Raw genomic sequence first — 444,147 nt, 5'->3', positions numbered from 1 at the left:
CCACGTGCGCGTTCGCCTCGATCACCGCATCCAATCGCTCCTGGAACTCGACGATGAGCTCGCCGCGGTCGACGGCCTGCACGGTGTTGCGCGAACGCATCGTGCCGCGGCCCAGCTGCAGGTTGAGGAACGACCAGTGCTCGGGGCGCCGGGTCCACAGGAGCGGACCGCGCCGCACCGCCTCTGACAGGGCGTCGGCGGTCGTCGGCGTCTCGGCCTGCCGCAGCTCGACCTCGGTGCGGCGCTCCTGCTCCAGCTTGGTGGAGAGGGCCTCCAGACGCTGCTCGAACACAGCGATCTGCTTCTTCAGCTTGCGCTTGCCACGCGTGCGGCCGCTGATGAAGTTGCCGATCAGCATGACCGGCGAGAGGAGGACGAACAGCAGCGTCGTCGGCTGATGCGTGAGGGCGAACATGGCCCCGCCGAGCAGCAGCGGGGTGATCATGGCGAGAAGCGGGAAGGGCGGGTCGTCCTTCTCGCCCGGCACCTCGGGCGCCTGGAACGCCTGCCCGGAGTAGCGGCGTTCGACCCTGGGCGACCGGTTGAAGAACACGGGACCCGCGGTGGGTGCGGCGGCGGGCAGCTCCGACCCGGCCTTCACCTCGAGCGACACCTCCGTGTCGCCGAGCAGCAGCGTCTCCGTGCGCCGGACGGTGAACCGGGTGACGAGGCCCCCGTCGACCACGACCCCGTTTGCCGACCCGAGGTCGACGACCTCCACGCCGTCGCCTGCCTCGAATCGCACGTGGCGCTTGGAGACGAGGGGATCCTGCAGCACGACGTCGCACGACTCGTCGCGTCCCAGCACGGTCGAGCCCGCGCGCAGGGTGAACTCGGTCCCCTCCTGCGGGCCGCTGAGCACCCGCAGGGTCGCGACGACCGGGACGTCGCCGAGCTCGGGCGAGGCGTAGTGGAGGCCGGCGTCGGCCAGGGCGACCGTCGCACCGCTGCCGATCCAGGCCTCGCCGACCGGAGCGTCCGGCGGGAGCACGAGAGGGTCCGCCTGGCCGGGGAGCTGCGCGCGGAGCGTCAGCGCGCCGGGCGCCGCGACCGGCCCGGTGCGGCGCGGGTCGATGCGCGCGACCGTCGCGGCGACCTCTGAGATGCTGGCGGCGGCATCCGCGGTGACCACGATGTCGTCGCTGCTGCCGGACGGACGGGCGAGGGTCAGTTTCAGTCGCACTTCAGCACCATACCGACTCCTCTCCGCTCCAGTGGATGGGGACCGCTCCCCATCGCTTCCCCGCTGGTCCACCGGTACGTTGCTGTAGGCAGGATGGCCAAGACCTGGGGCCGTCGTGGACCGACAGGGGAGGAACAGTGTCCGATCTCGTACTCAAGCTGGACGAACTGGTGCAGCTGCGTGACGACCTCGACGCCGTGGTGCGCGAGTTCCAGAACGCCGACGACTTCAGCGATTCCGTCGCGGCGGCGACCGGACACGACGATCTGCAGAGCCACGTCAAAGACTTCGCCCACAAGTGGAATGAGAAGCGCAAGGAGATGACCGAGAACGTGAAGAACGTGCAGCAGGTCATCGCAGCGGTCGCCGACAACTTCATCAAGGTCGACGGCGACCTCGCCAAAGCGCTCGACACGAAGAAGAACTGAGAGACGAGATGAGCGACAAGGAGTTCCAGCCCCTCACCGGCGATCCGGACGTCCTCGAGGCGAAGGCCCGGCACTACCAGGCCATCGGCGAGGCCATCCAGCGCTCGGTCAAGGAGCTGAACAAGATTCACGACGTCGACGGCTACAAGTCTCAGGCCGTCTCGAAGCTCCAGGAGATGTCGAAGGACACGGCCGACGACATCAACAAGGCCAAGGACCGCTACTCGAAGACGGCGGCGGCGCTGATCGCCTACGCCGCGGAGCTGCGCGAGGCGCAGGACGACGCCGACAAGGCCATCGCCCTGATCGATCAGAAGCAGAGCGCCGCGAACGCCGCGCACACGGCCGCGACCACAGCGCACACCGACGCGCAGAGCGCGAAGCCAGAGGACGCCTCCACGGCGAACAAGGCTGCCTCGAAGGCCGATGACGCGGCCCGGGATGCCAACGCGGCACTGCACGCGGCGCACCAGGCCTGGTTCGACGCCCGTGACAAGAAGAACCGCGCCGCCGACAAGGCCGTCGACGCGATCGTAGATGTCGTCGACCACCACAACAACGGCCTCAAGAACCCGGGCTTCTGGGACAAGGTGATGGATGTGATCAGCACCATCGGCGACATCGCCGGGGTGCTCGCCATCTTCTTCGCCTGGGTGCCTATCCTCGGCCAGGTCCTGGTCGTGATCGCGCTCGTCGCCTCCATCATCAAGCTCGTGGATGCCGTGGTGAAGTTCGCGAACGGCGAGGGCAGCTTCCTCGACGTGCTGGGTGCCGCGGTGACTGTGGTCCTCAGCGTCTTCGGCGGCCGCATCTTCGCCTTCCTCGGCAAGGCTGCCCGGATCAAGGCGCTCGCCCGCGTGCCGAAGGCCGTCGGCGGTGTGCGCACCAGCCCCAATGCGATGCTGAAGATGCAGATCGGCAAGCGCCTGATGAAGTCGGCCACCAAGAAGCTGTTCGAGAACCCCTCGAAGGATCTCAACGTCTGGAAGGCGGCCGGCGACTCCGCCGCTGCACAGCGGGAGGCCTACAAGGCTCTGGTCACGAACGGCGCGGACAAGGCCAAAGCGATGCGCGCCCTCCTCGGGATCGACCAGAACGTGGTCCGCGCCGTCTCCCACGATGTGGGCGCCCGCGAGTTCAACCCGCTTACCGCGGTCGCCGCGTACCACCAGGGTTCGGCGCTCATCAATAAGGGCATCGATCTTGTGAACGTGCCGGGTAAGGTCGACTCGATCGTCAACAAGCTGGACGGCGGACGCAACCACACCGACCTGCCGCAGGTGCCGAATATCGACCTGCAGAAGTTCGCGATCGGCGCCGGCGACAAATACGTGCCGACGTACAAGAGCCACAACGGCTGAGGGGGATACGCATGACGCTGCGACCGCAGGACATCGTCGACTTCTCCTTCGACGCTCCGGAAGGCTGGTACGACGTCGAGCTGTTGGGCGAGCAGGGCAGCGACGACTGGCCGGAGCGCCTCGCCGCCTCCGTCGGCGCCGGGCCGCTCGCCAGTGAACTCGCCGAACGGTTGCGGGCGCTGCAGCAGCTGCTTCATGCGGAGGACCCGACGGGCGCGACGCGTGCCCGTGCGTACATCCCGGTGCCGTCGACCGGCGTGCTGAATGCGTTCCAGACCTTCGAGCTGCTGCAGCTGGAGGTGGACGACACCCCCGAGAGCTACTTGGCCGCCACCGACGCCGAGGGCGCTCACCGCGAGCCCGGCTACGAGATCCTCGGCTACCGCTCCTGGCGCACCGCGCACGCCACCGGTGAGCTGGTCGGTTTCACGCACCTGACCGCGATCGCCGACGCCGACGCCGGGGATGCGCTCCTCGAGCAGCGCGTCGTGTTCGCCATCTTCCCGGTCGGCGCGGCCCAGGCCTTCCACATGGTCTTCCGCTCGGCGTTCGTCGGCGGCTTCGCCGACATGGTCGCGGAGACCCAGGAGATCGCCGACTCGCTGCGGGTGACGCTGGGGGAGTACGCATGAGCGAGACGCGCCTCACCTCTCTGGATGACGAACTCACCATCGTCTTCCCCGGCACGTGGGTCATGGTCCCACTGCACGACGACGAGGCGGCGGCCCGCCGCATCCAGCGGCTCGTCACAGAGCGTGTCGGCCGGGCGGACCGGCTGGCCCGCGTACGCCGCACGGCGAAGACCGAGCTTGAGCGCCTGGTTGCGATGGCGAACGACAGCACGGCCTTCGCGCTCGCCCTGTCGCTGGAGATCCTCCCGGGGGTGCCGTTCCCGGCGTCGCTCGTGCTCTCGCGCGAGGAGTGGCCGACCGCGCCGGAGGACGATGCCGACCTGGCCGTGCACCTGGCGCGCAGCTTTCCCGACGACGACGCGCTGGACCTCTCGATCGGCCCGGCCCGACGCCGCTCGCAGGTCCGCCAGACCACCTACGACGAGGAGTCGTCGCCGGAGCTGGTGGCCGACTACCGCTTCCCGGCCCCGGGAGGCGAGCGCCTCATCCACGCGCGCGTCAACGCCCCGATGGCGACCGCCCCGGATCTCTATCTGGAGCTGTTCGACGCGATGATCGACTCCATCAGCTTCCGGGCACCGCTTCCGGAACCGGCCGCCGGCCGCTGACCCGCGCCCGGAATGCCCGCACCACGAGCGTCACCGACGCCGCGACGAGCGCGACGGTGACGATCGACCAGACCACGGCGCCGACCGTTCCCACCGGCCAGAACAGCCAGCCGGCGACCAGGAACGACGCGAGCCCGTACGGGATGCCGGCGAGCAGCACGCCGCGGCCGGGCCGCCAGCCGAGGAGCATCAGCTCTGTCCAGAACCGCGTCCACGGCGTCAGACGCACCGGCAGGAGGGAGAGGGCCGTCGGCCCGAGCGTCGGCGGTCCGATCACCGAGCGTGACCATCCCGTGCTGGAGAGACGCTCACCGGCGTACGCGGGGAGCAGGCTCCGCACCACGTAGGTCCACGAGAGCACCGCCAGCGGTAGGGATGCGAGGGGGAGGGCGACGAACGCGTACCCCAGCAGCGGAACCAGCACCACGACCGCGAACAGCAGGAAGAGCACGGTGACCACCACGTCGTCCCCGGTGACGAAGTCGCGCGAGCTGAACTCGGGGTTGGTGCTCCATAGCGCGAACGGCAGGGCCGCAGGCAGCAGCAGGGTGATGAGCCCTAGCGCCGTCCATACGAGGGCGATCAGCAGGTAGCCCACCGGCCGGAGGACCCGCTCGACGGCAGACGGCGGTGTCGCCGCCCGGTCCGAGCGCGGGAGCCGCGTGCGTGCGGCGGCGGAGTTCCGGTTCGGCTTCATCGGGCTGTACGACGGCATGGCTGCCAGGCTATCCCGCTGGCCCTGCGGCAGTGAACCCGGGCGCATGGGGAGTGCTCCCCATTCCATCCCCTCCTCTCGCCTGGTTAGGTAGACGTAGCTGGTCGGCCCCGGGGGTACGGCCTCTTTCGAACCGAAGGGATAAGGACCGTCATGGCCAACATGAACGTCACGTACGGCGAGATGACCGATGCCGCCAACCGCCTCACCGCGGGCAAGGACGACATCACCGCGAAGCTCCACGAGCTCCAGAACCTGGTGAACGGGCTCGTCAACGGCGGCTTCGTCACCGATCAGGCGTCCGGCGCCTTCCACTCCTCCTACGAGCAGTTCACCAAGGGCACCACGGACGCGGTGAACGGGCTCGACGGGATGTCGCAGTTCCTCACCAAGGCGGCCGACGCCCTGCAGAACGTCGACAGCGAGCTCGCCAAGGGCATCGGCGGCTGAGCCGAGCGCATACCGTACGACGAGCGCGGGTACCCGAACGGGGTGCCCGCGCTCTTCTGCGTCCCGGCTCTTTCGCCCTGCGCGGACACGGGCCTCTGGCGGCCTCGCTCATTTGACCGGCCGACACCCGGACGATAGTATTTATCGGGTGTGCGCTCTGTCGCGCGCTTGCTTCGTGCCCGTTTCCCGGGCCAGGAGCGAGTGGGCTGGCACGTACTCATCCGATGGGCAGGGAGACCGCACGGAATCCCCGCCCCCACGGCATATCGGCTGGCGGACAACGCCTGTCGGCCGATCCCCCCGGAAACGAGAAGCCCGCGAAGCGGGTTGGTCGTCCATGGGGAAAAGGCAACAACTGTCACCGTGCAGTCCATAAAAGGAGAAGTTCAGTGCCAACCATTCAGCAGTTGGTCCGCAAGGGACGGACGCCGAAGGTCACCAAGACCAAGGCTCCCGCCCTGAAGGCCAACCCCCAGCAGCGCGGCGTGTGCACCCGTGTCTACACCACCACCCCCAAGAAGCCGAACTCCGCGCTCCGCAAGGTCGCCCGTGTGAAGCTGTCGAACGGGACCGAGGTCACCGCTTACATCCCCGGTGAGGGCCACAACCTGCAGGAGCACTCGATGGTGCTCGTCCGCGGCGGTCGTGTGAAGGACCTCCCCGGCGTCCGCTACAAGATCGTTCGCGGCGCCCTGGACACCCAGGCCGTCAAGAACCGCAAGCAGGCTCGCAGCCGTTACGGCGCGAAGATGGAGAAGAAGTAATGCCTCGCAAGGGTCCCGCTCCCAAGCGCCCCGTCGTCGCCGACCCGGTGTACGGCGCGCCGGTGGTCAGCCAGCTCGTCAACAAGATCCTCCTCGACGGCAAGAAGGGCCTCGCCGAGCGCATCGTCTATGACGCGCTCGAGGGCGTCGGCACCAAGTCCGGTCAGGACGCGGTCGTCGTGCTCAAGAAGGCTCTCGACAACGTCCGTCCGACCCTCGAGGTCCGCAGCCGCCGCGTCGGTGGCTCGACCTACCAGGTGCCGGTCGAGGTCAAGCCGCACCGCGCGAACACGCTCGCGCTCCGCTGGCTCACCAGCTACGCCAAGGGTCGTCGCGAGAAGACGATGACCGAGCGTCTCACCAACGAGATCCTCGACGCCTCCAACGGCCTCGGCGCCGCTGTCAAGCGCCGCGAGGACACGCACAAGATGGCCGAGTCGAACAAGGCCTTCGCCCACTACCGCTGGTAACCCAGCCGGTAGGAACACTGTGGTCCGTCCGGGCGTTGCACTTCTCAGAGGTGCCGCGCCCGGACGGCACACCTTCCACTTTCTATTTTTCGGAGGAACCCTGTGGCACAGGACGTGCTCACTGACCTGAACAAGGTCCGCAACATCGGCATCATGGCCCACATCGATGCCGGCAAGACCACCACGACCGAGCGCATCCTGTTCTACACGGGCGTCAACCACAAGATCGGCGAGACGCACGACGGCGCCTCGACCACCGACTGGATGGAGCAGGAGAAGGAGCGCGGCATCACCATCACGTCCGCGGCCGTCACCTGTTTCTGGAACAAGAACCAGATCAACATCATCGACACGCCGGGTCACGTCGACTTCACCGTCGAGGTGGAGCGTTCGCTCCGCGTCCTCGACGGCGCCGTCGCCGTGTTCGACGCGAAGGAGGGCGTCGAGCCCCAGTCGGAGACCGTGTGGCGTCAGGCCGACAAGTACGTCGTTCCGCGCATCTGCTTCGTCAACAAGATGGACAAGCTCGGCGCCGACTTCTACTTCACGGTCGACACCATCGTGTCCCGCCTCGGCGCCAAGCCGCTGGTGATGCAGCTCCCGATCGGTTCCGAGTCCGACTTCGTCGGCGTCGTCGACCTGGTCGAGATGCGCGCGCTGGTCTGGCCCGGCGACGCCAAGGGTGATGTCACCATGGGCGCCAAGTACGAGGTCCAGGAGATCCCGGCCGACCTTCAGGAGAAGGCTGCGGACTACCGCAACCGTCTGCTCGAGACCGTCGCCGAGACCGACGACGCGCTGCTCGAGAAGTTCTTCGCGGGCGAAGAGATCACGATCCCCGAGATCAAGGCAGCCATTCGCAAGCTGACTGTGAACAACGAGATCTACCCGGTCCTCTGCGGCTCGGCGTTCAAGAACCGCGGTGTCCAGCCGATGCTCGACGCCGTGATCGACTACCTCCCGTCGCCGCTCGACGTGCCCGCCATCGAGGCGCACAACCCGCGCGACGAGGAGCAGGTCATCCTGCGTCACGCCGACGCAACCGAGCCGTTCTCGGCGCTGGCCTTCAAGGTCGCCGTCCACCCGTTCTTCGGTCGCCTCACCTACGTGCGCGTCTACTCGGGTCGTCTCGACTCCGGTGCCCAGGTCATCAACTCGACCAAGGGCAAGAAGGAGCGCATCGGCAAGATCTTCCAGATGCACGCCAACAAGGAGATCCCCGTCGACTCCGTCACCGCCGGCAACATCTACGCGGTGATCGGCCTCAAGGACACCACCACCGGTGACACCCTGAGCGACCCGGACAACCAGGTCGTGCTCGAGTCGATGACCTTCCCGGAGCCCGTGATCGAGGTGGCCATCGAGCCGAAGACCAAGGCCGACCAGGAGAAGCTGGGCACCGCGATCCAGAAGCTGGCCGAAGAGGACCCGACGTTCCGCACCGAGCAGAACCAGGAGACCGGCCAGACCGTCATCAAGGGCATGGGCGAACTCCACCTCGACATCCTCGTCGACCGCATGAAGCGCGAGTTCAACGTCGAGGCGAACGTCGGCAAGCCCCAGGTGGCTTACCGCGAGACGATCCGCCGCACGGTCGAGAAGTACGACTACACCCACAAGAAGCAGACCGGTGGATCCGGTCAGTTCGCAAAGGTGCAGATCAGCCTGGAGCCGATCGAGGTCACCCCGGAGACCTCGTACGAGTTCGTGAACGCCGTCTCCGGCGGTCGCGTTCCGCGCGAGTACATCCCCTCGGTGGACGCGGGCATCCAGGACGCGATGCAGGTCGGCGTTCTCGCCGGCTTCCCGACGGTGGGCGTCAAGGCGACGCTCCTCGACGGTGCAGCGCACGACGTCGACTCCTCGGAGATGGCGTTCAAGATCGCCGGCTCGATGGCCTACAAGGAGGCTGCTCGTAAGGCGAACCCGGTGCTCCTCGAGCCGCTCATGGCGGTCGAGGTGCGTACGCCGGAGGAGTACATGGGCGATGTCATCGGCGACCTGAACTCCCGTCGTGGACAGATCCAGTCCATGGAGGACGCGAGTGGCGTCAAGGTCGTTCGCGCGAACGTCCCGCTGTCGGAGATGTTCGGCTACATCGGAGACCTGCGGTCCAAGACCTCGGGCCGTGCGGTGTACTCGATGCAGTTCGACAGCTACGCGGAGGTCCCGAAGGCTGTGGCCGACGAGATCGTCCAGAAGAGCAAGGGCGAGTGACCTCGGTCACTCACCCCAGGCAACATCCCGTAACATAAGAAACCAATCCGCAGATCCCACCGGTCGAAATCCATCGACCGGGGGATGTGCACGAGAGTCCTGAGGAGGACCCACAGTGGCTAAGGCCAAGTTCGAGCGGACTAAGCCGCACGTCAACATCGGAACCATCGGTCACGTCGACCACGGCAAGACCACGCTCACCGCGGCGATCTCCAAGGTGCTTGCTGACAAGTACCCCTCGGCGACCAACGTGCAGCGCGACTTCGCGTCGATCGACTCGGCTCCGGAAGAGCGTCAGCGCGGTATCACGATCAACATCTCCCACGTGGAGTACGAGACGCCGAAGCGCCACTACGCGCACGTTGACGCCCCGGGTCACGCCGACTACATCAAGAACATGATCACCGGTGCGGCTCAGATGGACGGCGCGATCCTCGTGGTCGCCGCCACCGACGGCCCGATGGCTCAGACCCGCGAGCACGTTCTGCTCGCCAAGCAGGTCGGCGTGCCGTACCTGCTGGTCGCCCTGAACAAGTCCGACATGGTCGACGACGAGGAGATCCTGGAGCTCGTCGAGCTCGAGGTCCGTGAGCTGCTCTCCAGCCAGGACTTCGACGGCGACAACGCCCCGGTCATCCGCGTCTCGGGCCTCAAGGCTCTCGAGGGCGACGAGAAGTGGACCCAGTCCATCCTCGACCTCATGGAGGCCGTGGACGACTCCATCCCGGACCCGGTTCGCGACAAGGACAAGCCGTTCCTGATGCCGATCGAGGACGTCTTCACGATCACCGGTCGTGGCACCGTCGTCACCGGTCGCGCCGAGCGCGGAACCCTCGCCATCAACTCCGAGGTCGAGATCGTCGGCATCCGCCCGACGCAGAAGACCACGGTCACCGGTATCGAGATGTTCCACAAGCAGCTCGACGAGGCCTGGGCCGGTGAGAACTGTGGTCTGCTCCTCCGTGGCACCAAGCGCGAGGACGTGGAGCGCGGCCAGGTCGTGGCGAAGCCGGGTTCTGTGACCCCTCACACCAACTTCGAGGGCACCGCCTACATCCTGTCCAAGGATGAGGGTGGCCGTCACAACCCCTTCTACACGAACTACCGCCCGCAGTTCTATTTCCGTACCACCGACGTCACCGGCGTCATCTCGCTGCCCGAGGGCACCGAGATGGTCATGCCCGGCGACACCACCGACATGTCGGTCGAGCTGATTCAGCCGATCGCCATGGAGGAGGGCCTCGGCTTCGCCATCCGTGAGGGTGGCCGCACCGTGGGCGCCGGTACGGTGACCAAGATCAGCAAGTAAGTCCTTCGCGACTCACTCGCAAGAGGGTCGGGCCTTCGGGCCCGGCCCTCTTTCGTGTTCCTGGCAGTCCTCTCCAGGGGGTTTACGTACCGAGCAGCGCGTCGCAGAATTGACGCACCGTTTCATCCGGACGGTTCCGTCGATGAGAGGAGCGCCTATGGATTCCCACAGCCTCGCAAACCAGCCCACGCCGCTGACAGATTCTCGTAACGGAAGTTCGGGGACCGCCTAGCGGTCGTGGAACATTCAGCTGAGTGGCGGCGCGAGGCGCCACTCGAGCGGGGTCGGCGATGCCGGCCCCGCTTCTTCGCGTGAGCGCCCCCGTTCGTAACCCGCGCCGCTGCGCGCGCAGGCGCCCTCGCGACAAACGGCGGCGCTCACTTTCGTCCACAGCCCGGTGGCGCGAGGAGGGTGTCCACAGAAGGAGCGGTTGGGGTCGCGGGAGGGGCCGCGCGCGTTAGACAGGCGGCATGAGTTTCGACGCATCGCCCGAACCGACACTGGTCCGCCTTCTGAGGGATCGCTCCGAGACCCGCCAGCAGCACGCGCGAGCCACCACCCGTGGTGTGGAGGTGCGGGTGGCCCGCGGCGCGTACGTTGACCGCGAGATCTGGGACGGTCTGGACGCTCGGGGTAGGCATCTGCTGTGCATGACGGCGATCGCTCGGACACGGGATGTGCCGCCCGTGTTCTCGCATTGGTCCGCGGCTGTCGCCCACGGTCTCCCACTGTTCGGCCCGCCGCCAGAGCGCGTGCACGTCCTGGTGCCGAGAGGGAGCGGCGGACGCAGCAAGGGCGGAGTGGTGGCCCATGCCTCCGAACTTCCGCCCGAGGACGAGGCGGAGGTGGCGGGTCTCCGGTTCACCTCTCCGGAGCGGACGGCGGCCGACCTGGCTGCCATTGCTCCGACAGACGAGGCGATTGCGATGGCGGATCACATTCTGCGCCGCCTCGCGTCCGGGCGGCACGCCTCAGACGGCCGGAAAGGGCGCGATCGGATGCTTGCCGCATGGATGCGCGCTCAGCCCATGCGGGGTCACCGTCGTTCGCTGGATGTGATCCTGCGTGCCGACCCACGCGCTGACTCGCCGCTGGAGTCGGTGAGTCGCGTCTCGATGCACGCCGCCGGTCTGCCGGAGCCAGAGCTCCAGGTGCCTTTCCGCGATGACGCCGGCCTGATCGGATACGTCGACTTCGCCTGGCGAGCCCACAGCGTGGTCGGTGAGGCGGACGGCGATGCGAAGTACCTCGACGCATCGCTGCGCGGGGGCCGGACTGCAGAACGCGTGGTCCTCGACGAGAAGATCCGCGAGGACCGCCTCCGGGCGCTCGGCTTCCGTGTCGTACGCTGGCGGTGGGTCACCGCGCGAGACCCTCGTGCCCTCTCGGCGCTCCTCACCGCCGCCGGCCTCCCCGTCGACCCGAGTGCCGAATGGCGCTTCCGACGCCCGTTGTAACGTCCGCCTCCGCTCGCGCAGCAGCGCAGGCGACAAGCGGCGTCGTGCGCGACACGCGGACGCGACACGCCCGGGTTGCAGCATTGCCCGCGATCTGGCAAACTTGTCTAGTTCAACATTTCGGAACGTGTGCGCCTGTACGCTCGCGAACCGGATCACTGCCAGGCAGTGCATAGCCCACCGCACGGGTCCCTAGCGAGACCGGCGGGTCGTTGGTTAGGCCGCAGGCAGCAGAACACGCTCAATTCGATCACCTCAGAAGCCAGGGGCTACCCCTGTGCCTCGAAAGGTCGGGTCGGAGGAGTTGACAGAAGAATAGTGGCGTTCCCCACGCGTACGTCGCACCGCGTCCAATGCGAAGAACGGCTCTTCACGAGCCGTCTCGTACGACGCCATAACAAGAGAGAGAGTCAGACATGGCGGGACAGAAGATCCGCATTCGGCTTAAGTCGTATGACCACGAGGTCATCGACTCCTCGGCGCGCAAGATCGTCGACACGGTGACCCGTGCCGGCGCGACCGTCGTCGGCCCGGTGCCGCTTCCCACCGAGAAGAACGTGGTGGTCGTCATCCGTTCGCCCCACAAGTACAAGGACAGCCGCGAGCACTTCGAGATGCGCACGCACAAGCGGCTGATCGACATCATCGACCCGACGCCGAAGGCCGTCGACTCGCTCATGCGTCTCGACCTGCCCGCCGACGTCAACATCGAGATCAAGCTCTAAGGGGGAATGCCACTATGCCTAACTCCAACAGCGCAGCCGTGTCGGGCAAGACCTCCAAGGGCCTCCTCGGCAAGAAGCTCGGCATGACCCAGGTCTGGGATGAGAACAACAAGCTCGTCCCCGTGACCGTCATCGAGATCACGCCGAACGTCGTGACCCAGGTCCGTACCCCCGAGGCCGACGGCTACAACGCCGTCCAGATCGCTTACGGCCAGATCGACCCGCGCAAGGTCAACAAGCCGTCCGCCGGCCACTTCGACAAGGCCGGCGTCACGCCGCGCCGTCACCTCACCGAGGTCCGCACCTCCGACGCCGCCGAGTACGCGGCCGGTCAGGAGCTCACCGTCGACGCCACCTTCGAGATCGGCCAGCGGGTCGACGTCGTCGGTACGTCGAAGGGTAAGGGCTTCGCCGGTGTGATGAAGCGCCACAATTTCCAGGGCGTCTCCGCTTCGCACGGTGCGCACCGCAACCACCGCAAGCCGGGTTCCATCGGCGCCTCCTCGACCCCGAGCCGTGTCTTCAAGGGCATGCGCATGGCCGGTCGTATGGGTGGCGAGCGCGTCACGGTCCTGAACCTCACCGTTCAGGGCATCGACGCCGAGAAGGGCCTGCTGCTGGTCAAGGGAGCCGTTCCCGGCGCCCGTGGCCGCATCGTTTTCGTCCGCAACGCAGTGAAGGGGGCCTAAGTAGATGGCTACCTCGATTGACGTCGTCGACCTCAAGGGCAAGAAGGCCGGCTCCATCGAGCTTCCCGAGGCCCTGTTCGACGTTCAGACCAACATCCCGCTGATCCACCAGGTCGTGACCGCCCAGCTCGCCGCAGCGCGCCAGGGCACCCACAAGACCAAGGGTCGTGGCGAGGTCTCCGGCGCCGGCCGCAAGCCGTTCAAGCAGAAGGGCACCGGTCGCGCTCGTCAGGGCTCGATCCGCGCTCCTCAGATGACCGGTGGTGGCATCGTGCACGGCCCGACGCCGCGCAGCTACGCCCAGCGCACCCCGAAGAAGATGATCGCCGCTGCTCTGCTCGGTGCTCTCTCTGACCGCGCTCGCGGCGCCCGCATCCACGCCGTCCAGGCCTTCACCACCGGTGACGCGCCCTCGACCAAGGCCGTCGTCGACCTGCTGAGCGGCATCGCGACCTCCAAGCACGTCCTCGTCGTGATCGAGCGCGATGACGAGCTGGCCTTCAAGAGCGTCCGTAACGTCCCCACCGTGCACGTCCTGACCCAGGACCAGCTGAACGCGTACGACGTCCTGGTGAGCGACGACATCGTCTTCTCGCAGGCCGCCCTCGAGGCGTTCATCGCAAGCAAGAACAAGGAAGAGGTGAACGCGTAATGGCCGCCGTCAACAAGGACCCGCGCGACGTCATCATCGCCCCGGTCGTCTCCGAGAAGAGCTACGGCCTGATCGACGAGGGCAAGTACACCTTCCTCGTCGACACGCGTTCGAACAAGACCGAGATCAAGCTCGCCATCGAGTCGATCTTCAAGGTCGAGGTCGCGTCGGTGAACACCCTGAACCGTCAGGGCAAGACCCGTCGCACCAAGTTCGGTCAGGGCAAGCGCAAGGACACCAAGCGTGCGATCGTGACGCTGAAGTCCGGTTCCATCGACATCTTCACGGCCGTCGGCTGAGCGAAGGACTAGAGGAAGACAGACATGGCTATTCGTAATTACAAGCCCACGACCCCCGGTCGTCGCGGCTCCTCGGTCGCAGACTTCGCCGAGATCACCCGCTCGACGCCGGAGAAGTCCCTTCTCCGTCCGCTGTCGAAGACCGGTGGCCGCAACAACCAGGGCCGCATCACGACCCGTCACATCGGTGGTGGCCACAAGCGCCAGTACCGCGTGATCGACTTCCGTCGCAACGACAAGGACGGCGTCAACGCCAAGGTCGCTCACATCGAGTACGACCCCAACCGCACGGCGCGCATCGCGCTGCTGCACTTCGTGGACGGCACCAAGCGCTACATCCTGGCGCCCGCCGGCCTGAAGCAGGGCGACGTCGTCGAGTCGGGCGCCGGTTCGGACATCAAGCCGGGCAACAACCTGCCGCTGCGCAACATCCCGACCGGTACCGTCGTGCACGCGATCGAGCTGAAGCCGGGCGGTGGCGCGAAGATCGCCCGTTCGGCCGGATCCTCGGTCCGCCTCGTCGCGAAGGACGGCCCCTACGCCCAGCTGCGCCTCCCCTCTGGCGAGGTCCGCAACGTCGACGCGCGCTGCCGCGCGACCGTCGGCGAGGTCGGCAACGCCGAGCAGTCGAACATCAACTGGGGCAAGGCCGGCCGTATGCGCTGGAAGGGCGTCCGCCCGACCGTCCGCGGTGTCGCCATGAACCCGATCGACCACCCGCACGGTGGTGGTGAGGGCAAGACCTCCGGTGGTCGCCACCCGGTCAGCCCGTGGGGTCAGAAGGAAGGCCGCACGCGCCACCCCAACAAGGAAAGCGACAAGCTCATCGTCCGCCGTCGTAACGCCGGCAAGAAGCGTAAGTAGGAGTTCGAGAAGATGCCACGCAGTCTCAAGAAGGGCCCCTTCGTCGACGAGCACCTGTTTCGCAAGGTGGTCGCCGCGAACGAGGCCAACAGCAAGAACGTGATCAAGACCTGGTCGCGCCGCTCCATGATCGTCCCGGCCATGCTGGGTCACACCATCGCGGTGCACGACGGTCGCAAGCACATCCCGGTGTTCGTCACCGAGACCATGGTCGGTCACAAGCTCGGCGAGTTCGCGCCGACCCGCACCTTCCGTGGACACGTGAAGGACGACAAGAAGGGTCGCCGCCGCTGACCGCGGTGGCGTAAGGAGGAGAGAAATGGTGGAGTCGATCGCCCGCGTGCGACACATCCGCGTTACCCCCATGAAGGCCCGCCGCGTCGTCAACATGATCCGCGGCAAGCAAGCTCAGGAGGCCCTGGCCATCCTGAAGTTCGCCCCCCAGAGTGCGAGCGAGCCGGTTTACAAGCTCGTCGCCTCGGCCATCGCCAACGCGCGAGTCAAGGCCGACCAGAGCAACACCTACCTGGACGAGCAGGACCTGTACGTGAGCCGCGCCTTCGTGGATGAGGGGACCACCCTCAAGCGGTTCCAGCCGCGTGCACAGGGTCGGGCCTTCCGCATCAACAAGCGCACCAGCCACATCACCGTCGTCCTGACGACGCCGGATGAGGCCGAGGCCGCCCCCGTCAGCAAGAAGGCGAGCAAGTAATGGGTCAGAAAGTCAATCCGTACGGCTTCCGTCTGGGCATCACCACCGACCATGTGTCGCGGTGGTTCTCGGACAGCACCAAGCCGGGTCAGCGTTACAGCGACTACCTCGCTGAGGACGTCAAGATCCGCACGCTGCTGAAGACGTCGCTCGACCGCGCGGGCGTGTCCCGCATCGAGATCGAGCGCACCCGTGACCGCGTCCGCGTCGACATCCACACCGCCCGTCCGGGCATCGTGATCGGTCGTCGTGGCGCCGAGGCCGAGCGCATCCGCGCCGACCTCGAGAAGCTCTCGGGCAAGCAGATCCAGCTGAACATCCTCGAGGTGAAGAACCCCGAGGCCGACGCCCAGCTCGTCGCTCAGGGCATCGCCGAGCAGCTCGCCGCCCGCGTGGCCTTCCGCCGCGCGATGCGTAAGGGTCTGCAGGGCGCGCAGCGCGCCGGCGCCAAGGGTGTCCGCATCCAGGTGTCCGGCCGTCTCGGCGGCGCCGAGATGAGCCGCTCCGAGTTCTACCGCGAGGGTCGTGTGCCGCTGCACACGCTCCGCGCCAACATCGACTACGGCTTCTACGAGGCCAAGACCACCTTCGGTCGCATCGGTGTCAAGGTGTGGATCTACAAGGGCGACATCACGAACAAGGAACTGGCTCGCGAGCAGGCAAACCAGAAGCCGTCGCGCGAGCGCAACGACCGTCCGCGTCGCGGTGGCCGGGGCAATGCCCCCGAGTCCTCGAACGCGCCGGCCGCAGCAGGAGTTGAGGCATAACCATGTTGATCCCACGCAGAGTCAAGCACCGCAAGCAGCACCACCCCGGCCGTAGCGGCCAGGCGACCGGTGGCACGAAGGTCTCCTTCGGCGAGTTCGGCATCCAGGCCCTGACGCCCGCTTATGTGACCAACCGTCAGATCGAGTCCGCTCGTATCGCCATGACGCGTCACATCAAGCGTGGCGGCAAGGTGTGGATCAACATCTACCCCGACCGTCCGCTCACGAAGAAGCCGGCCGAGACCCGAATGGGTTCCGGTAAGGGTTCGCCGGAGTGGTGGGTCGCCAACGTCAAGCCGGGTCGAGTCCTCTTCGAGGTCTCCGGCGTCTCCGAGCAGCTCGCTCGTGAGGCCATGACCCGTGCAATCCACAAGCTGCCCCTCAAGGCACGCATCATCAAGCGCGAGGAGGGCGACGCGTAATGGCGATCGGATCCAAGGAGCTTGCCTCGAGCGAGCTCGACACTTTCGAAGACGAGCGACTCGTCGACGAGCTGAAGAAGGCCAAGGAAGAGCTGTTCAACCTGCGCTTCCAGTCGGCCACCGGCCAGCTCGAGAGCCACGGCCGCCTGCGCGCCGTGAAGCGCGACATCGCCCGTATCTACACCGTGATCCGTGAGCGCGAGCTCGGGATCCGGGCGACCCCGGTTGTGACCGAGGCCGCGCCGAAGGCTGAGAAGAAGGCCCGCGCCAAGAAGGCTGCCCCGGCAGCCGAGGCCGAGGCCGACACCACGAATGAGGAGGCCAAGTAATGGCTGAGACCACCAAGGCCGCGGCCGCGGAGTCGGCGGCCGACGAGGCCCTCGTCCGCGGGTACCGCAAGGCCCGTCGCGGTTACGTCGTCAGCGACAAGATGGACAAAACCATCGTCGTCGAGGTCGAGGACCGCGTGAAGCACCCCCTGTACGGCAAGGTCATCCGCCGCACCTCCAAGGTGAAGGCGCACGATGAGAACAACACCGCCGGCATCGGCGACCTCGTTCTCATCAACGAGACCCGTCCCCTGAGCGCCAGCAAGCGCTGGCGCCTGGTTGAGATTCTGGAGAAGGCCAAGTGATCCAGCAGGAATCCCGACTCAAGGTCGCCGATAACACCGGCGCCAAGGAGCTCCTCACGATCCGCGTGCTCGGCGGCTCCAGCCGTCGGTACGCCGGCCTCGGCGATGTCATCGTGGCCACGGTCAAGGATGCGATCCCGGGTGGGAACGTCAAGAAGGGCGACGTCGTCAAGGCGGTCGTCGTGCGTGTTCGCAAGAACACCCGCCGCCCGGACGGCTCCTACATCAAGTTCGACGAGAACGCTGCCGTCATCCTGAAGAACGACGGTGACCCGCGCGGCACTCGTATCTTCGGACCGGTCGGCCGCGAGCTCCGCGACAAGAAGTTCATGAAGATCATCTCGCTCGCACCGGAGGTGCTGTAACCCATGGCGAACATCAAGAAGGGCGACCTGGTCCAGGTCATCTCGGGCCGCTCGCAGGCCCGCGGTGGTGACCGTGGCAAGCAGGGTCGCGTGATCGAGGTTCTGGTCGAACAGAACCGCGTGATCGTCGAGGGCGTCAACTTCGTGACCAAGCACGTGCGCGTCGGCCAGACGCAGCGTGGCACGAAGACCGGCGGCATCGAGACCCACGAGGCTTCGATCCACGTCTCGAACGTGGCCCTGGTCGACCCCGAGACCAAGAAGCCGACCCGCGTCGGCTTCCGCGAAGAGAGTGTCACGAAGGACGGCGTCACCAAGACGGTCCGCGTTCGTTACGCCAAGAAGTCTGGTAAGGACCTGTAATGACCGACACTGCAACCGCTGCTGGCAAAATCCAGCCGCGCCTGAAGCAGAAGTACAAGACCGAGATCTCCCAGCAGCTCCAGGGCGACTTCGGCTTCACGAACGTGCACCAGGTGCCCGGTCTCGTGAAGATCGTCGTCAACATGGGTGTCGGCGAGGCGGCCCGCGACGGCAAGGTGATCGACGGTGCGGTCAACGACCTCACCCTGATCACCGGCCAGAAGCCGCAGGTCACCAAGGCCCGCAAGTCCATCGCGCAGTTCAAGCTGCGCGAGGGTCAGCCGATCGGCGCGCACGTCACGCTGCGCGGCGACCGGATGTGGGAGTTCCTCGACCGCCTCCTCTCGCTCGCGCTGCCGCGTATCCGCGACTTCCGCGGCCTCAGCGACAAGCAGTTCGACGGGAACGGCAACTACACGTTCGGTCTCACGGAGCAGTCGATGTTCCACGAGATCAACCAGGACCGCATCGACCGCGTCCGCGGTATGGACATCACTGTGGTGACCACCGCCAAGAACGACGACGAGGGCCGTGCGCTGCTCAAGCAGCTCGGCTTCCCGTTCCGTTCCAACGACGCGGCCAACTAGGCCCACTGCGGGCCGGCCGACCCGGCCGGCCCGCTTCCACCACAGGTCGTCAGTCGTGTAACGGCTGAACGAAACCTGGTGTATGTAAGGAAAACCGCAATGACCATGACAGATCCGGTCGCAGACATGCTGACCAGACTGCGCAACGCGAACTCGGCTCACCACGACACCGTGTCGATGCCGCACTCGAAGCTCAAGGCCCACATCGCCGACATCCTCACCAACGAGGGGTACATCGCCGGTTGGGACGTCACCGACGCGCGCGTCGGCAAGACGCTGACCCTGCAGCTCAAGTTCGGACCGAACCGCGAGCGTTCCATCGCCGGTATCAAGCGCGTGTCGAAGCCCGGCCTTCGCGTCTACGCGAAGTCCACGGAGCTCCCCAAGGTGCTCGGCGGGCTCGGCGTCGCCATCCTGTCCACCTCCTCCGGTCTGCTCACGGACCGTCAGGCTGAGAAGAAGGGCGTGGGTGGGGAAGTCCTCGCCTACGTGTGGTAAGCCGCCATGTCGCGTATTGGAAGACTGCCCATCGACATCCCGACCGGGGTCGATGTGAAGATCGACGGCCAGGCCGTCACAGTGAAGGGTCCGAAGGGTGAGCTCAGCCTCACCGTCGCGAACCCGATCGAGGTCAAGCTGGAGGAGAACCAGGTTCTGGTGACCCGTCCGGACGACGAGCGCGCATCGCGTTCGCTGCACGGCCTGACCCGCACGCTCATCAACAACCAGATCATCGGCGTCACCCAGGGCTACTCCAAGGGCCTGGAGATCGTCGGTACCGGTTACCGCGTCGCCCAGAAGGGCGCGGCCATCGAGTTCGCGCTCGGCTTCTCGCACCCGGTGACCGTCGAGCCGCCGGCCGGAATCACGTTCACGGTCGAGGGCAACAACCGCGTCACCGTGGCCGGCATCGACAAGCAGGCCGTGGGCGAGGTCGCCGCGAACATCCGCAAGATCCGCAAGCCCGAGCCGTACAAGGGCAAGGGCGTGCGCTACGCCGGCGAGGTCGTTCGTCGCAAGGCCGGAAAGGCTGGTAAGTAATCATGGCTCTGGGTACCAGAGGAAAGAGCAAGGCGGCCGCTCGCGACCGCCGTCACACCCGCCTTCGCAAGAAGATCGAGGGCACCGCGGCTCGCCCGCGCCTGGTCGTGAACCGTTCGGCCCGTCACGTCTTCGTGCAGGTCGTCGACGACGCGCAGGGTCACACGCTGGCCTCCGCGTCGACCATGGAAGCGGACCTGCGCACCTTCGACGGTGACAAGACCGCCAAGGCTCGCAAGGTCGGAGAGCTCGTCGCCGAGCGCGCGAAGAGCGCCGGTATCGAGGCCGTCGTGTTCGACCGTGGAGGCAGCAAGTACGCGGGTCGCGTCGCCGCTGTCGCCGAGGGCGCTCGAGAGGGTGGACTGAACCTGTGAGCGACGAGAACAACAAGGAGCAGACCGTGGCCGATCAGGTAACGGACAGCGCGCAGCCGGTCGAGACCGCTGCGGGCACCGACAACAACACCCGGACTGAGCGCGAGCCGCGCCGTGGTGGCCGCGAGCGCAACCCCAACCGCGACCGTGGCAGCCGTGACGCCGACAAGAGCCAGTTCCTGGAGCGCGTCGTCACCATCAACCGCGTCTCGAAGGTCGTGAAGGGTGGTCGTCGCTTCAGCTTCACCGCTCTCGTGGTCGTCGGCGACGGCAACGGTCTGGTGGGCGTCGGCTACGGCAAGGCCCGCGAGGTGCCGCTGGCGATCTCGAAGGGCGTCGAGGAGGCGAAGAAGAACTTCTTCCGCGTCCCGCGCGTCGGCAACACCATCCCGCACCCGGTGCAGGGTGAGGCCGCCGCCGGTGTGGTCCTCCTGCGTCCGGCTGCTGCCGGTACCGGTGTTATCGCCGGTGGTCCGGTCCGCGCCGTGCTGGAGTGCGCCGGGATCCACGACGTCCTGAGCAAGTCGCTCGGCTCGTCGAACACGATCAACATCGTGCACGCGACCGTCGAGGCGCTGAAGCAGCTCGAGGAGCCCCGTGCCGTGGCTGCCCGCCGCGGTCTCGACTACGACCAGGTCGCCCCGGCGCGCCTGCTTCGCACCGAGGCAGCGCTGGCCGAGGCCGCCGCGACCGCTAAGGCAGGTTCCTGATGGCTGCGCGTCTGAAGATCACGCAGATCAAGTCGAAAGTGAGCGAGAAGCAGAACCAGCGCGACACGCTGCGCAGTCTGGGTCTGAAGCGCATCGGTGACGTCGTCGTCCGCGAGGACAACCCGCAGAACCGTGGGTACGTCAACACCGTCGCCCACCTGGTGAAGGTCGAGGAGATTGACTAATGGCTGAAGAGAAGGCCACCACCGAGGCCGCTGAGAAGCCGGCCGCCAAGAAGCCCGCGACCAAGGCCGCGAGCACGAAGGCCGCCGACAAGGCGACCTCTGAGAAGAGCACCGCGAAGAAGGCTCCGGCCAAGAAGGCGACGGCTTCGGCCTCCGCCGACAAGGCCGCCGCCTCCTCGAAGGACGAGACCGTGGCGCCCAAGGCGTCCTCCAAGGCTTCGGCCAAGAAGGATGTCGCGGAGCCCCGCGAGCAGGTCCTCAAGGTGCACCACCTGCGCCCTGCCGCCGGATCCAAGAAGGACAAGACCCGCGTCGGACGCGGTGAGGGTTCCAAGGGTAAGACGGCCGGCCGTGGTACCAAGGGCACCAAGGCGCGCTACCAGGTCCGTCCGGGCTTTCAGGGCGGCCAGCTTCCGATGCACATGCGTGCGCCGAAGCTGCGCGGCTTCAAGAACCCGTTCCGGGTCGAGTACCAGGTCGTGAACCTGGAGAAGCTCGCCGAGCTGTACCCGTCCGGCGGTGACGTCACCGTCGCGGACCTCGTCTCCAAGGGAGCCGTTCGCAAGAACGAAAAGGTCAAGGTTCTCGGCAACGGGGACATTGCGGTTAAGCTGATCGTTGCGGTCGACAAGGTCTCCGGCTCCGCCGAGCAGAAGATCGTCGCCGCTGGTGGTTCCGTCAAGTAGCCACCCGTCGAGCAGTTCAGTCGGGTGGCCGGGAGACCGGCCACCCGACTGACTCTTACGAAAGCAGGACGCAGCATTGTTTAGCGCCGTTGGGCGGATCTTCCGCACCCCGGATCTTCGCCGGAAGATCTTCTTCACGCTGGGCATCATCGCCCTGTTCCGTCTGGGGTCTTTCATCCCGGCGCCGTTCGTCGACTTCGGCAACGTGCAAACCTGTCTGAACGCGAACCAGGACACCTCCGGCCTGTACTCGCTGGTGAACTTGTTCTCCGGCGGCGCGCTCCTCAAACTCTCGATCTTCGCGCTCGGCATCATGCCGTACATCACCGCGTCGATCATCGTGCAGCTGCTGCGCGTGGTCATCCCGCGCTTCGAGACCCTCTACAAGGAGGGCCAGGCCGGTCAGGCCAAGCTGACGCAGTACACGCGCTACCTCACGATCGCGCTGGGCGTCCTCCAGTCGACGACCCTCATCACCGTCGCCCGCAGCGGTGCGCTGTTCGGCACCACCGCCGTCTCACAGTGCACGCAGCTCATCACGGACGACTCGTGGTACGCGATCATGCTCATGGTCATCACCATGACCGCCGGCACCGGCCTCATCATGTGGATGGGCGAGCTCGTGACCGAGCGCGGCATCGGCAACGGCATGTCGCTCCTGATCTTCACCTCGATCGCCGCGCAGTTCCCGTCCTCCCTCTGGGCCGTCGGGCAGTCGCAGGGCATCGAGATCCTGCTGGTCGTGATCGCGATCGGGTTGCTCATCGTCATGGGCGTGGTCTTCGTCGAGCAGTCGCAGCGGCGCATCCCCGTGCAGTACGCCAAACGAATGGTCGGGCGCCGCACCTACGGCGGCAACAACACGTACATCCCGATCAAGGTGAACATGGCCGGCGTCGTGCCCGTCATCTTCGCGTCGTCGCTGCTGTACCTGCCCGCACTGATCGCGCAGTTCAACCAGCCCGCCGCAGGCAAGGCTCCTGCCCCCTGGGTGACCTGGATCACGAACTACCTGACCAAGGGCGATCACCCGCTCTACATGCTGCTCTACTTCCTCCTGATCGTCGGGTTCACCTACTTCTACGTGGCGATCACCTTCAACCCGGAGGAGGTCGCGGACAACATGAAGAAGTACGGCGGCTTCATCCCGGGTATCCGCGCGGGCCGCCCGACGGCCGAGTACCTCGACTACGTGCTCACGCGGGTCACCCTGCCCGGTTCCTTCTATCTGGGCATCATCGCGCTGATACCCCTTGTCGCATTCGCGTTGATCGGCGCAAGCCAGAACTTCATGTTCGGCGGTACGTCCATCCTGATCATCGTCGGTGTCGGGCTGGAGACGGTCAAGCAGATCGACTCCCAGCTCCAGCAGCGGCATTACGAAGGGCTTCTGCGTTGAGCCGAATGCTGATCGTCGGTCCTCCCGGAGCGGGCAAGGGCACTCAGGCCTCCCGCATCACCTCCACTTATGGGATCCCCGACATCTCCACCGGCGACATCTTCCGGGCGAACATCAAGAACGAGACCCCGCTCGGTGTGCAGGTCAAGGCGATCGTGGATGCGGGGGACTATGTCCCGGACACGCTGACGAACGAGCTCGTGGCTGCCCGCCTCGACGAGGACGACGCGAAGAACGGCTTCCTCCTCGACGGCTACCCCCGAACGCTCGCCCAGGTCGATTACCTCGACCAGTTGCTCGCAGGGAAGGGGCAGAAGCTGGATGCGGTCATCCAGCTGACCGCGGACCAGGACGAGATCGTCCAGCGGCTCACCAAGCGCGCTCAGGAACAGGGCCGTGCGGACGACTCCGAAGAGGCCATCCGTCACCGCCAGCAGGTCTACCTGCGCGAGACGTCGCCGCTCATCGAGGTGTACCGCGACCGCGGGCTCCTCGTCCCGGTCGACGGTCTGGGCGCGATGGACGAGGTCGCCGAGCGCATCACCTCCGCACTGACCGAGCGCGGCATTCACCCCGTCGCCGGCGCCTCGACGGGCGAATCAGTCGCATAGTGGTCTTCAAGAGGTCCATCTACAAGACGCCCTCCCAGTTGCGCGACATGGTCGCGCCCGGGCGGGCGACCGCGGCGTCCCTCGACGCGGTCGCGGCCGCGGTCGCCCCGGGGGTCTCGACTCTCGAACTCGACGCGCTCGCCGAGCGTGCGATCGTCGAGGCCGGCGGCGCTTCGAACTTCAAGCTGGAGCCCGGTTACCACCACACGATCTGCGCCTCGGTGAATGACGAGGTCGTCCACGGCATTCCCGGCTCGCGCATCCTGGAGCCCGGCGACATCCTGTCGGTCGACAGCGGAGCCATTCTGGGCGGGTGGAACGGGGATGCAGCGCGCACGTTCGTACTGCCCGACCCGGCGCAGCCCGAGCGGGTCTCCGACCGGCAGCTGCTCTCAGACGTCACCGAACAGTCGCTGTGGCGCGGGATCGCGACGCTCGCGTCGGCCCGCTACCTCAACGAGGTCGGCGATGCGATCGAGGAGTACATCCTGTCGCGGGGCGACTTCGGCATCCTCACCGACTACATCGGGCACGGGATCGGGCGCCGGATGCACGAGGAGCCTCCGGTGTTCAACTACAGCGTCCGCGCCAAGGGTCCGGAGGTGCGCCCGGGACTCGTGGTCGCCATCGAGCCGATGGTGGTCCGCGGTTCGCAGGAGACATACGTGAAGGACGACGGCTGGACCGTCGCAACCGAGGACGGCTCCGCCGCCGCCCACTGGGAGCACAGCGTCGCCGTCCACGCGAACGGCATCTGGGTCCTGACCGCCCAGGACGGCGGGGCGGAAGGCCTCGCGCCGTTCGGTGTGACGCCGGTGCCGATCCCGTGATCGGAGCGCTGAGGGCGGTGTTCGCCCAGAGCGGCGGAGGATCATACACTCCGATTGGCGAAGACGCTCCCTTTCCCATAAGATAGATCCTTGGTGTCTTAGGCGCGTTTTCTCCGTGTCTTCCGCCAGTAACGCACGACCAGCAAACCACGACTTTTAGCGACAGTGAGGCTATGGCCAAAAAAGACGGTGTCATCGAGATCGAAGGATCCGTGATCGAAGCTCTTCCCAACGCGATGTTCCGCGTCGAGCTGACGAACGGTCACAAGGTTCTTGCCCATATCTCCGGCAAGATGCGCCAGCACTACATCCGCATCCTCCCCGAGGACCGCGTGATCGTAGAGCTGAGCCCTTACGATCTGACACGCGGCCGGATCGTCTACCGCTACAAGTAAGGGTCTGCTGTAAGTAACGGCCTCGCCATCGGGTTGCCCCCGGCGAGGTACGAGGACAGCGAACAAAGGTAAAGAAACACTCATGAAGGTGAACCCCTCCGTCAAGAGGATCTGCGACAAGTGCAAGGTCATCCGTCGCAACGGCCGGGTCATGGTCATCTGCGAGAACCCGCGCCACAAGCAGCGCCAGGGCTGATCGCAGAGAACGCGTGACCGAATAACAAGAAGGCAATCCCAGAACCCGACTCCCTGACAGGGAAGCGGGGGACACCCCCGGAGGAGGCCGGGGCACCGGGACTGCTGAAGACCTCCACTCAATACAGGAGAAGCCAACACATGGCACGTCTAGCAGGCGTCGACATCCCGCGCGAAAAGCGCGTGGAGGTCGCACTCACCTACATCTACGGCGTCGGGCGCACTCGTGCGCTGCAGACCTTGCGCGAGACCGGGATCTCCGGCGACATCCGCGTCAAGGACCTGACCGACGAGCAGCTCGTCGCCCTTCGCGACTTCATCGAGGGAAGCTTCAAGGTCGAGGGTGACCTCCGCCGCGAGGTCGCCGCCGACATCCGTCGCAAGGTCGAGATCGGCAGCTACGAGGGTATCCGCCACCGCAAGGGCCTCCCGGTCCGCGGCCAGCGCACCAAGACGAACGCACGTACCCGCAAGGGTCCGAAGCGCACCGTGGCCGGCAAGAAGAAGGCGCGCTAAGGCCCGCGGGCTCACGCTCTTAGGATTCAGGAGAAGAAATGGCAGCACCCAAGTCGGCCGCTCGTAAGCCGCGTAAGAAAGAAAAGAAGAACATCGCTGTGGGCCAGGCCCACATCAAGAGCACGTTCAACAACACCATCGTCTCGATCACCGACACCACCGGTGCGGTCATCAGCTGGGCTTCGTCCGGCGGCGTCGGTTTCAAGGGCTCCCGCAAGTCGACCCCGTTCGCGGCGCAGCTCGCGGCCGAGTCGGCTGCGCGTCAGGCGCAGGAGCACGGCATGAAGAAGGTCGACGTCTTCGTCAAGGGCCCCGGATCGGGTCGTGAGACCGCGATCCGCTCGCTTCAGGCCGCCGGCCTCGAGGTGGGCTCGATCAACGACGTCACCCCGCAGGCGCACAACGGCTGCCGCCCGCCGAAGCGCCGTCGCGTCTAATTCTCTTCGCGTACGCCGCAGGCGGCGGTCCGATGCGGGCCGCCGCCTGGCGGCGTGACGAACACCCCCTCAGTAGAAGCAAGTGTCATATAGCGGACACTTAGCCGGAAGGAATCAATAGTGCTCATTGCACAGCGTCCTACGCTCACCGAAGAGAACATCTCCGAGTTCCGCTCGCGGTTCGTCATCGAGCCGCTCGAGCCGGGCTTCGGTTACACCCTCGGCAACTCCCTGCGTCGCACCCTCCTCTCCTCGATCCCCGGCGCCGCCGTGACGAGCATCCGCATCGACGGTGTGCTGCACGAGTTCAGCACCGTCCCGGGTGTAAAGGAGGATGTCACCGAGATCATCCTGAACATCAAGGGTCTGGTCGTCTCGAGCGAGCACGACGAGCCGATCACCGCGTACCTCCGCAAGACGGGTGCCGGTCAGGTCACCGCCGCCGACATCTCGGCTCCGGCCGGTGTGGAGATCCACAACCCCGAGCTCGTCATCGCGACGCTCAACGACAAGGCGAAGTTCGAGGTCGAGCTGACCATCGAGCGCGGCCGCGGGTACGTCTCGGCCCAGCAGAACCGCAACGAGTACAGCGAGGCGGGCCAGATCCCGATCGACTCGATCTACTCGCCGGTGCTCAAGGTCACCTACCGCGTCGAGGCCACCCGTGCCGGTGAGCGCACCGACTTCGACCGTCTGGTCGTGGACGTGGAGACCAAGCCCGCGATCAGCCCGCGCGACGCCATCGCTTCGGCCGGCCGCACGCTGGTTGAGCTGTTCGGCCTGGCCCGCGAGCTCAACAGCGCGGCCGAGGGCATCGAGATCGGCCCGGCGCCGGTCGACGCCGTCCTCAGCTCCGAGCTGTCGATGCCGATCGAAGACCTCGACCTGTCGGTCCGCTCGTACAACTGCCTCAAGCGCGAGGGCATCAACACCGTGAGCGAGCTCGTCTCGCTGTCGGAGACGCAGCTCATGAACATCCGCAACTTCGGTCAGAAGTCGGTGGATGAGGTCAAGGACAAGCTGACGGAGATGGGCCTGTCGCTGAAGGACTCGGTTCCCGGGTTCGACGGCGCCCACTTCTACAGCGGCTACGACGAGGACGAGTCCACCACCATCTGAGGTGCGTCTCTCCCGACCCGCCATCGAACCTTTTCAACACTGGAGATAACCGATCATGCCTAAGCCCACCAAGGGCCCCCGCCTCGGGGGCGGCCCGGCGCACGAGCGCCTCATGCTCGCCAACCTGGCCGCTGCGCTTTTCACGCACAAGAGCATCAAGACCACCGAGACGAAGGCCAAGCGCCTGCGCCCCGTGGCCGAGCGTCTGATCACGTTCGCGAAGCGCGGCGACCTGCACGCTCGCCGTCGCGTCCTCGCTGTGATCCAGGACAAGACCGTGGTCCACGAGCTCTTCACCCAGATCGCGCCGCTGGTCGCCGAGCGTGAGGGCGGCTACACCCGCATCACGAAGCTCGGTTTCCGCAAGGGCGACAACGCGTCCATGGTGCAGATCGAGCTCGTGCTCGAGCCCGTCACCCCCAAGGTGAAGTCGACGAAGTCGTCTTCGGCAGCCGCGGCTGCGCCGGTCGAGGAGGCGCCTGCCGCCGAGGAGACCCCGGCCGAGGAGACCAGCACCGAGGAGACCAGCGCCGCGACCGCCGCTGCTGAGGCTGAGGTCGCCGAGGACGCGACCGCCGACGCCGACGCCGCCGGTGAGACCGACGCCGAGACCGAGGCGGAGAAGGCGTAACACCCTTCCTTCGCCGTCCGAGGGCCCCGCATCCGAGTGATGCGGGGCCTTCGCCGTTCCCGGGTCTTCTAAGGTGAGAAGCATGACCTCGACCGACGACGCCTCGTTGCCGCCGCTGAGCGCCCGCGTTCCGCTGTCCGACCTGCACCGCCCGGAGCATCCGCTGATCGCCGAGTGGCGGCCGGTGACGGCACAGGATGCGGCGGCGGTGCACGAGGTATACCGCGCGATCGACACGCAGGATCACCCGAACTATGTGACGACCCGCGAGGAGGTCGAGGAGGAGCTGGGTTACAGCTTCATCGACCTGGAGAAGGACACGCTGCTAGCCATCACGGCCGAGGGACGCGCGGTCGCGGTCGGCATCGTGATGGAGCCGCCGCGGCAGGAGTCGCTGGTGCGGGAGTTCATGAACGGCGGCGTGCATCCCGAATTCCGCGGGCGGGGGATCGGGCGCGAGCTGCTGGCGTGGCAACGGAGCCGTGGCGAGCAGAAGCTCGCCGCTTCGGACAAAACCCTGCCGGGCTGGTTGGTCGGGTACGCCGACAGGCGCGCGCCGGACCGGGAGCGGCTGCTGCTCGCAGGCGGCTTCGAGGTGGCCCGCTACTTCCACACTATGGAGCGGGACCTGCGGGACCCCATCCCCGAGGTGGTCCCGACGATGGATGTGCGGATCGTGCCGTACGTCGCGGAGCTCGCGGGCGCCGTGCACGCCGCACGCGACGACGCGTTCCGTGACCACTGGGGCAGTCAGCCGTTGAGTGACGAGCAGTTCGCCGGGCTGGTCTCCGGCAGCTTCGTGCCCGAGCTCTCGTTCGTGGCGCTCGCCGGCGACGAGGTGGCCGGTGTGCTGCTCACGGACGTGAACGAGGACGACTGGCCCGGTCAGGGCTACACGGGCGCCTACGTCTCCACCGTCGCCGTGACACGGCCGTTCCGCGGCCGTCGCATCGCGCCGTCGCTGTTGCGCTCGGTGCTCGAGGCGTGCGCCGCGCGCGCGTACGACAAGGTGACCCTGGACGTGGACGCCCAGAACCCGACCGGGGCCCTCGGGCTCTACACGGGCATGGGTTTCGTCTCGACGCAGGCGGAGACGGGTCTGGTCCGTGCCTACTGACTCGTCGCGCCGCTACCGGCTCGACATCGCGTACCAGGGCACCGACTTCACCGGCTGGGGTCGCCAGCCGGGTCTCCGCACAGTGCAGGGAACGCTGGAGGACGCCCTCGCGACCATCTTCCGGCGCGCGGGCGACGCTCCGACCCTGACGGTGGCCGGCCGGACGGACGCGGGCGTGCACGCCGTCGGCCAGGTCGCCCACGTCGATCTCACGCCCGAGCATGAGGCCGTGCTGCGCAAACCGCACGGCAAGCGTCCGCCGCTCTCCGCCGAGGAGGCGCTGGGCCGCAGGCTCAACGGCATCCTGGGCCCGGTCTCCGATGTGGTGGTGCTGGCGGCATCCCTCGCGCCGGATGGCTTCGACGCCCGCTTCTCGGCGCTGTGGCGCCGCTACGAGTACCGGGTCGCGGACCGCGCCTCGCTGCGCGACCCGTTGCAACGTCACCGCACCGCGTGGGTGTCCTCCGACCTCGACGCCGACGCCATGGACATGGCCGCCCACGGGCTGCTCGGCCTGCACGACTTCGCCAGCTACTGCAAGGCGCGGGAGGGTGCGACGACCATCCGCACGCTGCAGGCCTTCGCCTGGCGGCGCGATCCCGACGGGGTCCTCGTCGCCGACCTCACCGCAGACGCGTTCTGCCACAGCATGGTCCGCGCGCTCGTCGGCGCGTGCGTCGAGGTGGGGGAGGGCAAGCTGGGTGCTGGGGACCTCGTGGCGCTGCGCGACGAGCGGCAGCGCACGAGCGCCTTCAAGGTGATGCCGGCGCGCGGTCTGACCCTTCTGGAGGTCGGATATCCCGAAGGCGCCGAGTTGGCGCTGCGCGCAGAGCGCACCCGTGCACTGCGGGAGCTCTGACCGCCCAGCTCAGCGGACCAGTCCGTTCTCGTAGGCGAACGCGACCAATTGGACGCGGGAGCTCAACGACAGTTTGGCGAGGATGCTCCTGATGTGCGTCTTGACCGTCGCTTCCGCGATGAACGCCGCCTGGCCGATCTCCGCGTTCGCGAGACCGCGCGCGGCCAGCAGGAAGACCTCCTTCTCCCGCACGGAGAGCGGTGCGAGAGCCTCGGGGCGTCGTCGAGCCACGCCCCTGAACAGATCCGCCGTCTGCTTCGGCGCGATGACCGTGTGACCTTCATGTACGGTCCTGACGGCCGCGAGGACGAATTCCGGCGAGCTGTCCTTGAGGATGAAGCCGTCGGCTCCTGCTCGGAGCGCCGCGGCGACCGCGTCGTCGCGCTCGAACGTGGTCAGGACGATGATGCGCGGCGCCGCATCGCCGTGATCCTCCCGGATCCGGGCGGCGGCGGCGATGCCGTCCAGCCGTGGCATGCGGATGTCCATGAGCAGGACGTCGGGATGCGCGATGCGGGCCAATTCGACGGCGTCGACTCCGTCGGCGGCCGAGCCGGCGAATTCGAGGTCCGGCTGCGACTCGATGAGCATCCCCATGCCGGAGCAGAACAGCGGCTGATCGTCGGCGATGGCGACGCGGATGCGGTTCACTCGCCAGCCTCGGCGAGCGAAGCCTCGGGGATGAAGGCCGTCACCACGAATTCGACCGCGTCGTCATCGGGGCCGGCTTCGAGCCAGCCTCCGGCGAGTCGCGCCCGCTCGCGCATTCCGCCGATTCCGTGTCCCTCCGTGCCTGACGTCAGAGGGCGGTCGCCGCGGGAGGCGACGGTGATGGCGAGCCCAGGCCCGCGCCCGTCCAGGGCTACCCTCGCGCGCGCTCCGCTTCCCGAATGACGGAGAGCGTTCGTGAGCGATTCCTGGACGATGCGGTGGACGGCGAGTTGCTGGGCGGGGGAGAGGTCGGGCACGTCGCCGAAACGCTGGAGCTCGACGGCGAGACCGGCGGACGTCATCCGGTCGACCAGGTCCTCGAGCGCGCCGAGATCCGGCGTGCTATGGCCCTCCGGCGTCGAGACCAGGCTCTCGATCAGGAGGCGGACGTCGGTGAGCGAGTCGCGCGCGGCGTCGGAGATGGCTTCGAGCGATCCGACGACCGCCTGTGGACGCTGCTCGGCGAGGTACCTGGCACCGTCGGCTTGAGCGACGATCACGGCCAGGGAATGCGCCATGACGTCGTGTACTTCCTGGGCGATCCTCTCGCGCTCCTGCGTGACCGTGGCGGCAGCAGTGGCGGCGCGCAGCTCTGCGGACGCGTGGGCCAGCTCGCGCTCGGACGCCCGCCTTTCCCGCGCGACGCCGTACAGCGTTCCGATCAGCCACAGCAACGCTCCCGCAGCGGCGAAAGAGGCGAACAGCCAGGTACGGGTCGTCAGGTTGCGCGAGTCCAGGCCGACCCCCCAGCACAGCAGCCCGGCGGCAGAGAGCCCAGCCCCGACGGAGAAGATCAGGGCGACGGCGCGCCAGCGACCGGTCACGGTGGAGGACACGACGAGGATCACGATCGCATACCCGGAGTAGACCATCGGATTCCCGAAGATGCCGGTGGGAACAAGGAGTTGGCCGATCAGCACGGCTGTGCCGATGGCCATGGCGACGACGGGCTGCAGCCGGGACACCCCGATGGCGGCCGCGAGGCCGGCGAGAGCGACCCAGAACGGGAGACTGCCACGGAGGAGGCCCGGAACGAGCTGATAGTGCCCGACCTCTCCGATCGCCCAGAAAACAAAGAAGGCGATTGCGATCAGGGGCTCTATGAGCCAGAGCTGCCGCCGGAGAATCGATACCATGGCTTCACGGTAGGGGTGTTCGTGCAGCGAGCATCGCTCCGAGCCGAACTTTCAGCCCTGGGGATGAGCGCAGTTCAGCCGGTTTGACCAGGGGTACGGCTCTCGCGTACGATTGATCTTTGGTGTCCGCGCCCAACTGCGGGCGTGACATGCGAACGTGAGCCCTCCACCGGCCCGGTTCCCTTCCTTCGGAAGGAGAACCCCCACGGAGCGGGATTCACGAACACCTCCGTTCGAGACAGAAAGCAGCCACTACTGTGACGCGCACCTATTCCCCGAAGGCAGACGAGATCCAGCGCGACTGGGTCATCATCGACGCGACCGACGTCGTGCTCGGCCGTCTCGCCAGCCACACCGCGGCCCTCCTCCGCGGCAAGCACAAGCCGACCTTCGCCCCCCACATGGACATGGGCGACTTCGTCATCATCGTCAACGCCGACAAGGTCGCGCTGACGGGTCAGAAGGCGCTGCAGAAGAAGGCTTACCGCCACTCCGGCTACCCGGGCGGCCTCAAGGCCACCACGTACGCCGAGCTCCTCGAGAAGAACCCGACTCGCGCCGTCGAGAAGGCCGTCCGCGGGATGCTGCCGAAGAACTCCATCGGTCGCGCCCAGCTCCGCAAGCTGAAGGTCTACACCGGAAGCGAGCACCCGCACGCCGCACAGCAGCCGAAGCCGTACACGCTCGGCCAGGTCGCCCAGTAATCCCGCCGGCGACGCAGACCTTCACGACTTAATAGAGACCAAAGGATTATCACCATCGTGGCGAAGATCGCAGACAGCATCGAGTCGGCCCAGGCCGACAACGTCGAGTCCTACTCGACCGAGACCCCGGCCTCCGAGGCCCCGGCGGCGCCCCGCGCCGTTCTCTCCGTTCCCGGCGCGGCCGTCGGCCGCCGCAAGGAGGCCATCGCGCGCGTGCGCCTGGTCCCGGGTTCCGGCAGCATCACGGTCAACGGCCGTGAGTTCGCCGACTACTTCCCCAACAAGCTGCACCAGCAGCTGATCAACGACCCGTTCAAGGTCCTCGACCTGCTCGGCTCGTACGATGTCGTCGCCCGCATCACCGGCGGTGGCCCCTCCGGCCAGGCCGGCGCCCTGCGCCTCGCCATCGCGCGCGCCCTCAACGAGATCGACCGCGACAACAACCGTCCGACCCTGAAGAAGGCCGGCTTCCTCACCCGTGACGCCCGCGTCACCGAGCGCAAGAAGGCCGGTCTCAAGAAGGCCCGCAAGGCGTCGCAGTTCTCCAAGCGTTGACGCTGGCGAGCGTTTAGGCTTCGGTTCATGCCTCGCCTTTTCGGAACCGACGGCGTTCGCGGTCTCGCGAACGGAAGTCTCACTGCCGACCTGGCGCTCGGCCTTGCGCAGTCAGCTGCTGCTGTACTGACGCAAGGCCGAAGCGCCGAGGCGCGCCGCGCCGCAGGCAAGCGCCCGACGGCCATCGTCGCCCGCGACCCCCGGGTCTCGGGCGAGTTCCTCGCGTCCGCGGTCGCGGCCGGGCTCGCGAGCTCCGGCATCGACGTCTACGACGCCGGGGTCATCCCCACCCCCGCTGCGGCATTCCTGATCGCCGACTTCGACGCCGACTTCGGCGTGATGGTGTCCGCGTCGCACAACCCGGCGCCCGACAACGGGATCAAGATCTTCGCCCGCGGTGGGACGAAGCTGCCCGACGTGGTCGAGGACCGCATCGAGCAGCACCTCGATCTCGAGAAGCTGACCCCGACCGGCGCGCACGTCGGTCGCATCCGCCGGTTCGCCGACGCAGAGGATCGCTACGTCCTCCACCTGCTCGGGAGCCTGCCGCACCGCCTCGACGGCATCCACGTCGTGCTCGACTGCGCTCACGGCGCCGCCGCCGGGATCTCGCCCGAAGTCTTCACGGACGCGGGTGCCCGCGTCACCGTCATCGGCGACGCGCCGGACGGCATGAACATCAACGACGGCGTGGGCTCCACCCACCTCGACAACCTCTCCCGGGCTGTGCTTGCGGCCGGTGCCGATGTCGGCATCGCTCACGACGGCGACGCGGACCGCTGTCTCGCGGTCGACGCGGAGGGCAACATCGTCGACGGCGACCAGATCATGGCGATCCTCGCGGTCGGGATGAAGGAACGCGGCAAGCTGCGCGACAACACCCTCGTCGCCACCGTGATGAGCAACCTCGGGCTGAAGCTGGCCATGCGCGACAACGGCATCCGGGTCGTCGAGACCGCCGTGGGCGACCGCTACGTGCTCGAGGAGATGAACCAGAACGACTACTCCCTCGGCGGCGAGCAGTCCGGTCACGTCATCATGCGCGAGTTCGCCACCACCGGCGACGGCATCCTCACCGGGCTGCACCTGCTGAGCGAGATGGCCCGAACGGGCAAGTCGCTGGCCGAGCTCGCCCGAGTGATGACCGTGTACCCGCAGGTCATGGTGAACGTGAAGAACGTCGACCACCACGCCGTCCACACCGACGAGGGACTCCGCACCGCCGTGAAGACGGCCGAGAGCACCCTCGGGGACAGCGGGCGCGTTCTGCTGCGCCCCTCCGGCACCGAGCCGCTGGTCCGCGTGATGGTGGAGGCGGCCGATCAGGAGACCGCGGAACGTCTGGCTAGCGAGCTCGCGGACGTCGTGCGGGAGCGGCTGGCCTTCTGACGCTGGGCGTCAGCGGGACTCGTGCGCCCGCCGTGCCGCGATGAAGTCGGCTACGGAGTACGCGCGCGTGCGATCCGGCAGCATCTCGGAGCCGTAGAGGCCCGCCAGCAGCTCGCCGGGGTCGACGTCCAGCGCCGTCGCGATGCGCACGATCGTGTGCAGCTCCGAGTTGGCCTCGCCCCGCTCGACACGACCGTAGTTCGTCACGTGCATGTCGGCCAGGTTGGAGATGTCCTCCTGGCTCATGCCGAGCGCGATCCGTGCGTCGCGCACGCGCTGGCCGAAGACCTGTGCGGCGCGGGAGCGTGGTGCTGGCATGCCTCATGCATACGGGATGCGCACATCCCCGGCCAGAGCTTGACGACCCCCGCCATGTGCGCCTGTGGTCTGAAAGCCAGATCGGTTCGGAGTCTCAGAGCTTCCGCAGCAACACGGAGCTGACCGCGTGGTCCGCGTCCTTGCGGAGGACGAGCTTCGCTCGTGAACGCGTCGGCCGGATGTTCTGGAGCAGGTTCGGCTCGTTGATCCGCGTCCAGATGGTGGCGGCGCGGGCGCGCGCCTCCTCCTCCGTCAGCTCCGAGTAGCGGTGGAAGTACGACTTCGGGTTCGCGAATGCACCACGCTGCAGCTTCAGGAAACGCTCCTCGTACCAGCGGGCGATGTCGCGGGTGCGCGCATCCACGTAGACGCTGAAATCGAAGAGATCGCTCACGGCCAGACGGTTGCCGCCTCCGGCAGGCTGCAGCACGTTGAGGCCCTCGACGATGAGCACGTCGGGACGTCGCACGACGATCTCCGCGTCCGGCACGATGTCGTAGCTGAGGTGCGAGTAGAAGGGCGCGCGCACCTCCGGCGCCCCGCTCTTGATCGCGGTGACGAATCGGAGCAGCGCCTTCCGGTCGTACGACTCGGGGAACCCCTTCCGCTCCATCAGGCCGCGCCGCTCCAGCTCGTCGTTGGGGAGGAGGAAGCCGTCCGTGGTCACCAGCTCGACGCGGGGGGTGTCATCCCACCGGGAGAGGAGCTCGCGCAGCAGACGCGCGATCGTCGATTTGCCGACGGCGACCGAGCCGGCCACGCCGATGACGAAGGGGGTGCTCGCCGCGCGCTCGCCCAGGAAGTCGCTGGTGACGCGGTGCAGCTGCTTCGTGCCCCCGACGTAGAGGTTCAGGAGGCGGCTGAGCGGAAGGTAGACCTGCTCCACCTCGCGCATGTCGAGCGGGTCGCCGAGCCCGCGCAGCTGCACGATCTCCGTCTCCTGCAGCGGAAGGCGGGTGTTCTCCGCCAGTTCCGCCCAGTCCGTCCGGCTCAGCTCGACGAAGGGAGTGGAGGAGTCGCCGTTCTCTGCCATAGGGCACCAAGTCTAGGGGCGCGGCGAGGTCCAGGTGCGCTCCGAGCAGGCTCCCACCCGGGCCCACGTTAGACTCGCATGCATGTGTGGAATCGTGGGGTACGTCGGTACCGACAAGAGCCTCGAGGTGCTTCTCGGCGGTCTGAAGCGCCTGGAGTACCGCGGATACGACTCCGCGGGCATCGCCGTGATCGGCCCGGACGGGGCCCTCGGTACGGCTAAGAAGGCCGGAAAGCTCTCGGTGCTGACCGAGGACCTCCAGGTGAACCCGATTCCGAACGGGCAGACCGGCATCGGTCACACCCGCTGGGCGACGCACGGCGGGCCGACCGACGTGAACGCGCACCCGCACCTGGGCGACGACGGGCGTCTCGCCGTCATCCACAACGGCATCATCGAGAACTTCTCGACGCTGAAGGACGAGTTGCTCGCCGACGGCTTCGCCTTCGAGTCGGAGACCGACACCGAGGTCGCTGCTGTGCTGCTCGGCCGCGAGTACCGCCGCACCGGCGACCTGCCGCAGGCGTTCCAGAGCGTCGTCTCGCGCCTCGAGGGCGCATTCACGCTGCTGGCGATGCACCAGGACCAGCCGCACGTCGTCGTCGGCGCGCGCCGCAACTCCCCGCTGGTCATCGGGCTTGGCGAGGGCGAGAACTTCCTCGGCTCCGACGTCGCGGCGTTCGTGGAGCACACCCGCCGTGCGATGGCGATCGGGCAGGACCAGATCGTCACCATCACGCCGGACGATGTCACGGTGACCGACTTCGCCGGCGCGCCGGTCGAGGTGGAGCCGTTCGAGGTCGCGTGGGATGCTTCCGCGGCCGAGAAGGGCGGATGGTCGTCGTTCATGGCGAAGGAGATCGCCGAAGAGCCGGATGCGGTCGCCAACACGCTGCGCGGCCGCCTGGTCGGCGAGACGGTCCACATCCCGGAGCTCGACGCTCTCGGCGACGAGTACTTCGCGGGCATCGACCGCATCACGATCATCGCCTGCGGTACCGCTGCCTACGCCGGGATCGTCGGCAGCTACGCGATCGAGAAGTGGGCCCGCGTGCCCGTGACGGTCGAGCTCAGCCACGAGTTCCGCTACCGCGAGCCGGTGCTGACCGAGGGCACGCTCGTCATCTCGATCAGCCAGTCGGGCGAGACGATGGACACGCTGATGGCGGTCAAGTACGCCCGCGAGGGCGGCGCAAAGGCCATCTCGGTCTGCAACACGCAGGGTGCGACCATCCCGCGCGAGTCGGACGCCGCGCTGTACACCCACGCCGGTCCCGAGGTCGCCGTCGCCTCGACGAAGGCGTTCGTCGCGCAGATCACGGCCCTCTATCTCTTCGGACTGCACCTCTCGCGGGTGCGCGGCACGCTCACCACCGCTCAGCAGCGCGACGCCATCGACGAGCTGCAGGCGGTTCCGGCGAAGATCGCGACCGTGCTCGAGTCGCACGCCGAGATCGCCCAGCTTGCGCGGTGGATGTCGGACACGCGCTCCGTCCTCTTCCTCGGCCGTCACGTCGGCTACCCGATCGCGCTGGAGGGTGCGCTGAAGCTCAAGGAGCTGGCGTACATCCACGCGGAGGGCTTCGCCGCCGGTGAGCTGAAGCACGGCCCGATCGCCCTCATCGAGCCCGGTCAGCCGGTCTTCGTGGTGGTACCGAGCCCGCGCTGGTCGGACGAGCTGCACAAGAAGGTCGTGTCGAACATCCAGGAGATCCGCGCCCGCGGCGCCCGCGTCATCGCGATCGCCGAGGCGGGCGACGCCTCGGTGCTGCCGTTCGCCGACGAGGTCATCCGCATCCCGCTGGCTGCGCCGCTCTTCGAGCCGCTGCTCGCCGTCGTGCCGCTGCAGATCTTCGCCATGGAGCTCTCCGCGGCGAAGGGTCTCGACGTCGACCAGCCGCGCAACCTGGCCAAGTCCGTCACCGTCGAGTGACGCCGTGATCGCCGGCATCGGGGTCGACGTGGTCGATCTGGCGCGCTTCGAGCGCTCGATCGCACGAACCCCGAAGCTCCGCGAGCGGCTGTTCACGGAGGCGGAGCGCGCGCTGCCGGTGCACTCGCTCGCGGCGCGGTTCGCCGCGAAGGAGGCGCTGATCAAGGCGCTGGGCGGATCCGAGGGCGTGCGCTGGCACGACATGGAGATCGTTCCCGACGAGGAGAGGAACCCCGGTTTCGTGCTGCACAACGTGGTCGAGGCGCAGGCGCGCGAGCGCGGGATCGACCGCATCCACGTGTCGATGACGCACGACGCGGGGGTGGCGACTGCCTTCGTGGTGACGGAGTGCGCGCCGTGACTGCGGCGTTCCGCGAGCGGGTCGTCGACCTGGATGCGGTGAGCGCGAATGTCGCACGCCTGCGTGAGCTGGTCGGTACGAGGCACGCCATGGCGGTCGTCAAGGCAGACGCGTACGGCCACGGCGCGGTCGAGAGCGCGCGCGCCGCGCTCGCCGGTGGCGCCGACTGGCTGGGCGTCGCGGAGATCGCCGAAGGCCTGGCCCTGCGGGAGGCGGGCATCACGGCGCCCGTGCTGGCGTGGCTGCACGACCCCGACGAGGACTTCGCGGAGGCGGTGCGCGCGGACCTCGACCTCGGGCTGTCGTCGCTCGCCCAACTGGAGGCGGCCGCGGCCGCGCGCAGCGGCAAGCGGCCGGTGTTCGTGCAGTTGAAGGTCGAGACCGGGCTCAGCCGCAACGGCATCCCCGACTCCGACTGGGATGCTGTCTTCGCCCGTGCCCGTGAACTGGAGGCCGGCGGCGACATCGTCGTGCGCGGCATCTTCTCGCATCTGTCGAATGCGTCTGCTGACGATGATCGTGCCGCGGTCGCGGTGTTCGAGGGGGCATTGAAGCGGGCGGCTACCGCCGGGCTGCGGCCCGAGCTCCGGCACATCGCCGCGAGCGCGGCGGCCCTCTCGCTGCCGGAGGCGCGGTTCGACCTGGTGCGCCTGGGCATCGCGGTCTACGGGCTGTCCCCGTTCGGTCGGGACTCGGCGGTCGAACTCGGCCTGCGTCCGGCGATGACGCTGCGCGGACGGGTGGCAGCCGTTCGGCGGGTGCCCGCCGGCAAGGGCGTCTCGTACGACTACACGTACCGCACCGAGACGGAGTCGACGCTCGTGCTCGTGCCGCTCGGCTATGCGGAAGGCATCCCGCGACACGCGTCCAATCGCGGGCCGGTCTCGATCGGCGGGCGCACCTTCCGGATCAGTGGCCGGGTCGCGATGGACCAGTTCGTGGTCGACGTGGGCGACCTCGACGTGCAGGTCGGCGACGAGGTGGTGCTGTTCGGGGACCCGGCGAGCGGTGTGCCGGGCGCCGACGACTGGGCGGAGGCGGCGGATACGATCAACTACGAGATCGTGACGCGCCTCGGCGGTCGCCTGAAGCGCAGTTTCACCGGAGGCGGTCGATGACCGAGGCGCTGTTGCTCCCCGCAACGCGCCGCGTCGCGTCGCCTGCGGACATGCACGCGCTCGGCCGGGAACTCGCATCTGTGCTGCGGGCGGGCGACCTGGTGGTCCTGTCCGGGCCGCTGGGCGCCGGGAAGACGACCCTCACCCGGGGCATCGGCGAGGGCCTAGACGTGCGCGGGCCGGTGACGAGCCCCACCTTCGTGCTTGCCCGAACGCATCCCAGCCTCTCCGGCGGCGCGCCGCTCGTCCACGTCGACGCCTACCGGCTGTCGAGTGCTCTGGAGCTCGACGACCTGGACATCGACTTCGCCCGCTCGGTCGTCGTGGTGGAGTGGGGCAGCGGGATGCTGGACGGCGTCGCGGAGTCTTGGCTCGAGGTCGCGATCGAACGGCCGACCGGGGCGGACGAGCGCGTGGTCGGCGGCGAGGAGGTCGCGGGCGATCTCGAGGAGACCGGGGCCGAGACCGACGTCGACGAGACCGACGAGCCGCGCACGGTCACCCTCACCGGTTTCGGACCCCGCTGGGCCGCAGCGGCGGGCTCGCAGACCGGCGATCCCGCTTAGGCTGGACGCATGCTTCTCGCCATCGACACGTCCGCGGGCACCAGCGTGGCCGTCGTGGATCGCGACCGCGGTGTCCTCTCGGAAGTGATCGAGACCGACACCATGCGGCACGCCGAAGTCATCGGCACCCTCATCGACGAGGCACTGACGGTCGCCGGCATCGCGGTTCGTGAGCTGTCGGGCGTCGTCGCGGGGATGGGGCCGGGGCCGTTCACCGGGCTGCGCGTCGGCATTGCCGCGGCGAAGGCGTTCGCGATCGGTGCGGGCAGGCCGCTCGTCCCAGTCGTCAGTCACGACGCCGTCGCCTACGAGCGCTACGCCTCGGGCCACGACGGACCCCTGCTCGTCGTCACGGACGCGCGCCGGCGCGAGCGCTACTGGACCGCCTACTCCGGCGTCGACGACATCGGACTTCCCGTGCGCCTCGACGGACCAGGACTAGCGAAGCCCGACGAGCTGCCGCATCCCGAGACCCCCCGCTTCGAGGCCGAGGTCGTGCCGGGCGGACGCCTCGGGATGATCGCCGAACTGCGGTACGCCCACGGCCTCCCCATGGACCCCGACGACGCCCTCTACCTGCGTTCGCCGGATGTGACCCTCTCCACCGGGCCGAAGCGGGTGACCGCGTGACCGGGGATGCGCTGGGCGAGCCCACCGGGCGCACCGCCTACGAGCTGCGTCGCGCACAGGCGGGCGATGTCCCCGCCATCATGGAACTCGAGCACTCGATCTTCGTGAACGACGCGTGGTCCGAGCGGTCCATGCTCTCCGAGGTCACCGGCGAGCACGGTTACTACCTCGTGGCCTTCGACCCCGAGACGCCGGACCGCATCGACGCGTACGCCGGACTCCTCGCACCGCGCGGAGGGGTCGAGGGCGACATCCAGACCATCGCCGTCGCGCCGCACGCCCGGCGTCGCGGACTCGGCCGCATCCTCATGCTCGCCTTGATCGGCGAGGCGAGGAAGCGGGGAGCGCGCGAGGTCTTCCTCGAGGTCCGCGCCGACAACCCGGGCGCGCAGACGCTCTACCGCGAGCTCGGCTTCGAGGAGATCGGCGTTCGCCCCCAGTACTACCAGCCGGATGGCGTGGATGCGGTCGTCATGCGTCTCGCCGTCCCTGCACCGGAGACCACCATCGCATGACCCGCCTCGATCCGACCCCATCCGACTTCTCCAGCGGACCTCTCGTGCTCGGGATCGAGACCTCCTGCGACGAGACCGGCATCGGAATCGTGCGCGGCACGACGCTGGTCGCCAACACGATCGCGTCGTCGATGGAGGAGCACGCCCGGTACGGCGGCGTGGTGCCGGAGGTGGCGGCACGTGCGCATCTCGAAGCGCTTGAGCCGACGCTGCGGACGGCCGTGGCCGATGCGGGCATCGACCTGGCCGACGTCGATGCCATCGCCGTGACCAGTGGTCCGGGGCTGTCCGGCGCACTCATGGTCGGCGTCGGCGCGGCGAAGGCGCTCGCCGTGTCCCTCGGCAAGCCGCTCTACGCGGTCAACCACCTGGTCGGCCATGTCGGCGCCGACCTCCTCGACGCCCAGGGCGGCCCGGGGCATCCGGTCGAGCTGCCCACCGTCGCTCTGCTGGTCTCCGGAGGCCACACCTCCCTCCTTCTCGTCCGCGACCTCGTGTCGGATGTGCAACTCCTCGGCGAGACGATCGACGACGCGGCGGGGGAGGCGTTCGACAAGGTGGCGAGGGTGCTGGGACTCCCGTATCCAGGCGGCCCGCAGATCGACCGGGTCGCGGCGGACGGCGATCCCAAGGCCATCCGGTTCCCTCGCGGCCTGACCCGGCCGAAGGACCTCGAACAGCACCGCTACGACTTCTCGTTCTCCGGGCTGAAGACAGCGGTCGCCCGCTGGGTCGAACAGCGTCAGGACGCCGGCGAGGAGGTGCCGGTGGCGGATGTCGCCGCATCGTTCCGCGAAGCGGTCGCTGACGTGCTGCTCACAAAGGCCCTCGCGGCGTGCCGCGACCACGGTGTGCCCAGGCTGCTTCTCGGCGGAGGCGTCGTGGCCAACGCCCGGGTGCGGCAGCTGGCGGTTGCGCGTGCGGCCGAGGCGGGAGTCGCCCTGCGCATCCCGGCCCTGTCGCTCTGCACAGACAACGGGGCGATGATCGCGGCGCTCGGTGCGCAGCTGATCATGGCGGGTCACGCACCCAGCGAGCTGACCTTCTCGGCCGACTCCACGCTCCCCGTCACCGACATTCAGGTCACCGCCTGACACGGTGCGTTGACACCCTCGCGCCTGCCCTGTCACCATGGGGATACAGCGTTCTCTCAGGATTCCTCCGACCGAGGGATTCCGGGAGAAACGCTGATCACCAGCTTGCCTCACTGAAGGAGATGGGTCTCATGACCGATCCGAACGCCCCCACCGACCCGGTGGACCCCAACACCCAGAACGGCTCGGTTCCGCCCCCGCCTCCTCCCGCCGCTGCGCCTGCGGGTGACACGGGAGCCGTGCCGCCACCTGCGCCGGGATACGGTCAGCAGCCGCCGGCGCCCGGATACGGTCAGCAGCCGCCCGCGCCCGGATACCAGCAGCCCTATGGTCAGCAGCCGCCCGCGCCGGGGTACCAGCAGCCGTACGGTCAGCAGCCGGGGCAGCAGCCGTACGGGCAGCCGGCCTATGGGCAGCCCGCCCCCGGGTACGCGCAGCCCTACGGTCAGCCGGCCGCCAAGTCGCCGATCCTCAGCATCCTGTCGCTCGTCGGCGGCATCGTCGGCATCGTGCTCAACCTGGCGTGGGGCATCGGCTTCCTGTTCGGCATCGCCGCGATCGTCCTCGGCTTCATCGGCCGCAACAAGGAGCCGCAGGCGCGTGGCTTCTGGCTGACGGGCATCATCCTGGGCTTCGTGAGCATCGCCATCGCGATCATCTACTGGATCATCCTCGCGGTGATCTTCGCCAGCCTCGCGAACTACTCGAACACGTACTGAGCGTTCCGCCCGCGGCCTCAGAGCCGCTCGGCGAGCAGCGCGGTGTGCCGCCCGGCCACCCTGGTGAGAATCAGGGTCGCCGGGCGGTCGCCGTTGAGCGCAAGCCGCCGCCGCAGGGCCGCCGGGTCCACATCCACTCCGCGCTTCTTGATCTCCAGTGTCCCGATCCCGCGCTGGCGCAGGGCACGCTTGAGGTCCTTCTCGGCGTACGGCAGTGTCTCGAGGATGCGGAATCCCGCTGCGAACGGGGTATCGGCCGCCGCGTCCGCGGTGATGTAGGCGATCTGGTCGGACAGCATCCTGCCGCCGATCCTTCGCGTCAGGTCGCCGATCAGGCGGGCGCGGATGAGCGCACCATCCGGCTCGTACAGGTACTCGCCCAGCGGCCCCGTCTCCTCGTCGGGGCTGTCCGCGTCGGCTGTCAGCTCGTCGGCCTGGTCGCCGCGCAACACGAGTGCGGCACGGCGGATGCCCGGGCGGGCGAGCGCGCCGAACCAGAGGCCGAGCTCCACCACCTGGCCGTCGGCCGAGATCCACTGCGCCTCGGCGGTCGACGGGATCAGGTCGCGGTCGAAGCCCGGCCCGAGCTTCAGTCCGACCGAGCGGCCCGTCGCCAGCTCGTACGCGAATCCGAGGGACGGGGTGTAGTCGTCCGGGTCGGTGAGGCGCTCGGTCTGCGTGTGGCCGGTGGTGCGCCGGGCGGGGTCGAGGAAGACGCCGTCGATCTCGCGGAGGTCCACCTCCTCGGCGCGGCCGTGCTCCACGACGGCGGAGGGGAAGGGCGCGAGATTGAACGACGCGATCGCCGCGGTCACCTCGTCGGCTTCGACGGCCGTGACCTCCAGCTCGAGCGCGGCGAGGGCGAGCGCGTCACCGCCGATGCCGCAGCCGAGGTCCGCCACGCGATTGATGCCGGCCGCACGGAAGCGGCCCGCGTGGCGCGCGGCCACCGGCAGCCGCGTCGCCTGCTCCAGCCCTGCCTCCGTGAAGAGCATCTGCGAGGCGAAGTCGCCGAACTTGGCCTCCGCCTTGCGCCGGAGCTTCGACTGCGTGAGCACGGCCGCCACAAGCGCGGGGGAGTGGCCCTGCTTGCGAAGGTCGCTGACGATCCGCAGCACATCCTGTTCGCTCCGATACGGGGGCAGTGAGTCGAGCAGACGCAGCCCTTCCGGACTCAGCAGGGCCACCAGCTCGGAGCGTTCCATGGCCTCAACGCTACCCTGGCACTCACGTTGCGTGACTGCTAACGCACCCCCTAGACTCGGGTTAGCACTCTCAGTGCGAGGTTGCTAATTCAGTCTTAGTCGAGACACTGTTCTTCATAGGAAAGGGGTCAACGTGTCGGTCTCCATCAAGCCGCTCGAGGATCGCATCGTCATCAAGCAGGTCGAGGCTGAGCAGACCACTGCTTCTGGTCTGGTCATCCCCGACACCGCCAAGGAGAAGCCGCAGGAGGGCGAGGTCGTCGCCGTGGGCCCGGGCCGCATCGACGACAACGGCAACCGCGTCCCCCTCGACGTCGCCGTGGGTGACAAGGTCATCTACTCCAAGTACGGCGGCACCGAGGTCAAGTTCGGCGGCGAGGACTACCTCGTCCTGTCGGCCCGCGACGTGCTGGCGGTCGTCGTCCGCTGACGCAGACACTTCCTCCGACGGCCCGGATGCTCTGAGCATCCGGGCCGTCGTCGTTTTCGGCAGCGATGTCGGAAGGCGACGGTAGAGTCGGACGAGTGGCACAGCCTGACGACCTCTCCTCCCACCGCACCTCGGGGCTGGTCTACGCGATCAGCGCGTACGTCCTCTGGGGCATCCTCCCGATCTACTTCCTGGCGCTCGCACCCGCCGGAGCGTGGGAGATCGTCGGCTGGCGTGTGGTCTTCTCGCTGGGGTTCTGCGCCATCGCCCTCAGTGTGACGCGCAGCTGGGGCACGTTCGCCTCCCTCCTGCGCGACAAGCGCGTGCTCTTCACCATGGGCCTCGCCGGCGCACTCATCTACGTCAACTGGCAGACGTACGTGCTCGCCACGGTCAGCGGGCATGTGGTCGAGGCTGCGCTCGGTTACTTCATCAATCCCATCGTCACCGTGTTCCTCGGCGTCGTCGTGCAGCGCGAGCGCCTCCGCATCGCGCAGTGGGTCGCGGTCGGCGTCAGCATCGTCGCCGTCATCGTCCTCGCCGTCGGGTACGGATCCGTGCCGTGGATCGCTCTGATCCTCGCGTTCTCCTTCGGGCTGTACGGCCTCATCAAGAAGCGGGTCGGCAACCGGGTGGATGCGCTCTCGGGCCTCACCCTCGAGACGATGTGGCTGACACCGGTGGCCGTCATCCAGCTCATCGTCGTCGGCGTGACGACCGGCCTCACCCTCGGGTCGGACGGTCCGTGGCACGCCGTGCTGCTGGTCGGAGCCGGCGTCATCACCGCGGTGCCGCTGCTGTTCTTCGCCGCCGCCTCGCGCCGCCTTCCGCTGGTGTACATGGGCTTCATCCAGTACTTCGCACCGTTCATCCAGTTCGTCGTCGGCGTCGCCATCCTGCACGAGGCCATGCCGCCGGAGCGCTGGCTGGGCTTTGCGATCGTGTGGCTGGCGCTGCTCATCCTGAGCGTCGACATGATCGTCGCCGCGCGGCAGGGCAAGCGCGCCGCCGAACTCGATCTGGCGCCGGTCGACTAGGCCTCACCTCACGGAATACCCGGCCAGGTTCTGCCGTTACCATTAAGCATCCACAGTCGCGCAACCTTGATAGGGGTGAAATGGACCAGGCGGATCCGTTCGGATTCATCGGTTTGACCTACGACGACGTCATGCTGCTCCCGGGGCATACCGACGTCATCCCGAGTGAAGCTGATACTTCCACTCGCCTGACCAAGCGCATCTCGATGGCGACGCCGTTGCTGTCGAGCGCGATGGACACCGTCACCGAGTCACGCATGGCTGTCGCCATGGCGCGCCAGGGCGGCATCGGCATCATCCACCGCAACCTCTCCATCGAGGACCAGGCGTCGCACGTCGACAAGGTGAAGCGGTCCGAGTCCGGGATGATCACGAATCCCGTGACGACGACGCCCGACGCGTCGGTCGAAGAGGTCGACGCTCTGTGCGGGCAGTTCCGCGTCAGCGGCCTGCCGGTCATCGAGCCCGACGGCACCCTCGTCGGCATCATCACCAACCGCGACATGCGGTTCGTGTCGCCGTTCGAGCGATCGAGCACGAAGGTCCGCGACGTCATGACGCGGCAGCCGCTCATCACGGCCCCGGTCGGCATCGACCCGGACTCGGCGGTCGCCATCTTCGCCGAGCACAAGATCGAGAAGCTGCCGCTGGTGGATGCGGACGGCAAGCTGCGCGGCCTCATCACCGTCAAGGACTTCGACAAGAGCGAGAAGTACCCGGACGCCACGAAGGACGACGAGGGCCGCCTCCGTGTCGGCGCCGCCATCGGCTTCTTCGGCGACGCCTGGGAGCGCGCGATGACCCTCGTCGACGCGGGCGTCGACGTCATCGTCGTCGACACCGCCAACGGCGACAGCGCCGGCGTGCTCGACATCATCCGCCGGCTGAAGGCCGAGCCGCGCGCATCCCACGTGGATGTCATCGGCGGCAACGTCGCGACCCGCTCGGGCGCCCAGGCGCTCATCGACGCGGGCGCGGACGCGATCAAGGTCGGAGTCGGCCCTGGCTCGATCTGCACCACGCGAGTGGTCGCCGGAGTCGGCGTGCCCCAGGTGACGGCGGTCTACGAGGCGTCGCTCGCGGCGCGCGAGGCGAACGTCCCGCTCATCGCCGACGGTGGCCTGCAGTATTCGGGCGACATCGCGAAGGCGCTCGTCGCCGGCGCGGACAGCGTGATGCTGGGCTCGCTGCTCGCCGGAACCAGCGAGTCCCCGGGCGAGCTCGTGTTCGTCAACGGCAAGCAGTTCAAGAACTACCGCGGGATGGGGTCGCTCGGCGCCCTGCAGACCCGTGGCAAGAAGACCTCGTACTCGCGCGACCGCTACTTCCAGGCGGATGTGCCGAGCGACGAGCAGCTCATCGCCGAGGGCATCGAGGGGCAGGTGCCGTTCCGCGGCCCGCTCTCCGCCGTGGCGTACCAGCTGGTCGGGGGCCTGCGGCAGTCGATGTTCTACGTCGGCGCGCGCACCATCCCGGAGCTCAAGTCGAACGGGAAGTTCGTCCGCATCACCGCGGCCGGGCTCAAGGAGTCGCACCCGCACGACGTGCAGATGGTCGTCGAGGCGCCCAACTACCGGCGCTGATCCGGTCGCGCATCAACGCCGCCGGTTGTCGCATCCGCCGCTGTTCGAACAGCCGCGGATGTGACAAACGGCGGCGTTCGCGTTTGCGGGGAGCCTCAGCGGCGGCGCGCCAGCTCGGCGATGCGGTCGACGGCTTCCGTCAGCACTTCGGGTGAGCACGCGAGGTTGAGCCGCACGAAACCGGCGCCCTGTGCGCCGAAGTCCGTCCCGGGGTTGACCGCCACGCGGGCCTCCTCGAGGATGCGCGTGGCCGGGTCGTCGCCCCAGCCCAACTCTCGCAGGTCGATCCAGGCGAGATAGCTGGCAAGAGGCTCGCGGTAGCGGGCGCGCGGGAGCCGATCGGTGAGCAGCACGGAGAGCAGCGCGCGGTTCGTCTCGATCGCCGTGAGGGCGCCATCCAGCCACTCCCGGCTGTCGCGGTACGCGGCCTCGGTGGCGATCCGCCCGAACTGACTGGTGCGCACCTCCACTTCGATCGGCAACGCGTGGATGCGCTCCGCCTGCTCGGCCGAGCCCGTCACGAACAGCGCGCACTTGAGCCCGGCGAGATTCCACGCCTTGCTGGCCGCGTGCGCCGCGACACCGACGCGCCGCGCCTCGTCCGACACCGTCAGGAACGGTGTGAAGGTCGCATCGGAGTGCGTCAGCGGTGCATGCACCTCGTCGCTGACGACGGACACTCCGTGATGCGCCGCCAGTGCCGCGACCGCCTCCAGCTCCTCGCGCGGGTGCACCACCCCGAGCGGGTTGTGCGGGTTGCACAGCAGGAACGCCTTCGCACCGCCCGCGAATGCCCGCTCCAGCCCGGCGAGGTCGAGAGCCCAGCCCCGGCCGTCCGTGCCGCCATCGAGCAGCGGCACCTCTTCGACGACGCCGCCGGCCTCCGGGATGAAATCGAAGAACGGCGGATAGACCGGCGGGGTGATGACCACGCGGTCGCGCGGCTCGATCAGCATCCGCAACGCCTCCACGATCACCACGCCCACGTCGGCGGTCGTGCGGGTCTGCGCCGGGTCGACGGACCAGCCCCAGCGGTCGCGCGCGAAATCGGCGAACGCCCGCTGCGTGCGGTCGTCGGGACCGATGTAGCCGGTGTCGCTGCGGTCGACGGCAGCGTGCAGCGCCGCGGCGATGGGAGGCGCGAGCGGATAGTCCATCTCGGCGACGAACAGGGGCAGCACGTCGTCGGGATAGGCGCGCCATTTCTCGCTCGTGCGCTGGCGGAGGCGGCTGAGAGGTTCGGCTTCGACGATCACCACACCACCCTCCCACGCACCTCCGACTCGGCCCAGCGCCCCTGCGGCCTAGACTGAAGCGCGTGAGTATGGAGATCGAGATCGGCCGCGCCAAGCGCGCCCGCCGTGTGTACGCCTTCGACGACGTCGCCGTGGTTCCCAGCCGGCGAACCCGCGACCCGGAGGACGTCTCGGTCTCGTGGACCATCGACGCGTACCAGTTCGACATCCCGTTCCTCGCGGCGCCGATGGATTCGGTCGTCTCGCCGTCGACCGCCATCATGATGGGCCAGCTGGGCGGCCTGGGCGTGCTCGACCTCGAGGGTCTTTGGACCCGGTACGAGGACCCGGAGCCCCTGCTGGCCGAGATCCGCCAGCTGCCGGCCGAGCGGGCGACGAGCCGGATGCAGGAGATCTACTCCGAGCCGATCAAGCCGGAGCTCGTCACGCGGCGCCTCGCCGAGATCCGCGAGGGCGGCGTCACCGTCGCAGGCGCCCTGTCGCCGCAGCGCACCCAGGAGCTCTACGAGACCGTGGTGGATGCGGGCGTCGACCTGTTCGTCATCCGCGGCACCACCGTGTCCGCCGAGCACGTCTCCAAGAACGTCGAGCCGCTGAACCTCAAGAAGTTCATCTATGAGCTGGATGTGCCGGTCATCGTCGGCGGCGCCGCCACCTACACGGCGGCCCTGCACCTGATGCGCACGGGAGCGGCCGGCGTGCTGGTCGGCTTCGGCGGAGGCGCCGCATCCACGACGCGTTCGACCCTCGGCATCCACGCCCCCATGGCGACCGCCGTCGCTGACGTCGCCGGCGCACGCCGCGACTACATGGACGAGTCGGGCGGACGTTACGTGCACGTCATCGCCGACGGCGGACTAGGCAGCTCTGGCGACATCGTCAAGGCGATCGCCTGCGGCGCCGACGCCGTCATGCTCGGGACGACGCTCGCCCGTGCGACGGACGCGCCCGGCGGCGGTTGGCACTGGGGTGCCGAGGCGCACCACTCGCAGCTTCCGCGCGGAAATCGTGTGGCGGTGGGCCAGGTGGCGCCCTTAGAAGAGATCCTTTACGGGCCCGCCCCGGTCGCCGAAGGCTCTGCGAATCTCGTGGGAGCCTTGCGCCGCAGCATGGCCACGACGGGATACTCGGACTTGAAGGAGTTCCAGCGCGTCGAGGTCGTCGTCGCGCCGTACCGTACGCAGTAGAGCGCCGGCCGAAGGCGGCCGGGGAGGGAGAGAACCATGGTGAAGTCCCAATCTGCCCCGGGCGGCGACCGGCATGCCACTCCGGCGTCGAATCCGGCGGTGACGTATCCGTCTCGTCTGGGTCCGGCCGAACGCGCAGCCGCGATCGCGGCGCTGAAGGACACCGAGCTCGACATCCTGGTCGTCGGCGGCGGGATCGTGGGGGCCGGATCCGCGGTCGACGCCGCGACCCGCGGCCTCAGCGTCGGGCTCGTGGAGGCCCGCGACTTCGCCTCCGGCACCTCGAGCCGCTCGTCGAAGCTCGTCCACGGCGGCATCCGCTACCTCGAGCAGCTCGACTTCCGGCTGGTCCGCGAGGCGCTCATCGAGCGCGGGCTGCTGCTGCAGCGGATCGCGCCGCACCTGGTGAAGCCCGTGCGCTTCCTCTACCCGCTGCACAAGCGGGTCGTTGAGCGGGTCTACATCGGCGCCGGGATGCTGCTGTATGACATCTTCTCCTACTCGGGCGGCCGCCCTCCCGGTGTCCCGCACCACCGTCACCTCAGCAAGCGGCAGGTCCTGAGCGCCATCCCGTCGATGAACAAGGACGCCCTGGTCGGCGGCATCACGTACTACGACGCCCAGGTGGATGATGCCCGCTACGTCGCCAATCTGGTCCGCACCGCCGCGCACTACGGCGCGCAGGTCGCCTCGCGTGTCCGTGTGGAGGGCTTCGTCAAGGTCGGGGAGCGCGTCGTCGGCGTGCGTGCGCACGACCTGGAGACCGATGAGCGGTTTGAGATCCGCGCCAAGCAGGTCGTCAACGCGACCGGCGTCTGGACGGATGACACGCAGTCGATGGTGGGGGAGCGCGGCCAGTTCAAGGTGCGCGCGTCCAAGGGCATCCACCTGGTCGTCCCTCGGGACCGGTTCCAGTCGAAGATGGGACTGCTGCTGCGCACCGAGAAGAGCGTGCTCTTCGTCATCCCGTGGGGCCGGCACTGGCTGATCGGCACGACGGACACCGACTGGCACCTCGACAAGGCGCACCCTGCGGCGACCGCGGCCGACATCGACTACCTGCTGGCGCACGTCAACGAGGTGCTCAATGTGCCGTTGACGCGTGAGGACGTCGAGGGCGTGTACGCCGGTCTCCGGCCGCTGCTCGCCGGCGAGTCGGACCAGACTTCCAAGCTGTCGCGCGAGCACCTGGTGGCCCACTCCGTCCCGGGTTTGGTCGTGATCGCAGGCGGCAAGTGGACGACGTACCGGGTGATGGCGCAGGATGCCGTGGATGCGGCCGTCAGCGCCCTCGACGGCAAGATCGCGAAATCGACAACGATGGACATCGCGCTGGTCGGTGCGGAGGGGTACCAGGCGGCCTGGAACCGCCGGAGCCGCATCGCCCAGGAGTCCGGGCTGCACGTCGCCCGCGTCGAGCACCTGCTGAACCGCTACGGGACGTTCGCCGAAGACATCCTGGCGCTCATCCGCGAGGACCCGTCGCTCGCCGACCCGCTGCCCGGGGCGGATGATTACCTCGGGGCCGAGGTCGTCTACGCGGCCACGCACGAGGGCGCGCTGCATCTCGAGGACGTGCTCGCACGGCGAACCCGCATCTCCATCGAGGCGTGGGACCGCGGCGTCTCCGCGGCGCCCGTCGCCGCATCCCTCATGGCCGGGGTGCTCGGGTGGGACCCGGAGCGCGAGAAGCGCGAGGTGCGCACCTACCTGCGGCGCGTCGAGGCCGAGCGGTCGAGCCAGCTGCAGCCCGACGACGAGTCGGCGGACCGCATCCGGCTCGAGGCGCCGGACATCGTCGAGGCGGATGCCCAGGCGGCGAAGGCGGCGGCGGGGAAGCCTGCGGGGGGCGCTGCGGCCGGAACACCGACGAGCGCCGACCAGGCGCCCAAGCACGTCCAGGGCGCTGGGGCGGAGGAGGCGCCGGCGACGGACGGCTGACCACCGCAGAGGCTGAGAAGCACCGCAGAGGGCCCTCCCGGAGAGCGAACACCGGGAGGGCCCTCGCGCGCCTCCGGTAGGCTGGAACCTCACCCCCAATGCCGGCGAACCCGGCGGATGGAGACGGATGATGGTAGACGTTCGACGGGTCAAACTGCCCGGGGTCGGGGTGCTGCACACCTTCGTGACGGACGATGGCGGCAAAGTCGGCGTCATCGCACACCGTTCCGGCCACAGCGACCTGATCACCTTCTCGGACCACGAGGACGGCACCGACGTCACCAAGGTGTCCCTCCGACTCAACGAGGACGAGGCGCACACGCTCGCCGAGCTCCTCGGCGGCACGCAGATCACCGAGGCGCTCACGGCGCTCGACCAGATCCCCGGCCTCAGCATCGACTGGTTCACGGTCGACTACGAGGACTACATCGCCGGCCAGCAGCTCGGCGCCCCCGGCGACCGCGGCTTCGTCGGCCTCACGGTCGTCGCCGTCGTGCGCGGAGACTCGGCGAACCCGGCCCCCGCTCCCGACTTCAAGGTCTTCCCCGGCGACACGCTCGTCGTCGCGGGGACGCCGGAGAAGGTCGCCAAGGCGTTCTCGTTCTTCCGCACGGGCGAAGTCGCCCACCGCCTGACCGCCGACGCGCCGCCCGGAGGCTGATCGACGATGCATCTCGGCGAAGACCTCATCGTTCTCGGCATCCTCCTGCTCGTCGCGTACGTGCTCGGTCGCCTCGGCAGGTTGGTGAGTCTCCCCGCGATCCCCATCTACATGATCGTCGGCCTGCTGGCGAGTCCGCACACCGGCTGGTTCCCGCTCAACTTCGACAGCAAGTACATCGAGCTCATCGCGATCTTCGGGCTCATCCTGCTGCTGTTCAATCTGGGCCTGGAGTTCGACCAGGACGAGTTCTTCGGCAACTTCGGAAAGCTGATCGTCTCCGGCGGCTCGTACATCGTCATCAACATGGGCGTCGGGCTGATCTTCGGCTTCATGGTCGGCTGGGGCACCCGCGAGGCGCTGATCATCGCGGGGATGACGGCGACGTCGTCGTCCGCGATCGTCACCAAGCTCCTCATCGAACTGCGCCGGCTGCCCAACACCGAAACGCCCATGATCCTCGGCGTGACGGTGGTCGAGGACATCTTCATCGCCATCTACCTGGCGATCGTTTCCGTCGTGCTCAGCGGCGAGACCGACTTCTGGCCGGTTGTCGGGAAGCTCGCCGTCGCGTTCGCGTTCCTCGTCGTGATGTTCACCATCGCCCGCTGGGGCGGCCGGTTCGTCTCGCGGCTGTTCCGGACGAAGGACGACGAGCTCTTCACCATCCTGTTCTTCGGCTTCGCGGTGCTCTTCGCCGGCATCGGCGAGATCCTCGGCGTGACCGACGCCATCGGCGCCTTCCTGATCGGGCTCGTGCTCGGCGCCACGAAGTACCGCAAGAAGATCGAGCAGATCGCCATCCCGCTGCGGGATGTGTTCGCCGCGTTCTTCTTCCTCAACTTCGGCCTGGCGCTCGACCCGGCGAAGTTCCCCTCGGTGCTCCTGCCGGTGCTGATCGCGGTGGTGATGACCATCGTGCTCAACATCGGCGCCGGGCAGTTCGTGGCGTGGATCAACGGGCTCGGTGTGCAGGCAGGCATCAACACCACCGTGATCCTGCAGAACCGCGGCGAGTTCGCCCTCATCCTCGCGACGCTGTCGCTGGCGGCCGGGCTGGATGAGCGCATCCAGCCGTTCGCCGGTCTCTACGTGCTGATCATGGCCGTGATCGGGCCGATCCTCGCAGCGAACTCCGAGAAGATCGGTGCGATGATCCTACGGTCCGGGCCCAAACGCCAGCGCAAACGGAAGAAGACCGCGCGCGATCCGATGCTCGAAGAGGAGATCGCGCTCGTCGAGGCGGCCACCGCTGATCTCGACGCTCCCGCAGAGCGCCGGAACACGGGCGCGGACGAGACGCAGCAGGCCGTCGAGCGGATCGTCGAGCAGGCCATGCAGCAGCGGGACACGAGCGGCGAACGGGAACGGGACTGACCATCGAAACGACCACGGGGACCTCGCCCGCGACCGGTGAGACGACCCTCTTCCGGATGATGCTGCGCCCGCGCTGGATCGGCGCGCTGATCTTCGCGCTGCTCCTCGCCGCCGGGTTCGCCTGGCTCGGCCAGTGGCAGCTGGAGCGCGCGGTCGAGTCCGGCAAGGCTGTCGAAGCCCCCAGCGAGACCGTGCTGCCTCTCGCGGATGTCGCCGGTCCGTCCTCGCCCCTGCGCGACGTCGCCGTCGGGCAGTTGGTGGAGTTCACCGGCACGTTCGTCCCGGGCGACTACCAGCTGCTGCACGGGCGGCTCAACTTCGGGAAGAGCGGATGGTGGGTCGTCGGCCATGCGAACCTCGAGCGCGACGGACGCACCGTGGCCCTCGCCGTGGCTCGCGGCTGGGCACCGGACAAGGCCACGGCCGAGGCCGCTGTCGCCCGCCTCGCGGAGGAACCGCAGACGCCGCAGCGGCTCGTCGGCCGTATCCTGCCCGACGAGCAACCCGAGGTCCCGCAGGACAAGAACGACCCGACCGCGATGCGCACTCTCGGCGTCGGGGCTCTCGTCAACCTGTGGACCGGTGTCGACGGGATGGACGTGTACGCCGCGTACGTCGTCGAGCGCGGCGCTCCGGACGGTCTGGTCCAGATCGACTCCCCGCCGCCGATCGCGCAGACCGAGCTCAACTGGCTGAACATCTTCTACGCCGCTGAGTGGATCATCTTCGCCGGGTTCGCGGTCTTCCTCTGGTACCGGCTGGTGAAGGACGCGAAAGAGCGTGAGGACGAGCTGCGAGAGTCGGAAGAACTGCAGGCTGCGGCCGGGAAGAACCCGCAGGCCGAGCCTTTAGAATAGGCGCATGCCCCTCGCTCCCAAGCTCGAAGACTTCCCGAAGATCCGCGGAGCGCTCCGGTTCTACCAGGTGTTCGCGTACGTCACGGGCATCATGCTGCTGCTCCTGTGCGCCGAGATGATCGTGAAGTACGGCCTCGGCTACGAGCTCTTCGCGTTCAGCAACTACGGCGTCCTGACGTTCGTCCCCGTCCAGACGGCGGTGGCTCCGACGGGCGTCGACCTGAGCACGGGCATCCTCATCGCACACGGCTGGCTGTACGTCGTGTACCTCATCTCCGACTTCCGCCTGTGGAGCCTGATGCGCTGGCCGTTCACGAAGTTCGTCATGATCGCCCTCGGTGGCGTCGTGCCGTTCCTCTCCTTCTTCGTGGAGGCCCGCATCACCAAGCAGGTGAAGTCGTACCTGGCCGGCCGCGAGGCGGAGGCCGTGATCCCTGTGGAGGCGACAAATTAGCGATTCCCTGAGCCCCGATCCCTTGACCGCGGACGCTGCGTTCACCGACCTGCTGGGCGGAGCCGACTCGGCCAACCCCGCAGGCCCCGTGCTCGTGGTGGACTTCGGCGCGCAGTACGCGCAGCTGATCGCCCGCCGCGTACGCGAGGCCAACGTCTACTCGGAGATCGTGCCGCACGCGGTGACGGCTTCGGAGATCGCCGCAAAGCGCCCGTCCGGCATCATCCTGTCAGGTGGTCCGTCCTCGGTCTACGAGGAGGGCGCCCCGCAGCTCGACGAGGCCATCTTCGACCTCGGCGTGCCCGTGCTCGGCATCTGCTACGGCTTCCAGGTCATGGCGACCGCCCTTGGCGGGGAGGTCGCGAAGACCGGCCAGCGCGAGTACGGCTCCACTGCGGTCCGCATCTCTGACTCAGGGGTCTTGCTCGACGGCCAGCCGGCGGAGCAGACCGCGTGGATGAGCCACGGCGACTCGGTCGCCCGGGCTCCGGAGGGCTTCGAGGTACTCGCCTCGACTGATGGAACGCCCGTCGCAGCCTTCGCCAACGACGAGCGGAAGCTCTACGGCGTCCAGTGGCATCCCGAGGTCAAGCACTCCGCGTATGGCCAGGCCGTTCTGGAGAACTTCCTGCACCGCGCCGCCGGCATCCCGGCCGAGTGGAACAGCGGCAACGTCATCGCCGACCAGGTCGCCGCCATCCGCGCTCAGGTGGGTTCGGGTCGCGTGATCTGCGGTCTCTCCGGCGGCGTCGACTCCGCCGTCGCCGCGGCGCTCGTGCATGAGGCTGTGGGCGACCAGCTGGTGTGCGTGTTCGTCGACCACGGCCTGCTCCGCAAGGACGAGGCGCGTCAGGTCGAGGTCGACTATGTCGCCTCCACCGGCGTGCGGCTCGTCACGGTCAACGCGCAGGAGCAATTCCTGAACGCGCTCGCCGGGGTGAGCGACCCGGAGACGAAGCGCAAGATCATCGGCCGCGAGTTCATCCGCGTCTTCGAGCAGGCGCAGGCCGACCTGATCGCCGAGGCGGCGAACGAGGGCGACCCGATCCGCTTCCTCGTCCAGGGCACCCTGTATCCGGACGTCGTGGAGTCCGGCGGAGGCTCGGGCACCGCGAACATCAAGAGTCACCACAACGTCGGCGGCCTGCCGGAGGACCTGCAGTTCGAGCTCGTCGAGCCGCTGCGGACCCTGTTCAAGGACGAGGTGCGAGCGATCGGCCGGGAACTCGGGCTTCCGGAGGAGATCGTGGGGCGTCAGCCGTTCCCCGGTCCCGGCCTCGGAATCCGCATCGTCGGAGAGGTCACGCAGGAGCGCCTGGACCTGCTGCGGGAGGCGGACGCGATCGTGCGCGCCGAGCTCACGGCCGCGGGGCTCGACACCGAGATCTGGCAGTGCCCGGTGGTGCTGCTGGCGGACGTCCGTTCGGTCGGCGTGCAGGGCGACGGCCGCACTTACGGGCACCCGATCGTGCTGCGTCCGGTCTCGAGCGAAGACGCCATGACGGCGGACTGGACGCGCCTGCCGTACGACCTGCTGGCGAAGATCTCGAACCGGATCACCAACGAGGTCGACGGCGTGAACCGCGTGGTGCTCGACGTCACCTCGAAGCCGCCGGGGACCATCGAGTGGGAGTGATCCCGCTCCACTGACGAAGAAGGCCCGGGACGCTCTGAGAGCATCCCGGGCCTTTTCGGTGTAAGCGGTCAGTTTCGCGACAGAGCGAAGATGCGCAGCAACTCGAGGTAGAGCCAGACGACCGTCACCATCACGCCGAATGCACCGGCCCAGCCGTAGGCGCGCGGAGCCCGGTTCTTGACGCCCTGCTGGATCGCGTCGAAGTCGAGCACCAGCGAGTACGCGCACATGATCACGACGAGGACGCCGATGACGAGACCGAGCGGAATGCCGAAGATGTGGAAGGACCCGCGCAGACCCCACGGGTCGCTGACGGCGCCGGTGACGACCAGCAGGATGTTCACCACGGAGAATACGAGGTAGCCGATCATCGCGATCAGGAAGATCTTGGTCGCTCGTGCCGACGCACGGATCTTGCCCGAGGCGAAGAGGGCCAGGGTGACGCCGACCACGACGATAGTGCCGATGACGGCCTGGACGACCACCCCGCCGGCGAACGCCTCGTAGAACCGCGAGATGCCACCGATGAAGACGCCCTCTGCTGCCGCGTAGGCGAGCGTCAGTCCGGCCGACGGGAGTTTCTTGCGGTTGCGGAAGATGTTGACGAATGCGAGGACCAGCCCCGCGATCATGCCGACGATCCAGAGGCCGGGCACCCACCAGCCGACGACTGCGCCTGCCAGGAGGACCCCGAAGCTGACGGCAGTCTTGCGGATGGTGTCTTCGACCGTCATGCGGTCGGTGTCGACCGCCGTCGCGGACGGAGCCTCGTACAGGTTCTGAAGCTGCTCGGCGCTCGGCGCCGCCGTCGTCCCGTTACGGAAGGCCGGGCTTTGGGAGAATGCCGGGTTGGACGTAGCCATGTGCTCCTCGGTTCGTCAGGGACCTAAGACGGTCTCGCACCATCAACTCTATTGTGTTGTTTCCTGAGAGTTCTGACAGATTGCCATGAATCGAATCGGAGAGCGATCCACTTCGCCAGCCACGCCGCCCCGATGATGACCAGGGTGCTGGTCAGGATGGTGACCCAGCCCTCCTGGTAGTCGTGGACGAACAGGGGCAGCAGGATGCTCCACGCGATAGGGAGCAGCAGCACAGCGAAGGAGGGGAGCGGCCGCAGTCGCACCAGCAGCCACGCGGCGAGAATGATCGCGTAGCACCAGGCGAAGCCCGAACCGCCGAGCATGAGCCAGGTGAAGCCGAGGACGGGCAGGGGCACCGCGACGCGCCGACCGATCGTGGAGGGCAGGACGGCCCAGCCCGCGGGCTGCATCAAGGAGCCGATCAGCAGCAACGGGAGGCTGTAGGTCGTGGTGCCGAGAACGCAGGCGGTACCCACGACGAGCATCGCGAGACCGGTGAGGAGGCGAGGGCGATAGGCGCCCCATCGCAGCGGAAGCCGGGACGCCGGCTCGCTCCAGCTCTGATTCGGGTCGGCGGGCACCCGTCGATTCTGGCACCTCGACGCCTCCGCCGGCGGCCGCAGGTCGGGAGCTAGGATCGGGCCATGCGAGCGCGGACGGCCCCGATGATCATCGGACACCGTGGCGCGCCGGGCTACCGGCCGGAACACACCCGCGGTTCCTACGAACTCGCGCTGCAGCTCGGCGCCGACGCTCTGGAGCCGGACATCGTCGCGACGAAGGACGGCGTGCTGGTGTTGCGGCACGAGAACGAGATCTCCGGCACGACCGACGTGGCCGACCATCCCGAGTTCGCCGACCGCCGCACGACCAAGGAGGTCGACGGCGTCGCTGCGACCGGCTGGTTCACTGAGGACTTCACCTGGGAGGAGTTGTCGACTCTGCGGGCACGGGAGCGCATCCCTGCGCTGCGGCAGGCGAGTTCGACGTTCGACGGCCACTATCCGTTGCTGCGCCTCCGTGACCTGCTGGACCTGCTCGACCGCGCCGCCGATGGTCCGGGGCGTGCGCCCGGGCTGGTCGCTGAACTCAAGCACGCCACGTACTTCGAGGCGGCGGGACTTCCGCTCGACGAATTGCTCCTGGCGGAGTTCTCGGAGGCCGGATGGACGGACCGCGCGGGCGTCGTCGTCGAGAGTTTCGAACGCACCGTGCTGGCGAAGCTCCACGAGAGCGGCTTCCGCGGTCGGCGCGTCTACCTGCTCGAGGACACCGGGGCGCCCGCCGATCGGGTGGCCGCTCTGGGCGCTGCCGCGCCCGGTTACGACACCGACCTCACGTTGCGCGGCCTGTACGCCCTCGGGTCCGCCGCGCATTCCGCCGCCGACCGCGTCGACGGCATCAGCGTGGAGACCTCGCAGGTGCTCTCGTCCGGTTCCGTCTCGATGGCGCTGTTCGGCGAAGACGACGGCGCGGACGTCGGGGCCGTGACGTCGGATCTGGTCGACCTGGCGCATTCGGCGGGTCTTGCGGTGTTCTGTTGGACCCTGCGGCCGGAGAACAGGATGCTCCCCGACGACTTCCGGACCGCCGGGGCGGACGCGGACTGGGGCGACTGGCGCCGGTTCTTCTCGATCCTGCTGCACTCCGGAGTGGATGGTGTCTTCGCCGATCATCCGGACCTGGCTGTGTCCGTCCGGGACGGCCACTGACCTTCTCCGCTGGAAGCCCGGACGGCCATCGAACGCCTGAACGACCTCCCGGACGGAATGACGGTGGCAGCGACTAAAATCGTGGGAGACATGACGAGCCTCCCCGACGCCCCGCAGACCACCCCCTCCTCCGTCCCGATCATCCTCGACGGGTGGCAGGGCGACGGTGCGGCCTCCGCCGACGGCGGGGCTGTGCCTGGCTCCGGGCGTGAGGGTTCCGGCCACGGCTCTGGCCACTGGCAGGGGCCGAGCGAGCGTTTGTTCGCCGGGCTGAACCCGCAGCAGCGCGAGGCGGCCGAGTACCGAGGTCAGGCGCTGCTGATCGTCGCCGGCGCAGGCTCGGGCAAGACCAGCGTCCTGACGCGACGCATCGCGGGGCTGATCGAGAGCCGCGAGGCGTGGCCGAGCGAGATCCTGGCGATCACGTTCACCAACAAAGCGGCCAATGAGATGCGGGAACGCGTCGAGCACCTGCTCGGCGGCAAGGCGCAGGGCATGTGGATCTCGACGTTCCACTCCGCCTGCGTCCGCATCCTCCGTCGCGAGGCGGAGACCATCGGCAAGACGCCGAGCTTCACGATCTACGACTCCGGCGATACCCGTGCGCTTCTGAAGCGGATCATCAAGGAACTCGACGCCGACACCCTCGGCTTCACCGTGGGAAGTGCCGCCAATCGCATCTCGAAGCTGAAGAACGAGCTGACCGATCTCGAGACGCACGCGCGCACCGCCAATCTGAGCGATCCGCAAGAGGTGATGTTCCTCGAGATCTTCCGGCAGTACACACGGGAGCTGCGCCGCGCGAACGCCTTCGACTTCGACGACCTCATTGCCGAGACGGTATTCCTGTTCCGGGCCTTTCCGCGTGTGGCGGCGCTCTACCAGAGCCGGTTCCGTCACATCCTCGTCGACGAGTACCAGGACACGAACCATGCCCAGTACTCGCTCATCCGCGAGCTCACCATGCCGGTCGCCCCCGACATCGTGGACGACCTGGAGGCCCATGGTCGCAACGTGCGGCCGCTTCGCGACGCGGCGGGAGTCATCCCGAGCGCCTCGTTGACGGTGGTGGGTGACTCGGATCAGTCGATCTACGCCTTCCGTGGCGCCGACATCCGCAACATCGTCGAGTTCGAACGCGACTTCCCCGGCGCGAAGGTCGTGCTGCTGGAGCAGAACTACCGCTCGACGCAGAACATCCTGAGTGCCGCGAACTCCGTCATCGCCAACAACTTCGATCGCAAAGACAAGAAGCTGTGGACTGCCGTCGGCGACGGCGAGAAGATCGTCGGCTACACGGGGTATTCGGGACACGACGAGGCGCAGTTCGTCGCCGATGAGATCGAGAAGCTGCACGGCGCCGGGATGGCGTACAAGGACATCGCGGTCTTTTACCGCACGAACGCCCAGACCCGTGCGCTGGAGGAGATCTTCATCCGTTCGGCTCTGCCGTACAAGGTGATGGGCGGCACGAAGTTCTACGAGCGCGCCGAGATCAAGGACGCGATGGCGTACCTGATCACCGTCGCCAACCCGGACGATTTCCTGGCGCTGCGACGCATCCTGAACACGCCGAAGCGTGGCATCGGGCCGGCGACGGAGACCCAGCTTTCGAGCTACGCGCAGGACAACGGCCTGAGCTTCCGCGGCGCCATGCGCGACGCGGGCTCGCTGGGTCTCGGCCCCAAGGTGACGGCCGCGATCCTGCAGCTGTCGAACCTGCTGGACGAGGCGGCGGCGAAGGTCGACCCGTCGAACCCAGCCGGCATCTCGCCCGTCGCCGACGTGCTGACATTCCTTCTCGACGGGAGCGGGTATCTGGAAGCGCTGCGCAACAGCCGCGATCCGCAGGACGAAGCGCGTGCCGAGAACGTGGACGAACTGGTGGCGGTGACGAAAGAGTTCGCGCGCAACAACCCGGACGGAACACTGGTCGACTTCCTCACGGAGGTCTCGCTGGTGGCGGCAGCGGATGAGATCGATGACTCCAGCGGCGCCGTGTCGCTCATGACGCTGCACACCGCGAAGGGGCTCGAATACGACGCCGTGTTCCTCACCGGCATCGAGGAGGACCTCCTTCCGCACCGGATGTCGGCGAACGAGCCCGGCGGCCCAGCGGAGGAGCGGCGACTCTTCTACGTCGGCATCACCCGCGCGAAGAAGCGCCTGTTCCTGTCTCTCGCGATGACGCGCGCCCAATTCGGCGAGACCGCGGTGGCCATGCCGAGTCGCTACCTGCAAGAGATCCCCGCAGACCTCATCGACTGGCGGCAGTCGCCGGGCTCGGCGAATGGACGCGGGGGCTCGCAATCGCGTGCGCTCAACGCCAGACGCCCGGGGATCGGCGCCGGATCCGGCGGGTCCGGATGGAATGACAGCCTCGCCGCGTCGACGTTCCGCCAGGAGCGCCCGAAGGCCGAGTGGCCCAACCGGGTCACGGGCAAGGTGCGCGACAACGGCGACCTGGAGCTGGCTCCCGGCGACCGCATCCGGCACGCCGACTTCGGCGACGGTCGTGTCACCCAGGTGACCGGGCAGGGCGCCAAGCGGGTGGCGCATGTGCAGTTCGAGAAGGTAGGGGCGAAGAAGCTCCTCATCAAGATCGCCCCGATCGACAAGCTGTGAGGGCCGGCGTCTCCGCGCCACGGAACCTCGAGGTGGGGCTCCGGGCGGCGCTCGCCGTGGCCGTTCCCCTGTTCGTGCTGTTCGCGGTCGGCCGGTTGGATCTCACTGCGTACGCCACCTTCGGGGCATTCACGGCGTTGTACGGCAGGAACGAGCCGTATCGCTTGCGTGTGCGCACCCTCAGCGTGGCGGCCGTCGCCCTTCTGGCCAGCATCGGCGCAGGGATCGGGCTGGCCGTACTGGGCGAGCCGCTTGCTCTGGTGGCGCTCGCGCTGGTCCTGATCGTCGGCGGTGGCACCCTGTTCGTCACCGTGTTCCAGATGGTCCCGCCGCAGGCACTGTTCTTCGTGTTCGCCCTGCTGGTGTGCGCCGCCGTGCCGACCCCGGCGGCCGACGCCCTGCCACGGCTGGCGCTCGCCGCAGCGTCGGCGGCCTTCGCCTGGCTCGTGACGATGTCCGGGTGGGCCATCCGCCGCCTCCCGGGTGCCTCCCGTGGTGCGCTGGCCCGTTGGGGCTTCGTCACGGAGCTCCGTCGTCGGCCCACCGTCGACCTCGCCGCGCTCCGCGACCCGCGGGTCTGGCTCACCGTCGTACAGAATGTCGCCGGCGTCCTGATCGCGGGGGGCATCGCCCTGAGCTTCGGGTTCGGCCACGCCTACTGGGCGGTCGTCAGTGTGGTCGCCGTGATCCCTCCCGCCCGTGCCGCCCATTCCCTCTCGCGTTCGCTGCACCGGATCGTGGGCACGATTGTCGGCGTGGCGGTCACGGCCCTGCTGCTCGTCTGGTCGCCGCCGGCGGTCGTGCTCATCTGCGTGATCGTCGTCTGCCAGTTCTTCGCCGAGGTGCTGGTCGCGCGCCACTACGGTGCCGCGCTGGTGTTCATCACGCCGCTGGCGCTCTCGGTCTCGCACCTCGCGAGTCCGACGCCGGTCAATGTCCTGCTGTTCGACCGCGTGCTCGAAACGCTGCTCGGCGCCGGAATCGGCATCGCCCTCGTGCTGCTTGCACGCGTCTGGGAGCGGGGCCGGGGCCTGGCGGCCTAACCGGCGTCGGGTCGCTGTGGCGACCAGCCGGGGCTTGTCGCGCGACGGAGTTTCGCGAGATACCGGTCGCGGGGAATGTGCCGCAGCCATAGAGGGAGCCTCGGGTAGACGGCGGCCGTCCAGCGCATCACGCGGTCGAAGCGACGCTGCCTGCGTTCGTCCCAGGGAAGGCGGAACCGCTGCCGGACCTCCAGCGGGAGCAGCCCGCCCGTCACCAGCCGAACCAGCGGCAAAGTCGGCCGCACCGACCACGGCACGCGCGCGGGATGGAGGATCTGCCGGGACACGGCGAGAACCTGGTCGTCGACCCGGAGGGACGCGATCATGCCCTCCCAGTAGTCGTCGAAGGCGGCTCGGGAGGCCGGCCAGCGATCGTGCGACAGCTGCAGGTTCGAGAGCGCCCGCGAGAGCTCCCGGTACACGTCGTCGGCCTGCTTCGGTGTCAGCTCCCCGAACACCCGCCCGTGCAGCTCCATCATCGTCTGATAGAGCGTGGCGGCCACCCAGAGCTGAAGGTCGGGATCGTAGGCGTTGTACGCCGGCCCCGACGGCGCCCGTTCGCCTCGAACCGGCGCGTGCGCACGGTTGACGATCCGCCGCACGGTCGCCAACTCCTCTGGCGTGCCGAACATCGTCGCAGTGAGGTACAGCATCGTCCCGTCGAAGCGGTCCATAAGCCGTTCGGCGAAGTCGCTGTGCTCCGCCACTCCTCGCCCGACTGCCGGGTGCGCGATCTGGAGCAGGAGCGCCCTCCCGCCACCCGCGAGCGTCAGCGCCTCCGACGCGATCTCCGCGACCGCGACGGGCCGGCGGGGGCAAAAGGAGCGCACCAGGCCATCCTGCCGTCGCATGCTGCGAGCGAGCGGAGAAGGCCTCCCCGTCGCCTGTCACGGTTGGACCCACGTGCTGCGAGCGCGGCGAGGGCCCGACGTCCGGCGTCCGGCGATACGGGGCGGCCGCCCGGGACGGCGCTCAGCGAGAGCGATCGATGGTGCGTCGTCCAGGAACGCCGCGCGGCCGCGCGCCCGCCGGGTCCGCACCCTCCCGACGACCATCAGGGCGGCCCCGCTCACTCCCGCCCCGCCTCCCCAGAGGGCGGGTGCGACCACGTCCGATCCTGTCGCGGCCAGCCGAACCTCGGAGACGGACGGGTGCGCCTCCGGCACGAGCGCCGCCTGCGCTCGGGTGATCTCGCTCGCCACGCCGAACTGCGAGGCCCACGGGCGGAGGCGGGCTCCTCCGCCTGCGGGATCCGTGCGCGCGGGGTCGATCCGCTCCGTCCAGACGTAGTAGCCGTCCGACGGCACGACGCAGGAGGGAGTGGTGTACTCGCCAGGCCCGGTCACCGCGGTCTCCACCGTGCAGACGACGGGGCCATCGGCCGGAGCCGTCGGAGCCAGGACGATCGGATCGGTGAAGGGCCCGTGAAGAGTGCTCTCGACGACCGCCGCCACAGGGGCGAACCCATCGTCCGTGGGACGCACACCCCAGGTCGGGAGTAGGCCGTCCGCCTCGTCCACGCCAACGATGAGGCGGTCGGTGATCTCGGCGCCCGGCAGCGCCTCCGGTGTCGATGTCCGCGTCTCGACTCGCGGCTGAAAGGGCAACGGGGATGGCCCTGTTGCATGCGCTTCGGACTGTGCGGAGGCATTCGAGGACTGGGCGATCAGGACCGACTGCGCATCGACCGTCGGCACAGCCACAATGAGCCGATTGCCGTACGGCAGGTCGCCGCTGCGAGCCGTGGCAGCCACCGACACGCTGGCCTCGGTCCCGGTCGGCAGGATGTTGACGTCGGTCCCGGATCGAATCGTCGCGGTGGACGCCCCGTCGGCGAACGTGGCTCCGTCGAGCGTCACGGAGAGGGGATGCGCCCCTGCCGGCAGGAGTTCCGGGCCGTTGATGCGATCCACCGTCAACTCGACCCGCACCCGACCCGGGCCGGCCTCCGCCAGTTCGACCACGACCGCCGCATGCACGCCCGTGGACGCCCGGTTGCGCGCCTCGGCCAGCATGGCCGCCGCTCGCGCATAGACGGCGTCGGTGTCGCCGCCGGCGCGTCTGGCGTGGGCCTGTACGTCGGCGTCCGACATCCCGGCGGTCCCCCAGGTAGCGAGTTGTCCGGCCGCAGCGGTCAAGCGGTCGCCGCTGCCCGCCCACGTGCGTGCGATGTACGCGAAGATCGCGGACTGCTCGGGAGTCCACCAGCCCTTCCCTGCAGGATCCGCGTAGTTGTAGTGCAACCCGGTCGGCGCGACCTTTCCCGGGTTCAGGCAGAATCCGAGGGCTCCGTCGTCGAGGTGGTACGCGCCAAGCCACCAGCCGTCGGCGGACATGTACCCGGGGCCGTGGCCGTCGCCGGACAGCGCTCGGGCGGGTGCTGCGGCGAAGAGACTCTGCAGGATGCCGAGGAATACGGCCAGCCCCGCGAGGCTCACCGCGGTGATCAGAGTGAGAGGTCGTTGTGTCATGCCTCCACGGTCGCCGGATGGGCCACGTCGCCGACCGGGCAGCGGCTGATCGGTGGAGAACGACGCGCGCTGCCTGCCTGTGGACACAGTGCCGGTTTCGGCCCGTTCAGGCGGAGGGACTACAGTTCTTCCTGGCGAATTTGTCTCGGCGTCGAGCTATTCTCGCGTCGTCCCGCCAGAGAAATCAGCCGGAAGCCACAAGCGCCGGACCAGCAGCGGATTGGATAACCGTGGATCTATACGAGTACCAGGCCAGAGACCTGTTTGAGAAGTACGGGGTCCCGGTGCTGCCGGGCATCGTCGCGGACACTCCGGAGGAGGTGCGCGCCGCAGCCGAGAAGCTGGGAGGCGTGACCGTCGTCAAGGCGCAGGTGAAGGTCGGTGGTCGAGGCAAGGCCGGCGGTGTCAAGGTCGCGAAGAACGCGGACGAGGCCGAGGAGGCCGCGAAGGCCATCCTGGGGCTCGACATCAAGGGACACGTGGTCCGCCGCGTCATGGTCGCAGGCGGGGCCCGCATCGCCCAGGAGTTCTACTTCTCGGTGCTCCTCGACCGCGCCAACCGCTCCTACCTCTCGCTTACCAGCGTCGAGGGCGGCATGGAGATCGAGCAGCTCGCGGTCGAGAAGCCGGAGGCGCTGGCCCGCGTCGAGGTCGACCCCCGCGGCGGGCTCGACCATGCGAAGGCCGTCGAGATCGCCCGGACCGCCGGCTTCCCCGACGACCTGGTGGAGAAGGTCGCCGACGTCTTCGTCAAGCTGTACGACGTGTACACGGGCGAGGACGCCACGCTGGTGGAGGTCAACCCGCTCGTCCTCACCGAGGAGGGCGACATCATCGCGCTCGACGGCAAGGTCACCCTCGACGAGAACGCCGACTTCCGGCACCCCGACCACGAGGCGCTCGAGGACAAGGACGCCGCCGACCCGCTCGAGGCGAAGGCCAAGAAGGCCAACCTGAACTACGTGAAGCTGGATGGCCAGGTCGGCATCATCGGCAACGGTGCAGGACTCGTCATGTCGACGCTCGACGTCGTCGCCTACGCCGGTGAAAAGCACAACGGCGTGAAGCCCGCGAACTTCCTCGACATCGGCGGCGGCGCCTCGGCCGAGGTCATGGCGGCGGGGCTCGACGTCATCCTGAACGACCCGCAGGTCGAGAGCGTCTTCGTGAACGTCTTCGGCGGCATCACCGCGTGCGACGCCGTCGCGAACGGCATCGTGAAGGCCCTGGAGATCCTCGGCGACGAGGCCAACAAGCCGCTGGTGGTGCGCCTCGACGGCAACAACGTCGACGAGGGCCGCCGCATCCTGAAGGATGCGAACCACCCGCTGGTGACCCTGGCGCTCACCATGGACGAGGGCGCCGACAAGGCCGCCGAGCTGGCCGCGAAGTAAGCGAAGGACGAACGAGAATGTCTATCTTCCTCAACAAGGACTCCAAGGTCATCGTCCAGGGCATCACCGGCGGCGAGGGCACCAAGCACACCGCATTGATGCTGAAGGCCGGTACGAAGGTCGTCGGCGGCGTGAACGCACGCAAGGCCGGCACCACGGTCACGCACGGCGACGTCGAGCTGCCCGTCTTCGGCACCGTCGTGGAGGCGATCGAGAAGACCGGCGCTGACGTGTCGATCATCTTCGTGCCGCCGGCGTTCGCAAAGGACGCGATGGTGGAGGCCATCGACGCCGAGATCCCGCTGCTGGTGGTCATTACCGAGGGCATCCCGGTGCAGGACTCCGCCGAGGCGTGGGCCTACGCCCAGGAGAAGGGCAACAAGACCCGGATCATCGGCCCGAACTGCCCCGGCATCATCACGCCGGGTGAGTCGCTGGTCGGCATCACCCCGGCGACGATCACGGGCAAGGGCCCGATCGGCCTCGTGTCGAAGTCGGGCACGCTGACCTACCAGATGATGTACGAGCTGCGCGATCTCGGCTTCTCGACTGCGATCGGCATCGGCGGCGACCCCGTCATCGGCACCACCCACATCGACGCGCTCGCCGCGTTCGAGGCGGACCCGGAGACGAAGGCCATCGTCATGATCGGCGAGATCGGCGGCGACGCCGAGGAGCGCGCGGCCGACTTCATCAAGGCCAACGTGACGAAGCCTGTCGTCGGTTACGTCGCCGGCTTCACCGCCCCAGAGGGCAAGACGATGGGCCACGCCGGCGCCATCGTCTCGGGCTCCGCGGGCACCGCGCAGGCCAAGAAGGAGGCGCTGGAGGCGGCGGGCGTGAAGGTCGGCAAGACGCCGTCCGAGACGGCCGCCCTGCTGCGCGAGGTCTACGCGGCGCTGTAGTCCGCATCCTTCAGAAGGCCGGATCCGGGAACGGGTCCGGCCTTCTGTGCTTCGTACCTGCTGCGATGCAGTCTGTCCGCGGGTGGTCGGCGGGAGTTACAGTGAGCGCGCCGAGGCCTCTCGGCCGAGCGGAGGGGGATGCGATGCCTCAACTCAGCAACGCGGACCTGTTGAAGCGCGTCTCCGAACTGGAGGCCGAGAACGCCGTCCTGCGCGAACGCATCCCCGACGTCACCGTCGACGGGGTGGACGAGCCCGCGGCACCCGTGCGCAAGAAGCGCAGCTGGGCCTGGACGCTGCTGGCGACCGTCCTCATCGTGCTGGGCTCGATCCTCGCGCCCGTGGCGGTCGTCGCCTCGTGGGCGAAAGTGCAGCTCACGGACACCGACTCGTTCGTCGCCACCTACGCGCCGCTCGCCCACAACCCGGGCGTGCAGGCGTTCGTCACCAACGAAGCGCTGAAGGCCGTGCAGGAGCACGTGGACGTCAATCAGGTGACCTCGCAGGTCATCGACGGCATCACGGGCCTCGGTACCGGTCCCGTCGCGACGAAGGCTCTGGAGGCTCTGAAGGCGCCGCTGGCGGAGGGCATCGTCTCGCTGATGCGCTCGACGGTGCAGCGGTTCGTCGCATCGGACGCCTTCGCGCAGATCTGGCAGCAAGCTCTTCGGACCAGTCACGATCAGTTGATCGCCACGATGCAGAACAATCCGAAAGCAGCCGTCACTGTCGGCGCGGACGGGTCGGTCGGCATCCAGCTGGCGCCGATCATCGCCCGGGTGAAACAGCTGCTGGTCGATCAGGGCCTGACGTTCGCCGAGCGGATTCCGACCGTGAATCGCACGGTGACGATCGCGCAGAGCTCCTCCATCCCGACCCTGCAGGTGGTGTACGGGCTCGCGGTGGGCGCAGGCGTGTGGCTGCCGTGGGTGGCCCTGGGCCTGCTGGCGCTGGGCGTCCTGGTCGCCCGGCGCCGCGCACTCGCCCTGGTCTGGGCGGCGGTGGCCCTGGGGCTCGGGATGGGACTGGTGCTCGCCGCCATCGGGATCGGCCGGGTCGTGTTCATCGCCTCCGCCTCGCCGTCGCTCATTCCGTCGAACCTGGCGAGGACTCTGTTCCGAACCGTGACGACCGCCATGATCGACACCGCGGTGGCGGTCCTCGTGCTGGCGGCGGTCGTCGCCCTCGTCGCCTGGTATTCGGGTCCGTTCGGGGTGTCCAGGCGCCTGCGCGGCTTCTTCGGATCGGGCGTGACTTGGGTGCGCGACTCCGCGGAGCGGCACGGCATCACGACCGGCCGCACGGGCGAGTGGATGTACACCCAGCGTGCTCTGCTCCGTGCGGTCGTCGCCGCGATAGCCGCCGCCGTCGTGCTGTTCGTGCGTCCGCTGACACCGTCGCTGATCATCTGGACGCTCGTCCTCGCCGCGCTGGTCATCGGTCTGCTGGAGCTCTTGCAGCGTCCCGTCGTCACGGTGCCTGAGTCGGCTGACGAGGAGACGCCTGTGGTCACGGTCTCCTGAGTGCCGAAGTGTCGGCGGTCCGCGCCGGCACCGCCCCGGTAGGCTCCGTTCGGTCATGAGTCGCACAACCGTCGCCCTGCTCGCCGCGCTGGAGGCGCTCATTGTCGCCGCCATCGGCATCGGGATCTGCCTGGTCCCGATCACGATCCTCTGGGCGGCGCAGTACCAGCTCGGCGCGGACTTCGGGGTGGTCTGGCGGTCGGCCGCCGACGTGTGGCTGGTCGGCCATGGCGTGAACCTGACGGTCGTGCTCGATCCGCAGACGGTCGCGGAGCTCGGCCTTCCTGGCGCAGGCACGCCGTTCCAGGTGACCATCGCACTGCTGGGCTTCGCCGTGCTCACCGCCGGGCTCGGCGTGCGGACGGGCATGCGCGCGGCGGAGACCGACGAGCGGGTGGTGGGTGCCCTGAGCGCCCTCGCCGCTTTCGCCGTGATCTCGTCCCTGGTGGTGCTGGCCGCAGGCTCCGCGGTCGTGCAGCCCTCGGTGTGGCAGGGGATCGTGCTGCCGCCGTTCGTCTACGCACTGGGCATCGGCGCAGGGTTCGGCTTCGCGGCGCTGCGGGGGCGGAGAGCGGACGACGGGATGCTCCCCTTGGGCGACGACGGCCGGGCCGGGGATCGGGGCCGAGAGCGCGACCGCGCGCTGGGCCGCGCTGCAGGCGGATCGGATGCAGGCGTGCGCGACGCGTCGCCGGCCCGTGGAGCCGCACCCATCGCGCTGACCGCGCTGAGGAGTCGCACGCTCGCGGTGCCGGACGGCTTCCGCTCGGTCACCCTGGCAGCGCTTCGCGCAGGGAGCGCAGCGACCGCGATCGTGATCGGCGTCGCGGCGCTCGTGCTCGCGCTGCTGATCTTCGGCAACTACGGCGCGATCATCAGCCTCTATGAGCAGCTGCAGAGCGGCGTCGCAGGCGGGGCGGCGCTGACGATCGGCCAGCTGGCGATCCTGCCGAACGTGGTCGTGTGGATGGCATCCTGGCTCATCGGTCCGGGATTCGCCCTCGGGACAGGCTCTGCGGTGAGCCCCATCGGAACCGCCCTCGGGCCGTTGCCGGGGCTGCCGGTGTTCGGCGTGATCCCGCCGGGCGGGTACAGCTTCGGCCTCGTCGGAGTCGTCGTGCCGGTGCTCGCCGGTTTCATCGCCGCCGTGCTGCTGCGCGGGCGCACCGTGGACGGCCTGCATGGCATTCGTGCCATCCTGCTCACCGCCGCCGGGATCGGCGTGGTCGCCGGGGTGCAGCTCGGGCTGCTCGCGTGGTGGTCCTCCGGCGCCCTCGGGCCCGGCCGCCTCCACGACGTCGGGCCGAACCCGTGGCTGGTCGGCGCGCTGGCCGCGGGCGAGGTCGCCGTGGCCGCGGCGATCGGGTTGGCGGCGAGCGGCCGCGTCCGGCGGTGAGGATGCAGCGGTGACGACCAGGCGGCCAGCACTCCAGTCGCGCGCCGCTAGGCTGGTGGCGTGCTCTCGATTGTCGTCCTGATCTCCGGCGGTGGCTCGAATCTGCGTGCTCTGCTGGAGGCGTCGGAAGACGCCGAGTTCCCCGCGCGTGTGGTCGCGGTCGGCGCCGACCGGGAGGCGGACGGGCTGGAGCACGCCGAGCGGTTCGGTATCCCGACCTTCACCGTCCCGTACACCTCGTACCCGAGCCGCGAGGAGTGGGGTGACGCCCTGCTGCAGCAGATCCGGCAGTGGGAACCCGACCTCACCATCCTCTCGGGGTTCATGCGGCTGGTGCCCCCGCGGGTGGTCGATGGGCTCTCGCCCGACCTGATCAACACGCACCCGGCGTACCTGCCGGAGTTTCCCGGAGCCCACGCTGTCCGCGACGCGCTGGCCGCGGGTGTGACGCAGACCGGGGCCAGCCTCATCGTCGTCGACAACGGAGTGGACGCGGGCCCGATCATCAGCCAGGAGCGCGTGGAGGTGGAGCCCGGCGACACCGAGGGCAGCCTCCACGAGCGCATCAAGCCTGTGGAGCGACGGCTGCTCATCGACGCCGTGCTCGACATCGCCAACGGACACATCGACCTCGAGGAGCTTGCCCGAGCATGAGCGGACCCCATCACGACGCCAGCCTCTACCGTGAGCGGGACCTCGTCCCGATCCGCCGGGCGCTGATCTCGGTGAGCGACAAGACCGGCCTGCTCGACCTGGCGAAGGCGCTCGCCGAGGCGGGCGTGGAGATCGTGTCGACCGGCTCGACCGCGCAGACCATCCGCGACGCAGGCTATGCGGTGACGGATGTGGCGAGCGTCACCGGCTTCCCCGAGTCGCTGGATGGGCGCGTCAAGACGCTGCACCCGGCCATCCACTCGGGGCTGCTGGCCGACCTGCGGCTCGCGTCGCACGAGGACCAGCTGAAGGAGCTCGGCATCGAGCCGTTCGAGCTGGTCGTCGTCAACCTGTACCCGTTCGTCGAGACCGTGGCGTCCGGCGCCGTCGGGAACGACGTGGTCGAGCAGATCGACATCGGCGGCCCCGCCATGGTGCGCGCGTCGGCCAAGAACCACGCCAACGTGGCCATCGTCGTGTCGCCGTCGGACTACGCGGATGTGACCTCGGCCGTTGCCGCCGGCGGGACGACCTTCGACCAGCGGCGTGAACTCGCGTCGAAGGCGTTCGCGCACACGGCCGCCTACGACGGTGCCGTCGCCGCCTGGTTCGCGGGGGAGGCACCCTCGACCGATGACTTCCCGGAGCGTTGGGAGGCCCGCGCCGAACTCAAGCAGACGCTGCGCTACGGCGAGAACTCGCACCAGGCGGCCGCTCTCTACGCCGACCCGACGGGCCGCGGCATCGCCCAGGCGACCCAGCTCGGCGGCAAGGAGATGTCGTACAACAACTACGTGGATGCGGATGCCGCGCTGCGCAGCGCGTACGACTTCCACGAGCCTGCCGTCGCGATCATCAAGCATGCGAACCCGTGCGGGATCGCCGTCGCTGACGACATCGCCGAGGCGCACCGCAAGGCGCACGAGTGCGACCCGGTATCGGCGTACGGCGGCGTCATCGCGGCCAACCGCACGGTGACCCTGGCGATGGCGGAGACGGTGAAAGGCATCTTCACCGAGGTGCTGATCGCCCCCGGATATGAGCCGGAGGCGCTCGAGCTGCTGCAGACCAAGAAGAACCTGCGCATCCTGCAGCTCCCTGAAGGATATGCGCGCGCGCTGACCGAGTTCCGGCAGATCTCCGGCGGCGTGCTGGTGCAGGACTCCGACCGGTTCGACGAGTTTTCTTCCGAGGGCTGGACGCTGGCCGCCGGCGAGGAGGCCGACGCGGCCACCCGCGCTGACCTCGAGTTCGCCTGGAAGGCGTGCCGCGCGGTCAAGTCGAACGCCATCCTGCTCGCCCACGACGGTGCCTCCGTCGGCGTCGGCATGGGGCAGGTCAACCGGGTGGACTCGTGCCAGCTCGCCGTGAGCCGGGCGGGCGACCGTGCGGCGGGATCCGTCGCGGCGTCGGACGCCTTCTTCCCCTTCGCCGACGGCGCGCAGATCCTCATCGATGCGGGCGTCGCGGCGATCGTGCAGCCGGGCGGCTCCATCCGAGACGAGGAGGTCATCGCCGCGGCCAAGGCTGCCGGAGTGACCATGTACTTCACCGGGGAGCGGCACTTCTTCCACTGAGAGGCCCCAGGCGTTGCCTCCTCGCCGGGCTCGGGAGAGAATGGACGGCGGTCCACAAGACCGCACCATTTTTCACCGCGATCCCACGAGGAGACACCGATGTCCGTCCTGCCCGAAACCACCCTGCCCGGCGATCTGCCGCACGAGACACTGCATGTGGTGAAGGGGAGGCGGAGCGGCCTCACCATCAGCATCGCGGTGCACTCCACCATCCTCGGCCCCGCCCTCGGCGGCTGCCGCGTGTGGACGTACGACTCCTGGCAGGAGGCGGTGGCCGACTCGCTGCGGCTGGCCGAGGGGATGACGCTGAAAAACGCCGCCGCAGGACTCAACCGTGGCGGCGGCAAGGCGGTCGTCTACCTCCCGCGCGGAACGGTGCTCACGCCGACCGAGCGCTTCGAGGCGATGCTCGATCTCGGTGACGCGGTCGAGACGCTCGGTGGCAGCTACATGACCGCCGAGGATGTCGGCACCAGCGCCGAGGACATGTCGGTCGTCGCGACGCGCACCGCCCACGTCTGCGGGCTTCCGCCGTCGGAGGGCGGCGTCGGAGAGCCCAGCGACGCGACCGCGGCGGGCGTGTACGCCGGGCTGCAGGCCACGCTGGAGCGCGTGTTCGGCTCGCGATCGGTGGACGGACGCCGGGTGACGGTGCTCGGCCTCGGCCATGTCGGGTCGCTCATCGCGATGCGCCTGGCGAGCGAAGGCGCGGTGCTGACCGTGACCGACGTGAACCCGGCCAAGCGGGCCCTCGCGGACGCGCTGGGCGCGACCTGGGTCGAGCCGGAGGAGGCGCACCGGGTCGAGGGCGACCTGTTCGTGCCGGCGGGCGTCGGCGGCGCTCTGACGGACCGGGTGATCGACGAGCTGCGGGTCGCTGCCGTGGTCGGCCCGGCCAACAACCAGCTGGCGAAGCGGGACGGCGCTGAGCGGCTCGCCGCGCGCGGCATCCTCTGGGCGCCCGACTTCGTGGTCAACGCGGGCGGCGTCATCTTCCTGTCGATGGCGGGGGAGCCGGGCGTCACCGCAGAGGCGACGCAGGAGCGGGTCGAGCGGATCGGCGGCTCCGTCGCCGAGATCTTCCGCGTCGCGGAGGAGCGCGGAGTCACCACGCTCCAGGCTGCGGAGGAGCTCGCCCTCGGCCGGCTGCGGGAGCCAGCGAACGCATAGCAGCGCTCCGATAGGTTGGTCCCTATGACGTCTTCCTGGGGCCGCCGGCTCATCGCATCCCTTGTCGCCGCCCTCGTGGTGGTCCTCATCGTCCACGCGGCGATGATCTCCGCCTTCTACGTGGGGGCACTGGGTGGGTCGTCGGCCCCGTCGGGGGCGCTGATCGTCGCCGTCAGCAACTACTTCTCGCTGACGAGCGTCATCGCCTTCGTGCTGCTGTGGATCGCCGGTTTCGTCGGCGCTTTCGACCGCTGGTGGACTGCCCTCATCGCCGGCGTGGTGGCCGGAGTGCTGGCACCCGCGATCGGCACCATCCTCACGGCCACCTCGGGTGGCTCGCCCTTCAGCGGCGACCTGCTCGTCGCCGTGCTGGGCACCCTGCTCGGCATCAACCTGCTGTACGTCGTCGCCATCACCGCGCTCACCCCGACGTTCGGGCGCTGGCTCTTCCGCGTCGTCGAAGGCACCCGCAGCCGGTTCGAGACCGACCGCAAGGTCGCGCTGGTCCGCATCCCGGCCGCCAATGTCGCCGAGGGTCTCGTGACCCACATCGACCGGCAGCCGGTGGAGACCGAGCTCGCCGACCAGCAGTGGGACGCCTACGTCGCTGCGCTGTCCGAGGCCGGTTGGCAGACCGTCGAGGTGGCGAGTGCCGACCGCATGGCCGACTCCGTCTTCGTGGAGGACACCGCGGTCGTCTTCGGCGACACGGCCGTCATCACGCTGCCGGGCGCGGAGTCGCGCCGTGGCGAGACCGCCGGCACCGAGGCCGCTCTCCGCGCGCAGGGTCTGCACCTGGAGCGGATCGAGGCGCCGGGGACCCTCGAGGGCGGCGACGTCTTGAAGGTCGGCTCCACCGTGTACGTCGGCCGCGGTGGCCGCACAAACGCGGAGGGCGTCCGCCAGCTGCGCGCACTGGTCGCGCCGCTCGGCTACACCGTCGTCGCCGTTCCCGTCACCAAGGCCCTGCACCTGAAGACGGCTGTGACCGCGCTTCCGGACGGCACGATCATCGGCTACGAGCCCATCGTGGACGACCCGCGGGTCTTCGAGCGTTTCCTTCCCGTACCGGAGGCGGAGGGCACCGCGGTCGTCGTCCTGTCGGATGACACCGTGCTCATGTCGTCGTCGGCTCCGCAGTCGGTGGCGCTGGTCGAGAGCCTGGGCTACACCGTCATCCAGGTCGACATCTCCGAGTTCGAGAAGCTCGAGGGATGCGTCACCTGCCTCTCGATCCGCATCCGCTGAGCGCCAGTTGACGCAACACGCCGTCCGGGCGAGGCCCGGCACGGCGCGTCGCGTCAACTCAGCGAAGCTCGGCGGGGGAGCAGGCACCAGCCGGCCGTGACGGCGGCGATCAGCGCCGTCGCCAGCCACCCCGCTCCGACGCCGCCGAACGAGGCGACCAGCACCAGGATCGACGTCCCGAGCGCCGTGCCGAGCTGGGCTCCTGTATTCAGGACTCCGCTCGCGCTTCCGGAGAGTCGATCGGGCACGGTCGTCCCGATCGTCGTCGCGGCGACGGAGGACAGCCCGAGCCCCGCGCCCGCCAGAGCGACTCCGACAAAGACGCCCCACCACATCCCGACGGTAAGCGTCATGAGCAGGCAGCCCAGAGCGATGGTGCCGATCCCCATTCCGCACACCGCGTACGGGCTGAACCGGGCGAGAAGGGCGCGGGTGCTCGTCGACGTGATGATCACGGCGACGCTGAGGGCCATTAGCGTGAGACCGGTGGCGATGGGATCGAGCCCGAGGCGGTCCTGTAGAAAGAGCGTCGCGAGCACGGCCGTCGAGCTGGTGGTCGCCGTGTTCACGAAGGAGAGGCCGGTGCCGTGCCGGAGCGGGCGCGAGCGGATGGCTTCCCTCGGGATGAGCGGCGAAGCGGCTGTGCGCAGCCGCAGCGCGAGCAGCGCGCCGAGCACGACACCGATGACGATGCACGCGATTCCCAGGACGAGCGTCGACGGCTGCTCGAGCCACGCAGCCCCGGCGATCACGGCCATCACCGCCAGGATGAGCAGGGCGGCGCCCAGCGCATCCAGCGGCACCCGCTCGTTCTGCTCACTCAGGTGCGTGACGGTGACCGCGATCCCGGCGATGAGCCCGGCCGCCAGCGGCAGATTGACCCAGAAGACGGCCGGCCAGCCGAAGGCCTGCACGAGGATGCCGCCGACCAGGAACCCCGACGCACCCGCGGCAGCTCCGGTCGCGCTCCAGGCCGCGAGAGCTCCCCGGCGGCGCCTGTCGTCCGGAGTCGCGGACAGTAGCAGCCGTAGCGCGGACGGCACGGATAGCGCGGCGGCCGCCCCCTGGAGTGCGCGTGCGACCAGCACCCCGACCAGTCCGGCTCGTCCCCAGAGCCCCGCCGTCGCTCCCAGCACCGACACCGCCCCGAACAGGGCGACGCCGGTGAGCAGGATGCGGCGATGGCCGAAGCGGTCGCCGAGTCGCGCGCCGAGGATGAGGACCCCGCCGAAGAACATCGCGTAAACCGTCGCGAGCGGGCCGGCTGCGGACGCCGGCGCCTCGACACCGGCGAGGATCGCGGGGATCGCCGTCGTCGCACTCGTGACCCCCAGCACGTCGACGAACTGCACCAGGCACAGTACGGTCACGGCCCCTCTGCGCATGCCCGCCACCGTACCCGGCGCCCCCGACATCCGGCTTTTCGAGGTGTCATCGAGAAAATCCTTGCTTTGCGCCGCAACCTGGCAATAACCTGTAGGGCTGCCGTGTTGCAGCATGACGGATGCATTCATCGAGGCTGGGAGGAAGCCATGACGACGACCGAGACCGCACGAAAGACCACCGTGCCCGGGTTCGTCGCCGCCCTCGCGGCCTCCACCCGACCGTCGGGGCACTAGCTCTCCGCCCCCACCGCTGCGCGTCGTCCGCGCGCAACGCACCGTGAGCGCCGGCGGGCGCCCACGCATCCCCAACACGGGGCCTGCCCACGAGGTCAGGCCTTCGGCGACTCCTTCGCGTGCTCGCCGCCGACCCACGATGTCGGACCACTCACAGAAAACGGATCATCCATGTCTGTCGACCAGACGCCGAACACCCAGACGCACTCCATCCAGACGCCGCAGAAAGCCACGAACACTAAGCGGTCGAGCACCGCGCGCACCCTGCTGCGCATCCTGCCCTTCGCCAAGTCCGCCGCGCCCCGCATCGTGCTCGGGATGGTGGCCGCGCTGCTCGCCAGCCTGGTCGCGCTGAGCATCCCGCAGGTGCTGAAGTGGCTCGTCGACGGTCCGCTGTCGACCGGTGACCCGTCCGCGGTGTGGCCGGCGGCCCTGCTCGTTGTGGGGCTGGGAGCTGCGGAGGCGGTGTTCATCTCGCTGCGGCGCTGGTTCGTGCTCACCCCGGGCACCCACGTCGAGGCGCGGATGCGCAACGCGCTGTACGCGCAGCTGCAAGACCTGCCCGTCGCCTTCCACGACCGCTGGCCGAGTGGCCAGCTGCTGTCACGCGCCGTCAGCGACCTCAGCATGATCCGTCGCTGGCTGTCGTTCGGCATCGTGCTGCTCGTGGTCAACGTGGTCACGATCGTCGTCGGCTTCGCCATCCTGATCGGCTGGAACTGGATCCTCGGCCTCATCTTCCTGGTCTGCTCGATCCCGCTGTGGATCTACGGGTTCGTGTTCGAGAACAAGTACTCCGTCATCGCCCGGCGCAGCCAGGACCAGGCCGGAGACCTCGCGACCGCGGTCGAGGAGTCGGTGCACGGCATCCGCGTGCTCAAGGCCTTCGGTCGCGGCAAGCACGCGCTGAAGAGCTTCGAGTCGCAGGCGGAACAGCTGCGCGGCACAGAGATCGAGAAGGCCAAGGCGATCGCCGGCATCTGGCTGTGGCTGCTCATGGTCCCGGACATCGCGTTCGGCATCAGCCTGGTGGTCGGCGTCTGGCTCGCCTCACAGGGGCAGCTGTCCGTCGGCGAGCTGGTGGCGTTCTTCGCCACCGCGACCGTGCTGCGCTTCCCGATCGAGTCGATCGGGTTCCTGCTCTCGATGACCTTCGACACCCGCACGGCAGCGGACCGCTACTTCGAGGTGATGGACGAGGTCAACACGATCACCGACCCCGCCGACCCCCAGAAGATCACCGACCCGCGCGGCGAGCTGGTCTTCGACGACGTGCACTTCCGGTACCAGGACTCCCCGGAGCGCTTCCCCGACCTGCTCGACGGCATCCAGCTGACGGTGCAGCCGGGGGAGACGATGGCCCTGGTGGGGCTGACCGGCTCGGGCAAATCGACGCTGACCGCGCTGACGACTCGCCTGTACGACGTGACCGGCGGCGCGATCCGGGTGGACGGCGTGGATGTGCGCGACCTCACCCGCTACGACCTGCGCAAGGCGCTGGCGATGGCGTTCGAGGATGCGACCCTGTTCTCCGCCTCCGTCCGTGACAACGTGCTCCTCGGCCGCGACGAGCTCGATCCCACGTCGGCGGAAGCCGAGCGGGTGCTGACCGAGGCGCTCGAGATCGCCCAGGCCGGCTTCGTCTACGACCTGCCAGAAGGGGTGGAGACGAAGGTCGGCGAGGAAGGGCTGAGCCTCTCGGGCGGTCAGCGGCAGCGCCTCGCGCTGGCGCGGGCCGTGGCGGCGAACCCGTCCGTGCTGGTGCTCGACGACCCGCTGTCGGCCCTCGACGTCGACACCGAGGCCCTGGTGGAGGCGGCGCTGCGGCGCGTCCTCGCCGCGACCACGGCGCTCATCGTGGCGCACCGCCCCTCCACGGTCATGCTGGCCGACCGGGTGGCGCTGCTCGAGGACGGGCGCATCACGGCCGTCGGCACGCACCACGAACTGCTCGCGACCAGCGAGCACTACCGGTTCGTCATCTCCAGCCTGGAGGACGAAGAAAACGACGAGATCCTCGAGGAGGTGAACCTGTGAGCACGACGAATGTGCTGGGCGTCGAAGGCGAAGAGCGCAACGATCTCAATGCAGCGGAGAGCCGGCAGGTCCGGCGCCGCTCGCTGCGCCTGCTGGGCTCGCTCATGCAGCCGCTGCGGATGCGGTTGGTGCTGACCGCGATCGTGGTCGTGGTGAGCACCGCCGCACAGGTGGCGGGCCCCGCGATCATCGCGTTCGGCATCGACAACGGCCTGCCGGCGCTGATGAAGCAGGACTGGTTCCCGCTGGCTGCCGCCGGCATCGCCTATCTGTTCACCGGCATCATCGGCGCGGTCCTGATCGCGTGGTACACGGTCCTGAGCGCCCGGATCAGCCAGGCGATCCTGATCGACCTGCGCAAGCGGGTGTTCCTGCACACGCAGCGGCTGTCGCTGGAGTTCCACGAGTCGTACACCTCCGGACGCATCATCTCGCGTCAGACGAGCGACCTCGATTCGATCCGTGAGCTGCTCGACTCGGGCATCAACCAGCTGGTGCAGGGCTTCCTGTACATGCTGTTCATCGGGATCGCCCTGTTCTCGATCGACTGGCTCAGCGGCGTGGTGCTGCTGGCGTCGCTGGTGCCGCTCTACGTGCTGACCCGCTGGTTCCAGAAGCGGTCGCAGGTGCTGTTCCGCATCTCGCGGGTGGCGTCGGCGAAGCTGATCGTGCACTTCGTGGAGACCATGACCGGCATCCGTGCGGTCAAGGCGTTCCGCAAGGAGAAGCGCAACGAGAAGGAGTTCGGCGGCCTGGTCGAGGAGTACCGGGATGTGAACGCGCGCGTCATCCAGCTGTTCGGGATCTTCGACCCCGGGCTCGTGATGATCGGCAACGTGACGGTCGGCGTCGTGCTGCTCGTCGGCGGCTTCCGCGTCGCCGACGGCCAGCTCGCGATCGGCGTGCTGCTCGCGGTGCTGCTGTATACGCGCCGGTTCTTCGACCCGATGGAGGAGATGGCGATGTTCTACAACTCCTACCAGTCGGCGGCCGCGGCGCTGGAGAAGATCTCCGGCGTCCTGGAGGAGCAGCCGAGCGTCCCGGATCCGGTGAAGCCGGTCGACCTCTGGTCGGCGCAGGGTCACGTGCGGTTCGACGACGTCACCTTCGCCTACAAGAAGGACCGCGTCATCCTGCCCGCGTTCACGCTCGACATCCCGGCTGGTCAGACGGTCGCTCTCGTCGGTTCCACCGGTGCGGGCAAGTCGACGCTGGCGAAGCTCATCTCGCGGTTCTACGACCCGAGCGAGGGCTCCGTGCAGCTGGACGGTGTGGATCTGCGCGACCTGCACCCGAAGGACCTCCGCCGTGCGATCGTGATGGTCACGCAGGAGGCGTACCTGTTCAGCGGTTCCGTCGCGGACAACATCGCGCTGGGTAAGCCGGATGCGACGCGCGACGAGATCGTGCGGGCCGCCGAAGCGGTGGGTGCGCACGAGTTCATCGAGGGTCTGCCGAACGGCTACGACACCGACGTGAACAAGCGCGGCGGCCGGGTGTCCGCGGGGCAGCGACAGCTGATCTCGTTCGCCCGGGCGTTCCTGGCCGACCCGTCGGTGCTCATCCTGGACGAGGCGACGAGTTCGCTCGACATCCCGAGCGAGCGCCTGGTGCAGGAGGCGCTGCAGACACTGCTGGCCGATCGCACAGCCGTGATCATCGCGCACCGTCTGTCGACGGTCGCCATCGCGGACCGGGTGCTGGTGATGGAGCACGGACGCGTCGTCGAGGACGGCACGCCGGACGACCTCATCGCAGGCACCGGGCGTTTCGCCCAGCTGCACGCGGCCTGGCGCGACTCGCTCGTGTAGCGGGCGACGCTCCGACGGAATTCCGGCGGGGACCACGGGGAAGCCCTCCCGTGGTCCCCGCCGCCTGTCTCCGGACGGCGAGGGTTGATCAGCCGGCCGGGGACCAGGTGGTGCGCGCACGCGCCGGGCGCAGGACGCGGTGCCTCGCCGGGCTCGTGCGGACGGTTCGGGTGCGTGCGGTGAGCCCGTCGCGAAGGACGACGACCTCCGCACCGGCGTCGATGTATGCGCTGGCGGACGCGGGGTCCGCGTAGCGCTCGCTCCGGCCGGCGACGACGGTGATGCAGTCGGCCACGAGGGTGCGGCCGGCGGTGGCGACCACGGTCGTGCGCGAGATCGCGGGCGCGACGAGGGAGCGGACCGTGCGGCCGAGTTCCGCCCAGTCGGTGGGTCGCATGGCCGGCCGCCCGCCGAAGACGTCGCCAAGATCGAGTGTGTGCACGCGTTCGCCGGTCTCCGCGGCGAGGGCGGCGAGATGCCCGAGGGTGCTGACCGCGCTGCGAAGATCGGCAGCGAGACGAGACGGTTCGCATGCGCCCAGCGACAACCCAGCCACGCACACGCCTAGCGACACCGCCCGGCGCGTCGCCGCGACCGCCGCTTCTGCGGGCATCCGCAGCAGCACGGAGGTTCCGGCGGGCGCAGCGACGAAGGCGTCGAGTTCGTACGGCTCATCCACGACGAACAGGCGGACGCCGGACTCCCACGCGGAGCGCCGGTCCTGCCAGCGCGCACCGGAGACGGCGTAGAGCGCCTGGCCGAGGTCGATGCCGGCACGGCGCAGGGCGGGCACGGCGGCGGGATGCGACAGGGTGAACTCTGCGCCTTCGGCCGCGATCGCCCGCAGGAGTTCGGGATGCGCCAGCGCGCTCACGTCGAATCGCACGTCCATCCAGGGCAGGGCGTCGCGGAGTTCCCGCAGGCGTTGCGCCGCACGCGGGAGATCGAACAGCACGACCGGGAGCCCGAGGGAAGGGCCGTCCACCGCGACCGCCCCGGTCGCCGCGGTGGAGCCCACAGCAGCGCCGGTCGGGTCGGCGGTTCGGGTCACGGTGGACATCGCCATCTCCTCGGGTGGATCGTCGATCCGCTCTCACCGGGCGGACGTCCCCACCGTTCGGGTCGGTGAGGTTGTCTCATATAGTCGTCCTGCCGTGAGTGGCCCGCATCCGGGGGGTCACCTCATTCCGATTGCGTGGAGGCACGGATGAAGCCGGGGGTCAGTGCGGAGATGATGGACGACATGTCCCTCCGTGTTGTGATCGTCGACGACCACGAGCGGTTCCGAGCTCAGGCGGCCGAACTGCTGCGCCTGGAGCGTTTCACGGTCGTCGGAGACACCGATACTGCCGCCGGCGGCGTCGAGTTGAGCAGGCGGCTGTCCCCGGATGTGGTGCTCCTCGATATCGGCCTCCCGGACGCCAGCGGCTTCGATGTCGTCACCGCCGTGCGAGCGACCGGCGCCGTCGTGGTGCTCACTTCGAGCCGGTCGGCGAACGACTACGGCAGGCGCGTGGCGGACAGTGGCGCGGAGGGCTTCATCAACAAAGAAGAGCTGACCGGTGAGGCGATCCGCATCCTGCTAGGGTAAGCGCGTGAGCGGGGGACAGACAGAGGGTTCTCGCGCGCTCCGGGTGGCCGTCGCCGACGACGCAGTGCTTCTGCGCGAAGGGATCGGCCAGATCCTGCGCGCGGGGGGCATGGACGTGGTCGCCTCGGTGGACACCGCCGAGGAACTCCTCGGCGCGGTCGCTACCGACGGCCACGTGGATGCGATCGTGCTCGACATCAAGATGCCGCCCACCCACACCGACGAGGGACTCCGCGCGCTGGAGCAATTGCGCGCAGGCGGCTCGCGGGCCGGCATCCTGCTGCTCTCCATGTACACGACCGCGTCCTACGCCATCCGGGCGATGAGCGCCGGCAGCGGCACCGGCTACCTCCTGAAGGACCGGATCGCCGACGCCGACACCCTGGTCACGGCCGTGCGGACGGTCGCGCGCGGCGGCTCGGTCGTCGATCCGGAGGTCGTGCAGCTGCTCGTCTCCGCCCGCTCCTCCGAGGCGACGGTCGAGGGGTTGTCGGCCAGGGAACGCGATGTGCTCCGGCTGATGGCAGAGGGCCGCTCGAACGTCGGCATCGCCGGTGAGCTGCACCTGAGCCTGCGCACCGTCGAGTCGCACATCGGGCACATCATGGCGAAACTCGGAGTGGAGGACTCGACCGAGGGGCATCGGAGGGTGCTCGCCGTCCTTCGCTTCCTCGGCCGGGACGCCTGACCGGCATGGACGCCGGGCGTCCTGGAGCCCTCCGCTGGGGGATACGCGCGCTCGCCGTCACCGTGGCGCTCGCCTCCAATGTGCTCGCCCAGGTTCTGAGCGCCACGACCGGGAACTATGGCCCACGTCCCTCCGGCGCCGGCTGGGCGATCGTCTTCGTCGCGGTCGCCATCGACTACCTCATCTGCGCAGTGGTCGCCTGGCGGCTCGTACGCAGCCCGATTCCCGGCTGGCTGATGGTGGGTGCGGCCATCTTCTGGTCCGCCGGCGCCTGGTATCCGATGGTCCGGCCCTGGGGATGGGTGTGGCCGTGGGTCGCGGGGGTCACCGACCTCTGGGCGGTTCTGGTCGGCGTCCTGGTGCTCTGCTACCCCACCGGCCGGCTGGTGGCGCGCTTCGATCGCGCGCTCGTGATAGCGGTGTCGGTGGCATTCGTGGTACGGCTGGGCGGCATCCTGCTGTTCTCCTCGCCCGAGACAACCGAGTGCGGCTGCGCGGCGAACCCGTACGCAGTGCTGCCGAGCGACACCGCCGACTACTGGCTCGGCATCGCCTGGCGCGGCGTCGGCCTGATCTTGATGCTGACGGTCGCAGCGCGGCTGATCGCCCGCTGGTTCACCAGCTCCCTCCCGGCCCGCCGGGTCGCCTTCGTGATGCCGCTGGCCATCCTGCTCTGGTGCTACGGCACGGTGCAGGACTCGCTGAGCTTCGCGCTCGGCTGGGACGGCGGCTGGCTGCAGTTCATCCCGCCTATCGCCATCGCGCTCATCCCACCCGCCTGGGTCGGCGGGGTGCTGTATGCGAGGGGACTCCGTTCGCGGGTCGCCGACCTCGTGATCGTCGCCCGCGACAAGGTCGACCGCGGACTCTGGGAATCGAGTCTCGCGCGCACGCTGCACGACGGTTCGCTGCGCGTGTTCTGGTGGGACGAACCCCTGCAGAGCTACCAGACGAGCGACGGCCAGCGGGTGCCGGATGCGGGCCTCATCCAACGGCCCGGCCGCTCCACGCTCGCGATCGACTCCGACCAGGGTCCGATCGCCCTCATCGAGCACGACGTGGCGCTCACCCAGGACGACCGGCTGCTCGACGCGGTCTCGTCCGCGCTGCTGCTGTCGGTAGACAACGACCGGCTGCGCGCGCGCTTGGAGCGAACCATCCAGGAGCTGCGGGAGTCGCGGCTCCGCATCGTCGAGGAGGGGTACCTGGCCCGGAGGAAGCTGGAGCGCGACCTGCACGACGGGAGCCAGCAGCAACTCGTCTCGCTGGCGATCAGCCTGCGCATCGCGACGGCGAAGGCCGAAGCACGCGGGGATGAGGAACTCGCGCTCGACCTCCAGCGCGCTTCGAGCCAGCTGGCCGACGCGCTGCGCGAGCTTCGGGAACTCGCCCGCGGCATCCACCCCACCGTGCTCAGCGACGGCGACCTCCGCTCGGCCATCGAGGAGCTCGGGTTGCGCAGCCATCTGCCGGTGGAGGTGCACGTGGAGATCGCGGAGCGTCTTCCCGAGGTGATCGAGGAGACGATCTACTACTGCGTCTCCGAGTGCCTGGCCAACGCCGCAAAGCACGCGAGGGCACGCAACTCCACGGTGCTCGTGAGTCGAGCCGACGCTACTGTCACGGTCGTCGTGAAGGACGACGGTCAGGGCGGGGCGAGGATCGAACCCGGCGGCGGGCTGGAGGGCCTGCGCGACCGCGTGGAGGCGGTCTCCGGCCGCGCCGACGTCCGCTCGGTGGAGGGGCTGGGCACGATCATCGAACTGACGATTCCGGTGCCGGTGTCCTGATCGGGCTCAGGATCGGCCCTACTTCGTCGGGGCTTTCGCAGCCCACACCTGGTCGCCGACGGTGAACGCCGACCAGCCGCCCGGGCAGCCGGACGCCTTCGGGGGGAGGCCGTCGACCGGCCACCAGCTGTCCTGGATGTCCGGCTTCGGCATGGGGACCGACTTCGTGCAGACTTTCGGGATGACGTGCGTCTTGGAGGTGTAGGTCAGGATCGCGGTTCCCGCCTGCGTGTCGTAGTCGACACGGATGATCGTCGCGTCGTCCGGAATGAAGGTGGGGGAGCCGAAGACCGCTGTGTTCGAGGCCTTCATCTCCTTCGCGGTGTCCCAGATGGCGGAGTCGACGTGCGGCTCGAAGGCGCTCACCACCGAGCAACCGGACAGGGCCAAGGCGAGGGCGGACGTCGTCGCGATGACTCCGGCGGTACGGATGCGGGGCACGGCAGCTCCAGGGTAAGGGGACAGGGTTCTCTTACGAAGTGAACACTACGGAACTGAACGGTTCATCGGTCGGAGGAATGATTCCGCGCGTCGTGCTGCGGTTCGTGTGACCCGACGCGAGCGGCCCGCAGGTCCACGCGATACAGCGCGCTGCCGCCCCCAAGCAGCGGCGTGCCCTCGGCACGGTAGTGCTGCAGGGCGATGTGCTCGTGATTGACAGCCGGATGGCCGCTCGCCCGCACAACACGCCACCACGGCACGTCGCTGCCGTAGTAGGCCATGACTTGGCCGACCATCCGCGCGGCGCGCGAGCCGAGAGTCGCGGCGACATCGCCGTACGTCATGACCCGACCGGGCGGGATGGCGTCGACGACCTCGAGGACACGCTCGACGAACGAGTCGCTGCCGGGCGCGGCCTCTGTCGACCGATGGTCCGTCGGCGCATCCTGCGTCAAAGGTGGAGCGCGCCGATCGTCTCGCCGTACTGCGTCTCGGCCACCGGCTGGAAGCCGCTGCGCAGGAAGAACTGCTCCGGGCCCTGCTCGCCGGGCTCCCAGATGACGTGGAGACGGTCGTGCCCGCGGGCGCGTGCCTCGTCGGCGAGGGCGCGGACGGCGAACGTGCCGATCCCGCGACCCTGATCGTCCGCATCCACATTGATGCGCCAGAGGATCGCCTTGAACTCGTCGTGCTCCGCGTTCGGGTCGAAATTGCCCATGATGAAGCCGACCACCTCGTCGCCGTCGAGCACGACGCGCTGCCACGATGTGTTCGGGTCGGCGACCGCGGCCGCAGCCGAGTAGGAGACCGGAGCGATGAACTGCTCCTGGCCCGGCTTCAGTGTCAGCGCGTTCGCCGCCACGACGGTCCGCGCGCTCAACTCTTCCAGTCTCAACTCAGCCATGACGAAAGGGTAACGTGCGGGAACGATCGCAGCATAGTCGCGCTCTTCCCGACCGTCCGCCGAGAGAAACTGTCTCGATGTCAAGATAGTTGTCGCGCTCAGGTAAGCTGTCGTCGGCGTAAAACGGCAGACACCTCAGGAGAACCATGGACAAGATCAAGGTTGACGGAACGGTCGTCGAACTCGACGGCGACGAGATGACACGCATCATCTGGAAGGCCATCAAAGACTCTCTCATCCACCCGTACCTCGACGTGAACCTCGAGTACTACGACCTCGGCATCCAGAAGCGCGACGAGACCGACGACCAGATCACGATCGACGCCGCTCACGCCATCCAGAAGCACGGCGTCGGCGTCAAATGCGCGACCATCACGCCCGACGAGGCGCGGGTCGAGGAATTCGGGCTGAAGAAGATGTGGAGGAGCCCGAACGGGACCATCCGTAACATCCTCGGCGGCGTCGTCTTCCGCGAGCCGATCATCATCTCCAACATCCCGCGGCTGGTGCCGGGCTGGAACAAGCCGATCGTGATCGGCCGTCACGCCTTCGGCGACCAGTACCGCGCCACCGACTTCGTCTTCGACGGCCCGGGGACGCTGACCCTCAGCTTCCAGCCGACCGACGGCGGCGAGGCCCAGTCGTTCGAGGTCTACCAGGCGCCGGGCGCCGGCGTGGCGCTCGCCATGTACAACCAGGACGCGTCGATCCGCGACTTCGCGCGCGCATCCTTCAACTACGGTCTCGACCGCCAGTACCCGGTGTACCTGTCGACCAAGAACACCATCCTGAAGGCGTACGACGGCCGCTTCAAGGACCTCTTCCAGGAGGTGTTCGACGCCGAGTACAAGGACAAGTTCGAGGCCGCCGGCCTGACCTACGAGCACCGCCTCATCGACGACATGGTCGCCTCCAGCCTCAAGTGGGAGGGCGGCTACGTCTGGGCCTGCAAGAACTACGACGGCGACGTGCAGTCCGACACCGTCGCGCAGGGCTTCGGATCGCTCGGGCTCATGACCTCGGTGCTGACCACTCCGGACGGCTCGGTCGTCGAGGCGGAGGCCGCGCACGGCACGGTGACCCGCCACTACCGTCAGCACCAGCAGGGCAAGCCCACGTCGACCAACCCGATCGCCTCGATCTACGCCTGGACGCGCGGCCTCGCGCACCGCGGCAAGCTCGACGGCAACCAGGACCTCATCGACTTCACCCACACCCTCGAGGACGTCGTGGTGAAGACGGTCGAGGAGGGCAAGATGACGAAGGACCTCGCCCTCCTCGTCGGCCCCGAGCAGAAGTTCCTCACTACCGAGGAGTTCCTCGACGCGATCAGCGAGAACCTGAAGACGCGCCTGGCCTGAGCCTCGTCGCTCGCATTCGTGCCGAATGTGGGCTTTCGCGCTGCGGAAGTCGACATTCGGCACGAATCGTTAACGGGGATGGTGCGCAGCGCGGGTCAGCGCGCGGTCCAGCCGCCGTCGATCGCGAGGGTCTGGCCGGTGACGAGGGATGCGGCGGGGGAGGCCAGGAACGCCACCGCGCCGGAGACCTCGCGCGGCACACCGATGCGGTGGAGGGCCGCGATGCGCTCGACGGTGTCGGCGCGGAACACGTCGTCCGAGAGAGCCGCCGACGTGCCGTCGGTCTCGATGAAGGTCGGTGCGACGGCATTCACCCGGATGCCGTACTGGCCCCATTCGACCGCCAGGCAGCGGGTGAGGTGCACGACCGCCGCCTTGGCGGTGCAGTACGACGACTCACCGGGGAGCGCCACGAGTCCCGCCTGAGAGGCGATATTCACGATCGAGCCGCCTCCGTTCGCGAGCATGCTCTTCGCGACGTGCTGCGATAGGAAGAACGTCGAGCGCGTGTTCAGCCGCCAGACGTGGTCGAAGTCGTCCTCGGTGACCTCCAGCGCGGCCGCATCGATGCCGCCGCCTGCGTTATTGACCAGGATGTCGATCGGCCCGAGGTCGGCGGTGACCGCGTCGATCGCCGTGCGGCAGGCATCCAGATCAAGCACATCCATGCGGATGGCCGTCGCCTGGACGCCGAACGCGCGCAGCGCGTCGACCAGCGCGGCCGACCCCTCCGGGTCGCGGACGCCGAGCACGACGTCCGCCCCTTGGCCGGCCAGCTCCAGCGCGATCTCCCGCCCGAGTCCGCGGCTGGCTGCCGTGACGAGGGCGCGCGATCCCGCGAGGGAGAACGGGGCACGGCGGGATGCTTCGGGAGTGGGTTCTGTGGTCATGGCGGGAGCCTAGCGCGGGGTTGCGGGGGCAGCGCGGGCGGCGATTGCGGCCATCCTCGTTGTGCGTCGAATCGGGTCGACCGGCAAGACTGGCCGGGCTCCCCGGAAAGGACCCGCCATGAAACGACGACGTCGCGAGGGCCCCGGCCTCGGAGCCTCGCTCGCGCTGCTGGTGCAACTGAAGCGGCACGACCTCCTGAAGGTGTCCGAGTCTGTCGCCGATCGCTACGGAAAGCTGGTGCACATCCGTCTCTTCCACAAGCACCTGTTCTTCGCCAGTGATCCCGAAGCCATCGCCCTCATCCTCGAGGACCGTGAGCGGGTCTACGACAAGATCGACACCCGCTCGACGATCCACCACATCGCCGGCAACTCGCTCAACACGCTTCGTCGCGACCAGGGGTGGGCGGACAAGCAGGGTCTGTTCGACCGGCACGTCTCGACGGATCGCCGGACAGAACGGATCACCGAGCGCGCCCTGCACGACATGCTCGAGCGATGGGATGCGGCGGCGGAGTCAGGCGGCACAGTGGACGCGAGCATCGACCTGCTGAGGCTTTCCACCTCGATCGCCAGCGAGAACTTCTTTCACCAGTCCATCGGCGATCTGGATTTCGACGCCCTGGACCGGCACAAGTACGCGGTGGTCACAGCGATGCTCAGGCGGCAGTTCGCGCTCATCCGGGTGCCGATGCGGCTGAATCCGAAGCTCGTGCGTGCTCTCCGGTTCCGCGACGGACTGGTGAAGCGGGTCCTGGAGAGGCACCTGGAGCTCCGCGAGCGGCCGGACAGCTATGTGGAGGATCTGGTTCAGCGAGAGGGCATCCGCCGAGCCGACCGTCGTGCGATCGCACTCCTGCGCGGAGAGATCCTGAGCGCGCTCTACCTGGCGAGCGATCCCTTCGACAAGCTGTTGTCGAAGGCGCTCTACTTCCTCGCCACTCATCCCGACCAGGCTCGGGCGGTCCGCGCGGAGGTGGAGCAGTTGGAGGGGAGTGCAGGCCTCACGTTGCGCTCCGCCTCCCGCTTGGACGGCGTGAGGCGCTTCCTGCTCGAGGTGCTTCGGCTGAAGACCCCGTACGCAGTGATCGGCCGGGAGGCCCTGGCGGAGCACCAGCTGGATGACCGGCGCATTCCGAAAGGGAGCCTGTTCGCGATCATGCCGCTGGTCGTTCACAAGGACCCGGATTTCTGGGAGCGCCCGTCGGAGTTCGACCCGTCCCGGTTCGAGGGGATGGCCGTCGGCGCCGCGAAACACTTCATCCCGTTCTCGACGGGAGATCGCCGCTGCCCCGGACAGGGCTTCGCACTGCGTCAGGCGATGTACCTGTTGGCGCGCATCGTGCTCGCCTACGACATACAGCCGGTGGAAGGGTTCGATTACGGCGATATGTTCGTCGGGGTCCTCTCCTCAAAGAACCACTACCGGTTCCGGCTCGCTCCCATCTCTGAGCTGAAACGGCGAATGTAACAAATAGGTTTCCGCTCTTGCGCCTCATTTGTTCGTAAGCTTTACTAACAAACATGACGACGACCGAGGTGCAGAGCAGCACCGGGGGACTGACCCCGGGCCGCGTGCTCCGTCCGCGCGCCAAAGTGCTTCCGGAGCACGCCCGCAGCCACAACCGGTCGCTCGTCCTGCAGACGCTGTACCGTTCGGGGCAACGGAGCAGGGCCGACCTGGCACGGGAGACCGGGCTGACGCGCGTCACCGTCTCAGATCTTGTCGCCGAACTCCTGGCAGAGGGTCTCGTCATCGAGCTGGGCCAGCGCGAATCGGCGCGGCCCGGCAAGCCCGCCGTGCTGCTCGACATCGACCGTGCGGCCCACCAGATCATCGGTGTCGACCTCAGCGACCACGATCGTTTCCGCGGCGCCGTCATGAACCTCGACGGCGACATCCTGGCCCGCGCCGAGGTGATGCTCGCCGACGGTGAAGCGGCCGATCCCGGCGCTGTCGACCCCGCCACAGGCGACGCCGCAGCCGCCAAGGTGGACGCGCTCGTCGACCGGCTGGTCGCTGCCGCCACTGCGCCGATCCTCGGCATCGGCGTCGGATCGCCCGGTGTCGTCGACCTGGCCGGCACCATCCTCACCGCGCCGAACCTCGGCTGGCTGGACCTGCCGCTCCAGCAGCAGCTGGCCTCCCGCACCGGACGCCCGGTCGTGGTCGCGAACGATGCCAACGTCGCAGCCCTCGCGGAGCACACCTACGGCGACGCGGAGGGCGACATGATGCTCATCCGCATCGGCCACGGCATCGGCGCCGGCCTCCTCGTCGCGGGCGCTCTCGTCTACGGCAGCCACTTCGCCGCCGGCGAGATCGGGCAGGTCATGGTCGGCACCGACCTGGGCCTGGAGGCGACGTACAGCCGGGATCAGGTGCTCGAGCACTGGCTGAGCGTCCCGCAGCTGCAGCGCGGCATCCAGCAGGCGCAGGCCGACGGTGTGGATGCGACGCCCATCCTGCGCGAAGCCGGCCAGCGCCTCGGGATCGCGCTCGCGCCCGTCGTGGGCGCGCTCAACCTGTCGGAGATCGTGCTCAGCGGCCCGACCGAACTGCTCGACGGTCCCCTCGCCGAGGCGACCGTCCACACGCTCCGGAACCGGACGATGGCCGAGAACCACGCCGATCTGTCCCTCCGGATGACCACGCAGGGGCAGGACATCGTCCTCCGCGGCGCGGCCGTACTCGTCCTCTCCGGACAACTCGGGGTCTCTTAACACAGCACCACCCGAATCAACGACCCCTGCACCGACGGTGTCTGCACCCGCACACACCGACATTCACGAAAGGAACCAGCAATGAAGAGAAAGCTCGTCGGCCTCGCCGCTGTGGCAACAGCTTCCGCTCTCGTGCTCGCCGGATGCGCCTCGGGAGGCTCCACCGGAGCCAGCACCGACGGCAAGGGCAAGACGGTCACCCTGTGGCTCGTCGGCTCCGACACTCCGGATGCACTCCGCACCTACCTGAAGACGGAGTTCAACAAGGAGACCGGCGCGAACCTGAAGATCGAGCAGCAGGACTGGGGCGACATCGTCACCAAGCTCACCACCGCGCTGCCCGACGCCAACAACACGCCGGACGTGACGGAGATGGGCAACACCCAGTCGCCGACCTTCACGAACGTCGGGGCGTTCCTCGACATCTCCGACATGTACAAGGACCTCGGCGGGAGCGACCTGCTCCAGTCGTTCGTCGAGGCCGGCAAGGTGGACGGCAAGAACTACACGCTGCCGTACTACTTCGGATCGCGCTACATGTTCTACCGCAAGGACGTCTACCAGGCGGCCGGCGTGAGCGTCCCCACGACGCTCGACCAGTTCAACACGGGCGTGACGGACATCACGGCCAAGAACCCGAAGGGGATCGCCAACTTCTCCGGCTTCTTCCTCGGCGGGCAGGACTGGCGCGACGGCATCTCGTGGATCTTCGCCAACGGCGGTGACATCGCCAAGAAGGACGGCGACAAGTGGAAGGCCACCCTCGAGTCCGAGGACTCGCTGAAGGGCCTCCAGCAGCTGCAGGACCTGTACAAGAACGCATCCAAGGCGCCGAACGATGCCAAGGACTCGAACCAGTACATCTACCTCAACGACACCGACCAGACGCTCGACGCCGACGGCAACAAGACGGGTGACACCTCTCTCGCCGCCGCCACCATCATGGCTCCGGGATGGGCGCACTGGTCGATCGGCGACCTCGGGAAGGGCGACGACGGCAAGCCGACCCGCACCTGGAACGACGCCACCTTCGGCACCTTCGTCCTCCCGGGCAACGACGGGAAGCCGGCCCCGGTGTTCGCGGGCGGCTCCAACATCGGCATCTCGGCGAAGACCAAGGAGCCGGGTCTGTCGAAGACCCTCCTGAAGATCATGTTCTCCAAGGAGTACCAGGAGATGCTGGGCAAGAACGGCCTCGGCCCGGCGAACTCGAAGTACACCTCCTCGCTCGGTGACGACCAGTTCGCCAAGGCGCTCATCGAGTCGGCCTCCAACTCCAAGCTGACCCCGGCCGCACCCGGTTGGGCGTCGGTCGAGGCGGGCAACGTGATGGAGGAGTTCTTCTCGAAGATCCGTGACGCCGCGGACCTGAAGGCACTGGCGCAGGAGTACGACAAGAAGATCGACGCGCTGCTCAACGTCAAGAGCTAGCTCGTCAACCTGATTGACGCAACACGCCGTGCCGGAACGCACCGGCGCGGCGTGTTGCGTCAACTCGACCACAATCACGGAAGGAGGCCGTACGTGACCGCCACCGAGGACACCCGCATCGCCGTGGCCCCGCCGCACATCCCGAAGCGGGACGCCCAGCGCCGCCGCCGGGGGAAGCTCACGCCGTACACGCTGCTGCTGCCGGCCATCATCATCCTGCTCGTCGCGCTCGGCTACCCGATCGTGTGGCAGCTCGTCACCTCGATGCAGCACTTCGGCCTCGCCCAGCAGTTCGGCAAGCCGGCCGAGTTCGTCTGGTTCGAGAACTACATCACCCTGTTCACCGACTCCTACACGTGGGTGGTCGTCGGGCGCTCCATCGCCTTCTGCCTGGTGACGGCCCTCGTCACCGTCGTCATCGGCATCGGCATGGCGCTGCTCATGAACGCGGTGAACAAGGCCGTCCGCATCATCCTGCAGGTCTCGCTGCTGCTCGCCTGGGCGATGCCCGTGGTCGCGGCGATGACGGTCTGGAACTGGCTCTTCGACTGGCGCCGCGGCGTCGTCAACTACACCCTCACCTCGTGGGGGCTCGACTTCCAGGACCACAACTGGCTGCAGAACCCGCTCTCGTTCTTCTTCGTCGCGATGGTCATCGTGACGTGGATGAGCGTCCCCTTCGTCGCCTTCTCGGTGTACGCCGGTCTGACACAGGTGTCGACCGAGGTCGTGGAGGCCGCGCAGATGGACGGGGCGCGCGGCTGGCAGCGACTGCGCTACATCATCCTGCCGATCATCCGGCCGGTGCTCGGGATCGTGCTGCTGCTGCAGATCATCTGGGACCTCCGCGTGTTCGCCCAGATCAAGCTGCTGCAGGACAAGGGCTCCATCGCCAGCGAGACGAACCTGCTCGGCACCTACATCTACCAGCTCGGCGTCGGCTCGAGCGACTTCGCGATGGCCAGCGCCGTCAGCGTCTTCGTGCTCGTGCTCACCATCGCACTCAGCTGGTTCTACGTGCGCTCCCTGCTCAAGGAGGACGAATCGTGACCGCCGCCACCCCGCTCCGCAAATCTGGCACCCGACCGCCTGCCGTGAAGGAGCGCCCGCGTATCCGTCGCCGCATCCGCCCGTCCCGTGTCCTCCTCGGCGCGCTCGCCGTCGTGCTCGCCCTGATCTGGGTGTTCCCGGTCTACTGGATGGTGAACTCGTCGCTGCTGCCGAACGTGCTCCTGCAGAACTCGACGCCCACCTGGCTGCCGTTCGGCGGCTCGTTCGACAACTTCTCGGCCGTCGTCGATGGCGGCACGTTCTTCCCGGCGCTCGGGATGAGCGTCGCCGTCGCGCTGATCACGGTGGTCTGCTGCCTGGCGTTCGCCTTCCTCGCCGCCCTCGCCATCAGCCGGTTCCGCTTCCGCGGGCGGCGGTCGTTCGTGCTCGCGGTGCTGCTCATCCAGATGCTTCCGGCGGAAGGCCTCTTCATCGCGCAGTACAAGCTGATGGGCACGCTCGGGCTGCTGAACACGGTCATCGGCGTCAGCATCCTGTACATCGCCGCTGTCGTGCCCTTCACGATCTGGATGCTGCGCGGTTTCGTCGCCGGCATCCCGGCGGACCTCGAAGAGGCCGCGATGGTGGACGGCCTCAGCCGAACGCAGGCGTTCCTGCGGATCACCTTCCCGCTGCTGGCGCCCGGACTCGTCGCCTCGGGCGTCTACGCCTTCCTGCAGGCCTGGAACGAGTTCACGGTCGCGCTCGTCATCCTGCCGCAGTCGAGCAGTGCGACCCTTCCGCTGTGGCTGCGCGGGTTCGTGCAGCAGTCCGCCTCCCGGGCGACCGACTGGGGTCAGGTCATGGCGGCGTCGACGCTTGTCGCCGTCCCGGTGATCATCTTCTTCCTCATCGTGCAGGGCCGGATGACGAGTGGCCTGGTCAGCGGGGCGGTGAAGGGGTGAGCGGCGCGTCCCTCGCCGACACCGCCGTCATCGATCCGGACCTGCGCCGCAGCATCGCTGCGACCCTGCTCCCAGGGTTCCTCGGGACGACGCTGCCCGGGTGGCTGGAGGCGCGGCTCCGCGGCGGTCTCGGCGGAGTGTGCCTGTTCGGCCAGAACATCGTCTCGGCCGACCAGCTGCGCACCCTCACCGACGCGATCTACGCGGCGAACCCTGACGCGATCGTCGCTATCGACGAGGAGGGAGGCGACGTCACCCGGCTGTACTACGGGAGCGGATCGCCGTACCCGGGCAACGCCATCCTCGGCCGGCTCGGCGACGCCGAATACACGCAGCGCGTCGCTCAGCGGGTGGGGGAGGAGCTGCGCGGGGCCGGGGTGAACCTCGACTTCGCGCCCGACATCGACATCAACTCCAACCCGGACAACCCGGTGATCGGCGTCCGCAGCTTCGGCACCTCGCCCGCGGTGGTGGCCGAGCACGGGGCGGCGTGGACGCGCGGACTGCAGTCCGCGGGCGTCGCCGTCGCCGCGAAGCACTTTCCCGGCCACGGCGACACCGGCACGGACTCACACCTCGAGCTGCCCGTGGTCGACCTGTCGGCCGAGCAACTGCGCGAGCGCGAGCTGGTGCCGTTCCTCGCCGTCATCGAGGCCGGGGCGCGCGCCGTGATGACCTCGCACATCCTGCTGCCGCAGCTCGACGCGGTGCTTCCCGCGACGCTCAGCCCGGCGATCATCCAGGGGATGCTGCGCGGCGAGCTGGGATTCGACGGCGTCGTCGTCAGCGATGCGCTCGACATGCACGGTGCGAGCGGGGAGCGCGGCATTCCGGAGGCGGCCGTTCTGGCGCTCGCGGCCGGCTGCGACCTGCTCTGCATCGGCACCGAGAACACCGACGAGCAGCTGGCCACCATCGAGAATGCGATCGCCGCCGCCATCACCTCCCGCCGCCTCGCTCCTGCCCGCGTCGCCGCCGCCGCCTCCCGCGTCCTCACCCTCGCCCGCTCACTCACCCCACCCATCGATTCCTCGAAAAGTGACTCCGACACGCCGTCGGAGAACGGACTTTCCGAGGAAGCGGTGGTTTGGGAGGGGGATGTGGCGGCGGTCGGGCGGGCTTTTGAGGTCAGTGCGTACGCGAAGGAGTGGTTGGGGGAGCACGGCGGGGGACGATACTCGGTGGTGCGCATCGATACGGTTGCGAACATCGCGGTCGGGACAGCGCCCTGGGGACCGTTCGCCGAGGTGGAGGCCGACCCGGCGAGCCCGTGGGCGGCAGCGTTCAGCGCCAACCCGGCGGTCCTCTTCACCGAGGACGACCATCCCGACCTCGTGCTCGCCGCGCAGTCGCCGGTCCTCGTCATCGGCAGGGACAACCACCGGCACGTATTCGCGCGCGCCGCGATCGACCGCCTCCGGGCCGAGCGGGAGCGCGTGCTCGTCGTCGACATGGGCTGGCCGAGCGACGACCGCGCCTACGCCGACATCGCCACCTTCGGCGCCTCGCGGCTGGTCGGCCGCGCGCTGCTGGAACTGCTCGGGCGCCGCTCGTGAGACTCGGCATCGACATCGGCGGAACCAAGACCGACGCGGTCGCCGTCGATGACCTGGGCGCGCTCGCGCAGCGTGTCCGGCTGGCCACCGGGTTCGGCGACGCAGCCGTCGTCGAGACGGCCGTCACGGCGGTCGCTCGCATCGGCGAGCTCACCGGCCTCGCGCCCGGCGGCTTCCAGTCCATCGGCATCGGTGTGCCCGGGATGGTCGACACCGCATCCGGCCACGTCGCTCACGCCGTCAACCTGGGGCTTGAGCGACTCGAACTCGGCGGGATGCTCGCCGGCCGGCTGGGGGTCGGCGTCCGCGTCGAGAACGACGTGAAGGCCGCGGCCCTCGGTGCCTATCACCTGCTCGGGCTGAGTGGCACGATGGCGTTCCTCAATCTCGGCACCGGCATGGCCGCCGGCATCGTCGTCGACGGCCGGCTGTGGCGCGGGAGCACGGGCATCGCCGGCGAGATCGGCCACCTGCCGGTCGACCCGAACGGAGCCCTCTGCGCCTGCGGACAGCGGGGCTGCCTCGAGACGGTCGCCAGTGGCTCGGGCGTCGCACGGCAGTGGCCGACCGATGACCCGCTACCCGTTCGCGCTCTCTTTGCAGCGGCCGCCGCCGGCGACCCCGAAGCCCGGGCGATCACGGCTAGGCTGGCTGCGGGCATCGCCTCCGCGGTGCGCGTCCTCGTGCTCACCGTCGATGTCGGCACCGTCGTCATCGGCGGCGGACTGAGCCACCTGGGGTCGCGCCTGCTGGGTGGCGTCCACGAGGTGCTGCACGACTGGGAGCGCACGTCGCCGTTCCTGGCGTCGCTCGACCTTCCCGCCCGGGTGCGCCTCGTTCCGGAAGGCACCCCCGTCGCGGCCCTGGGCGCGGCGCTCGTAGGAGAGAACTGATGGCCGAAATCGTCGTCGTCCGCGACCAGGACGCCGCGGGCGACCTCGCCGCGCGCAGCATCCTGGACCTCATCGCCGCGAAACCCGAGGCGGTGCTGGGGCTCGCCACCGGCTCCACCCCGCTGGCGGTCTACCGGGCCCTGGAGCGCGGCATCCGCGAACGCGGTGTGGATGTCTCCCACGTCCGCGGCTACGCCCTCGACGAGTACGTGGGCCTGCCCGCGGGCCACCCCGAGTCGTACCGCGCTGTCATCACCCGCGAAGTGGTGGAGCCGCTGGGCCTGACGCCGTCGCTCATCCACGTGCCGAACGGGTCGCTGGAGGGCATCGAGCACGCCGGCACCGACTACGAGAAGGCCATCGCCGAGTCCGGCGGAGTGGATGTTCAGCTGCTCGGCATCGGGACGGACGGCCACATCGGCTTCAACGAGCCCGGCTCATCGTTCGCCTCGATCACCCGCGTGAAGACGCTGACCGAGCAGACACGCAAGGACAACGCCCGCTTCTTCGACTCCGAGGACGACGTGCCCATGCACTGCATCACGCAGGGGCTGTCCACCATCCTGAAAGCCCGCCACCTGATGCTGCTGGCGTTCGGTGAGGGCAAGGCGGAGGCTCTGGCCGGCGCGGTCGAAGGGCCGGTGTCGGCCTCGAACCCGGGCTCGGCCATCCAGCTGCACCCGCACGTCACGGTGCTCGTCGATGAAGCGGCCGCGTCGCGGCTGAAGAACATCGACTACTACCGCTACGCCTACGCCAACAAGCCCGCCTGGCAGACGCTGTAGCGGCCACGAGTGGTGACATCATGTCGCCACTCGGCCGCGATTCGCGCAACGACTCACCGCTCGGCGGCTGGGGATCGCGTCAGCTGAGGACGGCGCCGTCGGCGACCACCGTGGTCACGCGCCAGTCGTGGTCGAGCAGCACCGCGTCGGCCACGTACCCGGTGTGCAGCCGGCCGAGGCGGTGGCTTTCGCCGAGCACCCGCGCCGGCGTGCGGGTCAGGGCCGCGACGGCGTGGACGGGGTCCACTCCGGCGCGCGTCACCGCGTTGCGGAGCGCCGCATCCTGCGTCAAGGTCGAGCCGGCGATCGTGTTGGTGCCGGACAGCAGCGCGAGCCCGTCGTGCACGGTGACGTTGAGGTCGCCGAGACGGTAGTTTCCGTCGCTCGCGCCCGCGGCCGCCATTGCGTCGGTCACCAGGGCGACGCGGTCCGGCGCCTCGCGGAACAGCATGGCCGCGACGGTGGGATGCACGTGCAGCCCGTCGAGGATGAGTTCGAGCGTCACCTCGGAGTTGTCGATGGCCGCGAGCACCGGCCCCGGCGCGCGGTGATGGATGCCGGGCATCGCGTTGAACGCGTGCGTCAGCAGGTGCGCTCCGACCTCGAAAGCGCGGGCCGCTAGGTCGTAGTCGGCCGTCGTGTGCCCCACGCCGACGACCGCGCCCGCCTCGATCAGCACGCCGATCGCCTCGAGCGCATTAGGCAACTCCGGGGCGATGGTCGCGGTGCGCAGGGTGCCGCGCGCTGCGGCGATCAGCTGCTCGACGGCCTCGGGCTCCGGGTCGCGGAGGAAGCGCGCGTCGTGCGCGCCACGCCGCTCTGGAGCGAGGAACGGACCCTCCAGGTGCGAGCCGAGCACGAGCGGGTCGGTGGCGGCGAGTTCGGCGACGACGCCGAGGCTCTCGCGCAGCGACGCCAGCGGGTTCGCGACGTGCGAGATGAGTGAGCGCGTGGTCCCGTGGGCACGGTGAGTGGCGAGTGCCGCGCGCATCTGCTCGATGCCGTCGTCGTACGGATGGCCGCCTCCGCCGTGGCAGTGCAGGTCGATGAAGCCGGGGGTCAGCCAGTGCCCCTTCGCGTCGATGACACGGGCGTCTGCGTTGTCGCGGGCCGCCTCGCGCCAGCTCGCGCCGGTGCCGGTCGCGGTGATGTGCGCGCCGTCGGTGACCAGCCAGAAGTCGTCGACCAGGCCCTCCGCATCCACTTTGCGGGCACTGTGGACGACGAGGCCGGTCATGAGAACTCGCGCCGGCCGTTGAGGACGCCGCTGATCGTCGCGATCACGGCGAAGACGATCGCCACGACGGGCTGCCCGAGGTCCCACCAGGCGAAAGCGGCCGACCCCATCACGACGATCTCGACGATCGCCTTGACGAACGGGTCGACGTGCAGCACCGCCCGGGGCGAGCGGAACAGCGCCCACAGCAGGATCGCGATGACCGGCGCACCGATGCCGACCACGATGTTCCAGGGCAGCGGCCAGGCCAGGAAGCCCCAGATGCCGAGCGACACGATGGCGACCAGCTCCAGGACGAAGCGCAGGATGTCGTTCGGCCCGACGCTCGGGCGGGCGTGCTGTTCGGGTGCGGATGTCACCACAGCAGACTACGCGACCGTCAGCGGAAGATGATGGTGCGGGCGCCGTCGAGCAGCACCCGGTCTTCGGCGAACCACTTCACCGCCTGGGTGAGCGTGCGGCTCTCCTCGTCCTGACCGATCGCGACCAGCTCCTGCACCGTGTTGCTGTGATCGACCCGCACGACGTTCTGCTCGATGATCGGCCCCTCGTCGAGGTCGCTGGTGACGAAGTGGGCGGTCGCGCCGATCAGCTTGACTCCGCGCGCGTGGGCCTGCCGGTACGGGTTCGCGCCTTTGAAGCCGGGGAGGAAGGAGTGGTGGATGTTGATCGCCCGGCCCGCGAGCCGCTGGCACAGCTCGGGCGAAAGGATCTGCATGTAGCGGGCGAGGACCACGAGCTCGATGTCGTGCTCCTCAACCGCGTCGAGGATGCGCGCCTCGAACGCCTCCTTCGACTCGGGCCCGGTGACTGTCCGGGCTTCGAACGGCACGCCATAGAAGCCGGCGAGGTCGCTCAACGTGTCGTGGTTGGACAGCACCAGCGGGATCTCGACCGGCAGCTGTCCCGCCCGCTGCCGGAACAGCAGGTCGTTGAGACAGTGGGCCGCTTTAGAGACCAGGACGAGCGTCCGCAGTGGGCGACCGACGTTGTCGACGCGGTGCGTCATCCCGAACGTCTCGACGACGGGGGCGAGGGCCCGCTCGAACTCGTCGCGACCTGCCGCCGACTCCACCTGCAGCCGCATGAAGAAGCGACCGGTGTCGGTGCTCGCGAACTGCTGGCTCTCGGTGATGTTGCCGCGGGCGGCGACGATCGCGCCGCTGACGGCGTGCACGATCCCGGGGCGGTCGGCGCAGCTGAAGGTGAGCACCCAGTGATTGGAGGGGGAGGAGTCGGTCACCAGATCAGGGTAGCGGTCGCCGTGCTAGGCTGACGTGATATGCAAAATATGTCTGCATTAGGAGGCCTCCCATGAAACAGATGATGGTGACCGTCGGCATCGACGAAGACATCTACGAAGCGATTGGTCGACTGGCGGAGCACTCCCGCCGCACGGTGATCGAAGAGCTGCAATACGTGATCGGCCAGGCCGCCGTGGGACAGCCCGTCGATCCTCGACCCGGTGTTCGCAAGATCGGGATGGTGGAGTACGTCCGCAACCGGGTTGAAGCGCTCGATCAGTGATTGTCCTGGATACGAATGTGGTCTCCGAAATGCTCCAGCCGTGGCCGAATCCTCGGGTGATCGCATGGCTAGACTCCCGACTGGAGTCGGAGTTATACATCTCCACGGTCACCGTCGCAGAAATGCTCACAGGAGCGAATCGGATGGATGACAGCCCGAAATCCGAGAACCGCGCGAATGTCATCCTCGAACTGCTGGACCGGTTTCGGCCACGGACTCTTCCCTTTGGCATGCTGGCGGCGTCGGAGTGCGCCAACATCACCTCGCTCCGCTTTTCGGCGGGACGTCCTATCGGAAGCGGTCGCGACGCGTGACAAAGACTTCATCGATGTGGGGATCCCCGTCGTGAACCCGTGGTCGGCCTGACGGCGCGGCTGTTGACGCGCGCACGCACGGTGGACCACGATCGGTGCATGACCAGCACCGGTGAGGATGCGCCCGATACCCGTACGAGCGCAGCGTCCGCCTTCAACGTCGAGCTGAACGGGCTCAACACCATCCACGAGAGCGAGAGGAAGGGGCGGCCGCGCGACCTGTTCTGGCCGTGGTTCGGCGCGAACGTCTCGGTGTTCGGGCTCAGCTACGGCTCGTTCCTGCTCGGGTTCGGGATCTCGTTCTGGCAGGCGACGATCGTCGGCGTGGTCGGCATCGTCGCGTCGTTCCTGCTCTGCGGCGTGATCTCCCTCGCCGGGAAGCGCGGGTCGGCCCCGACGATGGTGCTCAGCCGGGCGATGTTCGGGGTGGAGGGCAACCGCGTCCCCTCGCTGCTGTCGTGGCTGCTGACGGTCGGCTGGGAGACGGTGCTCGTGTCGCTCGCGGCCCTGGCCACCGCGACCGTGTTCGAGCAGCTCGGCTGGGAAGGCGGCGTCGTCACCAAGCTCGTCGCCCTCATCGTCGTGGTCGCCCTCGTCATCGTCGGCGGCGTGATCGGGTTCAACCTCATCATGCGCATGCAGATGATCATCACGATCGTGACCGGTGTGCTCACCGTCGTCTATATCCTGCTCGTCCTGAATCACATCGATCTCGGCGCCGTGGCCGCGTTGCCCGCAGGCGACGCGCCGCACGTCATCGGCGGCTTCGTGTTCATGCTGACGGGCTTCGGACTCGGCTGGGTGAACGCCGCCGCCGACTACTCGCGCTACCTGCCCCGGAGCTCCCGCAGCGGTGGGGTCGTCGGCTGGACGACCTTCGGCTCGTCGCTCGCTCCGGTGATCCTGCTGATCTTCGGTGTGCTGCTCGCCGGGTCGTCCTCGAAGCTCAGCGACGCGATCGCCTCCGACCCGATCGGTGCGCTCGCCTCGCTGCTGCCCACGTGGTTCCTGGTGCCGTTCGTGATCGTCGCCGTGCTCGGGCTCGTCGGCGGTGCGGTGCTCGACATCTACTCGTCCGGGCTCGCCCTGCTGAGCGTGGGCGTGCGCGTGCCGCGCTACGTCGCGGCCCTGATCGACGGCGTGATCATGACGGCAGGCGCCATCTACGTCGTGTTCTTCGCCACCGACTTCCTGGTGCCGTTCCAGGGGTTCCTCATCACGCTCGGCGTTCCGATCGCCGCCTGGTGCGGCATCTTCATCGCCGACATCCAACTGCGCCGCCGTGACTACGCAGAAGCAGAGTTGTACGACCGCCGCGGACGCTACGGCGCGGTGCGCTGGCTGCCCATCGCGCTCATCGTCATCGGCACCGCGATCGGCTGGGGCCTGGTCACGAACGGCTCGGCGCCGTGGCTCACCTGGCAGGGTTACCTGCTCGGGCCGATCGGCGGCAAGGAGGGCGACTGGGCGTTCGCCAATCTCGGAGTGCTGGTCGCGCTCGTGATCGGCTACCTGGGAACGCTGCTCTTCTCCCGCGCCGCGGTCCGCCGCCAGGAGGAGCTGCCGCTGGCGGCCGCTGAGCCGACGGCTAGCACCGGAACCGTGCCGCGGTGAGCGACCCCGTCCTCGTCGTCATCGACATGCAGCAGGTGTTCGGCAACCCTGCAAGCCAGTGGTTCACCCCGCGCTTCTCGGAGGCGGAGGCCGTGATCGCGGAGCTGGTGCCCTCGTTCGGCCGCCGCGTGATCTTCACGCGGTTCATCGCGCCCGAGCGTCCGGAAGGCGCCTGGGTGCCGTACTACGAGCAGTGGCCGTTCGCGCTGGTGCCGGCGGACGACCCGATCTACGACCTCGTCCTCCCTTTCCGCGACACCGGTCACCCGGTCGTCAGCGAACCCACCTTCGGCAAGTGGGGTCCCGACCTCCGCGAGGCTTTGGGCGGCGCTCAGGATGTGGTGCTCGCCGGGGTCTCGACCGACTGCTGCGTGCTCAGCACGGCACTCGGCGCAGCAGATGCCGGGGTGCGCATCCGAGTCGCCGCTGACGCCTGCGCGGGGCTTTCGGACGCCGACCATCAGCGGGCCCTCGACGCCATGGCCCTGTACGCTCCGCTGATCGAAATCACGGACAGCTCTTCCGTACTCAGGGACCTGCCGTAGAATCGACCCTGGTCGGCGGTTCCCGCACGGCCCTGGGCGCGCACATGGGCGCGTAGTCGACCCGCCATTCCTTCCCGGTTCCACCCGGTCCGCCGCATCCTGCGCGGAATGGCCGGGGAACGCCGTCCGTTGGACGAATCCGTATGACAATCACTTCGCCGACTCCGGCGCGCGTCGCGCCGAAATTCCCGTGGGTGGGCCTCATCGCGCTCGCCGCGGCCACCTTCCTCTCGGTCACGAGCGAGATGATCCCCACCGGCCTGCTGCCGGACATGAGCGCGTCGCTCGGGGTGAGCGAGGCCCAGATCGGGCTCCTCGTCACCGTGTTCGCCTTCACCGTCGTGGTCACGAGCACGCCGCTCACCGCGCTCACCCGCCGCTGGCCGCGGCACGGGCTGCTCATCGGCATCCTCGTCGTGCTCGGCATCTCGAATGCCCTCACAGCGATCGCGCCGGACTACGCCTTCGTCGTCGGTTCGCGCGTGCTCGGCGGTGTCGCCCACGGCATGTTCTGGTCGATCGTCGGCGCGTACGCCGGCCACCTGGTGCCCAAGGAGCAGATCGGCCGGGCCGTGTCGATCACGCTGGGCGGCGGCACGCTCGCGTTCATCTTCGGCGTGCCGCTCGGCACGTTCGCCGGCCACGTCTTCGGCTGGCGCCTGTCGTTCGCGCTGCTCGCCGCGCTCATGGTCGTGGGCGCCGTCGTGGTGTGGAAGCTGCTTCCCACGGTTGAGCGCGACGCGGATGCGGGCGGGCGCCGCCGAGACCGCTCGGCTCCCCGCCAGAAGGACCGCACCATCCCGGCCGTCATCATGGTCTGCCTGATCGCGGCAGTCACGATGGTCGGGCACTACGCGTTCTACACGTTCGTGGTGCCGTTCTTGACCGGCCCGATGGGCATCCCGTCGGGCAACGTCGGGGCGCTGCTGTTCCTGTACGGCATCGCGGGGGCGGTCGGTCTCATCCTGGCCGGCTCGGTCTTCGGGCCGCGCCCGCAGCTCGGGCTGATCCTGGCCCTGCTTGTGACCGGCGTAGCGGTGGCTGCGCTCGCCGTGATCGCCGCGCAGCCCATCCCGGCTCTTATCGCGTTCATGCTGTGGGGGCTCGCCTTCGGCGCTCTGCCGCCGCTGCTGCAGACCCGTCTGCTGCACACGTCGTCTCCGGCTTTCCGCGACACCGCGAGTGCGCTCTACACGACCTCCTTCAACGTGGGGATCGGCGGGGGAGCCCTGGTCGGATCGCTCGTCTACGACGCGGGCGGTCTGATGCTGCTGCCGTGGTGCTACGTCGGACTGCTGCTGGTGTCGGTCGTCCTGGTGGCGGTCGTCGGCCGGATGACGCGCAGGCGCGCGCTCTAGGCGACCGGATCTAGGCGACCGGCTCGATCCGGAAGCGGAACTCGCGGCCCTGCCGGAACGGCTCGACGAACTCGAAATTCTCGAACGAGGGGCCGCCGGGGATGGTGGCGGTGCTCGCCCAGTACGCCGCCCGCGCGTTGACGAGCGCTCGCAGTCGCGGGTCGGGATCGGCGGCGATCCAGGTCTGCACGGCGCGGTGACCCGAGTACTTCCAGTGCTCGGCGACGTCCGCGTCGTAGACGGCCGCTTCCGGGGCCGCCTCGTCCGTCGTCGCGGACACCTCGACCTCGCCAGCCGGGTTCCTCGGAAGACGGTCCAGCGCGAACTCGGCGTGCTCGGCGAAGTGGGCGCCGGTGAAGCCGGGCCATAGTTCGGCCGGCGTGACGGTCGCGTCGGCCAGCCCGAGCCGGCGCAGGCGCGCGTAGTTGCCCATCGTCGCTGTGACGACGAAGTACTCGAGTGGCGCCGAGCCGGGCAGGGCGAGCGTCGCCAGGGCCACCTCGTGCGGCCGATCGCTCCGGAACCGGACCCGCACGGCCACCTCGGCGCCGTTCTCGAACCGCTCCGAGAGGATGTGCACGGTGAGCGTCTCGACGCCATCCACCAGCTCCACCACACCCTGAGCTGGGGACAGCGGATCCTGCGGGCCGGTCTCGCTGAGATCGTCGGCGCTCCAGAAGCGCTTGCCGGGCGCGTCGTCGAGCGCGCTGTGTTCGAGCTCCGAATAGCCGCGGTCGGTCGCTCCCGCAGGGATCGGCTCCAGCGCGATGAAATTGAGCAGACGATCCCGCGGGTGGCCGAGGTAGGGAGCGAAGATCCTGAGCAGACCGCGCGGACCCGGCAGTGGATGAAGACCCACCTGAATGCCGTCGCGGTGTCCCCAGCGCGGCTCAGCGGCCGGCTCGGCGGAGGTCGTAGCGGCCGGGCGCAGCCAGGTCTGCCGGTGCGGGGATGTCTCGGTGCGGCTCATCGGCGAGCTCCTTCCTCGGCGCCGCACGGCGCGGCGGCGTCGCCCGATACTGTAGCGCGAAAGGCTCAGACGTGAAATCGGTTTCTGGCAATCAGTCACTGTGATCGCGGCCATTTCCTGGCGTTTGGCATGGCCTCTTGACGAAACCGATTTCTTGCGATCTACTGATAGCCATCGATTCCGGGGCGGAATCGGCACTCGACGGAGAGGACCACCGTGACATCGCGCCAGCCGATCGGCACCCGCACCCGCCGGGGTGCGGCGGTGGCGACGGCGGCTCTCCTCTCCACGGTCGTTCTCGCGGGCTGCACGTCCGCCTCGGCGGCTCGGCTCGATGTCTCGCACAAGCCCTTCGTTCTGTCGGCGGTGACCGGTGTGAAGCGGGTGGCGCAGCTCACCGGGCATGATTCTCTCAACTCCACGGCCCGGTTCGAAATCGCGGGCCAGGACCTCGGTTCGATGTTCCAGGCCGACGGCAAGACGTGGTTCGTCTTCGGCGACACGTTCGGCCAGCGCGACGCCGGTCTGACCGGTGGAGGCGGCACCGAGTGGCGCTCGAATGCGCTGGCCTACTCCACCGACACGGATCCCTCCGACGGCATCCGCTTCGACGGGTACATCGCCGACGATCTCGGCTGGGCGAAGGAACTGATCGACAGCAAGAAAGTCGACGGCACCGAGATGACCGCCATCCCGACCTACGGTTTCGAGGCGAACGGCGCGATGTACCTGGCGTATATGTCCGTCAAGCACTGGGGCGAGCCCGGCGAGTGGGAGACCAACTACGCCGGCTTCGCCCGCTCGACCGACGGCGGCCAGACCTGGACCAAGCTCGACGCCCCGCGCTGGGGCGGCGAGAGCAACTTCGTCCAGGTGAGCGTGTCCAAGCTCGACGGCGACCTGTACTTCTGGGGCGTCACCCACGGCCGCTTCGGCGGCGTGCAGCTGATGACGGTGCCCGAGAAGGATGTGGAGAAGCAGTCGGCGTACCGGTACTTCTCCGGGACCGCAGCGGACGGCTCTCCGCGGTGGAGCTCGACCGCATCCGACGCCAAGACCATCGTGGACGACACGGTCGGCGAGCTGTCGGTCGTCTGGAACGACTACCTCTCGCGCTGGATCATGAGCTACACCGACGGCGGCGCCGAGAGCGCGGTCATCCGCGAGGGAGCGACGCCGTGGGGACCGTGGGGCGAGAAGATCACCCTCGCATCCCAGGACGAGGTTCCGGGCCTCTACGCCCCGTTCCTCTCCCCGAATCTCACCGCGGACGGCGGGCGCACGATCTACTTCACGCTCTCCGTCTGGGACCCCTACAACGTCTATTGGTACAAGGCCGACCTGGTCCGCCGATAGCCCACCACCCCGGCTCGATGACGAGCCGCATCACGAGGAGGAACAACACATGCACAAGAGGCACAGCAGGCTGCTGTTCGCAGTGGCCGCCACGGTCGCGGCCAGCCTCGTCCTCGCCGGCTGTTCCGGCGCGGGCGGAGGCGCCAAGACCGAGAACGGCAAGACGGTCGTGACTTTCTGGCAGCAGAAGTTCGAGGACTACCAGCAGGCCTGGTTCAAGAAGTACGTGGACAAGTACAACGCGTCCCAGGACAAGGTGAAGATCGACTACCAGGTCGTCCCGGCCGACACCTGGCCGCAGAAGCTGAAGGCCGCGCAGGCGGCGGGGAAGTCGCCGGACGTCGCGACGACCAACTACGGCAACATCGCCGCCGGTGTCGCGAACGGCCAGTTCGCCGACCTCGACGGGCTCATCCCGGCGAAGGCGTTCGACGACATCAAGGACAACGTCAAGAGCTTCGTCACCATCGGCGGCAAGCACTACGCCTACCCGATGCTCGTCGAGCCGTCGACCGTGCTGTACTACCGCACGGACCTCGCCCAGGCCGCCGGCCTCGACCCGGCGAACCCGCCCAAGACGTGGGATGAGCTGCTCGAGTGGGCCAAGAAGCTCACCTCCGGCGACACGAAGGGCATGACCATCGCCTCGGTGGCGGCCGACCTCGGCTGGTCGAGCTGGGGCCTGCAGTACAGCGCCTGCGGCCACCTGCCCGTCAACGAGGACTGGTCGAAGGCGGAGGCCACCGACCCCTGCTTCGCCAAACTCGCCGACTTCTACAAGTCGCTCTACCAGGGCGGCCTCATGCCCCAGCAGCCGAAGGTCGGCTACGCGGACGCGACGCCGTACGGTCAGGGCGAGGTCGCGATGATGGCGGACGGCTCGTGGGCCGTCGGCCAGCTGAAGAACGACTTCCCCGACATGGTCGCCAAGACCGCCGTCGCTCCGTTCCCGTCGATGTCCGGCTCACCCGACAAGACGACGGCGACCCTCGGTGGATGGACGCTGACCGTCGACGGAAAGTCGAAGGCGAAGCAGCAGGCGGCCGACTTCATCAAGTACCTGCTCGCGGGCGACCCCGCCATCATGGCCGACTTCTTCAAGACCAGCGGCTACTCCAAGTACACCGTCCGGACCTCGGTCGACGACGCCCTCGCCGACACTCCGGAGGCGCACAACGATCCGTTCATGAAGATCATCTCGGACCAGATCGTCCCCAACGGCAAGCAGGAGCCCTCCTACCCGTGGGACATCTCGCTCGCCTTCGGGACGGCGCTCGAGTCCGCGATGAAGGGAAGCGCCGACGTGCCGACCTCGCTGAAGACGGCTGACGACGCTATCAACGACGTCATCCAGAAGCAGTCGCTCGCCGGGACGGCGCCCAAGAAGTAGTCACGAGTACCCGGTGCCCGGCGACGTCCCCCGCGTCGCCGGGCACCGGCCAGCCGAGGGGATCTCCCGTGTCAGTTCTCAATCCCGCCGGCGAGGTTCAGACCCCGCCGGCCGAAGCCCTGGTGATCGCGGATGCCGCCGACGGCACCACCACCAGGCGCAGGCGCCGCCGGGAGACCGTGCAGCCTGTCGCCAAGCACCTCCGCGACAACAGGACGGCGTACCTGATGATCGCGCCGATGGTGATCCTGCTCACCATCTTCGTCATCTGGCCGCTCATCTACTCCGTCTACCTGAGCACGTTCAAGATCAGCTTCTACAAGGATCCGGAGTTCGTCGGCCTGCAGTTCTACCAGTACGTCCTGGTCAGTCCGCGGTTCTGGAAGTCCATCGGCGTCGGCCTGTATTACGCCGTGCTGGTGGTGCCGACAGGGCTCATCCTGGCGCTGCTGCTGGCGAGCTTCATCAAGACGCTGAGCAAGAAGGCGGCGTCCTTCATGAAGACGACGGTCTACCTGCCTGCGGTCGTCTCCACCGTCGTCGCGTCCGTCCTATTCGTGTTCATCTACCAGGACCAGGGAGTGGCGAACTGGCTGCTCAGCCTTCTGAACGCCGGACCGGTCGCCTGGCTGAACGACCCGGCCACGGCCCTCCCCGCCATCGCCATCCCCGGCATCTGGCTGGGCTTCGGCGTCACGACGCTCATCCTCCTGGCGGGGCTGCTCGACATCCCGGACAGCTACTACGAGTCGGCACAGCTGGATGGGGCCAACTTCTTCCAGCGGACCTGGTTCATCACCATCCCGCTGCTGAAGAACGTCTTCCTGTACCTCATCGTCACGGGATTCACCCTGGCGATCCAGATGCTCGACCTGCCCCTGATCATGACCGGCGGCGGCCCGGTCGACGCGACCACGACACCGAACCTGTTCATCTTCAACAGCTTCCGCGATCTCACGCCGTACGCGACCAGCTTCTCGCTCACCGCGGCGCTGCTGCTGTTCGTCGTGCTCGGCGCGATCTCGATCGTCGTGTTCAGGCTCATCAACTCCGACAAAGCAGTCGACGGATAGCGGGAGAGAACGAATGAAGAAAAGCGTCCCCCAGCGGGTGCTGTCCACGGTGCTGATCGTCCTGATCAGCGTGAGCGTCCTGTTCCCGCTCGCCTGGATGGCGATCGCCGGCTTCAAGGGCAAGACCGAGGTGCTGCGTTCCCCGTTCCAGTTCTTCCCTGAGGTGTGGCGGTTCGACAACTACGTCAAGATCCTGCAGGACCCGCAATTCTCGCGGGCGATGGTGGTCACGTTCGTCGGTGCACTGATCTTCACGGCGCTGAGCCTCGTGATCAACTCCCTGGCCGCCTACGCGTTCGCCCGGCTCGACTTCCGGGGCAAGCGGTTCTGGTGGGTCTACTGCATCATGCCGATGTTCATCCCGATGATGGCCATCCTGCTCACCTCGTTCATGGTCGTGTCGGCCCTCGGGATGCTGAACACCCTCGCCGTGCTGATCATCCCGGGCGCAGCATCCGCTGCCCAGATGTTCTTCATCCGGCAGTTCTACCTGGGCTTCCCCGTGGCGGTGGAGGAGGCGGCGCTGATCGACGGCGCCACCCGCTGGCAGATCTTCCTGCGGGTGTTCCTGCCGCAGTCGGCCGCGCCGTTCGTGGTCATGGGGATCGCGTCCTACCTCGCCTACTGGAACGCGTACGTCTGGCCCATCCTCACGATCACCGACCCCAACCTGACGCAGATCATGCAGTTCCTCGGCAACTTCCGTTCGGATCGCGGAAACGACTGGGGGATGCTCATGGCCGGCTCCACGCTCGCGGCTCTGCCAACCATCGTGCTGCTGCTGATCTTCCAGCGATTCATCGTGAACGGCGTGCGCATCTCGGGGATCAAGTGACCGCCGGGCAGGGGCAGGTGGACCGCCCGCAGTACGACCGTTCCGCGCTCGCCGTGGGCATCGTCCACTTCGGCGTCGGCGGGTTCCACCGCGCCCATCAGGCCATGGTGGTCGACAGTCTGATGCGGGAGGGGCTCGCGACCGACTGGGCCATCTGCGGCATCGGCGTGCTACCGCAGGACCAGCGGATGCGCGACGTGCTGCGCGCGCAGGACGGCCGCTACACGCTGGTGCTGAAGCACCCGGACGGCCGGCGGGAGGCACGCGAGATCGGCTCCATCGTGCAGTACCTGTACGCTCCGGACGACCCGGAAGCGGCGATCGAGCGGATGGCGGACCCCGGCGTCCGCATCGTCTCACTGACGATCACCGAGGGCGGCTACAGCATCGACCAGGTGACCGGGGAGTTCGACGCGACCGGCCCCGCAGTCGTGGCCGATCTGCGGCCGGGCGCGGTTCCCTCCACCGTCTTCGGCCTCGTGACCGAGGCGCTGCTACGCCGGCGCGAGCGGGGCATCCCGCCGTTCACGGTGATGTCCTGCGACAACATCCAAGGCAACGGTCATATCGCCCAGCGCGTGTTCACCGCCTTCGCCCGGCTGAAGGACCGGGAGCTGGGGGAGTGGATCGGAAGCAACGTCTCCTTCCCGAACTCGATGGTCGACCGCATCACCCCCGTGACGACGGATCGCGATCGGGTGGAGATCGCCGCCGAATTCGGGGTGGAGGACGCCTGGCCCGTGGTCGCCGAGCCGTTCTTCCAGTGGGTGCTCGAGGATGCGTTCCCCGGCGGACGCCCGCCGTACGAGCGGGCGGGCGTGCAGCTGGTCGACGATGTCGAGCCGTACGAGCTGATGAAGCTGCGGCTCCTCAATGCCAGTCACCAGGGGATGTGCTACTTCGGCCGGCTGAGCGGCTACACCTACGCGCACGAGGCCGCCCGCGACCCGCTGATCGCGGAGCTGCTGATGCGGTACATGGACGAGGAGGCCACTCCGACGCTCCGTCCGGTTCCGGGCGTCGACCTGGCCTCGTACAAGCGGACGCTGCTCGAACGGTTCGGCAACGAGTACGTCCTCGACACGCTGGCGCGGCTGTGCGCGGAGTCGTCCGACCGCATCCCCAAGTGGCTTCTGCCGGTCGTGCGCGAGCAGCTCGAGGCCGGTGGACCGGTCCGTCTCTCGACGGCGATCGTCGCCAGCTGGGCGCGCTACGCCGAGGGCGTTGGTGAGAACGGCGAGAGCTTCGAGGTGGTCGACCGGCTGCGCGACACCGTGATGACGAACGCCCGCCGGTACGGAGACGACGAGCTCGCGTTCCTGCGCGAGCCCTCGCTATTCGGCGATTTGGCGGGAGACGACCGCTTCACCCGCGAGTACGCGGCGGCGCTCGCCGCCCTGCACCGCGACGGCGCCCAAGCGACGCTGGAGGCACTGCTGACGCGGAGCTGACCGGCCCCGCGAGGAAGAGAGGAAACGCAATGACGCACGAACTCCGATTCCATCGACGGGCGGCGGGCGGCGTGGCCGCTGTCCTCGCCGCCGCAGGCCTGGTCGCCGGCGGCATCGTCGGCTCCACACCGGCGGTCGCGACCACGACGCACACCCCGGCCAGTTTGGTGGAGAAGCTGACCGGACCCGACTCGCCGAACAACACCTACGGCCGCTGGAACGTGAAGGCGACCGACCTCGGCATCATGTGGGACAACGGCGCAGGCCAGGTGCTCTCCGCGTTCGGCGACACCTTCGGCGATGCCTGGGTGGGGCCGGGCGGCGGGGCGCTCGGCGCAGGGGATGCGAACTGGCGCAGCAACGTCCTGCTCCGTTCCACCGACACCACGCTCGCCGACGGGATGGACTACTCCAGCGCCGTCACCGCCAGCGACGGCCGCGCTCGGGAGATCATCCCGGGAGTGCACAACGAGGCTGCCGGGGAGGTCACCAAGATCCCGACCGCAGGCATCTCCATCGGCTCCCGGCAGTACCTCTCGTACATGTCGGTGAAGCACTGGGGCGACCCAGGACAGTGGGACACCAACTACGCGCGGCTCGCCTACTCGGACGACAACGGCACCACCTGGACGACGACCGGGACGCCGACCTGGAACAACCCGTCGCTGACCGACCACTTCCAGATGCAGGCGTTCGCGCGCAACGGCGGTTTCCTCTACGTCTTCGGCACGCCCAGCGGCCGGGGCGGCAGCGCCTATATCGCCCGGGTCGCCGAGGCGTCGGTGCTGACGCAGTCGGCGTATCAGTACTGGAACGGCTCCTCCTGGGTCGCCTCCGAGAGCTCGGCCGCGGCGATCGTCAGTGCCCCGGTGTCGGAGCTCTCCGTGCGGTACGACGCGTACAGCGGCAAATGGCTGATGATGTACCTGCAGGGCGAGGACATCATCCTGCGCACCGCATCCAGCCCGACAGGTCCGTGGAGCGCCGCTCAGGTCGTCGTCAGTTCGGCCGACTACCCGGGGCTGTACGGCGGGTTCATGCACCCGTGGAGCGCCAACGGCACGATCTACTTCACGATGTCGCAGTGGGATCCGTACAACGTCTACCTGATGAAGGTGCAGCTGAACACGAGCGCGCAGATCATCAAGCCCAACCTGGTCGGCGACCCGAGCTTCGAGCGATCGGCGCTCACTTCGGCCGGCACCGGAGGTTCGTGGGCGTGCAGCGGCAACTGCGGCATCGACACCGGCCACTGGGGCTACTCGGGCGACAACAATGCGTTCGCCCGCTACAACAGCGGCTGGCAGGACGTGCACCAGACGGTGCCTGTCACCGCGAACACGTCGTATCGCCTGACCGGGTGGGTGCGGACCTCCGCGAACAGCGACAACGGGTTCTTCGGCGTCCGGGACACGGCCGGCGCGGTGATCTCCGAGGCGCACTTCACCTCGGTGGGCTCGTGGACGCGGTTCACGGTCGACTTCGCGAACGGGAGCCGCTCCGCGGTGATCGTCTACGGCGGGGTGTGGACGGATCACGGCGACATCTGGGTCCAGCTGGACGACATCTCGCTCGCGGCGAGCTAGGGGCTGCGGTGCTGAACGGCATCCATCCGCTGCTGAGCGGTGACCTGCTGGCGTTGCTCGCCACTGCCCGTCCGACTCCCCCTCCGATAGAAGGAGATTTGTACGGATCCCGCCCGAATCTCCTTCACTACTGCCATTTGAAGGAGATTCGGGCCGGGTTCTCCTTCGTTAGCGGTCACCGTCGTCAGCGATCTTCACCTTCCGACGACGGGCGACGGGCACACCGCCGCCCCCTGGCACCGTCGGAGATCCTAAGGCCGCTGTCGGAGAATCGGGCCAGTCTCTCCGACCTTCGGCCGCCTCGCCAGTGAAGGCGATTCGGACCCGTTGCGCCCGAATCTCCTTCACTACTGCCAATTGAAGGAGATTCGGGGCAGTTGTCCTTCGCTAGCGGTCCACGTTTTCGGCCGCCCCCGGTGGCCGGCTGCCCATCCACGCCGAGATGGAAGCCGCGGTCGGTCTGGCGGACCGCTCGCTGCCGCTGCTCGGCCGCGACGCGCTCTATGCGGCGGCGGCGGAGGCGTTCGTCGCCGTCCGCACGGGGGAGACGCGAGCGTTCGGGAACCTGATCGTGCGCAAAGGGCTCGCGGTGCCGCTCGCGCTCTGAGGAGACGCAGAACCGCCCCTGCCTTGCACGGCAGGGGCGGTTCGACGCTCGGCGGGTCAACTCGGGTCGCGGGGCGGGAGGGCGCCGAGGTCCGGCACGGCCTCCTTGCCCAAGTGCACCTCCAGGTCGTCGGCGCTCGGGGTCTTCGGCCGGCGTGCCGTCGGCCGGTCGAGGTAGAACAGCGCCGTCGAGGCGATGTCGTCGCGTAGCGGCAGGTAGCGCCAGCCGGAACGCCAGCCGAGGGCCTGGATGTCGACGCGCAGGCGCTCGGCGAAGTGGATGGGGTCGAGCAGGTGCCAGCGATACATCCCGAAGCGCTGCTGACTGCGGTACAGGCCGTCCGGCCGGAGCACCTGCGGCATCCCGAGGTACGGCGTCGTGAACTCGGTGTAGCCCTGACCGGGGATGTCGAAGTTCCAGGCGCCGCCGAAGTAATCCTCGGTTCCGGTGCCGCAGATGGTCGGGAACTCGTCGTCATCGTCGAGGTAGAACTTGATCTCGCCCTCGCCCCACCAGCCGTTGCTGTTGACGCCCCAGGCGATGTACGTGCCGACGTAGTGGCCGCTGCCCTCGATGCCCTCCACGATGGTGTGCGGTGTGAGGTGCTCGAGCGGGTTGCTGCGCCGCCACTGGGCGTGCAGGTAGCCGTCGGCGCTGTAGTCGCCGCCGAGCTCGTAGGTCACCTGGTAGTAGACCCGCACCGGCACCGTCGACACGTTCTCGATGGTGAGGCGGGCGCCATCCTGGAACGGCATGGGCCAGTACGAGTTGAAGCCGCCGTTCGGATTCGCCGCGATGGGCTGCGAACTGACCTGGGCGAACTCGCCCCAGCCGTTGCAGAAGAAGTCGCCGTACGGCACCTCGATCGCGGGCTCCTCAGCGCCGTCCCAGTACGCGCGGAACAGCAGCGTCCGCCAGTTGTCCTTGTGCGTGGTGATCCAGATGTGGGTGATCTTGCCCGCACCGGCGATGGATGCGATCTCGAACGTCTCACCGGCCGGGATGTCGACGCTGGGGGAGATCTTCCACCCCGGTCCGAGGTCGCGCGCGCTGGCGGCGCCGGTGCCTTCGGTCGCCCGGCCGCCGCCGCCGCGGGAGCCATCGAAGTTCTCCGGGCTGATCGAGCGGGTCTCCACCGCCCGCAGGTGCGAGATCGAGCTGAGGTCGGCGTTCGTCACGGATTCTCCTGTACGTCGTCGTGCGGATGAGAGGGGCGCGTCTGCTGCAGCCGACAGATCCTGCTGTCATCCAGGACCTTGGTGCAATCGATTTCATCACTGTAGAGTCGAGGAGCGGGGGTGTCAACAACGGACGCCGTGCGCGCTACAGTACGGAAACCGGCGAGTTCGCCGCACGAAGACACGGAGAGCCGATGCCGACGATCTACGAAGTGGCGGCCCTGGCGGGGGTGTCTCCCGCGACGGTTTCACGCGTTTTCAACGGTCTCAACGTCTCCCCCGAGAAGTCTCGCCTGGTGCGCGAGGCCGCTGCCGAGCTGTCCTTCACCCCGAGCCGTGCGGCGCGCACACTGCGTCGCCAGCACTCGGAGGTCATCGCCCTCCTGATCCCCGACATCGAGAACCCGTTCTTCACCTCGCTCGCGCGCGGTGTCGAGGATGTGGCGCAGGAGGCCGGGTACTCCGTCGTCCTCTGCAACACCGACGAGGATCCGGAGAAGGAGACCAAGTACCTCGACATCGCGATCAGCGACAACATGGCGGGCGTCATCATCGCCGTCGCCGGCGACCACACCGACCTCGGCAAGCTGCTGGAGCGCCGCCGCCCGGTCGTAGCGGTTGACCGCGGCCCCCACGGCTTCGACATCGACGCGGTGATGGTCGACAACCGGGCCGGCGGCCACGCGGCCACGAGTCGCCTACTGGACCAGGGCTTCCGGCGGATCGCCTGCATCACCGGCCCGAGTGACGTCGAGACCGCGCAGGAGCGCGCCGATGGATGGCGCGAGGTCGTCGCAGGATCCGGGGTCTCCGATCCCGACCGCTACCTGCGCTACTCCAACTACCGGGTGAGCGGTGGCTTCGAGGCGATGAGCGAACTCCTGGAGCTGCCGGAGCCGCCGGACGCGGTGTTCGTGACCAACAACCTGATGAGCGTCGGCGCCCTGCAGCTGCTCGCCGAGCGCGGAATGGTGCCCCCGGCGTTCGGGATGGCCGTCTTCGGCGACCTGCCGTACGCGGGGTTCGCGCCGAAGGAGATCACGGTCGTCCACCTTCCTGCGCGACACCTCGGGGTGACGGCAGCCAAGCTGCTGCTCGACAGGATCAACGGCGACGACCAGCCCGCACGCACCATCGTGCTGCGCAACGAGGTGGGGACCGGCGAGTAGGGCCCGCGGCGCCCCGCTGACGCGCGGGCACCGCATCCCTGCTTGACGGTGAAATCGATTTCTGCGACGCTGTGCGCATGAGCAGAGCCGCCACCGTCGGCGTCGACATCGGCACCTCCAGCAGCAAGGGTGTGCTGGTCACGACCGACGGCGATGTCCTCGCAACCGCTACGCGCGAGCACGCGGTCGACCGTCCGATGCCGGGATTCGTCGAGATGGATGCGCGCAGCTGGTGGGACGAGTTCGCCGGCATCTGCCGCGAACTGCTGTCCGCCCCGGCTGCCGATGGCGTCGAGGTGGTCGCGGTCGGTGTGAGCGGGATGGGGCCGTGCGTCCTCATCACCGACGATGCGGGGGAGCCGCTGCGCCCGGCCATCCTGTACGGCATCGACACCCGCGCCACCGCTCAGATCGAACGTCTGACGGAGGAGTTCGGAGGTGCCGACGCCATCCGGGAGCGCTGCGGCTCCGCCCTGTCGACCCAGGCCGTCGGCCCCAAGCTCGCCTGGCTGGCCGAGAACGAACCCGACGTCGCCGCCCGGCGCCGGCGGCTCTTCATGCCGAGCTCGTGGCTGGGCTTCCGGCTGACCGGCGAGTACTACCTGGACCACCACTCGGCGAGCCAGTGCACGCCGCTCCACGACGCGTCCGCGCAGGAATGGATCCCCGAATGGGCGCAACACGTCGCGCCGTGGGTCGACCTGCCGCCGCTGCTCTGGCCGGGCGAGGTGACCGGGCGGGTCACCGCCGAGGCCGCCGCCGTCACCGGCCTTCCCGCCGGCGTGCCCGTCATCGCCGGGACGATCGACGCCTGGTCGGAGGCGCTCAGTGTCGGCGCGCAGAACGACGGCGACCTCATGCTGATGTACGGGACGACCATGTTTCTCGTGAACACGGTGCCGGAGCCGGTGACGTCGCCCGCTCTGTGGGGCACCGTCGGCGCTCTCCCCGGGACGCACAACCTCGCGGGAGGGATGGCCACCTCGGGCGCCATCACCGCCTGGCTGCGCGAGCTGTTCGGTTCGCCGGGATACCCGGAGCTGATCGCACTCGCGGAGCGCTCGCCCGCCGGTGCCGGGGGGCTGCTCCTGCTGCCGTACTTCGCGGGCGAGCGAACGCCCATCGCCGATCCGGATGCGCGCGGCGTCATCGTCGGCCTGACCGTCAGCCACACCCGCGGCGACCTCTACCGTGCAGCCCTGGAGGCCACCGCGTTCGGGGTCCGCCACAACATCGAGGTGATGGAGGCGGCGGGCGGCCGCATCGACCGGATCGTCGCGGTCGGCGGCGGTGCGCAGGGGGCGCTGTGGACGCAGATAGTGAGCGACGTGACGGGACGCCCGCAGGCCATCCCTTCGCTCGTCGTCGGAGCGAGCCTCGGCGCCGCGTTCCTGGCCGCTGCCGCGGTCGGTCCGGCCGACATCGACCGGTGGAACCCCGTCGTCGACGTGCGCTCGCCACGACCGGAGGTGGCGGAACTCTACGACGAGCTGTACGCGCTGTACCGCGGTCTCTACGTGCGCACGGCGGAGACCGCGCATGCGCTGGCGGACCTGCAGCGACGGTCCGCGTCGCTCGTGCTCGCTGGATAACGGCCCTCGCGCACTCGGCTGCATCGATTTCACGACAGCATCCCGCTTGTTTCAAGCATCGTGAGCTTGCATCGGCGCGAGAAGCGCGACATACTTGAAACCGATTTCACGCCACGTCGGCCGAGAAACGAGGAGCGTCGATGACGACGAACGCAGCACCGCCTCGCGCGTCCCGCGAGCTCGGCCCCGAGGCGCGGGTCGCCGCCTTCCCGCTCGGCGGGATCGGCACCGGCAACGTCTCGCTCGGCGCCCGGGGCGAGCTCCGCGACTGGGAGCTCGCCAACCGGCCGGACAAAGGCACCGTGCTGCCGTTCACGTTCTTCGCCATCCACACCGCAACGGGCGAGGAACGGGTCACCCGCATCCTCGAGGGCCGGCTGCCCGGGCCACACGAGGGCGACCAGGGCTACGACGCGGGTCGGCTCGCCGGCCTGCCGCGTCTCGCCGGAAGCCGGCTGCGCGGCGAGTATCCGATCGCGACGGTCGACTTCGACGACGACGAACTCCCCGTCGAGGTCCGGCTGACCGCCTTCACGCCGCTCGTGCCCTTGGATGCGGACGCCTCCGGCATCCCCGGCGCCGTCCTCCGCTACACCGTCACCAACCCGACCGCCGCGCCGGTCGACGTGACGATCGCCGGGTCGCTCGCCAACCCGGTCGGGATCACGGGCTGGAACGTCTTCCACTTCCCCGAGTTCACCGGCGAACCACGGATCGACTACGCCGACGACGGAACGCTCCGCGGCCTGCGCTGCAGCAGCGACCTTCCCGTCGGCGACCCGCTCGCCGGCACGGTCGCGCTCACGACGGCGGACACCTCGGTCACGGTGAAACCGCAGTGGCTGTCCGGCTTCTGGCAGGACGGCGTCCAGGTCTTCTGGGACGACTTCAGCGCAGACGGGATGCTCGAACCGGAGACGGCGTTCAGCATCGATGAGCCGCCCTACCCGGACTGGTTCACCCGCCTGCGCGTCGGCTCGCTCGGGATCGTCCATACTCTCGCGCCGGGCGAGAGCCGCGACTTCGAGTTCGAGCTGGCCTGGCACTTCCCGAACCGGCAGCGCGCCTGGCAGGGCAACATCAACCTCGACAACGGCAACGCGGGCGAGACCGTCCGCAACCACTACGCGACCCTGTTCGAGAGCGCGTGGGACGCCGCGCGTCACCTGGTCGACCGGCTTCCGGAGTTGGAAGCTGCGACCCGCACCTTCCACGACGTGCTCTTCGACGGCACGCTGCCGTCGGAGGTCGTCGACGCCGTCACCTCGACGCTGGTCGCCGCCCGCAGCACCACGTGCTTCCGCCTGGAGGACGGCGTCTTCGCCGCCTGGGAGGGCAGCTTCGACCACTCCGGAAGCTGCGAGGGCACGTGCACGCACGTGTGGAACTACGCGCAGACGCTCGCACAGCTCTTCCCGGAACTGGAACGAAGCGCCCGCCGCACCGAGTTCCTGCACGAGACGCGCGAGGACGGCCGGATGAACTTCCGCGCCAACAGCGTGTTCGGCAACGAGCCCTGGGACTTCCATCCCGCCGTCGACGGTCAACTGGGCGCGGTCGTCCGGCTGTACCGCGAGTGGCGCTACAGCGGCGACGACGAGTTCCTCCTCGAGCTGTGGCCGGCCGCCCGCCGTGCGGTCGAGTTCGCGTTCACCGAGTGGGATGCGGACGGCGACGGCGTGCTGGACAGCCGCCAGCACAACACGTACGACATCGAGTTCTACGGCCCCAACTCGCTCGCCAACTCCATGTTCTTCGCCGCGCTCACAGCGGCAGCCGCGATGGCCGAGCATCTCGGCGACCGCCAGACCGCGACCCGGTTCCGGGAGGCCGCGGCAGGCGGAGCGGAGCGGATGGACGCTCTCCTGTTCAACGGGGAGTACTACGAGCAGCGCCTCGACGACGTGGACGAGCGCCGCTACCAGTACGGGACCGGCTGCCTGAGCGACCAGCTGTTCGGCCAGAGCCTCGCCCACCTCGCCGGCCTCGGCCACATCCTGCCGCCGGACCATGTCCGCAGTGCGGTGAAGGCCGTGCACACCCACAACTTCCGGCAGGAACTGACCGGGCACCGCAGCGTGCAGCGCACCTATGCGCTCGACGACGAGTCCGGCCTGGTGCTGTGCTCCTGGCCGCGCGGCGGCCGCCCGCGCATCCCGTTCGTGTACTCCGACGAGGTGTGGACGGGCATCGAGTACCAGGTCGCCGCCCATCTCGTCTTCGAGGGTTTCGTCGACGAGGGCCTCGAGGTGGTGCGGGCCGTGCGTTCCCGCCATGACGGCATCCGCCGCAACCCCTGGAACGAGGTCGAGTGCGGCAACCACTACGCTCGTTCACTCGCCAGCTGGGGCGTGCTGCTCGCACTGACGGGCGTGCGAGCGGATGCGGTCGAACGGACGCTGTCGCTGAGCCCCCGGCCCGCAGCCTTCCGCGACGGCGAGCTGCGCACCATCGTGACCACCGGCAGCGGCTGGGGTGAGCTGACCTTCCGCGACGGCGTCGCCCGGCTCCTCGTCCACGGCGGGCGGATCGACGCGGACGAGCTCCGCTTCGACCACCCCGACGGGGCCCGCTTCGGCGCCTCGCACATCCACTTGCGTCCGGGCGACGCGCTCGAGCTCGTCCCGGCCTACGAACCACAACAACACATCGGAGGAACACGCCCATGAGCACCTACTCGCTGCCTCAGCCGCTCTCCCGGCCGGAGGCGCGCCCCCGCACCGTCTACACCGTCGCGAGCGGCGACTTGCGGCCGAGCGCCAACATCAAATGCTGGCCGACGCAGGAGCAGCTGGAGCGGGACTTCGCCGCAGCGGTCGAGTCGCTCGGCTGGTCGGTCGAGCGCGGGCACGCCTTCGATGCCGCCAAGGGGCACGGGTTCATCGACAGTCAGCGGGCCGGCATCGAGGTGTTCAAGAACATCCCGCCGACCGCACCGCTCGTGGTGGTCGACGCGGTGTGGCAATACAGCCACCACGTGCTCGCCGGGCTGCGCACGCACCGCGGGCCGATCCTCGTCGTCGCGAACTGGTCGGGCGAGTTCCCGGGGCTCGTCGGCCTCCTGAACCTCACGGGAAGCATGACCAAGGCGGGCGTCGATTACTCGGCCCTCTGGAGTCCCGACTTCACCGACGACTGGGCCCGCGACGGGCTGCGCGCGTGGCTGGAGACCGGGCACGTAGAGCACGACCAGTCGCACGTCCGCGACCTGCCCGCACTCGACCCGGAGGACCCGGAGGTGACGCTCGGCGTCGCGCTCGCGCGCCAGCTGGCCGACGAGAAGGCCATCGTCGGCGTGTTCGACGAGGGCTGCATGGGCATGTACAACGCGATCATCGACGACGAACTCCTGAACCCGCTCGGCATCTACAAGGAGCGCCTCTCGCAGAGTGCGCTCGTCGCCGAGATGAACCGGGTGACCGATGAGGAGGCGCTCGCCGTCCGCGGCTGGCTCGACGACCGCGGGTTCACCTTCCACTTCGGGACGGACGAGGCGACCGAGCTGACCGAGGCGCAGGTGCTCAGCCAGTTCAAGATGTACATCGCGGCCGTGCGCATCAGCGACGACTTCGGACTGGACGCGGTCGGCATCCAGTACCAGCAGGGGCTGAAGGACACCGTGCCGGCCAGCGACCTGGCCGAGGGTCTGCTGAACAACGTCGAGCGCCCGCCGGTGCTCAGCCGCGACGGCGAGCGCGAACTCTACGCGGGTGCGCCGCTGCCGCACTTCAACGAGGTGGATGAGGGTGTCGCCGTGGATGCGTTGGTCACCAACCGCATCTGGACCGCGATGGGCTTCGACCCGGCGACGACCCTGCACGACATCCGCTGGGGCGAGGAGTTCGACGGCGAGTTCGTCTGGGTGTTCGAGATTTCCGGCTCGGTGCCGGCCTCCCACAACGGCGGCTACGAGAAGAGCTACAGCATGCGGCAGCCTCCCATGTTCTTCCCCCTCGGCGGCGGAACGCTGAGCGGCGTCTCCAAGCCCGGGGAGATCGTGTGGTCGCGCGTGTTCATCATGGACGGCGAACTGCACGTCGACCTCGGTCGCGGTCACGTGGTCGAACTCCCGGAGGAGGAGACGCAGCGTCGGCTGGACGCGACGGACCCGCAGTGGCCGATCATGCACGCGGTGCTTCACGGGGTGAGCCGCGACCAGCTGATGGCCCGGCACAAGGCCAACCACGCGCAGGTCGCCTACGCTCCGGACGCCGAGGCTGCGGATCGGGCGCTCCGTGCGAAGGCGGCGTTCTTCGCCGAGCTGGGCGTGAACGTGCACCTGTGCGGTGACGTTACGGTCGACGCCGCCGACGCCCGCGTCCCCGTCGGCGCCGAAGCCGTCGCCTGACCCCATCCAGTTGACGCAACACGCCGTCGCGCGGACCCCGCCGACGGCGTGTTGCGACCACTAGATCACGGGAGGTCGGTCGCGCCCGCGCTCCAGACCTGGCGGACGCGGAAGTCGGCATCGAGCAGGACGGCGTCGGCGGCGTAGCCGGGCTGCAGCCGGCCGAGGTCGGAGGCGCGGCCGATCGCCGCGGCGGGCGTCTCGGTGAGCGCGCGCACGGCGTCCTCGACGGGGATGCCGACGTCGAGCACCGCGCGACTCAGCGCGTCATCGAGCGTGAGGGTCGAGCCCGCGATCGAGCCGCCGCCGGCCAGCCGGGCGACGCCGTCGCGCACCTCCACCTCCAGCGAGCCGAGCAGGTAGTCGCCGTCGGCGGCTCCTGCCGCGGCCATGGCGTCCGTCACCAGGGCCACCCGGCTGGGCGCAGACGCGAAGGCGATCCGCACCATCGCCGGGTGCACGTGCACGCCGTCGTTGACGATCTCCAGGGTCACGCCGGACGTCCGCGCGGCCGCGGCGACCGGTCCGGGCGCCCGGTGGTGCAGCCCCGGCATCGCGTTGAAGGCGTGGGTGAGGATGCTCGCCCCGGCGTCGAACGCCGCCAGCGTCTGCTCGTAGTCCGCGTCGGTGTGCCCGACCGCGACCGCGACGCCCGCTGCGGAGAACGCGCGCACCGCATCCATCGCACCGGGAAGCTCGGGCGCGATGGTGATCTGCCGCAGAGTGCCGTCGGCGGCCTCCAGCAGCCGCTCGACGTCCGCCGGGGTGGGCGGGCGCAGCAGCGACGGATCGTGCGCGCCCTTGTGACCGACGTCGAGGAACGGCCCCTCCAGGTGCGAGCCCAGGACGCGCGGGTCGGCCGCGCAGAGACGCGCCACCTCCCGCAGCCGCTCGGCCAGGTCCTCCACCGGAGCGGTCACCAGCGAGATCACCGACCGTGTGGTGCCGTGCCGACGGTGCAGGTCGAGGGCGCGCACGATGGCTTCGCCGCCGTCGTCGAAGCTCGCGCCGCCTCCGCCGTGCACGTGGATGTCGATGAAGCCGGGGGTCAGCCAAGCACCAGCGGCATCCGTCGACGCGCCGGCGTCGGCGCCCGCCTCCCGCCAGCTCCCGCCCGTGCCGACAGCCGCGACCCGGTCGCCCTCGAACCGCACCCAGCCGTCGTCGACGATCGTCCCGCTGTCGACCAGCCGTGCCGAGTGGATGACGTGGCCGCCGCTCACGCGACGATCACCTCGATGCCCTGCTCCACGAACGCGGCGCGCTGCTCGGCGGTGATCCCATCGTCCGTGATGAGCGTCGTCAGCACTTTCGGCCCGCCCAGCGTCGCGAACGCCTTGCGGCCGATCTTGGTCGAGTCCGCGACGACCACGGCCCGGGTCGCGCGGCGCGCCATCAGCGAGTTGACGCTCGCTTCGCCCTCGTCATGGACGGTCGCGCCGACGAGCGGGTCGATGCCGTTGACCCCGATGAAGGCGATGTCCATCGTGATCTTCTCCAGCACCACATCGCTGTACGGTCCGACGAGCTCGTACGAGCGGGCGTGAACGACGCCGCCGGTCATCACCGTCTTGATCTGCGGGCGCATCACCAGTTGCGCGGCGATGTTGATCGCGTTGGTGACTACGGTGAGGCTGGGATGCGGCGACGGCTCCATCAGGTCCGGGCGCGACCCGAGCACGGTGGCGACCGCGGTGCTCGTCGTCCCCCCGCAGAGGCCGACGACCGCGCCTCGCGGCACGAGCGCGCTCGCCGCCTGCGCGATCCGCAGCTTCTCGGGCGCGCGCTGCTCCCGCTTGTATCGGATGGGTAGGTCGTAGGCGACGGACTGACCGATCGCGCCGCCACGGGTCCGGGTGAGCAGCTGCTGGGAGGCAAGGGCGTCGAGGTCGCGCCGCGCGGTCGCGGCAGACACATCCAGCTTGGCGACGATGTCGTCGACCTCGACCGTTCCGGCCTCCGCCAGGAGGTCGAGCACGGCGTTGAGGCGCTCCGCTCTGTTCATCGCTGTCCCGCTTCCGTTCCGCCTGCCACGTCGAACAGGATCATCAGTCGAGCCGCCTCCCGGGTCACCGCGGTCCGCGCCTCCCGCACGTACTTCCGCGGGTCCACCGCCTCGGGATGCTCGGCCAGATACTCCCGGACGCTTTCGGTGAAGAACCGGTTGAGGTGGGTGGAGACATTGACCTTGGTGATCCCTGCGCGGATCGCCGCGATGATCGTCTCATCCGCGACGCCGCTCGACCCGTGCAGGACGAGCGGAACCGGTACGGCGTGTCGCAGCCGGGCGATGAGGTCGAGGTCGAGCTCGGCGCTGCGTTCCGTCATCGCGTGGGAGCTGCCGACGGCGACCGCGAGCGCATCCACGCCGGTCTCCTCGACGAAGCGCCGGGCTTCGTCGGGGTCCGTCCGCACCCCGGGCGCGTGGGCGCCGTCCTTGCCGCCGATCTCGCCGAGCTCCGCCTCCACGAGCACGTCGTTGGCGTGCGCGTGCTCGACGACGCGCACGGTCGCAGCGACGTTGTGCTCGTAGTCGAGCCTCGACCCGTCGAACATCACCGAGCCGAAGCCGGATTCCACGGCCCGCCGGGCCAGCTGCTCGTCCTCGGCGTGGTCGAGGTGCACGGCGACGTGCGCGCTCGACTCGCGGGCGAGGGCGAGCGTCGCGGCGGCGATCGGCTCGAGCGAGCCGTGGTAGGCGACGCAGTTCTGCGAGATCTGCAGGATGACGGGGAGGCCGGTCACCTCCGCGGCGTCCACGAGCGCCTCGGCGGTCTCCAGCTGGATGACGTTGAAGGCGGCGAGCCCGGTGCGGCGGCCGACGGCCGCATGCAGCAGGTCGGCGGTGGGAACGAGAGGCATGACGGCGGCTCCGGCGTGTGCGATGGATGCGGTGGACGGTGGCGGGATGGGATCAGCCGGTCACGAGGCGCGCCTCGAACTCCGGGTAGGACTGATCGAGTTCGCCCGCGAGCGGCGCGAGTACGGCGGCGGCGGACCACGCCGTGGCCCGGCGCAGCAGGGCGGCGGGGTCGTCGGCCCCGGCGGCGAGCAGGGAGGCGACCGCCGCGACCGCGGCATCCCCGGCCCCGGTGGCGTTGCCGGTCAGCGGCTCGGGCAGCCGTGCATGCAGGGGCTCGCCCGAGCGCGGAACGGCGAGCATCCCCTCGGCGCCGAGCGACACGAGCACGAGCCCCGCGCCGAGGTCGAGCAGGGCGCGGGCACCCTCGACGGGGTCGTCGTCTCCGGTCGTCTCAGCGAGCTCGCGGCGATTGGGTTTCACGACGGAGGCCCCGGCCTCGGCCGCCAGAACGAGCGCCGCTCCGACCGCGTCGATGACGCTGGGCAGTCCGCGTGCTTCGGCGGCGGCCACGAGCCGGGCGTAGAAGTCGTCCGGCGCCTCCGGGGGCAGACTGCCCGAGCCGACGACGCACGCCGCGGGAACGACGAGCCGGACGACGGCGTCGTCCAGCGCGGTCCACTCCGCGGCGGTGAGGGCATGCCCGGTCTCGTTGATCACCGTCGTCTCGCCGGTGGTCGCGTCGACGATCGCGACACTGCTGCGCGTCTCCGCCCCCACCGGGACGAGTTCGGACGGCAGCCCAGCGGACTCCAGCTCGTCGGCCAGCCGCAGACCCGCTGGGCCACCCGCGGTGGTCAGCGCGAACGCATGCCCGGCGGTCTGCGCGATGACCCGGGCGACGTTGAGGCCCTTGCCGCCGGCGCGCACGGCCGGGGGAGCGGCGCGATGCGTCTCGCCCGGCAGCAGGGCCGGGACGCGGTAGGTGAGGTCGAGAGCCGGGTTCGGCGTGACGGTGAGAATCATGTCGCCGCCTCGGCATCCATCGCGCGAGTGGATGCGGTGAGCGCGAGCAGATCGCGCGCCCGGAGCGCCGCCCCGATCACTCCAGCGTTCTCGCCGATGCTCGCCGGCAGCAGCAGGGGCCGCCGGTGGAACGTGAGGATGCCGTCCAGCTTCTTTGCGAGTGGCTCGAACAGCGCGGGGCCGGCCTGCGCCAGTCCGCCGCCGATGACCACGGCTTCCGGTGCGAGCAGCGCGACGGTGTGCGAGAGGTCGAGCGCGAGCGCGTCGAGCGCCGAGTCCCAGACGTGCGCGGCGACCGGATCACCGGCCTCCGCCCGGGCGAGCACCTCGCGCGCCCCTGGCAGGCCGGCGCCGGTCGCGGCGTTGTACCGGCGGGCGATCGCCGCGGCCGAGGCGACCGCCTCGAGGCAGCCGATTCCCCCGCAGGCGCAGAGCGGTCCGTCGGCGACCCGGGAGTGGCCCATCTCGCCGGCCAGACCGCCACCCGCGTAGAGGCGGCCGTCGAGAAAGATCGCCCCGGCGATGCCGGTGCCGATCACCATCACGACGACGTCGCGGTAAGGCGCCGCCGCGCCGAGCCGGTGCTCCGCCTCGCCCGCGCCGCGGACGTCGTGGCTGAACGAGACCGGCATCCCGAGCACCTCCGCCGCGCGGTCGCGGAACGGGAAGTCGTGCCAGCCCAGGTTCTCGGCGAAGATGCCGATCCCGGCGTCGTCATCCACATGGCCCGGAACCAGCAGGCCCGCTGCCCCCGGCACGATCTCCGGGTGCTCCGCGCGGAACTGCGCGGCCAGCTCGCCGAGTGCGACCACCACCGCCTCGCCCGTGGCTGCCCCGGCATGCGGCGTCGGGATGCGCACCACGCTCGCCAGCCGGCCCTCGGCGTCCACGAGCGCCGCCTTGGTGTCGGTGCCGCCGACGTCGAACGCCAGCACCGGCTCGCCCGCCCCCAGCGGGGCGGCGGCCGGTGACCGGTACGCGGGGTCTGCGCTCACGGATTCTGCGCTCACGGGGTTGATACTCACGGGGTCCGGCTTCACGAGGGGAGGATGACCGATCGGGTCAGGTTGCGCGGGCTGTCCGGGTCGAGGCCCGCACGGCGGGCACGCGCCAGCGCCACCCGCTGCGCGCGGACCAGGTCGGCCATGCCGTCGATGGGGCGGTCCTCGAAGCGTGCACCGGTGACCGCGAGGTCGCCGGCGAGGCCCGTGGGTGCTTCGCCGAGCATCCAGGTCACGCGACCCGGGGCCGCGATCGCGATCGGTCCGTGCCGGTACTCCTTGGCCGGGTACGACTCGGTCCAGGACTGCGAGGCCTCGCGCATCTTGAGCGCCGCCTCGTGCGCGAGGCCGATCGTCCATCCGGCGCCGAGGAACGCGTACTGCTCGGCGGCGATGAGTTCGTCGTCGAGTTCCTCCTCGATGGCGGCTGCCGCCTGGTCGATGGCGGGGGAGAGGTCGTGACCGAGGGAGGCGCGGACGAGCGCGAGCGCAGTGGTCGCGAAGCGGGTCTGCACCACCGACCGCTCGTCGGCGAACGGCAGGCGGATGGCCGTGTCGACCAGGTCGATCAGCGGCGTCTCCGGGTCGCCCACGATGCCGATGGTCCGCGCGGCGTTGCCGGTCGAGCGCATCCCGTCGAGCAGTTCGAGCACCTCTGTGGTGGTGCCCGAGCGGGTGATCGCGACGACCGCATCGTACCCACGGTCGACGAACGCCTCGGAGGCGGCGAAGGCGTCGGTGACCCCGTGGCCCGCGCTCTCGCGGAGCGCCGCATACGACTGCGCCATGAACCATGAGGTGCCGCAGCCGACGACGGCGATGCGCTCGCCGGCGCCGGGCAGTAGGGACTGCTCCTCGCGCAAGTGCGCGGCGGTCGCCCAGGTCTGCGGCTGCGACCGCAGCTCGGCCTCCATATGGGCTCCGGCGGTGGGTGCGTGCGTCACTGATCGCTCCTGTTCGGCTCTTCGCGGCTGAGTGCGCGCATCTCTGAGCTCAATGATCGCTGATGATCGATCCCTCTGTCCAGTGATCATGTTCAATCGTTTCTGACCCGGGATGCGGAGTGCGCAGCGTCCCGTGTAAACCCCATGTAACGATCTTGCGCCCGCTCCTTGACGCGGGGAGGCGGACGCGCCATGATTTCGAACATCCAATGAGTGCAAGTGCTTGTTTCTTCGCGAAACAAATCACTAAGCATCAACAGCTACGCATCGTCGCGCAGGGCGCCATCAGCAGTGACGGTTCGTGTTCTTTCCAAGAAGTGAGGAAGTCAATGAAGAAGTCACTGCGGTGGGGTGCTGCGATTGCGACCGCGGCTCTGGCCACCACGACGCTCGCCTCCTGCGGCTTCAGCGGCGGGTCCGGAGGCTCGTCCGGCGGCGCGCAATCGCTCGACCTGATGGTGGCGAGCTACTCGGACAACACCAAGTCCGAATGGCAGCAGATCATCAAGGACTTCGAGGCCAAGAACAGCGACATCAAAGTCAACCTCGACGTCGAATCCTGGACCGACATCAACAACGTCATCAAGACGCGCATCCAGGCTCAGAAGCAGCCGGACATCCTGAACATCGACGCGTTCGCCGGCTTCGCCGCCGACGACCTGCTCTACCCGGCCAAGGACATCGTCTCCCCGGCCACGCTGAACGACTTCCAGGACGCCTTCAAGAAGAACGCGAGCATCGACGGCACCCAGTACGGCCTGCCGTTCATCGCCTCGGCCCGCGCGCTGTTCTACAACAAGGACGACTTCAGCAAGGCCGGCATCTCGGCCCCGCCGAAGACCTGGGCCGAGTTCGAGGAGGACGCGGCCAAGCTCAAGGCAGCCGGCGTCACCCCCTACGGCATGCCGCTCGGAAGCGAGGAGGCGCAGGCCGAGACCGCGCTCTGGTTCTACGGGGCAGGCGGCGGCTACGGGGATGCCAAGAAGCTGACGATCGACAGCCCCGACAACGTCGCAGGCGCCACGGAGATGAAGAAGATCATCGACCAGGGCTACACCCAGCCGAACCCCGGTTCGACGAACCGCACGCCGCTGCTGAACGTCTTCATCCAGGGCCAGCTCGGCATGCAGGTGGGCCTCCCGCCGACAGTCGGACAGCTCAAGGACAAGAACCCGTCGCTGCAGTACGGCATCGCGCCGATCCCCACCAAGGACGGCTCGGCGTTCACGCTGGGCGTCGCCGACCACCTGATGGCCTTCAAGAACAAGACGGACAAGACCGCCTCGATCAAGAAGTTCCTCGACTACTTCTACTCGAAGGACGTCTACACCAAGTGGGTCAAGGCGGAGGGCTTCCTGCCCACCACCAAGTCGGGCGCCGACGTGATGGGCTCGGATGAGTCCATCAAGCCGTTCCTCGACCTGCTGCCGAACGCGAAGTTCTACCCGTCCACCAACCCGAACTGGTCGGCGGCGCAGGGCGCCATCCAGAGCCAGATCGGTCAGCTCGGTCAGGGTGCAAAGCCGGAAGAGCTGCTGAAGTCCATCCAGGCGAAGGCCGACGGCCAGTAGTCCGGATGACCAGCACCACTGAAGCGACCCGCGCGGGGGCGGCCACCGGCCGTCCCCGCGGCGGGGCGTCCCCCAAGCCCCGCGGCGGATCGTCCGACCTCTGGCACGCCGTGCCGTGGACGCTGCCCGCCCTCATCCTGATCTTCGGAGTCGTGCTGTTCCCGGCCGGCTACATGATCTACAACTCCACCCGGAAGATCTCGCTCGCCGGCGTCGATCACGGATCGGTCGGCTTGAAGAACTACCTCACGGTGCTCTCCCGCCCGGAGCTCCCGGGCATCCTGGTGAACACGCTTGTGTGGGTCGTCTCGGTCGTCGTGATCACGGTCGTCGTGTCGCTCGCCCTCGCGCAGTTCCTGAACAGGAACTTCCCCGGGCGGCGCTGGGTGCGGATGGCGATCATCGTCCCATGGGCCGCGAGCGTCGTGATGACCACGACCGTCTTCGTGTACGGGCTCGACCCGTTCTACGGCATCATCAACAAGTTCCTGGTCGACATCCACGTGCTCGCCGAGCCGTTCGGCTTCACCAAGGAGCCCATCCCGGCGTTCATCTCCTCTATCGGGATCGCGGTGTTCGTCTCCCTGCCGTTCACGACCTACACGATCCTGGCCGGGCTCGCCGGTATCCCGGGCGACATGCTCGAGGCGGCGAAGATGGATGGGGCCAGCGCCAGCCGCTCCTACTTCAGCGTGACGCTGCCGAACCTGCGCAACGCCATCGCACTGGCGGCGCTGATCAACATCATCAACGTGTTCAACTCGCTCCCCATCCTGAAACTCATGACGGGGTCGATCCCCGGCTACAAGGCCGACACCACCACCACGTACGTGTTCAAGCTGTTGCAGAACGAGCAGCGCATCGACCTCTCGAGCGCGCTCAGCGTGATCAACTTCCTGATCGTGCTCGTGGTCGTGGGCATCTACCTGTGGGTGGTCAAGCCGATGAAGGAGGTCTCGTGACCGCGCCGGCCCCGACTCTGATCGCTGGAGCGCCGAAGGCGCGCAGCCGCCGCCCCCGCGAGTCCGCGTTCACCTGGCGCACCGCCGGGAAGATGCTCGCCGGGCTGGTCATCGCCCTGGTCTTCATCGCGCCGTACCTGATCATGCTGGTCGGCTCGTTCAAGAGCAGGAACAACATCCTCGCGGTGCCGCCGACCTACCTGCCCGAGCAGTGGCATCCCGAGAACTACCTCACGATGTGGTCGACGCCGGAGACCCCTCTGCCGTACAACCTCATCTCGACCATCGTGATCTCCGTGTTCGCGACGGCGCTGGTGCTGCTTGTGTGCGTGCCGGCGGCGTATTACACAGCGCGGTTCCGCTTCCCGGGCCGAGGAATCTTCCTCTTCCTCGTGATCGTCACCCAGATGCTCCAGCCCACGGTGCTCGCCACGGGCCTCTTCAAGGAGATGGTGGCGCTCGGGATCAACGACACGTGGCTGGCGATGATCCTCGTGAACGCGGCGTTCAACCTCGCGTTCGCGATCTGGATCATGCACAGCTTCTTCGCCGGTGTGCCCAAGGAGGTCGACGAGGCGGCACAGCTGGACGGTGCGGGCAAGTGGACGGTCCTCTTCCGCGTGCAGCTGCCGCTGGTCTGGCCAGGGATCGTCACCGCGATCATCTACACGTTCGTGGCGTCGTGGAACGAGTTCGCGGCGAGCCTGGTGATCCTGTCGACGGATGCGAACCAGCCGCTGTCGGTGGCGCTCACCAAGTTCGTCGGGCAGTACGACGCGGCGTGGCAATACGTGTTCGCGGTGTCGGTGGTCGCAGTGATCCCCGTCGTCATCCTGTTCATGCTCATCGAGAAGCGGCTGGTCGGCGGGCTCACCGCCGGCAGCGTGAAGTAGCTCCCCGGGAGCCGGCTACTCGAGAAAGGCCAGGCGGGAGGCGCCGCTCGTGTGGCGCGATGCGGTCGCCTCCCGCCGGATGAGGACATTCTCAGGCCCGCGTCAACCGCTGCCCGGGGCCGATCGTCGGCGGTAGCATCCTGAAGGCGAATCATGGACGGCTACCGGACGGGACGATGACAGCGGGCACCACGACTACGAGGCGACCGGAGCTGACGGGAGCCCCCCTCGGCGTACCCCGCAGGCTCCGCATCGCCGGGCGCGAGGTGCCCTGGTGGGCCGCCGTGCTCATCCTGTACGCCGTCTCGCGGGTCCTGACCACGATGCTGATGCTGGCGATGTTCCTCGCTGCGACGCTCGGGCACTGGGACTTCGCGAGCCCGAGCATGAACCCCACCTTCTTCACGTTCTCCGGATCCTGGGACGGCGCCTACTACAGCCAGATCGTCGAGCAGGGATACCCGACCTCGCTGCCCCTCGACAGCGACGGCGCGGTGCAGCAGAATCCCTGGGCGTTCCTCCCGCTGTACCCGATGGTCGTGCGGGTCGTGATGCTGCTGACCGGGATGAGCTTCTATCCGGCCGGCTTCGCGGTGGCGATGGCCTTCGGAGCGGCGGCGAGCGTCGTTCTGTTCCGGTTGGTCGCCGCTCGGGCCGGTGTCTCCAGTGCCTTCTGGGCGACCGCGTTTTTCTGCTTCGGACCGCTCTCGTTCGTGCTGCAGATCGCCTACGCCGAGAGCATGTTCTTCTTCCTGATGTTCGCCGCGCTGCTGATGATGATCCAGCGCCGGCACTGGCTCATGCTGCCCGTTGGCGTGGCCGCCGCGTTCACCCGGCCGGGGGAGCTCGCACTGCCGCTCGCCCTCGCGATCGTGTTCATCGTCCGTACCGTTCGATCGCGGAGGGGCGGCGACGGGTTCCTTCCCCGGGAGCGACTCGCCATCATCGTGACGGGTGGGATCCTGGCGCTGGCGGGACTCTCGTGGCCGATCATCGCGGCAGCGGTGACGGGCACCGGCGACGCCTATCTCAGTACCGAGCTGTCATGGTGGACCGGGTTCATCGGCAACGTGGCGTTCATCCCGCTCACGCCGTGGTTCCTGCTCAGCTGGCGCTACCTCAGCATCCTCGGGGCGCTCATCGTGATCGCGATCGTCGCCGGCTTCACGTGGGTCGTGACGCGGCCGTCGGTCCGTGCGCTCGGGACGGAGATGGTCGCTTTCGCCGTGAGCTACGGGCTGTACCTGTTCGCGGTGTTCCTGCCGCAGCAGAGCACCTTCCGCCTGCTGCTGCCGCTCTCGCCGCTGGCGGGCGCCCGTGGGCTGACGCGCAACCGGCGGGCACGTAAAGCGGCGCTGATCACGTGCGTGGCGCTTCAGCCTGTCGCGATCGTGCTGCTGTGGTTCATCGGGTACCCGTGAGCCGGGCTTCCTGAATTCTGGTCAGCCGACGCGCTCCGGCCAGGAGACCTCCGGCACCCGCCGATAACGGGTCCCCGCCGCATCCCAGTGCTCCGCCAGCCGGGCGACGCGCTCCGCGAACTCGTCGATGTCGCGGGCCGCCTCCACCGGCTCGGTGTCCGCAGGAGCCGGCGACCACCCGATCTCGGCGATGGCTGCGAGCCGCGGGAACACCATCTCCTCCACCTCCTCGATGGTGGCGACCGTCTCGGTCCACAGTGGGGCTTCGACGCCCAGGATGTGCGCATCGCCCACCCCGGGGACGATGCGAGCGGGGTCCCACACCAAGGCGTTCCTCAGAGTCGTGGGGCCGCCGGTCCAGTCCTGGCCGATCGGGTCCCCCTCCTCGTACACGATGTCGAGGTAGGAGACGTCGGACGGCGACATGATCAGCGAGCCGCCGCCGCGGACGAAGGTCAGCGCGAGCTCGGCGGCACGGCCGCGCGGGGTGGTGAAGTCCCAGTACTGGCCGACCGTGCCCACGGGCAGCCGGCCGGCCTTGCCGAGCTCGTGCCAGCCGACCGGCGTCTTGCCGTTCTCCTGCACGACCGCGGCGGCGTCCTCCACGAACGCGATGAAGTCCGCGGGCGGCGTGCTCAGGCACTCGTCGCCGCCGAGGTGCAGGAGGGGACCAGGGGTGAGCGCGGCAACCTCGCGCACGACGTCGCGGACGAAGCGCTCCGTGAGCTCGTCCCCGGTCCGGAGGGTGCTGAACCCGACGTCGGAGCCCGTGTAGAGGGCGGGCGCCACGCCGTCGGCATTGAGTTCCGCGTACGACGCGAGCGCCGCGTTCGTGTGCCCGGGCATGTCGATCTCGGGGACGACGGTGACGTGCCGTTCGGCCGCGTACGCGACGATGTCGCGGAACTCGTCCTGCGTGTAGAACCCGCCACGGCTGCCGTCGCTGCCGGTCGAGCCGCCGATGCGCGTCAGCTCTGGCCACGACTCGATGTGGATGCGCCAACCCTGGTCGTCCGTCAGATGCAGGTGCAGGTGGTTCACCTTGAGCAGCACGATCGCATCCACGAACCGCTTCACCTCGTCGGGCGTGAAGAAGTGCCGGGCGACATCCAGCATCGCCCCTCGGTAATCGAAGCGCGGGTGGTCGTGGATGCGGACGGGCTCGATGCTGAGCGCCTCGCCGTCACAGGCGGCGGGAAGCAGCTGGCGGAGCGTCTGCACGCCCCAGAACGCGCCGGCTTCCGTCGCCGCGCCGATGCGGACGCCCTCGGCGGAGACCTCCAGGGTGTAGCCCTCCTCGCTGTCCGAGCCGTCCTCGTGCGGACCCTCGCCCGGCGCGATCACGATGGCGATGTCGCCGAACTCGGGCGGCTCGTCGACGATGGCAGGCGCGCGACCGCAGTCGGCGGCGAGTTCGGCGCGGAGGAGGCGGGCCACGGCATCCGCTCCGGGACCTGCGACGCTGATGCGCCCGGACGGGCGGAGGACGAACGGCGACGCGTCATGCGGTTCGACGCGGACAGGACGGGGCACGACCACGCTGGGGCTCCTCAGTCGTCAGGGGGTGCGGAACGGCCGGCACCCGCCCGCCCCGTCGGTCGGCCACAGTGAGTATTGCAGGGGTCCTAACTTATCGGCAAGGGTTCCGCGCAGTGCGGCCTTTGCTATGCTTGCCCACGTCGCGACTGGCGCTCAGATGGTCACCATCGGGGAGCGACACGGTACCTCGAAAACACGGATGGATGCGGCCGCGCGCCTGGGTCGCTACGCAATTGGTCCATCCCTGTACGAAGGAGCCGGCAATGACCGATACCCTCCCCTCGACCTTCACCGCCCCCCTGGCGGAGGTCGACCCCGAGATCGCGGAGGTACTGCAGCTCGAGCTCGGTCGCCAGCGCGACTACCTCGAGATGATCGCCTCCGAGAACTTCGTGCCGCGTGCCGTTCTCGAAGCGGTCGGCTCGGTGCTCACCAACAAGTACGCGGAGGGCTACCCCGGCCGTCGCTACTACGGCGGCTGCGAGTACGTCGACATCGCCGAGCAGCTGGCGATCGACCGGGCGAAGGCCCTCTTCGGCGCGGAGTACGCGAACGTGCAGCCGCACTCCGGTGCGTCCGCGAACGCCGCAGTGCTCTCCGCCATCGCGACGCCCGGCGACACCATCCTGGGCCTGGAGCTGTCGCACGGCGGCCACCTCACCCACGGCATGAAGCTGAACTTCTCGGGCAAGCTCTACAACGCCGTCTCGTACGGCGTCGACCCGGAGACCTTCCTCGTCGACATGAACGTCGTGCGTGACAAGGCCCTCGAGCACAAGCCGCAGGTCATCATCGCGGGCTGGTCGGCCTACCCGCGCCAGCTCGACTTCGCCGCCTTCCGCGAGATCGCGGATGAGGTCGGCGCCAAGCTCTGGGTCGACATGGCCCACTTCGCCGGTCTCGTCGCCGCAGGCCTGCACCCGTCGCCCGTGCCGTACGCGGACGTGGTCAGCTCGACCGTCCACAAGACCATCGGCGGCCCGCGCTCCGGTTTCATCGTGAGCCGCGACATGGAGCTTGCGAAGAAGCTCAACTCGAACGTGTTCCCCGGCCAGCAGGGCGGCCCGCTCATGCACGTCATCGCCGCCAAGGCCACCGCGTTCAAGCTGGCGGCGACCGATGAGTTCAAGGACCGCCAGGAGCGCACCATCCGTGGCGCGCAGCTCCTCGCGTCGCGCCTGACCGCCGAGGACTCCCGGGCGGCCGGCGTGGATGTGCTCACCGGCGGCACCGACGTGCACCTGGTGCTCGCCGACCTCCGCACGTCGGAGCTCGACGGCCAGCAGGCCGAGGACGTGCTGCACGAGGTCGGTATCACGGTGAACCGCAATGCGGTGCCGTTCGACCCTCGCCCGCCGATGGTGACCTCCGGCCTCCGCATCGGCACCCCGGCGCTCGCGACGCGCGGCTTCGGCGACACGGAGTTCACCGAGGTGGCCGACATCATCGCGCTCGCGCTGCGTCCCGGCGCCGACACCCGGGCCCTGCGCGCCCGGGTTGACGCCCTCACCGCCGCCTTCCCGCTCTACCCCGGCCTGACGGCCTCCGGCCAGCAGGGCTTCCCCGTCGAGCTTCCCTCCTCGATCTAGCCCCCAAGCCAACAGCTCCTGAGTTTTTCGGGCGATTCACGCCGTTCGAGGCGAAAAACTCAGGAGCCGGCGGCGTCGTTCTGCGGAAGGTGCGAACGTGACGGCACGGATTCTGGACGGAAAAGCGACCGCCGCCGAGATCAAGGCGGAGCTGAAAGAGCGGGTCAGCGCGCTGCGTGAGCGCGGCGTCGTCCCCGGGCTCGGAACGATCCTCGTCGGCGACGACCCTGCCTCGCAGTGGTACGTCGCGGGCAAGCACCGCGACTGCGCCGAGGTGGGCATCGCCTCCCTTCGCCGCGACCTGCCCGCCGATATCTCCCAGACCGAGTTGGAGGGGGCGGTGGAGGAGCTCAACGAAGACGCCGACTGTACCGGCTTCATCGTCCAGTTGCCGCTGCCCGGACACCTCGACACCGACGCCATCCTCGAGTTGGTGGACCCGGCGAAGGATGCGGACGGGCTCCACCCGACGAACCTCGGCCGCCTCGTGCTCAACGCGAACCGCCCGATCACCTCGCCGCTGCCGTGCACGCCGCGGGGCATCATCGAACTGCTGTTGCGGCATGACATCGACATCCGCGGCACGGAGGTCGTGGTCGTCGGGCGCGGCGTCACCGTGGGTCGGTCGATCGGGGCCCTGCTCACCCGCCGCGAGTTCAACGCCACCGTCACCCTCACGCACACCGGGACGCGCGACCTCGACGTCCACTTGCGCCGGGCCGACATCATCGTGGCCGCCGCCGGAGTCGCCGGGCTGGTGACTGCGGATCAGGTGAAGCCGGGCGCGGTCGTCGTCGACGTGGGCGTCAGCCGCATCGAGGATCCGGTCACCGGCAAGAGCGTCGTCGCGGGTGACGTCGCGCCCGAGGTCGCCGAGGTGGCGTCGTGGATCTCGCCCAACCCGGGCGGAGTCGGCCCGATGACCCGGGCGCTGCTCCTGCAGAATGTGGTCGAGGCGGCGGAGAGGGGACTGCGGTGAGCGAAGCGGCGGACGAGCGGAAAGAGGCAGCAGAGCGGACGCATCCTGCCGTCGAGCGCGTGGAGGCGGCCCTGCTCGCGGCCGGTGTCGAGCCGCGCGTGCGCTGGTTCGAGACGGCGACCCCGACGGCTGCCGCTGCCGCGGCCGAACTGGGCATCGAGGTCGGCGCGATCGCGAACTCCCTGGTCTTCACGCTCGACGGCGAGCCGCTTCTCGTCATGACCTCCGGAGCCCACCGCGTGGACACCGCGTTCCTCGGCGAACGCCTCGGCGGTCGCATCCGCCGTGCCGACGCCGAGACGGTGAAGGCGGCGACCGGCCAGACCATCGGCGGCGTCGCGCCGGTCGGGCATCCCGCGCCGCTTCGCACGGTGGTGGATGTGGCGCTCGCCGGCTACCCGGAAGTCTGGGCGGCCGCCGGCCACGCCCACACCGTCTTCCCGACGACGTTCGAGGAGCTGGTCCGCCTCACCGGCGGCGACCCCAGCCCTGTCGAGCCCTAGCGGCCCACTCTTAGCGGTCGACTCCTAGCGGTCGAGCACGACGACGAAGCGCTTGCGCTCGACGCGCTCGCCCGGCTCGCCCCGGAGGTCGTCGAGCGCCGAGCGCACCCGATCGAGGATCGCCGGTCGCAGGGGGAGGGGCGCCTCATCCGGCTGGTCGACGGTGCCCGCCGGGTAGTCGAAGCCCGTCGTCGACAGCTCGATGTGCGCTCCGCGCAGCTCGCGCACCGGCGCGGGTGGGTCGTCGCGGAAGCGGATGAGCCGGTCGATGGTCGCCCGGAACTGGACGAGGTCCCGCACGTATAGCCGCGCAGGGAGCACCGTGTCGCCGGTGAACAGGATGCCCGTCCGCCGGTCGAAGAAGACCACAGCGGACGGCTCGTGGCCGGGGCCGCCGATCACATCGATGACCCGGCGCCCCAGATCGAAAGCGACCGACTCGTCCGGCCACGCGCGGAAGCCGAAGAACCCGATGACCTCGGCGGGACTCGTGCCGACGATCGTCGTCCCGGGCCGGTCCCGCAGCAGCGGGTCGCCGGCGATGTGGTCGCCGTGCGCGTGCGAGTGCGCCACCACCAGGGGATAGGGCCGGGTGAACACCACGGGATTGCGACGCAGCCAGTCCGCGATCAGCCCCTCCACCGTCGCGCGGAGCGGGAACACGGCCTCATCGGCCGTCGCGCCGGTGTCGATGAGGAGCGCCCGCTCCCGCCCGAACAGCAGGTACAGGAAGGGCGCCTCCCAGTGGGATGCCTTCGGCTGCCGCACCTGGACGGTGTCCGCATCCAGCCACTCGATGACCGGGTCGTTCACGCGCTGTCCCTTCACGCGTCACAGTCTGCCGCGTGCCGGTGACGCGCGGGTGAACGGGTTTCGGCGAGGCCGGCCGCGGCCCGGTTCAGCTCTCGCGGCGCGCGCCCTCCGACGGCCGGACCGTGAACACGTCCGGCGCCCCGAACCCGTGTTCCGCGAACGCGCCGTCGAGTGCCACCTGCACCCGGCTCAGCGCGTCGGAAGGAACGAGGGCGATCGCCGAGCCGCCGAAGCCGCCGCCGGTCATCCGCGCGCCGATGGCTCCGTTCGCCTGTGCCGTCTCGACGGCGAGGTCGAGCTCCGGGACGGAGATCTCGAAGTCGTCGCGCATGGACGCGTGGGAGGCGTCGAGCAGCTCGCCGATCGCGGCCGGTCCCTGCTCCCGCAGCGTGCGAACCGTGTCGAGCACCCGCTGGTCCTCCGTGACGATGTGGCGGACGCGCCGGAACGTCACGTCGTCGAGCAGGTCGCGCGCGGTGTCGAGGTCGGCGACCGAGACATCCCGGAGCGCTTCGACGCCGAGGATGCGGGCGCCCTTCTCGCAGGACGCGCGGCGGTCGGCGTATCCGCCGGTCGCGTGGGAGTGCTCCACGCCCGTGTCGATGATGAGGATCTCGAGGCCGGCGGCTTCCAGCCCCAGCGGCACGACCTCGGAGTCGAGCGAGCGGCAATCGAGGAAGACGGCGGCGTCGGCCTCGCCGAGAAGGGAGGCGGACTGGTCCATGATCCCGGTGGGCGCACCGACGGCGACGTTCTCGGCGCGCTGGCCGACGCGGGCGAGCGTGCGACGGTCGAGTCCGAGCCGCCACAGTTCGTTGAGGGCGACCGCGACGGCGCTCTCGATGGCGGCCGACGACGACAGGCCTGCGCCGACGGGCACATTCGAGTCGATGAGGATGTCGACGCCCGGGACGGCGCCGAGGTCGGCGCCGAACTCGCGCAGTGCCCAGGCCACACCCAGCGGATACGCCGACCAGCCGCTGAGGCTGTCGGATCGGAGGTCGTCGAGGGACACCTCCACGAGCTCGTCGGCGAAGGTGCTGCCGACCCGGATGACCCGGTCGTCCCGAGCGCCGACGGCGGCGACGGTGCGCCGGTTGATGGCGAAGGGCAGCACGAAGCCGAGGTTGTAGTCGGTGTGCTCGCCGATCAGGTTGACGCGGCCGGGCGCCGACCAGACGCCGTCGGGCTCGTGGCCGAACACCTCGGCGAAGTCGTCGCGGACGCCGGTGCGCAGGTCGGTCATCGGTGAGCCTCTCGGTCTGTGGTGGGGGCGGTGACGAGTCCCGACACCGCGACGGGCAGCTCGCCGACCGGGCTGTCCCGGTCGGCCCGGGCGACGGCCTCCCGGAGGGCTGCAGCAGCCTGCTCCGGCGGGATGTCGCCGACCCACGCGCCCATGGCGGCCTCGGAGCCGGCCAGGAACTTCAGCTTATCCGCGCCGCGCCGGGGCGAGGTCAGCTGCAGCATCAGCCGGATCTCGTCCCGGCGGACGCCGACGGGCGCCTGATGCCAGGCGGCGATGTACGGCGTGGGGGAGTCGTACAGCGCATCCACCCCGCGCAGCACCCTCAGATAGAAGGTCGCCAGTTCGTCCCGCTCCGCATCGTTCGTCTCGGCGAGGTCGGCGACGTGCCGGTGCGGCAGGACGTGGATCTCGATGGGCCAGCGCGCAGCGAACGGTACGAACGCCGTCCAGTGCTCGCCCGCGAGTACGACGCGGTCGGATGCCCGCTCGCGCTCCAGGATGTCGGCGAAAAGCGTCGGCCCGTAGGAGTCGAGCGAGCGGATGAGGGCGGAGGTGCGCGGTGTGATGTAGGGGTACGCGTAGATCTGCCCGTGCGGGTGGTGCAGCGTCACGCCGATGGCCTCGCCGCGGTTCTCGAACGGGAACACCTGACGCACGCCCGGCAGGGCGGAGAGCGCGGTGGTGCGGTCGGCCCAGGCCTCGATCACGGTGCGTGCGCGGGAGGGGGTGAGGCTGCCGAACGCGCCGGCGGTCGCGGGGCTGAAGCAGACGACCTCGCACCGCCCGACCGAGGTGCGGGTGCGCTCCAGCCCGACCTGAGCCAGGTCGTCCGCGCCTTCGGGCGCGTTGCCGTCTTCGAGCAGCGGACCGAACGACGGCGACTTGTTCTCGAACACCGCGACGTCGTACAGGTCGGGGATCTCGGAGGGATTGGATGGCGTGGCCGGCGCGAGCGGGTCGAGCTCGGCGGGCGGCAGCATCACGCGGTTCTGACGGGCTGCCGCGATGGAGACCCATTCGCCGGTGAGGGGATCTTGCCGCATGGTGGCGGTCGCTGGACGCGGCGACGGCTCCCGCAGGTCCGGCTTGCGCTCGGGGACCAGCGTCGTGTCGGCGTCGTCGTAGTAGATGAGGTCCCGGCCGTCGGAGAGACGGGTGGGACGCTTCGTGATCGCGGCCATCAGATCCTTTCGATTCCGAAAGTCAGAATACGCAATCGCTTCTGTATTGACAAGAATTCGGAAGCCCTCCAGCATGAGGATATGAGCGAACCTCTGCCCGCCGCTCTCCGCCGCGAACGCATGCTCGAACTGATCGGGCGTTCCGGGTTCGCGCGCGTGGCCGACCTCAGCGAGGCGTTCCAGGTCTCCGACGTCACGGTCCGCAGCGACCTCGACGCGCTCGACCGCGAGAACAGCATCCGGCGGGTGCACGGTGGCGCGATGCTGCGAACAGCCGGGATGCGCGAGCCGAGCTTCGAAGAGGCCCTGCAGGCGTCCGCCGACGAGAAGCGCCGGATCGGCCAGGCCGCAGCCGCGATGGTCGCGCCCGGCAGCAGCGTCCTGCTCGACGTCGGCACCACGACCGCCGCGATCGCGCGCGCTCTCGTCGAGCGCGACGACCTGGAGCAGGTGACCGTCATCACCAACGGCCTGACGATCGCGCTCGAACTGGAGCGCGCCATCCCGAGGTTCGAGGTCGTCGTGACGGGAGGGACGCTCCGTCCGCTCCAACACTCGCTGGTCGAGCCGCTCGCCGCCGTGCTGCTGGAACGGGTGCACGCCGACGTGGCGTTCATCGGGTGCACGGGCGTCGATCCCTCTGGCGGAATCACCAACGTCAACCTGCCGGAGGCCGACCTCAAGCGGGTCATGGTGCGCTCGGCGGAGCGGGCCGTGGTCGTCGCCGACGGCACGAAGCTCGGCCGTACGCACCTGGGCCGGATCGCCGCCGTGGATGAGGTGGCCGAGCTGATCACGGGCGAGTCGGCGCCGCGGGCTGCTGTCGACGCCCTCCGCGAAGCCGGACTCCCGGTGGTCGTCGCCTGAGGCCTAACCTGGTTCCATGCGACCCGCGACCGGTGAACAGTACGAACTCGACTTCGGCGACCTGAGCGCCACCATCGTGCAGGTGGGGGCGGGGATCCGCTCGCTCCGTTTCGGCGAATCCGACCTGACCGAGCCCTATCCCGCCGAGGAGCAGCCGCCATCGGCGTGCGGGATCGTGCTCGTCCCGTGGCCGAACCGGGTGGCCGACGGACGCTGGGTGCACGAGGGACAGCCGCGCCAGCTCGACCTGACAGAGCCGGCGAAACGCAACGCGATCCACGGCCTGCTGCGGCGGCGGCCCTACGAGCTGGTGGAGCGTACCGACTCGGTGGTGACGCAGGCGGCCACGATCTACCCGGAGCCGGGGTACCCGTTCCTGCTCGACACCGCGGTGACCCACGAACTGCACACCGAGGGGCTGCAGGTCAGCCACGTCGTGACGAACGTGGGCGACGAAGCCGCGCCGGTGGCCGTGGGAGCGCATCCCTACCTCCGGATCGCCGACGTGCCGCCCGAGCAGCTCACCGTGACCGTCGCGGCGCGCACCCGCTTCGAGGTGGATGCGCGCAGCAACGTCACCGACGAGCTCCCGGTGGAGGGCACGCCGTTCGACCTCTCCGGCGGTCGCCGCGTCAGCGACCTGGACCTCGACACCGGTTTCGCCGAGTTGCCCGCCGGGCCGGTGGAGCATGTGCTCGCCGCGGACGACGGCCGGCAGGTCGTGCTGTGGGGCGACGAGGCCTTCCGCTACGTGCAGGTCTTCACGCATCGGTCATTCGCCACGAAGCCGGACGGCGTCGCGCTCGCGATCGAGCCGATGACCGCTCCGGCGGACGCCTTCAACTCCGGTCGTGGCCTGCGCTGGCTGGCGCCGGGCGAGACCTGGACCGTGAGCTGGGGGATCCGTCCGGAGGGGTTCGGCGGCGAGGCCTACTTGGCGAGCTGGGGGTAGAGCGCCCGGACGTCCTCGTGCAGCCGCGACTTGACGTGCTTCGCGGTGTCGCCGACGATCGCCTCGGCTCCGCCGTCCGCCACGGTGTCGAGCGCCTCGTCGACGACCTGGCGCGGCGGCACCTTCTCGGCCGAGACGTCGGCCGCCATGTCGGTGTCGACGTAGCCGACGTGCACGCCGACGACCTGGATGCCCGCCGGCGCCAGCTCCACGCGCGCGGAGTTGCTGGCCGACCAGAGAGCGGCCTTGGTCGCGCTATAGGAGCCGACGGCGAGCCAGCTGAGGGCGGAGTGCATGTTCACGATTGCGCCGCCTCCGTTCGCTTCGAGCACCGGGGCGAAGGCGCGGGTGAGGAGCACGGGACCCCAGAAGTTCGTGTCGAACTCGCGGTGGATCGCATCCAAGTCGCCGGTGACGAGCGACTCGCCGGAGGCGATCCCGGCGTTGTTGACGAGGATGGTGACGTCGCCAGCGGTCTCCGCGGCACGGCGGATGCTGTCCGCGTCGGTCACGTCGAGCGCCAGCGGAACGACGCGCGGGTCGTCGGAGGCGACGGTCTCGAGGCGCCTGGCCGCGGCGTAGACCTTGGTCGCTCCGCGCTCTAGGAGGGCCGCGACGAAGGCGGCGCCGAGGCCGCGGTTGGCGCCGGTGACGAGGGCGACGCGTCCGGTGATGTCGGTCATGGGGATTCCTTCCAAAAAGTACACCGATCGGTGTACGAGCAATGTACACAGATCGGTTTACTTTTCGCAAGCCCTTCCGTAGAATCGCTTCGTGACCATCCCGCAGACCCTACCCAGGCCGAAGCCCCGCGAGCGCGTGCTGGCTGCGGCGGCCGAGCTGTTCGTCCGAGAGGGCGTCAACGCGGTCGGGGTGGATCGTCTCGCGCAGGAGGCGGAGGTCTCGAAGCGCTCGATCTACCAGCACTTCGACGGCAAGGACGACATCGTCGCCGCCATGCTGACCGAGTACGGGCCGCGCGTCGTGGCCGGATACTTCGCCGGAGACGATGACGGCACACCGCGCGAGCGCACCCTCCACGTCTTCGAGGCGCTGCACGAGGCCGCGCAGGTCGCCGACTTCTTCGGTTGCCCTTTCGTCAACGTGGCCACCGAGCTGCGCGACCGCGAGCATCCCGCCGCCGTCGTCGCCCGCCACTTCAAGGAGGAGCTGACCTCCTACTTCGAGCGCCAGGCGGTCGCCGCGGGCGCCGTGGATGCGCACATCCTCGCCATCCAGCTCACCCTGTTGTTCGACGGTGCGTCCGCCAGCGCCGCCATGCGCGGGGGGACGCCGGAGGCGGCACGCCTCGCGGCCGAGCAGTTGTTCGACGCGGCGGTCGCCCGCGCCTGAACCCGCCGGGCCGGCCTACGGCGCGATCGACAGGAAGATGAACGCGGCGAACAGCACCAGGTGGATGCCGCCCTGCAGCCGCACCGCCCGTCCCTGCACGATGGTGAGGATGCTGACGAGCACCGTCAGCACCAGGAGCACGATCTGGCTCGCGCCGAGCCCCAGGTGAAGCGCGGTCGGGAGCCAGATCGAGGCGACCGCGATCGCCGGGATCGTCAGGCCGATGCTCGCCATCGCCGAGCCCAGCGCCAGGTTGAGGCTCGTCTGGGTGCGGTTGCGGATCGCCGCCTTGGATGCCGCGATGCCCTCCGGCAGCAGTACCAGCAGAGCGATGACCACACCGACGAAGGACTGCGGGAGGCCGAGCCCAGTCACCGCCCGCTCGATCGGGGTCGACTCCAGCTTCGCCAGTCCGACGACCGCGACAAGGGAGACGAGGAGCAGGCCCAGGCTGATCCAGGCGGTCCGAGTCGTCGGCGCCTCCGCGTGCTCGTCCTCCGGCAGCGGCCGGCCTTTGCTCCCCACCGGGAGGAAGAAGTCGCGATGAGCGACCGTCTGGGTGAAGACGAACATCCCGTACAGGGCGAGGGAGGCGATGGCCGCGAACACCAATTGCGGCGCGGAGAAGACCGGCCCGGGCGTTGAGGTGAAGCTCGGCAGCACCATGGTCAGGGTCGCGAGCGCCGCCACGGTCGCGAGTGCTGCGCCGCTGCCCTGAGCGTTGAACTTCGTGGACTGATGCCGGGAGGCGGCCAGCAGGAGCGACAGCCCCACGATGCCGTTCATCGTGATCATCACGGCGGAGAAGACGGTATCCCGGGCAAGTTCGGGCGAATCCTTGCCCGTGGTCATGAGGGTGACGATCAGCGCCACCTCGATGACGGTCACCGCCACAGCCAGCACCAGGGAGCCGAACGGTTCGCCGACCCGGTGGGCGACGACCTCCGCGTGTTGCACGGCCGCGAGCACCGTGCCCGCCAGCACCACCGCGATGAAGCCGACGGCGACCGGGCTCAGTTCGACCGTCCAGAACGCGATGAGCACCACCACGCCGATCGCCGGCACCCCGATCGTCCACCATCGTGCGAGCCAGGATCCGATCGCCTTCATGCGTCCATCCTGCCAGCCTCGCTTCGGCGGGTCGCAGGATTTTGCGCGGCCCGGCCTGTTGGATGGACCCATGACCAGGAAGAGGACGCTCCGCGTCGCAGGCCCCGCCGTCGTCGCTCTCTCGCTCGCGCTTGCGATGGTGGGATGCGGCACGCCGAACACCGCGCCCACCACCGACAGCGCGTCGCCGTCGGCGTCGGGCTCCGCGTCATCGTCCCCGCGGCCGACATCCACGACGACCGCCGTGCCGATCGAAGGGCAGTGCGACACGGGCGACCTCACCGGGACCATCGGCAAGGGCGGCGGGGGAGCGGCCGGCAGCGTCGAAGTGACCATCGTGCTCACCAACAACGGTTCGAAGGAGTGCTCGCTGCAGGGCTGGCCGGGCGTGTCTTTCGTGGGCGATGGCAACGGCACGCAGCTGGGTTCCGCGGCCGAGTTCGACCGCAGCACGCCGCATCCCACGGTCGTGCTGCAGCCGGGCGGAACCGCCCAGGCGCCGCTGAAGATCACGCAGGCGCTGAACTATCCGGAGGCGGACTGCAAGCCGAAGCCGGCCGACGGCTTCCGCGTCTACCCACCGGGTTCGACCGAGTCGCTCTTCGTGAAGGATGCGGGTGTGACGGCCTGCACCTCGGAGTCGGTCTCACTGCTCACCGTGGGCGCGCTGGTCGCCGGCTGACCTGTCGCCGCCGCCTTCAGGAGCACACGCGCGCGATCGCGCCCTCCCAGGAGACCTGCACCTCGCCGTTGGCCCGCGCGACCTCCGCGGCGGTGTCCGTGCCGGCGGAGTCCGTCCCCGTCCCATTGACCACGCTCGTCAGGGCATCGAGCCGCCGGTCGACATCACCGAGGGCCCTGGCCACCGAGGGCGTGCCGAGGTCGCGGGTCGCCGCGTGGAACCCTGCCACCGCATCCTGGACGCCCTGCCCTGCTTCGATCGGATGCGCGCTCACCGCAGCCAGCTCTAGCTCCAGCTGGCGGTCGAGTGCGTGCCGGGCGCTGCGGATGGTCGCGCAGTCGCGTCCGCGTGCCGCCGAAGCCTCCGAGAAGAGCGGGAATTCGGTCTGCAGCGCGAGGGCCAGGATCACGACCGCCGCCAGGCAGCCGAGCGCGAGCGCCGTCAACACCGGCCACAGTCGGCGGATCGTCAGAAGAGTCATCACACGGACACTGACGCGCCCGCCCGGAAGTCGTGACGGCCGCTCATCGGATTCGGGGCGCTCCGGATCGGGCGCGAGCTCGGTCACGAGCTCGGAAACCTCGTCGCGGGCGATGGACACGTCGCCAGGCTAGCGGCGGCCGGTGAACGGTTCGTTGCGGGATACCAGACGGTTGCCACCCGGCGACGCCGTTACGCTGGGCTCGTGCCCTCCGCCCGCTTCGCGCCCGGCTCGGCGACGCCGCAGTGGGTCGTCCGCCTCGTCGTGGTGACCGCGCTCGTCGGTGCCGGCGCGGGCGTCGGCGGCGGCCTGGTGTACCTCGGGCTGCACGCCCTGCAGCACCTCGCGTTCGGCTACTCCGAGGGCGACTTCCTGGAGGGTCTGCTGAATGCGCCCCCGCTCAACCGCGTCGTCGCGCTCGCCGTCGCCGGTGTGCTCGGCGGTGTCGGCTGGTGGGCTCTGCGGCGCTGGGGGAGGCGCTCGCCGTCCCACGCGGTGGTCTCGGTGGAGCAGTCGGTGAACGGTCGGCGGATGCCCGCCGTGGTCACGCTGCTGAACGCCGCGCTGCAGGTCATCATCGTCGGCCTCGGCGCCTCGATCGGCCGGGAGGTCGCGCCGCGCGAGGTGGGCGCCCTCTGGGCCGGCTGGCTTTCGGAGCGGGCCGGTCTCTCGGCGCGCGAGCGTCGCATCCTCGTCGCCTGCGGGGCGGGTGCCGGACTCGCGGCGGTCTACAACGTCCCGTTCGGCGGCGCCGTCTTCGCCATCGAGATCCTGCTCGCCGAGATCAGCTTCGCGACCGTGCTGCCGGCGTTCGCGGCGTCCGCCGTCGCCGCCCTGGTGGCGCGGATCTGGGTGCCCGCGAACCCCCTGTACGCGCTGCCCCCGATGCACCTCACGGCGACCGTCGTGGTCTGGTCGGTTCTGGCCGGTCCGCTGATCGGGTTCGCCGCGGTCGGGTTCGTCCGCGCCGCACGGTTCGCGCAGGCCCACCGTCCCGCGTCGTGGGGCATCCTCCTCGCGATGCCGCTGACGTTCATCGCCGTGGGGATCGCGTCCCTCTGGCTGCCGGCCATCCTGGGGAACGGCCGTGCCCTCGGCCAGCTGGCGTTCGCCGCCTCCCTCCCGGTGCTGCTCATCCTGCTCACCACGCTCGTCAAGGCGGCGGCGACGCTCGGTACCATCGGCTCGGGCGCGGCCGGCGGAACCCTGACCCCCTCGCTCGCCATCGGCGCAGGCCTGGGACTTGCGGGGGGTGCCGCCTGGAACCTCCTCTGGCCGGGCGCCGAACTCCCGGCCTTCGCCCTGATCGGCGCGGCGGCCTTCCTCGCCGTCACCATGCGCGCGCCGATCACGGCGCTGCTCCTCACGATCGAGTTCACGAACCAGGGCCCGGACCTGCTCGTCCCCCTCATGCTGTGCGTCGCGGGCGCGGTCGCCGTCGGCTACCTCCTCGAGCGGACGCGCGTCACCGGCGTCGCGTGAGCGCGCCGCCCGCCGAATGGTGAGTGGATGCGGAAATGGGACGCGAGTCGCTACAACTAGTCACCGCTCGGCGGGTGCCCTCACATCAGTAGTGGTAACGAGCCTGCAGGATGATGACGTTGGCGTCGTCGACGAGGTATACGAGTCGATTCGCTTCGTCGATGCGCCGCGACCACGCTCCTGCTAGCGCGTGCTTCAGCGGTTCTGGCTTGCCGACACCGTCGAAAGGGTCGTCCCGCAGGATGTCTTCGATCAGGAGGTTGATCCGCTTGAGCGTTCGCCGATCCTGGCCCTGCCAGTAGACGTAGTCCTCCCAGCCGCCGGTGGTCCAGGCGAGCTTGCGATCACTCACTGGTGAGGTCGTGCTCGGTGGTGTCTCCGGCGCGGGCGCTTTCGATGGCGTCGATCAGGCGGCGTGCGTTCTTGGGGGAGCGCAGGAGGTACGTGGTCTCGAGCAGCGAGTCGTATTCGTCTTTCGACATCAGCACGGCTGAGCCGCGCTTGGACGTGATCTCCACCTCGGTCTGATCGAGATTGACTCGCTCGATGAGCCCAAAGAGGTCGCTGCGCGCTTCGCTTGCCGTGATGGCCATGATTCCTCCAAGTGGTACTGGATATCGTACCACTCACGTGACTCAAGAGATCGAGTGCGCTCGGCTTCGCGGCCAGCTCGCATGCGGAGAAGAGGGTGGGCCCGGTGGGGCTCGAACCCACGACCCGCGGATTAAAAGTCCGATGCTCTGCCAACTGAGCTACAGGCCCTCGCCTCCAATCTAGCGTGGATTCACCCGGTCGCGTCGCAGGGGCAGAATAGGGGGATGTCTGACCGCTTCCACAAGCCGGCGTTGTTCACGAGCGGGATGTTCGAGGCCTTCATGGGCGGCGAGGATCCCGCGCAGATCAGCCGGGTCGCGCACGAGACGGCGCGAGCGCTGCTCGCCCGGGTGCGCGAGAACCCGGACCCGGAGGTGGTGGACCGGCTGGTCGCGTTCACCGACGCCCACGGCATCGACGCGCTCGCCGAGTTGTGGTCGCGGTCGAACCCGCGCACGCTGCCGGGCGCGCTGTGGCGGATCTACCTGCTGCGACTGCTGATCCGGCAGGATGCGGAGGGCACCGCGTACCTCTACCAGCGGGGGACCGAGGTGCTCGGGTCGATCGACGCCGTCGTCGCTGGTGCGCCGAATCCGACGGGACCGACCGAGATCACCGAGCTTGCGGACCGCATCCTGCGTGGGCTGTTCGAGGGCGACTTCGCTGTGGCGCTGGACCGTGCTGCGGCGTTCTGCCGGGTCGCCGCGGCGGGTGCCGCATCCGTCGCCGACGACCGGGACGTGCTCGACCCGGAGCGTGCCAGCGAGCTGACGACGCGTGCCCTGCGCTTCACCCGCACGGCTGAGGAGTTGACGGCATGCGCCCGGCTGTGGCGCTCCGACTCACTCGACTAGGCGACGCGAGCGGTCAACCCCTCCGACGGGATCCGCGTTCTCGGGCCGCGAACGCCACGCCGGGCGACGCGCAGAACCGCTCCTGTACACTTGATGTCGCCGGGCCGCAGTAACCCCGGGCTCCAAAACTAGCCGCTTCGAGCGGCCTCGCGCCGAGAGGCGTTCTGCGGCCCGGCACTTTCTGTAGAGGCAGCCTTTCGCAGGCAGCCTGTCAGAGGCAGCGCTCACCCGCTGACGGACCGGACGAGGAGCGGAGACGACGTGGACGACGCCCCTGCGGCCGACCTCGACGCGCTCCTCATCCGCACGGCGTCCGGCGACCAGGACGCCTTTTCGCGCTTCTACGACCTGACCGCTTCGCGCGTCCTCGGGCTCATCCGCCGGCTCCTCATCGACAGTGCCCAGTCGGAGGAGGTCGCCCAGGAAGTGTTCCTGGAGGCGTGGCAATCCGCTGCGCGGTTCGATCCGAATAAAGGTCGAGCGCAGACGTGGATCCTGACGATGGCACACCGGCGCGCGGTGGACCGGATCCGCGCCTCTCAGGCGTCGCGCGACCGGGACACCGCGATCGGTATCCGGGACCTGCCGACCGCGTACGACCAGGTGGCCGAGACGGTCGAGGTGCGCGTCGAGCACGAGAGGGTGGAGGTGGCCATGGCGAAACTGAGTGAGCCGCAGCGACGGGCCGTCACCCTTGCCTACTACGGCGGGCTCAGCCAGTCCGAAGTGGCGGCCGAACTGGGCATCCCGCTCGGCACAGCCAAGACTCGGCTGCGCGATGCGATGATACGGCTGCGAGAGGAACTGGGGGTGACGACATGAGCTACGAGGACGAGCGCGACGACCACCGCGACGGTGCGCGCCTCGGCTACCGCCTCGGTGCGGACGACGACCAGGAGGCTGGCGCCTTCGAGGACGTCGCCGCCGAACTTGCCCTCGCCGCCGACCCCGTGGAGCCACGCCCGGAGCTGAAGGCGGCGCTGTTCGCCCGGCTGGCGGGCACGCCGCAACTGCCCGCTCAGGATGCCGTGCCAGGTCTTTCCACTGCCGCGCCGGCCGCCGAGCCCGCTCCGGCAAATGCGCCGGAACCCACTACACCTGCCGCGCCGACCGCACCCGCCGGCCCCGCCGAGCGCACCGCCCAGCGCCGCTGGTTCCAGCGCCCCGGACTCATCCTCGCCGCCGCGGCCGCCGCGGTCGTGCTGTTCATCGGCGGCGCCTTCGTCGGTTCCACCCTCTCCGGAAACAACTCCTACCAGGCGCAGCAGGCGTCCGCGCTCGCCGAGATCAACGCGGCGCCCGACGCTCAGCGCGCGACGGCGTCGATCGAGGGCGGAGGAACCGCCACCCTGGTCTGGTCGGGTGAGCTGGGGCGCTCAGCGCTCGTCGCGAACGACCTGCCGTCCCTGCCGAACGACAAGACCTACGAGCTCTGGTACATGCGCGACGGCAAGGCCATTCCGGCGGGCACCATGAACCCGGAGGGTTCCGGGTCGACCTGGCGTGTCCTCGCCGGCGACATGGCCGCGGGCGACACGGTCGGCGTCACGGTCGAACCGCGCGGCGGATCCGATCAGCCGACCACGCAGCCGGTCGTCACCATCGCCTCCTAGTCGTCCAGCCCGGGCCGGCGAGCGGCGCGCTAGAAGCTGCCGATGCCCTTGCCGATCAGGACGACGCCGATCACGAGCAGCAGCACCGCCATGACGGTCGCGTTGTTGTGGAGCAGCCAGCCGCGCAGGGATTCGAGCGGCCCGACCATCCGCGTGGATGCGACGAGGTAGGCGATCACCGGGCCGGCGACCGTGATGGACGCGATGATCGTATAGACGACGATCACGACGGCGGACTCCCCGACGGTGAGCCCGCCGGACCCGACGGCGACTCCCGCGGCGACCCCCATCAGCAGGTTCTTCGGGTTCAGCGCCGAGAGCAGGAACCCGAGCACGAGTCCACGTGCTGCGGTCATCGTATCGATGGCCGACATCCATTTCGGCATGGCCGGCTCGACGCCTGCAGCGGGCCGCCCGCGCCATTGCCGGAACGCGAGGAACAACAGTCCGAGGCCCAGCAGTATCTTGATGACGCCGGCGATCGGCTTCGAGCCGCCGCTGTCCTGCGGGATGATCGACGACAGCAGCGTGAACACGACGACCGCGACCACGATGCCCAGCACCCAGCCGATCAGGAAGCCGACGCTCGTGCCGCGCGCTTTCGGCGACAGCAGCATGAGGATCGCAGCGATGATCGGGATGGGGCTGATCGCGATCCCGATGGCGAGGGGCAGGATGTCACCGATGGCTGGGCCCATGCTCGGCAGCCTACATGCGGGGGTGGCCGATCAACCGAAGCGGCCGGAGACGTAGTCCTCGGTGGCCTGAACGGTCGGGTTGGAGAAGATCTGGTTCGTGTCGTTGTACTCGATCAGCTTGCCCGGCTTGCCGGTGCCCGCGATGTTGAAGAACGCGGTGCGGTCGGAGACGCGCGACGCCTGCTGCATGTTGTGGGTGACGATGACGATCGTGTAGTCGTTCTTGAGCTCCTCGATCAGGTCCTCGATCGCGAGGGTCGAGATCGGGTCGAGGGCGGAGCACGGCTCGTCCATCAGCAGCACGTCGGGGGAGACCGCGATGGCGCGGGCGATGCACAGACGCTGCTGCTGGCCACCCGAGAGCCCGGAGCCGGGGAGGGCAAGGCGGTCCTTGACCTCGTTCCACAGGTTCGCGCCCTGCAGCGACTTCTCGACGAGGTCGTCCGCATCGCTCTTCGACATCCGGCGGTTGTTGAGCTTGACGCCGGCGAGCACGTTGTCGCGGATGCTCATCGTCGGGAACGGGTTCGGGCGCTGGAACACCATCCCCACCTGGCGGCGCACCAGCACCGGGTCGACACCCGTGCCGTAGAGGTTGTTGCCGTCGATCAGCACCTCGCCCTCGACGTACGCGCCCGGGATGACCTCGTGCATACGGTTCAGGGTGCGGAGGAACGTCGACTTGCCGCATCCCGACGGGCCGATGAAGGCGGTGACGGTGCGGGGCTCGATGGTGAGCGACACGCCCTCGACGGCGCGGAAGCTGCCGTAGTACACGTTGAGGTCGTTGACTTCGATGCGCTTGGACACGTTATTCCTTGACTTCTCGGGTAGCGGAGATTGTTCGGGTGGCGGACGCGGTCAGCGGCCGTACTTGGGGGCGAAGACCTTGGCGATGATGCGCCCGGCCAGGTTGAGCAGCATCACGATGATGATCAGGGCGAGGGCGCCCGTCCACGCGCGGTCGATGGAGGCCTGCGCGTGCAGCCCGGCCGCCTGCGTGTACTGGGTGTACACGAACACCGGGAGGGTCATCATCCGGTCGTTGAAGGGGTCGTAGTTCATGCTGGTCGTGAAACCGGCGACGATCAGCAGCGGCGCAGTCTCGCCGATCACGCGGGCGATGGCGAGCATCACGCCGGTGACGAGACCCGCGATGGAGGTCGGCAGCACGACCTTCAGGACCGTCAGCCACTTCGGGACGCCGAGGGCGAGCGACGCCTCGCGCAGCTCGTTCGGGACGATCCGCAGGATCTCCTCGCTCGAGCGGACCACGACCGGGATCATCAGCACGGAGAGTGCGATGGCGCCCATGAAGCCGTTGCGGACCGCCGGACCGAAGATCAGGGCGAACAGCGCGTAGGCGAACAGGCCGGCGACGATCGACGGGATGCCGGTCATGACGTCGACGAAGAAGGTGATGCCGCGGGCCAGCATCCCGCGCCCGTACTCCACCAGGTAGATGGAGGTCAGCAGTCCGATCGGTACCGAGATGACGGCCGTCAGGAGCGTGATGACGAGCGTCCCGGTGATGGCGTGCAGCGCACCGCCGCCCGCGCCGATCACGTTGCGCATCGACTCCGAGAAGAAGGCGACGTCGAAGCGGGCGAGGCCCTGCGCGATGACCGTCCAGCCGAGGGAGATCAGCGGGAGCAGCGCGATGATGAAGGCGGTGGCGACGAGCGAGGTGACCAGCCGGTCCGCCGCCTTGCGGGAACCCTCGATCAACAGAGAGGTGGCGTAGATCGCGACGTCGAAGAACACGGTTCCGAAGAACACGGCACCGACGATGTTGAAGTCCTTGGTGGCCCCGCTTGCCGCCAGCATGGCGAAGACGGCGCCGAAGATGATCCAGGATGCGACGAGCATCGTCCACGGAGCCCAGCCGGGCAGCTTTCCGGCGGTGTAGGAGTTGGCGAGGGGACGCGGCGGGGCGCCGGCGGTCGTGGTGGCCATCAGTTCGCTCCAGAGAAGGCCTTGCGGCGGCTGACGATGTAGCGGGCGAGCATGTTGATGAGCAGGGTCACCACGAACAGGACGAGTCCCGAGGCGATGAGCGCGTTGACGCTGATGCCGGTCGCCTCGGGGAACTGGAGGGCGATGTTCGCGGCGATCGTGTTCGGGCTCTGCGCCTGCAGCACCGCGAACTTCACGATGAGTGCCGGGGAGAGGACCATAGCGATGGCGAGAGTCTCGCCGAGGGCACGGCCGAGACCCAGCATGATCGCGGAGATGATGCCGCTGCGCGCGAAGGGCAGCACGGCCATCTTGACCATTTCCCAGCGGGTCGCCCCGAGGGCGAGTGCGGCCTCCTCGTGGAGACGCGGCGTCTGCAGGAAGATCTCACGGCAGATGGCGGTCATGATCGGGATCACCATCACCGCGAGCACGAGACCCGCCGTGAGGATGGTGCGCCCCGTGCCGGAGACCGGGGGTGCGAACAGCGGGATCCAGCCCAGATTCTCACCGAGCCAGACGTAGAACGGCTGGACGAAGGAAGCCAGAGTCGCGATGCCCCAGAGGCCGAAGACGACGGAAGGGACGGCCGCGAGCAGGTCGATGATGTAGCCGAGCGCGGCGGCGACCCGGCGGGGCGCGTAGTGCGAGATGAACAGGGCGATGCCGATGGAGAGCGGTGTCGCGATCAGGAGGGCGATCAGCGCTGCCCAGATGGTGCCGAAGACCAGCGGCCACACCCAGGACCAGAAGTTGGTGGCGTTGTTGGGGAGCTCGCCCGCGTGGGCGAACAGGGCCGGGATGCTCTGGACGACCAGGAACAGCGCCACGGCGGCCAGGGTGGCGAGGATCAGGGATCCTGCGACGATCGTGCTGCTGGAGAAGACCCGGTCGCCGAGGCGGATCTTCGCCTTCGGCCTGATGGCTCCTGCGGTTCCGGCGGTCATTTAGTGCTTTCTCTCATCGGGTGCGCCTGGGGGAGGCTGAGGACGGAAGCGCCGCTCGGCCCGGGCAGCGAGTGCAGCCCAGGCCGAGCGGTCCGGTGTTACTTGATGCTGGCGGTGGCCTTCGAGACCTTGTCCGCCAGGTCGCTCGACAGCGGGGCCGAGCCGGCCTGCTCCGCGGCGGCCTTCTGGGCGTCGCTGGAGATGATGTAGTCGACGTAGCCCTTCACGAGGTCCGCCTTCGCGGCGTCCTTGTACTCCTGGCACGCGATCACGTAGGAGACCAGGACGAGCGGCCAGGCGCCCTTCGAGGTGTCCTTGCGATCGATCTTGATGGCCAGGTCGTTGGCCTCACGGCCGTCCGCGATCGGGGAGGCGGCGACCACGGCGGCAGCACCGTCGGCGCTGATCTTCTCGTAGTTGTCGCCAACCTTGAGCTGGGCGATGCTGAGGCCCGCCGAGCCCGACTCGTCGATGTACGTGATCGCGTTCTTCGCGTTCTTGGTGGCGTCCGCGACACCCGAGGTGCCCTTAGCTGCGTCACCGACCTGGAACGGGAAGGTCTGCGAGGCCGGAGCCGTCCAGACGTCGGGCGCGTTCGCTGCGAGGTACTCGGTGAAGTTCTGCGTGGTGCCCGAGTCGTCGGAGCGGTGCACGACCGTGATCGGAGCGGACGGGAGCGTCGCGCCCGAGTTCTGGCCCTTGATCTTCGCGTCATCCCAGGTGGTGATCTTGCCCGAGAAGATGCCCGCGATGGTCGCGGCGTCGAGCTTGAGGTCCTTCACGCCGTCCACGTTGTACGCGATCGCGATCGGGGAGATGTAGACGGGGAGGTCGATGCCCTTGCTGCCTGCGGCGCAGCCGGCGAACGTGGAGGCAAGCTCCTCGTCCTTCAGCGCAGCGTCGGAGCCGGCGAAGTCGGCCGCGCCCGCGATGAAGCTCTTGCGTCCGGCGCCGGAGCCCTGCGGGTCGTAGTTGATGGTGGCCTTGGGGTTCGCCTCCTGGAAGCCGGCCGCCCACACGGTCTGCGCCGCGCCCTGAGCGGACGAGCCGATGCCGTTCAGCGTTCCGGTCAGGTTCGAGGCCTTGGCCGTCGTGGTCGACGGCGTGCTGCCCTCGTTCGCCGCACACGCGGTGAGGGAGATGGCGGCTGCGGCGAGGAGTGCCACGGGAGCGCCGATGCGCTTGAGTTTCACAGTTGTCCCTTCGGGGATCAGTAACAACAGGACGGGGTCGGTGCGACCCGCGTGAGACGCTATTCCCGGTGTCTGTCCAGAGTCCCCCGCAGCGGTAAACGGAAGGTTAACGCCGGGTGTTCTCTTGGTCCTGCGGTCCTGTGAATCCGCGGATCACCCCGTGATCTGCACCGCCGTTCCGAGCGGGAGGGCGTCCACCGCGGCGATGGCTTCGGCGGAAAGCCGGACGCAACCGTGAGACACGGCGCCGGTCGCCGTCGTCTGGAAGTGGATCCCGATCAGGCCGCCGTCGGAACCGCCGTAGGGCTCATCCGCCGCCGTCGCGTGCAGCGAGGTGAGCTGGATGCGGTGCTCGCCCTGGCCCTGCGCCGGGTCGAGGTAGCGCGCCTGGAGGTAGCCCGTCCCGGTCGGAGTGGGCGTCGTGCTCGTGCCGACGCCGACGGGAAAGCTCTGAACGGCCTTGCCCTCGCCGTTGAGGATGCTGAGGGTCTGCTTCGACGTCGAGATCACGACCTTCCGTGTGACGGGGATCGGAGTGAGCAGGTATCGGGTCGGCATCCACGCGGCGCTCTGTGCGGGCGCCGGCTCACTGGAGGTGGCATTCGACGGCAGTTCCTTGCGCGCCGGGGTGAGCACGAGGGACCACTGGCCCTTCTGGGCGACTCGGACGACGACGGTGTCCTCTCCGAGGAAGTTCTTGGCGTCGAGACGCGCGACCGGCGTCCGGAAGTCGGCGCCGTAGAGTACGGCGTCGAAGGCCAGACTGTACGCCGCAGTGACCTTCGCGGTCGTCGTTGCCGGCAGCAGTGCGGGGATCACGGCGTTGTAGGTCGCCCCGGGCAGCTCCTTGATCTGCGAGGGCGAGAGCCCTACGGGGAGGGCGGGGCCGGCTTGGGGCGTCGCTGTCGTGGTGCGCGTCGCCGTGGGCGTGACAGTGGGGCTGCAGGCGCTCACACCGAGAACGACAGCGAGTGCGGCGGTGCAGCCGGCGACGGCGGCGAGGATGCGGGGGCGAGTCATGTGAGTCTCCGGACGGTCTGCGGTCGGTCGGTCGACGAGACGAATGGTCGGCGAGGGGCTAACAGCGGCGGCGGTGCGAACGTTCTCCGTCCGCACCGCCGCCGGTCTGTGGTGGGTCAGCCAGCGACGACCGGGAGGGTGGTGGCCGGGGTACCGGCCGTGGTCGTGGCGGCACCGCCCGCGGTGTTGCCGATGCCAGGGCCAGCGCCGGTGCCCGGGTCGGTGGCGCCGTCGGTGACCTCGATGGTGGCCGACTGGCTCACGGTGGCACCGGCGACGGTGACCGTGATGGTGCCGTTGACGGCGACACCGGTCTCAAGGAAGAAGCCGAAGTCGACGGCGCCCATCGCGTCAGCGATCTCGTCGGTCAGCGTGAACGTCTGACCGGCGTAGTCGACGGTGATCGTGACGGTCTCGCCGGGGGTGTAGCCCGCCGCGTGAACGCCGATTCCCACGTTCGGGTCGGAGAAATCAGCAGCCGTGATGGTCGTCACGCTCGGCGTGATGTTCTTGGGCTCGAGTGTCGGCGGCGGCGACACGACGTCGTTGATGGTCAGGTCGATCGCGTTGGACACGCCGTCCAGATCGCTGTTGGCCTGCACCGACAGGGTCTCGCCGGCTGCCGGGAGCGTCAGAGCGACGGTCGGAAGGAAGCTGGCGGCGAGGTCGCCGGTGACGGCGTCCACGTCGGCCGAGACGTCCACGGACTCGAGCGGGGTCGCCGGCGACAGGCTGCTGACGAGTTCGAGGCTGACCGTGGCGCCGGGCGTGAATCCGGTTCCCGTGATGTCGAGACCGGTGCCCCAGTCACCGACCGTGAACGTCGTGCTGCTGGCGGTCGAGATGGCGGTGGTGGCGGCGTTCGCCGGCGTTGCGACGAAGAAGCCCCCGGCGACGACGGCCGCCGCTGCAGCGATGGACCCGAAACGGATGCGCGTTGAGCTGGTCATTCAATTCCTCTGGTGACGATGAAACGTGCCGAGTGACACCAGAAGACCGTATCAGGCCTGAAATGTTTGCATATTTATGCGGAATAATTGCGGTCACTTTGCAGGCGAGGACCGCCGGATGCTCTAGCGCTCGTCGGCCGGAGCGTACGTCTCTATCGACACGATGCCCGAGGCGGGATTCGTGGCCGAGAGATGCACCACCGAGAAGCCGCCGGTGTCGAGGTCGGCCGCGTCGTTCAGGTACGCGCCCGGCATGGTTCCGGTGGCGAGCGCGATCTCGCGCATGATCTCGGGGAGCACAGGCCCATGGCTGCACAGCACCGCCGTCTTCCGCGATCGGATGCGCTTGCCGACGACGCTCCGCACCTCCCCCTGGCCTTCTTCGTAGGCCTCCTGGCTGATGCCGTGCTCGCGGTGCGGTTTGATGCCTGTCGCCGCCGCGAGCGGGGCGACGGTGGTGACGCAGCGGACGGCGTCGCTCGTCACGATCCGCTTCGGACGCCACGCCTGCAGGGTGTCGACATCGGCGGCAGCCTGCTTCACGCCGCGCTCGGTGAGGGGCCGGGCGGCGTCGGAGCCGTCCCACCGGTCACGCGGGGCGGCCTTCCCGTGCCGGAGCGCGATGAGGGCGAACGTCGAGGTGATCCCCTGGTGCACGAGACCGTCGAAGGCATCGAGGATCTCGACGTCGCGCTCGTAGGTCAGGTAGCCGCGCGCCTTCTTGATCGTCACCCACTCGATGGCGGCGATCTCGCTGTTGGGGACGAAGGTCGACCGCTCGATGGCCTTGTCGGACACTTCGGCGGCCCAGAAGTGGACGATCTTGTCGCGGCCGCTCCCGAGCGCATACGTCGAGACGCCGAGAGGGACGCCCAGACCGATCCTGAGCCCCGTCTCTTCGAGGATCTCGCGTACGGCCGTCTGCGGCAGCGTCTCGCCGGGGTCGACCTTGCCCTTGGGGATGGTGACGTCGCCGTACTTGGTCCGGTGCACCACGAGCACGACGATGCGGTCCTCCACGACCCGCCAGCAGAGGGCGCCCGCGGCGTAGATGGCCGGGCTCACCGCCTCGTTCCCGTACGGGTGCTGCGCGGACGGTGGCTGTACTGCTGGATGAGCTTGCTCTGCAGGTCGGCAAGGGGCTTGCCGTCCTTGTCGAGGTGATGCCTCGTCCAGACGCCATCCGCATCGAGCCGCCAGGTGGCGGTCCGCTCGTCGAACGCGAGGGCGAAGAGGTCCTCCAACTCACGCAGGTGGTCGGGGTCGGTCAGCCGCACGAGGGCTTCGACGCGGCGGTCGAGGTTGCGGTGCATCATGTCGGCGCTGCCGATGTAGACCTGCGGCTCACCGCCGTTGACGAACGCGAAGACGCGGGAGTGCTCCAGGTAGCGGCCGAGCACGGAGCGCACTCTGATGTTCTCGGAGAGCCCCTCGCGCCCCGGGACGACGCCGCAGATTCCGCGGACCCAGAGGTCGACGGGCACGCCGGCGTTGCTGGCGCGGTAGAGCGCGTCGATGATGGCCTCGTCGACGATGGAGTTCAGCTTGATCTTGATGCCGGAGGGGCGCCCCGCCTCGGCGTTGGCCCGCTCGGTCTCGATGCGCTTCAGGAGTCCCTTGCGCAGGTGCAGGGGAGCCACGAGCAGCCGCTTGAACTTCTTCTCGATGGCGTAGCCGGAGAGCTCGTTGAAGAGGCGGGTCAGGTCTTTGCCGACCTGGTCGTCGTCGGTGAAGAGTCCGAGGTCTTCGTAGATGCGGGACGTCTTCGGGTTGTAGTTGCCCGTTCCGATGTGGCTGTAGCTCCTCAGGACGCCCTTCTCCTCGCGTATGACGAGGGCGAGCTTGCAGTGGGTCTTCAGCCCGACCAGCCCGTACACGACGTGGACGCCGGCCTTCTCGAGCTTGCGGGCCCAGGAGATGTTGTTCTGCTCGTCGAAACGGGCCTTGATCTCGACCAGGGCAAGCACCTGCTTGCCCGACTCGGCGGCGTCGATCAGGGCTTCGACGATCGGGCTGTCGCCCGAGGTGCGGTACAGGGTCTGCTTGATGGCGAGGACATGCGGGTCGGCGGCGGCCTGCTCGAGGAACGCTTGCACGCTGGTCGCGAACGACTCGTACGGGTGGTGGACCAGGACATCCTGCCGCGAGATCGCCGCGAAGATGTCGGGCTTGGCGTTCGGTTCGCTCGGCATGAGCTGCGCCGGCGTGGTCGGCACGTGATTCGGGTAGTGGAGGTCGGGCCGGTCGATCTTGGCCAGGTCGAAGAGGCCGCCGAGGTCGAGGGGCGCGGGGAGGCGGTAGACCTCCTGCTCGGTCACATCCAGCTCGCGCACCAGCAGACCGAGGGTCACGGGATCCATGTCGTCGGTCACTTCGAGCCGGATGGGCGGCCCGAAGCGGCGGCGCAGCAGTTCGCGCTCGAGCGCCTGGATGAGGTTCTCGGTCTCGTCCTCGTCGATCTCGACGTCTTCGTTGCGGGTGACGCGGAAGACGTGATGGTCGAGGATCTCCATGCCGGGGAAGAGGTCGCCCAAGTGGTTGGCGATGAGCTCCTCGAGCGTGATGAAACGCACCTGGCCGACGGTCTCGCGCTGGTCGATGCGGACGAAACGCGGCAGCATCTGCGGCACCTTGAGCCGGGCGAACTGCTCCTTGCCTGTGCGCGAGTTGCGCACACGCACCGAGAGGTTGAGCGAGAGGCCGGAAATGTACGGGAAGGGATGCGCCGGGTCGACGGCGAGCGGCATCAGTACCGGGAAGATCTGCTGCGAGAAGATCTCGCGGAGCTGGAGCTTGTCGGCGTCGTCGAGGCCGTCGTAGGTGACCACGGAGATGCCCGCTTCGAGAAGCGCCGGGAGCACGAGGTCGTGGTAGGCGCGGGCGTGACGCAACTGGAGCTCGTGCACCTTCTCGGAGATGTCGGCGAGCACCTCCTGCGGAGCGCGGCCGACGTTGGTCGGAACGGCGAGGCCGGTGGCGATGCGCCGCTTGAGTCCGGCGACCCGGACCATGAAGAACTCGTCGAGGTTGCTGGCGAAGATCGCGAGGAAGTTGGCTCGCTCGAGGACCGGCAGCAGCGGATCCTCGGCGAGTTCGAGCACCCGCTGGTTGAACGCCAGCCAGCTCAGCTCGCGGTCGAGGTACCGGTTGTCCGGAAGCGTGGGGTCGGGCTCGTAGATGAAGGGAGCAAAGTCGTCGTCGAAATCGCTGCCCAGGCTCCCGCCCAGCCCCGTGTCGAGAAGGCCGTTCTCCAGAGTCGTACGCTCGTCCATCCACCCATCATGTCACCGCCGACACCTGGCAGGGACGGCCGGACGTAAACGGTGGATAAACGCTGCCTGTGGAGAAATGTGCGCAGGTCAGGTCGCCTGCGCCCGCCCTTCCCGGCGGTACTGCACATCGACGGTGTCGTCCATGAACCCGGCCGAGCGGTACAGCGCCAGTGCCGTGGTGTTGTCGCCCTCAACGTACAGGTCGACGCGGTCGGCTCCCCGGTCGGAGAGCCGGGCGAATCCCGCCCGGAGCAGCGAACGCCCCAGCCCTCTCCCGGCCAGCCGCGGATCGACGCCGAGCACGTAGACCTCGGCCGCGCCGCCCTCCACCTTGAGCCAGTCGAAGCCGACCATGCGACCGTCCCCGTCGCGCAGCACGAGGAGGTCGGCGGCGTCGAACCACGGCTCGGCCATCCGGTCCCGCAGATCCGCCACGGTGAGCGAACCCTGCTCGGGATGCGAGGAGAAGACCGTCGCGTTCAGCTCCACCCACTCCTCCTCGTCGACGCCGGGCCGGAAGGCGGATAGCGTGAACGGAGCGGGCACCTCGTCGGCGGACGCGATGTCCGGAGCGACCGGCGCCGTCAGCCGCAGCAGCCGGCGGACCGGCTCGAACCCGAACCGCTCGGCCAGCCGGGCAGCGGCGGGATGGTCGCCGTGCGACCACGCGGAGAGCGTGCCCTTCGCGGTCGAGAGCACTCCGTCCAGCATCGCCTCGCCGAACCCGAGACCGCGGAACAGGGGATCGACGACCAGGTCGAGTTCGCCGCGTCCGAGTGCAGCGGCCGCGACGATCCGGCCGTCTCCTGCTCCGCCGGTCGCCGTCGCGACGACGGGGGAGCGGCGTCCGGCGTGGAGGTCGAGCCGCGCCTGCTCGTTGAAGGCGTCGGCGCCGTCCTCCTCGGAGGCCGCGGCGGCGACGCCGAAGAACGCCTCCCGCTGCTGCGGATCGGCCAGGTCAGGGACGGACAGACGTAGGGAGGCGGTCATTCTCCTCCTCGTAGACGTTGAACCGGTAGCCGACGTTGCGTACCGTGCCGATCAGCGACTCGAGGTCGCCGAGCTTCGCCCGGAGGCGCCGCACGTGAACGTCGACCGTGCGGGTGCCGCCGAAGTAGTCGTAGCCCCAGACCTCGCTGAGCAGCTGCTCCCGAGTGAACACGCGTGAGGGATGCGTCGCGAAGAACCGCAGCAGCTCGAACTCTTTGAACGTGAGGTCGAGCTGCCGGCCGTGCGCCTTGGCCGAGTAGCTCGCCTCGTCGATCGTGATGCCCGACGCCTGGATCTTGGACTGCGAGTGCTCCTGCGTCTGGCGGCCGATGGCCAGCCGGATGCGCGCATCCAGCTCGGCCGGCCCGGCGTTGTCGAGGACGACGTCACTCACGCCCCAGTCGGCGCTGACGGCGGTGAGCCCGCCCTCGGTGAGCACCAGGAGGAGCGGGACGGTGACACCGGTCGTGGTGAGGATCTTGCACAGCGATTTGGCGCTGGCCAGGTCGCGTCGCGCATCCACGAAGATCAGGTCGCAGCTGGGCGCGTTGACGAGGGAGGCCGGCTCGGCGGGGATCTGGCGGACGCGATGGCTGAGCAGTGCGAGCGACGGCAGTACTTCTGCGCCCGGCCCGGAATCGGCGGCGGAAGCGGGGGACCCCGGAGTGCGGGGTGCGGACGACGAGGGCGCGGAAGTGAGGATCAGAAGTTGCGCCACTCATTCCTCCTCACCGTTCGTGCCGTAATGCTACCGGAAACGGCCGCCCGCTCTTCCCGCAGCCTTCACACGGCCGAGCCGGGGCAGAATGGGGGCGTGAGCGACGACACTCCGGACACTCCGACCCCGCACGTGATGGGCCCGGCCGCAGCGGCAGGGCCCGTGCAGCCGCCGCTTCCGCTGTGGGCGAGCGTCGTCAGCATCGGTTCGGTCTGGCTGGTCGCCATCGTGTTCGGCATCCTCATCGGTGTGCTCTCGCAGCCCGCCGGCTACGCGTCCTGGATCTCGCTCGGGCTCGCCGTGTGCGTGCTGCTCGGCTTCGTGGCCCAGCTGGCGACGCAGCAGAAGGACGGGTTCATCAATCGTCTCGCGGTCACCTTCGCCGGCAGTTTCGTCGTCCTCGGCCTCATCGGCGGCGTGTTGGCGCTCATCGACGTCGCATCCTGACCGGATGTCGGTTCTGCCTGGTTAGACTGGACTCATGCTGGTCGCTCTCGAACTCTTCTTCGTCGGCCTTCTGGGCCTGGCAACTCTCGCCATCCTCGGCGTCTCGGGGCTGGTCGTCTACAACCTCTTCCGCGGTCAGCGCTGAGCGTCGAGGTCCGGGTCATGATCGAGATCCCCACCGACCTCCCCGCCGAGCTGGTTCCTCTCTCCTGGCTGATCGGGGTCTGGGAGGGGACCGGCGTTCTCGACTACGCCATCGACGAGGAGCACACGCAGCTGGAGTTCGGCCAGCGCATCAGCTTCAGCCATGACGGCCTCGGCTACCTGAACTATTCGGCCAGTTCCTGGGTGCTCGACGAGCAGAGCACTCCGCTCGCCGCCGAGACCGGCTACTGGCGCCTGCACCGCAAGCTGGTGGAGGGGGATGCGGGCCCGGCCATGCTCCCGGGCGCCGGTGTGCGGCCCTTCAGCACGGCGCAGTCCGTCGAGGCGCTGCGAAACTCGAACGGCGCTTTCGACATCGACGTGTCGATCATCCACCCGGACGGCGTGAGCGAGCTCTACCTCGGCCAGGTGGCAGGCCCGCGCATCGACCTCGCCACCGACGCCGTGCTGCGGACCGCCGGCGCCAAGGAGTACACGGCGGCGACCCGCCTGTACGGCCTGGTCGAGGGACACCTGCTGTGGGCGTGGGACATCGCCGCGCTCGGCCAGGAGCTGCGGACGCACGCGTCGGCGCGGCTCGCCAAAGTCGACTGAAGGAGACGGCGGCCAGATGGATGCTCACACGGACGGACACTCGGACGGACACTCGGACACCGCGACGCGCTCGCCGTTCCTCGACCTTCCCGGCGCGGTCGACACGGAAGGCAACGGCGTTCCCGCGCACTACGGCAGTCCCCTGGCCGAGCAGCGGGCGCTCGCCGAGGGCGCTGCGATCGTCGACCTGTCCGATCGTGCGGTGCTCACCATCCAGGGCCCAGACCGGCTCAGCTGGCTCAACTCGCTCACCAGCCAGGCGCTGACCGGGCTGCGGCCGGGGGAGTCGTCCGAGACCCTGCTGCTGGATGTGACAGGTCGCGTCGAGCATGCCGTCCGGCTGCTCGACGACGGCGAGACGCTGTGGATGCTGGTCGACCGCCCCGAGGCCGAGGGCCTGCTGGCGTGGCTCGACCGCATGCGCTTCATGTTGCGGGTCGAGCTGGCCGACCGCACGGCGGAGCTCGCGACGATCGGTACGCTCGGCGATCCGCCGCTGCCGATTGCCGCGCCGAACGCCGTCCCGCTCATTTGGCACGACCCGTGGCGGGCGGTTGCCCCCGGAGGCCACCAGTACGCTCTCGGTGATCATCCCGGCGCCGGCTGGTCGTGGAGCGAGCGCCTCGTCCCACGCGACGCCCTGCCCTCGCTGGTCGGCCGGGTGCAGTCCGGCGAGCTGTCGGTCGCCGGCACGCTGGCGGCCGACGCGCTGCGGATCGCCGCGTGGCGTCCACGGTTCTCGACCGAGGTGGACGAGCGCACGATCCCGCACGAGCTGGACTGGCTGCGCACGGCCGTGCACCTCAGCAAGGGCTGCTACCGCGGTCAGGAGACGGTCGCCAAGGTGCACAATCTCGGACATCCGCCGCGCCGGCTGGTCATGCTGCACCTCGACGGGTCGGAGGGGGCGCATCCCTCACCGGGGGCTGTCGTGTCGCTCGACGGACGTGAGGTGGGGGCCGTCACCTCGGCCGGTCTGCACTACGAGTTGGGCCCCATCGCGCTGGCCGTCGTGAAGAGGTCCACTGATGCGACGGCCACTCTCGTCGTGGATGCGGACGGCACGGCTGTCGCGGCGGCGCAGGAGATCGTGGTGCCGCCGGAGGCCGGTGCGGAGGCGCACATCCCGCGCATCCCGCGCCTCGGTGCGGTCACGCGCACGCCCCGCGCCTAGCCTGCTTCCCGCTGGGCCGCTGCTTTTCGTTGCTGCGGTACCACCTGCGCCAGTCGGCCTGTCACGGTGCCGGCGCCACCGCTTCCCACGCGACCGTGAGCTCGCCCAGCCGCCAGCGGGACCGGCCACCGCTCACCGGCCAGCCGGAGTCGCGCATCCCCTGCACGACCGCGATCCAGCGCTGGCTCGGCCCGTAGGCGGCGAGCGGCGAGTGGATGCGCCACAGCCGGTCAAGGTCGGACAGGAACGCGTGCACGCGCTCGCCGGGGACATTGCGGTGGATGAGCGCCTTCGGCAGCCGCTCGGCCACGATCGACGGCGCCTCGAGTTCCCGTAACCGCAGCGACACGGTGAGCGATCGCGGCCCCTGGGCGTCAAGGGCCACCCAGCTGGAGATCCGGCCGATCTCATCGCAGGTGCCGTCGACCAGCAGGCCCTGCGGCTGCAGGCGTGCCCGCATCCGGTCCCAGGCCGCCGGCACGTCGTCCTCCCGGTACTGCCGGAGCACGTTGAACGCGCGGATCACGGCCGCTTGCCGGCCGCCCTCCAGGGGCACCTCGAAGCCGCCGAGGGCGAACCGGATGCGCGCCTTCGCATCGAATCCGGTGCGGCCCGCGCGCACCGCCTCCAGCTGCTCGGTGGCCGTCCGGACCCTCCCCGGGTCGATCTCCAGTCCGACCACCTCGACGTCGGGGCGCACCTTCGACAGCCGCTGGTGCAGCTCCAGGGCGGTGACCCCGCTGGCGCCGTAGCCCAGGTCGACCACGACCGGGTCGGAGGCGCGGCGGAGCTCCGGCTGCGCTGCGATCCACCGATCCACACGACGCAGCCGGTTGGTGTTGGTCGTGCCACGGGTGACCGTGCCGACGGCGCCGGAAGCCATGCATCCATCCTGGCAGCGTCCGATAGATTGGGGGCATGGCCGCTCCCTACACCCTGATCCTCCTGCGCCACGGCAGCAGCGAGTGGAACGAGAAGAACCTGTTCACCGGCTGGGTCGACGTGCGACTCAGCGAGACCGGCGTGGCCGAGGCCAAGCGCGCGGGCGAACTGCTCCGCGACTCCGGCCTCGAGCCGGACGTGCTGCACACGTCGGTGCTGACCCGCGCCATCCAGACGGCGAACTACGCGCTCGATGTGGCCGACCGGCTGTGGATCCCGGTGCAGCGCTCGTGGCGCCTCAACGAGCGCCACTACGGTGCACTGCAGGGCCTCGACAAGGCCGAGACGCTCGAGCAGTACGGTCCGGAGCAGTTCCAGCTGTGGCGCCGTTCGTTCGACGTGCCGCCGCCGCCGCTCGCCGACGACAGCCGCTACTCGCAGGTCGGCGACCCGCGGTACGCGGGGCTCGGCGACGACCTGCCCCGCACTGAGTGCCTGAAGGACGTCATCGCCCGGATGCTGCCGTACTGGGAGTCGGACATCACGCGCGACCTCGCCGAGAGCAAGACGGTGCTCGTGACCGCGCACGGTAACTCGCTGCGCGCCCTGGTGAAGCACCTCGACGGCATCTCGGACGAGGACATCGCCGGGCTCAACATCCCGACCGGCATCCCGCTCGTCTACAAGCTCGGCGAGGACTTCACGCCGCTCGAGCCGTCGTACTACCTCGACCCGGAGGCCGCAGCGGCCGGTGCTGCCGCGGTCGCCGCGCAGGGCAAGAAGTAGCCACGACCAGTACCTTCGTCGTCGTCGCGTTCCTCCGGGGACGCGGCGACGACGCGTCTCCGGAGCAGTTCCCGGCCGGGGACTGGCCGCTGCACGTCACCCTGGTGCCCCCGTTCGAGACGGAGCTGGCCGCTGCGGCGGTGGCCGAGCTCGTGCCGCAGGTCGCCCCCATCCCCGTGGTCGCCTCGGGCCGGGAGCGGTTCGGCGCGCACGCGACCGTCCCGGTGACCGTGCTGCGCGAGTCCGCCGCCCTCCAATCGCTGCACACGGCGATGGTGGATGCGCTGGAGGCCACGGGGGCGAGCATCCGTGACCAGCGCCACATCCGTGACGGCTATCGCCCGCACGTCACGGATCAGCGTGCGGGGCGGCTGCATCCCGGCGAGCGTGCGCTCCTCGCCGAGGTGTCCGTCGTCGCGCGCGCGCCGCGATCCACGCGTCTGGTCGCCGCGCGCATCCCGCTCACTCCCTGAGCACATCTCACATGTGTCAATATTGCCCGTTTTGAAAACATCGCGTCACAGAATGCAGAACCACTCGTCTACCTCAGTGAGGCGGGAGAACGACCTGCCTGAGCGCCGGCCTGCGAGGCCGGCTCGATGAGATGGGGATGCAATGAAGCAGAAGGCAGTTCGACAGACGGATGACACGGTGGGTGCACGGTCCGGGAGGGTGCGCGCGATCCTGGCCGCCGGACTGGTGCTGGGTGTCGGCGCGACCGTGACGCTGGCCGCGTGGAACGATTCCGAGTTCGTCACCGGGACGTTCCAGGCAGGTAGCTTCAACCTGCAGGGCTCCACCGACGGGGCCGCGTTCTCCGATCACGCGTCCGCGCCGGGCGCAACGCTCGGGTTCAGCGTGAACGCGGCGAACCTGTCGCCGGGCGACGTCGTCTATGCGCCGTACGCCGTGCGGCTCGCCGCCAACACCACCAGCCCCGCCACGGTGACGGTCACGGCTCCGTCGACCTCGGGCACGGTCGCGAACCTCACGTACTCGCTGATCCAGCCGAGCGCATTCGGATGCTCGGCGGCGACGACCGGCACGACGCTGGTTCCCACGAACACCGCGGTGGGCTCGGTGCCGGGAACGGTGACCTTCGCGCTTGCGGCCGGGACGCCGACGACGAACCCAGGGGCCGCCGTGCCGCTGTGCTTCGTGGTCCGCGCGGGAGCGGGGCTGACGCAATCTCAGACGGGGACCGCGACGTGGCAGTTCCAGGCAGCGTCCAACTGACCGAGGAGGCCGTCCCGATCACCAAGCGCCGCCCGGCCGAGGTGGTCCGGACGGGGCTGCTCACCGTCGCGGCGGCGGGCGGGGTGCTCTGTCTCGTCTGCGTGGTGGCTGCGGTGGGGTTCCAGCTGAGTCTCGTCATGTTCCGTACGGGCTCGATGTCGCCGACCATCCCGGCCGGGTCGCTGGCGCTGGTGCACCGGATCCCGGCTGCGGACGCCCGGGTGGGGGAAGTGGTGACGGTGGATCGCCCCGGCGGGCTGCCGGTGACGCACCGCGTGGTGTCGACCAGTGTGCCGTCGGAGACGCCGTCCGGATGGGCCCGTCTCGTGCTCAAGGGCGACGCGAATCCCACTGTGGACGCAGAGCCATACGACGTCGGCACGGTGCGCACCGTATTGTGGACGGCCCCCGGCCTCGCGTACGTCGTGAGCTGGCTCGGCCATCCGGCTGTCATCGGCGCGCTGACCCTGGGCGTGGCGGGGCTGGTGGCGTGGACGTTCTGGCCGGCCGGTCGGCGGCGTCCCACGGCTTCGGGGTCGACATGACGGGGCGGCTGTCCGCGTTCGCGACTGCCGCGCTGGCCCTGGGCTCGATCACGGCAGTCATCGTCGGCGCAGGCCTCCTCAGCGCAGGCCTCCTCAGCGCAGGCCTCCTCAGCGCAGCGCCCGCCGCGGCGGCCCTCGAACCCGTCCCGCCCTCCGCCCCGGTGCTGGTCGTGACCAGCGAACCGTCCGGGACGGTGAAGCTGCTCGTGCCGGGTGAGACGGTCGCCTGGCCGGTCGAGGTCCGCACACTGAGGGAAGCTGTGGGCAGCCTTCGCGGGCAGCTCTCCGCCACCGGAGAGCTGGCAGCATCCGGAGCGCTCTCGGCCGAAGTGCTCAGTTGCACCGCACCGTGGGCAGGCGATCGGTGCCCGGTCGGGTCCCGTACCGTGCTGCCCCTCACGCGGGTCGACCGGCTTCCCGCGGTGCGCGAGAACCTGCAGGCGGGCGCGCGTCCCTCCTCGACGACGAGCTACCTGCAGGTCCGCATCACCTACACGCCAGAGTCCGCGGACGACGCGGCAGGCCTGCGCGCAGTCGCTGTGTTGCGAGTGGATGCGTCCGGCCCCGACGGCGGTTCGGATCAGGCGGGATCGGCTCTCGCGGACACCGGGGGCAGACTGGGTGGCTACGGTGCACTGGCGGCAGCGGCCGTCGCCGCAGGCCTCATTCTGGCCGGATGCGCCTCGCGCCGTCGACGATCGGAACGCTCGACAGCAGTCGGAGGCGGGGACCATGCGTGAGGCGCGAGTGCGTGCCGCGCTGGCCGCCGTGCTGACCACGTGTGTGCTCGCCGTCAGCGGCGCAGGGACTCCGGCTGCAGCGTCCTGGCCGGATCGGGAGATCGTGACGGCACGGTTCACGGCCAAGACCATTCCCCCGGTGACCGTGGCCGGCGCTGCTCCTTACTGCTCCTGGACCGGGCCGGTTCTCAGTCCGAACCTCGTCCTGCAATGGGCGCTCCCCAGCGGTTACTCTCTCTCGGCAGTCACCTTCACCGCATACAAGGGCGTGGCGAACTCGGCCGTGACCGGTCAGTCCTCCTCGCTCGTCGCAGGGGTCTACACGACCACCATCCCGATCAGCCTTCTGGATGACCTCGGCGGCACGCTCCTCGGTGGCACCATCGCGATTCATGTCATCGTCCGGGACCCGGCGACAGGATGGTTGTCGGTGCCGGTCATCTACTCGTACACGCTGAACCCCGTCGGAATCGTCATCCGCTGCACGACCGGCGCCGCCTGACCCTGACGGCGAAGACCACATCACACAGGGGGTGATGTGGTCTTCGTCAACGGCAGGGGCCCTAGCCACGGCTGCCGTTCAGGTCCGCCGGCGTCCCGAATCCGGGCGTCCCTGCATCCTCGATGGTCCTCTTCGAATTCGACCGCAGCTATACAGTCGTGCGACGGACGGATTTCGAACGAATGGCGTCAGGAGGCGAGCTCGGGAGCCCAGTCGCCCGTCGCGAGGTACTGCACCTTCTTCGCGATCGACACCGCGTGGTCGGCGAAACGCTCGTGGTAGCGGGAGGCGAGGGTCGCATCCACCGTGTCGACCGCCTGGCCCTTCCATGTCTCGCCGAGCACTTTGTCGAAGACGCTGATGTGCAGCTCGTCGATGTCGTCGTCGTCGTTGCGGATCTCGTCGGCCAGACGGATGTCCTGCGTCCGCAGGAGCTCCGCCAGCTTCTCCGCGATCTGCACGTCGAGGCGGCCCATCTCGGCGAACGTCGAGCGCAGACTCTTCGGGACCACCTTGTCCGGGAAGCGGTAGCGCGCCAACTGCGCGATGTGCTCGGCCATGTCGCCCATGCGCTCCAGCGAGGCGCTGATGCGGAGCGCGCTCACGACGATGCGCAGGTCGCGGGCGACCGGCTGCTGCCGGGCGAGGATCTGGATGGACAACTCGTCCAGGAGGACGGTGAGCTCGTCGATGCGGTGGTCGTTGACGATGACGTCCTCGGCCAGGCTCACGTCCGACTCGTTGAACGCCAGCGTCGCATTCTTGATGGAGTGGACGACCAGCTCGGCGATCTCGACGAGGCGGTCCTGAACCTCCGCCAGCTCCTGCTGGAAGACTTCGCGCATGGGGTGTGGTCCTTCCTGGCGTGCGAGGGCACGCGGGATGTCGGGGCCTTCTGGCCCCGTATTGCATGTTCGCCGCGGCAGGTTAACAAACGGTGCCGCAGGGCTGAACAGTGTCTAACGTACCCGCGAAAACACGCGGCGAGGGGAGGGACGCGTCTCTGGGCGCACATCGCCATCACCTACGCTTGGGGCCATGGACTCCACCTGGTTGGTGCTGCTGTCGCTGGGCCTGGGGCTCGCCGTCGGCGCCGGTTTCGTGTGGATCCTGCACATCGCGGCCCGACGGGGCGACCATGCGCGCCAGGTGGTCAGCCCGGCGGTGCCGGACGGCGTCGACCAGGTGCTCGACGCGCTCGAGTCCGCCGGCGTGGTGCTCGACCCGTCCAACAACGTCATCAAGGCCTCTCCGGGCGCTCACTCGGTGGGGCTGGTGTGGAACGGGACGCTGGTCCACGCCCATCTCATCGACCTGGTCGATCGAGTCCGCCGGACCGGTGAGTCCCTCACCGAGGAGTGCGAGCTCTCCCGTGGGCCGTTCGGCGACGCCAACATCCACCTCAGCGTCCGGGTGGCGCGGCTGGGGTCGCGGTACATCCTGTTGCTCGCGGAGGACCGGACGGAGTCCTTCCGGCTGGAGGCCGTGCGCCGCGATTTCGTCGCCAACATCAGCCACGAACTGAAGACGCCGATCGGAGCCGTCGGCCTGCTCGCCGAAGCGCTCGACGACGCGTCCGATGACCCCGATCAGGTGCGCCGTTTCGCCCTGCGGCTTTCCGAGGAGGCCCAGCGCCTGGCGAGGATCACACAGGACATCATCGAGCTGAGCCGCCTCCAGGCGACGGATGCCCTCGGCGACGCGTCCGAGTTGTCGGCGAGCAAGGTCGTCAAAGCCGCCATCGACCAGAACCGGGTGGCCGCCGAGAGGCGCAACATCGAACTCGCCATGCGGGGCGAGAAGCAGGCGTTCGTGCTCGGCAACGAGAGCCTGCTCGTGACGGCCGTGCACAACCTCATCTCGAACGCCATCCAGTACTCGCCCGACGACTCCCGCGTCGGCATCGGTGTCCGGACCTCGGGCGGCGTGGTCGAGATCGCCGTGACCGACCAGGGCGAAGGCATCCCCGAAGACGACCTCGACCGCGTGTTCGAGCGCTTCTTCCGCGTCGACCAGGCGCGCTCGCGCAACACCGGCGGGACGGGGCTCGGGCTCGCGATCGTCAAGCACGCCGTACAGAACCACGGAGGCGAGGTCCGCGTCTGGTCCCAGCCCGGCCGCGGCTCGACGTTCACCATCCGGCTGCCTGAAGCCTCCACCGTACGACCCCCGATAGGAGACACTCCGTGACAACCATCCTGCTCGTCGAGGATGAGGCCGCGCTCAGCGAGCCGCTCGCGTACCTGCTGAAGCGGGAGGGATACGAGGTGGAGGTGGCGGAGGACGGCCCCTCGGCCCTCGCCGCCTTCGACCGGGTCGGCGCCGACCTCATCCTGCTCGACCTCATGCTCCCAGGGATCCCGGGCACCGAGGTCTGCCGCGAGATCCGCACCCGCTCGAACGTGCCGATCATCATGCTGACGGCGAAGGACTCGGAGGTCGACATCGTCGTGGGGCTGGAGCTCGGAGCGGACGACTACGTGACCAAGCCGTACTCCTCGCGCGAACTGCTGGCGCGCATCCGCGCGGTTCTCCGTCGCCGCGTCGAGGAGGACGAGCAAGAGGACGGCGTGCTCGAGGCGGGAACCGTGCGGATGGATGTGGACCGTCACACCGTCGCGGTGAGCGGCCAGGAGATCTCCATGCCGCTGAAGGAATTCGAGCTGCTCGAGCTGCTGCTGCGCAACGCCGGACGCGTGCTCACCCGCGGTCAGCTGATCGACCGGGTGTGGGGGAGCGACTACTTCGGCGACACGAAGACGCTGGATGTGCACATCAAGCGCATCCGCTCGCGCATCGAGGAGAGCCCGTCGGAGCCCCGCATGCTCGTGACGGTGCGGGGACTCGGGTACCGCTTCAACGCGTGAGGCGGTGCCGGCCGGTCAGGTTACTGGGCGGCCGGAAGGATGGTCGGCGGCACGAGGCTCGAGTACTCGGGCAGCTGGCCGTCGAGAACCGGGACCTTGAGGTTCACGCCGGTCTGGTCGCCGTACTGGAAGTAGACGGAGTAGAGGCCGCCGGGCTTCGTGGTGAACTCGGGGATGAGCACGTTGCTCGCTCCGCCGTTCTCCGGGTTCTGCCCGAGCTGCTTCACCTGGCCCGGCTGCACCGTCACGTGCGCGGCGCTGGAGCTCTGGTCGCCGGCGCTGATCGCGACGCGGCGGCTCTCGGACCCGGTGTTCACCAGGGTCACGACGAGGTTGCCGACCGTGCCGTCTTTCGCATCCGTGACGATGATGGCGTTCCGGACGTCGATCGAGCCGACACTTCCGCTTACGCCGTCGCTCGCGTCGTAGTGCTTGGTCGTCGCCTGCGGGGCGATGAAACCGCATCCGGCAGTGCCGAATGCGACGGCCAGGGCGAGGGCGACGGACGTCACGACTCGAGCTTTCACGGATGACCCTCCAGGTGCGATTTTCCCTTCAACACTATCGCATCGGGAGGCTGCTCCTGGCCCTGCGGGGGCGTGAGGGCGAACCTTAGCACGTGCCTCGTGTGGTATCCTATTCATTGCTGAAGGGACAACAAATCTATGCTTTTCGAGGTTGGCGAGACCGTCGTCTATCCGCACCACGGTGCCGCAACGATCACCGAAGTAAAGAAGAGAATCATCAAGGGTGAAGAGAAGCTGTACCTCAAGCTCAACGTGACTCAGGGTGACCTCACCATCGAGGTTCCCGCCGAGAATGTCGACCTGGTCGGCGTGCGCGATGTCATCGGCAAAGAGGGCCTCGACCGCGTTTTCGAGGTGCTGCGAGCTCCCTTCACCGAGGAGCCGACCAACTGGTCGCGCCGTTACAAGGCCAACCTTGAGAAGCTCGCCTCCGGCGATGTCATCAAGGTCTCCGAGGTCGTCCGCGACCTGTGGCGCCGTGATCAGGACCGCGGTCTCTCCGCCGGCGAGAAGCGCATGCTCGCCAAGGCCCGGCAGATCCTGATCTCCGAGCTGGCGCTGGCCGAGAAGACCGACGACGAGAAGGCCTCGAGTCTGCTCGACGAGGTGCTGGCCTCCTAACGTCGCTCCCGACGAATCCACGGCCCCGCTGCTTCGGCAGCGGGGCCGTCGTCGTGCGGGGGTGCTGTCGTGCGGCGGGCGGTACGCTCGTCGCGTGGACAGCTTCACCGGACCGCGGGTCGCGGTCGTCATCGTCGCCGCCGGATCCGGGACGCGTCTGGGCGCTGACCTTCCCAAGGCGTTCGTCGAACTGCAGGGGCGGACGCTGCTGGAGCGGTCGCTTCATGCCGTGCGCGGCATGCGGCACATGGCCGAGCCGATCGTGGTCGCGCCGGCGGATCACCTCGACGAGGCCGGCTCTATCGCAGCGCGGGTGATGGGCGGCGAGGTCATCGTGGTCGCGGGAGGCTCGACGCGGCAAGCCTCCGTGGCAGAGGGGCTGGTGGTCGTCGATCCTGCGACCGACGTGGTGCTGGTGCACGACGCGGCGCGCGCCCTGGCGCCGTCGTCCCTCTTCGATGCGGTCGTGGATGCGGTGCGCGAGCGCGGGTACGGCGTCATCCCCGGGCTGCCGGTGAGCGACACCGTCAAGCGGGTGACCGACGACGGGGAGGTGCACGAGACCGTCGACCGGTCGAGTCTCGCCGCGGTGCAGACGCCCCAGGGTTTTCCCCGCGAGCAGCTGCTGACCGCCTACGCGCTCGCGACGAGCGACGAGACGGACGATGCGGGCCTCGTCGCCGCCGCCGGTTTCCGGGTGGATGTGGTGCCCGGGGACGCGCACGCGTTCAAGGTGACCACCGCCTGGGATCTCCGGCGAGCCGAAGAGCTGCTGCGCGGCTCGGCGGTTCCCCGCATCGGCGCCGGAAGCGACACGCACGCCTTCGATCCGGCGGCCGACCTGTGGCTCGCAGGCCTGCACTGGCCGGGCGAGCCGGGGCTCGCCGGTCACAGCGACGGCGACGTGGTGGCCCACGCGATCGTGGATGCGCTGCTGTCGGCCGCAGGCTTGGGCGACATCGGGGGAGTCTTCGGGACGGGGGATCCGCGCTTCGCGGGCGCGCACGGCCAGGTCTTCCTGACGGAGGCGCGACGACTGGTGGAGGAGGCCGGGTTCCGGATCGGCAACGTTGCCGTCCAGCTGATCGGCAATCGACCGAAGTTCTCGCCGCGCCGGCTGGAGGCGGAGGAGACACTGTCGGCGATCCTCGGGGCCGCGGTCTCCGTGGGCGCGACCACGACCGACGGCCTGGGTTTCGCCGGGAGGGGCGAGGGCCTTACCGCTCAGGCGACGGCGTTGCTGCTGGGCTGATTCCGTCCACAGCGCCGCCCGGAGGGGACTTCTCCACCGGTCCGACACGGCGACGCGGGGGAAGGGGCGCGGCCCGTAGGCTTATGCCGTGACTCTTCGACTCTTCGACACCCAGGCGGGCGCGCTGCGCGACTTCGTCCCGCTTCGCGACGGCGAAGTCGGAATGTACGTCTGCGGCCCCACGGTGCAGTCGTCGCCGCACATCGGTCACCTCCGTTCGGCACTCGTGTACGACCAGCTGCGCCGGTGGTTCAGCTACCGCGGGCTCGACGTCACCCTCGTCCGCAACGTCACCGACATCGACGACAAGATTCTCGTCAACGCCGCCGCGGGCTTGGCCGAGGGCGGCAGCGAGCAGTGGTGGGCGCTGGCGTACCGGTTCGAGCTCGAGTTCACCGACGCCTACCGGGCGCTCGGCGTGCAGGCGCCGACGTACGAGCCGCGCGCGACCGCCAGCATCCCGCAGATGCAGGAGCTCATCGGCCGGCTGATCGAGCGCGGTCACGCCTACGCGGCGGAAGACGGCTCGGGCGATGTCTACTTCGACGTGAAGAGCTGGCCGTCGTACGGCCAGCTGACCCGTCAGAGCATCGACAACATGGAGGCCGCCGCCGACGCCGACCCACGGGCGAAGCGCGATCCCCGCGACTTCGCGCTCTGGAAGGGCCGCAAGGAGGACGAGCCCGAGTCCGCCGCCTTCCCGTCGCCCTGGGGCGACGGCCGGCCCGGGTGGCACATCGAGTGCTCCGCCATGTCGCGCCGCTACCTCGGCCCGCAGTTCGACATCCACGGAGGAGGGCTCGACCTGCGGTTCCCGCATCACGAGAACGAGATCGCGCAGTCGACGGCAGCGGGCGACCCCTTCGCGAACTACTGGGTGCACAACGGTCTGGTGCACGTCAACGGACAGAAGATGAGCAAGTCGCTCGGCAACTCGGTGTACGCGGCCGACCTGCTCGGTGCCGCTCGGCCGCTGGTGGTGCGGTACTACCTCGGATCGGCGCACTACCGGTCGACCATCGACTACCACGACGGCTCACTGAGCGAGGCCGAAGCAGCACTCGACCGCATCGCAGGATTCTTCGAGCGCGTCGAGCGCCGGCTCGCTGGCACGCGGTTCGCCGGCCACGGCGTGGAGGTCGTTCCCGACGCCTTCGCGGAGGCCATGGACGACGACCTCGCTGTGCCGCAGGCGCTCGCCGTGCTGCACGACACCGTACGTTCAGGCAATGCTGCGCTGGATGCGGAAGACTTGGAGGCGGCGGCCACCGCTCGCGGGCATGCGCTCGCGATGACGGAGGTACTGGGCATCAACCCGCTCTCGCCGCAGTGGCGGAGCGGTGGCACGTCGGCAGCCGAATCGGCGCTGGGCGAGCTGATCGACCGGCTGCTGGCCGACCGGCAGGACGCCAGGGCCGCACGCGACTTCGCCGCAGCCGATCGCATCCGCGACGAGCTGACGGCGGCAGGAATCACTATCGAAGACACCCCATCGGGGTCGCATTGGAGCATCGGATCATGAAGAACTCGGGTGGAAAGCCCCGCGCCGGGGCGGTGCGCAAGAGCAAGAAGGGCGCCACGGTCGGCACCGGCGGGCACGGACGCAAGGCACTGGAGGGCCGCGGGCCGACGCCCAAGGCGGAGGACCGCGACTACCATCCCGCGGGCAAGGCGAAGGCCCTGCGCGAGCGGGCGGCTGCCAAGGCCGCACAGCGCGGGGGAGGACGGGATGCGGCGCCGCGCGGCGCGTCCGGCGCCTCGCGCCGCGCCAAGAGCGGCGATGAGAGCGAGATCGTCACCGGCCGCAACTCGGTGCTCGAGGCGCTGCGCGCCCACATCCCCTCGTCGACGCTGTACGTCGCCGCCCGCGTCGAGTTCGACGACCGGATGAAGGAGATCCTCTCCATCGCGACCGGTCGCGGCATCCCCATCCTCGAGGTGATGCGGCCGGAGCTCGACCGGCTCGCCGGCCGTGACGCCGTGCACCAGGGTGTCGCCCTGAAGGTGCCGCCGTACGAGTACGCGCACCCGGGAGAACTGCTCGACCGGACGGTCCGCACGGGTCAGACGCCGCTGTTCGTCGCCCTCGACGGCATCACCGACCCACGGAACCTGGGCGCGATCATCCGCTCGACCGCGGCGTTCGGCGGGCAGGGCGTCATCATCCCGCAGCGCCGTTCCGTCGGGATGACGGCCGCAGCCTGGAAGACCTCGGCCGGCGCTGCCGCTCGGACCCCCGTCGCGATGGCGGCGAACCTCACGGCCACGCTCAAGGAGTTCAAGAAGGCCGGCGTCTTCGTCCTCGGGCTCGACGGCGGAGGCGACACCACCCTGCCCGGCCTGTCGTTCGCCGATCGCCCCGTGGTGATCGTCGTCGGCAGCGAGGGCAAGGGCCTCTCGCGTCTCGTCACCGAGACGTGCGACGCGGTCGTGTCCATCCCGATCACCGCAACGACGGAGTCGCTGAACGCCGGGATCGCGGCGAGCGTCACGCTCTACGAGATCTCGAAGCTGCGAGCGGAGGCAGCGGCCGCGAAGCGGTAGCGACAGCGGCCCGCGGCCGCGGGCGCCGCCGCGGGCGCGGGCGCGGCCGTCAGACCTTCGAGCGCCAGTCGTCCTCGTCGTCCTCGTCGTCGGTCGCGCTTGCGCCGCCGAGGACGGGGATGCTGATCGTCTCGGTGGGCGGGGCGATCACGGTCGCCTCGTCCCGCCGGTGGCGGAGGATGTCGTTGATGTACGAGGTGAGAGCCTCGGCGAGGGGCACGTCGCGCCCCTCCTTCTGCGACATGAACCAGCGGTGCTCCAGGAGCTGGTGGAAGACTTCCGCCGGCTCCAGCTTGCCCTTCAGGTCGGACGGGATCGACCGGATGACCGGCTCGAAGACGCGCAGCAGCCACTCGTGCGCCATCGCCTCCTCGTCGAGCCCCGGATTGCCGAGGGTCGCCGCGTACGAGTCCAGGTCGTTCAGCAGCCGCCGCGCCTGATTCTCACCGGTGTCGAGACCGGTCAGCCGCAGCAGGCGGCGCTGGTGGTGACCGGCATCCACGACCTTCGGCTGGATGCGCACCTTGGTGCCCTCCTCCGACGTCTTGATCGCGAACTCCTCGATGTCGAAGCCGAGCTCGTTCAGCCGCTCCACCCGCTCGCTGATCCGCCAGCGCTCCGACGACGAGAACGACTCGCTGCCGGTCAGCTCCTTCCAGAGCGACCGGTAGGCGGCAACGATGCCGTCGGAGACGCGGATCGGGTCGAGCTCCTCATCGGCACGGCCGCCGGCCTCCAGGTCCATCAGCTCGCCGGCGATGTTCACGCGGGCGATCTCCAGGTCGTTCTCGCGCTGACCGTTGGAGAGACCGCCCTCGTACAGCTGCCCGGTCTCCGCATCCACCAGATACGCGGCGAACGCGCCCGCGTCGCGACGGAACAGCGTGTTGGACAGGGAGACGTCTCCCCAGAAGAACCCGACGATGTGGAGGCGCACCAGCAGCACGGCCAGCGCATCCACCAATCGGGTCGCGGTGTCGGGCCGGAGCGTCTGGGAGAACAGCGCGCGGTAGGGGAGCGAGAACTTGAGGTGCCGGGTGACCAGGGCGGCGTTCAGCGGCGTGCCGTCGTCGTCGCTGCGGTTCTTGATCACCGCGACCGGGTCGACGCAGGGCACGTCATAGCGCTGCAGCGTTCGCAGCATGTCGTACTCGCGCTGAGCCATCTCCGCCGTCGTCTCCTTGATGGCGATGACGTACCCGGACAGGTTGGCGAAGCGGACCAGGTGCCGGCTGATGCCCTTCGGCAGGAGGGCGATGTGCTCGTTCGACCAGTCCTCCAGCGGGATGTTCCACGGGAGGTCCAGAAGCGCCGGGTCGACGGTCGCTGCGGTGATGTTCACGGATCCGGCCACGATGGTTCCTCCGGTCGGTAGCAGGGGCGGCGAAGCGCGTGCGGGTTAATGCCACTCTGCCGCAGCCCGGGATCCGGACTGCGGCAGAGTGAGGATTCGCCTCTAGGACTTTAGCCGACGAGACCTTAGTCGACGACCGCCCCACCGAGGCGCTCGCCCGACTCCGCGTGGAACGCGTGGACGTGGCCCGGCTTCGGCGTGATGTAGACCGTGTCGCCCGCGTTCGGGTGGACACGGCCGTCGACGCGGCCGACGATGTCGGTGCGCTTGCCCTCGATCTCGGAGTGGCCGTACAGGTAGCCGTCGGCGCCGAGCTCCTCGACCAGGTCGACGGTCACTTTCAGGCCGGTGCCCTCGGTGGTCGAGACGACGACGTCCTCCGGGCGCACGCCGATGGTGACGGACGGGCCGGCGTTCGCGATGATCTCGCGCTCGATCGGGACGACCGAGGTGCCGAACTTGACACCGCCATCGGTGACGTCGGCCGAGAACAGGTTCATGGCCGGGCTGCCGATGAAGCCGGCGACGAACACGTTGTTCGGCTGCGCGTACAGGTCACGCGGGGTGCCGACCTGCTGCAGGACGCCGTCCTTGAGCACCGCGATGCGGTCGCCCATGGTCAGCGCCTCGGTCTGGTCGTGGGTGACGTAGACCGTGGTGACGCCGAGGCGGCGGGTCAGCGACGCGATCTGCGTGCGGGTCTGCACGCGGAGCTTCGCGTCGAGGTTCGACAGCGGCTCGTCCATGAGGAACACCTGGGGCGAACGCACGATGGCGCGGCCCATGGCGACACGCTGACGCTGACCACCGGAGAGGGCCTTCGGCTTGCGGCCGAGGTACGGCTCGAGGTCGAGCAGCTTGGCGGCCTCGAGGACGCGCTGTGCACGCTCCTCCTTGCCGACGCCGGCGATCTTGAGCGCGAAGCCCATGTTCTCCGCCACGGTCATGTGGGGATAGAGCGCGTAGTTCTGGAACACCATCGCGATGTCGCGGTCCTTCGGCGGCACATCGGTGACGTTGCGCTCACCGATGAAGATGTTGCCGTCGTTGACCTCTTCGAGGCCCGCGAGCATGCGGAGGGAGGTGGACTTGCCGCAACCGGAGGGACCGACGAGAACGAGGAATTCCCCGTCTGCGATCTCCAGGTCCAGTGCGTCCACGGCGGGGCGGGTGGATCCCGGGTAGAGCCGGGTCGCCTTGTCGTAGGTGACTGTCGCCATTTTCTTCTTGTCTCCTTCACCGGCAGGTACGTGCCGGACGATCCGTTGTGAATGGATGAACGTGGTCGACGTCCGATGGCGTCGATGCCACGTGGCCATAATATGGCATGGACGGACCTGCTTCGACCGGACCCCCACCCGGCTGTGCGGGAACCGTCACTCAGTGAGTGCTGTCCCGCTGTGCCCCGCGCGTCCAGCCACCGTCTGGTTCATTCCCAGACTGCCGGTTTACGCTGTTCCGGTTGTACGCGCCGAAGGGTGCGCCTGCCCGCCGCGTCCCCCGCGCGGCCCGTTCTACCCCGAGAGCAGTATCCGGAAGATATGAGCCCAGAGAACTTTCCCGACGACAGCCGCAACGGCGACGTCCGCGCAGCAGCGCGGGAGAAAGCACGTCAGCTCCGCACGACGCAGCAGAAGAAGGACCGACGCAACCGCGTGCTGCTCTCCGGCGGCATCGCGCTGGCCGTCCTCGCTGTGGTGGCCATCGTCGCCGTCGTCATCGTGAGTGCGATCCGACCGACGGTTCCCGGCCCGAAGAACATGGCCAGCGACGGTGTCGTCGTCGGCTCCGGGCTGAAGGTGAAGACCACGACCGCGTTGGCGGCCGACTCCAAGCCGGTCGCGAGCACGCCGGATCCTGCGGGCAGCACCGTCGACATCCGTATCTACGCCGACTACCTCTGCAAGCTGTGCGGTGACTTCCAGCGCACCAACCTGGAGCAGCTGGAGCCGTTGGTGAAGGACGGCGCGGTCACGGTCGAGATGCATCCGGTCGCCATCTACACGAGCCACTCCGCCGGCACGAAGTATTCGCTGCGGGCCGCGAACGCGGCGGCCTGCGTGGCCAATTACGAGCCGAGTGCGTTCTGGAAGTTCAACGCCTCCTTGTTCGAGAAGCAGCCCGCCGAAGGCGGACCCGGCCTCAGCGACGACGGGCTGAAGAAGCGCGCCGCCGCGGCCGGCGCCACCAAGACGGGCGACATCGACTCCTGCATCGACGACGGCCGGTTCAAGACCTGGGTGATGACCGCCAGCGATCGCGCTCTGAGCGGGCCCATCCCGCACTCCGACGTCAAGAAGATGACGAACGCCCTGCTCGTGCTCGTCAACGGCAAGCCGTACACGGGTTCGCTCACCGACGCGGACGACTTCAAGGCGTTCGTGCTGCAGGCACAGGGCGACGAGTACACCTCGACCGCCACCCCGACGCCCACGCCTACCCCGTAATCGGGCGGTCGCGCCCGCTGCCCTAGGATGTAGGCGGCGGGTGACCGCCGCCGCCGGCTTAGCTCAGTTGGTAGAGCACTCGCCTTGTAAGCGAGCGGTCGCGGGTTCGAGTCCCGCAGCCGGCTCCCTCGCGTCATAGTGACCGCGCTTCGCGCGTCTCTTCTTGATGTGACCAATGACTCCCGCGACGAGACCTGGGCGGCCCTGTCCTCCCGCAGCCACCACGTGCTCGGCGCCCCTGCGCCACGGCGCCGGCTGGAGCGCGACACATTCGCCGCGCTCGTGGCCACCCTCATCGGCGCGACCTGCCTGCTCGTGTCGGCGCTGGGCGTCATCCAGCTGTGGGTCTCCCCACTGGGCGGCGCGGCGGTGGTGATCGCGTCGGTCGCCACCGGGCTCGTCGTCACGCTGCTTCTCGGCGGCGGTTTCAGCGCGTGGCTCCTCGACCGTCGCAGCGGGACCTCGGAGGAGGCCGGCTACTCGGCCCTTCCTGCGGCCGGAGTAGCAGCCGATGCAGCGGTCGAGGCGAGGATCAGCCGGTCGAGCGCATCCATGGGCGTGGTGGAGGAGCGCACGGCTTCCTCCCAGACCCGCTCGTAGGCGGCTTCGCTGATCGAGAGGGACCGGTCGGTCGCCGGCCACGCCGGCTTGTCGAAGTGGAGCTGGAGCATCCGCTCACGCAGCAGGAAGGCCACGTTGTCGGCTGGGGCGATTCCGCGGTGGCCTTCGCGGATCGACACGACGAGGTCGCCCGTCGTGGTGGCATGCCTCACCTGCCCGATGGTCATGCCGGCGAAGCGAGCGAACTCGTCGATGGTGAGCGTGTCCGGCAGCTTGGAGACGTACTCCTCGGCGATCGCGCACCGTAACTGCAGCCAGGCGATCTGGCGCACTGCGCTGCGGTCGGAGGCGCGCTCCGTGATGGTGATGTCGGCCATTTCTTTCCTCCGATCCGGGGGCGCCTCGATCATGTCGTCCCACAGGTAACTGACGGTCGGTGGGCGGCCGGTATGACGCGACCGAACCTGTGGATCACCGCACGAATGGCTGGACGCCCTGCTTCCGAGGGGGCTGAATGGGGACATGACCACCGGTTCTCAGCCCGTCCTGCTGTTCCTGCACGGCCGCTTCGGGGTGCGCGACGACCTCGCCTGGATCGCCGAACAGGTGCCGTCGCCGTGGCGCACGGTGCTGCTTCAGGGCTCGGTTCCGTTGGGCGATCGGTTCGAGTGGTTCCACGTCGCCTACGAGGAGGGCCCTGGAGCGATGTCGAGCGACGCCGCTCCGGCCGCGGACGCGTTGCTCGCGTGGATCGACGAGAACGTCGGCGACGCCCCGGTGGCTGCGGTCGGCTGGTCGCAGGGAGGCGCGACCGCGCTGCACGCTCTACGGCGCGCCCCCGACAGCCTGCGGTTCGTGGTGACGCTCGGCGGCTTCACGACGCTCGATGCGGAGCGGGGGGATGCGGTGCTCGCGGAACGCCGGCCGCCGGTGTTCTGGGGTCACGGCGCCAAGGACGACGTCATCAACCCGACGGACATCGCCCGCATGCACGAGTTCCTCCCGGGACACACGACCCTCGAGGAGCGGGTGTATCCGGATGCAGGACACGAGATCCCGGAGGCGATGGTGGAGGACACGCTGCGTTTCATCGCCGAGCGCACAGCGGAACTGTGAGCGACGCGTCGCGGCGCTGATACACCGCGGGTCAGACGGTCTCGCCGGTGTCGCTGCGGCGGCGCAGTTCGTCCTCGAGCCGGCGGATGCGCTCGGCGCGCTCGGCGTCCTCGATCTCGCGTTCGAGGGCGGCGAGTTGGGCCTCCGTGCTCGCCGGGTCGGCGTCGGACGCCCGCGATCGCCCGGTGGCGGCCCACGGGTCGCTGCGCGTCGCGGGCATCCGCAGGGTGCGCGGCCGGGAGACGCTCGTCTCGTACTCGCGCCCGACGGCGAACCACAGGATGCTGCCGATGAGCGGCAGGAGGATCACGATGAAGACCCACGCCACCTTCGGCAGGTGCTTCACCTGGTCGCTCCGGCGCAGGATGATGTCGACGAGTGCGAACACGAACAGTGTGAGCGCGAGCAGCGGCACGACGAGCATGTCGCGATTCTAGGGGGCCTCAGCCGAAGGTCAGAACCCGCTCGCCCCAGCTCTGCCGAAGCCGACTGTCGAGATCCGGCACCACCCGGTCGTGCCGGTCGATGACGAGGGTCGCCCGCACGGCGGCGTCGTAGGCGGGCCAGTCGTCGCCCGGGATGCCGTCGTGGGCGTACGCGGCCCAACGCGCGCGCATCCGCTCGGAGACGGCGGCAGCATCCCGCCGCCCGCCGAGAAGGAACGACGGATCGCGGGGGAGCGCGCCGAACTCTCCCCAGACGTAGGGCAGGTCGGTGGCGTGCGCCGCCCCGATGCCGCTGAGCCGCAGCAGGGGCGGGGCGAAGTCGAACCGGTAGAGGTGGGTGGGGGCGACGGCGCTGTGACCGGCGGCCGCCCAGAGGGCCGGCATCCGGAACGCGATGTCGGTGGCCACCCGGACGCCTCGGGACGACCGGCGCCCGTCATAGGCGGCCAGCATCCGGTCAGCCGGCGGCAGCGTCACCCCCTGCTCCTGTTCGGCCTGCATCGTGTCGAACATCCGCTGCAGCGCGGGGCGCCGGATGGGCAGCAGCGGCGACCGCATCAGCCGGAACAACGTCGCCTCGTCGCGGTTGGTGCCGATCAGCAGCGGGACGGGAAGACCGCGACTTGCGCTGAGCACCCGGATCGGCGCCTCCGGAAGGAGATCGTCGCCGACCACCGGGGCGAAGGCCAGCATGCCCGGATTCTCGCGCGGGATCTCCGTGTACACCTCGGCTGCCGCATCCACGATCGCATCGACGGGCAGCTCCCGGAGGGCGTCCCCGCCGCCCTGCGCCCTGCCCAGCCGGTCGAGGAAGCGCCGTGCGGCCGTCGCCGACCGCTCGGGCCCGTACATGGAGCCCGCGGGAGGGCTCTGCGCGATCGCCCGGTGGAACAGGCCGGCCGCTGCGGGGGAGGCCAGCAGCGCGGTCACGAGTCCGGCGCCCGCGCTCTGGCCGAAGATCGTCACTGAGGACGGGTCCCCGCCGAACGCGCGGATGTTGTCGCGCACCCACCGCAGCGCAAGCAGCACATCCCGAAGCGCGAGGTTCGTCTCGGCGCCGTCGACGCCGGCCGAGCGCAGGTCGAGGAACCCGAGCGCTCCCAGGCGGTAGTTGAGGGTGACGATCACCACATCCCCGCTCGTCGCCAACACGTCGCCGCGGTAGATCAGCTGACTGGATGCGCCCAGCGCGTAGGCGCCGCCGTGCAGCCACACCATGACCGGCCTCGCGCCGCTCGCGGGCGGATCGCCCGACGGGCGGACGACGTTGAGGAACAGGCAGTCCTCATCCATGCGCGCGGCGCCGTCCGGCCCGAGCGGGACCGCCGGGTTGGGCCGCTGCGGAGCCGCCGGCCCGAACTCGTCGGCGTCGGCGATCCCGCTCCACGACGCCGCCGGCACCGGCGCACGCCAGCGGAGGGGGCCGGTGGGCGGTTCGCCGTAGCGGATACCGCGCCATGCGGCGACGCGGCCGTCGTCACGGCCGCGGACCGCGCCCGCTGCCGTGACGACGACCGGTCGACCGTTCACGCCGGGGAGGTCTCCTCCCACTGCATGAACGGGCGCAGCTCGAGCTGGCCGTTGCGCGCCATGGGGTGCCGGGAGGCGATGTCGATGGCCTCTTCCAGGCTGTCGACCTCGAGGATGTCGAAGCCGCAGATCCACTCCTTCGTCTCGGCGAAGGGCCCGTCGGTGACGTACCGCTTGCCGTCGCGGACGCGCACGACGCGCGACTCGGTCGGCGCCTGCAGCACCTCCCCGATCACGCGCTTCCCCGACGCGTCGAGCTCGTCCACCCAGACGTTGACATCGGACTCATCGGACTCGGTGTCCCGCTGGGTGTCGGTGACCACGAACATCATGTACTTCATCGTTCTGTCCTTTCGATCGCGAACGCTTCATCCGGACGTCGAACAGGACGGCCCCTCTTCGACATTCTGTCCCGGATGCTCTCCGGGGTGAAGGTTTCAGCCGATCGACAGGCGGCTCACGAGGAGGTTAGTGTAGCCTTACCTTAGTTCCCGACCCCGTTTCCGACTCCGCCCGGAAGGCCGCCGTGACGATCATCGCCCCGACCCCCACCCAGCGCCCGAGGCCCGCCTACCGGCCGTACCGCGCCACTGTGGACCGGATCCAGCGACTGAGTCCGCACTTCACCCGGGTCACGTTCCGCTGCGACGACTTCGAGCATTTCGGGACGGAATGCATGGATCAGCGCATCAAGCTCCTGTTCCCGCTCGCCGACGGCACCTTCGGCGACCTCGGGCTCGACGACGAAGAGGCGCTGCTCGCCGGCGACTGGTACGAACGCTGGCGCGCCCTGCCGGACCATCGCCGCAACCCCTTCCGCACCTACACGGCGCGCGCGATCGACACGGAGGGCTGCCGGCTCGACGTGGACTTCGTCGTCCACGGCGACGGTGGTCCGGCCGCACGATGGCTCCTCGGCGCGGGAGCGGGCGACGAGGTCGTCATCATCGGTCCGGATGCGCGCAGCCCCCACCGCGGGGTCGGCATCGACTGGCGCCCCGGGGATGCGCGCGAGCTGCTGCTCGTCGGTGACGAGACGGCTGCGCCTGCCATCGCATCCATTCTCGAGTCGCTTCCGGAGGGACGCCGCGCGCGTGCCTTCATCGAGGTGCCCTCGCCGGAGGATGCGCTCCCGCTGCGGACGTCGGACGAGGTCACGGCTACGTGGCTGCCCCGCGGCGTCGCCCATCCCGGAGCCGTGCTGCTGCCCGCCGTGCAGCGGTGGCTCACCGGCAACGCGCCCATCGTCGCGGCCGCTGCAGCTGCGGGGTCGCAGAGCCTCGACGAGGTGGATGTGGACCGCGACATCCTCTGGGAGAGTTCGGAGGGCGCACACACGGGCTTTTACGCGTGGATCGCAGGGGAGTCGGCTGCGGTCAAGACCCTGCGACGCCTGCTGGTGCGTGAGCACGGTATCGACCGCTCCCGCGTCGCGTTCATGGGCTACTGGCGTCTCGGCCGCTCCGAAAACTGACCTGTTTTCAGGACTGCCTCCGCGGCGAGGTGCGAGTAGTTGTCGCTATTCGGGCGTGAAAGGCGCAAGAACCTGCCCCTCGGCGGCGTGCGTCGGCGCTGTGTCCTGAATACAGGACGGGCGGAGCGCGTCCTGGGAGAGAGGGACGGGGCTACTTGTCCTCGCGCTCGACGCCGCGGAACACATCCGGGTAGTCGTCGAGCCACGACCAGTGGCTGACCGGCCAGCTGATCACGAACGCCTTGCCCACGACGTCCGAGAGTGGGACGAATCCCTTGCCCGGGTCTTCCATGTGGTAGCGGGAGTCGGCCGAGTTGTAACGGTTGTCGCCCATGACCCAGACGGACCCCGCAGGCACGGTGACGTCGAAGGACTTCTCCGACACCGCCTGAACCCCCGCGGGCAGCAGCACGTACGGCTCCTTGAGCGGGACGCCGTTGACGCTCAGCTGACCGAGCGCGTTGCAGCAGCTGATGTGGTCTCCCGGCAGCCCGATCAGACGCTTCACCAGGTGCTGATCGGAGTCGGACGCACCAAGACCGACGAAGTCGAGAACAGCCCCGACGCCCTGCTGGAAAGCGTTGCCGGTCTCCGGAGGGGCGGGCGGCAGCCATCCGCCCGGATCCTTGAAGACGACGACATCGCCGCGCTGCAGACCGAAGACCTTCGGCTGGAGCTCGTTCACGATGATGCGATCGTTGATCTGGAGCGTGTTCTCCATCGACCCGGAGGGGATGTAGAACGAGCGGGCGACGAACGTCTTGATCAGGAACGACACCAGCACCGCGACCACGAAGATGACCACCACATCGCGCAGCAGCGTCTTCCAGCTGGACGTGCGCCGGGCGGCTCGGCGCGGGCGCGCGGTGGCAGTACTGTCGGTCACAATCTCACACCGTAACGTGCCGAGGCTGTGAGCCGCATCCAACCTCGTTCGGGTGTCTTGCTCGCTGCGGCGCGCGGTGAGAACATCTCAGTAAGGCTGCCAGCACGTGCTGTCAGCCCGTTTGCATTATGCGGAGATCGCTCGCAGGACACAGGACGGCGACGCGGCCCACGGGGTTGCGCCTGGCTCCCGCGTGGGCGGTGCTCGTGCTCGTCGCGGGTAGCCTTCTGGGCGTTCCGCAGGCCGCCGTAGCCGACGAGTGCACCGCGGCGTGCGCCCCGTCGGTCGTCGACGGCTCGGGCGATCCGGGCGCAGGATTGGGCGCAGGGGAGAAGGGGACGCCCGCTCCGACGCCGACGCCCGATCCGACACCCACGCCCGACCCGACGCCGACGCCAGATCCGACACCCACGCCGGACCCGACTCCAGCACCCACACCGACTCCCACACCCACGCCCACGCCCACACCGACGCCGACTCCCACCCCGACGCCGCCGACACCGCAGCCTCCCGCCCCACAGCCTCCCGCCCCGGCCCCGGCACCCTCGGACGAGATCACCCTCTCCGCGCCCGACCTGCCGGAGTTCCCGGAGACCGACCCGGCCGACCTGGCCCAGGCGGCTCAGCTCGCCAGCGACCTCGCGACCGCACAGGAGCAGCTCGCCGAAGCGAACGACGAATCGGTGAGCGTCCAGCGCGAGCGCGACCGCGCACAGGCCGCCGCCGACGCGCTCCAGAAGCAGGCCGACGCCGCGCAGAAGCGGGCCACGGAGGCGGCGGCCTTCGCGACGGCCCTCATCCGCTCCTCCGGAACCCGTCTGCTGACGCAGGATCCGGTGAGCGCCGCCCTGCAGGGCCCCGGCGACCTGCTGACCAAGCTGGGGGCGGCAGACCGGCTGTCCGCGCTGTCCGCCTCTCGCGACACCGCGATCCGTGCGGCCTCGGCGCAGCGGAAGACGGCCAGATCGCTGGCGGAGAAGGCGCAGGGCGCGGCGGATGCGGTTGCAGCCATCGACGTGGAGAGCAGCCAGCAGGCCGTGTTGGCCGCCCAGGACCAGGTCAACGCCGCCTCGGCGGCGCTCGCCGCAGCGCCAACGGTCATCGAGGCGGGCTCGAACTGGCAGGTGCTCACCTCCGACCCGGCGCTGGTGGCGAGCGGATGGGCGCTGCCGGTTCACGGCTCCCTGACCGACGTCTTCGGACCCCGCCCCTCCCGCCCGCTCGGGACCGACCCGTTCCACCCCGGCGACGATCTCGGCGCCGCATGTGGAACGACGATCTATGCGGCCGCTTCCGGCACGGTGGAGCGGGCGGGCCCGTTCAGCGGCTACGGCAACTTCATCCTCATCGACCACGGCGGCGGCGTCGAGACGGCGTACGGGCACATCCGTGACGGAGGCCTGGGCGTGACGGTCGGCCAGCAGGTCGTGGCGGGTCAGCCGATCGCGCAGGTGGGCTCCACGGGCCTCTCCACGGGGTGCCACCTGCACTTCGAGGTGCGCGTCAACGGCCTCCAGATCGACCCGCAACCGTTCATGGCGGCCCGCGGGGTGGTGCTCGGAATCCGCTGATCCTCTGGATTCCCTGGACCCCGCCCGCAAACGCCGGAGCGGGCGTACGGTTCAGGCATGACGGAACTCACGGAGCTGGTCGGGACGTGGATGCGACGCCAGCGGTGGTATTCGACGAAGAATGTCGAGCCGCGCCTTCGACTGCTTGCCTCGTTCGACGTAGAACCGGCGGAAGCAGACGTCCGGATCGTCACGCACTTCTTCTGCGACGACGCGCCGCGCACGCCGCGCGTCTACCAGGTGCCCGTGGTGGCCCGGACGAGCCGCGACGGCGATGAGGCCGCGCTGATCGGCGAGGCGGGCGGCCGGTTCCTGTACGACGGGCCCACCGAGGAGGCCTACGTCGCCGCGCTGGTGCAGCTGATGACCGGCGAGGACCAGGCGGAAGGCCGCGACGCGCACGCGCAGGGCCACACGCTCGGCGAGCGGCTGACGGTCCGGTCGTCCCGCCGGCTGACGGGCGAACAGTCCAACACCTCCATCGTCGGTGAGCTGGAGGACGGCCGCCCTGCCCTCATCAAGGTCTTCCGCGTGGTGCAGGACGGCGAGAACCCGGACGTCTCGACGCTGGCCGCGCTCACTGCCGGCGGCTCGCGGCGCACCCCGTCGCTGCTCGGCTGGCTGACCGGGCGCTGGCCGACCGCCGACGGCGGAACCGCATCCGGGGAGCTCGCCCTCATGCAGGACTTCCTGCCCGGGTCGGAGGACGGCTGGGAGCTGGCCGTCAGTGCCGCGGAGGCGGGCGAGGACTTCACCGAGCGCGCCTTCCTGCTGGGAGCAGGGACCGCCGAACTGCACCGGTCGATGGCGCAGGTGCTGCCGACGAAACGCGCGTCGAAGGAGGATGTGGCGCTCGCCCTCGACGGCATGTTCCGGCGGCTGACGGTCACCACGACCGAGGTGCCGGAGGTCGAGAAGCTGCGGGCGGGGATCGCGGCTGTGTACGAGGAGGCGGCCGCAGCGCCGCTCCCGGTGCTGCAGCGCATCCACGGCGATCTGCACCTGGGCCAGGTGCTGTACTCGCCGGAGCGCGGGTGGCAGTTCATCGACTTCGAGGGCGAGCCGCTCCGTCCGCTCTCCGAGCGGGCGATACCGGACGCGACCATGCGGGACGTCGCCGGGATGCTGCGCTCCTTCGACTACGTCGCAGGCTCCTTGGCGCGCCGCGAGCCGCCCGTCGACGCGAGCGCGTGGGCGACCGATGCGCGGAAGGCATACCTCGAGGGCTACGCCTCGGTCGCCGGCTCCGAGGTCGAGGACTTCCAGCAGCTGTTGGATGCGTTCGAGCTCGACAAGGCGGTGTACGAGATCGCCTACGAGGCCCGGCACCGCCCGGCGTGGATCCCCATCCCGCTCGCGGCCGTGCAGCGGCTGCTGGCGACGCGCGTCGGCTGAGGCGGGTCAGCGGCCGGTGAAGCCCGGCTTCCGCTTCTCCTGGAAGGCGCGGAAGCCTTCGCGGTAGTCGGCGGTGTCGCGCAGCCGCGCTTGCGCGGCGTTCTCTGCCTCCACCGAGGCCCAGAGGCCGAGGGAGCCGTCGCGGAGGCCGGCCACGATGCGCTTGCTCGCCAGGAACGCCGCAGTGGCACCGGATGCTGCGGCCGAGGCAGCCGCATCCACGTCGTCCTGAAGAGAGGAGGCGGGGACCGCGCGCGAGAACAGGCCGCCGGCGACCGCCTCGACACCGGACAGGAGTCGCCCCGAGTAGATCAGGTCGAGCGCCCGGTGCGGGCCGAGGCGCGAGACCAGGAGCCAGTGGCCGCCCGAGTCGAGGGCGGCGCCGAGGGCTGCGAACGGGGAACCGACCTTCGCATCCTCGGCCACATAGACCACATCGGTCGCGACGAGCAGGCCCAGCCCCACCCCCAGCGCTGCGCCCTGCGCGGCGGCGAAGGTCGGCGCGGGGAACGCGGCGATCCGCCGGAGGAGCGGCGTGACCAGACCATCGAGGTAGCCGGTCACGTCATCTGTCGCGGGGTCAACGCCCGCGATGTCGCGGCCTGCGCAGAACGCGCGCCCCTCGCCGCGCAGCACCAGAGCGCGCACACCGTCGCGCTCGGCCTCCTCGTACGCGGCGTCGAGCGCGCGCAGGTCGTCGGGCCCGAGGGCGTTCAGCCGCTCGGGCGCGTTCAACGTGACACGGGCGATCCCGTCGGCGATGTCCAGTTCGATCACTGCGGCCTCCGCGGATCAGACGTCGTAGTCGACCACGACGCGGTCGGTCAGGGGATGGGACTGGCAGGTGAGCACGTAGCCGCGCTCCAGCTCCTCGGGCTCCAGCGCGTAGTTCTCCGTCATCCGCACGTCGCCCGAGACCAGGCGTGCACGGCAGGTGCCGCACACGCCGCCGGTGCAGGCGAATGGGACGTCCGGGCGCACCCGCAGGGCCGCGTTCAGCACCGACTCGTTCGCATCCACCGGGGTGGTCACGCTCGAGGAGAGGCCGTCCAGGGTGAAGTCGATGCGGGCGGTGCGCTCGCCGTCGTGCACGATCACCGGCCGGCCGATGTCGCCGCGCGGCTCGGTCGGCTCGCCCGTGGTGAACAGCTCGAAGTGGATGCGAGACCGCTCCACGCCGTATCCCTCCAGCACGTCGCGGCACAGTTGCACCAGCTCGAACGGTCCGCAGAGGAACCACTCGTCGACGGTATCCGGCGGTATGAGCGCATCCAGCATCCTGTGCAGGCGCTCCTCGTCGATGCGGCCGGACAGCAGCGGCGCGGACCGCTGCTCGCGCGAGAGGACATGATGGAGGGCCAGGCGCGAGGGGTAGCGGTCCTTCAGGTCGGCGAGCTCCTCCAGGAACATCACGTCGATCGCCGTGCGGTTCGTGTACACGAGGGTGACGCGCGACGTAGTGGACCCGGCAAGGATGCCGGAGGCGAGCGCCATCAGCGGGGTGATGCCGGAGCCGGCGGCGATCCCGACGATGTGGCGGCCCTCGATCCGGTCCGGCGCGAGGGTGAAGGTGCCCTGCGGGCTCATCACATCGATCACGTCGCCGGGGCGGAGTTCGCTGGTCGCCCAGCTGGAGAAGGCGCCGCCGAGGTCGCGTTTGATGGCGACGCTGATCCGGCCGGGCGTCGGCGGACGGCAGAGCGAGTAGCTGCGGCGCAGCTCCCGGCCGCCGACGTGCGCGCGGAGCGCCACGTGCTGCCCGGGCAGGTAGTCGTACTCGCCGTGCAGGTCCTCCGGCACCGCGAAGGTCACCTCGACGCTCGCCGAGGTGAGCGGCCGCACCTCGGCGACCGCGAGCGAGTGGAACCGTGCCCGCGCCATCAGCCGACGCTCACAGCGGCTTGAAGTGGTCGAACGGCTCGCCGCAGCCGTTGCAGACGAACAGCGCCTTGCACGAGGTGGAACCGAAGTGGGCGACCTCGCGGGTGTCGAGCGAGTCGCAGTGGGGACACTTCACCGAGAGGCGGAGGCGCACCGAGCCCGCGGCCGACGGCGGCGCGATGCCGTAGTCGCGGAGGGCGGAGCGGCCCTCGGCGCTGATCCAGTCGGTCGTCCAGGCGGGCGACAGGGACAGGTGGACGCGCACCTCGCCGAAGCCGGCGGAGCTCAGGGCGCGGACCACATCCTCGCGGATCGCATCCATCGCCGGGCAGCCCGAGTACGTCGGCGTGATGACCACGTCGACCCCGTCGTCGGTCACGGTCACCGCGCGCAGCACGCCCAGGTCGTCGATGCTGACGACCGGCACCTCCGGATCGACGACGGACGCCGCGGCCGACCAGGCCCGCGCGGCCTCCGCGTGGTGCGTCACCACGATGCCCCCGGGTGCTGGCGTGCGAGCACCTGCAGCTCGGCGAGGAGCGGGGCGAGGTGCTCGGAGTGCCGTCCGCGTCGTCCGCCGCCGGCCGCATGGAAGGCGGTCGGAAGCTCGAGCTGCGCCTCGGCGAGCACGGGTGCGATGTCGACGTCGAACGGCTCGCGGAGGGTCGATGGGCGCGGGGCGATGCCGTCCAGCGCATCCAGAAGCGGCTCGGCGCCGGTCGAGTCGTCGGTCGAGTCGTCGGAGAACAGTTCATCGACGTACGGCCAGACGTCCTCCAGCGCGCGGAGGGTGCGGCGGCGTGACTCGTCGGTGCCGAGCGCGAGGCGCAGCATCCACTGGTCGGCGTGATCCCGGTGGTAATCGACCTCCTTCACCGCCTTCGCGGCGACCCCGGCCAGCACCGGATCGGAGGAGAGTCGCAGTCGGCCGTACAGCGCGAACAGATAGTGGGCGGCAGCGAACTGGCGGACGATCGTATGCGCGAAGTCGCCGTTCGGCTGCTCGAACAGGTGAGCGGACCGGAAGCCGCCCTCCTCGCGCCAGTACGCCAGGTCATCCTCGGTGCGGCCGGTCGCCGAGCCGGCGTAGCGGAGCAGGGAACGGGCGTGGCCGAGCAGGTCGAGCGCGATGTTCGCTAGCGCCACATCCTCCTCAAGCTCCGGTGCGCGGGTGATCCACTGCCCCAGCCGCTGGGCCAGGATCAGGGAGTCGTCGCCCAGCCACAGCGCGTACTCGGCGACCTCGGGGGAGGCGGGAGCAGTGCCGGAGACGAACTCGTCGGAGAGGATGACGGCGCTGAGCTCCACGTGGCCGTGGCCGTGGTCGTCGTCGAGGTCTGTCGCATCCGTCACAGGTGCTTCACCCCCTCGGCTGCGGTGTAGTAGGTCGCGTGGCGGAAGTTCTTGCGCTCGGGCGAGGTGAAGAACGCGTCCTTCGCATCCGGGTCGCTCGCGGTGATGAGGTCAGAGCGGACCACCCAGATCGAGACGCCCTCGCTGCGGCGGGTGTACAGGTCGCGCGCGTTGCGGAGGGCGAGTTCTTCGTCGGGGGCGTGCAGCGAGCCGACGTGCACATGACTGAGGCCTCGGGATGCACGCACGAACACCTCCCAGAGCGGCCACTGCCCGGCGGTCATGCGACGGCTCCTGCGGTCTCGGCGGCCCGGGCGGCTTCGTTCTTGGCGGCCGCATACGCAGCAGCGGCCTCGCGCACCCAGCGTCCTTCTTCGTGCGCCTCCCGCCGGCGCTGCAGTCGCTGTGCGTTGCAGGCGCCGCGTCCCGCGATGACCTCCTGAAGCTCGCTCCAGTCGATCGGGCCCAGGTCGTACGCCTGGCGCTCCTCGTTCCAGCGCAGGTCCGGGTCGGGCAGGGTGACGCCGAGGGCCTCCGCCTGCGGGACCAGCATGCCGACGAAACGCTGACGCAGCTCGTCGTTCGAGAACCGCTTGATGTGCCAGGCCATGGAGCGGGCCGAGTTGGGGGAGTCCGCATCCGGCGGCCCGAACATCATCAGCGACGGCCAGTACCAGCGGTCCACCGCATCCTGAGCCATCCGCTGCTGCTCGGGGGTGCCGCGCATGAGCGAGAGCAGGATCTCGAACCCCTGCCGCTGATGGAACGACTCCTCCTTGCAGATGCGGACCATCGCCCGCCCGTACGGCGCGTACGAGCAGCGGCAGAGCGGCACCTGGTTGCAGATGGCGGCGCCGTCGACGAGCCAGCCGATGGCTCCGATGTCGGCCCAGCTGAGGGTGGGGTAGTTGAAGATCGAGGAGTACTTCGCGCGGCCGGACAGCAGCTGCTCGGTCAACTCGTCGCGGGTGATGTCGAGGGTCTCGGTGGCGGAGTAGAGGTAGAGCCCGTGGCCCGCCTCGTCCTGCACCTTCGCCATCAGGATGGCCTTGCGCTTGAGGCTCGGAGCTCGCGTGATCCAGTTGGCCTCCGGCTGCATCCCGATTATCTCGGAGTGCGCGTGCTGCGACATCTGCCGGATCAGGGTGCGGCGGTAGTCGTCGGGCATCCAGTCGCGCGGCTCGACGCGGGAGTCGGCGGCGATGAGCTCGTCGAAGCGCGCTCGGCCGGCGGCGGCTGCGTCGGCGTCGGTGTCGAGTTCCGTTGCGGTGGTCATCGTCGACCCTCCAGTCACTGATCACTAACTTACTGATCGTTCGTTCAGTATATCCGCACGCGGGGGCTGCATGCCAGACTGGGCGGGTGACCGAGACCGTCGAAGTGGCGAGCACCGAGGCGCTCCGCAGGGGGCGGCCGGGATACGACCAGCGCGGCATCCTCGAAGTGGCGGTCGCCGCCTTCAACGAGCACGGCTACGACGCCACCTCCATCGGGATGCTCGCCGACCGCCTCGGGCTCTCCAAGTCCGCGATCTACCACCACGTCGCCTCCAAGGAGGAGCTGCTGCGGCTCGCCCTCGACGAAGCGCTCGACGGGCTCGAAGGCGTGCTGCGCGCGCCGGACGCGACCACCGGCGCTGCATCCGAACGGCTGGCGTTCGTGCTGCGCGGCGCCGTCCGTGTGCTCGCCGACCGGCTGCCGTATGTGACGCTGCTGCTGCGGGTGCGCGGCAACACCGAGGTGGAGCGCGCCGCGCTCGCGCGTCGCCGCGACTTCGACCACGCCGTCGCGGCCCTCGTCGCCGAGGCGCGCGCCGAAGGCGCGCTGCGCACCGACGCCGACCCGGCCGTCGTCGCGCGCCTCCTGTTCGGAATGATCAACTCGCTCACCGAGTGGTACACCCCCGCCGGCTCGCTGACCGCCGACGATCTCGCCGACACCATCCTTGCGCTCGCCCTCCGCTGACCCGCTTCCCCGGCTCCCAAGCCAACAGCTCCTGAGTTTTTCGGGCGAATCGCCGTTGCGGACGCGAAAAACTCAGGAGCTGTTGGCTTGGGACGGGGGGGACGGGGTTACTTGGCGACGAGGGTGAGGACGTCGTAGGTGGCGACGAGCTCGTCGCGCTGGTTCAGGATGCGCGCATCCCACCGCACCTCGCCGTACGGGTCGGTCTCGCGCGGCGTGATCTGCTTCGCGGTCAGGGCGACGCGGATGCTGTCGCCGGCGACCACGGGCGTCAGGAAGCGCAGATCCTCCAGCCCGTAGTTGGCGAGCACCGGCCCGGGCGCAGGGTCGACGAACAGCCCGGCGGCCCACGACACGAGCAGGTAGCCGTGGGCGACCCGTCCGGGGAAGAACGGATTCGCGGCCGCAGCCTCCTCATCCATGTGCGCGTAGAAGGTGTCGCCGGTGAAGGTCGCGAACGTCTCGATGTCGTCGAGGGTCACGCGACGCGAGCCGGACTGCACCTGGTCGCCGATCCGCAGGGTCGCGAGCGACTTTCGGAAGGGATGCGGCGCCGCAGAGTCGGCCGCAGCACCGGGATGCCACACACCCGTGATCGCCGTGAGCAGGTCGGGCGAGCCCTGCAGGGCCGTCCGCTGCATGTGGTTCAGGACCGCGCGGATCCCGCCGAGCTCTTCGCCGCCGCCCGCTCGCCCCGGTCCGCCGTGGACGAGATGCGGCATCGGCGAGCCGTGGCCGGTGGAGGTGCGCGCGTCATCCCGGTCGAGCACCAGGATGCGGCCGTTGTACGCCGCTGACCCCAGCACGAAGGTGCGTGCGAACGCGGGGTCGTGGGTCGCGACACTCGTCACCAGGGATCCGCCGCCGCGGGCGACCAGCGCCACGGCCTCGTCCGGGCTGCCGTACGCGAGCACGCTGGCGACCGGCCCGAACGCCTCGACGGTATGCGCCTCGGGCGTCCACGCGTCGGCGAAGCGGAGCAGCATCGGTCCGACGAACGCACCCTCGGGTGCCGCGCCGACCGTGCCGTCCGCGTGGGTCACGGTCGGCTGGTCGAGGCCGCCGATCACGAGCTCCCCGCCCGCGGCGACGAGCCGGGAGACCTGACGCAGCACCTCCTCGCGCTGAGTGCGCGAGGCGAGCGGTCCCATCGTGACGCCCTCGGCGCGCGGGTCGCCGAGGACGACGCGGGAGGCGATGCGCTCGCGCACGGCGCCGATCACGTCCTCGACGAGCGGTTCCGGCACGATGGCCCGGCGGATCGCGGTGCACTTCTGTCCGGACTTGGCGGTCACCTCGACCACCAGCCCCTTCACGAACGCGTCGAACTCGGGCGTGCCGGTGACCGCATCCGGCCCCAGCACCGAAGCGTTGATGGAGTCGGTCTCACTGGAGAAGCGCACCCCGCCGGTCTGCACCGAGTCGTGGGCCTTCAGCCGCTCGGCGGTGCTCGCCGACCCGGTGAATGCGACCAGGTCGCCCAGCCGTAGGTTCTCGAACAGGTCGGGCACCGACCCGCTCACCAGCTGCAGGGCGCCGGTGGGCAACAGCCCGGATTCCACCATGATCCGCACCGCCGCCTCGGCCACGAACGCCGTCGGCGTCGCGGGCTTCACGAGCGTCGGCATGCCCGCCAGGAACGACGGTGCCAGCTTCTCGAGCATCCCCCAGACCGGGAAGTTGAACGCGTTGATCTGCACCGCGACGCCCGGGAGACGGGTGTAGACGTGACGGCCGAGGAAGCTGCCGTCCTTCGACAGCTGCTCCGCCGGGCCGTCGAGCACCACCTGCGCGTTGGGCAGCTCGCGGCGGCCCTTCGACCCGTAGGTGAACATGGCGCCGATGCCGCCGTCGACGTCGATCCAGGCGTCGGCCCGGGTCGCTCCCGACTGGGCCGAGAGCTCGTACAGCTCGTCCTTGCGCTCGGTCAGGGCCTGCGCGAGCCCCTTCAGCAGCAGCGCACGCTGGTGGAAGGTCAGCTCGCCGAGTGAGCGCTGGCCGACCGAGCGCGCGTGGTCGAGGGCGCCGGCGAGGTCGAGCCCTGCAGTGCTGACGCGGGTCAGCAGTGCGCCGGTGGAGGCATCCAGCACCTCCGCGGCGCCGTCTTCGGTCTCGGGCGTCCACCATTCGTCGCGAACGTAGCTGGGCAGGATCATCGGTGACCTCCGGAAAAGGGGACGTGGTGGGATGCGTATGCTGGCCGCATGGCCGACGCTGACTGGACGATCGAACTGGGCGAGCTGGATGTGAAGATGGGCGTGCGCATCCTGGAGCAGTCCGCAGAACGCGTGGTGGCGACCATGCCGGTGGAGGGCAACCGCCAGTCGTTCGGGCTGCTGCACGGCGGAGCCTCGGTCGCCTTCGCGGAGGCGCTCGGGTCGTGGGCGGCCGTCATCCATGCCGGTCCCGGGAAGAGCGCGGTCGGCGTCGACATCAACGCGACGCACCACCGGGCCGCCCGCGCCGGGCTCGTGACCGGGGTCGCGACGGCGATCCGCCTCGGCCGCACGATCACCTCGCACGAGGTGGTGGTGTCGGATGAGGAGGGCAACCGGCTCTGCACGGCGCGCATCACCAACCTCATCGTGGACGCTCCCCAGCGGTAGGGAGCGGCGACCCGTCGGAATTCCACGCGAAGAACCCCTGGCCGGTCTTCCGGCCGAGCATCCCTTCGGCGACCATGCGTCGCAGCAGTTCCGGCGGCTCGAACCGCGGCCCGAGCTCGCGCGTGAGGTACTCGGCGATGTCGAGCCGCACATCCAGCCCGACGATGTCGGTCAGCCGAAGCGGGCCCACCGGATGCTTGTAGCCGAGCTCCATCGCGGTGTCGATGTCGTCCGGGGTCGCGACGCCCTCCTCGACCATGCGGATGGCCTCGAGCCCCAGCAGCACGCCCAGCCGGGAGGAGGCGAAGCCGGGGGAGTCGCGGACAATCACGGCGGTCTTACCGAGTGCGCGGACCCAGCGTTCCGCGGCCTCGGCGGCCGTCGTCGCGGTGGCCGTTCCGAGCACCACCTCGACCAGAGTGGATGCGGGAACCGGATTGAAGAAGTGCAGTCCGAGGAAGGCACCCGGCCGCTGGAGGCCAGCCGCGAGGGCGTCGATCGACAGCGACGATGTGTTGGTGGCGAGCACCGCATCCACCGGCAGCAGATCTTCGGCACGCCGCAGCGCCTCGCGTTTGAGCCCGAGCACCTCGGGCACCGCCTCGATCGCGAGGCCTGCGCTGCTCAGCGCCTCCCAGGTCACCGTCACGACGAGGCGCGCCGGGTCGGGCGCCGTCGCACCGCGCAGGACGCTGCCCTCGACGGCCGCGAGGATGCGGTCGCGGGCTTCGGAGGCCGCCGAGGCGTCCCGCTCGATCACGGCGACGTCGGCTCCCGCCATGAGGAGGGCGTGCGCGATCCCGGCGCCCATGCGTCCACCGCCGATGACGGCGACCCGCTCGGGGAGGTGGGTGTTCGCCTCGCTGCTCATCGCTTCCTCCGCTCCAGGAACTCGGTCATCCGCCGCCGCTTCTCCGGCGACTCGAACAGCTCGGCCTGCGCTTCCCGCTCGGCGTCGGGATGCTCGGCGAGCGGCGCCCGGAGCACGCGCTTCGTCAGCCGCGTCGCGAGCGGGTCGTTCGCGGCGATCCGGTCGGCGAGGGCGTGCGCCGCAGCGAGCAGGTCGTCCGGCTCGTGGAGCGAGGACACCAGGCCGGCTGCGAGCGCCTCCGCCCCGTCCAGGATGCGCCCGGTCAGCACAAGCTCGGTCGCGAGTGGCAGGCCGACCAGTTGGGGGAGTCGCCAGAGCGCGCCCGCGGCGGCGATGATCCCGAGGCCGGTCTCCGGGTTGCCGATCCGCAGACGCGGGGTGCCGATCCGCAGGTCGGCGGCGTAGGCGAGCTCGGCGCCGCCGCCGAGCGCGTACCCGTCGAGGGCCGCGATGACCGGCATCGGGAGGGCGGCGATGCGGTCGAAGATCGTGTCGTTGATGCCGCGCCGGGCGTCCGCGGCGGTCCGTTCGCGCAGTTCGGCGATGTCGGCCCCCGAGGCGAAAACTCCGCCGGCGCCGGTGAGAAGCAGGATGCGCGGCTCGCTCTCGAGCATCGCGCACACCGCGTGCAGCTCGTTCACCATCCCCTGGCCGATCGCGTTGCGGCGCTCCGGACGGTTCAGCATCACGACGACGCGGTCGGCGCGCTCCTCGACCCTCAGGCTGCGGTCGTCGGTCATACCGCCTCCACGATCAGCGAGGTGCCTTGGCCGACGCCGACGCACATGGTGGCGAGCCCGCGGCGGGCGCCCTCCCGCTCCATCCGGCCGAGCAGCGTGACGAGGATGCGCGCCCCGCTCGATCCGAGCGCGTGCCCGAGCGCGATGGCACCGCCGTCCGCGTTCACCCGGGTCTCATCGAGGCCGAGGCGGCGGATGCAGGCGATCGCCTGGCTGGCGAACGCCTCGTTGAGCTCGACGGCCTCGAGGTCGGCGATCTCGAGCCCGGCGCGGGCCAGCGCCTTGCGCGTCGCGGGCACCGGTCCGAGGCCCATGATCTCGGGCGCGACCCCGGCGCTGGCGCCTGCGACGATGCGTGCCCGGGGCTTCAGGCCATAGCGTTCGACGGCGGCCCCGCTCGCGATGAGGATGGCCGAGGCGCCGTCGTTGAGCGGGGAGGCGTTGCCCGCGGTGACCACGCTGCCTCCGGCGACGACGGGCTTCAGTCGCCCGAGCGCCTCGGCGCTGGTGTCGCGCCGGATGCCCTCGTCGGCATCCACCGTGCCACCGGGGGTCTCGACGGCCGCGAGCTCGGCGTCGAATCGTCCACCGTCCGCGGCAGCGGCCGCGCGCCGGTGGCTCTCGAGGGCGAAGGCGTCGGCCTCCTCGCGGCAGATCCCGTCGATCCGGGCCACCTCCTCCGCGGTCTCCGGCATCGTGTAGGTCGCCTTGTCGCGGGCGAGCAGGCGGGGGTTGGTGAACCGCCAGCCGATCGAGGTGTCGAACTGCGGGCCGGGACGCGACCACGGCTTCTCCGGCTTCGCCTGTACCCACGGCGCTCGGGTCATCGACTCGACGCCGCCCGCGACGATCAGGTCGGCATCCCCGGCCCGGATCCCCTGCGCGCCCTGGATGACGGCGGTGAGCCCGGAGGCGCAGAGCCGGTTGACGGTCATTGCCGGGATCTCGTCCGGGAGTCCTGCAATCAGGACGGCCATCCGCGCCACATTCCGGTTGTCCTCGCCGGCCTGGTTTGCAGCGCCGAGGATCACCTCGTCGATCAGCTCGGGCGGGGCGGAGGAGCGGCGCACCGCTTCGGCGACGACCAGCGCGGCGAGGTCGTCGGCCCGGACGCCGGCCAGGGCGCCGCCGTAGCGGCCGACCGGCGTGCGCACGCCGCCGACGAGGTAGGCCTCCGCCATCGCTGCCCTCTTCCTCGAACGCCACGAATTACCGAACGAACGTTCAGCAATTGCATCGTCGCAGAATCGTCGCAGCCGGGCAAGTGCGCGGCGGTCCGTCGCCGGCCGGGAGATTCAGCGCTGGTCGTGGTCCTCGAACACGAGCGACGTCTTCGTGTCGCGCACCGACGGGATGCTCGTCAGCTCCTCCAGCACCACCCGCCGGAGATCCTCGTTGTCACGGGCGCGCACCAGCAGGATCACGTCGAAGTCACCGCCGGTGAGGGCGAAGTGCTCGACTTCGGGAATGCAACGCAGCCGGTCGCGCAGGTCGTGCCACGCCGACTGCTCCACCCGCATCGTCACGTACGCGGACGACGTCCGCCCCGCCAGCCGCGGGTCGACCTTCGCGGTGAACCCCGTGATGACTCCGTCCGACACCATCCGGGCGACCCGCGCGTACGCGTTGGCGCGCGACACGTGCGCCGCCTCCGCGACCGCGGTGATGGAGGCGCGCCCGTCGGTGCGCAGAGCGTCCAGGATGCGTACGTCGATGTCGTCCATGGTGGTGGACAGTCTGGCACCGAAACCGCGCCACCGCATCCATTCGTCTCAACTCCGGACGACCCGTAGCGCCGGAGGTCCAGCAAAGTCATCCTGAAGAGGAGCGACGTCTTTCAAAGGAGAACGGATGCACGCCGACGCACCGCTGCGCGCGGACGACCTGCTGCCGGGCGCCACCCCGCTGCGGCTCATCGACCAGGACGGGGCCGACGATCCCGCCGGTTCTGCGGCGATCGCACCCGCCCGCATCCCCTCGCCGGAGGTCCTGCGCGAGGGCTACCGCCGGCTGGTGCTCGCCCGCCGGCTCAACGACCAGGCCGACGCGCTGGTGCGGCAGGGGCGCCTCGCGGTGTACCCGTCGTCGCACGGCCAGGAGGCGTGCGAGGTCGCCGCAGCCATGGTGCTCGCCGACGAGGACTGGATGTTCCCCACCTACCGCGACACGGTCGCCGTGATCGAGCGAGGGGTCGACCCGTTCGAGGCGTTCGTGCTCCTGCGCGGCGACTGGCACAGCGGCTACGACCCGACGGAGCACCACGTGGCTCCGCAGTCCACACCGCTCGCCACTCAGCTGCTGCACGCCGTCGGCTTCGCCCATGCGGCGCGGATGCGCGGCGAGGACACCGTGGTGCTCGCGATGTGCGGCGACGGAGCCACCAGCGAGGGCGATTTTCATGAGGCGATGAATTTCGCCGCCGTCTTCCACCTCCCGGTCGTCTTCCTCGTGCAGAACAACGGCTTCGCGATCTCGGTGCCGCTCAGCCGGCAGACCGCCGCGCCGAGCCTGGCGCACAAGGGGGTCGGGTACGGGATGCGCGGCCGCCTCGTCGACGGCAACGACCTGGCAGCCCTGCTCGCGGTGCTGGGGGAGGCGGTCGAGGAAGCTCGGGAGGGCGGCGGCCCGACCCTCGTGGAGGCGGTCACCTACCGGGTCAAGTCGCATACCAACGCCGACGACGCCACCCGGTACCGCACCCCGGACGAGGTGGAGCCGTGGCTCGCGCGCGATCCGCTGCTCCGGCTGCGCACCTGGCTGACGGCGAACGGCATGCTCGGCGAGGGCGACGACGCGGAGGCGCACGCCCACGCCGAACGGGTCGCAGCCGACCTGCGGGCGGCGATCATGACGGATGCGGAGCCGCACCCCGAGGACCTGTTCGCCCACGTCTATGCGACGCCGACCCCGCAACTGCGGGAGCAGGCGGAGCAACTGGCCGCCGAACTCGCGGCGGCGAACAGCAGCAGCACCGAGGAGGTCTCCCGATGACGCTCATGCACGACGCCCCGGCCGAGCGGCCGGGCGACGCCCACCCGGCCGGCGCGGCCGCCGACGCGCCCGCGACCGCCGCCCCCGCCACTCTGACGATGGCGCAGGCCCTCAACCGCGCCCTCGCCGATGCGCTCGCCGCCGACCCGTCCGTGCTGGTCTTCGGCGAGGACGTCGGCGCTCTCGGCGGCGTCTTCCGCATCACCGACGGTCTGACCGCCCGCTTCGGCGAGGACCGCTGCTTCGACACTCCGCTCGCCGAAGCCGGGATCGTCGGCACCGCCGTCGGCATGGCCATGAACGGGATGCGCCCGGTCGTGGAGATGCAGTTCGACGCGTTCGCGTATCCCGCGTTCGAGCAGATCGTGGACCACGTCGCCAAGATGGGCAATCGCACGCGGGGCCGGATGCGGCTGCCGATGGTGATCCGCATCCCGTATGCAGGAGGAATCGGCGGGGTCGAGCACCACTCCGACTCGTCCGAGGCGTATTACGTGCACACGCCGGGACTGACCGTCGTGTCGCCGACCACGCCGCAGGACGCGTACGGGCTGCTGCGTGCGGCGATCGCGCATCCCGACCCGGTCGTCTTCCTCGAGCCGAAAAAGTTGTACTGGTCGACCGGAGAAGTGGATACGCATGCGCCGCTTCCTGAGATCGGGAAGGCGCGCGTTGTCCGGGAGGGCGCGGATGCGACGCTGATCGCGTACGGCCCGTCCGTCCCGATCGCGCTCGCCGCCGCCGAGGCCGCCGCGGAGGACGGACGCAGCCTCGGCGTCATCGACCTGCGGTCGCTCGTGCCGTTCGACGACGAGACCGTATGCGCCGCGGTCCGCGCGACCGGCCGCGCCGTGGTCATCGCCGAGGCCCCCGGCTTCGCCAGCATGGCGGCCGAGATCGCGGCGCGCGTCTCCGAGCGCTGCTTCCACCACCTCCTCGCTCCGGTCCGCCGGGTGACCGGCTTCGACACCCCATTCGCGCCGCCGAAGCTCGAACGGTTCTATCTGCCCGACGTCGACCGTGTGCTTGATGCGGTGGATGCGCTCCAGTGGGAGGACGCGTGACCGCCCGCGTCTTCACCCTCCCGGACCTCGGGGAGGGCCTCACCGACGCCGAGCTGGTGCACTGGCTGGTGTCGGTCGGCGACACGGTGACCACCGATCAGCCGATCGCCGAGGTGGAGACCGCGAAGTCCGTGGTCGAGGTGCCGTCGCCGTACGCGGGCCTGGTGGCGGCGCTGCACGGCGACGAAGGGGAGACGATCCTGGTCGGGGCTCCGCTGATCGAGGTGGAGGAGGTGTCGAGCGGTTCCGGCCAGGTGCTCGTCGGCTACGGGACCACGACCCACGCCGGGCGTCGTGCTCGCGCATCCCGCGCCTCGGCATCCGCTGCGACGCGTACGCCGGCCGTTGCGACGGCTCCCGCACTGTCCGCGGCTACGGCGCCCCGCGCGTCCTCCCGCATCGTCCCGGTGGTCTCGCCGGTGGTCCGTTCGCTCGCGCGCAGCCACGGCATCGACCTCTCGACGCTGCGACCCAGCCGCCCGGACGGCGTGGTGACCCGCCGTGACGTGGAGGCGGCGTTCGCCGGTTCGCCGGCGCAGTCGCCCTCGATCTCGCCCTCGCCCTCGATCTCGCCGTCGCCCTCACTTTCCCCGCAGCCCCGCGACACCGACCCGCGCACCGGTCTCGCCGTCGCCGCCACGACCCCGTTCTCGCGCCTCCGTCGCACGGTCGCCGAGACCATGACGCGCAGCCGGTCCGAGATCCCCGAGGCGACCGTGTGGGTGGATGTGGACGCCACCGACCTCTGGAACGGCCGCCGCCGCCTCGGTGCGACCGGACGCGCTCCGTCGTTCCTGTCGTTCGTCGCCCGCTTCGCCCTGGCGGCGCTCGCACGGCATCCCGAACTCGCCGGGCGCGTCGCCGCCGACGGCCAGGGGCTGATCACGTTCGAGGGCGTGAACCTCGGCTTCGCGGCGAACACCGACCGCGGCCTGCTCGTCCCGGTCGTGCGTCACGCCGAGAGCATGTCGGTTCGCGAGCTCGACGCGGAGCTCGACCGGCTGGCGCAGGCCGCGCGGGAGGGCACGCTCCCACCGGCGGAGCTCGCCGGCTCCACCTTCACCATCAACAACTACGGCAGCCTCGGCGTGGACGGCAGCGCGGCGATCATCAACCACCCGGAAGTCGCCATCCTCGGCCTCGGCCGTGCCCTCGAACGGCCCTGGGTGGTCGACGGCGCGATCGTGCCCCGGCGCATCCTGCAGCTCTCGCTGGTGTTCGACCACCGCGTCACCGACGGGGGAGTCGCTGCCGGGTTCCTGCGCGACATCGCCGACGCCATCGAGTCGCCGCTCGGCGCCCTCGCCGACCTCCCTGGCGCTGTCGGGGGCCGAGCGTAGGGTGGCGGCATGAGCGACAAGAAGAACGACGACGACTACGACCTCAGCGTGGAGAAAGAGGTCGCGCCTGAGGAGAACATCGACTGGCTGCCGAAGCCGGAGCCGACCGACGGCGACGCACCCGCGCCCTGATCGATCGGGCCCGGGCCTAGGCTTGACGGAGTGACGCCCCGATCCCTCCCGCTCTGGCTGGCCCTCGTCTTCGCGCTGCTGTGCGGCGCGCTCGTCGCGATCCAATCGCGGATCAACGGTGAACTGGGCGCTCGCCTCGACGACGGCTTCACCGCCGCCGCGATCTCGTTCGGCTCGGGGCTCATCATCCTCACGGTCGGGCTCGCCGTTGCCCCGGCGGGTCGGCGCGGACTCGCCCGGGTGCGGGAGGCGCTCCGCGGGCGGGGCCTTCGCTGGTGGTACGTGTGTGGCGGCGCTGCGGGCTCGTTCCTCGTGCTCTCGCAAGGGCTCACGGCGGCCGCGCTCGGCGTCGCCCTGTTTACGGTCGCCGTCGTCGCCGGTCAGACGATCAGCGGTCTCGTGCTCGACCGGGTGGGTCTCGGCCCGGGTGGCCGCCGCCCGCTGACCGCCGCTCGCCTCGTCGGCGCGCTGCTGGCCCTCGTCGCCGTCACCTGGGCGGTCTCGGCCCAGTTCGGCGGCAGCGCCCCGGTGTGGATGATGCTCCTGCCGTTCATCGCGGGCCTCGGCACGGGGTGGCAGCAGGCGGTCAACGGCCAGGTCAGGCTCGTGGCCGAGAGCGCCCTGACGGCGACGTTCATCAACTTCGCCGTCGGGACGACCGTGCTGGTCGTCCTCATGCTCGGCCGCTGGGCTGTCGCAGGCCTTCCAGGGCAGCTCCCGACGGAGCCGTGGCTCTACGTCGGCGGCGCGCTGGGGTGCATCTTCATCGGCGTCACGGCACTGCTCGTACGCATCACCGGCGTGCTGCTCCTCGGCCTCGCGACGGTCGCCGGGCAGCTGGCGTCCGCCCTGATGCTCGACCTGCTCCTGCCGACGGCGGGTCACCCGCTCGCGTTCTCCACCATCGGCGGGACCCTCCTCGCCATCGTCGCGGTCGGCATCGCGAGCGTGCGGTGGGGCCACCGCGTCCGACCGTCCTGAATTCAGGACGGCGTCCCGCTCACTCCAGCGTCGTCAGGAACCGCTCGGGATCGAGCGCCTTCCGGTGTCCCTCTTTACTGTCGGCGGGGATGCCGCCCACATAGAGCCACCCGAGCAGCCGCTCGTTCTTGGCCAGACCGTGCATGCGGTGCACCGCCTTCGAGCGCGTGTGATGACCCGTGCGCCACATCACACCCCAGCCGGCGTCGTGCAGCAGCAGGCTCAGGATGTGCGCAACGCCGGACGCGACCGCGTCCTGCTCCCAGCCGGGAACCTTCTCGCTCTTCGACCGCACCGCGACGATCGCCAGCAGAAGGGAGGAGCGCAGCGGCTTCGCAGCCAGCTTCTCGGCGTCCGATCCGCTCGCCTTCGCATCCGTCACGAAGGCCTGCCCGAGCCGCAACCGCGCGTCGCCGCGCAGCTCGATGATGCGCCACGGATGCAGCGCGCTGTGATCGGCGACACGTCCGGCCGCCGCGACCAGCGGCAGCAGCTCCTCGTGGCTGGGCGCATCAGGGGTCACCCGCGAGAACGACCGCCGCGCGGCGACGCGATCGACGAGGTCGGCCGCCACCCCGCCGTCGGCCATCAGGCCTCCGGCGTGAAGTTGAGGGAGATCGAGTTCATGCAGTAGCGGTCGCCGGTGGGCGTGCCGAAGCCGTCCGGGAAGACGTGCCCCAGGTGGGAGCCGCAGGAGGCGCAGCGCACCTCGGTGCGCACCATGCCGAGGCTCGTGTCCTCGATGAGCTGGACCGCCTCCGGCCGCACGGACTCGTAGAAGCTCGGCCACCCGCACCCCGAGTCGAACTTGGTGCCGGACTTGAACAGTTCCGCGCCGCACGCCGCACAGGTGTAGAGGCCGGCACGGCCCTCGTCGAGCAGCTCGCCGGTCCATGGACGCTCGGTCGCGGCCTCGCGGAGAACCGCGTACTGCTCGGGGCTGAGCTCCTCGCGCCACTCGTTCTCGCTCTTCGCGACGGTGTAGCCGTCCTGGGCCGTGTCGTTCTGTGACATACCTCTCCCTTTCGTCGTCTCCAGACTAAACGGGCGTGGTCGTGCGTCTGTTCCCTGTTTCGTCCTGCGACGTGCCGCTGCGAAACGGCCAACACACAGCACCCGCGCCCTAGGATGATCCGCGAGCGCGGAGCTCGACCGGCATGCCGGCCGCTTGGCGTTCGCCACGAGGGAAAGGCGGTGTGCGTGACCCGGTCAGCCGACGAACGGCCCACCGCCGAGCAGGACCCTCCGGCGGCGGACGCGCTGAGCGATCGGGATGCCGCGATCCTCGCCTTCGAACGCCAGTGGTGGCGGCACGCCGGAGCGAAGGAGCAGGCCATCCGCGAGGAGTTCGGTCTCTCCGCGGCTCGGTACTATCAATTGCTCGGCGCGCTCATCGACCGTCCCGCCGCGCTCCGCCACGACCCCATGCTCGTCAAGAGGCTGTTGCGGCTGCGCGAGGCGCGGCTGGCCGCACGACACGCACGGACCCTTCCGTCCGGCGACTGACCCCCAAGGACCACACCCCCTGATGGCAGAGAAGTTCCCCCGCGACCGGTTCGACGAGATCCCGGACGACCTGAAGCGCGTCGGCGCACACCGGGCCCCCCGTCCCCGCGGCCGAGCCTGGATCGCGGTCGGCTGGGCGGCGCTCGCGACCGTCGTCCTCGTGGGCGCCGGCATCTTCGGCCTGTCCGTGATCAACGGCAACATTTCGTTCCACGGGCCGTCCTCCTCGGCCAGCCGGACGCCGACGCCGACCCCCACACCCACGCCGACCATCGTCCCGACCGTGAATCCCGCGCTCAACGTCAACGTGCTCAACGGCACGGCGACGGAGGGCCTGGCGCAGACCGTCGGCGACAAGCTGACCGCCGCGGGCTGGAAGGTGGCGGCGCTCGCGAACGCCGACCGCACAGACCTCGCGACGACCATCGTCTACTACGGCAACCCGGCCAACCAGGCCGCGGCGCTGGGCGTCGTCCAGTCGCTTCCCGGGGCGACCATCCAGCAGAGCACCGCGTTCGACGACACCGGTGCCGATATCACGGTCGTCGTCGGCGCGAACTACCAGGGCTGACCGGGAGCTGACGGCGCGCATCCGGCTTTGTTTCAGTCGTGTTTAAGTTTCGCTTCATTTCGTGATCGATTCAGAAAAACACTGGCATCCGGGGCCATTGCAAGCATTAGGATCGGGAGTCAACGTGCGGCGATGGATCGCGCGAGCGACACAGCAATGGGAGTAATGCATGGCGAACGGGACCGTGAAGTGGTTCAACGCTGAGAAGGGCTACGGCTTCATCACCGTCGAGGGTGGGGGACAGGACGTTTTCGTTCATTACTCCGCGATTGACATGGCGGGATACAAGGTTCTCGAAGAGGGCCAGCAGGTCGTGTTCGAGGTCGGCTCCGGGCAAAAGGGCCCGCAGGCCGAGTCGGTACGGCTGGCCTGAGCAACAGCGATACATCGAGTGCGCGAGCGCCGTCCCCGTCGGGGGCGGCGCTTCGCCGTTCCCCCGGCGTTCGCGGGTCGCAGAGTCGCCTTGCACTCCACCACGTCGAGTGCCAGAATCGCTTTAGCACTCCATCTGATCGAGTGCTAATAAACGGAATCTTTCGCAGACGTCCGGGAGGGACGAGAAACACATGGCAAAGATCATTGCTTTCAACGAGGACGCGCGTCGCGGCCTCGAGCGCGGCCTGAACACCCTGGCCGACACGGTCAAGGTGACGCTGGGCCCGCGCGGTCGTAACGTCGTGCTCGAGAAGAAGTGGGGCGCCCCGACCATCACCAACGACGGCGTCTCCATCGCGAAGGAGATCGAGCTCGACGACCCGTACGAGAAGATCGGCGCGGAGCTCGTCAAGGAGGTCGCCAAGAAGACCGACGACGTCGCAGGTGACGGCACCACCACCGCGACCGTCCTCGCTCAGGCCCTCGTCAAGGAAGGCCTTCGCAACGTCGCCGCCGGCGCCGACCCGATCACGCTGAAGCGCGGCATCGAGAAGGCCGTCGCGGCCGTCACCGCCGAGCTGGTCGCCTCCGCCAAGGAGGTCGAGACCAAGGAAGAGATCGCGGCAACCGCGTCCATCTCCGCCGGCGACACCACCATCGGCGAGATCATCGCCGAGGCGATCGACAAGGTCGGCAAGGAGGGCGTCGTCACCGTCGAGGAGTCGAACACCTTCGGCACCGAGCTCGAGCTGACCGAGGGCATGCGCTTCGACAAGGGCTTCCTGTCGCAGTACTTCGTCACCGACCAGGACCGCCAGGAGGCGGTGTTCGAGGACCCGTACATCCTCATCGCCAACCAGAAGATCAGCAACATCAAGGACCTCCTGCCGATCGTCGACAAGGTGATCCAGGCCGGCAAGCCGCTCCTCATCATCGCTGAGGACGTCGACGGCGAGGCCCTGGCGACCCTGATCGTCAACAAGATCCGCGGCATCTTCAAGTCCGTCGCCGTCAAGGCTCCGGGCTTCGGCGACCGCCGCAAGGCCATGCTGCAGGACATCGCGATCCTCACCGGCGGCCAGGTCATCTCCGAGGAGGTCGGTCTCAAGCTCGAGAACGTCACCCTCGACCTGCTCGGCCAGGCCCGCAAGGTCGTCATCACCAAGGACGAGACCACGATCGTCGAGGGCACCGGTGACTCCGAGGCCATCGCCGGCCGCGTGCAGCAGATCCGCAACGAGATCGAGTCGACCGACTCGGACTACGACCGCGAGAAGCTGCAGGAGCGCCTCGCCAAGCTCGCCGGCGGCGTCGCCGTCATCAAGGCGGGTGCCGCAACCGAGGTCGAGCTCAAGGAGCGCAAGCACCGCATCGAGGACGCCGTTCGCAACGCGAAGGCTGCCGTCGAAGAGGGCATCGTCGCCGGTGGTGGCGTGGCCCTCATCCAGGCCGGCAAGACCGCGTTCGAGAAGCTGGAGCTGACCGGTGACGAGGCCACTGGCGCCAACATCGTCAAGGTCGCCATCGAGGCTCCGCTGAAGCAGATCGCGATCAACGCGGGCCTCGAGGCCGGCGTCGTCGTCGAGAAGGTCCGCAACCTGCCTGTCGGCCACGGCCTGAACGCCGCGACCGGTGAGTACGTCGACATGCTGGCCGCCGGCATCAACGACCCGGTGAAGGTCACCCGCTCGGCGCTGCAGAACGCTGCGTCGATCGCCGGGCTGTTCCTCACCACCGAGGCCGTCGTCGCCGACAAGCCCGAGAAGAACCCGGCGCCCGTGGGCGACCCGGGTGCGGGCATGGACTTCTAAGTCCGAACCACGTCAAGAGGGCGTCTCCCATACGGGAGGCGCCCTCTTCGCGTCTGTGCCTGTCAGCATCCATGGGGCCGCTGGTGGTGTGGTAACGTTCCCACACCACACGAAGCGCGACGGAGAGCGAGGGTCCAATGAGGGTGTACCTGGTCGGAGCGGGAGTCATCGCCCGCACGCACGTGGAGGCCGCGGCCAAGCTCGACGAACCGATCGAGTTCCGCGTCGCCGACGTGAGCGCCGCCATGCTGGCCGACTTCGGCGAGGCGTATCCCGACATCCCGCGCTACCCCGACACGGCCGCGATGCTCGCGGAGCCCGCCCTCGACGACGACATCGTCATCGTCGCCACCCCGCCGTTCGCGCACCTGGAGCCCGCGCTGCAGGCGTTCGCCTCCGGCCGCCACGTCCTCTGCGAGAAGCCGCTCGCGATGTCCACCGACGAGGCCGAGCGGATGCTCGACGCGGCCGAGGCCGCCGGTCGCCTGCTGGGGTGCTGCAGCGTCCGCTTCCGCGGCCTGCCGCACACCGAGCCCGTGAAGCGCGTCCTGAATTCAGGAGTGCTCGGCGAGCTCACCCACCTCAGCTGGGTCAACAAGTGGGCGCGCAGCCGCTCGGGCATCGAGTACCAGCCGGCGAGCCGCTGGTTCCTCGACCGGTCGAAGAGCGGAGGCGGCGTGCTGATGGACTGGGGACCCTACGACCTCGCGACCCTCACCGACCTCTTCGCGCCCGACCGGATCTCGGTCACCGCGGCGACCACGTCGCGTCCGGTGACCAGCGCCGACCCGACCGACACCGTCTTCGACGTCGAGACCGCCGCGGCGGCATCCCTCGTGCTCCATCGCGCCGCGGGCGACCTGCTGGTCGACTTCCAGCGCGCGTCGGGCACGCACGGCGAGGAGATCTTCCGCGCCGAGCTCGAGGGCACCCGGGGATCGGTCCGCTGGGCTCCGTTCGACTCCGAGGCCGACGTCATCCTGCGCACCGATGAGGGGGACGGCCCCGTCGAGCGGGTGGTCGACCCGGAGCCGCGAGCACCCTTCACGATCTTCGACTACCCGCTGAAGCACTTCGTGGACGCGGTCCGCGGGCGGCCCGGCAGGGCGCTGCTGGGGCGGGAGGCGGTGGATGCGTTCCGCACCGTGCGCGCGCTCTATGAGGTCGCGGAGACCGGGGAACCCGCCAGCATCGCGTTCGGCACGCAGACCACGCAGGCGACGCAGACCGCGCGGACTGTCGCGTGATCCGCGGCGTCACGACCGCCCTGTACGGCTGGATGGAGCGCTTCGCCCGCGACGGCGTCGAGTGGGACTGGGAGGCGCTCTACGGCGCCTGCGCCGAGTCCGGCGTGGATGCGGTGGAGACCGACCCCGAGCCGCACAAGGTCGCGGTGGCGCGGCGCCTCGGCCTCGCCGTCTCCTCGTCGTACATCGGACTGCCGCTGCACCTACCGTGGGAGCAGCTCGACAGCGACCACACCGTCCGGCCCGTCGCTGAGCGTCTGGCTGCGGCAGGAGGCACCGACCTCATCCTCAACGCCGACCAGGCCGACTGGGACCATCCCGTCGCCAAGACCAGCGACGGCGCACGCCGCCAAGGCGAGAACCTCTCTCGGGTCGCGGCCCTCGCCGCCCCGCTGGGCCTGCGGGTCTCGCTGCACAATCACGCCCACACGTTCGACGAGGCGCAGCTCGACCTCGACTCGGTGCTGCGGCACGCCGACGCGTCCGTCGGGCTGTGCGTCGACACGGGATGGGCGTGGTTCGCCGGGCACGACCCGCTCGCCTGGGTGCGCGAACATCCCGAGCGGGTGTTCGCCTTCCACTTCCGGAACATGCGGGGCCGCGTCCCCACCGAGGACCTCGGCGAGGGCGACCTCGACATCGCCGCGATCGTGCGTGCGGCGGTGGACTCCGGCTACGACGGCTGGCTCGGCCTCGAACTGTGGCATCCCGACGAGCTGACCCCCGAGCGCTCCATGGTCGAGGACGTGCGCCGCTCGGCGACCCTGCTGCGGGAGGCCGCTACGGCGTGAGCTACGGCGTGAGCGGCTTGGGCGCTGCCGGCGAGTCCGCCAGCGGGAGCGACACGCGGAACGTCGCCCCGCCGCCCTCCGTGTCGACGACGTCGACAGTGCCGTTGTGCGCCGCGACGATGGACGACACGATCGCGAGGCCTAGTCCGCTCCCGCCGGTCTCGCGGGCACGGGACGTGTCGGCGCGCCAGAAGCGCTGGAAGATCTTCTCGCGGATCTGCGGCGGGATGCCCTCGCCGTGGTCGCGCACCTCGATGACGGCCCGCTGGGTGCGGTGGTCGAGCTGCACGGCGATCTCGATGGGCGTGCCTTCCGGCGTGTACCGCAGGGCGTTCCCGACGAGGTTGGTGACGACCTGGCGGAGCTTGTTCTCCTCCGCGAGCACAATCGCGGGCTCCGTCGGCGCCGGCTGGGCCAGCACGATCTTCTCGCCTGTCGCGATCGGCAGCGCGTCGGTCGTGGCGCGACGGCCGCGGCCGCGGCGCAGGCGCGCCAGAGCGCTCCCCGCGAACGAGATCGGTCCCGTCGTGTTCGCCGCCCGCGCGGCAGAGTCCGGCACCGTCATCGGGACGGTGTCTAGTCCGGGCTCCTCGTCGTCCTCGAATTCGGGCACGACGGGTGTCGGGAGGAGGACGCTGACCACGCGCCCGGGGGAGCCGGCCATCGCATCCATCGCCGCATCCTGCGCGATCTTCACCAGGTCGACGCGGCGCACGTCGAGGGGCTTCGTCTCGTCGAGGCGGGCGAGCTCGAGCAGGTCCTCCACGAGGATGCCCATCCGGATCGCTTCCTTCTCGATGCGATCCATCGCCTGAGTGACGTCTTCCGGCGTCTGCAGTGCGCCCATCCGGTACAGCTCCGCGTAGCCGCGCAGCGACACCAGGGGCGTCCGCAGTTCGTGTGAGGCGTCGCCGACGAAGCGCCGCATCTGGTCGATCGTGCGCGCACGGTCGCTGAAGGCGCGGTCGATGCGGTTCAGCATCGTGTTGAGCGAGCGGTTGAGGCGCCCGACCTCGGTGTTGGGCGTGGCGCCGCCGAGGCGCTGGCTGAAGTCGCCGTCGGCGATGGCGGCGGCGGTCTGCTCCACTTCGCGCAGCGGCGAGAACGTGGTGGTCACGAGCATCCGCGTGAGTCCGGCGCCCACGATGATGACGATCACGCCGAAGCCGAGGAAGATCGCGAGGAAGCTCGCCATCACCGTGTCGATCTGGGACGTCGTGGTCGCGACGAGCGCTGTGGCGAGCTCGCCGGTGCCCTCGAACGTCTGCGTCGTCGTCAGAGCCCGGTAGGTCGTGCGGCCGTCGTTGCTGTGCAGCGTGAACCCGCCGGCGGGCATCGCCTTGGCCTCGGAGAGCGTGAGGCTCTTCGGGATGTCGGGCCGGTGCGCGTACGGGATGTTCGTCCAGTTCTTCGCTACCAGCTTGCCGTTGCTGTCGTACAGCGCGGCGAAGTAGTCCGACGGGCTGGCGTCGGTGGCGATCTGGTCCTGGTCAGCGGTCGACTTGAACAGGTACGTGTTCAGGTACGAGGCGCCCGAGGCGGCCGAGAGTTGCGCATCCAGCTGGTCGAGCAGCACCGGTTTCAGCATCGACATCGTGCCGATGCCCGTGACGAGCAGGCCGAGGGTCAGCATGAGCACGGTCACGCCCGTGATCTTCGTGCGCAGGGAGATCGCGTTCCAGCGGTCGAGCAGGCGTGAGTGCATCAGGCCGTCAGTCTATGCAGGGGATGCTGTGCCGGGGATGTGCGCGACGCGTCTACCTCATCGCGCACCGCCCGGCCCGGCATCTCAGGCCTTGGCGGCCTTCAGCATGTACCCGAAGCCGCGCTTGGTCTGGATGAGCGGCTCGCTGGAGTGCGCATCCACCTTGCGGCGCAGGTAGGAGATGTAGGACTCGACGATGCCGGCGTCGCCGTTGAAGTCGTACTCCCACACGTGGTCGAGGATCTGCGCCTTCGACAGCACGCGGTTGGGGTTCAGCATGAGGTAGCGCAGGAGCTTGAACTCGGTCGGGCTCAGCTCGATCGGAGTGTCGCCGACGAACACCTCGTGCGTGTCCTGATCCATGGTCAGCTCGCCGGCGCGGATGACCGCGTCTTCGTCGGCCTGCATCGTGCGGCGCAGGATGGCCTTGATGCGGGCGACGATCTCGTCGAGGCTGAACGGCTTGGTCACGTAGTCGTCGCCGCCGACCGTCAGGCCGGTGATCTTGTCCTCCGTGTCGTCCTTCGCCGTGAGGAAGAGGATCGGGGCCGTGTAGCCGGCGCCGCGGAGGCGCTTGGTGACGCCGAACCCGTTCATGTCGGGCAGCATGACGTCGAGGATGATCAGGTCGGGCTCCTCTTCGAGGACCGCGGAGATCGCCTGGGCCCCGTTGCCGACCGCGCGCACGGCGAACCCGGCGAAGCGGAGGCTGGTGGTGAGGAGGTCGCGGATGTTCGGCTCGTCGTCGACGATGAGAATGCGGGGTCCTGCGTTCATGCAGACATTCTCTGCGCGTCGGCTGGGTCTTACCTGTGAGCCGTCGGTGTGTGGTGAGTGCGCGGGTCTGGCGCCGTCCGTGTGAAGAGTGGATGCTGAAGTCATGTCGAATCCCACCGTCGTCATCGCAGGCGCCGGCCTCGCCGGAGCGACCGTCGCGACCGAGTTGCGCGAGCATGGTTTCGAGGGCCGCATCCTGCTGCTCGGCGCCGAGGAGCACCACCCGTACATCCGGCCGCCGCTGTCCAAGGAGTATCTGAAGGGCGAGGGCGGGATCGAGCAGGCAGACGTGCATCCCGCCGACTGGTACACGGACAATGCGGTCGAATTCGTGCCAGGCGTCGAGGCCGGATCGTTCGAACCCGGCGCGCACGAGCTCTTCGTGTCGGACGCCGGGCGGATCACCTACGACAGTCTGGTGCTGGCGACCGGAGCGACCGCGCGTCCCCTCGGCGTTCCCGGCAGCGGCCACGGCGCCGTGTTCACACTGCGCACCCGCGAGGACTCGGCGTGGCTGCGCTCGGCCATCGAGGTCGGCGGCAGGAGGGTGGTCGTCGTCGGCTCCGGCTGGATCGGCCTGGAGGTGGCCGCGGCGACCCGTGGGTACGGCAACGACGTGACGGTGATCGGGCACTCGGCCGTGCCGCTCAGCGGGGCGATCGGGCGCGAGCTCGGCGGCGTGTTCGAGCGGCTGCACCGCGACAACGGTGTGGACTTCCGCAACGGCGCGGGCGTCGTCGGCGTGGACGGCGGCGAGGAGCAGGCGGTCGTGCTCACGACGGGGGAGCGCATCCCGGCCGACGTGGTGATCGCCGGCGTCGGCGCGGTGCCCAACACGCAGGTCGCCGAGCGGTCCGGCCTGCGTCTCGCCGACGGCGTCCTCACCGACAAGGGGATGCGGACCAGCATCGACGACGTCTATGCCGTGGGCGACGTCGCCAACCCCTTCCTTCCGGCCATCGGCCGCCATCTGCGCAGCGAGCACTGGGCGAACGCGATAGCGACCGGCAAGGTGGCCGCCCATGCGATCCTCGGGGAGCGCGCGTCGTACGACGACATCCCGTACTTCTACACCGACCAATACGATCTGGGGATGGAGTACTCGGGCTACGTGCCGCTCGCCGCTGGCGCACAGGTGGTGTACCGCGGCGACACCGAGTCGCGCGAGTTCATCGCGTTCTGGCTGCGGAACGACCGCGTCGTCGCGGGCATGAACGTGAATGTGTGGGACGTGCAGGACGACATCCAGCGCCTCATCCGCTCAGGCGACCGGGTGGATGCGCAGCGTCTCGCCGACGAGAGCGTCGACCTTGCCGCCCTCTGACGCGCGCCGGGCGGTGCCCTACCTGCCGCCGCTGCGCATCCCCGTCCGGCGGATCGGCGCACGAACCTTCGACTTCTCGCGGCAGGTGGCCGTCATGGCCGTCGTGAACCGCACTCCGGACTCCTTCTTCGACCAGGGGCGCACGTACGCGTTCGACCGCGCGGTCGACGCCTGCTTCGAGGCCGTTGCGCTGGGCGCCGACTGGGTCGACATCGGCGGAGCGCCCTTCGCGCCGGGCGAGCCGGTGCCGGTCGAGGAGGAGGTGGAGCGCGTCGTCCCCGTCGTGAAGGCGCTGCGAGCGGGGTCGGACGTGGTGATCTCGGTGGACACCTTCCACTCCACGGTGGCGCGCGAGGCGATCGCCGCCGGCGCGACCGTGATCAACGACACGACCGGGCTCCGCGACCCGGACCTCGCGCCGGTCGTCGCCGACAGCGAGGCGACCCTCGTCATCACCCACAGCCTGGCCGAGCCGCGCCGCCCGTTCCCACGCCCGCACTACGACGACGTGGTCGCGGAGGTGTCCGCGTTCCTGCTCGACCGGGTGGAGCGCGCGATGGCCGCCGGCGTCCCCGAGGAGCGCATCATCGTCGACCCGGGCCACGACCTCAACAAGAACACCCTCCACTCGCTGGAGCTGACGCGCCGGTTCGCCGAGATCGCCGACCTCGGGTTCCCCGCGCTTGCCGCCGTCTCCAACAAGGACTTCATCGGGGAGACGCTCGACGCTCCGCGGGCCGAACGGCTGGAGGGCTCGCTCGCGGCCGCCGTCATCAGCATCGTCAACGGCGCCAGGGTCGTGCGGATGCACGACGTGCGCGCCTCGGTCGCCGCCGTCCGGATGACCGAGGCAGTACTGGGCCTCCGCGAACCCGCCTACCTCCGCCACAACATGGGAGACGTGAATGACTGAACCGGCCATCCACCGGCTATCGCCGCTGCCGTCGCAGACCGAGCTCAGCGACGACGACATCACCGCGCTGTACCAGGAGGGCGCCGGCGAGCCATGGCTGCGCGTCAACTTCGTCAGCAGCGTGGATGGCGCCGCCACGCATCAGGGACTCTCCGGCGGGCTCTCCAGCGACGTGGACAGCCGCGTGTTCGAGCTGCTGCGCCGCCTCTGCGACGTGGTGCTGGTCGGCGCTGGGACCGTCCGCGCGGAAGGCTACGGCGCGATGAGGGTCGCCCCGGCGTCTGCCCGGGTGCGGAGCGTGGCCGGGATGACGGCGCATCCCGTCTTCGCCATCGTCTCTGCCGGACTCGACCTTGACCCGCGCAGCTCCATCTTCGAGGAGGCGCCCGAGCGGCCGATCGTGCTGACCACCGAGCTGTCGCGTCCGGAGGCGCGTGAGGCGCTGTCCGAGGTGGCCGATGTGGTCGTGTGCGGACGCGAGCGGGTGCAGGCTGAGCGCGGGCTTGCGGTGCTGCACGAGCGCGGGCTGACGCGCATCCACTGCGAAGGGGGTCCGCACCTGTTCGCCGACCTGATCGCCGCGCGTGCCGTCGACGAGTTGTGCCTGACCATCAGCCCACGGCTGGAGGGCGGGACGTCGTCGCGCATCGCCACGGGGGCGGCGCCGATCGTCCCGGAAGCGCTGCGGCTGGCGCACACGCTGACGGGAGACGACACGCTGCTGCTGCGCTATGTCCGGAAATGACGCGAGCGAACTGCGTCCGCAGATCGACGCGGGGCTGGTCCGTCGGCTGGTGGATGCGCAGTTCCCGCAATGGCGCGGGTTGCCGATCCGGACGGTGCAGCACGACGGGTGGGACAACCGCACGTTCCGGCTCGGCGACGAGCTGAGCGTCCGGCTGCCGAGCGCAGCGGGGTACCGGGAGCAGGTGGCGAAGGAGCAGCGCTGGCTGCCGCGCCTCGCGCCGCTGCTGCCGCTGCCCATCCCGGAGCCGGTGGCAGAGGGTGCGCCGACCGCCGAGTATCCGCTGCCCTGGTCTGTCTACCGGTGGCTCCCGGGGCGGCCGGTGGTGCTGCTGGGCGATGTGTCGCAGGATGCTGTGCTCGCCTCGGCGATCGGGCGATTCCTGGTGGCGCTGCGGTCCGTCCCGGCGGAGGGCGGTCCGAGACCGGGGACGCACAACTTCTTCCGTGGCGCCCCGCCGGAGGTCTACGGCGAGGAGGCGCTCGCCGCGTTCGCGCTGCTCGGCTCCGACGCGGACCGTGCCCGCGGACTCTGGCACGAGGCGACGGCGTCGCGCTGGGAGGGGCCGCCGGTCTGGTTCCACGGGGATGTGGCGCCCGGCAACCTGCTCACCACCGACGGACGGCTGTCGGCGGTGATCGACTTCGGCACCTCGGGCGTGGGCGACCCCGCGTGCGACCTGGTGCCCGCGTGGACGATGTTCGACGGCGCCGCCCGCGACGGGTTCCGCGAGACCGTCGGCCTCGACGAGGCGACCTGGTCGCGAGCGCGCGGGTGGGCCTTGTGGAAGGCCGCGATCACCGTGCGCGACCGCCCCGAAGATGCTGAGTCGCGCGCGACCCTCGCGCGCCTCCTCGCCTAGCGCCTCTCAGGCGGCCTGCAGGGCGTGGGCGTCGAGGATGGTGTACGAGTAGCCCTGCTCGGCGAGGAAGCGCTGCCGGTTCTGCGCGAAGTCCTGGTCCACCGTGTCGCGCGCGACCAGCGTGTAGAAGTTGGCCGACAGTCCCGACTCCTTCGGCCGCAGCAGGCGGCCCAGTCGCTGCGCCTCCTCCTGTCGGCTGCCGTACGAGCCGGACACCTGGATGGCGACGGTCGCCTCCGGCAGGTCGACGGAGAAGTTCGCCACCTTGCTGACGACAAGCACCTTGGTGCGGCCGTCGCGGAACTCCTGGAACAGCCGCTCCCGCTCATCCACCGGCGTCGCACCGGTCAGCTTGGGTGCATCGAGTGCCTCCGCGAGCTCGTCGATCTGGTCGAGGTACTGCCCGATGATCAGGATGCGCTCGCCCTCATGTCGGTCGACGAGCTGCCGCACGATGTCGAGTTTGGCGGGCGCGGTGGCGGCCAGGCGGTAGCGCTCGTCGTCGGGGGCGGCGGCGTAGCTGAGCCGCTCCGACGGCGGCAGGTCGATGCGCACCTCGTAGCAGGCGGCGGGCGAGATGAAGCCCTGCGCCTCGATCTCCTTCCACGGCGCGTCGAAGCGCTTCGGCCCGATGAGGCTGAACACGTCACCCTCGCGGCCGTCTTCGCGCACCAGCGTCGCGGTGAGCCCCAGCCGGCGGCGGGCCTGGAGTTCGGCCGTCAGCTTGAACACGGGCGCGGGGAGCAGGTGCACCTCGTCGTAGACCACGAGGCCCCAGTCGAGCGCGTCGAGCAGCGCGAGGTGGGCGTACTCGCCTTTCCGCTTGGCGGTGAGGATCTGGTACGTCGCGATGGTGACCGGCTTGACCTCCTTCACCTGGCCGGAGTACTCGCCGATCTCCTCTGCGGTCAGGGTGGTCCGTCGCAGCAGCTCGTCGCGCCACTGCCGGGCCGACACCGTGTTGGTGACGAGGATGAGCGTCGTCGTCTTCGCCGTCGCCATCGCCCCGGCGCCGACGAGCGTCTTGCCCGCCCCGCAGGGGAGCACGACGACGCCGGAGCCTCCGTCGAAGAAGTTGCTGACGGCCTTGCGCTGGTAGTCGCGCAGCGCCCAGCCGTCCTCCTTCAGCCCGATCTCGTGCGGCGTGCCGGGGGTGTACCCGGCGAGGTCTTCGGCCGGCCAGCCGAGCTTGACCAGTTCCTGCTTGAGCTGTCCGCGCGCCCACGCCTCCACGACGAAGGTCGTGTCGTCGCGCCGCTGCAGCAGCAGCGGGGCGATCCGCTTGGCGCTCGCGACCTCGGTGAGCACGGCCAGGTCGGCGGATCGCAGCAACAGCGTTCCCTCGTCGTCGCGTTCGATGACGAGCCGGCCGTAGCGGGCCACGGTCTCGGAGACGTCGACGGTGACGGTCTGCGGGATGGGGAACTTCGAGTAGCGCTCCAGCGTCCCCAGCATGTCGTCGGCCGTGTGCCCGGCGGCTCGCGCGTTCCACAGCCCCAGCCGGGTGATGCGGTAGGTGTGGATGTGCTCGGGCGCCCGCTCCAGCTCGGCGAAGACGGCGAGGTCGTGCCGCGCGTCCTCGGCGTCCGGGTGCGCGACTTCGAGCAGCACGGTGCGGTCGCTCTGGACGATCAGGGGGCCATCAGACATAGCTCATCAGCCTACGCCCCCGCGCGGCATGCCCCCTGTGGGTGGGCGGAGCGCGCCGCCTGCGCCCTTACTGCATCGCCGACGCCCCGCCCGGGCAGACGACCGCTTCGCCGAGGCGCAACCGGTCGATGGTCACCGCCGCGACGAGCGCCGGCTGGGCCGAGTCGGGCGCGTCGTCGGGCAGGACGGACGCGACGAGGAGTTCGTCGCACTCGTTGTACCCCCAGGTGCTTCGACGGGCGAAGCCGGGAACCTCGAGAAGATACCTGGCCACCACATCCCCGTTCCGTCCGCCTGAGAACAGCCTAGGGGGAGCTTCCGCCGCCGGACCAGAGCACGAACGCGCGACTTCTCGGGCACGGCGGCGAGGAGCATCACGGCGCGGGCCGCACGCCCCGAATGCTCGACAGCGGCAGCGTCCGCTCGATGTCGGCGGCGCGGTCGCGTCCGCGCAGCCGCCCTCCTCCGACGCCCGTCGGCTCCAGCAGGTAGTCCACGACGCTGCCGTCCGGCATGCCGACCTCCACGATCACGGTCTGCCGCGCCTTCACGGCCGTGTCGAGTTGGCGCGCCAGCCAGCGCTCGCCCGTGTCCTCGCCCGCGTCGGCGTCCGCCTGCCGCAGCCGCGTCACGAGGTCTGCATCGCGGTCGTCGTTGTCGGCAGCCCGGGGATGCGCCACCCGCTGCCGACGGAGGGTCACCTCGCGGCCGTCCGCGTCCTCCGCGACCACCGGGTACCGCGCGTCGCTGAGCGCCCAGAACACGACATCCCGCGGGAACCGGCTCACCAGCTCCCCGTGGCCGCTCGGCGCCAGTCGCAGCGAACTCAGCGCCTGATCGACCTGGATGGTGCGGAGCAGCGTCGCGTCCGACGACCGCACCGCGGCGCTCACGTTCTCACCGCTTGCGTCGTGCACACGCACGCGGCCGTGCCGCTCGGCCGCGTCGGCGATCACGTACTCCAGCGGCTGGGGAAGTCCGGTGAGAGAGATCGCGGCCAGGAAGTCGCGGATGCCGTCCGCCGTCTCGCCCGCGGTGAGCGCGCGATCCACCGACGTCGCGGACAGGCGGAACGTCGAGGCGAGCGCACGCGACTCCACGTCGGCGAACCCGCGGAGCCGCGACTCGATTTCCGGCGTCAGCGGCCCGGGCGACACGATCGTGAGGTCGTGCTGCAGGTAGACCTTGTCGACCTCCGCGGGAAAGAGAGCGGTCATCGCGGCGGTCGCAGCGTCCGGGCCCTCCTCCACGAGCGCGCCGCCGGCCGAGGACGGCGCCTGGTGCGCCGTGATGCCGAGCCACTCGGCGAGCCGGGTGTGCGCATCCACCCGGCGCTGCGCCTCCTCGACGGCAGCGGGATGCAGCCACGCGACGTGCTCGCGCAGGCTGTCGCCCCAGGTGGCACGGCTGCGCAGCGCCAGGAGCGTGCGGACGTCGGCCGGGAGCGCGTCGAGCCAGGCGGCCGCAAGTGCGCGCCAGCGGTTCGGCGTGGGGGAGTGCGACCAGCCGGATGCGCGCTCGGTGGGCAGCCACATCCCGTCCTCGACGGCGACGAGGCCCGCACGCTCGGCGGCCGACAGTGCGACCGGGACGAGATCGGCGTCCACCGACAGTGCCTCGGCCAGCCGCTTGACGGCGGGGAGGGCGAGCCCGCCCTTCTGCAGGCGCCTGGCGCCCTCGCGGGCCAGCTCGGCGAGCAGCTCGGAGACGGCGGTCACCGCTTCGAACGCCCGCTCGGCGGCCAGGCGGTCGGTGAAGCGCGTCTCCGTGTCGGGAACCGGAGCAAGCGCCGGCGGCGGGGGAGCGGTCAGCAGGTCGCGAGGCGAGGGCAGGCCCGCGGCGGGCCAGGATTCGAGGTGATCGGCGACGGCGACGTAGACCGCGCAATCCGCCGCGCCCGCACCCTCGCCCGGATGGACGAGCAGCAGCCCGTCGAGCTCCTCCAGCGCCGCACCGACGGCCTCGGCCGAGATTCCGGCGGTCGCCGGCTCCCCGTCGAGCAGTGCCGTCAGCTCCCGAGCCGGAAGCGCTGCGCCCGCGCGCCCCAGCACCACCAGCGCCGCCAGGCGGGTGCGGTCGAGGGGAGCGAGCGCGCGCTGCAGCGAGTCTGCGTCGAGCAGCGCGTCGGCGAGATCGAAGAAGTCCGCAATGCCCGTGCGGCGGTAAGAACGTCGGTGCAGCGAGGCGACGAGAACGGCGTCGTCCAGCTCCCGCAGTCGCGCTGCCAGAGCGAGTGTCGTCGTCATCGCGCGCGACCGGCCGTCGCCGCTAGCGCCGGCCCGGTCCGCCGCCGGACGCGCGGTTCGCGGCCCGGTTGCGGCGGGCGCTCACGATGATGAGCGCGATGATCAGCACGAAGGCGATCGGGAGGCCCACAAGGGGGAACAGGAACACTGCCGGCCACAGCCCCTGGCCGGAGCCCTGGGCGGCGAATTGCCCCGCCGCGGTGCCTATCAGGATGGCTGCGATGCAGACCAGGGAAACGATGACGAGCGCGGCGACGATGTAGGCGAGGATGCGCTGGGGCCGCGATGCGGGCGGCGGGGTCTGCTGGGTCACGAAATCAAGGATAATTGGATACGCCCCATCCCCCATGCGAAGTGAGGTTCCCATGCCAACCGGCAAGGTCAAGTTCTACGACGAGGAGAAAGGCTTCGGCTTCATCAGCTCCGATGACGGCCAAGAAGTCTTCCTGCACGCCTCGGCCCTCCCGGCCGGCGCGGTCGTCAAGGCGGGAACCCGTCTCGAGTTCGGCATCGCCGACGGCAAGCGCGGCGCGCAGGCGCTGTCGGTGCGCGTACTGGAGGCTCCGCCGAGCCTGGTGAAGATGAAGCGCAAATCGGCCGACGACATGGCGATCATCGTCGAAGACCTCGTGAAGCTCCTCGACGGCATCGGCGCGAACCTGCGCCGGGGCAAGTACCCCGACAAGGCGCACGGCGCGAAGATCGCGGCCGTGCTCCGCAAGGTCGCGGACGACCTGGATGCCTGAGTTCGGCGACGATTCCGCCGTCGAGGGCGAGGCGGCGGAGAGCGCGGCGGTCGAGACCGAGGCGGCCGGCGCCGAAGCCGAAGCCGAGACCGAGGCCGTCGAGGTCGAGCTGGTCGCCGACCCGGAGCTGCTGGCGGCGCGTCCGCTTGCGCTCCAGGCGCTGACGGAGATCACGCCGGCGAACACGATCGGCGAGCCTCTCTGTCACGTCGTCGAGGCGCCGGGCGTCGTTTCCCTGTTCTTCGCCAGCCGCATGTCCGGCTACCCGGACTGGCACTGGACCGTCACCGTCGGCCGCACGGACGACGACGAGCCCACCGTGCTCGAGGCGGAACTCATGCCGGGCGATGGCTCGCTGCTGGCGCCCGACTGGGTGCCGTGGTCGGAGCGCCTGGCCGACTACCAGGCCGCTCAGGAGGCGCTGGCCGCCGAGGAGCCGCACGAGGGCGACGATTCCGCCGAGTCGGACGATGACGACGATCGTGACGAGGACGACGACGAGGACGAGGACGAGGATGCGTTCGACGACTCCGAGGACGACCGCGACGTCCACGACCTGCACGACGACGGCGACCTCGACGGGGTCGACATCGACAGTGTGGATGTGGACTTCGACGAGGAGACCGACGTCGACAGCGTCCTCGACCTGGAGGCCGAGGAGGCAGCGGCCCTCTCGGACGAGGACGACGATGACGACGACTCCGACGAGGATGTCGACGACGACGAGGACGACGACTCCGACGAAGAAGATGCCGCCGCGTCAGCGACGACGGGTGACCGTGAGGTAGGCGAGTCCGACGACGCCGAGGGCGAGTCCGACGACGATCGTCCACAGCCAGGTGCCGCCGCCGAGGCCGGTGCCGCCGGCGACGAGGATGACGACCAGGGCGATCACCCACAGCATTAGCCCGACCACGACGGCCCGCCGGTCATCCGTCTTCACGGGGACCGGGTCGGGCCGTCGTTCGTCGTCGCGGAGCCAGAGGCGCATGGCGTTGGTCAGCCCAGTCGCTCGACCACGTACTCGATGCAGCCGATCAGCGCGCGCACATCCGCCGGCTCGATGGCCGTGAAGGTGGCGACGCGGAGCTGGTTGCGGCCGAGCTTGCGGTACGGCTCGGTGTCGACGATGCCGTTCGCGCGGAGCGTCTTGGCGACGGCTGCCGCATCCACCCGGTCGTCGAAGTCGATCGTGACGACGACCTGGGAGCGGTGCGCTGGGTCGGCGACGAACGGCGTCGCGTAGTCGACGCCCTCGGCCCAGGTGTAGAGGGCCTGCGACGACTCACGGGTGCGGGCGTCGGCCCAGGCGAGGCCGCCGTTGCCGTTCATCCACTCGAGCTGGTTCTCCAGCAGCACCAGGGTGGCGATGGCCGGCGTGTTCAGGGTCTGGTTGAGGCGGGAGTTGTCGACCGCGTTCGCAAGGCTCAGGAACTCGGGGATGTAGCGGCCGCTGGATGCGATGCGCGCCACCCGCTCGAGGGCCGCGGGGGAGAAGAGGGCGAGCCAGAGGCCACCGTCCGACGCGAAGTTCTTCTGCGGTGCGAAGTAGTAGACGTCCGCTTCGCTGACGTCGAGGTCGACGCCGCCGGCCGCGCTCGTCGCGTCGATCACCGTCAGCGCGCCGTCGTCGCCGTTCACACGGCGGACGGGCGCCATGACGCCCGTCGAGGTCTCGTTGTGCGGCCAGGCGTACAGGTCGACGCCGGCGACGACCTCCACCTCGCTGCGGGATCCGCCGGGAGCCTCGATGACGTGCGGTGCGTCGAGCCACGGCGTCTGCGCCGCCTTGGCGAACTTCCCGCCGAACTCGCCGAAGACGAGGTTCTCGCTGCGCTTCTCGATCAGGCCGAAGGCGGCCGCATCCCAGAACGCGGTGGAACCGCCGTTGCCGATGACGACCTCGTAGCCCTCGGGGAGCCGGAACAGCTCGCCCAGGCCCTCGCGCACGCGGCCCACCAGGTTCTTGACCGGCGCCTGGCGGTGGGAGGTGCCCAGCAGCTCCGCGCCGGGGCCGGCGAGGTAGGCGACCTGCTCGGGCCGGACCTTGGAGGGTCCGCATCCGAATCGACCGTCGGCGGGCAGCAAGTCAGAGGGGATCGTGACGTCCGGCATAACTGAAGTGTATTGGCTGTTGCAGGAGGGGGACGGCCCGGGCACCGCATTCCGGTCGTGCCTGCCGACGCCTGTCAGCCGCACCAAGTAGTCTGATATCCGGCATTCGCGCGCCGTCATATGGAGGGGCCCATGACCGACCTGATCGACACCACCGAGATGTACCTTCGCACCATCCTCGAGCTGGAGGAGGACAACATCGTCCCCCTGCGTGCGCGCATCTCCGAGCGTCTGGGTCACTCGGGGCCGACGGTGTCGCAGACGGTCGGCCGCATGGAGCGCGACGGTCTCGTCGTCGTCTCCGGCGACCGCCACCTCGAGCTGACCGACGACGGCCGCCGCAAGGCCGTGCACGTGATGCGCAAGCACCGGCTGGCCGAGCGCCTGCTGAGCGATGTCATCGAGCTGGAGTGGGAGTACGTCCACGAAGAGGCGTGCCGCTGGGAGCACGTGATGAGCGAGCAGGTCGAGCGCAAGCTGCTGACGATGCTCGGTCACCCGACCGAGTCCCCGTACGGCAACCCCATCCCCGGGCTCGGAGAGCTGGGCGCCGTCGAGTCGTCCGTCTCCACCGAGAGCCTGATCAACCTCGTCGACGTCGTCCGCGGCAGCGATTCGGGGGTGACTGCCAGGATCCGTCGTCTCGGCGAGCCGGCCCAGATCGATCCCGAGCTGCTGCTGCAGCTCAAGCAGGCGGGCGTTTTTCCTGGTTCGACCGGCACTTTCTCTCCAGCCGGATCGTATGTCGCGGTGCAGATCGACGGGTTCGAATCGGGCCTCGAACTGCCCAACGAGCTTGCCGCCCACATCTTCGTCGACGCCTGATTCCCGTTACCGATTCGTTAAAAAGGGCTCAAAAAGTGTGACAAACCGCGTTCCGTCCCGTAGGGTCTAACAAGTCCTAACGGGTCAGAAGCCGGCCCATCAGGACCCCGGATCGGGACGCTCCACCCCCCTTAACCCGTCTCTCGATCCGTGACGCCGAAGCCACTCGTCGGACGGGGGCAGTTCCCTAGTGCTGCCGGAGCGTTGGAGGTCACACCTTGGCAGACTCGAGCACGCCCGGTCCCATCCAGGACCGAACGAACCCGGTCCACAGTTCTTCCGCCGTCTCCCGTCGCGCCCAGCGCGCGGTGCGTGAGACCACCGCCGCGTCCCGCCCGGCAGCGTCGCCGGCCCGCACGGCCACCGGCCCCACGCCCACCGGGTCCACCAAAAGCCAGGCGAAGAAGAAGCGCAAGGGCGGCTGGATCCTCAACGCCGGTGTCATCACCGTCGCGGCCGGCCTCGTCGCCACCATGTCCCTTCCCGCGTTCGCCTTCAACCCGGCTGACGCGAAGAGCGCGGGCTTCGGCCCGAGCGCAGCCGACTCCATGAAGAAGGCCCAGTCGCAGACCGTCGAGGTCGGCGGGGTCGCCGCCTCCGCCGTCAGCCGCGACGTGGCCTCGGCGACCACGCAGGAGCAGCTGGATGCGCAGAAGGCCGCCGTCGCCGCCGCTGCGGCAGCTGAAGCCGCCCGTCGCCAGGCCGCGATCGAGCTCACGACCTACGCCAGCAACTCCACCGGCCCCTCGGTGTCCGACTTCCTGGCCAACCCGCCGTACCCCAGCTTCAGCCTTCCGCAGGTGTTCTCGGTGGCCCAGCAGTACATCGGCACCCCGTACGTCTACGGCGGCGCGAGCCCCGCGGGCTTCGACTGCTCCGGCTACGTCATGTACGTCTACGCGCAGTTCGGGATCTCCCTCCCGCACTCGGTGTCCGGTCAGGCCGCCATGGGCAAGCGCATCTCGATCGCCGACGCCCAGCCGGGCGACCTGGTGATCATGCCGGGCCACGACGGTTTCTACGCCGGCAACGGCAACATCATGGATGCGCCCGACACGGGCCGCTCCATCTCGATCCGCCCGATCTGGACGAGCGACTACTACATCGTCCGTTTGGGCATCTGAGCTCCGCACCCCGCACCACAGCACCGGAACGGCGCGCCCCGAATAGGTGGCGCGCCGTTTCTGGGTTACCCTGGCGTTCTGACGCTGCGCTGCGCAGCCGCAGAACTCGGAGGATCCGATGGCCGGAACACGTTCCGCCGGGCCGCTCAGTGCGACCGGGTGGGACGAGCGCGGCCTCCTGACGGGATCGAGCATGGTGCTCTCCCGCTGGGGCGATTTCCTCGCCTGCCGCCACCACGTCGAGGCCTGCCACCGCCACCATGTGGCCTGCCGCCACCATGCCGCCTCCTCCTTGGGCGCTGTCCGCACGGACAGTGCCCTTTTTGTTTCCCCGCGCATCCCGAACATCCCGAACACCCCTTCACCCTTGCCCAGGAAGGTCGCAGATGAAGACTCTGGTCCTCAACGCCAGCTATGAGCCGCTCGGTGTCATCTCGACGCGGCGCGCCATCCTGCTGGTGCTCGGTGGGAAGGCGTCGACGATCGCGGAAAGCGGGGCGCAGCTGCACAGCCGCTCCCTGGTGCTGGATGCGCCGAGCGTCGTCCTGCTGAACCAGTTCATCAAGGTTCCGCACCGCCGCATCCCGCTGACCCGCAAGTCGGCGCTGGAGCGGTACGGGCACGTGTGCGCGTACTGCGGCAAGTTCGGCGACACGCTGGACCACGTGGTTCCGCGTGCGCGTGGCGGCACGCACACCTGGGACAACGTGGTGATCGCCTGCTTCCGTTGCAACAACGTGAAGTCGGACCGCCTGCTGAGCGAACTGGGCTGGAAGCTGCCGTTCGAGCTGAAGGAGCCGCACCTGAACATGGCGTCTCTGATCAGCATGCGCTGGAACGATCCGAGCTGGGAGGAGTTCACCGAGCCCTGGCGTCGTCACGAGCTCCAGCTGGCCGGTTGATTCTTAACGGCCGAAGCGGGAGGTCCTGTTGGAACCTCCCGTTCGGCGACCGGGCGCCGGCCGCGTGGACGCCCGGTCAGCATGCGGTGATCTTGCGGCGGTAGATGGTCATCGCGAACGCGTAGGCGATGACGAGGATGCCGACCAGCCAGGCGAGCGCGATCCAGATGTCGCCACCGACCGGCTGCTGCTCGAACAGCGCGCGGATGGTGTTGACGATGGAGGTGACCGGCTGGTTCTCGGCGAACCAGGCGACCGGCCCCGGCATGGAGTCCGTCGGCACGAACGCAGAGCTGATGAAGGGCAGGAAGATCAGCGGGTAGCTGAAGGCACTGGCCCCATCCACCGTCTTCGCCGAGAGCCCCGCGATGACCGCGAGCCAGGTGAGCGCGAGCGTGAACAGGATGAGGATGCCGGCGACGGCGAGCCACGCGGCGACCGACGCCCCCGTGCGGAATCCCATGATGAGCGCTACGCCGATGACGATCGCCATCGAGACGATGTTGGCCACCAGGGAGGTCAGAACGTGCCCCCAGAGCACGCTCGACCGGGCGATCGGCATCGACTGGAACCGTTCGAAGATGCCGCCCTGCAGGTCGAGGAACAGCCGGTACGAGGTGTACGCGACCCCTGACGCGATGGTGATGAGCAGGATGCCCGGCAGCAGGTAGTTGACGTACGAGCCGCTGGCGCCGGTGTTGATGGCACCGCCGAGGACGTACACGAAGAGCAGCATCAGGGCGATCGGCGTGACCGCGGTGGTGATGATCGTGTCGGGGCTCCGCAGGATGTGGCGGAGCGAGCGGCCGGTGAGGACACCGGTGTCCGCGAGAACGTGGGTGGTCATCGTCCTTCCTTCCGTGTGGGGACGGCGTCCGCGGTGCGGTCGTCGTCCGTGTTGGCTGTGTCGCCGGTGTTGTCGGTTTCGCCGGTCTCGCCGGTGTCGCCGACCAGCGCGAGGAACACTTCCTCGAGCGTCGGCTGCTTCTCGACGTATTCGACCTTCGCCGCCGGCAGCAGCCGCTTGAGCTCGGCGAGGGTGCCGTTCTGGATGATCGTCCCCTTGTGGAGGATGGCAATCCGGTCGGCGAGCTGCTCGGCCTCATCCAGGTACTGCGTGGTGAGGAGCACCGTGGTGCCCTGCCCGGCGAGGCGTTTGACCGTCTCCCAAACCTCGATGCGCGCCTGCGGGTCGAGTCCGGTGGTCGGCTCGTCGAGGAAGATGATCGGCGGGTTGCCGATCAGGCTCATCGCGATGTCGAGCCGGCGCCGCATCCCGCCGGAGTAGGTGGCCGCCTTGCGCTTGCCCGCATCCGTCAGCGAGAACCGGGCGAGCAGCTCGTCGGCGACCTCGCCCGGGTTCTTCAGGTGCCGAAGCTTGGCGACCAGGATGAGGTTCTCGCGTCCGGTGAGCACCTCATCCACTGCGGCGAACTGCCCCGTGAGGCTGATCTGCGCACGCACGTCGCCGGGCTTCTCGGCCACGTCGACGCCGCGAACGGTGGCGGTACCCGAGTCCGCGCGGAGCAGAGTCGAGAGGATACGCACAAGCGTCGTCTTGCCGGCCCCGTTGGAGCCGAGCAGGGCGAAGATGGTGCCCGCCTGCACGTCGAAGTCCACTCCGCGGAGCACCTCGAGGTCTTTGAACGACTTGTGGATGCCGCTGACCCTGATTGCCGTGTCTGTCATCGCTCCTGCTCCTTCTCCGCCTCCTGGACCGCCTTGTTGAGGCGTGCCCGCTCCTTGTCGATCCACTTGGTGCCGCCGTAGGACTCGGTAAACGTCTCGGCAAACTCGACCGGGTCTGCACCCACGATGTCGCTGACCGGCGTCCCGTCGACCGCAGCGCGCTCCACCAGGTCGGCGAAATCGGTCAGCATCGTGACGAGCGTGTCGCCGTCGGTGATGCCGCCGTTGTACATGAAGTACCGCTCGAACGCCTTCGCGGCGCCGCGGTACGGCTCCGGCAGGGCCTGCACGCGGGCCTTGTACTGCTTGTACTGCTTCTTTTGCTCCAGAGATCCGGTGAGGGTCTCGATCCACTTCGCGGCCATGATGTTTAGTTCCCTTCGCGGAGCTGTCCGATACGTTCTGCGAGGAAGCTCCACGTCCTCCAGAACTCTTCGAGGTAGTCACGACCCCGGGCGTTGAGGGAGTACACCTTGCGCGGCGGACCCTTCTCGGATGGAACCTTCTCGACATCGACGAGCCCGCGCTGTTCGACCCGGACGAGGAGGGCGTAGATCGTGCCCTCCGCGATGTCGGCGAACCCCTGGTCGCGCAGCCATGCGGTGATCTCGTACCCGTACGCCGGCTGGCGTGACAGGACGGCGAGCACGATGCCCTCAAGCGTCCCCTTGAGCATCTCGGTCTCTTGCTTGCCCATGGGAACCTCCTCACTAGTTAGTGTTGCTGATTACTGGTACATAGTAAGCATGAGTACCGGTAGATAGCAAGACTGAATAGCGGAGTTTTTTCTGGGCGCGGGAATGCGTTCGCTAGACTCGGGGGGCCAGTCTCTGTAGCTCAATGGAAGAGCAGTTCCGTCCTAAGGAAACGGTTGGGGGTTCGAGTCCCTCCAGGAGCACCATGTGAGGCTCACTGCGCCTCGGGCGGTGCCGCTCATGCATTTTGCCGCGGTACTAAGCCCTGCGGTCAGGTGAGGCCGCTAGGCGGGAATCGCCGATCGATAGCGTCCTCGAGCATGGCGTCGAGACGACGCGCGACCTCGACCTCGGCACGAATAGCCGTCGTGCATCGCATTGTCCCGGTGGGGTCGGGCGCCCACACATTGGAGCCGTCGGGTTCGACGCGGACTCTGCCCGGTGCGCTCAGTTCGAGTCCCCATCGGTCGGGGTCCACGGCCAGCAGGACTGCCAGGAGATCCCAGCTGGGACGTCCGGCGCGGCCGCCGCAGAAGGTGCGATACGCAGAGGAGACCAGGTCGACCCGACCCGATGTGGTGAGTCCCCGGCCCGTCTCGATTTCCGCACCTCTCTCCCACCCCAGGAAGTCCAGCGGTGTCGGCCAGCGGGTGACGAACTCGCGCGTCGACTGCGGGGCCGAGGCGAAATTGAACTCGGTGCCGCTCGGGAAACGGCCACCCATGACGGCGGCACGCGCGATCTTGTGCTCCACTTTCTCTCGACCGTCGCCCTCGAGCAGCTCCACCAGAATCCCGTAGAACCCGAGGGATACAAGAGTGAGCGAGTGATCCTCGGCTGAGTCGAGGATCCGGTTCCACAGGCGGTCGGCAGGCTCGATCGCATCCGCATCCTCCTCCCGGCCGTTGGCCTGTACGAGGGCGCGTGCGAAATCGTTGCGAGCGACGCTGTCGTCGAGTTCGTTCAGCGTTCCGACCGGGATGCCGGGCCGGCCGAACGCTCGATTGATCGCGGCGACCGCGAGGCCACCCCAGCGGCTGGGAGTGTTCACGCATACGCCGGCGATCTCCACGGTTCCCTCGTCGGCCAGCGCATGCGCAACCACGAGCGCGCCGACATCGTCCACATCGTCGAAGATGTCGGTCTCGATGACCAGCCGGACAGTCACTTTTCCTCCTCCCTTGCGCTGAATCGGAGAGCACCGGTGATCTCTCTCGGAACGAGCACGTGACGGGATGCCACACCGGGGCCGCACGACGCTGTACCGATGCCGTGGGCGGCGAAGTCCACCGTGAGATGGAACAGTCCGTCGGGGAGGATTTCGGTCGTGTGCGTCGCGGCGTTGAGCGCATGATCGCTCCACGGCCGCGCAGTGAAGGCGAATTCGCCGCAGACCCTCACGGTGCGCTCCCTCAAGGCGAACTCGAGCTCCGACACCGATGCTCGCCGGCCGTTCTCCTGCGGTCGCACATAGGGCACCTGGAGCTCCTCCAGCGTCCGCACATGGCGACCGTGGCGCTGCGAGTGGCCGGTGTCGGGATACACCTGTCCAGGACCGAGGCCGACCCACGACACTTCAGTTATCGGGGCGTCCAGTACGAAGGCGAGACCCGCGCGCGCCCACGTCTGTCCGGCGCCTCGGCCGGGGACGATGGTCACGGCGAGCTGCAGGTCATCGCCGTTGGTGGACCACAGCGACCGAACGTCGGCTGCGGGCGGCTCAGCGGCGGCCGCGTAACGCTCCACGATCTCGAGTCCTCGCGCCGTACTCCGCATGGAGACCAGTCGACGTTCAAGGCGGTCGAGCCCCGCCTCCGCCCAGTCCTCTGCGTCCGGACGTTCGGCCCCGGTGCCGGCGCGCACGTCATTGTCAGTGGGCGCCCTCCACAATGTCAGCCGTGACTCGATGACCGACGTTCCGAAGAGCGACGCCAGCACGCCGGTACCCGGATCGAAGTCCGCCGGCCCGAGACGAAGTCGTCCCTCAGCCTCGACTGGCTCTACGGCAGGTCGGTCAGCGGCCGTGACAAGCGACGGCATCGGCGGAGTCTGCGTCCACGCCACCTCATGACCGGCCTCTGCCCAATCGCATGCTCGCCGCACGCGGGCGGAGACGGTCGCTGTCTCGCCTGCCGAGAGCGCAGCGGACTGGACCGGGAGCCGGGCTTCCCCCGTCGACCCCGCAGCGACCGGCGGTACGTCGACCAGTTCGCGCTCGACCTCACGGCCGTGTCTTTCGACGAGCCACACGAACTCGAGGTGAGCCGTCGACGAGAATACGTAACGGTTGACGACACGGAGCAGCCCGTGCGCGAGATCGAGCTCGAGGCTGACGGGCTCGAAGGTCTTCTTCACATCGGCGAGCCCGGGCCGCGGAACCCTCCAGGCATCGACCAGACCGTCGGCGACGAAGTTGCCGTCGTGCACGGCTTCGCCGAAGTCGCCCCCGTACGCGAAGTAACGGGTGCCGTCCGGGGCCGTTCGCGCGATGCCGTGCTCGAGCCACTCCCAGACGAATCCTCCCGCGATCCTGTCGGAGGTTCGCACCTGCTCTTCATAGTCGAGGAGGCCTCCTGGCCCGTTGCCCATGGCGTGCGCGTACTCGCACATGACGAACGGCAGAGCGCGCCGATGCGCGTCCTCGTTTACGTCGCTCAGGGGAGGCTCGGCTCGCCTACCGATCTCCTCCACCTCGGCGACGGTCGGATACATCCTCGAATAGAAGTCCACGCCACGCGAGCGAGGGTCGCCCTCGTAGTGCACGGGACGACTGGGGTCCAGCTGCTTCACCAGCCGTGCCGCGTCGCGGAGGACGATCCCCTCGCCCGCCTCATTCCCCAGGGACCACGCCACCACAGACGGATGGTTCTTGTCGCGGTGAACGGTGCGGCGCATCCTGTCGAGGACCGCATCCCGCCACGCGGGAGAATCACTCGGGTTGTCGCGCCAATCGGTGAACAGGAAGCCATGCGTCTCGTAGTCGTTCTCGACCATCACGTACAAACCCAGCTCGTCCGTCAGCTCCAACATGGCCGGGTCGGGAGGGTAGTGGGACGTCCTGATCGCATTGATGTTGTGCTGCTTCATCAGGAGAAGCTCTTCACGGACGAGCTCCAACGGCACGACACGGCCGAGCTCCGGATGATGCTCATGGCGATTGACACCGTGAAGGGTCAGAGGTCGGCCGTTGAGGCGTAGGACACCGCCGTCGGTGGTGATGGTCCGGAAGCCGACACGGACGGTCACGGACTCGTGGGGAGTCGATACGACGACGTCGTAAAGCCGGGGAGCTTCAGCCGACCACGGTGCCACCCCGGGGAGCGCTAGCGGCTCGCCGGCTGTCGCTATCGCAGGGAGTTCGGGCACCTCGACACGCACCTCGCGCGGATCGCCCTCGTAGGCGACATCCACAGTCAACGATCCCGACGCAGTGGCAGCGTCGAACTCGGCGCGAACGCCGAGGTCCTCGATCGAGATATCCGGCCGGCTGATGAGGGTGACGGATCGGAAGATCCCGGGGAGCCACCACATGTCCTGATCTTCGAGGTAACTGGCCGCCGACCATTGCGCCACGCGGACCGCAAGAACGTTCTCGCCGTCGACGAGAACGCCTCGAAGATCGAACTCGGTTGCCAACCGGCTGCCGCGGATGCTTCCGAGGAACCGTTCGTTCAGCCAGACGTCCGCCGCCGAATCGACCCCGTCGAATCGGAGCACGGATCGCTGCGCGAAGTCGGTACCCGTGTGAAACCGGATGCGGTGATCTCCGATGCGATTGGCGTCCGGAACATGGGGAGGATCGAGCGGGAACGGATAGCGCACGTTGGTGTAGATCGGTGCTCCGTGGCCGTGCATCGGCCAGCTCGACGGGACGGCGAGCTGGTCCCACGAGCTGTCGTCGAAACCGATCCTCCAGAAGTCATCCGCTGCGAGGTCGAGCCGTTCCGAGCTGCTGAAGCGCCAGAGACCGTTCACGGACATGACGGGAGAATTTCCGGTCCAGTATGCGCGCGGGGGGAGCGCTCCGATGCTCGGGCGAGTGCTCTCGAGCGGGAGCCGTTCGCGTTCTCCGGCCCGACCGCCTTGGATTGCTTGCAGTGTCGGGTCGTACGTTCCGTTCGCGATCTCCACAGGCTCCCCATCATCTCGGTTTCGCTTCGCGGCGACGAGCCGTTCCGCAGCACTTCCCGAGCGTATTGCCCGTCGGCGACCGACCTACTGGACTATCGCGGCGGGATTCTTGGACTTTCCTTCTCTTCGATGTCGTCCCGATCGACCCAATGGACATCACGGAAAGCCGAGGGTGTTTCGCCGACGCGCCGCCGGAACACCCGTGAGAAGTAGGCCGCGTCGGCGTACCCGACTCGTGCCGCCACCTCGCCGATGGGCAGTGTGGTTCGCGCGAGCAAGCGTTTGGCCTCGGAGATCCGCACGCTCAACACGTATTGCTTGGGGGTGGCTTGCGCGGCCGACGAGACGATCTCGCGCAACGCGTCCGGTGTGACCCCAGCCAGGCGCGCATGTTCGGCGATCGAGACAGTGAGTGCCGAGCTCCTCTGCAGGGCGGCGAGCACGGCGCTCTCCTGCCGGCCGGCGCCATGGCGGCTCACGGCGGTCCGGACGACCAGTTCGTGGAGCATGGCGCCGAGCGCCGCGTGAACCAGGATTCCTGGCGCGGCGTGCGCCTCCTCGGCCATCCTGTCGAACGCCGCACCGAGGATGCGCGAGCCGGCGTGCGCGTGGAACGCTCCCTGCTCCAGGATGCCCGAACCGACGTATTCAGCAGCCGAGCTACCGCCGAAGAGCACCCATCGCTCGGCCCACCCTCCCGCGTCCGCCGAGTAGGAGTGCCGCACGCCGGGAAACATCGTCAACGTCGCAGGGGCCCGCATGGTCGTGCGTGCCCCTCCAACCTCCACCCACCCCGTTCCGCCCTCCACCAAGAGGATCTGGAAGGTGTCGAGGACCCGGTCCACGACGGGCACCTTCGGCCCGGAGTGGGCTCCGATCCCGAGGCAGGCGAGTCCGGTCCTGTACTGGTCCGGGGGAGGGGTGAAGTACTGTGCGTGACGGCGCGTCATCGACCCGGTCATCCCTCCATCATCGCAACACTCGACCGCTTCATCACGCCAGTTCTGTGGTGTTGACACCGGGAGTCGAACTCGCGTAGGTTTCGCCTGCGATGCGCCGCGGAGCGTGGTCCGGCATCGCTACTGTCGTCCATCCCGTGGGAGAGTTCATGCCGGTTGTCGTGGTCGGATCGGCCAATCAGGACTACCTGGTCACCGTGCGGGACATACCGACGCCGGGCGAGACGGTGCTCGCATCCACCCTGGTGAAGCAACCCGGCGGCAAGGGCGCGAACCAGGCCGTCGCTGCAGCACGTGCTGGTGCGGAGACGACCTTCATCGGCTGCGTCGGCAACGACGACGACGGACTGAGCATTCTCAGCCGCCTTCGTTCCGAGGGAATCGATGTCGCCGAGGTCGAGGTACTGGACGGCATATCGAGCGGACTCGCACTCGTGCAGGTGATGGAGAACGGCGACAACGCGATCGTCGTCGTTCCCGGGGCGAATGCGCAGCTGTCTGAGCAACGGGTGGCCGAAGCGATCGGTCGGCTTACCGGTCCCGGCTTTTCGATGGTCGTTCAGGCAGAGGTGACCGCGGAGGTCGCAGCCGCCGCCATCAGGTCCGCCCACCGCGCAGGCGCGCGGCCGATCCTCAACCTGGCGCCGTATCGCCTTACCGACCCGGAAGTGCTGTCTCTCTGCGATCCGCTCGTCCTGAATGGGGTGGAGGCTTCGGCGCTGCTCGGTCGCGACATCCACGGGCTCGAGAGCGCGCTCGACGCGGCCGACGATCTGCGGGGGCTCTGCCGGTCGGCCGTCGTGACACTGGGCGCTCACGGGGCCGTGTGGGTTTCCGCAGACGGCGCAGGCGCGTGCGAAGCACCACCTGTCGACGTGGTCGTGGACACGACGGGAGCAGGTGACGCGTTCGTGGGGGTGCTCGCAACCTTTCTCGCGGAAGGGGCGACGCTCGAGCGCGCCGTAGCCCTCGGAGTACGCGCCGGCAGCTTCTCCGTCGAGCGTCTGGGCGCACAATCGTCGTACCCGATGCGCGAGGACATAGTGGTCATACCGGACGGCGAGAGGAGTGCCTCATAGCGTCCGGCTGCCCCAGGGCAGCGAGTCTTCGCCCACGGTCCACCGGCTCCATTCGTCGTTAGTCGCGGCGACGATGGCCTCGCACTCGCCGGGGGACGGCACCACGGCGGGGCGGTCTCCGGGCCCGATCAGGGTGTGTGCGGCGAGCGCATGGGCCAGCCGGAGTGCCGCCGTGTTGTCGCGGCCCTGCACTTTGGCTGCGAGGAACCCGGCGGCGAACGCGTCGCCGGCGCCCACCGGTTCGACGACGTCGACCGTTAGGCAGGGCACGTGTGTCTCGGCTCCCGAGCGCTCGTACACCGAGGCGCGGCGGGAGTCGTCCTTCAGTACGAGGGTTCGGAGGCCGGGATGCCCGGCGAACAGTCGGGCGGGCTCGCTGTGGCCGAAGAACTCCTCGGCCTCGTCGCGCCCTGCGAAGAGCAGGTCGGCCTGGTCGATCAGTGCCCGCAACGGTTCGGTGTCGCGATCGCGCCACAACTGCGGGCGGTAGTTGAGGTCCACGCTGATCGTCGTCTGGGGCCCGACGATGCCGCGCAGTGAGGCGACGGAGGCGGCAGTAGTGGGGGAGAGCGCTGCCGTGATGCCGGTCGTGTGCACGATGGATGCTGCGCTGAGCAGGCGGGCGGCCTCCGGCATGCGCAGGCCTGAGGGCGACAGCGCAGACGCGGCCGATTCCCTCCGGTAGTAGTGCATCCTCGTGCGGGTACCGGGGCCGTCGTGTGTCGTCTCTTTGACGTAGAGCCCGGTCGGACGGACGGGGTCGCGCTCTACCGCGCTGGTGTCGACGCGCGCGTCAGCCGCCGTGGCGAGGATGCGGTCGCCGAAGCCGTCCGCGCCCAGGCGGGACACCCAAGCAGCGGGCACGCCGAGGCGTGCGATGGTGGTGGCGAGGTTGAACTCGGCGCCTCCCACGTCTGACCCGAAGGTCTGCGCGTCAGCCAGTGGAGCGAGAGGGTCCGGATAGAGGACGACCATCGACTCCCCGATGGCGACGACGGGCGCCGCTGCGCTCGCCGTCCTCACGACCGCGCCGCCGCGGCGAAAAAGCGCGCCCGCTCCGCCACGGCGTTCCAGGCGCCGGCTTCGATGTCGGAGGCGCTGACGACGCTCGAACCCGCGGTCGCCGCGAGCGCTCCCGCGGCGGTCCACGCGCCGGCGTTCGACGCGTCCAGCCCGCCCGACGGCACGAACGGCACCGCTGGGAACGGACCGCGCAGGTCGCGCAGGTAGCCGGGACCGACGAGCGAGGCGGGGAAGATCTTGACGGCATCCGCCCCCAACTCCACCGCGCGCATGACCTCGCTGGGGGTCAGCGCACCGAGCAGGAGCGGGATGCCGGCCTCCCGCGCGACGGCCGCCACCCGCTCCTGCAGGCCGGGCGTGACCAGGAACCGTGCACCGGCGGCGACCGCCCGCTCGGCGGCGCCCTGGTCGGTGACCGTGCCGGCGCCCACGAGGGCATCGTGGGCGCCGGCGACGGCCTCGCTGATGACGCGCTCCACCCCGGGCGTCGTGAACGTGAACTCGACCGTCCGGATGCCGCCCTCGCAGAGCGCCCGGCAGAGCGCGACGGGGTCATCGATCCTCGGTGCCCGGATGACGGCGAGCGCCCGGTCCTGGTGGAGCGTGTCGATCAGCATGCTCAGCCCTGCTGCAGCGACAGGTAGAACACGTCCTCGTTCTCCGTCTGGTTGAGGTCGTGCACGGTCGGGTCGGCGTCGATGATCGGCACCTCCACCTGGATGGTGTTCTTGCCGGTGCTCTTCCAGGTGAGCGGCGTGGTGTTGCCGAACAGGTCGACGCGGTTGAGGGACTTCACGTCGTGCACGTTCCGCAGCGTCACGGTCATCGTCGGCTCGCCGAAGTTCAGGTGGATGGTGTCACCCGTCTTCTGGTCCTCGAAGATGTCCGCCTGGTTCTGTCGCTTCAGGTCGATCGCCAGGACGACGCGGTTGCCGTCGAGCCGGAAGCCGTTGGCCGTCGACAGCGCCTCGTTCAGCTCGGGCTTCAGGCCTGGCGTCGTGGTGAAGTCGTCGTAGACCTCCGCCTTGCTGCCACGCAGGAGGTTCGCGAGCGTCACCAGCGTCTTACCCTTGGTGCTCAAGCCGTCGCCGCTGCGGATCGTGCGGTTGTAGCCGAAGGCCGCGGGGTCGTTGGGCGACCAGTCGGCGAAGTAGATCAGCTTGGTCTGGTCGATGTTCGTCCCTCCCTTCGACAGTTCCCACTGGAAGACCCGCGGGTAGATGTCGGCGATGAACTTGTCCTCGGTCGTGAAGCCGATCTCCGTCTGCCAGACCGACGGGTTCTTGATGCCGCGCTTCTGAGCCGCGGCGTAGATCGTCTGCATGGTCCCGATCGGCATGTAGTGCATGTCGTAGACATCGATGCTCTTCCAGGCGTTCCACTTGTCGAGCAGCGCGATGTACTCGCTGAGCGGCGCACCGCAGATCCATCCGCCGTAGACGAGCTTCACACCGGCCGCGTGGATGACCTTGGCCGCGGGCAGCTGGATGTCCTGCATGTACTGGTCCATGCCGCCCTCCCAGAAGCCGGAGCCCGGATAGGCCTCGTTCCACACCTGGAAGTAGGTGATCCCGAGCGGCTTGAGCGTGTCCACGGCGAGCTTCACGAAAGCGGTCCAGTCGGCCGGGTCCTGCGGGGGAGTGCGGCCGATGTTGGTCTGGACGTTCTCGGTCGAGAGCACCGCACCCTTCGCATCCTTCGTGACCAGCTGGCGGGTGAAGTTGCCGTTCTGCTCCGAGATGACCGGGCCGTAGACGTAGGTCTTGCCGTGGAAGTCGTAGCTGTAGCCGGTGCGGTTGGCGGCCCAGCCTGCGGTGTAGTCGAGGACGGGCAGGATGGTCTCGCCGTGCGCCTTCGCCTCGGTGAACTGCCGGACGTACTCGGCCAGCGCGGCCTTGTCGATCTGGCCCTTGGCCGGCTCGACGGTGCCCCAGTCGAAGTCCTGACGCGACCACTGCACACCGGCGGTCAGACCGGTGGTGCCGGCCTGGTTGATGCCGGCGAACGCCCGGAACGGCTCGCTGAGCACGTACGGGAGGTCGGAGACCGCGCTCGGCGCGCCGGTCGACGAGATCGCGACCGCCTTGATGTCGGTGTCGGCGGTGATGGTGATCGGCGTGCTGTACGTCTTCGCCGTAGCGGACGTCGTCGGGTCTGAACCGTCGGTCGTGAAGGCGATGCACGCGCCTGCCGTTGCGCTGGACAGCTTCACCGCATCCCCGGACGTGATGGCGCCGGCTCCCGGAGTGGCCTTCACCACGGCGGGCGGCGTGGAGAGCTGGGTCGTGACCGATGCCTTCAGCATGCCGGGAACCCACCAGGTCGACACGGTGTCGTCCACGAAGAGGATGTCGTCCCCGGCCGCCGCGGTGACGTTCAGGTCGAAGGTGGTGGAGGTGCCCGTGTAGGTGAAGAGCTGCGTGAAGGCGCTCGGGCTGCCGATGGCATCCGGGTCGCCGTCGTGCGAGAGCAGCACGCGGAAGCGTCCGCCCGGGGAGGTGAACGATCCGGCGATGTGCACGTTCTTACCGTCGGCGACCGCCGGGACCGTGTACGTCTCGGCGATCGACCGGTAGTCGGTGCCGATCGATCCGTCGGCCTTCACGAACCAGGCGTGCTCCGGCTTGCTGGTATCGGCCGCCCACTCGTCCGCGGCGAAGGCGCCGGTTCCGCCCTTCTGGAGCAGGCCGACCGTGTCGCCGTCGATGGATTCGTAGGACCAGCGGCCTGCTCCCACGACGTTGGAGTCGAGGCGGTAGTCGGTCACGTTGTCGGTCGTGGGGTTGGGGGTGGCAGCGGGGCAGTCCGCGGGCGGTTTGGCGGCGGCGGAGGTGCTTCCTCCGCGTGAACCGTGCTGTGCAAATGCTTGCGCAGAAGTCGGAATCGCGACGGCGCCGAGCATGACCAGCGCGGTCGCGATCGATAACGATCGAATCTTCACCTGTGAACTCCATCGTTCGAAATGGGATGCCGGGGCGCGGAATCGCGCGGCCCGGCCAGGTTAGGCCTGCGGTGAGGGGAGTGTCAATCGCGGATTCCCGTCGGAGGATCTTAGAGTCGAGGGCTTGCGCGGACGGCCGGATTGCCCCATCCTGTGCTGTGCAAGCGATTGCGCTGCATCAGCCTCACGACGACGTGTGCGCGCGCCGTGACGAATTCGGGAGTCACGAACATGAACGAACCTGCGCCCATCCCGCGGCGAACCTTTCTCGGCGCGGCCGCAGCTGCGGCGGCCACCGCTTCCCTCGCCCTCGCGGCCGGCGGCCCCCCGCTCCGGGCGTCGGCCGGACCGCTCGGCGTGCGCCCGCTGACCGACTCGCCGAACGCGTCACCGGATGGCACGACCATCCCCTCAGCGACGTCGATCGTCGACAACGGTGGCAACACCTGGACGCTGTCCAACGGCGTCGTCTACCGGAACGGCTCGACGGTGGGCAACACCTTCAACGTGACCGTGGTGCTCTGGTACGGCGGGATGGTCTACCACTGCGGCACCGGCGGCCAGTGGTACGTCTGCCCCAACGGCGTCTGGCTGAAGGTCACTGACCCGCGCACTCCGCTGTCCGCGCCGGCCGGCCTGATGTACGGCATCAACACCCACTACGACACTGCGCTCTCGCCGACGGCCGTCGCCGCTGCGATGGGCGCGGTCGGAGCCACGATGCTCCGGGTCAACACCGGGGCCGACGCCGGCACGATCGCCGCCGCGGCAGCGATCACTCAACGGGTGATCGCCGCGGGGAAGACGGTGCTCCCGGTGATCGACGCCGGACTCCAGGACCAGAACCACCACTTCCTCTTTAGCTCCGAATCGCAGGCCTACGCGGCGGCGAAGGATGTCGCTGTGCGGGTGGCGACGGCCATGGCCCCCCTCGGCGTGACCATGTACGAATGCGGGAACGAGCTCACTCGCGACTCGTATGTCGTCGCCTCGGATCACACCAACGACGCGGGGACGAAGGCCGTCGACTGGGACAACGGCACCTGGCCGATCATGCGGGGCTTCATGCTGGGTCTCATCGACGGGGTCAAGCAGGTGCAGCCCTCGGCGCTTTGCGGCATCAACTTCTGCCGGTCCGACATCGGCGCAGCGGACGCCCTCTGGGATGGTCTGCAGCCGGACGGCTCAGGAGGCCACACACCGGTGCGCTGGGACATCACAACCTGGCACAACTACGAAGGGGACGGCGACCTCTTCCGCACCGGCACCGACGGCGCCGGCCCATCGTTCAATCTGCCCGTGTACGCCAAGGCGCGCTACGGCAAGCCGTTCATGGTGACCGAGTGGAACTCCGACCCGAACCAGGGTCTCGCTCACCGGGCGTCCTACATCCCGACGCAGCTCGACGAGTTCCGGGTCGCCCGGACCACGGCGGCCGTCCAGTCGGCGATGTACTACAACCTCGACCAAGGCACCGAGTGGGGTCTGACCGAAGGGGACGGCACGCCGCTCGACCCGCCCTACTCCGCCTACCGGGACTACGTGTTCGCCCATCCGGACAGCGCCGCGAACCCGGCGCCGATCGGCTCGAGGATCTCGCTGAAGGCGTCCAATGGGCTCTACGTCAGCGCGCTCAAGCGGGACGACGGCACCGCACCGCTGGCGGCGGTCGCCGCCGTCGTCGACTCGTGGGAGCGCTTCACGGTCGTGGACGCGGGCAACGGGATGATCGGCCTTCGCGCCGAGGCGAACGGCGCTTACGTCAGCGCGTGGCTGGCGACCGCCGGCGCGCCCCTGATCGCGGGTGCCCCCGTGCTCCAGGACTGGGAGACCTTCCGCTGGGTCCCGACGGGCGACGGCGGCATCGGCCTCCTCTCGTTCGCCGCCGGGAACTTCGCCAGCGCGCTCGAGGACACGGCGGGTGTGCCGCTGCAGGCGAGCGCGCCCCGGCTGCTGGGCTGGGAGACGTTCCAGTGGGCGAGCGCGTGAGCCTCCCGCCGTGGGCCGAGTGGCGACATCACGTCACCCCTCGCCGAGAATTCGAGCACCTACTCACCACTCGAGCGACGGAAGAGTGGGAGCGCGCGAGGCTCAGAGCAGGTCGTACGGCTCGAGCGTCGGACCCGCCGTCGACCGCCCGACGATGAGCTTCGGCTCCACGTACTCGATGCCCGGCTCGCCGTCTCCGCCGATCGCCGCGAGAAGGCGCTCGGCTGCCCTCTCGCCGACGGTGATCAGCTGCGGGTCGAAGGTGGTGAGCGGGTCGTCGGGGCGGGCGACCCCCGCGAGTCGGTTGTCGTAGCCCACGATCGCGATGTCGTCGGGCACGCGGATGCCGTGGCGGTGGAAGGTGGCGAACAGGCCGATGGCGATCTCGTCGTTCGCGGCGAAGATCGCGTCGACGGGCTCGCCGCTCGCGATGATCCGCTCGGCCGCGTCCGTCCCCCAGCCCTGCAGGTAGCTTCCGTAGAGCGGGCCGCCCAGCGCGGGTCGCATTCCGGCCGCGTCCATCGCGCCGGTGAAACCGGCCGCGCGGGAGTCGACGGCGGGTTCGTGGACGGCCGCCGTCACGTGAGCGATGTGCCGGCGGCCGAGGCCGATCAGGTGCTCGGCGGCCATCCTGCCGGCGCCGCGGTTGTCCGGCGCGACGACGTAGTCGGTCTCGGGCGTCGCGGATGACGAGGCGAACACGACGGGGACCGCGAAGTCCTCGGACAGGACGAGGCTCGCGCGGTTGGGGTCGTCGCCGACGACGAGGATGCCGTCGATGCGGCGCGACCTCAGTCGCTTGAGGTAGTCGGCGAGGACGCGCGGTGTGCCGTGCGCGTCGAGAGTGACGGCGGCGATGTTCTCGCGACCCAGCAGGTCGGTGGCGCCGACGATCAGCGGCATACTGAAGCGGCCCTGCCCGTGCTCGGCCAGGACGCCGACGATGAAGCTGCGGCCGGTGACGAACGACCGGGCGATCATGTCGGGCTGGAACTGGAGGCGCTCGGCGGTCGCGATCACCTTGGCCCGCGTCTCAGGCGACACGCGGCCGACGCCGCCGAGGGCACGGGACGCCGTGGTGAGCGAGACGCCCGCCGCGCGAGCGACGTCGCTCATGCTGGCCCGCTTGGTCATGCATCCTCCTCGGGGACGGCGCTCACCCTACGCTAGTGGCACCGGCAGGGGCGCGTCACCCGAGTGTAAGTGATTCCACTCGGCGGTCCGTGGAGGCCCGCGAGGGTGAGCCGTATGCACGGCCTGCTGCGGGGCACAGCGCAAACTCTTCCATCCCTGATCATCCAGCCCAGTAACGCAAGCCCGCGAAAATGCGCAATTGATTGCGCAATTCTGATTTTTGCTTGCTTGTCGCCGTTCGATGAGGCAGACTGCGGATGCGAAAGCATTTGCGCCATCCATTCACACCCGGAGAATAGCGGCTCCTCAGGCCGCAGCAATCAAGGAGTTTCAATGATGAAACCATCGCGTCAGGCGACCGTCGCCGTAGTGACCGGCGTCGCCGTGCTCGCCGCACTGGTCGGATGCTCGAGTTCGCCATCCAGCAGTGACGACGGCAAAGTCTCGATCACGATCGGCGACCGGCCCCCGTCGTCCGACAAGGACAACCGTGCCTACTACGACAGCCAGGTGAAGGCCTTCGAGAAGGCCAACCCCACCATCGACCTCAAGCCCACGGAGACCGTCTGGGATGCCCAGACGTTCCAGGCGCTGGTTGCCGGCGGCAACTTGCCCGACGTGCAGAGCGTCCCGTTCACCGAGCCGCAGGGGCTGATCGCCCGCAAGCAGGTCGCCGACCTCTCCGACGCCCTGAAGAAGACCAACCTGATCGGTCAGCTCAACCCGACGGTCCTCAAGGTGGCCCAGGACAGCAGCGGCAAGACCTACGGCGTCCCCACGTCGGCCTACTCGGTCGGCCTCATCTACAACCGTGACCTGTTCAGCAAGGCCGGGCTCGACCCCGACAAGCCGCCGACGACGTGGGACGAGGTGCGCACCGACGCGAAGCAGATCGCCGAGAAGACCGGCGCCGTCGGCTACGCCCAGCTCAGCTCCAAGGGTCAGGGCGGCTGGATGTTCACCACGCAGACGTACGCCTTCGGAGGCACGGTCGAGAACGCGGACGGCACGAAAGTGACCTTCGACGACACGCCCTCGGAGAACGCGCTGAAGACCGTGCACGACATGCGGTGGACCGACCAGTCGATGGGCACCACCTCCCTCTGGGACCTGGAGAGCATGGCCCAGCAGTTCGCGGCAGGCAAGGTCGGCATGTTCATGTCGGCGCCCGACCAGTACTCGGCCTCGGTCGTGACCAATGGGATGGACCCGAAGCTGTTCGGCGTCGGCGGGCTCCCGCAGAGCGGCGGCGAGCACGGCACCCTCTCTGGAGGCTCGGTGCAGGTCGTGAGCCCCAAGGCGACGGAGCAGGAGAAGGTCGCAGCGCTCAAGTGGATCGAGTTCTACTACCTGAACAAGTATCGCGATGAGGACACCGCCGTCGCGACGGCCAAGGCGTCGGCGGCGGACAAGCAGCCGGTCGGCCTCCCCGGACTGCCGATCCTCAGCGCTGGCCAGCAGGAGAAGTACGACGCGTGGATCAAGCCCTACGTCAACGTGCCGATCGACAACTTCGCGCCGTACGTGAAGGTCGCCGCGGGCCAGAAGATCATCCCCGAGCCGTCCGCTCAGGCGCAGGAGGTCTACGCCGCCCTCGACCCGGTGGTGCAGGCTGTGCTCACGGATCAGAACGCCGACATCCCGTCGCTTCTGAAGAAGGCGGCGACCACCGTCCAGGCGAAGCTCGGCCGTTGATCGCCGGCGGCCCGGCGCTCACGGTCAGCCGTGTGCGCCGGGCCGCGACGTCCCGTAAGGAGTGACCATGGTGATCAGGGAGCAGGCCCCGGCCATTCACGACGCCCGGCCCACGCGGCCGGCCCGGCCGCAGACCCGTCGTCCCCACCGGCTGATCGTCTGGTACCGGCAGGGCGGCCTCACCGTCGTCCTGTTCGCGGTCCCGATCGTGCTGATCTTCCTCTACTTCTCGTGGGGGCCGATCGTCAACGGGCTCGTGATGAGCCTCCAGAAGACCAACCTGGTCGATCCCGCGCAGTGGGTGGGGCTGAGCAACTTCACCTACGTGCTCGCTGACCCGTCGCTGGGGCAGGCGACGGTCAACACCCTCTACTTCACGCTGCTGGCGATCGTGTTCGGCTTCCCGCTGCCGATCTTCCTCGCGGTGTTCATGGCGGAGCTCAAGGGCCGCTCGTGGATCTACACGACGCTGGCCTACCTCCCCGTGATCGTGCCACCGGTGGTCGCGATCCTGCTCTGGAAGGTGTTCTACGACTCGTCGCCCAGTGGGCTGTTCAACTCGATCCTCGGTCTGGTCGGCATCCCGCCCCAGCCCTGGCTCGACTCGCCCGCGACGGCGATGCCCTCCATCGTCCTGGAGGCGACCTGGGCCGGGGCGGGGAGCGCCGTCATCATCTACCTGGCCGCGCTCACGTCCGTCCGTGCCGAGCTCTACGAGGCGGCGGAGCTCGACGGCTCGGGCATCTGGTCGCGGGTCTGGCACATCACCCTCCCGCAGATCCGCGGCATCATCCTCGTGATGCTGCTGCTGCAGGTGATCGGCACGACGCAGCTGTTCACCGAGCCCTTCCTCTTCACCGGCGGAGGCCCGCAGGGCTCGACGACCACGATCCTCCTCCTCATCTACAACTACGCGTTCGTCAGCGGCGACTACGGGGCGGCGACCGCCCTGAGCGTGCTGCTGGCGCTCGGGCTGTGCATCCTGTCCGCGGTGTACCAGCTGGCGACACGGAAATGGAGCTCCGACTCATGAGCGCACTGCTGCCGGCCGATCAACAGGCCCGGCTGGACGAACCGATCCTTCCCGGGGTCGCGGACCGCAGCCACCGCACGCGCCGGACCCGCGACGCCGGCGAGCGCAGCGTGATCTCGGCCAGCGACCGGAAGCGGCCGGGGGTTCGCGTCCCGCTGACGCTCGTGCAGATCCTGATCCTGATCGGGCTGCTGATCGCCGGGCTCGGCCCCCTGCTGTGGCTGCTGAAGGCGGCCATCTCACCCACACAGGACACCCTCCGCGACCCGCTGGCGCTGTTCCCGTCGGGCGTCGTCGAGTGGGACAACCTGGCGACGGCCTGGAACCAGGGCCACATCGGCTTCTACCTGGGCAACACGGCGGTGCTCGCTCTCGGCTCGATGATCGCCAACCTGTTCGTCTGCACCACGGGCGCGTACGTGCTGAGCGTGCTGCGGCCCAAGTGGGGACCGCTCCTGTCCGGCGCGATCCTCGCCACCCTGTTCATCCCGAGCATCGTGTCGCTGGTGCCTCTCTATCTGACCGTGTTGAAGCTGCCGGTCATCGGCGCCGACATCACCAACACGTACTGGGCGGTGTGGCTGCCCGCAGCCGCGAGCGCGTTCAACGTCCTGGTGATCAAACGGTTCTTCGACGCGATCCCGCGGGAGTACTTCGAGGCCGCCCGGATCGACGGCGCCGGCCACCTTCGCGTCTTCACGACCGTCGTGCTGCCGCTCTCCCGGCCGATCCTCGGCGTGGTCGCGCTGCTCGCGGTGATCGCATCGTGGAAGGACTACCTGTGGCCCCTCCTGGTGCTCCCCAACCCGGAGCTCCAGCCGGTGTCCGTCGCCTTGCCGAAGCTCGCGGCCAAGAGCGAGCTGAACATCCAGCTGGCCGGGCTGTTCCTCGCACTGCTGATCCCCGTCGCGTTGTTCATCGTGTTCCAGCGGTCGTTCCTCCGCGGAGTGGGAATGTCGGGAGGGGTGAAGGGATGAGCGACAGGATGAGCGACCTTCCGAAACGTGTCCTGGTGACGGGCGCCGACGGATCCATCGGCCGCGCGATCACCGGGAGGCTGGTCGACCTCGGCGTCCGGGTGACGGCGTTGTCCCTCAGCTTCGACGAGGACAGCCGGGCCGACCGGACGATCGAGGGGGACGCCCGCGACGAGGGGGTCGTCTCCCGTGCCCTCGACGGCGCGGATGCCGTCGTGCATCTCGCCGCCATCCCGCATCCGTCGCTCGGCACGCCGGCAACGGTGTTCGCGACCAATGTCGTCGCGACCTTCACCGTGCTCGCCCAGGCGGGGCAGGCGGGGGTGCGTCGGGCCGTCATCGCCAGCAGCGTCAACGCGTTCGGCGTCCCGATGAACAGCCACGACGTGCAGCCTGCCTATTACCCGCTCGACGAGGAGACCCCGTCGGACATCGACGACGCGTACTCGCTCTCGAAGCAGACCGACGAGGCGACGGCCCGGATGGCCTGGCGCCGGTGGGGCATCGACGTGGTCGCGCTGCGGTTCCCGCTGATCAAGGACAGCGACACGCTGCGCCGTTCGGCGGCGTCGGTGAAGCGGGATCCTGCCTCCATGGCGCGCGAAGGCTGGGCCTACCTCGACATCCGCGACGGCGTCCGTGCCATCGAGCGCTCGCTGACCGCACCGCTGAGCGGGGCGCACGTGGTGAGCCTCAGCGCGGCGGACCTGCTGATCGACCGGCCGGCCGAGGAGCTGCTGCGCACCTACGCGCCTACCGTGCCGCTCCGGGAGCCGGTCGGCGAGCACGGACCGCTGGTCGACACACGCCGCGCCCGCGAGCTGCTCGGGTTCGAACCGCTGTACTCCATCCACCGGCCGGAGCCCGCCGGCGACGAACTCGAGTTGGGAGCGCTCCATGCGTGACACCGCCCCGTTCCGCACCTTCGACCAGCCGTGGACGGTGCCGGACGATGTGCGCATCACCGGCATCCGGACGATCGTGACCGCGCCGGAGGGCACGCCCCTTGTCGTCGTGCGCGTGGACACGGACGTCGACGGCCTGTACGGTCTCGGCTGCGCGACGTTCACGCAGCGCTGGCACGCAGTGGTCGCTTTCGTGGAGCAGCACCTGGCACCGCTCGTCGTCGGCAGGTACCCGGGTGACATCGGCGACCTCACCCGGCTCGCGCGGTACTCCGGCTACTGGCGGGAGGGGCCGGTCGGGAACAACGCGCTCTCCGGTCTCGACATGGCGCTGTGGGACATCGCAGGCAAGCGGGCCGGCCTCCCCGTGCACGAGCTGCTCGGCGGCAAGGTCCGGGCGGCGGCCGACACCTATATCCACGCGGGCGGGCCGGACATCCGCAGCACGCTCGATCAGGCCGAGGAGTTCGTCGCGCAGGGCTGGCGGCATATCCGGCTGCAGACCGGCCAGGCCGGCATCGGGACGTACGGGGCGCCGCCGGTCGACGGCCCCGCGCGGTCAGGAGCCCCGTACCCGAACGGCTGGGACGCGCGGGCGTACCTCGCCACGACGCCGCAACTGTTCGAGGAGGCGCGGGTGCGGCTGGGCGACGGCGTGGAGCTGTTGCACGACGTCCACTCGCGGCTCACTCCGAAGGAGGCCGTGGTACTGGCGCGCTCGCTCGAACCGTACCGCCTGTTCTTCCTGGAGGACGTGATCGCTCCCGAGCATTGGGACCGCCTCCCCGAAGTGCGCTCGCAGTCTCCGGTGCCGATCGCTGTAGGAGAGCTTGCGACCTCGGTGACCGACGCCGCGCGGCTCATCACGGGAGGCGGCGTCGACCTCATCCGCGCGCACATCTCCGCGATCGGCGGGCTGACGCCGGCGAAGAAGCTGGCGACACTGGCCGAGTTCTTCGGGGTTCGGACGGCGTGGCACGCGCCGGGAGACACGTCCCCGATCGGGGCCGCGGCGAACGTCGCCGTGGATGTGACGACCAGCGCCTTCGGCATCCAAGAGGGCCACGTCTACAACGGCGCGACGCACGAGGTCTTCCCTGGGACGCTGAGCATCGTCGACGGCTGGCTGACGCCCAACGAGGCGCCCGGCTGGGGCATCGACATCGATGAGGCCGCCGCTGCGCGGTTCCCGGCGGGCCTGTCTGGCCACGACGAGTGGGCGGCCGGAGTGCGCGGGCTCGACGGCGGGCTCTTCGCGCCGTGACACCCGTGCGCTCCACCGCGAACTGGCGCGGCGCCAACCTGATCGAGCTGTTCTCGACGAGTGTCCGCTGGGCGGAAGAGTTCCCGATCCGGCTCGGGCAGGGCATTCAGGAGTCCGACTTCGCCGCGCTCGCCGAGCTCGGGCTCACGTACGCGCGCATCCCGCTCTCGTACCTCTGGTTCGGCACCGGACCGTACGGCCGCACCATCGACCACAGCCGCTTCGCCCTGGTCGATCGGGCGGTCGAGCTGGGACGCGCGTACGGCATCCACGTCAGCCTCAACCTCCATCGTGCGCCCGGCTACTGCGTCAACTCGCGCTCGCACTTCGACATCGCCGAGTCGGGGGACTTGTTCTCGGATCCCTCCTGCCAGGCGCTGTTCCGCGAGTACTGGACAGCACTGGCCGAGCGTTACGCCGACGTCCCGCCCGAGGAGCTCAGCTTCGACCTGCTCAACGAGCCTCCGGAGATCGACGACTCGGTGTTCGCGACCGTGTTCGGCCGGGCTGCCGAGGACATCTGGCGGGTCACCCCCGAGCGGATGGTCGTCCTCGAAGGCTGGGATGCCGGCCTCCAACCCCCGCCGCGGGAGTGGACGCTGCATCCTCGGGTCGTGACGTCGGTGCACCTCTACAAGCCGTTCGACATCACCCACCACGGCGCGCCCTGGGTGGCGCCCACGATGGCGGAGCCCGCGTGGCCGCTGCGGACGGACCTAGCCTCCGCGCTCCGCGACGGTTACGTTCCGCTGCCGGGTGAGACGACCGCGACGTGGGACGACGCCGCTCTGGAGCGCGTCCTGCAGCCCTGGTTCGACATCGTCGACGCCGGCGGCGCGGTTCACGTGGGGGAGATGGGTGCCTACTCCGCGGCCCCTGCGCCCGTGCGCGCCGCCTGGCTGGCATCCGCGTTCCGTGTGCTGTCTGCGCGCGAGATCGGTTGGGCGCTCTGGAACCTGCGCGGGCCTTTCGGTCTCGCGGACACCGAGCGTGGGGCTCACGCGTCCGATCTGACGGGGGCGCCGCGCTTCGACCCAGACCTGGTCGCTGTCGTCGCTGCCGATGCGAACGATCGATCGGGGGCACTCCCCAATTCGATCGGTACGTCGCCGAATCAGCTGGGCCGGTAGCGCAGCGCGGTCACACCTGACCGGAAGTCTTGGCGATCCACGAGGTCGAGCGGGATGCGCTCGCGCAGGCCGGCGAGCAGTGTCGGTCCGTGTCCGGCGAGGACCGGCTGCACGACGAACACGTATTCGTCGATCAGGCCGAGGTCTGCCAGCGCAAGGGGAAGCGTTACGCCACCAACCCAGAGGCCCGCGCCAGGCTCCTGCTTGAGGCGCTCGACCGCATCCCGCGGGTCGCCTTGCAGCAGCTCGGCATTCCAGTCGACCTCGCTCACGGTGCTCGACACGACGTACTTCTTCGCCCCATCGATGGCCTCGGCGAAGGGGAGCTGCCACTCGTCCATCCACTCGGGCCACGTCCCTGTCGCCGGCTTCCGCCATGCCGACTCCATCATCCCGTAGGTGACCCGGCCGAAGAGCAGCGCATCCGCTCGGTCCATCTCGGCGGTCCAGATACGCATCGACTCCTCGTCGGGCGGAAGGCCTGCCTCGTGATGGACGCAGCCGTCGAGCGTGACGTTGATGGAGTAGCGAAGTGGTCTCATCTGCTCACTCTCCGGGCCCCAGCCAGCGCTCGATCCGCCGATGGTCCGGAGTGAAGCCGTGCTCCACTCCCCAGAGAACGGCCTGGCTGCGGCTGTCGGCTCCGATCTTGCGGTAGACGCTGCGGATGTGCGACTTGACCGTGTTCGGACTGAGATAGGTGAGCTCAGCGACGTCCGCGTTGCTTTTGCCTTGCGTGATCAGGGCCAGGATCTCTGACTCGCGGTCGGTGATCCCTTCCTGACGGCCCGGCCAATCGAGTCCCTCAGCGCTGCGAGCTCGTGCGGGGGAGTCGCTCACCACGATCTTTCCCGAATGCACGGCTTCGAGAGCCGCGACCAACTCCGGCGCCGGGAGGGTCTTCGAGAGGTAGCCGTGGACGCCCTGAGCGCTGGCGCTCTCGATGAGTTCGGGATGGAAGTTCCACGTGTACACCACGACATGGCGTGCGCGCGGGTTCTTCACGAGTTCGCCGATCTGCGAGTGACTGGACTCCGGTTGAGCGAAGGCGTCATACAGGACGACGTCGATCGGCTCGCTGAGTGGCTCGTTGGCGTCGATTTCCGCGACGACGAGTGTGTCGCGGTAGTCGTCGAACATGTGCGCGAGGCCCAGCAGCACGACGTCGTAGTCGTCCACGAGTGCGATCGTGAACGGCTTCGTCGCTGTTGCGGGGGCTGCCGACATGGCGCGAGATTACACCCCTAGGGGTGAGGCGACCCGCCCTCGCCGGTGGTTGTTTGGAACCATCAGCCCACCAACCAGAAAGGGTCCTCTGATGAATATTCTTCTGATCGTCATTGCTGTGATCGCCATCATCCTCCTGCTCACAGGAGGATTCGTCTCGTCGCTGAACTTCCTGCTCTGGGTCGGGATCATCCTTCTCGTCATCGCTGTGATCGTGTGGCTCGTCCGCATGCTCACGGGAAGCCGACGCGTCTGAGAAACACCCCCAAGCGGGGCGGAGCGGTCGTCCGGCGTCAGGCGCCCGAGCGCCGGCGCCGGCGCACCACGCCGACGACGATGAGCACGACTCCGACGATGAGCACGATGGGCCCGATCGTGCCCCAGACCGGGGACCCGCTCATCGCGGATCCTCCCAGCACGTTGAAGCCCTGGAGCGTCCACAGCAGTCCGATGAGGACGAGGATGACACCGAGTACGAGGAACAGCCACATCGATTTCACGGTGTGAGGCTACTTCGTGTGTCGCGTTCCGTGTGTGCTCCGTCGGGATCAGTCGTGCGGAGGTCGGCGCAGCCGCTTGATGTCGGTGCGCCGCTTCTTCGCATCCAATCGCCGTTTCTTGGCCCCGAGAGCGGGCCTCGTCGGCCGTCGTGGCGGAGCCGGCGGCAAGAGGGCGTCGTGCACCAGTTCGGCCAGCCGAGCCCGCGCGGCCTCCCTGTTGCGCAGTTGTGCACGGTGCTCGGAGGCGGCGATCGTCAGCGTTCCGTCGACGATGCGACCGCTCAGTCGCTCGAGGAGCCGCTCGCGCTGGAACGGCGAGAGAACGGCCGAGCCCGCCACATCCCACACGAGTTCGGCCCGCGAGTCGGCCGTGTTCACGCCCTGCCCGCCGGGACCGGATGACCGCGAGAACCGCCACGACAGCTCGGACTCGGGGATCGTGAGTCCGGCGTCCACCCGGAGGCCGGGACGGTGAGCGGTGGGCATGTGTCCATCATGGTCGAGGTCTACGATCCGATCCATGGATGGTGTGGTGCGAGGGGCTCGTGTGGCCGGCGTCTCGCTCGACTGCGCGGACCATCGCGAGCTGGCTGACTTCTACGCGCGGCTTCTCGACGGCCAGGTGGACTGGGTCACCGATAAGGCGGCCGGGGTCTCGGTCGGGAGCTACAAGCTGGTCGCGCAGCGGGTGTCGCCGTACACCCGGCCTACCTGGCCGGGAGCGTCGATCGTCCACCTCGATCTGACCTGCCAGCCGGAGGACCTACCGGCCTTCCGGGCGCGGGCAGAGGAGTGCGGGGCAGTGGCGGCATCCTTCCAACCCGACGAGCGGTGGGTCGTCATGCTGGACCCCGCGGGGCATCCCTTCTGTTTGACGCCCATCGCAGACTGAACGCGCCCGCTCCACCTGCTGGGCTAGCATTTGGGGATGACCAAGCAGGCTCCGATCGACGACATTTCGATCGGTGGTGACGGCATCCGCCTCGGGCAGTTCCTGAAGTTCGCCGGGCTCCTCGACTCCGGCGGGAACGTGAAAGAGGCCATCATCGACGGCTACGTGAGCGTGAACGGCGAGGTCGATCGCCGTCGCGGACGGCAGCTGCAGCTCGGCGACATCGTCACCTTCGAGGGACGCAGGGTCCGGGTCTGCCCGTGAGCGCGAATCAGGGAGACCAGCCCTACGTCGTCGATGTGAGCATGGATACCGCCCATCGGTTCAGTAAGCCGGTGGTCGATCAGGTCGTCCTCATCGAGGGATGGGGCGTCGAGGGTGACGCGCACGCCGGGACGACCGTCCAGCACCGCTCCCGCGTCGCCCGCGACCCGTCGCAGCCGAACCTGCGGCAGGTGCACCTGATGCACGCGGAGCTGTTCGACGAGGTCGGTGAAGCGGGGTTCCAGGTCGCGCCGGGAGAGCTGGGGGAGAACGTGACGACTCGCGGAATCGACCTGCTCGGCTTGCCGACCGACACCCTGCTGTACCTCGGCGCTGACGCGTGCGTGCGCGTGACGGGATTGCGGAACCCGTGCCAGCAGATCAACGGCTTAGAACCAGGGCTGCTGCGCGAGGTGCTCGGCCGGGATGAGGGCGGTTCGGTAGAACGAAAAGGTGGTGTCATGGCCGTCGTCGTCGCGGGTGGAATCGTGCGGCGAGGCGACCCCATCCGCGTCGAGGTCCCGTCGGGCGAACGCGTCCCCCTCAGTCCGGTTTGACCGCGTAGCCGCGCATCCAACATCCATGAAGGGTCTTACGTGAACGTCACCCTGCTCGTCCGGTTCGTCGCCGTGGCGGAGGAGCTGCATTTTCCGCGCGCGGCCCAAGCCCTCAACATCCCGCTCGCTTCTCTCTACTCGTCGATTTCGAAGCTTGAAGACGAAGTGGGATCCCCGCTCTTCACCCGCGACTCCAACGGAACCCGCCTGACCGCGGCCGGGACGCTGTTCCTGGCCACGGCGCGGGACGAGATCGCTGCGGCCCCTGCGCCGGCTAAGAAGCCCGTCGTCCCGGCTGGCGGCAAAGCCAAAGCATCCAAGGGGAAGGGTCGCGCTCCGGCGGTGAAGGGCCAGCCGAAGCCGTACAAGAAGCGTCAAGGACGCTAGCCGTAGACGGCACCGTCTGGGACACTTCACGCAGAACGCCGCGGAGCACCGACACCCGCCGGGCTTGGGGACAGCGCTCGGGGGAGGAACGCGATCATGTCGAATCCAGGGCAGCCGACGGTGCGTCAAGGTGACACCGGAAACGCCGTCAGGCGGGTGCAGCGCGCACTGCGACGGACACCGAATCTGAGCATCGTCGTGGATGGCATCTTCGGCCCGGCGACGCATGCTGCGGTCGTCGAGTTCCAGCAGGGAGCCGGGCTGGCGGCTGACGGGATCGTGGGTCCCCTCACGTGGGCGGCGCTGCCGGACGGGGGCCCCATGCCGGTGCTGCAGGAAGGTTCGAGAGGACCCGTCGTATCGAGTCTGCAGACGGTTCTCACGAATGGCGCCGATCAGTGGGGAGGCGTCACTCCGCAAGGGATCGACGGGATCTTCGGCCCGCACACCAAGGCCGCGGTCAAGGCATTCCAGCGGTGGGGCGGCGTCACCGCGGATGGCATCGTGGGCGATCAGACGTGGGGCGTCTCCCTTCGCGCGGCGAGTGCGACGCTGGAGTCGGCCGTCGGCCTGCAATACGTGGAGTCCTGAGCGGGGCCTAAACCCCGACGATCCGCCCCAGCGTCCGCGTGTAGTCCTCCTTGATGATGTCGAGGTGCGCCCACGTGTCGAGCGACCCGACCTCCGGGAAGGACCGCAACCGTTCCACCACGGCCAGAACGTTCGCCGATGACGTGCCCACGATCGTCGCGATGACGTCGTAGGCGCCGTGCGCGTCGGCCGCCAGGTCGACCGCCTGCGTGGCGACCAGGTACTCACGCACCTCGTCCGCGGGGCCCCGCAGCGCGATCCCGACGCCCACGGCGAGGCGGTTGCGGGAGAGGCCGCCTGCGTCGATGGCGGCGATGCGGATGACGCCGGCGTCAAGGAGTCGGCGGACGCGGGCCCGGGCGGAGGAGGGGGAGAGGCGCACCGCGTCAGCGAGGGTCCGGTAGCTGGCCCGGCCGTCATCCTGCAGGATCGCGATGAGGGCGTGATCGAGGCTGTCCAGTCGCACGTCGGTGACCGAGCCGGCGGTGATGAACTCCTTGAGGAGGGCGTCGTAGGTGCTGACGCGCACCTGGCGCACTCCTTCTATTCGCCGGATGGCGTCGAGGGTGGCGTGCAACTCGTCCACATCGCCGTGGCGTGACTCGAAGACGAGCGGGAAGGCGCCCGCCACCAGGGAGACGAAGACGGTGTCCGGCAGCTCGGCGATCCGCTCGGCGACCGGCCGTGCTGGGCCGTCGACGGCGACGGCGGCGTGGATGAGCACGTTGAGGCCCGCGAAGCCGGGGTCCAGGGCGGCCACAACCCGCAGGCCGTCGCGGCCGATCAGGGTGTCCAGCCGCCGGGACACGAGGTCGCGGGAGACGCCCAGGCTCCGTGCGAGATCCTGGATGCTGGCCCTGCCGTCCTCGTGCAGCGCGCGCACGATGCTGCTGTCGAGGGAGTCGAGGTCGCGCTCCGGGGAGCCCGTATCGCGGCGGGGCGGCATATCGGCAGAATACCCGGAATCGCTCGTGCGCGACCGCAAATCGGCGGCATGGACGCGCAGCAGGCGATGAACGGCGCAAGAAATAAGAGAACAGCCCGCAGAAGCGCGGCAAGAGACAACGCATAACGCCGATCTGCCTTTGGACATTCGCCGAACCACGCGCCAGACTTCACGTCATTACCGAGCAAAGGAGCTTCGTGTGTCAGTTACCGCAACGCAACCCCGAGGACACGCCCGTGCGCTGAAAGCCGGCCTCGCCTCGGTGGTCGGCACGACCATCGAATGGTATGACTTCTACGTCTACGCAACGGCCGCGGCCCTCGTGTTCCCGCAGGTCTTCTTTCCTGAGGTCAACCACGCGCTCGGCACGCTCGCGTCCTTCGGCACCTACGCGGTCGCCTACTTCATGCGTCCGCTGGGTGGGATCATCTTCGGGCACATCGGCGACAAGCTCGGCCGCAAGCGCGCCCTCACCCTCACGCTCTTCATCATGGGCATCGCGACCGTGCTGGTCGGCTGCCTGCCCGGGTACGCATCCATCGGCATCGTCGCGCCTATCCTGCTCATCCTGCTGCGCGTCGCTCAGGGCCTGGCGGTCGGCGGCGAGTGGGGTGGCGCGAGCCTGATGTCGGTCGAGAGCGCGCCCGCGAAGTTCAAGACCTTCTACGGTGGCTTCACCCAGCTCGGCAACCCGCTCGGCGCGCTGCTCGCCTCGGGTGCGTTCTGGATCCTGGCCGGGATGGGCGACGAGGTCCTCCTGACCTGGGGCTGGCGCATCCCGTTCCTGTTCAGCATCGTGCTGATCGGCGTCGGCATCTGGGTGCGGCTCCGGGTCGAGGAGACGCCGGTCTTCGAGGAGAAGATCGAGGGGCACGCGCAATCGACGCCCATCGTGTTCGCGCTCCGAAACAACTGGCTGCCCATCCTGCTCGGCTTCTGCATCATCGCGATGTCGTCCGGCGGCTATGTGATCGCGACGACGTTCGTGCAGAACTTCGCCACCAGTCCGGAGGTCGGCCTTCCCGCCGGCGTCATCCTCGGCGCCATGACGGTCGCCTCCTTCATCGAGGCGCTGGTCACCCTGCCGCTGGCGATCCTGGGCGACAAGTGGGGCGGCAAGCGGGTGATCATGCTCGGCTCGTTCCTCTCCTTCCTGGCCGTGATCCCGCTCGTGCTGGTGATCCAGAACCACCAGGTGACTCTGATCTACGTCTTCGTCAGCGTCATCCGGATCACGCTGAGCGGGGCCTGGGCGCCGCTGTCCACCGTGATGACCCAGATGTTTCGCCCGCAGGCCCGCTACACCTCGATGTCGCTCTCCTACGGCATCGGTGCGGCGGTGTGGGGCGGCCTGTCGCCGGCCATCGCGACCGCGCTGATCGTGGCCACCGGAACCTTCTGGTCCGCGATCTGGTTCTTCGGGGCGCTCGCCCTGATCGCCCTCGTAGGGACGTACTTCGCCCCGCAGCACTCCGACGCAGCCCCGGTCACCGCCTCTTTCAACCCGCGCGTCGACACCACCGCCATCAAGACGACAAGGATCTGACCTGTGCGACAGCTGGCAACCTACGACGACCGGGACTCGGCACCGACCATCGTGACGGCCGACGTCATCCTGACCGTCGACGAGAGCGCGCCTCGCGCTGAGGCTCTGCTCGCGGCGGGCGGGAGGATCCTCGCCGTCGGCTCCCTCGCCGAGGTGGAAGCCGAGGCCCAGAAGGCCGGGCTGGACCCGCAGCGCGCCGACTTCCCGGGCGCGACGATCGTTCCCGGCTTCATCGACGCGCATGCGCATCCCCTCATGTACGGGCAGCTGCTCACCTGGGTGGATGTGAGCCCTGCGCGCGCCGGCTCCATCCCGGAGATCGTGGAGCTGATGCGGGAGGGCGGTCAGCGGCTGCCCGCGGGGGTTCCGTTGCGCGGCTACGGGTACGAGCAGCGCAACCTGGCCGAGCGGCGGCATCCCACGAAGGAGGAGCTGGACCGGGTCGCGACCGATCGCGAGGTGTACGTCATGAACGCCTCCGGCCACGGCGGCGTGGTGAACAGCTACACGCTGGAGAAGTACGGGATCACGCGGGACACGCCGAATCCCGAGGGCGGCGAGTTCTTCCGGGATGCCGACGGCGAGCTCACCGGCGAGCTCTCGGACGCGGCGTGCAATGTCCTCACCGGACTACACGGGGTGAAGATCGGCCACCACGGCCCCAACTTCCACCTGGGGGATGAGCCGGCCGAACACCAGCGCCAGCTCGACATCGCGCAGCGCGAGTTCCTCTCGGCCGGGGTGACCGCCCTGGGTGACGCGCAGGTCTCCCAACGCGAGTTCGCGGCCTACCTGGCGATGGCGAACCGCGGCGCGCTCTCGGTGCGCGTCTCCATGTACTTCCTCTCGCACCTGCTCGATCAGGTCGTCGACCTCGGTCTGACCGGCCCGTTCGGCAACGCGTTCCTGTCCGCCGCAGGGATAAAGCTGTACGCGGACGGCACGCTCGGCGGCTGGACCGCCTACTTCCCCGAGGGGTACCTCGGCGACCCGTGCCGCACCGGCCAGCTGTACCACGAGCCCGCCGAGTACGCGCAGCTGGTCGCCAAGGCGCACGGCGCAGGGCTGCAGACCGCGACGCACGCGCAGTCCCCGACGGCGATCGCGATGGTGGTGGATGCGCTCGAACAGGCCCTGACCGAGCATCCCGATCAGGATGCGCGCCATCGGATCGAGCACTGCGGCCTGCCCGACCCGGTCGAGATCGAGCGGATGGCGCGACTCGGCATCCGGCCGGTCAACCAGACCCAGCACTACTACAACTGGGGCGAAGGGGTCGAGCAGGCCATCGGAACCCCGGGCGAGCGGTTCAACCCGCTGGGCGAGTTCCTCGAAGCCGGCGTGCCGGTGACCATCTCCTCCGACGCGCCGGTCGCCGAGCCGCGTCCGCTGGAGGCCATCCAGGCCGCCGTGACCCGGGTCACCCGCCGGGGCCGCAAGCTCGGGCCGGACTCCCTGCGGATCAGCGCGGAGGCTGCCCTCCGCGGTCACACCCTGGAGGGCGCCATCACCCTCGGACGCGAGAACGAGCTCGGCTCGCTCGAGCGGGGCAAGCGCGCCGACTTCGTGGTGCTCGACGGCAACCCGCTGACGGCCGCCCCCGAGGAGATCGCGGCGATCCCGGTCCGCGAGACCTGGGTCGACGGCACTCGGAGGTTCCAGTCCGATGTCGACTGAGACCCTGAGCGAGAGGCGGGCGGACATGGAGACGCGCGAGAAGCGGACCACCGGCTGGGTGCTCCTCGAGACGCTCCGCAACTACGGCGTCGACACCGTGTTCGGCATCCCGGGCACCCACAACCTGGAGTTCTACCGTCCACTCGCCGCGCTGGGCGTGCATCCCGTCACCACCCGCCATGAGCAGGGCGCGGGCTACGCCGCCGACGGCTGGTCGCTGCAGACCGGCAAGCCCGGGGTCGTCATCACGACCAGCGGACCCGGCCTGCTCAACGCCCTCTCGGCGGCAGGGACCGCGTACTGCGAGTCGCGGCCGATGATCATCCTGTCGCCCGGCCCGGCGCGCGGGAGCGAGTTCGCCGACGTCGGCACTCTGCACGAGACGAAGGACCAGCTTGCCGCAGCGTCCGCGATCGTCGAGTGGGGCCGTCGGGTCGCGTCCGCCGAGGAGGCCGTCGCCGCCGTCCACGATGCGTTCGAGTTGTTCGCGACGGCGCGGCCGCGTCCTGTGTACATCGAGGTTCCGCTCGACCTGCTGGAGGAGGAGACGGAGCTGCCAGCGGAGTCGCTGGCGCCCCGCGTCTTCCCGGAAGCGGCGGCGCCGGATGCGGGAGCCGTCGCCGAGGCGGCACGGCTGCTCGACGCCGCGGCCGACCCGGTCATCCTCGCCGGCGGCGGATCGCGGACGGCGACGGCCGAGCTCCGGGCGCTCGCCGAGCGCTTGGGCGCGCCCGTGGTCACGACGCTGAATGCGAAAGGGGTGCTCGACGAGCACCACCCGCTCTCGCTCGGCGCGAATCTGCGGCTGGCTGCGGCGAGGAACCGCGCCCGCGACGCCGACGTGCTGCTGGTCGTCGGCTCGAAACTCGGCGAGGCCGAGCTCTGGGTGGAGAAGCTAGAGGCTCGCGGTCACGTCATCCGCATCGACCTCGTCGAAACGCAGCTCGGGAAGAACCAATCCGCCGAGGTGGGTATCGTCGCCGACGCTCAGGCCGGTCTTGCCGCTCTGGTGGATGCGCTCGGCGCAGGCGACCCGCGGCCCGACGCCCGCGTGCCCGAGACTCTAGCGGCCGTGGCTGCGGAGTGCCGGGAGCTGTCGCCCGTCAACACGGATCTCGCGGACGCCATCGTCGCCGCGCTCCCCGAGGACGCCATCGTCACCACCGACTCCTCCCAGATCGGCTACTGGGGCCTGCTGAACCGGTTACAGGTCGCCACACCCAACTCCACGCCGTACATGCCGACGTACGCCACGCTCGGCTACGGCCTCCCCGCGGCCATCGGCTCCCGGCTGGCGGTGCCGGACCGTCCGGTGTTCGCGGTCGTGGGCGACGGAGCGCTCATGTTCTCGCTCCAGGAGTTCATCACCGTCGTGGAGCAGCGGCTCGACATCACGGTGATCGTGGTCGACAACGGAGGCTACGCGGAGATCAAGCAGAACGAGGCGGATGCGGGCATCGCGCCCGTCGGGGTCGACCTGGTCCAGCCGGACTGGGTGGCCCTTGCCGGGGCGTTCGGCGGCACCGGCCGCCAAGTCGCGACTCGTCAGGAGTTGGTCGAAGCCGTCGCAGCCGCGGGCGATGTGGGTGGTCTGCACGTCGTCCACCTGCCGCAGGTCGCGTTCGTCAAGTAACAGGAGGAACAGCCATGAGCACGCCACCGATCGGCCCAGCCGACGCGTCGAAGACGCCCCGCTACGCGGGCCTCTCCACCTTCGCCCGGCTGCCGCGCCTGGAGGACGTCCCGTCCGTCGACCTGGCTGTCGTCGGCATCCCCTTCGACACCGGCGTGAGCTTCCGGCCGGGCGCGCGCTTCGGCCCGGAACATGTCCGCGCCTCCAGCCGGTTGCTGCGGCCATACAACCCGGCGCAGGACTTCTCCGGCTGGGAGGCCGTGCAGGTCGCCGACGCCGGCGACATCGCGGTGAACCCGTTCCACATCGACGAGGCGGTGCGGCAGATCGCCGAGGCGGCTGGCGATCTGGGCAGCCGCGTCGAGCGCATCCTCACGATCGGCGGGGACCACACCATCGCGTACCCGCTGCTGAAGGCGATCAGCCAGAAGCACGGTCCCGTCGCGGTGCTGCACTTCGACGCCCACCTCGACACCTGGGACACGTACTTCGACGAGCCGGTCACCCATGGCACCCCGTTCCGCCGCGCATCGGAGGAGGGGTACCTGGATCGGACGGCGTCCGTGCATGTCGGCACGCGCGGCCCGCTCTACAGCAAGCAGGACCTGGAGGACGACGAGCGGCTCGGCTTCTCCATCGTCTCCAGCGAATACATCGAGGAGCACGGCATCCCGGCGGCCCTCGAGCGCATCCGCCAGCGTGTTGGAGACCGGCCCCTGTACATCTCGGTCGACATCGACGTGCTGGACCCGGCCCACGCCCCCGGCACGGGGACGCCCGAGGCCGGCGGACTCACCAGCCGCGAGCTGCTCAGGCTGCTGCGCGGACTCACCGACCTGCAGATCGTCGGCGCCGACGTCGTGGAAGTCGCACCGGCGTACGACCACGCGCAGCTGACCGGGATCGCGGCCAGCCATGTGGCCTACGAGCTGATGACGGCGATGGCGCAGGTGATCGTGCGGGAGCGGGCTCTTGTGGATGCCGTGGCGGTGGCCGGCTCATGACAGACGCCCGGCGCCCGCTCGCCGTGTACACCGACGTCGACGACACCGACCCGGCTCCCGGAATCGCGCTGCTCGAAGCGCACGGGTTCGAGGTGCGTGTGCTCGGCACGCGTGATCCTTCGGCCATCGTCGCGGCGGCGCGGGATGCGGACGCTCTGTTGCCCGGCTACGCTCCGATCGACCGCTCGGTGATCGCGGCGCTGCCTCGGCTGAAGGTCATCGCGCTCATGTCGATGGGCTTCGACTACGTGGACGTGGAGGCGGCGACCGAGCGCGGTGTCTGGGTGACGAACGTCCCGGGCGCGGCGACCGAGGAGGTCGCGACGCATGCCCTCGCGCTGCTCCTCGCGAGCCTCCGGCAGCTTCCCTTCTATACGGGGTCCGCGACGCCGGCTCGGTGGAATTCGCGGGCGACCGTGGCGCCTCCCCGCCTGAGCGAGCTGACGCTCGGAATCGTCGGGTTGGGCAAGATCGGGCGGGAGTTCGCCCGCCAAGCCGGGCCGCTGTTCGGCCGAGTGCTCGGCTACGACCCGATGCTGCCGGACACGGCGGAGGTCCGCTCGTCGCTCGAGCGTGCCGGAGTCCAGCGGGCGAGTCTGGACGAGGTGAGACGCAGCTCCGACGTGCTCTCCTTGCACCTGCCGCTCACGCCCGAGACGGCATCGATGGTGGATGCGGACTTCCTGGCCGCGATGCCGTCGGGGTCGGTCCTGGTGAACGTCTCCCGAGGCGGCCTCATCGACAGCGCGGCGCTCGCCGCAGCCTTGGATGCGGGGCACCTGTCAGGCGCGGCACTTGACGTGCTCGATGAGGAACCGCCGCAGGCCGGGCATCCACTGGTCGGTCGCGACGACGTCATCCTGACGCCGCACATCGCCTACTTCTCACAGCGCACCGAGGTGGAGTACGTGCGTGTGCAGGCGCAGAACGCGGTGGCGGCGGTGACGCTGGGGGAGCCGGATGCGCCGGTCAACCGGCCGGTTGGGGTGCGTCACTCGACGTCGGCTTCCGCGTAGCGCGCGGTCGCTGGCCCGCTAGCATCGTCACGGGACAGCGACGAAGGGGGACGTTCGTGACCGAATGGAAGCTGCGACCGAAAGTGGTCGTCGACACGGCTGCTGTGCCCGAGCGGGCATTGGACGACCGGTGAACACGGATCCGTTCAGCGGGCTCGCCCTCACCGTCGTCCTCGTAGCGGCCGGGCTCTACGCCGTCTATTGGGTGGTCCGCCGCGCCGTCGCGGATGGCATCCGGGATGCAGGACGGCCCGGCCGGGATGGGCGCGACCGGGACGCCGCATGACGGACGACACCTCGCCGCAGCTGGGCCACAACGATGTCGAGCGCGCAGCGCTCTCCGGTGACGGCGAGCCATTGGATGCGCTGCTCGACGCACTCGGCGCGAGGGACGTGGCGGTGCCGCCGGATGCCCCGGGGGTCGGTTGGCGGGTACTCTCACGGAGCGGCGACGAGCGGCCGATTCTGATCGGCTCGCCTGCGCGTCCCGACGGCTCGGCATGGCGAGTCGCTCAGCTGTACCAAGACGTTGATGGGCCCGGTCGCTTCTCAGTGCATCCCGAGACCCTGTCGCTGCGTCGCAGCGTCGCGGAGCGGCGTGCCGGACTCGTCCTTCGGTGGCCCGCGGTCACGCGCGACCTGCTCGACTTCGATGCCCTGGCGGTCGACATCGTGAACGAGGGAGCCGAGCGCTGGCTCCCCGACGGCGACGCCTTCTACGCTGTCGCTGTGCTCCGCCCGGTCGGCGACGAGTCCCACTCCATCTCCTTCGGGTTCGCCGGCGGAGCCAACCCGGCGCCGGCGCTTGATCCTGGCGAGTACGTCCGCGTCATCGCGCGCATCGACTCCTCGGCATGGCGCATGGCGGAGCCCGGTCCTCATCACCTGACCGCATTCGCCCCGATGCTCCGGCTGACCACCGCTGAACCGCTGCTGGTGGAGCTCACGACGGAGGTGATCGACGCCCGTCGCCCGCCCGAGCCGCGGGTTGAGCCACCGCACCAGCGCGTTCTCGCGGCTGATCGCCTCAGGCACGTGCGCGTCATGCGAGCCGCACGCGACGCGTTCCCTGAACTCATCGAGGCCATCAAGGACGCGCGAGACGATGCTCACGCCCTGTCGCGCATCCAGGACATCCTCCACTGCGACGACTCCGAGGCGCAGGCGGCGTACAACCTGCAGCTGCGTCGTGCTCGGATCGGCTACCAGGATGTGCTTGCGATGGAGATCGAGGACTTGGAGAGACAGGTCGAAAACGACGAAGACGGCGAGCCGTAGCTCGGCCGTGTCCGACCTTCTGTGCGCCCTCATCCGCGCCGCTCGTATTCCACCAGCATCGCCCCGGTGTCCATCGTCCGCGACGAGACCAGCGTCAGGTCCGCCGGCGCCCCGCCGCCCGCGAACACGGACCGACCGCTTCCGGCGAGCCGCGGCATTACGAGCAGGCGGTACCGGTCGACCAGTCGTTCCTCGATGAGTGCCGCGACCAGCGACACGCCACCGACCGCCACGATCTCGCCGGACACCTCGCGCTTGAGGCGGCTAACCACCTCGGCGAGCGGGCCGCGCGCGATCGTCGTGTTCCATTCCGCTTCCGGGAGCGTGTCGGAGACGACGACCTTGGGCAGGGTGTTCATGGTGCGGGCGAAGGCGCGGTAGTCCGAGGGGTTGCTCTCGTCCTCGGCCGCCATGGGCCAGTAGGCGGCGTTGAACTCGTAGGCGACGCGACCATAGAGAAGGGTCTGGCCCTCGTGCGCGTTCGCGCCGGACCAGTACTGCTGCATGTCGTCCGACCAGGCGGGCGAGATCAGTTCGCCGTCCTGAGTCTCGGTGAAGCCGTCCAGCGTCATGAACATTGCGGCGGTGAGGGTTCCCATGATGATTCTCCTTGTGTGTGACGGTCACGCGGCCGAGTGCCGGCGGACCAGGGTGAGCGCGAGCGGGAGGGCCAGCGCGAGGACGAGAAAGGCGGGCGCGTTCCCGATCAGGGCGCCAAGCGCGCTGATCGCGAGCGCGCCGACGGCCATGCCGCCGTCGTAGCCGGCGTTCCAGAGGGCGCTCACTGTTCCGAACTGCGACTTGTCGGCGTGGGCGTACATGTCGGCGATCGTCGCGTTCTGGAGGGCGCCGAAGCCCAGGCCGAAGACGGCCGCGCCGGTCAAAGCGAGCGGGATGCTGGAGGTCGCCGCCATCGCGGCCATGCCCACGGCCGACAGCAGGATGCCAGGGACGAACAGGCGGCGGTGCCCGACGCGGTCGCCGTAACGGCCGGCGACCCAGCGACCGACGGCGGTGGTGGCCGGCTGCAGGAGCAACAACACGGGCCCGAGTGTCACCGCATTACCGGCGAGCGCCCCGGGCACGCAGGTCACGACGACACCGGCCACGGCGGCGGAGGCCGCGAAGACGAGAGCCGGACGCAGGATGGATGCAGACCGGAGGCCGCCGAGGATTCCGGCGGCGGGTGACGCTGCAGCGGAGGTCGGTCGCACTACCCGGCCGGCCAGCCCGGCGACCGTGGCGAGAGCCAGCAGCGGCGCGGCTCCGGCGATCCAGAAGACGAGTGCGGGACCGGCGGCGGCGGTGATCGAGACGCCGAGCGGCAGGGCGAGCAGCGACGGGATGGCGCTGACCAGGCCCGCGACGGCGAGCCCCTCGCCGCGCCGCTCGGCGGGCACCAGCGCGGCGGTCACGGCGCCGCCTGCCACGATGGCGAGCGCGAACCCGAGGCCGCGGAGTACGCCGACCGCGACGAGGGCGGGGACTGATGCCGAACCGAGCAGCAGGAAGGTCGGAGCACCGAGCAGGATGAGACCGGCGGCAAGCACGACCCGGGCGCCCATCCTGTGCATCAGCCAAGGCGAGACCAGCTCGCCGGCGACCGTCGCGCCGAGCAGTGCGCCGTTCGCCACGCCGCCGGCGACAGGAGAGGCGGAGCCGGCGAGCAGCGGGACCACGGCCAGCGGGAGGAAGAAGCTAACCGAGCACGCCACGATCGAGATGAAACGCAGCAGCAGCGGGCGGGTGATCAGCCGTGGCCGGTTCGCGGCAGTGGTGCGGGCGGTGGTGCTGAGGGTCGTCGTGGTCATGAGACTGACACTAGGAACCGGGTGGCTCAGCGGTAAGATCCATTGCCATGGCGGTGGAGTGGTCCAATTCGAGCCCGGAGGTGCTGATCCAGCTCGACCGGGAGTCGCCGGAGCCGCTGCGCTCGCAGTTGCAGACCCAGCTGCGGGACGCCATCCAGACCGGACGGCTCGGTGGGGGCGAGCGGCTGCCGTCGACCCGCGACTTCGCCCGGAGCCTCGGGGTCGCCCGCGGCACGGTGCAGGACTGCTACGAGCAGCTCCGCTCCGAGGGGTACCTGGTCGCGCAGACGGGATCGGCCACGCGGGTCGCCGACCTGCGCGTCGATGCGGGCGGACGGAAGGCGGCAGAGAGCGCGCGAGCCGGAGAGTCGTACCCCAGCCCACCCCGCCACTGGATCGCCGACTTCGCCTCCGGCGTCCCCGACCTCGGCACGGTGCCCCGTGACGACTGGATCTGGGCCCTGCGGGAGGCCACCGGGACCGCCCCGAACGCAGCCTTCGACTACGGCGACCCCCGCGGTGACGCGGACCTCCGCGAGGTGGTCGCCTCCTACCTCCGCCGGGTGCGCGGGATGAGCGCGCATCCCGGCCGCGTCGTCATTTGCGCGGGGTTCGCCCAAGGAATCGCATTGACGTTCCGGGCTCTGGCCATTCGCGGGATGACGCGGGTCGCGGTCGAGGACCCGGGTTCGATCGGCACCGCGACCCGAGCGGCGGAGGCTGTGGGTGGGTCCGCGGTCCCCGTGCCGGTGGACGAGTCGGGAATCGACGTGGCGGCGCTCGACGCGAGCGGTGCGCGGGTCGTGGTGCTCACTCCCGCGCACCAGTGGCCGACGGGCGTGGTGCTCACCGCCGAGCGTCGCCACGAGCTGCTCGGCTGGGCGGAGCGGCGGGACGGGATGATCGTGGAGGACGACTACGATGCCGAGTTCCGCTACGACCGCGAACCGGTCGGCTCCCTCCAAGGGCTCGCGCCCGACCGGGTGGTCACCCTCGGCACGGTTAGCAAGTCGCTCGCGCCAGCCCTGCGCCTCGGCTGGGCGGTCGCGCCTGCGCACCTAGCCGACGACCTGACGGCTGCGAAGGCGGCGGCCGACCGTGGGGCGCCCACGCTCGATCAGGTGGCGCTCGCCCGCCTCATCGCATCCGGACGCTACGACCGTCATCTGCGCCGGATGCGTGCGCTCTACGGCGCGCGGCGGGATGCGCTGGCGGCGGCACTGCGCGAACGCGCACCGCACCTCCGGCTGACGGGACTCGCCGCCGGTTTCCATGTGGTCGGGCACTTGCCCGACGGCGCCGACGAGCGGACGGTGATCGCCGCCGCCGCGCAGCGCGGGGTCCGGCTCTATGGGATGAGCGCCTACCGTTCGACGCACAGCGTCCAGCCGCCGCAGCTCGTCTTCGGCTTCGGCAACACGTCGGTGGAGTCGATCCACGCCGGGATCGCGGCCGTCGCCGACCTGCTGCGCTGATCATCCGCGGGGCGGAGCGCCCCTCGCGCCCGCCGCTCGCGTTCCGGTAGACAGGACTCATGCTGACCGGCACCACGGTGGGGCTGCGCGCCCGCCACGATGACGACATCCCGATCCTTCGCAGCGAGCTGCTCGACGACGTGGCCGGATCCTCCCGGGCCGAGGCCGGGCCGTGGCGGCCGACCATGCCGGGGACGGATGACGCACGGCTGAAGCCCGACGCATCCAAGGAGAACGTGGTCTCGTTCTCGGTGATCGAGCTGGAGGGCGGGAGGCTGATCGGCACCGCCAACCTGTGGGGCATCGACACGCACAACCGGTTCGCGCACATCGGGCTCGGGCTGCTGCCGGCGGATCGGGGCAAGGGATACGGCAGCGATGTGGTCGCGGTGCTGTGCGCGTACGGGTTCACTGTGCGCGGGCTGCAGCGGTTGCAGGTGGACACGCTGGCCGACAACTACGCGATGCTGCGGGCGGCCGAGCGCAACGGATTCGTCCGCGAAGGGGTGCTGCGCAAGTCGGCGTGGGTGATGGGGGAGTTCCTCGACGAGGTGCTGCTCGGGCTGCTCGCCGAAGAGTATCGCCAGCGCGAGGACCAGCAGCGCGCGACGACCTGACCGTCCCCTTCCCGCATTTCCAGGATACCGGACGACCCCCGTCTTGCGGCAAGGCCCCTACGGTGCACCAGAATGGCTGGTCGCGGCCGGAAACGATCCGACCGATGAAGGGGGAATCGATGGGTTCTGACGTGTTCGACGTGATCATCAGCGGTGGCGGGCCGACGGGGATGATGCTCGCCAGTGAGCTGCGACTGCATGGCGTGGATGTGCTGGTGCTGGAGAGGGATGCGGAGCCCACCCAGCTCGTGCGCTCGCTCGGGCTGCACCCGCGCAGCCTCGAGATCATGGACCAGCGCGGGCTGCTGGAGCGGTTCCTCGCCCGCGGAACGCAGTATCCGGGGATGGGCGGCCGCTTCGCCGGCATCGTGAGCCCGCATCCCATCCGCCTGGACACGGCGCACGACTACATCCTCGGCATCCCTCAGCCGGTCACCGACGGCATCCTGGCAGAGCGCGCGGCCGAGCTGGGGGCGGTGATCCGGCGGGGGAGCGAGGTCTCCGGGTTCGAGCAGGATGCGGACGGCGTGACGGTCGAGCTCGCCGACGGCGGGCGGCTGCGGTCGCGCTGGCTCGTCGGCAGCGACGGCGGGCGCAGTCTGGTGCGGCGGCTGCTGGGTGTCGGGTTCCCGGGGGATGCGGCGACGACCGAGTGGCTGCTCGGCGAGGTCCAGGTGACGGCCTCGGCCGAGGAGATCGCGGCGGTGTCGGAGGAGGTGCGCAAGACGCATCGCGGGTTCGGGATCGGGCCGGCCGGCGACGGGCTGTTCCGTGCGGTCGTGCCTGCGGCATCGGTCTCCGAGGATCGCACGGTTGCTCCGACGCTCGAGGACTTCCGGGCGCAGTTGCGGGCGTATGCGGGGACCGACTTCGGCGTCCACTCGCCGCGGTCGCTGACGCGATTCACGGACGCGACGCGGCTCGCCGACCGATACCGGGTCGGGCGGGTGCTGCTGGCCGGGGATGCGGCCCACGTGCATCCACCGCTCGGCGGACAGGGGCTGAATCTGGGCATCCAGGATGCGTTCAACCTCGGGTGGAAACTGGCGGCCGAGGTGGGCGGATGGGCTCCGGAGGGGCTGCTCGACACCTACTTCACCGAGCGGCACCCGGCTGCGCAGGAGGTGCTGACCATCACCCGCGCGCAGAGCGAACTGATTTCGCCCGACCCGGGGCCGCAGGCGGTCCGGCGGCTGCTGACCGAGCTGATGGACTTCGAGGAGGTCGGCCGGTTCTTCGCCGAAAAGGTGTCCGGGATCGGCATCCGCTACGACATCGGCGAGGGGCCGGAGCTGCTCGGGCGGCGGATGCGCGACCTTCCGCTGGCCCGCGGGCGGCTCTACGAGCGGATGCACGACGGCACGGGGATGCTGCTCGACCGGACCGGCGCGCTGACGGTCGGGGGATGGGCGGACCGGGTCGACTACGTCTCCGACGTCGGCGAGGCGCTCGACGCGCCCGCGGTGCTGCTGCGTCCGGACGGCCACGTCGCGTGGATCGGCGACCAGCAGGATGCGCTGGGCCAGCACCTGCAGCGGTGGTTCGGGGCGGAAGGCTGAGGACCCGGGCGTTCCCCCGAAATGGGGGAACGCCCGCGGCCCAGCGGGTGGCGCTGCTGTGGCAGGCTGTCCACCGCGCCTCACCGCGAGACGCAGGTGGGGGAGACACGTGACCGACGCGACAGATGCGACCGACAAGAGTGAAACGACCGACGCGATCGACGCGATCGACGCGACCGACGCGACCGACGCGCCTCCGGTAGCGACCGGCGAGACATCGCCGGAGGATACGACATCCGACGCGTCCGGCCAGCAGGCGCCATCGCCGTCCTCCTTTACTCAGGAAGAGCGGGTCGGCCGCGGCATCGCGCTCGCGCTGTTGATCATCCCCGCGGGAATCATCGTGTGGACGGTCCTCTGGAACATCGGCTTCATCGCATCCATCGTCTCGTGGGGTGTGGCACTCGGCGCCGTCTGGCTGTACCGCGTGGGGTCGAAGGCGCGCGTCACGCGCGGCGCCTTCTGGGGCATCGTCGCGATCGTCATCGTGACCGTCGTGCTCAGCCTGCTCGCCGGGATCTTCACGGACCTCGCGGGCGTAGTCGGCATCCCGCTCATGGAGGCGCTGACGCGACCAGGGTTCTGGCAGCTGTTCGCGGACAACGTCTTCAGCAACGGGGAGATGTGGCAGGCGTACCTGCCGCAGGTGGGGCTCGCGCTGCTGTTCGCGGTGCTCGGGTGCTTCATGACGATGCGACGGCTGTCGCGGGAATCGCGGGCGTAGGCCGGCTGCAGCCGCGGTTGCTTAGCGCGCCGGGATCAGCTCGGCGATGAGCAGCTCGTCAGCAGCATCCGTCCACGTGTCACTGCGATTCACGATGAAGCCTGCGGGCGCGACTGTCTCGCCGAGGCGCTCCAGCGAGTCGAACGGCGTGTGGTCGATGTGCGCGGCCGCGGGTGCACCGCGGTGGCGGCTCGGATCGAAGGCGAGGAACGTCGCCGTGATCGCCCGGCCGTCGGGGCGCAGCACACGACGCCATTCGGCGATGGCGGCCTCGGGATGTGGGAAGAGCTGCAGCCCCGTGACGCACGTGACCAAGTCGAACGTGTCGTCGGCGAAGGGCAGTCCGGTCGCATCCGCCGCTAGTAGCTCGGCGTCGGGCAGGTGGCTGCGCGCTTCGTCGATCATGCGGGGAGAGAGGTCGACGCCGGTCGCGGACCCGGCGTAGCCGCGGTCGCGCAGGGCTCGCAGGACGAGGCCGGTTCCGGTTGCGACGTCGAGCACCGCATCCACCTCCGTCAGGTCGGCGAAGGCGGCGACGGCTGCAGCGAGCCCGCGGTGCATGGCGCTGTCGTCGTAGGTGGATGCGCGGTCGTCGAAGCGCTCGCGCACCGCCTTCAGGTGCTCGGCGCCGGCCCCCTCGTGGCTGGCCCGCTCATCATCGGTCACGCACGCCAGCGTAGCGACGCGAACGCCCGGCGCAACCGGCCGATCCACGCCCGAAAAGAAATAGCGGCGGTCGACTCACCCGAAAAAGCCGACCGCCGCGCACCGGGAACGCAGTACAGCTGCCCGCCCCCTGCGGTTCAGCCTGCCATCCGTTGCTTAGTGCACACAATAAAACGCCTGGCGCGAATGTCAACCGCTCAGGCGCGAGGATGTTCGTATGTTCACCTCGAGTTCATGAACGGCCGCGGCGACCGCGGCCGGCGCCTCCCAGGCGGTGAAGTGCCCACCCCGCTCCAGACGTTCGAACGCGCGGATGTCGGCGTAGCTCTTCTCGGCGAGCGACCGCGGGTAGGCGCCTTCGTGCCGCTGGATCAGGATGGACGCCGGCACGGTGACGATCGGGTGCAGGTCGTCCCCGTCCGGGGACTCGCGGTACGGACGGAAGCTGGTGCCGATCGACCTCGTCACCCAGTAGAGGGCGACGTTGGTGAGCACGTCATCCACGTCGAAGCGTTCGAGGCCATCGCCGTCGCTCCAGGCGGCCACCTTCTCAGCGATCCAGGCGAGGAGGCCGCTAGGCGAGTCGATCAGGGCGGCGGCGAGGGTGTCCGGCCGCGTTCCCTGCTCATGCGCATAGCCCGACTCCTGAGGGTTCACGACCGAGCGGAGGAACTCGGTCTCCTCGTCCGTCAGTTCGACGCCGGGCCGTGAGCGGCCGAAGAAGGACGCGTGCGTCGCGACGATCCCGGCAACGGATTCGGGATGTGCGCCCGCGAGCCAGTCGCTGACGCCGGCGCCGACATCCTCCCCGTAGGTCAGGTAGCTGTCGTAGCCGAGCTCGCGGGTCATCAGGGCGTTCCAGCGCTCGGCGACCCCCACGGAGGAGAACGGCTCGGGCAGGACGGCGGAGTACCCGTAACCGGGCAGCGACGGGACGATCACGTCGCGCTCTTCGCGGAGGAGATCGGCGAGGTCGAGCATCGAGGCGAACGAGTACGGCCAGCCGTGGGTGAGCACGATCGGCAGCCCGCCGGGGTTTCGCGCCGGCACCCGCACGACGTGGACCCCGCAGCCGTCGAGGTCGACCATCCGCTGCTCGTATTGGTCGAGGCGGCGCTCGAACGCGCGCCAGTCGTACCCCGTGCGCCACCGGTCGACGAGGCTCGCGAGCACGTGCGGTGGGATGCCGTTGGACCAGTCGGGGCCGGGCGTCGCCTCGGGAAGGATGGCGGCCTCCAGGCGCCTCTGCAGGTCGTCGAGAACGGGCTGCGGTACGTCGATGCGGAACTCCATCTGCTGACCGTAGCGGTGACCACAGACAGTGCGGCAGGCGGGGTTGACCTGGTGTCGGAGGCCGGGCGTAGGCTGAAATCATGGCCCGGAACCGCGACGAAACCCGTCGCGCGACTCGCGAGTCCGACCCGCTCGTCGAAGCCGCGCGGTACCGCGTGCGGCGTGACGCGGAGGCCCGCGGAGAGCAGGTGGAGGAGGCGAATCCCGGCCAGCCCACCATGGAGCAGCGGGCGCAGATCATCGAGAACAGCATCCAGCAGGCCATCCGCCGGGGCGAGTTCGACAACCTGCCGGGGGCCGGCAAACCGCTCCCCGGCCTGACCGGGACACACGATCCCGACTGGTGGATCCGGCGCAAGATCGAGCGCGAGCAGCTCACCGGTCTGGGGCCGCCGGCGCTTCTCCTCCGGACCGAGGACAAAGAGCTGGAGGCGAAGCTCGACCGGCTGGCCTCGGAGGGCGCGGTCCGCGAGCACCTCGAGACCTTCAACCGGCGCATCGTCGAGGCGCGACGTCAGCTGCAGGGCGGACCCCCGGTCGTCACGCCCACCCGCGATGTGGACGCAGAACTCGAACGCTGGAGGCAGCGTCGGCAGGAGCGCCTCCGAGAGGCTGAGGCGAACCGCCGCGCCGAGCAGGAGGCGTACGCGGCGATGTCGTGGCGCGAGCGCCGCCGGTTCCGCCGCCAGTCGGGCCGCTGAGCCGCCGGTCGGCCAGGATCGCGGAGCCGCTAGTCGGTCAGGTGCTGGTGCGGGTTGGTGAAGTGGATGCTGTCCGCGGTCACTCCGACGAGTCCGAGGGTCACGCGCAGCAGTTGCGGCGGCAGGCCGTCGGCCGGGGGTGGGGTGGCGGCGCCGAGCGTGAGGGCCTTGCCGTCCGGGCCGGTCGCGGTCACCGAATCCACGTACACCTGCACGTTGCCGCGCAAGGCCATCTGGTCGGCCGTCGTCGCGAGTTTCGGGCCGGTGTCCTTGCGCACGGTCAGGCTGAAACCGTCGATGGTGATGCTGTCGGCCGAGATCTTGAGCACCGGGATGCGGCTGCCGTCGGCGAGCGGGACGGTGACGACGCTGATCCCCTTCAGTCCTGAGAAGGAGAGGGACTGGCTGCCGAGCTGCGCGGGCGGCTGGGTGAAGACGGGAGCTCCGGCGTCCGGGCCGGCGGGCGCTGCAGGAGCGGTCGGGGTCGGAGTCGCGGAGGGCGCGGGTGCGCCCGGGGTCGCGGCGGCGGTGGGAAGCGGCAGCGATGGGACGCCGGGCGCGCCGGGTTTCGTAGAGGTCGGCGTCGGTGTCGGAGTGCTGCACGGCATGATGATAGGGATGCACAGTGCGGCCGGCGCGGCCGTCGGCACGCGGGCTGCGCCCAGTCCCGCCAGTGCGGCGGCGATGCAGGCTACGAGGGCGCCGGCGACGATCCCCGACTTCGGTCGCCTCATGCGATCGTGCCCTCGGTCGGGGCGGTCGCCGGCCCGACCGGACCAGCGTCGGTCCCTTCCGCGGCGGGCACGGCCGCATCCACCTCCACGGCGTCCTTATTCGGCATCCAAGCGACCGTGAGGATGCCGCCCACGCTGCTCAGCAGCATCCCGATGAAGAACCCGCCCAGATTGACGCCCACGAGCGAGTACACCGCGACGGCCAGCGCGATCACGCCGTAGAAGATGCGGTGCGCGGGCATGGCGATGACGAGGATGCCGAGCAGCACCAGCAGGATCGGGATGATCGTCGCCTGGAGCCCCTCGATGCCGAGCTGGACGTGGATCTTCCCGATGTCGAGCTGGCCCGAGAAGAACATCTCGATGCCGCCCAGCGCGGTCAGGACGCCGCCGACGAACGGGCGACCACGGCGCCAGGCGCGGAAACGATCCACGATCAGAAGCATCCCTTCGAGCCGTCGGTCAGCTGCACGTGCATCCCGCTCAGCGTGAAGACGGACGCCTGGGTGCTCCACGCGGTCTGCTGAAGCCCCGTGATCGTGACGGCATCCGCATCCTGAGCGAAGTCGCCCGCGGAGCCCTTGGCGGTGGTGTTCACCGTGGAGGCATCGACGCCGATGCGGATGTTGTGGAACTCGGAGTCGCCCTTGAGGTCCGTCATCCCGATCTGGAGGTCGGAGGCGGACGCCGGGGTTCCGCTGCCGCCCGCGGTGATCAGCATTCCGACCTTGCCGAGCGGGGTGTCGGTGACGACGGCCTGGCAGAGGTCGGCGAGGGTGGCGGACTTGATGTTCGCGATCGCGACCTGGTGCTGCACGCCTGCGGTGTCGGGCGCGACGCCCGCGTACTGCGAGAAGCCGGTGCCGTCGAGCTTGGATGCGCTGATCTGGAACTGGCTGCCGGACACCGCGAACGAGACGGGCACCGCGCCCTGCGCCACGCCGGTCATGAGCACGGTGGAGACGAGTGCGACGGGGACCGCGGCGAGCACGATCCGTCCGGCGTGCGACCCGGCGAGCTTTCGGAACTTCATCGATCCTCCTGTTCGGGGGACTTGACAGCCTCAGCGCAGTCAGGTCCAGGTGCGAGCTTAGACGTTATTGACATCGTGTCAATAGTCGGGGCGGCACCTCTGGCGCAGCGGCCCGGCGGTTAGGCTCGGAAGATGGAGACGGACCGGCGGACGCGGCTCACGCCGGACGAGCGCCGGGCGCAGCTGGTGGCGCTCGGGGTGGCGTTCCTCGCCGACAATCCGCTCGACGAGCTCTCCATCGAGGAGTTGTCGGCGCGCGCGGGCGTCTCGCGCGGGCTCCTGTTCCACTACTTCGGGTCGAAGCAGGGGCTCCACCGGGAGGTGGTCCGCACGGCGCGAGACAGCATGCTGCACGCGACCGAGCCGGTGCCAGGTCTGGCGCCGCTCGACCGCCTCCACGACACCCTGACGCGGATCGTCGCGTTCGTTCGTGAGCACAGCGGCACGTTCTACTCGCTGGTCCGCGGCGTCGCCTCCGGTGACACCGAGGTGCGGCAGGTGGTGGAGGAAGCGCGCGGCGAGCAGGCCGAGCGGGTGATCGCCGTGTTCCTCGAACTCGGCGTGGCGGAGACTCCGATGCTGCGGATCGCCCTCCGCTCGTGGGTCGCCTTCGCCGAGGAGGCGCTCGTCGAGAGCGCGATCGGCACCGAACTGCCGTCGGAGGAGATCGTCGGCTTCCTCGAGCGCAGCGCCCGCGGGGTGGTGGATGCGCTGGGCGCGCCCGCAGATTAGCTGCGCGGGCTAGATGCCCTCTTCCTCGACGTCCTCTTCGGTCAGCACGCCCGCATCCACGTCGTCGCCGCCGTGCTCGTCGTACTCGGGCTCGGCCTCGCGGGCCTGACCGCCGGTCGGACCGTCGTTGCCGTCGCCCGGGCCGGACCAGATGGTCTCGCCGGCGACCGCGTCGTTCGTAACCAGTTCGTCAGCGAAGTTGGCCTCGGCTTCGGGGTCGTTGAGCGCGTAATCCACGTCCCCGTCGGCCGGGTCGGACCAGCCGGGAGTCTCGCCGGCGTCGGACTCGCCGACCTCGACGTCGTCGACGCCGTCGTCCGGAATGCGTTCCATGCGTTCGCCCCTCTCACTTCCCACTGGCTTCGCTTCGGAACCTACACCTCGGCCCGTAACGCAAACAGTTCCGGAGTTTTTCGCACCGATCACGCGGATTCGGTGGAAAAACTCCGGAACTGTTGGAGTGGTCGCCCTAGTTCTTGGTCGGGAAGGTGATCGTCTTGCCGCTGCCTGCGTCCTTGACAGCCGCATCCTTGAACGCCGCGAACTGCGCAGCGTCGGTGAAGCCGCCCTGGTAGCGCTCACCGTTGACGAACACGGTCGGGGTGCCGAAACCGCCGCTGGTCGGGTTCTTCAGCTGGGAGTTGGCGGTCGCCTCCTGCGTCATCCGCGTCGCGAACGACGAGAAAGTCTCGTTGTTCACGCAGTCGGTGATCGCTTTGGACTCGACGCCCGCATCCTTGAACACCTTGAGGATCTCGGCGTTGGTGAGACCGCTGCCGGTCTGCTCATCCGGCTGGTTGGCGAAGAGGGCCGAATTGATGTCGAAGAACTTGTCCGGCTGCGAGTTCGCCACGCAGGATGCCGCACCGGCGGCGCGCGTCGAGTACTGGTTGTTCTTGCTGCTGTCGAGGATCGCGACCGGGTGGGTCTCCAGCGTCGCCGATCCCTCGCTCAGCCACTGCTTGATCTGGTCGTCGTTCGTGGTCTCGAACTGGTTGCAGTACGGGCACTGGTAGTCGAGCCAGATCTGGATGTGCGCGATCTTGCCGTCGAGCTTCATCTTCGTCGGCGTGGGCTTCGCGCCGTTCGCGATGGCGGGAGTCGTCACCGCTTTAGTCGGCGACGTGAGCACGATGCCGCCGCTCGCCATGTTCTTCGGGTTGGCCGCACCGCCACCGGCCCCACCGATGCCGGTGAAGATGAACACGGCGATGATCGCGAGCACCGCAACGATCCCGACGATGACCGAGCTCTGAACGACTACCTTGCGTCGTTTGGCCTTCTTGGCGGCCTCCTCGCGCATCTTCCTGGCGGTCTCGCGTGCCTCCTCGCGGCGGTCGCGTTTGGTCGGACCCGAAGTTCCCCGGCCACTTGACATTCAGCTCATCCCATCGACAATTGACAGTTCTCACCTGATCGTAGGGGGACTTTGCTTTGAAGGCCCTGTACCGCGTGCGGTACCGGGGGAGTCCGCCTTCCGCCGCCGCCGAGTTGACGCGACACGCCGTCGGCGGGGGCGTCGCGACGGCGTGTTGCGTCAACTCGGCGGGCAGGCAAGGGGCGGCCGGCCGTGAGAGTGGGGGAAGGAAAGGGAGCGGAAGCTCCCCGCTAGTCGGCCGCAGCCGGGGCGGTGCGGTCGAACTCGACGTCCTCCACGCGGGAGCGCGGCATCGCCAGGCCGGCCACGATGGTCAGCACCGCGACGATCGCCACCGACACGAAAACCGCCGTCGACGCCTGCTGGATGGTCGCAGCCGCATGCGCGCCGCCCGCCGAAGCGCCGATGATCGCGTTGGCGATCGCGCCGAACACGGCGACGCCGACGGCACTGCCGATGGAACGGGCGAACATGTTGCTGCCGGTGACGACTCCGCGCTCGTGCCACGGCACGCTCGACTGCGCCGCGATCAGGGTCGGCGTGGCGATGAGGCCCATCCCGAGTCCGACGACGAAGCAGCTGACCGCGACCAGCAGCACGGACGGTGCGACCGAGGTCGCGGCGAGCGCGGCGGCGCCGACGATTGCTATCCCCATCCCGAGGATCGCGGTGTTGCGGAACCCGATGCGCAGGTAGAAGCGGCCGGAGAGGCTCGCCGCGATGGGCCAGCCCAGGGTCAGCGCGGCGACCGCGAGGCCGGACACGATGGGGGCGACGCCGATCGTGCCCTCCAGGTAGGTCGGCACGAACGAGGTGAGGCCGATCAGGATCGCGCCGACGCCGAGCGAGATCAGGGTCGTGGTGACGAGCAGCCGGCGGGAGAACACCCACAACGGCAGCACGGGCTCGGCGGCCCGGCGCTCCACCAGCACGAAGGCGACCAACAGCAGCGCGCCGAGCGCGAAGGCGCCGATGCTCCACACCGAACTCCACGCCCACGCCTGGCCGCCCTCGAGCACCGCGAGGATGAGGAGGGTCATCCCGCCGGTGAGAAGCGTGGCTCCCGCGTAGTCGATGCGGTGCTTGCGGCGCTCGATGCTCTCGTGGAAGGCGCGGATCAGCATCCACCCGGCCAGGATGCACAGCGGCACGTTGACGAAGAAGATCCAGCGCCAGGACAGGAACTGCGAGAACACGCCGCCGAGCGTCGGTCCGACGACGGAGGAGATCGCCCACACGCTCGCGAGGTAGCCCTGCGTCTTGGCGCGCTCGGCGACGGTGTAGATGTCGCCCGCGATGGTCATCGACATCGGCTGGATGGCGCCGGCGCCGAGGCCCTGCAGGGCGCGGAACGCGATCAGGGCGGGCATGCTCCACGCGAAACCGCACAGGACCGACCCGACGAGGAACAGTGCGATCCCGATCAGCACGATCGGCTTACGGCCGACGGTGTCGGAGAGCTTCGCGTAGACGGGAACCGACACGGCCGTCGCCAGCAGGTAGACCGAGAACAGCCACGGGAACTGGGCGAACCCGCCGAGGTCCTGCACGATCGAGGGCACGGCTGTCGCCAGGATCGTGGAGTCGATGGCCACGAGCCCCGTCGTCAGCATCAGGGCGATCAGGATGGGACCGCGCTCGGAGCGGAATCCGACACTCGCTCGGGTGGGTTCGTTCATATCCATCAACAACGTGTCGAGGGTGCGGGCATTCCCACTTGACGTGAAAGAGGAGTCGCGCGACAATCTGAAACATGTCTTTCATATCGGACGAGGATGCGGCGAGCGGGCGTCAGGAGCGCCGCACGACGGTCACCGACCCGCGCGCCCTCCGCGCGCTCGCGCATCCTCTCCGCATCGCGTTGCTCGACCACCTGATGTCGTTCGGTCCGCGCACCGCGAGCGAATGCGCCGCGGTCGTCGGCTCGACGCCCTCGAACTGCAGCTACCACCTGCGGGCCCTCGCCCGCGTCGGGCTGGTCGAGGCGGCGGAGGCGGAGGACGGCCGCGAGCGCCCGTGGCGGTCCGCCTCCACCGGGCTCAGCTTGGGCCGCACGGAGGACCCCGAGTACAGCTTCGGGACCGACACCGTCGAGCGTGCGCTCGCCGACCGTCAGGTCGACGACGAGGGCGCGTTGGTGCACCGGGCCATCGCCCAACGCGACGAGCAGCCGGTCGAGTGGCGAGACGCGAGCATGCTCAGCGGGTACGCGCTGAAGATCACGCCCGCCGAACTCCGCGAGCTGGGGGAGAAGCTGGATGCGCTCATCCGCCCGTACATCGCTCTGACGCGCGCAGACCCGCCCGAGGGAAGCGACGTCGTCGCGCTGCACCTGAACGCGTTCCGGCATCCCGACGCCATCGCGGCCGCCCAGGCGATCGCGCAGCCCGTCGCGCAGCCGGACGGCGAGGACCGCTCATGACCGCCACCGAATCCCCGAGCCGTTCGCGCTCGCCGCTGTTCCGCCGCGACTTCGCGCTCGTCTGGACCGCCGGCCTCGTCTCGGACACCGGCGACTGGCTGCTCATGATCGCCCTGCCGCTGTTCGCACTGTCGGCGACCGGGTCGGCCCTGAGCGCGTCGACCGTCTTTCTGGTGGAACTCGTTCCGATGCTCCTCGTGGGCAGCTTCCTCGGCGTGCTGGTGGACCGGTGGGATCACCGCCGCACGATCGTGATCGTCGCCCTGCTGCAGGGCGTGCTGCTGCTGCCGCTGCTGGCGGCGAGCGCCGACCGGATGGGCATCGTCTACGCCGTCGCGGCGGTGGAGGCGGTGCTCGGGGCGATCATCAATCCGGCGCGGCAGGCGATGATCCCGCGGCTGGTGGGAGCGGACCAGCTGGCGCGCGGCAATGCGCTCATCGCGGTGAGCGACAACCTCGCGCGGCTGGTCGGTTCGCCGCTCGGCGGCTTGAGCTTCGCTCTCTGGGGGCTGCCGGGCGTGGTCATCGCTGACGCGGCGTCGTACCTGGTGACGGCGGGCCTGGTCGCGTTCGTGCGGCCGCATCCCCTCGCGCTGACCGAGACGGCGGCGGCGAATGGTGGCGCAAGCGGCGATCCGAACGACCCGGCCCGTGCCCTGGAACCCACCGCGAAGGCCGAGCGCCGCATCCTGCGCGAATGGACGGAGGGGCTGGCCCTCATCGCCCGCTCGGCGACCCTGCGCACGATCGCGCTCATCGCCGGTCTCGGCGGGGTGGCGCAAGGACTCTTCCTCGTCCTCTTCCTCGTCTACGTGACGCAGAACCTGGGCGCGGGGGATACGGGAGCGGGCATCATCCGGGGCGTCCAGGCGATCGGCGGCGTGCTCGGCGGCCTCGTTGCGGGACTGCTGGCGCGCCGCTTCGGCCCGCGCTCGATGATCGGCGGCGGGTACCTGCTGTTCGGGATGCTGTCGCTCCTCACCTGGAACCTCGCGCCGTTCACCACGGCGCTGTGGGTCTACGCGGGGCTGTTCATCGCGATGGGCATCCCGGGCGTCACGACGGCGACCGGCGAGATCACCCTGGTGCAGAAGTCCGTGCCGCCGCGCGCGCTCGGACGGGTGATCGCGGCGATCACGACCGTCGACGGCGCCGCGCAGGCGATCGGCCTGCTCATCGGCGGGCTGCTCGCCGACTCGGGCGACATCGTGCCCATCCTCGACGTGCAGGCATCCCTCTATCTCTTGTGCGGCGTGATCGGGATCGTGGCCCTGCGCGACAGGACACGTCTTACCTAGCTGCCCCTCCGGGCGCTAGGGTGCTGCCACCGTGGTCCTCCGGAGGTGGTTGATGATGTCCCGCACCCCGCTGCTCCGAATCCGGCTGTTCCGTCGCACGGCCGCGGCGGCCGCTGTCGCCGCCGCCGCGCTCACCGGACTGACCGCCTGCGACCTCTTCGCCCCGCAGGACACCCTCTACATCGAGGAGGCGAGCGTCGGCGTGAGTGCGATGGTCGGGGAGGTGTTCGTCGGCAACGCGGTGCTGGTGAGCGGTGAGGGCGACTCCGCCAACCTCGTCGTCACGCTCGTCAACGAGAGCTCGGACACGCAGCAGGTCGACATCGCGCCCACCAGCGGGCAGAGCATCAAGATCTCGCTCGACCCGCGTGCAACTCGCCGCATCGGGAGTCCGCCGAGCGAGGAGAGCCTCGTGACCGGGCTGGATGCGGCGCCGGGCTCCCTGACGACCGTGACCGTCACGAGCGGGGGCGAGTCCGTCGGGCTGCAGGTGCCGGTGGTCACCGGTGCGCTGGTGCCGTACGGGACGCTGACCCCGTCACCGGAGACGTCCACGCCGACGCCGTCTCCCACTCCGTCGCGCTGACGCGCGGCGCCCGCATTCGCTTTGCCGACATTCCACGCGTGATATTGCCGCGAAACCCGCCCGGGTTCCCGGTGATTGCGCGGATGTGAACGTAGGGTGTCGGTGTGTGGCGACTGGACAGGAAAACCGAGGATGACGACGCGACGTCGGACATCGCAGAAGACGATGCCCTGAATCCGCGCACATCGACCGCTCCGCACACCCTCAGTCTGGGCGATCCGGGGCTCGTCGCCGGCAACATCGCCGAGCCGGTCTGGAAGCGCTGGCGCGACGAGATCGCGGCCATCGGCGGCGACTCCCCGCTGCTCCACTTCGAGGACAGCCCGCGGACGCGCATCGAGCTGAGCACGACGCATCCCGGCGGTCTGCCGCAGTTCATCACCGGGCAGAGCACGCTGCTGTCCAGCCTGATCCGTGACGAGCTGGCGCTGCGCACGGCACGCGCGGCGGCCAACGCGATCACCACGAAGGGCATCGAGCTGCGCTCGGTGCGCGGCATCGAGTCGGTGCACCTCGCGATCGGCCTCGCCCAGTGGCGGCACGGCACCGAGGAGTACTTCGCGCCGATCCTGCTGCGTCCGCTCGCCATCCGCCGCTACGGCCGCGACTTCGAGCTGAAGCTGAAGGGCCACACCTTCCTCAACCCGGAACTCGCCCGGGCGCTCAACGAGCAGTTCCAGATCACGCTGGATGCGGACGCCTTCGTCGCGCTCGCCGTCAGCAACGGGGTCTTCAAGCCGCAGCCTGTGATCGACCGGCTCCGCGGCCTCACCTCGCACCTGCCGTGGTTCAATGTGCAGCCGCGGCTGGTCGCCTCCTCGTTCGCCGACGTCGCGCCAGCGCTGACCGAAGAGGCCCGCGACCTCGACACGGTGCTCCTGGATGCGCTGGCGGGCAACCCGAGCGCCCGCACGACGGTCGAGAGCGCGTTCAACCCGGTGGAGCCCATCCGGCAGGACGAGCGTCCGCCCGCCACGGACACCCTCCTCCTCGACGCGGACGAGGCGCAGGAGAACGTGGTCGCCCAGGTCGCGGCAGGCAATTCCCTCGTCGTGAAGACCCTGCCCGGAACGGGCGGAACGCAGACGATCGTCAACGCGATCGGTGCCCTGGTCGGCCAGCACAAGCGCGTGCTGGTGGTCAGCCCGCGTCGGTCCAGCCTCGACGACATCGCCCAGCGGCTCAGCCACGTCGGCCTTGCAGGCCTCGCGGTCACCCCGCGGACGCTGCGCCGCGACCTCGTCCAGTCCATCGGCCGCAACGAGAAGGCCACGCAGCCGAAGGTCACCGACGTCGACGAGGCGCTCGTACGCCTGCGCAAGGTGCTGGTCGACTACCGCGCCGCGCTGACCCGTCGCGACCCTGTGCTGCGGGTCTCCGTGCTGGATGCGCTGCGCGAGCTGTCCCGCCTCTCACTGCTCCCGTCTCCTCCCTCGACCACGGCGCGCCTCGGCCGCCGGGCGATCGAGCTGCTCGCGCGCGACCGGGCGGCATCCGCCGACGCGTTGATCCGGGCGGCCCGCCTGGGCGAGTTCAAGTACGGCCCCAACGACTCGCCCTGGTACGGCGCCTCCTTCACGACGACGGAGGAGGGGAAGGCCGCGCACGAGCTCGCCAAGAAGCTCAGCCGCGCCGAGCTCCCCCGCCTCATCGAGCGTGCCCAGGCGTTGATCGGGCAGACCCGGATGCGGCCCTTCGCCTCCATCGCCGAGCTCGGCGTCTACCTGCGGCTGCTCCTCGACATCCGAGAGACGCTCGACAAGTTCACGCCATCGGTCTTCGACCGCTCGCTGACCGAGCTGATCGCGGCCACCGCATCCCGTCGCGAGTCGCCGTCGATGTCGAGCGCCAACCGACGCCGTCTGCGCAAGCACGCGCTGGAATACGTGCGCCCGGGCGTGCACGTGACCGACCTCAACGAAAGCCTGCGGCGCATCCAGCAGCAGCGCATCCTCTGGAACCGTTTCGCCGTCGCCGGCGTGGTGCCCGAGGTGCCGGTCGGCATCGCCGACGTGCAGGTCGCGTACCAGCGGGTCGCCGAAGACCTCGCCCGGCTCGACATCCCGCTGCGCCGCGTGGGCACTCCGCAGTCGCTCGCTGTGCTGCCGGTGGAGGAGCTGGTCCGCCAGGTCGCCGGCCTCGCCGCCGAGTCGGAGGTGCTGGCGAATCTACAGGAGCGCACCGCCCTGCTGACGCAGCTGCGCGACCTGGAGCTCGACCCGCTGATCTCGGACCTCTCGATCCGCCACGTGCCCGAGTCTCAGGTCAGCGCCGAACTGGAGCTCGCCTGGTGGCAGTCGGTGCTGGAGTCGCTGCTCGCCTCCGACCGCGCCCTGCTGAACGCGAACACCGGCGTGCTCGACCGGCTGGAGGCCGACTTCCGGCTGGTCGACGAGGCGCACGCCTCCGCCACAGGTAAGCAGCTCGCGTGGATGCTCGCCGAGACCTGGAAGATCGGGATCGTGGACTGGCCGGACGAGGCCGCCGCGCTGAAGCGTCTGCTGAAGAGCGGTGCCCCCACCGCCAGCACGCTGACCGAGGCTGCGCCGCACCTGGCCCGTCCGCTCGCTCCCGTGTGGCTGATCTCGCCGTACGAGATCCCCACGATCGGTCGCGAGGTCGCCTTCGACGCCGTGCTGCTGGTCGATGCGGGCGCCTCCAGTCTCGCCGAGAACGTCCCCGTCATCCGGCGCGCCAAGCAGGTCGTCGCGTTCGGCGACCCGGTGACGCAGACGCCGTCGCGCTTCGATATCGGCGTGCACGAGTACGGCACGACGGTCGAAAACGTCGACGTGGATGCGCTGCACGCGGACTCCGCGCTCGCCCGCCTCTCCGAGCTGCTCCCCGTATACACGCTCAGCCGCAGCTACCGAGCCGGCGGCGAAGACCTCGCCGAGCTCGTCAACCGCCGTTTCTACGGCGGGATGATCGACTCCCTGCCGTGGGCCGGAACGTACCTCGGTCACGGCAGCCTCGCCCTCCACTACGTGAGCGGCGGCCAGGGGATGCCGGACAGCGACACGGGAGCGGTCGAGTCGACCGACGCCGAGGTGGCGAAGGTGGTCGAGCTGGTGCTGGCGCACGCGACCGAGCGTCCGCGCGAATCCCTCATGGTGATCACCGCGAGCGAGCGCCACGCGGTGCGCGTCAACCAGGCCGTGCTGGCGGCGTTCTCGAAGCGCACGGAGCTCGCCGACTTCATCCTCGGCGACCGGGCCGAGCCGTTCACCGTCGTCACGCTGGAGCAGTCCGTCGGGCAGAGCCGCGACCGCGTCATCTTCTCGATCGGCTACGGCCGCACCCCGCACGGCCGGCTGCTTTCCAACTTCGGCGCCCTCGCCGAGCCGGGCGGCGACCGCCTACTCGCGGTCGGCATGACCCGCGGGCGCCGCGGCATGGACATCGTCTCCTGCTTCGCGCCGGAGGACATCGACGAGACGCGGATGCGCCACGGCATCGCCGCCCTCGCGCAGGTGCTGGGGGAGGCGGACCAGCTGCAGGCGGCCGCGCCCGAATACCTCAGCCAGGATGCGGACCCGATGGTGCTCGACCTCGCCAAGCGCCTCGCGCGCCGCGGCCTCGACGTGCACTTCGGATACCGCGGCAAGCTGACGCTGGTCGCCTCGCACGGCGGTCGCGCGGTCGTCGTCGAGACGGACCAGGACGTGTCGAAGGGCAGCCTCCGCGAGTCGCTGCGGCTCCGCCCGGACGTGCTGCGCCGCCTCGGCTGGCACTACCTCCGCGTGCACAGCTTCGAGCTGTTCGCCGACCCCGACGCCGTCGCCGGCCGCATCGCCAAGCTCATCGGCAAGGGCGAGCCGGATGCGGAGACCGCGCCGATCACGCTGCCGGCGCTCTGACGCATCCTGCTCTGCTGTCGCTCTAGGCTGTACGGATGAGCGAGGAATCCGGGAGGCGACGGCACCGCCGCGTGCGGCGTCCCGGCGCGCCCGGGACGGACCCCGAACCGCGCGTCGAACCTGTGGAGGCTGAACCCGCCGTCGACACCGACGCGACGCCCGCGTGGTCGTCGAACGACGAGCGCCTGCGGCGCGACGTCCCGCCGCACTGGTAACGCGCCCCGTCCCCGTCCCGTCCCGTCCCGTCCCCGTCCCCCGTCGGCGGCGGTGAGGTGCTCGTAGTTGCACGCGACACGCCGCAGCGGGGCGCCACTGCGAGCACCTCACAGGCCGCAGGGTCCTGAAACAGGAGCTACGGAAGCGGGTCGGCGTGCTTGCCGGCGGGCTGCGGCGGCGACTGCTGCGCCTGGAGGAGGTCGCGGATCTCCGACAGGAGGTCGAGCTCGGTGACGGGTGCCTCCGGCTCGACGACGCCCTTCTTGCGCAGGCGCTCGGCGCGCTTCTTGACCTGGTTCAGGGGATACACGAACACGAAGTACACGACGACGGCGACGATCAGGAAGTTAATGATCGCGCCTACCACCGCTCCGAACTTGATGTCGGAGTTATTCAGTGTCACGACCATTGCGTTGTCCAGGTCGCTCGCCTTGAAGAACGCGCTGATCAGGGGATTGATCAGGTTGTTCACGATCGCTGTGACGACACCCGTGAACGCCGCGCCGATGACCACGGCGACGGCCAGGTCGATGACGTTTCCGCGGAGGATGAACTCCTTGAAGCCTTTGAGCACCAGTGATCCCTCTCTACGCTGCCGAACCGGAGGACGGGGTGGATGACGGAGACGACGAAGACGACGACGAAGACGAAGACGACGACGGGGCCGGCGAACTCGGGGCAGACGCGCCCGACGCGGGCTTAGCCGCCGACGAATCCGACGAGCCCCCGCCCTTCGCCCCGCCGCGCGAGTCCGTCCGGTAGAAGCCGGAGCCGTTGAACGTCACGCCGACCGCGCCGAACACCTTGCGCAGCGAGCCGCCGCAGTTCGGGCACACCGTGAGGGCGTCGTCGGTGAAGGCCTGCTGGATGTCGAAGGCGTGGCCGCAGTCGCGGCACGAGTAGGAGTAGGTGGGCATTCTTCTTCCGCTGCGCGTGGGAGTCAGGTGAACTGGACGATCCGGGTCGGGGTGACCGCACCGTCCACCGGCTGGTCGTGACGCTCGCGCGGCACCTCGTCCACGAGTTCGCCGTCGAACAGGACGGCGTACACCGGGGGACATTTTTCCATGCTGCCGAGGGTCTTGTCGAAGTAGCCGCGGCCCCAGCCCATCCGCATCCCGCTCGCATCGACCGCTGCGGCCGGGACGAGGATGAGGTCGACGTCGTTGATCGCGATCGGTCCGAGGAGTTCGCCGATCGCCTCCGGGAGTCCGTACAGCCCCTCGGTCTCGCTCTCGCCGTCGCCGATAGTCCAATCGAGCAGGCCGTCCTCGCGCGAGATCGGAAGCAGCACCCGAATGCCTTGCGTGTACGCCCAGTTCAGGAACGGGCGGGTGTCAGGCTCGATCGGAGTGGACAGGTAGGCGGAGACGGAGCGCGCGGAGAGGTCCGTCGCGAGGTCGACCAGATTGCGGGTGAGGCCGGCGGTCGCGCTCTGGCGCTCGGTGCTGGTGAGGTTCTGCCGTCGCTCGCGGAGCTCGGCGCGCAGGGCGCGCTTGCGATGAGCGGCAGTGTCCGGGTCCATGAGGCAATCCTAGGAGATGCCATCCTGTGCGCCGCCGAAATGCGGATACTGTAGGCGGCATGGCAAATCACGACCGCGTTACGAAAGCAGTGATCCCCGCAGCCGGCCTCGGAACCCGGTTCCTCCCGGCGACGAAGGCGATGCCGAAGGAAATGCTTCCGGTCGTGGACAAGCCCGCCATCCAATACGTGGTCGAGGAGGCCGTGGACGCCGGCCTGCACGACGTCCTGATGATCACCGGCCGCAACAAGAACGCCCTCGAGAACCACTTCGACCGCAACGCCGAGCTCGAGGAGACCCTCACCAAGAAGGGCGACACCGACCGTCTCGAGAAGGTCAACTACTCCACCGCCCTGGCCGACATGCACTACGTGCGCCAGGGCGACCCGAAGGGCCTCGGCCACGCCGTGCTGCGCGCCAAGATGCATGTCGGGCGCGTGCCGTTCGCCGTCCTCCTCGGCGACGACATCATCGACGCGCGGGATGAGCTGCTCAGCCGGATGCTGACCGTGCAGTCCGAGCGCCACGCCAGCGTCGTCGCGCTCCTTGAGGTCGACCCCGACTCCATCCACCTGTACGGCGCAGCTGCCGTCGAGGCCACCGATGAGGACGACGTCGTCCGCATCACAGGGCTCGTCGAGAAGCCGGACAAGGAGCACGCGCCGTCCAACTACGCCGTCATCGGCCGCTACGTGCTGCGCCCGGAGGTCTTCGACGTCCTGGAGCGCACGGAGCCCGGTCGCGGCGGAGAGATCCAGCTGACGGACGCCCTGCAGTCGATGGCGGAGGCGCCCGACTGGACCGGCGGCGTCTACGGCGTCGTCTTCCGCGGTCGCCGCTACGACACCGGCGACCGTCTGGACTACATCAAGGCGATCGTGCGCCTCGCGTCCGACCGTGAAGACCTTGGGCCGGAGCTGCGCCCCTGGCTGCGCGAGTTCGCCGCCGACCTGGGGGATGCGCCCACGGAGTTCGTCGAGCAGATGCCCGCCGACCCGACCGGGCCCATCCAGACGCTCTCCGACCGGTCGCGCTGACGACCGCCGAAGGAGGACTCTGTGGCGCTCGTTGTCCCCACCCTCTCGGAGGGTCGCGTGGGGTTGCGTCCCATCCGCCTGCGTGACGCACGTCCGCTGGAGCGGTCGCTGCTCGACAACCGCAGCTGGCTGCGGCAGTGGGAGGCGACGAGCCCGTACGCACCCGGTTCGTTCGACACCCGCGCGAGCATCCGGTCGCTGCTGTCGAACGCGCGAGCCGGGCACGGCCTCCCCTTCATCGTCGAGTGGGACGGCCGGCTGGCCGGTCAGTTGAACGTCTCGTCCATCGCCTACGGCTCGCTGTCGAGCGCAACGATCGGATACTGGGTCGCGGAGGAGTTCGCCGGCCACAACATCACCCCGACCGCCGTCGCGCTGGCGACGGACTACTGCTTCTACCAGCTCGGCCTGCACCGGATGGAGATCTGCATCCGGCCGGAGAACGGGCCGAGCCTGCGCGTGGTGGAGAAGCTCGGCTTCCGCTACGAGGGGCTGCGCCGGCGCTACATCCACATCAACGGCGACTGGCGCGACCACTTCTGCTTCGGGCTCGTGACGGAAGAGCTGAGCCAGGGCGTCCTGCGTCGCTGGCTCGACGGGAACGTGCCGGCGGATGCGGCGGTCGTCCCTGCGGAGGACCGCGCGGCCGCCGCCGTCCCGCTGCCGATCGCCCGCCACCGCTGAGCTGTCACCCGGCATCGGCAGTCCGCCGATCGGCAGCCCGAGCATCCGCTGGGAGGGCGCTGATCGCGTGACACACCCTCCGGCGTCACGGAGGCAGAGCGCCGCCGCCCCTACCGTAGAGGTCATGAACGGGGATGTGATGGGCGGTGGGGTCGTCGTCGCCATAGCGGCCGCCCTCTGGCTGGCCTATCTTGTCCCGGTGTGGCTGCGCCGCCGCGAGTACCTGGCGACGGAGCGCAACGCCGTGCGGCTCCAGCAGACGCTGCGCATCCTCGCCGAGACCAGCGAGCTGCCCGACGAGGTGCGCATGGAGGCGACCGCCCGCACCGTCGCCGAGCAGCAGCGCATCCTGCGCAGGTCCGAGCAGAAGACCCTCGCCGCCGCGCGCGCAGAGGCCGCCGCTCACGCCCGCCGGGAGCAGGCGATCGCCGAGGAGCGCCGTCGCGCCGCCGAGGAGGCGGAGCGTGCGGCAGCGGAGGCGATCGCCATGGAGCGGGCGGCACGCGCGGCCGCGGCCCAGCGGGCGCGTGTGCTGGCGACCGCGACGGCCAAGCCCGCGCTGTCGCCGCAGCGCCGCAAGCGGCTCCGCCGGGCCCGCGGGCTCTCGACCCTCGTGCTGGTGGCCGGACTGATCGGGCTCGTCTCGGGAACCGTCGTCCTCTTCGAGACCGGCGCCGCACTGCTGGCGATGGTCTCCGCCGGAGCTGTGGCACTGTCCGGGTGGATGCTCGGGCGCCTGGCGCGGTCGCAGCAGCCCGTCGGCGCCGCTCAGCCTCTGGTGCGCACCTCGGTGGTTGCGCCTGAGCTTTACGACCACGCCCAGCACGACGTGCCTGTGCAGGAGCGCCTGCGTCAGAGCTGGACGCCCCGGCCGCTGCCGAAACCGCTGCACCTGTCGCCGGGGACCGTTGCAGCCGCCGCGATGGCGTCGGTGGATGCAGCGGCGGAACTGCGCCGCGCGGCCGCCCGCGCGGACTTCGAGCGCAAGGCCGCAGAGGCGGAAGCGCCCGCGCCTGCGCCGGTGCCGTTGCGTCCGGTGGCGGTCGCGCCGGCTGCACCGGCCGCTGGTGCGGCTGCGCCGGTCGCCGTCGCCGCTACTCCCGTTGCCGTTGCCGTTGTCGCCGCCTCCGCGGCGCCCGTCCCGAGCCGTTACGCGAGCATGGGAATCCTGGACGACGCGGACACCGGGAGCCTGGATCTGGATGCTGTCCTGCGTCGCCGCCGGGCCGCCAGCTGAGCGTCGCTCGATTTCGACTGGACCCGCGTGGGGTGCTAGTCTTTCTAAGCAGTTCCCGGGGCTATGGCGCAGTTGGTAGCGCGCTTCGTTCGCATCGAAGAGGTCAGGAGTTCGAATCTCCTTAGCTCCACCATCACCGGAAAGGCCGCCCGTATCGGGCGGCTTTTTTCGTTTGTTGCCCGTTCGGCGTTTGCTCAGACGACGAGCAGCACAGCTAGCACGAGCATGAGCACCGCGATCCCGCCGTCGAGGATGCGCCAGGCGATCGGCTTGGCGAAGACCGGGGCGGCGAACCGCGCTCCGAATCCGAGGATGCCGAACCAGAGCAGGCTCGCCGTGGCTGCGCCTGCCCCGAAGACCCAGCGGCCCGGGTCCCCATTCGAGGCGGAGAGCGACCCGAGGAGGAGCACCGTGTCGAGGTATACGTGGGGGTTCAGCCAGGTGATCGCCAGGCAGGTGCCGATGGCTGCGGCGAGCGAGCCTGCGACCGCGCCCGACGTGGTCAGGGACTCAGGTCTCAGCGCCCGCCGCGCGGCGAAGACGGCGTAGCCCACCAGGAACGCGAAGCCGGCCCAGCGCACGATCTCGAGGGCCAGCGGCGCGCTCTTCACGAGCACGCCGATTCCCGCGACGCCCGCAGCGATCAGGATGGCGTCGCTGAGCACGCAGATCACCACGACGGGGAGCACGTGCTGGCGCCGTATCCCTTGGCGGAGCACGAACGCGTTCTGCGCGCCGATGGCGATGATGAGGGAGGCGGCTGAGCCGAGGCCGGTGAAGAATGTTGCGAGCACCCTTCGACGGTAGGTCGTGGTCGTGGCTAAGTACAGCTCATGTTTCTTATGGTGCATTAGTGTGGCTTCATGGCTGCCAACGTCGAACAGCTCCGAACTCTCGCGGCCGTCGTCGACGGCGGAACCTTTGAGGCGGCCGCCGCCGTGCTTCACATCACGCCCTCCGCCGTCAGTCAGCGGATCAAAGCGCTGGAGGAGCAGAGCGGGCGCGTGCTCGTCCGTCGGAGCAAGCCGGTGGAGTCCACCGACGCGGGGAGCGTTCTGCTCCGGCTTGCACGGCAGCTCACCCTGCTGGAGTCTGAGGCGGCCGCTGCCCTCGCCGGCGACGACCAGGTGGCCGCGACTCCCATCCCGCTCGTCGTCAACGCGGACTCGTTCGCGACCTGGGTGCTCCCGGCCCTGGCGCGGCTGGACGGCATCGCCTTCGAGGTTATGCTCGACGACCAGGAGCACACGCTCGATCGGCTGCGCGACGGGACGGCGATGGCGGCGATCGGATCGGATGCCGAACCCGTGCAGGGGTGCACCTCCCGGCCGCTCGGGTCCATGACCTACCGCGCCGTCGCCAGTCCCGCGTTCGTCCGCCGCTGGTGCCCGGACGGGTGGACGCCGCAGGCGGCGGCGTCAGCGCCCGTGCTGGTATTCGACCGCAAGGACGCCCTTCAGGATCGCTACCTCGACGCCTTCGCCGCGGGTGCGCGGCCGCCCCGGCACCTCATCCCCGCATCCACTCAGTTCGTCGACGCTGCGGTGCTCGGCATCGGATGGGGATTGCTGCCCGACCTGCAGGCCGACGCGTTGGTCGCGCAGGGCGCGCTGGTCGTGCTAGACCCTGAGCGCGTCGCGGAAGTGCCGCTGTACTGGCACCAGTGGTCGCTGCGATCGGGCGCGTTGGATGCGGTCGCCGGCGCCATCGCGCAGGAGGCGGCGCGGGTGCTGCGTCCTACAGCGTCGCCAGCACCAGGTCGAGCGCGTCCACGAAGCGGTCGGCGCTCTCCCGCGTGATGCACAGCGGCGGTTTGATCTTCAGGACGTTCTTGTAGTCGCCCGTCGGCTGGACGATGCAGCCCTCGGCGAGCATCCGCTCACACACCACTGCGGCCTCGGCTGTCGCGGGGGCGAGGGCGTCCCGGTCGAGTACCAGCTCCATCCCGAGGTACAGCCCCATTCCGTGCACGGCGCCGACGAGGGGATGCCGCTCGGCGAGGGCGCGCAGGCGCGCGGCGAGGTGGTCGCCCACGATGGCCGCGTTCTGCTGCAGGCCTTCGTCGCGCATCACATCCAACACGGTGAGCCCGACCGCTGCGGAGACCGGACTTCCGCCGGCCGAGGAGAAGAAGCTGCCCTCGGCGGCGAACGACTCCGCGATCTCGCGACGCGTAATGACGGCGCCGAGCGGTTGGCCGTTGCCTATGGCCTTCGCGACGGTGATGACGTCCGGTACGACGCCCTGCTGTTCCGAGCCCCAGAAGTAGTGCCCCAGCCGGCCGTAGCCGACCTGCACTTCGTCGGCGATGCAGACGCCGCCGCGCGCCCGGATGCGCTCGTAGACCCCGGTCAGGTAGCCGTCCGGCAGCATCAGTCCGCCCGCGTTGCCGAACACCGGCTCCGCGATGTAGCCGGCGACCTCCGTGCCTGCCGCTTCGAGGTGTGCGAGATCGGCATCCAGATCGGTGAGGTACGCCGCGGCGGAATCCGGGCCGCGATGGATGCCGCGCAACGAGTTCGGGGCCGCGACCAGCTTCACCCAGTCGGGCCGCGTCTCGAGGGCTCGCGGGTTGTCACCGAGGGAAGAGGAGACCGCATCGGAGGCCATCGTCCAGCCGTGGTACGCCTCGGTGACCGCGAGGATGGTGCGGCGACCGGTGTGGATCTGCGCCAGCCGGAGCGCCAGGTCGACCGCCTCGCTGCCGCTGTTGACGAGGAACACGGTGTCGAGCCCCTCCGGAGCGATCTCCGCCAGGCGCTCGGTGAAGCGCGACAGCTCGTCGTAGTGGAAGCGCGAGTTCGTGTTGAGCCGCGCCCACTGATCGCGCACCGCTTCCACCAGTCGTGGGTGCCCGTGGCCGATCTGTGTGACGTTGTTGACCATGTCGATGTAGCTCTGCGCGCGCGTGTCGACGAGGTGATGGCGCCAGCCGCGCTCGATGAGCGGTGGATGCGCGAAATAGTGCTCCTGCACGGCCGCGAAGGTCGCATCCCGCCGGGCCAGAGCTTCCCCCTCATCCGGCGCGGTGACGGCGAGGTCGATCCCGAACAGCGCGGATGGGTCGGGGGAGACGGCGGCCCAGCGGTCGAAGGGCAGGGTCGGCGTGACGAGCGCGGGAGGTCGCTGACCGCTCAGCGTGCTCAGTTGCACGGTGAGGCGTACGGCCGTTCCGATCGGCTCACCGGCGGTGACGGTGGCCGTCGTGAGCGGCCGTGTCAGACCATCGAGCCACAGGTCGACGCCCTCGCCCCGGAGGAGCCAGGAGCAGGCGGCGCGCGCGAGCTCACCGTCGAACGGAGCGGTGACGTCCACGCCCGTCGGAGCCTCGACGGTCACGGCGAGGGCGACCGTCGCCGAGGGAAGGGAGCGGTCGGGCAGTGCCCGCGTCAGGCGGGCTTCTCCGTAGCGGGTCACGGCGTGGCCGTGCTCACGGCAGATGCGGGCGAGGGTCGCGTGCTCCGCATCGGACCGGAGCCAGACTCCGGCGTCGAGGTCACGGGAGAGGACGGACAGGTCGGCGAGGTTCGCCGGAGTGCTGTCGAGGGGGACGAGGCGCTCCAGCGGCGGCAGCGTGGTCGATGGGGTCCGCTGTGCGGCGAGCCGGGCGCGGACGAGTGTCTCCACTTCATCCGCATCCAGCCGGCGGGCTACGTCGAACGCGACCCACTCGTGCGCACGGTTCTCGGCGGCGTAGGCGTTGTCGGCTTCGAGCGCGACCTGCTGCTCACCACTGACGACCAGCACGGCGCCGCGCAGGACCACCAGCGGCCAGAGAGCGGCGAGGTCGGCATCGTCGAGCGGGGCCTCGGCGTGGAAGGCGTCCACCACCTCCAGCACGGCGAGCGGATCGTCCGGAACGTGGTGCAGCGCGCTCGTGACCGTCGCGGCCAGTTCGGCGACGAGCCAGCCGTCGGCGACGTCGCCGAAGTCGATGACGCCGGGGCCGCCGTCACCGAGCACGATGTTGTCATCGGTGACGTCGCCGTGGACCGCCTGGATGCGCAGCCGCTCACGCAGCGGCCGCAGGCGAGCGAGCGCCGCATCCGTCGCCTCCCGGACGACGGTACGTTTGGCGGGCTGGGAGACGTGCTCGAGCAGCAGGTCGACCACCTCGCCGCTGATCCGAGCATCCCACTGCGTCGTGCGGTCGAGCCCCGGGTGCCGCAGTCCGGCGAGCCCGGCGGCCACTCGTCCGGCGAGGGTGCCGAGAGTGCGCAGCTGCTCCCGCGACGGCCGGTCCACGTCGGTGAGCGGGTCGCCATCGAGGTAGCGGAGGACGCGCACCTGAAGCGTGACGCCGCGCACGTCGACCGCGACGAGCTCCTCGCCGGTACGTGAACGGATGACGTCGGGGATGCGGATGCCGGAGCCGGTGAGGGCGGTGAGCGCCGCGTTCTGGGCCAGGAGCTCATCGGCTGCGAAGACCGGATTCGCCAGTTTGAGCACGTAGCGGTCGGTGCCCGTGTCGATGCGGAAGTTGCGGTCCTGGTTGCTTCCCAGCTCAGTGACGATGCCCTCGAGACCAAAGTATGAGGCGGCAATCGTCGCTGCGTCCTCCAGCGTCACCTCCGGCCGGGGCAGCGCGGGCTGGCTGAGGAAGTCGAAATTCGGCAACGGGGCTCCCGGGCTCGGCGGCGGACAGCGGTCAGTCTAATGAGCGGCCACGGACGCCGTGTCGAGGCGCCGTCGCATCTGTGGACAACCTGCCGATTGTGCATAACCCTCGGTATCAACACGGGTGCCGCCCAGGGAATGCTCGGGGGTCTCCGCGTAGCCTGGAGCCCGTGAAATCTTGGAGGACCGCGCTGGCCGCATTCGTCATAGACGCGGCATTCGTGACCCTCTTCGTGCTGGTCGGCAGGCGCAGCCACGCTGAGGCGACCACCGTGTCCGGCATCGCCGAGACGCTCTGGCCGTTCCTGGTCGGGCTGCTCGTGGGATGGCTGGTCACCTGGGCGTGGCGCCGTCCTCTCGCCATCGTCTGGACCGGCATCCCCGTGTGGCTGATGACCGTCGCCGTCGGGATGCTGATCCGCACCTCCGCGGGGCAGGGTGTGCAGCCGTCTTTCATCGCGGTCGCCGCGGTCGTGCTGGGCGTGTTCCTCGTCGGGTGGCGCCTCGTGGCCCTTCCGATCGCCCGGCGGCGGCGGAGTGCGGAAGCCGCTCCTGCGGCGTTGGAGCGCCCGACCCGCTAGGCCGACCTCAGCCGACGCGACCTCGCCCGACCCAGCTCGGCCGACCGGCCTCACCCGACGATGTGCAGTTCCCGGCTCGAGTTGTTCAGGCGATGTGCGCCGTCCTCTGCAGCAACGACGATGTCCTCGATGCGGACGCCGAATCGTCCCGGCAGGTAGATTCCCGGTTCGATGGAGAAGCACATCCCGGCTTCGATGGGACGCTCTTCTCCCTCGACCAGGTACGGCGGTTCGTGCGTCGTCACGCCGATCCCGTGCCCGACCCGGTGGATGAAGAACTCGCCGTAGCCGGCATCCCGGATGACACGGCGCGCGGCTCGGTCGATCTCCTGACATGGGACACCGACTGCGACCGCCTCGAACGCGGTCTGCTGTGCTCGCTTGACGACTTCGAAGACCTCGTGCTCTTCGTCGGTCGGTTCGCCGACGTGCACTGTGCGTGTGGTGTCGGAGCCGTATCCATCGAGCAGGCCTCCGAAGTCGAGCACCACCATGTCGCCGTCGGCGATCGTGCGCCCGCCGGGCTCGTGGTGAGGATCTGCTCCGTTGGGTCCCGAGGCGACGATCGTGAAATCGACCTGTGTGTGACCGTGCTCGCGGAGCAGTCGGTCGAGTTCGGCCGCCAGGTCTCGCTCGGCGCGTCCGGCGAAGGGCAGCCGCAGGACGTCTTCGAACGTGGCGTCGGCCGCGGCCCCCGCGGCAGCAAGCCGGTCCACCTCGTCAGCGGTCTTCACCGCCCGGAGGAGCGGCAGGGCGGTGGAAATCGCCGCGAAGCGCGCTGCTGGCAGCTTCTCTTGCAGGCCGAGGAGATGCATCGCCCACGTCGAGTCGGAGATCGCGTAGCGACCGTCCGGTCGGAGCAACGCGGCCGCAGGAACGTACTCGTCCTCGCCGTCCGCCCAGTCGATGAGCCGGATGGCGCCGGCCGCGCGGGTCTCCGCCGCACCTCCGTGCTCCAGCGCGGGCACGAGCATGGTCGGCTCGCCTTCGGCCGGAATCACCAGCAGAGTGATGCGCTCGGTCGTCGCCACCGGCAGGTAGTCGGCGAAGTAGGCGAGGTCCGGACCGGGCGCGACGACGAGTCCGTCGAATCCTGCCGCGTGCGCCTGAGTGGCCCCGCGCTCGAGGCGCTCGGCGAAGTGTCGCGCGGTGATCTCCTTCATGGTCGCTGCTCCCTCCGTGCCGCGGCTAGTCCTCGACCGGCCCGAGCCAGGCATTGGCGACCGTGTTGTGGGCCGACTCCGCATCGGACGGGTGGAAGAGGCCGGCCAGCACATCCCGGTACAGGCGTCCGAGCTCGTTGCCCGCGAAGAAGGTCGAGCCGCCGGAGACACGGATGGCCTGATCGACCACGCGGCGGGCCGTCTCGGTGGCGCGTACCTTCAGGCCGACCAGTTTCGGAAACCACAGTCGCCCGTGGTCGGCGAGCGCATCCACGTCGCCGGCGAGAGCATCCAGCTGGGGGAGTAAGGCGTCTTGTTCGATGGCCGCCTCGGCGACCCTCCACCGGATGTCCGGATCGTTCGCGTAGCTGCGGCCCTCGTTCTTCAGGCTCGTGCGCCGGTGAGCCGCCTCGACCGCGAGCTCCAGGGCACGCGCGCCGATGCCGGTGTAAACCGCGGCGAGCAGGATCTCGAAGTTGGCGAAGATCGCGAACACCAGCGGATCGGGGTTCGGCCCGGGGTCGAGCCGCCTCACGATGCGGTCGGCGGGCGCGGGCGCTCCGTCCAGCACCGTCGTGTTGCTCTGCGTCGCGCGCATCCCGAGCGTGTCCCAGTCCTCCCGGATCTCGAAGCCGCCGCCGGTGCGCTCGATGAAGCCGTACACGATCTTGGGCGCGTCGGGGCTGGTGCTGTCGAGCCCCATCGTGCCCAGGCGCGTCCACGCGGGGGAGAGGGAGGTGAAGATCTTGCGGCCGTGGAAGCGGTACGACCCGTCGGGCTCTGGTCGGGCCTCGGTCGTGGAGCCGAACAGGACGAGGTCGTTGCCCGCCTCGCTCAGTCCGAAAGCGAAGACCTCGCCCGCACCCGCTTCACGGAGGACGAATTCGAGCGAGACGTCACCGCGGTCGTGAAGGGTCTTCGCGATGCCGGTCCAGACCAGGTGCATGTTCACCGCGAGCGCCGTCGCCGGTGCGGCACCCGCCAGTCGAACCTGGAGCCGCGCGGTCTGCTGCAGGCTCAGTCCGAGCCCACCGAACTCCGTAGGCACGAGCGCCTTCAGATAGCCGGCGTCGGCCAGTTCGGCGAAGTCTTCCGTGAAGAAGCGGTTGTCGCGGTCGTAGCCCGCCGCACGCTCCCGGATGCGGGCCAGGAGTTCGTCGGTCAGCGGGTCAGCGGGTGCGGGGGCGGGGTGCTCGGTCACGATCCTCAGAGTAGGGGAGCGTGACCGAGCGCGGCAGTCCTCGGGCGCAGCTGTGGATAAGCGGCGCCTGTGGACGGATCACTGAGCCGTGTAGCCGCCGTCGACCAGGTGGTAGCTGCCCGTGATGAAGCTCGCGGCGTCGGAGGCGAGGAAGGCGACGAGCGCCGCGACTTCCTCCGGCTCACCGAGCCGACCCAGGGCGTGCTTGCCCTCCAGGAAGCTCAGCGCGTCCGCATCCATGTTCGAGGCGACGAGCGGGGTGCGGATGAAGCCGGGGCCAACCGCGACCACGCGGACGCCCTTGCCGGCGTACTCCAGGGCCGCATTCTGCGTCAGGCCGAGCAGCGCGTGCTTCGCGGTGACGTAGGCGGAGGAGTTCGCGAAGCCGACGCTTCCCAGAATGGAGGCCATGTTCACGATCGCGCCGCCGCCATTGGCGCCGATCGCGTCGAGCTGGGGCTGCATGCCGTAGAACACGGCGTTGAGGTTCACCTCGATGACCGCGCGCCAGGAATCGAGCGGATAGTCGCCGACCGGGGCGGAGGCGCCTCCGATGCCGGCGTTGTTGACCGCGATGCGCAGGGGAGCGAGCTCGTTCGCGGCGGCGACGCTTGCCTGCGCGAACTCCGGGTCGGTCACATCGCCCGCGAGCGCTGCGGCCGTCCCGCCGGCGGCCTCGATCTCGGCGACCACCGCCTTCGCGTTCGCCTCGTTCAGGTCGGTGACGAGAACCGAAGCACCGCTCGCCGCGAGGGTCAGAGCGATGGCGCGGCCGATACCCGAGCCGCCTCCGGTCACGATGGCGGACCGGTCGGCGACGTCGTACTGAGCCATGGGAAAACTCCTTTCGTTATCCGACAGCTGTCGGATAACTCCATTGTACGATCGTTCGGTGGACGCACGCCAACAGAAGACGCTCACCCGGCTGAGCGCCACGATCCTCGACCTCGCCTCGCGGATGCCGGTCACCGACGTGACCGTGTCCGCGCTCGCGGCGGAGGCCGGAGTGCACCGTTCGACCGTCTACGAGTACGCCTCCTCACCCGCCGACCTCCTGGAACGCGTGCTTCGCGCCGAGCTCGACGCGCTGCGTGCGGAGCACCTCGTCGACGTGGAGCCGCGGGACGCGGCCGCCGCCGTCGTCGCCGTCACGCGCGCTGTGCTCCGGCATGTCGACCACTACGACGTCATCTACCGGCGGGGCCTCGGGGCCGAGAGCGGGACGGCCAGCCTCCACGCGATGCTCAGCGAGCACTTCCAAGGGTCCATCAACCTGCTGCTGGAGCAGCACAGCGTGGTCGTGCCGGCCCGCGACGAGATCGAGCGCGAGGCGATCTCGCGGTACCTCGCCGACGGCACCATCGGCGCGATCGACGCCTGGCTCACGCGACCGCGCCCACGGGACGTGGATGCGTTCCTCTCGTTGGTGCGGCGGCTCACGCCGGCATGGTGGCCCGGGACCGGTGGGATCGGGGACGCCGGGGTCGGAGCGGTCGACACGACGGGCGCGGCATAGGCTGGAAGCATGGAACAGCGCATCCTCGGTGGAACCGGTCGGGAGGTGTCGGTCGTCGGACTCGGCACGTGGCAGCTCGGAGCGGACTGGGGCGACGTCTCGGAAGAGGACGCGCTCGGCGTGCTCGAAGCGGCCGCCGAGTCCGGAGTCACCTTCTTCGACACGGCCGATGTGTACGGCGACGGCCGCAGCGAGCAGATCATCGGGCGATTCGTGACCGAGCATCCCGAACTGCCCCTGACCGTCGCCACCAAGATGGGACGGCGCGAAGCCCAGGACCCGGCGAACTTCACGCTCGAGAAGTTCCGCGAGTGGACCGACCGCTCGCGGCGGAACCTCGGCGTCGACCGGCTCGACCTCGTGCAGCTGCACTGCCCGCCCACGCCCGTCTTCTCGACGGATGCGGTCTACGACGCCCTCGACACGCTCGTCGAGGAGGGCGCGATCGAGAACTACGGCGTCAGCGTGGAAACGGCGGATGAGGCCCTCGCCGCGATCGCCCGCCCGGGGACGGCGACCGTGCAGATCATCCTGAACGCGTTCCGACTGAAGCCGCTCGACCGGGTGCTTCCCGCGGCGCGGGAGGCCGGCGTCGGGATCATCGCCCGCGTGCCGCTCGCCTCCGGGCTGCTGAGCGGCCGGTACACCGAGCAGACGACCTTCGCCGCGGACGATCACCGCAACTACAACCGCCACGGCGAGGCGTTCGATGTGGGCGAGACCTTCTCGGGCGTGGACTTCGCAGAGGGAGTGAAGGCGGCGCGCGAGTTTGTCGAGCTGGTCCCGGAAGGCGCGACGCCCGCCCAGGCCGCGATCGCCTGGATCGTCGCCCAGGACGGTGTCACCACGGTCATCCCGGGTGCGCGCTCGCCGGAGCAGGCGCGCGCGAACGCGGCCGCCGCATCCGCTCGCCTCCCCGACGCCTTCGACGCCGGAGTCCACCGCATCTACGACGACCACTTCCGCGCCGCCGTCCACCCTCGCTGGTAGCGCTGCGCGCGCCCGGCCGAGTGGTGACATCAGGTCGCCACTCGGGCGAAATTTGGACATCTACTCACCATTGGCCGAGGACGGCACGCTGCAACCGGGCCAGCAGAGACGCCGGAGCGGCCACGTCCGCGGCGGTCACGCGGATCACCCGCCAGCCGAGGTCCTCGAGCCGACTCTGACGGTCGATGTCCTTATGCCATTGGCCTCGGTCGGTGCGGTGGTGATCGCCCTCATACTCGAGTGCGAGTCTCCGCTCGGGATACGCCAGATCGACCCGCGCGACGAAACTCCCGTCGCGCTCGTGGATGCGGTGGTTGAGGGAAGGCGGCTCCATGCCCGCATCGGAGAGGATAACGCGCAGCAGGCTCTCCGCCGGTGACTCCGAACCTGACCGAACGAGGGGGAGGGCGCAGCGCGCTGTCGCCATCCCACGCCGACCTGTGCATGACTCAAGCTCGCTTGCGAGAGACTCGGGAGTGACTAGCTTATGCATGAGGAAGTAGTCGCCCACCGCTATCAACTGCTCCCGACGCAAGTCAGCGGCGAGAGCGAGCCACGTCTGTTCCGGCGATGTCAGCGGTAGTCCGCGGAGATCGAGTATCGCCACCCCGCGCGCGACATGACCTGAGACACCGGCGATCTGCGGAGCGCGCAACGGCGCCTCGACGGTGACGTGGATGCGGCACTCGTTCTCGAGCGTATGCGGGAGCGGTGCGCAGTAGAGACGAGCCGCGGTCGCATGGCTGAAAGCGAAATCCGTGCGATGAAGGAGCAGCGCCTGGCAGCGGGCGACGAGGTCGGCGTCGGCGGGTGCGCGGACGCCTCGAACGGGTCGCGTCAGGTCGCGAGCGCGCAATCGGGCTGGCGAGACGCCCAGGAGGGCGGCGTCGGAGGTGCGGAACGGCGCTCGTGAGAGCTGGCGGGGAAGGGGATCAGCGGTACGGCCCATGCCCACACCTTGCCGTGGTCCGGCAATAAACGTTCCGATCTCTCCACAAGCCGAGATCGAGTGGTGAGTCGTTGCGGTTATCTCCGTCGAGTTGCGACGTCTTGTCGCAACTCGCGGATGGAGGGAGGGAACGGGGACGCGGAGGAGTATGGGACGGGACAGCCCGGGACCGCACGGGATGACACCGACTGACGCCCGCGCGCCGGTCAGGAGGGCTGGACCGGGACGGGCTCCGTGTCGGGGATGGGGGACGCGTCGCGGCCGCGGAGGTCCGGGTGGATGCGGTGCGCGAGGGCGGGGACCACGAAGCCGACCGCGGCGAAGGCCCCGGCGACCCAGAAGGCTCCGACCGGTCCGACGCCGTCGATGAGGAACCCTGCAAGCGCCGACCCGAGGGCCGCGCCGATGAGCTGGCCGGTGCCGACCCAGCCGTACGCCTCGGCCGTGTCCGAGAACTTCACGCTCGCCGACACGATGGCGAACAGCACCGCGAGGGCGGGCGCGATACCCACGCCGGCGATCAGCAGGGTGAGCGACAGGCCCCACCACGACCAGAGCATGAAGGACGAGAGCACGACGCCGATGAACACGATCAGCATGCGCCGAGCGGTCGCCCACGGCCCGATCGGGATGTGGCCGAACGCCAGGCCGCCCACCAGCGACCCGAGCGACCAGATGGCGAGCACGATGCCGGCGAGGGGCGAACCGTCGCCGAACGTCGCGACGACACCCGCCTCGACCGCGGAGCACGAGCCGATGAGCAGGAACCCGACGACCGTCGCGAGCAGCACGGGCGGCCGCGCCAGCACCGTCCCGAACCGCCGTTTGCTGCGCGGGATGCGCACCCGCCCGACCTCCGGGGAGGAGATGAACCAGCAGCCGCCGGCCAGCATGATGGCGACTGACATGAGGATGCCCTCGACCGTGCCGAGCTGGGTCGAGACGAACGTGATCGCGACGGGGCCGGCGATCCAGATGATCTCCTGGGCCGATGCATCGAGCGAGAACAGCGGGGTGAGCTGCCGCGAGTTCACCATCTTGGGGTAGATCGTGCGCACGGCCGGCTGGATGGGCGGCATGCTGAGTCCCGCGAAGAACGCCACGCCCATGGTCAGCGGGATGGGCATCACGAAGATGCCGATCGCCGCGACCGCCGCGGAGCAGAACCCGAGGGTCGTCCACAGCACGACGCGCATCCCGAGCACGCCCATGAGCCGGCTGGTCATCGGGCCGGCGATCGCCTGGCCGATGCTCATCGCCCCGAGCACCAGGCCTGCCGCACCGTAGGAGTCGTGGACCCGCTCGATGTGGAGGAGGAAGGCGAGCGAGAGCATCCCGAACGGGAAGCGCGCGGTGAGCTGAGCCGCGATGATGCGGGCGACGCCCGGCGTCTTCAGGAGGCTCGAATAGGTGCTCACAGCCATCCACACTATCGGTCCGCGGAGCGGTTCCGGGGAGTCTCCACAGGGCGCTATCCCCACTTCGCGGGGTGTGGAAACTGTGCATAAGTTCTCCCCACCTGTGGACGACACGCCCACTAGATGTGGGGGAATGGAAATGTCGGACCCCCGCTATATAGTGGTCGAGCACACAGAGCCGGTCAGCCTTCCCACGATGCGAGAGGGCACGGTTCGGCGGGGATTTCAGCCGCTCAGGCGGCACATCGAAGAGGGAGAGACAGTGGGTATCACAGTCGTGAAGCGGAACGGCGAGCGGGAGCCGTACGACGCCAACAAGATCAACCTGGCCATCGAGAACGCGGCCCAGGGTCTGGACGACAACATCACGTGGGTGACGCAGATCGCGAGCGAGCTCGAGCTCACTCTGTTCGACGGCATCACGACGCAGCAGCTCGACGAGGCGGTCATCCAGGTCGCCCTCCAGAACGTCAAGGACGACCCCGCGTTCGACACCGTCGCCGCACGCCTCCTCCTCAAGACGATCTACAAGCGCGTCCTCGGCGACTACGAGAGCCACGACGAGCTCGTCGAGCTCCACACCTCCCGCTTCCGCGGCTACATCGAGCGCGGCGTCTCCGAGACGCTCCTCGACGGCCGCTTCACCACCGCTTTCGACCTCGACCGCCTCGCGGGGTACCTCGACCCGTCGCGCGACGAGCTCCTGAAGTACATCGGCGTCGTCACCCTCAACAACCGCTACGGCATCAAGGCGCGCAACGGCGACTCGCTCGAGGTGCCGCAGTTCTTCTGGATGCGCATCGCGATGGGCCTCTCCCTCAACGAGGCCGACCCCACCAGCCACGCGATCGCGTTCTACGACAAGATGTCGAAGCTCGAGTACCTGGCCGCCGGATCCACTCTGGTCAACGCAGGCACGGCGTACCCGCAGCTCTCCAACTGCTTCGTCATGGAGATGCAGGATGACATCGAGCACATCGCGAAGAGCGTGCGCGACGTCATGTGGCTGACCAAGGGCACCGGCGGCATCGGCCTCGCGGTCACGAAGCTTCGTGCGCAGGGCTCGCCCATCCGCTCGAACAACACCACCTCGACCGGCCCCATCCCCTTTATGCACACGATCGACTCGGTGCTCCGCGCGGTCAGCCGCGGCGGCAAGAAGTTCGGCGCCCTCTGCTTCTACATGGAGAACTGGCACATGGACTTCCCGGAGTTCCTGGACCTGCGCCAGAACTCGGGCGACCCCTACCGCCGCACCCGCACGGCGAACACCGCCGTGTGGATCAGCGACGAGTTCATGAAGCGCGTCCAGAACGACGAGGACTGGTACCTCTTCGACCCGCTGGAGGTCGGCGACCTCAACGAGCTCTACGGCAAGGCGTTCTCCGAGCGCTACGCCCACTACGTGGCCGAGGCCGAGGCCGGCAACCTGCGGATGTTCAAGAAGATCAGCGCCCGCGCGCAGTTCAAGGACATCCTGATGAGCCTCCAGACCACCAGCCACCCGTGGCTGACCTGGAAGGACACGATCAACAACCGTGCCCTCAACAACAACACCGGCACCATCCACCTCTCCAACCTGTGCACCGAGATCACGCTGCCGCAGGACCGCGACAACGTCTCGGTCTGCAACCTGGCGTCGATCAACCTCTCGCGCCACCTGGTCGACGGGAAGATGGACTGGGAGCGCATCGAGGCGAGCGCACGCCAGGCGGTGCGCCAGCTCGACAACCTGATCGACATCACCGTGTCGAGCGTCGACGAGGCCGACTTCTCCAACCAGCAGAACCGCGCGATCGGTCTCGGTGTGATGGGCTTCACCGACATCGTCGAGCGCCTCGGCATCAGCTACGAGAGCGAGGAGGCGTACGCCCTGATCGACGAGATCATGGAGCACGTCTCGTACGCCGCCATCGACGAGAGCGCCGACCTGGCGCAGGAGCGCGGCGCGTACCCGAACTTCGAGGGGTCGCGCTGGTCGAAGGGTCTCGTGCCCTACGACTCGATCGCCCTCACGGAGGCCGACCGCGGCGTCCCGATCACGGTCGACCGCACCATCCGCCTCGACTGGGACCGCCTGCGCGAGAAGGTCAAGGGCGGGATGCGCAACGCGACCCTCATGGCCATCGCGCCGACCGCGTCCATCGGTCTCGTCGCGGGCACCACGCCCGGCTTCGACCCGCAGTTCTCGCAGATCTTCAGCCGGGCGACCTCGTCGGGCAAGTTCCTCGAGGTCAACCGCAACCTGGTCGAGGCGCTGCAGGAGCGTGGCCTGTGGCAGGACGTCCGTGAGGCGATCCTGCGTTCGCAGGGCGACATCCAGAACATCGCCGAGATCCCGGACGAGGTGAAGGCCACCTTCAAGACGAGCTTCCAGCTCTCGCCGTACTCCTTCATCGAGGTCGCGGCCCGTGCGCAGAAGTGGATCGACCAGGCGATCAGCCGCAACATGTACCTCGAGACGCGCGACCTCGGCGACATGATGGACATCTACTACGCGGCGTGGGAGAAGGGCGTCAAGACGACGTACTACCTCCACATGAAGCCGCGTCACCAGGCCGAGCAGTCCACCGTCAAGGTGAACAAGGCGGAGGAGATCTCCGGCGGCCGCAAGGGCTTCGCGACCGTCGGTGCCGGCACGCCTGCCGCCGCTCCGGCCATCACCGAAACTGCTCCGGCGCCGGCCCCCGCACGTCGTGGCTTCGGCTTCGGCGGCCTGTCCTCCACCAGCACCACGTCGGGTGGTGAGAACAAGTGAACAGCACCAAGATCGAGGAATACTACGTGCCGGTCGACCCGATGGACGACCTGCAGTGCGAGTCCTGCCAGTAGGCCTGGCCACCACCGCATCCGGCCGTAGAAGCAACGAGGAGAGAACAACGATGGGGATTCTGGGAACAGGAATCGAAGAGGGCCTGCTGCTCAAGCCCGTGAAGTACCAGTGGGCGATGGACCTCTACGACCAGGCTGTGGCGAACACCTGGTTCCCGAACGAGATCCAGCTCGGCGAGGACATCGCCGACTTCAAGCGGATGACCGACGAGGAACGCCACGCGGTCACCTTCCTGATGAGCTACTTCAACCCGAACGAGCTTCTGGTCAACAAGGCCCTCGCGTTCGGCGTCTACCCGTACATCAACGCGGCCGAGGCGCACCTCTACCTCGCCAAGCAGATGTGGGAGGAGGCGAACCACTGCATGTCGTTCGAGTACGTCCTCGAGACGTTCCCGATCGACCGCGGGCAGGCCTACAACTCCCACGTCGACGTGCCGTCGATGGCGAAGAAGGAGGAGTTCGAGGTCGCTTTCATCAAGCGGATGACCGAGCAGACGCTCGACATCACGACGACCGAGGGCAAGCAGGACTTCATCCGCAACCTGGTGGCGTACAACGTCATCCTCGAGGGGATCTGGTTCTACTCGGGCTTCATGGTCGCGCTGTCGTTCCGCCAGCGGAACCTGCTGCGCAACTTCGGGTCGCTGATCGACTGGGTGGTGCGCGACGAGTCGCTGCACCTCAAGTTCGGCATCAACCTGATCCTCACCGTGCTGGAGGAGAATCCCGAGCTGCAGACGCCTGAGTTCGCCAACGAGATCCGTCAGATGATCCTGGATGCCGTGGAGATGGAGGAGCAGTACAACCGCGACCTCCTTCCCGGCGGGATCCTGGGCCTCAACGCCAATTACATCAACCAGTACGTGAAGTACCTGGCGGATCGTCGCCTGGAGGAGCTGGGCTTCGAGGCCGAGTACAAGGTGTCGAACCCGGCCAAGTGGATGGCGACGGCGAACGACACGCTGGAGCTGGTGAACTTCTTCGAAGCCACCAACACCTCCTACGAGTCGAACGCCAAGGCCTCCACCGGACGCTGAGACTCCACCGGACGTTGAGTATGACCACGGAGCCACCTCCGCTGATCACCGCCGCCGCGCTGGACGTCGCTCTCGGGGCTGAATCCCTGTGGAGCGGCGCCGGCCGGCGGCGTTCGTCGTGGCGCGTGCTCGACGTGCGCTGGCAGCTGGGCGGCCCGCCCGGCCACGAAGAGTACGAGCGCGGCCACATCCCCGGCGCGGTATATGTCGACCTCGACACCGAGCTCGCCGGCCACGGTGCGCCGACGGACGGCCGCCACCCGCTGCCGACGGAGGCCGACTTCCAGGAGGCCGCACGGCGGTGGGGACTCAGCGACGGAGACGCCGTCGTGGTCTACGACGACGTCTCCGGTACCTCCGCCGCCCGCGCGTGGTGGCTGTTGCGGCACGCGGGCGTCAGCGACGTCCGGGTCCTCGACGGCGGCTTCGCCGCCTGGCGCGAGGCAGGAATGCCGGTCGAGACCGGCGCGGTGCTGACCGTGCCGGGCACTATCAACGTGCACTTCGGTGCGCTTCCGACCCTCGACGCCGACGGCGCTGCCGACCTCGCCTCCGCGAGCGACGGCGTGCTGCTCGACGCCCGCGCGGGCGAGCGGTTCCGTGGCGAGGTGGAGCCCATGGATCCGCGCCCCGGTCACATCCCCGGCGCCGTCAGTGCACCTACGACCGAGAACGTCGGCGCCGACGGCCGGATGCTGCCCGCGGAGACGCTCGCCGCGCGCTTCGCCGCTCTCGGCATCCACGGCGACACGCCCGTCGGCGTCTACTGCGGTTCCGGCGTCACAGCGGCCCACGAAGCTCTGGCGCTGGTCGTCGCCGGCCTCCCGCTTCCGCCGCTCTACGTGGGGTCGTACTCGGCCTGGTCGAACGACCCGGGCCGACCTGTCGCCACAGGCCCAGCGCGACAAGGGGAGTGACAGCCTGCGTTTCCGTGCCTGATCACGCACGATTCGGAGGTTTCCGACGCCCTCGACGCCGAAACGTGACGGAAACCTCCGCGAAAAACGCCGTTCCCTGCGCGAATTAGTGTTGAGGGGCGGCCCGTCCGCTGGGGTATCCTCCCCTTACCCGTGCAATCACACCACCATTCCTGCACCAGGAAGAAGGACAACGACACTATGCGCATTCGTACCGCGGCACCATTCGTCGCAGTAGCCGCCGTTGCAGCGCTCGCGCTCACCGGTTGCGTCGACAACTCCACCCCCACTTCAGGCTCAACGTCGAGCGCTGCGGCGGATGTGAAGAAGGACGACACCCTCGCGGGCCAGCTGCCCCAGAACATCAAGGACGCCGGCAAGCTCGTCGTCGGCATGGACAACACGTACCCGCCGAACGAGTACAAGGACGACAACGGCCAGCCCGTCGGCTGGGAGGTCGACCTGACCAACGCGATCGCCGCGAAGCTCGGACTGAAGGTCGACTTCGCCATCGCGAAGTTCGACAACATCATCCCGAGCATCACCGGCGGCAAGGACGACTTCGGGATGTCGTCGTTCACCGACACCACCGAGCGCGAGCAGCAGGTCGACTTCGTCAACTACTACTCGGCCGGTATCCTCTGGGCTTCCCAGAAGGGCAAGAACATCGACCCGGACAACGCGTGCGGCCTGAAGGTCGCCGTGCAGTCGACCACGTACGAGGACACCGACGAGGTCCCTGCCAAGTCGAAGAAGTGCACGGACGCGGGCAAGCCCGCCATCCAGGCGCTCCGCTACGACACCCAGGATGACGCGACCAACGCCGTCATCCTGGGCAAGGCGGATGCGCTCAGCGCCGACTCGCCCGTCACCCTGTACGCGATCTCCAAGTCGAACGGCAAGCTCGAGGAGGCAGGGAAGACCTTCGACGAGGCGCCCTACGGTCTGCCGGTCAAGAAGGACTCGAAGCTGGTGCCGGTGCTCCAGAAGACGGTCCAGGCCCTGATCGACGACGGCACCTACAAGAAGATCCTCGACAAGTGGGGCGTCGCTGACGGCGCCGTCCAGTCCGCCGAGGTCAACGCGGCCTCGAAGGGCTGACCTTCATGTCCCAAAGCAACACCGCCCGGCCGGCGACGGGATCCGTCCCGTCGCCGGGCGGGACCCGCCCCGAACCGATCAAGGCGATCAAGCTCCGGCACCCGTGGCGGATCGTCTTCGCGGCCATCCTCATCCTGCTGCTGGTCTGGTTCATCGTGGACGCCTCCCAGCGCGACGCCTACGGCTGGCAGTACGTCGGCAAATACGTCTTCGACCGGCGCATCAGTGCAGCTGCGCTCGTCACCCTCCAGCTGACGATCTACTCGATGATCATCGGTGTGGTCCTCGGCCTCGTCCTCGCCGTCATGCGACTCTCCCCGAACCCGGTGGTGAAGTCGGTCGCCTGGCTGTACCTGTGGATCTTCCGCGGCACTCCTGTGTACGTGCAGCTGGTCTTCTGGGGCCTGTTCTCCCTGATCTACCCGCAGGTCTTCCTCGGCGTGCCGTGGACGCAGGTCGGCTTCGACCTGAACCTCGGGTTCATGCAGAACGCGTTCGTCATCGCCATCATCGGCCTCGCGCTGAACGAGGCGGCCTACATGGCGGAGATCGTCCGCGCAGGACTCCTCTCGGTCGACGAGGGTCAGGAGGAGGCGGCGACGGCGCTCGGGATGTCGTGGTGGCAGACCATGACCCGAATCGTGATCCCGCAGGCGATGCGCGTCATCATCCCGCCGACCGGCAACGAGGTCATCTCGATGCTGAAGACGACGTCGCTGGTGGCCGCCATCCCGCTGACCACGGACCTGTACGGTGTCGCGCGCGACATCTCCGCGGTCACGTACACGCCCATCCCGCTGCTGATCGTCGCGTCGCTCTGGTACCTGCTGTTCACCTCGCTGCTGATGGTGGGCCAGTACTTCCTGGAGAAGCGGTTCTCCCGCGGCGTGAACGCTCGACGCCCTGACCGCAACGACCCCGCGCTCGCGACCGGCGCTCTGCCTGCCGCCGGTGCACCGGACGGCAACGACCTCGGAGGCAAGGGATGACCGACACCAAGGCGACACCGATGGTGCTGGCTGAGGGCGTCTCGAAGAGCTTCGGCTCGAACGAGGTGCTCAAGAGCATCGATCTGAAGGTGAACCAGGGCGAGGTGCTGTGCATCATCGGCCCCAGTGGATCCGGCAAGTCGACCTTCCTCCGCTGCATCAACCACCTGGAGCGGGTCGACGCCGGCCGCCTCTCGGTGGACGGCGAGGTGGTGGGCTACCGCCAGCACGGCGACAAGCTGTACGAGCTGAAGCCGAAGGAGGCGGCCCGCCAGCGCCGTGAGATCGGGATGGTGTTCCAGCGGTTCAACCTGTTCCCGCACATGACGGCGCTCGAGAACATCATCGAGGCGCCGATCCGCGTGAAGGGCCTCTCGAAGGCGAAGGCGGTGGAGCGCGGCAATGAGCTGCTCATCCGTGTCGGGCTGAGCGAGAAGGGTGACCACTACCCGTCGCAGCTGTCCGGTGGGCAGCAGCAGCGCGTCGCGATCGCCCGGGCGCTCGCGATGGACCCGAAGCTGATGCTGTTCGACGAGCCGACCTCGGCGCTCGACCCGGAGCTCGTCGGCGAAGTACTCGACGTGATGAAGGGGCTGGCCGCGAGCGGCATGACGATGGTGGTCGTGACGCACGAGATGGGCTTCGCCCGCGAGGTGGCGGACGAGCTGGTCTTCATGGACGGCGGCGTCGTCGTCGAGTCGGGCGACCCGCGCGAGGTGCTCAGCAACCCGCAGCACCAGCGCACGCAGGCGTTCCTCTCGAAGGTGCTCTAGCCTCCAGCGGCCGGCTCCGGAGTTTTTCGTCCCCGACACGGCGTGTCCCGCGAAAAACTCCGGAGCCGATAGCATCGCGGGATGGATGCGATGCGGCCGGTGGTATTGGTGACGGGTGCGAGCAGGCCGGAGTCGATCGGCGCCGCCATCGCACGGAAGCAGGCATCTCTCGGCTGGGATGTCGCGTTCGCGTTCTGGGACGACTACGACGCTTCGATGCCGTGGGGCGCGCACGAGCGGGCGCACGACGTGTTCGCCGACGAACTCCGGGCGCTCGGTGCTCGCGCCCTCCCGGTCGCCGTGGATCTGTCGCACCCGGACGCGCCCGCGCTCGCCCTGAATCGGGTACGCGCCGCCCTCGGGCCCATCCAGGCGCTGGTCGCCAGCCATGCGCATTCCGTCGACAGCGGGATCCTCGACACCAGCGTCGAGGCCTTCGACCGGCATTTCGCGGTAAACACCCGCGGCACCTGGCTTCTCATCAAGGCGTTCGCCGAGCAGTACTCGTCCGGCTTCGGTCTGGGCCGCATCGTGGCGCTGACCAGCGACCACACCGCGCATAACCTGCCGTATGGAGCGAGCAAGGGCGCGCTCGACCGCATCGTGAGGGCGGCTGCTGTTGAGCTGGCCAACCTCGGGATCACGGCCAACCTGGTCAATCCGGGTCCGATCGACACCGGGTGGATGACGTCGGAGCTCGCCGAGCAGCTGGCCGCCGAGACCGCGCTCGGGCGGCTCGGCCGCCCGCAGGACACCGCGGACCTCGTCGCGTTCCTGCTGTCGGTGAGCGGTGGCTGGGTCAACGGCCAGCTCCTGCACTCCAACGGCGGCTTCCACCTCGGCGTCTGACCCGGGTCGAGCCGTGGGTCAGGAGGCGAGGACCTTTCGGATGCGCTGCAGCGAGACCGACTCGGCGGTGCCGAGCGACTGGGCGAACAGCGAGACACGGAACTCTTCGAGCATCCACCGGGCGTGCGCGACGGCGGGCGGCGACCCCGGAGCGAGCGGGATGCGGCCGCCGGCGTCCGTGTAGAGCGCGACCGCCGTCTCCACCTGCGTCTGCCACGCCCGATCGCGTCCCGGATTGGTCGGCAGGGCCTGCATGCGGAGGGAGATGCCGGCGAGGTAGCGCGGAAGCTGGCGCAACTGCTCGAGCCCCGTCGCGGAGACGAAGCCAGGCCCCATCCCGTCAGCCCAGACCAGGCCCCCCAGCTGCCCCTTCGCGTCGTTCAGCGCGGAAAGGTACGTTAGCGCGGTCACCCCGGAGATCGCCTTCTCGGCAGCGCGGGCTGCGGTGAGGATGCGCGTGACGAGCCCGACCGTCTCGAACATCGCATCCATCACGATCGCCGACACGCGGTCTCGGACCGCCTCGAACTCCGCCCGCATGAACAGCTGGCCGTCCGGCTTCATCCGGTACAGCACCGAGTCGACGACGGCGAGCAGGCAGTCGTCGAACAGGGCTTTCGTGTTCGGGTAGGGGCTCGCCGCGAGAGTGAGCTTCTCGGTCGAGGTCAGGTGCTGCTGCACGTAGGCGACGGGCGAGGGGATGCTCGCGAGCAGCAGGCGACGCACCCCGCCGGGCATGGCTGCCGCCTGCTCGGCAGGCGTTCCCATGAGCCGGATGCTGACCGATGCGCCGTCGTCGACCAGCGCCGGGTAGGCACGGATGACGTTCTTCGTGCCGCCCGGGCCGGTGTGCGTGGAGTCGAGGAACCGGGGGAGTTCATCGAAGTCCCAGGCCGTCAGCCCGGTCCGTTCGAGCGCGTTCGGGGTGCGGGCCTCCGCGACGGCGGCGACGGAGTCGCGAGCGCGCGAGCGCAGTCGGTCCTGCAGTGCCGCAAGATCCTTGCCGCTCGCGAGGGTTCGTCCGCGCTCTCCGACGACCTGGAACGTCGGCCGCAGGTGCGCGGGCAGCCGATCCAGGTCGAAGTCGGAGCCGCTCACCCGGGAGCCGGTGAGCCGCGAGATCGTGGCGGCCAGCGTGTCCACCAGGGAGCCGGCCGGGCGCTCGCCTTCGTGGGCGCGCATCCCGGCGGTTGTGGAGAGTTCCCCGAGCAACCTCTGCGCCCAGTCGGCGGCGGGCACGACCTGGCGGCGGATCGCCTTCGGCAGCGACTTGATGAGCGCGGTGACCAGCTCCTGCCGGAGCCCGGGCACCTGCCAGTCGAAGCCGTCGGGCAGCAGCCCCGCGAGCAGTGGCAGCGGCACCTGCACGGTCACGCCGTCGTCCTCGGCGCCCGGTTCGAACCGGTAGCGCAGCGTCAGCCGCTGGTCGCCCTGCCGCCACACCGGCGGGAATGCCTCTTCGTCGACATCCGCGGCATCCTCGTCGAGCAGGGCCTCCTGCGTCATCGTCAGGAGGTCCGGCGTCTCCTGCCGGGCCTTCTTCCACCAGCCCTCGAACGACCTGGTCGACACCACATCCGCCGGGATGCGCGCATCGTAGAACTCGAAGACGGCCTCGTCGTCGTTGAGGATGTCGCGGCGGCGGGTCCGCTCTTCGAGCTCGCGCAGCTCGGCCCGCAGCTTCCGGTTGGCGCGGTCAAACGCCTGGTGCGAATCCCATTCGCCGTCGACGAGGGCGTGCCGGATGAACAGTTCGCGCGACAGCGGAGCGTCGATCCTCGCATACTGGACGCGGCGCCGCGGGATGATCGGCACGCCGAACAGGGTCACCCGCTCGTATGCGACGACCGAGCCCTGGCTCTTCTCCCAGTGCGGCTCGCTGTACTGGCGCTTGCAGAGGTCGCCGGCGATCGGCTCCGCCCAGGCCGGGTCGATGGAAGCGTTCATCCGCGCGAAGAGCCGGGATGTCTCCACGAGTTCCGCGCTCATCACCGCGTTGGGCTGCTTCTTCGCGAGCGTCGAGCCGGGGAAGATCACGAAGCGGGTCTGCCGCGCGCCGAGGTATTCCGAGAAACGCGCACCGCGCGCCCCGCCCTTATTGCCGGACTCCCGCACATCCTTCAACCCGATGTGCGAGAGCAGGCCGGCGAGCAGCGAGCGGTGGATGCCGTCCGGGTTCACGGACGGCTCCCCCATCGTGAGGCCGAGCGGCTTCGCGAGCTGACGCAGCTGGCGGTAGACGTCCTGCCATTCGCGCACCCGAAGGAAGTTGAGGAACTCGGCCTTGCACATCCGCCGGAAGGCGCTCGAGGACAGCTCCTTCTGCTGCTCCTCCAGGTAGTTCCAGAGGTTCAGCAGGGTGAGGAAGTCGCTGGTCGGGTCGGCGAAGCGGGCGTGCTTCTCATCGGCCGAGCCGCGCCTCTCGACGGGGCGCTCGCGTGGATCCTGGATCGTGAGTCCAGCGACGATCGCCATGACCTCGCGGGAGGTGTTGTGGCGCTTGGATTCGACCACCATGCGCGCGAAGCGCGGGTCGATCGGCAGCTGCGCCAGCTGGCGCCCCACCTTCGTGAGCTCATTCCCGCTCTTCGCTACGGTGATCGCGCCAAGCTCGGTGAGCAGGTCGAGGCCGTCCTTGATGCCGCGTGAGTCGGGCGGGGTGAGGAACGGGAAGGCGGCGATGTCGCCGAGCCCGAGCGAGATCATCTGCAGGATGACGGCCGCGAGGTTGGTCCGCAGGATCTCGGGCTCGGTGAACTCCGGACGCTTTGCGAAGTCCTCCTCCGAGTACAGCCGGATGGCGATGCCGTCGCTGGTGCGGCCGGAGCGGCCCGACCGCTGGTTCGCGCTCGCCTGCGAGATGGCCTCGATCGGCAGCCGCTGCACCTTGGCGCGTGTGCTGTAGCGGCTGATGCGCGCCGTTCCCGCATCCACCACGTACTTGATGCCCGGCACGGTGAGGCTGGTCTCGGCGACGTTGGTGGCGAGCACGACCCGACGCCGGATGCCGGGCGTGGTCGACCGCTGGAAGACACGGTGCTGCTCGGCGGAGGAGAGGCGGCCGTACAGCGGCAGCACTTCGGTTCCGGGCAGATTGCGGCCGCGGATGGCGTCGGCCGCATCCCGGATCTCGTTCTCACCGGAGAGGAAGACGAGGACGTCGCCTGCGGCCTCCCGTGCCAGTTCGTCGAGAGCGTCGTTGATGCCCTGCAGGTAGTCGCGGTCGGCAGAGGGGATGGGATCCGGGTCGTCCTCGTCGTCCTCCAGTGCCTCCGCGACGAGAGGCCGGTAGCGGACCTCGACCGGGTACGTGCGGCCGGAGACCTCGATGATCGGCGCGGGTGTTCCGTCGGCCCAAGCGAAGTGCTCGGCGAAGCTCTGCGGGTCGATCGTCGCCGAGGTGATGATCAGTTTGAGGTCGGGACGCTGCGGCAGCAGTTGCTTCAGGTACCCGAGCAGGAAGTCGATGTTGAGGCTGCGCTCGTGCGCCTCGTCGATGATGATCGTGTCGTAGGCCCGCAGCATCCGGTCGCGGCGCAGCTCGTTGAGCAGGATGCCGTCGGTCATCAGCTTGATGCGGGTGGCGCGCGACACCTTGTCGGTGAAGCGGACCTGGTAGCCGACGAGTTCGCCGACCGCCTGCCCGAGCTCTTCGGCGATGCGTTCGGCGATCGTGCGCGCGGCGAGGCGCCGGGGCTGTGTGTGCCCGATGCTGGTGCGGCCGAGCTCCAGGGCGATCTTCGGGAGCTGCGTGGTCTTGCCGGAACCGGTCGCTCCCGCCACGATCACGACCTGGTTGTCGCGGATGGCGCGCGCGATGTCGTCCCGCATCCGGCTGACCGGCAGCTCGGGCGGGAAGACGATGCGGGGGAGGGTCGCGGTGGTCGACATGAGCCCTCCAGTCTATCCGCGAACGCGCCCCATGCCGCCCGTGCGTCGCGGGAGTTTCCGCTGCCCTTTGTAACGTCTGCGCCTGGGCGCGCAGCGTCACTTGTGACAAACGGCAGCATTGGCGAGGTGGCGAGGTGGCGAGGTGGCGAGGTGGCGAGGTGGCGAGGTGGCGAGGTGGCGAGGTGGGCGGTCCGCGAACGCGCCCCGCCCGGGGGCGTTGCCCTCCGCACGCGGGTGACGTAGGTTCGCCTCAACCCGAAAAGAGGGTCCGGCGTCGATGGAGACGAGGAGAACCCATGAGTCACGGCTATGCCACCATGTCGGTCGCGAGCATCCTGGCGGAGACAGCGCAGCGAATGCCCGACAGCGTCGCCCTGATCTTCGCCGGGCAGGAGATCCGGTACGGCGAACTCTGGGAGCAGACCCTGCGGTACGCAGGCGCACTCCGCGACCTCGGCGTCGAGCCGGGCGACAAAGTGGCCCTGATGCTCCCGAACGTGCCCGACTTCCCACGGGCCTACTACGCGGTGCTCGCCCTCGGGGCCGTGGTGGTGCCGGTGCACGCGCTGCTGAAGGCGGAGGAGATCGCCTACGTCCTCAAGGACTCCGACGCGTCGTTGCTGATCTGCGCGGCCCCGCTACTCGGCGAGGGCGCTCCAGGCGCCGGGCTCGCCGGCATCCCGACCGTGTCGGTTCTGGTTCCGGATGCCATGGTGCAGCAGGCGCCGTTCCCGCGGGTGGAGGACCTCGCGGCCGTCACCGAGCCGGTCGACACGTACGTTCCGCGCGATCCGTTCGACACCGCGACGATCCTGTACACGAGCGGGACCACAGGCAAGCCGAAGGGCGCGGAGGGCTGCCACTTCTCGCTGGTGGAACAGGTCAACGTGCTCCTCCAGGGGACGCTCGACCTGACGCCGGACGACCACATCCTGGGCTGCCTGCCGCTGTTCCACACGTTCGGGCAGACCTGCGTGATGAACATGGGCTTCCGCGCGGGCGCCGCCGTGGTGCTGGTGCCGAAGTTCGACGGCGCGACGGCGCTGGAGCTGCTCAACACGCACGCCTGCACCATCATGACCGGCGTCCCGACCATGTACATCGCCCTGCTGGAGGCGGCGAAGGGCAACCCGGAGCGGCCGCCGCTGCGCTATGGGATGAGCGGCGGCGCGGCCATCCCCGTCGCCGTCATCGAGCGCATGAAGGAGGTCTACGGAATCGACGTGCACGAGGGATACGGGCTCACCGAGACCTCGCCCGTCGCCTCCTTCAACCACCGGGGCCGACCGACCCGCGTCGGCACGGTCGGCACGCCGATCTGGGGCGTGGATGTGGAGATCGCCGACGCCGAGGTGGACGACAGGATCGGGCTGCTGCCGCGGGGAGAGCTGGGCGAGATCGTCGTGCGCGGCCACAACCTGATGAAGGGCTACCTGAACCTGCCCGAGGCGAACGCCGAGGCGGTCGTCGACGGCTGGTTCCGGACCGGCGACCTCGGCACCAAGAGCGACGACGACTACATCACGATCGTCGACCGCAAGAAGGACATGATCGTGCGCAACGGCTACAACGTGTACCCGCGGGAGGTGGAGGAGGTGCTGTCCACCCATCCGGCTGTCGCGATGGTGGCCGTGTTCGGGGTGGCGCACGAGACGCACGGGCAGGAGATCATGGCCGTCGTCACCCTCATGCCCGGGAGCGAGGCCAATCCGGACGAACTGGTCGTGTTCGCACAGGAGAAGGTGGCGGCGTACAAGTTCCCGCGGCGGGTCGAGATTCTGGAGGCGCTGCCGCTGGGCCCGAGCGGGAAGGTGCTGAAGCGGGAGCTGGTGGCGCGGTTCGAGGCGGAGGGCGCGCAGCCGGTCGGCTGATCCGTTCGCCCCTGGTACCGTGGCGGATATGGTTGCACACGCAAATACCCCGCTCCTGACCCTGAACAACGGGACGACCATCCCGCAGCTCGGATTCGGCGTCTTCAAGGTCGACCCGGCCGAGACGACGCGGATCGTGACCGACGCGCTCGCGGTCGGCTACCGTCACCTCGACACCGCCGCCATCTACCGCAACGAGGAGGGCGTCGGCCGTGCGATCGCCGAGTCCGGCATCCCGCGCGACGAGCTCTTCGTCACCACCAAGCTGTGGAACGACCGCCACACGGACGGCGAGGCCGCTTTCGAGGAGTCCCTCGAAAAGCTCGGGCTCGACTACGTCGATCTGTACCTGATCCACTGGCCGAAGCCGCAGCAGGACACCTTCGTGCAGGCGTGGAAGTCGCTGGAGAAGATCTACGCGAGCGGTCGGGCGAAGGCCATCGGCGTCTCCAACTTCCTGGTGCCGCACCTGCAGAAGCTGCTCGCGGAAACCGACATCGTTCCGGCCGTCAACCAGATCGAGCTGCACCCCGCGCACCAGCAGCCCGAAGTGACCGCGTTCTCGCGCGAGCAGGGCATCGAGATCGAGGCGTGGGGACCGCTCGGCCAGGGCAAGTACCCGCTGTTCGAGACGCCCGAGGTGTCGCAGGCCGCCGGCGCGCATGGCAAGACTCCGGCGCAGGTCGTCATCCGCTGGCACCTGCAGACCGGCAACATCGTCTTCCCGAAGTCGAACCGGCGGGAGCGCATGGTCGAGAACTTCGACGTCTTCGACTTTGAGCTGACCGCTGACGAGGTGGCCGCGATCAGCTCGCTCGAGCGCGAAGGACGCGTCAGCGCGCACCCCAACGAGGTCAACTGAGACCCGGCCGGGAGGGCGCGGCGTAGCGATGTCGGCTCTCCCGGCTAGGCTCGTGGGGTGAGGATCACGACGGTCACGGGGAAGATCAGCTACATCGTCGGCGTGTTCGCGCTCATCCTCATCCTGAACGTCTTCATCTTCAACCGATTGGTGAACCCGACGTTCGACGTGATGATCGTCGCCGCGCTGAACATCGCCTACGTCGTGGTCGGCGTCCGCATCTTCCGGGGAGCGGACGAGAACCGCACCGATCCGCGGCCGTGGTGGCGTGCAACGGCGCGCCCGGCAGCCGGCTTCTGGATCGGCGGTGGGCTCGCCGTCGCCGCGTTCATCTCGTGCGTCGGCGCGCTGGCGAGCGACCCGGAGGACGCGTTCATCCCCTCCATCTCGTGCCTCAGCTACGCCGTGCTCGCCGCCTTCTACCTGAACTCGTCGGTGCGGCTACGCGGGATGGACACGGTCGGCTGACCGCCCGGGGTTCCGTTCGGGTCCCCCGGTCGTAGGGTGAGCCCATGGCGAATCGGCTCGCGGATGCGATCAGTCCCTACCTGCGCGCGCACGCGGACAATCCGGTCGACTGGTTCCCGTGGGGCGCCGAGGCGTTCGCCGAGGCACGCCGACGGGATGCGCCCGTCATGGTGTCGATCGGCTACGCCACCTGCCACTGGTGCCACGTCATGGCGCGGGAGAGTTTCAGCGATCCGGTCACGGCCGAGGAGCTGAACGCCCGGTTCGTGGCGATCAAGGTCGACCGGGAGGAGCATCCCGAGGTCGACGCCGCGTACCTGTCGGCGGCGAGCGCGTTCACCGGCAACCTCGGCTGGCCCCTCACCGTGTTCGCGACGCCCGACGGCAAGGCGTTCTTCGCCGGCACCTACTTCCCGCCGCAGCCGGTGGCCGGGCGCGCGTCATTCCGGCAGGTGCTCGATGCGGTGTGGGATGCGTGGACGGCGCGTCGCGCCGAGGTGGAGGCGGATGCCGGGAAGGTGCAGGCGGCCCTCGCCGCAGCGGCCGAAGCGGCGACCTCCGTGTCGGATCTTCCGGGCGGCGCTGAGCTGGATGCGGCGGTCGCCCAGCTGGCCGAGGCGGAGGATCCCGAGTTCGGAGGCTTCGGCGGCGCGCCGAAGTTCCCGGTGGCGCCGACGCTCGACTTCCTGCTGGCCCGGCCCTCCGGTCACGAGCTCGCGGCGCGGACGTTGCGCCGGATGGCCGAGTCGCCGCTGCGCGACCCGGTCGACGGCGGGTTCTTCCGCTATGCGACGAGACGCGATTGGAGCGAGCCGCACTACGAGCGGATGCTGTACGACAACGCGCTCCTCCTCGATGCGTACGCGCGCGCCTGGCAGCAGACCGGCGAGGAGTGGGCGGAGCGCACGGCAGACGGGATCGCTTCCTTCCTGCTCGACGTACTGCGGCAGCCGTCCGGCGGGTTCGCGTCGGCGCAGGACTCCGAGAGCACGATCGACGGCGCCCGGGTGGAGGGCACGTACTACACGCTTCCGGTCGCCGAGCGGGCGCAGCTGGATCCGCCTCCGCTGGACGCGAAGGTGCTGACCGGCTGGAACGGCTTCGCGATCGGCGCGCTGTCGCGGGCCGGACGCATCCTGAACCGTCCGGCGTGGCTGGCGGCGGCGCGGAAGGCGGCGGATGCAGTGCTCACCCGCCATCGCCGCGACGACGGGACGCTGCTGCGCACCTCGCTCGGCGACCGGAGCTCGGAGGCCGGCGCGACGCTCGAAGACTACGGCGGCCTGGCGTCTGGACTTCTGGAGCTGGCGCTCGCAGCCGGGGACGCCGCGGCTGCAGCATCCGCTCGGGACCTGGTCGACCTGTGCCTGGACGCCGCGGGCGAGGCGACGTGCCCGTTCGAGACGCCCGGTGGTGGCGACCCGGTGCTCGAAGCGACGGGCCTTGCCGTGCACGTCGACCCTTCGGAGGGCGCCTACCCCTCGGGCCTGTCGTCGCTGGCGCAGGCGGCGCACACGCTGTACCTGCTGACGGGCGAGCGGCGGTACGAGCGCGCCGCGCGCGAGGGGATGCGGCTGGTCGCCGCGCAGGCGGTCCGGGTGCCGAGCGCGTTCGGGACCTCGCTCGCGCTGATGTCGGGGCTCGCGGCGGAGGCCGAGCAGCTCGTCGTCGTGCTTCCGGAGGCGGCGGACGGTGGGGACGGAGCGGCGAGTGCCGGCTCCGCATCCGACCTCGTGTCCGCCGCGCGCCGGCACAGCGCAGCATTGGTCGCCTTCGCCAGCGAAGGGCAGGCCGAGGCGCTGGTCGCCGACGGTTTCACGCTGTTCGAAGGGCGCACTACGCGGGACGGGCTACCGACCGCCTACCTGTGCCGCGAGTTCGTCTGCCGCCTCCCGGCGACGACGCCCCAGGAGCTCAGTGCAGCACGCGGTACGTGAGGTGTGCGACCTCGGGTGTCACCCGCTCACGCACCAGCTGCAGATCGAGTGACGGGACGCGGTCGAAGACGCGCTCGCCGGCGCCGAGGGTGATCGGGACGATGTGCAGCCGCAGCTCGTCGACGACGCCCGCCCAGAGCGCCTGGTTGAGGGTCTCGGCGCCGCCGGCGATAGAGACGTCCGCGTCGCCTGCGAGCGCGCGGGCCTGATCCACCGCCGAATGGATGCCGTCGGTGACGAAGATGAAGGTCGTACCGGTCAGCTCCAAGGGCTCCCGCTCGTAGTGGGTCAGCACGAAGACGGGCGCATGGTACGGCGGCTCGGCACCCCACCAGCCGGCCCAGTCGCCGAGCGGCTCACCGGGGGCGGGCCACTCGTGCCGAACCGGTCCGAACATATTGCGGCCCATCACGTAGGCGCCGGCGGCCGTGATGGCGTCGATCTCCTCGGTGTGCGCGTCGGCGTACTCGAACATCCACGTGTGCAGGCGCCCGTCGACGCCCTCGCCCATCGGCTGCTCGAGCGACTGGTTGGGGCCGGCGGCGAAGCCGTCGAGCGAGATTCCGATGTCCGCGGTGACGATTCCCATGCCCGCAGGGTAGTCAGGCGCGCTCGACCTTGTCGAGCATCCCCCACACCGCTTCGCTGAGTTCGGGATGCTCGAGGGCGATGCGGCGCAGCACTCCGTACTCGAACCGCGTGAACACGTCGCGGCCGGCGGAGGGATGGTGAGCCCGCGACTGCTCCTCGGCGAGGTCGAACGCCTCGATCGCGGTCGCCCGGAGGCTGATCACCACCTGCTCATCGACGCTCGGAAGGTCGGGGATGAACTGCCAGGGGTCTTCGCCCGCGCGGCAGCGGTGCTCGATGATCGCGGAGAGCTCGTCGCGCGCCTGCTGGCGCAGCAACTCGATGCTGCGGGGCACCTGATGGGTCATCTCGCGCCCTCCTTCCCCGGGTCGTGGACGGGCTCTGCGCCGTACGCCCGGGCTCCGTCGCCCGCGCGGTGCGTACAGCCTAGGCGCTGCCGCCGACACGGCGCGAATCAGGGTGCAACGATTCGTCTAGCTGGCGTCTGGGTGTCGTCGCGGCGTCGTCGCGGCGTCATTCTGGGAGCGGCCTACCGTCGTCCCGGGAGCGGCCCGGCGTCATCCGGCGTCACGCGCGGTCCGGCAGCGCGCCGGGCCGGGTCATTCGGTCCGTGCGAGGAGATACGCGTTCAGCTCGGCGGTGAGTGCCGAATCAACCGGGTACTCGCGGTCGTCGAGGTGCGTGACCGGGGCTGCCTGACGGACGCTGGAGACCAGCCAGATCGCGTCGGCGGCGATCACGTCGTCGAGGGTGAGCGGGGCGAACTCGGTGCGCAACCCGCGCGCCGTGAAGAAGTCGAACACCGCGGCCTGCGTGGTGCCGGCGAGGATGCCCTGCTCGGTGTCGGGGGTGCGCACCACGCCGTCCTTGAGGGTCACGACGTTGGAGGTCGGACCTTCGAGGGCGAAGCCGTCGCTGCTCACGAAGAGGACGTCGTCCGCTCCGCGGCGGACGGCCTCGCGCTGCGCGGCGCGGTTGACCGCATACGAGAGGGTCTTCGCCCCGGCGAGCAGCCACGGGGAGGTGGCTGCCACGTCGTGGCGGACGCCCCGGTCGAGCGCGACGACGCGGATGCCGAGTCGCGCCTGCGAGAAGTCCTCGCCGAGGTCGACGAACAGCCAGCCGCTGGGCCGGCCCGACCCCTCGACCCCGCGGCTGTAGATCAGCTTCGCGTAGAGCTCCGCATCGCCGCCGCCGTTGCGGGTCAGGTAGTCGGCGACACCGGCGCGCACGGCCTCCCGCCAGACGTCGAGCGCGGGCGCCGGAAGGTCGAGAAGCTCGGCCGAGTGGGCGAGCCGGGCCAGGTGCGGCTCGAGCGCCTGCGGGTGCCCGTCGATGACGGCGACGGTCTCGAACACCCCGTCGCCGCGGGTGACCGACAGGTCGGTGACGCGCACCTGCGGCGCGGCGAAGTCGGAGACCACGAAGCCGGGGTCGCCCGCCCCCGGCGTCCCGGTCGGAGTGGTGATGGTCAGTAGTGTGGCGCGCGTCATGGCTCCCATTCTGCCCCGCAGGATGCGAGTCAGGCGGTTTCGTGGATGCGGAACGCGTCGTCGCCGGTCGGGGGGAGGTCGGAGACCTCGACCGCGGCCACCGCAGCGCCGGGCGGGCCGGTGCGCAGCCAGTCGAGCATCTCCTCGACCTGCTCCGGCGAACCCTCCAGCTCGACCTCGACGGTTCCGTCGAGGCGGTTGCGGGCCCATCCCGTCACCTCCAGGCGCTGCGCGGCCTCCCGCGCGCCCCAGCGGAAGCCGACACCCTGCACGCCACCGGTCACGATCGCTCTCCTACGGATCACACGCCCATTGTGCTCCCCGCATCCCTCCGTGAGTGACTGCTGCGCGGCGGCGCATGCGCTTCAATGGAGGGATGACCGCACCGGCCGCCGAACGCATCCCCGACCTCCGGTCCGACCTGATCGGCGCCGGGCTGACCGTCGACGCCCTGACCGCGCTGTGGGGCGAGGAGGCGGCGGAAGCGCTGCACCGAGGCCAGCGGACCCCGGCCGAGCGTGCGCTCGCGCGGCGCGAGCCGTCGGCGCTGGCGACCCTCGCTCGGCTGTTCGTGCTCGGCCGGCCGGTGCCGCAGGCGGAGGCGGCCGCGGCGCTGCCGGCCCTGGGCGTCGCGGGCGCGATCGAGCTCGGTCTCCTGGCGCTCGACGAGAGCACCGGCACCGCTGCTCCGGCCGTCGACCTCCGTCCATACGGTTTCGTGGATGCCGCAGGTCCAGCAGAGTGGTGGATCGTCTCCGACCTCGGCGAACTGGCGCTCGGGCATGCGCTGCCGGAGGACCACGTTCTCGGCGTCGGCGGCGCCTCCCTGACCCTCAGCGGCCTGATGCTGCAGACGCCGGTCGACACGGCGCTCGACCTGGGAACGGGATGCGGCATCCAGGCGATGCACGCCGCCCGGCACGCCCGCCGCGTCGTCGCGACCGACATCTCGCCGCGCGCCCTGCGGCTGGCCGCCCTCAACCTCGCCCTGAACGAGATCGACGGCGTCAAGCTGCGGCTCGGCAGCATGTTCGAGCCGGTGGCGGGGGAGCGGTTCGACCACATCGTGTCCAACCCGCCGTTCGTGATCACGCCGCGCGTCGAGGGCGTTCCCGCCTACGAGTACCGCGACGGCGGCCTGATCGGCGACGCCCTGGTCGCCTCGTTCGTGAGCGGCTGCGGCGAGCACCTCGCGCCTGGCGGGGTCGCGCAGCTGCTCGGCAACTGGGAGTACCGCGGCCCGGGCGACGGGCTCGAGCGGGTGCGCGACTGGGTGGATGCGTCCCCGGTGCCACTCGACGCCTGGGTGATCGAGCGCGACATCGAGGACGCGGTGCGCTACTCGGAGACGTGGATCCGCGATGGAGGCACCCGGCCCGGCACGCCGGAGTTCGACCAGCTGATGAACGCGTGGCTCGACGATTTCGAGCGGCGGGATGTGCGGTCCGTCGGTTTCGGCTACCTCCTCCTCCGACGCCCCGCGGGCATGCCGGCGGGCATCCCGACACTGCGCCGGTTCGAGCGGCTGCACGGATCGCTCGGCGCCAACGAGGCGGGCCTCGGCGTGCACCTGGGCGAGGCGCTGGCCGCGCACGACCTCCAAGCCGCGCTCGACGATGACGAACTCGCGCGGCTGCGGCCGGTGGTCGCGGGCGACGTCACCGAGGAGCGGCACTTCTGGCCCGGCGCAGAGTCGCCGACGGCGATCCTGCTGCGGCAGGGCGGCGGCTTCGGCCGGGTCATCTCGGCGGATACAGGGCTGGCGGCGCTGGTCGGCGCCTGCGACGGCGAGCTCTCGGTCGGCGCCATCGCGGCAGCCCTCGCCCAGCTGCTGGAGGTCGACGAGAACGAGCTCGCGCTCGAGCTGCTCACCGCAGTACGCGCCCTCCTCGTGGACGGCTTCCTGCGCGCGTAAGGATCACAGGCCTCGGTCGACGGGAACGAGCGCGACCGCATCCATTCGCCCGTCGACGACCTCTGCGGTGAGGTAGGTGCCCACCGGCTGTCGACGGCGGTCGGTCGGCGACCCGGGGTTCAGCAGGCGCAGGCCGCGCGGCGAGACGGTGTCCCACGGGATGTGGGAGTGCCCGAACACGAGCACGTCGAAGTCGGGAAAGTCGCGCTCGCACCGCGCCTCGCGGCCGGTCGCCGGCCCCGTCTCGTGGATGACCGCGAAGCGGACGCCGCCGAGCTCCACCCGGGCGACCTCCGGCAGCCGGCGGCGCAGCTCGGGGCCGTCGTTGTTGCCGTAGACGCCGACCAGGCGCCGCGAGCGCTCCTCCAGCAGGTCGAGCGTCGCCGCATCCACCCAGTCTCCGGCGTGGATGACGACATCGGCCGCATCCACAGCCGCGAGCACCTGCGCGGGCAGCGACCGGGCGCGCTTCGGGACGTGCGTGTCGGAGATCAGAAGCAGCTTCACGAAGGCACACAGTACGCAAACCCGCGGGACGGGGCTACTTTTCGCGTTATGGATCTACGCAACCTCGGAAACAGTGGAACGATCGTGTCGGAGTTCGCCCTCGGCACCATGACCTTCGGCGCGGAGGCCGACGAGCAGACTTCGCACGCCATCCTGGAGCGCTACCTGGAGAGCGGTGGCAACTTCATCGACACCGCCGACGTGTACAGCGCCGGAACCTCGGAGTCGATCATCGGACGGTGGCTCGCCCGCAACCCCGGGCGCCGCGAGGAGGTCGTCATCGCGACCAAGGGACGTTTCCCGATGGGCGAGAAACCCAACCAACTGGGCCTGTCGCGGACGCACCTGCGGTACGCGCTCGACGCATCCCTCCGTCGGCTCGGTGTCGACCACATCGACCTCTACCAGATGCACGCATGGGATGCGCTGACGCCGATCGAGGAGACCCTGCGGTTCCTCGACGATGCCGTCACGGCGGGCAAGATCTCGTACTACGGCTTCTCCAACTACCTCGGCTGGCAGCTGACGAAGGCGGTGCAGGTCGCGCGCGCCGAGGGATGGGCGCCGCCGGTCACGCTGCAGCCGCAGTACAGCCTCATCGTGCGCGGCATCGAGCACGAGGTGGTGCCGGCCGCGCTGGATGCGGGCGTCGGGCTGCTGCCCTGGTCGCCGCTCGCGGGCGGCTGGCTGAGCGGGAAGTACCGCCGCGATGAGCCGCCGACCGGCGCCACGCGCCTCGGCGAGAACCCGACCCGCGGGATGGAGGCGTGGGAGGCGCGCAACGCCGACCCGCGCACGTGGGAGATCATCGACGCCGTGGACGCGGTCGCTCAGGAGACCGGCGCGTCGGCGTCGCAGGTGTCGCTGGCGTGGCTGAGCAACCGCCCCGCGGTGACCTCCGTCATCCTCGGCGCCCGCACGGTTGAGCAGCTCGTGGACAATCTCGGCGCGGCTGACCTGGAGCTCACGGACGCCCAACGCACCCGGCTGGACGAGGCGAGCACCCCGCACACGGACATCTACCCGTACGGCGAGCAGGCGGTGCAGCAGCGGCACCGCAAGCGCGAGGGCGGTCGCTAGTACAGGGCGGCTGCTAGCGCAGGTCGTCGAGCTCGCGGAGGAGGTCGCGCGCCGCGGCGGTGACCTCCTCCTGCGGAGCGCGCAGGCCGATGACTACGTCCGCGGTGCGATCGGCCGCCGCGACCACGTCGGCGGTGCGGTCGCCCGCCGCGACCATCCGGAGCAGCGCGATCCGCAGCTCCACGGTGCCGCCCGGGATGCGGTGGCCGCTCATCGACAGGGCGTTCGACGCGAACGTGAGCGCGGTCCACTCGTCGGCCGCTGCGGTCGTGTCCTCGGCGATCCCGGCCAGCCACGCGGCGAGGTCTCGCGCCTCCCTCGAGGTCAGGCACGCCTCGGTGAGGGTCCAGCGCCGGTCGCCGTCGTCGACCGCGGCCTCGACGACCACGCGGTCGCCGTCCGCGTCGCGCGCCGACGGCCGCAGTTCGACCCCGCGACCGCCTCCCTCGTCCTGCAGTCTCACGATGCGCTCGGCACCACCGTCAGCACGCGTTCGATGTACTCGAAGAACGCATTCATGTAGCTGCGGAGGAACTCCTCCGTGCCGGGATCGGTGACCGTGCCGTCCTCCTCGATGAGGCCGGGCCGCATCCAGATGTAGGCCTCCGGCGCGTTCATCTGCGGCGCCTGCAGGAAGCTGAGGATGCTGCGCAGATGCTGCTGGCCGACCGCCGTCCCGATCTGGCCGGGGGATGCCCCGATCACGGCCGTTGCCTTCCGCGCGATCACGTTCTCGCCGTACGGCCGGCTCGCCCAGTCGATCGCGTTCTTCAGCGCGCCGGGGATCGACCGGTTGTATTCGGGCGTGATGAAGAGCAGCGCATCCTGCTGGGCGATCAGCGCTTTGAACTCGCGCGGCTCGGGCGGGAAGTCGCCGTCGAGGTCGCGGTTATAGAGGGGAAGGCCGCCGATGGGGATCTCGGTGAAGGTGAGGTCGGACGGCGCGAGTTTCAGCAGGGCCCGGGAGAGCGTCCGGTTGACGGAGGTCGCGGACAGACTGCCCACGAAGTAACCGACCGCGTACGGGGGCTGGAGTTCGTTGATGGTCGCCATGGGTGCCATGCTGCCCCGCGCCGTGCGGAGTGTGAAGCCCTGAGGTGGTGGTGGGTGAAGGAAGGGGCCGGAATAGGGCATCTTCCCGATGTCCGGTGGGGGCCTTAGCGAGCAGTCTGAGGTCATCGCAGGAGAGGGAGCGGGAAAATGATGTTCGAGGAATTCGTTGATTTCCGGGTCAATGCAGGGGACGCGGTTCGCCAGGAGCGCGAGCGTGAACAGGCGCGGCAGGTGGAGGAGCACGGCCGGTGGCTTCGGTCGGCGGCACGGCGGATGCGCCCGGTCGCCGCGAGGTCGGGTGCGGTGCAGCCCGTGGCGGAGCGCCCTGTCGCGGCTGCCGTCGTAGAGGTTACGGAGCACGAGCGGGAGCTCGCCCACGCCGTCCGGTGAGGGCGGCGGGGGTGCGCCGTCTGCTCGCCGCGAAGCCGCCGATTCGGACCGCTCGAATGTCGGTGGTCGGTGGCACGATGAAGTCATGCGAGCAGCGGCGGCGAGCACCACACTGGTCGGGCGGGAGTCCGACCTCGAGGCGCTGAGCGCAGCGCTTCGCACGGCCGCGTCGGGCGACCCGCAGGCCGTGGTGATCGGGGGAGAAGCGGGGATCGGCAAGTCCCGCGTCGTCGAGGAGTTCCTGGCCGCGCAGGAGTCGCTGTCCGACGTCGGATCGGGCGCCGGCCAGGAATCGGCGGCGATCGTGCTCGTGGGCCGGTGCGTCGATCTGGGAGACGACGGGGCGCCGTACGCACCGTTCGCGGCGGTACTGCGCCGGCTCATCCAGACGGTGGGGCTGGAACGGGTGCTGGATGCGGCCGGCTCGGGTGCGGGAGTGCTGTCGGCGCTGCTGCCCGAACTCGCGGACGAGTCCGCTGTTCCGCCGCGGACCGGCGCTGAGAGGCTGTACGAACTGGTCACGGTGCTGCTCGAGAAGCTGTCCGCCGAGCGGCCGGTGATCCTCGCGATCGAAGACTTGCACTGGGCCGATCGATCGACCCTCGAGCTGCTCCGGTTCATCGTGCGGATGGCGGAAGGCGGCCGGCTGCTGGTGCTCCTCACCTATCGGAGCGACGAAGTGCCGCGGGGTCACATCCTCCGATCGTGGCTGCCCGAACTCGACCGCACGCGCCGGGTGACCCGCTGGGAGCTGGCCCGGCTCGACCGGGAGCAGATCGGCGAGCTCGTCGAGGAGCTGCTCGGGCGCACACCGGACGAGGAGTCGTTGCAGCGGGTGGCGGAGCTCAGCGAGGGCGTCCCGTTCTTTGTCGAGGAGCTCGTGGGCATCGACGGCCTGCGCTCCGGCGACGACCTGCCCGAGACCTTGCGCGAGTTGGTGCTGGCGCGGTTCGAGCGGCTCAGCGACCCGGCGCAGCGGCTGTTGCGCGTCCTCGCGGCCGGCGGCGTCTGCGTGACGCACGAGCTGCTCGCGGCGGTCTTCGAGGGCACCCCCGACGAGTTGGATGCCGCGGCCCGGGAGGCGGTCATGGCGAACCTGCTCTCGGCCGACTCCACCGAGTACTCGTTCCGGCACGCGCTGGTGCGCGAGGCCATCCACGCCGACCTGCTTCCCGGTGAGCGCACGCGTTTCCACACCCGGTATGCGGAGGCGCTGGAGGCGAGCCCGCAGCGCTCCGCCGTGCAGTTGTCGGCGCACTGGCTGGCCGCGCACGACCTGCGCCGCGCGTTCGTCGCCTCGGTGGAGGCCATGGAGGAGGCGCGACGGTCGTATGCCTACGCGACCGCCGCTGCGATGGGCGATCGCGTGCTGGAGCTGTGGGACAGCGTCCCGGACGCGGAACAGCTCAGCGGCCGCGACCGCGTCGCCGTGATCGCGAAGACCGCATCGGCGCTGCGGAACGCCGGCAACAGCGAGCGGGCGCTCGCCCTCGTCGAGGTGGCCCTGGCCGAGGCGGACGACCTCGCTCCGTCGCGCCGGGCGCGGCTGCTCCGCGACAAGGGGCAGTACCTCGCCAACCTCAACCGTCCGGGGAGCGCCGATCTGCTGGAGCAGGCGCTCGAGCTGGTGCCGCCTGGCGCCGTGCCCGCGGGCGACCCGCTGCGACCGCACCTGCTGACCGAGCTGGCAGCGCAGCGGATGCTGGCGGGCACCTTCGGCTCTGCCATCGACACCGCGCGCGCGGCCATCGCCGAAGCGGAGCAGGCGGCGCCGCCGATGCGCTCGGTTGCGCACAACATCCTGGCCGCCTCGCTCATCGAATACGGGCAGATCGAGGAAGGATTCGCCGAGTTCGACGTCGCCGGCGAGTTGGCGGCGGGAGATGCCGGAGCGACCCTGCGGTACGCGGTCAATGCATCGGACGCCCTCAACTCGGTCGGCCAGTACGCGGCGGCGGTCCGCCTCGCCGAATCCGGCGTCGAGCGCGCTCGTGAGCGGGGGGTGGAGCGCACCTCCGGCGTGTGGCTCGCGGCCAACACGGCCGAGCCGCTGATCGCCCTCGGGCAGTTCGACCGCGCGGAGGAGATGCTGCGGATCGCGCTCGGCTCCGACGACCGTACCGGTGTCACCGCACAACTGCAGCGCGCCCGGCTGTGGGTCTGGCACGGCGAGCCGCAGCGGGCCGACGCCTTGCTGCGAAGGATGCGCACGGCGCTCCGCGCGCTCGCCGAACTGGAACAGCAGACGCGGCTCGCGGTGGCACGGGCCACCGCCGAGGTGGCGATCGCCCTCGGCGACTTCGAGCGTGCCTGGGCGGAGACCCGCGGAATCGGCGCCCCGCCGTTCCGGTCACTGCCGGGCTACGACCTCCCGGTGCTCGCATCCGCAGCGCGCGCCCTGACCGAACTGGCGATGCGGGATGCCATGGCCGACGGTCAGCCGCTCGACGTGCCGGCCGAGGTGCAGCGGCTCGCGGAGGTGCTCGCGCCGCTCCGCGACTGGCCCACGGCGCGGGTCTGGTCGCCGGTGATCGAGGCGGAGCTCGCGACCGCCCGGGCGGCGGTCGCGGTGAGGTCCGACAGCGCCGACCGTGCCAATGGCGCCGACCGTACGGACCGCGCCGAGCGCTTCGCCGAGGCCGTCGTGGCCTGGGAGCGCGCCGCCGTCGACACCGCCGACGCCCTCGCGCCCGTGCACCTGCACCCGTATGCCCTGCTGCGGGCGGCCCGGGTCGCCCTCGCGGCGGGCGACCGGGCACGGGCGGACGTTCTCGTCACCCAGGCCCGGGCGCTGGCCGAGACGGGAGGAATCCGGGTCCTGGTGGCCGCGGCAGACGACCTGTCCGCGCATCCCGCAGGCCGTTCGGCTGCCTCCGCGACCGCGCACGGCCAGCCGTTGACCGAGCGCGAGGAGCAGGTGCTCGCCCTGATCGAACAGGGCCTCAGTAACAAGCAGATCGGCGAGCGGCTCTACATCAGCGCCAAGACCGCGAGCGTGCACGTGTCCAGCATCCTGCGCAAGGTCGGCGCGTCGAGTCGCACGGAAGCGGTGTACCGGGCGTCGCGTCCGATCCCCTGACCCCGGCCATGGAGCCGCGGCGCCGGTGTCAGCTCTCGACGGCGACTGCGCAGCGAATGCAGAACTCGGCGGTCGGCCGCGCTCGCAGGCGATCGACGCCGATCGCCTCACCGCACCGCGTGCACACCCCGTAGGTGCCGTGAGCCATGCGTTCGAGGGCGGCGTCCACCGCCACGATGTCGTGCGCGGCATCCGACCGCAGCGCTTGCAGCCGGCTCCACTCGGAGGACAGCGTCGGACCCTCCGGATCGTGCTCGTCGTCCGCCGTCGACTCCGACCGGGACGCCAGCAGCCCACCCAGCGACTCCGCCATCCGCTGCGCCTCGGCGACATCGCTGCGCCGCCGTTCGTGCAGCAGGGCCGCAAGCTCCTGGCGCTCCTCGGCGGTGAGGACGTCGACGTCCTTCAGAACCGTCAGTTCGCCGGTCTCCGGCTCGTCTGTCCGCATCCGCTCATCCATCCGTGCTTCCTGCATCAGTGCATCCCTTCCGATCCCCCGACCGCACCTGATCGAGTCAGGGTACGCCCGCCCGGCCGGATCTGCGGCCGCGACGCGCGTAGGCTCAGCGGGTGCCCTCCTTCCGCGTCATCGTTGCCGTCGGCCGCTTGCACCCGGGAGTGGACCCCACGACGATCGAGCCCACAGCCGCCGCTGCGACCAGTGAACTCGCCGTCGTCGAGGCGTCAAGTGTGGACGTCGTCGCGGGCGAGGCGCGGCTCACCATCCGGTTCACCGAGGACTCGGCGCGCACGGCATTCCGGGTCGCCGAGCACACCGTGGCGCGCATCCGCACGGTCGCCGACACCGGCGCGTGGCGGCTCACCGAGCGCGTGGGCGGACGGTGGTTCCGGCGCGCCTGAGCGGCGGGACTGGAGCGCGGCAGCGCGGCAGCGCCGGCAGCTCACGCAGCCGCGGGCAGCGACTCCTCGATGAGGCCGACGATCGCCGGGTCGTCCGGCTCCGTCTGCGGCCGGAAGCGGTGCACGGCGCCGTCCGGTGTGACGACGAACTTCTCGAAGTTCCACTTCACCCGGCCCGCCTTGCCCTCGCCGTCGGGCGACTTCGTCAGCTCCTGATAGAGGGGATGGGCGTTCCGCCCGTTGAGGCGCACCTTCTCCATCATCGGAAACGTGACGCCCCACGTCGTGGAGCAGTACTCCTTGATGGCGTCGGTGGAGTTGAGTTCCTGCAGGAACTGGTTGCTCGGGAACCCGACCACGGTGAATCCGCGGTCGCCGTAGGTCTTCTGCAGCTGCTCCAGCTTCTCGTATTGGGGTGCGAGCCCGCACCGGGAGGCGACATTGACGACGAGGATGACCTGCCCCGCATATGCGGAGAGGGTGGTCTGCTCGCCATCGATGGTGTGGAAGGGGATGTCCATCACGGTCATGATGGAGAGCGTATTGTGCTTCGCTTCGAGCCGCCTAGGAGTCTGATGCGCTCGCTGGGGGTCCGCTCAGGCGGCGGAGGCGACGGGCGCGGCCGGGTCCGCCGTCCACTCGGAGAGGGAACCGTCGTAGAGCAGCACGTCGTCCCTCCCGAGCAGCGCGAGGGCGAGCGCGTCGGCGGCCGCGGCGATTCCTGCGCCGCAGTAAGCGACGATGGGCCCGGGCGCCTCCAGTACGTCGGCGAAGACCGTACGCAACTCCGCCGTGGGCAGGACGGCGTTGCTCTCCCGATCGACCAGGCGCACGGCGGGAGCGCTGACGCTGCCCGGGATGTGGCGGGCGGCGAAATCGCGGGGCGCGGTGCCGCACACCAGCGTTCCGGTGCGTACGCCGGCGACGATGGCTGCGACATCCGCCGTCTCCACCCAGAATCCGGGCAACTCGCGGGGCACGAACGTGCCCTCGGCGGCGGTGCCGGGGGGTTCGGTCACATCGGCCGCTGCGACGGTTGCCGCTGGGCCACGCTCGACGGGACGCCCCTCGGCGCGCCACTTCACCGCTCCGCCATCGAGCACGGCGACGCGATCGTGCCCGAAGGAGCGGAGGAGGTACCACAATCGCGCGGCCCACTGCCCGACCGCCGCGTCGTACACGACGACCGTCGTGCCGGCCCGAATGCCAAGCGCAGCGCTCGCTGCCGCGAAGGCCTCCGCATCCGGCCGGGTGAACGGGAAGCGGCCCGCTGGATCGCTGAACCGGTCGAGCACCTCCGCGAACACGGCGCCCGGGATGTGTCCCTCCGTCACGAACTCCTCGAGCCCGCTGCGGTAGGCAGCACCTCCCTCCGCCGAGCGGGAGGGCACCACCGTCGCGTCGACGATGACGAGCCCGTCGGCGCCCAGGTGGTCGGCCAGCCACTGCGTCGAGACGAGCGGGCCGTCGAGCGCGGCGGCCAGCGCGGCGGATGCGAAGTCGGGGTCGAGGTCCGGGTCGGGGACACGCAGCGCGCCGGAGTCGGACGGGAGGTCGGATACGAGGTCGGTCGTGGTCACCCGCTCACGCTAACGGCGACCTCCGACGCCGGGAACGACGACCGCAATGGGCCGTAACGCGGCACTCAGCACTCGATGACGTTGACGGCGAGCCCGCCTTCGCTCGTCTCCTTGTACTTCGTCGACATATCCATCCCCGTCTGGCGCATCGTCTCGATGACCGTGTCGAGCGACACCAGGTGCGATCCGTCGCCGTGCAGCGCCAGGCGCGCAGCGGAGACGGCGGTGGAGGACGCGATCGCGTTGCGCTCGATGCACGGGATCTGCACGAGCCCGCCGACCGGATCGCAGGTGAGGCCGAGGTGGTGCTCCATCGCGATCTCTGCGGCGTTCTCCACCTGGCGCGGCGTCCCGCCGAGCACCGCGCAGAGTGCGCCGGCGGCCATCGCACAGGCCGAGCCGACCTCGGCCTGGCAGCCGCCTTCCGCACCCGAGATGGACGCGTTGGCCTTGAACAGCGACCCGATCGCCGTGGCCGTCAGCAGGTACTGGCGGATGCCCTCCGGCGACGCGCCGGGAACGAACCGCAGGTAGTAGTGGGCGACAGCGGGAACGATGCCCGCCGCGCCGTTGGTCGGGGCGGTGACCACCCGGCCGCCGGACGCATTCTCCTCGTTCACGGCGAGGGCGAACGCGTGCAGCCACTCCAGGGCGGTCGCGCGACCCGGGTCGTCCTGCACCGCTTCAAGGTGCTCCCGCATTTTTGCGGCCCGCCGCCACACGCCGAGACCGCCGGGGAGGGTGCCGTCGCCTTGGAGGCCGCGGGCGACGCACTCGGCCATCGCCTCCCAGATCAGGTCCAGTCGTTCGCGGGTCGCGTCCTCGCCGTGCAGCGCCACCTCGTTGCGGCGGGCGACCTCGCAGATCGGGATGCCGTCCCGGTCGCAGATCGCGATCAGCTCCTGGGCGCTGTCGTAGGGCAGCGGATGCGCGTGCCGCGCCGCGAGGTCCGCCTCCTCGCCGTCGCGCCGGATGAAGCCGCCGCCGATCGAGTAGTAGGTCTCCTCGAGCAGGGGGAGCGGCGACCGGTCGCCGGTCTCATCCCGGCCCCAGGCGCGCAGGGTCAATGCGTTCGGGTGGCCGGGGAGGCGGGTGCGCGGCTCGAAAGCGATGTCGTCCTTCGATAGCGGGATGCGGCGGCGGCCGGCGAGCAGCAACTCCGCGCCCGGGGCGAGGTCAGACCAGGCGCCGCGGACGTCCTCCGGTCGGCACGTCTCCGGCTGGAGTCCGCGGAGGCCGGCGATGACGGCGTCCGGTGTTCCGTGGCCGATCCCGGTCGAACCGAGCGACCCGTAGAGGGTGCAGGTGACCTGGTCGACGCGGTCGAGCATCCCGGCGTCCGTCCCCTCGCCGGCGAGGCGTGCGGCGAACGCGGCGGCAGCCCGCAGAGGGCCGACCGTGTGCGAACTCGAGGGACCGATGCCGATCGAGAACAGGTCGAAGGCCGAGACGTACGCTGTCACTTCTCCAGTGTATGTCGCCGGTGGCGCCGCTTTCCGGCGTCCCCGCGGGCATCCGCGCACGATTCCCGCGCACACGCGAAAGCGGCCGTCGCATCCCTCCGCAGGATGCGACGGCCGCCGTTCGAGGAGCGGAGGTGTGCCGTTCAGGCCTTCCGCATGTAGGCCCGCACCGTGAGCGGGGCGAACACCGCGACGATGACAGCGGCGCCGGCCAGCGCGATCCAGCCGTCGGCGCCGAAGGTGCCCGCGTTCGCGAGGTCGCGGACTGCGGTGACGAGGTGCGACACGGGGTTCACGTTCACGAACCACTCCAGCCAGCTCGGCAGTGTGCTCGGCTGCACGAAGGCATTCGAGAAGAACGTCAGCGGGAACAGCACCAGGAACGAGATGCCCTGAACCGATCCGGCCGTCCGCGCGATCACGCCGAAGAAGGCGAAGATCCAGCTGATCGCCCACGCGCAGACGATCACGAGGAGTCCGGCAAGGACCACGAACCCGAGACCTGCCGCGGGCCGGTAGCCCATGAGGTAGCCGACGACGAAGGTGATCGTGGTCGCGATCGTGTAGCGGAGTGTGTCGGCGAGCAACGCACCGGAGAGCGGTGCGATGCGGGCGATGGGCAGCGACTTGAAGCGGTCGAACACGCCCTTGTCCATGTCTTCACGCAGCTGCACTCCGGTGACGACCGAGGTCGTGATGACCGTCTGCACCAGGATTCCCGGGATGAGATAGGGCAGGTAGTCTTCGACGCTGCCCGCGACCGCGCCGCCGAAGAGCCAGGCGAACATCACCGTGAAGATGATCGGCTGAAGCGTCACATCCATCAACTGCTCGGGCGTCCGCTTGATCTTCAGCAGGCCGCGGTGCGCCATGGTGACGGTATTCGCGAGAGTCTGGCTGACACTCACGTGGTTCTTGAGCCGTCGCTCCGACGGCGGGGTGATCGTGGCGATGGCGGTCATGCCCTGGCTCCTTCTACAGTCTTGGCCTTCTCTTCCTCGGCGGGGGTCTCATCCGCCGTCTCCTCTTCGACGCCGTGGCCGGTGAGGGTGAGGAACACCTCGTCGAGCGTGGGCTTCTGCACGGACATCTCCTGCAGGTGGATGCCGGCCTCGCGGAACGTGACGAACAGGTCCGTCACCACGTCGGCGTCACGCATCGGGGCCGTCAGGCGGGAGCCTTCCGGCGAGACCACCGCATCCACACCGAGAACGGTCTGGATGGCGCGGCGGGCATCCTCGATGTCGGCCGGGTCGGCCAGGCGCAGCTGCAGCGAGGACTCTCCGACCGACGCCTTGAGCTCGTCGGCGGTGCCCTCGGCGACCACGCGGCCGCGGTCGATGACCGCGATGCGGTCGGCGAGCTGGTCGGCCTCGTCGAGGTACTGCGTGGTCAGCAGCACGGTCGAACCGGTCGCCACGAGGCGGCGGATGGTGTCCCACATCTGCGAGCGGGTCCGCGGGTCGAGGCCCGTGGTCGGCTCGTCGAGGAAGATGAGCGGCGGCTGCGCGATGAGGCTGGCGGCCAGGTCGAGGCGACGGCGCATGCCGCCGGAGAACTTCTTGAGCGGGCGCTTGGCCGCCTCCGTCAGTCCGAACTCTTCGAGCAGTTCGGCGGTCTTCTGCTTGGCCTCCCGGCCGCTGAGGCCGAGGAGCCGGGAGAAGATCATGAGGTTCTCGCTGGCCGACAGGGTTTCGTCGACGGAGGCGAACTGGGCGGTCACGCCGATCAGCTGGCGGACGACCTGCTGCTCCTTGCGGATGTCGTGGCCGAAGATGAAGGCTTCGCCGGCATCCGGCTTGAGCAGGGTGGCGAGCATGGAGATGGTGGTGGTCTTGCCGGCGCCGTTGGGGCCGAGGACGCCGTAGACGGCGCCGGCGCGCACGGTGAGGTCGACTCCGTCGACCGCCCGGTTGTCGCCGAAGACCTTGACGAGCCCGTGGGCTTCGACGGCCCATTCTGAGCTTCGAGTCATGATGGTCCTTTCGTGTGGACTGGTGATGTTCCGATGGTGCCGGGGCGCGCTTACACCGCCCTTACGTGGCGCTTACAGCGCGCGAGGGCTCGTGTAAGTGGGTGTCAGTGAGTGTGAGCGGCGACCCGCGCTCAGGCCGCGCGGCGTGCTGCGGTGAGCACGGCCTGTCGGTCGACCCCGGCGAGCGTCAGGGCGCGGGGGACCGTGCCGAGCTCCAGACCCAGCAGGGCGGCGAGCAGGTCGAGCTCTCCCATCCGCTGGTGGCGGTTGGCCGTGCCCACCCGGTGGGCCCGCGCGAGCGCATCCTTGAAGGAGGCGCCCCAACGCGGCCGGATGACCCGCGGAGATGCCGCCAGGCGTTCGGCGGGGACCGGGGTCACCCCGGCGACACGCAGACTTGCAGCCCGCTCGGCGTCGAGCGCCGCCCCCAGCCCGTCGGGGTCGAGGCCCTCGCTCTCCAGCGCCGAGCGGATGGGCGCGCTGCCTTCGCGCGACAGGGCGAGCAGGAGGTGCTCGGCCTCGACGAGCCCTGCGTTGCGCAGCTGCGCCTCGGCGATCGAGCGGACGACCAGCTGCCGGAGCACACGGGAGAGCGGCTGCCCGGGCAGGTTGGCATTGCCGCCGTGGTGGATGTCAGACATTGCGCCTCCGAAGTTCGATGCCGGCGGCGGCGACCCGTCGCAGGTGCTTCTTGTGGACCGCCTGCCGGGTGATGCCCAGCGCGTCGGCGATCTGCGTCCAGCTCCAGCCCTCGCGGAGCGCGCGCTCGACCTCGGCGTCTTCGAGCCGGTCGGCGAGCTCGCGGAGGGCGACCACGGCGGCGAGGCCGTCGGCGACGCCTCCGACGGGGTCCGGGAACGGTGTGGGGTTCATGGAAGCAACTATAGTTGCTTATCCCGAGTTGTCAACCAAAGTTGCTACAGCGCGGGGTGGTCAGGCGCGCACGTCGGAGAGCAGCACGAGTGCCCGCGTGACGGCGACCTCCGGCGTGACGGACGCGACCGCCGCGAGCGCCGCATCCACCCGGTCGCGCCCCCAGCTCGCGGCGATGCGGTCGGCCACGACGTCACGGTGCAGGCTCGCGACATCCTGACGCGAGTTCGCACGCCCAGCGAAGGCGAAGAGCGACAAGCCGGACGCGACCCATCCGTCGTCGCCGTGAGCCGACGCGGTGTGCGGGTCGAGCATCCACGCGGCGTATCCGACCAGGGCCGAACCGATCACCGGCCGGTCGTTGTACGGCGGGTTCAGCCGCGCGTTCACCAGGGTGCGGGTGCGCAGCGTCGCGGCGGACTCATCCGTCTCGGCCCAGGAGAGCAGTTCGGGATGCTCGGCATGCGTGCGCAGGCGCACCACCAGGGCCGCTGCCCCCAGCATCGTCAACCACGGGTTGAGCGCCACTTCCCGAGGCGCCGGGGAGCCGCCGAAAGCGCTGAGGGCCCGGCCGTACAGCCGGATCGCCTCCGCCTGGTCGCCTTCCGCCAGCGCGATCTCCGCCATCCCGGCGTACCCGATCGCGTAGTAGTCGGCGTAGTCGAAACCGGTGCGATCCACCTCGACGGCGAGGTAACGCTCCAGCAGCCGCCGGCCCCGGCCCGTGTCGCCGCTCGAGATCGCATTGATGGCGATCAACCAGTCGAGCTGGCGCAGGTCGCCGTCCGCCTGCAGCATCGCCATGTGGTCGTACGCCCGCTGCGCCCACTCCAGGGCCTCGGCGGGATGCGCAAGCTGGCTGTGCGACTGCGCCAGCGACTGCGCCGCCGACGCCATCGACCACGCGTCTCCCGCCTGCTGCGCGTTCGCCCACGCGCGTGTGGCCGCCGCCAGGGCCTGATCCAGCTCGCCGGCGTTCTCGTGCAACTGCGCGGTCAGGAGGTTGCCGATGGCCGCGCGCTCTGGATCGCTCGACGCGGCGTACTCGGCGAGGAGCGCGAGTCCCGAATCGGCGCGGCCGGCGTGCAGTACCAGGGACGCCAGCGCATCCAGCCGCGAATCGGAGAAGGGCTCGGCGCGGCGCATCCGCCGCAGCCGGGAGATGGCACGGGCGGCGGTCCGCAGGTCGATGAACAGGAAGGTGCCGCCGACGATCGTGTAGCAGGCGGCGACGGCGTCGCGGTGGCGGGCTGTCGGCTGCCAGCCCTTCAGCGCATCCATCACCGCCGAGCCGAAGCCGAGCACCTCGGAGTGCGCGCTGCGCAGCGACCAGTAGTAGGAGAGCGTCGCGAACACCGTCGCGACCGTCTCCTTCCTGCTGCCGTCGAGCGCCGACCGGAGGACGGCCACCAGGTTGTCCTGCTCGGCGGTGACCCGTTGGAACGTCGGCACCTGCTCGCGTCCGTGCATGGTGCTCAGGGTGTTCCGGCAGAAGGCAACGGCCCAGGCGTCCATGCCGGTCAGCACCTCGTCCTGCTCGCCGGCCGCGAGCAGCTCGCGGTCGCCGAACTCGCGGACGGTCTCCAGCATCCGGTACCGCAGCAGGCCGGTGGTGCGGTCCTCCGTCACGGCCACCAGCGACTGCGTGACCAGCGCATCCAGATCGTCGAGCACCGAAAGCGCGCCGCGGGTGCCGGCGACGGCCTCCGCAGCGTCCGCGCTGAAGCCGTCCGGGAAGCGCGAGAGTCGTCGCAGCAGCGCCTGCTCGGAGGTGCCGAGGAGGTTCCAGCTCCACTCGATCACCGCGAACAGGGTGCGGTGACGTTCCGGTGCGGTCCGTTCGCCGCCGGTCAGCAGCGCGAAGCGGTTGCCGAGCCTGCGCTCGATCTCGTCGACGGAGAGGGACCGTGTGCGTGCGGCGGCGAGCTCGATTGCGAGGGGCACGCCATCGAGGCGGTCGCAGAGGCGGGCGACGACGTCGATGGGCAGCACGGCGCCGGGGCGGGCGGCCCGGGCGCGCTCGAGGAACAGGGCGACGGCGGGGCCGTACTCCGCCTCGCCCGGGCTCACCGCATCCCCGTCGGTGCTCCGCAGCGAGTCGAGGGGATACACGTGCTCGGCGCCGATCGCCAGCGGTGCACGGCTCGTCGCCAGCACGCGGACGTTGGTGGTGGAATCCAGGATGTCCTGAACGTAGGCTGCGGCCGCATCCACGATGTGCTCGCAGTTGTCGACGATGAGCAGGGTGTCACGCTCGGACAGCACGCCCAGGATGCGCGAGCGCAGATCCAGCTGCGCGCCCGGGTCGGCGGGGCGGGCGGTGCGCGCCTCGCGGATGCCGAGGGTGGAGGCGAACGCGAGCTCCACATCCTCGCCGCTGCGGACGCTCGCCAGCTCGACCACGATCACCGCGGGCGTGTGGACGGCACGGCTGCCGATCTCCTGCGCCAGCCGCGTCTTGCCGAGACCTCCCGCGCCGAGAATGGTGGTGAGCCGGGAGGTCGCGACCAGGTCCTCGACCGCCTGCACGTCGTACTCGCGCCCGACCAGGGCGTTCGGCGCCGACCGGAGCCCGATGCGGACGCGGCGTGGAGCGTTCGGCCGCTGTTCGTCGTCGGCGGCGAGGAGTTCCGCGTTGAAGGCCACGAGCTGTGGCCCCGGACGCGTTCCCAGCCGGTCGAGGAGCGCCTCCTTCAGTTCGGCGAAGGCGAGCAGGGCGTCGCTGCGGCGACCGGCGGCTGCCAGGGCGCGGAGCTGCTCCAGGCGCACACCCTCATCGAGCGGGCGTCGCTCGATGAGCGGGCGGAGGTCGTCCAGCGCACCCGCCGGATCGCCCGCGGCGAGCTGGCCGCGGGCACGCGCCAGCAAGAGGTCGTCGTACAGCGCGGCGGCCGTCCGGTTGAGCTCGCCGGCGAGCGGGGTCGCACCGAGTTCGGCGCCGGGTTCGCCGCGCCACAGCCCCAGCGCGCCGGTCGACTCGCCGACCGCGGTCGCGGCGTCGCCGGACTGCAGGGCTCGCGTCGCGCGGTCCAGGGCCCGGCGGGCCAGGCCAAGGTCCGTCTGTTCGTGCGGGACGGCCAGCGTGTATCCGCTGGGGGTCGACTCCAGCAGCCCGTCGGCGCTCGTGGTCCGGACGCGCGAGACGAGGGTCTGCAGAGCGGCGCGCTCCTGGCGGGGCGGGGCGTCATCCCAGAGATCCTCGATCAGGGAGGGGACGGTCGCGACCCCGCGCGCCAGCACCAGGGCGACGATGAGGCTCTTCCCGAGAGCCCCCGCGGGCTCGGCCAGAGCGCCCGCGCGGTCCTCTACCAGCACCGGGCCGAGGACGGCGACGCGGGGAGGCGGAGGGACGGACTGCACGGGCCGATCTTAGCCAGTGCCGCTGACGCCGGTGCGCGCGCCGCGTAGGCTCAGCGCATGGCATTCGACTGGTCGCAGTTCTACGAGGAACAGGGCGGTCGCGGCGTGAGGCCGACGTTCCAGAGCGCTCTCGAAGCGTGGGACGGCCCGCCGGGGGAGGCGGTCGACCTCGGCTGCGGGGACGGCGTGGAGACGCGCAGCCTCGCCGAGCACGGTTGGCGGGTGCTCGCGGTCGACTCGGACCCTGGCGTCGAGGAGCGCGTCCGGTCCGGCCTCTCCAGCCAGGCCGCGGAGCGCGTCACCGTGCGCCGGTCGTCGTTCGAGAAGCTGGGGGAGTTGCCGGCCGCCGACCTCGTCTACGCGGGGTTCGCGCTGCCGTTCTGCGACGAGTCGCACTTCCCGTACCTCTGGGCGGACATCCGCGAGGCGTTGCGCCCGGGCGGGCTCTTCGCCGGCGAGCTGTTCGGCCCGAACGACGAGTGGGCCGGCCGGGCCGGCATGAGCTTCCACACCCGCTCCCAGGTCGAGGGCATGCTCACGGGGATGGACGTCATCCAACTGGTCGAGGACGACAAGCGCGGCATGTCCTTCGAAGGCCCGAAGCACTGGCACGTCTTCCACATCGTGGCGCGCGCCTGAGGCGCGGACCCACCCGCCGGCTGGTCGACCGGGCCGGGTCAGCGGATCGTCTTGCGCGCCGTGATCTGACCGGTGTCGAAACCGAGCAGGTGAAGCCCGCCGTGGAAGCGCGCGTGCTCGATCTTCACGCAGCGGTCCATCACGATCGTCAGCCCCTTCGACTCGCCGTACTCGGCGGCCTCCTGGTTCCAGATCCCCAGCTGCACCCAGACGGTCGGCGCGCCGACCGCGAGGGCCTCGTCAATGACCGCGGGGATGTCGGCCGGCTTGCGGAACACATCCACGATGTCCGGGACCTCGGGCAGCGACGCCAGGTCGGGGTACGCCTTCTCGCCGAGGATGGTGTCGGCGTTCGGGTTGACGAAGTAGATCCGGTAGTCACTGGACTGCTGGAGGTAGGTGCCCACGAAGTAGGAGGAGCGCGCGGGATTCGGCGACGCCCCAACGATCGCGATCGACTTCGCGCCGCGCAGGATCTTCAGCCGCTCCTTGGCGTCCGGTCCGACCCACGTGCGCTGCGACTTCAGCAGCTTGGCGAGCGGCGAGTCGGACGGCAGGGCGCAGCTGAGCCCGTTGGCGAGCTGAACCTGCGTGGTCGCGTCCGTATGCTCGGTGGTGGCGGTGGTCATGCCGCGTTCGCCTCCTCGAGGGCCGTCGTGAGCGCCTGATCCAGATCGTAGATGATGTCGTCGACGTCCTCGATGCCGACGCTGATCCGCACGACCCCCGGCAGCACACCCGCGTCGAGCAGCTGCTGCTCGGTCAGCTGCGCGTGCGTGGTGGAGGCGGGATGGATCACCAGCGTCTTCGCGTCGCCGATGTTCGCGAGGTGGCTGGCGAGATTCACCGACTCGATGAACTTCTGGCCGACCTCGCGGCCGCCCTTGACCACGAAGCTGAAGACGCTCCCCGGACCCTTCGGCAGGTACTTCAGCGCGCGGTCGTGGTGCGGGTGCTCCGGCAGACCCGCCCAGAAGACCTTCTCGATGCGCGGGTCGGCGTCGAGCCACTCGGCGACCGCCCGGGCGTTGTCGACGTGCGCCTGGATCCGGTACGGCAGCGTCTCCACGCCCTGCGCCAGCAGGAACGCCGAGTGCGGCGCGAGCACCGGCCCGATGTCGCGCAGCTGCTCCGCGCGGAGGCGGGTGAGGAACGCATACTCGCCGAAGTTGCCCGACCACTGCAGGCCGCCGTACGACGGGACGGGCTGGCTGAACAGCGGGAACTTCGAGGAGTGCCAGTCGAAGCGGCCGCTCTCGACCACCACGCCGCCGAGGGTGGTGCCGTGCCCGCCGAGGAACTTGGTGGCCGAGTGGATGACGATGTCGGCGCCCCATTCGAACGGCCGGTTGAGGTACGGGGTCGCGATCGTGGAGTCGATGGCGAGCGGGAGCCCAGCAGCGTGGGCCACCTCCGCCAGTCCCTCGATGTCTGCGATCTCGCCGGACGGGTTGGCGATGGTCTCGGCGAACACGATCTTGGTCCGGTCGGTGATCGCGGCGGCGTAGTCGGCCGGGTCGGAGCTCTGGACGAACGTCGTCTCGACGCCGAAGCGGCGGAGGGTCACATCCAGCTGGGTGATGGATCCGCCGTACAGGTTGGCCGAGGCGACGATGTGGTCGCCCGCGCCGACGAGCGAGGCGAACGTGATGTATTGCGCGCTGAGGCCGGAGGCCGTGGCCACCGCGCCGAGGCCGCCCTCGAGGCTGGCGATCCGCTCCTCGAACGAAGCCACCGTGGGGTTCGCGAGCCGCGAGTAGATGTTGCCGTACTTCTGGAGGGCGAAGCGCGCGGCCGCATCGGCGGTGTCGTCGAAGACGAACGCGCTGGTCTGATAGATCGGCAGCGCTCGCGCGCCGGTGACCGGATCGGGGATGTTGCCCGCGTGGATTGCACGCGTGCGGAAGCCATATTCGCGATCTGCCATGAGGTCACGCTACCCGACGCCACCGACGCTTCGGCCGGTCGCGTAACAGACGGAAATCGGCCGGGTCAGCGGGCCGAAAGCCACACAGCCCCGAGGGCCAGCACGGCGATCAGCAGCCACGACACCAGCCCGGTCACCAGCGCCCGCCAGCCGGTGCCGACGAGCGTGCGCAGCCGAACCGCTGTCCCGAGACCGAAGAGGGCCATCGCGAGCAGAATCGTCTGCAGCGTGTCTGCGCCATCGGTTACGGCCGCCGGCAGTGGGAGGAATGTGCGCACGAGCGCGGCGACGAGGAACCCGGCGACGAACAGCGGGACGATGGGCGGCCGCTTGGCGGCCGGGTCGCCCTCTACCTGCCTCCGCCGCTCGACCACCGAGGCGATCGCCACCATCGGCGCCAGCATCAGCACGCGGGTCAGCTTGACCACCACGGCGACGGCGAGTGCACTGGCGCCTGCTATCTGCGCGGTCGCCACCACCTGGCCCACGTCATGTACGCCCGCCCCCACCCAGTGGCCGAACTGCGCCGCATCCAGCCCCAGTGGATGCCACAGCAGCGGCAGCACGAAGATGGCGAGCGTCCCGCACAGGGTGACAAGGGCGACCGGGGTGGCCGCCTCCTCGTCCTTCGGCTTCACCACACCGCTCATTGCGCCGATCGCCGACGCCCCGCAGATCGAGAAACCGGTCGCGATCAGGAGCGGCTGGTGGCCGGGCAGACGGACGAGCCGGCCGATCCAGAACGTCCCGGCGAAACTTATCAGGACGACGGCGACCGTGCTCGCGATGGTGACCCACCCGAGACCGGCGATGTCGCCGAGACTCAGTTTGAGGCCGAGGAGCACCACGCCGACCCGCATCAGACGCTTAGCGCTGAGCGACAGGCCGGGCGCGAGGGGGCCCACCACGGCCGGACGCGCGACGGGGACCTGGCCCACCACGATCCCGAGCACTACCGCGGCGGTCAGCAGCGGGATCGCGGGGATCAGCCAGTGCACCGCCCATGCCAGCGCCGCGGCTCCCGCGCACACGGCGAGGCCGGGCAGCCAGGGGACGGGTCGGCGAACGGAGAAGGACGGAGTGCTCACCAGTACATTCTGGCGAGCGCTCCGTCGGATCAGAGCGACGACAGCAGCTGCGTCCCGTCCGGCACCCCGAGGCCGGTGCAGGCGTCCCAGCCGGGGGCCGCGCGGTAGGAGCCGTTGTCGCCCGTGACGATGTCGCGGAAGCCGTCAGCGACGGTCCCGGCGGGCACGGAGTCGTAGAGGCGCGGCTGCACCAGCCCCAGCGGCTGCCCGGTCGACTGCACGAGCCGGGCGACGAGCGCCGCCCACAGCGGGGCGACCGCGCTGGTGCCGCCGATCACGGTGTCCTGCCCGTCGACGCGGATGCGGTACCCGGTCTGCGGGTCGGCAACCGCCGAGACGTCGGGCACGCCCCGTCCGCCCGGGCCGTTCGCCGTGCCGCCCGCGTCCGTTCCGTCGGCGCCCGACGGCACGCCCACTCCCGTCTGCCACGATGGCAGCGGGAAGACGGCACTGACGCCGCCGCCCGTGGCCCCACCACCGGTGCCGTTGTTCCAGACGACCTCCGACCGCACCGCGCCCGTCGTCGTGTCGGCCTCCAGTCGCGTGCCGCCGCAGGCCAGCGCGTGCGGCGACGATGCGGGGAAGTCGACGTGCGGACGGCCGTCACCGACCCGGTCGCTGCTGCCGTCGTCGCCGGCCGCCGCCGTGGTGGTGACGCCGAGAGCCGCTGCATCCTGCAGCGCCTCGTCGAAGGCCGTTCGCGCCTGGGCGCTCCACTGATCCTCCGACTGGCCCCAGCTGATGCTGATCGCCGCCGGGGTCGGGTCGGCGTGCGCGGCAGTGCTCACCGCATCCAGGAATCCGGCGTCGGTGTTCGGGGCGAAGTAGACGACGATCTCGGCCTTGGGCGCGAGCGCTCCGGCCACCTCGATGTCGAGCATGACCTCGCCGTCGGCTCCGTTCGGGTTGCCGTCCGGCGCATTGGAGCCGCCGTCCACGCCGACCGCGCGCACACTGGGGGTGGGGATGCCCAGACCCGCGAAGTAGGTGTCGAGGTCGGACTGCACGTAGCCGCCGCCGAGCTCGATGATGGCGATCGTCTGGCCGCTGCCGTCCGTCCCCTCGGGGAAGGAGTACACCGTGCCCAGCTGCGGCGGGGTGTAGCTCGTGTTGACCGCGGCGGCGGGCACGTAGCGGAACTGCGCCCGCGCCTGCGGCCGGTCGTCCAGTCCGAGCACGGCGGTCACCACGCCGGAGAGCGCTGCCGGGATGCTGAGGCCGCCGGTCCGCTGCCGGTACGTCGGCGCGTCGTCGCCGGCATCGTCGCGCGTCGACTCGGCGAGGTCGGTGCCGAAGACGCGGGCGACCGTCTGCACCGGGCCGGAGACGCGCACGCGGCGCGCTCCCGTATCCACTTCGTCGACCGTCAGGCCGAGGCCCTCCAGCGTGCGGCGGACCAGGTCGACGTCCTCCGGCGACGCACCATAGTGCTCGGCCAGCTCGTCGCGGCTGAGGGGTTGGGCGAACGCGCTCGACGGCAGCTCCGCCTTCCGCCGAAGGACCAGAGTGGCCTCCACCCGCGAGTCGGGCGCGAGGCCCCCGTGCGATTGGAAGCCGGGCCGGTCTGGGCGGTCGCTTCCCGGCAGGGGGACGAGGTCGAGGGGCTTCTGGGGATCGGTCATACCCTTCGGTCTACCACCGGCCCCCGACAACCTACAGAGCCGGGACGAGCCCGGGCTGAGGCGGCTCTCAGACCCAGCTGGGCAGCCACATGTGGATCTGCCAGAACCAGAACGGCACCTGCTGACCCGTCCAGATCGGCCAGAAGAACACGCTGAGCACGGCGCACGCCCCCAGGAACACACTTGTCCAGAGGATGCCGCGCCGTCGCCGTGGCTCGGGATCCGTCCGTGTGCCGAGCACCATCCCGATGGCGGCGGTGAGCGCCAGGATCAGGTACGGCTCGAAGGCGATCGCGTAGAACGAGAAGATCGTGCGTCCCATGTACAGCCACCAGGGCAGGTAGCCGGCGGCCAATCCGGTCAGGATGAGGCCGATGCGCCAGTCGCGGTAACGAACCAGCCGGTAGGTGAGGAAGAGGATCGCCGCCGTCCCGGCCCACCAGATCAGCGGGTTGCCTAGGGAGGTGATCGCCGCCGAGCAGGAGCTGAAGTCGCATCCCTGCTGCCCCTGCGTCGTGCCGACGTAGTACATGCTCGTCGGCCGCAGCTGCAGCGTCCACGTCAGGGGGTTCGACTGATAGGGATGCGGCGTGTGCAGATTGATGCTGTAGTTGTACATCTCCGTCTGGTAGTGCCAGAGGTTCTGAATCCACAGCGGCACCCAGCTGAGGCCGCCGGTCCACTGCAGGTGCACGCTCTCCGCCCAGTGGCGGTAGTAGCCGTTGCTGCTGAAGATCCATCCGGCCCAGGTCGCGACGTAGGCGACGAAGGCGATCGGCACCATCAGCACGAAGGTCGCAGGCGCCTGCTTGAGCAGCGCACCGCTCACGTGGAACGGCAGCCCGACCCTGCGGCGGGCCACCGCATCCACGATCACCGTGTAGACGGCGAAGAACGCGAGGAAGTAGAAGCCCGTCCACTTCACGCCCGCGCAGAGCCCGCACAGCAGACCGGCTGCGATCAGCCACGGCCGCCACCACAGCACCGGGCCCCAGGCGGGGTCGCGGCCCGACGAGCGGGCAGCCGCCACCTTCGCGGCCAGGCGATCGGCGGCCCACCTCCGGTCGAGCAGGATGCAGCAGAACGCCAGAAGGGCGAAGAGCATCACGAAGTTGTCGAGCAGGGCCACGCGGCTCATCACGATGGCGTGTCCGTCGATCGCGAACAGGAATCCGGCGATGCTCGCCAGCATCGTCGAGCGGAACAGGGCCCGGGCGATGAGGAACACCAGCAGCACGGCGATCGTGCCGGCCAGGGCGGTGGACAGCCGCCAGCCGAAAGAGTTGCCGGGACCGGTCGCCGCCATCCCGAGCCCGATCAGCCACTTGCCGAGCGGTGGATGCGCCACGAACGACGGGTCGGCGTCGAAGATCTGCGTCTGGCCGGCGGCGAAGCGCGGGTCGGCCTTGTCGGGCCAGCTGCCCTCGTAGCCGAGGTTCCACAGGCTCCACGAGTCCTTCACGTAGAAGGTCTCGTCGAACACCAGCGAGTGCGGAGCGCCCAGGTTCCACAGGCGCAGCACCGCGGCCAGCAGCGTGACCGCGACCGGAGCGCCCCAGAACCACAGTCGCATCCGCGTGGGGGTCCCCAGCAGGCGCGCCCACCAGTCGTCGAGGCGGGTGCCCGGGCGCACGGCGGCGGCGTGCGCAGCCGGAGCTTCGGTCCAGGGAGCTGAGGTCACCCAGCCATGCTAGAGGCGGACGCTTGGTGTCGCCTTCCGGCTGACAGACTAGAGGCCATGATCATCCTCGCCGCCACCCCGATCGGCAACCTGGGCGACGCCTCCCGGAGGCTGGTGGAGGTGCTTGGCGAGGCCACCGTCGTCGCCGCGGAGGACACGCGGGTCGCCCAGCGCCTGCTCGCCGGCCTCGGCGTCACGAACCGGCCGCGGCTGATCGCGCTGCACGACCACAACGAGCGCGACCGCGCCGGCGAGCTGGTCGAGCTGGCCCGCGATCAGGATGTGGTGGTGCTGTCCGACGCCGGGATGCCGACCGTCTCCGATCCCGGCTTCCACCTCGTCGAGGCGGCGGCCGCCGCGGGCGTCGCGGTGACCGCCCTGCCCGGCCCCTCGGCGGTGCTGACGGCGCTCGCCGTCTCGGGGCTGCCGACCGACCGCTTCACCTTCGAGGGCTTCCTGCCGCGCAAGCAGGGGGAGCGGCTGTCCACCCTCCGCGCACTCGCGACGGAGACGCGGACCATGGTGTTCTTCGAGTCGCCGAACCGGATCGCCGCCTCCCTCGCCGACATCGCGACGGCGCTGGGGGAGGACCGGCGTGCGGTCGTCGCCCGCGAGCTCACCAAGCTGTTCGAGGAGGTGCGGCGTGGCACGGCGGCGGAACTCGCGACGTGGGCGGCCGAGGGCGTCCGCGGCGAGATCGTGATCGTGGTCGCCGGCGCTGCCGCGCGGGCCGCCGACCCCGAGAGCGCGCTGGAACAGGTGCTGACGCTGGTCGCCTCCGGAACCCGGCTGAAGGATGCGGCCGCCGAGGTCGCGGAGGCCACGGGACTCGGAAAACGCGACCTCTATCAGGCGGCGCTCGAACGACGGGGATGAGGCCGGCGGTTCGTCCCCGGACGGACCGTGCAGCGCGTTCTCCACAGGCGGAGTAACACGCGGATCTGCGGGTCCGTCCGCCCGTAGGATGGTCAGCATGTCCGATGGCTCTTCCTTCTACATCACCACGCCGATCTTCTACGTGAATGATGTCCCGCACATCGGGCATGCCTACACGGAAGTCGCAGCCGACGTTCTCGCGCGCTGGCACCGCCAAGCCGGCGACGACACCTGGCTCTTGACGGGCACGGACGAGCACGGCCAGAAGATCCTGCGCACGGCCACCGCAAACGGCACGACGCCGCAGGAGTGGGCCGACAAGCTGGTGACAGAGGAGTGGCTGCCGCTCCTTCAGACCATCGACATCGCCAACGACGACTTCATCCGCACCACCGACGAGCGGCACGAGGTCAACGTCCAGAAGTTCCTGCAGAAGCTCTACGACGACGGCTACATCTACGCCGGCGAGTACGAGGCGCTCTACTGCGTCGGCTGCGAGGAGTTCAAGCCGCAGAGCGAGATCGTCGACGGCACGGGCGAGTACGAGGGCCAGAAGGTCTGCGCCATCCACTCCAAGCCCTTGGAGCTGCTGCAGGAGAAGAACTACTTCTTCCGGATGAGCCAGTTCGCCGACCGTCTGCTCGCCCTCTACGAGGAGCGTCCCGATTTCGTGCAGCCCGAGTCGGCCCGCAACGAGGTGGTCAGCTTCGTGCGCCAGGGGCTGAGCGACCTCTCGATCTCGCGGTCGAGTTTCGACTGGGGCATCAAGGTGCCGTGGGACGAGTCGCACGTGGTCTACGTCTGGTTCGACGCGCTGCTCAACTACATCACCGCCGTCGGGTACGGGCAGGACGACGAGGAGTTCGCCCGCCGCTGGCCGGCGAACCACCTGGTCGGCAAAGACATCCTCCGCTTCCACGCCGTCATCTGGCCCGCCATGCTGATGGCCGCAGGCCTCGAGGTGCCGAAGCGCGTCTTCGGCCACGGCTGGCTCCTCGTCGGCGGCGAGAAGATGTCGAAGTCGAAGCTGACGGGCATCGCCCCGACGCAGATCACCGACACCTTCGGCTCCGACGCGTTCCGGTACTACTTCATGCGAGCGATCAACTTCGGGCAGGACGGCTCGTTCAGCTGGGAGGACCTCGCGGCGCGCTACCAGGCGGAGCTCGCCAACGGCTTCGGCAATCTCGCGTCACGTGTGATCGCCATGCTGACGCGCTACTTCGAGGGCATCGTGCCTCCGGCGGGCGACTATCAGGAGGTCGACCTCGCGGTGCAGAAGGTGGTGCGGGAGGCGGCTGCGGATGCCGACGCTGCGATCGCGAAGCTCGCCATCCATGACGCGCTGACGTCGGTCTGGCGCATCGTGGACGAGCTGAACGGCTACATCACCGAGCAGGAGCCGTGGACCCTGGCGAAGGACGATGCCCAGCGCGAGCGTCTCGGCACGGTGCTGTACACGGCGGCCGAGGGCCTGCGCGCCCTCGCGGTGCTGCTCTCGCCGGTCATCCCGGAGGCGACCACCAAGCTGTGGGAGGCGCTCGGCGTCGAGGAGGAGCTGGGCGCGCTCACGGCCCAGCCGCTCCGCACCGCCGGTGACTGGGGGCAGCTGCCCGCGGGCACCGAGGTCAACGGGCTGCAGGCACTGTTCCCGCGGATCGACGCGGAAGCGGTCGCCGCCGTATGACGGACCCGTCGTTCATCCGGCAGCGGCACGTCACCGACGGCCGCGACCTGGCCTACCCGCCGCTGCCCGAGGCGCTGGTCGTGCCGGTGTACGACAACCACACGCACCTCGAGATCGCCGACGGCGTCGAGCCGATGGACTACCGCGAGCAGCTGGATCGCGCCTCCAGCGTCGGGGTGCGCGGGGTCGTCCAGGTCGGCAACGACGTGGAGACCTCGCGCTGGTCCGCCGAGATGGCCGCCATCGAGCCGCGCATGCTGGCCGCTGTGGCGCTGCATCCGAACGACGCTCCCGACTATGACGAGCGCGGAGAACTGGACGATGCCCTCGCGGTCATCGCCGAGCTGGCCGGCCGGCCGCGCGTGCGTGCCGTGGGCGAGACCGGGCTCGACTTCTACCGTACGGAGGAGGGGCCGCGACGGGATGCGCAGTTCCGCTCCTTCGAGGCGCACATCGAGATCGCGAAGCAGAACGACCTCGCGATGCAGATCCACGACCGCGACGCGCACGCCGCCGTGGTCGCCACGCTCAAGCGCGTCGGCGCACCGGAGCGGACGGTGTTCCACTGCTTCTCCGGCGATGTCGAACTCGCGCGCATCTGCGCGGAGAACGGCTGGTACATGTCGTTCGCCGGCAACATCACCTTCAAGAACGCGCCGAACCTCCGGGCCGCGCTGGCCGCGGCTCCGCGTCACCTGGTCATGGTCGAGACCGACGCGCCCTTCCTCACGCCGACGCCGTTCCGCGGCCGGCCGAACGCGCCGTACCTCATCCCGCACACCGTGCGCGCGATGGCCGAGGTGATGGGCACCGACGCCTCCACTCTCGCCGCGCAGATCAACTCCAACACCGAGCTGGTGTACGGCCGCTGGGACGACGAGCCCGTGGGGCCGCCGCCGACCCGTCCCATCGGGATCATCGCGTGAGCGAGCTGCGGCTGCTCGGCCCGGCCGAGATCCGCGACCTCGCGGAGCTGCTCGATGTCACCCCGACCAAGAAGCTCGGCCAGAACTTCGTCATCGACGCCAACACGGTGCGGCGGATCGTCAGGGTCGCCGAGGTGCGGGCCGGCGACAGCGTCGTGGAGATCGGCCCGGGCCTCGGCTCGCTGACCCTCGGGCTGCTGGAGGCCGGGGCCGACGTGATCGCCGTCGAGATCGACGGCCGCCTCGCCGCCCAGCTGCCGATCACGGTGGGGCAGCTGGCGCCGGACGCGCTCGCGCAGCTCACCGTGGTGCACCGCGACGCGCTGGCCGTGACCGACCTCCCGGCCGACCCCGTCCGGCTGGTGGCGAACCTCCCGTACAACATCTCGGTGCCCGTGCTGCTGCACTTCCTCGAGCACTTCCCGAGCCTCCGCTCCGGCGTTGTCATGGTGCAGGCCGAGGTCGGGCACCGCATCGCGGCGCAGCCGGGATCGAAGGTGTACGGGTCGCCGAGCGTCAAGGCGGCCTGGTACGGCCGGTGGCGCACGGCGGGCACGGTGAGCCGGCAGATCTTCTGGCCGGTCCCGAACGTCGACTCGGTCCTCGTCGGGTTCGAACGACACGACGAGCCGACCGGGAGCGAGGAATTGCGCCTACGCACGTTCGCCCTGGTGGATGCGGCCTTCCAGCAGCGCCGCAAGACGCTGCGGCAGGCGCTGGCGCCGGTGTTCGGCGACCCCGCGTCCGCAGAACGAGCGCTCGTGGCGGCCGGGTTGGCGCCCTCGCTGCGCGGAGAACAGCTCGCCCTCGCCGACTTCGCGCGGCTGGCGACCGTCACTGCCGCCTGACAACTCGGCAGCCGCGCGAGCGGCCCGGCGTCGTCCCGGCGAACGCGCGCCCGGGCACCGCCCAGCGGAGAGCATCCCGGGTGTGTAGGTTGGAGGCATGGTGGACGGCTGGGACCTCGACGGGGTGCATGTGCGGGCCCCGGGGAAGATCAACGTCTTCATGCGCGTCGGCGCCGTCATGGAGGACGGCTACCACGACGTGGCCACCGCCTACCAGGCGGTCTCCCTGTATGAGGACATCCGCGCGTACCCGGCCGACGACTTCTCGGTCGGCTTCCGCGGCACCATCGACACCAGCTCGCTGCCGTTGGACGAGTCCAACCTGGCCATCAAGGCCGCCCGGCTGCTGGCCAAGCGCACTGGCTTCACCGGAGGGGTCCGGCTGGAGATCGACAAGCACGTTCCGATCGCAGGCGGCATGGGCGGCGGCTCGGCGGATGCGGCCGCGACGCTCGTCGCGTGCGACGCCCTGTGGGGCACCGAACTCGGCCGTGAGGAGCTTCTGACCCTGGCCGCGCGACTCGGCGCCGACGTCCCGTTCGCGCTTGTCGGCGGGACGGCGATCGGCACCGGCCGGGGCGACCGGCTGAGCCCGGCGCTGGCGACCGGCCAGTTCCATTGGGTGCTGGCGCTGCCCGAGGGTGAGCTGAGCACGCCGCGCGTGTACAGCGAGCTCGACCGCCACCGCGAGCGGCACGCGGCCGACATCGCGCCGGCCCAGCAGTCCCCGAGTGTCGACTCCGCGGTGCTGCAGGCACTCCGGGCCGGCGAACCGGCCATGCTGGCCGAAGCACTGAGCAACGACCTGCAGGCGCCGGCCATCCACCTCGTCCCCGAGATCGCGGACGTGATCGAGCTGGGGGAGAAGAACGGAGCGCTCGCCGGCATCGTCTCGGGATCGGGACCGACGGTGGCGTTCCTGGCGACCGACCTGGACTCGGCGATCGACCTGCAGATCGCGCTCAGCGCGGCACGCGTGACCGCGGTCCGCGCGACCGGCCCCGTGCACGGCGCCCGCATCATGGGCGACTAGGCGACTAGGCGACTGGGCGACCAGCTCACTGGAGTCAGAACTGCCCGAGGATGCCCGGCTGACGGCACACGTCGGGTTGAGACGATTCGTCGGGATCTTCAGAAGCGTTTCCGCATCCCGGGCCGGGCATCCCAGGTCCTTTCACACTAACCCGTGCCGCCGCGACACTCCCCATCCGGGGGACGAAACCGTCAAGACTTGACGGGTCTCCTCCGCGACAGCGACCGCAGGTCCCGGCGTGAGCGCAGTCCGAGCTTCGACAGGATGTTGCGTACGTGGAAGTTCACGGTCGTCACCGACACGTACAGGCGCTCGGCGATCTCCTTGTTGGTCATGCCCGCGGCGAGGGCGTGCGCGACCTGCCGTTCGCGCGTGGTGAGCGGCGCGAGCGGGTCGATCCCGGACGAGACCGGTGCCGACTCGTCGAGCAGACGGACGCAACGCGCCAAGTAGCCGGCGGCGCCGAGCCGGCGGAATGTGGTCGCTGCGGCCTCCAGCAGCTCCCGTGCACGCTCGGTCGCCCCCGTCGCCGCCGCCAGCCGGCCGGCGTCGAGCGCGGCGACGGCCTGGGCGAACGGGAAGGCTTCGGCACCCGGCTCCTCCACGGCGGCAGCGGCGGCCTCGAACGCCTCTGAGGTGAGCCCCTCGGCCTCCAGCACGCGGCTCTCGAGCCACCGCAGCGAGCCGTAGTACGGCCGCCAGAGCCCTGGCGCCGCGCACCGCTCGTACGCGGCGCGCGCCTCCTCGGCCCGACCCAGCGCCGCGAGCGCGTCGACGCGGTACGACAGCCAGCCGAGCGTCGAACCGCGGGAGGCGGCCGCCTCCGCCTCTTCGGTCGCCAGCAGCTGGTCCTCCGGCCGGCCGAGCGCCCGAGCGACCTCCGCCCGGGCCAGGTGCGGGAGGTCGCCGTCGTAGGAGCCGGTGATCCGCGGGTCCGCTTGAGCGGCGGCGCGCAGGCGCTCCTCGACCGCATCCGCCTCTCCACGGCCCGCGCGGACGAGCGCAGAGACCCACAGGGCGATCGGCCAGCAGGAGAGGTCGGTCTCGTCGAGGGCGAGCGCGACGGCCGTATCCGCCAGGGTGACCGACTCCTCCCACTCGCCCGTGAGGTACAGAATGTGCGCGTACATCGTCCGCGCGAACCCGGCGGTCCAGCTGCTCGGGAACCGTCGCGCCAAATCCGCGGCCCGACCGAGGTCGGCCCGGGCCCTCGCGATGTCGCCGCTCAGGATGAACACGCGCGACCGGCTGACGAGGGCGTCCACGGCCGCCGGCGATTCGAATCCGACGAGCAGTTCGTCGAGCTCCTCCGTCAGCGGGGCGAAGAGGTCGGGCCGCCGGGCGTGGGCGGCCGAGTTGATGGCCCAGCCGAGCAGCCGGGTCAGGTCGTCCTGGGGCGCGGCCAGCCAGCGGAGGGCCGGGTCGGCGACCTCCGACGGGTCGGGGCTCACGGCGATGGCGCGCCTGGCGGCATCCAGGTGGGTCAGAACGCCGGCGAAGTCGCCCGTCGCCATCAGCACCTTGGGCAGGGCCTCGGCCGCGTGCGCTCGGAGCGCGCGCTCGTCCGGTGTGGTCGCCGGGCGCGACTCGAAGGCGAGCGCCAAGGCGAGGGCACCGGGGAGGTCGCCGGAGAGCGTCCGCAGTTCCAGGAGCACCGCGTCGCGCGTGGACGACGGAGTGGCGGCCTCGACAGCAGGACGCAGGTCCAGGATGCGCTCGTGCATCCGGAACCGCATCGCGATCAGCCCGAGCTCGAGCAACGCCCGCTCGGCGTCCTTCCCCGCGGCGAGCTGCACCGCGGAGCGCGCGTAGCTCAGGGCCTGCTCGGCCTGTCCGAGGTCGGCGACGGCGAGGGCTGCGGCGAGGAGCTCCGCGACGAGGGTCGGGTCGGCCCGGTCGGCGGCCTCCACCCGGTGCCGCAGCGCACGGTGACCGGAGAGCACCTCCGCGGCGACGCGGTGGATGGCCACCCGGCGTTCCAGCGTCAATTCTCCCGCGAGGGAGTCGGCGAGGATGGCGTGGGCGGGCTCGACCCGCACTACACCGTCGCGGGTCTCGGCGAGCACCAGTCCGCGGGCGACCGCACCCGGCACATCCACGTCGATGCCGAGGCGCCCGGCGATGGTGCCGACGACGGGCAGCGGGAGCGGGTCGCGCAGCACGGCGACGAGCTCCGCGGCCGTGCGCACCGACTGATCGGCGCCTTCGAGCGACGCGGAGATCGCCGTGGCGAGGGGCGTGATCGCGGTGGCCGGAAGATCCCAGCCGGCCGGATGCAGCGCCTGCGCGAACGTGTCGCGGAGGTGACCGAGAAGGACGCTCAGCAGCAGCGGCGAGCCCTGCGTCGCCGCGGTGAGACGCGTCGCTGTTCGCCGGGAGACGGGGTGGCCCAGGATGTGGCTGGCGAGCTCCTGGGTGTCGCCGACCGTCAGCGGTGTGAGATCCACGCGGGCGTGATTGGCCGTGGTGGACGCGAGGTCGTCGAACAGCGCGACGACGCTGTTCTGCTGCGGACGGGTCGCCGCGGTGAAGAGGAAACGCTGGTCGGCGAGCCTCCGCACCAAGAAACGCAAGGCGCGGGCCGACGGCTCGTCCACCCACTGGGCGTCGTCGACGATGAGGCACACCGGCCCGCCGATCGCGTCGATGGCATCCAGCAGCATGCGGCCGACGGTCAGCGGGTCATCGCCGGGGGAGGGCGGTCGGATGCCCGCAACGCCCGCTCCCCGCCGGTTGCCGGCAGCGGTGCTCAGGCCGCGGACCAGCGTCTCGACGGTGGCGTAGGCGAGGTCGGACTCGAAGGAGTCGGCGTGGACGCGCAGCACCGTCCATCCCTCGAGCCTCTCGGCGACGTCTGCCAGCAGGGCGGTCTTCCCGAGCCCCGCCTCGCCGGTCACGAGCACTGCGCCACCGTGTTCGCGTGCCCGGTGCGCGACGAGGAGCATGGTCTCGCGGGCACGGTCCCGCCCGAAAAGAGGTCGCGTGTCGTCTGCCCGCAGCTGCTCAGTCACGTGGTGCTCCCGTCCCCGTCGGTCGCGCCGGGTCGGATGCGCCGGATCGGGTGCGCGACCGATCTTCGGATCATCGCACAGCACGGCGGTCGCAGCTTTCCCCAGTCCGGGGGTGCGTCCGACGCGTGTTCGAAGCGCGCACGACACGTTGGACGCGCATTCGAGGCGCGTCCGACGCGTGAACCGGTGGCGTCAGCCCTCCAGTTGCTCCGACAACTCCAACCAGCGCGTCTCCAGGTCCGCGACCTCACCCTCGAGGGCGCGCAGCTCCTCCGTCAGCCGGCCGAGGCCCACGTAGTCGCTCTGATCGTGCCGGGCGAGCTCCTCATGCTTGGCCGAGACCTGGTCGCTCACCTTCGCCAGCCGGCGGTCGAGCGCCGTGAGCTCCTTCTCGGCTGCGCGCAGCGAGGCGCCCGACAGTGAGGGGGTGGATGCGGTGCCCGGCGTGATCGCGGAAGTGCCCGATCCCGATCCCGATCCCGCCGCGCTCTCCGCCCGCCGCAGCCGCAGGTACTCGTCCACTCCGCCCGGAAGATGCCGCAGCCGTCCGTCCAGCACCGCGTACTGCTGGTCCGTGACGCGCTCGAGGAGGTACCGGTCGTGCGAGACGACGAGCAGCGTCCCCGGCCAGGAGTCGAGCAGGTCCTCCATGGCGGCGAGCATGTCCGTGTCGAGGTCGTTGGTCGGCTCGTCGAGGATGAGCACGTTCGGCTCGTCGAGGAGGATGAGCAGCAGCTGCAGCCGCCGCTTCTGACCGCCCGAGAGGTCCTTCACCGGTGTGGAGAGCTGGGCGTTGGAGAAGCCGAGCCGCTCCAGCAGCTGCCCCGGCGTGACCTCCTTGCCGCCCGCGAGATACGTCGTCCGCTTGCCGGCGACGACCGCGCTCACCCGTTCGTCCTGCACGTCGTCGAGTTCGGCCAGTTGCTGGGTGAGGGTGGCGATCCGCACGGTCTTGCCACGCTTCACGGTGCCGGAGTCCGCCTTCACCGTTCCCGCGACCAGCCCCAGGAGCGTGGACTTGCCGGCGCCGTTGACGCCGAGGATGCCGGTGCGCTCACCCGGCGCGATGCGCCACTCCACGTCGCGCAGCACGGTCTTCGGCGGGTAGGAGACGGACACGTCGATCAGGTCGACCACATCCTTGCCGAGGCGGGAGGTGGCGAGGGTCGTCAGCTCGACCGTGTCGCGCGGCGGCGGCTCGTCGGCGATGAGGTCGGCCGCCGCATCCATACGGAACTTCGGCTTGGAGGTGCGCGCCGGGGCGCCGCGGCGCAGCCACGCGAGCTCCTTCCGCATCAGGTTCTGCCGCTTGGTCTCGGCGACGGAGGACATCCGGTCACGCTCCACCCGCTGCAGCACGTACGCGGCGTAGCCGCCCTCGAAGGGCTCCACGATGCCGTCGTGCACCTCCCACGTCTGGGTCGACACCTCATCCAGGAACCACCGGTCGTGCGTGACCACGACCAGTGCCCCCGAAGAAGCGGCCCAGCGGGACTTGAGGTGCTGCGCGAGCCAGGAGACGCCCTCCAGGTCGAGGTGGTTCGTCGGCTCGTCGAGGAACAGGATGTCGTGGTCGTGCACGAGCAGGGCCGCCAGCGCCACGCGTCGCCGCTGCCCTCCGGAGAGTTCGCCGATCGTCGCATCCCAGCGGATGTCGGAGACCAGCCCCGCAAGTACGTCGCGGACGCGCGGGTCGCCCGCCCACAGGTGCTCCTCGCGGTCGCCCACGATCGCGTGCCCGACGGTCAGCTGGGCGGGCAGATCGTCGCGCTGGTCGAGCATCCCGACCGTCACACCGCGTCGGCGGGTGACGCGACCGGAGTCCGGCTCCAGGCTCCCGGCGAGCAGCTGCAACAGGGTCGACTTGCCGTCGCCGTTGCGGCCGACGACGCCGATCCTGTCGCCCTCCGAGAGGCCGAGGGTGACGGAGTCGAAGACGGTCCGCGTCGGGTACTCGAGGTGCAGCGATTCCGCGCCGAGAAGGTGAGCCATGAGGGTCTCCAGCCTACCGGGCGGGCGGCGCTAGACTCCCGCCATGGTCACCCACGCTGTCGTGAACCAGGCTCCGCCGCGCGTCGACGTCGACGAGTTCGCGGTGAACCTCCCGCTCCGCGAGGGGGTGCAGCGGTACGACGCGGGATGGGCCACCGCCTCGCTCGACGCGGTCGGGCGGATCGTCGGGTCGGCAGCGTTCCAGCGGGATGCGGAGCTCGCGAACCTCCACGAGCCGCGACTGCGCGCGTTCGACCGGTGGGGCGATCGCATCGACGAGGTCGAGTACGACGACGGCTACCACCGGGTGATCGCCGCCGCCGTCGCCGCGGGGGCGCACACCTCGGCGTGGGCCGAGCCGAGACCCGGCGCGAACGTCGCCCGCGCCGCCACCTTCATGCTGTTCGCGCAGGTCGAGCCCGGTCACGCCTGCCCGGTGTCGATGACCCACGCGGCGGTCCCGGCGCTCGCCGCCTCAGAGGCCCTCGCAACCGAGTGGATGCCGCGCCTCCTCAGCCGCGACTACGACGGCCGGTTGGTGGCGGGCAAGTCCTCAGCGCTGTTCGGGATGGCGATGACAGAGAAGCAGGGCGGCTCGGATGTGCGCGCCAACACAACGCGTGCGCTCGCCGACGGCGACGGTCGGTGGCTGCTCACCGGGCACAAGTGGTTCTGCTCGGCGCCCATGTCGGATGCGTTCCTCGTGCTCGCGCAGACGGCGGTGGGGCTGTCCTGCTTCCTCGTTCCCCGGATGTTGGAGGACGGCGGGCGCAACGTCTTCCTCCTCCAGCGCCTAAAGGACAAGCTCGGGAACCGCTCCAACGCCTCCGCCGAGGTGGAGTTCGACGCGACGGTGGGGTACCTGCTGGGCGACGAGGGACGCGGCGTCCGCACCATCCTCGAGATGGTCAACCGCACACGGCTCGACTGCATCTTCGGGACGGCGGCCGGGATGCGGCAGGCCGTCGCCGAGGCAGCCTGGCACGTGCGGCACCGCGCAGCCTTCGGTGCGCGGCTCGTCGACCAGCCCGCCATGGCCGCGGTGCTGTCGGATCTGGCACTGGAGTCGGAGGCGGCGACCGCGGTCGCCCTGCGGTTGGCACGGGCGCACGACGCGGATGCACCCGAAAACGACGTCGCCTTCCGACGGCTGGCCACGGCGGTCACGAAGTACTGGGTGTGCAAGCGCGGCCCCGGGCACGCGTACGAGGCGCTGGAGTGCCTCGGCGGCAACGGCTACACGGAGGCGTTCCCGCTGGCCCGCCGGTATCGGGAGCAGCCGGTGATGGCGATCTGGGAGGGGTCGGGCAACGTCATCGCGCTCGACGTGCTCCGGGCGCTCCGGCGGGAGCCGGCGGCGTGGGAGGCGTTCGACACCGAGCTCGCCGCAGCACGCGGCGTGTACCGGACTTTCGATGGGCACCACGACCGCCTCCGGGCGCGGGTGGCGGCACTCATCGCCTGCGAGCCCACGGCGGATGCTGAGGCGGCCGTCCGTCCGCTGGTCGCCGCGCTCGCGTTGACCCTGCAGGCGTCGCTGCTGATGCGGGATGCGCCCGCCGCCGTCGCCGACGCGTTCGTCGCCGCGCGCCTCGGCCCCGAGCGGGGCTCCCTCTACGGCGAGCTTCCCTCCGGCCTCGACCTCGCGGCCCTCCTCGCGCGCGCCTGACCCACGCGCCCCGCGCATCCCCGCCTCCCTCGCGTCCCCAAGCCAACGGCTCCTGAGTTTTTCCGGGTCGCGACGGCGTGTCGGGCGAAAAACTCAGGAGCTGTTGGCTTGGGCGCCGATGGCGGCGTAGAACTCGGCTACGGCCTTGCGGTTGTAGGCGGCGTAGTCGAAGTGGCTGTCCGGGACGGCGCCGGCCAGGAACGCGCGCATCCCCTCGGCGACGCCCTCGACCGTCTGGGGCACCACCATGCCGCTTCCGGCGGGCAGGGCGTTCTTGGCAGAGGCGAATTCGACCGTGACGATCGGCAGCTGCAGCACCAGCGCCTCCAGCAGCACCATCGGCTGGCCCTCGTAGTCGCTGGAGAGCACGAAGCAGTCAGCCTTCGCCATGATCGCGTGCGGGTTGCGCTGCATCCCGGTCAGGAACACGGAGCCTTCGAGACCTAGTTCGGCGACGAGTCCCTCGAGCTCGGCGGCGAGGGGACCGGACCCCACGAGGACCAGCCGCGTCCGCGGGTTCTCCGCGTGCACGGCGGCGAACGCGCGGATGAGACGTGCCTGGTTCTTCTCCGGCGACAACCGTCCGACGTTCACGAACGTCGTCACATCGTCGTCGGCGAGCAGCAGTTCGGCCCAATCCGGGATGCTGCCGGTCTCCTCGTCGAAGGTCAGCTCGTGCAGGTCGGCGGTCGCGTTCTCCAGGATGTGCTCGGCGTCGACCGTGTTCAGCGCCGACACGAATTTCTCGGGGGCCGCGTACTCGGCCAGCGACGCGCGGTTGATCTCGGACAGCGTGGGCGAGACGGAGACCAGGTGGTCGTACTGCCGGTACAGGGTGAAGATCTGCGTGAGGCTGTGCAGCATCCGCTTCTGGCCGTTCACCTCGCGGTGTGCGTCGGACGCGAGGTCGTTGTGAAGCCAGATCGCCCGTTGCGCCTTGGGCGAGTGCAGCAGCAGGGTCGCCCAGAACGGTCCGTATCCTGAGAAGTCGACCACGTAGTCGAATCGGCTCTCGCCGAAGCAGCGGTACCACTCGTCATCCCACAGCCGGTTCTGCGCCGGGATGTCGGCGTGCTGCGCGATCCGCCCGCGACGGAAGTCGAGGTGGCGGGCGAGGTGCAGCAGCTTTGCGCCGTTCATCCCGCCGACGCGGGGGAACTGGCGCACGTCGGGATGGATCTGCCGCTGCTTGCCGATGATGACCTGCGACCGGCTCTGGGCGAAGAACGCGGAGACGTCGTAGCGCTCGTGGTCGATGTTGTTGAGCAGGTTGAGGGCCGAGGTCGTGATGCCGTTGGGGCGCATCCCGCCGAGGTACAGCAGGATCTTGCTGCGCCCGTCGTCGGCGAGCCCTGTCTGCAGACGGTACCCATCGCGCACGCCGCGGAAGACGATGTCGACGATGCGGCGGGAGACGCCGCCGTCTTCGCAGGGGGTGAACCGCCGCTGCATGTCGCGGTAGCGCTCCTCCCACTCGGCGGGCACTGCGCCGTCGTTCTCGGCGACCGCATGGAGCGCCTCGCCGACTTCGCGCGCCGACATGAGCACGGGGCCGGGCCACTCGTCCGGCTCGAAGTAGAGGCCGCGTGTGCCGGCGTAGTCGGCCAGATCGGGCGTGAAGAACACGATGGGGCGCCCGGTCTGCAGGAAGTCGAAGAAGATGCTCGAGTAGTCCGAGATCAGCATGTCGGTCGCGCCGAGCACCAGGTTGGTGGGGATCTCGTTGGGCACGAGCATCCGGGCGAGCTCCGGCCGGTCGGCGGCGAGCGCGTGGACACTCTGGTGGGTCTTCACCAGCACGGCGTACCGGCTGGTGTCGATGCCCTCCTCGATCTGCGCGATGTGGGCGAGTAGCGCATCCAGGTCGTCCTCGGGCCGGCCGAAGGTCTGACCCTTCCAGGTCGGCGCGTACAGGATGACTTTGCGGTCGCCGAGCGGGATGCCCGAGGCGATCAGTCGCTGACGCACGCTCTCGCGTCCCGCCTCATCGAGGAACTGCCGGTCGATCCGCGGGTACCCCTCCTCGACGAGGGTGCCGCGGTAGATGCCGTCCAGTTTGTAGCCGGTCCGGTACATCTGCTCGGACATGAACGGGTTCGCCGAGAGCAGGTAGTCCGCCTGCACGAAGTTGCGGATGATGTTGGCGGTGGCGAGCGCGCCGTCCTCGATGTCGTAGCCCATCCGCTTCAGCGGGGTCCCGTGCCAGGTGTTCAGGTACACCTGGCCGGGGCGCTTCGAGAAGTCGGGCGGGAAGGTCGCGTTGTTGACCAGGTACTGGCTCGTCGCGAGGGCTCGGTAATACGCGGCGGAGCCGTAACGGACGAAGCTGACCCGCGGCTCGTCGGCGAACTCCTCCACCGCCGCGCGGTACTGGCTGAGGTCGGACAGCGCCCAGATATGGGTCAGTCGCTCCAGGTCCGGCGCCGCGAGGAGCTCCCGGAAGATCGCCTCGGGGTTGTCGAGCATCCCGTTGCCGGAGAAGGACTCGTAGAGCACGGACCCCTGCACGATCGGCCGGCTGCGCCAGTGCGCGTGGATCTCGTAGCGCGCGGCGCGCTTCACCCGAGAGGGCAGTCGCTTCAGTCGGGAGAGTCTCATCGCCCCGATTTTATGAGAGCGGGATAACGGTCTGCTGGGAGCGGGGTCAGCCTTCGGCGTCGAACCCCAGGCTCAGCTTGCGCAGGAGGGCCGCCAGGCGCTCCGCATCCGCGGCCGAGAGGCCGTCGAGCAGCTCGGCCTCCGCATCGACGAGGCGGGTGATCGCGGCATCCACCCGGGTGAGGCCCTGGGCGGTCATCTGCACCAGGATGCCGCGGCCGTCGTTCGGGTCGGTCCGACGCTCGACGAGACCGCGGGCGACCAGGCGGTCGATGCGATTGGTCATCGTGCCGGAGGAGACCAGGGTCTGCTGCAGCAGCGATTTCGGGCTCAGCTGGTACGGTGCGCCGGCACGCCGGAGGGCGGCGAGGACGTCGAACTCCCACGAGTCGAGGTCCGAGCGCTCGAAGGCGCCGCGGCGCGCGCGGTCGAGGTGGCGCGAGAGGCGGTCGACGCGCGACAGCACCTGGAGCGGCGCGAAATCGAGGTCGGGGCGCTCCCGCAGCCAGGCGTCGACAATGCGGTCAACCTCGTCGCGTGCGTCGGCCATGCCCCCATGCTATTGGGGTTCGCCACGGGCGCCGTCTGGCAGACTGTCATCTGCGCGAAACGCGCGTTCCGCCTTGGTGTAATGGCAGCACGACAGCCTTTGGAGCTGTTAGGTCCAGGTTCGAGTCCTGGAGGCGGAGCGTCCGAAGCCCCACCCCTGGAGGAACATGACCGACCAGAATCTCGCCATCGTCGTTCTCGCGGCAGGGCAGGGCACGCGGATGAAGTCCGCCACCCCCAAACTCCTTCACCCGCTCGGCGGCATCCCGATCGTCTCCCATGTGCTGGCGACCGCCCGCGAGCTGGATGCTGCGCACGTCATCGCCGTCGTGCGGCACGAGCGCGACCGTCTCGCCGAGGTGATCGGAGCCGACCTGCCGGAGGCCGTCATCGTCGACCAGGACGAGGTGCCGGGCACCGGCCGCGCCGTGGAGCTCGCCGTCGAGGCGCTTCCCGCCGACTTCTCCGGCGACGTGCTTGTCGTGAACGGCGACGTCCCGCTGCTCGACGCTGCGACGCTCCGCGAGCTCATCGCCTCCCACCGCTCGGGCGAGGCCGCTGCGACCATCCTCTCGTCCTTCCCGGCAGACGCCACCGGCTACGGGCGCATCGTCCGCACCCCGCAGGGGCACCTGGACCGCATCGTCGAGCACAAGGATGCGTCGGAGACCGAGCGACAGATCGGCGAGATCAACGCCGGCATCTATCTGTTCGGGCTGGCTGCACTGCGCGACAAGTTGGCGCTCGTGTCCACCGACAACGCGCAGGGCGAGAAGTACCTGACCGATGTGATCGGGCTGCTCCGCGAGGCCGGCTTCGACGTGGATGCGCTCCCCGTCGCCGAGTCCTGGCTGGTCGAGGGCATCAACGACCGCGCGCAGCTGAGCGACGCGGCGGCGAAGCTGAATGCCCTCATCGTCCGCACCTGGCAGCTCGCCGGCGTGACGGTGCAGGACCCGGCGACCACCTGGATCGACGTGAAGGCGAAGCTCGCACCGGATGTCACCATCCTCCCGGGCACACAGCTGCGTGGAGCGACGGCCATCGAGACGGGCGCCACCATCGGCCCGGACACCACGCTCACCGACACCGAGGTGGGAGAGGGCGCCACCGTCACCCGCACGGATGCCACCCTCGCGGTCATCGGCGCGCGGGCCACGGTCGGCCCGTTCGCCTACCTGCGGCCGGGGACGGTGCTCGGCGCCACGGGCAAGATCGGAACCTTCACCGAGACCAAGAACGCGGTCATCGGCGAGGGCACGAAGCTTGCCCACTTCAACTACGTCGGCGACGCCGAGGTGGGCGAGAAGGGCAACCTCGGCGCGGGCGTCATCACGGCCAACTACGACGGCGTGAACAAGCACCGCACGATCATCGGATCGCATGTGCGCATCAGCACGAACACGGTGCTCGTCGCGCCGGTTAGGATAGGTGACGGAGCGTACACGGGGGCGGGTGCGGTCGTCCGAAAGGATGTCCCCGCTGGAGCCCTCGCCATGACGGTCGCCCCACAACGCAACATCGAAGGCTGGGTCGCCGACAAGCGGCCGGGCACCGACGCCGACAGGGCTGCTCAGGCGAGCAGTGCTGCAGATGGCAGTGCAGCTCGAACGAGTGGAGAGTAAGTGTCAGGGATCACCACGACCGGCCAGAAACGTCTCGTCCTGATCTCCGGTCGCGCGCATCCCCAGCTCGCACATGAGATTGCGGAGAACCTCGGCAGCGAGCTGATCCCGACCGATGCACGGACCTTCGCCAACGGCGAGATCTACGCACGGTTCGACGAGAGCGTCCGCGGGTCGGATGCGTTCGTCATCCAGTCGCACACCTCGCCCATCAACGAGTGGCTCATGGAGCAGCTCATCATGGTGGATGCGCTGAAGCGCGCCTCGGCGAAACGCATCACGGTCGTCGCTCCCTTCTACCCGTACGCCCGCCAGGACAAGAAGGGCCGCGGCCGCGAGCCGATCTCGGCCCGGCTCGTGGCCGACCTGTTCAAGGCCGCCGGCGCCGACCGCATCATGTCGGTCGACCTGCACGCCGCCCAGATCCAGGGCTTCTTCGACGGACCGGTCGACCACCTGTTCGCGATGCCGGTGCTGCTCGAGCACATGCGCCGCGAACTCGACCCGTCGACCCTGACCGTGGTGTCTCCGGACATGGGCCGGGTTCGCGTTGCCGACATCTGGAGCGACAAGCTCGGAGCGCCGCTGGCGATCATCCACAAGCGCCGTGACCCGCTGGTGCCGAACCAGGTGTCGGTGCACGAGATCGTCGGCGACGTCAACGGACGCGTGTGCCTGCTCGTCGACGACCTGATCGACACCGGCCGCACCATCGTCAAGGCCGCGGAGGCGCTCAAGGAGGCCGGGGCCACCGGTGTCGTGGTCGCCGCCACGCACGCCGTGTTCAGCGACCCCGCGGTGGAGCTGCTGCAGAGCGACGTGATCGACTCGGTCGTCGTCACCGACACCCTCCCGCTCCCCGAGCACAAGCGCTGGGACAAGCTGACGGTGCTGCCGATCGCGCCGCTCCTGGCGAGTGCGATCCGCGAGGTCTTCACCGACGGTTCGGTGACCTCGATGTTCGACGGCGCCGCGTAACCCGGGTCCTGTTTTCAGGACGCGCGCTCGACGCTCCACCCCGCTCGGCGGTGCGCGCCGACCGTCTGAGTGACGGCACGCTCGAGCCCATCCACACCGGAGGACGAGCGGATCGACCGCCCGATGCGCGCGCTCCGCTCCGCGTACGCCGGCTGGTCGAGCACCGTGCGCACAGCCCGCGCGATCGCGGCCGGCTCCGGGTGGTTGGTGCCGAGCGCGACGCCCACGCCCGACCACGTGACGCGCGCCGACACCTCCGCCTTGTCCTCCGTGGTCCCCGCGATCACCACCGGAACGCCGTGCTCCATGGCGTAGTGGATGCCGCCGTAGCCGCCGTTCGTGACGTAGACCGCGGTGCGGGGGAGGAGGAGGTCGTACGGCAGGTAGGTCGCGACGCGGGCATTCGCGGGCAGCGTCTCGCCGAGAGCCGTGAGCGGGCGTCCTCCGCTGCTCGCCACGACCCACACATCCTGCTCGGCCAGCGCGCGCATCGTCGGGAGGACGAGGTCGCCGAAGTCCCGATTGGCGACGGTGCCTTGGGTGACATGGATGACGGGGCGCCCGTCGTCGAGGTCGGCCCACCACGCGGGAAGGGCGGCGCCGGACGCCTGCGTGCGCGAGACCGGGCCGACGAAGTGGACGGGAACCGCGAGATCGCTGCGCGGGTACTCGAACTCGGGGACCGTGAACTGCACGACGCCGTCGGCGTGCGACGGCCAGTCGAGCACGAATCCGGGGAGCCCGGTGCCGGCCTCCTGACCGACGCGGACGGCGGCACGCTGCACCGGCGCGAACACGATCTTTTCGGCGACGACCGTGAGGGCGGCGTTGCGGACGCGGCCGAGGGCGCCTGGCCGTGGCGGCACCCCGAGGCCGAACGGTGCGGTGTCCCGGCTCTTCACCCCGAGGGGGACGATCCCGAGGTTGAGCAGCGCCGGTCGTCGGTCGCGCGGACGAGCAGCGAGGAGGGCGGCGCCCAGGAACAGGCTCTCGGCGAGGACGACGTCGATGTGGAGGCTGTGCAGGACCGCATCCATCGCCGCCAGCTGGCTGCGGGCGGGCCGCAGGAAGATCTCCGTCATGTCCCAGCGGATGCCGGCGGGACCGGTGAGTCCCACGCGCCCCGGGAACGCCGCGTCGATGTCGCTGTCGTCGTAGTCGGCTTCCGCGGGCAGGCGCAGGACGGAGGCGCCGGTCGCGGCGGCGGCCTCCAGGTAGCGCTCGCCGGTGAGAAAGTGGACGCGGTGCCCGCGATCGACGAGCGCGCGGCTCACCGCGAGAAGGGGTGTGACGTGGCCGTGCACCGGAGTGCTGCAGAGCAGGATGTCGAGCGAGCCGGCATTCATGGAGTGGTCCTCATTCCGGGTAGAGTCGAGTAAACGTCAACAGTATTCACTACACGCGAAAGGTAGTCAATAGTGGCCGGCACACGACCGTACCGCTCGACCCTGCGGCAGGAGCACGCGCGACAGACGCGGCGACGCATCCTGGAGGCGGCGGCCGAGGTCTTCTCGGCACGCGGCTACGCCAGCGCATCCCTCGCGGACATCGCCGCCGCCGCCGGCGTTTCGGTCGAGAGCGTCAAGGTGCACGGGCCGAAACGCGCCCTGCTCCTATCGGCGTTCGAGCTCACTTTCGGAGGCGAGGCGGGGGAGTCGTCGATCACCCAGCGGCCCGAGATCGCCGCGATCGCGGCACTCGACAACCCCGAGCGGATACTGGCCGAACTGATCCCGTTCATCGCCGCCGCCAACGCGCGGACCTCCGGGCTCTGGGCGACCTTCACGGCCGCGGCGCGCGACGACGCCGAGGTGGGCGCCGCCCTCGCGGGGCTCCTCGAGCGCCGTCACGCCGACTACGCGGCGATGGTGGGCCTGCTCGGTGACCGCGGCATCGCATCCATCGCCCGGCTCGATGCGAAAGGTCGCAGAGAGCTCGCCGATGCGCTCTCCTTCGTCATGTCGCCGGAGGGTTACCAGCAACTCGTCGGCGAGAGCGGCTGGAGCTTCCGCCGCTACACGGCGTGGCTGCTCGCTACGGTGCGGACGCTGATCGCTGCAACTGGTGCGGCGTCGCTACCGGTGCCCGACGAAGCCGCGTAGCTCCCCGCCGGAATTGCGTCATAAAAGCACGTTTTGCACGTCCTCTTCTAGTGGTGCCGCCGTTCGAGGCGCGCCACACGATATCGAGTGTTCCGAGGGGCGCAGCAGCGATGACAGACAGCAACAATCCAACGCAATCCGGAGGCGGAGACATCCCGCCGACCGCGAGCGCTGATCCGGCGGGCGGAGCGGCGCCGAAGCGCAAGCTCGGGACCGGTGCCCTCATCGGGATAGCGACCGGCGGACTCGCGGCGATCGCGGCGCTCGCCCTCGTGGTCGCCTTCGCGATCGTCCCGGCGATCGCCACGGCGGCGGGGCCGTCGCCGACGGACGTAGCCCGCGACTTCATGACCGCGCTGGCGAAGGCGGACGCGAAGACAGTGCTCGGCTACCTCGAGAGCGACAAGACCGCGAAGTATGCCACCACGGAGGTGCTGCGAGCCTCGAACAAGCTCGCCCCAATCCGGGTAGTCACGATCGGGAAGCCCACCAGGGAGACGTCGAAGCAGGCGTTCATCCCTGTCACATACAAGATGGGCGATAAGACGTTCCGGACCACTCTGGACGTGTACAGCACGGAGGACAGCGGTTGGCAGGTGCAGGACCCTTCCGTCCTCCTGTACGTCGACCGCTTCCGACCGCTCGGAGCGACCCTCAACGGTGTCAAGGTCACGAGTGAAACCGTCCGGGTGCTGCCCGGCACGTACGAGCTGGAGCTCACGAACAAGAATTACGCGGTCGAGGGCGGGTCGACGCTCACCGTCGCCTTCAAACAGGCTCCCGACATGACCACGAAGGAGCCGGTGCTCTCCGAGAAGGGACGCACCACGGTTCGCACCATGATCAAAGAGGCCGTCGATGCCTGCGTCGCATCCAAGAACCTGGACGCCGGGTGCGGCATCAAGCTCGCCGGTTCGACCTCGGATGGCATCACTCTGGTCGAGGGCTCGTTGTCCCGCTCGCTCAGCGCATCTGTCGCAGCGAAGGTCGATGCGATCGAGGGGGATGTGGGCATCGCGAATCCGCTCATCGTCGACGGCGGCTTCCTCGGAGCGGTCGAGACAACGGGCACCTGCCTGAAAGACGGCAAGGAAGGCACGTGCAAGGTGCTTTTCGGCAGTGGAGGATTCGGGCATCCGATCGTCGACTTCTCCTCCGACCCGCCCGAGCTCCGCTGGGATTCGCGGAGCTTCTGATCCGTCGGCCCGCGTCGGCTGCCGCGATGCCTACTGCAGCTGGTGCGGAGCAGAAGGGATGAGGCCGAGCGGCGCCACCCAGGTCCCGTCACCTTCCGTGTTGAGCGCGTAGCACTGCCAGCCGGGGCCGAGCGGCCCGAACAGCTCGAAGCGTGCCGAGGCGCCCACCGACTCCGGCTGGTACTGCCGGGCGTACACCGAGCAGGTGTAGTCGGCCGTCTGCGTCTGGATGCTGATGGTGAGCAGGATGCCCGGCAGCAGCAGTGCGGCGAGCGCGACCACGACGAAGACGCGGCTCGCGACGGTCATCGTGCGGCCGCGCAGGGGTCGCTCCCCGAGCGGCTCGTACTCCGCGAGCTCCGGATGGTCCTCGTACGTCACCACCCCATCCTCCCTCTCCGCGGCCGTCGAGTACACAAAAACTGCACGCAGATCATGCGATCTGCGTGCAGTCTGTGCGGACTCGGCTGGGAGGGAGCCCCGGCGGGAGGCGCGGGAGGGCTAGTGCGAGGAGCCCTCGGTGGCGATCTCGGTACGGTCGCCGGACCACAGGGTGTGGAAGACGCCGTCCTTGTCGACTCGCTTGTAGGTGTGCGCGCCGAAGAAGTCGCGCTGGCCCTGCACGAGGGCTGCGGGGAGACGCTTCGATGCCAGCGAGTCGTAGTACGACAGCGCCGCGCCGAAGCCGGGCACCGGCACGCCGGAGCGCGCGGCGGTGGCGACGATGCGGCGCCAGGCGGCCTCGCCCTCGCGCACCGCGTCGGCGAAGTAGGGCGCTTCGAGCAGTGTGGCGATATTCGGGTTCTCGTCGTACGCGTCCGCGATGCGGTTCAGGAACTGGGCGCGGATGATGCAGCCGCCGCGCCAGATCTTCGCGATGCGGTCCTTGTGGATGTCCCAGCCGTACTTCTCGGCGCCGGCGATGATCGCGTCGAAGCCCTGCGCGTACGCGACGACCTTGGAGGCGTACAGCGCCTTGGACACATCATCGGCGAAGGCGGCGACATCCGAAGCCTTCTGCACCTCCGGCCGCGACTGCACGGTGGCCTGCACGGCGGCGCGCTGGTTCGGCTTGGAGGAGACGGCGCGGGCGAAGACCGCCTCGGCGATGCCGCCGACCGGGACTCCGAGGTCGAGGGCGTTCTGCACGGTCCAGACGCCGGTGCCCTTCGAGCCTGCCTGGTCGAGGACGATGTCGATGAACGGCTTGCCGGTCTCGGCATCCACCTGACGGAGCACCTCGGCGGTGATCTCGATCAGGTACGACTCCAGGTAGCCCTTGTTCCACTCGGCAAAGACGTCGGCGATCTGCGCGGGCTCCAGCCCGCCGATCGTGCGCAGCAGGTCGTACGCCTCGGCGATGAGCTGCATGTCGGCGTACTCGATGCCGTTGTGGATCATCTTCACGAAGTGGCCGGCGCCGTCGGTGCCGACGTGGGTCACGCACGGCTCGCCCTCGGCCACCGCGGCGATGGACTCCAGGATCGGGCCCAGCGTCTCGTACGACTCAACGGAACCGCCGGGCATGATCGAGGGGCCGTTCAGTGCGCCCTCCTCGCCGCCGGAGATGCCCGCGCCCACGAAGTGGATGCCGGTCGGCGCGATCCGCTTCTCCCGCTCGATGGTGTCGTGGAAGTTCGCGTTGCCGCCGTCGACGATGATGTCGCCGGGCTCGAACCGCTCCACGAGCTGGTCGATGACCGCATCCGTGCCCTTGCCGGCCTGCACCATGATGATCGCTGTGCGCGGCTTCGACAGCGAGGCGACGAAGTCGTCCATCTGCTCGGAGGACACGAATCCGGCCTCCGGGTGCGCGTTCACCAGCTCCTCGGTGCGCGCGTAGGTGCGGTTGAAGACCGCGACCGTGTTGCCCTCGCGGGAGGCGAGGTTGCGGGCGAGGTTCGATCCCATCACCGCCAGGCCGACGACTCCGATGTTGGCCTTTGCTTCCTGTGACACGTCATGCTCCTTCGTGGTGCCGCGGCAGACGGAGGCCGTCCGCCGCGACGGGTATGGTCCGGGGGTCAGCTCTCCCGCTGGTGGCAAGAATCGAGCAGTCCTCTCAGCGTAGCGCGCGGCCGGACGACGCGAGGCCCGGGCGGTAATCGGGGGATACTGGCGGGACGTGTGGATAAGGAGGCGACGTGCGTGGACCGCAGGTGGTGGTGATGGGCGTGTCCGGTTCGGGCAAGAGCACGGTCGGGGAGGCGCTCGCGGTCGAGCTCGGCGTCCCCTTCGTCGACGGCGACGGCCTGCACCCGGCGGAGAACGTCGCCAAGATGGCCTCCGGGATCCCGCTCACCGACGAGGATCGCATCCCGTGGCTGCTGACCGTGGGGCGGGTCCTGACCGAGACGTCGCCTACGGGCGTGGTGGTCGCCTGCTCGGCGCTGAAGCGCGCGTACCGCGACCTCATCCGGTCGGAGGCACCGGAGGCGGTATTCGCCGAACTGGACGGCACGCGCGAGCTGCTCGCGGCGCGCATGGCCGCGCGTCCCCGCCACTTCATGCCCGTCTCGCTGCTCGACTCGCAGCTCGCCACGCTCGAACCGCTGCAGGCGGACGAGGCGGGCCTCCGCCTCGACGTCGGCCGCTCACCCGCGGAACTTGCGGCCGTCATCGCCGCCGCCGTGCGATCCAGCGGAGACGACACGCCGTAACCTGTCCCGCTATCGCGGCCCTGCCTAACCGGCCGAGGCGCCATCGCCCGCTTCGGCCAGCACCGACAGCTGACCGGCGAACGCCTCCACATCCACTTCGGCGAAGAACGCGGCGTCGGCGGCCTCCACGTCGGCGGTCGCGCGGCGGGCGGCCGCGGCGCCTTCGCGCGTCGGCCGCAGCACCCGGGCGCGCCCGTCGGTGGGATGCGGAAGCCGCTCCAGGAGGCCGCCGCGTTCGAGGCTGCGCACGACCTGCGAGGTCATCATCGGGTCGGTGGCGGCGAAGCCGGCGAGTTCGACCTGGCTGACCATCCGATCGGGCTCATGCTCGTCCAGCCACGTGAGTGAGGCGAGCAGGACGTACTGGACGTGCGTCAGCTCGTGCGGCGCCAGAGCGGCACGCATCGCCGCCTGCCAGCGGTTGGTGACACGCCAGAGCAGGAGTCCTGGGCTGCTGGACGCGGCGGGGAACCGGCTGCCCAGGCCGCCGTCAGCCACGCCCGGTAGCCGCCCGTCCCTCGGCCGCCGCGAGCAGTTCCGCCATGGCGACGGGTAAGTCGCCCGCGATCTGCGGGCCGAGCTCGGGGCCGACCGCGTCGGCGCCCGCGCCGTCGATCTCCAGCGTGTGGGTCACGTCCGTTCCGCCGTCGGCCCGCGCGGTGAGGGTGTGCCGGAAGGTGAGGGCGAGCTCCCCGAACGCCGTGCGGTCGGCGTAGACCCGTTCGGGTTCGAGTTCGACGATCTCGGAGGTCATCGCCTCCTGGCCCTGAGGGGTGACGGTCAGCGTCGTGCCGACCGCGAAGGGGCCGTGCAGTTCGAAGAGGTCGCTCGACGGCCCGAGCGGCGTGCCGCTGTGCAGGTCGCGGAGGGCCGACCAGACGTCCGACGCGGGAGCGTTGGTGCCGGCGGTGTACTCGGTGGTCCACATGATGGTCTCCATTCGTGCGTCGCATCTCGATCAGAAGTACTAAGCGCGCTTAGCTTATGGCGATCGGGTAGAGTTGTCAACTGAACTTCGGCGAGGGATGCGTCCGGCATCCGTGATCGACGCGGTGGAGCAGGCTACGCAGTCTTTCCTCGCGCACTTCGATGCGTTCGAGTTGAACAACCAATCACACTGCGAGCCTGCGGCTCGCCCGATAGCCGGCCCCCAGTCGGCGAGGAGACATCATGGCAGACGAGTCCAACAAGGTCGCAGCCGAGCTGCGCGAGAGCTTCGGTAAGGGCGCGGCGCGCAAGATCCGCGCCGTCGGCAAGATCCCGGCCGTCATCTACGGTCACGGCAGCGACCCGGTCCACATCACCCTCCCGGGCCACCAGGTCTCGCTGCTCCTGCGCAAGGCGAACGCGGTCCTCGACCTCGACATCGACGGCGCGCCGTCGCTCGCCCTGGTCAAGGACGTGCAGAAGGACCCGGTGTCGCAGGTCATCGAGCACCTCGACCTCATCCTCATCCGCAGCGGCGAGAAGGTCACTGTCGAGGTGCCCGTGCACATCGAGGGCGAGCCCTACTCTGGCACCATCGCCATGCTCGAGGTCAGCACCATCCGCCTCGAGACCGAGGCGACCCACATCCCGGAGCGCATCGTCATCGATGTCACCGACGCGGCGGAGGGCACCCAGTACCTCGCCAAGGACTTCGACCTGCCGGCCGGCTCGAGCCTGGCCGAGGACGAGGACCTCCTCATCGTCAACATCGCGGTGCCGGCTTCTGCCCGCGCCGAGGACGAGGAGACCGCTGCGGCCGAGGCCGCTGCCGACGCCGACCAGAGCGCCGAGTAGTCCCTTCATGGAACCCACCCGTCCGGCGTCGCCCACGGGACCGCCGGACGGGCCGTGGCTCGTGGTCGGGCTCGGTAATCCCGGGCCCGGCTACGCCTCCACACGCCACAATGTGGGCCAGATGGTGCTGGATGAGCTCGCCTCCCGCGGCCGTCTCACCTTCAAGACCCACAAGACGAACGCGACGGTCGCCGAGGGTCGGTTGACCCCCGGCGGCCCGCGGTTCGTCCTGGCCAAGCCGAACACGTACATGAACGTGTCCGGCGGGCCCGTTTCGCAACTGCTGCGCTTCTACTCGCTCGACCCGTCGCGCCTGATCCTGGTGCACGATGAGCTGGACATCCCGTTCGACACCATCCGGCTGAAGAGCGGCGGCGGCCACGGCGGGCACAACGGCGTCCGTGACGTCATCGCCGCCATCGGCACGGGAGATTTCGCCCGGGTGCGCGTCGGCGTCGGCCGCCCTCCCGGATCCTCCGGCGCGGCCGATCACGTGCTCAAGGCCTTCTCGGCCACCGAGCGGAAGAACCTGCCCATCCTGGTGTCGGATGCGGCGGATGCTGTGGAGCAGATCGCGACGGAGGGGCTCACCCCGGCGCAGAATCGCTTCCACTCGCGCTGAGCCTCCTCTGCGCGCTTCGCTCGTTGCGCTCCCTCCTCCCGATCAGGCGGGTGGCAGCGTCGCGACCGTTGAGCCGATGTACACAGCGAACGACACGATGGGCGCGGCGCCCGCGAGGCAGATCGCGACGATCCCGAACGGCCGACCGCGCTTGGTCGCGACGGCGATGATGCCGAGCACGAGCGCGAGGATGCCGAGTGCGGTCCCGAGCAGCATCTGCACCGCCATCAGCACCGCAACGGGAGCGAACGACGCCGCCTGCTCGGGCGAGAGGTCGTTGGTGTTGAAGTTGAAGCTGCTGCTGGTCCGCGAGGCGAGCGGCCCGGCCGACATGCCCACGACGACCGACGCGACGATCGAGAGGACGAAGACCGGTGCAGCGATGAACATCGCGCTAAGCCCGAGCGTGCGGGGGCGCGTCACCGGTGCGACCGGGGTACCCCATCCATTCGTTCCGTAGGGAGTGGATGCGGTCGGCGCGGGCGCGTACTGCGGGGCAGGAGCGTACTGCGGTGCCGGCGTGTACTGCGGCGGCTGGATCGGGTCGGTCACGGGTCCTCCTGGTCACGGCGATCGTTCAGCCGAAGCGTAGCGGACGCCCTGCTCGCGGTCGGGAACGGCGCGTACCGTGACCGGCATGCAGTTGTTCAGGCGCGAGTGGGGGTCGGGCGATCGGTACGCCGTCCTCGTCCACGGGGTCATGTCGGACTCGCGCAACTGGCGCCGTGTCGGGCCGGTGCTGGCCGAGCGCGGCTACCACGTCATCGCCGTCGATCTGCGCGGTCATGGCCGCAGCCCGCGGGCCGAGGAGTACTCGGCCGAGCTCATGGCGCAGGACATCGTCGACAGTGTGCCCGCACATCCCGAGCTCATGGTGGGGCACTCCCTCGGCGGCCTGACCGTGAGCCTGGCGATCGAACGCCTCGATCCGCAACGCGTCATCTACGTCGACCCCGCGTTCTCCTGCCCCGCCGCGAACCGGTTCCAGCAGATGCTGGCTCCGGCCTTCCTGCGGACACTCGCGCGGCAGTCGGCCGCCCGCATCGCCAAGCGCAATCCGCGATGGGATCCGGCCGATGTCGCCATCGAGGTGGAGACGTTCAAGTCGTTCGACCGCGCCGTGCTGCCGGTGGTCGTCACGCCGTCGGCGATGCGCGCGCCCGAGGTGATGTCGGTGCCCTCGATGGTGATGCTGGCCGACAACTCGCAGCTCGTGAAACCGGAGCTCGCGGAGTGGTTGCGCGAGGAAGGCTACGAGGTTCGAATTGTGCCCGGCTCCGGCCACGTCATCAACCGGGACGACCACGACGGGTTCATGCGGGCCCTCGACGGGTGGATCTGACGCGCGATCGGTGGATGAGGATGGCCGCGACCCCTCGACGTGTCGGTGGGTCCACGTAGAATCGACCGAGTGATACTCCAGGGTCTTGTCGACGCGCTCGCGCGCGAGTCCTCCTTCAGCGACGCGCTCACCCACGCGGCGCGCGACGCCGACTTCTCGCTGACCGACGGGCTGCGCGGTCCGCTGCTCGCCGGCCTCCTGCGCCGGCGCGCTGAGCAGGGCGCGTCGCAGGCCGTACTGCTGATCACCGCGACCGGGCGTGAGTCCGAGTCGATCCGCGGCGCACTGCCGTGCCTCCTTCCCGAAGCCGAGATCGTGGAGTTCCCCGCCTGGGAGACGCTGCCGCACGAACGGCTGAGCCCGAGCCCGGAGATCGTCGGAAAGCGCCTGCTGGCGCTGCGCCGCCTCGCCGATTGGGCGAAGGGGGAGCGGACGACACCGTTCATCCTGGTCGCGTCGGTCCGTGCCGCGCTCCAGCCGCTGGCCGACAATCTGACCGACTACTCCACCGTCGAGCTGCGTGCCGCGGCCCGCGGCTTCGATCTCGGCGGCCTCTCCACGCAGCTGGTCGACCTCGCGTACGGCCGCGTCGACATGGTGACCCGGCGCGGCGAGTTCGCCGTCCGCGGCGGCATCCTCGACGTCTTCCCGCCGACGGCCGACCACCCGTACCGGATCGACTTCTTCGGGGACGAGGTCGATCAGATCCGCGCCTTCTCGGTGGCCGACCAGCGGTCGCTGCCCGAGCCCATCGCGGAGGTCAGCCTCCCGCCGAGCCGCGAGCTGCTGCTGAGCGAGTCCGTGCGACAGCGGGCCCGCGAGATGGAGCACGAGTTCCCGAGCCTCTCGGCGATGCTGGCGAAGATCGGCGAGGGCATCCCGGTCGAGGGGATGGAGTCGCTGGCCCCCGCGCTCGTCGACCGGCTCGTGCCGCTCACCCACTACCTCCCGGACGGCGCGGCCGTCGCGGTGATGTCGCCCGAGCGCGTGGCGTCGCGCGCGGTCAGCCTCGCCGAGACGAATCGCGAGTTCCTCTCGGCGGCGTGGAGCGCCGCCACCGTGGGCGCGGCGGCTCCGATCGACCTCGCCGCGGGCGACTTCCTCACCCTGCAGCAGCTGAAGGACTCGGTGAAGTTCAGCCGTCCGGGCGCGGAGAGCCCGGACCACCCGTGGTGGACGATGAGCGGCTTCCAGGCAGACGAGGTTCTGCCAGAAGAGCGCGAGCTCGAGGAGCACCTGCAGGTGCGCATCCAGGCCGAGGCGGTGCCGAGCTACCAGGGCAATGTGTCCGGGGCGGTCGAGCATGTGGCCTCACGTTTGCGCGAGGGCTGGAGCGTCGCGATCGTCGCGGCGGGCACCGGTCTGGTCGAGCGCGCGGCGGATGTCCTCGCCGAGTCGGAACTGCCCGCGCGACCTGTGGACGAGTTCCCGGCCGACCCCGAGCCCGGCATCGCGTACCTGATCAAGGCGACCGCCGAGCACGGGTTCGAGGTGCCGGAGACGAAGCTCGCCCTGATCAGCGAGTCCGAGTTCTACGGCCGGTCGGTCGGCTACGACTCCCGCCAGGTGAAGAAGCTCGCCGCCCGGCGGAAGAACGTCGTCGACCCCATGGCGCTGAAGCCCGGCGACTACGTGGTGCACGAGACGCACGGCATCGGCAGGTTCGTCGAGCTGACGCAGCGCGAGGTGTCGAGCGGCGGCCGCAACGCGGTCAAATCCAAGCGCGAGTACCTCGTGCTCGAGTACGCGCCCTCCAAGCGCGGCTACCCGGGCGACAAGCTGTACGTGCCTACCGACCAGCTCGACCTGCTCACCCGCTACGTCGGCGGCGAGGCTCCGCAGCTCTCCAAGATGGGCGGCAGCGACTGGGCGGCGGCGAAGGGCCGCGCCCGTCGTGCGGTGCGCGATATCGCCGTGGAGCTGGTGAAGCTGTACTCGGCGCGCATGGCGAGCAAGGGCCACGCCTTCGGCCAGGACACCCCCTGGCAGCGCGAACTGGAGGAGGCCTTCCCGTTCGCCGAGACGCCCGACCAGCTGCAGACCATCGACGAGGTGAAGGCCGACATGGAGCGGCCCATCCCGATGGACCGCCTCGTCTCGGGCGATGTCGGCTTCGGGAAGACCGAGATCGCCGTGCGCGCCGCGTTCAAGGCGGTGCAGGACGGCAAGCAGGTGGCCGTGCTCGTCCCGACCACGCTGCTCGTGAAGCAGCACGCCGAGACGTTCCAGGAGCGCTTCGCCGGGTTCCCCATCCACCTGCGCCAGCTGAGCCGGTTCCAGACCGACAAGGAGGCGCGCGAGACGCTGCGCGGCATGGCCGACGGCACCGTGGATGTGGTCATCGGCACGCACCGCATCCTCGCCGACGGCGTCTCCTTCAAAGACCTCGGACTCGTCATCATCGACGAGGAGCAGCGGTTCGGCGTCGAGCACAAGGACTCGCTGAAGAAGCTGAAGACCAACGTCGATATCCTCGCGATGAGCGCCACACCCATCCCGCGCACGCTGGAGATGGCGGTGACCGGCATCCGCGAGATGTCGACCCTGGCGACGCCGCCGGAGGATCGGCACCCGATCCTCACCTTCGTCGGGCCGTACTCCGACAAGCAGGTCGCGGCCGCCATCCGGCGCGAGCTGCTGCGTGAGGGCCAGGTGTTCTTCGTGCACAACCGGGTCGGGTCGATCACGAGCATGGCCGCCAAGCTGGCGGAACTCGTGCCCGAGGCGCGCATCGGCGTCGCCCACGGCAAGATGAACGAGCACGCGCTGGAACAGGTCGTGGTCGACTTCTGGGAGCGCCGCTTCGACGTTCTCGTCTCGACGACCATCATCGAGACCGGGCTGGACATCGCCAACGCCAACACGATCATCATCGACCGCGCCGACAAGTACGGCCTGAGCCAGCTCCACCAGCTGCGCGGCCGGGTCGGGCGCGGGCGCGAACGTGCGTACGCGTACTTCCTGTGGGACGAGAACAAGCCGCTCAGCGAGACGGCCCACGACCGCCTGTCGACCATCGCGGCCAACAACGACCTCGGCAGCGGCATGCAGGTCGCGCTGAAAGACCTGGAGATCCGTGGAGCGGGCAACCTGCTCGGAGGCGAGCAGTCCGGTCACATTGCGGGCGTCGGCTTCGACCTCTACCTGCGGATGATCGGCGAGGCCGTCTCCACCTTCCGTGGCGAGGTCGCGGAGGGGCAGACCGAACTGCGGCTCGAACTGCCGGTCGACGCGCACATCCCGGAAGAGTACGTGGACAGCGAGCGGCTGCGCCTCGAGGCGTACCAGAAACTGTCGACCGCGGCCTCGCCCACGGCGAAGGACGACCAGATCGACCTGGTGCTCGAGGAGCTGACCGACCGCTACGGCGCGCCGCCGGAGCCCGTCACGAACCTGATCGCCGTCTCGCGGCTGCGCCGGTCGGCGCAGAAGGCAGGGCTCGGTGAGGTGGTCGCGATGGGTTCGAACCTGCGACTGGCGCCGGCCATCCTGCCCGACTCGCTGCAGGTGCGCCTGCAGCGCATGTACCCGGGATCGAAGTACCACGCCGCGCCGAAGGTCGCGACGGTGCCGCTGCCCCGAGTGAACGGCGAGGCCCTCGAGGACGCCGACCTGATCGCGTGGGTCGCCGACCTGCTCGGCGCCCTGTTCCCCGAGAAGGAGCCGGCCGCCGAGCGCGCGAGCTAGTTGTCATCCGTGGGTCGCAACACGCCGTCGGCCCGCAGGCGCAACAGCGTGTTGCGACCCACGGATGAGCCGTCAGCGGGCCTGGGGGTGCGGGTGCGGATGCTGCCGCCGGTTGCGCCGGGCCAGCGCGCTCACCAGGAACCCCGAGACGACGATCGCGACCGCCGAGCCGAGCAGCACGGCGAGCGTGCCCTCGGCCCGCACCTCCTCCGAGCCGGCGAAGGCCAGCTCGTTCATCAGCAGTGAGACGGTGAACCCGATCCCGCCGAGCGCCGCCACCGTGATCAATCCGAACACGGAGATGCGCCCGCGTTCCGCGCCGCGTTTCGTGAACGATCCGAGCCATCCACCCAGCGTGATGCCGATGAGCTTGCCGACCGGAAGCGCGACCAGGATTCCCCAGAAGGCCGGCGAGAGCTGGGACGGAGACACCTGCGGGATCACGACGAGCGCCGCGGAGAACGCGAACAGCGGGAGGATCACCCCGTTCGACCAGGGTTCGAGCATGTGCGTGACCCGTCCGGCCGGCTGACGCGCCATGACGAGTCCGAGCGCGACGCCGGCGATCGTGGCGTGCACGCCGGAGTCGTAGACCAGCCACCACGCGAGCACCGCCAGCAGCACCATGAGGACACCGAGCGGCCAGCGCATCCGCCCGCGCAGCATCCGGCTCAGCACGCCGAACAGCGCGATGGTCACGGCGGCGAGCAGCAGTTCCAGCAGGTTCGGATCCGTTGTGAAGAAGACCGCGATGATGAGGATCGCGATGAGGTCGTCGAGCACGGCGAGCGCCAGCAGGAAGACGCGCAGCCGGTTGGGGAGACCGCGGCCGAAGACCGCGAGCACGCCGAGCGCGAAGGCGATGTCGGTCGCCGTCGGGATGGGCCAGCCCTGTGGCAGCCCCGACCCGGCGGTCAGCGCCAGGTACAGTCCCGCAGGGACGATCACGCCCGCGACCGCGGCGATGGCCGGGTGGATCGCCTTCTGCACGCTGTTCAGCTCGCCGACGACCAGCTCGTGCTTGAGCTCGACGGCGACGATGAAGAAGAAGATCGCGAGCAGTCCGTCGCTGATCCAGTGGCCGACGCTGAGGTCGAAGGGTCCAGCGCCGAGGTGCGCATGCTGCAGGTCGACCAGCGCAGGCCCGACCGGCGTGTTGGCCAGGAGGAGGCCGAGGGCGGCCGCCCCCAGCAGGAGTCCGGCGGCGGTGCGCTCGGATCGGATGATGCTCATACGTCCACCATTCGTGCGGGGTCACAGAAACGACGCCGACCAGACTTCCCGGCACACCGGTTACGACTCTACCGGGTGGCAGGATGGTTGAAGGGTAGAGCGAGGAGGTCCGGATGGGCGAGGCAGTGAGTCCGAGCGCGACGCCGGCGGTGGTTCCGGAGGCCGCCACGAAGCTCGACGAGCTCGTCGCCGTGATGGCGCGCCTTCGCGCTCCCGGTGGGTGCCCGTGGGATGCGGACCAGACGCACGAGTCGCTGGTGCAGTACCTCATCGAGGAGACCTACGAGCTGATCGACGCCATCGAGACCGGCGACCGTGACGAGCTGCTGGAGGAACTGGGCGACGTCCTATATCAGGTGCTCTTCCACGCCGACATCGCCGCCCACACTCCGGACGAGGAGTTCGACATCCAGGATGTGGCCGCGCACATGACCGCGAAGATGGTGGGCCGCCACCCGCACGTTTTCGGCGACCGGGCCGCGGCCGACGCCCGCACGGCTGAGACCGCGGAGGATGTCGTCGGCTTCTGGGACGAGCTGAAAAAGCAGGAGAAGCCGGGCCGCACGAGCGTGCTGGACGGCATCCCCCAGGGCATGCCCTCGCTCGCGCTCGCCGACAAGCTGCTCGGCCGGGCGGACAAGGTCGGGCTGCTCGATCTGCAGCAGCAGGGCGGCGTGCAGGTGGGCAGCGAGGACGAGCTCGGCCCGCTGCTCCTGGCCATCGTCGCCTCGGCGAAGGCGCAGGGGCTGGATGCGGAGCGCGCGCTGCGCTCGACCCTCCGCGATCTGCAGGACGAGATCCGCGACCAGGAGGCCGCCACCTCCGCCGAGTGACTGACGTGCCGGTCAGCGGAGGTGGTGGCGCCCGAGCGGCACGACCAGCGGCGTCCCGGTGACCGGGTCGTCGGTGACGACCGATTCGACCCCGAACACATCGCGCACGAGCTCCGCCGTGACCACGGTCGCCGGGTCGCCCGCCGCGACGACGGCACCCTCCCGCATGGCGACGAGGTGCCCGGCGTAGCGCGCCGCGAGGTTGAGGTCGTGCAGCACCATCACGATGGTGGTTCCGCGCGCGGCGTTGAGGTCGAGCAGCAGGTCGAGCACATCCAGCTGGTGACTGATGTCGAGGAAGGTCGTCGGCTCGTCCAGCAGCAGGATGTCGGTCCGCTGGGCCAGAGCCATCGCGATCCAGACCCGCTGCCGCTGACCTCCGGAGAGCTCATCCACGGCGCGGTCGGCGAGGTCGGCGATACCGGTCGCGGTCATCGCCTCGGCGACGGCCGCATCGTCGTCCGCCGTCCACCGCCGGAACCAGCCCTGATGCGGATACCGCCCACGCGACACGAGGTCTGCGACGGTGATGCCGTCCGGCGCGGTCGGCGTCTGGGGCAGCAGGCCGAGCCGCTGAGCGACCCGCTTGGTGGGCAGCGAGTGGATGTCGGCGCCGTCGAGGAGGACCGTCCCGGATGCGGGTGGGAGCAGCCGCGACAGCCCGCGCAGCAAGGTCGACTTGCCGCAGGCGTTCGGCCCGACGATCGCGGTGACCCGCCCGGCGGGGATGTCGAGGTCGAGCGCGTCGACCACCGCCCGCCCTTCGTAGGCGAGCGACAGGGCGCGTGCGGCGAGTTCCGGCACGGCGGCCGGCGATTCGTGTGTCATGTGTCAGCCTCCACGGCCGATGCGGTTGGTCCTGGCGAGCAGCCAGAGCAGGTAGGGGGCGCCGATGATCCCGGTGACGACGCCGACAGGCAGCACGACGCCGGGGAGCGCGAACTGCGCCGCGATGTCGGAGACGACGACGATGAGGGCTCCGAGGAGTGCGGAGGGGATGAGAGCGAGCGATCCGCGTCCGACAAGCCCCCGGGCGATCGGTGCGGCGAGGAAGGCGACGAACGAGATGGGGCCGGCGACCGCGACCGCGATGGCCGCGAGGGCGACCGCGACGCCGACGACGAGCAGGCGCGTGCGCTCGGGCCGGACGCCGAGTCCCGACGCCAGGTCGTCGCCCAACGACAGCATCCCGAGGGGACGGCCGACGAGGAGGGCGCAGGGGAGCAGCACGACCGTCCCGATCGCCAGCACGGTCAGCGCTGCCGGGTCGACGGCGTTGAGGCTTCCGGTGATCCACACCAGCGCCTGCTGCACGTCCGAGAGGTCCGCCCGCGTGAGGACGTACGACACGATCCCGCTGCAGAAGGCGGCGATCCCGATCCCGACCAGCACGAAGCGGTAGCCGCTGACGCCGCGCCGCCAGGCCAGCACGTAGATGAGGGCGGCGGCCACCAGCGTCCCGGCGAGCACGATGCCGGAGAGCGCCAGACCGGTCAGCCCGAACCAGATGAGCGCGATGGAGCCGGTCGCACTCGCCGCCGCCGTGATGCCGATGATGTCGGGGCTCGCGAGCGGGTTGCGCGCCACCGATTGGATGAGCGCGCCGGACAGCCCGAGGCACGCGCCGACGAGCGCGCCGGCTACGAGCCGGGGGAGGCGGAGGTCCAGGATGACGAACGACGTCAGTCGATCGGCGCGGCCGACGAGCGCCGCGAGGACGTCGGCGGGCGCGACGGCGGCGGCACCGAGCGTGAGCGACACGGCAGCGACAACGACGACGATCAGCGCGAGGACCACGGAGACGCGGAGGGCCCGCACCTGCCCTTCGCGGCGGTCCGCACGCACGCGGGCGATCACGTCGTGCGCGGCGACCGCAGCATCCGGCTGTACCGTTCGCCCCGCGCTCACAGGCTCACCGTCCGGCGCCGACGGACAAGGGTGATGAAAACGGGCGCCCCGACTAGGGCGAGCACCACGCCGACCTGCAGCTCGCCCGGAGGGGCGACCACCCGGCCCAGGATGTCGCACCCCAGCAGCAGCGTCGGCGCGACCACGGCCGAGTAGGCGAGGATCCACCGGTAGTCCGCGCCCACGACCCGCCGCGCGATGTGCGGCACGATGAGCCCGGCGAAGGCGATCGGGCCGACCGCGGCGGTCGCAGAGCCGCAGAGCAGGACGATCGCGATGCCGCAGAGAGCCCGCGTCACCCCGACGCGCTGGCCGAGGCCGCGGGCGACGTCGTCGCCGAGTGCAAGCCCGTTCAGCAGCCTCCCGAGACCCAGGGCGAGGACGGCGCCGACTGCGAGCGTCGGAAGCACCTGCCAGAGCACTCCGAAACCCCGGCCGGCGAGCGACCCGACCTGCCAGAACCGCATGGCGTCCAACGACGTGCGGCTGGTCAGCTCCACCGCGATGATGAGCGAGCTGAGGGCCGCGGAGACCGCGGCTCCCGTGATCGCCAGCTTCACCGGCGTCGCCCCCTCCCGGCCGAGCGACGAGACGGCGTAGACCAGGGCGGAGGCGAGTGCCGCGCCGGCGAACGCGAACCAGAGGTAGCCGGAGGGCGCGGTCAGGCCCAGCAGCGCAATCGCGACGACCACGGCGAGGGATGCGCCGAAGTTGACGCCGAGGATGCCCGGGTCGGCGAGCGGGTTGCGCGACAGACCCTGCATGACCGTCCCGGCGAGCCCCAGGCCGAGGCCCGCCGCAAGCCCCAGCAGCGTGCGGGGGAGGCGGCTGTCAACGATGACGAGCGCATCGGCATCCGACCGGTCGTAGTGCAGCAGGGCGTGCAGCACATCGGCGGGGGCGATCGTTCGAGCGCCGACCATGAGACTCAGCACGGACACGACCACAAGCAGGAGGGCGGCGACGACGAAACCCGTCACCAGCCGACGCCGACGGAGGATGTGCGGGGGCGTCCCCGCACGTCCGCCGTCGGGTGTTCGTGCCGCCGAGGCGGCCACGCTCGCGGGCATCGTCTGCTAGTGGACCTTGTCGGCGGCCTCGGCCAGCTGCGGCACGTAGCGGTCGAGCATCCACGGGATGCTGAGCACGCTGGGGGCACTGGTGGCGGCGACGAACGACTCGCCGACGATCGGCGCGAAGCGTCCCTCCTTGATCGCCGGCATGGCGGCGACGAGCGGGTCGGAGGTGAACGCATCCACCGAGGACTGCTTGTCGAAGTACATCACCAGCAGGTCGGTGTCGATCTTCGAGAGGTTCTCGTAGCTCAGCTGGTAGAAGAAGCTGCCGTCGCCCTTCGAGCCGTCGAGGTCCGCGATGCTTGGAGAGTTCTTCAGCCCGAGGTCGTTCAGCAGCTGCACGCGTGGGTCGTCCGCGCGGTAGACGTTGAGCTTGCCGGGTTCGTTCGCGGCAGCGTAGAAGAAGGTCTTGTCTTTCAGGACCGGGTACTTCGCCGCGAGGGTGGTCACCTTCTCCTCGGTCTTCGTCACCAGTGCGTCCGCCTGCTTCGTGAGGCCGAGCGCCTTGCCGACGATGGCGGTCTGGTCGCGCCAGCTGGTCGACCACGGCTTCTCGGGGTAGGCGACAACCGGCGCGAGCTTGCTGAGGGTGTCGAACTCGGTCTGCGTGAGGCCCGAGTAGGGCGCGAGGATGACATCCGGCTTGGCCTTCACGACTTCCTCGAACGGCACCTCGCCGGTGTCGAAGGTGAGCAGCTGCGGGGTCTTGCCGCCCAGCTGCTTGATGCGGTCGGCGTCCCAGGGCAGCACGCCGTCGGCCGTGCCGCTGTAAGTGAACTTCGGCATGGCGGTCGGGATGATGCCGAGCGCCAGCACGATGTCCTGCGCCCCCCAGCCCCAGGTGACGATCCGCTCCGGCTTCTTCTCGATCGTGGTGTCGCCGAGGGCGCTCTTCACGGTCACCGGAAAGGCGCCGTCGCTGCCGGACGTCGCGGAATCGGCAGGACCGCCCGCGCTGCACCCCGTGAGCGCGAGGGCGGCGGAGGCGACGATCGCTGACGCGATCAGGGCGAGACGCGACCGACGGGCGGTGCGGGGGGCAGGCAGCATGGTTCTCCTCGAGACGGGGGATGGGATGCGGGACCCGCGCTAGCGCCGGTCGACCTTAGGCAAGCCTAACCTAATACGCTCAGGGGCCGGGCGCAAAGATGGCCGGCAGCGCGTCCGCCCGGGATACCCTTCGCCATTCGGGTGAGGCGGCGCCCTTCGGCGGCGCTCTCCTGGTCTCCGGCAGACGCGTTGTCGGCCCGTGTCTGGCAGCGAGCAAGCGCCGTGGTCGGACGGATGCGACTCATGCCAGGTCCTCGTTCTGAGGACACCACCGCTCCGGGCACATAGGCGCGGCATCAGGGTGGCAACGCACGTCATGATACGCGCGGGGTCCGGCAACTGCGATCCCCCGGGGAGGTGTCCACAGGCGCGCTCGGGCGTCGTCTCTCCACAGGTCGATGTGGGCGAGGTGGCGCCGGGGGCCTTCATGGAAGAATCGACCCATGGCCTCACCGATCACCCCGCCCCGCGGCATGCGCGACTTCCTCCCCGCTGAGAAAGCCCGCCGCGAGCATGCACTGGGGGTGATCCGCCGCGCGTTCGCCGCCCACGGCTTCGACGAGATCGAGACCCCGGTGGTCGAAGACGTCGAGCGGCTGCACTCGGGTCTCGGCGGCGACAACGAGAAGCTCTCGTTCAGCATCCTCAAACGCGGGCTCGATGGCGACGATCTCGCGGCCGCCATCGACTCCGGCGACCTGCTCGATCTCGCCGACCTGGGGCTGCGGTTCGATCTGACGGTGCCGCTCGCGCGCTTCTACGCCTCGCACAGGGCCGAGCTCCCTCCGGTGTTCCGGAGTATCCAGATCGCGCCCGTCTGGCGGGCCGAGCGTCCGCAGAAGGGCCGCTATCGGCAGTTCGTGCAGTGCGACATCGACATCATCGGCGAGCCCTCGCAGCTGGCCGAGGTCGAGCTCATCACGGCGACGGCGGCCGCTCTGGAGGCGCTCGGACTGACCGGCAGCACCATCCGGATCAACGACCGGCGCATCCTGAACGGCCTGCTGGAGTACTGCGGATTCGACGAGGCGCGCTGGCCGCAGGTGCTGATCTCCATCGACAAGCTGGACAAGATCGGTGCTACGGGCGTAGTGGCCGAACTCGCCGAGGGCGGGGCCGATTCCGCCTCCGTGCTCGGCGGCATCCTGGCGCAGCTCGAACCGCACCTCGCCGAGGGCGGCGTCGAGCTGACCGTCGAGGCGATCACCGGCATCCTTCCGGAGGGTGTCGACACGGACGCCGTCGCCGACCTGGAGGCGCTCGCGCACGCGCTCGACACGCTCCCGCCGGGCGTCAGCCTGCGTTTCGACCCGACACTCGTGCGCGGGATGGGCTACTACACGGGCACGATCTTCGAGATCGCGCACCCCGGATCCGGCTCATCCGTGGGCGGGGGCGGACGCTACGATGGGATGATCGGCCGCTTCCTCGGCACCGACGTGCCGGCGGCCGGATTCTCCATCGGCTTCGAGCGGGTCGTCGACCTGATCGAGCTGCCCGACGACGAGGCCCAGGAGTCCGTCGTGCTGGTCTACGACCGCGCCGTGCCCCTCGATCGGCTGGTCGCCATCAAGTCCGAACTCGTCGCGCGGGGCAGCCGGGTCCGGCTCGACCGCCGGGCCAAGAATCTGAAGGCGGTGCTCGACCGCGCCGCTGCATCCGGCTTCCGCTCCTTCGCGTTCGTGAACCCTGACACGGCGGACGCCGCGGGGCTCGAGCTGAAGCCGCTGGGTTAGCCCGTCACCCGGCCTCACTAGACTGACTTCGCAAACCCCACGAAAAACCACGCAAGGAGACAGTTGTGGCTGCAATCGAAGCTGTAGGCGCTCGCGAGATCTTGGATTCGCGCGGCAACCCGACCGTCGAGGTCGAGGTGCTCCTCGAGGACGGCACGGTCAGTCGCGCCGCCGTCCCGTCCGGCGCATCCACCGGTGCGTTCGAGGCCTACGAGCTGCGCGACGGCGACAAGGAGCGCTACCTGGGCAAGGGCGTGCTCAAGGCCGTCGACGCGGTCCTCGACGAGATCGGCCCGGAGATCGAAGGGTTCGACGCTGCCGACCAGCGCCTCGTCGACGAAGCGATGATCGCGCTCGACGGCACTGACAACAAGAAGCGCCTCGGCGCCAACGCCATCCTCGGCGTCAGCCTCGCGGTCGCCAAGGCCGCGGCCGACTCGGCCGACCTGCCGCTGTTCCGCTACGTCGGCGGCCCGAACGCGCACATCCTCCCGGTTCCGATGATGAACATCATCAACGGTGGCGCGCACGCCGACACCGGCGTCGACATCCAGGAGTTCATGGTCCTGCCGCTCGGCGCAGAGACCTACTCCGAGGGCCTCCGCTGGGGCGTCGAGACCTACCACTCGCTCAAGGCGCTGCTGAAGTCGAAGGGGCTCAACACCGGCCTCGGCGACGAGGGCGGCTTCGCACCGGAGCTCGAGAACAACCGTGCTGCGCTCGACCTGATCTCGGAGGCCATCGAGAAGGCCGGCTTCACCGTCGGCCGCGACATCGCGCTCGGCCTCGACGTCGCCTCCACCGAGTTCTTCGAGAACGGCGTCTACCGCTTCGAGGGCCAGGACCGCACGGCCGCCGAGATGAGCGCCTACTACCAGGAGCTCGCGGCGAACTACCCGCTGGTCTCCATCGAGGACCCGCTGGCAGAGGACGACTGGGAGGGCTGGGCGCACCTCACGGCCGAGCTCGGCTCGAAGCTGCAGCTCGTCGGCGACGACCTCTTCGTCACCAACCCGAAGCGCCTCGCCGACGGCATCAGCAAGCACGCTGCGAACAGCATCCTCGTCAAGGTGAACCAGATCGGCACCCTCACCGAGACGCTCGACGCCGTGTCGCTCGCCCAGCGCAGCGGCATGACCGCGGTGCTGTCGCACCGCTCCGGCGAGACCGAGGACACCACGATCGCCGACCTCGCCGTCGCCACCAACGCCGGCCAGATCAAGACCGGCGCACCGGCCCGCTCCGAGCGCGTCGCCAAGTACAACCAGCTGCTCCGCATCGAGGAGGAGCTGGGCGACGCCGCGGTCTACGCCGGCCGCAGCGCCTTCCCGCGGTTCACCGCGTAACGCGTCGCGCACGAACGGCCCCCGAGCACCGCTCGGGGGCCGTTCCGCGTTCCGCGCCCCTCCCCGCCCCTCCCGCTCCTTCCCCCGCCCGCTCCGCGCGCCTCGACCCGTCGAGGGGCACGTAGTCGCGGCCTCACGCGGCGTGTCGCGAGCAACTACGTGCCCCTCGGCGCCGGGTATCGTGCAGGCATGCGGGAAACCCAGGACGACGCCCCGGCCGAGGCCGTGCCGCTCGGGGCACCCGTGCGTTGGTACGAGGTCGCCCTCCCGCCCGTCCTTCTCGCGATCGCTGCCGTCGGGATTCCACTCGTCGTCACGACGAGGGCGACCACATTGGTGGGCGCCGTCGTCATCGCGGGCGGCACGGTCGGGTTCGCCGCAGCCGTGACGCTGGCGACCTTCGGATCCCTGGCGTATCGCGAGCTGAGCACCGCCTCGATCCGCCGGTACCAGGCAGCGATCTGCGCAGCACTGGTAGCTCTCGGGCTGCTCCTTGTGCTTTCGCCATCCTCCGCCGTCGTATTGGCTGCGGCGGGCTACCGTGCTGCGGTGCTCCGCTACGACTGGATCGAACACGTGGCGCGCCGGACGACCTCGGAAGCATGGCGCAAGGGCGCCGTGTGGACCGGGGTCGCCGCCCTGGTGGTCACGATCGGGAAGCCGCTGGCGGCGAATCTCGGCTCGCCCATCCTGCTTGTCGCGGTGCTCGTCCTGGTGGTCGCGCTGCCGACGGTCGCCGGATTCGCCTACCGCCTCGGACGCGGGGACCGAGCATCGTGACCACCGAGTCCGAGGCCGTGCCGCTCGTCCTGTTCCTTGCGCTGGCGGCACTGTTCGCCGTGCTGGGACTGTTCCTGCTGCTCCGGCCGGGGCGCACGGCGGCCTTCTTCGCCGACGCGGATGCCCGACGGCATTTCCGAGACCGCGACGCCCGCACCCTCGGGGCGGTGTTCACGGTCGGCGGGCTCGCCTTCGTCGCTCTGGGTGTCATCCGGCTGGCCCTCCTGCTGACCGGAGCCTGAGCGCATCCCGACACCCCGTCGTGCCTCCGGCGGCGAGCATGCCATCGCCTACGATGAGAGGGGGCCGACCGGCTCCGTTTCCACCGCCCGTGTCATCCCGGAGGGGCCCATGCCGAAGCCGCGCACGCATCGCGTCCCGGTGCGCATGTCGCGCCCGACCGGGTCCGGCCGCTGGCTGCGCCAGCTCCACTTCTCGGCGTTCTCGCTCGTGATGATGGGCGTGCTCGTGCTGGCCGTGCTCATCCTCGCGCCGACGGTGCAGGCGTTCCTCGCGCAGCGTCAGCAGATCGCAGACCAGCAGCGCCAGGTCGACCAGCTCGCGGCGCAGGTCGACACGCTGAAGGATCAGCGGGCGCGCTGGAACGACCCCAGCTACCTGCGTGCGCAGGCCCGCGACCGGCTGTACTACGTGATGCCGGGCGAGGTCAGCTACCTCGTCATTGACGATCGCCCGCCCGCGGCGAAGCAGGATGCGGCACCGGTCAGCTCCAAGCTCGTCAAGACGCAGACCGACTGGGTCTCCTCCCTGTTCGGCTCCATCATGGGAGCGGGCCTCACCGACGCCACCCCGCAGCAATTGAGCGGCACCCCGGCACCGGGTCCCGTCCCGACGCCGACGCCGTCCGCGCCCGCCCCGAAGAAGTAAGAACCGCTCATGACCAGACCCCCCTTCGACCCCGTGACCGACGAGGACATCGCCGTCGTCTCCGAACAGCTCGGACGTCCGGCCCGCAACGTGGTCGGCATCTCGGCGCGCTGCGTCTGCGGACGTCCGACCGTCGTCTCGACCGCGCCGCGCCTGGCCGACGGCACGCCGTTCCCGACCTTCTACTACCTCACCCACCCGGCCGCGACGGCTGCCATGTCGGCCCTCGAGGCGACCCAGGTCATGAACGAGTACAACGAGCTCCTGGCCGAGGACCAAGACGTGGCGGCGCAGTATCGTGCGGCGCACGAGCAGTACCTGTCCGACCGGGAGTCGATCGCGGTCGTCGACGAGATCGTCGGTATCTCCGCGGGCGGGATGCCGTCGCGCGTGAAGTGCCTGCACGCGCTCGCTGCGCACGCTCTGGCCGCCGGCCCGGGAGTCAACCCCATCGGCGACCTGGCGCTCGCCCGCGGTGGCTGGTCGCCCGCGGTCTGCGAGTGCCGCATCCACGTCGCCGAGTAGCCGGAGGCGCTCGATGGGGGTCGGGATGAGCGGTGTGCGGATGCGCGGGGCCGGGGCCGGGTCCAGCGACGCATCGCGCCGCCTGCGCCACCGCCTCGCCGTCGTCGCCTCAGCCCTGGCCATCGCCCTGGCGTCCACCCTCGTGCCTGCGACGACGGCACACGCCGACCAGGTCCGCGACCTCGAGTACTGGCTGAACGACTACGGCTTCCGGCAGGCCTGGAACACGACCAGGGGAGCGGGGGTGAAGGTCGCGGTCATCGACACGGGCGTCGACGGCTCGGTGCCAGACCTGGCAGGCGCGGTGGTCGGAGGAACGGACACGTCGGGCGTCGGTGCCGCATCCGGCCAGAAGCCGCTGGGGGATGCGGAGAGCGCCAACCACGGAACCTGGGTCGCGTCCCTCCTGGCCGGCCGCGGGACCGGTGCCGACAGCGGCGTTCTCGGCGCGGCTCCGGAGGCGGGCATCCTGGCGGTGTCGGTCGCCCTCGGCAAGGCGATGGGCCCGGTCGGCAGTGACGAGCAGATCGCGGAGGGGATCCGCTGGGCGGTCGACAACGGCGCCTCGGTGATCAACATGTCGCTGACCCGCAACACCCTCGACTGGCCGACCAGCTGGGATGAGGCGTTCCAGTACGCCTTCGACCACGATGTCGTCGTGGTGGCCGCCGCGGGCAACCGGGGGAGCGGCACCAGCGAGGTGGGCGCGCCCGCCACCATCCCCGGTGTCCTGACAGTGGCCGGTGTGGATCGGCGCGGGACGGCGAGTTTCGACGCGTCCGCGCAGGGCATCACGATCGGCGTCTCCGCTCCCAGTGAGCAGCTCGTCGGCGCGAATCCCGGCGGCGGCTACGTGCAGTGGGCGGGCACGAGCGGGGCGACGCCTCTGGTCGCCGGGGCCGTCGCGCTGGTGCGGGCCGCGCATCCCGAGCTGAAGGCTCCGGATGTGATCGAGCGCATCATCCGCACCGCCCGCCCCGCCGGCGGCGCCGTGCCGAGCCCCATCTATGGCTATGGGCTGCTGGATGCGGCGGCCGCGGTCACCGCTGAGGTGCCGCGGGTGACGGCGAACCCGATGGGGGATCTGGGGGAGTGGATCCGCATCCACCGCCGTGCGGAGGCCCCATCGGCCGCCTCGCCGCCGACCACATCGCCCGGGGAACCGCAGGCCGTTCCGGCGCCGGCGAAGCTGACCCCCGAACGCGCGCTACCATGGAACCGAATCTTCTGGCCGCAATGGAGCGTCCTCACCGCATTCTGGCTGCCGTTCGGCCTGATAGCCGGCTTCCTCGCTCTCGTCGCCCTCGGCGGCGCCGGCGCGTGGCTGCATTTCAGGCGGATGCGCAGCAAGGAGTAATGTAGGCCCAAACTTTTCGTGTTGAGGAGACGCATCACTGTGCCCAAAATCCTGATCGTCGGCGGCGGATACGCCGGCTTCTACACCGCGTGGAAGCTCGAGAAACAGCTCCGCCCGGGCGAGGCCGAGGTCACCATGGTCGACCCGCTGCCGTACATGACGTACCAGCCGTTCCTCCCTGAGGTCGCCGCGGGTTCGATCGAGCCGCGTCACGCGGTCGTCGCGCACCGCCGCCACCTCAAGACCACCAACGTCATCACGGCGAAGGTCACGTACGTGGACCACGCCCGCAAGGTGGCGACTATCCAGCCGCCCGTCGGCGAGGCGTACGAGTTCGCGTACGACATCGTCGTGGTGACGGCCGGCGCGGTCTCGCGCACGTTCCCCATCCCGGGCGTCGCAGACCAGGCGGTGGGCCTGAAGAACATCGAGGAGGCCGTGTACATCCGCGACCAGCTCCTCACCAACTTCGACAAGGCCGCAAGCCTCCCGGCCGGTCCGGAGCGCGACCGGCTGCTGACCGTCGTGGTCGTCGGCGGCGGCTTCGCCGGCATCGAGATCTTCGCCGAGCTGCGCTCGTTCGCGAGCAACCTGCTCAAGCGCTACCCGGAGATCGCGTTCGAGGACACCCACTTCCACCTGATCGAGGCCATGGGCCGGATCATGCCGGAGGTGTCGCTGAAGACCAGCCACTGGGTCATCAAGAACCTGGCCGAGCGGGGTGCGCAGATCCACCTCGACACGCAGCTGTCGAGCGCGGTGGATGGCGTCATCCAGCTGTCGACCGGCGAGAGCTTCGAGACGGACCTGATCGTCTGGACCGCCGGTGTCATGGCGAACCCCACGATCGTCCGTCACACCGACCTCCCCATCGAGGAGCGCGGTCGCCTGCGCGTCCGTGCCGACCTGCGGGTGGGCACCGACGAGGAGATCGTCGAGGACGCCTGGGGCGCCGGTGACGTGTCCGCCGTTCCCGACCTCACGGGGGCGGGCGTCGGCGGCTACTGCGTGCCGAACGCTCAGCACGCGGTCCGCCAGGGCAAGCTCCTCGCCAAGAACATCATCGCGACGCTCCGTGGCGAGCTGCCGCGCCAGTACTACCACAAGAGTCTCGGCGCGGTCGCCGGTCTCGGCGTCGGCATCGGCGTCCTGCAGTCCGGCAAGATCGCGATCACGGGCCCGATCGGCTGGCTCGCGCACCGTGGCTACCACGGTCTGGCGATGCCGTCGTGGGAGCGCAAGTGGCGCGTCATCTGGGGCTGGTGGAACAACTTCTGGCTCGGCCGCGACATCGTCTCGATTGAGGCGGTACAGCACCCGCGCGCCAACTTCGAGGAGTTCGCCGCCCGCCCGAAGCCGGCCGTCGAGGCCGCTCCGGCCGAGCCGGTGAAGAAGGCTCCGGCCCGCAAGAAGGCCGACCCGGCCAAGGAGCCGGCGGAAGTCACCGCGAAGTAGTCGCCGAGCGAACGCGGCGAAGGCCCGGTCCCGAAAGGGGCCGGGCCTTCGTGCGTATGCCTGCGTTTTATGAGCTGGGGCCCTAGCTCATAAAAGGGCGAACTAGATTATGACCTCTGAAGCCGCGCGCGCCGAGACACGCAGTACCCCCAGTGGGACTCGAACCCGATTGCTGCCGTACTGAGCGCGCGGAAGGCGCTGAACTGCGGCGATTTTTCGGCGATTTTCGTGCACATTCGGGGCATTTCGGTTACGACCTTGTGGGCGATTCGTGGGCGACAGGGCGGCGCTGCGCTGACGGGTGGCCCCCGCACTTGGGTCTGATGCTCTTGCGGCCATCTCCGCTACGGTCGAGCGCGTGACTTTTTGGATTCCCTCTCTATACATCGCTTCGATCGGCCTCCCGCTCATCCGCCTCGTGTGGGTGTTCATAGGCGCAGGATCAACGAGCCGGCGCATCGTTGAGGCTGGCGCGAGAAAGGGTGGTGAGACAACCTTCGGTATCGCCAATGTGAGGCTGGAAATGATGTTCGAGGAGTTGAGGCGCCGGAAGTGGTCGGCGGCTTGGGACGTCGCGTTCGTCGGCGCGGGGACGGCCGCTGGCGGAATTGCGAGCATGCTCGCGCTCAACGCTGTCTGACTCGTCGTAGGCTCACCTACGCTAAAGCGCAGGGATGCATTGGTCGGGATCATCGGCGGCACTGAGTAATAGCGACTCCGGCTGACGCCTCGCGCCCGCGCTTCCGCCTCCGATTGCTGAAGCGTAACCGTGCCTGAGCGTCGGCCGCTTCGGGACTGGACCTTGCGGTCACGCTCGCCTGCAGTTGGTGGCATGGTAGGGAGGGCATCGAGCCACCGCTCCAGGTCCGACGCGAGGATGATGGGCCGACTCGACGGGTATCTCTTGGGGAGGTCTCCGCGGTCGATTGCGGCCTTCAGAGTGGATAGCCCAACTGAGGCGACCTCCGCCGCCTCAGGAGGGTGTAGCCGAGTTTGTTGTTCTCCATCGCTCCAGCGAACCCCGCACCGGTCCGATCGTGGCTCGTGTTACGCGATCGCAACGGTTAATGTGGCCGTGCGGCGTCAGTCGGGCGCCGCACGGCCACATCTCCCGCTCTTGTGTTGCGGACACTGGAGCGCTCCGCTCACTGCGTCGTGAGCCGGCCTGCTGGGGTCATGCCCTGCCTAACCCAGGTCTTCAGCGCCCAGGTGAGGTTGTAGAGGTTCCAGGGTGCCCTGTCCCAGGTGTCCCACCGCTGTCCAACTCTTGCGGTCCATTCGGGGACCCGGCAGCAAGCGCGATGGCCGAAGACGCGGAAGAGAGTGTCGCAGAGGCCGCGTCGCCGCTCGCTGGGCGGGGCGTAGAGATGCTCTCCGTACATCGCACGGAGGAGGAGATTGTTGAGCGCAGACTTCATAGGGGTCTCCCTAATCGAAAGGCGCCGGCCGCCTGATGCGGCTAGCGTTGCTGCCTGCTCATGTGCTCAGCGTACTGCGAACGCCCATTCACCGGTGCTCCTGGGGCAGTGACCTGATCCAGGCCCGCAGATCTTCGGGAAGGATGATCATCTTGCTGCTGGCATAGTGCGCGACCAGGTCATTCTTGTTGATGAAGCCGCGAAGGAACTCGGGGGAGACGCCGCACTCTGCGGCTGCGTCCTCAAGCGAGTACGCGACACGTGATGAGGCCTCGCCCGGTAGCCGTACCGTGGCAATGTCAATTGGAACAGCGGGCAAGCCGTAAAGCCCCTCTTGCGTGGCCCTGAGCGCTACGCCCGTTTCGATGAGAGCCTCGATGTAGTCCGTGAGCTGGTCCCACGGGCACCGGAACTTCACAGCCAGGTCTTCGACCTCGGCCCCAGCGCCGTCGCGTACAACGATGCCGGCCGCGCGAACCGCGGTCACTTGCGTCAACCGGACGGGTTCGAGGCTGCCTTCCTGATCAGATCGCCAGGCCCAAAGCTGGCCGACTCCCATCCTTGATCTGCCCCACTTATGTCTCGGCGGCCGCGCTGCATTCGTGTCCATGGAATTCGAGGGAAGCGGTTGGAGCTGGGCAGCACCCGGATGTTACGCCGCCCCTTATGGGCGCCTTGCCCCGGAGCAAGGGAAGGTGTCCCAGCGGCGACGTTCTCTGGTGCTCTATGACGCTCGTCCTGGGGGTGGAACATGAGCTCACCTCAACAGTACGATTCAGGCCATGTCCGCTGACGAACATGCGCCGCACTCTTCACTTGGTTCCGCCGTCCCCGATCGCTCCCCAATCCGCAACCCCGCCGGCCTCGCGCTGGTAGTCGTGGGGATTCTCGCTGGCGTGCTGGGGGCCATCCTTTGGATCGTCGGGGCGAACCAGCTCAAGCATGATCAAAACGTCGCCGACTTCACCCGCGCTATCGGTTTGGACAGTGGGCTCGATCTCAGTGCGGCGAGTCCAGCAGTCGACGGGGATGTTGCGCTCATCTGGTGGGGCATCGCGTTGGTGATCCTCGGCGTGCTGTTGCTGGCGGCGCGGCTGATCATTGCTGCTGCAACGCCGCGGGGGAGCACCGCCGTCGATCGTCCTTCCCGCTCAGAGCGGATGGCTGAGCGAGGGCGAGATGAAGACGGGGCGGCCTGAGACTCGATCAGTAGCAACCGGCGTACCGTCTCCTACCGGGCGCGGGTCCTGGAACTTTACCCTTGTCGGACGGACGCCGATACGGCAGCGACGTGAGGGCGGGATGCCATGACTGAGTATGAAGTGACGGCTGAGCAGTCCGGGGGATGGTGGATCCTCCAGGCCGTAGAGGCGCCCGGGGCGATCAGCCAGGTGAAGAGCCTCGAGCAGGCCGACGACATCAAAGAGGCCATCGCCTTCGTTACCGGAGAGCGGGAGGAGTCGATCGTGATCCGCGTTCAACCCGTGTAGGCCTGGGTGCCGCGGCGAGGCGTGTAGCCCTTTGGGGTGTGACGCAGCGGGGAACCGCGAGCTAGCATCCGAACATGATGAGGAAAGCTCTGGCTATCGCAGTCCTGGCGGCGCTGTCGCTGGCTGGCTGCTCCGCACAGGGCGCCCCGTCGCGGAGTACTCAAGCGGTGGAGCACCCCAGCCCCTCTGCATCATCGACCCCTACTGTTCACGTGCTGACGGCGGCGGAGGCCGGCCAGTTCTACCTAGCGACCGTGTGTCCCGCCAACAAGGCGCAGGACGCAAACAATGCGGCGTTCACGGCACAGGACCTCGCTTCCATTCGGGCCACCGCAGCTGCGGCCCGCGACGCGTACCGGGCGCAAGCAGCCGCGTTCACCAAGCCGGATCTGATCTGGCCGACCGTGGTGTCCGCGGCAGACATGAAGCTGCTAACCGACTCGGATTTCAACATCATCTCGACGTACGAGGCGATATCGGGCGCTGGGTCAGTCGAGGCAGCCAACGCGATCTCGAAGGGCTACGTCGACAACGGCGCGGGAGCGGCAGCGCAACGCATCCGGCTAGCGCTGAACCTACCTGCCGACACGTCTGCGGGCTGCTAGCGTCCAGGCAAGGCGCGGTAGACGAACTTCGCCATACCGATCTCGTCTGATTCGACGACGGGGCCCAAGCCCTATCGACTACTTCCGAAAAGGTGCAAGGCATGCTGAGCGACCCACTGCCCCCGCAGTTCCCCGACACGGTCGGCGAGGACAACGGGATCGAGTTCATGAAGGACGGGGCGATGTACCGGATCATGCGGTACGACGATGACACCTGGCTGATTCACGCCAGGGGGCGCGCCGCTGACGATTTCCAGCTCGTTCTCACCCCGGACGGCAACCAGTGGACCGTGGTGGGAAGCAACGGGATGATGCATCCGTTTGCGACGGGCATCACCAAAGGTGAGATCTTCAGCAAGCTCTTCTGACCTACTCGGCGTGAAGGCGAGGCGTGAAGCCCACAGACCGGTAAACCCGCCGGCCGCCCTCCCACGAGCATCGGAGCTCAGGTCAGGCGTTGAGCGAAGCGCGCAGCGGGTCTGCCGGAAGATGAGTAGCGCCGCCGCCACATGCCTTCGAGGGCGACGTCGCGATGTGCAGGAAGGTACGGTCAGGTCATGACGGAGCTCGACGAAAGCCGAGACGGCTCTGAGCACGCTGCGGTGATGGTTCGGTATCGCGAGAATCTCGCTTTCGTGGTGAAGAGCGCGCAAGCCTTCGACGCCGGAGATCATGCTGAAGCGCTGCGGATGGCTACAGCCGTTCGCACTCTCTCATACGACGAGGGGCGGGGAGACAGCATACTCACGCAGATCGGCGCAAAGCCCGGGATGCCGTGGCGGTCGTTCTACACACCATTCGCCATGGATGTGCCGGAAGGGACTCCAACGTTCGGTTCTTCCGTGTATGGCATCGCCCTCGGTCCGGACGGGTCAACCTATCTTGAACCACTCGATTTTGGACCTATTGGCCGCCATGTGTCTTACAGCGACTGGTGGGCTGTCGAGCCTGTTGTGCAGTTCGGCGACGGTCACATCACCCGCAAGCAACTCGTCTTGGGGCTCGCCAACCAGGATGGCGGCGCCCACGTTGATCTAGCTGGCCAGCACATCACGGCCCTCTTTGCCAGTTCGCCGACGCTCGTCCGCACCAACGGCAGTGAGGTGCAGGAAGCTGAGCAACTCGCCTTCCAGCGCGGCCTTCTGCAGATCCAAATGCGAACCGTCGCGAGCGAGGTCTGCTACTCCATCAGAAATGCTGAGAGCTCCGGATTGATCCGAGACTGACTAAGCGGGACGGTTGGGCCGACTACCTTACGCATCCGGCGTGGGATTTTGTCCGATACCGAGCGCTCGGCCCCGCTGCGTGAGCATGCGCTTCGAGTCGTCAGTGTCACCACACCCATAAGCGCATCCAACCGGGCCGCAGAGGCGATGGCATGGGCGGCAAGGTCTCACTCGCTCTGCGGTCGCGCGAAGTGGACTTGGCGTGCCTACTCGACCCCAGCATCAGTTCATGCGTCGCAAGGTCGTTGTACCACGACATCACTGCGAGTACTCAGGAGCTTCGGTTGTGGGCGACTTTTGGACGATCGAGGGTATGCGAGCTTCGCATGCCCCCGCCGACCCCAGTGTTTACACGGGATCAAGGGCCCACTAGAGCAGTACCCCCAGTGGGACTCGAACCCACACTCGGGCGAGTTTAAGTCGCCTGCCTCTACCGATTGGGCTATGGGGGCCGACGATCTGCGGAAGACGGTCCGCGAGCGACGGACTAGCGGTCGCGGTACGGCGACTTGACCAGCTGGATGACAGCCCCGGTGGCGAGGCCGCCCCCGACGATCACGACGAGCCAGATAAGACCGATGAGCAGACCTTCCATGGGCTCAACGCTACACCGTCGCCGTCCGGCGGCGCGTCTGCGAACTCCCTCAGGCCATCCGAAGGGGGCGCCCATCCCCGCGGCACAAAATGCATTCGACACCCTTTCTGGTGAGGTTGTCCCCGATCCGGCCGGCGCCCGGGCTTCCCCGACGCGGGCGTTGGCCGGATCTCCACCGCATCCAGCTGCTCCACCGGCCGGCGGTTAGGCTCGACGGGTGACCTTCCGGTGCCCCTGCCTCAGCGGAGAGACGTACGACGCGTGCTGCGGTCCGTTGCACCGCGGGACGCCGGCACCGAGCGCCGAACGGCTCATGCGGTCGCGGTTCAGCGCGTTCGCCCTCGGTGACGCCGACTACCTGCTGCGCAGCTGGCATCCCTCCACCCGGCCGACCGAGCTGGGCCTCGACCCGGGCCTGCGGTGGTACCGGCTCGATGTCGAACGCACCGAGCGGGGAGGGCCGTTCGACCGCGAGGGCATCGTCGAGTTCGTCGCGCACTTCAAGGGGGCCGAGCGCGGCAGCCTCCACGAGGTGTCCCGCTTCGTGCGCGAGGGCGGCGACTGGTTCTACGTGGAGGCGTTGACGCCGTCGTCGGGGCCGGAGCGATCGAGCGCCGGCGCCACGTAACGCTCCCACAGCCAGACCGCGACGCTGGCCGCCGCGAAGCCGACCGCGAGTCCGACGATCAGGATGACGCCGACGCCGCGCTCGACGAGGGAGGCGACCGGCAGCAGCAGGGCGAACAGCACGGTGTAGACCACGAGGCTCAGCCCGGTCCACAGCCAGCGCGACCACTGCGCGACGGCCCGGCCCGCCAGCCCGCCGAGGGGCAGCAGCATCACGGCGGCGGAGCCGATGCCGACGAGGGCCAGCGCGTTCGCGAGTTCGAGAAGGAAGGCACTGAAAGCGTTCGTGGGCGCTCCGATCAGTCCGACGGTCAGCCATGCCAGAACGCCGAGGGCCGCCACCGCGGAGAGCTGCACGGCCGCGATGCGGCCACGCCGCACCCGGCCGGCGTGCGGGCCGAGGGAGAGGCCGACGACGAGAGCGAACAGCAGAGCGGGGGAGAGGCCGATCAGTCGCGATCCGATCGCCGCAACGGCCACGACGATCAGCAGACCGGGACGGACGACCACCCGCGGGATGGGCAACCCCAGGTGCGGCGCGAGGCCGCGCCCGGCGAGCAGCCAGACGGCATTGACCGCGGCGACCGCGATCGTCACCGCGAGCAGCACCCTCCCGAACGCGGCCGCGTCGGGCAGGGGAGTGGACAGGGTGACGAGCAGGGCGGAAGCCGCGGCGACCAGAGGGGCGAGCCACGCGGGCTGCCGGGTCGCAGAGGTGGCTGCGGCGGTTCCCGCCGCAGTGGCGGCAGCGGATGCGGCGACCGGCGGCTTCCTCACGCCACCGAACAGCGGCGAGGCATCGGACATCTCCGACCGGGGCCGGTTGCGGCCGAAGACGGACACGCTGCGTCGTCGGCCCGTGCCCGAGCGGCCGCGCGCGAGGGCGACGGTCAGCAGGCGCGCAGGGAGCACGAGAAGCAGGATGGCGGCCACCGCGAGTCCCGCGGAGCGCATCCACCCGGGCAGTGACGCCGTCGAGACGACGGGAGCCGACGCGGTCGAGAAGGGCGTCGCGATCCAGTCGTCGGTGTCGCGTGGAGCGGTGAGCCGGGGCGGCACGGCACCCGGCGCGGCCGGGACAGGCGCGGGCGTGGCAGAGGGGCTGGGCGTGCGCGTCGGGGATGGCGCGGGCGCAGCGGCGGCCGCCGCGACGGTCAGAGCGATGACGTTGCTCCCGGGGCTCACGTTGCCTGCAGCGTCGCGCTGCAGCGCGGAGAGCGTGTAGCCGCCCGCCGGGAGGGCGCCCTGGCAGGCCCAGGAGCCGCCCGCGACAGTGGCCGCGCAGACGACGGAGGCGCCCTGCGACGTCGACGCGTAGAGGGTGACGTGCGCCCCGGTCTCGCCGCTGCCGCCGAAGGCGACCGGCTCGCCGGCGCGCACGGAGGCGCCGCCCGCCGGTGTCGTGATGCCGGGTGCCGCCGGCGCCGTGCGGTCCACCTCGATCGGGACCCGGGCGCTGCTGCCGGAGCGCTGGGAAGAGAACCCGGCCAGTTGCGTCGCCGTGACGCTGTGGCGCCCGTCGGGCAGGTTACCGCTCAGCACGCATGCCCAGGCGCCGTTGGAGTCGGCCGGGAACGTGCAACTCGCGCCGGTCTCGGCCGTGACGGTCACCCGGGCGCCCGGGTAGGCGGTGCCGCGGACCCCGCCGCCGGTGGCGACGACGCCGTCGCCGGCGATGACCGGCGGGCGGAGCACATCCACTCGTCCGCTGTCGGCGCCGCCGCCGGTGGCGGACTCGGCGCGCACCGGCACTCCGGGTCCGTCGGGGAGCGATTGCAGCGCGCAGCTCCAGTGGCCGTCGTCGCCGACGGTCTCACGGCAGCTCTCGGCGGCGCCCGGTGACGAGCCGCCGGAGACGTCGATCACGTCGCCGGGGGTTCCGGAGCCGGAGACGGTGATCGGAAACGACCGGACGAGACCGTTCGGCAGGTCGTCGAGCACGGGCCGCTGCGGAGTGGGCGGCGGCGACGGGGTGTCGGACGGGGAGGCGGAGTCGGTGGGGGCGGATGCGGCCGCGGTGGGTGGTGCGGCCGGACGGACGGTGCCGGGAGAACTGGATGCTGCGGAACGGGCTGCTGCGGAACGGGATGCTGCGGAACGGGATGCTGCGGAAGCGGATGCTGACGAGGTGACTGCGGGCTGCCGTGCGGAGGCGGCGGGCGAGGCGGAGGCGGGAGGCGCTGTCCCGATCAGGCCGACGGCGCTGAGGAGAAGCGCGGCGACGGCGGCGACGGTCGCAAGAGACACCAGCCCGATAGACCCCCGTGGCCGGACTGGTGGTGACACGTCGCTCGTAAATCCCCGCATTCCACCCCATTCCAGGGGGTACGGCACTCCGCTGTCAAACGGATCGCCACATTTACGGCATACTGTGATCTGGGTCAGGTGTCCCACTTTCTCCCGTGCGACGGTGCGCGGCAGAGCCTTCAGGAGTCCGGATGACGCGCATCCCGGTCGCAGACCGCCGCACCGCACTGGTGCAGGCCGCGCTGCGGGTGATCGCCCGGGACGGCGTCGCTGCGGCGACCACGCGTCGCATCGTCGCCGAGGCGGGAATGCCGTTGGCGAGCTTCCACTACGTCTTCTCCTCGCGCGACGAACTGATGGCCGAACTGATCGAGGCGGCGGTGCAGGGCGAGCAGACCGACTTCGCCCCCGCGCTCGCGGCCGGCAGCGAGGCGATCCGGATGCGGGACGCGATCCGCCTCGCCCTCCAGCGCTACTTCGACGGCGTGCGCGCCGACCCCGACCGCGAGAAGGCGATGTTCGAGCTGACCCAGTGGGCGCTCCGCGAGCCCGGCTTCGGACCGCTGGCGCGGCGGCAGTACGCGCGCTACCACGAGGTCGCCGCGCACGCCGCGGCCGAGGTCGCAGCGCTCACCGGGAGCGAGTGGATGCGTCCCCTCGACGAGATCGCGCGCATCCTGGTCTCGTTCACCGACGGTCTGACAGTCGCCTGGCTGGTCACTCGCGACGACACCGCCGCGGCCGCCGTCATGGATGTCTGCGCGGACGCGCTGGCCGCCCTCACGACCCCGGCGCGAGCCGGATCCGCCACCCGCCCCTCGACGAACGCAGGTGCACGATGACGAACACCACGACGCCGGCGGTCTTCGCCGAGCCGGTCCGCAAGGTTCCCGGCCGGTGGATCGCCGCCTTCGCCGTCGGCTGGCTGGGGGTGTGGATGGCGCAGCTCGCGCCCATCCAGAAGCTCCTGCCCGACCAGGTGCAGACCCAGCTGAACACCACCGACTGGGTGCAGAACGTCATGGCGTTCGGCGTGATCTCGGGCATCTCCGGCGTCTGCGCGATCATCGCCTACCCGCTGACCGGCGCGCTCTCCGACCGCACCACCAGCCGGTTCGGGCGCCGCCGGCCATGGATCGCCGCGGGCGCAGTGGTGTTCGCCATCTCGCTCGTACTGCTCGGGCTGCAGAGCACCCTGGTCGGGATGGGCGTGTTCTGGTCGCTCGCACTCACCGGTTTCTGCATCCTCACCGCCGCCCTCACGGCGACGATCAGCGACCAGGTGCCCGTCGACCAGCGAGGCTACGTCAGCGGCTGGATCAGCGCACCGCAAGCCATCGGCATCATCCTCGGCGTCGCGCTCGTGACGTACGTCTTCACCGGGGCCCTCATCGGCTACACGGCAATGGCCGTGCTGCTGCTTGTCCTCGTGCTGCCCTTCCTCTTCCTGCCGGATGCGGTGCTGCCGCGCGAGCTGCGGGAGCGGATGACGATGCGCGGCGTCATCGAGGGGCTGTGGATCAGTCCGCGCGAGCATCCCGACTTCGGCTGGACCCTGCTCAGCCGGGTGCTCGTCAACTTCGGCAACGCGTTCGGCACGTCCCTGCTGCTCTACTTCCTCGAGTTCGGGCTCCGCGACCCGAATGCGGATGACGACCTGCTCATCCTGATCCTCGTCTACATGGTGTTCGTGATCGTCGCGTCGCTGGTGCTCGGGCGCCTGTCCGACCGGCTCGGGCGGCGGAAGGCGTTCGTGTTCGCCTCCTCCGCGGTTCAGGGCATCGCGGCGCTGCTGCTCGCCTTCGTACCGCAGCTGTCGGTCGCGATCGTCGCCGCAGGTCTGCTCGGGATCGGCTACGGCTGCTTCCTCTCGGTGGATCAGGCGCTCGCCACCCAGGTGCTGCCCGACGCCGAGAACCGGGGCAAGGATCTCGGCATCATGAACATCGCCCTCGCGGTGCCGCAGGCGGTGGCGCCGCTGTTCGGGGCGCTGATCGTCGCGGCCCTGGGCGGCTTCGCGGGTCTCTTCGTCCTCTCGGCCGTGTTCGCCTTCGCCGGCGCGCTCGCGGTCGCCCGAGTGAAAGCGGTGCGGTAGTGACCGACCTCGACCTGTCCACCCCTCCTGTCGCCTCCGAGCGCACCTGGACGACTCCGGACGTGTTCTGGCCGTCGTTGTCGGCGGCGACCACCCGGCTCGATCCGCCGCTGGGAGTGCTGCACCTGCCGGCGCTCCGCCACAACGCGCACGACATGCTGCGGCGGGCTGCAGCGCCGGGGCGAGCGCCGAAAGCGATCCGGGTCGCCTCCAAGTCGGTGCGCGTCCGCTCGGTGATGGATGCGGTGCTCGCCCTTCCCGGGTACGCGGGCGTTCTCGCGTACACCCTCCCTGAGGCCCTCTGGCTGGCCGAGGGCGACGCCGAGCATCCGCCGATCGAGGATGTGGTGGTCGGTTACCCGACGGCCGACCGCGCGGCCATCGCCCGACTGGCCGCCTCCCCGGAGCTGGCCGCGCGGGTGACCCTGATGGTCGACTCGGTCGCGCACCTGGACTTCATCGATTCGGTGGTCCCGCCCGCACAGCGCGAGACCATCCGGCTGTGCCTGGAGCTCGACGCATCGTGGCTCGCCCCGGTGCTCGGCCATGTCGGCGTGTTCCGCTCGCCGCTCTACTCGGCCGGATCCGTTCGCACCGTCGCCGAGGAGATCGTGCGTCGCCCGGGCTTCGCGCTGGTCGGGATGATGGCGTACGAGGCGCAGATCGCGGGCCAGGGCGACAACCCGCCCGGAAAGCCCGCGTGGGGCGCGACCCTCCGCTGGGTGCAGAAGAACTCGTGCGAGGAGCTGCTCAGCCGGCGCGGGGAGGCGGTGGCGGCGGTGCGCGGCCTCGCCGACCTCGAGTTCGTGAATGGCGGAGGGACCGGCTCGATCGAATTCACCGCCTCCGACGAGTCGGTCACCGAGGTCGCCGCCGGCAGCGGACTGTTCGGCGGGCATCTGTTCGATACCTACCGGTCCTTCCATCCCGCGCCTGCCGCCTCCTTCGCACTCTCGGTGGTGCGCCGGCCGAACGCCGAGACCGCCGTGCTGCTCGGCGGCGGCTGGATCGCCTCCGGCCCTCCCGGACCCGACCGGCTCCCGAAGGTGGAGTGGCCGACCGGGGTGTCGATGGTGGCGCGGGAAATGGCCGGCGAGGTGCAGACGCCGCTGACGGGAGCCGCGGCCGCGGTGATGCGCATCGGCGACCGGGTCTGGCTGCGCCACACCAAGTCCGGCGAGCTGAGCGAGCACCTCGACGGGTTCCAGCTCGTGGACACGATCGACGGTCGCGCTCGCGTGGTCGGTGTCGCGGCGACCTACCGCGGCGACGGCAGGCTCTTCCTGTGACCGCAGCGGGAGGGCTCTGGCGCAACTGGGGCCGGACGGAGGCCGTGCGCCCGCAACGCGTCGAACGGCCTGCGACGCCCGAAGCGGTGCAGCGCGCGGTGCAGGCGGCCGCCGCCAAGGGGATGCGGATCAAAGCGGTCGGCGCCGGACACAGCTTCACCGGCATCGCCGTCGCCCCCGGCGTCCAGCTCGACCTGGAAGATCTGACGGGGATCGTGGATATCGACCTCGAGCGCGGTCGGGTGACGCTCGCGGCGGGGACGCATCTCCACCAGCTCCCGCAGCTGCTGCGTCCGCACGGGCTGGCGCTTACGAACATGGGCGACATCGACCGGCAGACCATCGCAGGTGCCACCTCGACAGGCACCCACGGTACCGGAGGCTCCTTCGGCGGCCTGGCGACGCAGGTCGTCGGCCTCACCCTCGTCACCGGCACCGGCGAGCTGCTGCGGATCGACGAGACCGAGAACGCCGAGCTGCTGCCTGCCGCCCGCCTCGGGTTGGGCGCTCTCGGCGTCATCGTGGACGTGACCATCCAGTGCGTGCCCGCCTACCTCCTGCAGGCGGTCGAGCGACCGGAACCGTTGCATGCGACGCTCGAGAGCTACGTCGAGCGCTCGGCGGGGGAGGACCACTTCGAGTTCTACTGGTTCCCGCACACCGAGACCGCGCTGACCAAGACGAACACCCGGCTCCCGCTCACCGCCGGGCGTGCGCCGCTGCCCAGCGTCGGCCGCTGGATCGACGACGAGCTGCTGGCCAACGGCGTGTACCGGGGAGTGTGCGCGCTCGGGACGGTCGCGCCCGCCGTCATCCCGCCGTTCAGCCGGCTCGCGCAGCGCCTCACCGGCAACCGCGACTTCACCGACCACTCGCCGCGCGTGTTCGTCACCAACCGCACCGTGCGGTTCCGGGAGATGGAGTACGCGCTGCCGCGGGAGGCGGTGCCCGAGGCGCTCGCCGAGGTGCGGTCGCTGATCGAGCGTCGCGGCTGGCGCATCTCGTTCCCCATCGAGGTGCGCAGCGCTGCTCCCGACGAGAACTGGCTGTCGACCGCGTACGGGCGCGAGACCGGCTACATCGCGGTGCACCGCTACTACCGCGAGGACCACCGCGAGTACTTCTCGGCGGTCGAGGAGATCATGGTCGCGAACGAGGGCCGGCCGCACTGGGGCAAGCTGCACCGTCAGGATGCGGACTCCCTGCGGACGGTGTACCCGCGCTTCGACGACTTCCTCGCCGTGCGCGACCGCCTGGACCCGGAGCGCCGCTTCGAGAACGCCTACCTCCGCCGCGTCCTCGGCCCCTAGCTCAGTGCGCGCGACCGCGCCCCCGTGTAACGTCGGCCGCGGGGCGCGCGGGCGCGCACGCGACGCGAGGGCGCGCACGCGACGGCCGACGGCTAGAAGGTGCTGCCCATCTTCTCCAGGCGCTCGACGCGCTCGGGGATGGGGGGATGCGTCGAGAACAGTCGCGCCATGACGCCCGGCTTCAGCGGGTCGTTGATCCACAGGTGCGCCATCGAGGAGTTCTGCTTGCGCATCGGCCGGCCGTACGCCTCGAGCTTCAGGAGGGCGCTGGCCAGCGCATCCGGATGCCGGGTGGTCATCGCGCCTGTCGCGTCGGCCAGGTACTCCCGCTGCCGCGAGACGGCGAGCTGCACCAGCGTGGCGACCAGCGGGGCCACGATCGCGGCGATCAGGCCGAAGACCAGCACCATGGGGTTCCCGCCGCCGTTGTTGTTGTTATTGCGGTTGCCGCCGAAGAACGCCATGCGCAGGAAGATGTCGGCGATGAAGCCGATCGCGACCGTCAGCCCGAAGACGATCATCCCGAGCCGGATGTCGTAGTTGCGGACGTGCCCGAGCTCGTGCGCCATGACGCCCTCGAGCTCGGCGTCGGTCATGATGTCGAGGAGCCCCGTGGTCGCGGCGACCGACGCGTGCTGCGGGTCACGCCCGGTCGCGAAAGCGTTAGGTGCTGGGTCGTTCACGACGTAGACGGCGGGCATCGGGGTGCCGGTCGTGATCGACAGATTCTCGACGACGTTCCAGAGCCGCGGGTTGTCTGCCTTCGTGATCGGGACCGCGCCCGACATGCTCAGCGCCTGACTGCTCGCCAGGTAGTACTGGAAGACGGCGTAGAGCACCGCTCCGACGAGCACGACGACGAGGATCGTGTAGCTCTGGTAGATGTACGCCGCCAGCCATCCGAGCGCACCGATGAGGACCAGGAACAGCAGGATGATGAAGACGGTGTTGCGCTTGTTCCTGGCGATCGCCCTGTACATTTACGCCCTAGAACTGGACGCGCGGGGGCTCAGCGATCGCGGCGAGGTTGTCGACCTCGAAGAACTCGCGCTCGGTGAAGCCCAGACGTCGGGCGAACATGTTGTTGGGGAACACCTTGATCTTGGTGTTGAACTCCCGCACGCCGCCGTTGTAGAACCGGCGCGACGCCTGGATCTTGTCCTCGGTGTCGACGAGGTCGGCCTGGAGCCGGAGGAAGTTCTGGCTCGCCTGCAGCTGCGGGTAGGCCTCCGCCACCGCGAAGATGCTCTTCAGCGCCGTCTGCATGTGGCCCTCGGCCACGGATGCCTCACCGGGGCCCTGCGCGGACAGTGTCTCGGCGCGCGCCTGGGTGACGGACTCGAAGACGCCCTTCTCGTGCGCCGCGTAGCCCTTCACCGTCTCGATGAGGTTCGGGATGAGGTCGGCACGACGCTTGAGCTGCACCGTGATGTCGCTCCACGCCTCGTCGACGCGCACCTTCAGCGTGACGAGGGAGTTGTAGGTGGCCCAGAGGTAGATCCCGATGATCGCCACGATCACGACGACGATGATGACCGGAATGAGCCATTCCATGTTCGCAGAACTCCTTGTGTGCCAAGCCTCGGGTGACGCAGATGCGTTGTCGACATCCTAGCTTCGGGGGAGGCGGCTCCCACGGCGTTCCCATCACACTCGAAGCAAGCACGTGGCCCGCGGATAGGCGCCGGCAATCGGCCGCGCGAGACCCGTGTACGCGTCCGGGTGCACAATGGGGGCGTGAGCGAGGTGGCTGAGCGCCGGCGTCCCGGACGGCCGCGCAAAGAACGCGGGACGGGTTCGGCGCGCACAGGGATCCTCCGCGCCGCGGCCGAGGAGTTCGCCGAGCGCGGGTACGAGGCCGCATCGCTCCGGGCCATCGCCCGGCGCGCGGGCGTCGACTCGGCGCTCGTCCACCACTACTTCGACGGCAAGGCCGACCTGTTCGCGGCCACTCTGGAGGCGCCGCTGCGCCCGGACCGCATGCTCGAGATCGTGCTCGCCGGTCCTCGCGATGCGGTGGGGGAGTCGCTGGTGCGCTACCTCCTGGAGCAGCTGGATGACGAGAAGTCGGCCCGGCGCATCGTCGTCATCCTGCGCACGGTCCTCGGCAGCGGACCGGGAACCCGGATGGTACGAGAGTTCCTGACGCGCGAGGTGCTCTCCAAGCTCGCCGCACTCTCCGACGAGCCGGATGCGACCCTGCGGGCCGAGCTCGCCGCCTCCCAGCTGGTCGGGGTGATGATGACGCGTTACGGGCTGCAGGTGGAGCCGATCGCGACCGCTCCGGCCGACGAGCTGGTGCGCCGTGTGGGCCCCGTGCTCCAGTACCACCTGTTCGGAGGGCCGGGCACACCGGTGTCTTGACGGGAGGGCGCCGGCAGGCGAATAATTCAGCACATGATGAATTCGCGGGATGGTGCCGGTGCGACGGCCGACACGACGGTCGACGCTGCGCTCGAGCCCGCCGTGGCGATCGAGGGGCTGCGGGTTCGCCGGGGTCGGACCGACGTCATCCCGGACCTCGACCTGCACATCCCGCGCGGGCAGGTCGTCGGGCTGCTAGGGCCGAGTGGATGCGGCAAGACGACCCTGATGCGCGCGATCGTCGGCGTGCAAAAGGTGAAGGGCGGGACGGTGACGGTGCTCGGCCAGCCCGCCGGCTCGGCCGTGCTGCGTCACCGCGTCGGCTACGTCACGCAGGCCGCGAGCGTCTACGACGACCTGACGATCCGCCAGAACCTGGACTACTTCCGCCGGGTGCTCGGCGCCGGGCGCGACGACGTGGATCGGGCCATCAGTGCGACCGACCTGAACGAGCACTCCGGCCGGCTCGTCTCCACCCTCTCCGGCGGACAGCGCAGCCGCGTCTCCCTCGCCGCCGCACTGCTCGGCTCGCCCGACCTGCTCGTGCTCGACGAACCGACCGTGGGGCTCGACCCACTGCTGCGGGTCGAACTGTGGGGCCTGTTCCACCGCCTCGCCGACGCCGGCACGAGCCTGCTGGTCTCCAGCCACGTGATGGACGAGGCGACCCGCTGCGACCGTCTCATCCTGATGCGGGAGGGAGCGGTGCTCGCCGACGCGACACCCGCGCAGCTGCTCGCCGAGACGGGGGCCGCCGACGCGGAGGGCGCCTTCCTCGCGCTGCTCCGCCGCCATCAGGCGAGACACGCTCTGCCCGAGGCGGAGGAGGAGTCACGATGAACCCGACCCGGACGCTCGCGACCACGGGCCGCGTCCTCACCCAGATCCGGCACGACCCGCGCACCGTGGTGCTGCTGCTGGTGGTGCCGAGCCTGCTCATCGGCCTGGTCGCCTGGATCTTCACCGACACCCCGGTGTTCCAGACGATCGGTCCGGCCATTCTGGCGCTGTTCCCGTTCATCGTGATGTTCCTGGTCACCTCGATCACAACCCTGCGCGAGCGCCGCACGGGCACGCTGGAGCGGCTGCTGTCCATGCCACTCGGCCGCGGCGACTTCATCCTCGGCTACACGATCGCCTTCGGGCTGATCGCGATCGTCCAGGCGCTCATCGCCTCGGCGTACGCGATCTGGGTGTGCGGTCTCGACGTGAAGGGAGACCCCTGGCTACTCGTCGCGGTCGCGGTGGTGGATGCGGTGCTCGGCAGCACGCTGGGTCTGTTCGCGAGCGCGTTCGCCCGCACGGAATTCCAGGTGGTGCAGTTCATGCCGCTGTTGGTCTTCCCGCAGATCCTGCTCGGCGGCATCTTCCTCCCGCGCGACGACCTGCCGGCGGGCCTCCGCGAGATCAGCGACTGGCTTCCGCTGTCGCACGCGGTGGATGCGCTCAACGCCGTCGCAGGCGACACACACGACGCCGCCTACGTGGGCGGCCAGCTGCTCATCCTGGGCGCGTTCGCGCTTGCCGCCGTCATCCTCGGCGCCCTCACCCTCCAGCGCCGGACGGCCTGACGGCCGGCGATCGGGAGGACCTCGCTGCGGCTACGCCGTCGCCTCGTCCGGCACCTGCAGCTCGGCGGTGCCCGTGTAGCGGTAGCGGACGCGGGTGCCGGTCTGCGGTTCGTCTATCGCTCGCCACTCGGTGCCGACGTTGTCACCGCCGACGATCGAGACGTCGCGGATGCTCTCCTTCGGCGAGCCGTCGACGAACGACTGGATCACTTCCGCATAGACCTCGGAGTCGGGGTTCAGGAGCACCGCGATGTAGTGGTCCGACCGCCTCACCTCGTGTGCCGGCACCCAGAGCCGTTCGTCGAACTGCACGAGGGTCCGGCCGTCCGCCGCGCCGTGCGGCTTCACCCCGGTGACGATGCCGTCGAGCCAGGTGTCGCCGTCGCGGTAGGCGTACAGCTCGCGCATCGGCGATTCGTAGTCGGCCTCGTCGGCCCCGTCCTCGTCCAAATAGTCCAGCGGTGACGTCATGAACCGCACCCTACTCCCCGCTAGAGCGGTGTTGCGAGCGCGGTCGCGAGCAGCGGCGCGAGGTCTCCGCGGGCGCCCTCTGCGACCTCCACGCGCTCCAGCCCCTGCCAGGCCGCCGTAGCCGCGAGCAGCGGCAGGAGGCGGTCCAGCGTCGCGGGCGGCGCTCCCGGTTCCGTCCATGCCGACTGGATGCGCAGCACCCCCGCCTGCCGGTCGCTCTTCAGGTCGATGCGGCCGACCAGGGCGTCGTCGAGGAGGATCGGCAGCGAGTAGTAGCCGAACACCCGCTTCGGGGCGGGAGTGTAGATCTCGATGCGGTAGTGGAAGCCGAACATCCGGAGCGCCCGGTCGCGGTACCAGACCACCGGGTCGAACGGCGACAGCAGCGCGGCGGCCTCGAGCTGCCGCGGCTTGCGGGCGTCGCGGTGCATCCAGACGCGCACCGGTCGGCCCGCGCTCTCCCAGCCCGGGACCTGCACCGGGACGAGCTCGCCCGCATCCTCGAGCTCCTGCAGCGCGACGGCGACGCGCGGGCCCTTGATCCGGTAGTAGTCGGCGAAGTCGCGGGCGGTGCCGATACCGTGCGCGACAGCGGCGCGACGGAGCAGCTCGCGGATGGCGTCCTCGTCGCTCACCGTGCGGTCGAGGATGCACGCGGGCAGCACGTCGGCCGTGAGGGCGTACCGGCGCTGGAAGCGCGTCCGGCCCGCGATGGCCACTTCGCCGAACAGGAACATGCGCTCGAGCGCGCGTTTGACCTCCGACCATCCCCACCAGGGGCCGGTGCGGTAGTTCGCGTCGTGTTCGATCTCGCCCGCCAGCAGCGGCCCGTTGGCCGCGAGCTCACCGCGCAGCCAGTCGACGGTGCTTTCGTTGACCTCGTACCAACTGCCCGCGCCGCCGTAGCTCTTGCGGTATTCCCGCATCCGCCAGGCGAACAGCGGCCAGTCCTCTTTGCGCATGAAGGCGGCCTCGTGCGCCCAGTACTCGGTGTGCGGTCCGCGTGCGTCGAAGGTCAGCCGGTCGAGCAGCGTGCGGTCGTACCCGCCCAGGCGTGCGAACGCGGGGAGGTAGTGGCTGCGCTCGAACACGTTGACGGAGTCGATCTGGAGGAGCCCCAGCCGGTCGATGAGCCCGTTCAGCTGCCGCGTGCCGACGACGGCCGGCCGCGGCCTCCCGAAACCTTGCGCGGCGAGCGCGATGCGTCGCGCGAGCGCGGGGGAGACCTGTTCGACCACGGCTCGACCTTATCGACAACCTCGGACACTCGACGTTCATCATCCCGTCACCGGCACGCGACCGGCCGGACGTCTGGCCTTTCTAGCGTGACGACGTCCGGGCGCTCCGCCCGGGCGACACCTTGCACTGGAGGAACCCGTGATCAACAAGCGCGCACGTGTCGCAGGCTTCGCCGCCGTGGCCGCCGTCGTCGCACTCTCGCTGTCCGCCTGCTCCGGCGGCGCGAACGCCAGCACCACCGACTCCGCCGCGATCGCCACCGCCACCGACGCTACGTCGGCCGGCGGGATGGATGCGCTGGTCGCCGCCGCGAAGAAGGAGGGCAGCCTCAACATCATCGCGACGCCCGGCGACTGGGCGAACTACCAGGAGATCTTCGACGGCTTCACCAAGAAGTACGGCATCACGATCAACCCGAGCCAGGACAGCGCCTCCAGCCAGGAGGAGATCGACGCCGCGAAGAAGCTCAAGGGCCAGGACACGGCTCCGGACACCTTCGACATCGGCTCGTCCGTGGCCCTCGCGAACACGCAGTACTTCGCGGCCTACAAGCCGACCGGTTGGGACGACATCCCTGAGGCCCAGAAGGAGAAGGACGGCCTCTGGAAGGTCGGCTACTACGGCGTCATGGCGGTCGGCTACGACGCCAACAAGATCAAGACCGCGCCGAAGTCGTTCGACGACCTCCTGAAGCCGGAGTTCAAGGGAGCCGTCGCGCTCAATGGAAACCCGACCCAGGCGGCCGCCGCAGCCGGCGCCGTCGCCTATGCCAGCCTGCAGAACGGCGGGACGCTCGACGACCTGAAGCCGGGCGTGGACTGGTTCGCGAAGCTGAAGAAGGCGGGCAACTGGAACGCCGCCGACGGCAAGCCGAACACCATCGCCTCGGGCGAGACCCCTGTGCTGCTCGACTGGTCGTTCAACCAGAAGGGCTACGCCACCTCCGACACCATCAAGGGCGGCGGCGTGAACTGGAAGTACGTCGTGCTCCCGGGCACCGCGTACGTCGGCTACTACAACCAGGCCATCAACAAGGACGCCCCGCACCCCGCGGCCGCGCGCCTCTGGGAGGAGTACCTCTACAGTGACGCAGCCCAGAACGCCTGGCTGAAGGGCGGCGCCTACCCGGCGCGCGTCGACGCCATGGAGAAGGCCGGAACGCTCGATAAGGACGAGTTCCCGGGCAAGCTGGACGAGGTCGCCGTCATGACCGACAAGCAGGCCACCGACGCCGGCACGCTGCTCAGCTCCACCTGGGCCAACGCGGTCGGCTGATGACCGAGACCGTCACAGGCGCTGCGGCGCCGGCGGTCGAGCGCGCTGCCGCCGGAGTCTCCGTCACGGAGACCCGGCGGCAGCCGTCGTCGGCCAGACCACCCGCCGAGCGCACCCGCAGGCGCCGCCGGGGCATCGCGGCCGTCCTCGGCCTGACGCCCTTCGCGTTCTACGTCGTGGTGTTCCTGGCGGTGCCGACCGTGGTCGCGGTCGGCAGCGGCTTCGTGGATTACGCGGGCCGCTTCACCTGGTCGAACCTCACGGGCCTCGCCGAGCCGGCCATCGCCGGCTCCTTCTTCGGCGCCTTCTGGTTGTCTGCGGTGACCGCGGTGGTCGGCGCGATCGCCGGCGCAGCGCTCTGCTTCGCCATGCTCCGCTCCCGCCCCGGCGGGGTGGCACGCTCGCTGGTCGACTCGGCCAGCAGCGTCCTCGCCCAGTTCGGCGGCGTCATGCTCGCTTTCGCGTTCATCGCCACGATCGGCGCGCAGGGACTCGTCACCGTGCTCCTGCGGAACTTCGCCCACATCAACATCTACGAGAACGGCGTCTGGCTGTACACCGTTCCCGGGCTCATCCTGCCGTACCTCTACTTCCAGATCCCGCTGATGGTGATCACCTTCCTGCCGGCGCTGGAGGGTCTGCGACCCCAGTGGCTGGAGGCGACGGCGACCCTCGGCGGCAGCCGGTGGACCTACTGGACGCGCGTGGGCGGTCCCATCCTGCTGCCCTCGTTCCTCGGCAGCCTGCTGCTGCTCTTCGCCAACGCGTTCTCCTCGTACGCGACCGCCGCTGCGTTGGTCGGTCAGGCGAACAACATCGTCTCGCTGCAGATCCGGCAGGCGCTGATCAGCGAGACCGTGCTCGGTCGCGCCAACCTGGCGGGAGCGATGGCCCTCGGGATGCTGCTGGTCATGGTCGTCGTCATGCTCGGCTACTCGGCGCTGGTCCGCCGCACGGCGAGGTGGCAGCGATGAGCCGCGCCGTCGAGGCACGGCCGCGCCGCCGTCGTGCGCCGGAGCTCCGGCTGGGGCCGGGGCCGGCCGTCCGCGCGGTCATCTGGACCGTGCTCGGGCTCTTCTTCCTCATCCCGCTGTTCTCGATGGTGGAGTTCACCCTCCGCACCGCAAAGCCCGGTGTCTACAACTTCGACCGCTGGGTTGCCGTCTTCTCGGGCGAGACCACACGCTACGACCGCGTGTACCAGGGTCTCGGCAACTCTTTGGTGCTGGCCGTCGTGACGGTCGCCATCGTGCTGCTGGTGCTGCTTCCGACGATCGTGCTCGTCGAGCTACGGTTCCCGAAGCTCCGGCGGCTGCTGGAGGCGGTCTGCCTGCTGCCGATCATGATCCCGGCGATCGTCATGGTGGTGGGCCTCGCCCCGACGTACGCGGTCGTCACCGAGGTCTTCGGGTCGGGCGCCTGGACGCTCGCCTTCGCCTACGGCATCACCGTGCTGCCGTACGCCTATCGCGCGATCCAGAGCAACGTCGCGGCCGTCGACATGATCACCCTCAGCGAGGCGGCGCGGTCCCTCGGCGCAGGCTGGGCGACGGTGTTCTCGGCCGTGCTCGTGCCGAACCTGCGCCGCGGCATCCTGGCCGCCTCCGCCCTGTCGGTGGCCGTCGTGCTCGGCGAGTTCACGATCGCTTCGCTGCTGTCCCGCGTCAACCTGCAGACGTCCCTGCTGCTGGTGTCGCAGTCCGACCCCTTCGTCGCGGTCATCTTCGCGCTCCTCGCGCTGGTGTTCGCGTTCGTCCTCCTCATCGTCGTCGACCGCCTCGTGAGCGTGCGTCGCCGGCGTCCAGCGAAAGGCTGACATGACCGCCCTCGATACCGCACTCCTGTCCTCCCGCACCGGCTCGACGGTCGAACTCCGCGACCTCGTCCGCGACTTCGGCGGTGGAGCCGGGCTCTCCGGGTTCGACCTGGTCGCGGCGCCCGGCGAACTGATCGCCCTGCTCGGGCCGAGCGGCTGCGGCAAGACGACCGCCCTGCGCTCGCTGGCGGGCCTGGAGCGGGTGGACAGCGGCAGCATCCTCATCGACGGCAGCGATGTCACGGACGAGCCGACCAGCCGCCGCGACCTCGGGATGGTGTTCCAGTCGTACTCGCTGTTCCCGCACCTGACCGTCGGCCAGAACGTCGAGTTCGGCCTGCGGATGCGGAAAGTCGCGCCCGCCGATCGCCGACGCCGGGCGGCGGAAGCGCTAGAGCTCGTCGGACTCGACCACCACGCCGGCCGCTACGCCCACCAGCTCTCCGGCGGCCAGCAGCAGCGTGTCGCCCTCGCCCGGGCGCTCGTGACGGAGCCGCGCGTCCTGCTGCTCGACGAGCCGCTTTCGGCGCTCGACGCCAAGGTGCGGGTGCAGCTGCGGGATGAGATCCGCCGCATTCAGACCGACCTCGGCATCACGACGTTCTTCGTCACCCACGACCAGGAGGAGGCGCTCGCCGTCGCCGACCGCGTCGCCGTCATGCGGGCCGGCCGGATCGAGCAGATCGGCAGCCCGGAGGAGCTCTACCACCGCCCGGAGACGGCGTTCGTGGCAGAGTTCGTGGGGCTGACGAACCGCGTGGAGGGAACGGTCGCCGGCGGCAGGCTGCGGGTGCTTGGGCAGGAGGTTGCGCTGGCGTCCCCGGCGGCGGACGGCCCGGTCACCGCCTACCTCCGGCCGGAGGATGTGCTGCTCACGGCCGCCGGCATCCCCGCCGTCGTGCTCACCACGAGCTTCCTGGGGGCGCTGCGCCGCACGCGGGTGCGGCTCGAGGACGGCACCGAACTGTCGCTTCAGCACGGTGCGCGCGAGCGTCCCGAGCCCGGCGACCGCGTCGAGCTCGGCCTGACCGGGTCGCCGGTGACCGTGGCGGAACGCACCGTCGCGGGCGCGTGACCGCGACCGCGGATACACGCTGGGCCGCCACCTGTGAAGGGGCCTGGCGTGCCGCCAGCGCTGCATTGATCCGCAAGTCCCGCGGCCTACACTGACACGCATGTCAGACACCGACCGCCCCGTCCCGCCGCCCGTCACTGCGCCCGGCGCCGAGTCGGCCAACCAGGCGCCCGCGCGCTCCTGGTTCCAGCGCCGCCGCCGCGAGCTTGGCGAGCCCGCCGAGACCATCGACGAGGCTGTGCCCCGCGGGATGCGGATGGCGGGCGCGTGGTCGTGGCGGCTGCTGGTGGTCGGGGCGGTCATCGCCGTGATCATCTTCCTCATCATCCAGCTCAAGCTGATCGTCATCCCGGTGCTCATCGCCGTGCTGCTGTCGGCCCTGCTCGTGCCGTTCAAGGACTTCCTGGTGCGACACCGCTGGCCCAAATGGCTGGCCATCGTGGTTGTGCTGATTGCGCTGGTCATCGTGGTCGGCGGGCTGCTCTATCTCGCCATCTGGCAGATCACGCGCCAGAGCGGCGAGCTCCAGAAGCAGTCGGTCGAAGCGTTCAACGGCTTGCAGGCCTGGCTCACCACGGGCCCACTGGGACTCAGCCCGGACCAGATCAGCAACGCCTTCGCGTCGATCGGCAAGTCCTTCCAGCAAGACAGCCAGGTCTTCCTCTCCGGCGCCCTGTCGGTCGGCTCCACGCTCGGTCACGTCTTCGCCGGAGCGCTGCTGACCCTGTTCAGCACCATCTTCATCCTCATCGACGGCAAGAGCATCTGGGGGTGGATCGTCCGCGTCTTCCCGAAGAAGGCGCGGCCGGCGGTCGACGGAGCGGGCAAGCAGGGCTGGGTGACCCTCCGGAACTTCGCCAAAGTGCAGGTGCTCGTCGCTTCGATCGACGCGCTCGGTATCGGGCTCGGCGCGTTCTTCCTCGGCCTGCCGCTCGTCATCCCGATCGCGGTGCTGGTGTTCCTCGGGTCGTTCATCCCGGTTGTCGGCGCTGTCGTCACCGGCGCGGTGGCGATCTTCATCGCGCTCGTGTTCAAAGGCTGGGTGTTCGCGGTCATCATGCTCGGCGTCGTGCTGCTCGTCCAGCAGATCGAGGGACACATCCTGCAGCCGCTGATCATGGGGAGCGCGGTCAAAGTGCACCCGCTCGCGGTCGTGCTGGCGGTGGCCGCGGGTTCGCTCCTTGCGGGCATCCCTGGCGCCCTGTTCGCCGTGCCGTTCGTGGCCGTACTCAACGTGATGGTGCACTACATCTCCCGTGGCACCTGGCGGAATGCGCCTACGACCGGGTGGGAGCCGCCCGAACGCGCCATCTGGGAGACGGTCCCGCGGCCCGTCCGCAGACCCCCGGGCAAGGCATGAGCCGCCGCATCCACTGGCGCCCCATGCGGCCCGGAGAATACGACCGCCGCTAGGCTGAGCCCGTGGCAACCGCGACCGAACACACGCGCACCCCGTTCGCAGGTCCCAGCCTGGACGAGTTCGAGGCCGCGCGCGCCATCGTGGCGCGGGTGGCGCAGCCGACCCCGATGGAGAGCTCGCGCTTCCTGACCGACCTCCTCGGCGCACCGGTCCTCCTGAAGTGCGAGAACCTCCAGCGCACGGGCTCCTACAAGATCCGCGGCGCCTACAACCGGATGTCCAAGCTGACCGCCGAGGAGCGCGCCCGCGGAGTCGTGGCGGCGTCGGCGGGCAACCACGCGCAGGGCGTCGCGTTCGCGGCCCGGGAGCTGGGCATCCACGCGACGATCTTCATGCCCGTCGGCGTCGCCATCCCGAAGTTCCAGGCGACCCGGGCGTATGGGGCGGATGTGGTGCTGAGCGGTGGATATGTCGACGAGACGCTGCGCGCCGCCGCCGACTTCGCGGCGGAGACCGGTGCCGTCCTCATCCCGCCGTTCGACCATCCGGACGTTGTCGCGGGCCAGGGCACGCTGGGCCTGGAGATCCTCGAAGCGGTACCCAACGTCGAGACCATCGTCGTCCCGATCGGCGGAGGCGGGCTCATCTCGGGCGTCGCCAGCGCAGTCAAGCAGCGCGCGGCCGCCGACGGGCGGTCGGTGCGGGTCATCGGAGTCCAGGCGGCGAACGCGGCCGCCTATCCGCCGTCCCTCGCTGCGGGCGAACCGACCGACATCTCGCTGGTCGCCACCATCGCCGACGGCATCGCCGTCAGCCGGCCGGGAGCCCTGAACTTCCAGATCATCCGCGACGCCGTGGACGAGGTCGTGACCGTCTCTGAGGACGACATCGCCCGCGCCATGGTCGTACTGCTCGAACGGGCGAAGCTCGTCGTCGAGCCGGCCGGTGCGGCCGGGGTTGCGGCCATCCTCGCCGGAGCGGTGCACGCGCAGGGAACGACCGTCGCCATCCTCTCCGGGGGCAACATCGACCCGCTGCTGATGCAGCGCGTGATCAGCCAGGGCCTCGCGGCCGCGGACCGCTACCTCAAGCTCAGGATCATGCTTCCCGACCGTCCGGGGCAGCTCGCCCGGATCGCCGAGATCCTCGCCGGCGTCAATGCCAACGTGGTCGAGGTGCTGCACACCCGGCACGGGCGTGGGATGCAGCTCAGCCAGGTGGAGCTCGACGTCAGCGTGGAGACGCGCGGCACGGAGCACCGGGGCTACGTCATCGACGCGCTCCGCGCCGCCGGCTACGACCCCGTCGTCGACGACGAATAGCGCCGCCGCGCCGTCCTACACGCTTCACACCCAAGCAAACAGCTCCTGAGTTTTTCGCCGATTTCCTTTCGGAAAGGCGGAAAAAGTCAGGAGCTGTTGGCTTGGGTCGGTCGGTCGGTGGCGTGGTCAGCCGGTGTAGGTCTCGACCTTGGTGACCTCGACCGCGATCTGGCGGCCGTTCGGAGCCGTGTACTCCGTCTTGTCGCCGACCTTGAGGCCGAGGATCGCCGCGCCGAGCGGGCTCTGCTCGCTGTAGACGGGGAGGTCGGTGCCGGCGGCGATCTCGCGGTTGCCGATGAGGAACACGCTCTCGTCGCCGGCGATCGTCGCGGTGATGACAGTGCCGGGCTCGACCACACCGTGGCTTTCCGGCGCGGCGCCGACGGTGGCACTGCGCAGCAGATTGGTCAGCTGGACGATGCGGGCCTCGATCTTGCCTTGCTCGTCTTTCGCGGCGTGGTAGCCGCCGTTCTCCTTGAGGTCGCCCTCCTCGCGGGCCGCCTCGATGCGCTTCGCGATCTCGTTACGGCCGTTGACGCTGAGCTCTTCGAGTTCGGCCGAGAGACGGTCGTACGCGTCCTGGGTCAAGAAACTGACCTGCGACTCCTGAGACATGATGAACTCCTTTGCGCTGCGGCTGTGGCCGCAGTTGAAATAGCACCGTGGATGGGGCCGGTTCGGTACCGGTGCTAAAGCCGACGCCCCGGCGATGCCGGGGCGTATCCGCACAATACTAGGCCAGCCAGCAGGTGTTGATCAAACCTGTGTTGGGCTTCATGACCGTTCTGATCGCCTCGCTGTGGGTGGTCACGCGCGACGGCGATCCGGGGTATTCGACGATCCGCCAGCCCACGATCGCGAAGTCCTCGTTCAGGGCCTGGAGTGCGCACGTCACCGGCGTTCCGACCGGAGCGTTGATCGTGAACGAGATGTCGACGTGGTGGTCGTCGGGGATCGTGAAGGCGGTGTCGGTCGTCTCCAGGTTGGCCTGGTCGTTGTCCCAGCCGGCCCAGAAGACCCAGGCGGTGACGATCGCGACGACGGCCAGCGCTCCGCCGATCAGCAGCCAGCGGTCGCGGCGCTTACGTTCGCGGGTGCGCCCGTAGCGGGTGTCGAGGTTCGGGGTCGCCGTCATGCGTGCACCGCCATGCCGTCCAGCTCCGCCTCCCGCGTCTGAGGCCTGCCGCCGGGCGACGGTAGGCTGAGACCAGACTAGGAGAGAAAGCTGTGAATGCTGACGCCCGCCGGCTGATGGCCGTGCACGCCCATCCCGATGACGAGTCCAGCAAAGGCGCCGGGACGTACGCGTCATACGTGCGCCGGGGCGACGATGTCATGGTGGTCAGCTGCACCGGCGGCGAGCGCGGCGACGTCCTCAACGAGCGGCTGGCGCCGGACGCCCGGGCGATGGCGTCGCGCGACCTCCCCGGTCTCCGCCGTCGGGAGATGGCGGCGGCGCAGGCGGTGCTCGGCATCCAGCACCGCTGGCTCGGCTACGTCGACTCCGGCATGGCGAGGGAGGACGGCACATTGCCGCCCAACTCGTTCGCGTCCATCCCTCTGGAGATCTCGGTCGCGCCGCTCGTGAAGCTCATCCGCTCGTTCCGCCCGCACGTGCTCGTCACGTACGACGAGAACGGCGGCTACCCGCATCCCGATCACATCCGCGCCCACCAGGTCGGTGTGGAGGCGTATCGCGCGGCCGCCGACCCGTCCCGGTACCCGGAGCTCGGCGCGCCGTGGCAGGTGTCGAAGCTGTACTACGACCGGATCTTCAACGGCGAACGCGTCCGCGCTGTGCACGAGGCGCTGGTCGCCACCCAGCCGTCGTCCCCGCTCCTCGAACAGCTCACACAGATGCGCTCGTGGATGGACGATGCGCCGTCGGTCGTGACCACGCGCGTCCCCGTGGGCGACGTCCTGGAGGTCCGGGACGCGGCCCTCCGGTCGCACGCCAGCCAGGTCGCGCCCGACAGCGCCTTCTTCTTTTGGCCCAACGACATCCTCCGCCAGGCGTGGCCGACGGAGGAGTTCCAGCTCATCGACTCGAAAGTGGAGACCGAGATGCCCGAGACCGACCTCTTCGCCGGCGTGGTGCCCGAGTGATCGCGGACGCCATCCTGCGCCTCTCCGTCCGGCTGGCGGCGACGCCTGCGCCGACGCCGTCGGGCGCGCCGAGCGACGACTCCGTCACCCCGGGGGTGCTCGGCTTCGTCGTCACCTTCTTCCTCGCGGTGGCCGTCGTCCTCCTCGTCCTCGACATGGTCCGTCGCATCCGCCGGGTGCGGTACCGGGCGGAGATCGCCGAAAAGCTGGATGCTGAGCAGGCTGGCGAGGACCGGGACGATCCGGAACCTCCTGCCCGCTGAGCCGGTTCGCGGCCGGCACGCTCAGAGGGCCCTTCTCAGAACGCCTGGGCCACGCGCTCAACGAGCAATCCCAGCCCAATGAGCGTCATCGCGATCGCGGAGATGCGCGCCAGCACGATGGTGCCGCGTGGCCGCGCCGCGAGCAGCCGGCGCGCGAGCACGGCGACCGTCAGGTAGACGACCGCGCAGGTCGCCACGAATAGTCCACCGAGGAGCAGCATCTGCGCCGCGGGCGCCCACGCGCCGTGAGCCGTGGTCGTGGTGGTGAACTGCGGGACCAGGGCCACGAGCACCAGCAGGCCCTTCGGGTTGAAGCCGCTGACCCCGGCGCCGCGGAGGAACGACGTCAACGGCGAGACGCTTCCGTCGGCGGTGTGCGATGAGAGAGGTCCGGCGGACCGCACGAGCCCGTTGATGCCGATCCACAACAGGTACAGCGCGCCGCCGACGGTCAGCACGTCGAGCAGCACGGGGTTGGCGGCGACCAGGGCGCCGAGGCCGACGGCGACCGCGACGACGACCAGGAGATACCCGAACAGGATGCCGCCGATCGATGGCAGGAGCGCCCGCCCGCCGAGGCCGGCGGTGACCGCGTACGCCCAGTCGGCGCCGGGTGTGCAGACGAGCAGGGCCGCGACGCCCCAGAAACCCATGATCAGTGCCGGATCCATCTGTGCCTCCCTTTGCAGGAAAGCTATGGCGTTTTGGACCGCAAGTGCTTGCGACTTTGGCGCGCTCGCGTCTTTTCTGTGGAAGGATCTGCTTCATGGATGCGATTGATCGGGAGATCCTTGCTGCACTGCAGGAGGATGGCCGACTGAGTCTCACCGACCTGGCCGCACGGGTGGGGCTCACCCTCTCGCCCTGCCACCGCCGCGTCCGTGAGCTGGAGAACGCTGGTGTGATCGAGCAGTACCGCGCCGTGGTGTCGCCGGCGGCCATCGGGCTCGATTTCGAGGCGATCGTGTTCGTGACGATCGACCGGACAGACCCGGAGACGGTTGGTGCATTCGAGGAGGGCGTGCTCGCCATCCCGAACATCGTGCAGGCCGAGCGGCTCTTCGGCGACCCGGACTACATGCTGCGGGTGCTGACCGCCGATCTCACGGGCTACCAGGAGCTGTTCGACGGTCCGCTCGGGGCACTGCCGGGCGTGCGCAAGCTGTCCTCGACCCTGGTCATGAAGCAGGTGACCGGCCGGCGGGCGCTGCCGACATGAGTGCGGCGGTCGCGGTCACCCCGCGTTGTACGCAGGATGCAGCGCGATGAGCAGCGTCGCCGTCCAGTGGCACAGGAACGCCAGCACCGTCAGCGTGTGGAAGATCTCGTGGAACCCGAACCGCCCCGGGAACGGGTTCGGCCGCTTCATCCCGTAGATCACGGCGCCGACGGTGTAGAAGATGCCGCCGACGAGCACGAGCACCATCATGGCGACGTTCGCATCCAGCAGGTCGACGATGTACATCAGCGCCGCCCAGCCGAGCGCCACGTAGATCGGCACATACAACCAGCGCGGCGCGTTGATCCAGAAGACGCGGAACCCGATGCCGATCAGCGCTCCGGCCCAGACCAGAGTCAGAAGCAGGATGCCCTTCGACGGCGGCAGCGCGAGCACCGCGAGCGGAGTGTACGTCCCGGCGATGAGCAGGAAGATGTTGGCGTGGTCGATGCGCTTCAACACGACCTTGGTGCGCGGCCGCCAGTTGAAGCGGTGGTAAAGCGCCGAGTTGCCGAACAGCAGCATCGAGGTCAGCACGAACACTGCCGACGCCCACTTGGCGGGGGCGCCGTTCGCGAGGGAGATCAGCACGATCCCGAGGACGATGGTGACCGGGAACGTACCGGCGTGGATCCAACCGCGCCAGGTCGGCTTGACCTCGCTGGGGAAGGCGGGGGACGCATCCAGTAACGGGATGTTGGGGAGTTCCGGTCCGCCGCGCTCGTCCGCCTGCACGGCGGCGTCGGAGGCATCCAGCTGCGCCGCAGGCTCCTCCAGCAGTTCGCCGACGTCCTCGTTGGCGCGGTCGCGATCGCTCGTGCCGGGGTTCGGGGTGTTACGGGGCGACATGGATCAAGAGTAGGGGAAGACGGGTGCCGGGATGCTGTGAGATGGTTCGCCCTGGCGCGCTAACGTAGCAGCGTGAGTAGACGAGCATCGCCCGGGGCCAGCGGGCTGCTCTACGGGCTGTACCAGAAGCGTCTGCGCCGGGACATCGAGCGTGACGCCCTCCCGAAGCATGTCGCCATGATCATCGACGGCAACCGTCGCTGGGCTCGGCAGGCCGGCCTCACCACCGTTGCGCACGGCCACCGGGCGGGCGCGGCGAAGATGCGCGAGTTCCTGGAGTGGTGCGACGAGCTCGGGATCGAGGTGGTCACCCTCTACCTGCTGTCGTCCGACAACCTGACCAACCGCGAGAGCGGAGAACTCGGCGACCTGATCGAGATCATCGCGCAGCTGGCGGGCGACCTCTCCCGCTACCGCGACTGGCGCGTCAAGCACGTCGGCTCGGCGACGGGTCTCCCTCCGCGGTTGGTCGAGGCGCTCGCCGAGGCCGAGGCGCGGACGGTCGGGAAGACCGGGATGCACATCAACCTCGCGGTCGGCTACGGCGGCCGCAAGGAGATCACGGATGCGATGCGCAGCATCGTCGCGGCCCACCACGCCGACGGCGGGAGCCTGGAGACTTTGGCCGACCTCCTCACGCCGGACCTCATCGGCGAGCACCTCTACACGGGCGGCCAGCCCGATCCGGACCTCGTCATCCGAACGTCGGGGGAGCAGCGGCTGAGCGACTTCATGCTCTGGCAGAGCGCCCACAGCGAGTTCTATTTCGTGGAGGCCTTGGGCCCGGACCTGCGCGAGGTCGACTTCCTGCGCGCGGTCCGCGACTACTCCCGTCGCCAGCGCCGATTCGGCGGCTGATTTCGCGGCTCTCGGCGGCGTACGGGAGAATCGGACCGTGACGACGCTCGAGGAGTACGCCCGCGGATTCGGCGAAGAGCCCGGCTACCTGGACTACGGGCGGGTCGGCCCCCTGTCCGCGACGGTGCGGGCGGAGACGTTCGGGCAGTACGAGATCCTCTCGAAGGCCCGCTACGGCACGATCGAGCGGATGCGGGCGGAGGACGAGCGGCTGCGCGACGCCGTCAGCGCGCTGACGCGGTTCCCGGCCGATCAGGTCGTCTTCCAGCCGAACGCGTCCAGCGGCCTCCTGCACGCCGCGTTCGGTCTCACCGGCGGCGATGTGCTGCTGTCGCTTGCCGAGTTCCCGTCGATCACGTACGCCGCCCAGCGCGCCGCGCAGGCGCTCCGCGTCATCACGCCCACCTGGCTCGAGACCGACCACGGACGGGTGACGCCCGCGCGCATCCGGGAGCAGGTCACCGACAGCACGTCCGCCGTCATGGTGAGCCTGGTGGATTCGCGCACGGGCTATCTGGCGGACATCGACGGTATCCGGCAGGTCATCGGGGATCGCCTCCTGATCGTGGACGCCATCCAGGGATTCGGCGTGGTCGACGCCCCGTGGGAGGTCGCCGACGTCGTCGTCTCGGGCGGCCAGAAGTGGATGCGCGCCGGCTGGGGCACCGGATTCCTCGCGCTCAGCGAGCGGGCGATCGACCACCTGACGCCGGTATTCAGCGGCTGGACCGGCTCCGGGCCGGAGCAGCCCTGGGACGAGGTGCTCGAGCCCGCCCGCGGGGCGCGCGCCTTCTCGGTCTCCAACCCGGACCTCGTCGCGGAGGCGCGGTTCGCCGCGGCGCTCGAGGAGGTCGCCGCGGTCGGGGTGGATGCGGTGGCGGACGCTGTCGCGGACAACGTCGAGCAGGTATTGCAGCTCGCCGACGAGTTCGCCGTGCCCGTGAGCTCGTCGCGGAGCCCTGCCGAGCGCGCTGGGATCGTCGTGCTCGAGCCGCTCCCCGAACAGCTCACCGCGCTGAGCGCATCCCTCCACAACCACGGCGTCACGGCGTCGGTGCGAGCGAGCTCGGTGCGGCTCAGCGTGCACGCCGGGACGGGCGAGGAGACGCTGGACATGCTGCGTGCGGCCTTCACGTCGTACGCGACGGTGAGCTGAGGCGCGCGCTGAACTGATCGCAACCCCGAACTGGGGGCGAATGTTCACCTGGACGAAACACGACACGCGGCCCCCCAACGATGGCGTGTCGGTGGCCGGGCGTAGGTTCGAGCCATCGGGCACCGCGCCCGATCGAGACGGCCACGTAAGTTCGTTTCGAAACCCAAGCGGCCGACTCGCCAGTGAGATCCGCCGGCTCCCGAGGGAGCGGCGGGGTGGGAGTGGTCGTGGCGGAATCAACAAGCCGACAGGCAGCAACCCGGTCGAACGGCTCGGAGCCGGGAGCGGCGAAGACGGAAGAGCGCACGTACGTGCTCGACACGTCCGTCCTCCTCTCCGACCCGAAGGCCATCTTCCGTTTCGCGGAACACGCTGTCGTCATCCCGGTCATCGTGGTCAGCGAGCTCGAGGGCAAGCGCAACGATCCGGAGATCGGCTACTTCGCGCGGCAGGCGTTGCGGAACCTCGACGACCTGCGGGTTCAACACGAGCGCCTCGACTTCCCGATCCCCGTCGGTGACGGCGGCTCGCTTCGGGTGGAACTGAACCACTCGAACATGTCCGTCCTGCCGAGCGGGATGCAGCTCGGCGACAACGACTCGCGCATCCTCGCGGTCGCGCTCAACCTGTCCAACGACGGGCTCGCTGTCACGGTCGTCTCGAAAGACCTCCCGTTGCGCGTCAAGGCCGCCTCCATCGGCCTGGCCGCGGAGGAGTACCGGCACGAGCAGGTCGTCGACTCCGGCTGGACCGGGCTCGCGGAGATCGACCTGGGCAGCGACCAGATGGCCTCCCTCTACGAAGACGAGTGGATGCGCACCGAGCAGGCGGCGGGCCTTCCGGTGAACACCGGGCTCGTCATCCACTCGGACCGCGGATCGGCTCTCGGCCGGGTCGTGGCGGACGGCGAGGTGAAGCTGGTGCGCGGCGACCGCGACGTCTTCGGCCTGCACGGTCGTTCGGCGGAGCAGCGGCTCGCGATCGACCTGCTGCTCGACCCGGAGATCGGCATCCTCTCGCTCGGCGGTCGCGCCGGAACCGGAAAGTCGGCGCTCGCACTCTGCGCCGGACTCGAGGCGGTGCTGGAGCGGCGACAGCACAAGAAGATCATGGTGTTCCGGCCGCTGTACGCGGTCGGCGGTCAGGAGCTCGGCTACCTGCCCGGCGACGCGAGCGAGAAGATGAACCCGTGGGGACAGGCGGTCTTCGACACGCTCGGCGCGCTGGTGTCGCAGAACGTGCTCGACGAGGTGCTCGACCGCGGCATCCTGGAGGTGCTGCCGCTGACGCACATCCGGGGCCGGTCCCTGCACGACGCGTTCGTGATCGTGGACGAGGCCCAGTCGCTCGAGCGCAACGTCCTCCTCACGGTGCTGAGCCGCGTCGGCCAGAACTCGCGCGTGGTGCTCACCCACGACGTCGCCCAGCGCGACAACCTCCGGGTCGGCCGGCACGACGGCGTGGCCAGCGTGATCGAGACGCTGAAGGGACACCCGCTCTTCGCCCATGTCACCCTGACCCGCTCGGAGCGCTCGGCGATCGCCGCCCTCGTCACCGAAATGCTGGAGGCCAACGAGCTCGCCTGATCGCCCCTACCATCGACTACGCAGAGACTGCACGCCGAAACCGATTTCGGCGTGCAGTCTCTGCGTACTCGACGGTGGATCAGAGGGTGGCGTGGGTGAGCGGTCCGGTCAGCCACGCGTCTACTTCACGGGGCGAGCGGAGGCGGACGACGATGAGATCAGGATGCTGGCGCTCAGCGGCCGCCACGCGCTCGGGATAGAGGCGGCGAGTGGAGATCGACCAGCGGACGATGTGCTCCGGATCGGTGAAGAACGTGTGCAGCGAAGGCTCCTGATTGCCGTTCCACAGCCGCGTCCGATGCAGGCGTCGGCTCAGGGTGCGCCGGACCACCCGCGGGAGGGTCACGCGGACGTACGGGAGATCGAGCCAGACCAGGAGGTCGGCTCGCGCGGCGAGGACATCGCGGGCGAGCCGGTACTGCCGCTCCGTGGTCCATGCATCCGCCGCCGTGAAGGCGAGCACCTCATCCACGAACTCGGCTCTGGGCTGCCAGCTCGGTCCGTGGAACAGGCCGTCGATCTCGGTGTGCGGACCGCCGGTGATCACGGCTATCCGGGCGGCGAGCGTTGTCTTGCCGCTCCCGGCGACTCCCGCGACGACCACGCGTCGCGGTCGGTGCCGGAGTTCGTCGTCGTACCGGAGCATCCCCCGAGCTTAAGCGGTCGGGGGACGCTCCGAACCGGTCAGCCGGGGTGGGTCATCGACAGCACGTCGAGCGCACTGTCGAGCTGCTCCAGGGTGACCTCGCCACGGTCAACGAAGCCGAGGTCGATGACGGCCTCGCGCACGGTCATGCCGCGGGCGACGGCGTGCTTGGCGACCTTGGCTGCCGCCTCGTAGCCGATGACGCGGTTCAGCGGGGTGACGATCGACGGGCTCGACTCCGCGAAGGCGCGGGCGCGCTCGAGGTTGGCCTCGAGGCCGCGGACCGTCTTGTCGGCGAGCACGCGGCTCGCCTGCGTGAGGAGGCGGATCGACTCCAGCAGCGCGGTGCCCATCACGGGGATGGCGACGTTCAGCTCGAAGAGCCCCGATGCGCCGCTCCAGGCGATCGTGGCGTCGTTTCCGATGACGCGCGAGGCGACCATCAGCACGGCCTCCGGAATGACCGGGTTGACCTTGCCGGGCATGATCGAGGAGCCCGGCTGGAGGTCCGGGATGTGAAGCTCGCCGAGGCCCGTGTTGGGGCCGGAGCCCATCCAGCGGAGGTCGTTGGAGATCTTCGTCAGGGAGACGGCGATCGTGCGGAGCGCGCCCGACGCCTCGACCAGCGCGTCGCGGTTGGCCTGCGCCTCGAAGTGGTTCCGCGCCTCAGTGATCGGCAGCTCGGTCTCAGCCGTCAGCAGCTCGATGACGAGCTGCGGGAAACCGAGCGGGGTGTTGATGCCGGTGCCGACGGCCGTGCCGCCGAGCGGCACCTCCGCGACGCGGGGGAGCGCGGCGCGGATGCGCTCGATGCCGTAACGGATCTGCGCGGCGTAGCCGCCGAACTCCTGCCCGAGGGTGACCGGCGTGGCATCCATGAGGTGCGTGCGCCCGCTCTTGACGGCCTCCGCCCACAGCTCCGCCTTCTCCTCCAGCGCGACCGCGAGGTGGTCGAGCGCCGGGATGAGGTCGTCGGTCAGGGCGCCGGTGACGGCGATGTGCACCGACGTCGGGAAGACGTCGTTCGACGACTGCGACGCGTTGACGTGGTCGTTGGGATGCACCGGCCGGCCGAGGCGCTCGGAGGCGAGCGTCGCCAGCACCTCGTTCATGTTCATGTTCGACGAGGTGCCTGACCCGGTCTGGTACACATCGATCGGGAACTCGGCGTCGTGGGCGCCCGCAGCGACCTCGTCGGCGGCGGAGGCGATCGCGTCGGCGATCTCCTGGTCGAGCACGCCGAGGCGGGCGTTCGCCAGCGCTGCCGACTTCTTGATGCGGGCGAGCGCGGCGATCTGGGCCGGTTCGAGCACCGAGCCCGAGATGGGGAAGTTCTCGACGGCGCGCTGGGTCTGCGCGCTGTAGAGCGCGTATTTGGGCACGCGCACCTCGCCCATCGTGTCGTGTTCGATGCGGTACTCGGCGTCCGCCTGGGTGTCCACCACGGTGTGTCTTTCCTTTCTGTTGGCGGAGGTCGTGTCAGTCGCGCAGGCCGACGACGACGTCGGGCACGACCCGGCCCTCCGCGAGCCGGTAGTTGGCGCCGACGACCGCGAGAGTGTTCTCGGCGACCGCGGACGCGATGATCTCGGACTGCGCGAGCAGCTCCGACACGGTGTCGCGCAGGTGCTCGCGCCCGACCTCCGAAGCGTCGACCGTGGCAGGGTCGACGGCGCCTGGCCCGGTGACACGGTGCACGGCGGGGAGGATCGGCGCGATGAGGTCTGCGATGTGCGGGGGCAGCGGCTCGGCGTCCTCTGCCTGGGAGGCGATGGCCGAAGCCACCGCGCCGCAGCTGTCGTGTCCGAGCACCAGGATGAGCGGGACGTGCAGGACCGCGACCGCGTACTCCAGCGACCCGATGACCGAGTCGGAGACGACCTGCCCGGCGTTCCGGACCACGAAAGCGTCACCCAGCCCCAGGTCGAAGATGATCTCCGCGGCGAGGCGGGAGTCGGCGCAGCCGAAGATGGCGGCGGTCGGCTCCTGGCCTTCCGCGACCGACTCGCGGCGGGTCACATCCTGACGGGGATGCTGCGGTTCGCCTGCGACGAAGCGGGCGTTGCCGTCGAGCATCGAGGCCCAGATCTTTCCGGGGCGCGTTGTGGGCACTACTTTCCTCCTCCGAGTGAGCGGATCTGATCGGCGAGCGACGACGCGAGCGTGCGGAACTCGCCGTCGTCCGCTGTGCCGAAGACGATGACGGAACTGTCGCCGGACTGCGTGACCAGCGCGTACTCGACGTTGCCGTCGTCCGCGCTGGAGGTGCGGTTGTCGTAGACATCCCACGTGACGCCGTCGATCTCGCGCGTGCCCTTGATCATCGACTTGTTGACCTGCTGGGACACCCAGCTGTCATTGGCCGCGAATCCCTGCGTCATGCCGATGAACTGCTGCTTGGGGGTGATGAGACCGACATACCAGGAATCGACCTTGTCGGCGGTCTTGGTGCGCAGCTCGGCGTTGTTCGACTTCCAGGTCGACGGCAGCTTGGGGACGAGCAGCGCATCCGGCTCGCTGCCCTCCGCCTGCTGGGCGATGGAGGTGTAGTCGACCGGGGGCGTCGTCGACGTCGGATTGCCGCGCGGCACGACGAGGACGATGACGGCGACGAGCGCCAGGGTCGCCAGCAGCGAGAAGACGAGGTTGTTGATCGTCTGACGGGTGCGGTGGTTTGCCGAGTTCTCGGCCTTGCGGGCCGCCGTCTCCTCGGGCGTCTCTGGGCGGCCGAGCTCCGCGACGACCGCGGGCGGCTTGCTGCGAGGGCTCATTCGCGCTCAGCGGCTCCTACGGAGGCGCCGGCCCGGGCGGCGTCGAGCCGCGCCTTCGCACCGATCAGCCACTCCTCGCAGTGTCGCGCGAGGGCCTCGCCGCGCTCCCACAGGGCGATCGACTCCTCGAGGGTCGCGGCGCCCTGCTCGAGTTCGCCGACGACGCGGATCAGCTCGTCACGCGCCTCTTCGTAGCTGAGCGAACTGAGCGGATCTCCGGCGGGGGAGGTCTCGGGAGTGGGCATGCCGTCCATTCTATTTGCCCCGCTGGGGGTCCGCTGGGGTCTGTGGAGAACTGGCCGGGCCGGCCGCGCCGGCTGCGCCGGCCGGCGACGGCAGCGGTGTTCCGGCCGTGGCGGCCAGGGAGCCGCCCGAGACCGTGAGCCGCAGCGCCGTGCCCTCCGGCGACTCCACCGGGTCGGTGACGACGTGACCGGCGGCCGTCTGCACGATCGCATACCCGCGGTCGAGCGTGCCCTGCGGGGAGAGCGCACGCAGCTGGCCGCGCAGTTCGGCGACCCGCGTCGTCTCTCGCTCGACGCAGCGGCCGACCAGCTCCGTGCCGCGGGCGACGAACCGGGTGAGCTCCTCGGCGCGCGCATCCACGATCCACGACGGGGATGCGAGCACCGGGCGGGTGCGCAGGTGGCCGATCCGGTCGATCTCGTGTGCGATGAGGTGGGTGACCCGGGTGCCGAGGCGCGCACGCGCCTGCTGCACGCGCGCGAGCTCCTCCGCGACGTCCGGCACCACGCGCTTCGCGGCATCGGTGGGGGTGGATGCGCGCAGATCGGCGACGTCGTCCAGCAGCGGCCGGTCGGCCTCGTGCCCGATCGCGCTGACGATCGGTGTCAGCGCATCCGCCGCCGCGCGGACCAGCCGCTCGTCGCTGAACCCGAGCAGGTTCTGGAAGTCGCCGCCGCCGCGGGCGACGATGATGACCTCGACCTCGGGATCGGCGTCGAGCTTCCGGATCGCCGAGATCACTTCTGGGACCGTGCGGTCGCCCTGAACCGCGGCATGCACGACCCGGAACCGCACCTGTGGCCAGCGCAGCTGCGCGTTGCGCAGCACATCCTTCTCGGCGTCCGAGTCCTTGCCGGTGACCAGCCCGATCGTGTGCGGGAGGAAGGGGAGGCGCTTCTTCCGGTCGAGACCGAACAGACCCTCTGCGGCGAGCTGTTGCCGCAGGCGCTCCAGCCGCTCGAGCAGGTCGCCGAGGCCCACGTGCTTCATGTCGTAGACCTGCATGGTCAGGGTGCCGCCCTTGACCCAGAAGTTCGGTTTGATCGCCGCGACCACCCGGTCGCCCTGCTTGAGGTCGGCGGGGATGCGGGCCTTCACCGACGACCAGATGGTGAAGCTGATCGTCGCGTCTTCGTCGAGGTCCTTCAGCTTGCCGTAGACGTTGCCGCCGGAGATGCCCCACTGGGTGATCTCGCCCTCGACCCACGCGGTGCCGAGCCGATCGATCCATCCCTTGATCTTGTTGTTGAGGAGCGCGACCGGCCACGGTGCGTCAACGGTCGGGGGAGCGGGCTGCATGGTGACCGGCGAGGCGGTGCCCGGCGAGGCGGTGCCCGTCGCGGGCCGGGCGGTACCCGTCTGGCTCACAGGCCGTGCCTCCCATTTCGTGTTCAGCGTGCTCACCTAGGATTGAAGCGTGAGCGACGCAACCATCAGCCTCCCGATGCCGCGGATTCCCGGCGCGAGGCGACGGCTTCAGGATAACCCGGTCGTCGGACATAAGCGGGTCCTGCTCGCCGCTCCGCGCGGGTACTGCGCGGGCGTCGACCGGGCCGTCGTGGCCGTCGAGAAGGCCCTCGACCTGTACGGCGCGCCCGTCTACGTGCGCAAGCAGATCGTCCACAACGTCCACGTCGTGTCCGAGCTGGAGCAGCAGGGCGCGATCTTCGTCGACGAAGTGGATGAGGTCCCGCAGGGCTCCCACGTCGTGTTCTCGGCGCACGGCGTCTCGCCGGCGGTCGTGAACGCGGCCGCCGACCGTGGGCTGCGCGCGATCGACGCGACCTGCCCGCTGGTGACCAAGGTGCACCGCGAGGCCGTGCGGTTCGCGCGTGACGACTTCCAGATCCTGCTGATCGGCCACGCCGGCCACGAAGAGGTCGAGGGGACCGCGGGCGAGGCGCCCGACCACGTAACCCTCGTGAACGGCCCGGACGACGTCGACTCCGTGGTGGTCGAGGACCCCGACAAGGTCGTCTGGCTCTCGCAGACCACCCTCTCGGTGGACGAGACCATGGAGACCGTTCGGCGCCTGCGCGAGCGCTTCCCGAACCTGCAGGACCCGCCCAGCGACGACATCTGCTACGCCACCCAGAACCGCCAGGTCGCGATCAAGAAGGTCGCCGAGCAGGCCGACCTCGTCATCGTCGTCGGCTCCGCCAACTCGTCCAACTCGGTGCGCCTCGTGGAGGTCGCGCTCGAGTACGGCGCGAAGGCCGCATACCGCGTCGACTACGCGACCGAGATCAAGCAGGAGTGGCTCGACGGCGTCGCCTCCGTCGGTGTGACGAGCGGCGCATCCGTGCCCGAGGTGCTCGTGCAGGAGGTCCTCGACGACCTTTCGGGCGCCGGCTACCGGGACGTGCAGGAGGTCAAGACGGCGGAGGAGGACCTCATGTTCTCCCTGCCGAAGGAGCTCCGCAAGGACGTCAGCGGCAAGCAGGATGCGCGGGCCCTCGGAGGCCGTGGCCGCTAGCGGCCACGCGATTCGGCTGCCGCGCTACGGCGTGGGCAGCGGGCTGGCCGGCGTCATCCCGCTGTAGAAGCCGAGGAGGACGGGGTCGGTGGTGAGCACGGCGCCGGCGAAGATCAGCAGCGCCACCATCGCGACGATCCCGGCAACCAACGGTACCCAGAACGCCAGGCGGCGCTTCACCAGCAGCAGGGCTGCGATCACGGCGGAGACGACCCAGACCAGGGCCATCACGATGGACCCGATCGTCACCAGCGTGCCGACCAGCGGCACCGGTGTGTAGTCGCCGAGGCCGTTGGTGCTGTGCAGCAGCTGCATGGATGCGGGGATCGCCTGCAGCGTCGCGATCGAGTACGACATCCCGAAGAAGCCGAAGACGCCGAGCAGCACGGTAAGGGTCAGGTTCCAGGTCGGTGCCTGCCGGCCCTGCGGGTCGGCGCCTGGCATGTTCTGGCCGTGCGCGGTGTGGCCCGGTACGGCCGGATCGCCGGAGCGGGGCGCGGTCGCCCCGGGCGTCGCCACGCCATACGCCGGCGGCACGGCGTCCTCCCGCTCGAGTGGCCGCGACGTGTCGAGACGGTCGGCGTCCGCGGGCGGGTGCCACACCCAGCCGGGAGGGGCGAGCTCGCCGTATTGCGGCCGCGGCCGCTCATCCGGCTGTTCCTGATCTGCCATCGCGACGCCCTCCCTCCTGTTGCGTGTGGCTGAATGAGACGGGCGGCGGTGCGCGTGCGCATCCGCCGCCCGGTACTGCTACTTGCCGGAGTGGCCGGCCGAGCCGAGCTGCTGGGTCGCCTCGACGACGCGTGCGGCCATGCCGGACTCGGCGACCTTGCCCCAGGCGCGCGGGTCGTAGACCTTCTTGTTGCCGACCTCGCCGTCGATCTTGAGGACGCCGTCGTAGTTGTCGAACATGTACCCGGCGATGGTGCGGGTGAAGGCGTACTGGGTGTCCGTGTCGATGTTCATCTTCACGACGCCGTTGCGCACGGCCTCCGCGATCTCCTCGTCGGTCGAGCCGGAGCCGCCGTGGAAGACCAGGTCGAGCGGCTTCGGTCCGTGGCCGTACTTCGCGGCCAGGCCGTCCTGGATGTCCTTGAGGAGCTCCGGGCGGAGCTTGACGTTGCCCGGCTTGTACACGCCGTGCACGTTGCCGAACGTGAGAGCGGCCATGTAGCGGCCCTGCTCGCCGAGGCCCAGAGCCTCGACGGTCTTGATGGCGTCGTCGAGCGTCGTGTAGAGGTGCTCGTTGATCTCGTGGCTGACGCCGTCCTCCTCGCCGCCGACGACGCCGATCTCGACCTCGAGGATGGCGTTGATGGCCTTGGTGCGCTTCAGCATGTCCTCGGCGATCCGCAGGTTTTCGTCGAGCGGCACGGCCGAGCCGTCCCACATGTGCGACTGGAAGATCGGGTTGCGGCCCGCCTTCACCTCCTCCTCGGAGGCGGCGATGAGCGGCAGCACGAAGCCGTCGAGCGCATCCTTCGGGCAGTGGTCGGTGTGCAGAGCGACCGTGACGGGGTAGTTCTTGGCGACCTCGGTGGCGAACTTCGCGAAGGCGAGCGCGCCGGTGGCCCGGGCCTTGACGGTCTGGCCCGCGAAGTAATCGGCGCCGCCCGTGGTGACCTGGATGATCCCGTCGCTGCCCGCTTCGGTCAGACCCTGCAGCACCGCATTGATCGTCTGCGACGACGACACGTTGAACGCGGGGTAGGCGAACCCGCCGGCCTTCGCTTTGTCGAGCATCTCTGCGTACTGGTCCGGCGTGGCGATGGGCATTGCGGCTCCTTGGGATGGGGATGTCGAACGCCCTCATCATACCGGCGCGGTGTGTGCCGCTCGGCGGCCGGGCCTCTCCCGGGGAACTGCGCTTGGACGTTCGTGCACACCCCCTGACGGCGTGCAGGCCGCTCGGTACACTGGCAGCGACCGCACGGGTCCCGTCCCGCGGCGGCATCGACGACGACGTTCCGAATCCGTCCGGGAGGACCCATCATGAGCATGACCGACACCGCCACCAACTATCAGCACCCGGACCGGAACCTCGCGATGGAGCTGGTGCGGGCGACGGAGGCGGCGGCGATCCGGGCCACGCCGTGGATCGGGCGCGGCGATAAGAATGCGGCCGACGGCGCCGCGGTGGATGCGATGCGCAAGTTCCTCGGGACGGTCAACTTCGACGGCGTGATCGTGATCGGCGAGGGCGAGAAGGACAACGCGCCCATGCTGTTCAACGGCGAGCATGTCGGCAACGGGCGGGGACCGGCGGTCGACATCGCCGTCGACCCGATCGATGGGACGTCACTGACGGCCGCCGGTCGTCAGAACGCGGTGTCGCTTATCGCCGTGTCGGATCGCGGGACGATGCTGGATGCGTCGAGCGTGTTCTACATGTCGAAAATCGTGACCGGCGCCGTGGGCCACGGCGTGGTGGATCTCTCGCAGTCGATCGGTGACAACATCCGGGAGCTGGCGAAGGCGAAGGGCAAGCCCGTAGGGGAGATCCGGGTGGCGGTGCTGGATCGTCCGCGGCATGAGGGTTTGATCGAGGAGATCCGTGCCGCCGGTGCTGGCACGCGGTTGATGTTGGATGGGGACGTCGCGGGTGGGATCAACGCGGCCCGGTATGAGTCGAGCATCGACATGTGCGTTGGGGTGGGCGGCAGCCCGGAGGGTGTCACGACAGCCTGCGCGATCAAGGCGTTGGGTGGGTTCATGCAGGCCCGCCTGGCCCCGAAGGATGACGCCGAGCGCGCGCGGGGTATCGCCGCGGGTCTCGACATGGACAAGGTGCACGGCGCGGACGACCTGGTGAAGGGCGACAACACGTTCTTCGTGGCGACCGGCGTCACCGACGGTCAGCTGGTGGCGGGCGTGCGCCGCAAGGGCCCGATCATCCGGACCGAGTCGATCGTGCTGCGCTCGAAGTCGGGAACGGCCCGCCGTGTGGTCGCGGACCACCTCGCGGAGAAGTGGCTGGAGCCCGACCAGCTCTGACCGGCGATTACGCCACGCCGGACTCGTTCTCGGCGTCGAGCGCGTGGGCGCGCTCCTTCTCTTCGATGGCGAGCTTGTCGATGCCGTGCATATCGCGCGGCTCGAGCTCGCTGACCAGTTCGAACGCGGTCAGCTCGCGCGGCGACTCTTCGATGCCTGCCATCGCCCCGATGACCTTTGACTCGTCGAGGGCGTTGAGCTTGCGGGCGGCGGGGAACACCTGGCGCTCGAAGGATCCGACGAAGCCGTTGTAGTCCTTGACCGTGCGCTCCAGCGACCGGCCCAGCTTCTCGATATGACTAGCTGTGGTGGAGAGCCGGCTGTACAGCGTCCGGCTCAGGTCGAAGAGCTGCTTGGCCTCCTGCGTCAGGACATCCTGCTGCCAGCTGAACGCTACGGTCTTGAGCACCGACCAGAGCGTCACCGGCGAGGCGAGCGCGACCCGCTTTCCGAAGGCGAACTCCATGATCGACGGGTCGGCCTCGAGCGCGGACGACACCAGCGACTCGCTCGGGATGAACGCGATCACCAGCTCCGGCGAGGATTCCAGGCCGGTCCAGTACGCCTTGCTGCCGAGAGCCGTGATGTGGTCGCGGACGGCCTTCACGTGCTGCTTGAGCAGCGCCTCCCGCTGCGCGCCTTCCGCGCCCGTCGCGGTCGCCGGGATCTGACTGGCCTCCAGGTAGGCGTTGAAGGGCACCTTGGCGTCGAGCGCGATGTTCTTGCCGCCCGGAAGCCGCACGATCATGTCCGGCCGACCAGCGCCCGACTCCGAGTGGATGCTCGACTGCACGTCGAAGTCCACCCGCTCCAGCAGCCCGGCCGCCTCGACCACGCTCCGGAGCTGTGTCTCTCCCCAGACGCCTCGGGTGCTGTTCGAGCGCAGCGCGGAGGCGAGCGCTTCGGCGGTGCTGCGCAGCCGCTCCTCGGATTCTGCGGCGGAACGCAGCTGCTGAGTGAGCTGACCGTGCTGCTGGCTGCGCTGCGTCTCGAGTTCGATCACCTTGCGCTGCATGTCGCTCAGGCTCTCGCGCACGGGGGCCAGCGCCTGTAGCACCTTGCTCTCTGCGCGCTCCCGCTCCTCCCGCGCCGCGATTTCGGCGCGGTGCCGTTCGACCGTCTCGCGGTACTGCTCCTGGGCGGCGCGCACCTGCTCCTGGAGCGCATCGACTCGTCCGTGTGCAGCCGCGAGGTCGGCCCGGATCTCGGCCTGCACGGCCGCCTCGGCGGCGCGCACCTCTGCGACCTCCGCCTGATGCTGCGCGGCGAGCAGTGCGGGGTCGACCACCGGGACCGCCGGCTCTGCGGAGGCGCGCGAGCGCATGAGCTTCGCGACGGCGAAGCCCGCGCCGATGGCGCCGGCGAGCAGGCCGATCAGGAGGCCGAGGAGCAGGGCGAGGATGTCCATGTCCTCAGTGTGTCAGCGGCCGCCGACACTGGAGGTTCCGCGCCCCGCGAGTTCCGTCGAGACGTGAGTAATCGCGGGAATCGGGCGCGAGTTGCGACGAGATGTCGCCACTCGGCGAGGCGAGGCGAGCCGACGGGACGCGAGGGGCGAGGAGGCGAGCGCGGCTCAGGCCGCGACCGGCACCCCGATGCGGCCGAGTCGCGCGCCGGTCAGTGCCGCGAGGTCCGCGATCGTGGCGGCCTCGTGCCGCCGGGCCGCGTGAATCACGATCGCAGCGCACGCCTCGGCATCCGCCAGCGCATCGTGGTGCGCGAAGTCCTCGAAACCTGCCGCCATCGCCGCGACGGGCAGACGGTACGACTCCAGGTGGTACGTACGCCGGGCGACCTGGAGGCTGCAGAGGTAGCTGTATTCGGGGCAGGCGACCAGCGTCGCGGCGCACGCCGCGCGGATCACGCCCATGTCGAATCCCGCGTTGTGGGCCACCAGGTGGTCGTCCTCCGCGAACTCGACGAGGTCGGCGAGCTGGTCGACCCAGCCGGCCGCGTCGGCCACCTGCTCCGGCTGGATGCCGTGGATGCGCACGTTCCACTCCTGGAAGTGGTCGTGCCCCAGTGGCGGCCGGATGAACCATCCCGCCCGGTCGACGACCTTCCCATCCCTGACCTTCACGAGTCCGACCGAGCAGGCCGACGCGGCGGAGGAGTTGGCGGTCTCGAAGTCGATGGCGGTGAAATCCAGGGTCACGTCGTCATGCTGACACGGCCCACCGACGCCGCCTCGCATCCCGAACCGCGCGCCGCCGCATCCGCTGGTCTCTCTCGCCCGGCGCGCGCGCCGCCGAGGTGCTCGTTGTTGCGCCCGACACGCCGCACGTGATCGCAACTACGTGCCCCTCACCGACGAGCCGGGGTCACGGAGGCCGCCCGCGCGTACGATCGGCGGCATGCGATCCCGTCACCAGCGCGACCTCCACGCGGCCTCTTTCGAGCAGGCGGCGGACGTCTACGACGCCGCCCGGCCGTCGTATCCCGCGGATGCGGTGAGCTGGCTCACCGAGGGGATCGACGGCCCCGTTCTCGACCTGGGCGCCGGCACCGGCAAGCTGACCGCCGCCCTCGTCGAGCGCGGCTTCGACGTCACGGCGGTGGACCCGTCGCCCGAGATGCTGCGCGTGCTGGGCGAGCGCATCCCGGATGTCGAGGTGCGCGAGGGTGCCGCCGAGCGCATCCCCGCGCCCGACTCCGCCTTCGGACTTGTCGTCGTCGCACAGGCCTGGCACTGGGTGGATGCCGACCGCGCCATCCCCGAGGTCGCGCGCGTGCTCCGCCCGGGCGGCCGCTTGGGGCTGATCTGGAACGAGCGCGACGAGAGCGTCGCCTGGGTCGAGCAACTCGGCGAACTGATGGATGCGGGCTCGGCCTCCTTCGACGACGAGGCCGACCCGGTTCTGGCGTCTCCGTTCGGTCCGATCGAGAAGCACGAGACGCGCTGGGTGCAACCCCTCGATCTCGACGGGCTCCTCGACCTCGCCCGCTCGCGCAGCTACTTCATCACGAAGGATCCGGACGCCCAGGCAGCGGTGATCCAGTCGCTGCGCCGGCTCGCGCGCGAACATCCCGACCTCGCCGGCCGCGACATCTTCGAGCTGCCGTACGTGACGCGCAGCTATCGGGCCGCCCGCGAGTCCTGAATACAGCAGGACCGGCCGGGCGCATCCACCCCGGCCCGTAGAATGGACGACCGTGGCTCTCACTATCGGAATCGTCGGGCTGCCCAATGTGGGCAAGTCCACCCTGTTCAACGCGCTGACCAAGAACGACGCGCTCGCCGCGAACTACCCGTTCGCGACCATCGAGCCGAACGTCGGCGTGGTGAACCTGCCCGACCCGCGGCTCGACAAGCTGGCCGAGCTCTTCCACAGCGAGCGCATCGTCCCCGCTCCCGTCTCGTTCGTCGACATCGCCGGAATCGTGAAGGGCGCGAGCGAGGGTGAGGGCCTGGGCAACAAGTTCCTGGCGAACATCCGCGAGGCGGACGCTATCGCCCAGGTCGTGCGCGGCTTCAGCGACGAGGATGTCGTGCACGTCGCCGGCAAGACCGACCCCGCCGGTGACATGGAGACCATCAACACCGAGCTCATCCTCGCCGACCTGCAGACCCTCGAGAAGGCGGAGCAGCGCTACGAGAAGGAGGTCAAGGGCCGCAAGCTCGAGCCGATCGTCCTCGAGACCGCGCGCGCCGCGATCGAGTACCTGAACTCGGGCAAGCCGCTCTCCACGTCGTCCATCGACCTGGAACCGGTCCGTGAGCTGGGCCTCCTCACCGCGAAGCCGTTCATCTACGTGTTCAACGTGGATGAGGACGTCCTGACCGACGAGTCCCGTCGCGCCGAGCTGGCCGCTCTGGTGGCGCCCGCCCAGGCGGTGTTCCTCGACGCCAAACTGGAGTCGGAACTCATCGACCTCGACGCCGACGACGCCGCCGAACTGCTCGCGTCTACCGGCCAGGAGGAGTCCGGCCTCGACCAGCTCGCCCGCATCGGCTTCGACACCCTCGGCCTCCAGACCTACCTGACCGCGGGCCCGAAGGAGTCGCGCGCCTGGACCATCCGCAAGGGTTCGAAGGCCCCGCAGGCGGCCGGCGTCATCCACACCGACTTCGAAAAGGGCTTCATCAAGGCCGAGGTCATCTCGTTCGACGACCTGATGGACGCCGGAACCATCGCCGAGGCCCGCTCCCGCGGCAAGGCGCGTATGGAGGGCAAGGACTACGTCATGCAGGACGGCGACGTGGTCGAGTTCAGATTTAACGTTTGAGTGCATATCAGTCGCGTCGAGTGAGGGCGGCGCCCTGCGCAGCACGTGCGATGAGTGCGTCAGTCCTCAGGGTCGGAGTTAGGCGCCGTCCGATCGTCGATCCCGAATCGCGCGCAGAGCTTCTCGATCGATCGTCGCCCTGTCTCGTTGCCGAACGGAAGCCAGGACGGTTCGTCGGAGCGTGGGGAGAACCGGCCCATCGGAGCGCACATCAGGAGAGCCTCGAGGTCGGGATCCTGTGCCCACCACCACGTGAGTGTTTCGTCCCAGACGAGGAGCCGACCTGAGCCTCCGTGAACGTCCGATACCCAGTCCCCGAATGTGCGGGGCGTGCTGAGAGCGGCGCGAGGGACACGCTCAGGAGACATCGGAACAGTGAACTCCGTCGACTCCTCGGAGCCATCCGGGTGTCGCGTCGTCCATCCGTCTGTCACTGCGTGGTCGTCGATGCGGATGGTTTGGACCGCATGCAGGCCGAGACGTGCCCACTCCACGTCATCGAAGTACAGCGATCCAAGAAGAATCCCCGTCTCCCGAAGTGTGACGCGGCAACCGGGGAGTCCAACGGGCCAGCCATCCTCGATCCGGAATGGGAGGACGGATGCGTTGGGTGTGGGCATGCGTCGATTCTGCCGCCGGAGCGGGCCGCCTGCATACCGGCGAATCCCGCGGGCGGCGTTACAAGACGCCTATCCGTGATGTAACCCGTTGAAGTTCAGATCCTATGTGCAGCTGGTCTGGGCTCCCTGCAACCTTTACGAGATGTCCGGTTCTCTGATCAGTGATCGGGTTGCATGGATGATCGGAGAGTCAGTCGGCGGGGCACAGGGAGTTGAGTTGGCGACTGGCATGCGGAGAGCGCGCAGAACGCGTGCCGCCCGAACCGTCCGGTCACGCGGTGGCGTCAGCCGACCGTCTCGCCGGGCTCAGGCTCCCTGAGTGAGCGAGTCCGCAACGATTCCAGCGCCAGGAGACAGCGCGTCGAATTTGTGAAGGTCTGAGGGAAGAGGCCGCCGAAAGACTCGGAGCCAAAGGTGAGCCGCAGGGCGCTCACCTCTTCGTCGCGCTCCACGCCTGCTTCAATGACGAACTGAGGGAGGCGGCCAGCGGATGCCGACTGCCTGAGTGGTCCGAGTTGACTCCACGGCAGCGTCGCCAGTTGCCGTAGTTCCTCGCCCGGATCCCCGGCGCTCCACGCCGAAATGCCGTCCCGATCGGCGACCATGGTTAGGAAGAATGGAACCTGACGGTAGGTGATTCCTAAGGTGTCGACGTCGATGAAGTCGCGGAAGTCATCTCTGCGGGCATTCTCCACGACCGCATCGGGGAACCGCAGCCGGAGCTCGGCGCGAGCCTTCGCGCTGGAACGGACCCAGAGCCAGCAACCGATCACAAACGCGACGAGTCCACCGCCTACAACGACGCTTCCGATCCGCAACTCCGTGAAGGAACCGAGCGGCGAGGACTGCACGCGCGCCACCATCATCGCTGCGAGGGCCGCCAGCCAGAACAACCCAAGCGCGGAGTACGCCAGCCATCGGCCAATCACTCGAGTTCTCAAGTGAGCCACCTTATATTCGTTCAGGCCGTCGCGGGTCGATTCAATCTAAATGACTAGTACCCACTTCTGGACTGAGCTGCATCTCCTCCCCGGTTACGAGGACCGGCTCGGTCGGAAAACGGCCCGCGCACGAGGACCGTCGAGGTAATCCCGAGACTGTTTCGGGCGGGACCTGGGCCCCGCGATGTGGCGGTTCAGGCCGGGGAGATTCACCAGCAATCCGTGAGGTTACTTTCTGACGCGACGTGGTCGAGTTCCGCTTCAACGTGTAGCTGAGCTGGTCGTTGCGGTCGAGTCCGCTCGGATTCTCCTGAATTGCGGACTTGTCGCGGCGAGCCGGACACAAACTCCTGAACACAGGATGCCGTAGCAGTTCTGCGGCGAACCTGAAAGGGAACCATTTCGACTCCGCCGGACATTGGTAGGTAAAGGCCTATCGGAGGAAACATGAAGTCACGAACAGTTGCGGGAGCAGCATGGATCGCCGTGGTCTTCCTTCTCGGCGGATGCGCGTCAGCGGCCCCGGCCGTGCCGGAGAGCCCCGGCACGACGGTGACACAGGTTCCGACCCCCACTGCGATCGAGTCCGCGACTCCGGCGCCGACGCCGACGCAGAATCCTGCCGACCCGAGCACCTGGATTCTGGGGTTCGACCGGGTTGCCGACGTCCGTGTCGGTCAGTCGCTGGCCGCCCTCGCGTCCGCAGCCGACCTGGTGCCAGTGGAAGACACGGTCGACTGTCCGCCCGGGTACTGGACTGCCCCGGAGGCGCCGCCCGCTGCGATCAACATCTCGGTGATGCAAGAGCATTCGCGGGGGACCGCGGTGCCCGACCCGGCCTTCTCGTACGCGCGGTTCGCGGTGCGTGAACCGTCGGAGACGGTTGTCTCGTCTTCACCCTCCACAGACGCTGGGATCCGGATCGGATCAACGGAGTCCGAACTCCTGGCTGCGTATACCCGAGCATTCAGAAGACCCACTCCAAGTACGACGAATCGATGGGGTACACCACGTACGCGGACGGCCCGTTCGGTGGACGCTACCTCGTGTTCCAGGTCGCCGCGACACCGTCTGGCGCGCGAACCGTCATCAGCATGCTCTCGACGAGCAGGAACAACGTCATCGACGTCTGCGACTGACCGGGACGGTGGCGCACCCCCGCGTCAAACGTCTGGTTTCTCGCTGTTCGAACACCACCGTTCACCCTGACCCTTCCCGGTCGAGGGGTCGGGGTTCATACTGGGGCGATCCGCTGACTGTCGACCCGCAGACCGATCGGGCTTCCCTTCTCAGCGGAACACCTGATGAGGAGTGGACCGATGGTCGTCTCCACGATCGATCTGCCGGCGAGAGTACTGGCGGTGTGCACGCTCTGCGAACCCTTCGGTTGGCGAGGACGACGGTGACGGTATGCGACGCCGGGGGCGTAAAAGCAGAGCGCCGACGTCCGTCGTTCTGGCGCTGACTGCAGCTGTCATTCTCGCCGGGTGCACCGTCGCGCTGAACAGCCGCCAGGGGCCTCGTTTTGTGACATCGCCGCCCGTCAGTAATACCGCGGCGCTGTGGGCCGGGGACCTGCGTCTTGTGGATGTCGCGCCGGGCACTCGGATCCACCTCAGAGCGTGGCTCGACACGGAGCTGGGCAGGTGGACATCCTCAGCGAGCTACTCGGTGCCAGGATCGGGGATGCTCGATCTGGGCACTGCCAGGCCGCAACTTGCCGCGTTCAGGGAGCCCGATTCGACGGGGCTGTTCTGGTCGTTGCGGGGGCCCGACGTCGCGTCGTCTGAGCTGGTGCAACTTTGGACCCGGTCCACCGTGGCGGTGACGTTGGAGGCCAGCGAAAAGGGCCGGATCATCGCAAGCCGGGAATTTCCCCTCGGCGGGTACGGGGCAGGCGCAGCACCGATCACGGTCAGCACCTTCGATCTCGCTCAGTCAGCGGTCGCAGCGGGCGAGACGTTTCTGCCACCGAGCTCCCGGGAGGACACGGCGATCGGGTCCTATTTCGCCGCGAGCTCCGCGCCGGGATCGCGGGCGCCCGCGGTGATCGTCTTCGACGACCAAGCCGTGGGGGAGTCGTCCGATTACATCGGACCATTGCTGAGGCGATTCGGTGCGGGCGTCTTCGTGCTCCCGGTGCGGGTCAGCGACTCCGGCGTCCGTGTTGCCAGTATGATCGACACGACGACTTTTGCGGCGTTGCTCGACTGGCTCGACCAGCGTCCCGACGTGGACAAGCGCAAAGTGTTCACCTATGGCACTTCTCAGTCGGCTCAGTTCGCTCTGTGGGCGGCCGCCCGCTTCAACGATCGCGTAGCAGGCGTTTTCGCCGCCGGCGGAGCCACGTCATTGCTGTGCCTGCGCGGAGCCGGTGCTTCGCCCGTGTCAGAGAACGGTGTCCGTGTCCCGTGCCAGCAGCGAGCCGACCTGATCGACGACGGCGCCATCCTCCCGCTGGGATCGGTCACGGCCCCCGTCGTGCTCGGCTGCGCGGGTCGCGACGACGTGTTGCCGAACGCCTGCCCCTGGCTCGACGCGGCCGTGCGGACTCGGGGTCCACGGGTCGGGGATGTGATCATTCGCGCCCCCGACGCGGTGCATGAGATGACAGCGCCCCCGGGGCTGCCGATCGCGCTGCCGGAGGGCGTGACCGCCCAAGCCACGGAGAAGGCGAGGGTGCAGTTCTGGGATGCGGTCAGTCAGGTGCTGCGAGAAGTGGCCGACTGAAGAGGTGACGTCGCGGGGCGAGCAATTGTGCCGCGGCATGGAAGGCCTGTCGTTCTACTCTTGACCCGGGGGCGCAGCCGCTCCTGAGAGGAGACGCGCATGTCCGAACTCGAGGGGGACCAGCCGTCCACCCTGCCCGAAGGCCCCGAGGACGCTGGCGTCGTGCTCACGCCGCCGACCGCCGTCCCGGAGATTCGGGAGGAACAAGCGATCGGCATGGTCGCGGTCCCGGCGGGGAAACGCGCCGAACTGCAGGATAGGGCGCAGACCTTCGTGGACGAGCTGGCCGACCTTGAGCCTGGCAGCCCGGAGTTCACCCGCAAGATCGTCGATGTCACGCGCCTCGGCGAGAAGGAGATCCGCTCGTCCGCGGACATGGCGAACCGGATGCTCGAGCGGCCGTCGACCTCGCTCGCGGCCGCGCGGGGACGCGGCGCAGCGTCGGAACCGCAGGCGCAGGTGGCGCGTGCGCTGCAGGATCTGCGAACGACCATCACCGACCTCGACCCGGGCCGCGCGGACCTGACCGCCCCCAAGCGTGCGCTGATCCGCATCCCGGGCGGCCGCAAGTTGACGCGCTATTTCGAGCGGTACCAGTCGGCGCAGAAGCAGCTGGACGCGATCCTCAGAGCGCTGATCTCAGGTCAGGATGAGCTGCTGAAAGACAACGCCGCGATCGAGCTCGAGCGGGAGACGCTGTGGGCCACGATGGGCACGCTCGCCGAGTACAACGCCCTCGCCTCCGCGCTCGACAGCGCCACTGCTGCCCGGATCGCGGAGCTTCGGGCGTCCGACCCTGCGCGGGCCGACACGATGACCGCGGATGCCATGTTCCCCATCCGTCAGCGCAGGCAGGACCTGACCACGCAGATCGCCGTGTCGGTGCAGGGCTATCTCGCGCTGGATGTGCTCCGGAAGAACAACGCGGAGCTTATCAAAGCTGTCGAGCGCGCACGCACGACGACCATCTCGGCACTTCGCACCGCCGTGGTCGTCGCCGACGGGCTCGAGAACCAGCGGTTGGTGCTCGACCAGATCGGCGCCCTCAACGACACCACCAACTCCATGATCGACCGCACGAGCGAGCTTTTGAAACAGCAGACGGGGATGGTCCACGATCAGGCGTCGTCGTCAGGGGTGAGCGTCGAGACTCTGCAGCGCGCCTTCGACAACGTCTTCGCGACGATCGACGCCGTCGACGGGTACCGCGCGAAAGCGGTGGAGTCGATGGCCGTCACCGTGGATGCGCTCGAACAGCAGGTGGCGCGGTCGCGGAGCTACCTAGACCGGTCGCGTTCGGGCACGAGCTGAGCGCCGCGCGCGTCACGGCAGGTCGAGCTTCAGCCTCGACCCGGCGAATCGGTCGGCCAGGAAGCGGCCGTTGATC

At 69.5% G+C, this 444,147-nt stretch carries 448 protein-coding genes, 5 tRNA genes, 2 pseudogenes and 1 riboswitch (2 of these 456 running past the window's edge); of the genes and pseudogenes, 277 read left to right on the top strand and 178 right to left on the bottom strand.

The window, feature by feature from the left end:
- Positions 1 to 1,183: the 5' end (the start) of a type VII secretion EssC family protein gene (locus tag AB7E03_RS08640; protein ID WP_489941010.1), read on the bottom strand. Its footprint begins 3,332 nt before the window's first position; only the first 1,183 of its 4,515 coding nucleotides appear in the window; the start codon lies at positions 1,181 to 1,183; the stop codon falls past the left edge of the window.
- 137 nt (positions 1,184 to 1,320) lie between these two features.
- Between AB7E03_RS08640 and AB7E03_RS08635 the strand changes: the two genes are divergently transcribed.
- The 4 genes from AB7E03_RS08635 to AB7E03_RS08620 are packed head-to-tail and all read left to right on the top strand — an operon-like array spanning position 1,321 to position 4,212.
- A complete protein-coding gene (locus AB7E03_RS08635) occupies positions 1,321 to 1,611 on the top strand; it encodes a hypothetical protein (protein ID WP_489941008.1) in 291 nt (96 codons plus the stop codon).
- Positions 1,612 to 1,619: 8 nt separating this feature from the next.
- Positions 1,620 to 2,972, top strand: a complete 1,353-nt coding sequence (locus AB7E03_RS08630) for a putative T7SS-secreted protein (protein ID WP_489941006.1) — start codon at positions 1,620 to 1,622, stop codon at positions 2,970 to 2,972.
- Between the two features lie 11 nt (positions 2,973 to 2,983).
- On the top strand, positions 2,984 to 3,604 hold the full coding sequence (locus AB7E03_RS08625) for a hypothetical protein (protein ID WP_489941004.1): 621 nt from the start codon (positions 2,984 to 2,986) through the stop codon (positions 3,602 to 3,604).
- Positions 3,601 to 4,212 carry a hypothetical protein gene (locus AB7E03_RS08620; RefSeq protein ID WP_489941002.1) on the top strand — a complete coding sequence of 204 codons (612 nt, stop codon included), beginning with the start codon at positions 3,601 to 3,603 and terminating at the stop codon, positions 4,210 to 4,212. The genes AB7E03_RS08625 and AB7E03_RS08620 overlap by 4 nt, the downstream gene beginning before the upstream one ends.
- On the opposite strand, the gene AB7E03_RS08615 is transcribed toward AB7E03_RS08620, so the two are convergent.
- Positions 4,169 to 4,927 carry a hypothetical protein gene (locus tag AB7E03_RS08615; RefSeq protein WP_489941000.1) on the bottom strand — a complete coding sequence of 253 codons (759 nt, stop codon included), beginning with the start codon at positions 4,925 to 4,927 and terminating at the stop codon, positions 4,169 to 4,171. The genes AB7E03_RS08620 and AB7E03_RS08615 overlap by 44 nt on opposite strands.
- Positions 4,928 to 5,080: 153 nt before the next feature.
- On the opposite strand from AB7E03_RS08615, the gene AB7E03_RS08610 reads away from it, so the two are divergent.
- The 37 genes from AB7E03_RS08610 (at position 5,081) to truA (ending at position 29,778) form a co-directional block, all read left to right on the top strand.
- Positions 5,081 to 5,377: a WXG100 family type VII secretion target gene (locus AB7E03_RS08610; protein ID WP_441781338.1), complete on the top strand. Its 297-nt coding sequence runs from the start codon at positions 5,081 to 5,083 to the stop codon at positions 5,375 to 5,377.
- 389 nt (positions 5,378 to 5,766) lie between these two features.
- Positions 5,767 to 6,141, top strand: a complete 375-nt coding sequence (gene rpsL, locus AB7E03_RS08605) for a 30S ribosomal protein S12 (RefSeq protein WP_011186743.1) — start codon at positions 5,767 to 5,769, stop codon at positions 6,139 to 6,141.
- The gene (rpsG, locus tag AB7E03_RS08600; protein WP_441781339.1) at positions 6,141 to 6,611 is read left to right on the top strand and encodes a 30S ribosomal protein S7; all 471 of its coding nucleotides are present in this window, start codon (positions 6,141 to 6,143) and stop codon (positions 6,609 to 6,611) included. The genes rpsL and rpsG overlap by 1 nt, the downstream gene beginning before the upstream one ends.
- A gap of 102 nt (positions 6,612 to 6,713) precedes the next feature.
- Positions 6,714 to 8,828 carry an elongation factor G gene (fusA, locus tag AB7E03_RS08595; protein WP_489940994.1) on the top strand — a complete coding sequence of 705 codons (2,115 nt, stop codon included), beginning with the start codon at positions 6,714 to 6,716 and terminating at the stop codon, positions 8,826 to 8,828.
- Between the two features lie 115 nt (positions 8,829 to 8,943).
- Entirely contained in the window at positions 8,944 to 10,137 is a 1,194-nt protein-coding gene (gene tuf, locus AB7E03_RS08590; protein ID WP_285115731.1) for an elongation factor Tu, read from the top strand.
- A 470-nt stretch (positions 10,138 to 10,607) separates the two neighbouring features.
- Positions 10,608 to 11,594: a type IV toxin-antitoxin system AbiEi family antitoxin gene (locus tag AB7E03_RS08585; RefSeq protein WP_489940991.1), complete on the top strand. Its 987-nt coding sequence runs from the start codon at positions 10,608 to 10,610 to the stop codon at positions 11,592 to 11,594.
- A gap of 416 nt (positions 11,595 to 12,010) precedes the next feature.
- Positions 12,011 to 12,319: a 30S ribosomal protein S10 gene (gene rpsJ / locus AB7E03_RS08580; protein ID WP_441781342.1), complete on the top strand. Its 309-nt coding sequence runs from the start codon at positions 12,011 to 12,013 to the stop codon at positions 12,317 to 12,319.
- A 14-nt stretch (positions 12,320 to 12,333) separates the two neighbouring features.
- Complete coding sequence (gene rplC, locus AB7E03_RS08575; RefSeq protein WP_441781343.1) at positions 12,334 to 13,008, top strand: 50S ribosomal protein L3; 675 nt, start codon at positions 12,334 to 12,336, stop codon at positions 13,006 to 13,008.
- A 4-nt stretch (positions 13,009 to 13,012) separates the two neighbouring features.
- Positions 13,013 to 13,660, top strand: coding sequence for a 50S ribosomal protein L4 (gene rplD, locus AB7E03_RS08570; protein ID WP_441781344.1), 648 nt, complete (start codon positions 13,013 to 13,015; stop codon positions 13,658 to 13,660).
- Positions 13,660 to 13,959: a 50S ribosomal protein L23 gene (gene rplW, locus AB7E03_RS08565; RefSeq protein WP_441781345.1), complete on the top strand. Its 300-nt coding sequence runs from the start codon at positions 13,660 to 13,662 to the stop codon at positions 13,957 to 13,959. Before rplD ends, rplW begins: the two co-directional genes overlap by 1 nt.
- Positions 13,960 to 13,983: 24 nt before the next feature.
- Positions 13,984 to 14,823, top strand: coding sequence for a 50S ribosomal protein L2 (gene rplB, locus AB7E03_RS08560; RefSeq protein WP_441781346.1), 840 nt, complete (start codon positions 13,984 to 13,986; stop codon positions 14,821 to 14,823).
- A gap of 12 nt (positions 14,824 to 14,835) precedes the next feature.
- Positions 14,836 to 15,117, top strand: coding sequence for a 30S ribosomal protein S19 (rpsS, locus tag AB7E03_RS08555; RefSeq protein ID WP_018191964.1), 282 nt, complete (start codon positions 14,836 to 14,838; stop codon positions 15,115 to 15,117).
- 25 nt (positions 15,118 to 15,142) lie between these two features.
- Positions 15,143 to 15,535: a 50S ribosomal protein L22 gene (gene rplV / locus AB7E03_RS08550; protein WP_441781347.1), complete on the top strand. Its 393-nt coding sequence runs from the start codon at positions 15,143 to 15,145 to the stop codon at positions 15,533 to 15,535.
- Positions 15,535 to 16,302, top strand: a complete 768-nt coding sequence (gene rpsC / locus AB7E03_RS08545; protein ID WP_441781348.1) for a 30S ribosomal protein S3 — start codon at positions 15,535 to 15,537, stop codon at positions 16,300 to 16,302. The genes rplV and rpsC overlap by 1 nt, the downstream gene beginning before the upstream one ends.
- Positions 16,303 to 16,304: 2 nt before the next feature.
- Positions 16,305 to 16,724 carry a 50S ribosomal protein L16 gene (gene rplP, locus AB7E03_RS08540; protein ID WP_018191961.1) on the top strand — a complete coding sequence of 140 codons (420 nt, stop codon included), beginning with the start codon at positions 16,305 to 16,307 and terminating at the stop codon, positions 16,722 to 16,724.
- On the top strand, positions 16,724 to 17,053 hold the full coding sequence (rpmC, locus tag AB7E03_RS08535; RefSeq protein WP_441781349.1) for a 50S ribosomal protein L29: 330 nt from the start codon (positions 16,724 to 16,726) through the stop codon (positions 17,051 to 17,053). The genes rplP and rpmC overlap by 1 nt, the downstream gene beginning before the upstream one ends.
- Positions 17,053 to 17,358: a 30S ribosomal protein S17 gene (gene rpsQ / locus AB7E03_RS08530; RefSeq protein WP_018191959.1), complete on the top strand. Its 306-nt coding sequence runs from the start codon at positions 17,053 to 17,055 to the stop codon at positions 17,356 to 17,358. Before rpmC ends, rpsQ begins: the two co-directional genes overlap by 1 nt.
- On the top strand, positions 17,355 to 17,723 hold the full coding sequence (gene rplN, locus AB7E03_RS08525) for a 50S ribosomal protein L14 (RefSeq protein ID WP_021759574.1): 369 nt from the start codon (positions 17,355 to 17,357) through the stop codon (positions 17,721 to 17,723). The genes rpsQ and rplN overlap by 4 nt, the downstream gene beginning before the upstream one ends.
- A gap of 3 nt (positions 17,724 to 17,726) precedes the next feature.
- Positions 17,727 to 18,086: a 50S ribosomal protein L24 gene (gene rplX / locus AB7E03_RS08520; RefSeq protein WP_374009690.1), complete on the top strand. Its 360-nt coding sequence runs from the start codon at positions 17,727 to 17,729 to the stop codon at positions 18,084 to 18,086.
- On the top strand, positions 18,086 to 18,673 hold the full coding sequence (gene rplE, locus AB7E03_RS08515) for a 50S ribosomal protein L5 (RefSeq protein ID WP_441781350.1): 588 nt from the start codon (positions 18,086 to 18,088) through the stop codon (positions 18,671 to 18,673). The genes rplX and rplE overlap by 1 nt, the downstream gene beginning before the upstream one ends.
- 99 nt (positions 18,674 to 18,772) lie before the next feature.
- Positions 18,773 to 19,171 (top strand): 30S ribosomal protein S8, encoded by a 399-nt coding sequence (gene rpsH, locus AB7E03_RS08510; RefSeq protein WP_441781351.1) that lies wholly within the window; start codon positions 18,773 to 18,775, stop codon positions 19,169 to 19,171.
- A 6-nt stretch (positions 19,172 to 19,177) separates the two neighbouring features.
- On the top strand, positions 19,178 to 19,714 hold the full coding sequence (gene rplF, locus AB7E03_RS08505) for a 50S ribosomal protein L6 (protein WP_441781352.1): 537 nt from the start codon (positions 19,178 to 19,180) through the stop codon (positions 19,712 to 19,714).
- A gap of 2 nt (positions 19,715 to 19,716) precedes the next feature.
- Complete coding sequence (gene rplR, locus AB7E03_RS08500) at positions 19,717 to 20,088, top strand: 50S ribosomal protein L18 (protein WP_441781353.1); 372 nt, start codon at positions 19,717 to 19,719, stop codon at positions 20,086 to 20,088.
- Entirely contained in the window at positions 20,085 to 20,798 is a 714-nt protein-coding gene (rpsE, locus tag AB7E03_RS08495) for a 30S ribosomal protein S5 (RefSeq protein WP_441781354.1), read from the top strand. Before rplR ends, rpsE begins: the two co-directional genes overlap by 4 nt.
- A complete protein-coding gene (rpmD, locus tag AB7E03_RS08490) occupies positions 20,798 to 20,983 on the top strand; it encodes a 50S ribosomal protein L30 (protein WP_064109770.1) in 186 nt (61 codons plus the stop codon). Before rpsE ends, rpmD begins: the two co-directional genes overlap by 1 nt.
- A complete protein-coding gene (gene rplO, locus AB7E03_RS08485; protein WP_489940983.1) occupies positions 20,983 to 21,669 on the top strand; it encodes a 50S ribosomal protein L15 in 687 nt (228 codons plus the stop codon). The genes rpmD and rplO overlap by 1 nt, the downstream gene beginning before the upstream one ends.
- Before the next feature lie 76 nt (positions 21,670 to 21,745).
- On the top strand, positions 21,746 to 23,068 hold the full coding sequence (gene secY / locus AB7E03_RS08480) for a preprotein translocase subunit SecY (protein ID WP_441781356.1): 1,323 nt from the start codon (positions 21,746 to 21,748) through the stop codon (positions 23,066 to 23,068).
- Positions 23,065 to 23,679, top strand: coding sequence for an adenylate kinase (locus AB7E03_RS08475; protein ID WP_489940981.1), 615 nt, complete (start codon positions 23,065 to 23,067; stop codon positions 23,677 to 23,679). The genes secY and AB7E03_RS08475 overlap by 4 nt, the downstream gene beginning before the upstream one ends.
- Positions 23,679 to 24,509 (top strand): type I methionyl aminopeptidase, encoded by an 831-nt coding sequence (gene map, locus AB7E03_RS08470; protein ID WP_489940979.1) that lies wholly within the window; start codon positions 23,679 to 23,681, stop codon positions 24,507 to 24,509. The genes AB7E03_RS08475 and map overlap by 1 nt, the downstream gene beginning before the upstream one ends.
- Positions 24,510 to 24,682: 173 nt before the next feature.
- On the top strand, positions 24,683 to 24,904 hold the full coding sequence (infA, locus tag AB7E03_RS08465) for a translation initiation factor IF-1 (protein ID WP_011186713.1): 222 nt from the start codon (positions 24,683 to 24,685) through the stop codon (positions 24,902 to 24,904).
- 82 nt (positions 24,905 to 24,986) lie between these two features.
- Positions 24,987 to 25,100 carry a 50S ribosomal protein L36 gene (gene rpmJ, locus AB7E03_RS08460; protein ID WP_018191946.1) on the top strand — a complete coding sequence of 38 codons (114 nt, stop codon included), beginning with the start codon at positions 24,987 to 24,989 and terminating at the stop codon, positions 25,098 to 25,100.
- 140 nt (positions 25,101 to 25,240) lie between these two features.
- Entirely contained in the window at positions 25,241 to 25,615 is a 375-nt protein-coding gene (gene rpsM, locus AB7E03_RS08455) for a 30S ribosomal protein S13 (protein WP_441781359.1), read from the top strand.
- Positions 25,616 to 25,653: 38 nt separating this feature from the next.
- The gene (rpsK, locus tag AB7E03_RS08450) at positions 25,654 to 26,052 is read left to right on the top strand and encodes a 30S ribosomal protein S11 (protein ID WP_018191944.1); all 399 of its coding nucleotides are present in this window, start codon (positions 25,654 to 25,656) and stop codon (positions 26,050 to 26,052) included.
- Positions 26,053 to 26,172: 120 nt separating this feature from the next.
- A complete protein-coding gene (locus tag AB7E03_RS08445) occupies positions 26,173 to 27,171 on the top strand; it encodes a DNA-directed RNA polymerase subunit alpha (RefSeq protein ID WP_018191943.1) in 999 nt (332 codons plus the stop codon).
- Positions 27,172 to 27,226: 55 nt separating this feature from the next.
- Positions 27,227 to 27,802, top strand: a complete 576-nt coding sequence (rplQ, locus tag AB7E03_RS08440; protein ID WP_489940973.1) for a 50S ribosomal protein L17 — start codon at positions 27,227 to 27,229, stop codon at positions 27,800 to 27,802.
- Between the two features lie 82 nt (positions 27,803 to 27,884).
- Positions 27,885 to 28,919: a GNAT family N-acetyltransferase gene (locus AB7E03_RS08435; RefSeq protein WP_489940971.1), complete on the top strand. Its 1,035-nt coding sequence runs from the start codon at positions 27,885 to 27,887 to the stop codon at positions 28,917 to 28,919.
- Positions 28,909 to 29,778 carry a tRNA pseudouridine(38-40) synthase TruA gene (truA, locus tag AB7E03_RS08430; protein ID WP_489940969.1) on the top strand — a complete coding sequence of 290 codons (870 nt, stop codon included), beginning with the start codon at positions 28,909 to 28,911 and terminating at the stop codon, positions 29,776 to 29,778. Before AB7E03_RS08435 ends, truA begins: the two co-directional genes overlap by 11 nt.
- A gap of 9 nt (positions 29,779 to 29,787) precedes the next feature.
- Here the strand turns inward: truA and AB7E03_RS08425 are convergent, their stop codons facing one another.
- Complete coding sequence (locus tag AB7E03_RS08425; RefSeq protein ID WP_489940967.1) at positions 29,788 to 30,429, bottom strand: response regulator transcription factor; 642 nt, start codon at positions 30,427 to 30,429, stop codon at positions 29,788 to 29,790.
- Positions 30,426 to 31,625: a sensor histidine kinase gene (locus AB7E03_RS08420; protein WP_489940965.1), complete on the bottom strand. Its 1,200-nt coding sequence runs from the start codon at positions 31,623 to 31,625 to the stop codon at positions 30,426 to 30,428. The genes AB7E03_RS08425 and AB7E03_RS08420 overlap by 4 nt, the downstream gene beginning before the upstream one ends.
- Positions 31,626 to 31,882: 257 nt before the next feature.
- On the opposite strand from AB7E03_RS08420, the gene rplM reads away from it, so the two are divergent.
- The 3 genes from rplM to glmM are packed head-to-tail and all read left to right on the top strand — an operon-like array spanning position 31,883 to position 34,273.
- Complete coding sequence (gene rplM / locus AB7E03_RS08415; RefSeq protein ID WP_441781365.1) at positions 31,883 to 32,329, top strand: 50S ribosomal protein L13; 447 nt, start codon at positions 31,883 to 31,885, stop codon at positions 32,327 to 32,329.
- Positions 32,330 to 32,386: 57 nt separating this feature from the next.
- Positions 32,387 to 32,884 carry a 30S ribosomal protein S9 gene (gene rpsI, locus AB7E03_RS08410; RefSeq protein ID WP_441781366.1) on the top strand — a complete coding sequence of 166 codons (498 nt, stop codon included), beginning with the start codon at positions 32,387 to 32,389 and terminating at the stop codon, positions 32,882 to 32,884.
- A gap of 27 nt (positions 32,885 to 32,911) precedes the next feature.
- Entirely contained in the window at positions 32,912 to 34,273 is a 1,362-nt protein-coding gene (gene glmM / locus AB7E03_RS08405; protein ID WP_489940962.1) for a phosphoglucosamine mutase, read from the top strand.
- Between the two features lie 9 nt (positions 34,274 to 34,282).
- Here the strand turns inward: glmM and AB7E03_RS08400 are convergent, their stop codons facing one another.
- Both AB7E03_RS08400 and coaA read right to left on the bottom strand, forming a co-directional pair.
- Complete coding sequence (locus tag AB7E03_RS08400; RefSeq protein ID WP_489940960.1) at positions 34,283 to 34,591, bottom strand: helix-turn-helix domain-containing protein; 309 nt, start codon at positions 34,589 to 34,591, stop codon at positions 34,283 to 34,285.
- A 94-nt stretch (positions 34,592 to 34,685) separates the two neighbouring features.
- Positions 34,686 to 35,624 carry a type I pantothenate kinase gene (gene coaA / locus AB7E03_RS08395; RefSeq protein WP_489940958.1) on the bottom strand — a complete coding sequence of 313 codons (939 nt, stop codon included), beginning with the start codon at positions 35,622 to 35,624 and terminating at the stop codon, positions 34,686 to 34,688.
- Positions 35,625 to 35,706: 82 nt separating this feature from the next.
- Between coaA and glmS the strand changes: the two genes are divergently transcribed.
- The 8 genes from glmS to AB7E03_RS08355 all read left to right on the top strand — a co-directional run bounded on the left by glmS (position 35,707) and on the right by AB7E03_RS08355 (position 42,560).
- Positions 35,707 to 37,557 carry a glutamine--fructose-6-phosphate transaminase (isomerizing) gene (gene glmS / locus AB7E03_RS08390; protein WP_489940956.1) on the top strand — a complete coding sequence of 617 codons (1,851 nt, stop codon included), beginning with the start codon at positions 35,707 to 35,709 and terminating at the stop codon, positions 37,555 to 37,557.
- 4 nt (positions 37,558 to 37,561) lie between these two features.
- On the top strand, positions 37,562 to 37,918 hold the full coding sequence (locus AB7E03_RS08385) for a holo-ACP synthase (protein ID WP_489940954.1): 357 nt from the start codon (positions 37,562 to 37,564) through the stop codon (positions 37,916 to 37,918).
- Complete coding sequence (alr, locus tag AB7E03_RS08380; RefSeq protein ID WP_489940952.1) at positions 37,906 to 39,036, top strand: alanine racemase; 1,131 nt, start codon at positions 37,906 to 37,908, stop codon at positions 39,034 to 39,036. The genes AB7E03_RS08385 and alr overlap by 13 nt, the downstream gene beginning before the upstream one ends.
- Positions 39,033 to 39,602: a tRNA (adenosine(37)-N6)-threonylcarbamoyltransferase complex ATPase subunit type 1 TsaE gene (gene tsaE, locus AB7E03_RS08375; RefSeq protein ID WP_489940950.1), complete on the top strand. Its 570-nt coding sequence runs from the start codon at positions 39,033 to 39,035 to the stop codon at positions 39,600 to 39,602. Before alr ends, tsaE begins: the two co-directional genes overlap by 4 nt.
- A gap of 9 nt (positions 39,603 to 39,611) precedes the next feature.
- Positions 39,612 to 40,232, top strand: a complete 621-nt coding sequence (gene tsaB / locus AB7E03_RS08370; protein ID WP_489940948.1) for a tRNA (adenosine(37)-N6)-threonylcarbamoyltransferase complex dimerization subunit type 1 TsaB — start codon at positions 39,612 to 39,614, stop codon at positions 40,230 to 40,232.
- An 80-nt stretch (positions 40,233 to 40,312) separates the two neighbouring features.
- The gene (gene rimI / locus AB7E03_RS08365; RefSeq protein WP_489942890.1) at positions 40,313 to 40,747 is read left to right on the top strand and encodes a ribosomal protein S18-alanine N-acetyltransferase; all 435 of its coding nucleotides are present in this window, start codon (positions 40,313 to 40,315) and stop codon (positions 40,745 to 40,747) included.
- Positions 40,744 to 41,841 (top strand): tRNA (adenosine(37)-N6)-threonylcarbamoyltransferase complex transferase subunit TsaD, encoded by a 1,098-nt coding sequence (gene tsaD, locus AB7E03_RS08360; protein ID WP_489940946.1) that lies wholly within the window; start codon positions 40,744 to 40,746, stop codon positions 41,839 to 41,841. Before rimI ends, tsaD begins: the two co-directional genes overlap by 4 nt.
- A 131-nt stretch (positions 41,842 to 41,972) precedes the next feature.
- A complete protein-coding gene (locus AB7E03_RS08355; RefSeq protein ID WP_441781377.1) occupies positions 41,973 to 42,560 on the top strand; it encodes a DUF4190 domain-containing protein in 588 nt (195 codons plus the stop codon).
- 17 nt (positions 42,561 to 42,577) lie between these two features.
- Here the strand turns inward: AB7E03_RS08355 and AB7E03_RS08350 are convergent, their stop codons facing one another.
- Entirely contained in the window at positions 42,578 to 43,765 is a 1,188-nt protein-coding gene (locus AB7E03_RS08350) for a THUMP-like domain-containing protein (protein ID WP_489940944.1), read from the bottom strand.
- A 133-nt stretch (positions 43,766 to 43,898) separates the two neighbouring features.
- Between AB7E03_RS08350 and groES the strand changes: the two genes are divergently transcribed.
- The 3 genes from groES (at position 43,899) to guaB (ending at position 46,815) form a co-directional block, all read left to right on the top strand.
- Positions 43,899 to 44,195 carry a co-chaperone GroES gene (gene groES, locus AB7E03_RS08345; protein WP_055894868.1) on the top strand — a complete coding sequence of 99 codons (297 nt, stop codon included), beginning with the start codon at positions 43,899 to 43,901 and terminating at the stop codon, positions 44,193 to 44,195.
- A 95-nt stretch (positions 44,196 to 44,290) separates the two neighbouring features.
- Complete coding sequence (gene rarD / locus AB7E03_RS08340) at positions 44,291 to 45,232, top strand: EamA family transporter RarD (protein ID WP_489940941.1); 942 nt, start codon at positions 44,291 to 44,293, stop codon at positions 45,230 to 45,232.
- 80 nt (positions 45,233 to 45,312) lie between these two features.
- Entirely contained in the window at positions 45,313 to 46,815 is a 1,503-nt protein-coding gene (gene guaB, locus AB7E03_RS08335; protein ID WP_489940939.1) for an IMP dehydrogenase, read from the top strand.
- A gap of 95 nt (positions 46,816 to 46,910) precedes the next feature.
- Here the strand turns inward: guaB and AB7E03_RS08330 are convergent, their stop codons facing one another.
- On the bottom strand, positions 46,911 to 48,071 hold the full coding sequence (locus AB7E03_RS08330; protein WP_489942889.1) for a MalY/PatB family protein: 1,161 nt from the start codon (positions 48,069 to 48,071) through the stop codon (positions 46,911 to 46,913).
- Positions 48,072 to 48,139: 68 nt separating this feature from the next.
- Here AB7E03_RS08330 and AB7E03_RS08325 point away from each other — a divergent pair, with 68 nt between their 5' ends.
- The 7 genes from AB7E03_RS08325 (at position 48,140) to guaA (ending at position 56,184) form a co-directional block, all read left to right on the top strand.
- Positions 48,140 to 49,258, top strand: a complete 1,119-nt coding sequence (locus tag AB7E03_RS08325; protein ID WP_489942888.1) for a GuaB3 family IMP dehydrogenase-related protein — start codon at positions 48,140 to 48,142, stop codon at positions 49,256 to 49,258.
- 36 nt (positions 49,259 to 49,294) lie between these two features.
- Positions 49,295 to 51,199: a glycerol-3-phosphate dehydrogenase/oxidase gene (locus AB7E03_RS08320; RefSeq protein ID WP_489940937.1), complete on the top strand. Its 1,905-nt coding sequence runs from the start codon at positions 49,295 to 49,297 to the stop codon at positions 51,197 to 51,199.
- A gap of 130 nt (positions 51,200 to 51,329) precedes the next feature.
- Entirely contained in the window at positions 51,330 to 51,860 is a 531-nt protein-coding gene (locus AB7E03_RS08315; RefSeq protein ID WP_489940935.1) for a cation:proton antiporter regulatory subunit, read from the top strand.
- A gap of 6 nt (positions 51,861 to 51,866) precedes the next feature.
- Complete coding sequence (locus AB7E03_RS08310) at positions 51,867 to 53,237, top strand: cation:proton antiporter (protein WP_489940933.1); 1,371 nt, start codon at positions 51,867 to 51,869, stop codon at positions 53,235 to 53,237.
- Positions 53,238 to 53,293: 56 nt separating this feature from the next.
- A complete protein-coding gene (locus AB7E03_RS08305) occupies positions 53,294 to 54,094 on the top strand; it encodes an SURF1 family protein (RefSeq protein WP_489940931.1) in 801 nt (266 codons plus the stop codon).
- A gap of 4 nt (positions 54,095 to 54,098) precedes the next feature.
- A complete protein-coding gene (locus tag AB7E03_RS08300) occupies positions 54,099 to 54,548 on the top strand; it encodes a DUF3817 domain-containing protein (protein ID WP_441781385.1) in 450 nt (149 codons plus the stop codon).
- 52 nt (positions 54,549 to 54,600) lie between these two features.
- On the top strand, positions 54,601 to 56,184 hold the full coding sequence (gene guaA, locus AB7E03_RS08295) for a glutamine-hydrolyzing GMP synthase (RefSeq protein ID WP_489942887.1): 1,584 nt from the start codon (positions 54,601 to 54,603) through the stop codon (positions 56,182 to 56,184).
- Positions 56,185 to 56,252: 68 nt separating this feature from the next.
- Here the strand turns inward: guaA and AB7E03_RS08290 are convergent, their stop codons facing one another.
- Both AB7E03_RS08290 and AB7E03_RS08285 read right to left on the bottom strand, forming a co-directional pair.
- The gene (locus tag AB7E03_RS08290) at positions 56,253 to 57,047 is read right to left on the bottom strand and encodes a Bax inhibitor-1/YccA family protein (protein WP_489940929.1); all 795 of its coding nucleotides are present in this window, start codon (positions 57,045 to 57,047) and stop codon (positions 56,253 to 56,255) included.
- 23 nt (positions 57,048 to 57,070) lie between these two features.
- Positions 57,071 to 57,628: a hypothetical protein gene (locus AB7E03_RS08285; RefSeq protein ID WP_489940927.1), complete on the bottom strand. Its 558-nt coding sequence runs from the start codon at positions 57,626 to 57,628 to the stop codon at positions 57,071 to 57,073.
- Between the two features lie 63 nt (positions 57,629 to 57,691).
- Between AB7E03_RS08285 and AB7E03_RS08280 the strand changes: the two genes are divergently transcribed.
- The 3 genes from AB7E03_RS08280 to AB7E03_RS08270 all read left to right on the top strand — a co-directional run bounded on the left by AB7E03_RS08280 (position 57,692) and on the right by AB7E03_RS08270 (position 62,427).
- Positions 57,692 to 58,759: a glycerophosphodiester phosphodiesterase family protein gene (locus tag AB7E03_RS08280; RefSeq protein ID WP_489940925.1), complete on the top strand. Its 1,068-nt coding sequence runs from the start codon at positions 57,692 to 57,694 to the stop codon at positions 58,757 to 58,759.
- Between the two features lie 90 nt (positions 58,760 to 58,849).
- Positions 58,850 to 61,384, top strand: a complete 2,535-nt coding sequence (locus tag AB7E03_RS08275; RefSeq protein ID WP_489940923.1) for an ATP-dependent helicase — start codon at positions 58,850 to 58,852, stop codon at positions 61,382 to 61,384.
- Complete coding sequence (locus AB7E03_RS08270) at positions 61,381 to 62,427, top strand: FUSC family protein (RefSeq protein WP_489940921.1); 1,047 nt, start codon at positions 61,381 to 61,383, stop codon at positions 62,425 to 62,427. The genes AB7E03_RS08275 and AB7E03_RS08270 overlap by 4 nt, the downstream gene beginning before the upstream one ends.
- Here the strand turns inward: AB7E03_RS08270 and AB7E03_RS08265 are convergent.
- The gene (locus tag AB7E03_RS08265) at positions 62,424 to 63,278 is read right to left on the bottom strand and encodes an oxygenase MpaB family protein (RefSeq protein ID WP_489940919.1); all 855 of its coding nucleotides are present in this window, start codon (positions 63,276 to 63,278) and stop codon (positions 62,424 to 62,426) included. The two genes, AB7E03_RS08270 and AB7E03_RS08265, sit on opposite strands and share 4 nt — an antisense overlap.
- Positions 63,279 to 63,314: 36 nt before the next feature.
- Positions 63,315 to 64,898, bottom strand: a complete 1,584-nt coding sequence (locus tag AB7E03_RS08260) for a hypothetical protein (protein ID WP_489940917.1) — start codon at positions 64,896 to 64,898, stop codon at positions 63,315 to 63,317.
- 230 nt (positions 64,899 to 65,128) lie between these two features.
- Here AB7E03_RS08260 and sucC point away from each other — a divergent pair, with 230 nt between their 5' ends.
- The 8 genes from sucC to ddaH all read left to right on the top strand — a co-directional run bounded on the left by sucC (position 65,129) and on the right by ddaH (position 74,765).
- Positions 65,129 to 66,292: an ADP-forming succinate--CoA ligase subunit beta gene (gene sucC / locus AB7E03_RS08255; RefSeq protein WP_441781394.1), complete on the top strand. Its 1,164-nt coding sequence runs from the start codon at positions 65,129 to 65,131 to the stop codon at positions 66,290 to 66,292.
- Positions 66,293 to 66,309: 17 nt separating this feature from the next.
- Positions 66,310 to 67,197 carry a succinate--CoA ligase subunit alpha gene (gene sucD, locus AB7E03_RS08250; protein ID WP_441781395.1) on the top strand — a complete coding sequence of 296 codons (888 nt, stop codon included), beginning with the start codon at positions 66,310 to 66,312 and terminating at the stop codon, positions 67,195 to 67,197.
- Between the two features lie 143 nt (positions 67,198 to 67,340).
- The gene (locus AB7E03_RS08245; RefSeq protein WP_489940915.1) at positions 67,341 to 68,720 is read left to right on the top strand and encodes a hypothetical protein; all 1,380 of its coding nucleotides are present in this window, start codon (positions 67,341 to 67,343) and stop codon (positions 68,718 to 68,720) included.
- 55 nt (positions 68,721 to 68,775) lie between these two features.
- Entirely contained in the window at positions 68,776 to 70,116 is a 1,341-nt protein-coding gene (locus tag AB7E03_RS08240; RefSeq protein WP_489940913.1) for a cell division protein PerM, read from the top strand.
- 60 nt (positions 70,117 to 70,176) lie between these two features.
- Positions 70,177 to 70,770 carry a phosphoribosylglycinamide formyltransferase gene (gene purN, locus AB7E03_RS08235; protein ID WP_489940911.1) on the top strand — a complete coding sequence of 198 codons (594 nt, stop codon included), beginning with the start codon at positions 70,177 to 70,179 and terminating at the stop codon, positions 70,768 to 70,770.
- Positions 70,767 to 72,347 (top strand): bifunctional phosphoribosylaminoimidazolecarboxamide formyltransferase/IMP cyclohydrolase, encoded by a 1,581-nt coding sequence (gene purH, locus AB7E03_RS08230; protein ID WP_489940909.1) that lies wholly within the window; start codon positions 70,767 to 70,769, stop codon positions 72,345 to 72,347. Before purN ends, purH begins: the two co-directional genes overlap by 4 nt.
- 99 nt (positions 72,348 to 72,446) lie before the next feature.
- Positions 72,447 to 73,517 carry a Glu/Leu/Phe/Val dehydrogenase family protein gene (locus tag AB7E03_RS08225; protein WP_489940907.1) on the top strand — a complete coding sequence of 357 codons (1,071 nt, stop codon included), beginning with the start codon at positions 72,447 to 72,449 and terminating at the stop codon, positions 73,515 to 73,517.
- A 24-nt stretch (positions 73,518 to 73,541) separates the two neighbouring features.
- The gene (gene ddaH, locus AB7E03_RS08220) at positions 73,542 to 74,765 is read left to right on the top strand and encodes a dimethylargininase (protein ID WP_489940905.1); all 1,224 of its coding nucleotides are present in this window, start codon (positions 73,542 to 73,544) and stop codon (positions 74,763 to 74,765) included.
- Between the two features lie 53 nt (positions 74,766 to 74,818).
- Here ddaH and AB7E03_RS08215 read toward each other — a convergent pair whose 3' ends face one another.
- A complete protein-coding gene (locus AB7E03_RS08215; RefSeq protein ID WP_489940903.1) occupies positions 74,819 to 76,150 on the bottom strand; it encodes an MFS transporter in 1,332 nt (443 codons plus the stop codon).
- A 405-nt stretch (positions 76,151 to 76,555) separates the two neighbouring features.
- Between AB7E03_RS08215 and AB7E03_RS08210 the strand changes: the two genes are divergently transcribed.
- A complete protein-coding gene (locus AB7E03_RS08210) occupies positions 76,556 to 78,421 on the top strand; it encodes an ABC transporter ATP-binding protein (protein WP_489940901.1) in 1,866 nt (621 codons plus the stop codon).
- Positions 78,418 to 80,232: an ABC transporter ATP-binding protein gene (locus AB7E03_RS08205; RefSeq protein WP_489940899.1), complete on the top strand. Its 1,815-nt coding sequence runs from the start codon at positions 78,418 to 78,420 to the stop codon at positions 80,230 to 80,232. The genes AB7E03_RS08210 and AB7E03_RS08205 overlap by 4 nt, the downstream gene beginning before the upstream one ends.
- 88 nt (positions 80,233 to 80,320) lie before the next feature.
- On the opposite strand, the gene AB7E03_RS08200 is transcribed toward AB7E03_RS08205, so the two are convergent.
- Entirely contained in the window at positions 80,321 to 81,292 is a 972-nt protein-coding gene (locus tag AB7E03_RS08200; protein ID WP_489940897.1) for a type III PLP-dependent enzyme domain-containing protein, read from the bottom strand.
- A gap of 183 nt (positions 81,293 to 81,475) precedes the next feature.
- Here AB7E03_RS08200 and AB7E03_RS08195 point away from each other — a divergent pair, with 183 nt between their 5' ends.
- The 3 genes from AB7E03_RS08195 to AB7E03_RS08185 are packed head-to-tail and all read left to right on the top strand — an operon-like array spanning position 81,476 to position 84,301.
- A complete protein-coding gene (locus AB7E03_RS08195; RefSeq protein WP_489940895.1) occupies positions 81,476 to 81,823 on the top strand; it encodes a response regulator in 348 nt (115 codons plus the stop codon).
- Positions 81,824 to 81,827: 4 nt separating this feature from the next.
- Positions 81,828 to 82,511, top strand: a complete 684-nt coding sequence (locus AB7E03_RS08190; RefSeq protein ID WP_489940893.1) for a LuxR C-terminal-related transcriptional regulator — start codon at positions 81,828 to 81,830, stop codon at positions 82,509 to 82,511.
- A 5-nt stretch (positions 82,512 to 82,516) separates the two neighbouring features.
- Positions 82,517 to 84,301, top strand: coding sequence for a sensor histidine kinase (locus AB7E03_RS08185; RefSeq protein ID WP_489940891.1), 1,785 nt, complete (start codon positions 82,517 to 82,519; stop codon positions 84,299 to 84,301).
- 18 nt (positions 84,302 to 84,319) lie between these two features.
- On the opposite strand, the gene AB7E03_RS08180 is transcribed toward AB7E03_RS08185, so the two are convergent.
- The 3 genes from AB7E03_RS08180 to AB7E03_RS08170 all read right to left on the bottom strand — a co-directional run bounded on the left by AB7E03_RS08180 (position 84,320) and on the right by AB7E03_RS08170 (position 85,646).
- A complete protein-coding gene (locus AB7E03_RS08180; protein ID WP_489940889.1) occupies positions 84,320 to 84,742 on the bottom strand; it encodes a hypothetical protein in 423 nt (140 codons plus the stop codon).
- Between the two features lie 62 nt (positions 84,743 to 84,804).
- On the bottom strand, positions 84,805 to 85,197 hold the full coding sequence (locus AB7E03_RS08175; protein WP_489940888.1) for an MGMT family protein: 393 nt from the start codon (positions 85,195 to 85,197) through the stop codon (positions 84,805 to 84,807).
- Positions 85,194 to 85,646 carry a GNAT family N-acetyltransferase gene (locus AB7E03_RS08170; RefSeq protein ID WP_489940886.1) on the bottom strand — a complete coding sequence of 151 codons (453 nt, stop codon included), beginning with the start codon at positions 85,644 to 85,646 and terminating at the stop codon, positions 85,194 to 85,196. Before AB7E03_RS08170 ends, AB7E03_RS08175 begins: the two co-directional genes overlap by 4 nt.
- Before the next feature lie 146 nt (positions 85,647 to 85,792).
- Between AB7E03_RS08170 and AB7E03_RS08165 the strand changes: the two genes are divergently transcribed.
- Positions 85,793 to 87,007 carry an NADP-dependent isocitrate dehydrogenase gene (locus tag AB7E03_RS08165; RefSeq protein ID WP_489940884.1) on the top strand — a complete coding sequence of 405 codons (1,215 nt, stop codon included), beginning with the start codon at positions 85,793 to 85,795 and terminating at the stop codon, positions 87,005 to 87,007.
- Between the two features lie 95 nt (positions 87,008 to 87,102).
- Here the strand turns inward: AB7E03_RS08165 and AB7E03_RS08160 are convergent, their stop codons facing one another.
- On the bottom strand, positions 87,103 to 87,897 hold the full coding sequence (locus AB7E03_RS08160) for an SDR family NAD(P)-dependent oxidoreductase (protein ID WP_489940882.1): 795 nt from the start codon (positions 87,895 to 87,897) through the stop codon (positions 87,103 to 87,105).
- Between the two features lie 118 nt (positions 87,898 to 88,015).
- On the opposite strand from AB7E03_RS08160, the gene AB7E03_RS08155 reads away from it, so the two are divergent.
- From AB7E03_RS08155 to nagB, 8 genes are all read left to right on the top strand, one after another.
- Positions 88,016 to 89,368 carry a cytochrome P450 gene (locus AB7E03_RS08155; protein WP_489940880.1) on the top strand — a complete coding sequence of 451 codons (1,353 nt, stop codon included), beginning with the start codon at positions 88,016 to 88,018 and terminating at the stop codon, positions 89,366 to 89,368.
- A 53-nt stretch (positions 89,369 to 89,421) separates the two neighbouring features.
- Positions 89,422 to 90,621, top strand: coding sequence for an ROK family transcriptional regulator (locus AB7E03_RS08150; protein ID WP_489940878.1), 1,200 nt, complete (start codon positions 89,422 to 89,424; stop codon positions 90,619 to 90,621).
- An 81-nt stretch (positions 90,622 to 90,702) separates the two neighbouring features.
- The gene (locus AB7E03_RS08145) at positions 90,703 to 92,052 is read left to right on the top strand and encodes an extracellular solute-binding protein (RefSeq protein WP_441781417.1); all 1,350 of its coding nucleotides are present in this window, start codon (positions 90,703 to 90,705) and stop codon (positions 92,050 to 92,052) included.
- 93 nt (positions 92,053 to 92,145) lie between these two features.
- A complete protein-coding gene (locus AB7E03_RS08140) occupies positions 92,146 to 93,102 on the top strand; it encodes a carbohydrate ABC transporter permease (protein ID WP_489940876.1) in 957 nt (318 codons plus the stop codon).
- Positions 93,096 to 94,007 carry a carbohydrate ABC transporter permease gene (locus tag AB7E03_RS08135; RefSeq protein ID WP_489942886.1) on the top strand — a complete coding sequence of 304 codons (912 nt, stop codon included), beginning with the start codon at positions 93,096 to 93,098 and terminating at the stop codon, positions 94,005 to 94,007. Before AB7E03_RS08140 ends, AB7E03_RS08135 begins: the two co-directional genes overlap by 7 nt.
- Complete coding sequence (locus tag AB7E03_RS08130; RefSeq protein ID WP_489940874.1) at positions 94,004 to 95,563, top strand: glycoside hydrolase family 3 protein; 1,560 nt, start codon at positions 94,004 to 94,006, stop codon at positions 95,561 to 95,563. The genes AB7E03_RS08135 and AB7E03_RS08130 overlap by 4 nt, the downstream gene beginning before the upstream one ends.
- Positions 95,560 to 96,456 carry an ROK family protein gene (locus AB7E03_RS08125; protein WP_489940872.1) on the top strand — a complete coding sequence of 299 codons (897 nt, stop codon included), beginning with the start codon at positions 95,560 to 95,562 and terminating at the stop codon, positions 96,454 to 96,456. The genes AB7E03_RS08130 and AB7E03_RS08125 overlap by 4 nt, the downstream gene beginning before the upstream one ends.
- Entirely contained in the window at positions 96,456 to 97,241 is a 786-nt protein-coding gene (nagB, locus tag AB7E03_RS08120; protein ID WP_489940870.1) for a glucosamine-6-phosphate deaminase, read from the top strand. Before AB7E03_RS08125 ends, nagB begins: the two co-directional genes overlap by 1 nt.
- 79 nt (positions 97,242 to 97,320) lie before the next feature.
- Here the strand turns inward: nagB and nagA (AB7E03_RS08115) are convergent, their stop codons facing one another.
- The 3 genes from nagA (AB7E03_RS08115) to purU are packed head-to-tail and all read right to left on the bottom strand — an operon-like array spanning position 97,321 to position 99,721.
- Positions 97,321 to 98,478, bottom strand: coding sequence for an N-acetylglucosamine-6-phosphate deacetylase (nagA, locus tag AB7E03_RS08115; RefSeq protein ID WP_489940868.1), 1,158 nt, complete (start codon positions 98,476 to 98,478; stop codon positions 97,321 to 97,323).
- Positions 98,475 to 98,837: a YrdB family protein gene (locus AB7E03_RS08110; RefSeq protein ID WP_489940866.1), complete on the bottom strand. Its 363-nt coding sequence runs from the start codon at positions 98,835 to 98,837 to the stop codon at positions 98,475 to 98,477. The genes nagA (AB7E03_RS08115) and AB7E03_RS08110 overlap by 4 nt, the downstream gene beginning before the upstream one ends.
- 20 nt (positions 98,838 to 98,857) lie before the next feature.
- Positions 98,858 to 99,721: a formyltetrahydrofolate deformylase gene (gene purU / locus AB7E03_RS08105; protein ID WP_489940864.1), complete on the bottom strand. Its 864-nt coding sequence runs from the start codon at positions 99,719 to 99,721 to the stop codon at positions 98,858 to 98,860.
- 71 nt (positions 99,722 to 99,792) lie between these two features.
- Between purU and AB7E03_RS08100 the strand changes: the two genes are divergently transcribed.
- From AB7E03_RS08100 to AB7E03_RS08080, 5 genes are all read left to right on the top strand, one after another.
- Positions 99,793 to 100,005 carry a hypothetical protein gene (locus AB7E03_RS08100; RefSeq protein ID WP_489940862.1) on the top strand — a complete coding sequence of 71 codons (213 nt, stop codon included), beginning with the start codon at positions 99,793 to 99,795 and terminating at the stop codon, positions 100,003 to 100,005.
- A gap of 29 nt (positions 100,006 to 100,034) precedes the next feature.
- Complete coding sequence (locus AB7E03_RS08095) at positions 100,035 to 100,319, top strand: PIN domain-containing protein (protein WP_489942885.1); 285 nt, start codon at positions 100,035 to 100,037, stop codon at positions 100,317 to 100,319.
- A gap of 99 nt (positions 100,320 to 100,418) precedes the next feature.
- Positions 100,419 to 101,933, top strand: coding sequence for a purine-cytosine permease family protein (locus tag AB7E03_RS08090; RefSeq protein ID WP_489940860.1), 1,515 nt, complete (start codon positions 100,419 to 100,421; stop codon positions 101,931 to 101,933).
- Entirely contained in the window at positions 101,930 to 102,478 is a 549-nt protein-coding gene (locus AB7E03_RS08085; RefSeq protein ID WP_489940858.1) for a cysteine hydrolase family protein, read from the top strand. Before AB7E03_RS08090 ends, AB7E03_RS08085 begins: the two co-directional genes overlap by 4 nt.
- 143 nt (positions 102,479 to 102,621) lie before the next feature.
- Positions 102,622 to 103,836 carry an MFS transporter gene (locus AB7E03_RS08080; RefSeq protein ID WP_489940856.1) on the top strand — a complete coding sequence of 405 codons (1,215 nt, stop codon included), beginning with the start codon at positions 102,622 to 102,624 and terminating at the stop codon, positions 103,834 to 103,836.
- A 10-nt stretch (positions 103,837 to 103,846) separates the two neighbouring features.
- On the opposite strand, the gene AB7E03_RS08075 is transcribed toward AB7E03_RS08080, so the two are convergent.
- The gene (locus AB7E03_RS08075; protein WP_489940854.1) at positions 103,847 to 104,806 is read right to left on the bottom strand and encodes a hypothetical protein; all 960 of its coding nucleotides are present in this window, start codon (positions 104,804 to 104,806) and stop codon (positions 103,847 to 103,849) included.
- 216 nt (positions 104,807 to 105,022) lie between these two features.
- Between AB7E03_RS08075 and AB7E03_RS08070 the strand changes: the two genes are divergently transcribed.
- The 7 genes from AB7E03_RS08070 to AB7E03_RS08040 all read left to right on the top strand — a co-directional run bounded on the left by AB7E03_RS08070 (position 105,023) and on the right by AB7E03_RS08040 (position 113,104).
- Positions 105,023 to 106,162: a glycoside hydrolase family 183 protein gene (locus AB7E03_RS08070; RefSeq protein WP_489940852.1), complete on the top strand. Its 1,140-nt coding sequence runs from the start codon at positions 105,023 to 105,025 to the stop codon at positions 106,160 to 106,162.
- A 49-nt stretch (positions 106,163 to 106,211) separates the two neighbouring features.
- Positions 106,212 to 107,552, top strand: coding sequence for an ABC transporter substrate-binding protein (locus tag AB7E03_RS08065; RefSeq protein WP_489940850.1), 1,341 nt, complete (start codon positions 106,212 to 106,214; stop codon positions 107,550 to 107,552).
- Positions 107,553 to 107,620: 68 nt separating this feature from the next.
- On the top strand, positions 107,621 to 108,625 hold the full coding sequence (locus AB7E03_RS08060; RefSeq protein ID WP_489940848.1) for a carbohydrate ABC transporter permease: 1,005 nt from the start codon (positions 107,621 to 107,623) through the stop codon (positions 108,623 to 108,625).
- 13 nt (positions 108,626 to 108,638) lie between these two features.
- Positions 108,639 to 109,460, top strand: coding sequence for a carbohydrate ABC transporter permease (locus AB7E03_RS08055; protein ID WP_489940846.1), 822 nt, complete (start codon positions 108,639 to 108,641; stop codon positions 109,458 to 109,460).
- Complete coding sequence (locus AB7E03_RS08050) at positions 109,457 to 110,911, top strand: mannitol dehydrogenase family protein (RefSeq protein WP_489940844.1); 1,455 nt, start codon at positions 109,457 to 109,459, stop codon at positions 110,909 to 110,911. Before AB7E03_RS08055 ends, AB7E03_RS08050 begins: the two co-directional genes overlap by 4 nt.
- Before the next feature lie 29 nt (positions 110,912 to 110,940).
- A complete protein-coding gene (locus AB7E03_RS08045; protein ID WP_489940842.1) occupies positions 110,941 to 112,497 on the top strand; it encodes a glycoside hydrolase family 183 protein in 1,557 nt (518 codons plus the stop codon).
- Positions 112,498 to 112,921: 424 nt separating this feature from the next.
- Positions 112,922 to 113,104, top strand: coding sequence for an RbsD/FucU domain-containing protein (locus AB7E03_RS08040; RefSeq protein ID WP_489942884.1), 183 nt, complete (start codon positions 112,922 to 112,924; stop codon positions 113,102 to 113,104).
- Between the two features lie 56 nt (positions 113,105 to 113,160).
- On the opposite strand, the gene AB7E03_RS08035 is transcribed toward AB7E03_RS08040, so the two are convergent.
- Positions 113,161 to 114,282 (bottom strand): glycoside hydrolase family 172 protein, encoded by a 1,122-nt coding sequence (locus AB7E03_RS08035; protein WP_489940840.1) that lies wholly within the window; start codon positions 114,280 to 114,282, stop codon positions 113,161 to 113,163.
- A 194-nt stretch (positions 114,283 to 114,476) separates the two neighbouring features.
- Between AB7E03_RS08035 and AB7E03_RS08030 the strand changes: the two genes are divergently transcribed.
- From AB7E03_RS08030 to AB7E03_RS08015, 4 genes are all read left to right on the top strand, one after another.
- Positions 114,477 to 115,451, top strand: a complete 975-nt coding sequence (locus AB7E03_RS08030) for a LacI family DNA-binding transcriptional regulator (RefSeq protein ID WP_489940838.1) — start codon at positions 114,477 to 114,479, stop codon at positions 115,449 to 115,451.
- 77 nt (positions 115,452 to 115,528) lie between these two features.
- Positions 115,529 to 117,043, top strand: coding sequence for an FGGY-family carbohydrate kinase (locus AB7E03_RS08025; RefSeq protein WP_489940836.1), 1,515 nt, complete (start codon positions 115,529 to 115,531; stop codon positions 117,041 to 117,043).
- Positions 117,044 to 117,183: 140 nt separating this feature from the next.
- A complete protein-coding gene (locus AB7E03_RS08020) occupies positions 117,184 to 119,712 on the top strand; it encodes a GH116 family glycosyl hydrolase (protein ID WP_489940835.1) in 2,529 nt (842 codons plus the stop codon).
- Positions 119,709 to 121,391: a fucose isomerase gene (locus AB7E03_RS08015; RefSeq protein ID WP_489940833.1), complete on the top strand. Its 1,683-nt coding sequence runs from the start codon at positions 119,709 to 119,711 to the stop codon at positions 121,389 to 121,391. The genes AB7E03_RS08020 and AB7E03_RS08015 overlap by 4 nt, the downstream gene beginning before the upstream one ends.
- A gap of 65 nt (positions 121,392 to 121,456) precedes the next feature.
- On the opposite strand, the gene nagA (AB7E03_RS08010) is transcribed toward AB7E03_RS08015, so the two are convergent.
- The 6 genes from nagA (AB7E03_RS08010) to AB7E03_RS07985 form a co-directional block, all read right to left on the bottom strand.
- Positions 121,457 to 122,614 (bottom strand): N-acetylglucosamine-6-phosphate deacetylase, encoded by a 1,158-nt coding sequence (nagA, locus tag AB7E03_RS08010; protein ID WP_489940831.1) that lies wholly within the window; start codon positions 122,612 to 122,614, stop codon positions 121,457 to 121,459.
- A complete protein-coding gene (locus tag AB7E03_RS08005) occupies positions 122,611 to 123,396 on the bottom strand; it encodes a DeoR/GlpR family DNA-binding transcription regulator (protein WP_489940829.1) in 786 nt (261 codons plus the stop codon). The genes nagA (AB7E03_RS08010) and AB7E03_RS08005 overlap by 4 nt, the downstream gene beginning before the upstream one ends.
- Positions 123,393 to 124,253 (bottom strand): class II fructose-bisphosphate aldolase, encoded by an 861-nt coding sequence (locus tag AB7E03_RS08000; RefSeq protein WP_489940827.1) that lies wholly within the window; start codon positions 124,251 to 124,253, stop codon positions 123,393 to 123,395. The genes AB7E03_RS08005 and AB7E03_RS08000 overlap by 4 nt, the downstream gene beginning before the upstream one ends.
- A gap of 52 nt (positions 124,254 to 124,305) precedes the next feature.
- Positions 124,306 to 125,217, bottom strand: coding sequence for a 1-phosphofructokinase family hexose kinase (locus AB7E03_RS07995; RefSeq protein ID WP_489940825.1), 912 nt, complete (start codon positions 125,215 to 125,217; stop codon positions 124,306 to 124,308).
- Positions 125,214 to 126,152 carry an ROK family protein gene (locus AB7E03_RS07990; RefSeq protein ID WP_489942883.1) on the bottom strand — a complete coding sequence of 313 codons (939 nt, stop codon included), beginning with the start codon at positions 126,150 to 126,152 and terminating at the stop codon, positions 125,214 to 125,216. The genes AB7E03_RS07995 and AB7E03_RS07990 overlap by 4 nt, the downstream gene beginning before the upstream one ends.
- A 101-nt stretch (positions 126,153 to 126,253) precedes the next feature.
- Positions 126,254 to 127,132: an SIS domain-containing protein gene (locus AB7E03_RS07985; protein ID WP_489942882.1), complete on the bottom strand. Its 879-nt coding sequence runs from the start codon at positions 127,130 to 127,132 to the stop codon at positions 126,254 to 126,256.
- 359 nt (positions 127,133 to 127,491) lie between these two features.
- Between AB7E03_RS07985 and AB7E03_RS07980 the strand changes: the two genes are divergently transcribed.
- The 4 genes from AB7E03_RS07980 to AB7E03_RS07965 all read left to right on the top strand — a co-directional run bounded on the left by AB7E03_RS07980 (position 127,492) and on the right by AB7E03_RS07965 (position 132,009).
- Positions 127,492 to 128,733, top strand: a complete 1,242-nt coding sequence (locus AB7E03_RS07980) for an extracellular solute-binding protein (RefSeq protein ID WP_489940823.1) — start codon at positions 127,492 to 127,494, stop codon at positions 128,731 to 128,733.
- Between the two features lie 5 nt (positions 128,734 to 128,738).
- A complete protein-coding gene (locus AB7E03_RS07975) occupies positions 128,739 to 129,695 on the top strand; it encodes a carbohydrate ABC transporter permease (RefSeq protein WP_489940821.1) in 957 nt (318 codons plus the stop codon).
- A complete protein-coding gene (locus tag AB7E03_RS07970; RefSeq protein WP_441781449.1) occupies positions 129,692 to 130,588 on the top strand; it encodes a carbohydrate ABC transporter permease in 897 nt (298 codons plus the stop codon). The genes AB7E03_RS07975 and AB7E03_RS07970 overlap by 4 nt, the downstream gene beginning before the upstream one ends.
- Before the next feature lie 176 nt (positions 130,589 to 130,764).
- Positions 130,765 to 132,009, top strand: coding sequence for a glycosyltransferase family protein (locus tag AB7E03_RS07965; RefSeq protein WP_489940819.1), 1,245 nt, complete (start codon positions 130,765 to 130,767; stop codon positions 132,007 to 132,009).
- 21 nt (positions 132,010 to 132,030) lie between these two features.
- On the opposite strand, the gene AB7E03_RS07960 is transcribed toward AB7E03_RS07965, so the two are convergent.
- Complete coding sequence (locus tag AB7E03_RS07960; RefSeq protein ID WP_489940817.1) at positions 132,031 to 133,548, bottom strand: beta-N-acetylhexosaminidase; 1,518 nt, start codon at positions 133,546 to 133,548, stop codon at positions 132,031 to 132,033.
- A 132-nt stretch (positions 133,549 to 133,680) separates the two neighbouring features.
- A riboswitch (ZMP/ZTP riboswitch) is annotated at positions 133,681 to 133,778 on the top strand.
- Positions 133,779 to 133,811: 33 nt separating this feature from the next.
- Between AB7E03_RS07960 and glyA the strand changes: the two genes are divergently transcribed.
- The 3 genes from glyA (at position 133,812) to AB7E03_RS07945 (ending at position 136,619) form a co-directional block, all read left to right on the top strand.
- Positions 133,812 to 135,137, top strand: a complete 1,326-nt coding sequence (gene glyA, locus AB7E03_RS07955; RefSeq protein ID WP_489940815.1) for a serine hydroxymethyltransferase — start codon at positions 133,812 to 133,814, stop codon at positions 135,135 to 135,137.
- A 97-nt stretch (positions 135,138 to 135,234) separates the two neighbouring features.
- On the top strand, positions 135,235 to 136,116 hold the full coding sequence (locus tag AB7E03_RS07950) for a bifunctional methylenetetrahydrofolate dehydrogenase/methenyltetrahydrofolate cyclohydrolase (protein ID WP_489940813.1): 882 nt from the start codon (positions 135,235 to 135,237) through the stop codon (positions 136,114 to 136,116).
- On the top strand, positions 136,113 to 136,619 hold the full coding sequence (locus AB7E03_RS07945; protein WP_489940811.1) for a YbaK/EbsC family protein: 507 nt from the start codon (positions 136,113 to 136,115) through the stop codon (positions 136,617 to 136,619). The genes AB7E03_RS07950 and AB7E03_RS07945 overlap by 4 nt, the downstream gene beginning before the upstream one ends.
- A 24-nt stretch (positions 136,620 to 136,643) precedes the next feature.
- Here the strand turns inward: AB7E03_RS07945 and AB7E03_RS07940 are convergent, their stop codons facing one another.
- The 3 genes from AB7E03_RS07940 to galT form a co-directional block, all read right to left on the bottom strand.
- On the bottom strand, positions 136,644 to 137,447 hold the full coding sequence (locus tag AB7E03_RS07940) for an MBL fold metallo-hydrolase (protein ID WP_489940809.1): 804 nt from the start codon (positions 137,445 to 137,447) through the stop codon (positions 136,644 to 136,646).
- Positions 137,448 to 137,517: 70 nt separating this feature from the next.
- On the bottom strand, positions 137,518 to 138,678 hold the full coding sequence (gene galK, locus AB7E03_RS07935; protein WP_489940807.1) for a galactokinase: 1,161 nt from the start codon (positions 138,676 to 138,678) through the stop codon (positions 137,518 to 137,520).
- On the bottom strand, positions 138,675 to 139,862 hold the full coding sequence (gene galT, locus AB7E03_RS07930; protein ID WP_489940805.1) for a galactose-1-phosphate uridylyltransferase: 1,188 nt from the start codon (positions 139,860 to 139,862) through the stop codon (positions 138,675 to 138,677). The genes galK and galT overlap by 4 nt, the downstream gene beginning before the upstream one ends.
- Before the next feature lie 81 nt (positions 139,863 to 139,943).
- Here galT and AB7E03_RS07925 point away from each other — a divergent pair, with 81 nt between their 5' ends.
- Positions 139,944 to 140,729, top strand: a complete 786-nt coding sequence (locus AB7E03_RS07925; protein WP_489940803.1) for a DeoR/GlpR family DNA-binding transcription regulator — start codon at positions 139,944 to 139,946, stop codon at positions 140,727 to 140,729.
- A 16-nt stretch (positions 140,730 to 140,745) separates the two neighbouring features.
- Entirely contained in the window at positions 140,746 to 141,681 is a 936-nt protein-coding gene (locus AB7E03_RS07920) for an aldose 1-epimerase family protein (RefSeq protein ID WP_489940801.1), read from the top strand.
- On the opposite strand, the gene AB7E03_RS07915 is transcribed toward AB7E03_RS07920, so the two are convergent.
- A complete protein-coding gene (locus AB7E03_RS07915; RefSeq protein ID WP_489940799.1) occupies positions 141,660 to 142,364 on the bottom strand; it encodes an SDR family oxidoreductase in 705 nt (234 codons plus the stop codon). The genes AB7E03_RS07920 and AB7E03_RS07915 overlap by 22 nt on opposite strands.
- A gap of 91 nt (positions 142,365 to 142,455) precedes the next feature.
- Here AB7E03_RS07915 and AB7E03_RS07910 point away from each other — a divergent pair, with 91 nt between their 5' ends.
- Complete coding sequence (locus AB7E03_RS07910; RefSeq protein WP_489940797.1) at positions 142,456 to 143,034, top strand: TetR/AcrR family transcriptional regulator; 579 nt, start codon at positions 142,456 to 142,458, stop codon at positions 143,032 to 143,034.
- A gap of 15 nt (positions 143,035 to 143,049) precedes the next feature.
- On the opposite strand, the gene AB7E03_RS07905 is transcribed toward AB7E03_RS07910, so the two are convergent.
- The gene (locus AB7E03_RS07905; protein WP_489940795.1) at positions 143,050 to 144,144 is read right to left on the bottom strand and encodes a calcium:cation antiporter; all 1,095 of its coding nucleotides are present in this window, start codon (positions 144,142 to 144,144) and stop codon (positions 143,050 to 143,052) included.
- A 70-nt stretch (positions 144,145 to 144,214) separates the two neighbouring features.
- Between AB7E03_RS07905 and AB7E03_RS07900 the strand changes: the two genes are divergently transcribed.
- Positions 144,215 to 144,826, top strand: coding sequence for a DUF4232 domain-containing protein (locus AB7E03_RS07900; protein ID WP_489940793.1), 612 nt, complete (start codon positions 144,215 to 144,217; stop codon positions 144,824 to 144,826).
- A 16-nt stretch (positions 144,827 to 144,842) separates the two neighbouring features.
- Here AB7E03_RS07900 and AB7E03_RS07895 read toward each other — a convergent pair whose 3' ends face one another.
- Complete coding sequence (locus AB7E03_RS07895; protein ID WP_489940791.1) at positions 144,843 to 145,427, bottom strand: transporter; 585 nt, start codon at positions 145,425 to 145,427, stop codon at positions 144,843 to 144,845.
- A gap of 84 nt (positions 145,428 to 145,511) precedes the next feature.
- Between AB7E03_RS07895 and AB7E03_RS07890 the strand changes: the two genes are divergently transcribed.
- Entirely contained in the window at positions 145,512 to 146,789 is a 1,278-nt protein-coding gene (locus AB7E03_RS07890) for a chloride channel protein (protein ID WP_489940790.1), read from the top strand.
- Between the two features lie 85 nt (positions 146,790 to 146,874).
- Here the strand turns inward: AB7E03_RS07890 and AB7E03_RS07885 are convergent, their stop codons facing one another.
- From AB7E03_RS07885 to AB7E03_RS07875, 3 genes are all read right to left on the bottom strand, one after another.
- Complete coding sequence (locus tag AB7E03_RS07885) at positions 146,875 to 147,141, bottom strand: Txe/YoeB family addiction module toxin (RefSeq protein WP_489940788.1); 267 nt, start codon at positions 147,139 to 147,141, stop codon at positions 146,875 to 146,877.
- Entirely contained in the window at positions 147,134 to 147,382 is a 249-nt protein-coding gene (locus tag AB7E03_RS07880; RefSeq protein WP_489940786.1) for a type II toxin-antitoxin system Phd/YefM family antitoxin, read from the bottom strand. The genes AB7E03_RS07885 and AB7E03_RS07880 overlap by 8 nt, the downstream gene beginning before the upstream one ends.
- Before the next feature lie 96 nt (positions 147,383 to 147,478).
- Positions 147,479 to 147,551 (bottom strand) — tRNA-Lys (locus AB7E03_RS07875).
- A gap of 56 nt (positions 147,552 to 147,607) precedes the next feature.
- On the opposite strand from AB7E03_RS07875, the gene AB7E03_RS07870 reads away from it, so the two are divergent.
- From AB7E03_RS07870 to AB7E03_RS07860, 3 genes are all read left to right on the top strand, one after another.
- Positions 147,608 to 148,237, top strand: a complete 630-nt coding sequence (locus AB7E03_RS07870) for a DNA-directed RNA polymerase subunit beta (protein ID WP_489940784.1) — start codon at positions 147,608 to 147,610, stop codon at positions 148,235 to 148,237.
- A gap of 261 nt (positions 148,238 to 148,498) precedes the next feature.
- Positions 148,499 to 149,059, top strand: a complete 561-nt coding sequence (gene sigK, locus AB7E03_RS07865; protein WP_441781467.1) for an ECF RNA polymerase sigma factor SigK — start codon at positions 148,499 to 148,501, stop codon at positions 149,057 to 149,059.
- Positions 149,056 to 149,850 (top strand): anti-sigma factor, encoded by a 795-nt coding sequence (locus tag AB7E03_RS07860; RefSeq protein ID WP_489940781.1) that lies wholly within the window; start codon positions 149,056 to 149,058, stop codon positions 149,848 to 149,850. The genes sigK and AB7E03_RS07860 overlap by 4 nt, the downstream gene beginning before the upstream one ends.
- A 29-nt stretch (positions 149,851 to 149,879) precedes the next feature.
- On the opposite strand, the gene AB7E03_RS07855 is transcribed toward AB7E03_RS07860, so the two are convergent.
- The 11 genes from AB7E03_RS07855 to AB7E03_RS07805 all read right to left on the bottom strand — a co-directional run bounded on the left by AB7E03_RS07855 (position 149,880) and on the right by AB7E03_RS07805 (position 161,594).
- Positions 149,880 to 150,548 (bottom strand): GAP family protein, encoded by a 669-nt coding sequence (locus AB7E03_RS07855; RefSeq protein ID WP_489940779.1) that lies wholly within the window; start codon positions 150,546 to 150,548, stop codon positions 149,880 to 149,882.
- Positions 150,549 to 150,578: 30 nt separating this feature from the next.
- Complete coding sequence (gene pstB / locus AB7E03_RS07850; RefSeq protein ID WP_489940777.1) at positions 150,579 to 151,358, bottom strand: phosphate ABC transporter ATP-binding protein PstB; 780 nt, start codon at positions 151,356 to 151,358, stop codon at positions 150,579 to 150,581.
- 51 nt (positions 151,359 to 151,409) lie between these two features.
- Positions 151,410 to 152,504, bottom strand: coding sequence for a phosphate ABC transporter permease PstA (gene pstA, locus AB7E03_RS07845; protein ID WP_489940775.1), 1,095 nt, complete (start codon positions 152,502 to 152,504; stop codon positions 151,410 to 151,412).
- Positions 152,504 to 153,451 carry a phosphate ABC transporter permease subunit PstC gene (pstC, locus tag AB7E03_RS07840; protein WP_441781473.1) on the bottom strand — a complete coding sequence of 316 codons (948 nt, stop codon included), beginning with the start codon at positions 153,449 to 153,451 and terminating at the stop codon, positions 152,504 to 152,506. The genes pstA and pstC overlap by 1 nt, the downstream gene beginning before the upstream one ends.
- Before the next feature lie 98 nt (positions 153,452 to 153,549).
- Entirely contained in the window at positions 153,550 to 154,644 is a 1,095-nt protein-coding gene (gene pstS, locus AB7E03_RS07835; RefSeq protein ID WP_489940773.1) for a phosphate ABC transporter substrate-binding protein PstS, read from the bottom strand.
- A 153-nt stretch (positions 154,645 to 154,797) separates the two neighbouring features.
- Positions 154,798 to 155,664 carry a L,D-transpeptidase gene (locus tag AB7E03_RS07830; protein ID WP_489940771.1) on the bottom strand — a complete coding sequence of 289 codons (867 nt, stop codon included), beginning with the start codon at positions 155,662 to 155,664 and terminating at the stop codon, positions 154,798 to 154,800.
- Positions 155,665 to 155,780: 116 nt separating this feature from the next.
- Complete coding sequence (locus tag AB7E03_RS07825) at positions 155,781 to 156,614, bottom strand: hypothetical protein (protein ID WP_489940769.1); 834 nt, start codon at positions 156,612 to 156,614, stop codon at positions 155,781 to 155,783.
- Between the two features lie 123 nt (positions 156,615 to 156,737).
- Positions 156,738 to 157,679, bottom strand: coding sequence for an NUDIX hydrolase (locus tag AB7E03_RS07820; protein ID WP_489940767.1), 942 nt, complete (start codon positions 157,677 to 157,679; stop codon positions 156,738 to 156,740).
- Positions 157,676 to 159,886 carry an RNA degradosome polyphosphate kinase gene (locus AB7E03_RS07815; protein WP_489940765.1) on the bottom strand — a complete coding sequence of 737 codons (2,211 nt, stop codon included), beginning with the start codon at positions 159,884 to 159,886 and terminating at the stop codon, positions 157,676 to 157,678. Before AB7E03_RS07815 ends, AB7E03_RS07820 begins: the two co-directional genes overlap by 4 nt.
- Positions 159,887 to 159,973: 87 nt before the next feature.
- Positions 159,974 to 160,876, bottom strand: a complete 903-nt coding sequence (gene mshD, locus AB7E03_RS07810) for a mycothiol synthase (protein ID WP_489940763.1) — start codon at positions 160,874 to 160,876, stop codon at positions 159,974 to 159,976.
- A complete protein-coding gene (locus AB7E03_RS07805; RefSeq protein WP_489940761.1) occupies positions 160,845 to 161,594 on the bottom strand; it encodes a response regulator transcription factor in 750 nt (249 codons plus the stop codon). Before AB7E03_RS07805 ends, mshD begins: the two co-directional genes overlap by 32 nt.
- 96 nt (positions 161,595 to 161,690) lie before the next feature.
- Here AB7E03_RS07805 and AB7E03_RS07800 point away from each other — a divergent pair, with 96 nt between their 5' ends.
- From AB7E03_RS07800 to ygfZ, 3 genes are all read left to right on the top strand, one after another.
- Complete coding sequence (locus tag AB7E03_RS07800) at positions 161,691 to 162,041, top strand: hypothetical protein (protein WP_489940759.1); 351 nt, start codon at positions 161,691 to 161,693, stop codon at positions 162,039 to 162,041.
- 162 nt (positions 162,042 to 162,203) lie between these two features.
- Positions 162,204 to 162,800, top strand: coding sequence for a nitrobindin family protein (locus AB7E03_RS07795; RefSeq protein WP_489940757.1), 597 nt, complete (start codon positions 162,204 to 162,206; stop codon positions 162,798 to 162,800).
- 16 nt (positions 162,801 to 162,816) lie between these two features.
- Entirely contained in the window at positions 162,817 to 163,974 is a 1,158-nt protein-coding gene (gene ygfZ / locus AB7E03_RS07790; protein WP_489940755.1) for a CAF17-like 4Fe-4S cluster assembly/insertion protein YgfZ, read from the top strand.
- A 61-nt stretch (positions 163,975 to 164,035) separates the two neighbouring features.
- On the opposite strand, the gene AB7E03_RS07785 is transcribed toward ygfZ, so the two are convergent.
- A complete protein-coding gene (locus tag AB7E03_RS07785; RefSeq protein WP_489940753.1) occupies positions 164,036 to 164,857 on the bottom strand; it encodes a class I SAM-dependent methyltransferase in 822 nt (273 codons plus the stop codon).
- Between the two features lie 35 nt (positions 164,858 to 164,892).
- Here AB7E03_RS07785 and AB7E03_RS07780 point away from each other — a divergent pair, with 35 nt between their 5' ends.
- The 6 genes and pseudogenes from AB7E03_RS07780 to AB7E03_RS07755 all read left to right on the top strand — a co-directional run bounded on the left by AB7E03_RS07780 (position 164,893) and on the right by AB7E03_RS07755 (position 168,665).
- Entirely contained in the window at positions 164,893 to 165,642 is a 750-nt protein-coding gene (locus AB7E03_RS07780) for a phosphoglyceromutase (RefSeq protein WP_489940751.1), read from the top strand.
- Between the two features lie 86 nt (positions 165,643 to 165,728).
- Positions 165,729 to 166,115 (top strand): annotated as a pseudogene (locus AB7E03_RS07775) (2'-5' RNA ligase family protein); the annotation flags it as partial.
- A gap of 178 nt (positions 166,116 to 166,293) precedes the next feature.
- Entirely contained in the window at positions 166,294 to 166,878 is a 585-nt protein-coding gene (locus AB7E03_RS07770; RefSeq protein WP_489940749.1) for a SipW-dependent-type signal peptide-containing protein, read from the top strand.
- Positions 166,851 to 167,423: a S24/S26 family peptidase gene (locus tag AB7E03_RS07765; RefSeq protein WP_489940747.1), complete on the top strand. Its 573-nt coding sequence runs from the start codon at positions 166,851 to 166,853 to the stop codon at positions 167,421 to 167,423. The genes AB7E03_RS07770 and AB7E03_RS07765 overlap by 28 nt, the downstream gene beginning before the upstream one ends.
- Positions 167,369 to 168,163, top strand: coding sequence for a hypothetical protein (locus tag AB7E03_RS07760; RefSeq protein ID WP_489940745.1), 795 nt, complete (start codon positions 167,369 to 167,371; stop codon positions 168,161 to 168,163). Before AB7E03_RS07765 ends, AB7E03_RS07760 begins: the two co-directional genes overlap by 55 nt.
- Positions 168,156 to 168,665 carry a hypothetical protein gene (locus AB7E03_RS07755; protein ID WP_489940743.1) on the top strand — a complete coding sequence of 170 codons (510 nt, stop codon included), beginning with the start codon at positions 168,156 to 168,158 and terminating at the stop codon, positions 168,663 to 168,665. The genes AB7E03_RS07760 and AB7E03_RS07755 overlap by 8 nt, the downstream gene beginning before the upstream one ends.
- Before the next feature lie 188 nt (positions 168,666 to 168,853).
- Here the strand turns inward: AB7E03_RS07755 and phoU are convergent, their stop codons facing one another.
- On the bottom strand, positions 168,854 to 169,510 hold the full coding sequence (gene phoU / locus AB7E03_RS07750; RefSeq protein WP_489940741.1) for a phosphate signaling complex protein PhoU: 657 nt from the start codon (positions 169,508 to 169,510) through the stop codon (positions 168,854 to 168,856).
- Positions 169,511 to 169,703: 193 nt separating this feature from the next.
- Here phoU and AB7E03_RS07745 point away from each other — a divergent pair, with 193 nt between their 5' ends.
- Entirely contained in the window at positions 169,704 to 170,855 is a 1,152-nt protein-coding gene (locus tag AB7E03_RS07745) for a sensor histidine kinase (protein WP_489940739.1), read from the top strand.
- On the top strand, positions 170,852 to 171,532 hold the full coding sequence (locus AB7E03_RS07740; RefSeq protein WP_441781494.1) for a response regulator: 681 nt from the start codon (positions 170,852 to 170,854) through the stop codon (positions 171,530 to 171,532). Before AB7E03_RS07745 ends, AB7E03_RS07740 begins: the two co-directional genes overlap by 4 nt.
- A gap of 20 nt (positions 171,533 to 171,552) precedes the next feature.
- On the opposite strand, the gene AB7E03_RS07735 is transcribed toward AB7E03_RS07740, so the two are convergent.
- Entirely contained in the window at positions 171,553 to 172,044 is a 492-nt protein-coding gene (locus AB7E03_RS07735; RefSeq protein WP_489940737.1) for a hypothetical protein, read from the bottom strand.
- A 153-nt stretch (positions 172,045 to 172,197) separates the two neighbouring features.
- On the opposite strand from AB7E03_RS07735, the gene AB7E03_RS07730 reads away from it, so the two are divergent.
- The 4 genes from AB7E03_RS07730 to rlmB all read left to right on the top strand — a co-directional run bounded on the left by AB7E03_RS07730 (position 172,198) and on the right by rlmB (position 176,476).
- Entirely contained in the window at positions 172,198 to 172,680 is a 483-nt protein-coding gene (locus AB7E03_RS07730; protein WP_021763858.1) for a CarD family transcriptional regulator, read from the top strand.
- A gap of 94 nt (positions 172,681 to 172,774) precedes the next feature.
- Positions 172,775 to 173,932 (top strand): 2-C-methyl-D-erythritol 4-phosphate cytidylyltransferase, encoded by a 1,158-nt coding sequence (ispD, locus tag AB7E03_RS07725; protein WP_489940734.1) that lies wholly within the window; start codon positions 172,775 to 172,777, stop codon positions 173,930 to 173,932.
- An 88-nt stretch (positions 173,933 to 174,020) separates the two neighbouring features.
- Positions 174,021 to 175,454 carry a cysteine--tRNA ligase gene (gene cysS / locus AB7E03_RS07720; RefSeq protein ID WP_489940732.1) on the top strand — a complete coding sequence of 478 codons (1,434 nt, stop codon included), beginning with the start codon at positions 174,021 to 174,023 and terminating at the stop codon, positions 175,452 to 175,454.
- A complete protein-coding gene (gene rlmB, locus AB7E03_RS07715; RefSeq protein ID WP_489940730.1) occupies positions 175,451 to 176,476 on the top strand; it encodes a 23S rRNA (guanosine(2251)-2'-O)-methyltransferase RlmB in 1,026 nt (341 codons plus the stop codon). Before cysS ends, rlmB begins: the two co-directional genes overlap by 4 nt.
- Positions 176,477 to 176,525: 49 nt before the next feature.
- On the opposite strand, the gene AB7E03_RS07710 is transcribed toward rlmB, so the two are convergent.
- Both AB7E03_RS07710 and AB7E03_RS07705 read right to left on the bottom strand, forming a co-directional pair.
- Positions 176,526 to 177,830 (bottom strand): DUF4032 domain-containing protein, encoded by a 1,305-nt coding sequence (locus AB7E03_RS07710; protein WP_489940728.1) that lies wholly within the window; start codon positions 177,828 to 177,830, stop codon positions 176,526 to 176,528.
- A 125-nt stretch (positions 177,831 to 177,955) separates the two neighbouring features.
- Complete coding sequence (locus tag AB7E03_RS07705; protein WP_489940726.1) at positions 177,956 to 179,050, bottom strand: ABC transporter ATP-binding protein; 1,095 nt, start codon at positions 179,048 to 179,050, stop codon at positions 177,956 to 177,958.
- Positions 179,051 to 179,371: 321 nt separating this feature from the next.
- On the opposite strand from AB7E03_RS07705, the gene AB7E03_RS07700 reads away from it, so the two are divergent.
- A complete protein-coding gene (locus tag AB7E03_RS07700) occupies positions 179,372 to 180,277 on the top strand; it encodes a DsbA family protein (RefSeq protein ID WP_489940724.1) in 906 nt (301 codons plus the stop codon).
- Positions 180,278 to 180,329: 52 nt separating this feature from the next.
- Positions 180,330 to 180,402: transfer RNA gene (locus AB7E03_RS07695), tRNA-Thr, on the top strand.
- A 351-nt stretch (positions 180,403 to 180,753) separates the two neighbouring features.
- Here the strand turns inward: AB7E03_RS07695 and AB7E03_RS07690 are convergent.
- Positions 180,754 to 181,215 carry a hypothetical protein gene (locus AB7E03_RS07690; protein ID WP_489940722.1) on the bottom strand — a complete coding sequence of 154 codons (462 nt, stop codon included), beginning with the start codon at positions 181,213 to 181,215 and terminating at the stop codon, positions 180,754 to 180,756.
- Between the two features lie 145 nt (positions 181,216 to 181,360).
- On the opposite strand from AB7E03_RS07690, the gene AB7E03_RS07685 reads away from it, so the two are divergent.
- Positions 181,361 to 181,954: an alpha/beta hydrolase gene (locus tag AB7E03_RS07685; protein ID WP_489940720.1), complete on the top strand. Its 594-nt coding sequence runs from the start codon at positions 181,361 to 181,363 to the stop codon at positions 181,952 to 181,954.
- Between the two features lie 31 nt (positions 181,955 to 181,985).
- Here AB7E03_RS07685 and AB7E03_RS07680 read toward each other — a convergent pair whose 3' ends face one another.
- The 3 genes from AB7E03_RS07680 to AB7E03_RS07670 are packed head-to-tail and all read right to left on the bottom strand — an operon-like array spanning position 181,986 to position 184,271.
- Positions 181,986 to 182,378: a PLDc N-terminal domain-containing protein gene (locus AB7E03_RS07680; protein ID WP_489940718.1), complete on the bottom strand. Its 393-nt coding sequence runs from the start codon at positions 182,376 to 182,378 to the stop codon at positions 181,986 to 181,988.
- A 19-nt stretch (positions 182,379 to 182,397) separates the two neighbouring features.
- A complete protein-coding gene (locus AB7E03_RS07675; protein WP_489940716.1) occupies positions 182,398 to 183,930 on the bottom strand; it encodes a carboxylesterase/lipase family protein in 1,533 nt (510 codons plus the stop codon).
- Positions 183,927 to 184,271: a YciI family protein gene (locus tag AB7E03_RS07670; RefSeq protein ID WP_441781506.1), complete on the bottom strand. Its 345-nt coding sequence runs from the start codon at positions 184,269 to 184,271 to the stop codon at positions 183,927 to 183,929. Before AB7E03_RS07670 ends, AB7E03_RS07675 begins: the two co-directional genes overlap by 4 nt.
- Before the next feature lie 185 nt (positions 184,272 to 184,456).
- Here AB7E03_RS07670 and AB7E03_RS07665 point away from each other — a divergent pair, with 185 nt between their 5' ends.
- Positions 184,457 to 185,404 (top strand): siderophore-interacting protein, encoded by a 948-nt coding sequence (locus AB7E03_RS07665; RefSeq protein WP_489940713.1) that lies wholly within the window; start codon positions 184,457 to 184,459, stop codon positions 185,402 to 185,404.
- A 151-nt stretch (positions 185,405 to 185,555) separates the two neighbouring features.
- On the opposite strand, the gene lepB is transcribed toward AB7E03_RS07665, so the two are convergent.
- Positions 185,556 to 186,290 (bottom strand): signal peptidase I, encoded by a 735-nt coding sequence (lepB, locus tag AB7E03_RS07660; RefSeq protein ID WP_489940711.1) that lies wholly within the window; start codon positions 186,288 to 186,290, stop codon positions 185,556 to 185,558.
- 206 nt (positions 186,291 to 186,496) lie between these two features.
- Between lepB and AB7E03_RS07655 the strand changes: the two genes are divergently transcribed.
- Both AB7E03_RS07655 and AB7E03_RS07650 read left to right on the top strand, forming a co-directional pair.
- Entirely contained in the window at positions 186,497 to 187,861 is a 1,365-nt protein-coding gene (locus AB7E03_RS07655; protein ID WP_489940709.1) for a M23 family metallopeptidase, read from the top strand.
- Between the two features lie 57 nt (positions 187,862 to 187,918).
- Complete coding sequence (locus AB7E03_RS07650) at positions 187,919 to 189,256, top strand: maltokinase N-terminal cap-like domain-containing protein (RefSeq protein ID WP_489940707.1); 1,338 nt, start codon at positions 187,919 to 187,921, stop codon at positions 189,254 to 189,256.
- A gap of 6 nt (positions 189,257 to 189,262) precedes the next feature.
- Here AB7E03_RS07650 and AB7E03_RS07645 read toward each other — a convergent pair whose 3' ends face one another.
- From AB7E03_RS07645 to paaA, 6 genes are read right to left on the bottom strand one after another with little or no spacing between them, the layout of a single operon-like run.
- Positions 189,263 to 190,033: an enoyl-CoA hydratase/isomerase family protein gene (locus AB7E03_RS07645; RefSeq protein WP_489940705.1), complete on the bottom strand. Its 771-nt coding sequence runs from the start codon at positions 190,031 to 190,033 to the stop codon at positions 189,263 to 189,265.
- Positions 190,034 to 190,048: 15 nt separating this feature from the next.
- The gene (gene paaE / locus AB7E03_RS07640; protein ID WP_489940703.1) at positions 190,049 to 191,137 is read right to left on the bottom strand and encodes a 1,2-phenylacetyl-CoA epoxidase subunit PaaE; all 1,089 of its coding nucleotides are present in this window, start codon (positions 191,135 to 191,137) and stop codon (positions 190,049 to 190,051) included.
- 10 nt (positions 191,138 to 191,147) lie between these two features.
- Complete coding sequence (gene paaD, locus AB7E03_RS07635) at positions 191,148 to 191,630, bottom strand: 1,2-phenylacetyl-CoA epoxidase subunit PaaD (protein ID WP_489940701.1); 483 nt, start codon at positions 191,628 to 191,630, stop codon at positions 191,148 to 191,150.
- Positions 191,624 to 192,490: a 1,2-phenylacetyl-CoA epoxidase subunit PaaC gene (gene paaC / locus AB7E03_RS07630; RefSeq protein ID WP_489940699.1), complete on the bottom strand. Its 867-nt coding sequence runs from the start codon at positions 192,488 to 192,490 to the stop codon at positions 191,624 to 191,626. The genes paaD and paaC overlap by 7 nt, the downstream gene beginning before the upstream one ends.
- Entirely contained in the window at positions 192,487 to 192,774 is a 288-nt protein-coding gene (gene paaB, locus AB7E03_RS07625; RefSeq protein ID WP_489940697.1) for a 1,2-phenylacetyl-CoA epoxidase subunit PaaB, read from the bottom strand. Before paaB ends, paaC begins: the two co-directional genes overlap by 4 nt.
- Complete coding sequence (gene paaA / locus AB7E03_RS07620; RefSeq protein ID WP_489940695.1) at positions 192,771 to 193,766, bottom strand: 1,2-phenylacetyl-CoA epoxidase subunit PaaA; 996 nt, start codon at positions 193,764 to 193,766, stop codon at positions 192,771 to 192,773. The genes paaB and paaA overlap by 4 nt, the downstream gene beginning before the upstream one ends.
- Positions 193,767 to 193,852: 86 nt before the next feature.
- Here paaA and AB7E03_RS07615 point away from each other — a divergent pair, with 86 nt between their 5' ends.
- Positions 193,853 to 194,455, top strand: a complete 603-nt coding sequence (locus tag AB7E03_RS07615) for a TetR/AcrR family transcriptional regulator (RefSeq protein WP_489940693.1) — start codon at positions 193,853 to 193,855, stop codon at positions 194,453 to 194,455.
- Between the two features lie 107 nt (positions 194,456 to 194,562).
- Here the strand turns inward: AB7E03_RS07615 and paaZ are convergent, their stop codons facing one another.
- Complete coding sequence (gene paaZ / locus AB7E03_RS07610) at positions 194,563 to 196,611, bottom strand: phenylacetic acid degradation bifunctional protein PaaZ (protein WP_489940691.1); 2,049 nt, start codon at positions 196,609 to 196,611, stop codon at positions 194,563 to 194,565.
- 48 nt (positions 196,612 to 196,659) lie between these two features.
- On the opposite strand from paaZ, the gene AB7E03_RS07605 reads away from it, so the two are divergent.
- Entirely contained in the window at positions 196,660 to 197,061 is a 402-nt protein-coding gene (locus AB7E03_RS07605) for a PaaI family thioesterase (protein ID WP_489940689.1), read from the top strand.
- Here AB7E03_RS07605 and AB7E03_RS07600 read toward each other — a convergent pair.
- From AB7E03_RS07600 to AB7E03_RS07585, 4 genes are all read right to left on the bottom strand, one after another.
- The gene (locus tag AB7E03_RS07600) at positions 197,036 to 197,932 is read right to left on the bottom strand and encodes a 3-hydroxyacyl-CoA dehydrogenase family protein (protein ID WP_489940687.1); all 897 of its coding nucleotides are present in this window, start codon (positions 197,930 to 197,932) and stop codon (positions 197,036 to 197,038) included. The genes AB7E03_RS07605 and AB7E03_RS07600 overlap by 26 nt on opposite strands.
- The gene (locus tag AB7E03_RS07595; protein WP_489940685.1) at positions 197,929 to 198,672 is read right to left on the bottom strand and encodes an enoyl-CoA hydratase/isomerase family protein; all 744 of its coding nucleotides are present in this window, start codon (positions 198,670 to 198,672) and stop codon (positions 197,929 to 197,931) included. The genes AB7E03_RS07600 and AB7E03_RS07595 overlap by 4 nt, the downstream gene beginning before the upstream one ends.
- Entirely contained in the window at positions 198,669 to 199,853 is a 1,185-nt protein-coding gene (locus tag AB7E03_RS07590) for a thiolase family protein (RefSeq protein WP_489940683.1), read from the bottom strand. Before AB7E03_RS07590 ends, AB7E03_RS07595 begins: the two co-directional genes overlap by 4 nt.
- A gap of 114 nt (positions 199,854 to 199,967) precedes the next feature.
- The gene (locus AB7E03_RS07585; protein ID WP_489940681.1) at positions 199,968 to 200,396 is read right to left on the bottom strand and encodes an Lrp/AsnC family transcriptional regulator; all 429 of its coding nucleotides are present in this window, start codon (positions 200,394 to 200,396) and stop codon (positions 199,968 to 199,970) included.
- 127 nt (positions 200,397 to 200,523) lie between these two features.
- Here AB7E03_RS07585 and pdhA point away from each other — a divergent pair, with 127 nt between their 5' ends.
- The 5 genes from pdhA to AB7E03_RS07560 are packed head-to-tail and all read left to right on the top strand — an operon-like array spanning position 200,524 to position 205,180.
- Positions 200,524 to 201,663, top strand: a complete 1,140-nt coding sequence (gene pdhA / locus AB7E03_RS07580; RefSeq protein WP_489940679.1) for a pyruvate dehydrogenase (acetyl-transferring) E1 component subunit alpha — start codon at positions 200,524 to 200,526, stop codon at positions 201,661 to 201,663.
- On the top strand, positions 201,660 to 202,727 hold the full coding sequence (locus AB7E03_RS07575; RefSeq protein WP_489940677.1) for an alpha-ketoacid dehydrogenase subunit beta: 1,068 nt from the start codon (positions 201,660 to 201,662) through the stop codon (positions 202,725 to 202,727). The genes pdhA and AB7E03_RS07575 overlap by 4 nt, the downstream gene beginning before the upstream one ends.
- Positions 202,724 to 204,067: a dihydrolipoamide acetyltransferase family protein gene (locus tag AB7E03_RS07570; protein WP_489940675.1), complete on the top strand. Its 1,344-nt coding sequence runs from the start codon at positions 202,724 to 202,726 to the stop codon at positions 204,065 to 204,067. The genes AB7E03_RS07575 and AB7E03_RS07570 overlap by 4 nt, the downstream gene beginning before the upstream one ends.
- A gap of 9 nt (positions 204,068 to 204,076) precedes the next feature.
- On the top strand, positions 204,077 to 204,199 hold the full coding sequence (locus AB7E03_RS07565) for a hypothetical protein (RefSeq protein WP_441781527.1): 123 nt from the start codon (positions 204,077 to 204,079) through the stop codon (positions 204,197 to 204,199).
- A gap of 30 nt (positions 204,200 to 204,229) precedes the next feature.
- Positions 204,230 to 205,180 (top strand): DMT family transporter, encoded by a 951-nt coding sequence (locus AB7E03_RS07560; RefSeq protein WP_489940672.1) that lies wholly within the window; start codon positions 204,230 to 204,232, stop codon positions 205,178 to 205,180.
- A gap of 19 nt (positions 205,181 to 205,199) precedes the next feature.
- Here AB7E03_RS07560 and AB7E03_RS07555 read toward each other — a convergent pair whose 3' ends face one another.
- Complete coding sequence (locus AB7E03_RS07555) at positions 205,200 to 205,769, bottom strand: nitroreductase family protein (RefSeq protein WP_489940670.1); 570 nt, start codon at positions 205,767 to 205,769, stop codon at positions 205,200 to 205,202.
- Positions 205,769 to 206,194 carry a peptide-methionine (R)-S-oxide reductase MsrB gene (msrB, locus tag AB7E03_RS07550; RefSeq protein ID WP_441781530.1) on the bottom strand — a complete coding sequence of 142 codons (426 nt, stop codon included), beginning with the start codon at positions 206,192 to 206,194 and terminating at the stop codon, positions 205,769 to 205,771. The genes AB7E03_RS07555 and msrB overlap by 1 nt, the downstream gene beginning before the upstream one ends.
- Before the next feature lie 180 nt (positions 206,195 to 206,374).
- On the opposite strand from msrB, the gene AB7E03_RS07545 reads away from it, so the two are divergent.
- The 6 genes from AB7E03_RS07545 to AB7E03_RS07520 all read left to right on the top strand — a co-directional run bounded on the left by AB7E03_RS07545 (position 206,375) and on the right by AB7E03_RS07520 (position 211,481).
- The gene (locus AB7E03_RS07545; RefSeq protein ID WP_489940668.1) at positions 206,375 to 206,686 is read left to right on the top strand and encodes a DUF3263 domain-containing protein; all 312 of its coding nucleotides are present in this window, start codon (positions 206,375 to 206,377) and stop codon (positions 206,684 to 206,686) included.
- A gap of 22 nt (positions 206,687 to 206,708) precedes the next feature.
- Positions 206,709 to 207,257 (top strand): LytR C-terminal domain-containing protein, encoded by a 549-nt coding sequence (locus AB7E03_RS07540; RefSeq protein WP_489940666.1) that lies wholly within the window; start codon positions 206,709 to 206,711, stop codon positions 207,255 to 207,257.
- Between the two features lie 169 nt (positions 207,258 to 207,426).
- Entirely contained in the window at positions 207,427 to 207,630 is a 204-nt protein-coding gene (locus tag AB7E03_RS07535; RefSeq protein WP_115695343.1) for a cold-shock protein, read from the top strand.
- A 193-nt stretch (positions 207,631 to 207,823) separates the two neighbouring features.
- Positions 207,824 to 209,443 (top strand): chaperonin GroEL, encoded by a 1,620-nt coding sequence (gene groL / locus AB7E03_RS07530; protein ID WP_441781533.1) that lies wholly within the window; start codon positions 207,824 to 207,826, stop codon positions 209,441 to 209,443.
- Between the two features lie 137 nt (positions 209,444 to 209,580).
- Positions 209,581 to 210,690 (top strand): Gfo/Idh/MocA family protein, encoded by a 1,110-nt coding sequence (locus AB7E03_RS07525; protein ID WP_489940663.1) that lies wholly within the window; start codon positions 209,581 to 209,583, stop codon positions 210,688 to 210,690.
- On the top strand, positions 210,687 to 211,481 hold the full coding sequence (locus tag AB7E03_RS07520; protein ID WP_489940661.1) for a sugar phosphate isomerase/epimerase family protein: 795 nt from the start codon (positions 210,687 to 210,689) through the stop codon (positions 211,479 to 211,481). Before AB7E03_RS07525 ends, AB7E03_RS07520 begins: the two co-directional genes overlap by 4 nt.
- Position 211,482: 1 nt before the next feature.
- Here the strand turns inward: AB7E03_RS07520 and AB7E03_RS07515 are convergent, their stop codons facing one another.
- Positions 211,483 to 213,186, bottom strand: a complete 1,704-nt coding sequence (locus AB7E03_RS07515) for a sensor histidine kinase (RefSeq protein ID WP_489940659.1) — start codon at positions 213,184 to 213,186, stop codon at positions 211,483 to 211,485.
- 84 nt (positions 213,187 to 213,270) lie between these two features.
- Positions 213,271 to 213,963, bottom strand: a complete 693-nt coding sequence (locus tag AB7E03_RS07510; RefSeq protein ID WP_018191755.1) for a response regulator transcription factor — start codon at positions 213,961 to 213,963, stop codon at positions 213,271 to 213,273.
- A gap of 103 nt (positions 213,964 to 214,066) precedes the next feature.
- Here AB7E03_RS07510 and AB7E03_RS07505 point away from each other — a divergent pair, with 103 nt between their 5' ends.
- Genes AB7E03_RS07505 through AB7E03_RS07490 form a run of 4 tightly spaced genes read left to right on the top strand, consistent with a single transcriptional unit; the run spans position 214,067 to position 217,807 of the window.
- The gene (locus tag AB7E03_RS07505; RefSeq protein WP_489940656.1) at positions 214,067 to 215,287 is read left to right on the top strand and encodes an NAD(P)/FAD-dependent oxidoreductase; all 1,221 of its coding nucleotides are present in this window, start codon (positions 214,067 to 214,069) and stop codon (positions 215,285 to 215,287) included.
- Complete coding sequence (gene folP, locus AB7E03_RS07500; protein ID WP_489940654.1) at positions 215,241 to 216,200, top strand: dihydropteroate synthase; 960 nt, start codon at positions 215,241 to 215,243, stop codon at positions 216,198 to 216,200. The genes AB7E03_RS07505 and folP overlap by 47 nt, the downstream gene beginning before the upstream one ends.
- The gene (locus AB7E03_RS07495) at positions 216,193 to 216,945 is read left to right on the top strand and encodes a pyrimidine reductase family protein (RefSeq protein WP_489940652.1); all 753 of its coding nucleotides are present in this window, start codon (positions 216,193 to 216,195) and stop codon (positions 216,943 to 216,945) included. Before folP ends, AB7E03_RS07495 begins: the two co-directional genes overlap by 8 nt.
- Complete coding sequence (locus AB7E03_RS07490) at positions 216,932 to 217,807, top strand: aminoglycoside phosphotransferase family protein (RefSeq protein ID WP_489940650.1); 876 nt, start codon at positions 216,932 to 216,934, stop codon at positions 217,805 to 217,807. Before AB7E03_RS07495 ends, AB7E03_RS07490 begins: the two co-directional genes overlap by 14 nt.
- A gap of 6 nt (positions 217,808 to 217,813) precedes the next feature.
- On the opposite strand, the gene AB7E03_RS07485 is transcribed toward AB7E03_RS07490, so the two are convergent.
- From AB7E03_RS07485 to AB7E03_RS07470, 4 genes are all read right to left on the bottom strand, one after another.
- A complete protein-coding gene (locus AB7E03_RS07485; protein WP_441781541.1) occupies positions 217,814 to 219,457 on the bottom strand; it encodes a DNA repair helicase XPB in 1,644 nt (547 codons plus the stop codon).
- 67 nt (positions 219,458 to 219,524) lie between these two features.
- The gene (locus tag AB7E03_RS07480) at positions 219,525 to 219,731 is read right to left on the bottom strand and encodes a hypothetical protein (RefSeq protein ID WP_489940648.1); all 207 of its coding nucleotides are present in this window, start codon (positions 219,729 to 219,731) and stop codon (positions 219,525 to 219,527) included.
- Positions 219,732 to 219,831: 100 nt separating this feature from the next.
- Positions 219,832 to 221,703 (bottom strand): helicase-associated domain-containing protein, encoded by a 1,872-nt coding sequence (locus AB7E03_RS07475; RefSeq protein WP_489940646.1) that lies wholly within the window; start codon positions 221,701 to 221,703, stop codon positions 219,832 to 219,834.
- Positions 221,704 to 221,725: 22 nt separating this feature from the next.
- Positions 221,726 to 222,016, bottom strand: coding sequence for a hypothetical protein (locus AB7E03_RS07470; RefSeq protein ID WP_441781544.1), 291 nt, complete (start codon positions 222,014 to 222,016; stop codon positions 221,726 to 221,728).
- A 52-nt stretch (positions 222,017 to 222,068) separates the two neighbouring features.
- Between AB7E03_RS07470 and AB7E03_RS07465 the strand changes: the two genes are divergently transcribed.
- Both AB7E03_RS07465 and AB7E03_RS07460 read left to right on the top strand, forming a co-directional pair.
- The gene (locus AB7E03_RS07465; protein WP_018191747.1) at positions 222,069 to 222,449 is read left to right on the top strand and encodes a cold-shock protein; all 381 of its coding nucleotides are present in this window, start codon (positions 222,069 to 222,071) and stop codon (positions 222,447 to 222,449) included.
- Entirely contained in the window at positions 222,442 to 223,356 is a 915-nt protein-coding gene (locus AB7E03_RS07460) for a DUF3027 domain-containing protein (protein WP_489940643.1), read from the top strand. The genes AB7E03_RS07465 and AB7E03_RS07460 overlap by 8 nt, the downstream gene beginning before the upstream one ends.
- On the opposite strand, the pseudogene AB7E03_RS07455 reads toward AB7E03_RS07460, so the two are convergent.
- Positions 223,276 to 223,440: pseudogene (locus AB7E03_RS07455) on the bottom strand (DUF2530 domain-containing protein); the annotation flags it as partial. The gene AB7E03_RS07460 and the pseudogene AB7E03_RS07455 sit on opposite strands and share 81 nt — an antisense overlap.
- 8 nt (positions 223,441 to 223,448) lie before the next feature.
- The gene (gene serC / locus AB7E03_RS07450; RefSeq protein WP_489940641.1) at positions 223,449 to 224,564 is read right to left on the bottom strand and encodes a phosphoserine transaminase; all 1,116 of its coding nucleotides are present in this window, start codon (positions 224,562 to 224,564) and stop codon (positions 223,449 to 223,451) included.
- A 132-nt stretch (positions 224,565 to 224,696) separates the two neighbouring features.
- Here serC and AB7E03_RS07445 point away from each other — a divergent pair, with 132 nt between their 5' ends.
- The 3 genes from AB7E03_RS07445 to AB7E03_RS07435 all read left to right on the top strand — a co-directional run bounded on the left by AB7E03_RS07445 (position 224,697) and on the right by AB7E03_RS07435 (position 227,415).
- The gene (locus tag AB7E03_RS07445) at positions 224,697 to 225,389 is read left to right on the top strand and encodes an iron-dependent transcriptional repressor DtxR (protein ID WP_441781547.1); all 693 of its coding nucleotides are present in this window, start codon (positions 224,697 to 224,699) and stop codon (positions 225,387 to 225,389) included.
- A gap of 218 nt (positions 225,390 to 225,607) precedes the next feature.
- Entirely contained in the window at positions 225,608 to 226,513 is a 906-nt protein-coding gene (locus AB7E03_RS07440; RefSeq protein WP_489940638.1) for a C40 family peptidase, read from the top strand.
- A 386-nt stretch (positions 226,514 to 226,899) separates the two neighbouring features.
- Positions 226,900 to 227,415, top strand: a complete 516-nt coding sequence (locus AB7E03_RS07435; RefSeq protein WP_441781550.1) for an HNH endonuclease — start codon at positions 226,900 to 226,902, stop codon at positions 227,413 to 227,415.
- A gap of 76 nt (positions 227,416 to 227,491) precedes the next feature.
- Here the strand turns inward: AB7E03_RS07435 and AB7E03_RS07430 are convergent, their stop codons facing one another.
- The 7 genes from AB7E03_RS07430 to AB7E03_RS07400 all read right to left on the bottom strand — a co-directional run bounded on the left by AB7E03_RS07430 (position 227,492) and on the right by AB7E03_RS07400 (position 234,892).
- A complete protein-coding gene (locus AB7E03_RS07430) occupies positions 227,492 to 228,262 on the bottom strand; it encodes an ABC transporter permease (RefSeq protein ID WP_489940636.1) in 771 nt (256 codons plus the stop codon).
- On the bottom strand, positions 228,259 to 229,104 hold the full coding sequence (locus tag AB7E03_RS07425) for an ABC transporter ATP-binding protein (protein ID WP_489940634.1): 846 nt from the start codon (positions 229,102 to 229,104) through the stop codon (positions 228,259 to 228,261). The genes AB7E03_RS07430 and AB7E03_RS07425 overlap by 4 nt, the downstream gene beginning before the upstream one ends.
- Positions 229,101 to 229,469 carry a DUF1048 domain-containing protein gene (locus tag AB7E03_RS07420; protein ID WP_441781553.1) on the bottom strand — a complete coding sequence of 123 codons (369 nt, stop codon included), beginning with the start codon at positions 229,467 to 229,469 and terminating at the stop codon, positions 229,101 to 229,103. The genes AB7E03_RS07425 and AB7E03_RS07420 overlap by 4 nt, the downstream gene beginning before the upstream one ends.
- A gap of 5 nt (positions 229,470 to 229,474) precedes the next feature.
- Positions 229,475 to 229,801 carry a PadR family transcriptional regulator gene (locus AB7E03_RS07415; protein ID WP_441781554.1) on the bottom strand — a complete coding sequence of 109 codons (327 nt, stop codon included), beginning with the start codon at positions 229,799 to 229,801 and terminating at the stop codon, positions 229,475 to 229,477.
- Between the two features lie 269 nt (positions 229,802 to 230,070).
- Complete coding sequence (locus tag AB7E03_RS07410) at positions 230,071 to 230,967, bottom strand: nucleoside hydrolase (RefSeq protein WP_489940631.1); 897 nt, start codon at positions 230,965 to 230,967, stop codon at positions 230,071 to 230,073.
- Positions 230,964 to 233,780: a glycoside hydrolase family 2 TIM barrel-domain containing protein gene (locus AB7E03_RS07405; RefSeq protein WP_489940629.1), complete on the bottom strand. Its 2,817-nt coding sequence runs from the start codon at positions 233,778 to 233,780 to the stop codon at positions 230,964 to 230,966. The genes AB7E03_RS07410 and AB7E03_RS07405 overlap by 4 nt, the downstream gene beginning before the upstream one ends.
- A gap of 242 nt (positions 233,781 to 234,022) precedes the next feature.
- Complete coding sequence (locus AB7E03_RS07400) at positions 234,023 to 234,892, bottom strand: AraC family transcriptional regulator (RefSeq protein WP_489940627.1); 870 nt, start codon at positions 234,890 to 234,892, stop codon at positions 234,023 to 234,025.
- A gap of 146 nt (positions 234,893 to 235,038) precedes the next feature.
- Between AB7E03_RS07400 and AB7E03_RS07395 the strand changes: the two genes are divergently transcribed.
- Positions 235,039 to 235,968, top strand: a complete 930-nt coding sequence (locus AB7E03_RS07395; RefSeq protein WP_489940625.1) for a ribokinase — start codon at positions 235,039 to 235,041, stop codon at positions 235,966 to 235,968.
- Here AB7E03_RS07395 and AB7E03_RS07390 read toward each other — a convergent pair.
- Genes AB7E03_RS07390 through AB7E03_RS07380 form a run of 3 tightly spaced genes read right to left on the bottom strand, consistent with a single transcriptional unit; the run spans position 235,963 to position 239,758 of the window.
- Entirely contained in the window at positions 235,963 to 236,991 is a 1,029-nt protein-coding gene (locus tag AB7E03_RS07390) for a sugar kinase (RefSeq protein WP_489940623.1), read from the bottom strand. The genes AB7E03_RS07395 and AB7E03_RS07390 overlap by 6 nt on opposite strands.
- Entirely contained in the window at positions 236,988 to 237,608 is a 621-nt protein-coding gene (locus AB7E03_RS07385) for a bifunctional 4-hydroxy-2-oxoglutarate aldolase/2-dehydro-3-deoxy-phosphogluconate aldolase (RefSeq protein WP_489940621.1), read from the bottom strand. Before AB7E03_RS07385 ends, AB7E03_RS07390 begins: the two co-directional genes overlap by 4 nt.
- Positions 237,609 to 237,610: 2 nt before the next feature.
- Entirely contained in the window at positions 237,611 to 239,758 is a 2,148-nt protein-coding gene (locus AB7E03_RS07380) for a chitobiase/beta-hexosaminidase C-terminal domain-containing protein (protein ID WP_489940619.1), read from the bottom strand.
- A gap of 405 nt (positions 239,759 to 240,163) precedes the next feature.
- On the opposite strand from AB7E03_RS07380, the gene AB7E03_RS07375 reads away from it, so the two are divergent.
- Entirely contained in the window at positions 240,164 to 241,921 is a 1,758-nt protein-coding gene (locus AB7E03_RS07375; RefSeq protein WP_489940617.1) for a fascin domain-containing protein, read from the top strand.
- Between the two features lie 102 nt (positions 241,922 to 242,023).
- Here AB7E03_RS07375 and AB7E03_RS07370 read toward each other — a convergent pair whose 3' ends face one another.
- Positions 242,024 to 243,055 (bottom strand): LacI family DNA-binding transcriptional regulator, encoded by a 1,032-nt coding sequence (locus AB7E03_RS07370; protein WP_489940615.1) that lies wholly within the window; start codon positions 243,053 to 243,055, stop codon positions 242,024 to 242,026.
- Positions 243,056 to 243,391: 336 nt separating this feature from the next.
- Between AB7E03_RS07370 and AB7E03_RS07365 the strand changes: the two genes are divergently transcribed.
- From AB7E03_RS07365 to AB7E03_RS07340, 6 genes are all read left to right on the top strand, one after another.
- The gene (locus AB7E03_RS07365) at positions 243,392 to 244,750 is read left to right on the top strand and encodes an extracellular solute-binding protein (RefSeq protein ID WP_489940613.1); all 1,359 of its coding nucleotides are present in this window, start codon (positions 243,392 to 243,394) and stop codon (positions 244,748 to 244,750) included.
- A gap of 67 nt (positions 244,751 to 244,817) precedes the next feature.
- Positions 244,818 to 245,783: a carbohydrate ABC transporter permease gene (locus AB7E03_RS07360; protein WP_489940611.1), complete on the top strand. Its 966-nt coding sequence runs from the start codon at positions 244,818 to 244,820 to the stop codon at positions 245,781 to 245,783.
- Positions 245,780 to 246,760 (top strand): carbohydrate ABC transporter permease, encoded by a 981-nt coding sequence (locus tag AB7E03_RS07355; RefSeq protein WP_489940609.1) that lies wholly within the window; start codon positions 245,780 to 245,782, stop codon positions 246,758 to 246,760. Before AB7E03_RS07360 ends, AB7E03_RS07355 begins: the two co-directional genes overlap by 4 nt.
- The gene (locus tag AB7E03_RS07350) at positions 246,757 to 247,665 is read left to right on the top strand and encodes an NAD-dependent epimerase/dehydratase family protein (RefSeq protein WP_489940607.1); all 909 of its coding nucleotides are present in this window, start codon (positions 246,757 to 246,759) and stop codon (positions 247,663 to 247,665) included. The genes AB7E03_RS07355 and AB7E03_RS07350 overlap by 4 nt, the downstream gene beginning before the upstream one ends.
- The gene (locus AB7E03_RS07345) at positions 247,658 to 248,929 is read left to right on the top strand and encodes an enolase C-terminal domain-like protein (protein WP_489940605.1); all 1,272 of its coding nucleotides are present in this window, start codon (positions 247,658 to 247,660) and stop codon (positions 248,927 to 248,929) included. Before AB7E03_RS07350 ends, AB7E03_RS07345 begins: the two co-directional genes overlap by 8 nt.
- Positions 248,926 to 250,059 (top strand): glycoside hydrolase family 5 protein, encoded by a 1,134-nt coding sequence (locus AB7E03_RS07340; protein ID WP_489940603.1) that lies wholly within the window; start codon positions 248,926 to 248,928, stop codon positions 250,057 to 250,059. The genes AB7E03_RS07345 and AB7E03_RS07340 overlap by 4 nt, the downstream gene beginning before the upstream one ends.
- Here AB7E03_RS07340 and AB7E03_RS07335 read toward each other — a convergent pair.
- Together AB7E03_RS07335 and AB7E03_RS07330 are read right to left on the bottom strand one after the other, a co-directional pair.
- Positions 250,044 to 250,601, bottom strand: a complete 558-nt coding sequence (locus AB7E03_RS07335) for a dihydrofolate reductase family protein (protein WP_489940601.1) — start codon at positions 250,599 to 250,601, stop codon at positions 250,044 to 250,046. The two genes, AB7E03_RS07340 and AB7E03_RS07335, sit on opposite strands and share 16 nt — an antisense overlap.
- A 4-nt stretch (positions 250,602 to 250,605) precedes the next feature.
- Positions 250,606 to 251,286 carry a response regulator transcription factor gene (locus AB7E03_RS07330; protein ID WP_489940599.1) on the bottom strand — a complete coding sequence of 227 codons (681 nt, stop codon included), beginning with the start codon at positions 251,284 to 251,286 and terminating at the stop codon, positions 250,606 to 250,608.
- Between the two features lie 91 nt (positions 251,287 to 251,377).
- On the opposite strand from AB7E03_RS07330, the gene AB7E03_RS07325 reads away from it, so the two are divergent.
- A complete protein-coding gene (locus AB7E03_RS07325) occupies positions 251,378 to 251,542 on the top strand; it encodes a hypothetical protein (RefSeq protein ID WP_489940597.1) in 165 nt (54 codons plus the stop codon).
- 37 nt (positions 251,543 to 251,579) lie between these two features.
- Here the strand turns inward: AB7E03_RS07325 and AB7E03_RS07320 are convergent, their stop codons facing one another.
- Together AB7E03_RS07320 and arfB are read right to left on the bottom strand one after the other, a co-directional pair.
- Positions 251,580 to 251,777 carry a hypothetical protein gene (locus AB7E03_RS07320; RefSeq protein WP_489942881.1) on the bottom strand — a complete coding sequence of 66 codons (198 nt, stop codon included), beginning with the start codon at positions 251,775 to 251,777 and terminating at the stop codon, positions 251,580 to 251,582.
- A gap of 57 nt (positions 251,778 to 251,834) precedes the next feature.
- Positions 251,835 to 252,272: an alternative ribosome rescue aminoacyl-tRNA hydrolase ArfB gene (gene arfB / locus AB7E03_RS07315; RefSeq protein ID WP_489940595.1), complete on the bottom strand. Its 438-nt coding sequence runs from the start codon at positions 252,270 to 252,272 to the stop codon at positions 251,835 to 251,837.
- A 34-nt stretch (positions 252,273 to 252,306) separates the two neighbouring features.
- On the opposite strand from arfB, the gene AB7E03_RS07310 reads away from it, so the two are divergent.
- The 5 genes from AB7E03_RS07310 (at position 252,307) to AB7E03_RS07290 (ending at position 254,477) form a co-directional block, all read left to right on the top strand.
- Positions 252,307 to 252,678, top strand: a complete 372-nt coding sequence (locus tag AB7E03_RS07310) for a VOC family protein (RefSeq protein WP_489940593.1) — start codon at positions 252,307 to 252,309, stop codon at positions 252,676 to 252,678.
- Positions 252,679 to 252,714: 36 nt separating this feature from the next.
- A complete protein-coding gene (locus AB7E03_RS07305; protein WP_441781586.1) occupies positions 252,715 to 252,942 on the top strand; it encodes an RNA-binding S4 domain-containing protein in 228 nt (75 codons plus the stop codon).
- Positions 252,943 to 252,983: 41 nt separating this feature from the next.
- Positions 252,984 to 253,499: an MOSC domain-containing protein gene (locus AB7E03_RS07300; protein WP_489942880.1), complete on the top strand. Its 516-nt coding sequence runs from the start codon at positions 252,984 to 252,986 to the stop codon at positions 253,497 to 253,499.
- A gap of 39 nt (positions 253,500 to 253,538) precedes the next feature.
- Complete coding sequence (locus AB7E03_RS07295) at positions 253,539 to 253,886, top strand: LysR family transcriptional regulator (RefSeq protein ID WP_489940590.1); 348 nt, start codon at positions 253,539 to 253,541, stop codon at positions 253,884 to 253,886.
- 96 nt (positions 253,887 to 253,982) lie between these two features.
- Positions 253,983 to 254,477 carry a peptidoglycan-binding domain-containing protein gene (locus tag AB7E03_RS07290; RefSeq protein WP_489940588.1) on the top strand — a complete coding sequence of 165 codons (495 nt, stop codon included), beginning with the start codon at positions 253,983 to 253,985 and terminating at the stop codon, positions 254,475 to 254,477.
- A 7-nt stretch (positions 254,478 to 254,484) separates the two neighbouring features.
- Here the strand turns inward: AB7E03_RS07290 and AB7E03_RS07285 are convergent, their stop codons facing one another.
- Complete coding sequence (locus tag AB7E03_RS07285) at positions 254,485 to 255,423, bottom strand: Lrp/AsnC family transcriptional regulator (RefSeq protein ID WP_489940586.1); 939 nt, start codon at positions 255,421 to 255,423, stop codon at positions 254,485 to 254,487.
- 199 nt (positions 255,424 to 255,622) lie between these two features.
- On the opposite strand from AB7E03_RS07285, the gene AB7E03_RS07280 reads away from it, so the two are divergent.
- From AB7E03_RS07280 to AB7E03_RS07250, 7 genes are all read left to right on the top strand, one after another.
- Positions 255,623 to 256,969 (top strand): MFS transporter, encoded by a 1,347-nt coding sequence (locus AB7E03_RS07280; protein WP_489940584.1) that lies wholly within the window; start codon positions 255,623 to 255,625, stop codon positions 256,967 to 256,969.
- 3 nt (positions 256,970 to 256,972) lie between these two features.
- Positions 256,973 to 258,646, top strand: a complete 1,674-nt coding sequence (locus AB7E03_RS07275; protein WP_489940582.1) for an amidohydrolase — start codon at positions 256,973 to 256,975, stop codon at positions 258,644 to 258,646.
- Positions 258,636 to 260,279 carry a thiamine pyrophosphate-binding protein gene (locus tag AB7E03_RS07270; protein WP_489940580.1) on the top strand — a complete coding sequence of 548 codons (1,644 nt, stop codon included), beginning with the start codon at positions 258,636 to 258,638 and terminating at the stop codon, positions 260,277 to 260,279. Before AB7E03_RS07275 ends, AB7E03_RS07270 begins: the two co-directional genes overlap by 11 nt.
- 14 nt (positions 260,280 to 260,293) lie before the next feature.
- Positions 260,294 to 261,283, top strand: coding sequence for an agmatinase (gene speB, locus AB7E03_RS07265; protein WP_489940578.1), 990 nt, complete (start codon positions 260,294 to 260,296; stop codon positions 261,281 to 261,283).
- Positions 261,280 to 262,299, top strand: coding sequence for a C-terminal binding protein (locus AB7E03_RS07260; protein ID WP_489940576.1), 1,020 nt, complete (start codon positions 261,280 to 261,282; stop codon positions 262,297 to 262,299). The genes speB and AB7E03_RS07260 overlap by 4 nt, the downstream gene beginning before the upstream one ends.
- Before the next feature lie 130 nt (positions 262,300 to 262,429).
- The gene (locus AB7E03_RS07255; RefSeq protein WP_489940575.1) at positions 262,430 to 262,585 is read left to right on the top strand and encodes a hypothetical protein; all 156 of its coding nucleotides are present in this window, start codon (positions 262,430 to 262,432) and stop codon (positions 262,583 to 262,585) included.
- The gene (locus AB7E03_RS07250) at positions 262,582 to 263,577 is read left to right on the top strand and encodes a hypothetical protein (RefSeq protein ID WP_489940574.1); all 996 of its coding nucleotides are present in this window, start codon (positions 262,582 to 262,584) and stop codon (positions 263,575 to 263,577) included. The genes AB7E03_RS07255 and AB7E03_RS07250 overlap by 4 nt, the downstream gene beginning before the upstream one ends.
- A gap of 29 nt (positions 263,578 to 263,606) precedes the next feature.
- Here the strand turns inward: AB7E03_RS07250 and AB7E03_RS07245 are convergent, their stop codons facing one another.
- On the bottom strand, positions 263,607 to 264,176 hold the full coding sequence (locus tag AB7E03_RS07245) for a dihydrofolate reductase family protein (protein ID WP_489940573.1): 570 nt from the start codon (positions 264,174 to 264,176) through the stop codon (positions 263,607 to 263,609).
- 24 nt (positions 264,177 to 264,200) lie between these two features.
- On the bottom strand, positions 264,201 to 265,388 hold the full coding sequence (locus AB7E03_RS07240; protein ID WP_489940572.1) for an MFS transporter: 1,188 nt from the start codon (positions 265,386 to 265,388) through the stop codon (positions 264,201 to 264,203).
- 47 nt (positions 265,389 to 265,435) lie between these two features.
- Between AB7E03_RS07240 and pdxR the strand changes: the two genes are divergently transcribed.
- The 4 genes from pdxR (at position 265,436) to AB7E03_RS07220 (ending at position 269,763) form a co-directional block, all read left to right on the top strand.
- The gene (gene pdxR / locus AB7E03_RS07235) at positions 265,436 to 266,863 is read left to right on the top strand and encodes a MocR-like pyridoxine biosynthesis transcription factor PdxR (protein WP_489940571.1); all 1,428 of its coding nucleotides are present in this window, start codon (positions 265,436 to 265,438) and stop codon (positions 266,861 to 266,863) included.
- A 59-nt stretch (positions 266,864 to 266,922) separates the two neighbouring features.
- Entirely contained in the window at positions 266,923 to 267,480 is a 558-nt protein-coding gene (locus tag AB7E03_RS07230) for a GNAT family N-acetyltransferase (protein WP_489940570.1), read from the top strand.
- Positions 267,481 to 267,599: 119 nt separating this feature from the next.
- The gene (gene rox, locus AB7E03_RS07225; protein WP_489940569.1) at positions 267,600 to 269,039 is read left to right on the top strand and encodes a rifampin monooxygenase; all 1,440 of its coding nucleotides are present in this window, start codon (positions 267,600 to 267,602) and stop codon (positions 269,037 to 269,039) included.
- A 109-nt stretch (positions 269,040 to 269,148) separates the two neighbouring features.
- Complete coding sequence (locus tag AB7E03_RS07220; protein WP_489940568.1) at positions 269,149 to 269,763, top strand: hypothetical protein; 615 nt, start codon at positions 269,149 to 269,151, stop codon at positions 269,761 to 269,763.
- A 21-nt stretch (positions 269,764 to 269,784) separates the two neighbouring features.
- Here AB7E03_RS07220 and AB7E03_RS07215 read toward each other — a convergent pair whose 3' ends face one another.
- Positions 269,785 to 270,429 (bottom strand): class I SAM-dependent methyltransferase, encoded by a 645-nt coding sequence (locus AB7E03_RS07215; protein WP_489940567.1) that lies wholly within the window; start codon positions 270,427 to 270,429, stop codon positions 269,785 to 269,787.
- 189 nt (positions 270,430 to 270,618) lie between these two features.
- Positions 270,619 to 271,722 (bottom strand): epoxide hydrolase family protein, encoded by a 1,104-nt coding sequence (locus AB7E03_RS07210; protein WP_489940566.1) that lies wholly within the window; start codon positions 271,720 to 271,722, stop codon positions 270,619 to 270,621.
- A gap of 80 nt (positions 271,723 to 271,802) precedes the next feature.
- On the opposite strand from AB7E03_RS07210, the gene AB7E03_RS07205 reads away from it, so the two are divergent.
- A complete protein-coding gene (locus AB7E03_RS07205; protein WP_489940565.1) occupies positions 271,803 to 272,423 on the top strand; it encodes a DnaJ family domain-containing protein in 621 nt (206 codons plus the stop codon).
- 29 nt (positions 272,424 to 272,452) lie between these two features.
- Here AB7E03_RS07205 and AB7E03_RS07200 read toward each other — a convergent pair whose 3' ends face one another.
- Genes AB7E03_RS07200 through AB7E03_RS07190 form a run of 3 tightly spaced genes read right to left on the bottom strand, consistent with a single transcriptional unit; the run spans position 272,453 to position 274,190 of the window.
- Positions 272,453 to 273,157, bottom strand: a complete 705-nt coding sequence (locus AB7E03_RS07200; protein ID WP_489940564.1) for a hypothetical protein — start codon at positions 273,155 to 273,157, stop codon at positions 272,453 to 272,455.
- Positions 273,154 to 273,603, bottom strand: coding sequence for a DUF6114 domain-containing protein (locus AB7E03_RS07195; RefSeq protein WP_489940563.1), 450 nt, complete (start codon positions 273,601 to 273,603; stop codon positions 273,154 to 273,156). The genes AB7E03_RS07200 and AB7E03_RS07195 overlap by 4 nt, the downstream gene beginning before the upstream one ends.
- Positions 273,594 to 274,190 (bottom strand): DUF6230 family protein, encoded by a 597-nt coding sequence (locus AB7E03_RS07190; protein WP_489940562.1) that lies wholly within the window; start codon positions 274,188 to 274,190, stop codon positions 273,594 to 273,596. The genes AB7E03_RS07195 and AB7E03_RS07190 overlap by 10 nt, the downstream gene beginning before the upstream one ends.
- A 132-nt stretch (positions 274,191 to 274,322) precedes the next feature.
- Here AB7E03_RS07190 and AB7E03_RS07185 point away from each other — a divergent pair, with 132 nt between their 5' ends.
- A complete protein-coding gene (locus AB7E03_RS07185) occupies positions 274,323 to 274,922 on the top strand; it encodes a TetR/AcrR family transcriptional regulator (RefSeq protein WP_489940561.1) in 600 nt (199 codons plus the stop codon).
- 9 nt (positions 274,923 to 274,931) lie between these two features.
- Here AB7E03_RS07185 and AB7E03_RS07180 read toward each other — a convergent pair whose 3' ends face one another.
- The 3 genes from AB7E03_RS07180 to AB7E03_RS07170 all read right to left on the bottom strand — a co-directional run bounded on the left by AB7E03_RS07180 (position 274,932) and on the right by AB7E03_RS07170 (position 277,979).
- Entirely contained in the window at positions 274,932 to 275,255 is a 324-nt protein-coding gene (locus AB7E03_RS07180) for a hypothetical protein (protein ID WP_441781603.1), read from the bottom strand.
- A gap of 136 nt (positions 275,256 to 275,391) precedes the next feature.
- Positions 275,392 to 276,300 (bottom strand): DsbA family protein, encoded by a 909-nt coding sequence (locus AB7E03_RS07175; RefSeq protein ID WP_489940560.1) that lies wholly within the window; start codon positions 276,298 to 276,300, stop codon positions 275,392 to 275,394.
- A gap of 230 nt (positions 276,301 to 276,530) precedes the next feature.
- Complete coding sequence (locus AB7E03_RS07170) at positions 276,531 to 277,979, bottom strand: MDR family MFS transporter (protein WP_489940559.1); 1,449 nt, start codon at positions 277,977 to 277,979, stop codon at positions 276,531 to 276,533.
- Positions 277,980 to 278,053: 74 nt separating this feature from the next.
- Between AB7E03_RS07170 and AB7E03_RS07165 the strand changes: the two genes are divergently transcribed.
- From AB7E03_RS07165 to AB7E03_RS07145, 5 genes are all read left to right on the top strand, one after another.
- Positions 278,054 to 278,722 carry an ArsR/SmtB family transcription factor gene (locus AB7E03_RS07165; RefSeq protein WP_489940558.1) on the top strand — a complete coding sequence of 223 codons (669 nt, stop codon included), beginning with the start codon at positions 278,054 to 278,056 and terminating at the stop codon, positions 278,720 to 278,722.
- The gene (locus AB7E03_RS07160; protein ID WP_489940557.1) at positions 278,719 to 280,020 is read left to right on the top strand and encodes an MFS transporter; all 1,302 of its coding nucleotides are present in this window, start codon (positions 278,719 to 278,721) and stop codon (positions 280,018 to 280,020) included. The genes AB7E03_RS07165 and AB7E03_RS07160 overlap by 4 nt, the downstream gene beginning before the upstream one ends.
- A 55-nt stretch (positions 280,021 to 280,075) precedes the next feature.
- A complete protein-coding gene (locus AB7E03_RS07155; protein WP_489940556.1) occupies positions 280,076 to 280,606 on the top strand; it encodes a hypothetical protein in 531 nt (176 codons plus the stop codon).
- 104 nt (positions 280,607 to 280,710) lie between these two features.
- The gene (locus AB7E03_RS07150) at positions 280,711 to 284,466 is read left to right on the top strand and encodes an AAA family ATPase (RefSeq protein ID WP_489940555.1); all 3,756 of its coding nucleotides are present in this window, start codon (positions 280,711 to 280,713) and stop codon (positions 284,464 to 284,466) included.
- A 35-nt stretch (positions 284,467 to 284,501) separates the two neighbouring features.
- Positions 284,502 to 284,681 (top strand): hypothetical protein, encoded by a 180-nt coding sequence (locus AB7E03_RS07145; protein ID WP_489940554.1) that lies wholly within the window; start codon positions 284,502 to 284,504, stop codon positions 284,679 to 284,681.
- A gap of 137 nt (positions 284,682 to 284,818) precedes the next feature.
- Here the strand turns inward: AB7E03_RS07145 and mscL are convergent, their stop codons facing one another.
- Genes mscL through AB7E03_RS07130 form a run of 3 tightly spaced genes read right to left on the bottom strand, consistent with a single transcriptional unit; the run spans position 284,819 to position 286,207 of the window.
- Positions 284,819 to 285,256, bottom strand: coding sequence for a large conductance mechanosensitive channel protein MscL (gene mscL, locus AB7E03_RS07140; protein WP_489940553.1), 438 nt, complete (start codon positions 285,254 to 285,256; stop codon positions 284,819 to 284,821).
- Between the two features lie 13 nt (positions 285,257 to 285,269).
- A complete protein-coding gene (locus AB7E03_RS07135; protein WP_489940552.1) occupies positions 285,270 to 285,599 on the bottom strand; it encodes an FmdB family zinc ribbon protein in 330 nt (109 codons plus the stop codon).
- A 23-nt stretch (positions 285,600 to 285,622) separates the two neighbouring features.
- Positions 285,623 to 286,207, bottom strand: a complete 585-nt coding sequence (locus tag AB7E03_RS07130) for a 5-formyltetrahydrofolate cyclo-ligase (RefSeq protein WP_489940551.1) — start codon at positions 286,205 to 286,207, stop codon at positions 285,623 to 285,625.
- Positions 286,208 to 286,266: 59 nt separating this feature from the next.
- Between AB7E03_RS07130 and galU the strand changes: the two genes are divergently transcribed.
- The 4 genes from galU (at position 286,267) to AB7E03_RS07110 (ending at position 289,298) form a co-directional block, all read left to right on the top strand.
- Positions 286,267 to 287,244, top strand: a complete 978-nt coding sequence (galU, locus tag AB7E03_RS07125; protein WP_489940550.1) for a UTP--glucose-1-phosphate uridylyltransferase GalU — start codon at positions 286,267 to 286,269, stop codon at positions 287,242 to 287,244.
- A gap of 21 nt (positions 287,245 to 287,265) precedes the next feature.
- Positions 287,266 to 287,928, top strand: coding sequence for a GNAT family N-acetyltransferase (locus AB7E03_RS07120; RefSeq protein ID WP_441781618.1), 663 nt, complete (start codon positions 287,266 to 287,268; stop codon positions 287,926 to 287,928).
- A 124-nt stretch (positions 287,929 to 288,052) separates the two neighbouring features.
- Positions 288,053 to 289,165: a hypothetical protein gene (locus tag AB7E03_RS07115; protein ID WP_489940549.1), complete on the top strand. Its 1,113-nt coding sequence runs from the start codon at positions 288,053 to 288,055 to the stop codon at positions 289,163 to 289,165.
- 57 nt (positions 289,166 to 289,222) lie between these two features.
- Positions 289,223 to 289,298: transfer RNA gene (locus tag AB7E03_RS07110), tRNA-Ala, on the top strand.
- A 61-nt stretch (positions 289,299 to 289,359) separates the two neighbouring features.
- On the opposite strand, the gene AB7E03_RS07105 is transcribed toward AB7E03_RS07110, so the two are convergent.
- The gene (locus tag AB7E03_RS07105; RefSeq protein WP_489940548.1) at positions 289,360 to 289,959 is read right to left on the bottom strand and encodes a LysE/ArgO family amino acid transporter; all 600 of its coding nucleotides are present in this window, start codon (positions 289,957 to 289,959) and stop codon (positions 289,360 to 289,362) included.
- A gap of 69 nt (positions 289,960 to 290,028) precedes the next feature.
- Between AB7E03_RS07105 and AB7E03_RS07100 the strand changes: the two genes are divergently transcribed.
- On the top strand, positions 290,029 to 290,964 hold the full coding sequence (locus tag AB7E03_RS07100) for a LysR family transcriptional regulator ArgP (protein WP_489940547.1): 936 nt from the start codon (positions 290,029 to 290,031) through the stop codon (positions 290,962 to 290,964).
- On the opposite strand, the gene AB7E03_RS07095 is transcribed toward AB7E03_RS07100, so the two are convergent.
- Positions 290,903 to 293,782, bottom strand: coding sequence for an aminotransferase (locus AB7E03_RS07095; protein WP_489940546.1), 2,880 nt, complete (start codon positions 293,780 to 293,782; stop codon positions 290,903 to 290,905). The two genes, AB7E03_RS07100 and AB7E03_RS07095, sit on opposite strands and share 62 nt — an antisense overlap.
- 170 nt (positions 293,783 to 293,952) lie before the next feature.
- Between AB7E03_RS07095 and AB7E03_RS07090 the strand changes: the two genes are divergently transcribed.
- Positions 293,953 to 294,363 (top strand): DUF3054 domain-containing protein, encoded by a 411-nt coding sequence (locus AB7E03_RS07090; RefSeq protein WP_489940545.1) that lies wholly within the window; start codon positions 293,953 to 293,955, stop codon positions 294,361 to 294,363.
- Positions 294,364 to 294,413: 50 nt separating this feature from the next.
- Here the strand turns inward: AB7E03_RS07090 and AB7E03_RS07085 are convergent, their stop codons facing one another.
- From AB7E03_RS07085 to AB7E03_RS07075, 3 genes are all read right to left on the bottom strand, one after another.
- A complete protein-coding gene (locus AB7E03_RS07085) occupies positions 294,414 to 295,526 on the bottom strand; it encodes an aminopeptidase P family protein (RefSeq protein WP_489940544.1) in 1,113 nt (370 codons plus the stop codon).
- A 25-nt stretch (positions 295,527 to 295,551) separates the two neighbouring features.
- Complete coding sequence (locus AB7E03_RS07080) at positions 295,552 to 296,727, bottom strand: acyl-CoA dehydrogenase family protein (protein WP_489940543.1); 1,176 nt, start codon at positions 296,725 to 296,727, stop codon at positions 295,552 to 295,554.
- Positions 296,728 to 296,805: 78 nt separating this feature from the next.
- Positions 296,806 to 297,561 (bottom strand): SDR family NAD(P)-dependent oxidoreductase, encoded by a 756-nt coding sequence (locus AB7E03_RS07075; protein WP_489940542.1) that lies wholly within the window; start codon positions 297,559 to 297,561, stop codon positions 296,806 to 296,808.
- 58 nt (positions 297,562 to 297,619) lie between these two features.
- On the opposite strand from AB7E03_RS07075, the gene AB7E03_RS07070 reads away from it, so the two are divergent.
- Together AB7E03_RS07070 and AB7E03_RS07065 are read left to right on the top strand one after the other, a co-directional pair.
- A complete protein-coding gene (locus AB7E03_RS07070) occupies positions 297,620 to 298,243 on the top strand; it encodes a TetR/AcrR family transcriptional regulator (RefSeq protein ID WP_489940541.1) in 624 nt (207 codons plus the stop codon).
- Between the two features lie 9 nt (positions 298,244 to 298,252).
- Positions 298,253 to 299,233: an aldo/keto reductase gene (locus tag AB7E03_RS07065; protein WP_489940540.1), complete on the top strand. Its 981-nt coding sequence runs from the start codon at positions 298,253 to 298,255 to the stop codon at positions 299,231 to 299,233.
- Between the two features lie 64 nt (positions 299,234 to 299,297).
- On the opposite strand, the gene AB7E03_RS07060 is transcribed toward AB7E03_RS07065, so the two are convergent.
- Positions 299,298 to 299,567 carry an endonuclease domain-containing protein gene (locus tag AB7E03_RS07060; protein WP_489940539.1) on the bottom strand — a complete coding sequence of 90 codons (270 nt, stop codon included), beginning with the start codon at positions 299,565 to 299,567 and terminating at the stop codon, positions 299,298 to 299,300.
- A gap of 405 nt (positions 299,568 to 299,972) precedes the next feature.
- On the opposite strand from AB7E03_RS07060, the gene AB7E03_RS07055 reads away from it, so the two are divergent.
- Positions 299,973 to 300,146 (top strand): hypothetical protein, encoded by a 174-nt coding sequence (locus AB7E03_RS07055; RefSeq protein WP_489940538.1) that lies wholly within the window; start codon positions 299,973 to 299,975, stop codon positions 300,144 to 300,146.
- Between the two features lie 242 nt (positions 300,147 to 300,388).
- Here AB7E03_RS07055 and AB7E03_RS07050 read toward each other — a convergent pair whose 3' ends face one another.
- Entirely contained in the window at positions 300,389 to 301,600 is a 1,212-nt protein-coding gene (locus AB7E03_RS07050) for an MFS transporter (RefSeq protein ID WP_441782974.1), read from the bottom strand.
- A gap of 262 nt (positions 301,601 to 301,862) precedes the next feature.
- Between AB7E03_RS07050 and AB7E03_RS07045 the strand changes: the two genes are divergently transcribed.
- The 7 genes from AB7E03_RS07045 to AB7E03_RS07015 all read left to right on the top strand — a co-directional run bounded on the left by AB7E03_RS07045 (position 301,863) and on the right by AB7E03_RS07015 (position 310,101).
- Positions 301,863 to 304,358: a ribonucleoside-diphosphate reductase subunit alpha gene (locus AB7E03_RS07045; protein WP_489940537.1), complete on the top strand. Its 2,496-nt coding sequence runs from the start codon at positions 301,863 to 301,865 to the stop codon at positions 304,356 to 304,358.
- Positions 304,359 to 304,482: 124 nt separating this feature from the next.
- Positions 304,483 to 305,472, top strand: coding sequence for a ribonucleotide-diphosphate reductase subunit beta (locus tag AB7E03_RS07040; RefSeq protein WP_441781631.1), 990 nt, complete (start codon positions 304,483 to 304,485; stop codon positions 305,470 to 305,472).
- A gap of 20 nt (positions 305,473 to 305,492) precedes the next feature.
- Positions 305,493 to 306,389 carry a sulfurtransferase gene (locus tag AB7E03_RS07035; RefSeq protein ID WP_489940536.1) on the top strand — a complete coding sequence of 299 codons (897 nt, stop codon included), beginning with the start codon at positions 305,493 to 305,495 and terminating at the stop codon, positions 306,387 to 306,389.
- Positions 306,390 to 306,590: 201 nt separating this feature from the next.
- Positions 306,591 to 307,490, top strand: a complete 900-nt coding sequence (locus AB7E03_RS07030) for an ABC transporter substrate-binding protein (RefSeq protein ID WP_489940535.1) — start codon at positions 306,591 to 306,593, stop codon at positions 307,488 to 307,490.
- A 5-nt stretch (positions 307,491 to 307,495) separates the two neighbouring features.
- Positions 307,496 to 308,479, top strand: a complete 984-nt coding sequence (locus AB7E03_RS07025; RefSeq protein WP_441781634.1) for an amino acid ABC transporter permease — start codon at positions 307,496 to 307,498, stop codon at positions 308,477 to 308,479.
- The gene (locus tag AB7E03_RS07020) at positions 308,476 to 309,252 is read left to right on the top strand and encodes an amino acid ABC transporter ATP-binding protein (protein WP_441781635.1); all 777 of its coding nucleotides are present in this window, start codon (positions 308,476 to 308,478) and stop codon (positions 309,250 to 309,252) included. Before AB7E03_RS07025 ends, AB7E03_RS07020 begins: the two co-directional genes overlap by 4 nt.
- An 81-nt stretch (positions 309,253 to 309,333) precedes the next feature.
- Positions 309,334 to 310,101, top strand: coding sequence for an SDR family oxidoreductase (locus AB7E03_RS07015; RefSeq protein WP_489940534.1), 768 nt, complete (start codon positions 309,334 to 309,336; stop codon positions 310,099 to 310,101).
- An 18-nt stretch (positions 310,102 to 310,119) separates the two neighbouring features.
- Here the strand turns inward: AB7E03_RS07015 and hrpA are convergent, their stop codons facing one another.
- A complete protein-coding gene (hrpA, locus tag AB7E03_RS07010; RefSeq protein ID WP_489940532.1) occupies positions 310,120 to 313,992 on the bottom strand; it encodes an ATP-dependent RNA helicase HrpA in 3,873 nt (1,290 codons plus the stop codon).
- A 296-nt stretch (positions 313,993 to 314,288) separates the two neighbouring features.
- Here hrpA and AB7E03_RS07005 point away from each other — a divergent pair, with 296 nt between their 5' ends.
- From AB7E03_RS07005 to AB7E03_RS06990, 4 genes are read left to right on the top strand one after another with little or no spacing between them, the layout of a single operon-like run.
- The gene (locus AB7E03_RS07005; protein ID WP_489940530.1) at positions 314,289 to 315,863 is read left to right on the top strand and encodes a long-chain-fatty-acid--CoA ligase; all 1,575 of its coding nucleotides are present in this window, start codon (positions 314,289 to 314,291) and stop codon (positions 315,861 to 315,863) included.
- A gap of 28 nt (positions 315,864 to 315,891) precedes the next feature.
- Positions 315,892 to 316,725, top strand: a complete 834-nt coding sequence (locus AB7E03_RS07000; protein WP_489940528.1) for an aldo/keto reductase — start codon at positions 315,892 to 315,894, stop codon at positions 316,723 to 316,725.
- Positions 316,726 to 316,782: 57 nt separating this feature from the next.
- Positions 316,783 to 317,193, top strand: coding sequence for a hypothetical protein (locus tag AB7E03_RS06995; protein WP_489940526.1), 411 nt, complete (start codon positions 316,783 to 316,785; stop codon positions 317,191 to 317,193).
- Between the two features lie 44 nt (positions 317,194 to 317,237).
- Positions 317,238 to 319,130 (top strand): thioredoxin domain-containing protein, encoded by a 1,893-nt coding sequence (locus AB7E03_RS06990; protein WP_489940524.1) that lies wholly within the window; start codon positions 317,238 to 317,240, stop codon positions 319,128 to 319,130.
- On the opposite strand, the gene AB7E03_RS06985 is transcribed toward AB7E03_RS06990, so the two are convergent.
- From AB7E03_RS06985 to AB7E03_RS06970, 4 genes are all read right to left on the bottom strand, one after another.
- Positions 319,108 to 319,719 (bottom strand): dihydrofolate reductase family protein, encoded by a 612-nt coding sequence (locus AB7E03_RS06985; protein WP_489940522.1) that lies wholly within the window; start codon positions 319,717 to 319,719, stop codon positions 319,108 to 319,110. The two genes, AB7E03_RS06990 and AB7E03_RS06985, sit on opposite strands and share 23 nt — an antisense overlap.
- 13 nt (positions 319,720 to 319,732) lie before the next feature.
- Complete coding sequence (locus tag AB7E03_RS06980; protein ID WP_441781643.1) at positions 319,733 to 320,068, bottom strand: hypothetical protein; 336 nt, start codon at positions 320,066 to 320,068, stop codon at positions 319,733 to 319,735.
- A 252-nt stretch (positions 320,069 to 320,320) separates the two neighbouring features.
- Positions 320,321 to 321,214: an aminodeoxychorismate lyase gene (locus AB7E03_RS06975; protein WP_489940520.1), complete on the bottom strand. Its 894-nt coding sequence runs from the start codon at positions 321,212 to 321,214 to the stop codon at positions 320,321 to 320,323.
- 29 nt (positions 321,215 to 321,243) lie between these two features.
- Positions 321,244 to 321,498, bottom strand: a complete 255-nt coding sequence (locus tag AB7E03_RS06970; RefSeq protein WP_489940518.1) for an acylphosphatase — start codon at positions 321,496 to 321,498, stop codon at positions 321,244 to 321,246.
- Between the two features lie 92 nt (positions 321,499 to 321,590).
- On the opposite strand from AB7E03_RS06970, the gene AB7E03_RS06965 reads away from it, so the two are divergent.
- Positions 321,591 to 323,129, top strand: coding sequence for a DUF7059 domain-containing protein (locus AB7E03_RS06965; protein WP_489940516.1), 1,539 nt, complete (start codon positions 321,591 to 321,593; stop codon positions 323,127 to 323,129).
- A gap of 3 nt (positions 323,130 to 323,132) precedes the next feature.
- Here AB7E03_RS06965 and AB7E03_RS06960 read toward each other — a convergent pair whose 3' ends face one another.
- On the bottom strand, positions 323,133 to 323,636 hold the full coding sequence (locus tag AB7E03_RS06960; RefSeq protein WP_489940514.1) for a metallophosphoesterase family protein: 504 nt from the start codon (positions 323,634 to 323,636) through the stop codon (positions 323,133 to 323,135).
- 48 nt (positions 323,637 to 323,684) lie between these two features.
- On the opposite strand from AB7E03_RS06960, the gene AB7E03_RS06955 reads away from it, so the two are divergent.
- Positions 323,685 to 324,716, top strand: a complete 1,032-nt coding sequence (locus tag AB7E03_RS06955; protein ID WP_489940512.1) for an aldo/keto reductase — start codon at positions 323,685 to 323,687, stop codon at positions 324,714 to 324,716.
- 13 nt (positions 324,717 to 324,729) lie between these two features.
- Here the strand turns inward: AB7E03_RS06955 and AB7E03_RS06950 are convergent, their stop codons facing one another.
- Positions 324,730 to 325,179: a WapI family immunity protein gene (locus AB7E03_RS06950; RefSeq protein WP_489940510.1), complete on the bottom strand. Its 450-nt coding sequence runs from the start codon at positions 325,177 to 325,179 to the stop codon at positions 324,730 to 324,732.
- Complete coding sequence (locus AB7E03_RS06945; protein WP_489940508.1) at positions 325,176 to 325,778, bottom strand: NADPH-dependent FMN reductase; 603 nt, start codon at positions 325,776 to 325,778, stop codon at positions 325,176 to 325,178. Before AB7E03_RS06945 ends, AB7E03_RS06950 begins: the two co-directional genes overlap by 4 nt.
- A gap of 138 nt (positions 325,779 to 325,916) precedes the next feature.
- Here AB7E03_RS06945 and AB7E03_RS06940 point away from each other — a divergent pair, with 138 nt between their 5' ends.
- Positions 325,917 to 326,159 (top strand): hypothetical protein, encoded by a 243-nt coding sequence (locus AB7E03_RS06940; protein WP_489940506.1) that lies wholly within the window; start codon positions 325,917 to 325,919, stop codon positions 326,157 to 326,159.
- Positions 326,160 to 326,244: 85 nt separating this feature from the next.
- Positions 326,245 to 329,238, top strand: coding sequence for a helix-turn-helix transcriptional regulator (locus AB7E03_RS06935; protein ID WP_489940504.1), 2,994 nt, complete (start codon positions 326,245 to 326,247; stop codon positions 329,236 to 329,238).
- A gap of 28 nt (positions 329,239 to 329,266) precedes the next feature.
- Here the strand turns inward: AB7E03_RS06935 and AB7E03_RS06930 are convergent, their stop codons facing one another.
- Positions 329,267 to 329,713: a TraR/DksA family transcriptional regulator gene (locus AB7E03_RS06930; protein ID WP_489940502.1), complete on the bottom strand. Its 447-nt coding sequence runs from the start codon at positions 329,711 to 329,713 to the stop codon at positions 329,267 to 329,269.
- 95 nt (positions 329,714 to 329,808) lie between these two features.
- Between AB7E03_RS06930 and AB7E03_RS06925 the strand changes: the two genes are divergently transcribed.
- On the top strand, positions 329,809 to 330,099 hold the full coding sequence (locus tag AB7E03_RS06925) for a hypothetical protein (protein ID WP_489940500.1): 291 nt from the start codon (positions 329,809 to 329,811) through the stop codon (positions 330,097 to 330,099).
- A 41-nt stretch (positions 330,100 to 330,140) separates the two neighbouring features.
- On the opposite strand, the gene AB7E03_RS06920 is transcribed toward AB7E03_RS06925, so the two are convergent.
- From AB7E03_RS06920 to AB7E03_RS06885, 8 genes are all read right to left on the bottom strand, one after another.
- Complete coding sequence (locus AB7E03_RS06920; protein WP_489940498.1) at positions 330,141 to 330,629, bottom strand: glutathione peroxidase; 489 nt, start codon at positions 330,627 to 330,629, stop codon at positions 330,141 to 330,143.
- 66 nt (positions 330,630 to 330,695) lie between these two features.
- Complete coding sequence (locus tag AB7E03_RS06915; RefSeq protein WP_489940496.1) at positions 330,696 to 331,679, bottom strand: sulfurtransferase; 984 nt, start codon at positions 331,677 to 331,679, stop codon at positions 330,696 to 330,698.
- Between the two features lie 65 nt (positions 331,680 to 331,744).
- Positions 331,745 to 333,142 carry an L-serine ammonia-lyase gene (locus tag AB7E03_RS06910; protein ID WP_489940494.1) on the bottom strand — a complete coding sequence of 466 codons (1,398 nt, stop codon included), beginning with the start codon at positions 333,140 to 333,142 and terminating at the stop codon, positions 331,745 to 331,747.
- A 143-nt stretch (positions 333,143 to 333,285) separates the two neighbouring features.
- The gene (locus tag AB7E03_RS06905) at positions 333,286 to 334,104 is read right to left on the bottom strand and encodes an ABC transporter permease (protein ID WP_489940492.1); all 819 of its coding nucleotides are present in this window, start codon (positions 334,102 to 334,104) and stop codon (positions 333,286 to 333,288) included.
- On the bottom strand, positions 334,101 to 335,117 hold the full coding sequence (locus tag AB7E03_RS06900; protein ID WP_489940490.1) for an ATP-binding cassette domain-containing protein: 1,017 nt from the start codon (positions 335,115 to 335,117) through the stop codon (positions 334,101 to 334,103). The genes AB7E03_RS06905 and AB7E03_RS06900 overlap by 4 nt, the downstream gene beginning before the upstream one ends.
- Before the next feature lie 131 nt (positions 335,118 to 335,248).
- A complete protein-coding gene (locus AB7E03_RS06895) occupies positions 335,249 to 335,758 on the bottom strand; it encodes a Clp protease N-terminal domain-containing protein (protein ID WP_489940488.1) in 510 nt (169 codons plus the stop codon).
- The gene (locus AB7E03_RS06890; protein WP_441781661.1) at positions 335,751 to 335,990 is read right to left on the bottom strand and encodes a helix-turn-helix domain-containing protein; all 240 of its coding nucleotides are present in this window, start codon (positions 335,988 to 335,990) and stop codon (positions 335,751 to 335,753) included. Before AB7E03_RS06890 ends, AB7E03_RS06895 begins: the two co-directional genes overlap by 8 nt.
- Positions 335,991 to 336,050: 60 nt before the next feature.
- Positions 336,051 to 339,350 carry an ATP-binding protein gene (locus tag AB7E03_RS06885; protein ID WP_489940486.1) on the bottom strand — a complete coding sequence of 1,100 codons (3,300 nt, stop codon included), beginning with the start codon at positions 339,348 to 339,350 and terminating at the stop codon, positions 336,051 to 336,053.
- A 57-nt stretch (positions 339,351 to 339,407) separates the two neighbouring features.
- On the opposite strand from AB7E03_RS06885, the gene AB7E03_RS06880 reads away from it, so the two are divergent.
- Positions 339,408 to 339,989 carry a class I SAM-dependent methyltransferase gene (locus AB7E03_RS06880; protein WP_489940484.1) on the top strand — a complete coding sequence of 194 codons (582 nt, stop codon included), beginning with the start codon at positions 339,408 to 339,410 and terminating at the stop codon, positions 339,987 to 339,989.
- A gap of 38 nt (positions 339,990 to 340,027) precedes the next feature.
- Here AB7E03_RS06880 and AB7E03_RS06875 read toward each other — a convergent pair whose 3' ends face one another.
- The 5 genes from AB7E03_RS06875 to AB7E03_RS06855 form a co-directional block, all read right to left on the bottom strand.
- Positions 340,028 to 340,618: a CoA-binding protein gene (locus AB7E03_RS06875; RefSeq protein WP_441781664.1), complete on the bottom strand. Its 591-nt coding sequence runs from the start codon at positions 340,616 to 340,618 to the stop codon at positions 340,028 to 340,030.
- Positions 340,615 to 341,916: an O-acetylhomoserine aminocarboxypropyltransferase/cysteine synthase family protein gene (locus AB7E03_RS06870; RefSeq protein ID WP_441781665.1), complete on the bottom strand. Its 1,302-nt coding sequence runs from the start codon at positions 341,914 to 341,916 to the stop codon at positions 340,615 to 340,617. Before AB7E03_RS06870 ends, AB7E03_RS06875 begins: the two co-directional genes overlap by 4 nt.
- 65 nt (positions 341,917 to 341,981) lie before the next feature.
- The gene (locus AB7E03_RS06865; RefSeq protein WP_489940481.1) at positions 341,982 to 343,004 is read right to left on the bottom strand and encodes a YeiH family protein; all 1,023 of its coding nucleotides are present in this window, start codon (positions 343,002 to 343,004) and stop codon (positions 341,982 to 341,984) included.
- A gap of 29 nt (positions 343,005 to 343,033) precedes the next feature.
- Positions 343,034 to 344,626, bottom strand: a complete 1,593-nt coding sequence (locus AB7E03_RS06860; RefSeq protein WP_489940479.1) for a S53 family peptidase — start codon at positions 344,624 to 344,626, stop codon at positions 343,034 to 343,036.
- A gap of 67 nt (positions 344,627 to 344,693) precedes the next feature.
- A complete protein-coding gene (locus AB7E03_RS06855; RefSeq protein ID WP_489940477.1) occupies positions 344,694 to 346,307 on the bottom strand; it encodes a dolichyl-phosphate-mannose--protein mannosyltransferase in 1,614 nt (537 codons plus the stop codon).
- 57 nt (positions 346,308 to 346,364) lie between these two features.
- Here AB7E03_RS06855 and rsmI point away from each other — a divergent pair, with 57 nt between their 5' ends.
- The 5 genes from rsmI to AB7E03_RS06830 all read left to right on the top strand — a co-directional run bounded on the left by rsmI (position 346,365) and on the right by AB7E03_RS06830 (position 351,677).
- Entirely contained in the window at positions 346,365 to 347,183 is an 819-nt protein-coding gene (gene rsmI, locus AB7E03_RS06850; protein ID WP_489940475.1) for a 16S rRNA (cytidine(1402)-2'-O)-methyltransferase, read from the top strand.
- A gap of 97 nt (positions 347,184 to 347,280) precedes the next feature.
- A complete protein-coding gene (gene metG / locus AB7E03_RS06845) occupies positions 347,281 to 348,870 on the top strand; it encodes a methionine--tRNA ligase (protein ID WP_489940473.1) in 1,590 nt (529 codons plus the stop codon).
- On the top strand, positions 348,867 to 349,796 hold the full coding sequence (locus AB7E03_RS06840; protein ID WP_489940471.1) for a TatD family hydrolase: 930 nt from the start codon (positions 348,867 to 348,869) through the stop codon (positions 349,794 to 349,796). Before metG ends, AB7E03_RS06840 begins: the two co-directional genes overlap by 4 nt.
- Positions 349,793 to 350,644, top strand: a complete 852-nt coding sequence (gene rsmA / locus AB7E03_RS06835; protein WP_489940469.1) for a 16S rRNA (adenine(1518)-N(6)/adenine(1519)-N(6))-dimethyltransferase RsmA — start codon at positions 349,793 to 349,795, stop codon at positions 350,642 to 350,644. The genes AB7E03_RS06840 and rsmA overlap by 4 nt, the downstream gene beginning before the upstream one ends.
- Before the next feature lie 97 nt (positions 350,645 to 350,741).
- Entirely contained in the window at positions 350,742 to 351,677 is a 936-nt protein-coding gene (locus AB7E03_RS06830) for a 4-(cytidine 5'-diphospho)-2-C-methyl-D-erythritol kinase (protein WP_489940467.1), read from the top strand.
- 191 nt (positions 351,678 to 351,868) lie between these two features.
- Here the strand turns inward: AB7E03_RS06830 and AB7E03_RS06825 are convergent, their stop codons facing one another.
- Positions 351,869 to 354,688, bottom strand: coding sequence for a helix-turn-helix transcriptional regulator (locus AB7E03_RS06825; RefSeq protein ID WP_489940465.1), 2,820 nt, complete (start codon positions 354,686 to 354,688; stop codon positions 351,869 to 351,871).
- Between the two features lie 192 nt (positions 354,689 to 354,880).
- Entirely contained in the window at positions 354,881 to 356,680 is a 1,800-nt protein-coding gene (locus tag AB7E03_RS06820; RefSeq protein WP_489940463.1) for an ABC-F family ATP-binding cassette domain-containing protein, read from the bottom strand.
- Positions 356,681 to 356,723: 43 nt separating this feature from the next.
- Between AB7E03_RS06820 and AB7E03_RS06815 the strand changes: the two genes are divergently transcribed.
- Complete coding sequence (locus AB7E03_RS06815; RefSeq protein WP_489940461.1) at positions 356,724 to 358,349, top strand: acyl-CoA dehydrogenase family protein; 1,626 nt, start codon at positions 356,724 to 356,726, stop codon at positions 358,347 to 358,349.
- Positions 358,350 to 358,442: 93 nt separating this feature from the next.
- Here AB7E03_RS06815 and AB7E03_RS06810 read toward each other — a convergent pair whose 3' ends face one another.
- Positions 358,443 to 360,947 (bottom strand): CDP-glycerol glycerophosphotransferase family protein, encoded by a 2,505-nt coding sequence (locus AB7E03_RS06810; RefSeq protein ID WP_489940459.1) that lies wholly within the window; start codon positions 360,945 to 360,947, stop codon positions 358,443 to 358,445.
- Between the two features lie 46 nt (positions 360,948 to 360,993).
- Positions 360,994 to 361,497, bottom strand: coding sequence for a MarR family winged helix-turn-helix transcriptional regulator (locus AB7E03_RS06805; protein ID WP_441781678.1), 504 nt, complete (start codon positions 361,495 to 361,497; stop codon positions 360,994 to 360,996).
- A 67-nt stretch (positions 361,498 to 361,564) separates the two neighbouring features.
- Here AB7E03_RS06805 and AB7E03_RS06800 point away from each other — a divergent pair.
- The 3 genes from AB7E03_RS06800 (at position 361,565) to AB7E03_RS06790 (ending at position 364,099) form a co-directional block, all read left to right on the top strand.
- A tRNA-Gln gene (locus AB7E03_RS06800) sits at positions 361,565 to 361,636 on the top strand.
- A 27-nt stretch (positions 361,637 to 361,663) separates the two neighbouring features.
- Entirely contained in the window at positions 361,664 to 363,121 is a 1,458-nt protein-coding gene (gene glmU, locus AB7E03_RS06795; protein WP_489940457.1) for a bifunctional UDP-N-acetylglucosamine diphosphorylase/glucosamine-1-phosphate N-acetyltransferase GlmU, read from the top strand.
- Positions 363,122 to 364,099 (top strand): ribose-phosphate diphosphokinase, encoded by a 978-nt coding sequence (locus tag AB7E03_RS06790; RefSeq protein WP_489940455.1) that lies wholly within the window; start codon positions 363,122 to 363,124, stop codon positions 364,097 to 364,099.
- Positions 364,100 to 364,113: 14 nt separating this feature from the next.
- Here the strand turns inward: AB7E03_RS06790 and AB7E03_RS06785 are convergent, their stop codons facing one another.
- Positions 364,114 to 365,445 carry a glycosyltransferase gene (locus AB7E03_RS06785; RefSeq protein WP_489940453.1) on the bottom strand — a complete coding sequence of 444 codons (1,332 nt, stop codon included), beginning with the start codon at positions 365,443 to 365,445 and terminating at the stop codon, positions 364,114 to 364,116.
- A 72-nt stretch (positions 365,446 to 365,517) separates the two neighbouring features.
- On the opposite strand from AB7E03_RS06785, the gene AB7E03_RS06780 reads away from it, so the two are divergent.
- Positions 365,518 to 366,201: a TetR family transcriptional regulator gene (locus AB7E03_RS06780; protein WP_489940451.1), complete on the top strand. Its 684-nt coding sequence runs from the start codon at positions 365,518 to 365,520 to the stop codon at positions 366,199 to 366,201.
- A 110-nt stretch (positions 366,202 to 366,311) separates the two neighbouring features.
- Positions 366,312 to 367,397 carry a hypothetical protein gene (locus AB7E03_RS06775; protein ID WP_489940449.1) on the top strand — a complete coding sequence of 362 codons (1,086 nt, stop codon included), beginning with the start codon at positions 366,312 to 366,314 and terminating at the stop codon, positions 367,395 to 367,397.
- Between the two features lie 30 nt (positions 367,398 to 367,427).
- Here AB7E03_RS06775 and AB7E03_RS06770 read toward each other — a convergent pair whose 3' ends face one another.
- Together AB7E03_RS06770 and gndA are read right to left on the bottom strand one after the other, a co-directional pair.
- On the bottom strand, positions 367,428 to 367,778 hold the full coding sequence (locus tag AB7E03_RS06770; protein ID WP_489940447.1) for a hypothetical protein: 351 nt from the start codon (positions 367,776 to 367,778) through the stop codon (positions 367,428 to 367,430).
- Positions 367,779 to 367,898: 120 nt separating this feature from the next.
- The gene (gene gndA, locus AB7E03_RS06765) at positions 367,899 to 369,356 is read right to left on the bottom strand and encodes an NADP-dependent phosphogluconate dehydrogenase (RefSeq protein ID WP_489940445.1); all 1,458 of its coding nucleotides are present in this window, start codon (positions 369,354 to 369,356) and stop codon (positions 367,899 to 367,901) included.
- A 209-nt stretch (positions 369,357 to 369,565) separates the two neighbouring features.
- Between gndA and AB7E03_RS06760 the strand changes: the two genes are divergently transcribed.
- Entirely contained in the window at positions 369,566 to 370,057 is a 492-nt protein-coding gene (locus AB7E03_RS06760) for a gluconokinase (protein ID WP_489942879.1), read from the top strand.
- A 24-nt stretch (positions 370,058 to 370,081) separates the two neighbouring features.
- Here AB7E03_RS06760 and AB7E03_RS06755 read toward each other — a convergent pair whose 3' ends face one another.
- Both AB7E03_RS06755 and AB7E03_RS06750 read right to left on the bottom strand, forming a co-directional pair.
- Positions 370,082 to 370,555 (bottom strand): MarR family winged helix-turn-helix transcriptional regulator, encoded by a 474-nt coding sequence (locus AB7E03_RS06755; RefSeq protein ID WP_489940443.1) that lies wholly within the window; start codon positions 370,553 to 370,555, stop codon positions 370,082 to 370,084.
- Positions 370,548 to 370,985 carry an SRPBCC family protein gene (locus AB7E03_RS06750; RefSeq protein WP_489940441.1) on the bottom strand — a complete coding sequence of 146 codons (438 nt, stop codon included), beginning with the start codon at positions 370,983 to 370,985 and terminating at the stop codon, positions 370,548 to 370,550. Before AB7E03_RS06750 ends, AB7E03_RS06755 begins: the two co-directional genes overlap by 8 nt.
- A gap of 242 nt (positions 370,986 to 371,227) precedes the next feature.
- Here AB7E03_RS06750 and AB7E03_RS06745 point away from each other — a divergent pair, with 242 nt between their 5' ends.
- Together AB7E03_RS06745 and pth are read left to right on the top strand one after the other, a co-directional pair.
- Positions 371,228 to 371,839: a 50S ribosomal protein L25/general stress protein Ctc gene (locus AB7E03_RS06745; protein WP_489940439.1), complete on the top strand. Its 612-nt coding sequence runs from the start codon at positions 371,228 to 371,230 to the stop codon at positions 371,837 to 371,839.
- A 7-nt stretch (positions 371,840 to 371,846) separates the two neighbouring features.
- The gene (gene pth, locus AB7E03_RS06740; protein ID WP_489940437.1) at positions 371,847 to 372,461 is read left to right on the top strand and encodes an aminoacyl-tRNA hydrolase; all 615 of its coding nucleotides are present in this window, start codon (positions 371,847 to 371,849) and stop codon (positions 372,459 to 372,461) included.
- Between the two features lie 42 nt (positions 372,462 to 372,503).
- On the opposite strand, the gene AB7E03_RS06735 is transcribed toward pth, so the two are convergent.
- A complete protein-coding gene (locus AB7E03_RS06735; RefSeq protein WP_489940435.1) occupies positions 372,504 to 373,013 on the bottom strand; it encodes a hypothetical protein in 510 nt (169 codons plus the stop codon).
- 85 nt (positions 373,014 to 373,098) lie between these two features.
- On the opposite strand from AB7E03_RS06735, the gene AB7E03_RS06730 reads away from it, so the two are divergent.
- Positions 373,099 to 373,803 carry an alpha/beta fold hydrolase gene (locus AB7E03_RS06730; protein WP_489940433.1) on the top strand — a complete coding sequence of 235 codons (705 nt, stop codon included), beginning with the start codon at positions 373,099 to 373,101 and terminating at the stop codon, positions 373,801 to 373,803.
- Between the two features lie 69 nt (positions 373,804 to 373,872).
- The gene (mfd, locus tag AB7E03_RS06725) at positions 373,873 to 377,490 is read left to right on the top strand and encodes a transcription-repair coupling factor (RefSeq protein WP_489940431.1); all 3,618 of its coding nucleotides are present in this window, start codon (positions 373,873 to 373,875) and stop codon (positions 377,488 to 377,490) included.
- A gap of 72 nt (positions 377,491 to 377,562) precedes the next feature.
- Here mfd and nhaA read toward each other — a convergent pair whose 3' ends face one another.
- Positions 377,563 to 378,723, bottom strand: coding sequence for a Na+/H+ antiporter NhaA (nhaA, locus tag AB7E03_RS06720; RefSeq protein WP_489940429.1), 1,161 nt, complete (start codon positions 378,721 to 378,723; stop codon positions 377,563 to 377,565).
- Positions 378,724 to 378,836: 113 nt separating this feature from the next.
- On the opposite strand from nhaA, the gene AB7E03_RS06715 reads away from it, so the two are divergent.
- Positions 378,837 to 379,556 carry a nucleoside triphosphate pyrophosphohydrolase gene (locus AB7E03_RS06715; protein WP_489940427.1) on the top strand — a complete coding sequence of 240 codons (720 nt, stop codon included), beginning with the start codon at positions 378,837 to 378,839 and terminating at the stop codon, positions 379,554 to 379,556.
- Between the two features lie 12 nt (positions 379,557 to 379,568).
- Here AB7E03_RS06715 and AB7E03_RS06710 read toward each other — a convergent pair whose 3' ends face one another.
- Genes AB7E03_RS06710 through AB7E03_RS06695 form a run of 4 tightly spaced genes read right to left on the bottom strand, consistent with a single transcriptional unit; the run spans position 379,569 to position 383,590 of the window.
- Positions 379,569 to 380,384: an ABC transporter ATP-binding protein gene (locus AB7E03_RS06710; RefSeq protein WP_489940425.1), complete on the bottom strand. Its 816-nt coding sequence runs from the start codon at positions 380,382 to 380,384 to the stop codon at positions 379,569 to 379,571.
- A gap of 3 nt (positions 380,385 to 380,387) precedes the next feature.
- A complete protein-coding gene (locus tag AB7E03_RS06705; protein WP_489940423.1) occupies positions 380,388 to 381,464 on the bottom strand; it encodes a FecCD family ABC transporter permease in 1,077 nt (358 codons plus the stop codon).
- Positions 381,461 to 382,534, bottom strand: a complete 1,074-nt coding sequence (locus AB7E03_RS06700) for a FecCD family ABC transporter permease (protein ID WP_489940421.1) — start codon at positions 382,532 to 382,534, stop codon at positions 381,461 to 381,463. Before AB7E03_RS06700 ends, AB7E03_RS06705 begins: the two co-directional genes overlap by 4 nt.
- A gap of 6 nt (positions 382,535 to 382,540) precedes the next feature.
- The gene (locus tag AB7E03_RS06695; protein WP_489940419.1) at positions 382,541 to 383,590 is read right to left on the bottom strand and encodes an iron-siderophore ABC transporter substrate-binding protein; all 1,050 of its coding nucleotides are present in this window, start codon (positions 383,588 to 383,590) and stop codon (positions 382,541 to 382,543) included.
- A gap of 443 nt (positions 383,591 to 384,033) precedes the next feature.
- Between AB7E03_RS06695 and hisS the strand changes: the two genes are divergently transcribed.
- From hisS to AB7E03_RS06650, 9 genes are all read left to right on the top strand, one after another.
- The gene (gene hisS, locus AB7E03_RS06690; protein ID WP_489940417.1) at positions 384,034 to 385,326 is read left to right on the top strand and encodes a histidine--tRNA ligase; all 1,293 of its coding nucleotides are present in this window, start codon (positions 384,034 to 384,036) and stop codon (positions 385,324 to 385,326) included.
- 65 nt (positions 385,327 to 385,391) lie between these two features.
- Positions 385,392 to 386,672: a phosphopyruvate hydratase gene (eno, locus tag AB7E03_RS06685; RefSeq protein WP_441781704.1), complete on the top strand. Its 1,281-nt coding sequence runs from the start codon at positions 385,392 to 385,394 to the stop codon at positions 386,670 to 386,672.
- Positions 386,673 to 386,861: 189 nt separating this feature from the next.
- A complete protein-coding gene (locus AB7E03_RS06680) occupies positions 386,862 to 387,452 on the top strand; it encodes a hypothetical protein (RefSeq protein WP_489940415.1) in 591 nt (196 codons plus the stop codon).
- Complete coding sequence (locus AB7E03_RS06675) at positions 387,449 to 387,694, top strand: hypothetical protein (RefSeq protein WP_489940413.1); 246 nt, start codon at positions 387,449 to 387,451, stop codon at positions 387,692 to 387,694. Before AB7E03_RS06680 ends, AB7E03_RS06675 begins: the two co-directional genes overlap by 4 nt.
- A gap of 109 nt (positions 387,695 to 387,803) precedes the next feature.
- Positions 387,804 to 388,340 carry an FtsB family cell division protein gene (locus tag AB7E03_RS06670; RefSeq protein ID WP_489940411.1) on the top strand — a complete coding sequence of 179 codons (537 nt, stop codon included), beginning with the start codon at positions 387,804 to 387,806 and terminating at the stop codon, positions 388,338 to 388,340.
- Positions 388,341 to 388,349: 9 nt separating this feature from the next.
- Complete coding sequence (locus AB7E03_RS06665) at positions 388,350 to 388,865, top strand: DUF501 domain-containing protein (protein WP_489940409.1); 516 nt, start codon at positions 388,350 to 388,352, stop codon at positions 388,863 to 388,865.
- A 40-nt stretch (positions 388,866 to 388,905) separates the two neighbouring features.
- Entirely contained in the window at positions 388,906 to 390,222 is a 1,317-nt protein-coding gene (locus tag AB7E03_RS06660; protein ID WP_489942878.1) for a S8 family serine peptidase, read from the top strand.
- Positions 390,223 to 390,261: 39 nt separating this feature from the next.
- Positions 390,262 to 391,677 (top strand): NAD(P)/FAD-dependent oxidoreductase, encoded by a 1,416-nt coding sequence (locus AB7E03_RS06655; protein WP_489940407.1) that lies wholly within the window; start codon positions 390,262 to 390,264, stop codon positions 391,675 to 391,677.
- Between the two features lie 358 nt (positions 391,678 to 392,035).
- Positions 392,036 to 392,317 (top strand): hypothetical protein, encoded by a 282-nt coding sequence (locus AB7E03_RS06650; protein ID WP_489940405.1) that lies wholly within the window; start codon positions 392,036 to 392,038, stop codon positions 392,315 to 392,317.
- An 866-nt stretch (positions 392,318 to 393,183) separates the two neighbouring features.
- Here AB7E03_RS06650 and AB7E03_RS06645 read toward each other — a convergent pair.
- A complete protein-coding gene (locus AB7E03_RS06645; protein ID WP_489940403.1) occupies positions 393,184 to 393,705 on the bottom strand; it encodes a helix-turn-helix domain-containing protein in 522 nt (173 codons plus the stop codon).
- A gap of 172 nt (positions 393,706 to 393,877) precedes the next feature.
- Between AB7E03_RS06645 and AB7E03_RS06640 the strand changes: the two genes are divergently transcribed.
- The 5 genes from AB7E03_RS06640 to AB7E03_RS06620 all read left to right on the top strand — a co-directional run bounded on the left by AB7E03_RS06640 (position 393,878) and on the right by AB7E03_RS06620 (position 396,416).
- Positions 393,878 to 394,294 (top strand): hypothetical protein, encoded by a 417-nt coding sequence (locus AB7E03_RS06640; protein ID WP_489940401.1) that lies wholly within the window; start codon positions 393,878 to 393,880, stop codon positions 394,292 to 394,294.
- 108 nt (positions 394,295 to 394,402) lie between these two features.
- Positions 394,403 to 394,585, top strand: a complete 183-nt coding sequence (locus AB7E03_RS06635) for a hypothetical protein (RefSeq protein ID WP_489940399.1) — start codon at positions 394,403 to 394,405, stop codon at positions 394,583 to 394,585.
- Between the two features lie 212 nt (positions 394,586 to 394,797).
- The gene (locus AB7E03_RS06630; RefSeq protein WP_489940397.1) at positions 394,798 to 395,190 is read left to right on the top strand and encodes a hypothetical protein; all 393 of its coding nucleotides are present in this window, start codon (positions 394,798 to 394,800) and stop codon (positions 395,188 to 395,190) included.
- Between the two features lie 101 nt (positions 395,191 to 395,291).
- Positions 395,292 to 395,558 (top strand): hypothetical protein, encoded by a 267-nt coding sequence (locus AB7E03_RS06625; RefSeq protein ID WP_489940395.1) that lies wholly within the window; start codon positions 395,292 to 395,294, stop codon positions 395,556 to 395,558.
- Positions 395,559 to 395,747: 189 nt separating this feature from the next.
- Entirely contained in the window at positions 395,748 to 396,416 is a 669-nt protein-coding gene (locus AB7E03_RS06620) for a hypothetical protein (protein ID WP_489940393.1), read from the top strand.
- A 378-nt stretch (positions 396,417 to 396,794) separates the two neighbouring features.
- Here AB7E03_RS06620 and AB7E03_RS06615 read toward each other — a convergent pair.
- A tRNA-Leu gene (locus AB7E03_RS06615) sits at positions 396,795 to 396,868 on the bottom strand.
- A gap of 360 nt (positions 396,869 to 397,228) precedes the next feature.
- Here AB7E03_RS06615 and AB7E03_RS06610 point away from each other — a divergent pair.
- Positions 397,229 to 397,639: a YchJ family protein gene (locus tag AB7E03_RS06610; protein ID WP_489940391.1), complete on the top strand. Its 411-nt coding sequence runs from the start codon at positions 397,229 to 397,231 to the stop codon at positions 397,637 to 397,639.
- Here the strand turns inward: AB7E03_RS06610 and AB7E03_RS06605 are convergent.
- Positions 397,579 to 399,885, bottom strand: a complete 2,307-nt coding sequence (locus AB7E03_RS06605) for an Ig-like domain-containing protein (RefSeq protein ID WP_489940389.1) — start codon at positions 399,883 to 399,885, stop codon at positions 397,579 to 397,581. The two genes, AB7E03_RS06610 and AB7E03_RS06605, sit on opposite strands and share 61 nt — an antisense overlap.
- Before the next feature lie 191 nt (positions 399,886 to 400,076).
- On the opposite strand from AB7E03_RS06605, the gene AB7E03_RS06600 reads away from it, so the two are divergent.
- From AB7E03_RS06600 to AB7E03_RS06585, 4 genes are read left to right on the top strand one after another with little or no spacing between them, the layout of a single operon-like run.
- Positions 400,077 to 400,727, top strand: a complete 651-nt coding sequence (locus AB7E03_RS06600) for a TetR/AcrR family transcriptional regulator (protein WP_489940387.1) — start codon at positions 400,077 to 400,079, stop codon at positions 400,725 to 400,727.
- Positions 400,724 to 401,980, top strand: a complete 1,257-nt coding sequence (locus AB7E03_RS06595) for an MFS transporter (RefSeq protein ID WP_489940385.1) — start codon at positions 400,724 to 400,726, stop codon at positions 401,978 to 401,980. The genes AB7E03_RS06600 and AB7E03_RS06595 overlap by 4 nt, the downstream gene beginning before the upstream one ends.
- Positions 401,980 to 403,269 carry a type III PLP-dependent enzyme domain-containing protein gene (locus AB7E03_RS06590; protein ID WP_489940383.1) on the top strand — a complete coding sequence of 430 codons (1,290 nt, stop codon included), beginning with the start codon at positions 401,980 to 401,982 and terminating at the stop codon, positions 403,267 to 403,269. Before AB7E03_RS06595 ends, AB7E03_RS06590 begins: the two co-directional genes overlap by 1 nt.
- On the top strand, positions 403,266 to 404,579 hold the full coding sequence (locus AB7E03_RS06585) for a D-arabinono-1,4-lactone oxidase (protein ID WP_489940381.1): 1,314 nt from the start codon (positions 403,266 to 403,268) through the stop codon (positions 404,577 to 404,579). Before AB7E03_RS06590 ends, AB7E03_RS06585 begins: the two co-directional genes overlap by 4 nt.
- Before the next feature lie 92 nt (positions 404,580 to 404,671).
- Here AB7E03_RS06585 and AB7E03_RS06580 read toward each other — a convergent pair whose 3' ends face one another.
- Together AB7E03_RS06580 and AB7E03_RS06575 are read right to left on the bottom strand one after the other, a co-directional pair.
- Entirely contained in the window at positions 404,672 to 405,559 is an 888-nt protein-coding gene (locus AB7E03_RS06580) for a M48 family metalloprotease (protein ID WP_489940379.1), read from the bottom strand.
- Between the two features lie 7 nt (positions 405,560 to 405,566).
- The gene (locus AB7E03_RS06575; protein ID WP_489940377.1) at positions 405,567 to 406,133 is read right to left on the bottom strand and encodes a LemA family protein; all 567 of its coding nucleotides are present in this window, start codon (positions 406,131 to 406,133) and stop codon (positions 405,567 to 405,569) included.
- Between the two features lie 183 nt (positions 406,134 to 406,316).
- Here AB7E03_RS06575 and AB7E03_RS06570 point away from each other — a divergent pair, with 183 nt between their 5' ends.
- From AB7E03_RS06570 to AB7E03_RS06560, 3 genes are read left to right on the top strand one after another with little or no spacing between them, the layout of a single operon-like run.
- Positions 406,317 to 406,943: a TetR/AcrR family transcriptional regulator gene (locus AB7E03_RS06570; RefSeq protein WP_489940375.1), complete on the top strand. Its 627-nt coding sequence runs from the start codon at positions 406,317 to 406,319 to the stop codon at positions 406,941 to 406,943.
- A gap of 33 nt (positions 406,944 to 406,976) precedes the next feature.
- Positions 406,977 to 407,783 carry an ABC transporter ATP-binding protein gene (locus AB7E03_RS06565; RefSeq protein WP_489940373.1) on the top strand — a complete coding sequence of 269 codons (807 nt, stop codon included), beginning with the start codon at positions 406,977 to 406,979 and terminating at the stop codon, positions 407,781 to 407,783.
- The gene (locus AB7E03_RS06560; protein WP_489940371.1) at positions 407,780 to 408,514 is read left to right on the top strand and encodes an ABC transporter permease; all 735 of its coding nucleotides are present in this window, start codon (positions 407,780 to 407,782) and stop codon (positions 408,512 to 408,514) included. Before AB7E03_RS06565 ends, AB7E03_RS06560 begins: the two co-directional genes overlap by 4 nt.
- Before the next feature lie 30 nt (positions 408,515 to 408,544).
- Here AB7E03_RS06560 and AB7E03_RS06555 read toward each other — a convergent pair whose 3' ends face one another.
- Both AB7E03_RS06555 and AB7E03_RS06550 read right to left on the bottom strand, forming a co-directional pair.
- Entirely contained in the window at positions 408,545 to 408,985 is a 441-nt protein-coding gene (locus AB7E03_RS06555) for a hypothetical protein (protein ID WP_489940369.1), read from the bottom strand.
- A 20-nt stretch (positions 408,986 to 409,005) separates the two neighbouring features.
- A complete protein-coding gene (locus AB7E03_RS06550; protein ID WP_489940367.1) occupies positions 409,006 to 410,223 on the bottom strand; it encodes a winged helix-turn-helix domain-containing protein in 1,218 nt (405 codons plus the stop codon).
- 139 nt (positions 410,224 to 410,362) lie between these two features.
- Between AB7E03_RS06550 and AB7E03_RS06545 the strand changes: the two genes are divergently transcribed.
- The 6 genes from AB7E03_RS06545 to ilvA all read left to right on the top strand — a co-directional run bounded on the left by AB7E03_RS06545 (position 410,363) and on the right by ilvA (position 417,072).
- Positions 410,363 to 411,499: an ABC transporter substrate-binding protein gene (locus AB7E03_RS06545; RefSeq protein WP_489940365.1), complete on the top strand. Its 1,137-nt coding sequence runs from the start codon at positions 410,363 to 410,365 to the stop codon at positions 411,497 to 411,499.
- On the top strand, positions 411,478 to 412,473 hold the full coding sequence (locus AB7E03_RS06540; protein WP_489942877.1) for an ABC transporter permease: 996 nt from the start codon (positions 411,478 to 411,480) through the stop codon (positions 412,471 to 412,473). The genes AB7E03_RS06545 and AB7E03_RS06540 overlap by 22 nt, the downstream gene beginning before the upstream one ends.
- A complete protein-coding gene (locus AB7E03_RS06535) occupies positions 412,461 to 413,315 on the top strand; it encodes an ABC transporter permease (protein ID WP_489940363.1) in 855 nt (284 codons plus the stop codon). Before AB7E03_RS06540 ends, AB7E03_RS06535 begins: the two co-directional genes overlap by 13 nt.
- A 1-nt stretch (position 413,316) precedes the next feature.
- Positions 413,317 to 414,390 (top strand): ABC transporter ATP-binding protein, encoded by a 1,074-nt coding sequence (locus AB7E03_RS06530; RefSeq protein WP_489940361.1) that lies wholly within the window; start codon positions 413,317 to 413,319, stop codon positions 414,388 to 414,390.
- A 100-nt stretch (positions 414,391 to 414,490) separates the two neighbouring features.
- Positions 414,491 to 415,750: an AI-2E family transporter gene (locus AB7E03_RS06525; protein ID WP_489940359.1), complete on the top strand. Its 1,260-nt coding sequence runs from the start codon at positions 414,491 to 414,493 to the stop codon at positions 415,748 to 415,750.
- A gap of 62 nt (positions 415,751 to 415,812) precedes the next feature.
- The gene (gene ilvA, locus AB7E03_RS06520) at positions 415,813 to 417,072 is read left to right on the top strand and encodes a threonine ammonia-lyase (protein ID WP_489940357.1); all 1,260 of its coding nucleotides are present in this window, start codon (positions 415,813 to 415,815) and stop codon (positions 417,070 to 417,072) included.
- Positions 417,073 to 417,198: 126 nt separating this feature from the next.
- Here ilvA and greA read toward each other — a convergent pair whose 3' ends face one another.
- Positions 417,199 to 417,687, bottom strand: coding sequence for a transcription elongation factor GreA (gene greA / locus AB7E03_RS06515; protein ID WP_441781739.1), 489 nt, complete (start codon positions 417,685 to 417,687; stop codon positions 417,199 to 417,201).
- Between the two features lie 118 nt (positions 417,688 to 417,805).
- A complete protein-coding gene (locus tag AB7E03_RS06510) occupies positions 417,806 to 418,207 on the bottom strand; it encodes a DUF4307 domain-containing protein (protein ID WP_441781740.1) in 402 nt (133 codons plus the stop codon).
- Positions 418,208 to 418,323: 116 nt separating this feature from the next.
- On the opposite strand from AB7E03_RS06510, the gene mca reads away from it, so the two are divergent.
- Positions 418,324 to 419,178: a mycothiol conjugate amidase Mca gene (mca, locus tag AB7E03_RS06505; protein ID WP_489942876.1), complete on the top strand. Its 855-nt coding sequence runs from the start codon at positions 418,324 to 418,326 to the stop codon at positions 419,176 to 419,178.
- On the top strand, positions 419,175 to 419,441 hold the full coding sequence (locus tag AB7E03_RS06500; protein ID WP_489940354.1) for a hypothetical protein: 267 nt from the start codon (positions 419,175 to 419,177) through the stop codon (positions 419,439 to 419,441). The genes mca and AB7E03_RS06500 overlap by 4 nt, the downstream gene beginning before the upstream one ends.
- Before the next feature lie 35 nt (positions 419,442 to 419,476).
- Here the strand turns inward: AB7E03_RS06500 and AB7E03_RS06495 are convergent, their stop codons facing one another.
- Positions 419,477 to 420,112 (bottom strand): LysE family translocator, encoded by a 636-nt coding sequence (locus AB7E03_RS06495; protein ID WP_489940352.1) that lies wholly within the window; start codon positions 420,110 to 420,112, stop codon positions 419,477 to 419,479.
- Positions 420,113 to 420,207: 95 nt separating this feature from the next.
- Between AB7E03_RS06495 and AB7E03_RS06490 the strand changes: the two genes are divergently transcribed.
- On the top strand, positions 420,208 to 420,660 hold the full coding sequence (locus AB7E03_RS06490; RefSeq protein WP_489940350.1) for an Lrp/AsnC family transcriptional regulator: 453 nt from the start codon (positions 420,208 to 420,210) through the stop codon (positions 420,658 to 420,660).
- A 15-nt stretch (positions 420,661 to 420,675) separates the two neighbouring features.
- On the opposite strand, the gene trhA is transcribed toward AB7E03_RS06490, so the two are convergent.
- The gene (trhA, locus tag AB7E03_RS06485; RefSeq protein ID WP_489940348.1) at positions 420,676 to 421,509 is read right to left on the bottom strand and encodes a PAQR family membrane homeostasis protein TrhA; all 834 of its coding nucleotides are present in this window, start codon (positions 421,507 to 421,509) and stop codon (positions 420,676 to 420,678) included.
- A 72-nt stretch (positions 421,510 to 421,581) separates the two neighbouring features.
- Here trhA and AB7E03_RS06480 point away from each other — a divergent pair, with 72 nt between their 5' ends.
- From AB7E03_RS06480 to phoH2, 3 genes are all read left to right on the top strand, one after another.
- Entirely contained in the window at positions 421,582 to 422,367 is a 786-nt protein-coding gene (locus AB7E03_RS06480; protein ID WP_489940346.1) for an isoprenyl transferase, read from the top strand.
- 37 nt (positions 422,368 to 422,404) lie between these two features.
- The gene (locus AB7E03_RS06475; RefSeq protein ID WP_489940344.1) at positions 422,405 to 423,523 is read left to right on the top strand and encodes an aminotransferase class V-fold PLP-dependent enzyme; all 1,119 of its coding nucleotides are present in this window, start codon (positions 422,405 to 422,407) and stop codon (positions 423,521 to 423,523) included.
- Between the two features lie 227 nt (positions 423,524 to 423,750).
- Positions 423,751 to 425,109: an RNA 5'-3' helicase PhoH2 gene (phoH2, locus tag AB7E03_RS06470; protein WP_489940342.1), complete on the top strand. Its 1,359-nt coding sequence runs from the start codon at positions 423,751 to 423,753 to the stop codon at positions 425,107 to 425,109.
- 79 nt (positions 425,110 to 425,188) lie between these two features.
- Here the strand turns inward: phoH2 and AB7E03_RS06465 are convergent, their stop codons facing one another.
- Genes AB7E03_RS06465 through xseA form a run of 6 tightly spaced genes read right to left on the bottom strand, consistent with a single transcriptional unit; the run spans position 425,189 to position 430,071 of the window.
- Positions 425,189 to 425,755 carry a P-loop NTPase family protein gene (locus AB7E03_RS06465; RefSeq protein WP_489940340.1) on the bottom strand — a complete coding sequence of 189 codons (567 nt, stop codon included), beginning with the start codon at positions 425,753 to 425,755 and terminating at the stop codon, positions 425,189 to 425,191.
- Between the two features lie 38 nt (positions 425,756 to 425,793).
- A complete protein-coding gene (locus AB7E03_RS06460) occupies positions 425,794 to 427,200 on the bottom strand; it encodes a class II fumarate hydratase (RefSeq protein WP_489940338.1) in 1,407 nt (468 codons plus the stop codon).
- 34 nt (positions 427,201 to 427,234) lie between these two features.
- Entirely contained in the window at positions 427,235 to 427,831 is a 597-nt protein-coding gene (locus AB7E03_RS06455) for a carbonic anhydrase (RefSeq protein WP_489942875.1), read from the bottom strand.
- Positions 427,832 to 427,866: 35 nt separating this feature from the next.
- On the bottom strand, positions 427,867 to 428,526 hold the full coding sequence (locus AB7E03_RS06450) for a DUF4245 domain-containing protein (protein WP_489940336.1): 660 nt from the start codon (positions 428,524 to 428,526) through the stop codon (positions 427,867 to 427,869).
- The gene (locus tag AB7E03_RS06445) at positions 428,523 to 428,771 is read right to left on the bottom strand and encodes an exodeoxyribonuclease VII small subunit (protein ID WP_489940334.1); all 249 of its coding nucleotides are present in this window, start codon (positions 428,769 to 428,771) and stop codon (positions 428,523 to 428,525) included. Before AB7E03_RS06445 ends, AB7E03_RS06450 begins: the two co-directional genes overlap by 4 nt.
- 10 nt (positions 428,772 to 428,781) lie before the next feature.
- Complete coding sequence (xseA, locus tag AB7E03_RS06440) at positions 428,782 to 430,071, bottom strand: exodeoxyribonuclease VII large subunit (protein ID WP_489942874.1); 1,290 nt, start codon at positions 430,069 to 430,071, stop codon at positions 428,782 to 428,784.
- 145 nt (positions 430,072 to 430,216) lie between these two features.
- Between xseA and AB7E03_RS06435 the strand changes: the two genes are divergently transcribed.
- Positions 430,217 to 431,248, top strand: a complete 1,032-nt coding sequence (locus AB7E03_RS06435) for a 4-hydroxy-3-methylbut-2-enyl diphosphate reductase (RefSeq protein ID WP_489942873.1) — start codon at positions 430,217 to 430,219, stop codon at positions 431,246 to 431,248.
- Positions 431,249 to 431,272: 24 nt separating this feature from the next.
- Here AB7E03_RS06435 and AB7E03_RS06430 read toward each other — a convergent pair whose 3' ends face one another.
- Together AB7E03_RS06430 and fbaA are read right to left on the bottom strand one after the other, a co-directional pair.
- A complete protein-coding gene (locus tag AB7E03_RS06430; RefSeq protein WP_489940332.1) occupies positions 431,273 to 431,920 on the bottom strand; it encodes a DUF6264 family protein in 648 nt (215 codons plus the stop codon).
- A gap of 78 nt (positions 431,921 to 431,998) precedes the next feature.
- On the bottom strand, positions 431,999 to 433,024 hold the full coding sequence (gene fbaA, locus AB7E03_RS06425) for a class II fructose-bisphosphate aldolase (RefSeq protein ID WP_489940330.1): 1,026 nt from the start codon (positions 433,022 to 433,024) through the stop codon (positions 431,999 to 432,001).
- A 216-nt stretch (positions 433,025 to 433,240) separates the two neighbouring features.
- On the opposite strand from fbaA, the gene glpX reads away from it, so the two are divergent.
- On the top strand, positions 433,241 to 434,242 hold the full coding sequence (glpX, locus tag AB7E03_RS06420) for a class II fructose-bisphosphatase (RefSeq protein ID WP_489940328.1): 1,002 nt from the start codon (positions 433,241 to 433,243) through the stop codon (positions 434,240 to 434,242).
- Between the two features lie 7 nt (positions 434,243 to 434,249).
- Here the strand turns inward: glpX and AB7E03_RS06415 are convergent, their stop codons facing one another.
- Positions 434,250 to 435,650 (bottom strand): DNA recombination protein RmuC, encoded by a 1,401-nt coding sequence (locus tag AB7E03_RS06415; protein ID WP_489940326.1) that lies wholly within the window; start codon positions 435,648 to 435,650, stop codon positions 434,250 to 434,252.
- Between the two features lie 165 nt (positions 435,651 to 435,815).
- On the bottom strand, positions 435,816 to 436,397 hold the full coding sequence (locus tag AB7E03_RS06410) for an exonuclease domain-containing protein (RefSeq protein WP_489940324.1): 582 nt from the start codon (positions 436,395 to 436,397) through the stop codon (positions 435,816 to 435,818).
- Between the two features lie 199 nt (positions 436,398 to 436,596).
- On the opposite strand from AB7E03_RS06410, the gene AB7E03_RS06405 reads away from it, so the two are divergent.
- Together AB7E03_RS06405 and ychF are read left to right on the top strand one after the other, a co-directional pair.
- The gene (locus AB7E03_RS06405; RefSeq protein WP_489940322.1) at positions 436,597 to 437,343 is read left to right on the top strand and encodes a class I SAM-dependent methyltransferase; all 747 of its coding nucleotides are present in this window, start codon (positions 436,597 to 436,599) and stop codon (positions 437,341 to 437,343) included.
- A gap of 52 nt (positions 437,344 to 437,395) precedes the next feature.
- The gene (ychF, locus tag AB7E03_RS06400) at positions 437,396 to 438,469 is read left to right on the top strand and encodes a redox-regulated ATPase YchF (RefSeq protein WP_489940320.1); all 1,074 of its coding nucleotides are present in this window, start codon (positions 437,396 to 437,398) and stop codon (positions 438,467 to 438,469) included.
- Between the two features lie 59 nt (positions 438,470 to 438,528).
- On the opposite strand, the gene AB7E03_RS06395 is transcribed toward ychF, so the two are convergent.
- On the bottom strand, positions 438,529 to 439,089 hold the full coding sequence (locus AB7E03_RS06395) for a hypothetical protein (RefSeq protein WP_489940318.1): 561 nt from the start codon (positions 439,087 to 439,089) through the stop codon (positions 438,529 to 438,531).
- A 284-nt stretch (positions 439,090 to 439,373) separates the two neighbouring features.
- Positions 439,374 to 440,030, bottom strand: coding sequence for a hypothetical protein (locus AB7E03_RS06390; RefSeq protein WP_489940316.1), 657 nt, complete (start codon positions 440,028 to 440,030; stop codon positions 439,374 to 439,376).
- Positions 440,031 to 441,028: 998 nt separating this feature from the next.
- Between AB7E03_RS06390 and AB7E03_RS06385 the strand changes: the two genes are divergently transcribed.
- The 3 genes from AB7E03_RS06385 (at position 441,029) to AB7E03_RS06375 (ending at position 444,071) form a co-directional block, all read left to right on the top strand.
- The gene (locus tag AB7E03_RS06385; RefSeq protein ID WP_489940314.1) at positions 441,029 to 441,169 is read left to right on the top strand and encodes a hypothetical protein; all 141 of its coding nucleotides are present in this window, start codon (positions 441,029 to 441,031) and stop codon (positions 441,167 to 441,169) included.
- Between the two features lie 271 nt (positions 441,170 to 441,440).
- The gene (locus AB7E03_RS06380; protein WP_489942872.1) at positions 441,441 to 442,760 is read left to right on the top strand and encodes an acyl-CoA thioesterase/BAAT N-terminal domain-containing protein; all 1,320 of its coding nucleotides are present in this window, start codon (positions 441,441 to 441,443) and stop codon (positions 442,758 to 442,760) included.
- Between the two features lie 99 nt (positions 442,761 to 442,859).
- Positions 442,860 to 444,071 carry a toxic anion resistance protein gene (locus tag AB7E03_RS06375; protein ID WP_489940312.1) on the top strand — a complete coding sequence of 404 codons (1,212 nt, stop codon included), beginning with the start codon at positions 442,860 to 442,862 and terminating at the stop codon, positions 444,069 to 444,071.
- A gap of 12 nt (positions 444,072 to 444,083) precedes the next feature.
- Here AB7E03_RS06375 and AB7E03_RS06370 read toward each other — a convergent pair whose 3' ends face one another.
- Positions 444,084 to 444,147 carry the 3' portion of a hypothetical protein gene (locus AB7E03_RS06370; RefSeq protein WP_489940310.1) on the bottom strand. The gene runs 779 nt beyond the window's last position, so the window shows 64 of its 843 coding nt (coding positions 780-843); the start codon falls outside the window, past its right edge — the gene reads right to left on this strand; it ends in the stop codon at positions 444,084 to 444,086.

The organism is Leifsonia sp. RCC_180, from assembly GCF_058138205.1.
Note: the sequence above shows the minus strand (reverse complement) of the source record. Positions and strands in the feature narration are given on the sequence as shown.

Excerpts from the sequence above, each read along its gene's own strand:
- AB7E03_RS07195 (WP_489940563.1), bottom strand. The coding sequence starts at position 273,603 with ATGCTTCTGATCGTGGATCGTTTCCGCGCCTGGCGCCGTGGTCGCCCG.
- AB7E03_RS07525 (WP_489940663.1), top strand. The coding sequence starts at position 209,581 with ATGAGGGTGTACCTGGTCGGAGCGGGAGTCATCGCCCGCACGCACGTG.
- AB7E03_RS07425 (WP_489940634.1), bottom strand. The coding sequence starts at position 229,104 with ATGACAGACACGGCAATCAGGGTCAGCGGCATCCACAAGTCGTTCAAA.
- AB7E03_RS07535 (WP_115695343.1), top strand. The coding sequence starts at position 207,427 with ATGGCGAACGGGACCGTGAAGTGGTTCAACGCTGAGAAGGGCTACGGC.
- AB7E03_RS07905 (WP_489940795.1), bottom strand. The coding sequence starts at position 144,144 with ATGAAGGCGATCGGATCCTGGCTCGCACGATGGTGGACGATCGGGGTG.
- groL (WP_441781533.1), top strand. The coding sequence starts at position 207,824 with ATGGCAAAGATCATTGCTTTCAACGAGGACGCGCGTCGCGGCCTCGAG.
- AB7E03_RS07240 (WP_489940572.1), bottom strand. The coding sequence starts at position 265,388 with ATGACCACGACGACCCTCAGCACCACCGCCCGCACCACTGCCGCGAAC.
- AB7E03_RS08150 (WP_489940878.1), top strand. The coding sequence starts at position 89,422 with ATGACGACGACCGAGGTGCAGAGCAGCACCGGGGGACTGACCCCGGGC.
- AB7E03_RS08620 (WP_489941002.1), top strand. The coding sequence starts at position 3,601 with ATGAGCGAGACGCGCCTCACCTCTCTGGATGACGAACTCACCATCGTC.
- AB7E03_RS07135 (WP_489940552.1), bottom strand. The coding sequence starts at position 285,599 with ATGCCCACCTACTCCTACTCGTGCCGCGACTGCGGCCACGCCTTCGAC.
- rpsM (WP_441781359.1), top strand. The coding sequence starts at position 25,241 with ATGGCACGTCTAGCAGGCGTCGACATCCCGCGCGAAAAGCGCGTGGAG.
- AB7E03_RS08420 (WP_489940965.1), bottom strand. The coding sequence starts at position 31,625 with ATGGTATCGATTCTCCGGCGGCAGCTCTGGCTCATAGAGCCCCTGATC.
- AB7E03_RS07920 (WP_489940801.1), top strand. The coding sequence starts at position 140,746 with ATGCGACCCGCGACCGGTGAACAGTACGAACTCGACTTCGGCGACCTG.
- AB7E03_RS07335 (WP_489940601.1), bottom strand. The coding sequence starts at position 250,601 with ATGAGACCACTTCGCTACTCCATCAACGTCACGCTCGACGGCTGCGTC.
- AB7E03_RS06975 (WP_489940520.1), bottom strand. The coding sequence starts at position 321,214 with ATGACGCGCGCCACACTACTGACCATCACCACTCCGACCGGGACGCCG.
- AB7E03_RS08320 (WP_489940937.1), top strand. The coding sequence starts at position 49,295 with ATGGTGAAGTCCCAATCTGCCCCGGGCGGCGACCGGCATGCCACTCCG.
- AB7E03_RS07490 (WP_489940650.1), top strand. The coding sequence starts at position 216,932 with ATGTCCGGAAATGACGCGAGCGAACTGCGTCCGCAGATCGACGCGGGG.
- AB7E03_RS07100 (WP_489940547.1), top strand. The coding sequence starts at position 290,029 with ATGGCTGCCAACGTCGAACAGCTCCGAACTCTCGCGGCCGTCGTCGAC.
- AB7E03_RS07515 (WP_489940659.1), bottom strand. The coding sequence starts at position 213,186 with ATGCACTCACGCCTGCTCGACCGCTGGAACGCGATCTCCCTGCGCACG.
- AB7E03_RS07590 (WP_489940683.1), bottom strand. The coding sequence starts at position 199,853 with ATGGCGGAGGCCTACCTCGTCGGCGGCGTGCGCACGCCGGTCGGCCGC.
- AB7E03_RS07745 (WP_489940739.1), top strand. The coding sequence starts at position 169,704 with ATGGACTCCACCTGGTTGGTGCTGCTGTCGCTGGGCCTGGGGCTCGCC.
- AB7E03_RS07365 (WP_489940613.1), top strand. The coding sequence starts at position 243,392 with ATGAAACCATCGCGTCAGGCGACCGTCGCCGTAGTGACCGGCGTCGCC.
- infA (WP_011186713.1), top strand. The coding sequence starts at position 24,683 with ATGGCCAAAAAAGACGGTGTCATCGAGATCGAAGGATCCGTGATCGAA.
- AB7E03_RS08305 (WP_489940931.1), top strand. The coding sequence starts at position 53,294 with ATGATGCTGCGCCCGCGCTGGATCGGCGCGCTGATCTTCGCGCTGCTC.
- rpsK (WP_018191944.1), top strand. The coding sequence starts at position 25,654 with ATGGCAGCACCCAAGTCGGCCGCTCGTAAGCCGCGTAAGAAAGAAAAG.
- AB7E03_RS06670 (WP_489940411.1), top strand. The coding sequence starts at position 387,804 with ATGCCGAAGCCGCGCACGCATCGCGTCCCGGTGCGCATGTCGCGCCCG.
- mca (WP_489942876.1), top strand. The coding sequence starts at position 418,324 with ATGGCCGTGCACGCCCATCCCGATGACGAGTCCAGCAAAGGCGCCGGG.
- AB7E03_RS06395 (WP_489940318.1), bottom strand. The coding sequence starts at position 439,089 with ATGCCCACACCCAACGCATCCGTCCTCCCATTCCGGATCGAGGATGGC.
- rpsC (WP_441781348.1), top strand. The coding sequence starts at position 15,535 with ATGGGTCAGAAAGTCAATCCGTACGGCTTCCGTCTGGGCATCACCACC.
- AB7E03_RS06700 (WP_489940421.1), bottom strand. The coding sequence starts at position 382,534 with ATGCCCGCGAGCGTGGCCGCCTCGGCGGCACGAACACCCGACGGCGGA.
- hisS (WP_489940417.1), top strand. The coding sequence starts at position 384,034 with ATGGCCTCACCGATCACCCCGCCCCGCGGCATGCGCGACTTCCTCCCC.
- AB7E03_RS06530 (WP_489940361.1), top strand. The coding sequence starts at position 413,317 with ATGACCGCCCTCGATACCGCACTCCTGTCCTCCCGCACCGGCTCGACG.
- rplB (WP_441781346.1), top strand. The coding sequence starts at position 13,984 with ATGGCTATTCGTAATTACAAGCCCACGACCCCCGGTCGTCGCGGCTCC.
- rplC (WP_441781343.1), top strand. The coding sequence starts at position 12,334 with ATGCCTAACTCCAACAGCGCAGCCGTGTCGGGCAAGACCTCCAAGGGC.
- rpsS (WP_018191964.1), top strand. The coding sequence starts at position 14,836 with ATGCCACGCAGTCTCAAGAAGGGCCCCTTCGTCGACGAGCACCTGTTT.
- AB7E03_RS06660 (WP_489942878.1), top strand. The coding sequence starts at position 388,906 with ATGCGCGGGGCCGGGGCCGGGTCCAGCGACGCATCGCGCCGCCTGCGC.
- AB7E03_RS06860 (WP_489940479.1), bottom strand. The coding sequence starts at position 344,626 with ATGACCGATCCCCAGAAGCCCCTCGACCTCGTCCCCCTGCCGGGAAGC.
- galK (WP_489940807.1), bottom strand. The coding sequence starts at position 138,678 with ATGACCGACCTGCGCACCGGCGTCCGCGACGACTTCGCCGAGGTGTTC.
- AB7E03_RS08045 (WP_489940842.1), top strand. The coding sequence starts at position 110,941 with ATGACGCACGAACTCCGATTCCATCGACGGGCGGCGGGCGGCGTGGCC.
- AB7E03_RS07305 (WP_441781586.1), top strand. The coding sequence starts at position 252,715 with ATGACCAAGCAGGCTCCGATCGACGACATTTCGATCGGTGGTGACGGC.
- AB7E03_RS07165 (WP_489940558.1), top strand. The coding sequence starts at position 278,054 with ATGTCTTTCATATCGGACGAGGATGCGGCGAGCGGGCGTCAGGAGCGC.
- AB7E03_RS08625 (WP_489941004.1), top strand. The coding sequence starts at position 2,984 with ATGACGCTGCGACCGCAGGACATCGTCGACTTCTCCTTCGACGCTCCG.
- AB7E03_RS06830 (WP_489940467.1), top strand. The coding sequence starts at position 350,742 with ATGGTGGACGGCTGGGACCTCGACGGGGTGCATGTGCGGGCCCCGGGG.
- AB7E03_RS08025 (WP_489940836.1), top strand. The coding sequence starts at position 115,529 with ATGAGCAGAGCCGCCACCGTCGGCGTCGACATCGGCACCTCCAGCAGC.
- AB7E03_RS07685 (WP_489940720.1), top strand. The coding sequence starts at position 181,361 with ATGACCACCGGTTCTCAGCCCGTCCTGCTGTTCCTGCACGGCCGCTTC.
- metG (WP_489940473.1), top strand. The coding sequence starts at position 347,281 with ATGTCCGATGGCTCTTCCTTCTACATCACCACGCCGATCTTCTACGTG.
- AB7E03_RS07370 (WP_489940615.1), bottom strand. The coding sequence starts at position 243,055 with ATGACCAAGCGGGCCAGCATGAGCGACGTCGCTCGCGCGGCGGGCGTC.
- AB7E03_RS08030 (WP_489940838.1), top strand. The coding sequence starts at position 114,477 with ATGCCGACGATCTACGAAGTGGCGGCCCTGGCGGGGGTGTCTCCCGCG.
- rplW (WP_441781345.1), top strand. The coding sequence starts at position 13,660 with ATGGCCGCCGTCAACAAGGACCCGCGCGACGTCATCATCGCCCCGGTC.
- AB7E03_RS06890 (WP_441781661.1), bottom strand. The coding sequence starts at position 335,990 with ATGAACCCCACACCGTTCCCGGACCCCGTCGGAGGCGTCGCCGACGGC.
- AB7E03_RS07965 (WP_489940819.1), top strand. The coding sequence starts at position 130,765 with ATGACAGCGGGCACCACGACTACGAGGCGACCGGAGCTGACGGGAGCC.
- AB7E03_RS07230 (WP_489940570.1), top strand. The coding sequence starts at position 266,923 with ATGCTGACCGGCACCACGGTGGGGCTGCGCGCCCGCCACGATGACGAC.
- AB7E03_RS08265 (WP_489940919.1), bottom strand. The coding sequence starts at position 63,278 with ATGCGACGGCAGGATGGCCTGGTGCGCTCCTTTTGCCCCCGCCGGCCC.
- AB7E03_RS07475 (WP_489940646.1), bottom strand. The coding sequence starts at position 221,703 with ATGACGACGACACTCGCTCTGGCAGCGCGACTGCGGGAGCTGGACGAC.
- AB7E03_RS08630 (WP_489941006.1), top strand. The coding sequence starts at position 1,620 with ATGAGCGACAAGGAGTTCCAGCCCCTCACCGGCGATCCGGACGTCCTC.
- paaB (WP_489940697.1), bottom strand. The coding sequence starts at position 192,774 with ATGACCGCCGGGCAGTGGCCGCTCTGGGAGGTGTTCGTGCGTGCATCC.
- mshD (WP_489940763.1), bottom strand. The coding sequence starts at position 160,876 with ATGACCGCCTCCCTACGTCTGTCCGTCCCTGACCTGGCCGATCCGCAG.
- AB7E03_RS07115 (WP_489940549.1), top strand. The coding sequence starts at position 288,053 with ATGAACGGGGATGTGATGGGCGGTGGGGTCGTCGTCGCCATAGCGGCC.
- AB7E03_RS08400 (WP_489940960.1), bottom strand. The coding sequence starts at position 34,591 with ATGCCAGCACCACGCTCCCGCGCCGCACAGGTCTTCGGCCAGCGCGTG.
- pdhA (WP_489940679.1), top strand. The coding sequence starts at position 200,524 with ATGCACGCCGACGCACCGCTGCGCGCGGACGACCTGCTGCCGGGCGCC.
- AB7E03_RS06760 (WP_489942879.1), top strand. The coding sequence starts at position 369,566 with ATGGGCGTGTCCGGTTCGGGCAAGAGCACGGTCGGGGAGGCGCTCGCG.
- AB7E03_RS07925 (WP_489940803.1), top strand. The coding sequence starts at position 139,944 with ATGAGCGAACCTCTGCCCGCCGCTCTCCGCCGCGAACGCATGCTCGAA.
- AB7E03_RS08000 (WP_489940827.1), bottom strand. The coding sequence starts at position 124,253 with ATGCCTCTCGTTCCCACCGCCGACCTGCTGCATGCGGCCGTCGGCCGC.
- rimI (WP_489942890.1), top strand. The coding sequence starts at position 40,313 with ATGGAACTCGAGCACTCGATCTTCGTGAACGACGCGTGGTCCGAGCGG.
- AB7E03_RS07420 (WP_441781553.1), bottom strand. The coding sequence starts at position 229,469 with ATGGCCGCGAAGTGGATCGAGACCCTCACCGGATCTCTGGAGCAAAAG.
- rplR (WP_441781353.1), top strand. The coding sequence starts at position 19,717 with ATGGCTCTGGGTACCAGAGGAAAGAGCAAGGCGGCCGCTCGCGACCGC.
- rpsJ (WP_441781342.1), top strand. The coding sequence starts at position 12,011 with ATGGCGGGACAGAAGATCCGCATTCGGCTTAAGTCGTATGACCACGAG.
- AB7E03_RS06880 (WP_489940484.1), top strand. The coding sequence starts at position 339,408 with ATGGCATTCGACTGGTCGCAGTTCTACGAGGAACAGGGCGGTCGCGGC.
- AB7E03_RS08315 (WP_489940935.1), top strand. The coding sequence starts at position 51,330 with ATGGTAGACGTTCGACGGGTCAAACTGCCCGGGGTCGGGGTGCTGCAC.
- AB7E03_RS08020 (WP_489940835.1), top strand. The coding sequence starts at position 117,184 with ATGACGACGAACGCAGCACCGCCTCGCGCGTCCCGCGAGCTCGGCCCC.
- AB7E03_RS06560 (WP_489940371.1), top strand. The coding sequence starts at position 407,780 with ATGAACCCGACCCGGACGCTCGCGACCACGGGCCGCGTCCTCACCCAG.
- AB7E03_RS08145 (WP_441781417.1), top strand. The coding sequence starts at position 90,703 with ATGAAGAGAAAGCTCGTCGGCCTCGCCGCTGTGGCAACAGCTTCCGCT.
- AB7E03_RS08210 (WP_489940901.1), top strand. The coding sequence starts at position 76,556 with ATGTCTGTCGACCAGACGCCGAACACCCAGACGCACTCCATCCAGACG.
- AB7E03_RS07330 (WP_489940599.1), bottom strand. The coding sequence starts at position 251,286 with ATGTCGGCAGCCCCCGCAACAGCGACGAAGCCGTTCACGATCGCACTC.
- AB7E03_RS07985 (WP_489942882.1), bottom strand. The coding sequence starts at position 127,132 with ATGGAGGCCGAGCTGCGGTCGCAGCCGCAGACCTGGGCGACCGCCGCG.
- AB7E03_RS08015 (WP_489940833.1), top strand. The coding sequence starts at position 119,709 with ATGAGCACCTACTCGCTGCCTCAGCCGCTCTCCCGGCCGGAGGCGCGC.
- fbaA (WP_489940330.1), bottom strand. The coding sequence starts at position 433,024 with ATGCCCATCGCCACGCCGGACCAGTACGCAGAGATGCTCGACAAAGCG.
- AB7E03_RS06565 (WP_489940373.1), top strand. The coding sequence starts at position 406,977 with ATGATGAATTCGCGGGATGGTGCCGGTGCGACGGCCGACACGACGGTC.
- AB7E03_RS07405 (WP_489940629.1), bottom strand. The coding sequence starts at position 233,780 with ATGTCCGTGAACGGTCTCTGGCGCTTCAGCAGCTCGGAACGGCTCGAC.
- AB7E03_RS07155 (WP_489940556.1), top strand. The coding sequence starts at position 280,076 with ATGTCCCGCACCCCGCTGCTCCGAATCCGGCTGTTCCGTCGCACGGCC.
- AB7E03_RS07145 (WP_489940554.1), top strand. The coding sequence starts at position 284,502 with ATGAGCGAGGAATCCGGGAGGCGACGGCACCGCCGCGTGCGGCGTCCC.
- pstC (WP_441781473.1), bottom strand. The coding sequence starts at position 153,451 with ATGACCGCCGGAACCGCAGGAGCCATCAGGCCGAAGGCGAAGATCCGC.
- AB7E03_RS07260 (WP_489940576.1), top strand. The coding sequence starts at position 261,280 with ATGACAGACGCCCGGCGCCCGCTCGCCGTGTACACCGACGTCGACGAC.
- AB7E03_RS08080 (WP_489940856.1), top strand. The coding sequence starts at position 102,622 with ATGACAATCACTTCGCCGACTCCGGCGCGCGTCGCGCCGAAATTCCCG.
- rplP (WP_018191961.1), top strand. The coding sequence starts at position 16,305 with ATGTTGATCCCACGCAGAGTCAAGCACCGCAAGCAGCACCACCCCGGC.
- AB7E03_RS06375 (WP_489940312.1), top strand. The coding sequence starts at position 442,860 with ATGTCCGAACTCGAGGGGGACCAGCCGTCCACCCTGCCCGAAGGCCCC.
- rplD (WP_441781344.1), top strand. The coding sequence starts at position 13,013 with ATGGCTACCTCGATTGACGTCGTCGACCTCAAGGGCAAGAAGGCCGGC.
- AB7E03_RS06385 (WP_489940314.1), top strand. The coding sequence starts at position 441,029 with ATGGGGTACACCACGTACGCGGACGGCCCGTTCGGTGGACGCTACCTC.
- AB7E03_RS06455 (WP_489942875.1), bottom strand. The coding sequence starts at position 427,831 with ATGCTCGACGGCAACGCCCGCTTCGTCGCAGGCGAACCGCAGCATCCC.
- tsaE (WP_489940950.1), top strand. The coding sequence starts at position 39,033 with ATGACCGAGGCGCTGTTGCTCCCCGCAACGCGCCGCGTCGCGTCGCCT.
- AB7E03_RS07860 (WP_489940781.1), top strand. The coding sequence starts at position 149,056 with ATGAGCTACGAGGACGAGCGCGACGACCACCGCGACGGTGCGCGCCTC.
- AB7E03_RS08215 (WP_489940903.1), bottom strand. The coding sequence starts at position 76,150 with ATGCGCAGAGGGGCCGTGACCGTACTGTGCCTGGTGCAGTTCGTCGAC.
- AB7E03_RS07445 (WP_441781547.1), top strand. The coding sequence starts at position 224,697 with ATGACCGACCTGATCGACACCACCGAGATGTACCTTCGCACCATCCTC.
- nagA (WP_489940868.1), bottom strand. The coding sequence starts at position 98,478 with ATGACCGGCCTCGTCGTCCACAGTGCCCGCAAAGTGGATGCGGAGGGC.
- AB7E03_RS06695 (WP_489940419.1), bottom strand. The coding sequence starts at position 383,590 with ATGCTGCCTGCCCCCCGCACCGCCCGTCGGTCGCGTCTCGCCCTGATC.
- AB7E03_RS06640 (WP_489940401.1), top strand. The coding sequence starts at position 393,878 with ATGTCCGCTGACGAACATGCGCCGCACTCTTCACTTGGTTCCGCCGTC.
- AB7E03_RS07815 (WP_489940765.1), bottom strand. The coding sequence starts at position 159,886 with ATGGACGAGCGTACGACTCTGGAGAACGGCCTTCTCGACACGGGGCTG.
- AB7E03_RS06745 (WP_489940439.1), top strand. The coding sequence starts at position 371,228 with ATGGCAGACGAGTCCAACAAGGTCGCAGCCGAGCTGCGCGAGAGCTTC.
- AB7E03_RS06525 (WP_489940359.1), top strand. The coding sequence starts at position 414,491 with ATGTCAGACACCGACCGCCCCGTCCCGCCGCCCGTCACTGCGCCCGGC.
- AB7E03_RS06450 (WP_489940336.1), bottom strand. The coding sequence starts at position 428,526 with ATGAGCCCTCGCAGCAAGCCGCCCGCGGTCGTCGCGGAGCTCGGCCGC.
- AB7E03_RS07290 (WP_489940588.1), top strand. The coding sequence starts at position 253,983 with ATGTCGAATCCAGGGCAGCCGACGGTGCGTCAAGGTGACACCGGAAAC.
- AB7E03_RS06710 (WP_489940425.1), bottom strand. The coding sequence starts at position 380,384 with ATGACACACGAATCGCCGGCCGCCGTGCCGGAACTCGCCGCACGCGCC.
- AB7E03_RS08310 (WP_489940933.1), top strand. The coding sequence starts at position 51,867 with ATGCATCTCGGCGAAGACCTCATCGTTCTCGGCATCCTCCTGCTCGTC.
- AB7E03_RS07005 (WP_489940530.1), top strand. The coding sequence starts at position 314,289 with ATGAGTCACGGCTATGCCACCATGTCGGTCGCGAGCATCCTGGCGGAG.
- AB7E03_RS06405 (WP_489940322.1), top strand. The coding sequence starts at position 436,597 with ATGCGATCCCGTCACCAGCGCGACCTCCACGCGGCCTCTTTCGAGCAG.
- AB7E03_RS08290 (WP_489940929.1), bottom strand. The coding sequence starts at position 57,047 with ATGGCTACGTCCAACCCGGCATTCTCCCAAAGCCCGGCCTTCCGTAAC.
- AB7E03_RS06580 (WP_489940379.1), bottom strand. The coding sequence starts at position 405,559 with ATGTACAGGGCGATCGCCAGGAACAAGCGCAACACCGTCTTCATCATC.
- AB7E03_RS07785 (WP_489940753.1), bottom strand. The coding sequence starts at position 164,857 with ATGGCTTCCGGCGCCGTCGGCACGGTCACCCGTGGCACGACCAACACC.
- AB7E03_RS06680 (WP_489940415.1), top strand. The coding sequence starts at position 386,862 with ATGCGGGAAACCCAGGACGACGCCCCGGCCGAGGCCGTGCCGCTCGGG.
- AB7E03_RS06435 (WP_489942873.1), top strand. The coding sequence starts at position 430,217 with ATGCCGCGGATTCCCGGCGCGAGGCGACGGCTTCAGGATAACCCGGTC.
- AB7E03_RS07510 (WP_018191755.1), bottom strand. The coding sequence starts at position 213,963 with ATGAACGCAGGACCCCGCATTCTCATCGTCGACGACGAGCCGAACATC.
- AB7E03_RS07980 (WP_489940823.1), top strand. The coding sequence starts at position 127,492 with ATGAAGAAGTCACTGCGGTGGGGTGCTGCGATTGCGACCGCGGCTCTG.
- AB7E03_RS06985 (WP_489940522.1), bottom strand. The coding sequence starts at position 319,719 with ATGGGAATCGTCACCGCGGACATCGGAATCTCGCTCGACGGCTTCGCC.
- AB7E03_RS08240 (WP_489940913.1), top strand. The coding sequence starts at position 68,776 with ATGAGTCGCACAACCGTCGCCCTGCTCGCCGCGCTGGAGGCGCTCATT.
- purH (WP_489940909.1), top strand. The coding sequence starts at position 70,767 with ATGAGCGGACCCCATCACGACGCCAGCCTCTACCGTGAGCGGGACCTC.
- glmU (WP_489940457.1), top strand. The coding sequence starts at position 361,664 with ATGACCGACCAGAATCTCGCCATCGTCGTTCTCGCGGCAGGGCAGGGC.
- AB7E03_RS07085 (WP_489940544.1), bottom strand. The coding sequence starts at position 295,526 with ATGAAGGAGATCACCGCGCGACACTTCGCCGAGCGCCTCGAGCGCGGG.
- rpmJ (WP_018191946.1), top strand. The coding sequence starts at position 24,987 with ATGAAGGTGAACCCCTCCGTCAAGAGGATCTGCGACAAGTGCAAGGTC.
- tsaD (WP_489940946.1), top strand. The coding sequence starts at position 40,744 with ATGACCCGCCTCGATCCGACCCCATCCGACTTCTCCAGCGGACCTCTC.
- serC (WP_489940641.1), bottom strand. The coding sequence starts at position 224,564 with ATGCCGGACGTCACGATCCCCTCTGACTTGCTGCCCGCCGACGGTCGA.
- AB7E03_RS07065 (WP_489940540.1), top strand. The coding sequence starts at position 298,253 with ATGGAACAGCGCATCCTCGGTGGAACCGGTCGGGAGGTGTCGGTCGTC.
- AB7E03_RS07360 (WP_489940611.1), top strand. The coding sequence starts at position 244,818 with ATGGTGATCAGGGAGCAGGCCCCGGCCATTCACGACGCCCGGCCCACG.
- AB7E03_RS06945 (WP_489940508.1), bottom strand. The coding sequence starts at position 325,778 with ATGGCACCCATGGCGACCATCAACGAACTCCAGCCCCCGTACGCGGTC.
- AB7E03_RS07585 (WP_489940681.1), bottom strand. The coding sequence starts at position 200,396 with ATGGACGACATCGACGTACGCATCCTGGACGCTCTGCGCACCGACGGG.
- galU (WP_489940550.1), top strand. The coding sequence starts at position 286,267 with ATGGCAAATCACGACCGCGTTACGAAAGCAGTGATCCCCGCAGCCGGC.
- AB7E03_RS08350 (WP_489940944.1), bottom strand. The coding sequence starts at position 43,765 with ATGGAACGCTCCGAGCTGGTGGCCCTGCTGAGTCCGGAAGGGCTGCGT.
- AB7E03_RS06810 (WP_489940459.1), bottom strand. The coding sequence starts at position 360,947 with ATGAGACTCTCCCGACTGAAGCGACTGCCCTCTCGGGTGAAGCGCGCC.
- AB7E03_RS07300 (WP_489942880.1), top strand. The coding sequence starts at position 252,984 with ATGGATACCGCCCATCGGTTCAGTAAGCCGGTGGTCGATCAGGTCGTC.
- AB7E03_RS07185 (WP_489940561.1), top strand. The coding sequence starts at position 274,323 with ATGGAGACGGACCGGCGGACGCGGCTCACGCCGGACGAGCGCCGGGCG.
- AB7E03_RS07575 (WP_489940677.1), top strand. The coding sequence starts at position 201,660 with ATGACGCTCATGCACGACGCCCCGGCCGAGCGGCCGGGCGACGCCCAC.
- AB7E03_RS08245 (WP_489940915.1), top strand. The coding sequence starts at position 67,341 with ATGCCTCAACTCAGCAACGCGGACCTGTTGAAGCGCGTCTCCGAACTG.
- AB7E03_RS07870 (WP_489940784.1), top strand. The coding sequence starts at position 147,608 with ATGTCTGACCGCTTCCACAAGCCGGCGTTGTTCACGAGCGGGATGTTC.
- AB7E03_RS08275 (WP_489940923.1), top strand. The coding sequence starts at position 58,850 with ATGACGAGCCTCCCCGACGCCCCGCAGACCACCCCCTCCTCCGTCCCG.
- AB7E03_RS07350 (WP_489940607.1), top strand. The coding sequence starts at position 246,757 with ATGAGCGACAGGATGAGCGACCTTCCGAAACGTGTCCTGGTGACGGGC.
- AB7E03_RS07995 (WP_489940825.1), bottom strand. The coding sequence starts at position 125,217 with ATGATTCTCACCGTCACGCCGAACCCGGCTCTCGACCTCACCTACCGC.
- AB7E03_RS06840 (WP_489940471.1), top strand. The coding sequence starts at position 348,867 with ATGACGGACCCGTCGTTCATCCGGCAGCGGCACGTCACCGACGGCCGC.
- AB7E03_RS07485 (WP_441781541.1), bottom strand. The coding sequence starts at position 219,457 with ATGTCTGATGGCCCCCTGATCGTCCAGAGCGACCGCACCGTGCTGCTC.
- xseA (WP_489942874.1), bottom strand. The coding sequence starts at position 430,071 with ATGCAGCCCGCTCCCCCGACCGTTGACGCACCGTGGCCGGTCGCGCTC.
- AB7E03_RS06935 (WP_489940504.1), top strand. The coding sequence starts at position 326,245 with ATGCGAGCAGCGGCGGCGAGCACCACACTGGTCGGGCGGGAGTCCGAC.
- AB7E03_RS07320 (WP_489942881.1), bottom strand. The coding sequence starts at position 251,777 with ATGTGGCTGTTCCTCGTACTCGGTGTCATCCTCGTCCTCATCGGACTG.
- AB7E03_RS08065 (WP_489940850.1), top strand. The coding sequence starts at position 106,212 with ATGCACAAGAGGCACAGCAGGCTGCTGTTCGCAGTGGCCGCCACGGTC.
- rox (WP_489940569.1), top strand. The coding sequence starts at position 267,600 with ATGGGTTCTGACGTGTTCGACGTGATCATCAGCGGTGGCGGGCCGACG.
- AB7E03_RS06595 (WP_489940385.1), top strand. The coding sequence starts at position 400,724 with ATGACGAACACCACGACGCCGGCGGTCTTCGCCGAGCCGGTCCGCAAG.
- AB7E03_RS07375 (WP_489940617.1), top strand. The coding sequence starts at position 240,164 with ATGAACGAACCTGCGCCCATCCCGCGGCGAACCTTTCTCGGCGCGGCC.
- AB7E03_RS06495 (WP_489940352.1), bottom strand. The coding sequence starts at position 420,112 with ATGGATCCGGCACTGATCATGGGTTTCTGGGGCGTCGCGGCCCTGCTC.
- rpsQ (WP_018191959.1), top strand. The coding sequence starts at position 17,053 with ATGGCTGAGACCACCAAGGCCGCGGCCGCGGAGTCGGCGGCCGACGAG.
- AB7E03_RS06990 (WP_489940524.1), top strand. The coding sequence starts at position 317,238 with ATGGCGAATCGGCTCGCGGATGCGATCAGTCCCTACCTGCGCGCGCAC.
- AB7E03_RS06415 (WP_489940326.1), bottom strand. The coding sequence starts at position 435,650 with ATGGACATCCTCGCCCTGCTCCTCGGCCTCCTGATCGGCCTGCTCGCC.
- AB7E03_RS07680 (WP_489940718.1), bottom strand. The coding sequence starts at position 182,378 with ATGCTCGTCGTGCCGCTGCTCGCGCTCACACTGTTCGTGTTCGCACTC.
- AB7E03_RS06635 (WP_489940399.1), top strand. The coding sequence starts at position 394,403 with ATGACTGAGTATGAAGTGACGGCTGAGCAGTCCGGGGGATGGTGGATC.
- AB7E03_RS07825 (WP_489940769.1), bottom strand. The coding sequence starts at position 156,614 with ATGACCAGCTCAACGCGCATCCGTTTCGGGTCCATCGCTGCAGCGGCG.
- AB7E03_RS07855 (WP_489940779.1), bottom strand. The coding sequence starts at position 150,548 with ATGGGCCCAGCCATCGGTGACATCCTGCCCCTCGCCATCGGGATCGCG.
- AB7E03_RS07000 (WP_489940528.1), top strand. The coding sequence starts at position 315,892 with ATGGTTGCACACGCAAATACCCCGCTCCTGACCCTGAACAACGGGACG.
- AB7E03_RS06965 (WP_489940516.1), top strand. The coding sequence starts at position 321,591 with ATGACCGCACCGGCCGCCGAACGCATCCCCGACCTCCGGTCCGACCTG.
- rlmB (WP_489940730.1), top strand. The coding sequence starts at position 175,451 with ATGAAGAACTCGGGTGGAAAGCCCCGCGCCGGGGCGGTGCGCAAGAGC.
- AB7E03_RS06620 (WP_489940393.1), top strand. The coding sequence starts at position 395,748 with ATGACGGAGCTCGACGAAAGCCGAGACGGCTCTGAGCACGCTGCGGTG.
- AB7E03_RS08610 (WP_441781338.1), top strand. The coding sequence starts at position 5,081 with ATGGCCAACATGAACGTCACGTACGGCGAGATGACCGATGCCGCCAAC.
- AB7E03_RS07345 (WP_489940605.1), top strand. The coding sequence starts at position 247,658 with ATGCGTGACACCGCCCCGTTCCGCACCTTCGACCAGCCGTGGACGGTG.
- glyA (WP_489940815.1), top strand. The coding sequence starts at position 133,812 with ATGACCGATACCCTCCCCTCGACCTTCACCGCCCCCCTGGCGGAGGTC.
- AB7E03_RS07310 (WP_489940593.1), top strand. The coding sequence starts at position 252,307 with ATGGATGGTGTGGTGCGAGGGGCTCGTGTGGCCGGCGTCTCGCTCGAC.
- AB7E03_RS07355 (WP_489940609.1), top strand. The coding sequence starts at position 245,780 with ATGAGCGCACTGCTGCCGGCCGATCAACAGGCCCGGCTGGACGAACCG.
- AB7E03_RS06750 (WP_489940441.1), bottom strand. The coding sequence starts at position 370,985 with ATGTGGACCACCGAGTACACCGCCGGCACCAACGCTCCCGCGTCGGAC.
- AB7E03_RS08260 (WP_489940917.1), bottom strand. The coding sequence starts at position 64,898 with ATGACACAACGACCTCTCACTCTGATCACCGCGGTGAGCCTCGCGGGG.
- AB7E03_RS07200 (WP_489940564.1), bottom strand. The coding sequence starts at position 273,157 with ATGAGGCGACCGAAGTCGGGGATCGTCGCCGGCGCCCTCGTAGCCTGC.
- AB7E03_RS07780 (WP_489940751.1), top strand. The coding sequence starts at position 164,893 with ATGGCCGCTCCCTACACCCTGATCCTCCTGCGCCACGGCAGCAGCGAG.
- folP (WP_489940654.1), top strand. The coding sequence starts at position 215,241 with ATGCGCAGCGTCTCGCCGACGAGAGCGTCGACCTTGCCGCCCTCTGAC.
- AB7E03_RS08170 (WP_489940886.1), bottom strand. The coding sequence starts at position 85,646 with ATGGCTGAGTTGAGACTGGAAGAGTTGAGCGCGCGGACCGTCGTGGCG.
- rplV (WP_441781347.1), top strand. The coding sequence starts at position 15,143 with ATGGTGGAGTCGATCGCCCGCGTGCGACACATCCGCGTTACCCCCATG.
- rplE (WP_441781350.1), top strand. The coding sequence starts at position 18,086 with ATGACCGACACTGCAACCGCTGCTGGCAAAATCCAGCCGCGCCTGAAG.
- AB7E03_RS06870 (WP_441781665.1), bottom strand. The coding sequence starts at position 341,916 with ATGGCAGATCGCGAATATGGCTTCCGCACGCGTGCAATCCACGCGGGC.
- AB7E03_RS06775 (WP_489940449.1), top strand. The coding sequence starts at position 366,312 with ATGACAGACAGCAACAATCCAACGCAATCCGGAGGCGGAGACATCCCG.
- AB7E03_RS07595 (WP_489940685.1), bottom strand. The coding sequence starts at position 198,672 with ATGACCGACGACCGCAGCCTGAGGGTCGAGGAGCGCGCCGACCGCGTC.
- AB7E03_RS08195 (WP_489940895.1), top strand. The coding sequence starts at position 81,476 with ATGTCCCTCCGTGTTGTGATCGTCGACGACCACGAGCGGTTCCGAGCT.
- rplO (WP_489940983.1), top strand. The coding sequence starts at position 20,983 with ATGGCTGAAGAGAAGGCCACCACCGAGGCCGCTGAGAAGCCGGCCGCC.
- AB7E03_RS07690 (WP_489940722.1), bottom strand. The coding sequence starts at position 181,215 with ATGGCCGACATCACCATCACGGAGCGCGCCTCCGACCGCAGCGCAGTG.
- AB7E03_RS07325 (WP_489940597.1), top strand. The coding sequence starts at position 251,378 with ATGAATATTCTTCTGATCGTCATTGCTGTGATCGCCATCATCCTCCTG.
- AB7E03_RS07435 (WP_441781550.1), top strand. The coding sequence starts at position 226,900 with ATGAAGACTCTGGTCCTCAACGCCAGCTATGAGCCGCTCGGTGTCATC.
- AB7E03_RS08325 (WP_489942888.1), top strand. The coding sequence starts at position 48,140 with ATGGAGATCGAGATCGGCCGCGCCAAGCGCGCCCGCCGTGTGTACGCC.
- AB7E03_RS06815 (WP_489940461.1), top strand. The coding sequence starts at position 356,724 with ATGGTCACCCACGCTGTCGTGAACCAGGCTCCGCCGCGCGTCGACGTC.
- AB7E03_RS07705 (WP_489940726.1), bottom strand. The coding sequence starts at position 179,050 with ATGGCGACAGTCACCTACGACAAGGCGACCCGGCTCTACCCGGGATCC.
- hrpA (WP_489940532.1), bottom strand. The coding sequence starts at position 313,992 with ATGTCGACCACCGCGACCCTCCCCCGCATCGTCTTCCCGCCCGAGCTG.
- AB7E03_RS06465 (WP_489940340.1), bottom strand. The coding sequence starts at position 425,755 with ATGCTCCGGTACGACGACGAACTCCGGCACCGACCGCGACGCGTGGTC.
- paaA (WP_489940695.1), bottom strand. The coding sequence starts at position 193,766 with ATGACCACCGCAACGGAACTCGACACCGACGCCGACGCAGCCGCCGCC.
- AB7E03_RS07205 (WP_489940565.1), top strand. The coding sequence starts at position 271,803 with ATGGCCCGGAACCGCGACGAAACCCGTCGCGCGACTCGCGAGTCCGAC.
- glmS (WP_489940956.1), top strand. The coding sequence starts at position 35,707 with ATGTGTGGAATCGTGGGGTACGTCGGTACCGACAAGAGCCTCGAGGTG.
- AB7E03_RS07130 (WP_489940551.1), bottom strand. The coding sequence starts at position 286,207 with ATGGACCCGGACACTGCCGCTCATCGCAAGCGCGCCCTGCGCGCCGAG.
- AB7E03_RS08100 (WP_489940862.1), top strand. The coding sequence starts at position 99,793 with ATGAAACAGATGATGGTGACCGTCGGCATCGACGAAGACATCTACGAA.
- AB7E03_RS06955 (WP_489940512.1), top strand. The coding sequence starts at position 323,685 with ATGGATCTACGCAACCTCGGAAACAGTGGAACGATCGTGTCGGAGTTC.
- AB7E03_RS08095 (WP_489942885.1), top strand. The coding sequence starts at position 100,035 with ATGCTCCAGCCGTGGCCGAATCCTCGGGTGATCGCATGGCTAGACTCC.
- rpsH (WP_441781351.1), top strand. The coding sequence starts at position 18,773 with ATGACCATGACAGATCCGGTCGCAGACATGCTGACCAGACTGCGCAAC.
- AB7E03_RS06555 (WP_489940369.1), bottom strand. The coding sequence starts at position 408,985 with ATGACGTCACCGCTGGACTATTTGGACGAGGACGGGGCCGACGAGGCC.
- AB7E03_RS07605 (WP_489940689.1), top strand. The coding sequence starts at position 196,660 with ATGGCCGACGCTGACTGGACGATCGAACTGGGCGAGCTGGATGTGAAG.
- galT (WP_489940805.1), bottom strand. The coding sequence starts at position 139,862 with ATGGCCGCGATCACGAAGCGTCCCACCCGTCTCTCCGACGGCCGGGAC.
- AB7E03_RS06380 (WP_489942872.1), top strand. The coding sequence starts at position 441,441 with ATGCGACGCCGGGGGCGTAAAAGCAGAGCGCCGACGTCCGTCGTTCTG.
- AB7E03_RS08355 (WP_441781377.1), top strand. The coding sequence starts at position 41,973 with ATGACCGATCCGAACGCCCCCACCGACCCGGTGGACCCCAACACCCAG.
- AB7E03_RS07180 (WP_441781603.1), bottom strand. The coding sequence starts at position 275,255 with ATGGAACGCATTCCGGACGACGGCGTCGACGACGTCGAGGTCGGCGAG.
- AB7E03_RS06875 (WP_441781664.1), bottom strand. The coding sequence starts at position 340,618 with ATGACCACCGCCACCACCGAGCATACGGACGCGACCACGCAGGTTCAG.
- AB7E03_RS07250 (WP_489940574.1), top strand. The coding sequence starts at position 262,582 with ATGACGGACGACACCTCGCCGCAGCTGGGCCACAACGATGTCGAGCGC.
- AB7E03_RS07385 (WP_489940621.1), bottom strand. The coding sequence starts at position 237,608 with ATGCTGATCGACACGCTCCACCAGGACCGGGCGCTCGCCGTCATCCGG.
- AB7E03_RS07465 (WP_018191747.1), top strand. The coding sequence starts at position 222,069 with ATGCCAACCGGCAAGGTCAAGTTCTACGACGAGGAGAAAGGCTTCGGC.
- AB7E03_RS07035 (WP_489940536.1), top strand. The coding sequence starts at position 305,493 with ATGACCACGGAGCCACCTCCGCTGATCACCGCCGCCGCGCTGGACGTC.
- AB7E03_RS07495 (WP_489940652.1), top strand. The coding sequence starts at position 216,193 with ATGACTGAACCGGCCATCCACCGGCTATCGCCGCTGCCGTCGCAGACC.
- AB7E03_RS07915 (WP_489940799.1), bottom strand. The coding sequence starts at position 142,364 with ATGACCGACATCACCGGACGCGTCGCCCTCGTCACCGGCGCCAACCGC.
- AB7E03_RS07565 (WP_441781527.1), top strand. The coding sequence starts at position 204,077 with ATGAGCGACAAGAAGAACGACGACGACTACGACCTCAGCGTGGAGAAA.
- AB7E03_RS07670 (WP_441781506.1), bottom strand. The coding sequence starts at position 184,271 with ATGAAGTACATGATGTTCGTGGTCACCGACACCCAGCGGGACACCGAG.
- AB7E03_RS06930 (WP_489940502.1), bottom strand. The coding sequence starts at position 329,713 with ATGCAGGAAGCACGGATGGATGAGCGGATGCGGACAGACGAGCCGGAG.
- AB7E03_RS08165 (WP_489940884.1), top strand. The coding sequence starts at position 85,793 with ATGGACAAGATCAAGGTTGACGGAACGGTCGTCGAACTCGACGGCGAC.
- glpX (WP_489940328.1), top strand. The coding sequence starts at position 433,241 with ATGAGCATGACCGACACCGCCACCAACTATCAGCACCCGGACCGGAAC.
- AB7E03_RS07060 (WP_489940539.1), bottom strand. The coding sequence starts at position 299,567 with ATGGAGCCGCCTTCCCTCAACCACCGCATCCACGAGCGCGACGGGAGT.
- AB7E03_RS08225 (WP_489940907.1), top strand. The coding sequence starts at position 72,447 with ATGTCCGTCCTGCCCGAAACCACCCTGCCCGGCGATCTGCCGCACGAG.
- AB7E03_RS08155 (WP_489940880.1), top strand. The coding sequence starts at position 88,016 with ATGAAACGACGACGTCGCGAGGGCCCCGGCCTCGGAGCCTCGCTCGCG.
- AB7E03_RS08200 (WP_489940897.1), bottom strand. The coding sequence starts at position 81,292 with ATGTCCACCGTGACCCGAACCGCCGACCCGACCGGCGCTGCTGTGGGC.
- AB7E03_RS06895 (WP_489940488.1), bottom strand. The coding sequence starts at position 335,758 with ATGTCTGACATCCACCACGGCGGCAATGCCAACCTGCCCGGGCAGCCG.
- paaZ (WP_489940691.1), bottom strand. The coding sequence starts at position 196,611 with ATGATCCTGCCCAGCTACGTTCGCGACGAATGGTGGACGCCCGAGACC.
- AB7E03_RS07160 (WP_489940557.1), top strand. The coding sequence starts at position 278,719 with ATGACCGCCACCGAATCCCCGAGCCGTTCGCGCTCGCCGCTGTTCCGC.
- AB7E03_RS06940 (WP_489940506.1), top strand. The coding sequence starts at position 325,917 with ATGATGTTCGAGGAATTCGTTGATTTCCGGGTCAATGCAGGGGACGCG.
- AB7E03_RS08160 (WP_489940882.1), bottom strand. The coding sequence starts at position 87,897 with ATGACCACAGAACCCACTCCCGAAGCATCCCGCCGTGCCCCGTTCTCC.
- AB7E03_RS06730 (WP_489940433.1), top strand. The coding sequence starts at position 373,099 with ATGCAGTTGTTCAGGCGCGAGTGGGGGTCGGGCGATCGGTACGCCGTC.
- rplF (WP_441781352.1), top strand. The coding sequence starts at position 19,178 with ATGTCGCGTATTGGAAGACTGCCCATCGACATCCCGACCGGGGTCGAT.
- AB7E03_RS06430 (WP_489940332.1), bottom strand. The coding sequence starts at position 431,920 with ATGGCAGATCAGGAACAGCCGGATGAGCGGCCGCGGCCGCAATACGGC.
- AB7E03_RS06820 (WP_489940463.1), bottom strand. The coding sequence starts at position 356,680 with ATGGCTCACCTTCTCGGCGCGGAATCGCTGCACCTCGAGTACCCGACG.
- AB7E03_RS07190 (WP_489940562.1), bottom strand. The coding sequence starts at position 274,190 with ATGAAGTTCCGAAAGCTCGCCGGGTCGCACGCCGGACGGATCGTGCTC.
- AB7E03_RS08005 (WP_489940829.1), bottom strand. The coding sequence starts at position 123,396 with ATGAACAGAGCGGAGCGCCTCAACGCCGTGCTCGACCTCCTGGCGGAG.
- AB7E03_RS07540 (WP_489940666.1), top strand. The coding sequence starts at position 206,709 with ATGGCAGAGAAGTTCCCCCGCGACCGGTTCGACGAGATCCCGGACGAC.
- AB7E03_RS07015 (WP_489940534.1), top strand. The coding sequence starts at position 309,334 with ATGGATGCGATGCGGCCGGTGGTATTGGTGACGGGTGCGAGCAGGCCG.
- pstA (WP_489940775.1), bottom strand. The coding sequence starts at position 152,504 with ATGGCCACCACGACCGCCGGCGCCCCGCCGCGTCCCCTCGCCAACTCC.
- AB7E03_RS06575 (WP_489940377.1), bottom strand. The coding sequence starts at position 406,133 with ATGGAATGGCTCATTCCGGTCATCATCGTCGTCGTGATCGTGGCGATC.
- rplQ (WP_489940973.1), top strand. The coding sequence starts at position 27,227 with ATGCCTAAGCCCACCAAGGGCCCCCGCCTCGGGGGCGGCCCGGCGCAC.
- AB7E03_RS06645 (WP_489940403.1), bottom strand. The coding sequence starts at position 393,705 with ATGGACACGAATGCAGCGCGGCCGCCGAGACATAAGTGGGGCAGATCA.
- AB7E03_RS07650 (WP_489940707.1), top strand. The coding sequence starts at position 187,919 with ATGACGGAACTCACGGAGCTGGTCGGGACGTGGATGCGACGCCAGCGG.
- AB7E03_RS07900 (WP_489940793.1), top strand. The coding sequence starts at position 144,215 with ATGACCAGGAAGAGGACGCTCCGCGTCGCAGGCCCCGCCGTCGTCGCT.
- AB7E03_RS06900 (WP_489940490.1), bottom strand. The coding sequence starts at position 335,117 with ATGACTCGAAGCTCAGAATGGGCCGTCGAAGCCCACGGGCTCGTCAAG.
- AB7E03_RS08435 (WP_489940971.1), top strand. The coding sequence starts at position 27,885 with ATGACCTCGACCGACGACGCCTCGTTGCCGCCGCTGAGCGCCCGCGTT.
- AB7E03_RS07270 (WP_489940580.1), top strand. The coding sequence starts at position 258,636 with ATGTCGACTGAGACCCTGAGCGAGAGGCGGGCGGACATGGAGACGCGC.
- AB7E03_RS07415 (WP_441781554.1), bottom strand. The coding sequence starts at position 229,801 with ATGGGCAAGCAAGAGACCGAGATGCTCAAGGGGACGCTTGAGGGCATC.
- trhA (WP_489940348.1), bottom strand. The coding sequence starts at position 421,509 with ATGTCGCCCCGTAACACCCCGAACCCCGGCACGAGCGATCGCGACCGC.
- AB7E03_RS06920 (WP_489940498.1), bottom strand. The coding sequence starts at position 330,629 with ATGACCGTGATGGACATCCCCTTCCACACCATCGATGGCGAGCAGACC.
- coaA (WP_489940958.1), bottom strand. The coding sequence starts at position 35,624 with ATGGCAGAGAACGGCGACTCCTCCACTCCCTTCGTCGAGCTGAGCCGG.
- phoU (WP_489940741.1), bottom strand. The coding sequence starts at position 169,510 with ATGCGCGAAGTCTTCCAGCAGGAGCTGGCGGAGGTTCAGGACCGCCTC.
- msrB (WP_441781530.1), bottom strand. The coding sequence starts at position 206,194 with ATGTCACAGAACGACACGGCCCAGGACGGCTACACCGTCGCGAAGAGC.
- AB7E03_RS06510 (WP_441781740.1), bottom strand. The coding sequence starts at position 418,207 with ATGACGGCGACCCCGAACCTCGACACCCGCTACGGGCGCACCCGCGAA.
- rpmD (WP_064109770.1), top strand. The coding sequence starts at position 20,798 with ATGGCTGCGCGTCTGAAGATCACGCAGATCAAGTCGAAAGTGAGCGAG.
- AB7E03_RS07020 (WP_441781635.1), top strand. The coding sequence starts at position 308,476 with ATGACCGACACCAAGGCGACACCGATGGTGCTGGCTGAGGGCGTCTCG.
- greA (WP_441781739.1), bottom strand. The coding sequence starts at position 417,687 with ATGTCTCAGGAGTCGCAGGTCAGTTTCTTGACCCAGGACGCGTACGAC.
- AB7E03_RS07460 (WP_489940643.1), top strand. The coding sequence starts at position 222,442 with ATGCCTGAGTTCGGCGACGATTCCGCCGTCGAGGGCGAGGCGGCGGAG.
- AB7E03_RS07730 (WP_021763858.1), top strand. The coding sequence starts at position 172,198 with ATGCTTTTCGAGGTTGGCGAGACCGTCGTCTATCCGCACCACGGTGCC.
- AB7E03_RS07975 (WP_489940821.1), top strand. The coding sequence starts at position 128,739 with ATGACCAGCACCACTGAAGCGACCCGCGCGGGGGCGGCCACCGGCCGT.
- pth (WP_489940437.1), top strand. The coding sequence starts at position 371,847 with ATGGAACCCACCCGTCCGGCGTCGCCCACGGGACCGCCGGACGGGCCG.
- AB7E03_RS07075 (WP_489940542.1), bottom strand. The coding sequence starts at position 297,561 with ATGGCTCAGTACGACGTCGCCGACCGGTCCGCCATCGTGACCGGAGGC.
- AB7E03_RS07210 (WP_489940566.1), bottom strand. The coding sequence starts at position 271,722 with ATGGAGTTCCGCATCGACGTACCGCAGCCCGTTCTCGACGACCTGCAG.
- speB (WP_489940578.1), top strand. The coding sequence starts at position 260,294 with ATGAGCACGCCACCGATCGGCCCAGCCGACGCGTCGAAGACGCCCCGC.
- AB7E03_RS08075 (WP_489940854.1), bottom strand. The coding sequence starts at position 104,806 with ATGAGCCGCACCGAGACATCCCCGCACCGGCAGACCTGGCTGCGCCCG.
- AB7E03_RS07055 (WP_489940538.1), top strand. The coding sequence starts at position 299,973 with ATGGCTGAAAGCGAAATCCGTGCGATGAAGGAGCAGCGCCTGGCAGCG.
- ddaH (WP_489940905.1), top strand. The coding sequence starts at position 73,542 with ATGACGTCTTCCTGGGGCCGCCGGCTCATCGCATCCCTTGTCGCCGCC.
- AB7E03_RS07505 (WP_489940656.1), top strand. The coding sequence starts at position 214,067 with ATGTCGAATCCCACCGTCGTCATCGCAGGCGCCGGCCTCGCCGGAGCG.
- AB7E03_RS06625 (WP_489940395.1), top strand. The coding sequence starts at position 395,292 with ATGCTGAGCGACCCACTGCCCCCGCAGTTCCCCGACACGGTCGGCGAG.
- AB7E03_RS08185 (WP_489940891.1), top strand. The coding sequence starts at position 82,517 with ATGGACGCCGGGCGTCCTGGAGCCCTCCGCTGGGGGATACGCGCGCTC.
- AB7E03_RS06490 (WP_489940350.1), top strand. The coding sequence starts at position 420,208 with ATGGATGCGATTGATCGGGAGATCCTTGCTGCACTGCAGGAGGATGGC.
- AB7E03_RS07555 (WP_489940670.1), bottom strand. The coding sequence starts at position 205,769 with ATGGCCGACGGCGGGGTGGCGGCCGACCTCGTCGATCGCGTCGCCGCG.
- AB7E03_RS07795 (WP_489940757.1), top strand. The coding sequence starts at position 162,204 with ATGATCGAGATCCCCACCGACCTCCCCGCCGAGCTGGTTCCTCTCTCC.
- AB7E03_RS07030 (WP_489940535.1), top strand. The coding sequence starts at position 306,591 with ATGCGCATTCGTACCGCGGCACCATTCGTCGCAGTAGCCGCCGTTGCA.
- AB7E03_RS06445 (WP_489940334.1), bottom strand. The coding sequence starts at position 428,771 with ATGCCCACTCCCGAGACCTCCCCCGCCGGAGATCCGCTCAGTTCGCTC.
- AB7E03_RS08615 (WP_489941000.1), bottom strand. The coding sequence starts at position 4,927 with ATGCCGTCGTACAGCCCGATGAAGCCGAACCGGAACTCCGCCGCCGCA.
- ygfZ (WP_489940755.1), top strand. The coding sequence starts at position 162,817 with ATGGATGCTCACACGGACGGACACTCGGACGGACACTCGGACACCGCG.
- AB7E03_RS07880 (WP_489940786.1), bottom strand. The coding sequence starts at position 147,382 with ATGGCCATCACGGCAAGCGAAGCGCGCAGCGACCTCTTTGGGCTCATC.
- AB7E03_RS08280 (WP_489940925.1), top strand. The coding sequence starts at position 57,692 with ATGCGAGCGCGGACGGCCCCGATGATCATCGGACACCGTGGCGCGCCG.
- paaE (WP_489940703.1), bottom strand. The coding sequence starts at position 191,137 with ATGGCGCGGGCACGGTTCCACTCGCTCGCGGTCGCCGAGGTGCGGCCG.
- AB7E03_RS07755 (WP_489940743.1), top strand. The coding sequence starts at position 168,156 with ATGCGTGAGGCGCGAGTGCGTGCCGCGCTGGCCGCCGTGCTGACCACG.
- AB7E03_RS06715 (WP_489940427.1), top strand. The coding sequence starts at position 378,837 with ATGGGCGAGGCAGTGAGTCCGAGCGCGACGCCGGCGGTGGTTCCGGAG.
- rsmI (WP_489940475.1), top strand. The coding sequence starts at position 346,365 with ATGATCATCCTCGCCGCCACCCCGATCGGCAACCTGGGCGACGCCTCC.
- AB7E03_RS08055 (WP_489940846.1), top strand. The coding sequence starts at position 108,639 with ATGAAGAAAAGCGTCCCCCAGCGGGTGCTGTCCACGGTGCTGATCGTC.
- AB7E03_RS07170 (WP_489940559.1), bottom strand. The coding sequence starts at position 277,979 with ATGAACGAACCCACCCGAGCGAGTGTCGGATTCCGCTCCGAGCGCGGT.
- arfB (WP_489940595.1), bottom strand. The coding sequence starts at position 252,272 with ATGCCCACCGCTCACCGTCCCGGCCTCCGGGTGGACGCCGGACTCACG.
- AB7E03_RS06905 (WP_489940492.1), bottom strand. The coding sequence starts at position 334,104 with ATGACCGCCATCGCCACGATCACCCCGCCGTCGGAGCGACGGCTCAAG.
- AB7E03_RS06665 (WP_489940409.1), top strand. The coding sequence starts at position 388,350 with ATGACCAGACCCCCCTTCGACCCCGTGACCGACGAGGACATCGCCGTC.
- AB7E03_RS07025 (WP_441781634.1), top strand. The coding sequence starts at position 307,496 with ATGTCCCAAAGCAACACCGCCCGGCCGGCGACGGGATCCGTCCCGTCG.
- pdxR (WP_489940571.1), top strand. The coding sequence starts at position 265,436 with ATGGCGGTGGAGTGGTCCAATTCGAGCCCGGAGGTGCTGATCCAGCTC.
- AB7E03_RS08090 (WP_489940860.1), top strand. The coding sequence starts at position 100,419 with ATGACCAGCACCGGTGAGGATGCGCCCGATACCCGTACGAGCGCAGCG.
- nhaA (WP_489940429.1), bottom strand. The coding sequence starts at position 378,723 with ATGAGCATCATCCGATCCGAGCGCACCGCCGCCGGACTCCTGCTGGGG.
- nagB (WP_489940870.1), top strand. The coding sequence starts at position 96,456 with ATGGCCGAAATCGTCGTCGTCCGCGACCAGGACGCCGCGGGCGACCTC.
- AB7E03_RS07040 (WP_441781631.1), top strand. The coding sequence starts at position 304,483 with ATGGGGATTCTGGGAACAGGAATCGAAGAGGGCCTGCTGCTCAAGCCC.
- AB7E03_RS07430 (WP_489940636.1), bottom strand. The coding sequence starts at position 228,262 with ATGACCACCCACGTTCTCGCGGACACCGGTGTCCTCACCGGCCGCTCG.
- AB7E03_RS06805 (WP_441781678.1), bottom strand. The coding sequence starts at position 361,497 with ATGGCCGACGCACGCGACGAGGTTGACCGCATTGTCGACGCCTGGCTG.
- AB7E03_RS08585 (WP_489940991.1), top strand. The coding sequence starts at position 10,608 with ATGAGTTTCGACGCATCGCCCGAACCGACACTGGTCCGCCTTCTGAGG.
- AB7E03_RS07285 (WP_489940586.1), bottom strand. The coding sequence starts at position 255,423 with ATGCCGCCCCGCCGCGATACGGGCTCCCCGGAGCGCGACCTCGACTCC.
- rplX (WP_374009690.1), top strand. The coding sequence starts at position 17,727 with ATGGCGAACATCAAGAAGGGCGACCTGGTCCAGGTCATCTCGGGCCGC.
- AB7E03_RS07245 (WP_489940573.1), bottom strand. The coding sequence starts at position 264,176 with ATGGGAACCCTCACCGCCGCAATGTTCATGACGCTGGACGGCTTCACC.
- AB7E03_RS07700 (WP_489940724.1), top strand. The coding sequence starts at position 179,372 with ATGAGCCCAGAGAACTTTCCCGACGACAGCCGCAACGGCGACGTCCGC.
- rpmC (WP_441781349.1), top strand. The coding sequence starts at position 16,724 with ATGGCGATCGGATCCAAGGAGCTTGCCTCGAGCGAGCTCGACACTTTC.
- AB7E03_RS07395 (WP_489940625.1), top strand. The coding sequence starts at position 235,039 with ATGCCGGTTGTCGTGGTCGGATCGGCCAATCAGGACTACCTGGTCACC.
- rpsG (WP_441781339.1), top strand. The coding sequence starts at position 6,141 with ATGCCTCGCAAGGGTCCCGCTCCCAAGCGCCCCGTCGTCGCCGACCCG.
- AB7E03_RS07175 (WP_489940560.1), bottom strand. The coding sequence starts at position 276,300 with ATGTCAAGTGGCCGGGGAACTTCGGGTCCGACCAAACGCGACCGCCGC.
- sucD (WP_441781395.1), top strand. The coding sequence starts at position 66,310 with ATGTCTATCTTCCTCAACAAGGACTCCAAGGTCATCGTCCAGGGCATC.
- AB7E03_RS06600 (WP_489940387.1), top strand. The coding sequence starts at position 400,077 with ATGACGCGCATCCCGGTCGCAGACCGCCGCACCGCACTGGTGCAGGCC.
- AB7E03_RS08300 (WP_441781385.1), top strand. The coding sequence starts at position 54,099 with ATGCCCCTCGCTCCCAAGCTCGAAGACTTCCCGAAGATCCGCGGAGCG.
- AB7E03_RS07600 (WP_489940687.1), bottom strand. The coding sequence starts at position 197,932 with ATGAGCAGCGAGGCGAACACCCACCTCCCCGAGCGGGTCGCCGTCATC.
- AB7E03_RS06980 (WP_441781643.1), bottom strand. The coding sequence starts at position 320,068 with ATGACCCATCAGGTGCCCCGCAGCATCGAGTTGCTGCGCCAGCAGGCG.
- tsaB (WP_489940948.1), top strand. The coding sequence starts at position 39,612 with ATGCTTCTCGCCATCGACACGTCCGCGGGCACCAGCGTGGCCGTCGTG.
- AB7E03_RS07830 (WP_489940771.1), bottom strand. The coding sequence starts at position 155,664 with ATGACTCGCCCCCGCATCCTCGCCGCCGTCGCCGGCTGCACCGCCGCA.
- guaB (WP_489940939.1), top strand. The coding sequence starts at position 45,313 with ATGGACCAGGCGGATCCGTTCGGATTCATCGGTTTGACCTACGACGAC.
- glmM (WP_489940962.1), top strand. The coding sequence starts at position 32,912 with ATGCCTCGCCTTTTCGGAACCGACGGCGTTCGCGGTCTCGCGAACGGA.
- AB7E03_RS07400 (WP_489940627.1), bottom strand. The coding sequence starts at position 234,892 with ATGACCGGGTCGATGACGCGCCGTCACGCACAGTACTTCACCCCTCCC.
- AB7E03_RS06785 (WP_489940453.1), bottom strand. The coding sequence starts at position 365,445 with ATGAATGCCGGCTCGCTCGACATCCTGCTCTGCAGCACTCCGGTGCAC.